The 461,373-nt window shown below is 43.7% G+C and carries 407 protein-coding genes, 2 pseudogenes, 3 riboswitches and 3 other annotated features (2 of these 415 only partly in view); of the genes and pseudogenes, 326 read left to right on the top strand and 83 right to left on the bottom strand.

Going from position 1 to position 461,373, the window contains the following annotated elements:
* A protein-coding gene (thrS, locus tag ACSQ8P_RS20115; RefSeq protein WP_436236807.1) for a threonine--tRNA ligase crosses the window boundary here: on the top strand, positions 1 to 311 show its 3' end. Its footprint begins 1,603 nt before the window's first position; only the last 311 of its 1,914 coding nucleotides appear in the window; the start codon falls outside the window, past its left edge; it ends in the stop codon at positions 309 to 311.
* A 5-nt stretch (positions 312 to 316) separates the two neighbouring features.
* Here thrS and ACSQ8P_RS20110 read toward each other — a convergent pair whose 3' ends face one another.
* Positions 317 to 1,207, bottom strand: a complete 891-nt coding sequence (locus ACSQ8P_RS20110) for a cation diffusion facilitator family transporter (RefSeq protein WP_436236806.1) — start codon at positions 1,205 to 1,207, stop codon at positions 317 to 319.
* 229 nt (positions 1,208 to 1,436) lie between these two features.
* Between ACSQ8P_RS20110 and ACSQ8P_RS20105 the strand changes: the two genes are divergently transcribed.
* Complete coding sequence (locus tag ACSQ8P_RS20105) at positions 1,437 to 1,682, top strand: HPr family phosphocarrier protein (protein WP_436236805.1); 246 nt, start codon at positions 1,437 to 1,439, stop codon at positions 1,680 to 1,682.
* 147 nt (positions 1,683 to 1,829) lie between these two features.
* Positions 1,830 to 2,864, top strand: coding sequence for a Gfo/Idh/MocA family protein (locus ACSQ8P_RS20100; protein ID WP_436236804.1), 1,035 nt, complete (start codon positions 1,830 to 1,832; stop codon positions 2,862 to 2,864).
* 407 nt (positions 2,865 to 3,271) lie between these two features.
* On the opposite strand, the gene ACSQ8P_RS20095 is transcribed toward ACSQ8P_RS20100, so the two are convergent.
* Positions 3,272 to 4,108, bottom strand: coding sequence for a YitT family protein (locus ACSQ8P_RS20095; RefSeq protein WP_436239567.1), 837 nt, complete (start codon positions 4,106 to 4,108; stop codon positions 3,272 to 3,274).
* 117 nt (positions 4,109 to 4,225) lie between these two features.
* Complete coding sequence (locus ACSQ8P_RS20090; RefSeq protein WP_436236803.1) at positions 4,226 to 4,552, bottom strand: hypothetical protein; 327 nt, start codon at positions 4,550 to 4,552, stop codon at positions 4,226 to 4,228.
* 216 nt (positions 4,553 to 4,768) lie between these two features.
* Between ACSQ8P_RS20090 and ACSQ8P_RS20085 the strand changes: the two genes are divergently transcribed.
* The 6 genes from ACSQ8P_RS20085 (at position 4,769) to ACSQ8P_RS20060 (ending at position 9,358) form a co-directional block, all read left to right on the top strand.
* Positions 4,769 to 5,818, top strand: a complete 1,050-nt coding sequence (locus ACSQ8P_RS20085; protein ID WP_436236802.1) for a YheC/YheD family protein — start codon at positions 4,769 to 4,771, stop codon at positions 5,816 to 5,818.
* Positions 5,819 to 5,874: 56 nt separating this feature from the next.
* Entirely contained in the window at positions 5,875 to 6,066 is a 192-nt protein-coding gene (locus tag ACSQ8P_RS20080) for a hypothetical protein (RefSeq protein WP_436236801.1), read from the top strand.
* Between the two features lie 228 nt (positions 6,067 to 6,294).
* A complete protein-coding gene (locus tag ACSQ8P_RS20075) occupies positions 6,295 to 6,603 on the top strand; it encodes a hypothetical protein (RefSeq protein WP_056621264.1) in 309 nt (102 codons plus the stop codon).
* 15 nt (positions 6,604 to 6,618) lie between these two features.
* A complete protein-coding gene (locus tag ACSQ8P_RS20070; RefSeq protein WP_436236800.1) occupies positions 6,619 to 7,098 on the top strand; it encodes a hypothetical protein in 480 nt (159 codons plus the stop codon).
* A gap of 94 nt (positions 7,099 to 7,192) precedes the next feature.
* Positions 7,193 to 7,954: a phosphoribosylformimino-5-aminoimidazole carboxamide ribotide isomerase gene (gene hisA, locus ACSQ8P_RS20065; protein ID WP_436236799.1), complete on the top strand. Its 762-nt coding sequence runs from the start codon at positions 7,193 to 7,195 to the stop codon at positions 7,952 to 7,954.
* A 30-nt stretch (positions 7,955 to 7,984) separates the two neighbouring features.
* A complete protein-coding gene (locus tag ACSQ8P_RS20060) occupies positions 7,985 to 9,358 on the top strand; it encodes a PDZ domain-containing protein (RefSeq protein ID WP_436236798.1) in 1,374 nt (457 codons plus the stop codon).
* A gap of 10 nt (positions 9,359 to 9,368) precedes the next feature.
* Here the strand turns inward: ACSQ8P_RS20060 and ACSQ8P_RS20055 are convergent, their stop codons facing one another.
* Positions 9,369 to 10,247, bottom strand: a complete 879-nt coding sequence (locus ACSQ8P_RS20055) for an alpha/beta fold hydrolase (protein WP_436236797.1) — start codon at positions 10,245 to 10,247, stop codon at positions 9,369 to 9,371.
* A gap of 93 nt (positions 10,248 to 10,340) precedes the next feature.
* Here ACSQ8P_RS20055 and ACSQ8P_RS20050 point away from each other — a divergent pair, with 93 nt between their 5' ends.
* From ACSQ8P_RS20050 to ACSQ8P_RS19975, 16 genes and pseudogenes are all read left to right on the top strand, one after another.
* A complete protein-coding gene (locus ACSQ8P_RS20050) occupies positions 10,341 to 11,894 on the top strand; it encodes a tetratricopeptide repeat protein (protein WP_436236796.1) in 1,554 nt (517 codons plus the stop codon).
* A 103-nt stretch (positions 11,895 to 11,997) separates the two neighbouring features.
* Positions 11,998 to 12,900: an S-layer homology domain-containing protein gene (locus tag ACSQ8P_RS20045; protein WP_436236795.1), complete on the top strand. Its 903-nt coding sequence runs from the start codon at positions 11,998 to 12,000 to the stop codon at positions 12,898 to 12,900.
* 132 nt (positions 12,901 to 13,032) lie between these two features.
* Positions 13,033 to 13,209, top strand: a complete 177-nt coding sequence (locus ACSQ8P_RS20040; protein ID WP_436236794.1) for a hypothetical protein — start codon at positions 13,033 to 13,035, stop codon at positions 13,207 to 13,209.
* 91 nt (positions 13,210 to 13,300) lie between these two features.
* Complete coding sequence (locus ACSQ8P_RS20035) at positions 13,301 to 14,083, top strand: alpha/beta fold hydrolase (RefSeq protein WP_436236793.1); 783 nt, start codon at positions 13,301 to 13,303, stop codon at positions 14,081 to 14,083.
* Positions 14,084 to 14,309: 226 nt separating this feature from the next.
* Entirely contained in the window at positions 14,310 to 15,218 is a 909-nt protein-coding gene (locus tag ACSQ8P_RS20030; RefSeq protein WP_436236792.1) for a Gfo/Idh/MocA family protein, read from the top strand.
* Positions 15,219 to 15,256: 38 nt separating this feature from the next.
* The gene (locus ACSQ8P_RS20025; protein ID WP_436236791.1) at positions 15,257 to 16,240 is read left to right on the top strand and encodes a Gfo/Idh/MocA family protein; all 984 of its coding nucleotides are present in this window, start codon (positions 15,257 to 15,259) and stop codon (positions 16,238 to 16,240) included.
* 533 nt (positions 16,241 to 16,773) lie between these two features.
* Entirely contained in the window at positions 16,774 to 17,169 is a 396-nt protein-coding gene (locus tag ACSQ8P_RS20020; protein WP_436236790.1) for a zinc ribbon domain-containing protein, read from the top strand.
* Between the two features lie 6 nt (positions 17,170 to 17,175).
* Entirely contained in the window at positions 17,176 to 17,763 is a 588-nt protein-coding gene (locus ACSQ8P_RS20015; RefSeq protein ID WP_436236789.1) for a histidine phosphatase family protein, read from the top strand.
* Between the two features lie 36 nt (positions 17,764 to 17,799).
* Positions 17,800 to 18,258, top strand: a pseudogene (locus ACSQ8P_RS20010) (GNAT family N-acetyltransferase); the annotation flags it as partial.
* A gap of 27 nt (positions 18,259 to 18,285) precedes the next feature.
* Positions 18,286 to 19,029 carry a class I SAM-dependent methyltransferase gene (locus tag ACSQ8P_RS20005; RefSeq protein WP_436239566.1) on the top strand — a complete coding sequence of 248 codons (744 nt, stop codon included), beginning with the start codon at positions 18,286 to 18,288 and terminating at the stop codon, positions 19,027 to 19,029.
* A gap of 14 nt (positions 19,030 to 19,043) precedes the next feature.
* Positions 19,044 to 19,394: a VOC family protein gene (locus tag ACSQ8P_RS20000; RefSeq protein WP_436236788.1), complete on the top strand. Its 351-nt coding sequence runs from the start codon at positions 19,044 to 19,046 to the stop codon at positions 19,392 to 19,394.
* Between the two features lie 42 nt (positions 19,395 to 19,436).
* The gene (locus ACSQ8P_RS19995) at positions 19,437 to 20,315 is read left to right on the top strand and encodes an RNA polymerase sigma-70 factor (RefSeq protein ID WP_436236787.1); all 879 of its coding nucleotides are present in this window, start codon (positions 19,437 to 19,439) and stop codon (positions 20,313 to 20,315) included.
* Positions 20,316 to 20,387: 72 nt separating this feature from the next.
* On the top strand, positions 20,388 to 20,831 hold the full coding sequence (locus tag ACSQ8P_RS19990) for a carboxymuconolactone decarboxylase family protein (RefSeq protein ID WP_436236786.1): 444 nt from the start codon (positions 20,388 to 20,390) through the stop codon (positions 20,829 to 20,831).
* 231 nt (positions 20,832 to 21,062) lie between these two features.
* Positions 21,063 to 22,166 carry a fatty acid desaturase family protein gene (locus ACSQ8P_RS19985; protein ID WP_436236785.1) on the top strand — a complete coding sequence of 368 codons (1,104 nt, stop codon included), beginning with the start codon at positions 21,063 to 21,065 and terminating at the stop codon, positions 22,164 to 22,166.
* Positions 22,163 to 22,480, top strand: a complete 318-nt coding sequence (locus ACSQ8P_RS19980; RefSeq protein ID WP_436236784.1) for a MocE family 2Fe-2S type ferredoxin — start codon at positions 22,163 to 22,165, stop codon at positions 22,478 to 22,480. The genes ACSQ8P_RS19985 and ACSQ8P_RS19980 overlap by 4 nt, the downstream gene beginning before the upstream one ends.
* Before the next feature lie 108 nt (positions 22,481 to 22,588).
* Positions 22,589 to 23,608, top strand: a complete 1,020-nt coding sequence (locus ACSQ8P_RS19975; RefSeq protein WP_436236783.1) for a substrate-binding domain-containing protein — start codon at positions 22,589 to 22,591, stop codon at positions 23,606 to 23,608.
* Between the two features lie 147 nt (positions 23,609 to 23,755).
* Here the strand turns inward: ACSQ8P_RS19975 and tatA are convergent, their stop codons facing one another.
* From tatA to ACSQ8P_RS19955, 4 genes are read right to left on the bottom strand one after another with little or no spacing between them, the layout of a single operon-like run.
* The gene (gene tatA, locus ACSQ8P_RS19970; RefSeq protein WP_028555878.1) at positions 23,756 to 23,956 is read right to left on the bottom strand and encodes a twin-arginine translocase TatA/TatE family subunit; all 201 of its coding nucleotides are present in this window, start codon (positions 23,954 to 23,956) and stop codon (positions 23,756 to 23,758) included.
* A gap of 21 nt (positions 23,957 to 23,977) precedes the next feature.
* On the bottom strand, positions 23,978 to 24,718 hold the full coding sequence (tatC, locus tag ACSQ8P_RS19965) for a twin-arginine translocase subunit TatC (RefSeq protein WP_173109323.1): 741 nt from the start codon (positions 24,716 to 24,718) through the stop codon (positions 23,978 to 23,980).
* 40 nt (positions 24,719 to 24,758) lie between these two features.
* Positions 24,759 to 26,480 carry a GMC family oxidoreductase gene (locus tag ACSQ8P_RS19960; protein WP_436236782.1) on the bottom strand — a complete coding sequence of 574 codons (1,722 nt, stop codon included), beginning with the start codon at positions 26,478 to 26,480 and terminating at the stop codon, positions 24,759 to 24,761.
* A gap of 33 nt (positions 26,481 to 26,513) precedes the next feature.
* Positions 26,514 to 27,290: a gluconate 2-dehydrogenase subunit 3 family protein gene (locus tag ACSQ8P_RS19955; RefSeq protein ID WP_436236781.1), complete on the bottom strand. Its 777-nt coding sequence runs from the start codon at positions 27,288 to 27,290 to the stop codon at positions 26,514 to 26,516.
* A gap of 176 nt (positions 27,291 to 27,466) precedes the next feature.
* Here ACSQ8P_RS19955 and ACSQ8P_RS19950 point away from each other — a divergent pair, with 176 nt between their 5' ends.
* The 6 genes from ACSQ8P_RS19950 to ACSQ8P_RS19925 all read left to right on the top strand — a co-directional run bounded on the left by ACSQ8P_RS19950 (position 27,467) and on the right by ACSQ8P_RS19925 (position 31,394).
* Complete coding sequence (locus ACSQ8P_RS19950; protein ID WP_436236780.1) at positions 27,467 to 27,829, top strand: c-type cytochrome; 363 nt, start codon at positions 27,467 to 27,469, stop codon at positions 27,827 to 27,829.
* 160 nt (positions 27,830 to 27,989) lie between these two features.
* Positions 27,990 to 28,598 carry a threonine/serine exporter family protein gene (locus tag ACSQ8P_RS19945; protein ID WP_436236779.1) on the top strand — a complete coding sequence of 203 codons (609 nt, stop codon included), beginning with the start codon at positions 27,990 to 27,992 and terminating at the stop codon, positions 28,596 to 28,598.
* A gap of 75 nt (positions 28,599 to 28,673) precedes the next feature.
* A complete protein-coding gene (locus ACSQ8P_RS19940; RefSeq protein ID WP_436236778.1) occupies positions 28,674 to 29,018 on the top strand; it encodes a zinc ribbon domain-containing protein YjdM in 345 nt (114 codons plus the stop codon).
* 54 nt (positions 29,019 to 29,072) lie between these two features.
* On the top strand, positions 29,073 to 29,522 hold the full coding sequence (locus tag ACSQ8P_RS19935; RefSeq protein ID WP_436236777.1) for an SRPBCC family protein: 450 nt from the start codon (positions 29,073 to 29,075) through the stop codon (positions 29,520 to 29,522).
* A 463-nt stretch (positions 29,523 to 29,985) separates the two neighbouring features.
* Complete coding sequence (locus ACSQ8P_RS19930; RefSeq protein ID WP_436236776.1) at positions 29,986 to 30,417, top strand: hypothetical protein; 432 nt, start codon at positions 29,986 to 29,988, stop codon at positions 30,415 to 30,417.
* Positions 30,414 to 31,394, top strand: a complete 981-nt coding sequence (locus ACSQ8P_RS19925) for a glycerophosphodiester phosphodiesterase family protein (protein ID WP_436236775.1) — start codon at positions 30,414 to 30,416, stop codon at positions 31,392 to 31,394. The genes ACSQ8P_RS19930 and ACSQ8P_RS19925 overlap by 4 nt, the downstream gene beginning before the upstream one ends.
* A 71-nt stretch (positions 31,395 to 31,465) precedes the next feature.
* Here ACSQ8P_RS19925 and ACSQ8P_RS19920 read toward each other — a convergent pair whose 3' ends face one another.
* Entirely contained in the window at positions 31,466 to 31,996 is a 531-nt protein-coding gene (locus tag ACSQ8P_RS19920; RefSeq protein WP_436236774.1) for a DUF84 family protein, read from the bottom strand.
* 158 nt (positions 31,997 to 32,154) lie between these two features.
* On the opposite strand from ACSQ8P_RS19920, the gene ACSQ8P_RS19915 reads away from it, so the two are divergent.
* The 3 genes from ACSQ8P_RS19915 (at position 32,155) to ACSQ8P_RS19905 (ending at position 33,995) form a co-directional block, all read left to right on the top strand.
* Positions 32,155 to 33,006 (top strand): hypothetical protein, encoded by an 852-nt coding sequence (locus ACSQ8P_RS19915; RefSeq protein ID WP_436239565.1) that lies wholly within the window; start codon positions 32,155 to 32,157, stop codon positions 33,004 to 33,006.
* On the top strand, positions 32,993 to 33,448 hold the full coding sequence (locus tag ACSQ8P_RS19910) for a hypothetical protein (RefSeq protein ID WP_436236773.1): 456 nt from the start codon (positions 32,993 to 32,995) through the stop codon (positions 33,446 to 33,448). The genes ACSQ8P_RS19915 and ACSQ8P_RS19910 overlap by 14 nt, the downstream gene beginning before the upstream one ends.
* 118 nt (positions 33,449 to 33,566) lie before the next feature.
* Positions 33,567 to 33,995, top strand: a complete 429-nt coding sequence (locus ACSQ8P_RS19905) for a DUF4362 domain-containing protein (protein ID WP_436236772.1) — start codon at positions 33,567 to 33,569, stop codon at positions 33,993 to 33,995.
* 67 nt (positions 33,996 to 34,062) lie between these two features.
* On the opposite strand, the gene ACSQ8P_RS19900 is transcribed toward ACSQ8P_RS19905, so the two are convergent.
* Positions 34,063 to 35,469 (bottom strand): hypothetical protein, encoded by a 1,407-nt coding sequence (locus tag ACSQ8P_RS19900; RefSeq protein WP_436236771.1) that lies wholly within the window; start codon positions 35,467 to 35,469, stop codon positions 34,063 to 34,065.
* A gap of 213 nt (positions 35,470 to 35,682) precedes the next feature.
* Positions 35,683 to 35,818: riboswitch (cyclic di-AMP (ydaO/yuaA leader) on the top strand.
* 5 nt (positions 35,819 to 35,823) lie between these two features.
* On the opposite strand from ACSQ8P_RS19900, the gene ACSQ8P_RS19895 reads away from it, so the two are divergent.
* The 4 genes from ACSQ8P_RS19895 (at position 35,824) to ACSQ8P_RS19880 (ending at position 37,981) form a co-directional block, all read left to right on the top strand.
* Positions 35,824 to 36,474: a CAP domain-containing protein gene (locus ACSQ8P_RS19895; protein ID WP_436236770.1), complete on the top strand. Its 651-nt coding sequence runs from the start codon at positions 35,824 to 35,826 to the stop codon at positions 36,472 to 36,474.
* A 109-nt stretch (positions 36,475 to 36,583) separates the two neighbouring features.
* Positions 36,584 to 37,045: a hypothetical protein gene (locus tag ACSQ8P_RS19890; protein WP_436236769.1), complete on the top strand. Its 462-nt coding sequence runs from the start codon at positions 36,584 to 36,586 to the stop codon at positions 37,043 to 37,045.
* Between the two features lie 37 nt (positions 37,046 to 37,082).
* Positions 37,083 to 37,550 (top strand): SRPBCC family protein, encoded by a 468-nt coding sequence (locus tag ACSQ8P_RS19885; protein ID WP_436236768.1) that lies wholly within the window; start codon positions 37,083 to 37,085, stop codon positions 37,548 to 37,550.
* 26 nt (positions 37,551 to 37,576) lie between these two features.
* Entirely contained in the window at positions 37,577 to 37,981 is a 405-nt protein-coding gene (locus ACSQ8P_RS19880) for a group-specific protein (protein WP_436236767.1), read from the top strand.
* Positions 37,982 to 38,198: 217 nt separating this feature from the next.
* Here ACSQ8P_RS19880 and ACSQ8P_RS19875 read toward each other — a convergent pair whose 3' ends face one another.
* Entirely contained in the window at positions 38,199 to 38,828 is a 630-nt protein-coding gene (locus tag ACSQ8P_RS19875) for a sugar phosphate isomerase/epimerase family protein (RefSeq protein ID WP_436236766.1), read from the bottom strand.
* Between the two features lie 103 nt (positions 38,829 to 38,931).
* Positions 38,932 to 39,831, bottom strand: a complete 900-nt coding sequence (locus ACSQ8P_RS19870) for an AraC family transcriptional regulator (protein ID WP_436236765.1) — start codon at positions 39,829 to 39,831, stop codon at positions 38,932 to 38,934.
* Positions 39,832 to 40,006: 175 nt separating this feature from the next.
* Between ACSQ8P_RS19870 and ACSQ8P_RS19865 the strand changes: the two genes are divergently transcribed.
* The 11 genes from ACSQ8P_RS19865 to ACSQ8P_RS19815 all read left to right on the top strand — a co-directional run bounded on the left by ACSQ8P_RS19865 (position 40,007) and on the right by ACSQ8P_RS19815 (position 48,532).
* Entirely contained in the window at positions 40,007 to 42,118 is a 2,112-nt protein-coding gene (locus ACSQ8P_RS19865) for a glycoside hydrolase family 52 protein (protein WP_436236764.1), read from the top strand.
* Positions 42,119 to 42,221: 103 nt separating this feature from the next.
* A complete protein-coding gene (locus ACSQ8P_RS19860; RefSeq protein WP_436236763.1) occupies positions 42,222 to 42,671 on the top strand; it encodes an NUDIX hydrolase in 450 nt (149 codons plus the stop codon).
* Between the two features lie 59 nt (positions 42,672 to 42,730).
* Positions 42,731 to 43,312 carry a YdeI/OmpD-associated family protein gene (locus tag ACSQ8P_RS19855; protein WP_436236762.1) on the top strand — a complete coding sequence of 194 codons (582 nt, stop codon included), beginning with the start codon at positions 42,731 to 42,733 and terminating at the stop codon, positions 43,310 to 43,312.
* Positions 43,313 to 43,336: 24 nt separating this feature from the next.
* Positions 43,337 to 43,669 carry a low molecular weight protein tyrosine phosphatase family protein gene (locus ACSQ8P_RS19850; protein ID WP_436236761.1) on the top strand — a complete coding sequence of 111 codons (333 nt, stop codon included), beginning with the start codon at positions 43,337 to 43,339 and terminating at the stop codon, positions 43,667 to 43,669.
* Between the two features lie 25 nt (positions 43,670 to 43,694).
* The gene (locus ACSQ8P_RS19845; RefSeq protein ID WP_436236760.1) at positions 43,695 to 44,867 is read left to right on the top strand and encodes an alanyl-tRNA editing protein; all 1,173 of its coding nucleotides are present in this window, start codon (positions 43,695 to 43,697) and stop codon (positions 44,865 to 44,867) included.
* Between the two features lie 24 nt (positions 44,868 to 44,891).
* Positions 44,892 to 45,344 (top strand): hypothetical protein, encoded by a 453-nt coding sequence (locus tag ACSQ8P_RS19840; protein WP_436236759.1) that lies wholly within the window; start codon positions 44,892 to 44,894, stop codon positions 45,342 to 45,344.
* 83 nt (positions 45,345 to 45,427) lie between these two features.
* Entirely contained in the window at positions 45,428 to 45,826 is a 399-nt protein-coding gene (locus ACSQ8P_RS19835; protein ID WP_436236758.1) for an RrF2 family transcriptional regulator, read from the top strand.
* 76 nt (positions 45,827 to 45,902) lie between these two features.
* A complete protein-coding gene (locus ACSQ8P_RS19830; protein WP_436236757.1) occupies positions 45,903 to 46,823 on the top strand; it encodes an NAD(P)/FAD-dependent oxidoreductase in 921 nt (306 codons plus the stop codon).
* 31 nt (positions 46,824 to 46,854) lie between these two features.
* Positions 46,855 to 47,586 (top strand): class I SAM-dependent methyltransferase, encoded by a 732-nt coding sequence (locus ACSQ8P_RS19825; protein WP_436236756.1) that lies wholly within the window; start codon positions 46,855 to 46,857, stop codon positions 47,584 to 47,586.
* 45 nt (positions 47,587 to 47,631) lie between these two features.
* On the top strand, positions 47,632 to 47,985 hold the full coding sequence (locus ACSQ8P_RS19820; protein ID WP_436236755.1) for a VOC family protein: 354 nt from the start codon (positions 47,632 to 47,634) through the stop codon (positions 47,983 to 47,985).
* A gap of 31 nt (positions 47,986 to 48,016) precedes the next feature.
* Positions 48,017 to 48,532: an N-acetyltransferase family protein gene (locus tag ACSQ8P_RS19815; RefSeq protein ID WP_436236754.1), complete on the top strand. Its 516-nt coding sequence runs from the start codon at positions 48,017 to 48,019 to the stop codon at positions 48,530 to 48,532.
* Between the two features lie 98 nt (positions 48,533 to 48,630).
* Here the strand turns inward: ACSQ8P_RS19815 and ACSQ8P_RS19810 are convergent, their stop codons facing one another.
* A complete protein-coding gene (locus ACSQ8P_RS19810) occupies positions 48,631 to 50,481 on the bottom strand; it encodes an ABC transporter ATP-binding protein (RefSeq protein WP_436236753.1) in 1,851 nt (616 codons plus the stop codon).
* Positions 50,465 to 52,213 (bottom strand): ABC transporter ATP-binding protein, encoded by a 1,749-nt coding sequence (locus ACSQ8P_RS19805; protein WP_436236752.1) that lies wholly within the window; start codon positions 52,211 to 52,213, stop codon positions 50,465 to 50,467. Before ACSQ8P_RS19805 ends, ACSQ8P_RS19810 begins: the two co-directional genes overlap by 17 nt.
* Positions 52,214 to 52,415: 202 nt before the next feature.
* Here ACSQ8P_RS19805 and ACSQ8P_RS19800 point away from each other — a divergent pair, with 202 nt between their 5' ends.
* The 14 genes from ACSQ8P_RS19800 to ACSQ8P_RS19735 all read left to right on the top strand — a co-directional run bounded on the left by ACSQ8P_RS19800 (position 52,416) and on the right by ACSQ8P_RS19735 (position 66,109).
* The gene (locus ACSQ8P_RS19800) at positions 52,416 to 53,060 is read left to right on the top strand and encodes a formylglycine-generating enzyme family protein (RefSeq protein WP_436239564.1); all 645 of its coding nucleotides are present in this window, start codon (positions 52,416 to 52,418) and stop codon (positions 53,058 to 53,060) included.
* A 65-nt stretch (positions 53,061 to 53,125) separates the two neighbouring features.
* Positions 53,126 to 53,719 (top strand): ankyrin repeat domain-containing protein, encoded by a 594-nt coding sequence (locus tag ACSQ8P_RS19795; RefSeq protein ID WP_436236751.1) that lies wholly within the window; start codon positions 53,126 to 53,128, stop codon positions 53,717 to 53,719.
* A gap of 432 nt (positions 53,720 to 54,151) precedes the next feature.
* Entirely contained in the window at positions 54,152 to 55,480 is a 1,329-nt protein-coding gene (locus ACSQ8P_RS19790; RefSeq protein WP_436236750.1) for an ABC transporter substrate-binding protein, read from the top strand.
* Positions 55,481 to 55,552: 72 nt separating this feature from the next.
* Positions 55,553 to 56,449, top strand: a complete 897-nt coding sequence (locus ACSQ8P_RS19785; RefSeq protein ID WP_436236749.1) for a carbohydrate ABC transporter permease — start codon at positions 55,553 to 55,555, stop codon at positions 56,447 to 56,449.
* Positions 56,450 to 56,455: 6 nt separating this feature from the next.
* Positions 56,456 to 57,286 carry a carbohydrate ABC transporter permease gene (locus ACSQ8P_RS19780; RefSeq protein WP_436236748.1) on the top strand — a complete coding sequence of 277 codons (831 nt, stop codon included), beginning with the start codon at positions 56,456 to 56,458 and terminating at the stop codon, positions 57,284 to 57,286.
* A 25-nt stretch (positions 57,287 to 57,311) separates the two neighbouring features.
* On the top strand, positions 57,312 to 58,358 hold the full coding sequence (locus tag ACSQ8P_RS19775; protein WP_436236747.1) for a glycoside hydrolase family 43 protein: 1,047 nt from the start codon (positions 57,312 to 57,314) through the stop codon (positions 58,356 to 58,358).
* Between the two features lie 243 nt (positions 58,359 to 58,601).
* Positions 58,602 to 59,948, top strand: coding sequence for an ABC transporter substrate-binding protein (locus ACSQ8P_RS19770; protein ID WP_436236746.1), 1,347 nt, complete (start codon positions 58,602 to 58,604; stop codon positions 59,946 to 59,948).
* Positions 59,890 to 61,734 carry a cache domain-containing sensor histidine kinase gene (locus tag ACSQ8P_RS19765; RefSeq protein ID WP_436236745.1) on the top strand — a complete coding sequence of 615 codons (1,845 nt, stop codon included), beginning with the start codon at positions 59,890 to 59,892 and terminating at the stop codon, positions 61,732 to 61,734. The genes ACSQ8P_RS19770 and ACSQ8P_RS19765 overlap by 59 nt, the downstream gene beginning before the upstream one ends.
* Positions 61,727 to 63,352, top strand: a complete 1,626-nt coding sequence (locus ACSQ8P_RS19760; protein ID WP_436236744.1) for a response regulator — start codon at positions 61,727 to 61,729, stop codon at positions 63,350 to 63,352. The genes ACSQ8P_RS19765 and ACSQ8P_RS19760 overlap by 8 nt, the downstream gene beginning before the upstream one ends.
* Positions 63,353 to 63,455: 103 nt before the next feature.
* On the top strand, positions 63,456 to 63,722 hold the full coding sequence (locus ACSQ8P_RS19755) for a hypothetical protein (protein WP_436236743.1): 267 nt from the start codon (positions 63,456 to 63,458) through the stop codon (positions 63,720 to 63,722).
* A gap of 195 nt (positions 63,723 to 63,917) precedes the next feature.
* Positions 63,918 to 64,511 (top strand): YdeI/OmpD-associated family protein, encoded by a 594-nt coding sequence (locus ACSQ8P_RS19750; RefSeq protein ID WP_436236742.1) that lies wholly within the window; start codon positions 63,918 to 63,920, stop codon positions 64,509 to 64,511.
* A gap of 85 nt (positions 64,512 to 64,596) precedes the next feature.
* Positions 64,597 to 64,947 (top strand): zinc ribbon domain-containing protein, encoded by a 351-nt coding sequence (locus ACSQ8P_RS19745; RefSeq protein ID WP_436236741.1) that lies wholly within the window; start codon positions 64,597 to 64,599, stop codon positions 64,945 to 64,947.
* Between the two features lie 129 nt (positions 64,948 to 65,076).
* Positions 65,077 to 65,535 carry an SRPBCC family protein gene (locus ACSQ8P_RS19740; protein WP_436236740.1) on the top strand — a complete coding sequence of 153 codons (459 nt, stop codon included), beginning with the start codon at positions 65,077 to 65,079 and terminating at the stop codon, positions 65,533 to 65,535.
* Positions 65,536 to 65,560: 25 nt separating this feature from the next.
* A complete protein-coding gene (locus ACSQ8P_RS19735) occupies positions 65,561 to 66,109 on the top strand; it encodes a GNAT family N-acetyltransferase (protein WP_436236739.1) in 549 nt (182 codons plus the stop codon).
* A gap of 447 nt (positions 66,110 to 66,556) precedes the next feature.
* On the opposite strand, the gene ACSQ8P_RS19730 is transcribed toward ACSQ8P_RS19735, so the two are convergent.
* Positions 66,557 to 67,546: a helix-turn-helix domain-containing protein gene (locus tag ACSQ8P_RS19730; protein ID WP_436236738.1), complete on the bottom strand. Its 990-nt coding sequence runs from the start codon at positions 67,544 to 67,546 to the stop codon at positions 66,557 to 66,559.
* Between the two features lie 148 nt (positions 67,547 to 67,694).
* Between ACSQ8P_RS19730 and kdgD the strand changes: the two genes are divergently transcribed.
* The 8 genes from kdgD (at position 67,695) to ACSQ8P_RS19690 (ending at position 74,405) form a co-directional block, all read left to right on the top strand.
* Positions 67,695 to 68,621: a 5-dehydro-4-deoxyglucarate dehydratase gene (kdgD, locus tag ACSQ8P_RS19725; protein WP_436236737.1), complete on the top strand. Its 927-nt coding sequence runs from the start codon at positions 67,695 to 67,697 to the stop codon at positions 68,619 to 68,621.
* A 15-nt stretch (positions 68,622 to 68,636) separates the two neighbouring features.
* Positions 68,637 to 69,635 carry a mannonate dehydratase gene (locus ACSQ8P_RS19720; protein ID WP_436236736.1) on the top strand — a complete coding sequence of 333 codons (999 nt, stop codon included), beginning with the start codon at positions 68,637 to 68,639 and terminating at the stop codon, positions 69,633 to 69,635.
* A 1-nt stretch (position 69,636) separates the two neighbouring features.
* Positions 69,637 to 71,094: an alpha-ketoglutaric semialdehyde dehydrogenase GucD gene (gene gucD / locus ACSQ8P_RS19715; protein WP_436236735.1), complete on the top strand. Its 1,458-nt coding sequence runs from the start codon at positions 69,637 to 69,639 to the stop codon at positions 71,092 to 71,094.
* A gap of 131 nt (positions 71,095 to 71,225) precedes the next feature.
* Entirely contained in the window at positions 71,226 to 71,570 is a 345-nt protein-coding gene (locus ACSQ8P_RS19710) for an ArsR/SmtB family transcription factor (protein ID WP_436236734.1), read from the top strand.
* A gap of 53 nt (positions 71,571 to 71,623) precedes the next feature.
* The gene (locus ACSQ8P_RS19705; protein WP_436239563.1) at positions 71,624 to 72,427 is read left to right on the top strand and encodes a metallophosphoesterase; all 804 of its coding nucleotides are present in this window, start codon (positions 71,624 to 71,626) and stop codon (positions 72,425 to 72,427) included.
* Between the two features lie 2 nt (positions 72,428 to 72,429).
* Complete coding sequence (locus ACSQ8P_RS19700; protein WP_436236733.1) at positions 72,430 to 73,053, top strand: GNAT family N-acetyltransferase; 624 nt, start codon at positions 72,430 to 72,432, stop codon at positions 73,051 to 73,053.
* Positions 73,054 to 73,089: 36 nt separating this feature from the next.
* Positions 73,090 to 73,818 carry an SDR family NAD(P)-dependent oxidoreductase gene (locus tag ACSQ8P_RS19695; RefSeq protein WP_436236732.1) on the top strand — a complete coding sequence of 243 codons (729 nt, stop codon included), beginning with the start codon at positions 73,090 to 73,092 and terminating at the stop codon, positions 73,816 to 73,818.
* Between the two features lie 26 nt (positions 73,819 to 73,844).
* The gene (locus ACSQ8P_RS19690; RefSeq protein WP_436236731.1) at positions 73,845 to 74,405 is read left to right on the top strand and encodes a 5' nucleotidase, NT5C type; all 561 of its coding nucleotides are present in this window, start codon (positions 73,845 to 73,847) and stop codon (positions 74,403 to 74,405) included.
* Between the two features lie 60 nt (positions 74,406 to 74,465).
* Here ACSQ8P_RS19690 and ACSQ8P_RS19685 read toward each other — a convergent pair whose 3' ends face one another.
* Positions 74,466 to 75,206 (bottom strand): SDR family NAD(P)-dependent oxidoreductase, encoded by a 741-nt coding sequence (locus tag ACSQ8P_RS19685; RefSeq protein WP_436236730.1) that lies wholly within the window; start codon positions 75,204 to 75,206, stop codon positions 74,466 to 74,468.
* A gap of 116 nt (positions 75,207 to 75,322) precedes the next feature.
* On the opposite strand from ACSQ8P_RS19685, the gene ACSQ8P_RS19680 reads away from it, so the two are divergent.
* A complete protein-coding gene (locus tag ACSQ8P_RS19680; RefSeq protein ID WP_436236729.1) occupies positions 75,323 to 76,207 on the top strand; it encodes a LysR family transcriptional regulator in 885 nt (294 codons plus the stop codon).
* 82 nt (positions 76,208 to 76,289) lie between these two features.
* On the opposite strand, the gene ACSQ8P_RS19675 is transcribed toward ACSQ8P_RS19680, so the two are convergent.
* Positions 76,290 to 77,612, bottom strand: coding sequence for a UDP-glucose dehydrogenase family protein (locus tag ACSQ8P_RS19675; RefSeq protein ID WP_436236728.1), 1,323 nt, complete (start codon positions 77,610 to 77,612; stop codon positions 76,290 to 76,292).
* A gap of 13 nt (positions 77,613 to 77,625) precedes the next feature.
* Entirely contained in the window at positions 77,626 to 78,783 is a 1,158-nt protein-coding gene (locus tag ACSQ8P_RS19670; RefSeq protein WP_436236727.1) for a glycosyltransferase family 4 protein, read from the bottom strand.
* A 205-nt stretch (positions 78,784 to 78,988) separates the two neighbouring features.
* On the opposite strand from ACSQ8P_RS19670, the gene ACSQ8P_RS19665 reads away from it, so the two are divergent.
* Both ACSQ8P_RS19665 and fosB read left to right on the top strand, forming a co-directional pair.
* Positions 78,989 to 79,909 carry a DMT family transporter gene (locus tag ACSQ8P_RS19665; protein ID WP_436236726.1) on the top strand — a complete coding sequence of 307 codons (921 nt, stop codon included), beginning with the start codon at positions 78,989 to 78,991 and terminating at the stop codon, positions 79,907 to 79,909.
* A complete protein-coding gene (gene fosB / locus ACSQ8P_RS19660; protein ID WP_436236725.1) occupies positions 79,906 to 80,352 on the top strand; it encodes a metallothiol transferase FosB in 447 nt (148 codons plus the stop codon). Before ACSQ8P_RS19665 ends, fosB begins: the two co-directional genes overlap by 4 nt.
* Before the next feature lie 316 nt (positions 80,353 to 80,668).
* Here the strand turns inward: fosB and ACSQ8P_RS19655 are convergent, their stop codons facing one another.
* On the bottom strand, positions 80,669 to 81,547 hold the full coding sequence (locus tag ACSQ8P_RS19655; RefSeq protein WP_436239562.1) for a LysR family transcriptional regulator: 879 nt from the start codon (positions 81,545 to 81,547) through the stop codon (positions 80,669 to 80,671).
* A gap of 109 nt (positions 81,548 to 81,656) precedes the next feature.
* Between ACSQ8P_RS19655 and ACSQ8P_RS19650 the strand changes: the two genes are divergently transcribed.
* From ACSQ8P_RS19650 to ACSQ8P_RS19565, 18 genes are all read left to right on the top strand, one after another.
* Positions 81,657 to 82,937, top strand: a complete 1,281-nt coding sequence (locus ACSQ8P_RS19650) for an adenylosuccinate synthase (RefSeq protein WP_436236724.1) — start codon at positions 81,657 to 81,659, stop codon at positions 82,935 to 82,937.
* Between the two features lie 105 nt (positions 82,938 to 83,042).
* Positions 83,043 to 83,495 carry a hypothetical protein gene (locus ACSQ8P_RS19645; RefSeq protein WP_436236723.1) on the top strand — a complete coding sequence of 151 codons (453 nt, stop codon included), beginning with the start codon at positions 83,043 to 83,045 and terminating at the stop codon, positions 83,493 to 83,495.
* A 127-nt stretch (positions 83,496 to 83,622) separates the two neighbouring features.
* Positions 83,623 to 84,039, top strand: a complete 417-nt coding sequence (locus ACSQ8P_RS19640; RefSeq protein ID WP_436236722.1) for a hypothetical protein — start codon at positions 83,623 to 83,625, stop codon at positions 84,037 to 84,039.
* A gap of 39 nt (positions 84,040 to 84,078) precedes the next feature.
* A complete protein-coding gene (locus ACSQ8P_RS19635) occupies positions 84,079 to 84,537 on the top strand; it encodes a RidA family protein (protein WP_436236721.1) in 459 nt (152 codons plus the stop codon).
* A gap of 179 nt (positions 84,538 to 84,716) precedes the next feature.
* Positions 84,717 to 86,348 carry a hypothetical protein gene (locus ACSQ8P_RS19630; protein ID WP_436236720.1) on the top strand — a complete coding sequence of 544 codons (1,632 nt, stop codon included), beginning with the start codon at positions 84,717 to 84,719 and terminating at the stop codon, positions 86,346 to 86,348.
* A 59-nt stretch (positions 86,349 to 86,407) separates the two neighbouring features.
* A riboswitch (ZMP/ZTP riboswitch) is annotated at positions 86,408 to 86,485 on the top strand.
* Positions 86,486 to 86,541: 56 nt separating this feature from the next.
* Complete coding sequence (locus tag ACSQ8P_RS19625; RefSeq protein ID WP_436236719.1) at positions 86,542 to 87,384, top strand: bifunctional 5,10-methylenetetrahydrofolate dehydrogenase/5,10-methenyltetrahydrofolate cyclohydrolase; 843 nt, start codon at positions 86,542 to 86,544, stop codon at positions 87,382 to 87,384.
* Positions 87,385 to 87,408: 24 nt separating this feature from the next.
* The gene (locus ACSQ8P_RS19620) at positions 87,409 to 87,933 is read left to right on the top strand and encodes a DUF6886 family protein (RefSeq protein WP_436236718.1); all 525 of its coding nucleotides are present in this window, start codon (positions 87,409 to 87,411) and stop codon (positions 87,931 to 87,933) included.
* Positions 87,934 to 87,980: 47 nt separating this feature from the next.
* On the top strand, positions 87,981 to 88,766 hold the full coding sequence (locus ACSQ8P_RS19615; protein WP_436236717.1) for a PhzF family phenazine biosynthesis protein: 786 nt from the start codon (positions 87,981 to 87,983) through the stop codon (positions 88,764 to 88,766).
* Between the two features lie 17 nt (positions 88,767 to 88,783).
* The gene (locus tag ACSQ8P_RS19610; RefSeq protein ID WP_436236716.1) at positions 88,784 to 89,989 is read left to right on the top strand and encodes a macrolide family glycosyltransferase; all 1,206 of its coding nucleotides are present in this window, start codon (positions 88,784 to 88,786) and stop codon (positions 89,987 to 89,989) included.
* A gap of 309 nt (positions 89,990 to 90,298) precedes the next feature.
* Positions 90,299 to 90,475 carry a hypothetical protein gene (locus tag ACSQ8P_RS19605; RefSeq protein ID WP_436236715.1) on the top strand — a complete coding sequence of 59 codons (177 nt, stop codon included), beginning with the start codon at positions 90,299 to 90,301 and terminating at the stop codon, positions 90,473 to 90,475.
* A 65-nt stretch (positions 90,476 to 90,540) separates the two neighbouring features.
* Positions 90,541 to 91,587, top strand: coding sequence for a leucine-rich repeat domain-containing protein (locus tag ACSQ8P_RS19600; protein WP_436236714.1), 1,047 nt, complete (start codon positions 90,541 to 90,543; stop codon positions 91,585 to 91,587).
* A gap of 167 nt (positions 91,588 to 91,754) precedes the next feature.
* Positions 91,755 to 93,617 (top strand): hypothetical protein, encoded by a 1,863-nt coding sequence (locus ACSQ8P_RS19595; RefSeq protein WP_436236713.1) that lies wholly within the window; start codon positions 91,755 to 91,757, stop codon positions 93,615 to 93,617.
* A gap of 115 nt (positions 93,618 to 93,732) precedes the next feature.
* The gene (locus tag ACSQ8P_RS19590) at positions 93,733 to 94,599 is read left to right on the top strand and encodes an MBL fold metallo-hydrolase (protein WP_436236712.1); all 867 of its coding nucleotides are present in this window, start codon (positions 93,733 to 93,735) and stop codon (positions 94,597 to 94,599) included.
* Positions 94,600 to 94,772: 173 nt separating this feature from the next.
* Positions 94,773 to 95,537 (top strand): sugar phosphate isomerase/epimerase family protein, encoded by a 765-nt coding sequence (locus ACSQ8P_RS19585; protein ID WP_436236711.1) that lies wholly within the window; start codon positions 94,773 to 94,775, stop codon positions 95,535 to 95,537.
* A gap of 103 nt (positions 95,538 to 95,640) precedes the next feature.
* Complete coding sequence (locus tag ACSQ8P_RS19580; protein WP_436236710.1) at positions 95,641 to 96,591, top strand: methylenetetrahydrofolate reductase; 951 nt, start codon at positions 95,641 to 95,643, stop codon at positions 96,589 to 96,591.
* Between the two features lie 79 nt (positions 96,592 to 96,670).
* Entirely contained in the window at positions 96,671 to 100,054 is a 3,384-nt protein-coding gene (locus ACSQ8P_RS19575; RefSeq protein WP_436236709.1) for a DUF4132 domain-containing protein, read from the top strand.
* 37 nt (positions 100,055 to 100,091) lie between these two features.
* Positions 100,092 to 100,802, top strand: coding sequence for an aspartate/glutamate racemase family protein (locus tag ACSQ8P_RS19570; protein WP_436236708.1), 711 nt, complete (start codon positions 100,092 to 100,094; stop codon positions 100,800 to 100,802).
* Positions 100,792 to 101,343: a GNAT family N-acetyltransferase gene (locus ACSQ8P_RS19565; RefSeq protein WP_436236707.1), complete on the top strand. Its 552-nt coding sequence runs from the start codon at positions 100,792 to 100,794 to the stop codon at positions 101,341 to 101,343. Before ACSQ8P_RS19570 ends, ACSQ8P_RS19565 begins: the two co-directional genes overlap by 11 nt.
* 18 nt (positions 101,344 to 101,361) lie before the next feature.
* Here ACSQ8P_RS19565 and ACSQ8P_RS19560 read toward each other — a convergent pair whose 3' ends face one another.
* On the bottom strand, positions 101,362 to 102,477 hold the full coding sequence (locus ACSQ8P_RS19560) for an AbrB family transcriptional regulator (RefSeq protein WP_436236706.1): 1,116 nt from the start codon (positions 102,475 to 102,477) through the stop codon (positions 101,362 to 101,364).
* 123 nt (positions 102,478 to 102,600) lie between these two features.
* On the opposite strand from ACSQ8P_RS19560, the gene ACSQ8P_RS19555 reads away from it, so the two are divergent.
* The 4 genes from ACSQ8P_RS19555 (at position 102,601) to ACSQ8P_RS19540 (ending at position 107,334) form a co-directional block, all read left to right on the top strand.
* Entirely contained in the window at positions 102,601 to 103,269 is a 669-nt protein-coding gene (locus tag ACSQ8P_RS19555; protein WP_436236705.1) for a hypothetical protein, read from the top strand.
* A gap of 154 nt (positions 103,270 to 103,423) precedes the next feature.
* Positions 103,424 to 103,759 (top strand): cupin domain-containing protein, encoded by a 336-nt coding sequence (locus ACSQ8P_RS19550; RefSeq protein WP_436236704.1) that lies wholly within the window; start codon positions 103,424 to 103,426, stop codon positions 103,757 to 103,759.
* Between the two features lie 254 nt (positions 103,760 to 104,013).
* Positions 104,014 to 104,234 (top strand) — a binding site (T-box leader).
* 55 nt (positions 104,235 to 104,289) lie between these two features.
* Positions 104,290 to 105,999 (top strand): arginine--tRNA ligase, encoded by a 1,710-nt coding sequence (gene argS / locus ACSQ8P_RS19545; protein ID WP_436239561.1) that lies wholly within the window; start codon positions 104,290 to 104,292, stop codon positions 105,997 to 105,999.
* A gap of 135 nt (positions 106,000 to 106,134) precedes the next feature.
* Positions 106,135 to 107,334, top strand: a complete 1,200-nt coding sequence (locus ACSQ8P_RS19540; RefSeq protein ID WP_436236703.1) for a CapA family protein — start codon at positions 106,135 to 106,137, stop codon at positions 107,332 to 107,334.
* 53 nt (positions 107,335 to 107,387) lie between these two features.
* Here ACSQ8P_RS19540 and ACSQ8P_RS19535 read toward each other — a convergent pair whose 3' ends face one another.
* Entirely contained in the window at positions 107,388 to 107,726 is a 339-nt protein-coding gene (locus tag ACSQ8P_RS19535; protein ID WP_436236702.1) for a hypothetical protein, read from the bottom strand.
* 74 nt (positions 107,727 to 107,800) lie between these two features.
* On the bottom strand, positions 107,801 to 107,974 hold the full coding sequence (locus ACSQ8P_RS19530) for a hypothetical protein (RefSeq protein ID WP_157257061.1): 174 nt from the start codon (positions 107,972 to 107,974) through the stop codon (positions 107,801 to 107,803).
* A gap of 397 nt (positions 107,975 to 108,371) precedes the next feature.
* On the opposite strand from ACSQ8P_RS19530, the gene ACSQ8P_RS19525 reads away from it, so the two are divergent.
* The 5 genes from ACSQ8P_RS19525 (at position 108,372) to ACSQ8P_RS19505 (ending at position 112,914) form a co-directional block, all read left to right on the top strand.
* On the top strand, positions 108,372 to 109,421 hold the full coding sequence (locus ACSQ8P_RS19525; protein WP_436236701.1) for a multicopper oxidase domain-containing protein: 1,050 nt from the start codon (positions 108,372 to 108,374) through the stop codon (positions 109,419 to 109,421).
* A 20-nt stretch (positions 109,422 to 109,441) separates the two neighbouring features.
* Positions 109,442 to 110,653, top strand: a complete 1,212-nt coding sequence (locus tag ACSQ8P_RS19520; protein WP_436236700.1) for a ZIP family metal transporter — start codon at positions 109,442 to 109,444, stop codon at positions 110,651 to 110,653.
* 33 nt (positions 110,654 to 110,686) lie between these two features.
* Positions 110,687 to 110,872, top strand: coding sequence for a twin-arginine translocase TatA/TatE family subunit (locus ACSQ8P_RS19515; protein ID WP_436236699.1), 186 nt, complete (start codon positions 110,687 to 110,689; stop codon positions 110,870 to 110,872).
* A gap of 242 nt (positions 110,873 to 111,114) precedes the next feature.
* Positions 111,115 to 111,750 carry a class I SAM-dependent methyltransferase gene (locus tag ACSQ8P_RS19510; protein WP_436236698.1) on the top strand — a complete coding sequence of 212 codons (636 nt, stop codon included), beginning with the start codon at positions 111,115 to 111,117 and terminating at the stop codon, positions 111,748 to 111,750.
* A gap of 147 nt (positions 111,751 to 111,897) precedes the next feature.
* Positions 111,898 to 112,914, top strand: a complete 1,017-nt coding sequence (locus ACSQ8P_RS19505) for a Gfo/Idh/MocA family protein (protein WP_436236697.1) — start codon at positions 111,898 to 111,900, stop codon at positions 112,912 to 112,914.
* A 30-nt stretch (positions 112,915 to 112,944) separates the two neighbouring features.
* Here the strand turns inward: ACSQ8P_RS19505 and ACSQ8P_RS19500 are convergent, their stop codons facing one another.
* Positions 112,945 to 113,163 carry a hypothetical protein gene (locus tag ACSQ8P_RS19500; RefSeq protein ID WP_436236696.1) on the bottom strand — a complete coding sequence of 73 codons (219 nt, stop codon included), beginning with the start codon at positions 113,161 to 113,163 and terminating at the stop codon, positions 112,945 to 112,947.
* Between the two features lie 277 nt (positions 113,164 to 113,440).
* Between ACSQ8P_RS19500 and ACSQ8P_RS19495 the strand changes: the two genes are divergently transcribed.
* From ACSQ8P_RS19495 to ACSQ8P_RS19475, 5 genes are all read left to right on the top strand, one after another.
* Positions 113,441 to 114,946: a spore germination protein gene (locus ACSQ8P_RS19495; RefSeq protein WP_436236695.1), complete on the top strand. Its 1,506-nt coding sequence runs from the start codon at positions 113,441 to 113,443 to the stop codon at positions 114,944 to 114,946.
* A 14-nt stretch (positions 114,947 to 114,960) separates the two neighbouring features.
* The gene (locus tag ACSQ8P_RS19490; RefSeq protein WP_436236694.1) at positions 114,961 to 116,142 is read left to right on the top strand and encodes a Ger(x)C family spore germination protein; all 1,182 of its coding nucleotides are present in this window, start codon (positions 114,961 to 114,963) and stop codon (positions 116,140 to 116,142) included.
* Positions 116,143 to 116,167: 25 nt separating this feature from the next.
* The gene (locus ACSQ8P_RS19485) at positions 116,168 to 116,377 is read left to right on the top strand and encodes a hypothetical protein (protein ID WP_436236693.1); all 210 of its coding nucleotides are present in this window, start codon (positions 116,168 to 116,170) and stop codon (positions 116,375 to 116,377) included.
* A gap of 32 nt (positions 116,378 to 116,409) precedes the next feature.
* Positions 116,410 to 117,555 (top strand): GerAB/ArcD/ProY family transporter, encoded by a 1,146-nt coding sequence (locus tag ACSQ8P_RS19480; protein ID WP_436236692.1) that lies wholly within the window; start codon positions 116,410 to 116,412, stop codon positions 117,553 to 117,555.
* A gap of 163 nt (positions 117,556 to 117,718) precedes the next feature.
* Positions 117,719 to 118,705, top strand: a complete 987-nt coding sequence (locus ACSQ8P_RS19475; RefSeq protein WP_436236691.1) for a phosphotransferase — start codon at positions 117,719 to 117,721, stop codon at positions 118,703 to 118,705.
* A gap of 67 nt (positions 118,706 to 118,772) precedes the next feature.
* On the opposite strand, the gene ACSQ8P_RS19470 is transcribed toward ACSQ8P_RS19475, so the two are convergent.
* Both ACSQ8P_RS19470 and ACSQ8P_RS19465 read right to left on the bottom strand, forming a co-directional pair.
* Positions 118,773 to 119,954, bottom strand: a complete 1,182-nt coding sequence (locus tag ACSQ8P_RS19470) for an NAD(P)/FAD-dependent oxidoreductase (protein ID WP_436236690.1) — start codon at positions 119,952 to 119,954, stop codon at positions 118,773 to 118,775.
* A 21-nt stretch (positions 119,955 to 119,975) separates the two neighbouring features.
* Entirely contained in the window at positions 119,976 to 120,407 is a 432-nt protein-coding gene (locus ACSQ8P_RS19465) for a DUF1641 domain-containing protein (protein ID WP_436236689.1), read from the bottom strand.
* 222 nt (positions 120,408 to 120,629) lie between these two features.
* On the opposite strand from ACSQ8P_RS19465, the gene ACSQ8P_RS19460 reads away from it, so the two are divergent.
* Both ACSQ8P_RS19460 and ACSQ8P_RS19455 read left to right on the top strand, forming a co-directional pair.
* Positions 120,630 to 121,238: a transglutaminase-like domain-containing protein gene (locus ACSQ8P_RS19460; protein WP_436236688.1), complete on the top strand. Its 609-nt coding sequence runs from the start codon at positions 120,630 to 120,632 to the stop codon at positions 121,236 to 121,238.
* Between the two features lie 88 nt (positions 121,239 to 121,326).
* Positions 121,327 to 121,692, top strand: coding sequence for a hypothetical protein (locus ACSQ8P_RS19455; protein WP_436236687.1), 366 nt, complete (start codon positions 121,327 to 121,329; stop codon positions 121,690 to 121,692).
* Between the two features lie 65 nt (positions 121,693 to 121,757).
* Here the strand turns inward: ACSQ8P_RS19455 and ACSQ8P_RS19450 are convergent, their stop codons facing one another.
* The gene (locus ACSQ8P_RS19450) at positions 121,758 to 122,633 is read right to left on the bottom strand and encodes an AraC family transcriptional regulator (RefSeq protein ID WP_436236686.1); all 876 of its coding nucleotides are present in this window, start codon (positions 122,631 to 122,633) and stop codon (positions 121,758 to 121,760) included.
* A gap of 107 nt (positions 122,634 to 122,740) precedes the next feature.
* Here ACSQ8P_RS19450 and ACSQ8P_RS19445 point away from each other — a divergent pair, with 107 nt between their 5' ends.
* Positions 122,741 to 124,894: an alpha-galactosidase gene (locus ACSQ8P_RS19445; protein WP_436236685.1), complete on the top strand. Its 2,154-nt coding sequence runs from the start codon at positions 122,741 to 122,743 to the stop codon at positions 124,892 to 124,894.
* Between the two features lie 75 nt (positions 124,895 to 124,969).
* Here ACSQ8P_RS19445 and ACSQ8P_RS19440 read toward each other — a convergent pair whose 3' ends face one another.
* Positions 124,970 to 125,431, bottom strand: a complete 462-nt coding sequence (locus ACSQ8P_RS19440) for a GNAT family N-acetyltransferase (RefSeq protein WP_436236684.1) — start codon at positions 125,429 to 125,431, stop codon at positions 124,970 to 124,972.
* 607 nt (positions 125,432 to 126,038) lie between these two features.
* Between ACSQ8P_RS19440 and nirB (ACSQ8P_RS19435) the strand changes: the two genes are divergently transcribed.
* The 5 genes from nirB (ACSQ8P_RS19435) to nasC all read left to right on the top strand — a co-directional run bounded on the left by nirB (ACSQ8P_RS19435) (position 126,039) and on the right by nasC (position 134,604).
* Entirely contained in the window at positions 126,039 to 128,471 is a 2,433-nt protein-coding gene (gene nirB, locus ACSQ8P_RS19435; RefSeq protein WP_436236683.1) for a nitrite reductase large subunit NirB, read from the top strand.
* A gap of 14 nt (positions 128,472 to 128,485) precedes the next feature.
* The gene (nirD, locus tag ACSQ8P_RS19430) at positions 128,486 to 128,821 is read left to right on the top strand and encodes a nitrite reductase small subunit NirD (protein WP_436236682.1); all 336 of its coding nucleotides are present in this window, start codon (positions 128,486 to 128,488) and stop codon (positions 128,819 to 128,821) included.
* 19 nt (positions 128,822 to 128,840) lie between these two features.
* Entirely contained in the window at positions 128,841 to 130,019 is a 1,179-nt protein-coding gene (locus tag ACSQ8P_RS19425; protein WP_436236681.1) for an MFS transporter, read from the top strand.
* 63 nt (positions 130,020 to 130,082) lie between these two features.
* Complete coding sequence (gene nirB / locus ACSQ8P_RS19420; protein ID WP_436236680.1) at positions 130,083 to 132,464, top strand: nitrite reductase large subunit NirB; 2,382 nt, start codon at positions 130,083 to 130,085, stop codon at positions 132,462 to 132,464.
* A 4-nt stretch (positions 132,465 to 132,468) separates the two neighbouring features.
* Entirely contained in the window at positions 132,469 to 134,604 is a 2,136-nt protein-coding gene (nasC, locus tag ACSQ8P_RS19415) for an assimilatory nitrate reductase catalytic subunit NasC (RefSeq protein WP_436236679.1), read from the top strand.
* A gap of 48 nt (positions 134,605 to 134,652) precedes the next feature.
* Here nasC and ACSQ8P_RS19410 read toward each other — a convergent pair whose 3' ends face one another.
* A complete protein-coding gene (locus ACSQ8P_RS19410; RefSeq protein WP_436236678.1) occupies positions 134,653 to 135,687 on the bottom strand; it encodes a YheC/YheD family protein in 1,035 nt (344 codons plus the stop codon).
* Between the two features lie 206 nt (positions 135,688 to 135,893).
* On the opposite strand from ACSQ8P_RS19410, the gene ACSQ8P_RS19405 reads away from it, so the two are divergent.
* The 10 genes from ACSQ8P_RS19405 (at position 135,894) to asd (ending at position 145,870) form a co-directional block, all read left to right on the top strand.
* Positions 135,894 to 137,399 (top strand): hypothetical protein, encoded by a 1,506-nt coding sequence (locus ACSQ8P_RS19405; protein ID WP_436236677.1) that lies wholly within the window; start codon positions 135,894 to 135,896, stop codon positions 137,397 to 137,399.
* Between the two features lie 177 nt (positions 137,400 to 137,576).
* Complete coding sequence (locus ACSQ8P_RS19400; RefSeq protein WP_436236676.1) at positions 137,577 to 138,272, top strand: response regulator transcription factor; 696 nt, start codon at positions 137,577 to 137,579, stop codon at positions 138,270 to 138,272.
* Positions 138,265 to 139,353 (top strand): ATP-binding protein, encoded by a 1,089-nt coding sequence (locus ACSQ8P_RS19395; RefSeq protein ID WP_436236675.1) that lies wholly within the window; start codon positions 138,265 to 138,267, stop codon positions 139,351 to 139,353. Before ACSQ8P_RS19400 ends, ACSQ8P_RS19395 begins: the two co-directional genes overlap by 8 nt.
* 96 nt (positions 139,354 to 139,449) lie before the next feature.
* Positions 139,450 to 140,319: a M15 family metallopeptidase gene (locus tag ACSQ8P_RS19390; RefSeq protein ID WP_436236674.1), complete on the top strand. Its 870-nt coding sequence runs from the start codon at positions 139,450 to 139,452 to the stop codon at positions 140,317 to 140,319.
* Between the two features lie 46 nt (positions 140,320 to 140,365).
* On the top strand, positions 140,366 to 140,902 hold the full coding sequence (locus tag ACSQ8P_RS19385; protein ID WP_436239560.1) for a VanZ family protein: 537 nt from the start codon (positions 140,366 to 140,368) through the stop codon (positions 140,900 to 140,902).
* A gap of 162 nt (positions 140,903 to 141,064) precedes the next feature.
* On the top strand, positions 141,065 to 141,358 hold the full coding sequence (locus ACSQ8P_RS19380; protein ID WP_436236673.1) for a hypothetical protein: 294 nt from the start codon (positions 141,065 to 141,067) through the stop codon (positions 141,356 to 141,358).
* A 29-nt stretch (positions 141,359 to 141,387) separates the two neighbouring features.
* Positions 141,388 to 141,696 carry a hypothetical protein gene (locus tag ACSQ8P_RS19375; protein ID WP_436236672.1) on the top strand — a complete coding sequence of 103 codons (309 nt, stop codon included), beginning with the start codon at positions 141,388 to 141,390 and terminating at the stop codon, positions 141,694 to 141,696.
* A 100-nt stretch (positions 141,697 to 141,796) separates the two neighbouring features.
* Positions 141,797 to 143,077, top strand: a complete 1,281-nt coding sequence (locus ACSQ8P_RS19370) for a serine dehydratase subunit alpha family protein (RefSeq protein ID WP_436236671.1) — start codon at positions 141,797 to 141,799, stop codon at positions 143,075 to 143,077.
* A gap of 136 nt (positions 143,078 to 143,213) precedes the next feature.
* On the top strand, positions 143,214 to 144,308 hold the full coding sequence (locus ACSQ8P_RS19365) for a hypothetical protein (protein ID WP_436236670.1): 1,095 nt from the start codon (positions 143,214 to 143,216) through the stop codon (positions 144,306 to 144,308).
* Positions 144,309 to 144,368: 60 nt separating this feature from the next.
* Positions 144,369 to 144,629, top strand: a binding site (T-box leader).
* Between the two features lie 155 nt (positions 144,630 to 144,784).
* The gene (gene asd, locus ACSQ8P_RS19360; RefSeq protein ID WP_436236669.1) at positions 144,785 to 145,870 is read left to right on the top strand and encodes an aspartate-semialdehyde dehydrogenase; all 1,086 of its coding nucleotides are present in this window, start codon (positions 144,785 to 144,787) and stop codon (positions 145,868 to 145,870) included.
* Between the two features lie 95 nt (positions 145,871 to 145,965).
* Here the strand turns inward: asd and ACSQ8P_RS19355 are convergent, their stop codons facing one another.
* Positions 145,966 to 146,394, bottom strand: a complete 429-nt coding sequence (locus tag ACSQ8P_RS19355; RefSeq protein ID WP_436236668.1) for a DUF1801 domain-containing protein — start codon at positions 146,392 to 146,394, stop codon at positions 145,966 to 145,968.
* 152 nt (positions 146,395 to 146,546) lie between these two features.
* Between ACSQ8P_RS19355 and ACSQ8P_RS19350 the strand changes: the two genes are divergently transcribed.
* The 15 genes from ACSQ8P_RS19350 to ACSQ8P_RS19280 all read left to right on the top strand — a co-directional run bounded on the left by ACSQ8P_RS19350 (position 146,547) and on the right by ACSQ8P_RS19280 (position 162,692).
* Positions 146,547 to 147,206 (top strand): hypothetical protein, encoded by a 660-nt coding sequence (locus tag ACSQ8P_RS19350; protein ID WP_436236667.1) that lies wholly within the window; start codon positions 146,547 to 146,549, stop codon positions 147,204 to 147,206.
* On the top strand, positions 147,134 to 147,454 hold the full coding sequence (locus tag ACSQ8P_RS19345; RefSeq protein ID WP_436236666.1) for a hypothetical protein: 321 nt from the start codon (positions 147,134 to 147,136) through the stop codon (positions 147,452 to 147,454). The genes ACSQ8P_RS19350 and ACSQ8P_RS19345 overlap by 73 nt, the downstream gene beginning before the upstream one ends.
* A 50-nt stretch (positions 147,455 to 147,504) precedes the next feature.
* Positions 147,505 to 148,410: an aminoglycoside phosphotransferase family protein gene (locus tag ACSQ8P_RS19340; RefSeq protein WP_436236665.1), complete on the top strand. Its 906-nt coding sequence runs from the start codon at positions 147,505 to 147,507 to the stop codon at positions 148,408 to 148,410.
* Between the two features lie 70 nt (positions 148,411 to 148,480).
* On the top strand, positions 148,481 to 149,089 hold the full coding sequence (locus ACSQ8P_RS19335) for a LysE/ArgO family amino acid transporter (RefSeq protein WP_436236664.1): 609 nt from the start codon (positions 148,481 to 148,483) through the stop codon (positions 149,087 to 149,089).
* Between the two features lie 71 nt (positions 149,090 to 149,160).
* Positions 149,161 to 149,241: riboswitch (ZMP/ZTP riboswitch) on the top strand.
* 47 nt (positions 149,242 to 149,288) lie between these two features.
* The gene (locus ACSQ8P_RS19330; RefSeq protein ID WP_436236663.1) at positions 149,289 to 150,413 is read left to right on the top strand and encodes a GNAT family N-acetyltransferase; all 1,125 of its coding nucleotides are present in this window, start codon (positions 149,289 to 149,291) and stop codon (positions 150,411 to 150,413) included.
* 365 nt (positions 150,414 to 150,778) lie between these two features.
* Entirely contained in the window at positions 150,779 to 152,569 is a 1,791-nt protein-coding gene (locus ACSQ8P_RS19325) for a cache domain-containing sensor histidine kinase (protein WP_436236662.1), read from the top strand.
* On the top strand, positions 152,547 to 154,007 hold the full coding sequence (locus ACSQ8P_RS19320) for a helix-turn-helix domain-containing protein (protein WP_436236661.1): 1,461 nt from the start codon (positions 152,547 to 152,549) through the stop codon (positions 154,005 to 154,007). The genes ACSQ8P_RS19325 and ACSQ8P_RS19320 overlap by 23 nt, the downstream gene beginning before the upstream one ends.
* A gap of 129 nt (positions 154,008 to 154,136) precedes the next feature.
* Complete coding sequence (locus ACSQ8P_RS19315) at positions 154,137 to 155,468, top strand: ABC transporter substrate-binding protein (protein ID WP_436236660.1); 1,332 nt, start codon at positions 154,137 to 154,139, stop codon at positions 155,466 to 155,468.
* A gap of 66 nt (positions 155,469 to 155,534) precedes the next feature.
* Positions 155,535 to 156,416: a carbohydrate ABC transporter permease gene (locus ACSQ8P_RS19310; protein ID WP_436236659.1), complete on the top strand. Its 882-nt coding sequence runs from the start codon at positions 155,535 to 155,537 to the stop codon at positions 156,414 to 156,416.
* Between the two features lie 124 nt (positions 156,417 to 156,540).
* Positions 156,541 to 157,326 carry a carbohydrate ABC transporter permease gene (locus ACSQ8P_RS19305; protein WP_436239559.1) on the top strand — a complete coding sequence of 262 codons (786 nt, stop codon included), beginning with the start codon at positions 156,541 to 156,543 and terminating at the stop codon, positions 157,324 to 157,326.
* A gap of 142 nt (positions 157,327 to 157,468) precedes the next feature.
* Positions 157,469 to 158,128, top strand: a complete 660-nt coding sequence (locus tag ACSQ8P_RS19300; RefSeq protein WP_436236658.1) for a hypothetical protein — start codon at positions 157,469 to 157,471, stop codon at positions 158,126 to 158,128.
* Positions 158,129 to 158,143: 15 nt separating this feature from the next.
* Complete coding sequence (locus ACSQ8P_RS19295) at positions 158,144 to 159,235, top strand: toxic anion resistance protein (RefSeq protein WP_436236657.1); 1,092 nt, start codon at positions 158,144 to 158,146, stop codon at positions 159,233 to 159,235.
* A 137-nt stretch (positions 159,236 to 159,372) separates the two neighbouring features.
* The gene (locus ACSQ8P_RS19290; RefSeq protein WP_436236656.1) at positions 159,373 to 160,197 is read left to right on the top strand and encodes a DUF6492 family protein; all 825 of its coding nucleotides are present in this window, start codon (positions 159,373 to 159,375) and stop codon (positions 160,195 to 160,197) included.
* Positions 160,194 to 161,309 (top strand): glycosyltransferase family 4 protein, encoded by a 1,116-nt coding sequence (locus ACSQ8P_RS19285; RefSeq protein ID WP_436236655.1) that lies wholly within the window; start codon positions 160,194 to 160,196, stop codon positions 161,307 to 161,309. The genes ACSQ8P_RS19290 and ACSQ8P_RS19285 overlap by 4 nt, the downstream gene beginning before the upstream one ends.
* Before the next feature lie 39 nt (positions 161,310 to 161,348).
* On the top strand, positions 161,349 to 162,692 hold the full coding sequence (locus ACSQ8P_RS19280) for a sugar phosphate nucleotidyltransferase (RefSeq protein ID WP_436236654.1): 1,344 nt from the start codon (positions 161,349 to 161,351) through the stop codon (positions 162,690 to 162,692).
* 130 nt (positions 162,693 to 162,822) lie between these two features.
* Here ACSQ8P_RS19280 and ACSQ8P_RS19275 read toward each other — a convergent pair whose 3' ends face one another.
* The 3 genes from ACSQ8P_RS19275 to ACSQ8P_RS19265 all read right to left on the bottom strand — a co-directional run bounded on the left by ACSQ8P_RS19275 (position 162,823) and on the right by ACSQ8P_RS19265 (position 165,588).
* Complete coding sequence (locus ACSQ8P_RS19275; protein WP_436236653.1) at positions 162,823 to 163,824, bottom strand: metallophosphoesterase family protein; 1,002 nt, start codon at positions 163,822 to 163,824, stop codon at positions 162,823 to 162,825.
* A 37-nt stretch (positions 163,825 to 163,861) separates the two neighbouring features.
* Positions 163,862 to 164,005 (bottom strand): hypothetical protein, encoded by a 144-nt coding sequence (locus tag ACSQ8P_RS19270; protein ID WP_436236652.1) that lies wholly within the window; start codon positions 164,003 to 164,005, stop codon positions 163,862 to 163,864.
* Positions 164,006 to 164,202: 197 nt separating this feature from the next.
* A complete protein-coding gene (locus ACSQ8P_RS19265; RefSeq protein ID WP_436236651.1) occupies positions 164,203 to 165,588 on the bottom strand; it encodes an extracellular solute-binding protein in 1,386 nt (461 codons plus the stop codon).
* A 187-nt stretch (positions 165,589 to 165,775) separates the two neighbouring features.
* Between ACSQ8P_RS19265 and ACSQ8P_RS19260 the strand changes: the two genes are divergently transcribed.
* The 9 genes from ACSQ8P_RS19260 to ACSQ8P_RS19220 all read left to right on the top strand — a co-directional run bounded on the left by ACSQ8P_RS19260 (position 165,776) and on the right by ACSQ8P_RS19220 (position 177,793).
* Complete coding sequence (locus ACSQ8P_RS19260; protein WP_436236650.1) at positions 165,776 to 166,705, top strand: ABC transporter permease; 930 nt, start codon at positions 165,776 to 165,778, stop codon at positions 166,703 to 166,705.
* Positions 166,706 to 166,720: 15 nt separating this feature from the next.
* On the top strand, positions 166,721 to 167,608 hold the full coding sequence (locus ACSQ8P_RS19255) for a carbohydrate ABC transporter permease (protein ID WP_436236649.1): 888 nt from the start codon (positions 166,721 to 166,723) through the stop codon (positions 167,606 to 167,608).
* Between the two features lie 117 nt (positions 167,609 to 167,725).
* Positions 167,726 to 169,348: a hypothetical protein gene (locus ACSQ8P_RS19250; protein WP_436236648.1), complete on the top strand. Its 1,623-nt coding sequence runs from the start codon at positions 167,726 to 167,728 to the stop codon at positions 169,346 to 169,348.
* Positions 169,349 to 169,495: 147 nt separating this feature from the next.
* Entirely contained in the window at positions 169,496 to 170,749 is a 1,254-nt protein-coding gene (locus tag ACSQ8P_RS19245; protein ID WP_436236647.1) for a DegT/DnrJ/EryC1/StrS family aminotransferase, read from the top strand.
* 24 nt (positions 170,750 to 170,773) lie between these two features.
* Positions 170,774 to 172,516, top strand: coding sequence for a hypothetical protein (locus ACSQ8P_RS19240; protein WP_436236646.1), 1,743 nt, complete (start codon positions 170,774 to 170,776; stop codon positions 172,514 to 172,516).
* A 9-nt stretch (positions 172,517 to 172,525) separates the two neighbouring features.
* Entirely contained in the window at positions 172,526 to 173,743 is a 1,218-nt protein-coding gene (locus tag ACSQ8P_RS19235) for a DegT/DnrJ/EryC1/StrS family aminotransferase (RefSeq protein ID WP_436236645.1), read from the top strand.
* A 46-nt stretch (positions 173,744 to 173,789) separates the two neighbouring features.
* Complete coding sequence (locus ACSQ8P_RS19230; RefSeq protein ID WP_436236644.1) at positions 173,790 to 175,073, top strand: neutral/alkaline non-lysosomal ceramidase N-terminal domain-containing protein; 1,284 nt, start codon at positions 173,790 to 173,792, stop codon at positions 175,071 to 175,073.
* Positions 175,074 to 175,423: 350 nt separating this feature from the next.
* Positions 175,424 to 177,088, top strand: a complete 1,665-nt coding sequence (locus ACSQ8P_RS19225) for a CehA/McbA family metallohydrolase (protein ID WP_436236643.1) — start codon at positions 175,424 to 175,426, stop codon at positions 177,086 to 177,088.
* A gap of 324 nt (positions 177,089 to 177,412) precedes the next feature.
* Positions 177,413 to 177,793, top strand: a complete 381-nt coding sequence (locus ACSQ8P_RS19220) for a winged helix-turn-helix transcriptional regulator (RefSeq protein ID WP_436236642.1) — start codon at positions 177,413 to 177,415, stop codon at positions 177,791 to 177,793.
* A gap of 49 nt (positions 177,794 to 177,842) precedes the next feature.
* Here ACSQ8P_RS19220 and ACSQ8P_RS19215 read toward each other — a convergent pair whose 3' ends face one another.
* Positions 177,843 to 178,913: an SDR family oxidoreductase gene (locus ACSQ8P_RS19215; RefSeq protein WP_436236641.1), complete on the bottom strand. Its 1,071-nt coding sequence runs from the start codon at positions 178,911 to 178,913 to the stop codon at positions 177,843 to 177,845.
* Positions 178,914 to 179,271: 358 nt separating this feature from the next.
* On the opposite strand from ACSQ8P_RS19215, the gene ACSQ8P_RS19210 reads away from it, so the two are divergent.
* Positions 179,272 to 179,487, top strand: coding sequence for a CDGSH iron-sulfur domain-containing protein (locus tag ACSQ8P_RS19210; protein ID WP_436239558.1), 216 nt, complete (start codon positions 179,272 to 179,274; stop codon positions 179,485 to 179,487).
* Between the two features lie 310 nt (positions 179,488 to 179,797).
* Positions 179,798 to 180,802: a DUF3231 family protein gene (locus tag ACSQ8P_RS19205; protein ID WP_436236640.1), complete on the top strand. Its 1,005-nt coding sequence runs from the start codon at positions 179,798 to 179,800 to the stop codon at positions 180,800 to 180,802.
* A 328-nt stretch (positions 180,803 to 181,130) separates the two neighbouring features.
* Here ACSQ8P_RS19205 and ACSQ8P_RS19200 read toward each other — a convergent pair whose 3' ends face one another.
* Entirely contained in the window at positions 181,131 to 182,237 is a 1,107-nt protein-coding gene (locus tag ACSQ8P_RS19200; protein WP_436236639.1) for a Gfo/Idh/MocA family protein, read from the bottom strand.
* 169 nt (positions 182,238 to 182,406) lie between these two features.
* Between ACSQ8P_RS19200 and ACSQ8P_RS19195 the strand changes: the two genes are divergently transcribed.
* Together ACSQ8P_RS19195 and ACSQ8P_RS19190 are read left to right on the top strand one after the other, a co-directional pair.
* Complete coding sequence (locus tag ACSQ8P_RS19195) at positions 182,407 to 182,736, top strand: winged helix-turn-helix transcriptional regulator (protein ID WP_436236638.1); 330 nt, start codon at positions 182,407 to 182,409, stop codon at positions 182,734 to 182,736.
* A 509-nt stretch (positions 182,737 to 183,245) separates the two neighbouring features.
* Positions 183,246 to 183,767, top strand: a complete 522-nt coding sequence (locus tag ACSQ8P_RS19190) for an AAA family ATPase (protein WP_436236637.1) — start codon at positions 183,246 to 183,248, stop codon at positions 183,765 to 183,767.
* A gap of 274 nt (positions 183,768 to 184,041) precedes the next feature.
* Here ACSQ8P_RS19190 and ACSQ8P_RS19185 read toward each other — a convergent pair whose 3' ends face one another.
* Positions 184,042 to 188,733 carry a X2-like carbohydrate binding domain-containing protein gene (locus tag ACSQ8P_RS19185; RefSeq protein ID WP_436236636.1) on the bottom strand — a complete coding sequence of 1,564 codons (4,692 nt, stop codon included), beginning with the start codon at positions 188,731 to 188,733 and terminating at the stop codon, positions 184,042 to 184,044.
* A 324-nt stretch (positions 188,734 to 189,057) separates the two neighbouring features.
* Positions 189,058 to 189,936 carry a LysR family transcriptional regulator gene (locus ACSQ8P_RS19180; RefSeq protein WP_436236635.1) on the bottom strand — a complete coding sequence of 293 codons (879 nt, stop codon included), beginning with the start codon at positions 189,934 to 189,936 and terminating at the stop codon, positions 189,058 to 189,060.
* A 90-nt stretch (positions 189,937 to 190,026) separates the two neighbouring features.
* Here ACSQ8P_RS19180 and ACSQ8P_RS19175 point away from each other — a divergent pair, with 90 nt between their 5' ends.
* From ACSQ8P_RS19175 to ACSQ8P_RS19090, 18 genes and pseudogenes are all read left to right on the top strand, one after another.
* Positions 190,027 to 190,329 (top strand): carboxylesterase family protein, encoded by a 303-nt coding sequence (locus tag ACSQ8P_RS19175; protein ID WP_436236634.1) that lies wholly within the window; start codon positions 190,027 to 190,029, stop codon positions 190,327 to 190,329.
* Complete coding sequence (locus ACSQ8P_RS19170) at positions 190,211 to 191,479, top strand: carboxylesterase/lipase family protein (protein ID WP_436236633.1); 1,269 nt, start codon at positions 190,211 to 190,213, stop codon at positions 191,477 to 191,479. The genes ACSQ8P_RS19175 and ACSQ8P_RS19170 overlap by 119 nt, the downstream gene beginning before the upstream one ends.
* A gap of 21 nt (positions 191,480 to 191,500) precedes the next feature.
* Positions 191,501 to 193,153 (top strand): malonate decarboxylase subunit alpha, encoded by a 1,653-nt coding sequence (gene mdcA / locus ACSQ8P_RS19165; RefSeq protein WP_436236632.1) that lies wholly within the window; start codon positions 191,501 to 191,503, stop codon positions 193,151 to 193,153.
* 8 nt (positions 193,154 to 193,161) lie between these two features.
* Positions 193,162 to 193,989: pseudogene (locus tag ACSQ8P_RS19160) on the top strand (triphosphoribosyl-dephospho-CoA synthase); the annotation flags it as partial.
* Between the two features lie 42 nt (positions 193,990 to 194,031).
* Positions 194,032 to 194,325 carry a malonate decarboxylase subunit delta gene (locus ACSQ8P_RS19155; protein ID WP_436239557.1) on the top strand — a complete coding sequence of 98 codons (294 nt, stop codon included), beginning with the start codon at positions 194,032 to 194,034 and terminating at the stop codon, positions 194,323 to 194,325.
* Complete coding sequence (locus ACSQ8P_RS19150; protein ID WP_436236631.1) at positions 194,322 to 196,037, top strand: biotin-independent malonate decarboxylase subunit beta; 1,716 nt, start codon at positions 194,322 to 194,324, stop codon at positions 196,035 to 196,037. The genes ACSQ8P_RS19155 and ACSQ8P_RS19150 overlap by 4 nt, the downstream gene beginning before the upstream one ends.
* On the top strand, positions 196,028 to 196,654 hold the full coding sequence (locus ACSQ8P_RS19145) for a malonate decarboxylase holo-ACP synthase (protein ID WP_436236630.1): 627 nt from the start codon (positions 196,028 to 196,030) through the stop codon (positions 196,652 to 196,654). Before ACSQ8P_RS19150 ends, ACSQ8P_RS19145 begins: the two co-directional genes overlap by 10 nt.
* Before the next feature lie 14 nt (positions 196,655 to 196,668).
* Complete coding sequence (locus ACSQ8P_RS19140) at positions 196,669 to 197,607, top strand: ACP S-malonyltransferase (protein ID WP_436236629.1); 939 nt, start codon at positions 196,669 to 196,671, stop codon at positions 197,605 to 197,607.
* Between the two features lie 249 nt (positions 197,608 to 197,856).
* Complete coding sequence (locus ACSQ8P_RS19135) at positions 197,857 to 198,780, top strand: ArsR/SmtB family transcription factor (RefSeq protein ID WP_436236628.1); 924 nt, start codon at positions 197,857 to 197,859, stop codon at positions 198,778 to 198,780.
* 289 nt (positions 198,781 to 199,069) lie between these two features.
* Complete coding sequence (locus ACSQ8P_RS19130) at positions 199,070 to 200,458, top strand: ABC transporter substrate-binding protein (protein WP_436236627.1); 1,389 nt, start codon at positions 199,070 to 199,072, stop codon at positions 200,456 to 200,458.
* Positions 200,459 to 200,538: 80 nt separating this feature from the next.
* Positions 200,539 to 201,438 carry a carbohydrate ABC transporter permease gene (locus ACSQ8P_RS19125; protein WP_436236626.1) on the top strand — a complete coding sequence of 300 codons (900 nt, stop codon included), beginning with the start codon at positions 200,539 to 200,541 and terminating at the stop codon, positions 201,436 to 201,438.
* A gap of 18 nt (positions 201,439 to 201,456) precedes the next feature.
* The gene (locus ACSQ8P_RS19120) at positions 201,457 to 202,293 is read left to right on the top strand and encodes a carbohydrate ABC transporter permease (RefSeq protein ID WP_436236625.1); all 837 of its coding nucleotides are present in this window, start codon (positions 201,457 to 201,459) and stop codon (positions 202,291 to 202,293) included.
* Positions 202,294 to 202,397: 104 nt separating this feature from the next.
* A complete protein-coding gene (locus tag ACSQ8P_RS19115) occupies positions 202,398 to 204,764 on the top strand; it encodes a family 43 glycosylhydrolase (RefSeq protein ID WP_436236624.1) in 2,367 nt (788 codons plus the stop codon).
* A gap of 98 nt (positions 204,765 to 204,862) precedes the next feature.
* Positions 204,863 to 206,935: a sialidase family protein gene (locus ACSQ8P_RS19110; RefSeq protein WP_436239679.1), complete on the top strand. Its 2,073-nt coding sequence runs from the start codon at positions 204,863 to 204,865 to the stop codon at positions 206,933 to 206,935.
* A gap of 85 nt (positions 206,936 to 207,020) precedes the next feature.
* Positions 207,021 to 208,781: a glycoside hydrolase family 2 protein gene (locus ACSQ8P_RS19105; RefSeq protein WP_436236623.1), complete on the top strand. Its 1,761-nt coding sequence runs from the start codon at positions 207,021 to 207,023 to the stop codon at positions 208,779 to 208,781.
* A gap of 22 nt (positions 208,782 to 208,803) precedes the next feature.
* The gene (locus tag ACSQ8P_RS19100; RefSeq protein ID WP_436236622.1) at positions 208,804 to 209,655 is read left to right on the top strand and encodes an aldo/keto reductase; all 852 of its coding nucleotides are present in this window, start codon (positions 208,804 to 208,806) and stop codon (positions 209,653 to 209,655) included.
* A gap of 62 nt (positions 209,656 to 209,717) precedes the next feature.
* Positions 209,718 to 210,680 carry a glycoside hydrolase family 43 protein gene (locus tag ACSQ8P_RS19095; RefSeq protein WP_436236621.1) on the top strand — a complete coding sequence of 321 codons (963 nt, stop codon included), beginning with the start codon at positions 209,718 to 209,720 and terminating at the stop codon, positions 210,678 to 210,680.
* Positions 210,677 to 210,799: a hypothetical protein gene (locus ACSQ8P_RS19090; RefSeq protein ID WP_436236620.1), complete on the top strand. Its 123-nt coding sequence runs from the start codon at positions 210,677 to 210,679 to the stop codon at positions 210,797 to 210,799. The genes ACSQ8P_RS19095 and ACSQ8P_RS19090 overlap by 4 nt, the downstream gene beginning before the upstream one ends.
* A 51-nt stretch (positions 210,800 to 210,850) precedes the next feature.
* Here the strand turns inward: ACSQ8P_RS19090 and ACSQ8P_RS19085 are convergent, their stop codons facing one another.
* Complete coding sequence (locus ACSQ8P_RS19085; protein ID WP_436236619.1) at positions 210,851 to 214,102, bottom strand: hypothetical protein; 3,252 nt, start codon at positions 214,100 to 214,102, stop codon at positions 210,851 to 210,853.
* A gap of 428 nt (positions 214,103 to 214,530) precedes the next feature.
* On the opposite strand from ACSQ8P_RS19085, the gene ACSQ8P_RS19080 reads away from it, so the two are divergent.
* From ACSQ8P_RS19080 to ACSQ8P_RS19045, 8 genes are all read left to right on the top strand, one after another.
* A complete protein-coding gene (locus tag ACSQ8P_RS19080) occupies positions 214,531 to 216,474 on the top strand; it encodes a PAS domain S-box protein (RefSeq protein ID WP_436236618.1) in 1,944 nt (647 codons plus the stop codon).
* 230 nt (positions 216,475 to 216,704) lie between these two features.
* Positions 216,705 to 217,007 carry a hypothetical protein gene (locus tag ACSQ8P_RS19075; RefSeq protein ID WP_436236617.1) on the top strand — a complete coding sequence of 101 codons (303 nt, stop codon included), beginning with the start codon at positions 216,705 to 216,707 and terminating at the stop codon, positions 217,005 to 217,007.
* Positions 217,008 to 217,173: 166 nt separating this feature from the next.
* Positions 217,174 to 217,911, top strand: coding sequence for a class I SAM-dependent methyltransferase (locus ACSQ8P_RS19070; RefSeq protein WP_436236616.1), 738 nt, complete (start codon positions 217,174 to 217,176; stop codon positions 217,909 to 217,911).
* A gap of 121 nt (positions 217,912 to 218,032) precedes the next feature.
* Positions 218,033 to 218,833, top strand: coding sequence for a hypothetical protein (locus ACSQ8P_RS19065; RefSeq protein WP_436236615.1), 801 nt, complete (start codon positions 218,033 to 218,035; stop codon positions 218,831 to 218,833).
* A 377-nt stretch (positions 218,834 to 219,210) separates the two neighbouring features.
* Positions 219,211 to 219,534 (top strand): hypothetical protein, encoded by a 324-nt coding sequence (locus tag ACSQ8P_RS19060; RefSeq protein ID WP_436236614.1) that lies wholly within the window; start codon positions 219,211 to 219,213, stop codon positions 219,532 to 219,534.
* Positions 219,535 to 220,156: 622 nt separating this feature from the next.
* Complete coding sequence (locus ACSQ8P_RS19055) at positions 220,157 to 220,450, top strand: hypothetical protein (protein WP_436236613.1); 294 nt, start codon at positions 220,157 to 220,159, stop codon at positions 220,448 to 220,450.
* Positions 220,451 to 220,815: 365 nt separating this feature from the next.
* The gene (locus tag ACSQ8P_RS19050) at positions 220,816 to 221,784 is read left to right on the top strand and encodes an ROK family protein (protein ID WP_436236612.1); all 969 of its coding nucleotides are present in this window, start codon (positions 220,816 to 220,818) and stop codon (positions 221,782 to 221,784) included.
* Positions 221,785 to 222,173: 389 nt separating this feature from the next.
* Positions 222,174 to 223,259 (top strand): YheC/YheD family protein, encoded by a 1,086-nt coding sequence (locus ACSQ8P_RS19045; protein ID WP_436236611.1) that lies wholly within the window; start codon positions 222,174 to 222,176, stop codon positions 223,257 to 223,259.
* A 778-nt stretch (positions 223,260 to 224,037) separates the two neighbouring features.
* On the opposite strand, the gene ACSQ8P_RS19040 is transcribed toward ACSQ8P_RS19045, so the two are convergent.
* Positions 224,038 to 224,649, bottom strand: coding sequence for a hypothetical protein (locus ACSQ8P_RS19040; RefSeq protein WP_436236610.1), 612 nt, complete (start codon positions 224,647 to 224,649; stop codon positions 224,038 to 224,040).
* Positions 224,650 to 224,679: 30 nt separating this feature from the next.
* A complete protein-coding gene (locus tag ACSQ8P_RS19035) occupies positions 224,680 to 225,114 on the bottom strand; it encodes a hypothetical protein (RefSeq protein WP_436236609.1) in 435 nt (144 codons plus the stop codon).
* Between the two features lie 435 nt (positions 225,115 to 225,549).
* Here ACSQ8P_RS19035 and ACSQ8P_RS19030 point away from each other — a divergent pair, with 435 nt between their 5' ends.
* From ACSQ8P_RS19030 to ACSQ8P_RS19010, 5 genes are all read left to right on the top strand, one after another.
* Entirely contained in the window at positions 225,550 to 225,831 is a 282-nt protein-coding gene (locus ACSQ8P_RS19030; protein ID WP_436236608.1) for a chorismate mutase, read from the top strand.
* Between the two features lie 49 nt (positions 225,832 to 225,880).
* Positions 225,881 to 226,147, top strand: coding sequence for a contact-dependent growth inhibition system immunity protein (locus ACSQ8P_RS19025; RefSeq protein WP_436239556.1), 267 nt, complete (start codon positions 225,881 to 225,883; stop codon positions 226,145 to 226,147).
* Between the two features lie 176 nt (positions 226,148 to 226,323).
* Complete coding sequence (locus ACSQ8P_RS19020) at positions 226,324 to 226,572, top strand: hypothetical protein (protein WP_436236607.1); 249 nt, start codon at positions 226,324 to 226,326, stop codon at positions 226,570 to 226,572.
* A gap of 290 nt (positions 226,573 to 226,862) precedes the next feature.
* Complete coding sequence (locus tag ACSQ8P_RS19015; RefSeq protein ID WP_436236606.1) at positions 226,863 to 227,102, top strand: hypothetical protein; 240 nt, start codon at positions 226,863 to 226,865, stop codon at positions 227,100 to 227,102.
* A 254-nt stretch (positions 227,103 to 227,356) separates the two neighbouring features.
* Positions 227,357 to 228,328, top strand: coding sequence for a 2-hydroxyacid dehydrogenase (locus tag ACSQ8P_RS19010; RefSeq protein ID WP_436236605.1), 972 nt, complete (start codon positions 227,357 to 227,359; stop codon positions 228,326 to 228,328).
* A 420-nt stretch (positions 228,329 to 228,748) separates the two neighbouring features.
* On the opposite strand, the gene ACSQ8P_RS19005 is transcribed toward ACSQ8P_RS19010, so the two are convergent.
* Both ACSQ8P_RS19005 and ACSQ8P_RS19000 read right to left on the bottom strand, forming a co-directional pair.
* The gene (locus ACSQ8P_RS19005) at positions 228,749 to 228,895 is read right to left on the bottom strand and encodes a hypothetical protein (protein WP_436236604.1); all 147 of its coding nucleotides are present in this window, start codon (positions 228,893 to 228,895) and stop codon (positions 228,749 to 228,751) included.
* Between the two features lie 181 nt (positions 228,896 to 229,076).
* On the bottom strand, positions 229,077 to 230,264 hold the full coding sequence (locus tag ACSQ8P_RS19000) for a chromate transporter (RefSeq protein ID WP_436236603.1): 1,188 nt from the start codon (positions 230,262 to 230,264) through the stop codon (positions 229,077 to 229,079).
* A 477-nt stretch (positions 230,265 to 230,741) separates the two neighbouring features.
* Here ACSQ8P_RS19000 and ACSQ8P_RS18995 point away from each other — a divergent pair, with 477 nt between their 5' ends.
* From ACSQ8P_RS18995 to ACSQ8P_RS18965, 7 genes are all read left to right on the top strand, one after another.
* Positions 230,742 to 231,320 carry a hypothetical protein gene (locus tag ACSQ8P_RS18995; protein ID WP_436236602.1) on the top strand — a complete coding sequence of 193 codons (579 nt, stop codon included), beginning with the start codon at positions 230,742 to 230,744 and terminating at the stop codon, positions 231,318 to 231,320.
* Positions 231,321 to 231,560: 240 nt separating this feature from the next.
* Positions 231,561 to 232,094 carry an RsfA family transcriptional regulator gene (locus ACSQ8P_RS18990; protein WP_436236601.1) on the top strand — a complete coding sequence of 178 codons (534 nt, stop codon included), beginning with the start codon at positions 231,561 to 231,563 and terminating at the stop codon, positions 232,092 to 232,094.
* Between the two features lie 55 nt (positions 232,095 to 232,149).
* On the top strand, positions 232,150 to 232,365 hold the full coding sequence (locus tag ACSQ8P_RS18985; protein ID WP_436236600.1) for a small, acid-soluble spore protein, alpha/beta type: 216 nt from the start codon (positions 232,150 to 232,152) through the stop codon (positions 232,363 to 232,365).
* A 352-nt stretch (positions 232,366 to 232,717) separates the two neighbouring features.
* Positions 232,718 to 233,875: an FAD-dependent monooxygenase gene (locus ACSQ8P_RS18980; protein WP_436236599.1), complete on the top strand. Its 1,158-nt coding sequence runs from the start codon at positions 232,718 to 232,720 to the stop codon at positions 233,873 to 233,875.
* A 364-nt stretch (positions 233,876 to 234,239) separates the two neighbouring features.
* The gene (locus ACSQ8P_RS18975) at positions 234,240 to 235,496 is read left to right on the top strand and encodes an ankyrin repeat domain-containing protein (protein ID WP_436236598.1); all 1,257 of its coding nucleotides are present in this window, start codon (positions 234,240 to 234,242) and stop codon (positions 235,494 to 235,496) included.
* Between the two features lie 143 nt (positions 235,497 to 235,639).
* Entirely contained in the window at positions 235,640 to 236,143 is a 504-nt protein-coding gene (locus tag ACSQ8P_RS18970; RefSeq protein WP_436236597.1) for a hypothetical protein, read from the top strand.
* A 139-nt stretch (positions 236,144 to 236,282) separates the two neighbouring features.
* Positions 236,283 to 237,407, top strand: a complete 1,125-nt coding sequence (locus ACSQ8P_RS18965; protein ID WP_436236596.1) for an HD-GYP domain-containing protein — start codon at positions 236,283 to 236,285, stop codon at positions 237,405 to 237,407.
* A gap of 77 nt (positions 237,408 to 237,484) precedes the next feature.
* On the opposite strand, the gene ACSQ8P_RS18960 is transcribed toward ACSQ8P_RS18965, so the two are convergent.
* Positions 237,485 to 237,889, bottom strand: coding sequence for a CBS domain-containing protein (locus ACSQ8P_RS18960; RefSeq protein ID WP_057310047.1), 405 nt, complete (start codon positions 237,887 to 237,889; stop codon positions 237,485 to 237,487).
* Positions 237,890 to 238,275: 386 nt separating this feature from the next.
* Between ACSQ8P_RS18960 and ACSQ8P_RS18955 the strand changes: the two genes are divergently transcribed.
* Genes ACSQ8P_RS18955 through ACSQ8P_RS18945 form a run of 3 tightly spaced genes read left to right on the top strand, consistent with a single transcriptional unit; the run spans position 238,276 to position 240,581 of the window.
* Positions 238,276 to 239,565, top strand: coding sequence for a DUF4309 domain-containing protein (locus tag ACSQ8P_RS18955; protein ID WP_436236595.1), 1,290 nt, complete (start codon positions 238,276 to 238,278; stop codon positions 239,563 to 239,565).
* Positions 239,566 to 239,608: 43 nt separating this feature from the next.
* The gene (locus ACSQ8P_RS18950) at positions 239,609 to 240,247 is read left to right on the top strand and encodes an NAD(P)-dependent alcohol dehydrogenase (RefSeq protein WP_436236594.1); all 639 of its coding nucleotides are present in this window, start codon (positions 239,609 to 239,611) and stop codon (positions 240,245 to 240,247) included.
* Complete coding sequence (locus ACSQ8P_RS18945) at positions 240,228 to 240,581, top strand: zinc-binding dehydrogenase (protein WP_436236593.1); 354 nt, start codon at positions 240,228 to 240,230, stop codon at positions 240,579 to 240,581. The genes ACSQ8P_RS18950 and ACSQ8P_RS18945 overlap by 20 nt, the downstream gene beginning before the upstream one ends.
* Before the next feature lie 77 nt (positions 240,582 to 240,658).
* Here the strand turns inward: ACSQ8P_RS18945 and ACSQ8P_RS18940 are convergent, their stop codons facing one another.
* A complete protein-coding gene (locus tag ACSQ8P_RS18940; RefSeq protein ID WP_436236592.1) occupies positions 240,659 to 241,471 on the bottom strand; it encodes an ABC transporter permease in 813 nt (270 codons plus the stop codon).
* Complete coding sequence (locus ACSQ8P_RS18935; RefSeq protein ID WP_436236591.1) at positions 241,468 to 242,490, bottom strand: ATP-binding cassette domain-containing protein; 1,023 nt, start codon at positions 242,488 to 242,490, stop codon at positions 241,468 to 241,470. The genes ACSQ8P_RS18940 and ACSQ8P_RS18935 overlap by 4 nt, the downstream gene beginning before the upstream one ends.
* A 238-nt stretch (positions 242,491 to 242,728) precedes the next feature.
* Here ACSQ8P_RS18935 and ACSQ8P_RS18930 point away from each other — a divergent pair, with 238 nt between their 5' ends.
* The 3 genes from ACSQ8P_RS18930 (at position 242,729) to ACSQ8P_RS18920 (ending at position 245,831) form a co-directional block, all read left to right on the top strand.
* Positions 242,729 to 243,373: a peroxiredoxin-like family protein gene (locus tag ACSQ8P_RS18930; RefSeq protein ID WP_436236590.1), complete on the top strand. Its 645-nt coding sequence runs from the start codon at positions 242,729 to 242,731 to the stop codon at positions 243,371 to 243,373.
* 103 nt (positions 243,374 to 243,476) lie between these two features.
* Entirely contained in the window at positions 243,477 to 244,955 is a 1,479-nt protein-coding gene (locus ACSQ8P_RS18925; RefSeq protein WP_436236589.1) for an Lsa family ABC-F type ribosomal protection protein, read from the top strand.
* Between the two features lie 165 nt (positions 244,956 to 245,120).
* Positions 245,121 to 245,831: an AAA family ATPase gene (locus ACSQ8P_RS18920; RefSeq protein ID WP_436236588.1), complete on the top strand. Its 711-nt coding sequence runs from the start codon at positions 245,121 to 245,123 to the stop codon at positions 245,829 to 245,831.
* A gap of 25 nt (positions 245,832 to 245,856) precedes the next feature.
* Here ACSQ8P_RS18920 and ACSQ8P_RS18915 read toward each other — a convergent pair whose 3' ends face one another.
* A complete protein-coding gene (locus tag ACSQ8P_RS18915) occupies positions 245,857 to 246,822 on the bottom strand; it encodes a TIGR03943 family putative permease subunit (protein WP_436236587.1) in 966 nt (321 codons plus the stop codon).
* Between the two features lie 21 nt (positions 246,823 to 246,843).
* Positions 246,844 to 247,827: a permease gene (locus tag ACSQ8P_RS18910; RefSeq protein ID WP_436236586.1), complete on the bottom strand. Its 984-nt coding sequence runs from the start codon at positions 247,825 to 247,827 to the stop codon at positions 246,844 to 246,846.
* Positions 247,828 to 248,100: 273 nt separating this feature from the next.
* Between ACSQ8P_RS18910 and ACSQ8P_RS18905 the strand changes: the two genes are divergently transcribed.
* The 4 genes from ACSQ8P_RS18905 (at position 248,101) to ACSQ8P_RS18890 (ending at position 251,861) form a co-directional block, all read left to right on the top strand.
* Positions 248,101 to 248,808, top strand: coding sequence for a metal ABC transporter ATP-binding protein (locus tag ACSQ8P_RS18905; protein ID WP_436236585.1), 708 nt, complete (start codon positions 248,101 to 248,103; stop codon positions 248,806 to 248,808).
* Positions 248,754 to 249,623, top strand: a complete 870-nt coding sequence (locus tag ACSQ8P_RS18900; protein ID WP_436236584.1) for a metal ABC transporter permease — start codon at positions 248,754 to 248,756, stop codon at positions 249,621 to 249,623. The genes ACSQ8P_RS18905 and ACSQ8P_RS18900 overlap by 55 nt, the downstream gene beginning before the upstream one ends.
* A gap of 14 nt (positions 249,624 to 249,637) precedes the next feature.
* Positions 249,638 to 250,570, top strand: a complete 933-nt coding sequence (locus ACSQ8P_RS18895) for a metal ABC transporter substrate-binding protein (protein ID WP_436236583.1) — start codon at positions 249,638 to 249,640, stop codon at positions 250,568 to 250,570.
* 82 nt (positions 250,571 to 250,652) lie between these two features.
* Positions 250,653 to 251,861 carry a GTP-binding protein gene (locus ACSQ8P_RS18890; protein WP_436236582.1) on the top strand — a complete coding sequence of 403 codons (1,209 nt, stop codon included), beginning with the start codon at positions 250,653 to 250,655 and terminating at the stop codon, positions 251,859 to 251,861.
* Between the two features lie 462 nt (positions 251,862 to 252,323).
* Here ACSQ8P_RS18890 and ACSQ8P_RS18885 read toward each other — a convergent pair whose 3' ends face one another.
* On the bottom strand, positions 252,324 to 253,361 hold the full coding sequence (locus ACSQ8P_RS18885; RefSeq protein WP_436236581.1) for a stalk domain-containing protein: 1,038 nt from the start codon (positions 253,359 to 253,361) through the stop codon (positions 252,324 to 252,326).
* A gap of 454 nt (positions 253,362 to 253,815) precedes the next feature.
* Between ACSQ8P_RS18885 and rpoN the strand changes: the two genes are divergently transcribed.
* Positions 253,816 to 255,123, top strand: a complete 1,308-nt coding sequence (rpoN, locus tag ACSQ8P_RS18880) for an RNA polymerase factor sigma-54 (protein WP_436236580.1) — start codon at positions 253,816 to 253,818, stop codon at positions 255,121 to 255,123.
* A 39-nt stretch (positions 255,124 to 255,162) separates the two neighbouring features.
* Here rpoN and ablB read toward each other — a convergent pair whose 3' ends face one another.
* Complete coding sequence (gene ablB, locus ACSQ8P_RS18875) at positions 255,163 to 256,017, bottom strand: putative beta-lysine N-acetyltransferase (RefSeq protein ID WP_436236579.1); 855 nt, start codon at positions 256,015 to 256,017, stop codon at positions 255,163 to 255,165.
* A gap of 185 nt (positions 256,018 to 256,202) precedes the next feature.
* Between ablB and ACSQ8P_RS18870 the strand changes: the two genes are divergently transcribed.
* The 7 genes from ACSQ8P_RS18870 (at position 256,203) to ACSQ8P_RS18840 (ending at position 261,889) form a co-directional block, all read left to right on the top strand.
* Positions 256,203 to 256,466, top strand: a complete 264-nt coding sequence (locus ACSQ8P_RS18870; RefSeq protein ID WP_436236578.1) for a YokU family protein — start codon at positions 256,203 to 256,205, stop codon at positions 256,464 to 256,466.
* Between the two features lie 34 nt (positions 256,467 to 256,500).
* The gene (locus tag ACSQ8P_RS18865) at positions 256,501 to 257,853 is read left to right on the top strand and encodes an aspartate aminotransferase family protein (protein ID WP_436236577.1); all 1,353 of its coding nucleotides are present in this window, start codon (positions 256,501 to 256,503) and stop codon (positions 257,851 to 257,853) included.
* Positions 257,853 to 258,584, top strand: a complete 732-nt coding sequence (locus tag ACSQ8P_RS18860) for a CoA transferase subunit A (protein ID WP_436236576.1) — start codon at positions 257,853 to 257,855, stop codon at positions 258,582 to 258,584. The genes ACSQ8P_RS18865 and ACSQ8P_RS18860 overlap by 1 nt, the downstream gene beginning before the upstream one ends.
* Positions 258,551 to 259,213, top strand: coding sequence for a 3-oxoacid CoA-transferase subunit B (locus tag ACSQ8P_RS18855; protein ID WP_436236575.1), 663 nt, complete (start codon positions 258,551 to 258,553; stop codon positions 259,211 to 259,213). The genes ACSQ8P_RS18860 and ACSQ8P_RS18855 overlap by 34 nt, the downstream gene beginning before the upstream one ends.
* Positions 259,214 to 259,247: 34 nt before the next feature.
* Positions 259,248 to 260,558, top strand: coding sequence for a peptidase (locus ACSQ8P_RS18850; RefSeq protein WP_436236574.1), 1,311 nt, complete (start codon positions 259,248 to 259,250; stop codon positions 260,556 to 260,558).
* A 162-nt stretch (positions 260,559 to 260,720) separates the two neighbouring features.
* Positions 260,721 to 261,017, top strand: a complete 297-nt coding sequence (locus ACSQ8P_RS18845; protein WP_436233768.1) for a transposase — start codon at positions 260,721 to 260,723, stop codon at positions 261,015 to 261,017.
* Complete coding sequence (locus ACSQ8P_RS18840) at positions 261,014 to 261,889, top strand: IS3 family transposase (RefSeq protein ID WP_436239439.1); 876 nt, start codon at positions 261,014 to 261,016, stop codon at positions 261,887 to 261,889. The genes ACSQ8P_RS18845 and ACSQ8P_RS18840 overlap by 4 nt, the downstream gene beginning before the upstream one ends.
* 246 nt (positions 261,890 to 262,135) lie before the next feature.
* Here ACSQ8P_RS18840 and ablA read toward each other — a convergent pair whose 3' ends face one another.
* Both ablA and ACSQ8P_RS18830 read right to left on the bottom strand, forming a co-directional pair.
* The gene (ablA, locus tag ACSQ8P_RS18835; RefSeq protein WP_436236573.1) at positions 262,136 to 263,530 is read right to left on the bottom strand and encodes a lysine 2,3-aminomutase; all 1,395 of its coding nucleotides are present in this window, start codon (positions 263,528 to 263,530) and stop codon (positions 262,136 to 262,138) included.
* Between the two features lie 123 nt (positions 263,531 to 263,653).
* Positions 263,654 to 265,093, bottom strand: coding sequence for a sigma-54 interaction domain-containing protein (locus ACSQ8P_RS18830; RefSeq protein WP_436236572.1), 1,440 nt, complete (start codon positions 265,091 to 265,093; stop codon positions 263,654 to 263,656).
* A 175-nt stretch (positions 265,094 to 265,268) separates the two neighbouring features.
* On the opposite strand from ACSQ8P_RS18830, the gene icmF reads away from it, so the two are divergent.
* The 4 genes from icmF (at position 265,269) to ACSQ8P_RS18810 (ending at position 272,150) form a co-directional block, all read left to right on the top strand.
* Positions 265,269 to 268,553 (top strand): fused isobutyryl-CoA mutase/GTPase IcmF, encoded by a 3,285-nt coding sequence (icmF, locus tag ACSQ8P_RS18825; protein ID WP_436236571.1) that lies wholly within the window; start codon positions 265,269 to 265,271, stop codon positions 268,551 to 268,553.
* A gap of 91 nt (positions 268,554 to 268,644) precedes the next feature.
* Positions 268,645 to 269,412 carry a sugar phosphate isomerase/epimerase family protein gene (locus ACSQ8P_RS18820; RefSeq protein ID WP_436236570.1) on the top strand — a complete coding sequence of 256 codons (768 nt, stop codon included), beginning with the start codon at positions 268,645 to 268,647 and terminating at the stop codon, positions 269,410 to 269,412.
* Between the two features lie 198 nt (positions 269,413 to 269,610).
* Positions 269,611 to 270,513, top strand: a complete 903-nt coding sequence (locus tag ACSQ8P_RS18815) for a polysaccharide deacetylase family protein (RefSeq protein ID WP_436236569.1) — start codon at positions 269,611 to 269,613, stop codon at positions 270,511 to 270,513.
* Between the two features lie 323 nt (positions 270,514 to 270,836).
* On the top strand, positions 270,837 to 272,150 hold the full coding sequence (locus tag ACSQ8P_RS18810) for a sensor histidine kinase (RefSeq protein ID WP_436236568.1): 1,314 nt from the start codon (positions 270,837 to 270,839) through the stop codon (positions 272,148 to 272,150).
* 67 nt (positions 272,151 to 272,217) lie between these two features.
* Here the strand turns inward: ACSQ8P_RS18810 and ACSQ8P_RS18805 are convergent, their stop codons facing one another.
* A complete protein-coding gene (locus tag ACSQ8P_RS18805; protein WP_436236567.1) occupies positions 272,218 to 273,267 on the bottom strand; it encodes a rod shape-determining protein in 1,050 nt (349 codons plus the stop codon).
* A gap of 395 nt (positions 273,268 to 273,662) precedes the next feature.
* On the opposite strand from ACSQ8P_RS18805, the gene ACSQ8P_RS18800 reads away from it, so the two are divergent.
* The 9 genes from ACSQ8P_RS18800 to ACSQ8P_RS18760 all read left to right on the top strand — a co-directional run bounded on the left by ACSQ8P_RS18800 (position 273,663) and on the right by ACSQ8P_RS18760 (position 285,290).
* The gene (locus ACSQ8P_RS18800; RefSeq protein ID WP_436236566.1) at positions 273,663 to 274,457 is read left to right on the top strand and encodes a Nif3-like dinuclear metal center hexameric protein; all 795 of its coding nucleotides are present in this window, start codon (positions 273,663 to 273,665) and stop codon (positions 274,455 to 274,457) included.
* A gap of 163 nt (positions 274,458 to 274,620) precedes the next feature.
* Positions 274,621 to 275,136 (top strand): GrpB family protein, encoded by a 516-nt coding sequence (locus tag ACSQ8P_RS18795; protein WP_436236565.1) that lies wholly within the window; start codon positions 274,621 to 274,623, stop codon positions 275,134 to 275,136.
* A gap of 44 nt (positions 275,137 to 275,180) precedes the next feature.
* Positions 275,181 to 276,164 carry a glycoside hydrolase family 43 protein gene (locus ACSQ8P_RS18790; RefSeq protein WP_436236564.1) on the top strand — a complete coding sequence of 328 codons (984 nt, stop codon included), beginning with the start codon at positions 275,181 to 275,183 and terminating at the stop codon, positions 276,162 to 276,164.
* 92 nt (positions 276,165 to 276,256) lie between these two features.
* On the top strand, positions 276,257 to 277,216 hold the full coding sequence (locus tag ACSQ8P_RS18785) for a D-2-hydroxyacid dehydrogenase family protein (protein WP_436236563.1): 960 nt from the start codon (positions 276,257 to 276,259) through the stop codon (positions 277,214 to 277,216).
* Positions 277,217 to 277,390: 174 nt separating this feature from the next.
* Positions 277,391 to 278,827 (top strand): SWIM zinc finger family protein, encoded by a 1,437-nt coding sequence (locus tag ACSQ8P_RS18780; protein WP_436236562.1) that lies wholly within the window; start codon positions 277,391 to 277,393, stop codon positions 278,825 to 278,827.
* Between the two features lie 24 nt (positions 278,828 to 278,851).
* A complete protein-coding gene (locus tag ACSQ8P_RS18775; RefSeq protein ID WP_436236561.1) occupies positions 278,852 to 280,684 on the top strand; it encodes a HEAT repeat domain-containing protein in 1,833 nt (610 codons plus the stop codon).
* Positions 280,660 to 281,751, top strand: a complete 1,092-nt coding sequence (locus ACSQ8P_RS18770) for an ATP-binding protein (RefSeq protein ID WP_436239555.1) — start codon at positions 280,660 to 280,662, stop codon at positions 281,749 to 281,751. The genes ACSQ8P_RS18775 and ACSQ8P_RS18770 overlap by 25 nt, the downstream gene beginning before the upstream one ends.
* The gene (locus ACSQ8P_RS18765) at positions 281,709 to 284,075 is read left to right on the top strand and encodes a DUF5682 family protein (RefSeq protein WP_436236560.1); all 2,367 of its coding nucleotides are present in this window, start codon (positions 281,709 to 281,711) and stop codon (positions 284,073 to 284,075) included. The genes ACSQ8P_RS18770 and ACSQ8P_RS18765 overlap by 43 nt, the downstream gene beginning before the upstream one ends.
* A gap of 3 nt (positions 284,076 to 284,078) precedes the next feature.
* Entirely contained in the window at positions 284,079 to 285,290 is a 1,212-nt protein-coding gene (locus ACSQ8P_RS18760) for a VWA domain-containing protein (RefSeq protein ID WP_436236559.1), read from the top strand.
* Between the two features lie 342 nt (positions 285,291 to 285,632).
* Here the strand turns inward: ACSQ8P_RS18760 and ACSQ8P_RS18755 are convergent, their stop codons facing one another.
* Entirely contained in the window at positions 285,633 to 286,499 is an 867-nt protein-coding gene (locus ACSQ8P_RS18755) for an AraC family transcriptional regulator (protein ID WP_436236558.1), read from the bottom strand.
* Between the two features lie 108 nt (positions 286,500 to 286,607).
* On the opposite strand from ACSQ8P_RS18755, the gene ACSQ8P_RS18750 reads away from it, so the two are divergent.
* The 3 genes from ACSQ8P_RS18750 to ACSQ8P_RS18740 all read left to right on the top strand — a co-directional run bounded on the left by ACSQ8P_RS18750 (position 286,608) and on the right by ACSQ8P_RS18740 (position 291,726).
* Complete coding sequence (locus tag ACSQ8P_RS18750) at positions 286,608 to 287,609, top strand: glycoside hydrolase family 130 protein (RefSeq protein WP_436236557.1); 1,002 nt, start codon at positions 286,608 to 286,610, stop codon at positions 287,607 to 287,609.
* A gap of 54 nt (positions 287,610 to 287,663) precedes the next feature.
* Positions 287,664 to 287,920: a binding site (T-box leader), on the top strand.
* Positions 287,921 to 288,002: 82 nt separating this feature from the next.
* Complete coding sequence (gene ileS / locus ACSQ8P_RS18745) at positions 288,003 to 291,083, top strand: isoleucine--tRNA ligase (RefSeq protein WP_436236556.1); 3,081 nt, start codon at positions 288,003 to 288,005, stop codon at positions 291,081 to 291,083.
* 199 nt (positions 291,084 to 291,282) lie between these two features.
* Positions 291,283 to 291,726 (top strand): cell wall hydrolase, encoded by a 444-nt coding sequence (locus ACSQ8P_RS18740; RefSeq protein WP_436236555.1) that lies wholly within the window; start codon positions 291,283 to 291,285, stop codon positions 291,724 to 291,726.
* A 61-nt stretch (positions 291,727 to 291,787) separates the two neighbouring features.
* Here ACSQ8P_RS18740 and ACSQ8P_RS18735 read toward each other — a convergent pair whose 3' ends face one another.
* Positions 291,788 to 293,173 (bottom strand): catalase, encoded by a 1,386-nt coding sequence (locus ACSQ8P_RS18735; protein ID WP_436236554.1) that lies wholly within the window; start codon positions 293,171 to 293,173, stop codon positions 291,788 to 291,790.
* A gap of 212 nt (positions 293,174 to 293,385) precedes the next feature.
* Between ACSQ8P_RS18735 and ACSQ8P_RS18730 the strand changes: the two genes are divergently transcribed.
* From ACSQ8P_RS18730 to ACSQ8P_RS18720, 3 genes are all read left to right on the top strand, one after another.
* Positions 293,386 to 294,498 (top strand): NAD(P)H-dependent flavin oxidoreductase, encoded by a 1,113-nt coding sequence (locus ACSQ8P_RS18730; RefSeq protein ID WP_436239554.1) that lies wholly within the window; start codon positions 293,386 to 293,388, stop codon positions 294,496 to 294,498.
* Positions 294,499 to 294,536: 38 nt separating this feature from the next.
* Positions 294,537 to 295,244 (top strand): DNA alkylation repair protein, encoded by a 708-nt coding sequence (locus tag ACSQ8P_RS18725; RefSeq protein ID WP_436239553.1) that lies wholly within the window; start codon positions 294,537 to 294,539, stop codon positions 295,242 to 295,244.
* 153 nt (positions 295,245 to 295,397) lie between these two features.
* The gene (locus ACSQ8P_RS18720) at positions 295,398 to 296,006 is read left to right on the top strand and encodes a class I SAM-dependent methyltransferase (RefSeq protein WP_436236553.1); all 609 of its coding nucleotides are present in this window, start codon (positions 295,398 to 295,400) and stop codon (positions 296,004 to 296,006) included.
* Positions 296,007 to 296,028: 22 nt separating this feature from the next.
* On the opposite strand, the gene ACSQ8P_RS18715 is transcribed toward ACSQ8P_RS18720, so the two are convergent.
* The 4 genes from ACSQ8P_RS18715 to ACSQ8P_RS18700 form a co-directional block, all read right to left on the bottom strand.
* The gene (locus ACSQ8P_RS18715) at positions 296,029 to 297,114 is read right to left on the bottom strand and encodes a GerAB/ArcD/ProY family transporter (RefSeq protein ID WP_436236552.1); all 1,086 of its coding nucleotides are present in this window, start codon (positions 297,112 to 297,114) and stop codon (positions 296,029 to 296,031) included.
* Complete coding sequence (locus tag ACSQ8P_RS18710) at positions 297,111 to 298,289, bottom strand: Ger(x)C family spore germination protein (protein WP_436236551.1); 1,179 nt, start codon at positions 298,287 to 298,289, stop codon at positions 297,111 to 297,113. The genes ACSQ8P_RS18715 and ACSQ8P_RS18710 overlap by 4 nt, the downstream gene beginning before the upstream one ends.
* Complete coding sequence (locus ACSQ8P_RS18705; protein WP_436239552.1) at positions 298,286 to 299,878, bottom strand: spore germination protein; 1,593 nt, start codon at positions 299,876 to 299,878, stop codon at positions 298,286 to 298,288. The genes ACSQ8P_RS18710 and ACSQ8P_RS18705 overlap by 4 nt, the downstream gene beginning before the upstream one ends.
* 84 nt (positions 299,879 to 299,962) lie before the next feature.
* Complete coding sequence (locus tag ACSQ8P_RS18700; protein ID WP_436236550.1) at positions 299,963 to 301,192, bottom strand: epoxide hydrolase family protein; 1,230 nt, start codon at positions 301,190 to 301,192, stop codon at positions 299,963 to 299,965.
* A 227-nt stretch (positions 301,193 to 301,419) separates the two neighbouring features.
* On the opposite strand from ACSQ8P_RS18700, the gene ACSQ8P_RS18695 reads away from it, so the two are divergent.
* The 7 genes from ACSQ8P_RS18695 (at position 301,420) to ACSQ8P_RS18665 (ending at position 308,338) form a co-directional block, all read left to right on the top strand.
* Positions 301,420 to 302,154, top strand: coding sequence for an MBL fold metallo-hydrolase (locus tag ACSQ8P_RS18695; protein ID WP_436236549.1), 735 nt, complete (start codon positions 301,420 to 301,422; stop codon positions 302,152 to 302,154).
* Between the two features lie 16 nt (positions 302,155 to 302,170).
* Positions 302,171 to 302,701 carry a DinB family protein gene (locus tag ACSQ8P_RS18690; protein ID WP_436236548.1) on the top strand — a complete coding sequence of 177 codons (531 nt, stop codon included), beginning with the start codon at positions 302,171 to 302,173 and terminating at the stop codon, positions 302,699 to 302,701.
* Positions 302,702 to 303,020: 319 nt separating this feature from the next.
* Entirely contained in the window at positions 303,021 to 306,188 is a 3,168-nt protein-coding gene (locus ACSQ8P_RS18685) for an ATP-binding cassette domain-containing protein (protein ID WP_436236547.1), read from the top strand.
* Positions 306,189 to 306,346: 158 nt separating this feature from the next.
* Positions 306,347 to 306,685 (top strand): ArsR/SmtB family transcription factor, encoded by a 339-nt coding sequence (locus tag ACSQ8P_RS18680; RefSeq protein WP_436236546.1) that lies wholly within the window; start codon positions 306,347 to 306,349, stop codon positions 306,683 to 306,685.
* Positions 306,686 to 306,738: 53 nt separating this feature from the next.
* Positions 306,739 to 307,257, top strand: coding sequence for an SRPBCC domain-containing protein (locus tag ACSQ8P_RS18675; protein WP_436236545.1), 519 nt, complete (start codon positions 306,739 to 306,741; stop codon positions 307,255 to 307,257).
* Positions 307,258 to 307,394: 137 nt separating this feature from the next.
* Entirely contained in the window at positions 307,395 to 307,883 is a 489-nt protein-coding gene (locus ACSQ8P_RS18670) for a MerR family transcriptional regulator (RefSeq protein WP_436236544.1), read from the top strand.
* A 14-nt stretch (positions 307,884 to 307,897) separates the two neighbouring features.
* A complete protein-coding gene (locus tag ACSQ8P_RS18665) occupies positions 307,898 to 308,338 on the top strand; it encodes an SRPBCC family protein (protein WP_436236543.1) in 441 nt (146 codons plus the stop codon).
* A gap of 90 nt (positions 308,339 to 308,428) precedes the next feature.
* On the opposite strand, the gene ACSQ8P_RS18660 is transcribed toward ACSQ8P_RS18665, so the two are convergent.
* Positions 308,429 to 308,866, bottom strand: coding sequence for a DUF6376 family protein (locus tag ACSQ8P_RS18660; RefSeq protein WP_436236542.1), 438 nt, complete (start codon positions 308,864 to 308,866; stop codon positions 308,429 to 308,431).
* A gap of 302 nt (positions 308,867 to 309,168) precedes the next feature.
* Between ACSQ8P_RS18660 and ACSQ8P_RS18655 the strand changes: the two genes are divergently transcribed.
* From ACSQ8P_RS18655 to ACSQ8P_RS18635, 5 genes are all read left to right on the top strand, one after another.
* Positions 309,169 to 310,236 carry a metallophosphoesterase family protein gene (locus ACSQ8P_RS18655; protein ID WP_436236541.1) on the top strand — a complete coding sequence of 356 codons (1,068 nt, stop codon included), beginning with the start codon at positions 309,169 to 309,171 and terminating at the stop codon, positions 310,234 to 310,236.
* Positions 310,237 to 310,866: 630 nt separating this feature from the next.
* Positions 310,867 to 311,799, top strand: a complete 933-nt coding sequence (locus ACSQ8P_RS18650; RefSeq protein ID WP_436236540.1) for a D-2-hydroxyacid dehydrogenase — start codon at positions 310,867 to 310,869, stop codon at positions 311,797 to 311,799.
* 320 nt (positions 311,800 to 312,119) lie between these two features.
* Entirely contained in the window at positions 312,120 to 320,813 is an 8,694-nt protein-coding gene (locus ACSQ8P_RS18645) for a fibronectin type III domain-containing protein (RefSeq protein ID WP_436236539.1), read from the top strand.
* A gap of 137 nt (positions 320,814 to 320,950) precedes the next feature.
* A complete protein-coding gene (locus ACSQ8P_RS18640) occupies positions 320,951 to 321,622 on the top strand; it encodes a response regulator (protein WP_436236538.1) in 672 nt (223 codons plus the stop codon).
* Complete coding sequence (locus tag ACSQ8P_RS18635) at positions 321,619 to 324,831, top strand: ATP-binding protein (RefSeq protein ID WP_436236537.1); 3,213 nt, start codon at positions 321,619 to 321,621, stop codon at positions 324,829 to 324,831. Before ACSQ8P_RS18640 ends, ACSQ8P_RS18635 begins: the two co-directional genes overlap by 4 nt.
* A gap of 183 nt (positions 324,832 to 325,014) precedes the next feature.
* On the opposite strand, the gene ACSQ8P_RS18630 is transcribed toward ACSQ8P_RS18635, so the two are convergent.
* On the bottom strand, positions 325,015 to 326,079 hold the full coding sequence (locus ACSQ8P_RS18630; protein WP_436236536.1) for an LLM class flavin-dependent oxidoreductase: 1,065 nt from the start codon (positions 326,077 to 326,079) through the stop codon (positions 325,015 to 325,017).
* Between the two features lie 191 nt (positions 326,080 to 326,270).
* Between ACSQ8P_RS18630 and ybaK the strand changes: the two genes are divergently transcribed.
* The 16 genes from ybaK (at position 326,271) to ACSQ8P_RS18550 (ending at position 343,360) form a co-directional block, all read left to right on the top strand.
* Entirely contained in the window at positions 326,271 to 326,744 is a 474-nt protein-coding gene (gene ybaK, locus ACSQ8P_RS18625) for a Cys-tRNA(Pro) deacylase (protein ID WP_436236535.1), read from the top strand.
* Positions 326,745 to 326,906: 162 nt separating this feature from the next.
* Entirely contained in the window at positions 326,907 to 329,123 is a 2,217-nt protein-coding gene (locus tag ACSQ8P_RS18620) for a glycosyl hydrolase family 95 catalytic domain-containing protein (protein ID WP_436236534.1), read from the top strand.
* Between the two features lie 251 nt (positions 329,124 to 329,374).
* Positions 329,375 to 330,397 (top strand): response regulator transcription factor, encoded by a 1,023-nt coding sequence (locus tag ACSQ8P_RS18615; protein ID WP_436236533.1) that lies wholly within the window; start codon positions 329,375 to 329,377, stop codon positions 330,395 to 330,397.
* Entirely contained in the window at positions 330,397 to 332,202 is a 1,806-nt protein-coding gene (locus ACSQ8P_RS18610) for a cache domain-containing sensor histidine kinase (protein ID WP_436236532.1), read from the top strand. Before ACSQ8P_RS18615 ends, ACSQ8P_RS18610 begins: the two co-directional genes overlap by 1 nt.
* Before the next feature lie 96 nt (positions 332,203 to 332,298).
* Positions 332,299 to 333,273, top strand: coding sequence for an ABC transporter permease (locus ACSQ8P_RS18605; RefSeq protein WP_436236531.1), 975 nt, complete (start codon positions 332,299 to 332,301; stop codon positions 333,271 to 333,273).
* A gap of 15 nt (positions 333,274 to 333,288) precedes the next feature.
* On the top strand, positions 333,289 to 334,182 hold the full coding sequence (locus ACSQ8P_RS18600; protein ID WP_436236530.1) for a carbohydrate ABC transporter permease: 894 nt from the start codon (positions 333,289 to 333,291) through the stop codon (positions 334,180 to 334,182).
* A gap of 14 nt (positions 334,183 to 334,196) precedes the next feature.
* Positions 334,197 to 335,840, top strand: a complete 1,644-nt coding sequence (locus tag ACSQ8P_RS18595) for an ABC transporter substrate-binding protein (protein WP_436236529.1) — start codon at positions 334,197 to 334,199, stop codon at positions 335,838 to 335,840.
* Positions 335,841 to 335,890: 50 nt separating this feature from the next.
* Positions 335,891 to 337,291, top strand: a complete 1,401-nt coding sequence (locus ACSQ8P_RS18590) for a sulfatase-like hydrolase/transferase (protein WP_436236528.1) — start codon at positions 335,891 to 335,893, stop codon at positions 337,289 to 337,291.
* Between the two features lie 20 nt (positions 337,292 to 337,311).
* The gene (locus ACSQ8P_RS18585; RefSeq protein WP_436236527.1) at positions 337,312 to 338,301 is read left to right on the top strand and encodes an SGNH/GDSL hydrolase family protein; all 990 of its coding nucleotides are present in this window, start codon (positions 337,312 to 337,314) and stop codon (positions 338,299 to 338,301) included.
* Positions 338,294 to 338,491, top strand: a complete 198-nt coding sequence (locus ACSQ8P_RS18580; RefSeq protein ID WP_436236526.1) for a hypothetical protein — start codon at positions 338,294 to 338,296, stop codon at positions 338,489 to 338,491. Before ACSQ8P_RS18585 ends, ACSQ8P_RS18580 begins: the two co-directional genes overlap by 8 nt.
* Positions 338,492 to 338,855: 364 nt before the next feature.
* A complete protein-coding gene (locus tag ACSQ8P_RS18575) occupies positions 338,856 to 339,536 on the top strand; it encodes a serine/threonine protein kinase (protein ID WP_436239551.1) in 681 nt (226 codons plus the stop codon).
* A gap of 93 nt (positions 339,537 to 339,629) precedes the next feature.
* Complete coding sequence (locus ACSQ8P_RS18570) at positions 339,630 to 339,791, top strand: hypothetical protein (protein WP_436236525.1); 162 nt, start codon at positions 339,630 to 339,632, stop codon at positions 339,789 to 339,791.
* A gap of 123 nt (positions 339,792 to 339,914) precedes the next feature.
* Positions 339,915 to 340,469 (top strand): dihydrofolate reductase family protein, encoded by a 555-nt coding sequence (locus ACSQ8P_RS18565; RefSeq protein ID WP_436236524.1) that lies wholly within the window; start codon positions 339,915 to 339,917, stop codon positions 340,467 to 340,469.
* A 121-nt stretch (positions 340,470 to 340,590) separates the two neighbouring features.
* Positions 340,591 to 340,947, top strand: coding sequence for a VOC family protein (locus tag ACSQ8P_RS18560; RefSeq protein ID WP_436236523.1), 357 nt, complete (start codon positions 340,591 to 340,593; stop codon positions 340,945 to 340,947).
* 195 nt (positions 340,948 to 341,142) lie between these two features.
* Positions 341,143 to 341,856: a DUF1361 domain-containing protein gene (locus ACSQ8P_RS18555; RefSeq protein WP_436236522.1), complete on the top strand. Its 714-nt coding sequence runs from the start codon at positions 341,143 to 341,145 to the stop codon at positions 341,854 to 341,856.
* 109 nt (positions 341,857 to 341,965) lie between these two features.
* Complete coding sequence (locus ACSQ8P_RS18550; protein ID WP_436236521.1) at positions 341,966 to 343,360, top strand: extracellular solute-binding protein; 1,395 nt, start codon at positions 341,966 to 341,968, stop codon at positions 343,358 to 343,360.
* A gap of 49 nt (positions 343,361 to 343,409) precedes the next feature.
* On the opposite strand, the gene ACSQ8P_RS18545 is transcribed toward ACSQ8P_RS18550, so the two are convergent.
* Positions 343,410 to 347,984, bottom strand: coding sequence for a cadherin-like beta sandwich domain-containing protein (locus tag ACSQ8P_RS18545; RefSeq protein WP_436236520.1), 4,575 nt, complete (start codon positions 347,982 to 347,984; stop codon positions 343,410 to 343,412).
* 510 nt (positions 347,985 to 348,494) lie between these two features.
* On the opposite strand from ACSQ8P_RS18545, the gene ACSQ8P_RS18540 reads away from it, so the two are divergent.
* Positions 348,495 to 351,518 (top strand): hypothetical protein, encoded by a 3,024-nt coding sequence (locus ACSQ8P_RS18540; RefSeq protein WP_436236519.1) that lies wholly within the window; start codon positions 348,495 to 348,497, stop codon positions 351,516 to 351,518.
* A gap of 85 nt (positions 351,519 to 351,603) precedes the next feature.
* Here the strand turns inward: ACSQ8P_RS18540 and ACSQ8P_RS18535 are convergent, their stop codons facing one another.
* On the bottom strand, positions 351,604 to 352,305 hold the full coding sequence (locus ACSQ8P_RS18535; RefSeq protein WP_436236518.1) for a hypothetical protein: 702 nt from the start codon (positions 352,303 to 352,305) through the stop codon (positions 351,604 to 351,606).
* A gap of 181 nt (positions 352,306 to 352,486) precedes the next feature.
* Between ACSQ8P_RS18535 and ACSQ8P_RS18530 the strand changes: the two genes are divergently transcribed.
* Positions 352,487 to 353,740 (top strand): serpin family protein, encoded by a 1,254-nt coding sequence (locus ACSQ8P_RS18530; RefSeq protein WP_436236517.1) that lies wholly within the window; start codon positions 352,487 to 352,489, stop codon positions 353,738 to 353,740.
* Between the two features lie 44 nt (positions 353,741 to 353,784).
* A complete protein-coding gene (locus ACSQ8P_RS18525; protein ID WP_436236516.1) occupies positions 353,785 to 354,888 on the top strand; it encodes a sulfite oxidase in 1,104 nt (367 codons plus the stop codon).
* Between the two features lie 60 nt (positions 354,889 to 354,948).
* Here the strand turns inward: ACSQ8P_RS18525 and ACSQ8P_RS18520 are convergent, their stop codons facing one another.
* Positions 354,949 to 355,287: a L,D-transpeptidase gene (locus ACSQ8P_RS18520; protein WP_436236515.1), complete on the bottom strand. Its 339-nt coding sequence runs from the start codon at positions 355,285 to 355,287 to the stop codon at positions 354,949 to 354,951.
* Between the two features lie 336 nt (positions 355,288 to 355,623).
* Here ACSQ8P_RS18520 and ppsA point away from each other — a divergent pair, with 336 nt between their 5' ends.
* Together ppsA and ACSQ8P_RS18510 are read left to right on the top strand one after the other, a co-directional pair.
* On the top strand, positions 355,624 to 358,218 hold the full coding sequence (gene ppsA, locus ACSQ8P_RS18515) for a phosphoenolpyruvate synthase (protein WP_436236514.1): 2,595 nt from the start codon (positions 355,624 to 355,626) through the stop codon (positions 358,216 to 358,218).
* Between the two features lie 174 nt (positions 358,219 to 358,392).
* Complete coding sequence (locus ACSQ8P_RS18510; protein ID WP_436236513.1) at positions 358,393 to 358,563, top strand: hypothetical protein; 171 nt, start codon at positions 358,393 to 358,395, stop codon at positions 358,561 to 358,563.
* 76 nt (positions 358,564 to 358,639) lie between these two features.
* Here the strand turns inward: ACSQ8P_RS18510 and ACSQ8P_RS18505 are convergent, their stop codons facing one another.
* The 3 genes from ACSQ8P_RS18505 to ACSQ8P_RS18495 all read right to left on the bottom strand — a co-directional run bounded on the left by ACSQ8P_RS18505 (position 358,640) and on the right by ACSQ8P_RS18495 (position 360,544).
* A complete protein-coding gene (locus ACSQ8P_RS18505) occupies positions 358,640 to 359,131 on the bottom strand; it encodes a CBO0543 family protein (protein WP_436236512.1) in 492 nt (163 codons plus the stop codon).
* A complete protein-coding gene (locus ACSQ8P_RS18500; protein ID WP_436236511.1) occupies positions 359,128 to 359,610 on the bottom strand; it encodes a CBO0543 family protein in 483 nt (160 codons plus the stop codon). The genes ACSQ8P_RS18505 and ACSQ8P_RS18500 overlap by 4 nt, the downstream gene beginning before the upstream one ends.
* Before the next feature lie 130 nt (positions 359,611 to 359,740).
* Entirely contained in the window at positions 359,741 to 360,544 is an 804-nt protein-coding gene (locus ACSQ8P_RS18495; protein ID WP_436236510.1) for a CPBP family intramembrane glutamic endopeptidase, read from the bottom strand.
* A 217-nt stretch (positions 360,545 to 360,761) separates the two neighbouring features.
* Between ACSQ8P_RS18495 and ACSQ8P_RS18490 the strand changes: the two genes are divergently transcribed.
* The 8 genes from ACSQ8P_RS18490 to ACSQ8P_RS18455 all read left to right on the top strand — a co-directional run bounded on the left by ACSQ8P_RS18490 (position 360,762) and on the right by ACSQ8P_RS18455 (position 373,054).
* A complete protein-coding gene (locus ACSQ8P_RS18490) occupies positions 360,762 to 362,057 on the top strand; it encodes an ABC transporter substrate-binding protein (RefSeq protein WP_436236509.1) in 1,296 nt (431 codons plus the stop codon).
* 23 nt (positions 362,058 to 362,080) lie between these two features.
* Positions 362,081 to 363,880, top strand: coding sequence for a sensor histidine kinase (locus ACSQ8P_RS18485; protein WP_436236508.1), 1,800 nt, complete (start codon positions 362,081 to 362,083; stop codon positions 363,878 to 363,880).
* A 13-nt stretch (positions 363,881 to 363,893) separates the two neighbouring features.
* On the top strand, positions 363,894 to 365,426 hold the full coding sequence (locus ACSQ8P_RS18480; protein WP_436236507.1) for a response regulator: 1,533 nt from the start codon (positions 363,894 to 363,896) through the stop codon (positions 365,424 to 365,426).
* Positions 365,427 to 365,679: 253 nt separating this feature from the next.
* Entirely contained in the window at positions 365,680 to 368,388 is a 2,709-nt protein-coding gene (locus ACSQ8P_RS18475; protein WP_436236506.1) for a beta-galactosidase, read from the top strand.
* Positions 368,389 to 368,475: 87 nt separating this feature from the next.
* Positions 368,476 to 369,381, top strand: coding sequence for an ABC transporter permease (locus ACSQ8P_RS18470; protein WP_436239550.1), 906 nt, complete (start codon positions 368,476 to 368,478; stop codon positions 369,379 to 369,381).
* Positions 369,382 to 369,428: 47 nt separating this feature from the next.
* Positions 369,429 to 370,337 carry a carbohydrate ABC transporter permease gene (locus ACSQ8P_RS18465; RefSeq protein ID WP_056625617.1) on the top strand — a complete coding sequence of 303 codons (909 nt, stop codon included), beginning with the start codon at positions 369,429 to 369,431 and terminating at the stop codon, positions 370,335 to 370,337.
* A 40-nt stretch (positions 370,338 to 370,377) separates the two neighbouring features.
* Positions 370,378 to 371,955 carry a DUF3502 domain-containing protein gene (locus tag ACSQ8P_RS18460; protein ID WP_436236505.1) on the top strand — a complete coding sequence of 526 codons (1,578 nt, stop codon included), beginning with the start codon at positions 370,378 to 370,380 and terminating at the stop codon, positions 371,953 to 371,955.
* 82 nt (positions 371,956 to 372,037) lie between these two features.
* Positions 372,038 to 373,054 (top strand): LacI family DNA-binding transcriptional regulator, encoded by a 1,017-nt coding sequence (locus ACSQ8P_RS18455; RefSeq protein WP_436239549.1) that lies wholly within the window; start codon positions 372,038 to 372,040, stop codon positions 373,052 to 373,054.
* A gap of 231 nt (positions 373,055 to 373,285) precedes the next feature.
* Here ACSQ8P_RS18455 and ACSQ8P_RS18450 read toward each other — a convergent pair whose 3' ends face one another.
* The 3 genes from ACSQ8P_RS18450 to ACSQ8P_RS18440 all read right to left on the bottom strand — a co-directional run bounded on the left by ACSQ8P_RS18450 (position 373,286) and on the right by ACSQ8P_RS18440 (position 375,951).
* Positions 373,286 to 374,410, bottom strand: a complete 1,125-nt coding sequence (locus tag ACSQ8P_RS18450; protein WP_436236504.1) for a YncE family protein — start codon at positions 374,408 to 374,410, stop codon at positions 373,286 to 373,288.
* 327 nt (positions 374,411 to 374,737) lie between these two features.
* Entirely contained in the window at positions 374,738 to 374,902 is a 165-nt protein-coding gene (locus ACSQ8P_RS18445) for a hypothetical protein (RefSeq protein WP_436236503.1), read from the bottom strand.
* Between the two features lie 548 nt (positions 374,903 to 375,450).
* On the bottom strand, positions 375,451 to 375,951 hold the full coding sequence (locus ACSQ8P_RS18440; RefSeq protein ID WP_436236502.1) for a hypothetical protein: 501 nt from the start codon (positions 375,949 to 375,951) through the stop codon (positions 375,451 to 375,453).
* On the opposite strand from ACSQ8P_RS18440, the gene ACSQ8P_RS18435 reads away from it, so the two are divergent.
* The 5 genes from ACSQ8P_RS18435 (at position 375,950) to ACSQ8P_RS18415 (ending at position 379,633) form a co-directional block, all read left to right on the top strand.
* On the top strand, positions 375,950 to 376,408 hold the full coding sequence (locus tag ACSQ8P_RS18435) for a hypothetical protein (protein ID WP_436236501.1): 459 nt from the start codon (positions 375,950 to 375,952) through the stop codon (positions 376,406 to 376,408). The genes ACSQ8P_RS18440 and ACSQ8P_RS18435 overlap by 2 nt on opposite strands.
* 239 nt (positions 376,409 to 376,647) lie before the next feature.
* Positions 376,648 to 377,151 carry a spore coat protein gene (locus tag ACSQ8P_RS18430; protein WP_436236500.1) on the top strand — a complete coding sequence of 168 codons (504 nt, stop codon included), beginning with the start codon at positions 376,648 to 376,650 and terminating at the stop codon, positions 377,149 to 377,151.
* Positions 377,152 to 377,304: 153 nt separating this feature from the next.
* Complete coding sequence (locus ACSQ8P_RS18425; RefSeq protein WP_436236499.1) at positions 377,305 to 378,669, top strand: arsenic transporter; 1,365 nt, start codon at positions 377,305 to 377,307, stop codon at positions 378,667 to 378,669.
* A 15-nt stretch (positions 378,670 to 378,684) separates the two neighbouring features.
* Positions 378,685 to 379,353 carry a DUF2642 domain-containing protein gene (locus ACSQ8P_RS18420; protein ID WP_436236498.1) on the top strand — a complete coding sequence of 223 codons (669 nt, stop codon included), beginning with the start codon at positions 378,685 to 378,687 and terminating at the stop codon, positions 379,351 to 379,353.
* A gap of 25 nt (positions 379,354 to 379,378) precedes the next feature.
* A complete protein-coding gene (locus ACSQ8P_RS18415; protein ID WP_436236497.1) occupies positions 379,379 to 379,633 on the top strand; it encodes a hypothetical protein in 255 nt (84 codons plus the stop codon).
* A 109-nt stretch (positions 379,634 to 379,742) separates the two neighbouring features.
* Here the strand turns inward: ACSQ8P_RS18415 and ACSQ8P_RS18410 are convergent, their stop codons facing one another.
* On the bottom strand, positions 379,743 to 380,423 hold the full coding sequence (locus ACSQ8P_RS18410; RefSeq protein ID WP_436236496.1) for a serine/threonine protein kinase: 681 nt from the start codon (positions 380,421 to 380,423) through the stop codon (positions 379,743 to 379,745).
* A gap of 97 nt (positions 380,424 to 380,520) precedes the next feature.
* Positions 380,521 to 381,069 carry a TetR/AcrR family transcriptional regulator gene (locus tag ACSQ8P_RS18405; protein ID WP_436236495.1) on the bottom strand — a complete coding sequence of 183 codons (549 nt, stop codon included), beginning with the start codon at positions 381,067 to 381,069 and terminating at the stop codon, positions 380,521 to 380,523.
* Positions 381,070 to 381,256: 187 nt separating this feature from the next.
* Here ACSQ8P_RS18405 and ACSQ8P_RS18400 point away from each other — a divergent pair, with 187 nt between their 5' ends.
* The 7 genes from ACSQ8P_RS18400 (at position 381,257) to ACSQ8P_RS18370 (ending at position 386,796) form a co-directional block, all read left to right on the top strand.
* Positions 381,257 to 382,297, top strand: a complete 1,041-nt coding sequence (locus tag ACSQ8P_RS18400; RefSeq protein WP_436236494.1) for an NAD(P)-dependent alcohol dehydrogenase — start codon at positions 381,257 to 381,259, stop codon at positions 382,295 to 382,297.
* Positions 382,298 to 382,301: 4 nt separating this feature from the next.
* Complete coding sequence (locus ACSQ8P_RS18395) at positions 382,302 to 383,531, top strand: multidrug effflux MFS transporter (RefSeq protein WP_436236493.1); 1,230 nt, start codon at positions 382,302 to 382,304, stop codon at positions 383,529 to 383,531.
* A 20-nt stretch (positions 383,532 to 383,551) separates the two neighbouring features.
* The gene (locus tag ACSQ8P_RS18390) at positions 383,552 to 383,947 is read left to right on the top strand and encodes a (R)-mandelonitrile lyase (protein WP_436236492.1); all 396 of its coding nucleotides are present in this window, start codon (positions 383,552 to 383,554) and stop codon (positions 383,945 to 383,947) included.
* Between the two features lie 238 nt (positions 383,948 to 384,185).
* Entirely contained in the window at positions 384,186 to 385,223 is a 1,038-nt protein-coding gene (locus ACSQ8P_RS18385) for a DUF3231 family protein (RefSeq protein ID WP_436236491.1), read from the top strand.
* A 16-nt stretch (positions 385,224 to 385,239) separates the two neighbouring features.
* Positions 385,240 to 385,683, top strand: coding sequence for a hypothetical protein (locus ACSQ8P_RS18380; RefSeq protein ID WP_436236490.1), 444 nt, complete (start codon positions 385,240 to 385,242; stop codon positions 385,681 to 385,683).
* Between the two features lie 247 nt (positions 385,684 to 385,930).
* The gene (locus tag ACSQ8P_RS18375; protein ID WP_436236489.1) at positions 385,931 to 386,293 is read left to right on the top strand and encodes a hypothetical protein; all 363 of its coding nucleotides are present in this window, start codon (positions 385,931 to 385,933) and stop codon (positions 386,291 to 386,293) included.
* Positions 386,290 to 386,796 carry a hypothetical protein gene (locus ACSQ8P_RS18370; RefSeq protein WP_436236488.1) on the top strand — a complete coding sequence of 169 codons (507 nt, stop codon included), beginning with the start codon at positions 386,290 to 386,292 and terminating at the stop codon, positions 386,794 to 386,796. Before ACSQ8P_RS18375 ends, ACSQ8P_RS18370 begins: the two co-directional genes overlap by 4 nt.
* A 99-nt stretch (positions 386,797 to 386,895) precedes the next feature.
* On the opposite strand, the gene ACSQ8P_RS18365 is transcribed toward ACSQ8P_RS18370, so the two are convergent.
* The gene (locus ACSQ8P_RS18365; protein ID WP_436236487.1) at positions 386,896 to 387,774 is read right to left on the bottom strand and encodes an SDR family oxidoreductase; all 879 of its coding nucleotides are present in this window, start codon (positions 387,772 to 387,774) and stop codon (positions 386,896 to 386,898) included.
* A gap of 229 nt (positions 387,775 to 388,003) precedes the next feature.
* Between ACSQ8P_RS18365 and ACSQ8P_RS18360 the strand changes: the two genes are divergently transcribed.
* The 6 genes from ACSQ8P_RS18360 (at position 388,004) to ACSQ8P_RS18335 (ending at position 395,139) form a co-directional block, all read left to right on the top strand.
* The gene (locus ACSQ8P_RS18360) at positions 388,004 to 388,705 is read left to right on the top strand and encodes a response regulator transcription factor (protein WP_436236486.1); all 702 of its coding nucleotides are present in this window, start codon (positions 388,004 to 388,006) and stop codon (positions 388,703 to 388,705) included.
* The gene (locus ACSQ8P_RS18355) at positions 388,702 to 390,519 is read left to right on the top strand and encodes a sensor histidine kinase (protein WP_436236485.1); all 1,818 of its coding nucleotides are present in this window, start codon (positions 388,702 to 388,704) and stop codon (positions 390,517 to 390,519) included. Before ACSQ8P_RS18360 ends, ACSQ8P_RS18355 begins: the two co-directional genes overlap by 4 nt.
* A 172-nt stretch (positions 390,520 to 390,691) precedes the next feature.
* The gene (locus ACSQ8P_RS18350) at positions 390,692 to 391,402 is read left to right on the top strand and encodes an N-acetylmuramoyl-L-alanine amidase family protein (RefSeq protein ID WP_436236484.1); all 711 of its coding nucleotides are present in this window, start codon (positions 390,692 to 390,694) and stop codon (positions 391,400 to 391,402) included.
* A 151-nt stretch (positions 391,403 to 391,553) separates the two neighbouring features.
* Positions 391,554 to 392,636, top strand: coding sequence for an endospore germination permease (locus ACSQ8P_RS18345; RefSeq protein ID WP_436236483.1), 1,083 nt, complete (start codon positions 391,554 to 391,556; stop codon positions 392,634 to 392,636).
* On the top strand, positions 392,633 to 394,036 hold the full coding sequence (locus ACSQ8P_RS18340; protein ID WP_436236482.1) for a spore germination protein: 1,404 nt from the start codon (positions 392,633 to 392,635) through the stop codon (positions 394,034 to 394,036). Before ACSQ8P_RS18345 ends, ACSQ8P_RS18340 begins: the two co-directional genes overlap by 4 nt.
* Positions 394,033 to 395,139 carry a Ger(x)C family spore germination protein gene (locus ACSQ8P_RS18335; protein WP_436236481.1) on the top strand — a complete coding sequence of 369 codons (1,107 nt, stop codon included), beginning with the start codon at positions 394,033 to 394,035 and terminating at the stop codon, positions 395,137 to 395,139. The genes ACSQ8P_RS18340 and ACSQ8P_RS18335 overlap by 4 nt, the downstream gene beginning before the upstream one ends.
* 197 nt (positions 395,140 to 395,336) lie before the next feature.
* Here the strand turns inward: ACSQ8P_RS18335 and ACSQ8P_RS18330 are convergent, their stop codons facing one another.
* Positions 395,337 to 396,308: a hypothetical protein gene (locus tag ACSQ8P_RS18330; RefSeq protein WP_436236480.1), complete on the bottom strand. Its 972-nt coding sequence runs from the start codon at positions 396,306 to 396,308 to the stop codon at positions 395,337 to 395,339.
* A gap of 550 nt (positions 396,309 to 396,858) precedes the next feature.
* Between ACSQ8P_RS18330 and ACSQ8P_RS18325 the strand changes: the two genes are divergently transcribed.
* On the top strand, positions 396,859 to 397,230 hold the full coding sequence (locus tag ACSQ8P_RS18325) for a VOC family protein (RefSeq protein ID WP_436236479.1): 372 nt from the start codon (positions 396,859 to 396,861) through the stop codon (positions 397,228 to 397,230).
* A gap of 94 nt (positions 397,231 to 397,324) precedes the next feature.
* Here the strand turns inward: ACSQ8P_RS18325 and ACSQ8P_RS18320 are convergent, their stop codons facing one another.
* On the bottom strand, positions 397,325 to 398,170 hold the full coding sequence (locus tag ACSQ8P_RS18320) for an RMD1 family protein (RefSeq protein WP_436236478.1): 846 nt from the start codon (positions 398,168 to 398,170) through the stop codon (positions 397,325 to 397,327).
* 199 nt (positions 398,171 to 398,369) lie between these two features.
* Between ACSQ8P_RS18320 and ACSQ8P_RS18315 the strand changes: the two genes are divergently transcribed.
* Positions 398,370 to 399,110 (top strand): RCC1 domain-containing protein, encoded by a 741-nt coding sequence (locus ACSQ8P_RS18315; protein WP_436236477.1) that lies wholly within the window; start codon positions 398,370 to 398,372, stop codon positions 399,108 to 399,110.
* Positions 399,111 to 399,416: 306 nt separating this feature from the next.
* Here ACSQ8P_RS18315 and ACSQ8P_RS18310 read toward each other — a convergent pair whose 3' ends face one another.
* The gene (locus ACSQ8P_RS18310) at positions 399,417 to 399,896 is read right to left on the bottom strand and encodes a hypothetical protein (protein WP_436236476.1); all 480 of its coding nucleotides are present in this window, start codon (positions 399,894 to 399,896) and stop codon (positions 399,417 to 399,419) included.
* 149 nt (positions 399,897 to 400,045) lie between these two features.
* Between ACSQ8P_RS18310 and ACSQ8P_RS18305 the strand changes: the two genes are divergently transcribed.
* The 5 genes from ACSQ8P_RS18305 to ACSQ8P_RS18285 all read left to right on the top strand — a co-directional run bounded on the left by ACSQ8P_RS18305 (position 400,046) and on the right by ACSQ8P_RS18285 (position 404,987).
* On the top strand, positions 400,046 to 401,131 hold the full coding sequence (locus ACSQ8P_RS18305; protein WP_436236475.1) for a CotH kinase family protein: 1,086 nt from the start codon (positions 400,046 to 400,048) through the stop codon (positions 401,129 to 401,131).
* Positions 401,132 to 401,159: 28 nt separating this feature from the next.
* The gene (locus tag ACSQ8P_RS18300) at positions 401,160 to 401,519 is read left to right on the top strand and encodes an SET domain-containing protein (RefSeq protein ID WP_436236474.1); all 360 of its coding nucleotides are present in this window, start codon (positions 401,160 to 401,162) and stop codon (positions 401,517 to 401,519) included.
* Between the two features lie 77 nt (positions 401,520 to 401,596).
* Positions 401,597 to 402,145, top strand: a complete 549-nt coding sequence (locus ACSQ8P_RS18295; RefSeq protein WP_436236473.1) for a hypothetical protein — start codon at positions 401,597 to 401,599, stop codon at positions 402,143 to 402,145.
* 257 nt (positions 402,146 to 402,402) lie between these two features.
* Entirely contained in the window at positions 402,403 to 403,839 is a 1,437-nt protein-coding gene (locus tag ACSQ8P_RS18290) for a YVTN family beta-propeller repeat-containing protein (protein ID WP_436236472.1), read from the top strand.
* 239 nt (positions 403,840 to 404,078) lie between these two features.
* Positions 404,079 to 404,987, top strand: a complete 909-nt coding sequence (locus ACSQ8P_RS18285; RefSeq protein WP_436236471.1) for a CapA family protein — start codon at positions 404,079 to 404,081, stop codon at positions 404,985 to 404,987.
* A gap of 53 nt (positions 404,988 to 405,040) precedes the next feature.
* Here the strand turns inward: ACSQ8P_RS18285 and ACSQ8P_RS18280 are convergent, their stop codons facing one another.
* The 3 genes from ACSQ8P_RS18280 to ACSQ8P_RS18270 all read right to left on the bottom strand — a co-directional run bounded on the left by ACSQ8P_RS18280 (position 405,041) and on the right by ACSQ8P_RS18270 (position 406,453).
* Positions 405,041 to 405,619 (bottom strand): hypothetical protein, encoded by a 579-nt coding sequence (locus ACSQ8P_RS18280; RefSeq protein ID WP_436236470.1) that lies wholly within the window; start codon positions 405,617 to 405,619, stop codon positions 405,041 to 405,043.
* Between the two features lie 125 nt (positions 405,620 to 405,744).
* Entirely contained in the window at positions 405,745 to 405,915 is a 171-nt protein-coding gene (locus ACSQ8P_RS18275) for a hypothetical protein (RefSeq protein ID WP_436236469.1), read from the bottom strand.
* Positions 405,916 to 405,952: 37 nt separating this feature from the next.
* Positions 405,953 to 406,453 carry a CBO0543 family protein gene (locus ACSQ8P_RS18270; RefSeq protein ID WP_436236468.1) on the bottom strand — a complete coding sequence of 167 codons (501 nt, stop codon included), beginning with the start codon at positions 406,451 to 406,453 and terminating at the stop codon, positions 405,953 to 405,955.
* A gap of 239 nt (positions 406,454 to 406,692) precedes the next feature.
* On the opposite strand from ACSQ8P_RS18270, the gene ACSQ8P_RS18265 reads away from it, so the two are divergent.
* The 7 genes from ACSQ8P_RS18265 to ACSQ8P_RS18235 all read left to right on the top strand — a co-directional run bounded on the left by ACSQ8P_RS18265 (position 406,693) and on the right by ACSQ8P_RS18235 (position 413,179).
* On the top strand, positions 406,693 to 407,802 hold the full coding sequence (locus tag ACSQ8P_RS18265) for a GerAB/ArcD/ProY family transporter (protein WP_436236467.1): 1,110 nt from the start codon (positions 406,693 to 406,695) through the stop codon (positions 407,800 to 407,802).
* A gap of 18 nt (positions 407,803 to 407,820) precedes the next feature.
* Positions 407,821 to 409,389, top strand: coding sequence for a spore germination protein (locus tag ACSQ8P_RS18260; protein WP_436236466.1), 1,569 nt, complete (start codon positions 407,821 to 407,823; stop codon positions 409,387 to 409,389).
* 48 nt (positions 409,390 to 409,437) lie between these two features.
* Positions 409,438 to 410,607: a Ger(x)C family spore germination protein gene (locus ACSQ8P_RS18255; protein ID WP_436236465.1), complete on the top strand. Its 1,170-nt coding sequence runs from the start codon at positions 409,438 to 409,440 to the stop codon at positions 410,605 to 410,607.
* A 5-nt stretch (positions 410,608 to 410,612) separates the two neighbouring features.
* Entirely contained in the window at positions 410,613 to 410,846 is a 234-nt protein-coding gene (locus ACSQ8P_RS18250) for a hypothetical protein (RefSeq protein WP_436236464.1), read from the top strand.
* A 35-nt stretch (positions 410,847 to 410,881) separates the two neighbouring features.
* A complete protein-coding gene (locus ACSQ8P_RS18245) occupies positions 410,882 to 411,967 on the top strand; it encodes a GerAB/ArcD/ProY family transporter (RefSeq protein WP_436236463.1) in 1,086 nt (361 codons plus the stop codon).
* A 237-nt stretch (positions 411,968 to 412,204) separates the two neighbouring features.
* Positions 412,205 to 412,456, top strand: coding sequence for a YolD-like family protein (locus tag ACSQ8P_RS18240; protein WP_436236462.1), 252 nt, complete (start codon positions 412,205 to 412,207; stop codon positions 412,454 to 412,456).
* Between the two features lie 114 nt (positions 412,457 to 412,570).
* Positions 412,571 to 413,179, top strand: coding sequence for a class I SAM-dependent methyltransferase (locus ACSQ8P_RS18235; protein ID WP_436236461.1), 609 nt, complete (start codon positions 412,571 to 412,573; stop codon positions 413,177 to 413,179).
* Between the two features lie 446 nt (positions 413,180 to 413,625).
* Here the strand turns inward: ACSQ8P_RS18235 and ACSQ8P_RS18230 are convergent, their stop codons facing one another.
* The gene (locus ACSQ8P_RS18230) at positions 413,626 to 413,769 is read right to left on the bottom strand and encodes a hypothetical protein (RefSeq protein WP_436236460.1); all 144 of its coding nucleotides are present in this window, start codon (positions 413,767 to 413,769) and stop codon (positions 413,626 to 413,628) included.
* 289 nt (positions 413,770 to 414,058) lie between these two features.
* Between ACSQ8P_RS18230 and ACSQ8P_RS18225 the strand changes: the two genes are divergently transcribed.
* Positions 414,059 to 414,943 carry a hypothetical protein gene (locus ACSQ8P_RS18225; RefSeq protein WP_436236459.1) on the top strand — a complete coding sequence of 295 codons (885 nt, stop codon included), beginning with the start codon at positions 414,059 to 414,061 and terminating at the stop codon, positions 414,941 to 414,943.
* Between the two features lie 183 nt (positions 414,944 to 415,126).
* Here the strand turns inward: ACSQ8P_RS18225 and ACSQ8P_RS18220 are convergent, their stop codons facing one another.
* Positions 415,127 to 416,044 (bottom strand): AraC family transcriptional regulator, encoded by a 918-nt coding sequence (locus ACSQ8P_RS18220; RefSeq protein WP_436236458.1) that lies wholly within the window; start codon positions 416,042 to 416,044, stop codon positions 415,127 to 415,129.
* A gap of 126 nt (positions 416,045 to 416,170) precedes the next feature.
* Between ACSQ8P_RS18220 and ACSQ8P_RS18215 the strand changes: the two genes are divergently transcribed.
* The 9 genes from ACSQ8P_RS18215 to ACSQ8P_RS18175 all read left to right on the top strand — a co-directional run bounded on the left by ACSQ8P_RS18215 (position 416,171) and on the right by ACSQ8P_RS18175 (position 434,262).
* Complete coding sequence (locus tag ACSQ8P_RS18215) at positions 416,171 to 417,016, top strand: sugar phosphate isomerase/epimerase family protein (protein ID WP_436236457.1); 846 nt, start codon at positions 416,171 to 416,173, stop codon at positions 417,014 to 417,016.
* 11 nt (positions 417,017 to 417,027) lie between these two features.
* Positions 417,028 to 418,029, top strand: coding sequence for a hydroxyacid dehydrogenase (locus ACSQ8P_RS18210; protein ID WP_436236456.1), 1,002 nt, complete (start codon positions 417,028 to 417,030; stop codon positions 418,027 to 418,029).
* 77 nt (positions 418,030 to 418,106) lie between these two features.
* Positions 418,107 to 421,154, top strand: coding sequence for a glycosyl hydrolase (locus ACSQ8P_RS18205; RefSeq protein WP_436236455.1), 3,048 nt, complete (start codon positions 418,107 to 418,109; stop codon positions 421,152 to 421,154).
* 94 nt (positions 421,155 to 421,248) lie between these two features.
* A complete protein-coding gene (locus ACSQ8P_RS18200; RefSeq protein ID WP_436236454.1) occupies positions 421,249 to 423,450 on the top strand; it encodes a helix-turn-helix domain-containing protein in 2,202 nt (733 codons plus the stop codon).
* Positions 423,451 to 423,737: 287 nt separating this feature from the next.
* Complete coding sequence (locus tag ACSQ8P_RS18195) at positions 423,738 to 429,590, top strand: DUF4962 domain-containing protein (RefSeq protein WP_436236453.1); 5,853 nt, start codon at positions 423,738 to 423,740, stop codon at positions 429,588 to 429,590.
* Between the two features lie 213 nt (positions 429,591 to 429,803).
* Entirely contained in the window at positions 429,804 to 431,345 is a 1,542-nt protein-coding gene (locus ACSQ8P_RS18190; RefSeq protein ID WP_436236452.1) for an extracellular solute-binding protein, read from the top strand.
* Positions 431,346 to 431,445: 100 nt separating this feature from the next.
* The gene (locus ACSQ8P_RS18185; protein ID WP_436236451.1) at positions 431,446 to 432,354 is read left to right on the top strand and encodes an ABC transporter permease; all 909 of its coding nucleotides are present in this window, start codon (positions 431,446 to 431,448) and stop codon (positions 432,352 to 432,354) included.
* Positions 432,355 to 432,368: 14 nt separating this feature from the next.
* Entirely contained in the window at positions 432,369 to 433,235 is an 867-nt protein-coding gene (locus tag ACSQ8P_RS18180; protein ID WP_436236450.1) for a carbohydrate ABC transporter permease, read from the top strand.
* Between the two features lie 16 nt (positions 433,236 to 433,251).
* Positions 433,252 to 434,262 carry a M14 family zinc carboxypeptidase gene (locus ACSQ8P_RS18175; protein ID WP_436236449.1) on the top strand — a complete coding sequence of 337 codons (1,011 nt, stop codon included), beginning with the start codon at positions 433,252 to 433,254 and terminating at the stop codon, positions 434,260 to 434,262.
* Positions 434,263 to 434,365: 103 nt separating this feature from the next.
* Here the strand turns inward: ACSQ8P_RS18175 and ACSQ8P_RS18170 are convergent, their stop codons facing one another.
* A complete protein-coding gene (locus ACSQ8P_RS18170; protein ID WP_436236448.1) occupies positions 434,366 to 434,932 on the bottom strand; it encodes a helix-turn-helix domain-containing protein in 567 nt (188 codons plus the stop codon).
* A 221-nt stretch (positions 434,933 to 435,153) separates the two neighbouring features.
* Here ACSQ8P_RS18170 and tdh point away from each other — a divergent pair, with 221 nt between their 5' ends.
* The 6 genes from tdh to ACSQ8P_RS18140 all read left to right on the top strand — a co-directional run bounded on the left by tdh (position 435,154) and on the right by ACSQ8P_RS18140 (position 440,874).
* Entirely contained in the window at positions 435,154 to 436,248 is a 1,095-nt protein-coding gene (gene tdh / locus ACSQ8P_RS18165; RefSeq protein WP_436236447.1) for an L-threonine 3-dehydrogenase, read from the top strand.
* Positions 436,226 to 437,401 (top strand): glycine C-acetyltransferase, encoded by a 1,176-nt coding sequence (locus tag ACSQ8P_RS18160; protein ID WP_436236446.1) that lies wholly within the window; start codon positions 436,226 to 436,228, stop codon positions 437,399 to 437,401. The genes tdh and ACSQ8P_RS18160 overlap by 23 nt, the downstream gene beginning before the upstream one ends.
* Before the next feature lie 384 nt (positions 437,402 to 437,785).
* On the top strand, positions 437,786 to 438,502 hold the full coding sequence (locus tag ACSQ8P_RS18155) for a DUF2294 domain-containing protein (protein WP_436236445.1): 717 nt from the start codon (positions 437,786 to 437,788) through the stop codon (positions 438,500 to 438,502).
* A 146-nt stretch (positions 438,503 to 438,648) separates the two neighbouring features.
* Positions 438,649 to 439,356 (top strand): Na-translocating system protein MpsC family protein, encoded by a 708-nt coding sequence (locus ACSQ8P_RS18150; RefSeq protein WP_436236444.1) that lies wholly within the window; start codon positions 438,649 to 438,651, stop codon positions 439,354 to 439,356.
* 124 nt (positions 439,357 to 439,480) lie between these two features.
* The gene (locus ACSQ8P_RS18145; protein WP_436236443.1) at positions 439,481 to 440,695 is read left to right on the top strand and encodes a PAS domain S-box protein; all 1,215 of its coding nucleotides are present in this window, start codon (positions 439,481 to 439,483) and stop codon (positions 440,693 to 440,695) included.
* On the top strand, positions 440,695 to 440,874 hold the full coding sequence (locus ACSQ8P_RS18140; RefSeq protein WP_436239548.1) for an ATP-binding protein: 180 nt from the start codon (positions 440,695 to 440,697) through the stop codon (positions 440,872 to 440,874). The genes ACSQ8P_RS18145 and ACSQ8P_RS18140 overlap by 1 nt, the downstream gene beginning before the upstream one ends.
* A gap of 116 nt (positions 440,875 to 440,990) precedes the next feature.
* Here ACSQ8P_RS18140 and ACSQ8P_RS18135 read toward each other — a convergent pair whose 3' ends face one another.
* On the bottom strand, positions 440,991 to 442,034 hold the full coding sequence (locus ACSQ8P_RS18135; RefSeq protein ID WP_436236442.1) for a DUF3231 family protein: 1,044 nt from the start codon (positions 442,032 to 442,034) through the stop codon (positions 440,991 to 440,993).
* Positions 442,035 to 442,262: 228 nt separating this feature from the next.
* On the opposite strand from ACSQ8P_RS18135, the gene ACSQ8P_RS18130 reads away from it, so the two are divergent.
* Positions 442,263 to 442,469, top strand: a complete 207-nt coding sequence (locus ACSQ8P_RS18130; RefSeq protein WP_436236441.1) for a hypothetical protein — start codon at positions 442,263 to 442,265, stop codon at positions 442,467 to 442,469.
* A 106-nt stretch (positions 442,470 to 442,575) separates the two neighbouring features.
* On the opposite strand, the gene ACSQ8P_RS18125 is transcribed toward ACSQ8P_RS18130, so the two are convergent.
* Positions 442,576 to 444,396 carry a copper amine oxidase N-terminal domain-containing protein gene (locus ACSQ8P_RS18125; protein WP_436236440.1) on the bottom strand — a complete coding sequence of 607 codons (1,821 nt, stop codon included), beginning with the start codon at positions 444,394 to 444,396 and terminating at the stop codon, positions 442,576 to 442,578.
* 333 nt (positions 444,397 to 444,729) lie between these two features.
* Here ACSQ8P_RS18125 and ACSQ8P_RS18120 point away from each other — a divergent pair, with 333 nt between their 5' ends.
* The 3 genes from ACSQ8P_RS18120 (at position 444,730) to ACSQ8P_RS18110 (ending at position 446,575) form a co-directional block, all read left to right on the top strand.
* The gene (locus tag ACSQ8P_RS18120; RefSeq protein ID WP_436236439.1) at positions 444,730 to 445,224 is read left to right on the top strand and encodes a hypothetical protein; all 495 of its coding nucleotides are present in this window, start codon (positions 444,730 to 444,732) and stop codon (positions 445,222 to 445,224) included.
* A 373-nt stretch (positions 445,225 to 445,597) separates the two neighbouring features.
* Positions 445,598 to 445,993 carry a VOC family protein gene (locus ACSQ8P_RS18115; RefSeq protein WP_436236438.1) on the top strand — a complete coding sequence of 132 codons (396 nt, stop codon included), beginning with the start codon at positions 445,598 to 445,600 and terminating at the stop codon, positions 445,991 to 445,993.
* 51 nt (positions 445,994 to 446,044) lie between these two features.
* The gene (locus tag ACSQ8P_RS18110) at positions 446,045 to 446,575 is read left to right on the top strand and encodes a DinB family protein (protein ID WP_436236437.1); all 531 of its coding nucleotides are present in this window, start codon (positions 446,045 to 446,047) and stop codon (positions 446,573 to 446,575) included.
* A 339-nt stretch (positions 446,576 to 446,914) separates the two neighbouring features.
* Here the strand turns inward: ACSQ8P_RS18110 and ACSQ8P_RS18105 are convergent, their stop codons facing one another.
* Positions 446,915 to 447,583 carry an SIMPL domain-containing protein gene (locus ACSQ8P_RS18105; protein ID WP_436236436.1) on the bottom strand — a complete coding sequence of 223 codons (669 nt, stop codon included), beginning with the start codon at positions 447,581 to 447,583 and terminating at the stop codon, positions 446,915 to 446,917.
* Positions 447,584 to 447,805: 222 nt separating this feature from the next.
* On the opposite strand from ACSQ8P_RS18105, the gene ACSQ8P_RS18100 reads away from it, so the two are divergent.
* The 6 genes from ACSQ8P_RS18100 to ACSQ8P_RS18075 all read left to right on the top strand — a co-directional run.
* On the top strand, positions 447,806 to 448,783 hold the full coding sequence (locus tag ACSQ8P_RS18100) for an ABC transporter permease (protein ID WP_436236435.1): 978 nt from the start codon (positions 447,806 to 447,808) through the stop codon (positions 448,781 to 448,783).
* Positions 448,783 to 449,682: a carbohydrate ABC transporter permease gene (locus ACSQ8P_RS18095; protein WP_436236434.1), complete on the top strand. Its 900-nt coding sequence runs from the start codon at positions 448,783 to 448,785 to the stop codon at positions 449,680 to 449,682. Before ACSQ8P_RS18100 ends, ACSQ8P_RS18095 begins: the two co-directional genes overlap by 1 nt.
* Before the next feature lie 64 nt (positions 449,683 to 449,746).
* Positions 449,747 to 451,345, top strand: a complete 1,599-nt coding sequence (locus tag ACSQ8P_RS18090; RefSeq protein WP_436239547.1) for an extracellular solute-binding protein — start codon at positions 449,747 to 449,749, stop codon at positions 451,343 to 451,345.
* 422 nt (positions 451,346 to 451,767) lie between these two features.
* Positions 451,768 to 456,339 (top strand): Ig-like domain-containing protein, encoded by a 4,572-nt coding sequence (locus ACSQ8P_RS18085; RefSeq protein ID WP_436236433.1) that lies wholly within the window; start codon positions 451,768 to 451,770, stop codon positions 456,337 to 456,339.
* Positions 456,336 to 459,068: a discoidin domain-containing protein gene (locus tag ACSQ8P_RS18080; protein ID WP_436236432.1), complete on the top strand. Its 2,733-nt coding sequence runs from the start codon at positions 456,336 to 456,338 to the stop codon at positions 459,066 to 459,068. The genes ACSQ8P_RS18085 and ACSQ8P_RS18080 overlap by 4 nt, the downstream gene beginning before the upstream one ends.
* Before the next feature lie 87 nt (positions 459,069 to 459,155).
* Positions 459,156 to 461,373, top strand: the 5' portion of a protein-coding gene (locus ACSQ8P_RS18075) for a helix-turn-helix domain-containing protein (RefSeq protein ID WP_436236431.1). The gene runs 86 nt beyond the window's last position; only the first 2,218 of its 2,304 coding nucleotides appear in the window; the start codon lies at positions 459,156 to 459,158; the stop codon falls past the right edge of the window.

The following is a 461,373-nucleotide window of genomic DNA, read 5'->3' as shown; positions in this document are numbered from 1 at the left end:
CATTGTGGCTGGCACCTGTTCAAGTGAAACTTCTGCCAGTTTCTGATCACTATGTGGATTATGCCTTCCAAGTGAAGAAATCGCTTGAAGAGGCAGGAATACGTGTGGAATTGGATGCGCGGGCAGAAAAATTAGGATATAAAATTCGCGAAGCCCAGCTAGACAAAGTCATGTACATGCTCATCCTTGGTGAAAAAGAACAAATCTCCGGCGGTGTCTCCATCCGAAAACGAGGAGAGGGTGATCTTGGAATAAGATCACTGCCGGAGATTATGGAGCAAATCAAGTCAGAAATTGCGGCGAAACAGTAACGAGATTAGTTTTCGTACCAAGGATTCAAATGGATCAGAACTTCATCTACGTCACTATGCTGATCCATAATGGATTTCTTGATGGCACGTGAAATGTCATGGCCTTGTTGGATGGTCAGTTCACCATGTACTGAAATTCGAGCATCTACGAGAATATAATGTCCGTGCTCTCTCGCACGTACACGATCAATACGTTTCACGCCAGGAACCGCTTCGATCAACGCTGTATATTGCGAAAGCATGTGTTGATCGACGGTTTTTTCCATGAGAATATCAAAGGATTCTTTGGCCATTTCGATGCCTAGTTTCAAAACTAGGACAGATACAATAACTCCGGCCGCTGCATCGCCATAGGCTAACCAGTAAATGTCATAAGCTTTACCAATGAAAGCTAAGCCAATACCTACAACAGCTGCTAGCGAGGCATACACATCGGCTATATGATCATGAGCTGTCGCAATTAAGCCTTTGCTGTTCGTACTACGTCCGATTCGCATGGTGTATACATAAAGAAGATATTTCCATACCACGGAAACTGCTGAAGCGATTAAGGCGATTAGACTTGGTGCGCTTGGTTCATGGAATAAAGCCGCAACTGCGTGGTATCCGATATAAAGTGCAGCTGTTACAAGGATGAAAGCAACAAAGCCTGATCCCAGTACTTCGGCTTTACCGTGGCCATATGGGTGATCTTCATCTGCTGGGAGCTTGGAAATCCGCATGGCACTTAGTGCGGCAATGGTTGCAATAATGTCTCCTGCGTTATGAACGCCGTCTGCCATGAGGACTTCACTGTTAAATATGAGACCGATAATAATTTTGATAATCGTTAATAAAATGTTACTGATGAGGGAGAGCCAAATGGCCCAAACCGATGACTTGTTGTTGACGTGCATGAATGATGACCTCCTGCAGAAGTGTTTCCCGAAGGAAAAAAAATCCCTCGACCTAAGGTCGGGGGATTGGGCTGTTATTTTTATGAGAATCTAGTAAACTATCAAAATTAGTCATATTCAACACTTCACTTTTCACAAATATCTTTGTATAATACCACACATAATGAGAAATCACAAACCTCCAAATGACCTGGAAAGGAAGTCGAGCAGCGTGCGCGTACATGAATTTATGATTACAAAGGATTTAGAGCGAAGCGATTTATCTGGTATTTCTGTGAAATCATCTCATTTTATTTCTGATATCACTCTCGACTTTCAGTTTGATGATAAGCACCATAAGGTTGATGTGAAAAGTGTATTAGGTATGCTGTTAGTCCCTATCAAGGCAGGCACAACACTGCGTTTACTCACGAGAGGTAAGGATGAGGAAGAGGCTATGCATTTTATTTTTGATTTATTTCGGATCTTTTGTTAACTGCTTGTTCGTATGCGCTTTCAGAGCACATAATGGGACAGTTTTGCGACAAGATTGGATAGAGCGATAACAAGATAAAAGGGGTAGAATAGCAGATATAATCGGTGTGGAGACACGCTAGTAAAGGCTGTTGGAGGTCATTTATCGATGAGTAGCTATCGCGTGGTTGTTGTTGGGTGTGGCGGTATGGCCAATGTGTGGGTTGAAAATATGAAGCAAAGACATGGGTGCGAAATCGTTGCGCTTGTTGATATAAAAGCGGAGTTCGCGCAAGCGATGGCTGAGCGTCATGGGCTGACCTGTGGTGTGTATACGGATGTTGAAGCAGCGATTCGTGACAATGAGGCCAATCTAGTATTGGATATTACGATCCCGGCGAGTCACTTCCAAGTCGGAAGATCAGCGCTTCAAAATGGGTGTGATGTTCTCGGGGAGAAACCGATGGCAGCTACGATGGACGAGGCTAGGAAGCTAATTCAGATTGCAGATGAAGCAGGTAAATCATTAGCTGTGATGCAAAATCGTCGTTATGACGCGAATATTCGCGCCTTTCGCGAGTTGATCCAATCCGGCACGATTGGTCGAGTTGGCTATGTTGGTGCGGACTTCTTTCTGGGGCCGCATTTTGGGGGCTTTCGCGATGCGATGGAAAGTCCGCTTATTCTAGATATGGCGATCCATACGTTCGATCAGGCTCGTTTTATTACGGGGGCAGACCCCGTTTCGGTGTATTGCCAAGAATTTAACCCGCCCGGCTCCTGGTATGCCGGGAATGCCTCCGCGATCTGCATCTACGAGATGTCAGACGGCTCTGTGTTCTGTTACCGCGGCTCCTGGTGCGCGGAAGGTGCGCCGACCTCCTGGGAGGCGGCCTGGCGCGTGACGGGCGAGCGGGGCACCGCTCTGTGGGACGGTGCGGGTGCGCCGTACGCGGAGGTTGTGGCTGCCGGCGACCAAGATGGCAAGTTCCTTCGCGAGTTCACGCGCGTGGACGCGAACGTGAACTGGTCTGGTCGCAGCGGCCATGCCGGCTGCTTGGACGAGATGTTCGCGGCGCTGGCCGAAGGCCGCCGCGCGGAGACCGATTGCCGCGACAATATCAAGAGCATGGCGATGGTATTGGGCGCGCTGGACAGCGCGAAGCTGGGCCAGAAGGTCGACCTGCGCTCGTACTGGACCTAAGCAGAGTAACTGCGAGGCATAATAAAAAGCCAACAATTCACACCGCGGTGTGGGATTGTTGGCTTTTCTGTGTGTAACAGGTCAGTTAATGTAGGTATTTCAAGTTCCAACCTACCAACTAAATGGAAAACATACAGCTAATTTCACAATATCCAGCCGAAAACACAGTTTAGATGGATTTCCTGCAGCTAAATTTGCCAGAATCGACGATTTAGAAGAAATCGAGACCATTTAGCTACATGAAATCCAGTTATTTGTCATTTTCGCATAGTTTGAGTGAAATTAGCTGTATGAAATCCAGTTATTCGCAATGACGGGCAAATGGAGGTGGCGCTCAAAGATTTACGCTGTGATTGAATGTTAATCGCCAACGCTAAGCGCCGGCTGGGAGGCGAAGCCCCGAATAATTAATGAATATCTTTCTTTTTAAACCGTCCACCCTTAACATCGTGGATATTCCCGATGGCCAGGAAAGCTTTGGGATCCAGGTCGTCGACGATAGATTTGAGCTTCGCTTCTTCGAGTCGTGTGATGACGCTGAAGATGACCTTTTTATTATCACCCGTAAAAGCGCCTTCGCCTTTGAGGTATGTGACTCCCCGACCTAACCGATTCGTAATCGAATCCCCAATTTTTTCATACTCATCGCTGATAATCCAAACCGATTTCGATTGATCGAGACCCTCTATCGTGATATCAATCATTTTGAAAGCAATGAAATAGGCAATCAGAGAATACATCGCGCGATCCCATCCGAAGACGAAGCCTGCGCTGCCAAGAATGAAAAAGTTGAAGAACATGACAATTTCGCCTACGGAGAAGGGCATTTTTTTACTAAATAAAATGGCTACGATTTCCGTTCCGTCCAGTGAGCCTCCCGAGCGGATTACGAGTCCTACGCCAACCCCGAGGATAATCCCTCCGAATACGGCAGCTAATAGTGGATCAATGGTAATCGCTTGAACGGGATGCAGTAATGTAGTGCCAATGGACATAAGCACGACTGAAAACGTGGTTGAAATGGCAAAGGTTTTGCCGATTTGCTTATACCCGAGCAAGACAAACGGAAGATTTAGCAAAACAAGAAATATACCAATTGGGAAACCGGATAAATGAGATAGGATAATGGAAATACCTACGATTCCGCCATCAATAATATGATTAGGAACTAAGAAGATTTCTAATCCAATCGAGACTAGGATCGTCCCAATAATCATAAAAAAGATTCTACGTGCGAACTTCATTCTCGTTAGTTTCCGATGTTGCGCTTGCGCTTGTGCCTGTGTTTGTGTTTGTTCAGCACCTGTTGATGAATTAGCCATGAAAGTTTCCTCTTTTCCTCAATCATTCAATTTCGTTACTTATGTGTAAGAAGGAATGAGGCCCGCATAACGTGAGGTGAATTTGAGGAAAGCAAGTAGTATAACTTTCAGCTTTTTCCAGATTAAATTTGTCAAAAAAACGATAAATACAACAAAAACGGTCATTTCATAGTGTTTGTGAAACTGGTCATGCAGGTGAATTTTATTTTCGTAGATATGAATGAATTCCTTAGAAGGCGGTTGCTGTTGACTAGTCAAGACCTGAGTGGTATTGGCTGAAATGAGAACATCGGTATCGGCTGAGGCATGATTGGATATAGGGGGTGTTAATGGGAAGACGAAAAGTCCGAGAATCAGCCAGACCATGATTGTCCAACAGCATCTGCGTGTTAAAGGGTTCACAACCATCCCCTCCAGACAATATGAATCCAAATTTGCTTGAATTGTAGCACTTCATTTCCAATGAGTCAAACTCGACACAGTTTGAGAACCCGTTGTCACGATTTCCTTTCGTGAATTTGGACCCTTTAGGCCAATTGTGCATACATTAGTAGGATGAACCCTAGTAGGAGAGGTGAAACTGTGAGCAGTGTGATTGGCATTCTCCTAGATCGTAAAACCTATCTCGGCATCCTTCGGAAGCAAACCGGATATGAGCATATCGACTACTATAATCAGGCTGCAGTTGAGCTTGGAATGATTCCTTTTTATATGTGCTTAAAACATGTTAACACAAAGTCAGCGCTGGGCTTGTGTTTTGAGAATCAGAAGTACACGTTGAAACGCATGCCGATCCCTAAGGTGATTCACAATCGTGCGATGACGCTCTCCCCAACTTCGCAACAGAAATTACAAGCTATAGCTAAGATAAGCCAAGTTTTTAATGGTCAAAATAGACATGATAAGCTTTATATTCATCGCTTGTTACGTGCGAGTACCGAAAGCTCAGCATTTCTTCCTCATGCAATGAAGTACTCACGTGAAAATCTAGTGAAGGCGATGAGTCGATACGTTTCCTTTTTTGTGAAACCTACTAATAGCTCTGTGGGTAAAGGTGTACTAAAGGTATCTGCAATGCCAGATCAGATATGGCAGGTATGGTGGAGTAATCAATTACCGCGGCAGCTTGCTGAGCAGCAAACGATTGATTTTATAGATAAGAAAGTCAATGGCCAATCCTATTTAATTCAAAAAGCGATTCCACTTTCGATGTATGATGGACGCCCTTATGACTTAAGGGTATCGGTACAACGTGGTGATAAAGGACAATGGGGAGTTACCGGGATAGCTGGGAAGGTCGCTGCAGATGGCCGCCATGTCACGAATTTGGCAAAGGGCGGTGAAGCAGTGCTTTGTGAGAAGTTGTTCCAAAGTAACGGCTTTGACCCTGCAGTAAAAAGAAAACAGGTTGAAAAAGCAGCGCTTCAGATCGCAGAGAGCTTGAGTCAGCAAATTCCATCGATCTCTGATGTGGGAATGGATATCGGGATTGATGATCAAGGTGCGATATGGTTAATTGAAGTCAATGGCCGGGATCAGCGATATCAATATAAGCATTTGAATTTGAACAAGACTTTTTATCGTACGTATGAAACACCGATGCTTTATGCCAAATATTTATTGAGCAAGTGAATCCAATTAGACGCAAATCATATAGTAAACCTGCGTGGAAAAGGTGGAGTGGGGATGTGAGTGAGCGTGTTCTCGTTATTAAAATGAATTTATTGCCATGGTATAACGAGCTTGATGATCGTTTGGAAGTTTATCATCCAAACTTTCCCGAAGTTGTTCGTCAGCGTATCATAACGTTTGGCGAATTTCGAATCATCTCAATTAATCGTATCCAGACTCGTATAAGACGAATTCCGCAAAAAGCTTAATGCCATTTATGCGTAGAAATTAGGTAAATGTGGCATAATTAGTATAGAAGCAATACCCGTAGAGGCAGGGAAATACCTGCTTCTTTTTGTGTACAGAAAATGAATTTGGCATTTGTGTTGCTTCATACCCCTATAAACAAGTAAAATAGAAGTGAAGCATTATTCGTTCGATGTAGGCTTTTACCCACAAGCAAATACAGGGTGTACAGGAAAAGGGGACATTTAAAGGTGAACGTTCATTTAAATTTTACAAACAAGGGCAAAGTGGTAATCGAAAATTTCAATAATGAGGAGCTAATTGAAATTTTTAGTCGTTATATTAACACGTTAACGAAGAAGTACGCAGTTGATATTACGGTGCCTGCTGAAGCAAATCAGAATATCGTCCAAGATGGTTCATTTAAAGTTGTTCTTTCAAATGTACAATGTGATGTTGAGACTTTTTTCAAAGAGCTCGGAAGAGATATTAAAGTGCCTCTGAAGAAGAGAGCGGACGGTAAGCTTGAGAACGTGTTTAAAATTCAAGTGATTGATTAAGTTACGGGGGCTTGTATGCTTAGTTTAGACGAAAAGTTAGCAATTGCAACATCCTTCCCTGAACTGCAGCGAAAGGATGTTTCACTGGGACGAATTAATTTTCATTATCTAGAAAGTGATTATGAGAAGACAACCGTTCTTTATCATCTTCACCCAAATGGAAATGGATTCGTGTATGCCGAATACATCCCAGGTTGTACGGTGGACGCGAAAGGTTTAATTAACATTCGGGATTATAGTGAAGACGAGCTTCGTGAGATCATTGCGAAGTCGATTCAGTCTTTAACTCGTAGCGGTAGTCCTAAGATTTCGAAGGTCGAGGAAGTTCAAGACCCTCAAGAAGAGATTTGGGTGGATGAAGATGGCAATACGTTGAGTGTAACTTTTGTGGAAGATTTATGGTATATCTACGCAGGAGAAAACCTCGATTGTGCTTTTGAGACGTATGAAGAAGTACAAGAGTATTTGGAAGAAGAAGGCTTCGATAAGAAGTAACCGTGCATGAGAGCCCTCCTTGGAGGGCTTTTTGTGATATAATGAATGGAAAATCGTTCAAGTACTACGAATGTCAAAGGGGAAACATAACGTCATGAAATTTAGACCATGTATCGATCTACATAACGGAAAAGTGAAACAAATTGTCGGTGAAACCTTGGGTGGCGAGGGGCAAGCAGTCGTTGAGAATTTCGTGTCTTCGTATGATTCAACGTATTATGCGGATATGTTCAAAAGAGATCATTTAACCGGCGGGCATGTCATCATGCTCGGCGATGGTAATAAGGAGGAAGCGATAAAAGCACTTGCTGCGTATCCAGGGGGACTGCAAATCGGCGGAGGCATACAAGCGGAGAACGCAAGCTTTTATCTGGAGCAAGGGGCATCACATGTGATTGTAACGTCTTATATTTTCCGCGATGGACAGCTGAATATGGAAAATCTTACGCGGATCGTTGAAGCGATTGGTAAAGAAAAATTAGTTATTGATCTTAGCTGCAAAGAAAAAGATGGCAAGTGGTATGTGGCAACCAATCAATGGAAACAGTTAAGTGATGTGGAAGTGAATCAAAAGACGATACGGTTCTTTGAGCAGTATTGTGATGAATTTCTGATACATGCGGTTGATGTGGAAGGAAAGCAGAGTGGCATCCAACAAAGTCTCGTAAGTTCTTTGGCTGAGTGGGTGACAATTCCAACTACCTATGCAGGCGGTGCCAGATCATTTGAGGATTTGAAGTTATTTAGACAACTTTCCCAAGGGAAATTAGATATTACGATAGGCAGTGCCCTTGATATTTTCGGTGGGAAACTTTCGTATGATGAAGTTGTCCAACAGTTAAGCGACACATTGTAGAGTTATTTTTTCGCAAAAAGGATGTGTGCGATGGCACTTTGGCACAAGCTGTATGTTTGGGGAATTGGTATGATCCTCCTGTTAATTATGATTGGCGAGCTAGTTTGGCTGCCAGATCCGTTAAGATGGGGGACCCGTTTTTATTGGATAGATCTTATAGATTTACTGATTTACGCGATAGCAATTGTTCCCTTGATCTGGATGATAGCTGCTCTCCTGCACCTTGCACAGTCGCAAACACGGAGGATGAAAGTATTTCGTGGCCTAATTGGTTTCGTATGTTTACTTAGTGTTGTTATTGTGGTTTCCATACCCAAAAAGCTGGAGTTCTCTGCTTCCGCTATGATCATTAGTCTGCTTCTTATCGCAACGGATATCGTCCTGCACGAAAGGAAGAAACGCAAGATACCACGCCAAAGTATGATCGTTTTTGGTGTGACACTCGGTCTCTTGCTTGTGATGCTATATCCAACCCAATATTTAGTGACCTATCCGGGCATTACGCTAAATATGAACCGATACGCGCAAGCCGAAGGCGGCTCCAAGCATGGCGATATTTCGGGTGTTCTTATTTTCGAACGGCCGGCGTTTCCAATGGACTGGGTGTATGCGAAGCTTTTTAAAGATTACACCTTTGAGAAGATAGAAACGTTAGGGATGTCCCTCGGCGAATATAATCAGGAAGTTCGTACGATGAAGGAAGATGCGAACGCCTCGGGTAGTGCGATCGCCTTCCATAAAGTGGGGATAGGCAAAGGCATCCTATCAGATGGCGTTCGGATTACGGCCGTTTTGCAAAATACGAAAGCCGCAGAGGTGCTGCAGCCAAGCGATGTCATTACAGCATTGAACGGACAGCCGATTACCACGACTCAGGAACTTAGCGAGCGGATGCATGGAATCAAACCAGGCGAATCGATTAGACTGTCTGTGGTACGTAATAAAGCGAAGGTCGAATTGACGGTAGCCACGCGTGCAAATACAGACGATCCAGCTCGTGCATCCATCGGAATCATGATTGCGAATGAACTCCAATACGATATCCCTGATGTTGTGACGTATCATAACTATTTGTTGCACGAAGGTGGACCTTCCCATGGAGCGATGCTGGCATTAACGCTTATTGACCAGCTAACACCATGCGGTGTGACATATGGTCATCACGTTGCAGGGACAGGAACCATTGAATGGGATGGTTCCGTCGGCCCTGTCGGTGGGCTCGTTCAGAAAGCCTATACCGTGAGCCGAACGAATGCGGATGTGTTTTTCGTTCCTGTGTCTAATGAAGCAGATGCGAGAAAAGGTGCCGGCGATCTACTTATCGTACCCGTGCGAACGTTAGATGATATATTGAATTGGTTGAAAGCTAATCCCAAAGATGGAGTATCCAGTTGCTCATCATAATTCGTACGAGTTAGTCTCGAGCAGCTTCATATAGCTTGCCGGCAACGAGTTTGGGCTCGTAAAAAGCGGTCGTCATATGATCGCCATGCAGTTGAATGAAGCGAAATAAGCCCAATCGACTAGACATGTGCGGATGCCAACCATAGTTTGGATCGCCAAGTGGAATCACATTATCTTCCATGAGGTGTACGTAGCTTTTGGGAATAGGAAGGCTATAAAATTTCTTTAGATCTAATTTCTCGAATAAAGGACCTGCTGGTTCGGGGAAAGCTTTTTTGTAGATCTGTTGGGCTTGGCTAAGACTGGCCAGATTGGTAAAGGCATCCCTAAAAAAGTCAAAAGGCAGCGTAATCGTATTGTTTTTGGAGCTTGCAATAAGCTTCTTAAATTGTTCAACGACTTGTGGGGGTAACTCATCAGCAAGCATTCCGCCATCTTTGAGGACAAAAGCATTGAGAAAAACGATTCGCTTCAAGCGATCAGGTACTAGCTCTGCTACTTTTTGGATCACTGAACCTCCAAAACTATGGCCAACAAGGACGACGTTATGAAGTTTATGCGAAATGATGAAATCCGCGACAGATTTGCTTATCATCGCATGAGTCACATTTTTATTCGGGTCAGCGCCATGTCCAGGAAATTCAGGGACGAAGACGGTATGGCCTTTTTTGCTTAGCTCTGAAGCAATGCCGGCCCAGAAGCTGGCATCCGCCCAGGAACCATGGACAAGTACGAATGTAAGTGGCTGCTCTTTTGCACGGTAATTGGCGTTTTCCTCTTGGATCCAAGGGGGTGGCATATAAGGCCAGTTCGTAGGCATGGGATTGGCTGGATAAGGTATTGGCCATGATGGGCCTGGATTCTGGTAATTCTCATTCAGATAAGTCATTGTGGTCTTCCTCTCGCGAAGTGATATATTACTATATGCCCAGATGACGTTTGTGCGATTGGAAATTGAATTGGAAGGGAATTGGATCTCAGAATGACGCATATAGAGCAGAAGTTGTACCGATTTAGTGAAGCGCCTATTTGGGAGCTGCAGCGGGCCTATTATGAGGAACAGGGTATTACGGCTTGGCAGAGCGGAGATGTGCCGCAGTACATAACAAGTAATCGGGTAATGGCTATTTCTTATGCGGAAATGTTATTTGGTTTCTTGCAGGATCGAGCAAGAATGGGGCAGTTGGCAGCATGTGTGATGATCCTTGAGCTAGGAGCGGGGTCGGGTCAATTCGCTTTTTATGTGTTGCAGGAGTTAACGAAGCTTACGCAAACAGCTAGAATACAACTGCCACCGTTTCGGTATGTGATGAGCGATTTGGCAGAGAAGAACATTGCGTTCTGGCGGCAGCATACCTGCTTAACGCCATTTGTGGAGCAAGGAGTGCTGGATTTTGCGAAATTCGACGCGGTGCAGGATAATGAAATTTATTTACAGCATGCCGGCGAACGCATTGAATCGGGTGATCTGGCGCAGCCGCTAGTTATTTTGGCGAATTATTTTTTTGACAGTCTGCCACAGGAATTAATTTATGTCGAGGATCAACACGTATATGATTGCCGGATTTCATTGCAATTTCCAGAAGGTGCTCATGAACTGAGCGCTTCCCAGCAGTTGAAAGAGGTCGTAGGGAGCTATCAGTATCAACGGGAACACATGTATGATGACGATTCCTACCCATATCGTGAGCTATTAAATGTGTATCGACAGCATATTTCAGATTCACACATTCTTTTGCCTGAAGTAGGCTTGGCATGTTTACATCGATTGAAAGCATTATCCCAGGAGGGGTTCCTGCTGCTCACCGCTGATAAAGGAGATCATCGCTTAGAAAGCTGGGAATATAACGAGCCCCCGAAGCTCATTCATCACGGCAGCATTTCATTAACGGCGAATTATCATGCGATTAGCTATGTGTGCGAAGCGCAGGGGGCACAGGTACTGTTCACGAAGCATCCCTATACATATTTAAACATCGGATGTTTGCTCAATCTTTCCGAACCTGACCAGTATGTACTAACAAGATTAGCGTATGATAGGTTTGTGGAGCGATTTGGTCCTGATGATTTTTTCAATCTAAAGGAAGCTTTCGATACACAGGTGGAGCAGAAGACGATGCCTCAACTTTTGGCCTTATGGCGTTTGAGTGGTTATGATACACAGTTTCTGCTGCCCTGTACCAAACGTCTTATTGATCTGATTCCAGATGGCGGGGAACATGAGTGGACTGCGCTTCAGCAAGGAATTGATCTCATGTGGGCACATTATTATCCAATGGATGGTAACACAGATGTTGCGCTAGCTTGCGGGATATTATTGTATCAGATGGATATGTATCAGAATGCAATCCCGTATTTTGAACGAACACAGCCTAAGTTGGAAAATGATCCGACTGTCCTCTATGAAATGGCGGTGTGCTACTACGAGTTGGGACAGGATGATGCGGCTAAGCGGTATGTAGATCGCACGCTTTCGCAATCCCCAGAGCATGAGGAAGCAATTGCCTTGCGCGAGCTATTAATCTCATTGAATTAATAAAATGACTTAAGCTGCAACAATCTCAGTGCTCCTGACGTTAGGAAAGTATCCATAACCTATATGGTGCAAAATACCAACCGCACATGAGAGGAGCACTAGCATGAAAAAAATAGCAGCATTAAGTTTAAGCATTCTTTTGGGCAGTAGTTTGACCTTTGGTTCCGCATACGCGTTCTCAGACTTAGAAGAGGGACAAGCAACTGCGGTCCTAGCACTAAAAGATCGAGGTATTGTCAGTGGTTTTGATAACGAGCATTTTGTGCCGAAGGGTAAAATCAGCTATGCACAAAGTGTCCAAATGATCGTCAAAGGCCTGGACCTTAACTTGGATAATATGCGTTTCATTAAGCAACCCTTAGCATCTGATAGCTATTCGAGTATCCCGAATGATGCTTGGTATGCGGATGCGTTCATCATTGCGCATTACCACAACCTGGACATCCCGAAGGATGTTAACCCGAATGCAACGATCACACGCGAACAATTCGGGAATTTATTGGTTAAAGCGCTTGAGACCAAGGGTCAGTTTCCACTGATAAAAATGTATATCCAAATCAAAGATGAAGATCAGCTTACCGTGGATTATCAAGGTACAATTCAAAGATTACTGCTGTACAAAATTACGGCTCTTGATGGGAACGGCAACTTTAATCCCAAAAGTGAGCTTACAAGAGGAGAAGCCGCGAACTGGCTGTACAACGCTATTCGTGTGCTAGAGACGCATGTGCAGAAACCGCCGCAAGTAGAAGAAGTAACGGTATCGGTTGAAAAAGTGAACGATGATGTGAACAAAGTGATACTTTCCAGAGGAATCAAGCCGAATGCTGGTTATGGCATTAGCATTGATAGCATCCAGTTTGCGTCGAGTGGTCAAGCAATCGTGAAGTATTCATTGACAGAGCCACAGCCTGACATGATGTATGCACAAGTCATGACGGAGGCAAAGGCTGAGACTTATGTGTCTTCGAAGTATGAGGTTAAGGCTGAAGTTAGCGCGAAATAAGAAGTTGACATGCTGCCATCTGTTGAGGATGGCGGCTTTTTTTGTGCGAATACCACTGTCAATTCGGACGGTGCAAGCTTGTACTCTCTCACATAGCATATAGCATCCTCTATCAGATGGGTGGTGAGAGATATGAAAACAATCAACTATTACACGTTAGCGTTAGGCTTGTTAGGTGCGGCCAAATTAATTTTGGATGCATTCGGCATGGATATCATTACAGATGACACAGCGAATGCCATTGCTAATGGTGTTGCGGCGCTTCTTTCTGTAATTGGGGTCTATACGAACCATCAAAAAGAGGAATAATTCTGAACATCCTCCACACCCTTGACACCGATATTTGCCTAGTTGAATATCGTATTGGACAGATGTGATTTCCATAACGGAGGCGTCAAAAGTGGGATACTATGTTCAAGTTGAAAATGGTGTGAAATTATTTATCGAAGATGTAAATCCAAAAGGGACGAAGACCATCCTGTTTATACATGGGTGGCCTTTGTCACATACACAATTTGAGTATCAATTTAATGTGCTCCCAGGACTAGGATATCGCTGTATTGGAATGGATTGGCGTGGATTCGGACAATCGGATAAGCCGATGGATGGCTATACGTTCGATCGGCTTGCTGATGACCTGCGTGCGGTGATCCAGTCGTTGAAGCTGGAGGGCATTACACTTGCAGGACACTCAACAGGTGGCGCAATCGCTATCCGTTATATGGCTAGATATCACGGGCAAGATGTAGCGAAGCTAGTGCTGATTGATGCGGCTGCACCAACGGGTTTTACGAACGAAACGGCAGCAAAGTTTTTGCATGAGAATGCCAACGATCGCGCAAATATGTTGCAAAGTGTAACGGATACGTTCTTCTTTCAATATATCACGGAGCGATTCTCGGATTGGTTCTTTCAAATGGGCTTAGAAGCAGCGAGTTGGTCAACCGCGGCAGTCATTCGTTTGCTAAGAGATGAGAATGTGGCGTCTGATTTAGGTCGAATTGATGCACCTACCTTAATTGTTCACGGAATTCATGACAAAGTGATTCCCTACCAACAAGCGGTCGAAATGAACAAACGGATTCCAAATTCGCAGCTTATTCCGCTTCATTACAGTGGACATGGTGGATTTTGGGAGGAAAGAGATCGCTTTAATTATGTCCTTACGCAATTTATGGGTTGATGCTGTGTGAGCTTCAATGGAAATGGAATAGGTGGTATAGCTTCCCTATTGGGGGGGGCTTATTTTCTTTCGTGCGAAGGCTTTACGTGATTCCTATTTATAGACTACAAAAAGACTTGTCTCTTAGGTGCTGGTTCATTATGATGAGAATGAAGAGATTCAGGGTCAAGCGGATCACACATTAGCGTACAAATGCATTTAAACTGTCTTGGAGGTTGTTCCATTTATGAATCATTCGACAATGCGAATAGGTATTATTGGTATTGATTCCTCGCATGCACCTACATTTACACAAATGTTAAACGACAAGGATCATCCTTTTCATGTTGCTGGAGGAAAGGTCACCATTGCTTATCCTGGAGGTTCACCGGATTTTGAGATGAGTTATTCCCGCATCGAAGGGTTTACGGCTCAGCTTCGTGATCGAGGTGTGCAAATCGTTGGCTCACCGGAAGAAGTAGCAGCGGATTGCGATGGCATTCTGATGACATCGGTTGATGGTCGCATTCATTTGGAGCAGTTCCGCCGTGTAGCGTCGTATCGCCGACCTATTTTTATTGATAAACCTATGACTGTTTCGTCAGCCGAAGCGCGTGAAATCTTAGCTTTAGCTCAAGAAAATAACATTCCCATTATGAGTTGCTCTTCGTTAAGATATGCAGAGGAATTGACGATAGCCTTACAAGAATCAGATACTAATAGTAACATTATCGGGATGGACTGCTACGGACCAATGGCCTTGCAATCGACACAGCCAGGGCTGTTTTGGTATGGTGTGCATACGGTCGAAATGCTTTTTAGAACACTTGGTAAGGGTTGTCTGCACGTGACAGCAGCTACAACAGAAGATCATGATCTGATCACAGGTGTATGGCACAATGGTGTTATTGGTACCATTCGTGGCAATCGAAAGGGCAACGGGCAATTTGGTGCACTTCTTCATCGAGAATCACATACGCAATTTGTCGATGTAAACAAACATCCGAAACCGTATTATGCGAGTCTCTTGGAGAAAATTATGACGATGTTTGTGAGAGGAACTCCTGATATCGATGAGGAAGAGACGTTGCAAATTATTCGATTTATGGAAGCGGCTAACGAGAGTCGGGAAACAGGACTTACGGTGAATTTATAGAAGTGTAAGCGTTGAAGTTGAAGGAGAGGATTACATCGATGGAAAGAGCAGAATTAAAGGTAGCGGTCCTGGGTGCGGGAGCTATTGCTGGTCAGCACTTTGATGCGATTCGCAGTACGGACGGGGTTGTAGCTTGCGCTGTTGCGGATATTCAACTGGAGAGAGCCCAAGCTATTGCAGAGACCTATGGTATTGCGGCCTATAGTGATTATCAAGAGCTTATTCGGCAAGAACGACCGGACGTCGTGGTCATTGCGTTGCCACATTTTCTACATAGAGAAACAGCTATTTTCGCTGCTGAGCATGGGTGTCATTTGATGCTGGAGAAGCCGATGGCTTTGAACGTTGCAGAATGTGATGACATTATGGAAGCCGCCAATAAAGCGGATATTCGTATCTTAATTGGGCATACACAGCATTATATGGCGGAGAATATTCATGCGAAGCGAATCATTGCAAGTGGCGAACTCGGAGAGATTGTCATGATCAATGATGTCAGGCATTTGAATTATTTCCAAGATACAAGACCGCAGTGGTTTCTGGAAAAAGATAAATCAGGTGGCGGAATACTTGCCAATCTAGGCACACACTCCATCGATAAGATTCAGTGGTTGATGGACAGTCCAGTTCGCAAAGTGAGCGCCGCAGTGAGTCATCATGGCAAGCGAGGAAATGTAGAAGGAAGCGGCATCATCTATATGGAGTTAGCCTCGGGGCTTCCCGCGTCTATTGCGCAGTCTGGCTATCCAGGTGCTACGCGGAATGAAACAGAAATCGTTGGTACAGAAGGGATGCTGAAGCTGGTAACTGGGGTAAGTTTATGGATCAGTCGTGGCGGTGCTTATGAACAGGTCGATGTGCCCCCGATGGCTACGCCATTCGAGCTGCAATATAAGGATCTGTTGATCGCGATTGCGACGAAAAGTGAAACGAGTTGTCCGCCCGAATATGCGCGAGGTGTCATAGCTGCGCTTGAGGCTGTTTACCGATCTGCCGAGATGGGCGTGGAACAATTTCTTTAGGTGGAAATGAGAAATAGCTGGAACACTTCCAGCTATTTTTGTCATTTCAGCATAGAATGGGAAACAACGCCGCCTTACTGGAATCTAGCTTTTGGAGCGCGATCTACTTGATAAGTTTATTGCAATCTCTAGTTCTGACTCTCAGGATTGAATAATCACCAACTAGGTGCACTCACTTTAGAATTAGATGGATTTTCTGTAGTTAATTTCGCCGAAATAGGCAGTATGTGAGCAATAGCTGTATTTCCTCCAGTTAATTTCTCCCCATCACAAGCAGCATGGCTCAAATCAGCTAAATTAGCTTCAAATTTTACAGTTAATCGGTAAAAAGGTGGGGAAACGCCAGAATTAACTGTACTTTTTCACGTTAATGCTAGATGCGCAATGACGATGATATTCCTTGAAGGAAGAAGCGGGTAATATCGAGTTCTTTCCAAATAGAGGGATTTTTAAGCTTTGCCATTTCAGAAAATAGGCAGGGATTTGTTGCTGTACATGGAATAGTAAAAGATGTTATTGAAAGGAGACTTACCATGGTAGAATGTCCTTGGTGTCATGAACAAGTACAGTTGGTTGAGGACGTTTGTCCTGCATGCAAGCAGGAGGTGCTCACGTACCATTTGAATCCAAATGCAGATGAAAGTGATGTTGAAGAGCTAACTGAATATGAAGAGTTAGATGCGTTAAGTCTGGAAGAGCGGATCTCTCACCAATACAAGTGCTGTAAATGTAAGCATACGGCGTGTCATTTGAAAGAAATAGCGATGACGGGGGCTGGCTTAAGTAAAATGTTCGATATTCAGCATCATCATTTCTTAGCTGTCTCTTGTTTGCATTGCGGATACGTAGAAATGTATGATCCGAATGTGTTACAAAGTAAGAAAGCGGGCTCATTAGGCACGATACTAGATGTATTATTTGGAGGTTGAGATTGAATGACGGTGATTGGACTCATACGACACGGGTTAACAGATTGGAACACGGAACGGCGTATACAGGGGCAAACGGATGTTCCACTCAATGAACTTGGTCGCAAACAAGCCGAATTATTATCCCAGCGAATGAAGGATGAACATTGGGATTACATCTATGCGAGTGATTTGGGTCGAGCTAGAGAAACAGCGGCGTATATTGGAAATGTAAAGCAAATTGAAGTGAAAACGGATCAGCGATTAAGAGAAATGTATTGCGGTCAGATTGAAGGGACAACGATTGAGGAACGTGTGGCAAAATGGGGGGAAGACTGGTCCCAATTGGATTTAGGGGTCGAAACTCATGAACAAATTGCTGCTCGTGGTGTGAGTTTCATTCAAGAAGTGATCGAGAGACATCCGAATCAGAAGGTGTTAATCGTCAGTCATGGAGCGTTACTTAGTATGACTCTAATGGATTTGATCCCACATGAAGACATCGAGGAACATTTACATAACACCTCTGTGACGAAAATTCGCCATAACGAGAGCCGTTGGGAATGCTTACAATACAATTGTATTGCTCATTTAGAAGGGCTCGGACCACTTTAGGGTAGCATATAGCAAGAATTGGAAAGAAGGTACCCTATGCTAATTTACCAAACAGAGACACTAATCGTTCGCGAGCTTGAACCCAGCGACAAGAAGTTGTTAGTTTCCTGGCTGAATGACCCCTTGGTATTAACCTATTATGCAGGCCGAGATAGCCCCCACAATATGGATAGAGTGGAAGAAGATTTCTATCAGGAAGATCCCGCGGTCAGATGTATCATTGAATTCCATCATCAGCCGATCGGGTATATTCAATTCTATGAACTGGGTGAGGAGGAACGTTTCGAATACGGCTATTCGGACCCAAACGAAAAGATCTACGGAACGGACCAGTTCATAGGAGATACTGCATATTGGGATAAGGGAATTGGGAAACAGCTCGTAAAGTCGATGCTGGATTATCTACTCGATGTCAGGAAGGCGGATCGTGTTGTGATGGATCCGCAGCAATGGAATGTTCGAGCGATCTCTTGCTATGAACGTTGTGGCTTTACGAAAGTGAAGGAACTGATTGCCCATGAGATGCACGAAGGCCAGCTAAGGGATTGTTGGTTAATAGAGTATTCGCGAATTACGAAGATCAGAGATGAAGAAAGAAAATATCATGAAGCTTGCTATGAAAACTATCGGTTATTTGAAGAAGGCTCATGGCTGGCTAAACCTGTTAAGACAGTCATGGAGCAATTGGCTCATTTCGACGGATATGACGAAGTAACAGCTCTAGATCTGGGCTGTGGGGTAGGACGGAACAGTATTCCGATGGCGCAATATTTGATCCCGCGAGAAGGGAAAGTTGTCTGTGTAGACATCATGCCATCCGCGATTACTAAGCTGCTAGCTTATAGTGCGCAATTCGGTGTTCAGGATCGGATTGAAACGCATGTATCCGACATTGGAGACTATGAAATTCCACCTGAATCCTTCGATTACATCGTCGCGGTATCAACGCTTGAGCATGTTGACTCCGAACAAACCTTCAAGCATGTGCTGACTAGGATTGGCCAAGGTACGAAAGTTAATGGCGTTAATTGTTTGATTATTAATTCGAATCTGCAGGAGATTGACGTGCGGACAGGTGAGGAAATAACACCCTGCATCGAACTGAATCTCACGACGGAACATTTACAATACCTATTGAACAAACATTTTGAAGGCTGGGAGATTGTTTTAACGACATTGAAGAAGTTATCATTTAATATTGAGCGGAACGGCAGACAGATACTGTTGAAAACAGATTGTCTCACCTACGTCGTTCGAAAAACTTAGTGGAGGTTTCATGTATGCACCCTATCCTCAATGAAATTGGCACTGTTTTTATCCCCGTGAGGGACATTGCACGAGCACGTGACTGGTATTGTGATCTGTTGGGTGTCACCAATGAGGGAGAGATCCTTCACGGACATTTGTATGTGTTGCCTATGAAAGGGACAAGCATCGTGCTGGATAGTAAAATTTTCGCCGAAGATCATATCTTTAAGGTACCCGCGTTTCATTTGAATACGAAAGATATCGAGGCTGCTTATACATTTTTGCAGGATAAAAAGGTAGAGCTAGTGACAGGCATTGAGCATGGACACTGGTTTAATTTCAAGGATCCCGATGGGAATTTACTTATGATATGTATGTGTTAGCCCCCTGCGGTTACAATACAAAGGGGAAAGGAGCTTCATTTCATGGAGTTGGAAAGTGTCTATATTACATATAAACAGCTATTATTTTCTGTTGCATACCGCATGTTGGGCTCGGTATCCGATGCAGAAGATATGTTGCAAGACATGTTTATCACACTGCAGAAGACAGACACCGAGCATGTGACAAATTTAAAATCGTATTTAGTCAAAATGGTGACCAACCGCTGCTTGAATTACTTGAATTCAGCTAGCAAGCAAAGAGAAACCTACATAGGCACATGGCTTCCTGAGCCCAAAGTGACGTCATCCCGCGAGGATCCGATGGGAAGTCTTGTCCAAGATGAAACGATTTCATATGCATTTTTAGTCTTGCTGCAAGAATTGTCCGCGGTAGAGCGTGCGGTCTTCGTGCTTCGAGAAGTGCTCGGTTATGAGTATGAAGAAGTTGCGGATATGCTTCAGAAAACAGAAGCGAACTGCCGCAAAATTTATAGCCGCGCTAAGAGTAAAATCAATGAGAATTCTGACGAAGAAGATGAGCGGTCATTAGGTGAAACAGACCCACTGGTCAAAAAGTTTCTTCACGCGGTGGATACGGGTGATTTCCAAGATTTTGTGCAACTTTTAATGGAAGATGCTGTGATGGTATCAGATGGAGGCGGAAAGGCACGTGCTGCCATTCATCCGATCTACGGGAAAGAGCGTATTGCAGCATTTTTCGAAGGTGTTCAAGCCAAAGGCGCACTGGAGGGAGACTGGTTGACTGTGCAGTTCAATGGCCAATCTGGACTGATTCTTGTTAAGGATCATTCTCCTTTGATGGTGATCCTGTTTGAGCTTGCTGGGAGCCGGCATCAATCAAGCCATCTATATATGATTCGAAATCCCGATAAATTAATTCAAATTTATTCTGTTCTTTAATGTCACAAAACCACAGCCTCATTTGTCTTATAGACGAGAAACAAAAATAGAGGTATGTGGAGGAGATTTCAAATGGAAGTTCGAATTCAACACGGCAAGGTAAACCCTGCGGCTTACCAAACGATGATGAAGCTAGAAGGATTTGTGAAAGAAAGCGGCTTGGATGAAACTCTGTATGAGTTTATTAAGATTAGAACATCTCAAATAAATGGGTGTGCATTCTGTCTAGATATGCATACACGTGATCTTCGCAAAATGGGGGAGACAGAGCAACGCATCTACTTGTTGAGTGCTTGGCGTGAAGCACCATTCTATTCCGAGAAGGAAAGAGCGGTGCTGGAGTTAACCGAAGCAGTTACGTCAATTTCCGCTGCTGGTGTTCCGCAAGATGTGTTCGATCGTGTTCGCAAGCATTTCGATGAGCGTGAGTTTGTCACGTTAATTATGGCGATCAATACGATTAATTCATGGAACCGTATTGCCATTTCGACAGGCATGTTTCCAGGGTGTATGTAATACAGTTCGAATCAGAGTCATGGAGGAGGGAGATTCCCTATTCATGGCTTTTTTTCTACTTGAAAAGTAGGGAAGGATGTTTTAGAATAAAGTTGTGCCCGAGCACGAAAGCGTAATGATGTACAAAGGCAATTCGTATAAAGCCAAGGAGGCTTTATTTTTTGAAACTTTTCGTGCCCGAGCACGGAATTCGAATTCCAATCAGTTTCATTGCAAAAAGGAGGCGTTAATGTGGCCATTGTTGTTCAGAAAAGAGACTACAGTATTACAGGCCAGGAAAGCATTAGGGCGCAAGAACGCGGGTTAGCTAGTGCTGAATGGTATTCCAGTCCCATTCCCCGCGCTAAAATGAAAGAGTTAATGAAACGCAAGGATGGTCCAGCGATTCGGGACACCATAATCTGGTTTGGAGCCTTGCTGATATTCGGCTATCTAGCGTATTTGTCATGGGGGACTTGGTGGGCTGTTCTTGCATTCTTCATCTATGGCGTGATCTATGCCTCACCAGGCGACTCAAGGTGGCATGAGTGCGGGCATGGTACAGCTTTTAAAACACCATGGATGAACGATGTGGTATATCAGATTGCGTCATTCTTCGTATTGCGTTCGGCTACACCATGGCGTTGGAGCCACGCTCGTCATCATACCGATACCATTATTGTCGGCAGGGACCCTGAAATTTTGACGGAGAGACCTCCGATCTGGAAAATCATCCTTATGCAAATATTTCATTTATATGGCGGCCCGATCGAGATCAAGCGATTTGTTCTACACACGATTGGTCGATTGGAAACACAGGAGAAGGACTATATTCCAGCTTCCGAGTTTCCGAAAGTATTTCGCGAAGCACGCATCTACATGCTGATTATCCTTGCCGTTGCAGCGGCATGTTTATACACGGGGAGCTTGCTGCCCGCGATGTTTATCGTTTTGCCATCCTTCTACGGCAATCTGTTCGTACTTCTTTTTGGAATGACACAGCACCTTGGCCTTTATGAAGATGTATTGGATCACCGGTTGAATACACGAACAATTCGAATGAATCCGATCTTTCGATTTTTGTACTGGAACATGAACTATCATACCGAACATCATATGTATCCGATGGTGCCGTACCATGCGTTGCCTAGGCTGCACCAAGAGATGTTGGCTGACTGTCCAGCCCCGCGCACGAGCTTATGGGCGGCATTGAAAGAGGTCATTATAGCGCTTCGCTTACAAAAAAATGACCCTTCTTATGTGGTAGTGAAGCCGTTACCCGTAACTGCTCAACCTTATTATTTTGGCGGTAGCCGCGAAGAGGAACAATCGACATTAAGGAGACAACAAAGATGATGGATGAATGGATTGAGGTATGTACAACCAATGAGTTAGAAGATGAGGATGTTATTCGATTTGACCATGGAGAAGCAACGTTTGCTATTTATCGGAACGCACAGGGGAAATTTTTCGCCTCAGACGGTTATTGTACACATGAGAAAATTCATCTGTCCAAGGGACTTGTTATGGGAAACCTCATTGAATGTCCTAAGCATAACGGTCGATTCGATATCACAACGGGAGAAGCGAAGCGAGTTCCCGTGTGTATCAAGCTGAAAACCTATCCGACTAAGGTTGAAGCAGGTAAGGTGTTTATTCAATTGGGATAGAGGGGACGAGAAAACATAAGGTACGAATGCCGCGGACTTGATATCGAGCTTCATTTCTATCATACTTGTTATGTGCCCGCGCACAATACCTTGTGAATGGAGAACCATATGAGCGTTACAATCAGGGAGATTGCCCAGCAAGCTGGTGTGTCCAGAGGCACTGTTGATCGTGTGCTGAATGGAAGATCAGGTGTAAAGCCTGAAATTAGGGAACGTATTCTTGCGATCGCAGATGAGCTTCAGTATGTGCCCAATGTGGCTGCGAAGGCTCTTGCTTACAATAGGAAACCGATTCAAATAGGAATAGTGATGCCTCCGAAAGAAATTTCGTTCTTTGATGATATTCTCAAAGGGATTCATGCTGCAGAAGATGAGTTGAAGGGACTAGGTATTTGCTTAGAATATGTGTATATCAATAATCAGCTGCCAGATGAGGGTGCGAGAGCCATACAGACGCTGATTGCGAATGGTGCAAGCGGGATTCTATTCTCAGCTATTGATGATGAAGTTAACCGTGCAAGTATAGATAAAGCAACTGAACAAGGTATTCCAGTGGTTACGTTTAATTCTGACGTTGAGAACTCGAAGCGGAGCTGTTTTGTGGGTCAGGATCTGGGGAAAAGCGGTGAAATCGCTGCAGGACTCATGACTCGAATTTTCAAAGGCAAAGCCAAGGTGCTAGTTGTCGTATCCAATATGAAATTTCATGCCCAACGGATGCGATTTCAGCATTTTAAAGCGAGTTTAGTTCATAGCAAGATCGAAGTTGTTGATGTTATTGAAGGTTATGATCGTTATGAGGATACATTTCGAGAGATGGAGAGCGCACTGAAGGCTTATCCTGATTTGGATGGCATTTATTTGTCAATAGGGCAGGTAGGAGCATGCATCGATGCGGTAAAATTGGCAGGTAAAGGAGGTCAGCTCCGTATCGTGTGCAATGATTTGATACCTGAAGTTGAGCAAGGACTGCGAGAGGGTTTGATTGATTTTACCATTATGCAAAATCCGATTCAGCAAGGCTACCGCTCCCTGAGAATATTGTACGATCTTATATTCACTGGGAAGAAACCTGACCATGAACTTCAGTATACCGATACGAGTATTTTGATCGCGGAGAGTCTCTAACTAGATTTGAAAGGGTGCTGCACAATAAATCGATATGCTGTAAGAAAAAAGGAACCGTCACAAAAGGTTTTTTGACCCTGAGTGACGGCTTTCGCTGGTAGTGATGAAAAACATCACTACCATTGCAATTAATTGTAAGCCGTCTCTCTATAGAGGCGGCTTCTTGCCTTCATTTTCGATCAAATGGTCATGTTCGCCATCCTCCATAATATTCCGAGTTGAGTTACGGAACTCACGAAGGGTGTCCCCGAAAGCACGGCCAAGCTGTGGCAGCTTGGAAGGCCCGAAGACAATTAATGCGATGGCCAGAATTAAGATTAATCCTGATACTCCAATATTGTTGAACATTGCGTTCATCCTCTTTTCTTTTCATTCTTCTATTAGATTCAATTTCGCAACACGCTGCATAGCGCGCCACTGCCAGCCAGCAACCAATACGCTGATTTCAAACAAGAGAATTAACGGCACAGTGACCGATAAGTGTGAAATCATATCAGGCGGCGAGATGCACGAGCCGGTGATGGTGAGCGCGATATAGGCGTATTTCCTCGACATTTTTAAAATCTGAGGCGTTAAGAGCCCTATTTTCGTTAAAAACAGGAGAACCACAGGCAGCTCAAACGCGATCGCCATCGGGATGACAATTTGAAACAAGAATGCAAAATATCGATCAATTCCATACGTCTCAACGGCGCCAATCGATTGATTCATCCGGATCATAAAGCGCATCATCATCGGGAAAACAACCCAATAACTGAACGAAACCCCGATGATGAACAACGCAAAAGCGACAGGTATGTAAGGAAGTGCGTTCCTGGATTCGGTTTCGGTTAGGCCTGGCTTCACGAACACCCATGCTTGGTAGAGAACGACGGGTACCGTAAATAAAGCGGCGAACAGAAACGCACATTTCATATAAATCATCAGCCCATCTGTGAATGAAAACACATTCCACTTGATTTCTCCAATCAATGGCTGTGATTTCAAGTACAGAAGGATATCAGACGAGAGGTACAAGCCAACACACAGCGTGACGATGAACCAGGCAAACACGATGAGCAATCGCTTGCGAACCTCTGTCAAATGTAAGATCCAATCTTCTTGCTCCATGTCATTCCTCCTTTATCATGAAACGTGTGGTCTGCCCGCATTAAACGACACTTCCACCTTGTTTCAAATATTTCGCAATGCCATCCACGGCACGGTAGGCCAATGCCCCAACGGTTCCTGTAGGATTGTAGCCACTGTTATGAGCAAACGCGGACGCGCCTACGACGAACACATTTTCGACATCCCACATTTGCAAATACGAGTTAACCGCAGAGGTGGAAGGATCTGCCCCCATAATTACACCGCCTGTATTGTGGGTCGATTGATAAGGAACGATATTGTATGCTGCTAACGTATCCGAAGACCCAATCGTCGATGGATTCATTTCTTTCATAATTTCTGCCGCTTTACCAGCAACGAATTTGATCATTTGCCGATCCTGCTCTTCAAAATCGAAAGTGATTCGAGGTAACGGCAAACCATAGGCATCCTTATAAGTCGGATCCAAATCCACATAATGATGTTTCCATGGCAAACTGCTGCCCTGCGGTGAAACAGACAAAACACTGTTCGCATATTTCAGTGACTTCTGTTTAAAATCTTTCCCCCATGCAGGTGTGCCTTTGGGAACAGAGTTATTTGCAATCGGACGTTGGCCGGTTTGCGAAATCCGAATACCGGCGCCATGGATGAAATTCAGATTCGTATGGTCGAAATTATCCCCATTGAAATCTGGAATTTCCATGCCGAGTGAACCAGCTCCCGCATAAAGGTTGAACTGCTTTTCATCGAAAAACCCTGTCGCACTCCCGCCGTTCGTTTGGTAGCAGTAATTTTTACCGATAACACCTTTACCTGTGGCTGGGTCATAAGGTTTACCCATTTTAGAAGTAAGCAGAAGCTTAATGTTGTTAAATACATAGCTGGCCATGATGACGACATCCGCAGGCTGCTCGAATTGCTCACCCGTAACGGTGTTCACGTAAACAACGCCGCTTGCTTTTTTGCCATCATTCAGCACCTGAATCACATTGGAGTAAGAGCGCAGCTCGAAATTGCCAGATTTCTGCGCAACAGGTAGGGCGGTCACAATCACATCCGCTTTTGCCCCGTACTCACAACCAAAACGTTCGCAATAGCCGCAATATTGACAGGCTGCACGGGTAATGCCATCCGGGTTCGTATATTGCTCCGATAAGTTAGCCGAAGGCATCATATAGGGATGGTATCCGAGTTTTTTGGTCGCATCTTCGAACAATTTCAAGATCGGCGTTTTCACCATCGGTTTGGTTGGGAAAGGAGCTGAACGCTTGCCTACGAGTGGATTCTGTTCAGCTTCACCTGAAATACCGGCCAATTTCTCGAATTTATCAAAATAAGGCTCTAACGTGTCATACGTGATGCCCCAATCCTGGATCGTCATGCCTTCAGGAATTTTCTGCTTCCCATAGCGTTCCACAGTCTTGCTATAAATCTCGAAATCATAGGGGAGAAATCGTAAGGTTTGTCCATTCCAATGAACACTTGCTCCGCCGAGACCTTCCCCGAGCAGGAAGGAGCCGTACTCCCGCATCGGTACTGCAGCCATTTTCTCGGTATTGCGGAATGTAACGGTTTCTTTGGATAAATCCTGCATGAGATCATAACGAGAGGCGTATCGCAGCTCATCATGCACCATATAGTAATCTGCCGTACTACGCGGCTTTCCGCGCTCCAAGCCAACAACCTTGACACCTTGTTTCGTTAATTCAGCGGCGATAATTCCCCCGACCCATCCCATACCCACAATGACAACGGGGACTTTCGGCATTTTAGTAGCCATCAACGTATTCCTTCCTTCGTGAGATATGTAACTTTAATGAACAAAATGATCGTGCAAGCTGCGAGGCTCCATGGCAACGAATTGATCTTTGTCGATCATGTTCGTATAGGTCATTTGGTTGCCTGGGTACTTACGCATTTTCCAGCCAGCCATATTCTTATTCCCGCCATATAAGGGATCGGAGTAGACACCTTCCATCACGAGTACGCGAAATAGGTTGAAAAAGGTTTTACCTGTAATCCCGTTTACGACACTGATTTCACCTTTTTCCATGGAGGTTAGAATCGCATCTTGTTCTTCAGGTTTAATATCTACGAAGCCTTTCGTATACTTGGTTTTGGCGGTTTCTTCAAGGCTATTTAGCCCCATTGTAATGAGCTCATGGCGTTGAATGCTGAGGTAATCCCCTTGTGTGACTTCACCTTTCACAAACGGCCCCATCCGATAGGTACGGGCATTCACCCCCCATGGACTGGCTAGCTGATGGTCTATGTAGAAAGCAGCGCCAAGCTCTGCAGCTCCTGGTCCACTATCGTCTTTGGGAAAGATACGCTCTGCTGCGGCTTCGGCGATTTGCAGTTGGGACTGATTGAAGAACATCGGCGCTTGATTATAATCAGCCGTGACTTCTGGTTTCGGACTTATTGTAGGCGAAGGAGAGGTCTGGGATGTATCTTTCTTAAACCCTCCAGATACTGCGCTTCCAATGACGCCACCAACCACAACGCCACCAATGGCAGTTCCGGTGTACTTGAGAAAACGACGACGTGAGTGATCAGGTGTATGATTATGCGTGTTTTTGTCAGCCAACTTGTCATACCTCCATGGAATTTTATGTACTTCTGGGTAGTTATGGATATGTTGATCAGTAAGCGTATTTCCTATGCATGATTTGCATGAAAATATGGAAACGGGGGCAATGTATTGGTAGGTTTCCGATTTCTATACATGGTTTTGAACCTATGAATGTGAGGAGAAGCATACTCATGAACAGAAAGATCGTAGTCCTCACTCTTTTACTAGCTGGAGCTTTATCGGCTTGCGGAAAAAGTGAAACGACACCTAGTCCAAGTGCAGGCACAACAACAGCGCCAACAGCATCGGCAAGTACTGGAACAACAACCAAAGCTGATGCACAGACGGTATTTAAGGCCAATTGTGTCAGCTGTCATGGCGCAAATTTGGAGGGCTTAGTCGGGCCGAATCTTCAGAAGGTTGGCGGAAAGCACTCCAAGGAACAGCTCACCGCGTTGATTGCGAACGGGAAAGGTGCAATGCCTGCTTTTAAAGGAAAGCTATCCGATGATGAAATCAGTTCATTATCCACATGGCTTGCAGACAAAAAATAGTCAGGAATGAACCCGCCCTTCGCTGTAAAGCGGCTAGGCGGGATTTTTCTTTTGGAGCGAGCCAGACAACTCATTTTGTGCCATTATAGGCATAGGATAAATAAGTCATTATTAATAAACCGGGTAAGGTGCTTCCTTTTTATCATGATGCAATAGGGAGATGAACCAGATGAAAGGCAAAGATCGGTGGAATGATCTATTTGAACTAGCGATGTATGTATTGGCAGGAGGTTGTTTTGTTTACTTTCTCGTGAAAGGCAACTGGGCGAAAATGTTTCAAGCGGTACTCATTGTGGCTGTACTTCAACTCATTCGACTCGTTGTCAAATGGACGAAGACGACCATGTTTACTTCATTGCGGTTCTGTGTGCTGCTATTTATTTTTGTCACGATGTTCCTTGCGAATGAATTCGGTTATTATGGCGTCATTCCTTACCTGGATAAAATGGAGCATCTATTCTCGGGCGTGATCCTCTGCTTCGTCGGTTTATTGATTTATAGCAAAGCCTCTGATCATCAAAAGGGGAATGGTCCACCTTCATCGCATGTCGCGGTGTGGCTGTGCTTGTTCTTTTCCATTGCGATGGCGGGAGTTTGGGAGATATATGAGTTTGCGACGGACCACCTATTCGGGCTAAATTCACAGAATGGAAGCCTGCTCGATACGATGACAGACATCATTTGCGGAACATTAGGGGCGATTTTGACGGCATGCTATTTGGCGTTGAAGGCGAAGGAACGGGCACTTCCTTTGGTGGATATCAGATAATTTTGGCAGACCATGCCTTGTCATTTTACCTAGTTTGTGGCACTATTAGCACTATTGAATGGAGGAATTGACAGCATGGAAGAGTTGCCTAATTGCCCGAAATGCCAATCGGCGTACACGTATGAAGATGGAAATTTACTGGTGTGCCCGGAGTGTGCGCATGAGTGGTCGTCATCAGTTAGCGAAGATGAGAACGGCGATGATCAGAAAGTGGTCAAAGACGCGAACGGTAATGTGCTGAAAGATGGTGATTCCGTTACGGTCATCAAAGATTTGAAAGTTAAAGGGACTTCATCCGTTATCAAAATTGGAACAAAAGTGAAAAACATTCGCTTAGTCGAAGGCGATCATGATATTGATTGTAAAATCGATGATTTCGGCGCGATGAAATTAAAGTCGGAGTTTGTTAAGAAGATTTAACATTTGATCAAATCAAGGATTTGAAGAAAAATTTGGAGCAAGAGGAGTAACCACATGTCTGACGTTACTTTCATCTATGTGACCTATATCGCTACTACCCCAGAGAAGCTTTGGGCAGCACTGACCAACACCGATTATACAGAAAAATACTTTTTCGGAACAGCTGTCCATTCTGATTGGTTAGAAGGATCGACAGTCACTTATTCGAGGGAAGGGAAAGTGACCGATCATGGCATCATTTTGAAATGTGAGCCGTATCGATTACTGTCGTTTACCTGGCATTATGTTGCAGATACAACAGATCGTCCGCAGCCGACTTGCGTAACCTTTGAAATGAAACCAATGAATGGCACGGTGAAGCTAACCTTGAAACATGAAAATCTTGTTCAAGGTGATGTCGTGGAACGGGAAGATACCTTCGAGGGCTTTAACAACGGATGGCCAGCCATTCTGAGCAACTTGAAAAGCTTGCTTGAAACAGGGAACACGCTTGCGATGATGTGAGACATAAAAAAGCAGAGGATCCATATGGGATGCTCTGTTTTTTTATAACTGGAATGAGTCAGCCCGCTTATTGACCATTGAGCAGTTCCTCCTACAACTATCCTATACTCATATACATAGTTTAGCTTCGTGTGACTCATCTTAAATAGAGCAGGAAAGATAAGGGTGATCGACAGAGGAGGAGTCACGTTGCAACTATTTCATCTTAGTTACATTCTACTGTTTAGCGCTGTGCTCGCGGCTGGAACGATCGGAGTCGCTTGGTTTGTATTTCATAAACGAAAAAGGAAAGCTCGCTAAAGCTTACATTTGAAACTGGCCTTCTGGTGCTGAATGAAGCACTGGCGGGCTTTTTTATTGGATGTTCAATTTCATCCATAAAAAGGAAAAATGGAGCCTTTCACGAATACCATGTAGAGTGCTGCAATTTTTTTGAAGACTATTTAAAAGGAGGGGGCTATCTGTGAAGCTATACGAACGATCATTAAAATCTCAGATTGCTGCTGTTGGTGTTTTTTTCTTCTTATCTTTGATTCAACTCATAATAAATATAGGTACCCATCGCCCTGTTGGATTTGTTGTTACTTTCAGTGTTTGTCTTGGTGTTTTTCTCATCCTAGCCGTCATTATTAGCATAGATCTCTTCCAAAATGATGCGGAGAAAATAAGGGCCAACGTAGAATTTATCGAAGAATTCCGGATTCATATTCGAAAACCAAATGGGAAGTTAATGAAAGTGCGTGTAAAAGCAACAGAATATGAACAATTTCATGTTGCACAAACCGTTGAATTGTTGGTGGCTAAAAGGACAAGAGCCTTGCTCTCAATCCACAGTTTGGATGATGGACTAACGAATAGCTGCCAAGGTGACATTATCAAAACGGAGGATTTATGAAGCGATTGCGAAAACTATTCAAAAGTAAACTAGTTTGGGCTTTGCTCATTCTCGTTGTATTTATCTATGTAAATAACACATCGTTGCTTGCTAAAGAACGGAGTGGAGCACCTTTTCTAATGGCCCATCGTGGGCTCGCTCAAACGTTCCACACGGAGGATTTGAAGAACGATACCTGTACTGCGGAACGTATCTTTGATCCTGAACATCCATATCTGGAGAATACGATTCCTTCCATGCAAGCTGCATTTGATGCAGGTGCCGATGAGGTTGAATTCGATATCCATATAACCAAAGATGATCAATTTGCCGTATTTCATGATTGGACGCTGGACTGTCGGACGAATGTCAAAGGTCAGTCGAAAGATTACACAATGGCTGAACTGAAAAAGGTGGATATTGGCTACGGCTACACGGCTGATAACGGGAAATCATACCCTTTTCGCGGCAAAGGTGTTGGATTAATGCCCTCATTAAATGAAGTGCTCACGCAGTTTTCGGACAAGATGCTTCTTATTCATATTAAAACCAATGATCCCCATGAAGGTAACTTATTAGTAGATATATTATCTAAGCTCTCACCAGAGCGGAGGAGCCAGTTGACCATCTATGGTGGGGATTTACCTGTATCTATTGTGAATGAAAAGCTGCCAGATATGCGTGTTATTTCTGTCGATACGATGAAAAGCTGCTTGCTTCCGTACCTTGCTTATGGATGGACTGGAATTATACCTGATTCATGTGCACATATACAGATTCATATGCCAGATAAGTTGGCTCCGTTGCTGTGGGGATGGCCGAACAAGTTTTTAAACCGAATGGATGAAATGGATACAAGGGTGATCGTAGTTGGTGGAAATGGCACTGAGTTTTCGACCGGGTTTGACACGCCGGCGGATCTGGAACGGCTTCCAGCATCCTATACAGGAGGAATTTGGACGAATCGGATTGACCGCATTGCACCTATATATAAGTGAAACAAAGAGGGCGCCTGCTAGTAGATGTATCTACTTGCCGGCAGCCCTCTTCGCTTTGCTTTTGTCTACTTTTACTTATAGAATGTGGATTGAAAAGGTGTCAATGCTGCAATGACCGCATCCCGAAAAACATCACTCCGGGTAATCCGCCCTTCCGTAAATAAACCGTAAGCACCTTCTTTGTGATTACTCCCGACCGTGCTGCTCAATTCATCAATTATGTGACGCAGCTCGGTTCCGCCTAGCATTAATTTCTCTCCAATTCCTTTGGGGATCGGGAAATATAACCCTTTGCCGACGTAAAGCTGATTCCCGTCCCAAGCGGCACAAACAGAGAAGAGATACCATTGCTGCGTATGGATGCTGTCATACGTAAGCCCACCTTCAAGTCCAAGTCCGAAGTCTGCTTCTGGCTCTGCTGTAAGCACATTTTTGGCCCGCGTGATGGCACCAAGGATGGTTTCGTCTTCCGTCATTGGCTGGTCAGATACACCAGATGGGACAGCGTGACAAATCGGTTCTATCCCCGTAGCCACAACCACAGCAGCTCGCTTCGCTTGATTGTTCGTGCCTAACGCTATTCTTACCTCATTTTCAAACACAAAACATCACTCCTAACTTCCCTATTGCGGAACAACTGAATCAATATGAGCTAGTATATCATGTTTTCATTACAATCAAGTTTAGTAGTGAGGCGTGCTTTTTCTGATTAGTATTAAATGATTGCAAAATTGGGCATATTTGTTAAAAACACGTGTTGATGAAGGTGACAATGGCGTTCATTAAACCAATCGATAAGGAGAATCAATCGAACTTGAGCTCTTTACAACCCCGGTCGCCACGGAGGCAGCAAGCTTTATTAAGTAAAGACGGTTTAAGCAGCCTGCGCTGGCAGGATCCGAGGATTATAGCGTGGTGGTCAGCATCTTTTCCAGGATTCGGTCATTTCCTGCTCCATCAATTTATTCGCGGATTTCTGCTGTCAGCTTGGGAAGTGACCATCAATTCACTTGCCAGAGTCAATGAGGCGATCTATTATTCCTTCAGTGGGCAATTCGAATTGGCTAAACAAGTTCTCGAACCAAGATGGGCATTCGCCTATGCAATCGTCTATTTATTCTCGATATGGGATAGTTATATAAAAGCGCTCGATGCGAATAAGCAATACCATCTGGCCAAGCTTGAGGGAGCCAGAATTACTTCCAATCTAATTAAACCTTGGACGATTGCGAATATAAGCTTCAAGAGACCTGGAGCTGCTATGTTTTGTTCCTTTATTTTTCCTGGACTAGGCCAACTATATAACAACCGACTCGCCTTAGGCTTCTATGGGGTGTTCTGGTGGTTTATTTATATGACCATGTCACGATCACACGAGGCGGCTCTATATCTAATACTTGGCAAATTGAGCAAATCAACAGCACTTTTAAATCCACATTGGCTATTATTTATGCCTTCAGTTGTCTGTGGCGCTATCTATGATGCATATATGACGGCATTAGATCATAACAGACTTTTTCGAATCGAGCAGAAGCAGTATTTAACAGAGAAGTACCCTCATTTTCCAATCCAGTTGTTTGAGAAGGAGAATGCCACGCATGTTGATTATTAGTACATTTGAGCATTCGATCGAGGTGGAAGAAGCCCTAGCTGTGCTGGAAAGAATGGGTTTACCGCGAAATGAAATTATGACCATCATGATGGATAACTATATGGAAATACCTGATCATAATTACAATTCGAATCCGAATAAGAAAATGCTGGCGTTTGAGGTTGGCATGGCAACATCCACGGGATTCGCTGTCATAGGGATTAGTTTGGGCTTTATGCTGTATTTGGGTCCCATTATTTGGGGAGTTATAGGTGCAATTTGTGGATTTATGACAGGGTATTACCTCACGCGTTTCATACAAACCAAGCTGCTTAAACATGTGATTCGGAAAAAAGAGCGATTACCCGAGCTGGCTGTCATTATCCAGTGCCAAGAGGAACGATTTCAAGAGGTAAAGCATGTTTTGTGGGAATACCAAGCGCTATCCGTTGGCAAGTTTTAAAAGGAGATCATGTGACAAGCTTGAAACTTCAAGCTTATTTTTTTTTGCATAAATTGCACAACATTTCCAGTTAAGTATACGTCAAACAAGTAGACAGAACGAATAGGGGATGAAGGTGATGAATCGTGGCCTTATTTTACTTGTTAGTATACTCTTGCTAAGTTCATGTTCAAATGAGAAATACGACATCGATAAAGCGACCACAAAAGGAGACGTTATTAATATTCATGGAAGAATTATCAATGTAGATCGATTCAATCAATTTTTAAAGAATGTTGAAAGCCATATTGAGAGTCAAATTCGGATTACGCAAATGACAATTGAAGGGGATCCCATTTATTATAATTTGGCTTACAACCAAGATAAGATTTCCTACATCTATAATAATAAGGCAGATAAACATGGGGATGGCAAACGACTGAAAACGGAATGCACAGGAATGAGTTCAGCGAAAGTGGAACGGGGAGTTTCTTATACGCTGGATGGTTGTAAGGATGCCTCCATCGGGCAAACATTTAGCTTTGTAGTAGCGGGGACGGGGAACTAGACGACATAGAAAGAGGCTAATGGATCTCCATCCAATAGCCTCTTTCTTCTCATTTACACACGTATTCTTATTTCATTTTAGCTAATTCATAATCAAACCACGTTCGAATCTCACCCGTAGACATGTTCTCAATCGTATTGTTGCGATGCTTGATGAAAATGTTTCTGTTCTTATCCAAATAATAGTCGCCAAAAATATAGTTGGATAAGCGTTTTGTTTCTAATTTCGTATTCAGCGTATAAATTCCAGCCGTATCTTGCGCAGCATAATCCTTATTCGAGATACCATTAAGTACGACATAAAGACTTCCATCCTTGGCTTCAGGACTTAGCAATGAAGGGTTGGTTAAACCTAATGCCCTTACATCCGATTCATGAAGCAGTTCGTTCACCATATGAACAGTACCATTTGGGTCTAGCAAGCCAACGCGGGCACTACCCGCAATATAGTCTTTTCGACTAGGTAATCTGTCAGAGGCAATCCACACGGTACCATCCGGATTCGGTATGACGCGGTCTAGTTTTTGATTGAAATCATGGAGTCGCGTCACGTTTCCGTCTTGAATAAGAAACGTATATGTGGTGCCATAATTTGGACCAATTGCGGCAATTGGCAAGGTCAAATTAATAGATAAGATCACCCGTTGATCGCCAGCAGAAAATACAGTGTACGTATGGACGGGTGCTCCCCAGGCTGCCGATTCCCATACATCGGAGTCTGTTAGTGTATACACTTTTATATTGCCATAGTATAAATCTCGATCTTTACGCACCAACTCTACTGGTTTACCAGCTAATGGGTGTGGAGGAGTAGAAAGGCCTTTGATAAATTGATCTTTTTCTTCATTGTTTTTCCATTCGATTTGATAGTTGCTTTTATCCATTTTTAGCATTGACTTTGCAGGGTCCGCGGAAAGCAGGGAGTAGAAATATAATGAACTATCATCGTCACCGATGATGGAATAGATGGCATTTTGCCCGCCTACTAGCGATAGTCCTTCAGCATCACTCCATCCGATATCAATCTGAAGAAGATCATGAACAAATCGCCAAGTCAAGGGCATATAAGTCACATCTTGATAGGTTAAAAAAGGGTAGGGCTCCGTTTTATTATTGATTTCTGTTTGATTCATCGTGATGGGTACATCGGAAACTTGGACCAAGTAACTGCTTGCATTACTCTTGGATGTTAGATCCTGTTCAAGTGGAGCTTGATGAATAGGTGGAGGAAAGTTCCGATTTGACCAAATCTGCAATCCATCCGTTTCACTCCAACTATACTCAATGCCGAGTGTTTGGAAATTTTTCCACGTCATGGGTAAGTAAGTGATGTCTTTATACAACAGAAATGGGTATTGGCTATGAGTGATGTCCATGTCTTGACCATTGATTTGAATTGGAAAATAGGGTAGAGATGCCTTCACAGATACGCTTGCTGATGCCTGTTGGGGAGGTAACGGTAGCAGCCCGCACATCAATCCGAGTAGGACAAACGAGCATTTTATAGCAAATTTCTTCAAAACAATCACCCTTTTCTAAGTTAGTATTGCTACTGATTAGACGCAGGATGATGGGAAAAGTTGTATGTTTAAAGAGTATATATCCAGATCGTGATTCGGATGGTAAATTTTGAGTCATGATCTCACTGGTATCCCATGTTACAATCGTTGAGATCCAAACTGGATCCAAAACTTAGAAGGCCGAAGCTTTATTTGAAGCACGGGGGAACCAACCTTTGGGGTGAAGTCGCGTTTTGCGCGGCCGGGTGATTACTCTTTGATCCGAATCCGACAGCTAACCTCGCAGGCCGCAAAAAGGAGAGATTTATAGTGAAACGTTACAAAAAGCTTATAGTTACGGGAGCATTAGGTTTGAGCGTCTTGATGGGGGCGAACGCAGCATGGGCTGCTACGGGAACGCATACGGTAGCAGGCAACGATACCATGTGGTTAATCTCTAAGAAATATGGCGTCAGCCTTACTTCGCTGATCAAAGCGAATCCACAGGTAGCCAATCCGAATATAATTTGGTCGGGGATGAAGCTCAACATTCCTGGAAGCACGGGTACAACTGTTGTGACTAAACCACAGGTTACGCCAACACCAACACAATCCACTTTTGCTAGCCAAGTGATTACCTTAGTAAACCAGGAACGAACGAAGGCTGGATTGAAGCCTTTGACCAGCAATAGCGCACTTACCGCGATGGCGCTGGATAAAGCGAAAGATATGTACAATAAAGGTTATTTCGATCATACATCGCCAACTTACGGTTCACCTTTTGATATGATGAACTCTTATGGCATTCATTATTCCTACGCGGGTGAAAACATCGCTAAGGGTCAACAAACGCCTGAAGCGGTTATGACAGCATGGATGAACAGTTCAGGTCACCGTCAAAACATTTTAAGCCCGAACTTCACACAAATAGGCGTCGCCTATTATAACGGTGAGTGGGTTCAGGAGTTTATAAGTAACTAAGAATTAACAGCGCAGTCTCCCTTAGGGAGGCTGTTTTTTTATATCATGTCGAAGGAGATCGGATGTGCACGTCGAATTTGAAACCAACCACAGGATTGGAGTGTTAACAATGAATAGATCCATTCTCCACTCAATCTCAATCATTGTCATAATGGGATTAACCGCATGTGAATCGTCAGATATTCCAACCGAATCGGTACAAATTGCTAATTCCGTTAGCATATCACCAGCTCAGCCTAGCGCTGCACCACAAATTGTAACCAATGAGAAACCTAAGTCAGTTGGAGAAATTATGGATTTTCTCGTGCAGAGTGTGCCTGAAATTAGGCAGTATAAACAAATGATAGAAACCAATAAATCCAAAGTACTTTTTTTAAGCGATGGTTTAATAAGTGTCTTAGATCGGCCAGGAAAGTATTACGATATGTACATAGGAGAGAGTTTTAGTGATCATGTTGTAAGGTGGAATACGTTTTATGTAAGTGAGGATATGAAAGAGATACTTGTGGAAGATGTGATTACGGGAAACATTTTAACGTTAGAAGAGTGGAGAAAACGGGGAGCAAAGTGACTTGTAAAAATGACATAGTTCCTAAGAGGTGCACATCGTGATTAAAATATTCACAGAGATCGAAATTGAAGCAGCTATTGATGTTTGCTTTGACATGGCATCGAGTATTGATATACATACGCAGACTGTCTGGCCACATACCAAGGAACGAGCGATAGCTGGAACAACAACAGGCATGATTAGTGGCGGGGAAACGGTTACTTTTGAGGCGAGACATTTCTTAATTAGGCAAAAACACACTTCACTCATATCGAAATATGTTCGACCTTACCACTTTGTTGATGAAATGCTGCAGGGTACTTTCAAAAGTATGAGGCATGAACACGAATTTATTGATTTAGGTGATAGAACCTTGATGAAAGATACGTTAAGTTTTGAGGCTCCTCTGGGCTGGATCGGCTGGATCGTTGAGAGGGTTGTATTGAAAAGATATATGATGCGATTTTTGAACTATCGGAATGAGCAATTGAAGATTTTAGCTGAAAAACAAGTAAAAGAGCAATAAAGAAGCAATAACGGAGGGAGAGCCAATTGAATTTCTATATTGCATCTAGTTTCAAGAACATCGACAATGTTCGAAATGTCACGCAGCAGTTGAAGTCGAGAGGATATATTCAAACCTTCGATAGGACGGTTCATTCTGGCATTGGTACGCTACAAGAGCTTGCGGCAATCGGTGCGAAAGAGAAAGAAGCCGTGTTGCGTGCAGAGATATTCATCATCATGCTGCCCGCGGGGAAGGGAAGCCATGTCGAGTTAGGACTTGCATTAGGAGCAGGGAAGGCTATTTTTATGTATTCTGCTAACGATGAGATGAATGATATAGAAAAAACGAGTGCGTTTTATCAACTCCCAGAGGTGCAAAAAATCATCGGAACGATAGACGATTTGATTTCAACAATCAACAGAAGTTGCGATCTAAGTAGCAAAGGGTAGACTAATTGAAATTGTAAGGGAACCTAGGTACGCTATTTCTAAGTAAAATGCTAGCTTTGGCAGCTAACGAAATGTTAGTGCGCTATTTGTCCGTTTTCGTGTTTTTTTTGGCGGTTTTCGAGTGATTAGCGTACTGACGTTCCCTTTCGATACTATTTTAGCTCGTTTTGCTGCAAATAGCGTCTTCTGGCTCCGTTACGATCAAAAAACTAGATATTTAAATAAAACTGAAAAACGGAAGCCCATGACACATCTCTCCATCATTGGCTCTCGTTTTTTCCTGCGGACCTTCCGGAAACCCGACGCGCCCATGAATGTGGATCGCGCGCGCTAAGCTCAGCTGGACGTCCTCATCCTTCGGACTCGGCATGCTTTCACAGGCTGCGCACCAATGGCTGAAATCGGCGCCAATCTTAAGCGCCGGCAGCTGCTTCAACACGGCCGCCGTTTGCCACGGCGTGAAAAAAGCTCTCCCGCGATGCGTTTCATGCGCGATCGGAATCCCGATCTCTTGCTCTACACGCAGCGCCTCTTCGAAAAAACGCAACTGCTCCTCAGCAGTCATCCGATCGGCAACGCTGTGCGAATTGATCAGATCAGGTCGCAGCTCAGCTGCACGAAGCACCTGCTCACGGAAAGATTGACTGTGATTCGGGCCCCGCGTCACCACTTGTGCGATGAACGACAAGTTCATGTCGTCTAAGTCTTTTCGAAACTGACGATCATCCTTAGGGTCGGAAGGAGGTATGTACTCGATACCGCAATAACCTGCCTCTGCGATTTGCTCCAATTTCCCCTCCCAGATTCCGTTCCATTCCCATAAGGATTTATATCCTTTTAATTTCATAGCCATTTCTCCTTATCTGATAGCATCCATAGACATATCTATGAGTATAGAACTGGAGATGATTTCAAAGCTTATCGTTTCTTCAGAAATACCCAACGTATTTTCACCATGAGAGATGTCTGTAAGCAGTGGGGGACAAATTCGTCCATCGTTTGAATTGTTTGCTGAATTGCGACAAATCTTTGTAACCTAATTGTTCGGCGATATGCTCGATAGAAAGCGTTGGATCCATGAGCATGAGCTTGGCTTGACGGAGCTTGACTGTACTTAAATAATGACGAGGCGAAACCCCATAAGCTTTATGAAAAACACGATTACAGTGAGCGGGACTATAGCCGAGCTGCTTGGCAATTGTCGTTATACGGAAAGGTTCATGTCCCTTCAATGTCGTAGAAGCTTGATGTTCTATTAGTGTTGCCAGTTTAGCAGCTAAACCAGAATCGGCGTTAGGCGGGTTAGAAGCCATAGATTCATCTAGTAGTAGCTCGCTTAGCGCGGTGAAAATACGAAATGAAGCATGCATCGTCTGCAGCTTCAGACTCAGTCCGCTGGAGGTGTTTTCTCTGGCTATTTGCGCGAGATCCATAAGAATGGGGCGGAGTAAGCTCTCCATTTTGCTTCCAGACGGGTGAACAATTTGTCCAATTTGACTTAATTGCTGACGAAACCAAGGATCGGTCACCTCTAAATGCACACATACGTATTCCATCATACTGCCATCGACAGCGCCTAAACTTGCATGTACTTCATTCGGAAGTATCCAAACCAAATCGCCTTGCTTTTGTACAACATGTTTCTCGCCAACACGCATACGTTGGGAGCCGTCTACGACAAGATTCAGCTCAAACATTGGATGTTGATGCTCAGGAAATGACCATTGCGCGTTAACCTTGCGAAGATGCGCGGCAAAAATCCTGAAGGATGCCTGCACATCGGGCAGCATGCCGCCATGAACGACATTTTCGAGACCAGAGGGTAAGGATTCTTGTTGAAAGACTTTCATGTATAACGACTCCTTATAAAAAGGTTATTAGGTATTTGATACAATAACTATCTCACTTATATAGCGTGGAATCAAATGTTTCTTTTGTCCAAATGAAAGATCGTATTGCCCATGGGTTCAGGGTTTTGATCATTGTATAATAAGGGCAAATGAAAGAGAGGAGCATCATCCTGATATGAAAAATCAATTTTTCAACGCACACCATTCGCCAGTTGGCGCATTTGCAAGTTTTACACTTGGATTTCCAGGCAAAAGCGGAGGCTTCGATCTAGAACAAGCGCGTCCGCCAAAGCAAAATATATATATTGGGTTAGAATCTGCACAAGGCGGTAAGTACGATGCACTGCCTTTCTTCGAGTATTCCGTTGAAGATGAGAGTCAACGCTATGATATTGAAAATCCGGATCCGAAGCCGAATAAAAAGAAGACGGTATTCCCTTTTGCACAGGAGGAGATTCAACGAGAATTCAAAGTCAGCACAGATACGTGGAAAGCTGGCGATTTGGAATTCAGTCTAATTTCCCCAGCACAGTCTGTACCTGATCCAACAACAGCAAGTGAAGAGGCGTTACGTTTAGCTCTCGTCCCAGCTGTTCTTGCTAAGATTACCGTGGACAATACCAAAGGTACAGCATCTAGAAGAGTATTCTTCGGTTATCAGGGAACAGATCCATACAGTGCGATGCGCAGGTTAGATGATACGATGGAAGGTGCCGCGGGAGTAGGTCAAGGCCGAATTACAGCGATTGTTTCCAAAGATCCTGAAGTACGTTCAGGGCTTTACTTTAGTATCGAAGATATTTTGAAAATGAAAATTGTAGAAAACTTGACCTTCGGCCTCGGTACCGTTGGTGCATTGTTCGCAGATACACCTGCTGGTGAGAAACGCTCGTATGAATTCGCAATTTGTTTCCATCGCGGAGGCATTGTGACTGCGGGTCGTGATGCATCCTATACGTACGCACGTTTATTCAAAAATATTGAAGCTGTTGCTGATTACGCTTTGGGGAATTTCGATAAGCTAACTGCACTTGCTCTAAGCTCAGACGCTAACATCGAAAATTCACGCTTGTCGGCTGATCAGAAGTTTATGCTTGCGCATGCTATCCGCAGCTATAACGGAAATACACAGCTTCTCGATATGGATGATGAGCCATTCTGGATCGTCAATGAAGGCGAATATCGGATGATGAACACGTTCGATTTGACAGTTGATCAGTTATTTTATGAGCTGGCAGTGAATCCATGGACGGTACGTAATGAGCTGGATATGTTCGTGAAACGGTACAGTTATGAAGATAAGGTTAGTTTCCCTGGCGACCCTACCGAATACCCCGGTGGTATTTCCTTTACGCATGATATGGGGGTAGCGAATACACTTTCACGTCCTAGTTATTCTGCTTATGAGCTTTACGGCTTGGATGACTGTTTCTCCCATATGACGCATGAACAGTTGGTTAACTGGACATTATGCGGAGCAACCTATGTGGCGCATACCGATGATCAAGCGTGGCTGCAAGCGAATCTCGCGATTTTTGACAAATGTTTAACGAGTATGCTCCATCGCGATCACCCGAATCCAGAACTGCGCAATGGGATTATGTCATTAGACAGCACGCGCACTATGGGTGGAGCAGAAATCACAACTTATGACAGCCTAGACGTCTCGTTAGGACAATCCCGTAACAATATTTATATGGCGGGCAAATGTTGGGCAGCTTACGTAGCTATGGAAACTATTTTCGCTCAAAATGGCAGAGAAGATCTGGCTCTGATCGCGAGTGAGCAGGCCTTGAAGTGCGCACAAACGGTTACGTCATTTGTCACGGAAGAAGGTTACATTCCAGCTGTAGTCGGTGAAGGCAATGATTCCAAAATCATTCCAGCGATCGAAGGCTTGGTATTCCCATACTTTACAGGCAATAAGTCTGCGTTAGACGTGAAGGGTCGTTACGGCTTTTATATCGAAGCTTTGAAAAAGCATCTGGATGTTGTGCTTGTTGAAGGTACTTGCCTATTCGCTGATGGCGGCTGGAAGCTTTCCTCTACGAGTAATAACTCCTGGTTAAGCAAAATATATTTGTGCCAATTCGTAGCACGTGAAATTTTGGGTCTGGCTTGGGATGAAACGGGAGCTGCAGCGGATGCAGCACATGTTGATTGGCTGACGCACCCAACCTTGTCTATTTGGAGTTGGAGTGACCAAATTATTTCCGGTGAGATTACAGGCAGCAAGTACTACCCGCGCGGTGTTACGAGCATTTTATGGCTGCAAGAAACGAAATAATCACATTCGAGCAACTAAAGCTATTCGCTTTGGTTGCTTTTTTGTTGGTACTATTTGTAAAATGGAAGGGATGAGCTTTGTTCGATTGGAGGTAATTGAACATATGAAAAAAGAAATCTCTGCAGGCGGTGTCGTTTATCGACAAATTGGCGATGTTATTCAAATTATGCTAATTGTTGATCGTTATCGTAAGCTGGCTTTTGCGAAAGGTCGCATGGAGACTGGGGAGACGATTGAGCAAGCGGCGCTTCGAGAAATTAAAGAAGAAACCAATATTGATGGCAAGATCATTCAACCGCTTACCATCAATTATTATCAGTTCGAGCACACGGAATATGGACAAGTGGAGAAGGAAACACATTATTATTTAGTTGAAGCGCTCAGCGGTGAGCTCAAAGCTCAAACAGAGGAAATTCGGGGAGTAGAGTGGCACAATGCGGCTGATGCTTGGACTGAACACAATCTGAACGGTTATGAGAATAATCGGGGGATTTTGAAAATGGCGCTTGAAATCTTGGGATTCCTAGGTGAAGAGGATGAGATGAATGTATAATGAAAGCGTATAGATTTGGTTATGTATTGGTTTGTTTGAACAACTAGGGGGCGAAACTTTTGAATAGTAAAAACGAATTACCACAGCTGCATTTCGAAGATCAACTTGCTTTTGAACAGTGGCTTGCGATAAATCATAACACTTCTCTAGGCATTCGACTGCAAATCGCAAAAAAGGGTGCTCGAATAAAAACGGTTTCCTACGATCAGGCGCTCGAGAGCGCGTTATGCTATGGGTGGATTGATAGCCAGAAAGAGAAAGCGGACGAGCAGATTTGGCTTCAACGTTTTACACCTCGCGGTGTCAGAAGCATCTGGTCCAAAGTGAATAAAGATAAGGCAGAGATTCTGATTGCAAATGGAAGAATGAAACCTTCCGGTATGAAGGCGATTGAAGCTGCCAAGAAGAATGGGCAGTGGGAGAAAGCTTATGAACCGCAAAGCCATGCAACGATTCCGGAGGATTTTGCTTTGCAATTGGAGAGGAATAGCATGGCGAAGGCCTTCTATGAAACGCTGGATCGGCAAAATAAATATGCGATCACGTTCCGAATTCATACGGCCAAGAAGCAAGAAACGCGTGTGAAGCGGATTCAGGAGTTTATTTTAATGCTTGAAAATGGGGAGAAGATTTATCCTTAGATTTACACGTATTTCCAATCGGGAGTGATTGAAACGAAGATCTTATTTATTTGTAGTAAAAACAAATGGAGAAGCTTAACGGCCGAGAAAATATTTGATAAGCGAAATGATTACGTAGTTAAATCCGCAGGTACAGAAGAAGGCGCAAGAATTCGAGTGACGGAAGGCCATATTGGTTGGTCAGATTTAATATTTGTGATGGAAAAGAAGCATATGAGAAGATTAAAAGATAAATTTCATACGGAAATCGCGAATAAGCAAATTATTATTTTGGATATACCTGATGATTATCAATACATGGATGAAGAATTAATAGAAATTTTGGAAGCGAGAGTATCGGAGCATATTGAGATATAGATATACAGAGAGGAAAACGAACATCATGACGAAAAAGCTTTATTACGAAACGGCTTATTTGAAGGAATGGCAAACAACGATCATTGAAAAGATCGAACGGGAGGATGGTATCTATGTCCTCTTGGAGGAGACTGCGTTTTATCCGCATGGAGGTGGACAGCCTTGTGATGCCGGTGAGATTAACGGAATACCTGTCTTGGACGTATTTCTGGAAGAAGACGAAGTCCTGCATAAACTAGATCGGATGCCAGAAGGAACGAGCGCAAATTGCAAAATAGACTGGCAACTCCGATTCGATCATATGCAGCAGCATAGCGGCCAGCATTTGCTTTCGGCCGTATGCCGAGAGCTGTTTGAGGCTAATACTGTGAGTTTTCATCTGGGGACGGATTACTGCACGATCGACGTGGATACGCTGGATCTTGAACCAAGTAAACTGGCTGTGATTGAGACTGAGGTGAACCGTAAGATCTACGAGAATCGCTCGATCAGCAGCTATCTCGTAACACCTGAGGAGTTAGCGCAGCTGCCGCTTGTCAAACAGCCAAAGGTGACGAAGGACATTCGGATTGTAGAAATCAATGGCGTGGAATATAACGCTTGTGGAGGTACACATGTTTCATCAACTGGCGAAATCGGGATGATTAAGCTTTTGAAAGCAGAGAAGCAAAAAGGGAACACACGGATATATTTCCTATGTGGCTTTCGTGCGTTGGCCGAATTTAACGTGAATGTGAGAATTCTAGGGGCATTGTCTAGCAAATTTAATACAGGCAAAGATGAAATCATGGATCGCATCGAGAAGTGGGAGCTTGAGCACAAACAGGTTCAAACAGAGTTAACTGAGCTAAAAGAGAAACTAGATGAGTACTTGGCACAGGAGTTGTTGGTAGATCATCTGGATGCTATTGCACACCAGTTCAACGATAAATCCTTGAAGGACATGCAGAGTTTAGCAACGAAGGTTGCTTCGAAGACCGATTTGCCAATCTTGTTCATGAGTACTTCTGAGAACAAAGTTGTTTTTGCTCACAATGGCCAATATGCACAATCTTGCGGAGCCTTCTTCAAAGCTCATCTAGGAAGCTTCAACGGCAAAGGTGGCGGCAGTGATAAAATGGCGCAAGCGGGGTTCTCCAGTGGAGAGGATGCTATGGACTTTTATAAGTTTGCGGTAGCGCAGTTGAGAGGGAATTAAGGAAGATCGTTTGGAGGGTTTTTTTTGAAGAAACGATTAACCATTTTATTCGCAGCAGCTGTATTATTAATTGGGGTTTATTTTATTTCTGAACTCTTTAGATCCGAACCACCTAAACCGACTATTACGGCTGGCGATAAAAAAATTGCTTTCGCGCAAGGTTCTTATTGTTGGTCAGGTTTATTTGGCGGAAAGTGCGCGGATATGGTTGCACCCCATGAGCTTATTAAATATGCGGGTCTTTCTCCCGTTGTGGTCTCACCAGAATCCCAAATTACGATCAAATTTAGAAACAAACCTAAGAAAAATTCATTGGGTGTACAGTTATGGGAAAATAAGGATAGGACATCTGAAACTGTCCAACTAAAGAATCAAATTTTGACGGTACCCAAAGAGAAAGGCGTGTACATATACGGGATTTCCGCTAATTGGAGGAAAGGAAGTTCCATTTATTTTTTTGTTATAGAGGTTCAATAGATCAGTTCTTAAAAAGAAAAACTTGATACTCTTTTTAATTAACGCTATTATAGACTCATAAAGTCTTTGATTGAGGTGTGGAAATGAAATATTCACAGGCGACCGACTATGCCCTTCATGCGATGCTCTATCTTGTAAACGCCGCGCCTGATAAACCTGTTGGTGTTCACTTGCTTGCAGAGAAGCTAAACGTCTCACAGACATATTTATCAAAGTTGATGACGAAGCTTGTCAAAGCTGGATTAATCCAATCTTCTTCTGGTGCTAATGGTGGATATCGCATCAAGCATAACCAGCAGGACATCTCTTTTCTCGATATCATTCGTGCGATCGAAGGTACTGCTTCCTTGTTCGAATGCAGCTTTAATCATGGAAGCGGATGTCAGATTCAGCAGGTTGTGATGGACGCGGAGCGACAGTTGGAAGAGTATCTGGCAAGTAAGAAAATCGCAGATTTGGTGAGTATGCATATGGCGGAATAGGTTCCGTCATTTTTTCAAAGCCTATTATAGATATTAAGAGTCTCTTAAGTCCCTAATCAAAGAAATCGAAAGGAAGATGAATATGAAGTATGATTGTCTAATTATCGGCGGAGGTCCTGCAGGTCTTAACGCAGCTTTAGTTTTAGGAAGGGCAAGAAAGAATGTACTTCTTATTGATGAGGGGCGACCTCGTAATCGGGTTACGCAAGAAACGCATGGTTTTCTGTCACGAGACGGTATAAAGCCGAGTGAGTTTCGGCGGATTGCTTTGGAACAGATTCGTGTTTATCCAACTGTGGATCATGTGTCCGATACGGCAGTGTCGATAACAGGAAGTGATGGCGATTTTCAAATCACAACAGCCCAGGGAGAGCGTTATGAAGGTAAGAAGGTGCTTTTTGCAATAGGTAAAAAAGACATACCATTGGATATTAACGGTTTAGCCGAGGTATATGGCAAGAGCGCTTTTGTATGTCCATATTGTGATGGGTGGGAACTAAGAGATCAGTCACTTGTGCTCATCGTGAATGGAGCCAAGGCGCTTCATCTTGCGAAGATGATTTCTGGTTGGACGAGCCGATTCACGATATGCACGAACGGACCTGATGAGTTGTCAGGTGCTGAAAAAGAAGAACTTAAGCAACATAACATACCGATATATGATTCGCCTATACGCTCCATTGTATCCAATGAGGGCTACGTTCAACATGTGGAACTAGAGGACGGAAACCGACTCCCGTGTACGGGGATTTTCTTTGGCCCGAAATTAGTGATTGGATCAGATCTGCCGCAAACAATAGGCTGTGAGATGACGGAAGCGGGAACGGTTGTGGTAGATCAATTCGGTAAAACGAATGTTCCAGGCATATATAGTGCTGGAGATGCGGCATCTGAGATGTATCAAGCCATTATGGCTGCCTCCTTAGGCGCGATAGCTGGTATGTCCATAAATGGTGAACTGCTTATGGCGAATTGGCAAAAGGCGAGTTTGCAGTAAGATTTGAAATGAAAGAATGGAGATTGCCCAAATGAAGGATAAATTTACCTATAATACGGAAATGGCTCAGACATATGAAACAAATGCTCGTATCTCAATACCTACGTATGACGCGTTATTCGGGATGGTTCAATCCTATTTCCGTGCTGAAATAAGCGGTGAAGACGCTTCGGTGCTTGTCATCGGAGCAGGAGGGGGGAATGAACTATCCACATGGGGACCAGCTAACCCTGAATGGACCTTCACAGGCGTGGACATTTCAGAAGAAATGCTTAAAATTGCCCAACACAAAACGAACCAACTGGGCATGTCCCATCGCGTAAATCTCATCCATGGAACGATAAACGATTTGCCAATCGCAGACGAGGCCTTTGATGCGGCAAGCTGCATATTGGTTCTGCATTTCATTGACAATGTGCAGGAGAAGCTGGAGCTGCTCAGAAGCATTCATGCACATATGAAACCAGGAGCTCCATTTGTGCTTGTAAGTGCGTATGGAGATCGCGATGCTACTGAACTAAAAGACAGGTTGAATGTTTGGAGGAGCTTTTGGTTGGATGCGGGGAAACCGCCTGCCATAGTCAACGAAATGGTGAATACAGGTATTATGAAAATTTCTTTCTTGCCTGAAAAGCAAATCGAAGGGTTATTGCAAGAAACCGGCTTTACGAATATAACGAAGTTCTTTGTAACAGGACTTTTTGGCGGTTGGATTTGCCATGCAGGAGGAAGTGATGGCTTGGACATCGAATGTGATGTGTAATTGAGATCTGATTAACGACGAATTCAGTTAAAAGGAGTAAACTACATGCGCGCACAAAAAATACGTCCATTTGTTCCGTCAGGTGAGGATTTCCCCCTTGCTGTGCAGTTTTATACCGACCTCGGATTTGAAAAAATATTTGCAAATCATCAGGGTGCCATTTTCAAAGTTGATGAAACGGAATTTCATTTACAGAACTATCATAACGTAGAATTACAAGAAAATTACATGCTGGAATTGTGTGTACAGGACATAGACGCGTGGTGGACTCATATCCAAAGTACGGAGATCGTTAGTAAATATCAAGTGCGAGCGAATCCGCCTCAGTTGCAGCCTTATGGGAAACGTGCCATTCATCTGATCGACCCCGCGGGGGTTCTCTGGCATTTTACTGAATAACATCACCAAATAGGATATGGAGGAGAAGTCATTGTATATTCGAGTTCTGGATGAACATGATGCCAAGATTTATCAAGAATTAAGATTAAGTGCACTGCAAAACAGTCCAGAAGCATTTGGATCGACGTATGAGCGAGAAGTTCATTTTACATTGGATATGGTAGCTGATCGTATTAAGCCCAAAAAGGATACGTTTGTAATAGGGGCAGTGGATGAAGGTGGTGCGCTTGTAGGATCTGTTTCTTTTGTAAGGGAGAGCAGTCTGAAGACATCACATAAAGGCAATGTATATGCGATGTTTGTTGCTTTAAATCAGCGAGGTCAAGGTTTGGGGAAAAAGCTCCTGATCGAGCTTATTCGGAGAGCTAGTGAATGCGATGGCGTTGAGCAAATCAACTTAGCTGTCATTTCACAGAATGAAGCAGCGAAGAAGCTGTATACCTCCCTTGGATTTAAGGTTTATGGGGTGGAGCGTAATGCTTTGAAATATAACGGTACGTATTATGATGAGGATTTGATGGTTCGGAGATTGAATGAAAAGGAATAAAGCGAATATTTCAATCATTGTGATATTGAGTTTTGGAAATAGTGATAAAACGGAAACAGAAAAGAGGCTGTCTCATTGAGACAGCCTCTTCGTGCTGATTATTCTGAGGTTTGGCCAGATTGAACGAATTGATTAGCAAACATGTGAGAATACGTTCCTTTTTGGCTCATTAATGCGTTGTGATTGCCTTGTTCGGCGATCTCACCTTGATCAATAACCATGATTGTATCCGCATTCCGGATCGTATTCAGTCGGTGAGCAATGATGAAGCTTGTGCGCCCTTTCATGATGGAGAGGAGTGCTTCCTGAATATGAAGCTCTGTCCGCGTATCAATACTGCTTGTTGCCTCATCAAGGATGAGAATCGAAGGATCAGCTAAAATAACGCGAGCTATCGCAAGCAATTGTCGCTGGCCTTGACTTAAATTCCCGCCGTTCTCGGAGAGCTGCGTATCGTAACGCTTGGGAAGTCGACTAATGAAGGTGTCGGCATTTGCCAGTTTAGCCGCTGCAATGACTTCTGCATCTGTTGCTTCAGGGTTGCCGTATTTGATATTCTCCTTAATCGTGCCGGAGAATAAATAGGTATCCTGCAGCACGATGCCAAAACTTCGGCGAAGACTGCTGCGGGTATAGGATCTGATATCTCGACCATCTATGAAGATGGTGCCGCTTGTCGCATCATAGAATCGAGTCACGAGATTCACGATTGTGGTCTTGCCCGCACCTGTGGGTCCGACGAGCGCAAGGCTGCTGCCCGCCGCTGTATCGAAGCTGACCCCTTTAATAATCGGCCTATCCGGCCGATAACCGAAGGTTACGTCTTGGAAGGTAACGTGACCGATAGGTTTTTGCAGATCAACGGCTCCTGGTTCATCCTCTGTTTCTTCCGCTTCATCCAACACTTCAAAAGCACGTTCTGCCCCTGCTACACCGGATTGCAGCACATTATAGGTGTTCGCAATCTCATTAAGTGGTCTCACGAACTGGCGCGAATAGCTCAGAAAGCTTGCAATAACGCCAACCGTAATATGGCCTTTAACAGCCAACACACCGCCGACGATAGCAACGGAAGAGAAGCCGATATTGTTGATAACACCAAGGATCGGCATCAGAAAACCGGACCAGATTTGCGCTTTTAACCCAACCTCATACAATCGACCGTTTACGTTGTTGAACTCATGGATCGCTGTCTGCTCACGATTGAATGCTTTAACAACGAGAAGGCCGGAAATCGTTTCTTCGATATGACCGTTCAGCTTGCCAAGCTGTGCCTGTTGCTCTTTGAATAATACGCTGGTACGTTTGGTGATTGTTTTGGCCAGCAAGAACACAAGTGGAACCGTAATGAGTGTAGCTAGTGTCAGGGTGGGACTTAAAATAAGCATCATGATGAAGGATCCGACAATAGCAATAGAGCCTGTCATCAACTGTGTTGTAGCTTGTGTGATCGAGTTGCTTACATTGTCAATATCGTTCGACAGTCGGCTCATGACATCACCATGGGTGCGTCCATCGAAATAAGCAAGGGGAAGCTTTTGCAGCTTCGCAAACATCGTCTGACGAAGTCTACGCACGACACGCTGTGCGAGCCCAGCCATGACCCAGCTTTGCATAAAGGTAAGTCCACCATCAGCGATGTAAGTGGCAATCAGAACAATCATAACCACATCGAGAACGCTATAATCTACTTGTCCTCCAGCCATGGCATCAACAGCGACACCAATGAGATAGGGGCCAGCTAAGGTTAAGGCAGCGTCTGCAAGAATAAACAGAAAGACGATGGTCAACCACTTTCGTTCTGTACCCATATAGGACCAGAGGCGACGTAAGGTATTTTTAAAATTTTTGGGCTTCACGGCAGGAGTCCGTCCACCTCGGCCAATAGGACCGGTGATCATCGGGACATCAGGGGCTTGTTGACGAGATCCTTCATTCGGCTTTGACATGATGAGGCAGCTCCTTTCCGAATTGGGATTGACATATTTCCACATAGACAGTGCAAGTACTCATTAACATCTCATGTGTGCCGATGCCCACGATTTCACCATCGTCCATAACGACGATTTTATCCGCATCCATGACGGAAGTAATGCGCTGTGCAATGATCAAACAAGTAACGCCTGAGGCAAATTCCTTGAGCGATTTTTTGATTTTCGTCTCAGTCGCGGTATCTAATGCGCTTGTACAATCATCGAGAATTAGAATGTCGGGTTTTCGAATAAGTGCGCGAGCTATGGACAGCCGCTGTTTCTGTCCACCGGACAAGTTCACGCCCTTTTGACCCAGCCTAGTTTCATAGCCTTCTGGGAATGCAGTAACGAAGCCATGTGCTTCTGCCATGATCGCGGCTTGCTCAATTTCTTCGCGCGTAGCTTGCTCATGGCCCCAACGCAAATTCTCTTCAATGGTGCCGCTGAACAGAATGGTGTTCTGAGGCACGATGGCAATGCGATCTCGCAACTTGGTAGGGTCCAACTCGCGTATATCCACACCGTCCACACAGATCGAGCCGGAGTTCGCATCATAGAAGCGGGGGACGAGACTCACAAGGCTGCTTTTACCAGAACCCGTGGAGCCGATTATGCCGATTGTTTCTCCAGGGAGGCATGTCAAGGTGATATGTTTCAAAATAGGTTCACCTACAGCACCATCATAGGCAAATGAAATATCCGTGAAATCGATTCGGCCACCAGGACGATGAACAGGTAGAGTAACCGTATCGTTCCAAGTCATTTCATTGATCTGACTAAAAACTTCACCGATCCGTGTAGCTGAGGCTTTGGCACGAACGAACATATTGAATACCATCGAAATCGTCAGCAAAGCAAACAAAATTTGCGTCATATAATTGACAAACGCTACGATATGACCAACTTGCATCTGATGCTGATTAACCCGCCAAGCACCTAGCCAAAGCACGGCAACGATACCAAAATTAACAGTCAACAGGATGGAGGGATTAAAAATCGCCAATAGCCTCGTCACTTGAATGGATTTGTCCTGGTAATCGGTATTGGCTTTCTGAAACTTCCCAGCTTCATGATCAAATCGATTAAAAGCTTTCACAACACGAATACCGGACAAATATTCTCTTATAACTCGGTTGACGTTGTCCAGCGCTTTCTGTACGTTAACATACCTGGCAAAACCCACTTTCAAATTCAATGCCACGAGTACGCCAACGAGCGGAACCACGATAAGTAGCACAACGGCGAGATGCATGTTGAGCCTCACGGCCATAATCAGACTCCCAATACAAAGGAGAGGTGCTTTAACAAAGATACGCATGAGACCGTTCACAAAATTTTGCACCTGTGTCACATCATTCGTTAGTCGTGTAATTAAGGAGGCGCGTTCGAATCGTTCTATATTGGTGAAAGAGAGTGATTGTATCTTTTCAAATAAATCCGCTCTAAGCTCAGTGCCGAATTTCTGCGAAACATGGCTGGCGACGATATTCCGTATTGAGGCCGCGACGGCTCCAAATGCCGTGATAATGAGCATCAAACCGCCCATGCGAAGTACATAATCAAGTCGTTTCTCCGCAACGCCAACGTCCAAAATGTGGGACATGATCGTTGGTTGCAGTAAATCCGCAAGCGCTTCCAACATGACGAAAAACACGGCAACTAGAAATAGTTTCCAGTGCTTTCTGATATATTTCTTCATAAAACTCATTGGTGCACACGCTCCTCTTTCCGCAATCCATAGTCATCCATAGTTAATAGCAATTTTATAACGGATGCCATTTCACGTGCAATATTTGGTTTTCAATAACCACATGATCAATCAGAGGTAGGATTGGTATAATGCGGTAATTTTAGATAGAATATAGTTAATTCTAGTATGCTATTATGACAGTGAGGTGTTGAAATTGAATATGGTTGAAATACCAGAAGGAGAAGTCGAGTTAAGAGACGATCGTAGAAAAATCAAATGGAAAGCTGAAATACGACCGTTTCTTCTTGCTCGCTATCCTGTAACTGTAGGTCAATACAATGCGATTACTGAGCAATTCCCCCCTACAAGTGACGAGGATCTTAGGCCGATTGTTAATATTTCTTGGCATGAGGCCATATCCTTCTGTAACTTACTTTCGCAGAAAGAGGGACTGAAGGCGTGTTACTCCGTCAGTTCCGATGGTGAACAAGTTATTTGTGATTGGGAATCAAACGGATATAGACTTCCTACTGAAGCTGAATGGCAATATGCCTGTAAAGCAGGGACGACAGGTTATACGTACGGAGAGCTTAATAAGATTGCCTGGTTTGAAGCAAATTCAGGGGGCAAAGTCCATGAAGTAGGAACAAGGGAACCGAATCCATGGGGTTTGTATGATATGTTGGGAAATGTTTGGGAATGGTGTTGGGATGTGTATGATGAAAAAGTGTACGGCTCCTATCGCATTTTTCGGGGAGGCAGCTGGGCAGAAGAGGCACGGGGTTGCGGGGCAACCTGCCGTCGTCGTAGTCATCCAACATTTTGCATAGATGATCTTGGATTCCGCCTTGCAAAATCATTATAACGACGTCAATAGGTTGATAAGGATAAATAATCATACAAGTTCGAGATTGAAAGGTTGTGAGTATCATGAGTCAAGCGTTGATTGCTGCCGTTGAGCGGGGTGATATAGAAGAATTACAACAACTTCTGGAGAAAAAGGTCAACTTAAATGAGCGAGACACTAGAGGCAGGACGGCTATCATGGCGGCAACGCATGCCAACAATCCTAAGATAGTAAAGATATTGATTGAAGCTGGGGCAGATATCAATTTGAAAGATGATAGGCATGATAATCCATTTCTTTACGCAGGTGCCGAAGGACTTCTTCAAATATTGAAGCTACTTATCGAAGCTGGAGCCGACACGAAGCTGACTAACCGTTACGGTGGGAATGCCCTCATACCTGCAGCAGAAAAAGGTTATGTTGAAAATGTAAGCGTATTGCTTTCAACGACAGATGTGGATGTCAACCACATTAACAACCTAGGTTGGACTGCATTACTTGAAGTGACAATTCTGAGCAACGGCGGACCCAAGCATCAGCAAATTACCCGACTGCTCATCGACCATGGTGCGAACGTAAATATTGCTGATCGGGATGCCGTTACTCCACTTCAACATGCTAAGCGAAATGGTTTTACAGAAATTGAACAAATATTGAAGAATGCAGGAGCGCAATAATATGGAACAACAGTAACAACGGGAATGATAAAAAGCAGCAGTCTAGGACTTTATTTTCTCGTCCAAGGTTGCTGCTGTTTTGTATGTTTGGTCAGTCTATTACTTCCCTGAAAATATGTCCAATGGTTCATGAATATCGTCATGGTAACGTTTTCTGGAAATCAGTATAGTTAAATTGTGGTTAACTTAGACGAGCGAAGGAGGAGCGCAGCATTCGAATTGGCAAGTGGAGAAACCTAAAGATGAAAGTACGGGGACGGCGAGCAAAGGAAAGAGCGATCTAAGGTCCATTGGCGTGGGAACTCCTTAGAATCGCTCTCGGTAGTGAGAATGAATTTCGACTGAAATTCACAGCTCACTACAATTTTGACACAAATTCAGCGGGATAAGCAAGTACAATTGTGTGTTTAAAATTGAAGGGAGTTAACGACGATGAGAAAAATGAAAAGCTTACACATGATGGGTGCAGCAAGTTTGTCGATGGCTTTGGTTTTAGCGGGATGTTCGTCTACGAAAACAGCAGAAACGTCACCGGCTGCGGTTTCCCCAGCAGCAACTCAAGCGGCAGCGGCAACGAAAGCGCCTGAGCCAGCGAAAAGCGGAGAGAAAATTACCGTTAACTTCTGGAATCCTTTCTCTGGTAATGATGGTCCTTTTATGAAGAAAATCGTGGATAACTATAATAAATCGCAAGATAAATATATGGTAAAAATGACGATTCAACCGAATGGTGATTACTATAAACTGCTGGATACAGCCATCGCAACGAAAAAAGGTGTACCGGATGTTGCGATCATGCATCTTGACCAAACACCGACGTACATTGCTAAGGATCAGTTGCAACCTCTGGATGCCATTGCCAAAGCTGTTGGCGTTGAGAAAAGCAACTTCCCCCCAGCAACAGTGGAATACTCGACGAAGGATAATAACTGGTACAGCATTCCGCTTGATATTCATCCGTTAGTTATGTATTACAATAAAGATTTGTTTAAAGCTGCCGGTATTACGAAGGTACCAACGAATCGTCAAGAGTTCGTTGATGCAGCAGTCAAGTTAACGGATGCTTCCAAAGGTATTTGGGGGGCTGCTATGCCAACCTTCTGGATTCAGAACTTCTTGTTCCCGACGGTATTGTTCCAAAACGGTGGCGATTTCTTAGACGATAAAGGAAACATTGCTTACAACTCGCCAGCTGGGGTAGAAGCAGTTACCTTTATGAGAAGCTTGACAACGATGAAGGTTTCACCTCCAACTGTGGCAGCTGATGGTGATTTCAACTTGTTCCAACAAGGGAAAAGTGCGATGCACTTCAATGGTCCTTGGTCGAAAGATGCTTTTGATAAAGCGAAAATTAATTATGGCGTAGCCCCAGTTCCGCAACTGGGTACCGTGAAGCAAGCCGTATTCGGTGGTTCCCATAACTTCGTCATTCCGAAAGCAACAACGGATGCTGCAATTCTTGCCGGTGTAGGCGATTTCTTGAAATATGTGAATGCCAACTCCATTGATTGGGCGGAGTCAGGTCAAGCTGTAGCATCCAAAGTCGTACGCGACAGCGCAGCTTTCCAAGCGATGACACAACAACAAACCGAAGTAGCGAAGGAATTTGAGTATGTGAAATTTGCACCAAAAGTATTAAATTGGGGTCCGATTTCCGACAGCATCTGGAGCGAGCTTGCTAACGCCCTTCAAGGTAAAAAAGATCCAAAAGCTGCGCTTGATGATGCAGCAGCCAAATCGACTGCTGCCATGAAGAAGTAACCATAGCGAAACTTTATGGAAAGGCGGGTACCCAGTACCCGTCTTCCCTTTTAAAGAAGAGGAGGGAATCAGGTGCCTACCCCATCACATTGGAAATCAAAGCTGACATCAAGCTTATTCATATTACCTTATCTTATTGCCTTCCTAGCCTTTACGCTGATCCCGATTATTTATGGGTTCATCATAAGCTTGAAGCAATACAACCTATTAGATCCAGTACATCCGTTCGTGGGCTTGGAGAATTACCGTAAAATATTTACGAACGGAACACAAGAAAATGACTTATTTTTCATCGGAATGAAAGCTACATTGAAATTCGTCGTGTTTTCTGTACCATTTTTAGTCACCGTGGGACTTGGATTTGCCTTATTATTGAATGCACTACCAGCAAAATTGCGATCTTTCTTCCGTTCGATTTATTTCATCCCTTATGCCGTTTCTGCTACGGTCATGGCGGTTATTTGGAAGCGGATGTTCGACGTCACAGGGGGATTTATCAATCTACTCCTTGCTCAAGTAGGTATTCGTGAGTTCGATCCTGTCCCCTGGCTGTTGGATAAGCCTTTCGTGTGGTTTGCTCTTGTCATCGCAACACTGTGGTGGACAATCGGCTTTAACATGATCATTTTCGTGAATGCACTAAATGGTGTACCTGAGGATCTCTATGAAGCTGCCAAAATTGATGGAGCAAACGGTTGGAACAGATTGAAGAGTATTACACTTCCTTTTATTAGACCTGTCCTTATTTTTGTTTTGATCACCTCTACAATTGCCTCCTACAACATCTTTGCCCAACCGAATCTGATGAGTAATGCAGGGGATGAGACGAAGGTGCTATTGATGGGAATTTTGCAAACAGCCTACACAGCTAGAGAAATCGGATCTGCATCAGCGATGGCGATTCTCATGGGTTTAACGATCATGATTGTGTCTGTTATTCAATTCAAAGTCACGAGCAGGAAGGAGTAGAGGAAGTTGAAATCACTTAAAATCTTTTATGTGCTGCTTGCTACCATACTGGGTATCATTTTCATTTTGCCGATGTTATGGATGTTTTCCAATTCGTTTAAGACGGACGTAGAGGTCATGTCACCCGTATTTCATTTATTTCCACAAGAGTTTACGTGGGACAATTTCCATACCATTTTTGTTGGCGGTGATGTAGAAGTTCCGATTTTCCGGTGGATGTTTAACTCCTTTTTCGTAGGCTTTGCTGCGACACTCCTAGTAATTCTGCTGGATGCGATGGCGGCTTACGCGTTAGCGAAGTTAGATATTCCTTTCAAAAGAACGCTGTTTGCCTTATTCGTTGGATCCATGATGGTGCCAGGCATTATTTCCTTTCTTCCGCAATATTTGAATTTCAGTAATTTCAATCTGATTAATACGTATTATGTGCTCATATTGCCATACTCAGGCGGGGCGCTCGGCGTGTTTATGTTAATTCAATTTTTCCAATCATTTCCAAATGAAATCATAGAAGCAGCGCGGATTGACGGGGCCAATAAATGGCAGGTATTTACGTCTGTGTTGATGCCATCATCCATTTCTATTGTAACAACGTTAGCGATTTTCACCTTTATGGGTGTATTTAATGATTATGTATGGCCTTTCTTTACAGTAACTGATCTTGAAATGCGAACGTTAACGGCCGGTGTGGCGGTTATGGCGACAGGAAGTTTCGTGCAATCATACGGAAAATTAATGGCACTTGCGACGTTATCTACGATACCGACATTGTTTATTTTCCTCATTGGGCAAAGACAGTTCATTCAATCGATTACCGCGACAGGGGTCAAGCAATAAGGGATAGGTAGAGGTGAATCTATACATGCGGAAATTAAGTATTATCATTTTAAGTATCATGCTATTAGCAGGGTGTACGAAGGGAGCTGCGGAGACTAAAGTGAAAGAAACGGATATCGTAGGTTCACCAACGAAGGAAGCGAAAACATTCACCAATCCGATTATCGATAATGGGGCCGATCCTTGGGTCACGACCAAAGATGGTACCTATTATTACACCCATACAACCGGAAATTCCATTCGCGTGTGGAAATCAAAGACGCTGACTGGGTTAGCGGAGGCTGAATACAAAGACGTCTGGTTCCCGCCAGTAACCGGTGCGAATACGTCCAATATTTGGGCGCCAGAATTACATTTTATAGCTGGAAAATGGTACATCTACTATGCCGCCGATGACGGCGTGAATGAGAATCATCGTATGTTTGTGCTCGAATCTGTGACGGACGATCCGCAAGGTGCTTACGTTGATAGAGGAATGATGGACACAGCTGGCCGCTGGGCGATTGACGGAACAACGCTGCAGAAGAAGGATGGATCGCTCTATTTCATTTGGTCGGGATGGGAAGGTGCCGTCAATGTAAGTCAGCATCTCTACATTGCGCCAATGAGCAATCCGTACACGATTAGTGGGAAGCCAATTGAAATCTCACGTCCAACGTACGATTGGGAGCTGGTGGGTAATCCAACGATTAATGAAGGACCGCAGGTCTTGCTGCATGGTGATCGCATTCATGTGATTTATTCGGCTAGCGGCAGCTGGACCGATGATTATTGTCTTGGCATTCTAAGTACGGAGATGAGCAGTGATGTGCTGAATCCGTCTGCTTGGAAGAAGGGTGAGAAGGCGGTGTTTTCTAAGACAGATCAAGTTTTTGGACCTGGTCATAACTCATTTGCGAAGTCGGTAGATGGCAAAGAGGATTGGATCGTGTACCATGCCGCGAAAACACAAGGTTCCGGCTGGAATCGCAACGTGCGTATGCAGCCTTTCCAGTGGAATAAGGATGGTACGCCGAATTTCGGTACTCCGATTGCGGAAGGTGTGCCGATTGTGGTGCCTAGCGGGGAATAGAATGAGGTGCGGGGTGGAGAGTCCTGAGTAAGTCGATTTTATCGACTTACACAACACGAACGACCACTATAACCACATGTAGCACGCGGTCGAGAACTCCCGCAGAAAAGAAGCTTTAACGCCACAAATTGGCGTTAAAGCTTCTTTTTGTCCAGAAATCCAAAAATATGTCCATGACTAACGGAAATAGGTCATTGGCTTGCCTCATCTTAAGTTTGTATAATGAAGGCATAGTTTGAAGGCATGGAGGGGATTCATCTGAGCGGAAGACAACGACTAGGTAAGCAAGCAGCGAAAGCGATATGTTTACTTCTCCTGTTGAGCACGTGCACGGTAGGTTGCGATTCGCGTTCGGGCACGACGCTCGATGAGCCTACGGCGAGTAAGCTGCGAATTACGTTTTGGACGCCGTTTAGCGGTGGGGATGGGCAGTTTATGGCGGAACTCATTCAGCAATACAATAATGAGAATAAAGATCATGTGAAAATAGAACAAATTAACAATAATTCAGGTGATTATTATACGAAGCTGTCAACAGCCATTGTGACGGAAGAGGCGCCGGATATCGCAATCGTTCACTCGGCCAAGTATTCACAGTACGCGCCTGCTGGATTCCTGACAGATTTGAATGCGTTAGCGATCGAAGCTGGCGTCCATTGGGATGATTTTAACCCGACGATTCTACAAAGCACGGTAGCTGACAATAAGCACCTCGGTATCCCACTGGATACGCACCTGGAAGTCATGTTCTACAACAAAGATTGGCTGAGACTCGCAGGCCTTTTAGACGAGAAAGAAAAACCGATTATGGCGAGCGGTGAAGCGGGATACTTAGCCTTTCTGGAGAAAATCCGCGCTAGTGTACCGTCGAATGTGACGCCGTTAGCTGAACCCAATGTACGGATCGATTCATTCTGGATCTGGTACTCCCTCTATAATCAAATGAACGAGGATGGCGGACGATTCTACACCGACGATGGCAAAGCGGCTGCAATTGACAATCCATCTGCTCTGAAATCCTTGGAATTCGTTAATTCGTTATACACCAAGAAGCTCATTTTACCGAATATCAATGATCAGATTCAAAGTTTCGCGAAGGGGACGGCAGCGACCTTAATTTCTGGCGTATGGGGAACGGGAACGTTCGAGCAAGCGGCAGATTTACATTTCGGAGTGACCAAAATCCCACAAATTTACGATCATCCTGCGGCGTGGGGTGATTCTCATACCTTTTCGCTTCCCTACCATGAAAAGCCTGATAAAGAAAAGCAGCTCGCTGCGCTTAAATTTGCGAATTGGGTAGCTGCTCATGGAGCTAGCTGGGCGAAGGCAGGACATATCCCGGCAGTGAAGAAAGCTGTCGCATCCGAAGAGTTTCAAAAGCTGAAATACCGTCCAGACTATGCCAGTGCAGCCGATGATGTGAAATATTTCCCTAATCAACCGCGACAGGGAACAATTAACGATGAGATTGTGCGTGAGTTTGAGAAGATGATGGCGAGCCAAATCACGCCACAAGAGGTGCTGCAAAATGCGCAAAAGATCATTAATACGAATCTTCAAATCCAGCAAAATACAATTGCAAAATAAGCTGCAGCTGATCAAAGATTTACCAATCGCGATGAAGCTGATTGTGCTGAGTGCTGTTTTTATAGCGGTGCCACTGGGGATTGCCAGTTATCTAACGTATACGAGCTACTCGGAATCCATTCAGAAAAATACAGGAAAATATCAGATGGACGTGGTGAAGGAACTGACCGCTAATATCGATACGTACTTAAATGAGCTCAATTTGTTGACATTATTACCATATCAATCTCCACAAATCATGAAGTATTTGGAAGTTGGTGAGCAGACGAGTGCTAATCTCTCGTTTAATGATCGTGTAACGATTGAGGATTTTGCGAAACGTGTATTTGCCAATGGACGTGTGGACATTTCTGGGCTGACGCTTTTTCGTACTAGAGGCGGAAATACGTATTCAGCGATGTCAGAAGAACAAGCCAACTATATGCCGCGCAATGTAAAGAATGAAGTCTGGTACAGCAAAGTTTCACAGACGGGCAAGATGGTATATCTCGGAACATTTAGTAAGCATGGAATGGGTACAACGAATCAAGTATATTCTTTTGCTAGAAAAATACGAAGTGTGGATACAGGTGCTGATCTAGCTTATCTCGTGCTCGATGTAGACAAGAATATCATTCGCAATAAGATTGAAGCGATCTCCAATGATAAGAAGAATATCATGATCGTAGATAATGAAGGCTCGATGATTTATAAAAGTATGGTAAGCGGCCCAGATGCGGATCAAATCAAGCAATTCAAAGGCATGGGGACTGTCGTCTATAAACAAAATAACGATTCAGAGCTAGTTTCGTACTATACGTCACCTTTAACGGGCTGGACGATGATCGAGATGGTTCCTTTGGCTATTTTGCTGCAGGACACAGTTTACGTTCGAAATTATATCATTGGCATTGGTGCCGTATGTTTGCTGCTAGCGATTATTATTTTCACTTTATTTGCTCTTCGGATCACGAATCCGATCAGTGAATTACGGAATCTCATGAAAAAAGTTGTATTAGGAGATTTAGCGGTGTCTATCCCGATTCATAGTCGTGATGAGATTGGTCAGCTAAGTCAATCCTTCAATATCATGGTTTCGAAGCTCAGTGATCTGGGTTATCGACTGTATGAGTCGGAGATCAGGGAGAAAAATGCCCAAATATCGGCACTTCAGAGCCAAATTAACCCGCATTTTTTATATAACACATTAGGTTCTATTAGTATGTATGCTGAAATTCAAGGCAATAAAGAAGTTGTAAAAATGACGAATCATCTTAGTAAACTTTTACGATACAGTATTAATAGTCATCAGAGCCAAGTTCCCCTACATATGGAATTAGAGCATGTGACGGGTTATATGGCGATTCAACAAATTCGTTTTGAGGATAAAATCAAGTTCCATGTCCGCATAGAACCAGAGTTGCTGAGCTATTCGGTTATTCGCTTTATGTTGCAGCCAATCGTGGAGAACGCTATTGTACATGGCATAGATAAAGGAAATGGCTATGGTACCATCAGTCTGATTGGGAAAAAACTAGATAACCAGATGGTGATCCAAATCCAAGATGACGGCGCTGGCATGAGTGCTGTGCATTTACAAAGTTTAATTGAACGAAAGTTCCAAATGACGACAACCGAAGAGGGCACTGGGGGTACAGGTTTAATGAATGTACATCGTAGAATTGCCTTGCGTTATGGGAATCAGTATGGGGTGACAATCGAGAGCAATTTGCAGCAAGGAACGACGATTTCATTAACCTTACCGCTCATCGAAAGTCATCACGAAGGGAGGAAAATGGATGCCTAGTATTTTGATCGTAGACGACGAAACTATTTTCCGCAAAGGGATTCGTTTGATGATTACAGATATGCAAAGTGATTGGATTGTCCTCGATGAAGCAACGGATGGGGCAGAAGCTTTAGAAAAAATTGAAGAACTACAGCCTGATTTGATCATTACGGATATCAAAATGCCTAGGCTCGACGGCATTCAACTCCAATATATTGTGAAAGAGCGTTATCCGCATATTTCTTGTGTGGTGATGAGCGGTTATAACGATTTTCAATATGCGCGTGAATCCTTGCGTTTGGGTGCTAAGGACTATCTGATGAAACCTTTTCAGCGCGAAGAGCTATATGCGTTGCTTGCGAAACTGCAGGAAGAATGGCTAACGGAAAAAAGACCCAATAAATCGAATGGCATGGATCAACAAGTTCAGAATCAGATGCGTCAGCATGTGCTAGCGGGACTTCTTACGGGGAATGTTCACCATGGAGAAGCAGAGTTGCTTGATAATGTGGGTATTCAATTTCCGCATGCTTATATCTCCTGTCTAATTGCCAAATTGGATCGTGATTCGGTTACAGATGAGCGTTATTATCAATTGAATCCTTCTTTGTTTTCGATTTATATTCAGCAATTTATACAAGAGATTCTCAATAAGAGCTTCAAAGGATATGTGTTCATTCATCATGAGTCAGAAGTTGTCGCGTTGATTAATCATGAGGATGTTGCGACTATCAACGCGGAAATCGAGCAGCTGACGAATCGGATTCGGAAGGAAATTCGGGTGCAATCCAATTTTACCCTTACTTTCGGGTTGGGCAGCCCAGCTAAAGACTTGGAATCTATTTCCAAATCTTATAAAGAGGCAGGATTAGCGCTGCTCTATCGACTTGTTATTGGCGGAGATCGGTTGCTGTCAAACGAGATTGTTGCGGAGATGAAAAAGGAAAAGCATGATTGGCACGCTGCCGATTGGCATTCCTTGAATCAGTTCATCCAAGAAGGGGACTTGGCAAATGTGAAGCAACAAGCCAGTCTCTACGTGACAAAACTATGTCAACAGTGGAAGGATCCTGAAATCATACACCAACAAATCTGCAAAATGCTGCTGCATTTCTACGAGTTGGCAGTGAATTTGGCCGTTGTGAAGCAATGGCTGCAGAACACGGATGTGAAGCAGGTTTTGGTGGACATTTATTCGTACTCGTCAAGCAAAGAATTGATTGAGCGATGTCAGAAGCTTCTAGGGGATTTAACCGTCTGTATCGGGAACCGCCAGAAAAAGATGGTGACTAGCCCTGTCGAAATTGTGGTTCGATACGTTGAGGAGCATTATGCGGAATCCATCACGTTAAATACGATGGCTGAGATCGTTTATCTCAGTCCGTCCTATCTCAGCTCCTTGTTCAAAAGCAAGCAAGGCCAGTCTTTCATAGACTTCCTGACGGAGAAGCGGATTGAGAAGGCCAAGTCACTTCTGCTTTATTCCGATGAGAAGATTCAAGTCATCTCGGATTCTACCGGGTTTACAAATATTAGACATTTCAATCGTGTTTTCAAAACGATCACGAATCGGACCCCTTCCGAGTTCCGTGAGGGGAAGGGGACAGCGGTAACAGAACCGTTCAAGGTTAAATAAACTTGAGCGGTTTTTTCTGTTTGTATCACTAGTATCCATACCAAATTTACAATATTGAATAAAATAGTAGAGAAACTAGAATGAGTGAAGGGGAGAAAGTAGGATGAAAAAAGTACAAACGGCCAGGTTGGAAAATCAGGTTTATTCGAATCGCGTTGCTCGATCGGAATTTGATAACAATTGGAAGACAAGTGTGTCGAGCAATGGTTACGTTGTGTATACAGCTACTAAGAACAACGCAAAGATTATCGTGTTACTAACCACGGGGTTAAGAAAACTGATTATTTTCAATAGAGGCGGGAAGGTGCTCGTTGGCTCAGGTGGAGTAAGTCATTATAGCAAACCGCATAAGGCGAAGGATTTGAAATGAGCAGGTAGCGTGCAGGACAAGGGCGGAGAGCGAGGAGATAGCCGAAATTATCGACTATCTCGGGCGCTGGAGGGGCAATATCCGTGGGGATAATCGGACAGACTTTGAAATTTTTAAAAAAGTAGTACAATTGAACTTAAGATATACTGCTAATGAGCTGCTTTTTATGAAAATGATGAAGAAAGGAGTTCTTTCATGGTCAGTAGTAGAATGAATATTACGGTTGATGAATTTTATGGAAAAGCGAAAAGGTGGAAGGATGAATTCGGGGAATTAAGAAGAATTATTCAGGAATGTCAATTGAACGAAGAAGTGAAGTGGGGGTGTCCTTGCTACACGTTTCAGAATAAAAACATCGCTTTAGTACATGGATTTAAAGAATACTGTGCGGTTCTGTTTTTCAAAGGCTCTTTGTTACAGGATGCCAATGGTGTTCTAATCCAACAAACGGAGAATGTACAGGCAGGGCGCCAGATGCGGTTCACGAATGTGCGAGAAATTACTGCAATGGAAACGATTTTGAGAGCCTATATCTATGAAGCGATTGAAGTTGAAAAAGCCGGCTTAGAAGTTAATTTCAAAAAGAATACAGAATACAAAATACCTGAAGAATTACAAACTAAATTCGAAGAAATGCCTACTTTGAAAACGGCTTTTGAAGCGTTGACGCCTGGACGGCAAAGAGCATACATACTTCATTTTTCTGATCCGAAACAATCCAAAACGCGGGTTTCAAGAATTGAGAAATATAAACAGCAAATTCTCGATGGCAAGGGATTACAAGATTAGCACATCACACGGTATTACTTTCCGACATTTTCGCATATGATTCGTTATGAAGTGAATAACTTAAGGGCTGGGGAGTGGAAGGCGTATGTCTTTTTTTGATAAAGTCAAGCAAGGGGCATCTGAAGCAGCGAAAAAAGCACAACAAACCGTCGAGATTACGAAATTCAAAACGCAAGTTTCATTGAAAGAAAGAGAAATTGATAAAATTTACAAAATTATCGGCGAATCTGTTTACGCTTCCTATCTTTCCGGTGATTACACACAGGTAGAAGCCAATGTATCTGAGTATTGTCAAGGTATCGCTCAAATCAATCAAGAGATCAGTGAGCTAGAGCAGAAAATTGCAGAGGTTCGGAATGAAAAAGAATGCACTTGTGGCAAGGTGGTTGCGGTAGATACCAAGTTCTGTTCCTCATGTGGCCATCATTTTGTTTAAATTGGTGGATGAGCATGGAAATAAAGCAGTTTTCGCAGAGAATGCTTCTGTGGAACTGCTTTTATTTTTGGTTGGTCATCATCCCGTGCTATGATAGTGGAAAACAGGAAAGTAATGGAGGCATGGAAAATGGCTGAGCTTCTTCAAGATCCTAAGGTAAAAGTTGAAATGCTGATTCGAAAACCAATTCAGGAGGTGTTTGAAGCATTTATTGATCCTGAAATCACGTCGAAATTCTGGTTTACCCAGGGCAGTGGAAGATTAGAGGCTGGATCATGCGTGCAATGGCATTGGGCAATGTACGGGGCAACCGCAGAGGTAGAGGTCAAAGAAATTGAGGTTAACAAGCGGATTTTGCTGGACTGGGGCACTTTGGTCGAGTGGGTTTTCACTGAGCAAGCAGAAAACGGTACTTTCGTGACCATCTCAAATTCGGGTTTTTCGGGCAGTCCTGATGAGATCGTTAAACAAGCGCTAGATTCAACCGAAGGATTTACGATTGTTTTATGTGGATTGAAGGCGTATCTGGAACATGGCATCCGCTTGAATCTTGTTTCGGACAAGGCTCCCTACGCACATATTTCCTAGTCTTCGCTTGGTAAGGAGCACTTCAATGAAAGTTATACGTAACACGAATCGCATGTCATTAGTTCAATTAGACGCATCATCCTGTGAAATGGTCGTTGATTACTTTCGTCGCAATCGTGAATTTCTCGAACCATGGGAAATGGTGCGGGACGAGTCGTTTTTCACTGCAGACTTCCACGCAGCATTGTTGGAGAAAGAAATGAAGTTGTTCGAGGACGGGCAGCTATTCAAAGTATGGATGTTATACGATGAACGTATCATTGGATCTATTGCGCTCAGTAATATCGTGCGTGGTGCGTTCCAATCATGTCATTTGGGCTATCGGATGGATGGCGAGCTTCTCAATCGGGGGCTGATGACAGAGGGCATCGAAGCCGTTATTGCTTATGCATTTGAAGAGATGAAGCTACATCGGATCGAAGCGAATATTATGCCGCGCAATCAGGCTTCCATGAAGGTCGTTCAGAAGCTAGGCTTTTACGAGGAAGGCTTGGCGATCAAATATTTGAAAATTCATGGCGTCTGGGAGGACCATATCCATATGGTGCTTCGAAATACGGCGATGGAATTGTAGGATTCGACGAGAAACCGCCAGGTATAGGGGTATTCATTCGCGGAAATCAACGATTAGATGTATAAAGTACAGCTAATTTTGCTGGAAACAGCGAATTTTACCAATTAGATGGAAAAACTCCAGTTAAAATTCACCTTTTTCGCGGAATGCGAGTAAATGGTTGAAATTAGCTGGAGTTTTTCCAGTTATTCGCCTAAAGTTGGCGATGAGCTAAATATTAGCTGGATAAATTCCAGCTATTATAATTTTCGGCGTGGAATGGGGTGGTGTGGCGTGCCGGGCCTTACCGTACCGTGGTGGGGTGAGGTGGGGTGAGGTGTGGTGTGGGTGTGGGGGGGCGTGTGGCGGTGTGAGAGTGAGGTGACGTGAGCTATAGCACTGCTGACGTGTGGTTTTCAACTATAGCCCTACCGTTACCTGAATTTTCATTTACCCCTACACTTGGCACTACTCTGAGCTACTTCCCTCACTCGTCGGCACCAGCCTATTCTTCTGATAACGCGTCGCAACCTGCGCCAGATATTTATGAATCCAAGCGTCGACGGTTTCGGAGTTCAAGCAGTTTTTGCGGAAATGACTGGGTGGGGTCCCCATTTCTCTGGTAAATACCTGTGTGAAATAGTGGATGCTTTCAAAGCCGGTATCCTCGGCAATTTGTTTCAATGGGATGTCTGTGTAGCCTAGTAAATAGGCAGCTCTTTTGATTCTTTCCGTCTTGACGATGGACGGGAAGGTTTGTCCCAATTCATCCGAGATCAGACGGGAGAGCTGTCGTTCGGACAAGTGGAGGCTTTGGGCCACGTCACTAAGTGCCATTTTATGAGAAAGATGGTCCTGAATATAGGCTTTGACCTTCTTAAGCGTGCCTTGCAGCTCCATATCAAAAGTTGACGAAGCGGTATCACCAGATCGGCAATGCTGCAGAAACAAGGAGATACAACTAATGACCAGCGTATACGCTAGTTGCTCAATTGTTTCTTTATAGCGATCACCCGTCTCCGAAGCTTGGATGAGCAGAGCCTGCCAAATGAGCATGGGAGCTGTCCCCTCAGCATTCGGAATGAAAAGATGCGGATACGCGCACAGCTGGCTAAAATCCTGCATAAAAGCATCACTTGACTCGGCTGCGACTGGCTCGAGTGCGAAAAATAAGAGCAGCATGCCTTCATCGCTTTGGATGGAGTGACGACTTTCGGGCTTCGAGCAATATAGTGTCCCAGGACGAAGCGGATAGGTAATGCCATCGTGATAGTAATGTCCTTCTCCTTCGACGACGTAGCATATTTCAAAAAAGGAATGTGTATGCGGACGATTGCCCTTATGCTGCGGTTTCGCACCCCAGTAATGAACGAATATGGAGGCGGAGGCACCATGCAGCTGAACCAGATTTTGGTTGAGATACAGGTTACTACGTGAGTAAATGGATGGATTCAACACGCATGAGGGCTCCTCTCAAGTAGACTGAAGATCATTATAGCATGTATTTTTTGAAAAAAAGCGGCATGTTTTTATAAAGACGAAAACGCCTCCATTTTCTATACTTACATTCATAGGCACATAAGAAGTTGAAAAGGGGCTGTTAGTAGTGGGGAATCATGTGAATATTTCACTCGCAGGCATCATGGGCTTTCCGGTAACACCATTTGATCTTCAGGAGCAAGTAGATGAGAAAGCATTACAAGCTAATGTCCGTTTTTTAGTGGAAAATGGTTTGGATTCTGTCTTCGTTTGTGCGGGTTCAGGAGAATATCAGTCCTTGGATATCAAAGAGTATGAACAAGTCGTTTCAGTTGGCGTAGCGACTGCCGCAGGCAAAGTGCCTGTATTCGCAGGGGCTGGAGGCAATATTAGAGAAGCAGTGGATCGCGTACAACTTGCTGAAAAACTCGGCGCTGACGGTTTATTGTTGCTTCCGCCATATTTGATTATTCCCGAGCAGGAGGGCTTGTTTAACTACTATCGAACGCTCGCACAGAGCACGAGTTTACCTGTTATTGTTTATCAGCGTGATAACGCGATTTTTACCTTAAGTACGTTAGAAAAACTGGCTAACTTACCTAACGTTATTGGTTTCAAGGATGGATTAGGAAATTTTGAGCTAAATATTGAATTCGTACAATCAATAGGTTCAAGGTTACAATGGATGAATGGGATGCCGCTTGCTGAATTAACGATGCCAGCTTACTCCGCACTAGGCTATCTATCTTACTCATCCGCAATATCCAATTACATTCCGCAGGTATCGAGAACCTTTTATACAAGCTTGCTTGCTGGAGATCAGGCGATGGTCAGTTCCATTTATCAAGAAGTCATCTTACCGATCCACCGTATTCGTCAATTGCGCAAAGGGTATGCCGTTTCATTGATTAAAGCGGGCATGAATATTGTAGGATTGCCGGTTGGTCTTGAAGTTCGAACACCGCTAGTTCAAGTAGAACGTGAGCATTATGTACAGTTGGAATCCATCATTAAACGAAGTTTAGACCTGGTCGCGATAGCTAATAACGGTTAGGAGGAAAATATCATAATGAAGGTATCCATACAAGTTCCCACATGTGAATTATCCGATAGCGATTTGAGACAAATGTGTCAGCTCGGGGTTGATTGTATTGATTTTACGCAGGGGGGTTCTTTCCCAGGTGTTCGTGAGCAGGGCTTTCCGGATCTTGATCAACTTTTACAATTAAAACGCAGAGTTCGCTCTCACGGAATGGAAATTAATCGGGTGACGCTGCCTGACATGTCGACTAGCTTCATGTTGGAGGAGCCAGGCTCGGAGATCCAATTGGATAACGTCAGTAACGCGATCAAAACCTTCGGAGAAGCTGGGATTACGCTCGTTCGTCAGCGTTTTGCAGGTGATGTATTTCCTTATATGGCAGAGGAATATACAGCCATACACCGAGGTGGCGCACTTGTTCGTGGGGAGTCTTTGAAGCGCAATCTGGACAAACAACCTCCTACGGTGGAGCAATTGAATGCTTGGTGGAAGCGCTTTGATTTAGTTTTCGGTAAACTGGTTCCACTTGCAGAAGAGTATGAGATGAAATTAGCTGTGCATCCTTCCGATACGCCTTATCATAACACGCCATTCGGTGGACTTGGTTTGAATCGTGTAATCGATAGCTTTCCTAGCAGAAACGTTGGTCTCGTCTATTGTGTAGGCTCTCGGGGAGAAGCTGGTGGAACGCCGCTTGTTCTTGATGAAATTTATCAGTATGGTCGTAAGGATAAAATTTTTCTTGTACATTTCCGCAATGTACGGGGTAGTCTGGCAACGGCTGGTGCATTTGAAGAGGCCATGCTTGATGATGGACATATGAATATGGCGAAAATTCTGCTGGAGCTTCATAAGGTTGGCTATAACGGCTGTATAAATCCAGATCATATCACCTCGCTCGAAATGGATCGAGCACCGCATCGAAGTGCAGAAACCAAGATGAATTGGGTTGGCTGGGCCTATGCGATTGGCTATGTAAAAGCTCTTTTGGCGGCATTAACGGAGTTTAGAGGCGGGAGAGATTAACATGGGTGAAATTAAAACTTATCTGAACTATATCAATGGGGGGTGGCTTGCATCTTCTATCGGCGAGGTGGAGGGAAGTATTAATCCAGCGAACCGACATGAGATCGTGGGCTATGTGCAGAAATCGTCCATTGCAGATGTGAATGAAGCCGTCGTTGCAGCGAAAGCAGCGAAGTTAGCTTGGCGTAAATTATCCGGATCAGCTCGTGGTGATTACTTGTATAAGGTTGCGGATAAGCTTGAGAGGCGATTGGATGAAATTGCCGAAATGATGACACTAGAAATGGGAAAAACATTCCCAGAAGCCAAAGGTGAAACCGCAAGGGGCATCGCGATTCTACGCTATTATGCAGGCGAGGGTATGCGGAAGACAGGTGACGTGATTCCATCAACGGACAGTGCGGCTTTAATGTTTACAACACGTGTTCCCTTAGGCGTTGTTGGCGTGATTACACCGTGGAATTTCCCAGTAGCTATTCCGATTTGGAAAATCGCTCCCGCTTTAATCTTCGGAAATACGATTGTGTTCAAGCCTGCACAGGAAACCGCAATAACGGCGGCCCTAGTCATGGAATGCTTTGAAGAAGCGGGAATCCCTGCAGGTGTTGTAAATATGGTGACGGGTCAAGGAGATGTGATTGGTCAAGCTATCGCAGATCATCCGGACATCCATGGTATTACCTTTACAGGATCGGATCGTATTGGGAAAATGGTTGGTCAGAGCGCACTCGCGAAGGGCGCGAAGTATCAGCTGGAAATGGGCGGTAAAAACCCAATCATCGTAGTCAACGATGCCGATCTAGATCTCGCTGTTGAAGCAACTGTGAGTGGTGGCTTACGTTCAACGGGGCAGAAATGTACAGCTACAAGCCGTGTGATCGTACAAAGCGAAGTCTATGAGTCGTTCAAAATAAAGCTGCTTCAGCGTATTAAGGAGATCCGTGTAGGCCCTGGAATGGATGCTTCTACGTGGATGGGGCCTTGCGCAAGCGAGAAGCAATATCATACGGTATTATCCTATATTGCCAAAGGGATCGAAGAGGGTGGAACCTTGCTCTGTGGCGGCGGTAAAGTGCAAGACGAGGGTTTAGATGCAGGCTACTACATTGCGCCTACGGTATTTGAACATATTACAAGTTCAATGACTATCGCGCAGGAAGAGATTTTCGGACCTGTTCTTGCTTTAATTAAAGTGGATTCCTTTGAGGAAGCCATTCAAATTGCGAATGACGTGAAATTCGGACTTAGCGCGTCGGTTTTCACGAGAGACTTCTCGAAAATGCTAACCTTCATGCACGATATCGACGCAGGACTTGTGCGCATTAATGCCGAAAGTGCCGGCGTAGAGCTGCAAGCCCCGTTCGGCGGGATGAAATTATCGAGCTCTGGCTCACGGGAGCAAGGGCAGGCGGCTATTGAGTTCTACACGGATATCAAAACAGTGTTTATAAAGTCTTGAGTGAGAGCCAGTTGCTGCCGCAACTGGCTTTTCCATTGTGGGGCAACTTGACATCGTACCTCGTTGCAACTCATAATGATAAGACACCACGAGGTGTCACATTAAAGTGTGAAGAGTCGGGAGAGGTGATTATGAACGAGAAGAATCCAATACGAGATGTATATGACGCGGTAGCCGATCCTACTCGGCGTAAGCTAATTCAGCTTTTAGCGGAGGTAGAGGAATTACCTCTCTACGAGATCACGCAGCATTTTGAAATGGGGCGCACGGCGGTATCCAAGCATTTGACGATTCTAAGAGAGGCTGGGCTCGTAACGGATCGTAAGGTTGGTCGAGAAACACGGTTTCGACTGCAGCCTGCTCCGTTAAGAGAAATCCAAGATTGGGTGGCCTTCTACGGGAAATTCTGGAACGATAATGTGGCGCGGCTGCAGCAGCTATTATTATCTAACTTTGATGAAAATGAAAATGATTGAAAAAGATGTATATTGGCAGGAATGTCCTTCATGAAGGGAGTTAATGCTGCGTGATGGTAATTGCCGGTATCGTTGTCATACTAGTCCTCGGAGCACTATTTATTGTATATAGCACCTTCTGGGTGAAGGTTTCACATACTCAGCTAGGCGATCCAGCTAAAAAGAATGTCACCGTTGTACAAATTTCTGATTTGCACGGTCAAACCCTTTTCATCAATGGATCATTGAGTAAAATGGTGAATAACCTTAACCCTGATCTTGTGATGATTACAGGTGATTTAGCGTCAAACAAAGAGCAATTGGATAAGGTTTTGAAGGAGATTCGTCAAATAAAGTGTGATCAATTATTTTTTGTTCCCGGTAATCATGAACGCTATGGGTTAGTCCAATCCCGATTCCAACTGAATTCAGATCAAGACTATGAGGCGATTCTTAGAACCATTCAGGACGCCCATATTACTGTGTTATCCAATCGTGGTTTCCCTGTCCACATCGGAGATAAGAAGTGGCTGATCTACGGTTTTGACAATTCCCTATATGGCAAAGAACGGCTGAATGTGCGTGTTGAGGATCTACAAAACTTTGACGTGATCATCATGCTAGCTCACTCTCCGAGTATTATTGAAACGTCACTTCAGCCGCACATTCCATTTGATTTATTGCTTGTCGGTCACACGCATGGTGGGCAAATTAAACCATTAGGTAGTAAGATTGGTGCTTATAAAAACTATCATGTTGGACTCAAACGTATTGATGAGCGAAAGCATTTCTATATCAATCGAGGGCTGGGAACATCACGAATTCCGATTCGGGTTGCTTGCTCGCCAGAGATTGCTGTTTTCAAAATTGGTTTGTAGAAGTGGAAAATAAGAAGGAGGCTGCCGCGGAATTTCGCCGTGGTCTTTTTTTTCATCTAGGATTGCACCGCGGTGGAACTAAAGCTTTCTGCGGTTTTTGGAGAAAAAAGGAAATTGTTACTGATCAGCGAATTATCTGGGATAAACGAGATTGCGAGGTTACAATAATGGAAATGATTCGTTTGGCTTCATTAGATGATATGGATAAACTCGTGCAAATGCGATGGGATTTCTCAGAGGAAGACAATAAGAGCGGTACTAATTTTGAGGAGTTTCAATTGATTTGCAGAGCGTTTTTAGTTAACGCGTTGAACGGAAGTGACTGGAAAATTTGGGTTGCAGAAGTGGATGGCGAGATCATCTCGCATATGTATCTGCAATTGATCCATAAAGTTCCCAGACCTGGCAAATCGCCAAATCCTTACTTTGGTTATGTGACGAATGTTTATACAAGGCCTAGTTATAGAAGTAAGGGATTAGGAACCAAGATTCATCAAGCTATGGAGCATTGGTCAAGAGAACATGATGTCGAGTTTCTTATTTTATGGCCGAGTACGAATAGTGTTAATTTTTATGCGAGAAATGAGTTCACTCGAAGTGAAGAAGCATTGGAAAAACATTGGTAGCTATAGCTGTGATCAATTTTTAGGAGGATGCATGGCATGAGTAAACACGTCTACATCATTACAGGAGCCTCAAGTGGGTTAGGCGCAGCGCTATCACGGCTGTTGTTGTCGGAGGAAATTCTGGTATTCAGCTTATCACGGACGGAGAACAAGGAAATTCAGCAACTTGCGCATGAGTTAAAAGCTAACTATCATTTCATAGCTGCGGACCTCACTCAGGTTGAGCGGTTAGATGCGACCTTGCGGGAGATCGTTGAATCCTTTGATCCATCAACAGTTGAAACGGTTACCCTTATTAACAATGCGGCAACTGTAAATCCAATTAAACCTATACAAGCCTGTTCACCAGATGAAATTATGACGTCAATTCAACTGAATCTAACAGCTCCGATACTACTTACTTCGTGTTTTATAAAGGAAACCGCGAACTGGGCTGCTAAACGCTCGATAGTTAACATATCATCTGGCTCAGGGCAGTACCCAGCAAGAAGTATGAGCATGTACTGCTCATCGAAAGCAGCGCTGAATATGTTCACGAAATGTGTAGCCATGGAACAAAACAAAAAAGCGAATCCGGTTCATGTGTTTACAATTGACCCTGGAATGATGAATACGGGGATGCAACAATTAGCTCGAGAAAGCGATTTCGAGCTATCGACCTATTTTATGAAACAGAAAGAAGAGGGTAATTTAGCAGAGCCAGAAGCTGTTGCACAGAACATTTTACTTGAACTCAGTCGTCTTACGAATAGACCGATTGATTAGATTTGTAAGAGGGGAAATGAAACTCGATGCACATTGGCATAGATTTGGATAACACTGTACTGGATGCTACTTCTGCTTATTTACATTGTTATAATAACGTTTCAGGGTTGGAACTAACCCATAAGGATGTCAATGATTTTTATTTATACCGATTATACGGATGGGATAAAGCCAAACGGGATGAAGTCTATTATAGCTTCGGACATGACATACATTGGAGCTCGATACCTTTTCCAATGGCGGTGGAGGTATTACAAGAACTATTTAAACAACATCAGATTACGATGGTGACGGCTAGGCCGCAACAATTTCAGCATGTCACGATGGCATGGCTTGAAAAGTATCAGATTGACTATCATCACATTTTGTTGGTTGAAGATAAGCTTCAAGCCTGCATTCGTTATGGAGTTGATGTTCTGATTGATGATGCTCCTCACTATGCAGAAGAGCTAGCTGCGGCTCAGAAACCCGTCATTTTATTTGATCAGCCGTATAATCTGAGTATTGTAAATGAATATGTGTACCGTGCTGAGAATTGGTTGGAGGTCAAGAAACAGATCGACCATTTAGCTTCAACGTATATTTGAATAGATACATCAAACAACGTTCTCGTCAATTTGACGAAAAACGTTGTTTTTATATTGTGCTTACAACGTCTGACCACTATCAACGGTGATGATTTGTCCGGTCATGGCTTCCTGTTCCAGAGCTGCACATATAAATTGGGCGATGTCTTCAGGGGTTGAAATTTGCTGGAGCAGCAGGTTTGGTGCTAGTTTCTGCATCTGTTCTTCTCTTCCAGCCCACCAACGGGTGGCAACTGCTCCTGGTGCGACGCAGTTCACCCTAATATGTGGTGCTAGCGCTCGTGCTAAGGATTTGGTTAAGCCATGGACGGCTGACTTGGATATGGCATAGGGAAGAGAAGAGCCAACACCCGTTAATCCTGCAATACTTCCTACATTGACGATCGCGCCTTGTCCGTTCTGTTTCATCATTGGCGCAACGGTTCTTGCACAGTAAAACATGCCTTTCACATTCACGTCGAACAATGCATCCCAGATGTCCTCGGTTACAGCGTCAAGATCAGGAAGGGGAATATGATGTGTAATACTTGCATTATTGACTAATACATCTATGTTTCCCAAACGGTGTTCAATAGACCGTACCATCTCTATGACTTCGTTGTTATTGGAAACGTCAGCTTGTATAGCAATCGCACGTCCACCTTCATCTATGATGCTTTGAGCTGTTTCCTCAGCATCCTCCTTTGAGCGTGAATAGTTCACTGCGACCGCAACCCCTCGCTTAGCTAGTGCGAAGCTCACCGCTCTGCCGATGCCAGTGCCACCCCCTGTAACAAGTGCTACTTTATTGGATAGCTGCATACGAATCTCCTCCTTGTTTGCTATATTTTCATTGTAAAGCTTCAATAGAGTTCTGTATAATTGAAGATATTGAAGGAATGATTCAAAATTTTTGAATTGTTGGAACGGAGCACGGGATGGATATTAAAACGCTAAAAACTTTACATATGATCGTGAAACATGGCAGTTTTCATCAAGCCGCAGTGGAAATGAACTATGCCCAATCTACGGTGACGATGCAAATTCAGAAGTTAGAAGTCGATTTAGGTATTCAACTCTTAGAACGCGGAAAGAAAATTCGATTAACGGAAGCAGGCCGATTATTTTACGAGGAAAGTTTAGAGATTGTTAAGAGGATGGAGAGGTTGCAAACGAATTTGTCGGATCTGCAATCGGGTGAAGTAGGGAACGTACGAATCGGGTTGACAGAGCCAACGGCCAGCTATAGAGTACCCCAATTGTTAAAAGAGTTCATGACGACTTATCCGCGAATCCGTGTTTCGCTTGAAATTGCCAGCACACCAGCTTTGGTCGAGTCCTTGCTGCAAGGCAATATCGACTTCGCGTGCTGCTCGGCACCAGAAATAGGAACTGATCTTTTTTTTCAACCGCTGTTCTCAGAGAAATTTGTGGCGTTAGTACCTAAAGATCATCCGCTTAGCCAGTATGAGGATCTTGTACCGAGTCTCTTCCTTGGCCATCGCCTTTTGATAACGTCAGCAACGTGTCCATATCGTAAAAAACTGGAAATGATACTTCAAGAGTTAGGACATGTGGGGATAGAAACGATGGAGATTGGCAGCATGACTGCTTTGAAAACCTATGTGGAAAATGGATTTGGCTTTGCGCTAGTGCCTGAGATAGTACTAGACCCGATGCCACGTGGGACAAAAGCACTTCCAGTGAGTGGTACATCCATCGATATGTTGACGGGATTCATCTACAAATCCGCTCCATTAAGTTATGCGAGTGGGCAGTTGTATCGGTTTTTGAAAGAGAATCTTAATACACTTGGTTCCTAAGATTTACAGAAGAACTTGGTATGCCAAAAAAAACCGGCAAACAAGGACTTCTTTTCGTCCGAGGCTGCCGGTTTTGTATCTTTTATAAATTTACAGATAGGGTGAGCTTAGCTCGTTCCATCGGTCTTCCCACAGGGATATAGATCACATTCTCCACCAACATTAACCTCGAAATCACCTCATCGGATAAGACGTTGCGTCCATCAAGCAGGATTGGCTGATGCATGAGTCGAGCCATGAGAACCCAATCCAATTCAGCGAATTGCGGCCATTCTGTCATGATGATGATTGCATCAGCATCAGTAGCTACCTCATACGCCGTGTCCATCTGGATAACGCCATCAATTGAGGTATGTTGGACGACAGGATCAAAAGTCTGCACCTCAATCCCATACAGGTGACATAGTCGTAGCAAAGTGAGAAATGGCGCATCACGCACATCATTTGTATTCGGTTTGAAGGAAATACCCAGCACACCAAGCCGCTTTCCACGTGGATTTCCCCAAAGAGAGATCAGCTTCTCCAACAGCTGCGGAATTCGTTCCTCGTTAATTTGAGCTGTTGCTTCGAGTAAAGGAAGCGAGCGTCCAATGGCTTTGCCGGAAGTCAGCAAAGATTGCAAATCTTTAGAAAAGCAGGAACCACCATAGCCAATGCCATCTCGCAAAAAGTGAGGACCGATGCGTCGATCCGCGCCAACGCCTTGCATAACTTGACGATTATCTGCGTCATATCCTTCACAGACATCGGCTATCATATTGGCAAATGAAATCTTCATCGCTAAGAAGGCATTGGAGGCATATTTAATCAGCTCAGCACTGCGTCGATCACAGACTTGAATAGGGGCATTGATCCCTTTGTATAGTTGGTGAAGAGCTGCCTTGGCTAGGTGTGAACGGCAACCGAAAACGATGCGATCCGGGTTCATAAAGTCGTTAATCGCACTGCCTTGGCGAAGAAATTCTGGATTGAAAACAACTTCCGTTTGAAGTCCTGCTGCAAGTAGATTAGCCTCCAACTCATCACAAGTGCCTACAGGAACTGTGCTTTTCATTATGATAAGCGGAGGGCAGACGCCATCCACTTGCTTTAATTGAGCAATCACATCGTCAATTTGACTAAGATCGGTTTGACCGTTGACACCAATTGGGGTTCCTACTGCGATCATAAGCGCATCAGCATCCCTGGATGCATGTGCAATATCGATGTCAAAGGACAAACGGCCATCTCTGCGGCAAGTTTCAAGCATTTCCTGCAGATCAGGCTCCCAAATGGTCAATTTATGGACACGAAGGTCTTGAATCACATGTTCCCGATCGACCGCTGTCACGATATGACCTAACTTTGCCAAGCAAACTGCGGCTACTAAGCCGACATAACCCGTTCCAATAATTGTTAATCGCATGCGTAGTCCTCCTTCAAGCTGAATAGAAGCCAGATTTCTTGCCGATACGACGGAAATCTATGATCATTTCATAATCATGAAGCAATTGATCAAAGATGGCGTCCCACGATCGACCCAGAGCGAATTCTCTTGCTTCAAAACCAAACTTCGTCAAACACACGCTGTCATCGATCAATGAGATGATTTCTTGTACAAAGGATTGCGGCTGACGAGGAGTACATAACACGCCGTTTTCCCCAGAGATCACCATTTCTCGTACACCGCCGCTATTGGCTGCAACGACAGGAAGTCCAGATGCCATAGCCTCTTGAACGACATTTCCAAACGTTTCCGTACTCGAAGGGAAGACGAAGAGATCAGCGGAAGCATAAATCTGAGCGAGCTCTTCACCACTTTTATAACCAGCGAATGTGACATTCGAAGGTGCTGATTCACGCAGTTCCTGGAGCTGTGGACCATCGCCCACAATGAGCCAGTGAACACGTGCTTTCACGGAATCTGGCAATAATTTCATGATTGCGGAAAGCGTGTCTATATCTTTCTCAGGTGCAATGCGACCCACATAAAGAAGGAGGTAAGGAGCTGTAATTCCATATCGTTCGCGAACGTCTATGCTCTTCTTTTCAGGTGTATATAAGGAGCAATCTACGCCTCTTGACCAAAGCAACAAGCGATCAATGCCTTGTTCCTGCAGAGTGACTAAGGTATCTCGAGAGGGAGCGAAGGTCGCATCACAGGAATGGTGAAACCATTTCATATAGCTCCAATAAAGGGGGACTGCAGGCTTCATATGGTAATAAGTCAGATAGCGATCAAAGTGAGTATGATAAGAGGCAACATGTGAGATGCGGTGTTTGCGAGCGTAGTGCAGGCCACATAAACCAAGGTTAAAAGGGGTTGCTAGGTGGAGCAAATCGGGCTGAAAGCGATCAAGTTCTGTTCGGATAGCAGCTAGGTTCGGTAAGGCTAGACGACATTCAGGATACAGAAAGAAAGGGATGCTCGTTACTGGACGAATAGGATCCGAATAGACCATATCAGCCGTGCTTTTAGGCGAAAAAACAAGATGCTCGATGTCACGTCGATTCAAATAATCTGTTAACCTCCCAAGTGTGAGTGCAACGCCGTTCATTTGAGGAACAAAAGTGTCGGTAAACAACGCGAGACGCATATGAATCCCTCCTGTAGTTCCAAGTTTAGCTTCAGCGTAGCAGGAGAGTGTTCGGGGAATATCAATGGAATATGAACGTCATATTATAATTTCACGTTAGGCATATGGTGCTCTGAAAATCATATATTTGCTTGAATTCTCCTTTTCTAATCAGATAAGATTAGAGTTTCTAGGAAAAATTTAGATTCTTGAGGAGCAAGCAATTTTGTTAAAAGATGAGAAGAAATTAAACGCGACCCAGAATCCTTTTGTCCTCATGCCCATCTTGTTGTTGATCTGGGGGGCGGTTGCAGCAGTTAGCAAGTTGGTTTTAAATCGATTGGATAGCTATCAGGTGTTGTTTTATATGTACGGCATGGGTGTGATCATATTTGCAGTCATTTTAGTCATTAGAGCATGGGGGAAGCCGGTTAAGGTATGGAGGTTTTCGGAGTGGTTGCTGGTACTTGCCTGCGGAGTATTTACGTTTCTATATGACTTTCTCTATTTAAAATCACTAGAGCTCATTCCAGCCGTAGAAGCGTCTATGTTAAATTATTTATTTCCTATTTTCATCGTTATATTCGCAATTCCAATTCACAAGGAGAGGTTGAATAGGTATAAAATCCTCTCAATTCTCATGGGGTTTGCAGGAACACTCCTACTGGTTACGAAGGGCGATTTCGCGAATTTCAGTTTTACAAACGTAAGAGGAGACCTGTTAGCGATTCTGGCTGCCATAAGCTGGGGGTTATTTACGAACTTCGTGAAGAAGAACAAAAAAGACATGCTAGTTAGTACCTTTGTGATGACCTTATTAGCTTGGCTATTGTCTATTGCGGGGATGCTGGTTTATTCACAAGGAAAGCTGCTACAGCTGATAGATTTCTATGGTGTTCTATGGTTATGCTTGAGTAATATCGTATTCGGGTTCTTCTTGTATTTCAGAGCATTGAAGTACTCGTCAGCCTCTTTAATCGCGAGTTTCACCTTCTTCGCCCCCTTTGTAACACTTGTGTTTATCATGATTTTGTTGGGGGAGCGGCTATCTTGGCTGGATGGCTTAGCGGCCGTTCTCATTTTGTTAAGTGTTCCGGTACAGAAGTTAGGAGATGTCATTCATAAGCGAAGGGGAGGACTATTATGAAAATAGGCGCGATTAATCATTTACTTTTCTCGGTGTCAGACTTAGAGAAGTCGATTGCATTTTATCAACAAGTTTTCGATGCCAAAATAGTAGTGAAAGGGCGTAATTTAGCCTACTTCGATTTAAATGGGTACTGGTTAGCATTGAATCAAGAGAAGGATATTCCGCGTCATGACATTCACTATTCGTATACGCATTTGGCTTTCACGATTGATGAGAATGATTTTGATGAAATCTATGAAAAACTTAAGCGGCTAGATGTACATATACTTCCAGGTCGGACTAGGGACGAAAGAGATAAACAGTCGATATATTTCACAGACCCAGACGGGCATAAATTCGAATTCCATACAGGGACGTTAGTGGACAGAGTAACCTATTACAAAGAGGATAAATCTCATATGGTGTTTTATGAATATTCGAAGAACTCACAAGGTCAGTAGTAAAATAAATGGAAAACCTCCCGTTAATTTCAGCAGATTTAGGGTATTGAGCGCTTTAGATGGATTTTCTACAGTTAATATTGCCTAAATCGTCGCTTCAGAGGAAATCGAGGCGAATTAGATGCAGGGAATCCAGTTATTTGTGAATTTCGAAAGAAAAGACGGAAATTAACTACAGGAAATCCATTTATTTACCTGGAGAAGGGCAATTTGTGGGCAATCCGCAAGATGTTAACTTAAATAGTGTGAAAAAGAGACCGTACTCCTCAAGTAGAATGATCTGCTTGAAGGGAACAGTCTCTTTTTGCTTACCTGATCAGGGCAGCATCGCCAGAAACGACTTTGATGCTGCTGACAGGGGAACTCCCCGAAGTGTGGCTATCCCTATTTGACGCGCAGGGGGTGGGGAAGCTAACGGAATTTCGATTAATTCGCCGGCAGCGAGTTCCTCAGCTACATAATTACCGATGACGAAAGCAAGGCCAAAGCCACGTTTGGCAAATTGCACAAGGAGATCGATGCTGCCAAGCTCGAACTCAGGTGTGAGGATTACGCCCTCAGAGGTGGCGAAGTCATCGATATAGCGCCTCGTGCTTGCTCCATTTTCCAATAATAATAGGGGGTATTTGTGTAAATCATCCAGGGATATCGGACTTCCTGCCAGATGTGCATAGGGCTTTCCGCCGACAAGGCAGTCTTGAATCGTCGTACTTTCGCGAAATTCGATTTGTTTGTCCGAAGCGGGAAGGCTGACGATACCAAAGTCAATTTTACCTTCCTTGAGAAGTGCGATGGTTTCAGGTGTTGTTCGGTTCGTAACTCGGATTCGCACACCTGGAAATTGTTCATGGAAAGCCTCCAGATATGGCAAAAGATAATACTTGCACAACGTGTCACTTGCCCCAATATTGATCTCCCCGCTATGTAAGCTATGCATGTCAGCGATGGCTTTTTCGCCTATTTTCATAAAGCTAAATGCCTGCTCGACATAACGAAATAACACTTCACCTTCAACCGTTAATGTGACTCCTTTGGCCGTACGAAAGAAGAGTTGTCCACCGAGCGCTGCTTCCAATTGCTTAATCGTATGACTCACTGCGGGTTGTGTGATATGCAGCACTTCGGCCGCTTTCGATAAACTTCCCGTATGGGTTGTCCAATAAAAGACGCGGTACCACTCCAGATTAACATCCACAAACATTACCTCACTTTATATATGGTATAACTTATATCAATTATTCTAATGACGTTAAGGCAATTATAATAAGCTTTGTCAGGCAAAACAAGTTTAGGAGGCGTTAGATTTGACTGTAACTGCGATAGTTGGCGCGAATTGGGGAGACGAAGGTAAGGGGAAGATGACGGATGTCTTAGCGGCACAATCATCTTATGTTGTTCGATACCAAGGAGGAAGTAATGCGGGTCATACGATCATTAATGATTACGGCAAATTTGCGTTGCGCATGCTGCCTTCAGGTGTGTTTTATTCACATGTTACGAATGTGATAGGGCCGGGAACGGCACTCGACATCGATATCGTGCTAAGCGAATTGGAGGAACTTGCAGCAAGAGGCGTACCTACGCCGAAGTTGTTCATCTCTGAGCGGGCACAAGTTGTATTGTCCGTACATCGACTCTTCGACGAACTCGAAGAAGAGCGGCTTAGCGCTCGCAGTTATGGATCAACGAAGCGCGGGATTGCGCCATTTTACGCGGACAAATATGCTAAGCTCGGCATTCAAGTTGCCGATTTATTTAATGATACTCGGTTAAAGGAACGACTCGAGCATATGCTTACAGCGAAAAATGTGTTACTTAAACATCTCTATGGTCGTGCAGCCATCCAGTCAGATGAACTATTGGAACAGCTGTTGCGCCAAGCTGAACGAATAGCTCCTTATGTGTGTGACACAACAACTCTGCTTCAAAATGCCAATGAAAATGGAGATCTCATATTGGTGGAAGGACAGCTAGGTGCTTTACGTGACCCGGACCATGGGATTTATCCGTATTCAACGTCGTCATCGACCCTGGCTGGCTTTGCATCAGTGGGGGCAGGACTACCAGCCAGATCAATCTCACAGGTCATCGCCATTGTCAAAGCCTATTCGAGCTGTGTAGGAGCAGGCCCCTTCGTTACTGAATTGGGGGGGAGCGAAGCGGAGGAATTACGTCGTCGCGGAGGCGATGCCGGTGAATATGGCGTAAACACGAAGCGTCCTAGACGCATGGGGTGGTTCGATGTAGTTGCAACCAAGTATGGCTGTATGATCCAGGGAGCGACAAGTGTCGTTTTAACAAATCTCGACGTGTTAGGCTACTTGGATGAAATTCCTGTTTGTGTCGGCTATGAATTAGCGGATGGTACAATTGTTGATCGCTTTCCAGTTACTGCGTTGATGGATTCGGCTAAACCTGTATGGTCACGAATGCCAGGTTGGAAATGTGATATCTCTCAGATTAAACGCATGGAAGACCTTCCAGAAGAGGCAAAGACCTACATTCAATTCGTCGAATCCACAATCGGCGTGAAGATTTCAACGGTTTCTGTTGGACCTAAGCGCGAGCAAATTATTCAACGATAGCTTCAGTATACGTATTTTAGCCGCCGCGAGGTGGCTTTTTATTACATGTCATAGGAATTGAGGAAATGGGAAAAATAACCACAAAACATGTTTCGGAGGGATTCTATGAAGAAAATGATGTTGGTTGTGTTGATTGTGGGGAGTGCCATGATTAGCCCCGTGCAAGTCAAAGCTGATGTATCTATGCCATGTAGTGCTGTTCTTGAACCTGTAACTACTGACAATGCGAATGCCAAAGGCGCAGCGCTCGTTTATAAAGTGAAGCTCACACCAAGCTTTCCCCGTACAAGTGTAAGCATCCATGCGAATCATTTACCTGTGCCCTCTACAGCGGGAGATTATGATGGTTATGAAGGATTTACTTTTATTCCAAATGAAATAAGCTGGCGTTTCAAGCTGTTCCCAACACCTGAAGAAGGCAGTCCGACTTGGGCAGGAAGAATCGATGATATAACAGCTGATATAACGAATAGTACGATGGAAGTTCGATTATCGAATACAAAAACTGGTAAGTTGGGGCCTGTCATTTTAAGGAATACGATGAATGCTTGTAAATAATAGGAGGATGATTGCAACTTATTTGTATTGCCATCGTCTATTGAAGTAAGATGTTAAAAACTGGGTTATATGTAAACCTAGTTTGTTGTATAAAAACTACGAAAAATTCATTAGACGAGGCGATGCTATGAGATGGTTGATAATGCTAATCTTACTTAGTTGTGTTAGTTGTATGACTGGATGCTCTGCCTATGCTGTACATCATGATCTGAGTAACGAAGTGAGCATTCAGCAACAGGATGACTTGAAGCCAATCGTTAAGAAGCTGTTTGGTACTGAATTAGAAAAGGACGAGGCTGCTTCCGTCTCTGTAAGCAAACGAATTTTAAATTATAAGATTCATGATGAAATTCAGATTTTAAAAAATGAGCAGGATACCTACTATATTGTCACCTATGACATATTGCCGGCTTCCCTGGAATTCATTCTTGCTGGAGGCGGTGAAAGAGCCGAGGATGGATGGATCACAAACTGTGTGCGCTATGTTACACTTCAAGCAGTAAACGGTGAATATCAAATAAAAAGCATGAGCTCTGGGCCGTGAAGTGGTCAGAAGAATAGATGCATTTGGGAGGATATATCTATGACTGAACAAACCATTGCACAAAGATTAGAGGCATTAGGGATCCTACTACCTACGGCAAGTGAACCAGCGGCGAAATATACGAATTATGTGAAAGTGAACGGACTTTTGTATGTGTCAGGCAAGGGCCCGTCCGACAGTCCAAAAGGGAAATTGGGAAAGGAATACACAACGCAAGAGGGTTATCACTTTGCTAGATTAACTGGTATCGAGATTCTTGCTGTTCTGCAATCTGCATTAGGTTCTCTGGAGCATGTTAAACAAGTTGTCAAACTCCAAGGGTTCGTGAATGCTGTTCCTGAATTTGAGGAGCATCATTTGGTGCTAAATGGATGTTCGGATCTGATGTTGGATGTATTCGGCGAAAAGGGGAAGCACGCTAGATCGGTCTTCGGAGCTGTTTCAGTTAGAGATAACCTGCCGATTATCGTGGATTCTATTTTTGAAGTAGCGGATTGAGATCCGAGTTGGCCAATAATGAGCGGTCCATGATGAATAAAAATGATGGCATCGCTCTATTTTTTTTAGTGAAGCATAATGGAATCAATGATATCATTGTCATGAGTATTTATTGAACAATGGAAAATTAATATGTGCATCATTATCTATTTTTAAGTGAGTTTTGGAGGGATTAAGAAGTGAAGAAAGCAAGATGGAAGCTGCTTACGTATGTGCCTTTCCTAGCAATAATAGTCATTATCGCTTTAATTCAAACGTTCATGCTGGCGAATGAAAATGTGAAGCCATTTCCAGAACCATTTGGCCGAGCAACGGAATTACCACAGTTGGCTGCCTATGGTGAACCTGTGCAAATGATTGCCAATGGTAGTTTTACATATCGAGCAGGGAAAACACTTGAATTCGTCACGATTGATGAAGAGGGACGTCATCGTACTGAGAGCCGTCCTATACCAGATGCGGGCAGTTTCCATGCCTTTAAGATGTTGGATATGGATCATATTATATGGATCGGGGACAGCAATAAACTGTATGCGAGTGAGTGGAAGAGTGATTCATGGAGTTTGAAGAACGCACTCATTGCGAACGAGATAGGTCATGTGCAAACGGTCGTGGGGCCAAATGGGGAAAACGTTCTGCTAGCGTACAATGATTCATCGCTTTATGTCAGCGAATTTCATCCGAATGCTAACCTTACCTGGACTAAACTTGATATTGTGAATGTGAAGCAAATACAAGGTGTATGGGATACGTCTGCTGGCAGCATCTCGCTTGTTTATGCGGTCAGTAAAGATGGCAACGAATCCTTTCACTACGCGAAGCTTGGGAATACAACCTGGATTCCGCTTTCGCAGATGAAGCTTAAGGACTTAGATAATGCAACGAGCAGTTTGGATGAAATGACGCTAGCCGTAGATGGTTCTTCATTTATCACCGCGTACACAACGAGTTCACGCAAATCAGGTAAAAGCTCCTTACATAAGCTCACTTTCCCCGCGAATCAACCGGATAAGATACAAGATGAGGTCTTAAACCTTCCTGTCGCGAAGGGGATCGATTCCGATACGATTTTGCATCCTATGTTTATGAAGGCGTCTTCTGGCGAAGTAACTCTGGTGGTTTCATCGGTGTATGAGAAAAATAGGCGCCAATCGAGTCAAGAGGTGTACAAGATTGGCTTTAAGGATGGAAAAGTGGTGGATTCTTCGAGGATCAGCCAATTCGGTGGTTTTGCCGTATATCCGACTTTCGCCTCGTATAACGGGAGTTCAATTGCCATATGGCTGGATGCTGTGAATGCCGAGACGTTTCGCGTTTACTACGCCACAGATCAGCTTCCTTATCAGGAGCGAATGAACAGCCTTCGTGCAGAGGACTTGCAACAAGCAGCTGGGAATTTGCCGTTGTTCTGGGGGATTGGCGTTCTCACTGCCCTGATTAGCTTAAAATGGATTCTTTTGCCTGGCCTTTATTTAATCGTTATCAGTGTATTTTGGCAATATCACTATGACGAGCATGCCATGCGGCACTTTGGGATATCTATGGCGATGTATCTGATTGTCAAAGCATTGTTTATTGGCGATTACCGTAAACAGATTGCTCTGCAAGTGATGCCGGATTTCTTACAATCGGTTTGGGCTAGCTTGTTCTTACTACTTCTGTTTGCCCTTATATCTTATTTCATAACCCGCTTATGGAGAAAGGGTTTATCCGAACGAAATGTTGGACTTGAAATGTTCTACTTCGTAGTTCTTGATGTTTTCATGACGAATATGTGGTATTCATTCTTTATGTCTCCTGCTACCTTATAATGATTTTCGTGCAAAGGAATTGAAATAAATGGTATTCATTGCTAAAATAGAAGGATGAATAAACGTTGTGTGACTGGCGGAGCATGGGGAACCATGAGGGAGCACATCGATAAAGGCCGTACGCCTGGGCAAGAGGTAAGGGGAAATCCCCTTACCTCTTTATGTTTGATCCTAACTTGAGAGGAATGATAAGATGACCGCGGAAACCGTAATCTTGGATGGTAATCGAGTGGCAACAGACATGAAAGAGGCCTTGAAACGTAGGGTTAATGAATTAGCATTAAAGGAGATCATTCCTTGTTTGGCAACGATATTAGTCGGTGGAGATCCTTCTTCAGCCACATATGTGAAAATGAAAGGGAATGCGTGCAAGCGATTGGGGATCCGTTCTATTCGTATAGAACTTCCTGAACAAACAACGACGGAAGAATTGGTTGCTGAGATTAATAAGCTGAATGCAGACCCTAGTGTACATGGGATATTGTTACAACACCCTGTGCCTCATCATATTGATGAAAGGACTGCATTTGAAGCGATTCGTATCGAGAAAGATGTGGATGGCGTAACTACGCTTGGATTTGCTCAAAATGCCTTCGGCTTAGCTGATTTCCCTTCCTGTACTCCTGCTGCGATTCTTGCTATTATGGACTATTATCAGATTTCAATAGAAGGCAAGCACGCTGTTGTCATTGGACGAAGTCCTATTCTCGGGAAGCCCGTTTCCATGATGTTACTCAATCGGAATGCGACCGTAACGATGTGCCATTCGAAGACTGCGAATTTAGAAGAGATGGTAAGGTTAGCGGATATTGTTGTAGCGGCAGTTGGTAAACCGAAATTTGTGCAGGGGGATTGGATTAAATCAGGAGCCGTCGTGTTGGATGCGGGGTATAACGAAGGCAACATAGGGGATGTTGATTATGAGGCCTGTAAGGATAAAGCATCAGCGATTACCCCTGTTCCTGCAGGTGTAGGGCCCGTCACGATAGCTACTTTGTTAAAGCACACTGTAGATGCAGCAGAAAAGTTAGCTTAGTTGAGGTCGAAAAGGGGGAGCGGGATGAAATTATTTCATGTTAGCGAAGAAAAAGATATTTCTATTTTCAATCCTAGACGACCTTCAAGGAAAGATCTGGACCCAAACAAAGGATTGGTGTGGGCGATTAATGAGAAATGTTTCCCCAATTTCCTAACGCCTCGGAATTGTCCGAGAGTTACTTTTCATGCCAATGCGGCAACCACGGAGGAAGATAAAAAGTACTATTTGTCTTCAAATTCAATGGATCACGTTGTGGCGATTGAGCATAAATGGTTTGAAATCATGAAGAATACAACGTTATATATCTATGAATTTAATATGTCAGATTTCTACCTGCATGATATTGGAGCGGGTTACTATGTGAGTGAGAAAGCACAAGTTCCCATCCATCAATTTGAAATAAACGATCTATTCGGTGAGCTTTTTAAAAGGAATATCGAAGTCAGGCTTCTTACAAATTTGTGGGATTTATCTGATAAAATTCAGCAATCGAGTTTTCAGTATTCCATGTGTCGGATGGGCTTTGCAGAACAGCGTTTAACATGAATGTAGATCAGATTTTAAAATTATAGAAGAAAATAGGAGGGATTATTTTGACTTTGATAATCTATGTAGTGGATGCATTCACGGATAAAGTATTCAATGGAAATCCTGCTGCTGTGTGTTTAACTGCAGAACCACTTGATGAAGAGTTGATGCAGCGAATTGCTTCAGAAATGAATCTTTCTGAAACAGCTTTTATGTTTCCTCAGCAAGGCGGGTATTCACTTAGATGGTTTACACCAAGTTCTGAGGTGGATTTGTGTGGACATGCGACATTGGCAAGCGCGCACATGTTGTGGGAAACAGGGATGTTATTACAGAACCAACAAGCAAGTTTCTTTACCAAAAGTGGACTATTAACAGCAATAAAGCTTGATGCTTGGATTCAACTTAATTTTCCGGCAGAACCTGTGAACGAATGTGAATATCCTTCCGAATTAATTGGTGCACTAAATATTGATCCTTTATTTGTTGGACGAAATAGATTCGATTATTTCATTGAAGTTGAATCTGAAGACATCATTAAGAGACTAAGTCCTAATTTCTCTTTATTGCAGACTATTCCAACAAGGGGAATCAATGTGACAAGCCGCTCAAAAGACTTTGACTTTGTTTCGAGATGCTTTTTCCCAGCCGTAGGCGTGAATGAAGATCCCGTAACTGGCTCATCTCATTGTGGTCTTGCACCATATTGGGGTAAGAAATTAAATAAAACGGATATGTATGCGTATCAGGCATCCGCAAGAGGCGGTATTTTAAAAATAAGTTTGCATGAAAACAGAGTTTTAATGTCAGGACAAGCAGTAACGGTTATGAAGAGTGAGTTGTTCGTTTAGCATAAGGAGAGGTAGAAATGGCGCGCGTTTTATTTATGAATGGTGGATCTGAGGGACATATTAATCCCACTATTGGAGTCGTGCAAGAGCTGATTTCCCGTGGCGAAGAGGTTGTGTACTTTTGCATAGAAGCTTTCAGGGAACGTATCGAAAAGACGGGAGCTACAGTACGAACTTTTGACGACCAACAATTTATAAAAGCCTTTATCTCAGGTGGAAGAGACCATATGCTGGAGAGAATCAATGGTCTTCTACTAACCGCAGATATCGTTATCCCAAGCGTGCTTGAACAGATTAAAGAGGAACAATTTGATTATATCATCCATGATTCCATGTTTGGTTGTGGACGTTTACTTGCTCAGCTGCTTCAACTTCCTGCAATTAATTCTTGTACGTCTTTTGCGCAGTCAAAAGAATCCATTGATCGAGAGTTGGAACAATTTTCAATTGACGTTCCTACAGAAATTGTTAAACCTATCTATGATCAATTTCAAAACCTGACGATGATGGTGAAGGAAAAATATGATGTAGAGATTCATTCTCCATACGAAGTATGGTGTAATCCAGCACCGCTTACAATCGTCTATACCACAAGGGAGTTTCAACCGAATGGAGAATCATTCGACCAGACTTATAAATTCGTAGGGCCATCGATCTCAACACGATTAAGCCTAGAAAGCAACGAGTTTACAGCAATCCAGGAAAGAAAACATATTTACATTTCATTGGGGACCGTGTTTAACCGATCCATTAATTTCTATAAACTTTGTATGGAGGCATTGGGGAGCACAGAACAAGCCATTGTAATGTCAATTGGGAATAACGTCCACCTATCTGATTTAGGCGAAATTCCACCTAACTTTACCGTGAAACCCTATGTTCCACAAACAGAATTGCTGCCCTACACGAAATTATTTATAACACATGGTGGGATGAATAGTGTTCATGAAGCACTCTATTACGGGGTTCCGCTTATTGTAATCCCACAAAGCGCAGATCAGCCGATCATTGCTGAGCAAGTCGACAGTATCGGAGCAGGCATTACATTGCAAATGCAAAGTTTAACTCCTGCTCAACTACGGGAAGCCGTAGATCAGGTGTTAAGCGACACAGCTTTCTTTACTGCTGTTGCAAAAATAAGGGAATCTTTCCAAGAATCAGGCGGGTATTGTCAAGCTGTTGATGAGATTGTGGCATTTAAAAGGCAGTATGGGATTAAGTGAACGAAGACCCTCAACGCAAAGCTGGGGGTCTCTTTTTTAACACGTGAGAATTTATATGTTTGTGGTCTTGGGGTGAGCGATGCTTACCCTATTTAAATTGGCCTGATGAAGTTTGGTGAATAGATGGATTATCTACAGTTAAATCGAGTTTTTGAGGGAATTTTGCATAAATAGCTGTATGTTTTCCAGTTGATAGAATTTAATTAGAGTGCAAGCCCTCCAAAAGCCACCAACACCGTCCTTCCTAATTATGGTAAAATATGCGGAGTGGGTTTTAATTTTTTTGATGGAAGGTGTGTACAATTGAGCATGTCTGATGAATTAAGTAAAGAAATACTGGATGAGTTGAAGAGAATAAACGAAAAACTGGATCAATTACATACGTCAAAAGGGTTGTCGACGCCGATGAAGTTTGTTGCCATATTGTTGGGGTTCGTGGTAATTGGTCCTACGATTACAATCTTAATATCTCGGTTGTTTAATTAGTGACTAGTCACAATCATTGCTTGTAAAGACGTTATAACAAACGATTTAGAATGGAGATTCACATAATGAGAATGTATACAGATCCCAAAGGAGAAGCTTACGAGCAAGTCATTGATTTAGCGATACGAAACTCGGAATGTTTTGTACTTAGCGAAAGATTATGGCATCTTGCAGATGGGGAGGAGAAGCTATACACAAGCGCATTAGAAGCGTTGGAGCCTTACTTGGAGAAGACAATTATCATCCAAGGCGAGAATATCGAAGATGTTATCCAAATTAAAAAATCTTATCGCAGTCATGCTTTTTATACCGCAGGAACTTATTATTTATATAAATGTTGTGATGAAAGTGGGAAAATTCTGAAGCAGATGGCAAATCAGTTGTCGGATTGGATATTCCCTAAACTTCCGGAAGACTTGTGTTTCTTGAAAGAAGGTGGAGGAGATTTCCTTTACTCGATCGTACATGAACATGAGTATGGGATGGATGTAACGGAAGAAGAAGCCGTGGCACTGATGGATCAAATTACTGGACTTTTTCTAAAAGTAGAGGCTCATTCAGACTTTGATCGACTATTAGATGATGCCATTAAGCATAAAACAGATTGGCTTTATATTAGTCGTCATCAATTAAAAGAGTTGCCGGAGAGAATCCGGGAGCTTACAGAGCTGCGGGAACTGGTAATTTTTGAACAAGATCTTTTCCACTTACCTGAGGGGCTGTTCGAGTTAAGTAAGCTTGATAGCTTGACAATCCAAACAGCTGATTTGGCGTATATTCCAGCATCCATAGCTAAGTTGAAGAACCTAAGAGTACTTTGCATCCAATGCGGAAGCTATGATCGACCAACTCCGGGATTTCAGATAAAGCCAAAGGAGGAGATCCATCTAAACGTGATACCAGCTGAAATTGGAGAGCTAGAGAAGCTGGAACAGTTAACGATACAATATACATCAATTCATGAGTTGCCAATCGAGCTCATGAAGCTGAAGAAGTTGCGATTACTAAATGTTAGCATGTGTATGATTGAGCGGAAGCCTGATTTTCTTAAAGATATGGAGCAATTGGGATTTATAAATATAGCGCGAGATTCGGAATGGGAACACGAGTGAATCCGAACTGTAATGAAGATTATAGATAATCGGAGAGGAGCTCGCCTTGTGGCAGCTTCTTTTTTTATTTGATCGTTCCTGATGTCGAAACAATTACTCACCAAATGAGTCAAATAATGGAAGGTTTGATCTCGCAGGATGGAATCTGTTTATCTAAGGAGGTAAAGATGGCCTTTGTTCATTTGATTGTTTTGGTGCTGTTCGTTGAAGTTTTGATAACAATTGTAGTCAGTTTTGGCATTTACTTTGGATTTGCGATCTATCCGTATACGCTGACAACGTTAACTACAACAGGTGCTGTTGTACAGTCACCAGGTTTTAACGCAACCATTCCATTGTATATGCCTTCACTTGCTGATTTGAAAGTTCCATACACGTTTCTACGGTTAGGCACACCAGTATGGGGAGGCGTAGCTTTCTTAGTAACTGCCATTTTAATGGCAGTACAAAGTTTTATACGAGGCATGTATCTAGGCGGTCTGAAAGGCTGGGTGTTGAACAAGGAAAAAGTCCCACTGTTCGCAAATGGACGCAGATATTTCGGCGATATGATCGCTTGGACGATTTTTCAAAGCGTGACTGGCGCGGTGCTTCTCTTCATCGCAGCAGCATTTTTTCCAATTGGACTCATCCTCATAATTGCTTTAATGTGTTATTCACTCACGCCATATGTGGTCGTTCTCGAAAATATCAGCTTTAGTGCTGCATTGGCAAAGGCTCCACGCATATTTCGCAGCAATTTCGGTTCCTTGCTGCCGCTTGCATTGCTCGCTATGATTTGCACGCTCGGTGTGAGTTTGTTCCGATCACTGACACCTCCGTGGGGATATGCAGTACCGTTGCTCACTTACGCATGGATTGGAACCTTGCTGATAGGTTGGCTTATGAAAATACTAGCAGTGAAGCTGACGATAAACCCTGAGCAGGCTACTGTTCAACCAATAGGCGAAGTTCGAACTCGAGGAATAGTTAACGCCTTGATTGTGCTGCTAATTCCGGTGTTACTCCTCATAGGAATATTTACCGCTTCTGGAAAGCACTTAAATATGTTCGATTTCGGTAGCAAAAAGCAGCTCGAAGGTATCTCTTACCTGACAAGTTTCTCCGACGTATACTATGCGTCCAAGACGAAGTATACAGCGTACTTGTGGCGAGAAGATGAATACAGTATTGCTATGCATCTTCCTGACCTGTCGGGTGAACGGAAGCCTGATGAACTGAGGGGCATAGCCGATATCACGTGGCAGATGGATGAGAATATTCGCACCGTACAAGGGAATTCAACCCGAATCGATGTGAAGCCAATTATGCACAAGAGCCAGTTGATGTATCGCCTGGTTAAGGAGACAGCTAAGGATGGCAATGTCTATTACTCTAGTTTGAGAGGCTCATCTTCGATTCTGGCAGGTAACGTGGAGCCGCGTGAGCCATTCTCTGTACAAATCATGGTCAGTGGAGATGGCAGTCAAATTTTTGTTATACAATACCCAACACGCTTCGATATTGCGCCTGTATTCCGTGTTTCGGATGACGGGAGATTTGTGATTACGGGAACAAGCCCACGGAATCCAATGGATTTCCACACCTATTGGTTTACTACTGAACAACATACCGATCATATATTCAGTTTACTGGCTGCGAAGAACCAACTGAATGACACCGCGATGTTTAACCGAGCCTACCTCGCGCTTGCTTCTGCCATGCAGGAAGGAGACGGGCGAACGGTTGTTAATGTGCTTTCGACAATGCGGCAGTCCGGCGTAGACGTGAAAGCACCGGATTGGGATATCCCGACGTGGACGGACAACTTGCAACGTCGATATCAAGGTGCAAGCTTGCAGAAATCTTTGGAGCTGCTGACGAAGGCAGGCATTCAAGGTGGTTATGAAGTCACAGATCTATCAGATAAAAATGAGGATAAGGTCGGTGTTTACCGTCTAGTGGTACCATTCCCAGAAGGCGTTATACCGATTACCTATAAGGAATCTAAGGTAGATGGCAAGCTGCTGTCCATACAAGTAATGGAGTAGATTATTTAAACTTTGCTTTAATTGTTCTTGCACTTATTATTGGTCGTGTGGCATTATCAACTTAAGTTTCCTTTCGTTTTCAAATAAATAGACATACCAACGGAGTGTAATCGACATGGGAAGAGAATATGTAAGACCTATTTACAATGCTGGTGAATCGCTGTTGAAGGAAATTCAACGTACGAATGTACCAGAGGATGGGGTAGCGATATGGAGTCTGGGTCAAGCAGGAGCGTTGATTAAAGGTGGCAGCACAGACGAAGTCATCTGTATTGATCCTTATTTAAGTTATTCGATTGAATTGGAGAATCCTGATACTGAATTCAAAAGGGAAATTCCGCCGCCGCTCACGCCGCAGAAGTTGAATGTAAACATCGTACTACTCACGCATTTTCATAATGATCATATGGATTTAACCACGATCAAAGGTGTTTCTGAAGCTCATCCGGAGACGAAATTCGTCGCCCCAGCTTCACATGTGAATTTGCTACAAGACATTGAACTGGATGCAAGTCTCATCATTGCTGCTAAGCAAGAACAGGTGATTTCCGGACGTGGTGTAACAATTACCCCTGTTGCGGGAGCGCACACTGCGTATGAGATGGATCAGGATGGGAATCAGTATTATTTGGGCTATTTTATCGAAATCAACGGGGTGAGAATCTTCCATACAGGAGATACTGTTGTCACACCAGAGTTGATCGAGCATGCCAAGAAATTTCAGCCTCATGTAACACTTCTGCCGATTAACGGAGGCGATTATGCACGAACTTCCAGAGGAATTGTAGGTAACATGAACTTCCGTGAAGCTGCAGATTTCGGTGTTGAGGTCGGATCGGATCTCCTAATACCGATTCATTTCGATATGTTTTCCAATAATCGTGATAACCCGGCTTACTTCGTTGATTATTTGTTCCACACGTATCCCGCGCAGAAGTTTCATATGATGTCTGCAGGCGAGCGATTTATCTATTTTAAATAAGAGAAATGGATAGCAAGACGAAGGGCTGCCTTAAGGCAGCTCTTATTTGTGATTCAAAACGATGATTAATAAGACAACCATAGGATTGGACAAATAAAAGATCCACTTAGTAACGATTTTTGATATATTTAATAAGTAGATATGAACATATAAGCCGTTAGGGAGGAATGTACATGTACACGTTTGGATGGTGCAGTGGGATTCAAGAAGCGGAGAGACTTAGGCAATTGGGCTTTGATTATATCGAATGTGCACTCGTATCATTAAATTTAGAGGATGAGGCGGATTTCACCACCAAGCTGCCTATGTATCTGAACAGTCCACTCCCGGTACATGCATTCAGTATATTTTTCCCAGGAGACTTGAAAGTGGTCGGTCCAGAAGCCGATGAGGAAAGAATTCGACGATATGTTCATAAAGCTGCAAACGCTTTAAATAAAATCGGGGCTAAAACGGCCGTTCTCGGCAGTGGAAAAGCACGTCAAATTCCGGATGGTTGGGATCGTAATCGCGGAGAGCAACAGCTTCTTCAGTTACTCGCACGAATCGGAGATGAGTTCGAAGGAACAGGTGTTACTCTAGCCATTGAGCCTTTGAATCAAAAGGAATCCAACATCGTGAACACGGTTTCAGAGGCAGTGATGTTGGCCAAGCAGATTAATCTTCCATCGGTTCGAGTATTGGCAGATTTCTATCATATGGATGAGGAGCAGGATCCGATTTCCACCCTGATTGAAAATAAGGATTGGCTTCAGCATATTCATCTTGCGGATACTGGGAGGTTGTCACCTGGCACAGGGCAATATCCTTATGATCAATTCGCTGCGGCATTGAAGGCATCCGGCTATGTGGGGATGATTTCAGCGGAGTGTACCGTTCATGACCAGGAGAAAGAACTCGCGGCAAGTTTGGCTTTTATGAGAGAGAAGTTCATGTAGAGTTCCTGTCGAATTGAAAAGGATTTAGCGAAAAGGGGTCGAAATATATAATACCGAGTAATTAACTATGAATTGAATTTTCGGGAATTAGACAGATAAGGTTGTGACGCAATTGTTAAAGGACAAAATACTTCGAAGAGAATCGGGTATCATTACTTACGGTATGACACCTCCTAAGGAAACACATTCGCTAGAGAAAATGGCTGAAATTTCACAAAAACAATGTGAGCGACTTCAGAAATTTCAAATAGATGGCTTAATTCTCTATGATGTCCAGGAGGAAAGTGATCGTATAGATCAAGATCGGCCTTTTCCATACTTGCAAACGGTTGACCCGACTACGTATAGTAAAACGTATTTAAGCAAGTTAGATATCCCGAAAATTATTTATCGGTGTGTGGGTAAATACACAGAGGAACAGTTGGCGGAATGGATACAAGCTGATCTTAAGGAAGAACGTTTTTCCGTATTTGTTGGGGCATCCTCCAGTAAACAAGAAGTTCAAATGGGTCTGCCAGAAGCTTATGCGTTAAGCGGAAAGCTGAATGAAAATCTAACATTAGGGGCCGTTGTAATCCCCGAAAGACACATGAAAAAAGATGATGAGCATCTTAGAATGATTAGCAAAATAGCGAGTGGCAGTCGGTTTTTCATTTCTCAAGCGACCTATAATGTTGAAGCGTCAAAAAATTTCTTATCGGATTATTATTACCATTGTAAAGAAAATAAGCTGGACATGGTGCCGGTACTCATGAATATTGCGCCGTGCGGATCGACGAAGACCCTGGAATTCATGAAATGGTTAGGGATCTCCATTCCGAAATGGTTGGAAAATGATTTGAAGTATTCGCATGATGTCTTGGATAAATCAGTATCCGTTTCCCAACAAATATTTGAAGAAATTTTTGAATTTGGCCTGGAAAAAGGGATTCCGATCGGATGCAGTGTCGAAAGTGTATCCACGCGAAAAGTTGAAATCGAAGCTTCGATTCAATTAGTACATGAGATTAAAGCCATGATGGAGAAGAAAATGAGATCATCGTTTGTTTTTTAAGTGTAGGCCATAAGAAGGAGCAGAACTGCGATAGCAGTTGCTCCTTGTTTTCATTTTAGCTAACTGAAGGGGAATCTCATTGACAATACAAAGCTATGTAGACGAAATGTCAGATGTTTTACAAGCGATAGGTTTTACGGAAAGCGAAATTCGAACAGGTTTAGCCTATATAGACGGCAACCTCTTGGAAGTTGAGTTGTTAGGAAGCGTATCCCCTGTAGACTTCAAATCACTGCAACGGGAACAGCGCAGAAAAACATGGGCATTGCTGGCAACACATAGGAAAAAGAAGGTAGATCCGATTAGGATCGGAAGGTATTTATCACTGTTCATACACATCGGTAAGGACAGTTTTCTAGAGACTAGCGTCGATTTCAATATGGATGATGCTGTGTGGCGAAGAGGATGTTTACGCCTTGTAACCCAATATGATGTCCCTTACATCGTAGTTTGGGAATGGATGCTATCGAAGAGTAAATTTTTCGATTATCGTGGAAACCCTGAGTCCTATGCCTTGGAATTTGTTGAATTAATGGCGCAAACGGATCCAAACCTGTTGCACAAGTTGTACTCGGATCAAAATGTTGAAGTACAACCATATATTGCAGCGTTGTTAACCAAGCATAACGGTGAAGATTATGAAGCATTAGGGTGGTTTGAAAAGCAATTTCAACAGCTTGCTTCAGCTGATCATTTAGATACAGATAATAAAAGAAAGCAGCTGAGAAATTGCGTTTATTTGGCTGTTTCAGTAATGCAGTACAGTCGTATAGCATCCGACTACTTGAAAAAGCTGATTAATGAGGATCCGAATGCTTTTGTAACGAATTGTAGAATGGCTTTTTATCATGATCGTGACAAGGAATTGCGTAAAATCCCTTACATGCTGGAAGAGTTTGGAGCTCTGCGGGAGCACTATCTCATCAACCTTGCTGGACCTGGTCTTGGAAGCCGCGACGGGTCCTATGATGATGTCTTGAGAGAAGAATACGCTGATCGACCGGAGAGCTTCACAAAGGCAATAGCCATGTCTGAAGGTTTAAAAACCCTGCATTTGTGTCGTATAGTCTGGGAGAAAGAAGAGGGGAAGCCTTACTTAGGTGATGCGCTTAGGGAATTTGCTAAATATTTGGAAAGCTTAATCCCGAATGATCCTCAATTATACGCTTACTTTCGAGGAGAAATCCCATTTACAGAGGTTGACCGGTACTTCCGGCATCTACATGAGACTTCGACAGGGTCTAACTATCGTAGACTGCTTGATTTGAAGGATTTACGCAACCTTTCCGAGATGTTCGACAGGGGTTTGTGTTTCTTGGCTTATGCCGATATGGAAACGCTTTGGATCATGGGCAGCTGGCTGTCGGATAAAGGATTTACCGTGACAGAGCTTGTTGAACGAATAACCAACGCTGGTGGTGATAGTCGTATTTTGCTCCCGATGATTGTTACGAAATCTTATGCGAAGTATCAGTCGGATGATGAGGCCTTCAACCAGACTGGATATCAGTTTTTGAAATCTTATATACAGGATCAAGGAGAAGTTATTGTAGCTCTTCTTCAAGACACAGAAGATAATAAATATACGAAGAAGTTTCTTCTCGAAGAGCTTCACCAATCTAATCACGAAACGTACATGCCTCTCATTTCTACCTATCTGAAGGATGATAATAAGGTGGTAAGGGATACAAGTATCGCATTACTAAGGGAATATCCTGCCGCATTGCCTTATGTGAAGCCCTATCTTCTCCATAAAAAGCCTGCAATAAGAGAGTCAGTGGTGCAACTCTTATGTAGCTGGAATGATGCGCCTTCCCACATGGAGCTGGAGCGCTTGCTAGACGTAGAGAAAAATGAAAAAATAAAAATGCTTATTCTAAACACTTTAAAGGAAAAACCAGAGATCACACATCAAGAACCGATTAGCAAAGACGAAATCACATCTTATTGCAGGGCCCAACTACAACATGCGAAGCTTCAACAATTAGATTGGATTCCCTTCAATGAATTACCACGTATACTACTAAAAGCGAATCAACAAATTATTGAACCTGTCATTAGCCAATATTTGTTGTATACCTATGCGATTCAGAATGAGATCGTAATGAATTGGGAAGCTCGCTCGGTGGCAGAACATCTAGAACTGGAAGACCTTTCTCAAGTTGCGTGGTTTCTCATGCAGCTCTGGCTTGAATCAGGAGCCGATGTTCAAAAGAAATGGATTATGGCTTTTGCTACGATGTTTGGCGATGAGCGAGTCATTAACCAACTTCACTCTTGCATCCTGAAGTGGCCACTAGAGTCAAGATTAGCTCTAGCAACAGATGCCGTGAAAGCATTGGTGCTTTCAAAGAAAAATTCTGGCTTGCTTATTGTTGATCAACTGGCTAGAAAGAGCAAGTTTAAGCAATTAAAGAAAACAGCTCAGGATGCTTTAGCTAAAGCTTCTAAAGAACTTGATATCGACCCAGAGGAGCTTGCCGATCGCATCATATCTAATCTCGGTTTCAATTCGACTGGTCACAGAGTTTTCCAATTCGGTGAGCGAGCGCTGAATCTGATACTTACGAAAAAGTTGGAAATCCGAATTGAGGATGCGGAAGGCAAAAGTTACAAATCCTTGCCGACTCCTGGGAAACATGAGAATGAAACGCAAATTAAATCAGCCGTTGATGAATTCAAACAGTTGAAAAAAGAGCTAAAGCTTGTTACGAATTCCATCGCAATCCGATTAGAACAAGCGATGTCTATACGGCGCTATTGGACAAAGGCAGCATGGGAAGAGCTTTTTATTCAGAATGCCATCTTACATTTCTTCGCATGCTCTTTAATCTGGGGGACGTATACGGAGGAGAAAGAGTTGCAGCAAACCTTCCTCTATTTGGATAAAGGGAGTTATACTTCAGCTGATAATAGCGTAATTGAGCTAGATGAGAATTTGTATATTCGTCTTATTCACCCTTTAGAACTGAATCTAACTTCCATTGAATTATGGAGAGAACAGTTGAAAAAGCTTGAGATTGCTCAGCCTGTCGCACAACTAGATCGAAATGTGTTTATGCCTGAGCATGGAGAATCCCTGCATGTTGAACGCTTCGGTGGCGTGCAAGTAAATGGATTCTCGTTGCTAGGGAAGTTAACGAAGGCTGGCTGGCAGCGCGGTTCCATCTTGGATGGGGGAGGTTACTTTGAGTTTTTCAAAGAGAATGAATATCTTGGGGTTGGCGTGAATTTAACCTTTAGCGGAACTTCGGTAGGGTATGAGGATGAAACAGTGACGGTATACGATCTAGTCTTTTATATAGCTGGTAAAGTGAAGAGAGGTCCTTACATCTACAGTAACATCCAAGAGGAAGATCTGATACTCCCCTCGGATATTCCTGATTACTACTACAGTGAAATTCTCTATGAAGTAGATCAGGCGTTATCAACGCGAGTTGGCTTTGTGGAAGATTGGAAGTAAAATAGGTTTGGAGTATAGAGAATGAAAGGAAATAGGTATGAAAACAATTGGATTAATAGGTGGTATGAGTTGGGAATCTTCCTTACTGTATTACCAAATCATCAATCAGCGAGTAAAGGAAAAGTTAGGTGGGCATCATTCGGCCAAAAGCCTCATGTATTCGGTGGATTTTCATGAGATCAAGACGCTTCAGCATGAAGGTAGATGGGAAGAAGCGACTAGCGTGATGATCGAGTCCGCTCAAAAACTGGAATCTGCAGGTTCGGATTGCATAGTCATTTGTACGAATACGATGCACAAGATGGCAAAAGAAGTTGAAGACGCCGTGTCAATCCCGTTACTTCATATTGCTGATGCAACAGCTACTGAGATCGTAAAAGCTGGTATTAAGAAAGTTGCTCTACTGGGCACAGCCTTTACGATGGAACAAGAATTTTACAAAGGCAGACTTGCAGAAAAATATAATCTTGAAGTCCTTGTCCCGAATACGGAGTCAAGGAAAATTGTTCATGATATTATATACGAGGAGTTATGTCTCGGAACGATAAACGAGGATTCCAAGCAATCCTATATTGAGATCATCCGAAATTTAGTTAAAGATGGAGCGGAAGCGGTTATTTTGGGTTGCACCGAAATTACGCTGTTAATATCTCAACAGGATGCGTCGGTACCTTTATTCGATACAACGAAAATTCATGCTGAATATGCGGTTGATTTTGCTCTGAGGGACGTCGCGTATGATTTATGAAATAACGACTCGGTGGGATGAAGCTCTTTGGATGAAAGCGGAGCAAGTATACAAAGAAGCTTTTCCTGAACACGGTAGAAAGAATCGTGCGCTCATTCGAAGCATGTTTGAAAGAGGCATTTGCATGCTGCACACATGGAGCATTGGTGAAGAAGTGGTTGCAATGGCACTTACAGCGTTGAATACAAAAGCACGTATGCTAATTATTGATTATATCGCGGTTCGCCAAGAGCAGCGTGGTCATGGTGTAGGTTTGACATGTATGGGTGACATTCGAAATTGGGCAGAGAACGAGGCAGACTGTCGGGGAATCGTCATTGAGGTTGAGGCTGAACCTTCCAAGGAAAATGCGGATCGGATTCGATTCTGGGAAAAAGCCGGATTTCATTTGACCGAATACGTACATACCTACATATGGGTCCCGGAGACCTATCGGGCTATGTATGTGAGCTTTGGTACGTTCGAGCAGTATGACGGGAGACAATTGTTCGAATATATTACCGAGTATCATGAGAAAGCCTATCGTGTAAAAGGGGAGTAAGAATAGCCCACTCCTTGATTAGGAGGGGCTATTTCTGATAATCTTTTTGGTTGCGCTGTATTTGAACAGCATACGTAATAGTGGTGGTACCGCAAAGAATATGAAAAAGGTACGAAATAACTGATAGCCAACAACGACGGATAAATTAGCATTAATTTCGTGAGCGATGATCCCCATCTGGTCCATTCCACCTGGTGCGAGACTGAGTAAAGCGGTTGATTTGGAGATGGCATGCAGCTGCATAAAGATAAAACTGAGTCCAAATGAACCAAGAAGAAGGAGTACACTACTGCCAATTGCAAGTGAAATGATTTGGAGCTTGTGGTTAAGTTGAGCTGGCTTTAGCATTAAACCAACATGGATACCAATCATAATTTGGGCTGCATTGATTATACTTGTTGGCAGCGCTAGTCCATGAAGTCCAATGAGTTGAATGATTGCTGTACTGAAGGCAGGACCGAGCAAGAAAGCAGTTGGAAACTTGATTTTATGACCTAGAAGTGCACAACTGATACTGACTACGGCGAAAATGAAGATATTTGGTGTTAGGGCACCCCAGCTTGCATTCGAAGTCGTTACCGTTTGAATCAGATTTTCGACTGTATGCTGATTGCCCATGATCGGACTAAACACCAGCAACGGTACACAGATAACGATCATCATGAGGCGAATGACTTGCAAGACGGTCACGATAGTAAGATTAATGCCTTCTGTCTCTTCAGCCAAAATAACCATTTGTGTAAGCCCGCCTGGTATGCTTCCTAGCAATGCTGTTTTGAAGTTAATTCGCGATAGCTTGGATATGAAGTAGGCAAGCGATACGCAGAGCAACATTAGGAGCAGTGTCATGAGTAGCATTGAAGGTAACTGAATCGCCATTTCGTGTAAAGCTGTCGCGGTCATGGAGAGACCAATCGTGTATCCGACAATGATGAGTCCTGCATTTCTAATCGGAGTAGGCCATACATATCGTTCTTTGAACACATTTGAACCAAGTAATACCGCAATCATCGGACCAAGAAGCCATGGGATGGGAATATGTAGGAGTTGGAACAAGTAACCGCCTAACAGGGCAGTAATTAGAGCTACGAACAGCTTAAGAGGAATATTTATGGAGATCTTATGTATTACCATGGATCCAATTCACCACCTTGACAGAACTGTACTAATGTTAGCACAGTTCTATTAAGGGTTCAAATACGTCAAGATTCAGTTAATTAAGCATAATACCAATTATGAAAGTCGAGGAAAGTTATCATGATCTTAAGAAGGATGTATCGTGCCGAATGGCAAACGGGGATGAAGGATCTCGGTTTAAACGCATTAGATATAGGCAACCAAGCACAGTTACTGGTAGCCCAGGGGGAGTTAATGACTGCTGCAGCCTTCGTTTGGCGAAACAATCTATTCCTCTATTATGAGTGCATGAGCCGAGAGGTTTTGCCTGATGAAGTGGCTGGAGCTGCGGTTCCTTTTTTGAAGGATTGGCCAGGACAGGAACAGCCTCGAAAGTGGATCTTAATGATTGATGTATTTCATTTTAATGAGCCTGTAAACGCAGAGCACTGGTTGAGAAAAGAGCCCGTGATCTCGCGGGTAGGGAGAGTTGCTCATTTGAAGCCTGAGATGATGAGTAGTTACATCTATTATCATTATCAGCTGCAAGAGGAGCGTGCTTTCCACGGGGAAAAGTATGAAATAATTGCGATGCATGAGAACCTTCTATTCGGTTATCAAGAATTTCCCAAAGTGATAGAAGAACCTGTTGTGACAGGGCGTTTAAGCACGAATGGGACCCCCGAGAATTGGAACGATTCGCGGATGGATCTGCATTTTCAACCATGGGAAGAGGATGGACATTTGTATTTTAAACCGATTGATCAAGTGTTTGCTTATTATATTGGTGATTTGAAAGATCGAAGTTAAAGTTAATTTATACGATAGAATTGGAGATCTTGATAAGTCAAATAGAGTTGTTTGATTAAAGTGGGCACTATGTAAGAGTTGAGGAACCAGATAAATATGCGGATGTTGTTATTCGATTTATTATGAGTGTGTCCCCAAAAAAGGAGATAGTACGTTGAATTTTAAATTAATGGATTTGCAAAATTATCTTAATGAGTTAAAAGAAGTAGAGAACAATGCTTATTATGAATTTCTAAAGGTATCGTCAATGAGTGTAGGCCTCTATAAATTGAATAAAGGTGAACTGGATAAACAAAAGCCACATACTGAAGATGAGGTTTATTTCATCATTGAAGGTGAAGCATCGTTTCAGAATGGAGATACACTTGCACAAATAAGTAAAGGGGACGTTCTATTCGTAGAGGCCCATAAAGAACATAGATTCTTTGATATTACAGAAGACTTAACTATCTTAGTATTCTTTTCACCGGCAGAACATGCCAATAAATAGTGTGCGAATGTTAAAAAAAGACACCACACGGGGTGTCTTTTTTGGGTTTGGGGTAAGCGAAGCTTACCCTTTTTTATGGGTGAGTTAGTCGAAAAATCGACTATCTCGAAAGAAGTAGTCTGATTATTTTGGCAACAAGTTAAGGATCTTCGGATATTAACGCACATGTGCAACCTTTAAGCTCAGTGAACGTCGATAAAATACAGGCTTGACATTCCCCAGAATCCCCTGTAAGATATTGAAAAATTCATATCGAAATATTAATGATTGGGACAGTAATTCCTAACAGACAGTCACAGCGAGCCGGGTCAGTGTAAGCCGGTACGGATGTTAAGAATGAAACGGACCCAGGAAATGGTTTGCCGAAATTGGAGTAGGTAAATCCGGTCTTTCGACCGTTACGAAACAGAGGGGTTAAACCAGAGGTTTAACACTTAGAGTGGTACCGCGGGAATTTTCAGCTCTCGTCTCTTTCATAGAGACGGGGGCTTTTTATATTTTCTAATAAAAGATAGGAGAGAAACGCTATGATAAATTATAAGCATGATTTGGCAGGTAAAATCGCAGCGTTACTAACTAGTTTTGACGCCAAGGATATTATGGGATGGATGGAATACCCAGCGAATCCGGATAAAGGAGATCTATCTTTACCTTGTTTCCGTCTAAGTAAAACCCTAAGTAAATCTCCACAAGTCATTGCTGAAGAGTTAAAAGCAGCGCTAGAAGATGAGCACATCGAGGATATGGAAGCCGTATCTGGGTATCTAAACATTTTTCTCAAAAAGTCTATGTTTGCAGAATCTCTAATTCGTCATATAAGTCAAGTTGGAGATCGCTATGGATCTCAGAATTTGGGGCAAGGGAAGACAGTGGTGATCGACTATTCCTCTCCGAATATCGCGAAGCCCTTTCATGTTGGCCATCTAAGATCCACTGTGATCGGGAATGCGTTATATCACATCCATGCATTTCTCGGATACAACTGTGTGGGCATTAACCATTTAGGGGACTGGGGGACACAGTTCGGGAAGCTGATTGTTGCCTACCACTTATGGGGTAGCAAGGAGGCTGTAAACCACAGAGCTATCGATGAGCTTCTCGATCTGTATGTGAAATTCCATGAGGAAGCTGAGAAAGACCCTGCTTTAGAGGATCAAGCTCGATCTTGGTTTACGAAAATGGAGCAAGGTGATCAGGAAGCACTCACGTTGTGGCAGTGGTTTATTGAGATCAGCCTCACCGAATTTCAAAAGATTTATAATCTGCTAGGTGTTAAATTCGACGCTTATCAAGGGGAAAGCTTCTACAATGACAAGATGGAGCCCGTTATTAAGGAACTGAAGGATAAGCAGCTTTTGGAAGAAGACGATGGTGCCTTATTAGTTAGGTTGGATGCCTTTGGCATGGCACCGGCATTAATGCTGAAAAAGGACGGCAGCTCGCTGTATCATACACGCGATCTTACGGCAGCTATATATAGAGCAGGTAAGTATGACTTTGAGAAATTGATCTATGTGACTGATTATGCTCAAAATCTACATTTCCAGCAATGCTTCAAGGTTGTTGAATTAATGGGCTATGCGTGGTCCTCCAAGCTTGAGCATGTCGCATTTGGCCGTGTGAGCATTGAAGGGGGGAGCTTGTCGACACGCAAAGGCAACGTGATTAGACTGGAAAACGTGCTGGAGCAAGCCATTCAGAAAATAAGGGATGTCATCGAAGCAAGAAACCCAGGCTTAGTGAATAAAGCTAAAGTTGCTGAGCAGGTTGGGATTGGGGCCGTTATATTTAACGATTTGAGTGCAAATCGAATCAAAGATATTGATTTTTCGTGGGAGGAAGCTCTAAATTTCGATGGTGAAACGGGGCCTTATGTGCAGTACACCTATGCAAGAACTTGCAGTGTGTTGAAGAAAGCGATGCTGCCTGACGGACAGGAAATGCAAATCGCTGAAATAGACGGCACTTGTTTGCAAAATAAAGAGGCCATGGCGGTTGTTAAAATGCTCTATTTATTTACAGAACGCATAGAGCAGGCTATGGTAAAGCTGGAACCTTCGATCGTATCGCGTTATCTCATTGATCTCGCTCAAGCGTTTAATCGCTTCTACCACGCATGTTATATCCTAGTGGAGGATACACAGTTACGTGAAGCGCGACTAGCTCTAGTCAAATGCGTTCAAATCACGTTGCGTAACGGCTTGAAACTTATCGGGTTACAAGCTACTCAAGAAATTTAATGGCATTAATTATTGATGTCATTAAATATGCGGAATTCAGCGAAACAATTGGTAAAAATCCTCATTCATGAGAGATTTTCTTAGGGGAATACTACTGGGCAATACAAGGTTTGACCCTTAAGGAGCTGGTTTGTCGTGTTAAAGCGAACTGCTGCGATTGTTTCGACATTATTATTGGCAAGCGGATGCCTAGGAAGCGCGGTTACGCCTAAAGATACAAGCATGGAAGGAAAACGAATCGCCCCCCTTGTCCAGGCTACTTCTCCACCGATTCAGCAATATCCTTCGAATACAATGAAACAAGCAGAATCAGGATCGAAAGTCTCTCAGGTTACACTTGCTGCAATCGGGGATATTCTCATCCATGATAAAGTTTATGTAGATGCTAAGCAGAAAGATGGGACGTATAATTTTAATCGTATTTTCGACGGGGTGACGAGTTTATTACGAGCACCAGATATCCTTGTTGCCAATCAAGAAACGATGATTGGCGGCAAGGAACTGGGACTATCCAGTTATCCTGCATTTAACAGCCCTCATGAAATTGGAGACGCCTTGAAATTAGCAGGGGTTGATGTCATTACAATAGCCAATAATCATGCACTAGACCGAGGTGAAAAGGTGATTCAAAGTGCGCTCACCTACTGGGATACCCTCGGGATTCCCTACACGGGTGCATTTAAATCCCAGAATGACCGCGACCATATAAGGACGGTCACGAGAAATGAGATTACGTTTTCTTTCTTAAGCTACACTTATGGAACGAATGGAATAACAACGCCTAAGGGAAAATCTTTTCTGGTCAACCGGATTGATGATATTCAAATTCGTCATGATGTGGAACAAGCCAAACAAATTTCAGATGTCATTGTGGTGGCACTCCATTGGGGGAACGAATATCAACGATTTCCGGATGCAAATCAAACAAGTCTTGCTCAAAAGCTAGCCAATATGGGAGTTCATATCATCATTGGGAACCATCCGCATGTTTTACAACCGCCTGCTTGGGTAGATGGGAAGGAAGGGCATCGAGCTTTTGTTATGTATTCACTGGGCAACTTTCTCTCCGCTCAAATCAATTTATATAAGCAAGTAGGTGGGATGGCAACCATTGACGTGTTGAAAACCACAAACAAGAATGCCAAGAAGATTGAGCTATTGAAGCCCAGCTTTCTTCCAACCTATACGTATAGTCAGCAAGGAAGTGACTTTCAAATTATTTCAATGGATAGGTTAACCAATGATCAAGTCATTCATGCTGGGTCACACTATGAAATGATAAAAAAACATATGCGAACGAATATGCCCGAACTGCACATCGTGTCGTCAATGTGAGAAATCAAAAACACCGCTCCTGCATAGCAGGGCGGTGTTTTGCTTACGATCGATCACGATGAGGGTTCATCCTGATTAGTCGCTTTAGCGAGATTCAGCTTCAAAGCAGCTTTCTTTGCTGCTAATTCTTTCGTGATATCTTTTTGTAGACGATCACTAGTTTTAATCTCTTCATTCAGTTTATTCACACGTGACATTTTACTGCTTAAGTCACTATGTGACTGGCTTAATTTCATATCTCGCCCAATCTGATTAATTTTGGCTTGGGCTTTTTCTTTCTTTTTCTTCTCGTTTACCTGTTTGCTTTCAAGGTCAGCAATTTCTTTTGTTAACTGAGTAACAATTGTTTTAGTGAAGCTAATGGCCATTCCTACACCCCGTATCCATTTCATGTAGCTGAGACATCATTCTACTATAAAAGGCAGCGTTAAGCGAGAAATAACCCTATCAATCATCATTCTGTACGTTACTTCCATCCTTTTGCGGTTATGGTTTGTTTTTTACGATTAAAAAGCCTCTTGAACAAGCTGACTTGCTTTTTACGTCTGAGAGTGAGTCGAACACCTTCGATAAGCAGCAAAGACCTTAATGAATCGCGGCGATTAAGTGTGTGTAATCTTTTAATAAACTGCTCGTCCATGTCGATCATCCTCCCAAATGTAAGCACAATAGTTAAGAAACTCAACAACAAACCTAACTCTATTATAAATTCAATAGTCGAAAATATTTGTCAAAACGTAGATGAGAATTAGGCTACTTTTGTCGAAAACACATGCGATTTTATGAAATTAGCAGATGTCATCTCGCTAATGGCTCAAGGGATTGTTCAATCGAATATCCATGGGGATTAAGGTTCAATTGAAATATTAGAATTTTTTCACAAATAGGTTTACTTTCGCCACCATTCAGCATATAGTTAAATCACGGTGTTTCCTCTGGTAAACTTTTTGTCCCACTGGAAACTTTATTTTCGTCCAAAATGTTTCCCTAGGTAAAAAATATTGTAAACAAGCAATTTAAAATAGGAGGTCATAGCGATGTTTCAGAAATCAGATAAAAAGCTATCGAGACGTAATCTTTTGAAGCTAGGAACGACAGGAGCGTTTGCTGTGATAGGGAGTGCATTATTGAATCCTTCCTCGTTATTCGGTAGACCACCGATCGCACAGGCACAAGATAAACATGATATTCACCATGCGATGAAAGAACAATTACATGAAGGTATGAAGCATGGCTATGTCCCGAGCAACGAAGTAACGGAAGGGTTCAAAGCAGCACAAAATGCGCTTACTGCTTTTGATTATGGCAAAGTGAGTAAGCTTCCTGACGGTAGAACGCTTAGGGAATATGAGATCGCAGCCTATGAGGCCAATGTGGAGATTGCCAAAGGAATCAAGTTTCCTGGATGGACGTTCAATGGGACGATTCCTGGTCCTACGATCCGTTGTACAGAAGGGGATGTCCTTCGCGTGAAGTTTACCAATGGAACACTGCATCCACATTCCATTCATTTTCATGGGATGCACCCAACGAATATGGATGGACTTGAATCTGTGCTTCCTGGTGATTCATTTACCTATGAATTTGAAGCCAAACCAGCTGGTATGCACGTCTATCACTGCCATGTGGCCCCTTTAGCAAGGCATATCCATAAAGGTCTTTATGGAAATTTCATCATTGACCCGAAGAAGCCAAGAGCTGCTGCCAAGGAATTCAACATGTTGATGAATGGATACGATCTGGATCTCGACGGGGAAAATGAAATTTACACAGTGAATGGTTATGCTTTTGCCTATCAGCAGGAACCGATTAAAGTGAAAGTTGGGGAGCTTGTACGTATTTACTTAAGCAATTTGACAGAATTTGATTTAATTAATTCGTTTCATCTTCATGCGAACTTTTTCAACTATTACGCAACGGGGGCGGATCCTGAAGCTCGGCCAGCGTATACCGATACCATTATGCAATGCCAGGGTGAACGTGGGATTCTAGAAATTGTGTTTCCGCTACCTGGGCGATACATGTTTCATGCGCATCAAAGTGAATTTGCTGAACTGGGTTGGATGGGATTCTTTATTGCTGAATAAGAAAGGAGGGAAAGTACAATATGAGTATCAACGAACAATCAACCAAGCCATCATCTTCCTCTAAAATGAAAGCTATTCTCTGGGGATTACTTCCCTTAATCTTGTTATTTGCGATTATTACGACGATTGCCAAAGTAGGTACTGGCATTGAGAACGAACCGGCTGCTCCTATCGAAGTCCTGAATGTTGAGAAAATCACATTAAATGATGAAGGCATTCAAGTAAGAGTATTGAACTCAGGCCCAGAAGAATTAACCATCGCTCAAGTCGTCGTTGATGGTGCATTTTGGAATGCTTCCTTCTCACCAAGTGATACGTTAAAAAGATTCGAACAAGGGATGATCCATATCCCATACCCGTGGGTACAAGGTGATCCGCATGAAGTGAAACTTATCACCTCGAATGGTTTGATTTTCATAGGAGAAGTGGCAGCTGCTGCCGCTACACCAGAAGCGAATGGAAAGCTTTTCTGGCAATACGCGTTAATTGGCTTTTATGTAGGGGTTATTCCAGTAGGGCTAGGCCTATTATGGTATCCATTTCTTCGTAGATTCTCGGTTAGAGGCATGCACGCGATTCTTGCCTTGACTGTTGGTCTATTGTTCTTCCTTGTTATTGATACCTTTGGCGAAGGTTTTGAGATGGCTGCTGAAGCGCCAGGCGTCTTCCAAGGCTCAGGGTTAGTGTGGTTCGGTGCCTTGCTGAGTTGTTTATTCCTAATCGCTGTCGACCAGTCGAATGAGCGTAAATTAAGCAGTGAGTCGTCAGTAGTGGGCAAACGCGTAGCTAACAAAATTGCAACAGGCATCGGGCTTCATAATTTTGGAGAAGGTCTTGCGATTGGTTCTGCTTTTGCGGTTGGAGAGGCAGCGTTAGGGACTTTCCTAATCATCGGTTTCACCCTTCACAACATAACAGAAGGTGTTGGGATTGCTGCGCCATTACTCAAAGATCGTCCAACATGGAAGACATTTGTCAAATTAGCTTTGATTGCCGGTGGACCTGCTATAATAGGTACATGGGCTGGAGGCTTCATATTTAACGATACATTAGCCGCGCTCTTCTTCGGTATCGGTGCGGGTGCGATTCTACAGGTCATTTACGTTATTTCGAAAATGATTCTTAAAGAATCTGAGAAAAAAGGTCTATCTCCAGTATCTTGGTTAAACTTCAGTGGACTAACAGCAGGGATATTAATCATGTATGTTACTGCGTTAATGGTGAAATTTTAAGGTTTCTCAATGATGAAAAGGGTGGTGACTCATATGCTATCAGGTATTGGCATACCAGGTCTTATTGTAATCGTAGGTGTTGCGTTACTGTTATTCGGACCAACGAAGCTCCCGCAATTAGGTCGTGCTTTCGGAACAACGATCAAGGAGTTTAGACAAGGAACGAAGGGATTATTAGAGGAAGAAGAGACGAAAGATAAGCAGAAGGATTCTCATTGATTTCGCTGAGATACCGGTGTGTTTGAGAGGGCTGTCCAGAGGTAGCAGAAGCTGCTGTACTGGACAGCTTTTTTTTTTTTTGTTTATAGGTCTTATTCTGCAATTCATACCTTGGATTTTACTTTTAGTTGCAGTAGTATATATGGCAGTATATACCGTGAAAAATAATCGAAAACTGAATCTGATCCTTGAAGAAATTCGCGAGTTAAGGAAGAAAAACGAATAACGGATGGAGCATAATAATGAAATCATTAGAACAATATTGGAATGAATCGTATCAAAGACTCGACCTCAAGCCTACATTTGATAACTGGTTGGATAAATATTGGCAGCGGTACTTATCGACAATGAGCAAAGCAGATCTTATCGTTGATCTTGGTTGTGGTGTCGGTAATAATTCACAGTATCTTGTAGAACAGGGGCTATCGCCAATCGCTTGTGATATCTCTGAAGTGGCCATCCAAACATTGAAGTCATTCTTACCGGATATTCAAACGCATTGTTTGGATATGACGGAGGGGCTTCCTTTTCAAAAAGAATCTGTACAAGTCCTAATCGCTGATCTTAGTATTCATTATTTCGATGAGTCTACTACCCATGAAATCATCCGAGATCTCCACAAGGTGCTGAAACCAGATGGGCTTCTGCTTTGCAGATTGAATTCAACCAATGAAATTGGCAATAAAGGAAATGTCATGCAAACGACAGAGAGAAATTTATTGGTATCGGAAGGGATTTACCGAAGGTTTTTTGATCGAGAAGAGATAGAGCGATTTTTTGATAAAGAAAAGTGGACTTACCTACATATCGAGGAGTATGAAATGGATCGATATACCAATAAGAAGATACTGTGGGAAATTGCGTTAAAACCACGCTGATAAGCAGAGAAGTCATGATAAAGCATTAAGTAGTCAATTTCCGCATGCAGGGTCGTAAAGGATTTGGTGTGGGATGAGCGAACCTCTAATATATACATTTGTAACATCCAGTTGAACCATTATTTCGAAGCAGAAAAGGGGATTCCAATGAAACAGATTGGCATTGCACTTATTGGTTGCGGGGCGATTTCCGGCGTACATTTGAAAGCCATATCACAAATACCGACAGCGAAACTAGTGGCCGTAGTCGACACGAACGCTGAATTAGCAGCTCAAACAGCTGAAACGTATTCCTGCGCGTATTACACCGATTATCTCGAAATGTTGAAAAATCCTGATATTGACGTCGTTCATATATGTACTGCTCATTACCAGCACGCGCCAATGGCGGTTGATGCACTTCATGCTGGTAAACATGTTCTTACAGAGAAACCGATGGCTGAAACAAAAGAAGCGGCGCTTACGATGTTACGTGCAGCAGAAGCGAATCCGAATGTGCAACTTGGTGTTATTTTTCAAAACCGATATAATCCAGCTTCTCAAATCATGAAAAAAGCCGTTGAATCAGGTGAATTAGGGAAGTTGCTATGTCTAAAAGGAATTGTCACTTGGTGCAGAGATGCATCCTATTATCAAACAGAGTGGAAAGGGAAATGGGCCACAGAAGGTGGTGGAGTCCTGATTAACCAGTCCATTCATACGTTAGATTTACTGCAATGGATAGGCGGCGAAGTATCTAGTATTAAAGGAACAATGTCGACAGATTCACTTGAGGGAATTATTGAAGTAGAAGATACGGTTCATGCACACCTCATGTATCGAAGTGGAGCGACGGCTGTCTTTTATGCAACAAACTCGTATGGGGTAAATTCCCCTCCCGAAATTGAGCTTGTCTTTGAAAAAGGGAAACTCGTACTTACTGGTGATACTTTGTATCGTGTGATTGATGGTGAGCAAACGATGCTGACTTCACCAGAAGCTACGAATCTAGGTGCCAAATCGTACTGGGGAATCAGTCACGGTACCCAAATAGCTGATTTCTATGACCATATTTTATCTGATCGTAACTATGGATTAAATGGTCCTGAAGGCTTTAAGGCGTTCAATCTCGTCATGGATGTGTATGCATCTGCTAGATCTGGGCAACGAATTCATTATCTATAACCTGAATGAAATCGTTCTAGGTTCTAAGTTCTAGGTTTCAGCTCGAAATACAGTCCCATCGTCTCGGAAATAAAAGGCAATCTCATCGGAAATCGTACTCATTCTAATGGATATCCTTGTGAACTCTTCGATGATTCCGCGATCGACTTCACGGTAAACACCATTCTCATCTGTCTGCCACACGGATACCGTTGTTTGAGATAGCGCGGCTGTAAAGAGATCTCCATCGGAAGTTAAGGTCATCATCATGAATATCGCCCTCTCTTTCGGTCGCTGCCCCATGGCGGCTGGTTGAATTGTGATTGTTCCTAATCATTCAGTTGTTATTTGAGTATATTCGCAGATAAGTACGAAATGCGAATTTAACGAGATATGTTCTTCTCTATTATGTAATTCTAGTCGTTACCCTTTGGTAACGGCTTTTTCATGTTCTGAATAAGAATTGGCCTAATCATTCATCTCGGTTTATCTCCCAATTCAAATGGTCATAATGGGGAAGGGATGAGAATAAGGAGGGACTCACATCATGCCTGATGATGCAACGATTCCTATTGACCCGAATGTTGAAATAAACCTTGAACGAATCATGATGGATTTAGGTAGAAGTGACGATGTCGTCATTCGAGAGATACAGGATGATGGCACTTTAGTAATAGCTGCCGCAGTTGTGTATATCGATGGTCTTTCCGATACGTTGGCCATTAATACTTATATTTTCGATGTGTTAAAAACGATGTTAAGGGCTGTCCCCCAGGAGGCGCATGGAGACAGCTTGCATACAGAAATACTTGCCAAAGAGCTGCTAACGGGATTGGGCTCGATTGAAACAGTAGCGGATATGGCAGCTCTATATGAGCATTTGCTCTCAGGCGAGGCTATTATATTAGTTAATCAGCAGCATCACGCCTATCGCGCAGACATTCGTAAATGGAAGGGACGTGATGTTACTGAATCCACCAACCAGACGTCCGTACGTGGACCTAGGGAAAGTTTTACCGAGACACTTCGTACCAATACTGCGTTAATTAGACGTAAAATAAAAGACCCAAGGCTGCGGCTTGAGACGATATCTATTGGTCGGATGACAAAAACCGACGTAACGATCATGTACATTAACGGGATCGCTAAGCCATCCGTAATCGAACTCGTTCGTTCTAGATTAAGTGCAATAGATATCGATAGCATTTTGGACAGCGGTTATATCGAGGAATTGATCGAGGATAATAAATTTTCACTTTTTCCAACTGTATATAATTCTGAGCTCCCAGACAACACGGCTGCCCAATTATTAGAGGGAAAGGTTGCGATTCTCGTAGATGGTACACCTAATATTTTGCTAGTACCTACGCAACTCGTTACTTTTTTTCAATCAGCGGAGGACTATTATCAACGAGCCTACTATGCAACTCTTCTTCGTATACTCCGCTTTAGCACAATATTTATTTCCTTGCTACTGCCTTCCATTTATATCGCAATAACGACTTTTCATCGCGATATGCTGCCAGCTTCTCTGTTAATCGGCCTGGCAGCCCAACGGGAAGGGGTGCCGTTACCCGCATTTGTGGAGGCACTAGTCATGGAATTGACCTTTGAGATTTTACGAGAAGCGGGTCTTCGAATGCCGCGAGCAATTGGACAAGCGGTATCTGTCGTTGGCACACTTGTCATCGGACAAGCTGCGGTAGAAGCGGGAATTGTCTCGGCAGCTATGGTTATTGTCGTTTCAGTAACGGCCATTTCAACGTTTACGTTGCCAGCCTATAGCATGTCTATTCCAGTGCGTGTACTTCGGTTTATATTTATGGGGATAGCGGCAAGCTTTGGGTTATTCGGGATTGCCATGGGGATGTTTGTATTATTGCTCCATTTATGCGCTCTTCGTTCTTTCGGAGAGCCTTTTATGTCTCCATTTTCGCCATACCGCAAAGCAGATTTAGAGGATACGCTGGTTCGTTTACCGAGATGGCTTGTGTTTAAACGTCCTGAAACATCACTAGATGAAGGCAGCGATAGAATACGAAAGCGTAAGTAGGGAGGCGCTTTAGGATGAAATATAAATTAACAGTCTTGATTCTTTGCTTACTTATGCTAACTGGCTGTTGGAGTAGACGTGAATTAAATGAGCTGCTTATTGTACTTGGAATCGGTGTTGATTGGAAGGATGGCGAGTATTTGGTGTCCTTCCAAGTTGTTAATCCAAGTGAAATATCCGCCCAGAGAAGAGGGGGGGATCGCCCGCCAAGCACCCTTTATCAGGGGAGAGGGAAAACTATATTCGAGGCAGCAAGATCATTAACAGCAGAAGCACCACGGAAAGTCTACATGGGACATTTGCAATTGTATGTCATAGGAGAGGAATTGGCGAAGAGAGGGATTAAAGATTTCGTCGATAATTCATTCCGTGATAATGAATTGAGAATGGATTTCAATATTGTTATTGCAAGAGGTACTATGGCGGAGAATATTTTGAAATTATTTACACCAGTTGAGAAATTACCTAGTTATAGTATGCAGCAATCCTTACAAACCTCACAAAAGTCATGGGCACCGACTGTCGCCATGACATTGGATGAAACGTTGAATAAGCTGTCTGGCAAAGGTTTCGAACTAGCGTTAACAGGAATCAAATTAATCGGTGACACTAGCATTGGTGACACGAAAAAGAACGTGGAATATTTTCAGCCGCCAAGTCGATTCCGCTACACGGGGATCGCAGCTTTCAAAGATGACAAATTGATTGGCTGGCTAGATGAGCAGGAAAGTAAAGGTTATACAGACATAACAAATAAATTGGATAGTACATCTATCGAAATTGCCTGCGGTGAGCAGAAATATATGGGAATTGAAGTTACTTCCTCGGAATCTAAATTGAAAGCAAGCATACAGAATGGGAAACCTGAGATGAATGTGTCCATACGAACGGAAGCGAATATCGTGGGCAGACAATGCAGAGATATCGATTTGACGGATCCTCAAGTGATCAAACGTCTGGAAGAAGAAACCAAACAAATCATACAATCACATGTGGAAGCGGTAGTTTCACGTGCTAAGAAAATGAAATCGGATATACTCGGTTTTGGTAGTCAGCTCGGAAAGGATCAGCCTGCGTATTGGAAAGAAGTTAAAGATACTTGGAATGATGACATGTTTCTTCAAACAAATGTCAATTACAAGATTGAATTGTTTATTAGAAAAACGGGTACAATTGGGAATTCAACCATGCAATAGGCATTGAGAGAGGACTTGGTCGTGGATGGCTTCTGTACTTACTGTTCTTGCATTAGCCGCAGGTACGTTCTGGCTTGAAGCACCTAAATTATTACGTAAAAATCATAGACGCGAGTTTGTCATTTTCACTATGCTTCTGCTGATAGCAAGTGGCTTGTATGTATTGCTAACATTAGAATTTGTACTGCCAAATCCATTCAAAATTATTGAATGGATGTTCGGTTGGAATGTTTAAATTAGGCTGGATGCAGAGACAAGGAGGTCCAAATGAGAACATTTGACAATGCTACCATTTCCGTACGCCAGTTTACGATCTTGATCATTCTAGGTGTTATTGGAGATTCAATTCTCATTATGCCGACCATCCTTGCGTCATCTGCAAAACAAGATGCATGGTTGTCTATGTTGTTAGCTATCTTCCTTGGATTCGTAGCAGGAGGTATATTTGCTGGTATTGCGAACAAGCTTCGTAGGCGGAGGCTCTTTAATCTCCTCAGACTAAATCTGGGTGTTTGGATTGGAAGTTTATGCATCGTACTATTTTTGTTTGAATGCTATATGTGTGCGCTAACTTTGTTAAGCGAGATGAGTCAGTTTATGACAACGCAATTGATGCCAGAAACACCCGTTAATGCGATCATTGCTGTATTCACTTTGGTCATAATTATCGCTTACAGGTATGGTGTTGAAGCATTTGCTCGAATGGGAGAGCTACTATTTCCTGTTTTTATGGTTTTATTCCTCATTCTCTTCGTTTTACTACTGCCACAAGTGGAGTTTGCAAACCTGCGACCCATAGCAGCAGAAGGAATGGGAGCGATTTGGAAGGGGGCTTTAATGTCTTTTGCAACTGCATTTACAGAAATGATTGTACTTCTCATGTTAGTACCCAATGTTGTTGGTTCTGTATCACTGACCAAACCCATATTAACCGGTTACGCGATCGGTGGTGCCATTTTATTTGTCATCGTGATTCTGTGTGTCCTTGTGTTAGGGCCAAATTTAATGGAAACGAAATATTATCCGACCTTCGTACTCGCTCAGAAAATTACGATAGGGCATTTCCTGGAGAGGCTAGAGGCAGTTATGGCTTTTCTATGGTTCATATCGGTGTTTTACAAAACGTTACTCATCTTTTTCTCACTGACCTCAGGTCTTGCGGAATTGTTTCAGTTGAAGGAGAGTCATATGCTGACAATACCTTTAAGCATGCTGCTACTCGTGGGAACCATTGCAGGTACGCCTAATATTACGGTATATAATGCGATTCTAGATTCTTCCTATTTTTGGTTCGACTTGGTTTTTTGTTTCTTGTTTCCCTTGATGTTACTGATCATTTTTTATTTCCAAGATCTTCGAGACAAACGAAAGAAGGGAACACAGAGTGATCCTGCGTTACAGCCGGAATCATGACACTAATTATATGAATATATGGTAAAGCAGGCGCCGCGTCGTTCTGCTTTTTAGTGATGCTATCCTCTCTTAATCGGGCAAAGAATGATCCGCTTTCATACCATGCCTTTGTGGACAAGGGACATAAACTATCTATAACTACTATGTTGAGAGAGTGGTGTAGATGGATAATGGGCTTCTCACGGAGGTTGAGGTTCAATACAATTTGTCGACCCAACAGGTTGAGGTCATTCGTAACACTTCACGGTCATACGTAATGAAAATCACTACAAACCAAGGCAACTTTATTTTGAAAAGGATGCAAATGGATGAGCACCGCTTGCAATTTATGGTAGAAACCGAAGACTTTCTCAGATGCCGGGGAATAAACATTCCAACCGTGTATCAGACAAATGAGAACAAGAAATATATGATGTATAAAGGGTATTTCTATGTCCTCCAGGAGTGGATTAGTGCCGCACCGTATTCATTGACAAGTTTAGACCATGTAGTTCGGTTAGCTGATTTACTGGGCAGGATGCATGCAATATCCACAGAGTTTCAAACATCCCATAGTCTACTCCGAACGTGGCGAGCAAAGTGGAGGCAAGAGTATGAAGAAGCTCTTCATTTTTTGGAAAACTGGAAAACTAATCATGCAATCGTTGAAGAACCATGGCGTAAAGCTGTATTAGCTTATATTGATTTTTATATGAGAACTGGTGAATTTGTAATAGAAAACGTTAAGCAACATGAGTGTTGCAGTTCCTGGGTTGGAGAGAACATACATGTAGTGCTAAGCCATCATGATTTTCATACTCAAAATATTTTAGTGGATGTCGCAGGGAATATATATATCATTGATTGGGAATTTGTCAGATTTGATTTGCCATCCAGGGACATGAATCGATTATTATATGCCATGCTAAAGAAGTCGAGAGCTTGGAATCATCGTGCTTTTCTCAAGGTGATGCGTGCTTATCTGAATAAGAACAAGTTATCTAAGCAAGACATGAAGCTGCTCTATCTTGATTTGGCTTTTCCTCACAATCTGTGCCGCAATCTGATTTGGGGCAAATTCAGTTGTATGACTGTGAATCAAATCAACGATCTCTTGCAAAAAGACATGGAAAAGACCCACTATATGCTCGAGTCGTATCTCAAACAATAGCATTGGTCAAAAGGAGAAATAAAAAAAATGCCTCACAACCATATGGGCTGCGAGACATCTGTGTGAATTAATAGGCTAAAGCAAATAGACCATGAATGTGCGAAAGATAACGAACGTTGCTTGCTTCTTTCATTAGTGTAGCTGGTAAGCCCTTCAATTGTGTGTTCTTACCGCCGATTGTACCAATGCCATCTTTACGTCCAAGGCTGCCTAGTGTTCCCGAGAACACAGGTACGAATTTATCCATGACGCCGCCTTTAAGTTGAACGGACAAATTGTAACCAACCGTTTCACCCATTTGCCAAGCAAGTTGTGCAGTAGGAGGGTATGGTCGTTCACTTCCTTCAGGGAAGACAACCGCGCAATCACCAGCCAAGAAGATATCGGCGTGAGATGTGGATTGCAGTGTCGAAGTTACCGTAGCGCGGCCGCGATCTTCTGCGATCCCACAGCTGCCGACGACCTGGTTGCCTTTGACGCCGCCTGTCCAAATAATCGTGCTTGCCTCGATCGTTTGTCCGCTTTTCAATGATACCGAATTATTTGTAGCTTCTGTGATCGCAACACCCGTCAAGAAGGTAACTCCACGCTTCTCAAGGCTTGTGACTGCACGCTCGATAAGTACTGGTGGGAACACAGGAAGAATGGAGAGACCTGCTTCCACGCAGTAGATGGAGATATCGCCCCAATCAATCCCTTTAGCACGGCATACTTCAGGAAGCTTATCTGCGAATTCACCGACGAGCTCAACACCTGTTAAACCACCGCCACCGACAACTATTGTTGCATCTGCTTTATTGCCAGATACTTTATAAGCGTCCAAGCGAGCTTCAACATGTGCACGGATCCGGTTAGCGTCAGCAGCTGATTTCAGAATTAAACTGTTCGCTTCCAAGCCAGGAATGCCAAAATAGTTCGTTTCACTACCAAGCGCGACAACAAGTGCATCATATTTATGTACGGCACCACTGCTTGTAAGGACTTGTTTCTCATTAGGCTTAATCTCTTGAATCGTGTCAACCACGATATTGACATTTTTGTCGCCTAGTAGTTTCTGAAGGGGGAGAGCAACGGCCTGTTCTTTAATCGTGCCTCCTGCTAATCTATGTAACTCAGTAATGATTTGGTGTGTTGAGAATTTATTGATGATCGTAATGTTAGCTTCTGAAGAAGATAAATGTTTACGTGCAGTTAATGCGGTCAAGAGACCACCGTATCCGCCGCCAAGAATTAATATTTGTTTAGCCATCTGTATCATCCCTTGTCCGGATTAATTTTTTCGTTCAGCGAGTACGTTTAAGAATGCTTGTGCAAATCGAAGTGTTTTCTGCACTTCAGGGTCTTTCAGCATTTTCAACATACCGAATAGACCGATGGTTGTACTAACGTCAGCTTGTGAACGTTCACCAGCTTCAATAGCTGCTGATGCGATATTTTTCGCTTTTTCTTGTACGGGCTTTACGAATTCCCCAATACCTTGGGCAAAATCATTAATGAGAACTTTGTCTGTCGCCACGTTTTGTGCGAAATCGTAGGCTTTGGTGAGCATGTTAACCATTTCAGCTAGTTTAGGGAGATTATCCACCAGAAGTGTTAACGATTCTTGCACCTCGGGCTTAAGTAATTGATCAAGTACGTCTAATGATTTGGATTCAGCAACAATCGGTGCTGGTACTTCTTGAACAGTTGATGTCTGTGACATATGACATATCCTCCTTTGCGTAGAAAAAAACGTATTACATTATTCTACACCTTTTGACAATAAATTTATAAAGGCAGATATTTCAAATTCGTGAACATCTCCTATTTAAAATTAATTGCCTACTAACAGTATGAATAAGTTTCTCTAATTACTGATTGTATTTTTATGCATAATATTGCATAATTTTTATAAAGTTTATGTCTTTGTTGAGGAGAATGCAAGATGTACTTGTTATGCGAAACGCCCGTAATCGAAGATTATTTAGTTGAATCGGAAGAAGTAAATTATTGCCACATTACAATTAAAGAGAAGGCTGAGGAATTATACGCCGGATCTCTCAACGAGATTGACTTTGTGAAACGAGCATTTTCTTTTGTCCGTGACAGCATTGCACATTCTTGGGATATTCAAAGTTCTCGAATCACTTGTAATGCTTCAGAAGTCCTCCATTTTGGTGAAGGCATCTGTTATGCGAAATCGAATTTGTTATGTGCTATTTTAAGAAGTAAAGGTGTGCCAACGGGTTTCTGTTATCAGAGACTTACATTAGGAGATACCCCTGATACAGGTTATTGTATCCATGCGTTAAATGCTGTTTATTTACAAGCAATTGGTAAATGGATTCGTCTTGATGCACGAGGGAATAAAGCAGGAGTACATGCGGAATTCTCACTAACTGAAGAGAAGTTGGCATTTCCAATCCGTCATGAATATGGTGAAATTGATTATTTACACATTTATGCATCTCCGAATCCAAAAACCATTCAATCATTAAAACAAAGTACGGATGGTATCTCGACGTATCTGCATGGTTTGCCTAGTACTCTGTAGTTAAAAGTTAGCTTGAAAAGGACTTATCTCATTTACAGCGAATACAATAATTGGAAATATGTCGCAAAAATGAGGAAGGGCGTTCACGATGATATTGATTCTTGGGATATTTTTCTTGGTGGTTATAATTGGCATCATTGTATCACTTGTTACACAAAGTGCAGGATCAAATGGAAGCCACCGCAGCTCACAGTCGAATTTCAATCACCATACGAGTAACATCAATTCCATGTCAATGGATAATCAAAATCAGCTTCATTTGGACACTATTCAACCTGGAATTAGTTATGATCCTAATGGTAGCTCCTCAGACTATCGAAGTGATAATTCCGACACTAGCAGTTCAGGAAGTAGTGACAGCGGCAACAGCTGGAGTTCGGATAGCGGCAGTAGTGGAGGATTTGACAGCGGCGGCAGTGGCAGCAGTGATAGTGGTACAAACAACAGTAATTAGAGAATCCTTCAGGGTTCTTTTTTTGATATTGTTGTTAATGTACAATCGCGCTTAAATAAGCCTAATCACTCTAAGAATCGTAAATAATCTTCGCTTTCACTGACTTCCGATAGCCGGAACGCAAGGGGAGATAGTCCCACCATTTTATGAAATACCTTGCCGAAGTAGCTCAAGCTGGTATAGCCGCATAGAGTTGCAACGTTTGTAATAGAAAGTCCATGATCACGAAGCAGCTCGGCTGCTTTCTCAATTCGTCGGTTCCGGACATATTCCATCGGGGTTATGCGGAAGTAGTGGGGGAACATTTTGCATAAATAATATTTATCCAGCTGTGCGACCTCTGCTAACCGTTCCAAGGTGAGGTCATCAGTAATATGGTCATGGATGTAAGCAGCAACGCGCTTGTAGGCAGAGGGGATTTCCAAACTTGGAGGCGCGTTTCCATCCAATAAACAACGTTGTAACGAAAGCATCCATTCATAGATGCGAAGCGAAAGATCAAATCGGTCATTTAATTGGTTCTCCGCTGTATCCGAATACAGACGCCAAAGAAGCTGAATAGGAGTGGCATAAGGATGGATTTCAAAAACAGGACCATACGTTTGAAGCAGATCTTGTCGCAGCCAATCCTCTTTAAACCCCTCGAAACGTATCCAAATAAACTCCCACTGATCGCACAACGATGCATCGAATTCGTATTCATGATCGCTAGGAATGGCTACCACAAAGGCATGGCCTTTCGGGACGGTGAAATGCTCTTTCCCAATGCGAAGTTTGCCTACGCCTTTTATTGACCATTGAAAGATGACCCCTTGCCCGCCGCGCTTAAGTCCGTTCCATTGGTAGTTCTCGTCAGTAACCGAGCTATGTCCGATCGATATGAGTTTAAATAAATGACGATTCGCACTTTCAGTGTATCTAAAGCTATAAGATTTGTGCACAATATTTTACCACCATTCTTCAAAATGTTACTATATTTTCTATTCTTACTAGGAGATATAATGTGCGTAATAGATAATATATTACCATATTGGAGGTTGTGGAAGATATGTTGCTTAAGGAATGGATGGATTGTTATGTTCGTGTTGAAGGGACTAATCTACGAGTCGGGAATGCCAAGATTGAAAGGTGTTGGTCATTTGCAAGTGGCCGTCCAGTTAACGTCTCAATGTTAGATAAACATATAAATCAGGAATGGCTCGCATCTGATTCCGATATCCCGATGTTTCAACTCCCTGGATTGTCTGATAACCAGCAGCCGCGTGCTATTTTCATTTCGAATTTCGTTGAGAATGATTACGGTGTTTCACGCCCCTATCTACAAACGAATGTAGATATGCATGTTGAAGCAGTGTCTTCCATCCAACGATTGACATTGAAGATCTATCCTGACGCACCATTTGTTCGACATGAGATAACCGTAATACCAGATCGTAATGTCAAAAGCAATCATTTCTCGCAAGATAGTGAGCGATACCTTGCCTGGACAAAAGCAGATTTCCATGCAAATAGAACGCTTTCCACTACAGCACTTCAATTAGATACGAATAATAAGCAACATAACGTTGTGCTGGCAGATTATTGTGAACATATGGTGCTTCGAGATCTGCATTGCCGATGGACTTCTATTCAATTCCTTGATCAGACGGATACGAACAATAATCTCGTGAGTCGTGACACGGGCTTGATATATGTAAATGAAAAGCGAAGCTTACGAGGAAATCTGCTGTTTCTTACGAAAACACTTCATGAGAGTGGTTTATTGATTATTAAAGAAGGTCCAACACAACTCGGGATCTTTGATAACTCTCGCATGGAATTTCAATTTCGAGGGAAGAGTTTGAGCCTGGAAGGGACGGGGGTCAGTGAAGAAGATCTCCAACAAACGGAAGAAATCACCTCTTATGGAGTAACCGTTGGTGTTTATGATGGAACTATGCTCGGCGGATATCATTTACTTCAAACGTATCATCGGAATCTTCGTGATCACAATACGGTTAGGGATAGCTTCATGATGAGCAATACATGGGGGGATCGCTCGAAAGATGGTGCCATCGGTGAGACATTTTTGATTAAAGAATTGAAGGCAGCAGCCGCTCTTGGATTAAGCATCATGCAAATTGACGACGGTTGGCAAAAGGGAGTAACGAGCAATTCCGTACTAGCAGCAACGAAGTCGAATGGAGGGCTGTGGAGCGATTATTATAGCGGTGATGGAGATTTCTGGGAGGTACATCCGGACAGATTTCCGAACGGTCTCACACCTATAGTTTCGCTTGCCCGGGAACTTGGGGTTGCTTTAGGTTTATGGTACTCACCAGACTCGGTCCATGACTATTTGAATTGGGAAAAGGACATTGCTACCTTATTGAATCTACATAGAAATTACAATATTCGTGCATTTAAATTAGATGGGATTGAAATACGCTCTAAGCTGGGAGAGATTAGGTTACTGAAAATGATGCGATTCGTCCAGAAAGCGACCAATGGACAAGTTGATTTCAATATCGATACGACTGCTCAGAAGAGACTAGGTTACTTTGGGCAAACTCAATATGGCAGTATCTTTCTTGAAAATCGCTACACCGATTGGAAAAATTATTATCCGCATTGGACGCTTCGCAATCTTTGGATGTTAGCTCCTTATCTGCCATCTTCAAGGCTGCAAATGGAATTCTTGAATGTGAATCGCAACACGGATAACTATGCGGAAGATCCGTTAGCTCCGGACGCATGCGGGCAAGTCTATGCGTTCGCAGCAACAGCTTTCTCGAATCCATTAGCTTGGATGGAACTAACGAGTTTAACGGATCAGCAAATAGATTGTTTGTCTACGATCATTCAGGCGTTGAAGCCAAATCATGCTGATATCTTATCTGGACAAGTTTTACCTATAGGTGAAGAACCATCTGGTGCCAGCTGGACAGGATTGCAAAGTATTTGCGGCCTAACGCATGGTTATGTCCTCATCTTCCGTGAACTGCACGAATCTGACACTGCAGCTATGAAACTTTGGGGCGTGAGTGGTGTGGTGAACGTAACCGAGTTGCTGCGAATGGATGTAAAAGATGAGGTGCTCATTCCGCGCACGCAGCTTCAAATGGTCTGGGAATCGACACCACAAGGAGAATATGTGGTCACCCGACCAGCACCTTTTACTTTCGTCTTGTATCGGTACGACACATCATCGAGTTCCAAATAAATGTTGAACAACACAGAAGAGGTTGGCCTATTGTCTTAAATGACATGGGGCCAACCTCTTTTTTTGTTACCTTACTTATACTAGTGCCTTTTCATATAGAAAGACGTCGAAACCATCTATGGTTGCTGGACCTTTTTGCTGGTAGCCGTTTTTCATAAATAACTTTTGAGCACCGAGTTGATTGGATAGCGTGTCAAGAATAAGGTGGTTGATGCCAAGTTCTCTGGCCTTTTGTTCCAATTGGGAAAGTATTTGTTGACCATAGCCCTTCTTCTGGTGACTAGGGTGAACACGAAGACGCTTAATTTCGGCTTTACCTTCCTTTAACAGCTTTAAGCCGCCCATGGCTAACACATTACCGTCTGGTCCTGTACCCACCAGAAATTCACCGCCATCTTTCAAATACTGTTCAGGTATATGCAAAATATCATGGTAATGCTGATGAGTAGGTTCTACTTTTGCCTCAGAGATGACTAATAAATGAATCCTCCATAAATCATCCGTATCCAACGTGGAGTAGCGCCGCGTTTTGATCATAAAGTTTTCCTCCTCTTTCCCAAAAAAACAAATTAGGTATATATGTAATATAAACTAACGTAATTCTGATAACAAATAACCTTTTCTTATAGAAAATCATAATTTTTTAAATATTTCCGTGACAATTTCAATTAAATCTAACATGGATTTGCAGTTGAGTGTGGTTTTCAAACAATACAATTCCAATTTGCTTTTAGAAAATGAATGAAGTTGAATTTGTTTTTGTAAAAAGTTGGATGGATAATCTGTGTGAATGCAAAATGTCTCTTCAATAATTGTTATGTAACATGACATGAGTTAAAGTCATTTTCAAATTTACGTATGTCAATATTGTAGGCAATTTTGAGTGGAAGCGGAAACATTGGATAAAACACGTACAAAATACCAATAAAAATGAATTAATATTCGTGTTTTTCAAATTATGTGTACTTAATCACAACAATTTGGCAAATTTTTGTTGAAAAATACGATGATACAGCGTATATTGATAACAAGAAGCAAATGTTAGATAATTTTACACAACTAAACGATTATCCTTATTACAACACAATAGAGATATAACATTACTCATCATGTTAGTTAAATTCGAATGGGAGCGTGAAATAGGATGAAGAAAAAAATAGTTTTAGTTGGAAATGGCATGGCTGGAGTTAACTGTATAGAGCAATTGCTAAAACTTGCACCTAACTCATACGAAATCACGATCTTTGGGAAAGAACCTCATCCAAACTATAACCGTATCCTGCTCTCATCTGTATTGGCTGGAGATGCGGATATGAAGGATATCGTCATTAATGATTGGTCTTGGTACACAGACAACAACATTACATTGCATACGGGTCATACCGTTAACAAGATAGATACGGAACGCAAGCTCGTCAGTACAGATCTTGGAATTACAGTAGGCTACGATGAACTGATTCTGGCAACTGGATCACTGCCATTCATGCTCCCACTGCCTGGTGCAGACAAAGAAGGTGTGATTGCGTTCCGCGATATTGGGGATTGCGAGACGATGATGGAAACCGCCAAGAAATACAAAAAAGCAGTAGTGATCGGCGGCGGTCTACTCGGGCTTGAAGCAGCACGCGGATTGCTGAACCTGAATATGGAAGTCTCCGTCGTGCATATCAACGAATACTTAATGAATCTTCAACTCGACAGAACCGCATCCTTGATGCTGCAACAAGAATTAGAGCAACAAGGGATGAAGTTCCTGCTCAAGAAAAATAGTGAAACCATTCTAGGCAAAAAACGGGTAACTGGACTTCGTTTTACGGATGGTTCAGAGGTAGATGCTGATCTTATCGTGATGGCTGTTGGGATTAGACCTAATATGGCACTTGCGAAGAACAGTGGCATTGAAATCAATCGAGGCATAGTTGTCAATGATTTCCTTGAAACGAGTGTCCCGCATATATACTCCATTGGCGAATGTACAGAGCATCGTGGTGTTGCATACGGTCTAGTGGCGCCCCTATATGAGCAAGGAGCAGTTCTTGCGAAGCGTTTAGCAGGTGTTAGTACGGATGGTTATCAAGGTTCCGTCGTTTCTACGAAGCTCAAAGTTTCTGGTGTTGACGTCTTCTCCGCAGGTGAGTATGCAGATAAACCAGGTACGCGTGCAGTTCGTGTACAAGATGATTTTGATGGCATCTATAAGAAGGTTGTCATTCGTGATGGGAAAGTGATCGGGGCTGTCTTGTTCGGTGACATCAGCGATGGTTCAAGATTGTTCGCTATGATCCGCAACGGCGAGGATGTAACAGGCAAAGAAAAGACAGTACTCCTAGGCGATGGTGGAGGCAAGACGAAGTCTGGAGTTGATTTAGTTGCTGGCATGAGCGCAGACGAGATTGTATGTGGTTGTAATGGAGTTTCCAAAGGGGCCATTGTCCAAGCGATTCAAGAGAAAGGCTGCTCCAGCGTTAATGATATCAAAGCATGCACGAAAGCTTCCGCTTCTTGCGGAGGGTGTAAGCCACTTGTAGCCGATGTGCTGACTTATGTCCTTGGTGCAGACGGTGTGAAAACCGTCAAGGAAGGGATTTGCGGTTGTACAACGCTCGGGCGAGACGAAGTTGTAGAAGCGATTCGCACGATGCAACTTACGACTACGAAAGAAGTTATGAACGTTCTTGAATGGTCCAATACAGAAGGGTGCTCCAAGTGTCGTCCAGCATTGAATTACTATTTGGGTATGGTGTGGCCGGAAGAGCATGAGGACGAAAGAGAGTCTCGTTTCGTGAACGAGCGTAATCATGCGAACATTCAGAAGGATGGCACGTACTCTGTCGTTCCGCGTATGTATGGCGGCGTAACGACACCGAAGGACTTAAAGAAGATTGCCGAGATTGCTGAGAAATATGAAGTGCCCCTAGTGAAAGTGACAGGCGGACAACGTATCGATTTGCTCGGTGTGAAGAAGGAAGACCTGCCTGGCATGTGGGCTGATCTAGATATGCCTTCAGGTTATGCTTACGGTAAATCACTGCGTACAGTGAAAACATGTGTGGGTTCCACGTTCTGCCGATTTGGTACACAAGATGCTATTGGTATGGGCATACAGCTTGAGAAGAAGTTCGAACGACTGTATACACCAGCTAAGGTTAAAATGGCAGTCTCGGGCTGCCCGCGAAACTGTGCGGAGGCGACGATCAAAGATTTTGGCGTAGTCGCCATTGACGGCGGTTGGGAACTTCATGTTGGTGGCAACGGAGGAACGAAGCTGCGTGGAACTGATCTTTTATGCAAAGTGAAGACGGAAGAGGAAGTGCTCGAATGGTCTGGGGCTTACCTGCAATACTATCGGGAAACTGGGAAGTACAATGAACGCACATCGGAGTGGTTGGAGCGTGTAGGTCTAGAGACAATTAAAGCGACATTGGCGTCAAGCGAAGATCGCGCTGCCTTCAACGACCGCATCAATAAAGCATTATCCCTGTTGAAAGATCCATGGAAAGAAATCATTGAAGAAAAGGCACTTCGTCAAACATTTTCACCCATTGAAGAGCAATCGGCAGCGTCGATTTTTAAATAGAAGGGATGATGCATATGAAAAGGGTACACATTGGCCATATTTCAGAAATTGCAGTAAAAAGATCACGTGTAGTACGTATCGGCGACTTAGAAATTGCTGTGTTTAAGCTTTCAGACGGAGTCATCAAAGCTATTGAAAATCGCTGCCCGCATAAAGCGGGTAAGCTTTCCGAGGGTATTGTTTGTGATCATCATGTATTTTGTCCCCTGCATGATTGGAAGATTGATCTGCATAACGGACTTGTTCAGGCACCGGATGATGGCTGTGTGACCAAATTCGAGGTTGAGATCGAAGATGCCAGCGGAGAGATGTATTTGCATATTTCAGAAGAAAGTATCTTGGCATCTTAGCAAAGGGGAGTATTGAATCATGCGACATAATGGATCAGCAGTTGCTTTAGGATTATCCACATTAGCCATGATGGCATCCTTTGTGATCTGGGGCGTTTTTTCACCTATTGCTGGACAAATTCAAGATTTATTTCAATTAAGCACGATACAAAAAAGTCTGTTAATCGCAACGCCAGTACTGCTCGGTTCCATTCTGCGAATTCCGATGGGTATTTATACAGATCGTTTCGGTGGTAAACGTGTATTTGCTATTACGATGCTTTTTCTTACGATTCCACTCTTGCTTGCGGGATTTGTTCACTCCTACTGGATGTTGCTGCTTTGCGCACTTTTTATAGGGATGGCGGGGACGACCTTTGCCATTTCACTTACGTATGTATCCAGATGGTTTCCACCTGAACGACAAGGATTCGTACTTGGATTAGCTGGACTTGGTAATTTAGGCGGTGCGGCTGCGAGCTTTTCATTGCCTTTCGTTTTTAACCAATACGGTTTCCAATGGGTGTTCTGGAGTCTAGCAATCATGATTGTGCTGGTGACGGCGATCTTCTGGATCGGAACGAAGGATCTACCTTCTCCCCCTCAAAAGAAGACATTCAAACAATCGATGGTAGTCCTAAAAGATCAATCAACCTGGTATTTATCATTTTTTTATTTTCTAACATTCGGTGGATTCGTCGCATTTGGTGCCTACTTGCCAACATTTCTCAAGGATCTATTTCATTTAACAGCCACAGATGCAGGATTGAAAACGGCAGGATTTGTAGTCATTGCAACACTCATTCGTCCTTTAGGCGGCTATATGGCAGATCGAATTGGATCACGAAGTGTACTTGCGGTGGTGTTCACAGGTATGATAATAACTTCGATTGCATTATCAGCGTCTTTGCATCAGTTCACTTCTTTTAGTGTCTGTTGTCTGGTTGCAGCTACCTTGCTTGGTATTGGAAATGGCGCAGTGTTCAAAATGGTTCCCGAAGTTTCTTCGGGAAATACAGGAGCTGTTACAGGAATAGTTGGTGCAGCAGGCGGTTTAGGCGGATTTTTCCCACCAATTGTATTAGGGATTGTGAAAGATTTGTCAGGTGCTTATACGTTAGGATTTGTTTTGCTTATGGTATTCGCGTGTGCTTGTCTTTGGATGAATCTTGCAACGAGACGCATGGTGTTGAACAAACAACGTACATTGGCATCATAGAGCGGGTTATCTACGGATAGGAACAGTAGTACTTCAGCATGGGAATGTGGAGGTCATTAAGCTATGGGGAAACAAAAACTTGTCTTGATAGGAAACGGAATGGCTGGCGTTCGCTGTGTGGAAGAAATTCTAGCAATTGCGCCAGATCGATTCGAAATCACGATTTTCGGCAGTGAGCCGCATCCCAATTATAATCGCATTATGCTATCGAAAGTGCTTCAGGGAAGTACAACGGTGAATGATATAACCATTAATGATTGGCAGTGGTATCAAGATAAAGGGATTACGCTTTACGCTGGGGATCCCGTGATAAGTATTGATACCTCCAAACGAAGAGTCGTGAGCGAAAAAGGGCGGACAGTTGATTATGATCAATTGATTCTTGCCACGGGTTCGCTGCCATTCATGCTTCCATTGCCTGGTGCGGATAAACCAGGTGTGACGGCATTTCGTGATATTAATGATTGCAACAAAATGATAGAAACATCCAAAAAATATAAGAAAGCTGTTGTTATCGGCGGCGGTCTACTCGGCCTTGAAGCAGCCCGCGGCCTACTTAATCTGGGGATGGATGTCCATGTCGTTCATATATTCAACCATTTGATGGAGCGCCAGCTGAGTCCGACTTCAGCAGGGATGCTGCGCAAAGAGTTGGAGAAGCAAGGGATGAAGTTTCTACTCGAGAAGCAGACTGAGAAAATTCTTGGCAAGAAGCGAGTAGAGGGTCTTCTATTTAAAGACGGAAGCAAAGTGGACGCAGATTTGATCGTCATTGCAGTCGGTGTACGCCCCAATATTAAGCTTGCAGCAGATAGTGGCATAGAGACGAATCGCGCCATTATGGTCAATGATTATATGGAAACGAATGTGCCAGGGGTGTATGCGGTCGGAGAGTGTGCGGAACATCGCAATATGGTTTATGGTCTGGTTGCTCCTTTATATGAGCAAGGCAAAGTGTTAGCTAAGAAGATATGCGACGTAGAGACCGAAGGCTATCAAGGGTCAATTCTGTATTCCCAATTAAAGGTATCTGGCGTAGAAGTATTCTCGGCAGGAGAAATTCGTGATTCCGAAATTTCAACGTCACTGAAAGTGATTGATGGCATCAAAAACACGTATAAAAAGATTGCTGTACGTGATAACAAAATCGTTGGAGCTGTCCTTTTCGGGGACAGCAGTGAGGGCAATAAACTGCTCGGCTATATCAAGCAACAAGCGGATGTGTCCGTGTTGGAGGAAGCATCGGCAGTCGGAGGAGGAGCAGATGAAGCCTATGCGTCTTCACTGGCGCTAACGGCGACCGTGTGCTCTTGCAACGGCGTAACAAAGGGCGGCATCTTCGATGCGGTACGTGACAACGGATGCGCGACTGTCGAGGATATTCGCGCATGCACGCGCGCATCGAGCACCTGCGGTGGCTGCAAGCCGCTCGTATCAGCGATGCTGCAGTTGGCGCTGCAGAGCCAGGACGCACCAGCTGCGCCGAAGGAAACGGTGTGCGGGTGCACATCGCACAGCCATGACGAGCTGCGCGTTGCTGTGCGCAGCGCAAGCTTCGAGACCGCGCATGATGCTATGCAGGCGCTGGGTTGGAGCAAGGCGGACGGATGCTTAATATGCCGTCCGGCTGTACAGTACTATCTCGGCCAATCACGCGGTGCTGCTGCCGATAAGGTTAGTCCTGAATCGTTGCCGTTGGATTCATCAGCGAGCCTTCTCGCTGATGGCACGTTCGCCATCACGCCGCGTATGTATGGCGGCGTCACGAACGCCGAACAATTAAGGCTTCTTGCCGATGTGATCGATAAATATCGCGTACCGTTAGTGAAGTTAACGGGTGGTGCTCATCTGGATCTTCTCGGTATTGCTGAGGAGCAAGTAGGCACCATCGGTGCTGAGATTGGCCACCAGGCATCGACGACCCCATCTTACGGTAGAACCATCACTTCTGTTGCAACATGCTCAGGAAAAGATTACGATCGAAGTGCACTTCAAGACTCTATACAAATGGGCATCCAACTTGAACATCGCTTGGAAGGATTGCAAATGCCGACACAAGTTAGTGTTGCGGTTTCCGCGAGTCCCTTGCACCGAGCGGGTACGCTTTCTAAGGACTTAGGACTTGTAGGTGTCCCAGGTGGCTGGGAAATCTATGTTGGAGGCAGCGCTGGTACGAAGCTTCGTCAAGCTGAGTTGTTCTGTATGGAACCTACCGAGGAGACAGTGCTAGATCTAGCTACCGCATTTTTCCAATTGTACCGTGAAGAAGCGAATTTCGGTGAAACGACGGGACAATGGGTTGAACGTAAAGGCATTACGCAACTACGTGAATATTTATTCAATCTCACAATACGTATGGAGCTAATCAGTAGATGGCAGATAGAGAGCAAGATGATGGAGCAACAGCAAGTAAATTCGCAGCCGACAGCTGCATTGGCCAGGTGAGCATATGAGTCTATTTGCCCAGCAAGAACAAGTCGTATCTGATACTTTACATGTGATCGATACGCAATGCCCATTTTGCAGTGTACAGTGCAAAATGCAAGTCATCGAAGATCGCAGCGCCTCTGATGGAAAGTCTGTTTATTCTGTTGTGCCTAAGCCAAATCAGGCATCAGAAGGTCGTCTTTGTATCAAAGGAATGAACGCCTACCAGCATGTGCTTACAGGAGAACGACTGCTGCATCCTATGGTGAAGCGGAATGGTCGGTTCGAGCGAGTTACATGGGGAGATGCCTATGAGCTCATCGCAAGCAAATTTACCAACCTCCGCGAAGCGTATGGCAACCACACGGTAGGGTTATATGGCGGTGGTTCGCTAACGAATGAATCTGCTTATTTATTAGGAAAATTCGCACGTGTTGCGCTGCAAACGAAGTACATTGATTATAACGGCAGATTCTGTATGTCGGCCGCGGCATCAGCTGGTGTTAAAGTATTTGGGATTGACCGAGGGTTAACGAACCAATTATCGGACATTGAATTAGCCGAGTGTATCATACTGGCGGGAACGAACATAGCGGAGTGTCAACCGACGTTGATGCCTTATTTTACAAGAGCGAAAGAGAAAGGTGCTATCATCATAGCCATTGATCCGCGTGAAACCGGTACAACACGGATCGCCGATATTCATTTACGTGTGAAGCCTGGCATGGATGCGACTTTGGCCAATGGAATGCTCAAGATTCTGCTTGAGGACGGTTGCGTGGATGAAGAGTTCGTAGCAAATCGGACAACAGGCTTTACGGAATTGAAGGCGCATCTCGATTCGCTTGATATGGAAGAGATCGCCAACTTAACCGGAGTGCCAACTCAGTTGATTCGTAAGGCCGCATTGAGTTACGGCAAATCGCAGACTGGCATGGTATTTACAGCAAGAGGCGTGGAGCAGCAAACGGATGGACATATGGCGGTTCGAAACTTCCTGAATCTCGTACTTCTTACTGGTAAAATCGGCAAACCTGGCTGTGGCTATGGCGCTGTCACAGGTCAAGGGAATGGGCAGGGCGGAAGGGAGCATGGTCAAAAAGCAGATCAGCTTCCAGGCTATCGCCTTATTGAAAATCCCGAAGATCGCGCTTATGTAGCGGATGTTTGGGGCATTGATCCGAGCGAACTGCCAGGTAAAGGTGTCTCTGCCTACGAAATGATGGAGAAGGTCCATGAGCAGGAGATTCGGGCGTTATTCGTGATGGGCTCTAATCCGCTCGTCTCGAACCCGAACGCTAACTTCGTTGAAGAAGGGTTGAAGAAGCTCGGCTTCCTTGTCGTTGCAGACTTCCTGATCTCCGAAACAGCACAGTTAGCTGATTTAATTTTACCGGTAACGGCCTATTTAGAGAATGCAGGGACGTTAACTAACCTTGAAGGACGCGTGCTGCTAAGAGAATCTGGTCGTTCTGCACCTGGTGAAGCTAAGCATGATTGGCAGGTTCTTTGTGAGCTAGCAGAGGTGCTTGGGAGAGGTCAATTCTTTCAATTTGGTCATGTGGAAGATGTCTTTAACGAGCTCCGACTAGCAAGTCGCGGTGGAACAGCAGACTACTATGGCATTACCTATGATCGATTGCGGAAAGAAGAAGGCGTCTATTGGCCTTGTCCAGAAGAAGCGCATCCTGGTGCAAAACGCTTATTCGAATCCTCATTTCCACTTCCAGCAGGGAGAGCGCTTCTCACTACTGTGGAGAATCATCTGCCCAAGGAACAGACTAGCGAGGATTTCCCGCTGTATTTGACTACTGGCCGAGTACTCGTGCATTATCTTACAGGTGTGCAAACCCGCAAAAGTCCATCGTTAGCCGCGAGAGATGTGGAATCCTTCATGGAGATCCATCCTAGAACTGCGAAAAAGCACCATATCGAAGATGCTACACTTGTGAAGTTGACGTCCAAACGCGGTGAAATTTATGTGCGTAGTCGCTTTAGTGACGCTATTCGCGAGGACACCGTGTTTGTGCCTATGCATTGGGGAGATACGCAGAACGTCAATAAATTGACGAATGATGCACTCGATCCAACCTGCAAAATGCCTGGTTTTAAAGTATGTGCGGTACAGGTAAGTCCGTTAGTATCGGAATATGCGTAAAATGAAAAGACCGAACTCATCGATCTCGCAGCGATGAGTTCGGTCTTTTCATTTTTGAGAAAGATAATAAACATATTGCATAGGTCTACGATACAGATCCTTATGTTTAAAACCCTTAAGATCTTCGTATATATTTTTTTGGGGCTTTCCATTAAGTTCAATGATCCATAATTTACTTTGTTTGTCCAAAACAAAATCCACACTCAGTTCTCCCAATGATCCCATAAGAGTTTCTGCTTCTTGAGCGGCCATTACACTTACTTCGTTCAGAGACTGTAGGATTTCAGTTGCTTTTTCAGGCGATAGTATTCGCTTGAGAATTTCTGGTGCATCATAAACGTGTTCACACATACTTGTGTTAAAGAAACGCTCGTATGCCACTCTACAAGTGATGTTGTATACCATCCACTGACCAACATTCCCCTTTTGAACAAGGACACGGATGTCAAAATATTGACGATCGAGTTGACTCATTTGAATCCCTTGTTGGACCAAGTAGTTCTTTTGTCCGAGGAGAACATCTAACTTTTCCTGAATGCTTTCATTTTTCCTGCAAATAACTCTTGGAGCTAGACTGTGTAAGGAAATATGAATATCATCATTACTTGTACGATCGATTCGATAGACTGATGCCCCTTTAGATCCATAAATTGGTTTTATAAAGAGTAGATTATTTTTGTCTAATAGTTCTGTTATGTTCACTTCATTATATTGAAATGTGTCGGGTACATATTGCGATAGACTCGATTGATGTAGCTGATTATAGAGGTCCCATTTATTGAATTGATTGATTGTATTGAAACACTTATTCTGACCTATTACTTTCTCTAGGAGTTGAATGGTCATTGAGTCTTTGTTATAACAACGGTTATAGACGACAAGAGGGAAAGGGAACATACGTTGTGTCCATTTGCCATTTTTACGGCTAAGTCCAATAATACGTCGCTTATTCCACCGTATATCTGCTGGAGTGAAAGCATAAAGTCTCAGGTTTTGATTTTGATATCCTTGGCAGAGATCCAAAATTCTTTTTCTTCTATTTCGGTTAGTAACCATAATACCTATTAACGGGCGCTTGTCCAATCTTATCACTCCCTAGTTCGAACCATCATAATTAAATAATGCTAGCGAAGTCACTTTGGTATGGGACAAACACATAAATGTACTGATATTTATAGAAAGATTAGCTTTATTTTCCATTTCACAAATTTGGTAGGCATTTACTGTGTCTATCTATTTAGGCTTTTAATATGATGATATACGTTTGAAAATAAGGAGATGAGATTAGTATGGGGAAAAGTAATTGCCCCCCAGGACCTCCAGGGCCAGAAGGGCCACGTGGGCCTCAAGGACCCCAAGGAGCTACTGGGACATCAGGGGCAGCAGGGCCTACGGGATCAATAGGACCAGCAGGAACAACCGGGGCAACAGGACCAGAAGGACCGAGAGGTCACAAAGGGAAAGAAGGGCCAGAAGGGCCTCGAGGACACAAAGGGCCAGAGGGACCAGCAGGACCACGAGGTCAACAAGGACCAGAAGGACCCAAAGGATCAACGGGACCAACAGGACCAACGGGAACAGTGGGTGCAACAGGAGCTACAGGAGCTACAGGTGCAGGAGCTACAGGAGCTGCGGGAGCTACGGGGGCATCAGGCCCAACGGGAGCTACAGGAGCTACAGGAGCTGCGGGAGCTACGGGGGCATCAGGCCCAGCGGGAGTTACAGGAGCTACAGGAGCTACGGGAGCTACGGGGGCATCAGGCCCAGCAGGCCCAGCAGGAGTTACAGGAGCTACAGGAGCTGCGGGAGCTACGGGGGCATCAGGCCCAGCGGGAGCTACAGGAGCTACAGGTACAGGAGCTACGGGAGCTACCGGCCCAGCGGGTGCAACAGGAGTTACAGGGCCAGCGGGTGGTCCGCCGGGACCAACAGGCCCAACAGGGCCAGCAGGTGCAGCAGGGGCAACCGGAGAAACCGGAACAGCGGGTGCAACAGGGCCAACAGGGCCAACCGGAGCTACGGGAGTAGCAGGTGCAACCGGAGCAACCGGAACAGAGGGAACAGCGGGTGCAACAGGAGCAACAGGAGCAACAGGAGCAACAGGAGCTACAGGTGTAGGAGCAACCGGAGCAACAGGCCCAGCGGGTGGTCCACCGGGACCAACAGGGGCAACAGGCCCAGCGGGTGGTCCGCCGGGACCAACAGGCGCAACAGGCCCAGCGGGAGCCACAGGCCCCGCAGGTGCGGCTGGTGCTGGAGGATTAATTCCATTTTCAACAGGTATCATCCTCAGTGGCGCTACAGTTGTATCAGCTGCTCCAATTTTAATGGGTTTTGGTAATCGCACGGTTGAAGTTATTAATGGTGCTGGAGAATCAACGATGCCGCCAGAAGCAGGTGGTTTTGCATTCCCAATTCCATTTAATGGAATTATTCGAAATTTACAAATAAGCGCAGATTTATTGGTTGCTTCAGTGGCTTCTATAAATGTGACACCACTTGTATATGATTTCACAGTTTTCAGAGCACCTTCATTTCCTAATAATGGGGTTAGTCATCTTGCTTCACAATACTTGACAACTCCGCTGACTAGCTCACTTACTTTTGGAGGTCCTGGTAATACGGTAATTGCCGGTACTTTCTATGCAGCAACGAATATTAATCTAGGAACATTAAATGTCGTTGCTGGAGATCGTATTGGTATTCGTATAAGAACGAATGTAGCGTCTAATCCCTCAGCAGCTGATATTACCCAGCTCTCGTTTAGCGCCAGTCTATCTTATACACCTAACTAAAAACAACATAGCCGCAAATCATGTAAGTCTCTGTTAGGTTTAAGAACTTCCCCAAAAAGCTGCCGCGTGCAGCTTTTTTTACTTCGTACAGGCAGAGCCGTTTTAGTCTGAATCGGTTATAATAGGAATGAATTGTAAACAAAGCGCAGGACAAGTTTTTTGAGGAGCGGGATAAGGATGAAGCGAACTACGATATTAATCGCAGATGATGAGGCGGAGATCGCTGATTTAGTTGCGTTACATTTAGAAAAAGAGGGCTACCATCTCATTAAAGTTTCCGACGGGAAAGAAGCCGTACAAGCGATTGAAACTCACGCCATTGATCTGGCGATTCTAGATATCATGATGCCCAAGATGGATGGCTATGAAGTGACACGTCAAATTCGTGAGAAGTATCCATTACCGATTATTTTTTTGAGTGCCAAATCCTCTGATTTGGATAAGATTACAGGCTTAATTATGGGTGCAGTCGATTATATGACCAAACCTTTCAATCCTATGGAATTGGTGGCTCGGGTGAATGCACAGCTGCGGCGATCTATCCAGTTGAGCCAACCGGCGGCAACGAGCAGTCGTGTATTGGAAGTGGGAGGCGTGACCATTGATGCGGATCAAAGATCAGTTCTTCTATATGGAGAGAAAATCGAGCTTACACCGAAGGAATTTGATATTCTGTATCTTTTAGCGAGTCACCCGAAGAAGGTGTATAGTGCGGAGCATATTTTTGGACACGTATGGGGGGAAGCCTATTATGAAAGTGGTAACACAGTCATGGTACATATTCGTACACTGCGCAAAAAACTTGGTGAAGATGTGAACAAAAATAAATTAATCAAAACCGTATGGGGTGTGGGTTATACATTCAATGGCTAATCTATTGCGCAGCTTTCGATCCAAAATGATCGGTTTATTAGGACTCAGCATGCTGTTGTCCGGTACTTTTACCTTTATACTTTATCGGGTACTGAAGCTTTATTATTCAGGCGTTCGAAGAGAAGATCCTGTAGCTAAATTACGTCATTTTGTTAACACAATTGGGGACTTAAACTTTTTCTTGATGGTATTTGTACCGCTTTCAATATTGTGTTTCTTCTTCCTAACGAAGCGCTATGCCACCTATTTTAATGAGATTTCGACGGGAATTCATCGCCTTGCTGGCGGCGACTTTCACAGTCGCATTCATATTGATGCTAATGACGAATTCAAAGATATCGCTGAAGATATTAATATGGCCAGTGAGAAACTACGACAAGCGGTTGAACGTGGTGATTTTGCTGAAAACAGTAAGGATCAGCTCGTTTTGAACTTAGCTCACGATCTACGTACGCCGCTCACCTCGGTCATTGGATATTTGGATTTCATCCTCCAGGACGAGCAGTTATCGAGGGAACAAATGATACATTATACGACCATTGCTTTTAATAAATCGCAACGCTTAGAGAAGCTCATTGATGAGCTATTTGAAATTACGCGGATGAAATATGGCATGTTGACCATTGAGAAGAAGCAGATTGATTTGAGTGAACTGCTGATTCAACTCAATGAGGAATTGTTCCCCGTTTTTGAAAAAAGTAAGTTGATAAGCAGGTTGGATGTTTCTCCACATTTGGAAATCTCGGCGGATGGAGAACTGCTTGCACGTGTATTTGAGAATCTATTGACGAATGCCAATCGGTATGGGAAAGATGGTCAATTTGTGGATATTAAAGGTCATCGAGATGGGGAAGAGGTGGTTGTTCAAGTCATCAACTATGGCAATTGCATATCCCCAGATGAACTTCCTCATCTCTTTGAAATGTTTTATACAGGCGATCAAGCGCGAACCCATCAAGGCGGGAGTACAGGACTGGGTTTATTCATCGCCAAAAATATTGTGGAGCAGCATGGAGGAGAGATCACCGTCCAAAGTAATGTGATTCGTACACTTTTTGAGGTCAGATTGCCACTTTCCTGATTGAATTTTAAGAAAAATTTTATATTTGTCCCACTTCTAATTTAAACAGTTTTCTTTATTCTAAATGCAAGATAAGGTTTAGGAGGGAAACTAGTCATGAAGAAGTGGGTTTTTTGGTCTGTCATAGTCGTCCTGTTAGGTTATGAGGCCATACAGCAACATTCAGCAGATGGTAAAAGGGCTGACCATTTACGTGTTGAGTATAGTGCTTATGCAGTGACTTCTCCTGGGAAGGATCTGACAACGATCAAAGTGACGAAAGAACAGATATATCAAGGAGATCTCGTATTAATTAATCAAGATTACCCGGTACATCAAATAGGCATGCAGACCGATATTCTTAATCTTTTTCAGCATAAAGAGCTTGTTAAAGGATTTGGACTTTTAGATAACACAATCCGATTATCACAAAGCGTTGTTCAAGCTTTTACGACAATGATCAGCGCTGCTGAAAAAGACGGGGTTCGTCACTTCCTGATTAACAGTGGCTACCGAGATAATAAAGAACAAAGTCAGTTGTACAAAGATATGGGAGCTAATTTTGCTTTGCCAGCGGGACATAGTGAACATAATTTAGGTTTAGCCCTTGATATTGGTTCTACACAAGCGGATATGAATCAGGCGACTGAGGGAGAATGGTTGATCCGAAATGCCGCGGAATATGGGTTTATTTTACGGTATCCCAAAGACAAAACGGCTATCACTGGCATCCAATATGAACCCTGGCATTTTCGCTATGTTGGTTTACCACACAGTGTAATTATGCAGCAGATGAACTTGTCGTTGGAAGAATATTTGGCGTATTTGAAACAACAAAAGAACATTACAACGAAGGTAAAAGGGAAGATCTACGAGATTTCATATTATCCAATCACCCAGAATAGTACCATCCAAGTGCCTAACAATCGTTCCTATCACCTATCGGGTAACAATATGGATGGCATCATCGTAACTGTGTTTCCATGAAGCGCAAATAAGAATTTGAGGAGAGTGAGTTTACGGTTTGAAACAAATGAAAGTATGGAATGAGATGCTGTTGTCGGCGTTATTCGCCTTTTATATGTATGTTCTGTTCAAGATCATTCTATTTAAATTCAGTTCCATTGACTTACCTTTTCTGTGGCATCAGCTTCAGCGGAATATAGAGAATCCTGTGCATATCCAAAATCGGTTAGAATTTGCGAACTTCAAGCCTCTCGTTTCGATAACGAATAATATTCAAAGCTTATCCTCACATGATCTCGTAAATTTGTTAGGGAATATCGCGATATTCATGCCATATGGTGTGTTTCTAGTCATGATGTCGCGGCAAAAGAAGAAGTCACTGTACGGTGTGTTCTTACGTTCTGTGGGGTTAAGTCTATGTTTGGAAGGTTTGCAAGTTGTTCTTTCAATGGGGAGCTTTGATGTGGATGATCTCATTCTTAATGGGTTTGGTGGTATACTCGGGTATTTTGTTTTCAAGCTGTCCATGAAATTCAAAGCTAGTTTATTACGTATGATTGAATCTCACCACATGGCCTTTTCTAAGGAAGGTAACATAACCTAAGGTGATGAAATACGAGAATAGGCTGTCCTACAAGAAAAGCAAGCTTCTAGAGGACAGCCTATTTACATTCACTAGGAAGCGAATGGCTGATCTTATCTGGAATATGGTACTATGATGTGAGAAATCACATAATTTGCAATAGAATGTCGAGGCGGTTCACGTATGGAAGCAGAGCAAGTCAGTGCTAAAGAATTATTTACCTTTTATCGAGGCAGCACTTTGCAGATGCATCGAGCAGGAGCTCATGATGAATATAAATCATTTGCTGTGCCGAAAGAGACAGAAATGAAGTGGGTCCAAGAAATGATCGACCAGTACTCGAGAGAGCTTTCCATAAGAGATGCGGCCGTGTTAGATAGTTTAGAATCCATAGCCCGAGATTTTAAAGAAGTATGCATTCTTAATAATGTCGTAAGCTTCGCTTCAAGGCATATTAAGACTGTTATATTTTTATGATGAAATTACACAATCACGGAGGTCATACAATGAGTCAACGCTATCGCATTACGAGAGCTTTTCAACAACATGATCAAGACGCACCATCCATTTCATTGGAAGAGTGTAAGCAATACTTTTCTACACAACCGGATTTCACTTACACATCCGTATTTAAAGTGACTGGAGCCACAAGCATGTCCATCGATGGGGATTTCTTCATGTGGAGCTATGGCGAAATCCAGATTCCTTTTCGGCATTATCAGGGGGATATTTATGTTTCAGGCACGAATGAAGCCGTCATTCCTAAGATGTTAGAGGTTGCAAGTGAATTGGGAGCCGATGTGGCGGAAGGTTAATTACCCTTAGTAGTAGTTGAACTTAGCTGACAAGCTATAGTATATTCTAAATTATCATTCGAGGGTCATGGATAACTTGGGTAGTAAGGGGGGGACATCTTTGCATACGAATACATTCATTCACATATTGAAAACCGAACTTGTCGTCGCGCTTGGCTGCACAGAGCCGGTTGCAATTGCCCTGGCTGCCGCGAAGGCACGAAGCTATGTGAAAGGTCCAATCGAGAAGGTAACTGTTCATGCTAGCGCAGGCATCATCAAGAATGCATTAGCCGTCGGGATTCCAGGTACGAATCTGACCGGGATCGATTTCGTAGCTGCTTTAGGTGCAATTGCAGGCAATGCCGAGAAGCAATTAGAAGTGCTTGCTGATATTCAACCAGATGATGTTGCAGCAGCTCAGGACATGGTTGAACGCGGTAGTTCGATGGTTCATCTAGCAGATACGACCAGAAAGTTATATATTGAGGTCGTCGTTACCACAGAGCAAAGTTATGCAAAGGTTGTCATCACGGACAACCACACGAATATCACATTAGTTGAGGTTGATGGGAAGGTCATCGAATCTGGAGGCTGTGCCAACGCGAGCTTCAAGAGCTCCAAAGAGGAGCGTGGCGAGCTTACGATTGATGGTATTGTAGATTTCGTGAATACGGTTGATCTTGCCGAGCTCCAAATGGTCAAACAAAGTATTGAGTTGAACCGTAAAGCTGGTTTAGATGGATTAACGCATGCCTATGGTCTCGAAGTTGGCAAAACGATTAAAGAAAATGTGCAAAAGGGCATTTTGTCCGATGACTTAATCTCTCATGCCATGGCGCTTGCCGCAGCTGGATCGGATGCTCGTATGGCGGGTTCCAGCATGCCTGTTATGGCAAATTCGGGAAGTGGAAACCAAGGTATTGCAGCAACGAACCCTGTTATCGCGGCAGCTGAGAAGCTTGGTGTTACGGAAGAAAAGCTCATTCGTGCCGTCACACTCAGTCACTTGATCACTATTCACATCAAGTCCAAATTTGGTCGATTGTCCGCGTTATGTGGCGTCACTGTATCTGGGACTGGTGCTAGCTGCGGGATAACCTATCTACTCGGCGGTGGGAAGAACGAGATTAAAGCCGCGATTCAAAACATGCTCGGTAATGTAACGGGGATGATGTGTGATGGTGCCAAAGGCGGCTGTGCGATGAAAGTAGCAACTTGTACGAGCGCAGCAGTGCAATCTGCGTTGCTTGCCTCCAAAGGAATGACGATTTCCTCGACGAATGGCTTTATCGAAAATGATACCGAGAAAACGATCGACAATTTCTGTCGGATTGGGAATGAAGCAACTTCTGACATGGACAAGCTCGTCCTCGAAATGATGTTGAATAAAGATATATAGTTCGATAATTATCCGCTGAAAGGCGGGTTTTATTTTTGCGTGGCGACTGATATTCCTTAAGTGATGGTGAAATGGAAACTTTTTGCAGTGTTCTTCGTCTAATTCATTAGAATTTAATGATTTGGAGTGATGACATTTGAGTAAATCTGGTGTAGGTCCACTCATCAAAAAAGTAATAATTCTGTCCGTAATCATGATAGTGATGGTTCCATTATTGACTTACGCGGCAAGTGCTCATTGGATTGAGCCTGAGCTAAAGCCTTACAAGCAAGGGATTGTGCCGTTTAAAGATGGCAGTTCTATGGAAGGACCGGTCACGAGAGAAGAGTGGAACTCCTTCTACTTCTATGTATTGAACCCGGAGCGATACGATGAGCCGATCGATATTGGAAACTGGGTAACGATGATTAAGATGGGTGTACAGCTGCCTAAGGGCAAGGAAAACGAGCTGCTCAAAGGCTATGTGTATGATCTGGCTCCGATGTATGCACAACATGTGAACCGCGAGACGGCTGTTGGTGGATTAATTAAATTGCTGTCGTTTAGCATCGTACCAGGCAGTGCGGATAACAAGCAATTGGATGCGAGTAAAGATTTCTTAGATTTCAAAGACATTAGGGAAATGCATCAAGGACTTGTTCGAACTGCCTATCGGGACGGCTTGTTAGACAGCGCAACGAAAACCCATTTTCGGCCGAAAGACAACCTGACGAACGCGGAAGCCATTTCGATTATGGCCAAAGTTATGAATAAATACGAGCAGGAAGCGTCCAAGATGAAACCGCCATCTCAACCTGGATTTCCAAGCGTCGTTACTTTATTTGAGAATACGCCTATGTACAGCTCCAAGGATGCAACTATGGGGTTGAATGGGATGATCTCACCGCAGGATGTTCGAATCGTTGCCGTTCAAGAGGATTGGCTCACCTATGGCAATGTGACAGATACGAAGTGGTTTCAGGTTGAAACTTGGCTTGGACCACAATGGATTCAGTTGGAACTGCAACAGGTGGGGAACTTAGAACGAGTAGAAACGAATCTGCTTCTACAACAGTCAACTTCGCTTCAAGATTCGCCTCACCCTGACAGTACGCTTTCGTTCGTACTTTCTCCGCAAAAGGTTCATGTCATTGGGCTTTTCCGCAGCAAATTTGCTGAGAGTTTTTTGGTTGATACATGGGTAGGGCCTAAATGGATCACGAATCCTAATGGTGCAATTCAAGAAAAATAATGCATTTTCCAAAATTTATTGTTTACGTACCTCTCGTTATTTGATACTATTATCGCAATAACAAATGCGTTGAAGAGAAGAGTAAATAAATGAAATCTTTCACAGAGAGCTCCGTCCGCTGAAAAGGAGTAAAGAGAACTTTATTGAACAAAGCCTCAGAGCAGCACATCGGAACCCATAGCGGGGGATGGTGTGACAGGAGCTCCTGTTATAGAGCTAAAGTATACGCAAGGCTTTGGCCTGTCGTACTTGAAGAGGCTGATATGGCGACATATTGGTGAAACTGGGTGGTACCACGAGGATATTAATCTCGTCCCTAAGACTGGCAATAGTCTTGGGGGTGGGATTTTTTTGCTATTGCGCAAGAAACTTTGCGCACATGTTATAATATTAAGCACACAGATACAAGTAGTTTGAATTTACTATTGAGATGCTTTTTACTACATCATACGAATGTGAAAGGATTTGAATATAGAATGTCGAGAAAATTAAAAGTAGGTATTGTCGGAGGAACTGGCATGGTTGGCCAGAGATTCGTTGAATTGCTGGATCAACATCCCTGGTTTGAAGTGACTGCGATTGCTGCAAGCAGCAGTTCTGCAGGTAAAACATATGAAGAATCTGTTCAAAGCAGATGGAAACTGGCTACACCAATCCCAGAAAATGTGAAACAGATTATCGTGCAAGATGCATCGAAAGTGGAGGAAGTTGCCACTGGGGTTGATTTTATTTTTTGTGCCGTTGATATGAAAAAGGATGAAATTAAAGCGTTAGAGGAAGCCTACGCCAAAACAGGCACGCCTGTTATTTCTAATAATTCAGCTCACCGCTGGACTCCAGATATTCCGATGGTTATCCCAGAAGTTAATCCAGGTCATATTGAAATTATTGCTGCGCAAAGAAAACGTCTTGGAACCTCGACTGGGTTTATCGCAGTAAAACCTAATTGCTCCATCCAAAGCTACGTGCCAGCCCTAAACGCTTTGTTAGATTTTAAACCAACGAACATCGTTGCTTCAACGTATCAAGCGATCTCAGGCGCGGGTAAAAACTTCACAGATTGGCCTGAGATGTTGGATAACGTTATTCCTTACATCGGTGGGGAAGAAGAGAAAAGCGAGCAGGAGCCGCTGCGTATCTGGGGCAATATCGTAAATAATGAAATCATTAAAGCGAGTTCTCCGCTAATTACGACGCAATGTATCCGCGTTCCAGTAACAGACGGACATTTGGCAACGGTGTTTGCATCTTTCGAAAATAAACCTTCGAAAGAAGAAATTCTTGCTCGCTGGTTGAACTACAAAGGACGTCCGCAAGAGTTAAATCTGCCGAGTGCTCCGAAACAGTTCATTACTTACTTTGAAGAAGAGAATAGACCACAAACGAAGCTGGATCGCGAGATTGAGCGCGGTATGGGTGTTTCCGTTGGACGTTTGCGCGAAGATTCCATGTTTGATTATAAATTCGTTGGATTGTCGCATAACACATTGCGCGGCGCAGCGGGTGGTGCGGTTCTAATCGCTGAGTTGCTGAAAGCAGAAGGTTATATTCAAGCGAAATAAAGCCTCCGAAAAGGCAGCGGGCCACAGACTTTAATATGCAAGTAGGGGCCGCCTCCGCGTAGATGGATCTACACGGAGGCGGCCCCTTTCTTGATTTAGGTATGACTCGGGTAGCGTTCCTGCAGGAATGAGACCGATTGGCTTATTAATGCTTTTAAAATATCAACGTTAATATCTGCAACTTTATTGATATATACACAGGCTTTTGCAGCCTCATGTTTGCCGAGTTCCTTTAATAATTCCTCTCGATCGGTATCTCCTGTTGCAAAATACAAGCTGATTTTGGCTTTTCGCGGTGAGAAACCAACTAAAGGGGCATCGCCTTCATGACCGGACGCATATTTGTAATGATAAGTGCCAAAACCAATAATGCTAGGACCCCACATTTTAGCTTCATAACCAGTCACTTCTGTAAAAATATCTAATAATTGATAAGCGTCTTCACGCTTTTTAATACTTTCCACATTTTCAATAAACTCAAGGACACTGCTATCCGTTTCTTTCGTTTTTGCTTCGTATGCCATAGAAACACTCCTTATCGATTTTACCGATGTGATGGCTAGTCATGATCATTTTACCAAAGAAGTGTTTGAAATAGAAACATTTCTACGGGAAAGATCGTCTAATACATACGACTGGAATTGACTATTATCACGTGAAAGAAGGGGTTTTTTTCATGTGGACAAAGCGATATTGGTTTCCGATGGTTCCATGTACGTTATTTATTTGTGTCCTGATTGTGGGTTGCGGTGATCGAAAGGTAGTAGATCATTACGAAGGAGCTGCTCAGCTCCAGGAGACACCTAAAAAGACGAAGTCTGTATCAAAAGAAGATTTACAAAAATATGCAAATCAGTTAGTTACATTAGAGACGCTTTTTGAAAGACACCAAGTTAAGCCTCAATCCTCCTATAGCAATGATCAAGAAGCCTTTCTGGAGGTGCGCCGTGTAGGCGAACATGCCCAAACACTCTCGGAGACTGAGAAGACAAAGCTTAGACAATCCATCTATGAGGCGATCGGTGCCGAGTTTCCACTGAATATATCCGTCTATACGATTGATGAGCAATCTGGAATGACTGGTAAAATTACTGCAATTAATGAAAAGAGAAGTTTTCTAGTCGTATCATCCGATAAATTCATTGGTCAAGATAAGAAAATGCCTGATGCTGCGTGGTATAGCATGTCTGACGATGCAAGAATTGAGTATGAAGGGAAGAAGCTGCAACCGATTGAGGTTCAGATTGGATCTACCGTTAGAGTGTGGGCAGAAGGCTTGATGCTGACGAGTTACCCTGGCAAACAACGGGACTTCGCCTCGAAATCATCGCACTAGGCAATGGCGCCGGTGATGCAAGCGGTAAGGTCACAGGATTAGTTACAACTGGCGAAGGGGTTAATGTGGAGCGTATCATTGAAATCGATGGTGTGAAACATAGACTTCTTCCGTTTGCGCAACTAAGAAAAGAAAGCGTCCCAGCACAATTCTCCGAAATAACAGTTGGCAAGCAGGTGAAAATTTGGTTTGCAGGATATGATTTTGGTAATGAGAAATTTGTGACAAAAGTCGTCTTGGATAGTTAGTTGTAGAGACAATTAATTCAATCTTGAATGATGCCTAAGGAAGTGTGCAAATGAGCCAATCGAAAGAGATAATTATTGACTTACAACTCGTGCAGCATCTGATCACTTCCCAATTTCCACAATGGGCAGAGCTGAGTCTACGGCCTGTGGATTCGGCTGGAACAGACAATGCCATATATCGGCTTGGGGAAGAGATGGCGGTTCGGTTACCTCGAGCGGAATGGGCCATTGGTCAAGTGGAAAAAGAGCAGCGTTGGCTGCCGATGCTAGCCCAGAAGATACCGGTATCCATCCCAGTGCCCCTAGCACAGGGCGTTCCTACGGAAGACTATCCATGGTTCTGGTCTGTGTATCGTTGGCTGGATGGCGAGAATGCGACAGTTGGGCAACTAGCCAGCTATTACCAAGCGGCAACAGCTCTTGCACAATTCATCTACGCCATGCAGTCAATCGATCCTACAGGTGGCCCTGCTCCAGGTTCTCACAATTCTGGCAGGGGTGAACCTCTGGCTATGCGAGATTCGGCAGTTCGAGATGCAATCGCAACCTTGAATCCTATCATCGATACGGAAATAGCAGAGGCTGCATGGGATTTGGCACTTCATGCTCCCGCATGGCAAGGACAAGGCGTTTGGATTCATGGAGATTTACATCCGGGGAATCTTCTTATTGATAAGGGAAGGCTAAGCGCTGTGATTGACTTTGGTACGTTAGGCATAGGTGATCCTGCCTGTGACCTCATGGTTGCATGGACATTCCTTACAGCCGAGAGTCGAGAGGATTTCCGCACCTTACTATCGGTCGATGAAGCAACGTGGGTGAGAGGCCGCGGCTGGGCGCTTTCTTTCGGATTGATTGCTTATGCTTATTACATAGACAAGAACCCTGGGCTTGCCGCCATCTCGCGACGCGCGATTGATGAGGTGCTTAGCGAGCATGTGAATCGTTGCGAATAGCATGGAACATAAACTCATCAACGTTTTTTATTTATTTAGGTTTACGATTTGTAGATAGGAGAAATACATCATGCTAACTGCCATTCTTCAAGGAATTCTTTTATCAGCAGGTCTCATCTTGCCGCTAGGTGTTCAAAATGTATTTGTTTTTAATCAAGGGGTCACACAGCCACGTCTAGTAAGGGCATTACCTGTCGTTCTGATAGCATCATTATGTGACACGGCACTTATTACTTTGGCTATTTTAGGCATATCCGTCGTTATCGTTACTATACCTGCTATTAAGTTCGTGCTTTTTTTACTAGGCATACTGTTTCTTATGTATATGGGGATTGTTACGTGGAAAAGTAAACCTGCCACTACGTCAACGGAAGAGAAAGCACTATCTCCTAAGAAGCAAATAGCGTTTGCTGCATCGGTTTCACTCTTAAATCCTCATGCCATTTTGGATACGATCGGAGTCATTGGAACAAGTTCTATCCACTATGTTGGGAAAGAAAAATGGGTATTTGCAATTGCTTGTATACTTGTGTCATGGATTTGGTTCTTTGCTCTTGCCGTCATGGGGAGACAGGTTGGGAAATTAGATAAATCTAACAGATTTATGACGTATCTCAATAAAGTTTCGGCGCTAATCATGTGGGGGACTGCCGTTTATTTATTTAAGCAATTAATCTAAACGTAAAGAAGTGTAAATAAAGAATTTCCACTTGATTTCCAGTGATTCTCCCGAATATAATGAAGGTAATATTTGGTATGTGTAACTGGCGAAACGTAGATCACTACGGGGGAGCACGTATTCCATAACAGCCGTTCGCCTGGGCAAAGTATTTGATCAATGGATCAAATGCTTTTTTTATTTTGAGGAGGAGATTGTAATGGAACGAGTTAGGAATGTGGCAGTCCTCATGTATGAAAAGGTAGATCTGTTAGATATTGCAGGTCCGTTCGATGTATTCGCCGTGTCGAGTAATTGGGGGAAAGATTTCAATGTCTACACGGTGGGGGAAAAGCAAAGACCTGTGAATACAGTCAGCGGCCTTACGATTCAGCCCAAATACAGCTTAGATGATTGTCCGGTGCCGGACATTTTGATTGTACCTGGTGGTGTAGGTTCGCGCACTGAAATGAACAACGCAACGACTACATCATGGATTAGCCAAACTGCTGCTAGTGCGGAAATCGTTTTATCTGTTTGCACAGGTGCTCTCTTTTTAGCAAAAGCCAATTTACTGGATGGATTGCAGATTACGACTAATCGGAATGCGTTTGATTTATTACGCGAGATTGCGCCACAAAGCGCTTTGATCGTTGAGGACGTTCGATATGTTGACAATGGCAAGATCGTGATGTCCGCAGGGGTTACCGCAGGATTCGATGCTGCGCTATATGTCGTTGCTAGGCTGTTTGGCGAAGAAAGAGCTCTCGCAACAACTGCAAAGATGGAGTATCATTGGCAGAAAGATGAGATAGTGGAACCGCGAATGGACAATTTAGATAAAAATTGTGAGTTATTGCTGATAAGAAAAGCTCGGATAACAGATTTGGAAGCCATGCAGAAATTATATATAGAAGCGGCCGAATGGATTCAATCTTCAAAGGGTTTTACACAGTGGCGTGAAGATTCATTTACGAGGGCTTATTTGGAGTCATTTATTTATGAAAATGACGTATTTATAGCAAAACTGAATGGAGAGCTTGTTGGCTGTTTTTCCATACACTGGGAATATGAAGAAATTTGGGGAGATTTATTTCATGATGATGCAGGTTATGTACACCGATTAGTCGTCACGCGAAAATATAAGGGAGAAAGATTCGGTAGTAGGTTACTAGCTTGGGCAGCAGATTACATAAAGAACAAGGGTAAAGCTTGGCTGCGTCTAGATTGCATGGCAGATAACCCAACACTGAATGATTATTATCGCAGCCTGGGTTTCATTCATCGAGGTAGATACGATGGCCGCGGCTGGAGTGCAAATTTATATGAGCGTGAAATTGAATAATTTGTGTAACCGAGTATCTAATAAAGCTGTCCGACAAGTAGAGTTATCTATTTGAGGGCAGCTTTTGTTTGTTATATGGACGAAATGACTCGAATCGATCCATTCGCAAAAAAAACAATAAATTGTTCTATGAAATAACGGATTTTGTTCCTTGTACGGCTGATAGGAAGTTCTTAGAATGAGAGGGCAAGAAGTGATGTCTGAACGGCTTGAATATTAACTGATAGAAATTAATGATGCAGGGAACCGTAGGAACCAAGAGGGCGTGTATCTCACGGCTTCCTCCGGTTTGTTCTCTTTCCTTATCCCATTATGATAGACTAAGAAAATATTTACACTGAACCGCTGAAACGAGGGATATTCACTTGCCAATATTAAACTGGTTTTCATCTCTAACCTTAAAATATCGTCTTTTTCTGGCTTTCATCGTACTTATTCTTCTGCCATTCTCCGTCTTGGATATTTATAATTTTCAAAAAGTGAAGCTCAATTTACAACGGAAAACGAGTGAACAAAGCCTTGTACAAATGAACAAAATGAATGAATCGCTTGAAAGTCTGCTTGCTACAACTTTCAAGACTATTACGATGTTCGAGCAGGATTCATCCGTTATTGCGGTTCTAAAGCAGCCGGAAGTTGTCGATCAAATTATGAATCAACGCAAAATTGAAGAACGTTTTCGCTCGGTAACGAATAGTCTGTTCATCTCCAGCCCACCTGTTTTCTACACAATTGTTGATTTACTCGGTAATGTGTATACCTCTTTCCCGCCAGCGCAGCGCTTAAATTATGAAGCGATACAGGCAAAACCTTGGTTTAAAAGCGCGCTATCTGCCTCAGCACCGTACCAATGGCAGTTGGAAAGCAATGAAGTGCTGTTTGATGTTAATAAAAGCCCGCAGCTTGTTGCTATTTCTACGCCTATAAGGGACGCAGATAGCACCATTCGAGCGATTATCCACATAGCGGTGGACTACGAAAGCTGGTTTAAATCAGCTACTAACGGAAGTCCAACATCCGATCAGTATTATTTGATTGATCAAAAAGGAAACGAGATCGTACATTCTGGCGTAGATAAGTCGCCTATGCCTTTGGAGGCACCGATCATCGATCGTTTGCTTTCAGACGGTTCCAGTAATGGCTTTTTCATACAAGGGAGTACGTTTATTAACTATACGGTTGTTCCATCTTTCCATGCGTATTTAATCAAAACTGTGCCATCCAATGTTCTCTTTGCAGAGCTTCGATCTATACAGAACGCTTATATGGGCACACTTATTTTTTTCACAATCGCCTTCATGATTATCACGTTTCTCATCGCATCCGCGGTCACGCGTCCACTTCGGCTTATTCAAGCTAAAATGCTCGATGTCGTTCGTAAAGAGCTGAAAGTACGGCTTCCTGATCAAAAATACGGCGGTGACATCCAGCCAATTGTACAAGCATTTAATCAAATGATTGTGGATATGAACGGCCTTGTACAGCGCTTAAAAGTTGAGGAACGGCAGAAGGAAGCCAGTCGATTCCAAATGCTGCTTTCGCAGATGAACCCCCATTTCTTGTTGAATACCTTGAACACGATTCGCTGGTTGGCATTAGAACGAGGGGACAACGCTATTCCGAAGATTTGTGTATCGCTTGGCAGATTGACAGAAGCGGGATTGAAGCTCGATGTAGATCTCATCCACTTGGAACAAGAGCTAGAGCTTGTACGAGGATATGTCTATATCCAACAATTCCGATATGATCAGCAATTTCAAGTTGACTATGTGTATACCGATGACTTGAAATACGCACTAGTTCCGAAACTTAGCCTTCAACCGATCGTTGAAAATGCGATTTATCACGGAATTTCACAAATACAAGAGAAAGGGCACATCTCGATCCATGTTTATACGAAAGATGCTCAACTTATCCTTGAGGTGGTCGATAATGGCGTCGGTCTTGAATATAGCGAAGGTTTGTCCAAAGAGGATCATAACGGCATCGCCTTACAAAATTTGAGAGAGCGATTAGCTCTCTTGTTCAAAAAAGAAGCGAGTCTTGAATTCATTCCGGTATCACACGGTTGTATGGTTCGTATCCAGCTTCCGCTCCTGATGTCCACACCCTATCAGAAAGGAAATGATCACCATGTGGACCGTACTACTCGTTGAGGATGAGGTTTTCGTTCGAAGAAAAGTGAAAGAAACGATGCCTTGGAAGGAAATGGGCTTCATTATCATTGGAGAAGCAGGTAATGGCTTGGAGGCGATGGATAAAATCCGGGAATGCCAACCTGACGTTGTCATTACAGATATTGTGATGCCGCTGATGAATGGTGTGGACTTGTTGAAACAAGCGCGGAGGGAAGGCTTCTCAAGTCGATTCGTCATGTTGACGGTTATGAGTGATTTCGAGAACGTTCAGCAAGCGCTGGAGTTCGGAGCTACGAGTTATATGCTCAAGCTCTACATGGATCAAGCGACATTAGCAGAGACGATGAGCAAGGTAGAAAGAGAGCTTATCGAGCGTAGAAATACCGAAATCCGAGAAGCTGAAGCGGTGTATCGCAGGCTTTGGAAAGTATTGATAGGGGGATCAGAATCTTCGGAAGTTAAGGGAAGCGAGGTGGCGGTTCCTGGTGTTCATGGACGTGATTTGAGCATCGTCGCGGTACAACACGGACGTTCAGCATACACATTGGATGACTTCTTGGCACTTAACTTGATGGAAAATGATGTGGCGTCCGAAGCTGTTTGGCATTCGCTGACCATCGAAGGTGTTAGCTACCTATTCATGTGGCTACCAGCCTCTTCACAGTTCAGCATGTCTATGGAGCATCCCTTACCCTATAGCCTGATCTATACAGAATTAAACCCATCTGCACAGCTTATGGAAGCATGGCAGAGCGTCCTTGTAGCATTGAATGCGGAGTGGTACAATCCCACATTCAGTGCGAGACTATGCAATTCTGTTGGCTCTCCTCTGAGTGAAACTGCTGATACGTGGGGGTTGGAGCATGAAATCTGGCACAACTTGGAACAGCTAAGATGGGATGCCGTTGTTGGAGCTGTGAGTGATCTATGGGGGGAATTCGAAGTTCACAATGCTCCGCAGCAGCAAGTGAAGCAAGCAGCCGCGAGAATTGTCCAATTGTGCGCGAGAATATCTCAGCTCGTCATGGAGGAAGAAGCAGCATTACTCGCTCCCGACCATCTTCGTCTTAAATCGGCGTTCTTGGCTCGTCTAGAAGCGCATTTCAAACACTTGAGCGCTTCGCGCATTCCTATATCGGATCATCCGGAGATCAACAAAATCATCTCCTATTTGCATGAACACTATGCGGAAGAGATTACCTTAGACATATTAGCCAAGTTGGTTTGCATGGATGATAAATATGTTAGCGGTCTATTTAAGAAGAAGCTGGGATTAAGCATCATTCAATATTTGCATCAGATTCGAATTGAACATGCCCAAAGATTGCTGCGCGAAACGGATCGAACGATTAGTGAAATAGGTGAACGTGTAGGATTTGCGAATGATAATTATTTCATTAAGATTTTTAAACGTTTCACTGGCGGGACACCTGCAAGCTTCAGAAACCGAACATAAACATTTTTCGTGATTTTTCGACATATGTGACTTTTGTTCTATGGAATCATGGATTCTGTTTCTTATTAGCATTCGTAATGGGTGATAAAGTAGGTACTGTAAGTAATCAATTGCAGGAGGTCAATCCAAATGACAAAGAGAAAGAACACAATGATGCTTGGTGCACTAGCTCTTACTTTAGGTCTTACAGCATGCGGTAATACATCTGGTGACTCAACCTCCAGCAGCGCTAGTACTACTTCTAGTCCTAGTGCAACAGCAGCACCTGGTAAGGTCGTTAAGCTGAAAATGTGGGGAGGCGTTCCGCCAGAATCCGGTCCTCAAGCGGTGGTCGACAATTGGAATGCGAAAAACCCAGACATTCAAGTGGAGTACGAACGCTATGTAAATGACGATGCAGGTAATCTGAAGTTAGATACAGCCTTGCTCACAGGTCAAAGTGTTGATTTATTCGTGAACTATACAGGTACAGCATTGAAGAAGCGTGTGGATGCTGGCGTAGCGTTGGACTTAAGCAGCAATACCGATTATAACATTGAGCAGAAGATGGGCTCGACGACAAAGGATTGGCAAGTTAATGGTAAGTATTACGGAATCCCAACTGTAAAGAGCACGTTCTTCGTATGGTTTAACAAAGAGATGCTCGATCAGGCTGGACTCAAAGTGCCTACGTCCTGGACATGGAAGGATATGCAGGATTATGCCACGAAATTGAAGGCTGATAAGCGCTTTGGACTTGTCCAGCATTTAGAATCATTCCCAGATTCCTTAGATGCCGCATTGACCCATGACGGTTATACGAAGAAAGATGGCAGCTCAAATCTTGACAATCCATTGGTTGGCACTTGGTTAGATACGTTGAATACCATGATGAAGGACAAAAGTACACCAATGCTTGGCGAACAGCTGACAACCAAGATGCCTGTAGAAACGATGTTTCTTAAAGGTGAGAGCGCAATGCTGAACGCGGGTTCATGGATTTTCCGGAATTCAAATAACATGAAAGATAATCCAAGGACGTTCAAAATCGCTTTCGCGCCTGTTCCTAGACTAGATAGTAATGAGCAAAATAGTATTGGCCGTGGTGGGTTAGGAGATTTCGTTTCGATCAATGCGAAGACGGCTAATAAAGATGCAGCATGGAAATTCCTGAAATGGTATGCAGACGGTGGATTACTGCCTCTTGCGTCCGGCGGACGGATTCCATCTTCCAAGGATGCGAATGTTGAGGATGCTCTAAAGCTTCTATTAGGTGAAAACGAAAGTACTTATGACATTCCTTCTTTGAAATTTGTACTCTTTGAGAACAAGACTCCTACGTTTACGCGTAACCTGCCTCAACAAGTTATGGACCTACGCAGGGAGGAATATGAGAAGTTTTTCTTAGGCAAGCAAGATACTGGGGCGACATTAGCTGCAATGGTTAAACGCCATACTGAATATATGAAAACAACGAAATAATTAGGAAAGCAGGGGGATTGGCTTCGGCTGGTTCCCCTGTATGTATACTAAGGGAGGTTATCGGATGTGAAGAAAAACTGGATTGCCAGACAAAGTTTCACCGGCTATTTATTTATTGCACCTAACATGCTGGGCGTTATCCTCTTTTTTATTGTACCGGCGATATTCTCTTTCGGTCTCATTTTCACGAATTATCAATTCGCCAATCCCAATTATCATTTCGTGGGCATTGATAATTTCAAGCGTCTCATCCATGATGATCTATTCTACGTTTCACTCCGAAATACGGGATGGTATCTATTATCGGTACCTATTTCCATCATGCTTGCGTTTCTTGTAGCACTTGTATTGAATAAGCATGTGTATGCCAAAGGATTGCTGCGTGCCATGTATTTCCTACCCTACATTACGAGTGGCGTGGCTGTTGCTTTCGTATGGATGCTGCTGTTTCAACCTTCGGAAGGCCCGATTAATCAACTATTAAGAGCTGTAGGTGTTTCAAATCCACCGGGTTGGTTGTCTACAACGGGAACGTCCATGATGGCCATTGATATCATCTGGATCTGGTTCATGCTCGGCTATAATATGATTATTTATTTGGCAGCCTTACAGGAAATATCTCCCGAGCTGCTTGAAGCTGCTAAAGTGGATGGCGCGAGCGGATGGGTAAAAATCAAGTCTATCATTTTCCCAATCGTCAGTCCGACGACGTTCTTACTTCTCATTACCGGCTTAATTATGACCATCAAATCGTTTGGTTTGATTCAAGCGATTACACAAGGTGGTCCTGGTAATAGTACAACAATATTGTCTCTATTCGTCTATAAAAATGCGTTTGGCTACTATGAGATGGGCTACGCATCCACGATATCTTGGGTATTGTTCTTAATTATTGCGGCGATTACATTCGTCCAATGGTTTGGTCAAAAGAAATGGGTTCATTATTAGAATAATTGAGTAGGAGGTAACCTCTATGGCTACTGTGCAATCAGACATTAGGGCAGGTGTAAAAGCTCGAACCAAGAGGCGATTTCCGCTCTCAACCCTTATAAAAGCAGGAACGACACTTATCATGTTTATCCTCGGCTTGGCCATGATTATGCCATTCATCTGGATGATCAGTACGTCTTTTAAATCGCCAGCTGAAGTATTTGAATATCCCATCCGCTGGATTCCTTCCCATTTTAATATGGAGCATCATATCCGAGTTTGGACTGGCAGCATGGGCTTTGCTACGTACTATATGAACTCAATAAAAGTAGCGGTTGTTTGTACAATTGGTGCAACTTTACTTTCGTCATTGGCAGCTTATAGCTTTGCCAGAATTACGTTCAAAGGTAGAGATACATTGTTTCTAATCTACTTGTCTATGATGATGATTCCACCTCAGGTATTGTTCGTTCCCAAATTTATCATGTTTGAATGGGTGGGCATTTATAATACACTTTGGGCACTTATTTTGCCTGGTATGATATCAATTTTCGGTGTATTTTTAATGAGACAATTTTTCATTCGGATTCCATCCGAAATTTCAGAATCAGCCTTCATGGATGGAGCCGGTCATTATCGCATATTTCTTCAACTAATGCTTCCTTTAGCTAAGCCTGCGATGGCGACGTTAGCGATCATCGATTTCTCTTGGCATTGGAACGATTACGAGAACGCGCTCGTGTTTCTGACAGATCGCAAATTATATACAATTCCGTTAGGTTTGCAAAATTTTATTATGGAATTTAATGTTGATTATAACGGAATGATGGCTGCTGCCAGTGCAGCAATTCTGCCGATGATTCTCGTTTTCATGCTGGGTCAGAAGTTCATCATTCAGGGAATTTCCAATACAGCTGTGAAAGGATAATCAGATACAAGTGATGAAAAATAGTAAAGCCAGTAGACGCGTGATGCGTTTATCTGGCTTTTTCCTGCTATAAATTGACATCAATCGCTAGTGGAGATATGATTTTAGTGGGTAACACGATGGAACAGGGGTGTGAAAGTGTATGCAAAAGCAATTCAAAGTCGCAGCAGGCGTCTCCATTGCAGGCTATGTCGTCAGTCTCATTACGACTAGTTTCTTGCCGGAATCCATTAATTTATTAGTGCCAGCAGCGTTGACATTTGGAACAATACTTGTTCTACAACGTTCTTCCAAAGCCATAAAGGGAACGACGACTCCCGGAGTTATAAGCGAACCTGCTCCCAATAGGACACCTGCACCGGCTGTTATATCTACTAGTGAAGATGAACTTAAAGCTGAAAGTGACCCTTTCTGGGGACCGATTGCCGAGTACATCCATGTCATTGAAGAAACGATGATCTCGGAGGGTCAGAAGAATACATTAGATGATGAAATTGTCGAAAAGACACTTAGCTTACTCTCCCGAGTTGGTCGTTTAATTCCACAACTGAAAGAGCTTAACGATGCAAATATGAATCATAACATACAAAGATTGATCTTTAAGGATTTAAATGGTGCGATTAATCCCTTTCTGAAGTTGGGAGGGGAAGCGAAACGGTTAAATCGTCGACTTCTTCTTACAGGAATCAAAGATATTAACTCTAAGCTCACCGACTATGTAGAAACGATCGAGCAAAAAGACTTAATTGAATTGCAGACACGCATGGAATTAATTCAACAGCGTTATCGTTCAACAGACTAAGGAGGCATGGAAATCTTGTCAACCCAATTGGTGCAATTAAAATCGACCGATTTGCAGAAAGTAGAGCAAGAAGCCAAACAATTACTTGAGAAAGTTTCGTCGACCGATACGATGGAATTAGAAACCTTAATGGATTCGATTGGACGCATGGGATCCAAAACGATGGAACAGGCTGGACAATCTCTAGCGATGCTAGAACGCCCAGTGAATGAATTGATGTCGGGCAAACGCTCAGAGGTTCAAAACAACATTTTGAAGCTGCGCGGCGAAATTGATTCGTTAAGTAAGAGCAAACAGCTTGGCTTTTTTGAGAAAATGATGAAGAAGACGCCTCTTAAGAACTATATTTACAAGTATCAGTCTGTGAAAACAAATGTAAATGCGATTGTGCAATCCCTTCGTAATGGGAAGGAAACGCTGGAAGAGAACATGGCTTATATGAAGACGCTGAAGAAAAATTCAATTGAATCTGTCTATAATTTGCAAATGCGAATTGCGATGGGGGAGAATTTAAAGCAGCTTTTCGAAGTTGAAATTGCTAAGCCTGAGAATGAGCACCGTAAAACACATTTGGAGAGAGGACTTCGTAAGGTTGTGACGCGCATTCAGTCCTTTCAAGAGATGGTCATTCTGTATCAACAAGCGATTGCAGGAACAGATATCATTAATGACAACAATGACAAACTCATTGATGCCGTAGATGCAACGATTGATAAAACGCAAAATCTACTTACCGTGTCTGCTATGATCTCCATGGCGATTGAGGATCAAGTTCAAACGATTGAAGCTGTCAATTCCGCGAACTCGACACTGAATAAAATGTTTGAGGATAATTCGCGCTTGTTGAAAGAAACGACGCAAAGAACGAATGAGTTGCTTGGAAAACCAGGATTGCAAATGGACTCGATTGAAAGAGGAATGACCGATCTTTTCGCTGCTTTGGATTTATTTGAACAGTCGAATCGGACAATCATTCAATCTGCCACAGAGCACACCCAACGGCTTGGCAATATAAGCCAGCAAATGACGCAAAGACTTGGCTTAACGCCTGGGACTAAAACGCATGCAGAAATCAAAGCGTCCGAGCTAGGCGGGCTTTTGGAATAAATCGAATAGGTTGAATGAGCTGTCAGGGATCTAATCCTTGGCAGCTTTTTTTGTGCATGTCTCATGTCTCTTAACCCATGCCATTTCATTCTCCTGACATATGATAATCCATACGTTTGAATAATGGAGATGAGTTAATGTTCATGCAAATTAAAGAGGAGATTAGCAAGACACCCCAAATTGATGTGCTAATCCCAGCGATTGAGAAGGATCTGGGGACTCTCCCCCTTGTTATTGACGCGGTAAGAAAATATGTCAAACATCCAATTGGTGAAATCATCATTGTGGCTCCGTGGAAACAAAGGATTCTCGATCTGTGTGAGAAGAAAAGATGTCGATTCGTTCATGAGGATACCGTTCTCCCCATCACGAAGAAGGACATCCATTATCAATCCAAAACGTGGGATCGGACAGGATGGCTGTACCAACAGCTACTTAAGTTGAATGGTGATACCTTATGCTCGTCAAAATATTATATGGTCATCGATGCCGATACGGTGTTGATTCGACCGCATGTCTTCAAAGTAGGAGACAAGACGGTGTTTTATTGTCGGAACTGGAGTCAGAGCGAATATTTCAACACGTATCGAAAATTAATGGGCAGAAATCGATCAGCTCGATTGTCTTTCGTTACTCATTACATGCTGTTCGAGAAATCTAAAGTCAAGCAGTTGAAACAAACCATCGAGTCCAAACATAAGAGTTCCTGGTATTCCGCAATTATGAAAAGTATGAATAGATCCAAACAGTTTGCTTTTTCTGAATTTGAAACGTATGGCAATTTTCTGTATTCCTCCGAGGCTGACAAGATGATTTTAAAGCCTGCAATGAATAAGGGCTTACATCTGAGTAATTCCCAAATTACATCTTCTAGGATGTCTTACTTGGCTAAAAGATACCGATCCATCTCTCTGCATAAACGTAAGGGGTATGTTAAAACGGCCAAGTTGGTGACCCGATGAAGCGTTATGTTGTGGTCTGGAAAGGACCCGTATACAAAGCAAGTGGACTGGGTCATGCAAGCAGAACATACGCTGCTTCCCTGAGACGGAAAGGCGTTGATGTAAGGCTAGGCCATTTGAGAATTGGTAAAAGATCATCTCTAGGCAAAAGAGTGCTTATCTATCACAATGTTCCGAGCCATATTCAGTGGAGTAGTGAGCGAAGCTTATACGATCCGATCATTCTAAATACCGTTTGGGAAACAAGCAAAACGCCTAATGAATGGCTTTCTCATATGAACAAATTTGATGCAATATGTGTTCCTACACAACATAATAAGCGGGCGCTGCTGAACAGCGGGGTTACCGTCCCGATCTACATTGTTCCTCATGGTGTAGATACGAAAGCATTTCATCCAAACAATAAAAAATTTGTTTTGCCGCGTGCGGCAGGCAAGTTTACTTTCGTGTCTGTATTTGGGTTTCAGCATCGTAAAAACCCAGAAGGCTTGCTGCGTGCGTACTGGGAAGAATTTTCCTCCAAAGATAACGTTATCCTTGTGATTAAAACGAATGGCTATGAGCCCTATGAGAATGAAAAATGGATTCAGCGACAAATCTGGCAATACAAACAGAGATTGGGTATACACAAGGATACGGCCCCTGTTGTCATTATAGGCCGACGACTTAGTGAAAGTCAGTTGAAAGGTTTATATACACTTGGGAATGCCTTCGTCCTTCCTACGCGAGGCGAGGGGGTAGGACTCCCATTTCTAGAAGCGTTGGCTAGCGGCACCCCAGTGATCACGACCGCTTGGGGAGGGCAGATGGATTTCCTAACGCACAATAACTCGTTCCTCATTTCTTACCAATTGAAGAACCCAGCCGTTAGTATGAATAGTCCACATGCCATTTCAAAATCATTCAGTTACTTATTTGCAGAGAAGGGACAACTATGGGCAGAACCGGATCATCTTAGTTTGCGAATGAACATGAGGAAGGCTTACGAGAATCCTGGTTTATGCAAGCTAAAGGGAAAACAGGGAAGATTAGATGTCCTTCATTTGACCTGGGCGCGCGCGGGGATGTTGATGAAACTTGTGGTTGAGAAGGTCATTCAATCAAAGAAATAAGGGTGAAGGTTGATGTCCCCCAGGAAAGGAGTATTTGGCTTGCGTATTGTACTATTGTGCGGGGGATCAGGTAAAAGGCTATGGCCTTTATCCAACGAGATTCGCTCCAAGGTGTTTCTTAAGCTTTTGAAATCCGAAAATGGGATTAGAGAATCAATGATTGAGCGAATATGCAGACAATTGGATGAAGTAGGCTTACTGCAATCCACATGTATTGTCACGCATCACAGTCAAGTAGAAATAACACGAACCTATGTTGGCGAACACATCCCTATCATAAGTGAACCATATAAAAGAGGAACTTATGCAGCCATCGCTTTAGCTGTCACATATTTGCATGAGAAAATGTTAGTTGATTCGGATGAAACGATCTGTATTCTCCCCGTGGACACTTATGCAGATTCCGCATTTTTCCAGTTACTTCATCGCCTTCCTGAGATCATTGCACGATCTAAAGCTGATCTTGCTCTTCTTGGGACCAACCCGACGATGCCCTCTGATCAATTCGGCTATATTGTTCCAGTACTCCCTGAAGAAAACGAAGAATTTGCTAGTATTCATCACTTCATCGAAAAGCCGAATGAGGAAGCTGCCGCACATTTAATTGATCATCAGGCTTTGTGGAACTGCGGTGTATTCGCATTTCCCTTAGGGTTCATGATGACCTATTTGAAGGACAAAGCGGAGCCAGCTCTTGTTGAGACATGGTTGGCAAATTATGAACAACTTGCCAATACAAGCTTCGATCGTGAAGTCGTTGAGCTTAATCAAAACGCAGTGGTTGTAAGGTATGAAGGTTTATGGCATGATGTGGGCACATGGAAGGCGCTAACCACTCACTGTGAGCAAAGCGTTATTGGACCAGGAAGAATCTCAGATGATTCCGTTAATACACATCTCATAAACGAACTTACGTATCCCATAGAAGTCATTGGTGTATCGGATCTCATTGTCGCGGCAAATGCAGACGGTATCTTGATTGCGAACAAGGAGAAAGCTCATCTGATTAAGGAAAGCCTCTCACAAGTCCCTAAGATTCCGATGTACGTGGAAAAAAGATGGGGCTCTTATCAAATTTTGAAATATTGGAGGGTTGACGACCATGGGAAAGAAGGCATGATTAAAATTGTGAAGCTCGCCCTCGGGGAGATGACCAGCTATCATCGACATGCGAATCGGAAAGAAAGCCTAACCATTCTGTCAGGCATTGCGGAAATTCTTATGGGGGACAAACTGTATAGACGGCAGGCTGGCGATGTTTTGCATATTCCCGCTGGCATTAAGCATGGCATCAAAGCAGTTACTAATCTTGAATTGATGGAAGTCTTGTTGGGGAAGGAACTGTCACAAGAAGATATCACTCGTTTTTCAAAAAAGTGGTAAATAGAAGACAACTGTAGACGCAACCAATGAAGCCAAACTCGAATGGGATGTTACGTCACTTATCGAAGCCATATAAATGAAATAAGGACCAGTCACGTAACCGTGTCCGGTCTTTTTTCGTTTAATCTTTTTATAGCTTTACGAGATAATCAGCCTCTGGGATCCATGCTTGATTATAAAAGTCTCGCCCTCGAACATGAATACGATCCGCGTATACAACAATAACCAAGCCTTCTGAACGATTTCCTTGAATTAATTGGTCGTTACTGTCGTAGGGGTAACTTACGGAAGAGCTATTGACCATTGTGAATACATCCCTGATCAGCGTAGAAGTCAATTGCAATTCCCAGTGGGTATGCCCGGTGAACAAAATGACTTCCGGGTATTGGGATAACAATTGTTTCAATTCATTATGCTGTACAATCCCACGTGATAGACTGCCAGATACTGTCCCTTGCAGTGGCTGATGCAGAAAGACGAACAGCGGCTTATGTTTGATATAGTTATCTTGTAACTGACTTTGTAACCATTTTAATTGCGCCAAGGACAACCAGGCATCTTCATTATTGTTTGGATTAGATTGTCGATATTGTTCGGAACCTAAAAAAATAAAATGATAGCCCTGAATCCAACGATCGTAATAGACGCTAGTCATTTTGGTAAAGGATAAAAACCGTTCCATAGAAGCGCTGTCAGATTCTCCATTGGGGAAAGTGCTTGGCGACCAATCTCCAGAGGCATTGTAATAGGCTTTGTAGTAATCGTGATTGCCAATTGTAAAACAGATTTGATTCGGAAGCGGATGCTTCTGCAGAATGGAAGTCAGCATCGAATAGTCATTGGAACGTCCGTCGCCGAGGTCGCCGTTAATTACTAAAGCATCTAGACTCGGGATCAATTGATTTAGATCGTCTAAAGCAGCACCTAATTTACTCTGAGCTTGTGTATCCCAGTATTGAATGTGAATATCACTGACAACAGAAAAACGTAGCAGAGGGGAATTGCCTGCAGCTTTTCTAAGTTCGTCAGCTAGACGGTGAATTTCATCTTTTTCTATTTGAGATTTGAGGAGTTTCAAACGCGGTAGAAGAAAGGATTCTATTATTTTGACAGCATCATTCTCATGCAGCACCCTCAACCTCCCCCTTAATAATAAAGTCTGAATTCTGTTAATTCTGAGTCTGGCCTGAAGCTAATCGTAATTCATTGGCAAGTCGATGAATTTCATCCTTATCCTCTTGTGAGGTGACGAAATACCACATTGGACTCAAAAAGGTCTCAATAATTGTATTAGCATCTTCTGGGCTTAACACGCGTATCGCCTCCGACAATCAGGTTGTCCAACTAGTACTAGCATATGTAGCATCCAGCAGCAATGGAATGAGGAAGGCACACATTTTTAAAGAGAAGAGTTGGGGGTAAAGCACGGGCAGATGATGTTATGATTAAATTGCAATAGCATGAGAAAAATGCAAGCCTAAGTTAGTGTAGGCTTACATTTTTTGATGTTTTATCTACTTGCCACTTTTTTACGTGGTGAAAGCAGCTTCTGTAACCGTTTGGCACATTGTTCGGCGGATTCCATACCTTCCCAATAAAGCATCATCTCATTGTTAACCTCTTGCATCAGTTGTGTGTCGGAGATGGTTTCATGTTGATAGAAGGCATCATGTAATTGACCATCAGAAATATGGAGCGACGCCAAATCAAGCGGGTCCCACAGCTGCTGATTAATCTCGTGAAGGACAGAGAGGAAGCGTGATTCTCCGATTTTGGCTTGCACAACCGGATGGCAAGCAGTCTGCAGAAATTGGATCGCCAGTTCACGTTCCGTACTTGCGGAATGAACCATCAATGCATTCGCGATAAGCAAAGTATTCGGTGAATCCCCGAATGGCATCGGCGCGAATTTGGGCTCGAAGGGCAGCTTGTCGCCAAATCCAGCAAGCTCGATGGTTGTTGTCAACATCATGGCGACTTGCTCGCTTTGGAATGCAACGCGATGAAGTTGCATATGAGAAACGAGCGCGCTTCTTTTTCGATAGATCATATCGTGCATAAAGGTCAGCGTGTCTAGAAGCGCTTTCTTATTCGGCTTATGAAAGTCAAAGCCATGCTGCATAGCGATTACGTTCCATCGGTTAAGCGTCGAGGGTAGTGAAAAACCATAATTATCGATAATACCGTCATCGTTCGTATCAAATGTCAATCTTCCAGCTGTCTCGATAAATGCTTCCTTATCCCATCCATGACGCGGTGCTTCGATGTTGTATTTGTCGAACATGCGAGGATTATAGGCGAGGCAGATACCCGAAAATGTGACAGGTATTGCTTTGACACTGCCATCCTTGCGAAATCCGTCGAGCAGCTTAGGGTACATCCGATTCAGCTCATCGTTCATAATCCGCTCTAAACTAACGAAATCATCCATCGATTTAAGCTCTTGGAAGATCGTGTCCGTAATGATACAAATGTCTGGTTGGATGCCCATTTCGATGCACTTATGAAGGGATTCCCAGAATTGTGCGATAGGAAAGCTCAGCAATTTAATGTCCACGTCGAGGTGCTGTTGTTCGAACGTTTCGCAAATGAAAGGTAAGCAGTGATCGACAAAGTAAGAGGGCGTAATTGTCAAAATGCGCAATACTTTTCGCTTCGATTTCCGCACAGTGACGTTAGGGGAGACGAATGTGCCCAGTCCGGCTTTTTTCACAACGAGCCCTTCCTTCAACAGGAGGTCAAGCGATTTGCGAACGGAGCTGCGGCTGAGCTCGTAATATTTGCTTAATTCATTTTCGGACATAAGGAACTCATCCTTCTTAATAAATCCCGAAAGTATTTGCTCCCGCAGGATATCGGTCAAAGAAGAATAGCAATATTGGTCCTTTTTTCTCATAATCAGAATCGCCACCTATTTGCGCAGTTGTATGTATTCTAAACAATATTAGGAAAATACACAACAGGAAAAAAGTGAGGAATAGCAAGGGTTTTGGTCAATTTAAAGACGCGATTTAAACATGTATAGCACTTGTATTTTTTTGTGGATATAAATTATAATGGGATTGTAAACGGGGGGTGACCACATGGCTTCCATCGTCAGTGCAAAGTCAAATCGTGTTATTCGAAAAGTATATCGATATCGATGGTTCTATCTGTTAATGGCCCCAGGCCTGTTGTACTTCCTCATCTTTCGCTACATACCGATGGCTGGCTTACTCGTCGCATTCAAGGATTACAGTGTCACCAAAGGCATCTGGGATAGTCCCTGGGTGGGTTGGCGCAATTTCGAAACGATCTTTAAATCACCTGATTTTCTCCGACTCATGTCAAACACACTCCTCATCAGCATTTACCGACTCGTTTTTAATCTACTTCCTGATTTAATTCTCGCCTTGCTACTCAATGAAATCCGTGTCACTTGGTTTAAAAAGATCGTTCAAACGATCACATACGGACCATACTTTTTATCATGGGTCATCGTATACGGTTTGGTATATTCATTTTTCTCTCCAGGCACAGGGCTCGTCACAACGTTCTATCAAAATATGGGATGGGGTGAATTGAATGTCCTTGCGAATTCTGATCTCTTCCGGCCGCTCATCATTTTAACTGATGTCTGGAGAAATACGGGGTTTGGAGCCATTTTCTTCTTAGCAGCCTTAGCGACAATTAATCCAGAGCTGTATGAAGCTGCCGTTGTGGATGGAGCAGGTCGATGGAAGCAAATTTGGCATATTACACTGCCTGGTGTCCGCGAGGTGTTCATCTTATTGTTAATCTTGCGGCTAGGGACAATTCTCGATGCAGGCTTTGATCAGATTTATGTTTTCCTCAATGCGCGTGTGACGAATGTCGGGGATATTCTAGATACGTGGATATTCCGCCGAATTATCGAACAAAGTGATTTCAGCGTTCCAGCCGCAATGGGCGTATTTAAATCAGTTATTGGATTTGTGCTCGTCATTGGCGCTAACCGAATCGCGAAAAAAATGGGTGGTTCTGGAATCTACTAAGAGGTGGTGGAACCTATGTCCTATGCGGTACATAAGACCAAATCAGATCGAATTATCGATGTTGTCATTTATGTCTTCCTTACGCTCTGTTGTTTATCTGCGGTGTTCCCACTGTACTTTGTGTTCATTGAGTCGATTACGCCCTATAAAGAACTAATCCGTAACGGAGGATTCGTCTTATTCCCAGAGCAAGTGACGCTGCAGGCGTACCGAGCCATCTTCGGCAGCAAGCTAGTGCCAGATGCGCTTAAGATATCCGTTGTAATTACGGTCGTTGGCACATTCTTAAGTCTGTTAGTTACGATTTGTTTAGCCTATCCACTTTCGAAGAAAGATGTACCTGGAGGAAGGTTTTTTCTACTGGCGATCGTGTTTACGATGCTCTTTAGCGGTGGCATTGTGCCTACCTATCTAGTTGTGAAAGGCTTGGGGTTGATCAATTCAATCTGGTCACTCATTATTCCTACACTCGTCTCGCCGTTCTATATGTTTATTATGCGCACCTACTTTATCAATTTCCCTACGGAGATAGAAGAGTCGGCGAAAGTAGATGGATGCGGGGATGTTAGAACATTATTCCAGCTCGTTATTCCCTTATCGATGCCGATTATCGTTACGATTGGCTTATTCTATGGGGTCATTCAGTGGAATTCCTACTTCAATGCCATCTTGTATCTGTCAGATCGAGCATTATATCCGATACAAGTTATTCTACGCAATATGATTGTTACGTCTAGCGTGAGCCAAGAGTTGAACACGAATCCTTCTGTTATACAAACGCTGCCGCCAGATACAATCCGAATGGCAACGGTTGTTGTGACAACATTGCCGCTATTGGCCATCTATCCGTTTATTCAGAAATATTTCATCAAAGGAATGCTTGTCGGTTCCATCAAGGGATAACACGGTTCGACCAAACGAACCTGAAGGGAGTGATGCCTTGTTTTGCTTCATTTCAGTCACACAGGCAACCAGAGTAAACTTGAGAATGAATTCGAGTACAAATGGGAGGTCGTTTGCATGAAATTGCGTAAACAGGTAGCATTCGGTGTAATCGCCAGCTTGGTTGTGTTAAGCGGTTGTTCGAAAGACGACGCTACGGCTACACCATCCGCATCTTCAAGTACATCAGCAGCACCTGAAACAGCGGCAGCTACGAAAGCTCCGCCAATGACTTTAAACTGGTTGACTTTCGTACCGACTAACGATGTCTCATTGCCTGCGCCTGATAAGGACTACATTCGCCAAGCCATTGAGCAGAAGTTCAACGTCAAACTAAACATGGAATACGGCGTCCCAGGTGAAGACCATAAGACCAAAATCAATTTGAAAATTTCATCTGGTGCAACCCCTGATATGTTCCAAGCCGACGGCGCGCAAACGAATCAATTTATTATTGATAAAGCTGTGGCAGATCTGACCCCCTACGTGAACCCGCAAACGATGCCCAACTACTACAAGTGGGTAACTCCTGAAATCATTTCCCGCTATCAAGTGCAAGAAGTCTTTATGCGTGCGCCTGTCCCTTATGAGAAGCAACTTTACCAATCGTATTATGTGCGCAAAGACTGGCTGGATAAGCTTGGCTTGAAGGTGCCTACGAATTATGACGAAATGATCAATGTCATGAAAGCTTTCACTTTTGGCGACCCTGATGGCAATGGTAAAAATGATACTTACGGTTTCACCACATTCGGAAATGGTATTGGCGTTTCGAAACAATTTCCAGAATGGTATAAAAATGGACTAGGCATTGATCTCTGGTATGATCAAGCGAACGGTGAATATGTAGATCCGCAATCCGATATTCGGGCGGGGAAAGTGCTTGATGATATTCGTGCCACAATCGCTTTAAAAATCGTGGATCCTGACTGGTTTTTAGCTAAACCAGGGCAAGAGCTCGAGAAAGTAGAAGCAGGGAAAGCGGGGATTTTCCAAAGCTTGCTGCGTACGGCTGCCTTTGATAACGTAGCTACGAGCGTAAAGAAGAAGACGATTGATATCAGCGGCGTCAAAACGGCGGATTTTGTACCGTTCCACATTATGCCGAATGCCGTTAACTATGCCGCATTGCCTGGTGTTCCATTCTTGTTTGGGGCCAAGACACCTCCTGAAAAAATCAAGAAAAGTATTGAAATCATGGATTGGTTAGCAAGCCCCGAAGGTTACTTGTTGTCGCACTATGGGAAAGAAGGCACCAATTATACGAAAAATGGTAATACCATTACCTTAATTCCTGATGCGATAACCAAAGATAATCAAGCTAACGGCAATTTCTTCGATGTGTATAGCTCCATCTTCGCATATGGTGTTCAAGATCCGAGCCCGATTGGTCTGACGATTATCGATCCTCGCGAAACCGACCATGACCGGGCCATCATCGAGAAGCTGAAAACGTATAAGTATCCTGTACTCGGCACGAACGTTGCACCACCTCCAGGCTATGATATCGGTGCATTCCGTACACAAATGCGTGCTTACATGGTAAAAATACTTTTTGAAGAGAAGGATGCTAGCAACTGGCCGAAATATCGGAAAGAACTGATGACCACGTATCACGGGAAAGAAATATTCGATAACTATGCGAAGACGATTTCGCAAGTGTTTAAAACGCCGGTTGTCTTTAAGTCCGAGAATCCGTAATATCAAGAAATGTTATTTCTTCTGTTGTTGCACACGACTCCCGTGTTATTCAAGCGAAGCACGGGGGGCGTGCTGTAAGATTAAATCTGATTATTCCTATTGAAATATATAAAATAATTCCTATTACAACGCGAGAGAGGGTTTGGCATGAACAAAGAAAAGTTGGCCATTCTCGGTGGAGCCAAGATCAAAACAACTCCTTACAGTACTGGCAGACGATTTGGAGAAGAAGAGGTTAAGGAGCTTGTTGAAGCACTTGAGCAAAATACACTGTTTTATCACTCCGGCCGCAAGGTGAAACAGTTTTTAGAACGATTTAATGCGTTATATGGTGTAACCTACAGTGTCGCAACATCATCGGGCACTGGGGCACTTCATGTTGCGATTGGTTCAGCTGGAATAAGTGTTGGGGACGAAGTCATTACAAGTCCCATCACGGATGCGGGCTCTATTATTGGCATTTTGTATCAAAATGCGATTCCTGTATTTGCGGATTTGGATCCACAAACGTATAACATGACGGCTGAAACGATTCGAGCGCGTATAACACCGAAGACCAAAGCGATCATCGTCGTCCATTTGGCCGGCAATCCAGCAGATATGGATCCTATCTTGGAGCTTGCCCGTGAGCACGGATTGATTGTTATTGAAGACTGTGCACAAAGCTATCTGACTTATTATAAAGGTCGCTTAGTTGGTACGTTAGGGGATTATGGGTGCTTTAGCACCAACGATTACAAGCATATTTCGACAGGAGATGGCGGCATTGTCACCATCAACTCACAATCAGAGGAAGATTATCAACGGACGCATGCGTTTGCAGATAAAAATTACGGTCGCTTCGGCAATCTGGTGCAACGCGAGATGCGTTTACTCGCTCCGAATTACCGGATGACGGAGCTTCAGGGTGCTGTTGGCGTAGCCCAGCTGTCGAAATTAACATGGATATGTAACCAACGCAGCCAGTACGGTGACAGTTTAACAACCGGTATCAAAGACATTCCGGGAATTAATCCACATCAAGTGACGACTGACGGTCGGTGCACATATTGGTTTTATATGTTTACGATGGACCCCAACGTTCTCTCGTGCAGTAGGGATGAGTTCGCCGAAGCCCTTCAAGCCGAAGGGATCGACTGCTCAGCCGGATATATTCCTCAACCAGTGTATATGCAGCCCATGTTTCAGAAACGGGAAGCGTATACAGGCAGTCATTTTCCATTTGACCTCTCAGATATCATGTATGGCAAAGGACTATGCCCCACGGCTGAACATATTCTGAAGCAAGCCATTAGGGTGCCTATCAACGAGTTCTATAGCGAACAGGATATTGAAGATATGATTGCCGGCATACGCAAGGTGGCTGCTCATTACAGTGAATCAGGCTTGGAAATCGTGTAGGCGACAGCGGATGGAGGAATTGAAATGAAGATGGCCAAAGTCGGTGTGCTCGTTGAACATGAAGCTGCTGCACGCAAATGGAAATATGGACTTAATGTATTCGAGAAATATATAGAGGAAATTTTACAGCATACTGGCATTTCATATACATCTATTTCTAAGTTAGATGCGATGAGCCTGCAGGAGTTTGATATTCTCATTGTTGCTTGTTCCCAAGAGAGCGGAGCGAAGTCTTCTATCTTGTGGTCGTATGTGGAGCACGGTGGTACTCTTATTTCGTACGCAGGTATCAACGCAATGGCTCTCCAACTGGGATACATCCAGACGGGAGATACAGGTACCGGCTATGCGGAGATAGAGCCAACTCGCTCGGGGCAACCTGGCTTACTTAGATTCCTGTCCGCCAATCCCTGGATAGAAGCTGGCGATACGAGTTCGGGAGACGCCATCCCAGTTTCCTGCCGACCTGTTGGTACGATCAAACAAGGACGTCCAGATGGTCCAGAAAAGGGCCCTGCACTTCAATCCTTTGATGTCGGACAGGGAAGCATTCATCGCTGGGCAGTCAACATCCCGCTAACTGTTGTTCACATGCAGCAAGGCACGGGACCTGTTCTGGACGATGGCGTTCCGGCTGCTGATGGCAGCGCGAACGTCAATGAGGATATTTTAAAAGCAGATGACCGTATAGCCTTGGATTGGCAATTCGACCGAGTAGAAACGGATACTGGCATCCCTTATTTCCCATGGCCCTATGCCGATTATTGGAGAGAAGTTTTAGTCAGACATGTGCTGCAATGTGTGATTGATAAGGGTATGACGCTGCCATTCACTGGATATTGGCCAGATGGCATCCGTCAAATTGTGACCATTTCCCATGACAGTGATTCCAATCAGGATGAGCATGCAGTAGCGACATTAGAGCTGTTAGAGGAATGCCAAATTCAAACGACTTGGTGCATGATTGAACCTGGCTATGGTGCTCATATCTATGAACAAGTGAAGCAGGCAGGACATGAACTCGCCTTCCACTATAACTCGCTGGAGAAGGACAATGGTTTCTGGGACGAAGAGGAGTTTGACCGTCAGGTTCGCTGGCTGAAGCATGCAACAGGCTTGGAACACGTAACGACCAACAAAAACCATTACACTCGTGTGGAAGGTTGGGGCGAGCTATTCCAATGGCTGGAGAAGAATAATATTTCGAGTGACCAAACACGAGGTCCGAGTAAAAAGGGGAATGTCGGATTCTTATTCGGTACCTGTCATCCGTATTTCCCAATTGCATTGTTTGACGAAAAGAATCGCCTATATCGGGTGTTAGAGATCGGATTTTTGACGCAGGATCTGGATTTGGGTCATCTTGCAGACAATAAGGTGATTGAGCCGTTTCTACAGCAAGCGCGGGAAGTAAATGGTATTGCTCATTTTCTATTCCATCAGATACACATTTATACGAGGGAAGAAGTTCGGAATGCCATTCGGATTCTCGTAGCAAAAGCAAGAGAGATGGGCTTCACATTCTGGAAGTCAAAGGAAATTCAGGATTGGACGCGTTTAAGAAGAGCTGTTCGTATCCTGGGATTTGATGACAACGGAAGTATTCATTTGGAGGCAAACGAAGCCATGGAAGGGCTTGTTATATGGGTGCCAATGACGTCAACAGAGGATTTTAAACCGGAAAAGGGGCATGAGAAGCAATTTGGAATACCGTGCCGCAAAGTCATTGTGGATACGAAAGTAGAATCAAAAGTTAGAAATGGGTGAGGTGAGAACATGGCGAAGCAGACACTTGCTGTAGAAGGTGGGGTCCCCGTTCGAACGGATGGATTTCCGGCTTGGCCGATTTTCGGGCAATTGGAAGAACAGTTCATTCTTGACGTTATTCGTTCGGGCAAATGGGGCGGTACGGGCACCGTACATTCACATGAGTATACCCCAAAGCTTCCTGAGATGGAGCGTCGGTTTGCGGAGCTTCACGATGCGGCGCATGCGATCAGCGTCGTAAACGGGACTGTTGCCATAACAGTCGCGCTGCAAGCAGCCGGAGTTAAACCAGGCGATGAGGTTATCGTACCGCCATATACGTTTATTGCAACGGCAGCAGCTGCGCTTGCTTTCGGAGCTATTCCAGTGTTCGTTGATATTGAAGAAGATACACTTCTACTCGATCCAGATCAGGTTGCGGGCGCCATTACCTCGCGAACGAAGGCAATTATTCCTGTTCATTTAGCCGGTGCTCCAGCGAACATGAGCCGTATCAACGAGGTGGCTGCGGTGCATAAGCTTCGAGTGATCGAAGATGCTGCTCAAGCTGTTGGAGCAAGCTGGGAAGGTCGAAGTGTAGGGGCGATCGGCGATCTTGGGACGTTCAGCTTGCAATCTAGCAAAAACTTGAATAGCGGTGAAGGAGGCATTATTCTCACCAACAATCCGGAGTTAGCTGAAATCGCTTGGTCGCTATGCAATGTCGGTCGCTCGCGAACAGGTGCTTGGTACCAGCATGATCGCATCGGGCAAAATTATCGAATGACAGAGCTGCAAGCGGCAATCGCACTTGCACAAATGAGCCGTTTGGAAGAGCAAATGCTGCTTAGAGAATCCAATGCAAAGCTGCTCACTGGGCTGCTTGGCCAAATTGATGGGATCACCGTTGTGAAGTCCGATCCACGTATCACACGGCATGCGAATCACCTTTACATGTTCAAGCTAGATACATCTGTCACTGATCTAATTGACAAGAATGACTTCATCCGCAAAGTTAATGCCGAAGGCATTCCAATTAGTTTTGGGTATGTCCCACTTCATCGAAACGAGGCGATTGTGAACGCTACACGAGCATTGACGGGGGAAGACAGGTCTTATAATTGTCCAGTAAGTGAACGGCTAAGTGACAAAGAAGTACTATGGCTTGCGCAAAATGTACTGCTCGCTGATGAGCAAGCGATGTATGACATTGCTTCGGCTATCCGAAAAGTACTTGTATCGTATTAGATCCTAATGCTTACGATGATCGTGAACAGGGAAAGGATAGGTTGGTATGGCGAGTAAAGTACCGAAGACGATCATGCGATTAGGGGTTAGTAAAATTGATATTACACCTGTTACTCCAGTGCCGCTCGCCGGCTTTGCTGTTCGCAGCGAACTTGGCGCGTTCGAGGGTGTCTCGCATCCCTTGTTTGCTCGTATTTTTGTCTTTGTGACCAATGACGGTTCAAACGAATCTAAAGCAGTACTCATCTCTGCAGATTTGCTTTGGTGGGGCAGTGATCGAGTTCCGGGACTTAAGCAACAGATTCATGCTCGTTGCGGCATAGCGGAAGATGCTATTCTTCTTCACGGAACCCATACGCATTCTGGTCCCCAAACGAGTGGATTGTTCACTTCGTACTTAGGTGTCATGGATGAAAGCTATGTAAATGCACTTGAGTCACGTCTTATAGAAGGCATTGAAGCAGCCATGTTTCAAGTAGAACCTGTTCGAATGGAGAAAGTCACTGGAGTATCTCCTCTTGGCATCAATCGACGCGGAGTTGCGAAATCGCCACCAGAAACAGGACCTGTGGATCATGATCTGCGAGTTGTTCGTTTTGTCACAGAGGATGGGTGCACAAAGGGTCTACTTGTTCATTATGCTTGTCATCCTGTTATAACGCGAGATAATTTCGTGTCATCTGAATACCCAGGCGTTGCCATGGAGATAGTTGAGCAATCAGTTGGTGGAGGAGTAATAGCTGCCTTCTTACAGGGAACTTGCGGTGATATTAACCCCGGTGATGACAATCAGGTCATACGTGGAAATAATGAGGTAGTCCTGAAGATCGGGAAAGAGTTTGCTAATTATGTGATGGAAACGCAAGAGAAACCTCACTGGCATGTAGCACCTTGTCTGCTGCAATGGAGCAAGTCTGTGATTGAACTGCCGTTAGCTAAACTTCCTGAGCGCGAGCGGCTTATGAAATCAGCCTTGTTGCCGGGTGTTATTGGTGAATGGAGCAGCCTCATGCTATCGCGATTGGACAGCTTATCGCCTCGTATTCCACTTGAGTTAACGGTGTTGAAGCTTGCAGATAATCTCTCCTTCATCGGCATGAATGCCGAAGTCGTTGTCGAGTATGGGCTATTTATCAAGCAGATATCAGAAGGGAACATGCTGGCAATGGGGTACACGAATGGCATGTTCGGCTACATTCCAACCGCTCAGCAGCTGGATGAAGGTGGATATGAGAGTCACGAATCAACGTTCTATTTTGCGATGGCTGCAAGCTTCGATCGCGCTGTAGAGTCCACGTTGAAAGAAGCATTGCGGAAGTTATTGGGCTAATCTAGATTACAGATGAATGTCTAACGGGTGTTTCTGCCATTTAAGCGGGAGCACCCGTTTTAAATATGCTAAAGTTGTTCAGAGAAAATAAAGTATATGAACAAAATCAGGAACCAGTAAATAGGGATCGCAGGCTGCAATGCAGTTTGACGGTCCCTATTTTGCTGAAGTAACGGACAGTTTAGCGTGGACTTATACCTGATAAAATAGCGAGAGTGTGGTGTTATTTTGAAAAGGTCAAATAAAATCATAAAAAAAACTAATATTTTTATAGAGGTATCTTTTAAAAAATGTCTATAATTTTAGACAAAGGAGAGATCTGATTATATATTGCAGGAGGACAACATCATATGGCCATGAAAAAGTATTTACAAGCAGCTAGTAGCATTATGTCAAACGAAAATGGCTTGCCACGTTATTCGCCGCCAGTTCTGGCAGAAGCTCTGCAGTTTTTGGAAGGGGAACTAACCAATAGAGGATTCATTTTTCAACCTGAGACTACTTCCCAAATCCAAGGGACGCTCAAGTTGACCGTAACGGATATCAAGGGTAACGGAATGATCGCACAAGTAAAACTGTTTCCGATGTTCGCTGACGAAACGATGGAAACCATCTATCAGGCAAACAATAGAATTGATTTTATCCTTGAATATACGTTGCCGGGTGGGACCGTTACTTTGCCCCTTCCATTAAATAATGAAAATAACGGTCGTTTTTTGCTAGAAGTTTCTAAAGGCCCTGCTTACAAGATTGTGAAGCAAGAAATAATCGTTAACGCTAATGAGGAGTTTGCTTGCCAAATTTGCCTGCCACAAATGGCGGATTGGAAAGAAGCAGGCTGGTATGCTGGAGATTTGCATCATCATAGCGTCTACTCAAGTCCTCTTCACGGCGGTACGGATGACGTCATTGAGTCGCCGCAACAAGTAGCATTTTCAATGTCAGCCGCAGGGCTTGATTATGGAGCGTTAAGCGATCATCACAATATTAAAAATCATCAAGATTGGCTCGCTACGGCTACCGACACGTTTTTACCAATTGTGTCTAAAGAGATATCTACGACCAATGGACATGTACTGTCGTTAGGTGTACATACAGACGTTATTTATAAAATACCGAAACAGGAAGACCGCACTGAACAATATTTGCGCCAAGAACATATTCGGACTTCGGAAGAGATCAGAGCTAGCGGGGGTCTTCCGCAAATCAACCATCCATGTGACAGGAATCCAGCGATTTCATTAGATCCGAAGTTTGCAGATATGATAGAAATATTTGATACGATTGAAGTATGGAATGGATCCAACCCGATGATTCCAGGAACGCCTAACTATGACGCCTTTATGTTCTGGTTGTCGTTACTTGAAGAAGGGCGATTTGTTGCAGCTACTAGTGGAAGTGATACCCACAATATATGGGCAGATGACTTACACGGAAGGCTTGAAAAATTTCCGTGGATGATCGCACAAGGTAGTGAAATAGTTGACACTCTACCAATTGAGCGACAGGATGTCCTTCGCTATCTCATAGAAGTGCTCCAAGAAACAACGCCTATTATGGAGGAGTGGGCAGAAAATCGCTTAGGAAGCGGTTGCGTTCAAACGTATATCCATACAGAGCAGGCGTTGACAGTAGAATCGGTTTTGGACGCACTGCGCAAAGGACATTGCTTTTTAACAAGCGGTCCGTTGCTTCGGGTATCTTTGGAGGGCAAAGGCCCTGGGGAAACGCTCGTGACGGACAAGACGTCTGTTAGCGCCGATTTTACGATTTTGTCCAACGTTCCACTGGACAGACTTTGCTTGTACACGAATGGCGATAAAAGAACGTACATTCCGCTTACGAATCGACTTGTGGACACAGAGAGCGAGGCTCAAGGCGCGGAGATTGTCTATGATTATAGTATGCAGTTTCCGGACATTGCAGTGGATAAAGTGAAATGGATAGTGGTAACTGTAGAAAAAGGCAGGGAATTCAGAGCGATTAGCAACCCTGTATTTATTGAGGCTAAATGAAGAGAAATTCGAAGATATCATTTGAACTTTAATAAAATCAACTATTGTCCGTGGTGCCCCGTAAGGGGCATAGACGGCTAACTAGAAACAATAGTTCAATATCAATAAGGGCTGCCGTATGGCAGCCCTTATTTCAGCTCCCTCAGAGAATAAGGATTTTCTCACTTGAAAGAGACTTTGGATTAATACATTATAGAAGCTAGAGGGCGGATAGCGTTATATTTTGGTTGTAGTTATAATGTTTAATACGGCTGTTAAATGGCTCTAATTCATCAGGATTTACCAATGACCTGTGTCGAAATATTCGAAAAGGGGGCAAGTTGAGTGAAAAAGACTGAAAAGATTTACAACACTGCAGTAGAGGCAACTTTGGAGGTAATTGGAGGGAAATGGAAACCCGTTATTCTCTTTCATCTAACATTCGGTAAGAAACGTAATAATGAATTTAGAAGCTTGATTCCCGCAATTACTCAAAAGATGTTAACGCAGCACCTCCGGGAGCTTGAAGAAGAAGGCGTCATCTTACGTATTTCTTACAATCAGGTACCACCGAAAGTAGAGTATGAGTTGACAGACTACGGCTGGAGTCTAAAGGAAATCCTACATCTGATGTGCCGGTGGGGGGATTCGCATATAGAGAGAAAGTACGAGGGAAAGGCTACCGTTCTGGCTAATCCACTGCTTAAAACCGTAAAAAACAGTTAAGAAGCCTCCCTAATATACAAGGTCGGCTTTTCTTATTTCTTACGGTAGTTTACGGGATGACTTTACGCTTGCGGAAGTCGTCGAAGATGTTCATAAACATTGCTTCGGTATCGACGAATTCGTGAAAACCAAAGCGACGAGCCTTAGTTCCGTCGGCAAAAAAGTCGTAATCCCATGCAAACACGAAATCACCGAATGGCCATGAAGATACGTCTTTATAGGAATGCCGAGCAAGCCCATGCTTCTCGACCATTTTGTTCCAAAGCTGCTCCTTGTCCGCCATGACAACGTCCAGTGACATCTGCAGCGGAGGCGCCGTCTCTAAACCGAAGTAGTGAGCGATCTTTGGCCATAACTCATTCCAACGGAACAGATCGCCGTTCGTAATGTTGAATGCCTGATTCGCACAGCTCTCGTCGGTCGCCGCCCATACTGTTGCCTTTGCGAGAAGCCCAGCGTCTGTCATCTCCAAGAGGCTATTGTAAGCTCCCGGCTTACCTGGAAAACGCAAAGGAATTCCAAGTTCCTTGGAAATTGAGGCGTAGATCGCTATGACCATAGCGAGGTTCATCGGATTTCCAAGCGAGAAGCCGCAGACGACAGAAGGACGGAGTGCCGACCAAGTCCAAGCCTTACCTTTTTGCCGTTGTTCTAAGAAGTCTTGCTGATCAATATTGAACTCTGGAGGCATGTGGTTAGCATCTGTCTCACGGGCCGGAGTTTTGAACGGGCCGAGATGAGCGCCGTATACCTTGTATCCCTGCATCAAACTGACATGTTTCAAGCCCGACGCGATTGGTTCAATCACTTCTACGATGTTCACTAACATGGCGAGATTGGGTGGAACAAGTTCGGCCCAAGTTGGACGATCTTGGTAAGCAGCATAAAAAATATGTGTTACCTCAGTTAAATGGCTTAGCTTCTCGTGAAGCTCGTCTATATTGAGTAGATCCGCAGCCACATATCGAACACGGTTGCTAGATTCTCCGCCGCGACGCGATACGCCGATCACGTCCCAATCAGGGAGAGTAATGAGGTGATCGATGAGGTTGCGACCGATAACACCGTTTGCGCCTACGACCAAGGCGACTTTGCGTGTTGATGTAGATTCAATATTCATAGTGTTTCAGCTCCTTCTGTACTATTCTTTGTACAATAGTATTGTGCATTAACTAACGATACTTGGGAAGTACGCACTTTAAAGTGATGTAAGCACTTTAAAGTAATCAAGGTATAATCAGACGAAAAGAAGTCAGTCAACTTTCTCTTTGCATTTTTAAAGGTAGATTAAGTTAACGAGAAACGATAGCTTCATTAAGTGAGACAAAGAAAGCAGGCGCAGCGGCGCCTGCTTTCTTTATTAAGGAATCGGCATGATAGTTATTTCGATTTGCCAAAAGTGAAGATTGGATCGTCTTTTTCTGGTGATCGCTGGATATACATATATATTAACTTATCGAACATTGGAGGTAAAAATAATGGCAGACGAAATCAAAGTAACAATTAAAGTGAACGACAACGGATCGCTTCGGGTGAATGGGACAGTCGAGTTGGTGGACGCAGAAGGCAACCCGTTTGAGCACAAAGAATCGTTCTCGTTGTGCCGGTGCGGAGGATCGGGCAACAAGCCGTTCTGCGATGGCGCGCACAAGTCGATCAGCTTTGAAAGCACGCCAAGAGCGAAGAAGGAGTAAATCTTTGCAGACGGCAACCGGTTTTTGCTAAATCCAGTCCAATTACTGGATTTATTCTTCGATCCCTCCTAATACTGAATTTGCCGGCAGCCCCTAATCCTTCTTGCAGTGTCAAAGCTTCGTTTGCTATTCGAGATCATAGTATCAACCAGCCTCAAACATGTTTTTAGAAGAAGGGGGTAAACAGTTTAGCTGACGGGATCACGGTCCCACGGGCAGTGATAAACAATAAAATGATAACCTACATAAATAATTATATAAGGTGGAATGATAAGACAAATCTTGACAAAATGCTTAAGGAGAGAAAATCTTGGAAACCAACAATATTAGATTAACAGCACCAGAGATTGCTAGTCTTTGGACTCAATATATGTTTGATACCATGTCAATTCTATTTTCCCAATATGCACTTGAACACATTGATGATAAAGACATCCGTGAGCTCTATGAAACAGCCTTGGAATTATCAATAAATCATGTGCAGCATATTAAAGATTTTTTGACACAAGAAAATTACCCAATTCCACAGGGTTTTACAGAACAAGACGTTAATAAAAAAGCTCCGCGTCTGTTTCAAGATCCTTTTTACATTTATTATCTTTATGTTATGACTTTACAAGGAATGACTGGTTATTCACTGTCTGTAAGTACATCTATTCGATCAGATATTCGGAAATATTACATAGCATGCAATAAGGAAACTATGATGCTTTTCGATAAAACTATTGATGCCATGCTTAAGAAAGGACTCTACACACGTCCGCCAGTAATTGATCCGCCTGTTAGTGTAGATTTTATTAAACATCAAAGCTTTTTAACAGGATGGCTAGGGGAACGCCGACCTTTAACAGTTTTGGAAATTGGGGATATAACCTTCAATATGATTAAAATGAATTTACACGCAGCGTTAAAGGTTGGATTTATTCAAGTTGCCAAATCGGAAGAAGTTCGCCAATTCATTATGAAAGGACATAAAATTGCCAATAAACAGATTGAAACATTCGACTCAATATTTCGTGAAGAAAACCTTAATTCACCTATATCTTGGCAATCATTAGTCACTAATTCAACGTTAACACCTTTTTCCGATAAATATCTTATGTACCAGGTTCAACTATCTACACAATTAACAATTGCTTTTTATGGTACCGCTTTTAGTGTTAATGCAAGAAGAGATCTTAGCGCACAATATATTCTATTTACCGGTGAACTTGCAAAATTTGCTGAAGACGGTGCGAATCTCATGATAAAAAATGGTTGGCTAGAAGAACCGCCAAAAGCTAGTGATCGCAAAGCACTTAATACTAAAACATAACAATATATGACTATGTGGATAATAAGAAGACCCCCAGCTTTTTGCTGTGGGTCTATTTTTGGTGCGCCACGCATGGCGGTTAACTAGGTGGGAGAACAATAGTCCCTCAGAAGAATGTGTGATTTGGTTGAGAAATGAACTTGTAGATAAGAAGAAAAATAAGGCAAGAATCGTTAATCTAACGAGGAACCGAGGGAGTTAAACAGTGAAGGAAGGGTTGCCGAGTGGCAGCCCTACTCCCCGCAAACGGGCAGGTTAGTGAGAACCTACGTTTGCAAAGTTCTGCCAATCAGTACATTCAGTAGGCTTACGCTGGACCTGAATCTCTCTACTCCAATGGTTGGCGAATGCCAGTTACTGAGGCTGTACGTATGGCATCCATCAAACGGTGCATTCGCACCGCATCGGCGAAGTCGGGGAGTTCAACCTCAACTCCATTGATCCGCTCCGAGAACAAAGCATATAAATGGGCTACATTGTATCCCGGTCCTGGGGCAGTATCTCTCGTAAGGAAGGGAGAGTAATCGTCTGGCGTTTCCAGCGTCTCAACTTCTCCAGACGTTGGGGCAAAACAGAGGTTCAACCGGTCCATTTGGAACATTAGGCCATCGCGCGGTGTAACGATAAATTCGCCTTCAGTTCCTAAAATTCTTAGTGTAAAACCGGGTGTTCCAGCGTTTATGAACTGGGCAGAAACGATAGAGCCCTGGGCCAGTTTGCCGGTGATCGTCACATGATCCGGAGCAGTCGCCCGTACTACCTCCCCGGTTTCAAGGATGTTCACCTCAGGGTATTGCGTGGCCAATGTTGCGGACACTTCAGCAAACGGCGCCACCATATACTCGATTGCATCAAGAATGTGCGCGGCCCCGATAGTCAATTGATCGGCTCCATTGGATTCATCTAGAAGATAGACATGTGCCAAGTCTACATTCCCATTCGTAGTTGGGAACCTCGGCATCGTTATTACCGCATTCACTGCTAGGATCCGGCCGACAGTTCCCCTAGTGACTAAATCGCGGATGTAACGGACGGTCGGGTTACCCCGAGCTTGAAGTCCGACGACATGATTTACTCCTTGTTTCTCCGCAAGTACAAGCAGTGCCTTCGACTCGGAGGTGGTCCGAGAGAGCGGCCATTCACTGTACACATTCTTGCCGGCTTCCAGTGCCATACGGATCAGACGATCGTGCTCCGGCACTTTTACAGTGATGGTCACCATATCAACGTCAGGCTGTTTTGCCATCTCTAGCACATCGGTATAGAACCTCTCGATGCCGTGTCGCTCGGCCGCCGCCTGCGCGGTGTCCAGGCGCGTGCCAGTAAGCGCCTTTACTTCGTAGTTCTCCAACGCCTCTAGTGCGGGGACATGAGCTGTACCGCCCCATCCTCCCACTCCAACGATGCCTACGCCCCACTTGTTTTTCTTGTTCATGATTCTCTTCCTCCTAGATCTGGTTCGTATGTGATGCTGACAACACTGAGTGACACGATATAATCAAATTAGAAAATTACGCACTTTTCAGTAATATAGTTACCGAATGGGTACTTTGAAGGGGGAGGTTAGCATAACATTCAAGGCCAACAAGGCACATTCTAGCGTCATGAAAGAGAACTATTCTAACCCTTCGGAAGCGACACTGGATCGAATCGGCGGCAAATGGAAGACAGCCATCCTTTGTATACTCGCGGAACAGGGAGCAATGCGTAACGGGGAGATGAAGCGGGAGCTTACACCCATTACACAGAAAATGCTCACCCAGCAACTGAAGGAACTCGAAGCGGATGGACTCATTCTCCGCACCGTCTTCCCGGAAGTGCCAGTCAAAGTTGTTTATGAACTTACTGAAAGTGGATGGTCATTGAAAACAGTGCTCGACCCGCTCTGCGAATGGGGAAAGAGGTTCGTTAAGGTTGATAGACGGGAAACATAATCGGTTGTAAGACGAGAGTAGAGCGATGGAACCAATCCATCGCTTATTTTACATTGCAGGACGTTGTATTAAACTATCGTGCGGATTTTCTCGCGATCTGTTGCTTTTCCTTATTTCATTAAGCGAACGGGCAGGGGGGCTAAATAAAACGCCGGCATGGAACGACAGCCGCGTTACGCTAACGGGCAGGTTAGTTCCAAAATGTGGTATATTTGATTAAATGACATATTCTAAGCGGAGGTACTTATGAATCCTGCTTTTGACACCTATATCCAATCACTGGCCGGTCGGGCCGTGACCATCATCGGCGCTGGCGTCAGCAACTCACCACTGATCCGAATGCTGTGCTCGGCCGGGGCGCACGTAACTGTGTGCGACCGCAACCCGGCCTTACCCCGGTCACAGGTTCTATGAGAAAGAAATTCGAAGACTAAACTAACGGTAACGGAGAACGATAGCTGAATAAACTAAACAACGAGCAGCTATGCGTTTTGAGGAGGCGATTTTTTATGCTCTATATCTTTAGTGGGTTGCCAGGCACCGGGAAGTCCACGTTATCAGCAGCTTTGGCCGGAGAGCTACGGGCCACGTATCTCAGGGTAGACGTCGTGGAGCAGGCTATGCGGGTTGCCGGGACCTGGATAAACGGACCTGCAGGTTACATCGTGTGTTACGAAATTGCTTCGCATAATCTCCGGTTAGGCCTTGACGTGATAGCTGACACAGTCAATCCCATTCATGAAACTCGCCGGTCCTGGCGCAATGTTGCAGAGTCTCTCGGAATTCCATGTGTGGAAATCGAAGTGATCTGCTCGGATGAACGTGAACACAGGCATCGAATCGCTACGCGTTTAACCGATATTCCCGGTTTTGCTTTACCAACGTGGGATGAGGTCAAGACCCGACAATACGATGTTTGGGACCGAGATCACATTATTATCGACACAGCTCATCAAACCGTGGCCGAAAGCCTAATGACATTACATGAAAAGTTGGATCAGGAGCGCAGAAAAGTACCCCCAAATAACTGAGAACTTTGCTAGGTGGAGTACAGCTCCTTTTTTTATTTTTGTTGAAGGGCATGATAGCTCTAACTCGCAAGATTTCATCCTTAAGGTTTCGATGATGAATGAAAGATAGCGAGATATATTGGGACGTGTCGTTAAAAAGGCATGCGGGAGGAATTTCTAAAGCGCCATACCGATTTGCTACAACAGCAAAGCGTAACTTTATTGGATATAAGAAAAAGGCAACCGAATTAAGTTGATCGGCTGCCTCTTTCTGATGTTTGCCTAGCTGTTGGGATTATTCTACAGTTTTTTCTCCACCGGTTGTTAACGGCTCAAACGAATGGCTGACGGAAGCTTCCTCAATGTCATAAACTGCCCAATGATCGTCCGGAACGTCGGTCCAAGGCGAGAGCTTCACTCCGTAAAGCGGTCCTCTACCGAGTACACGATTAATTATGGTGACCGCTTCTGCACGTGTGAGCGCTTTGCCAGGGCCGAACGTGCCATCTGTGTAACCTTTCAAGTAGCCTGCACCTTGGGCAGCTTTAATAGCGTCTTCGGCCCAAAGCCCGGCCGTATCGGTAAAGCCAACTCCAGTTCCAGTAGGGCTCACTGCGAACCGGGCAGCAAGAGCTGCCATTTCGGCCCTGGTGATCGGTTGCTCTGGCTTGAAGGTATCGTCTGCGTAACCTTGCATTAATCCCATTCGTGAAACTTGGGCGATGGCGTTGTAAGCCCAATAATCTGGGACTACATCAACGTATTCACTGTTGTTGCCTGATGCCTGTTTGGTCGCTATACGCGAGAGAATCATAGCCATTTCTGCGCGAGTCATGTGGGTGTCCGGATGGAACAAGTCGTTTTCGTAGCCTTGGATGTACGGTTCGTGCGAGAAGGACAATGTCTTGCCAACGACCTTCAAAAGCGCGAACGTACTGAATTTACTTGTCGTAAATTGAATGCCACAGCCGCCTTCGAACGTTGTAACGGTACCTTTTTTAAACTCCTTAGTCCCGTCGCTGTGTTCGATGTACACACCGATTTGCTGAATATCGGTATCGCTCAAATCTCCTGGAAGCGGGAGGATGAGGGTAACCTCATGATTATGTAGGTTAGTAACTATGTCTACCGGACGACCAACCAGAGCGGCTTTTTCGCCCATGGTAACGCTCAGCACGATTGTCGCCGCATTGGCGCGCTGTTCCAAATTTTTGAATGCATCCGAATCTTTTACAGGAACAAGGTTGAAATAAATGTCTTCTTTCAAGTTCTTCAGCGAGTCATTCGGAATTTGGATTTTGACATTAGCCGTATCAAGGTCTAGGCCCAGTCCGCTGTCACTTAACAAACTGAGCGAATCTTTACTCACTACAATATTGGTTAGTGCCACGTCATCTTTGTTATCGGGCAGGGAAATGACAGCAGATTTGGCGCCAGAAGTCTGCGACTTCTGTATTAACATTTTGGTATTGTCACCTGAAAGCTTGACTTCTTCTTTGCTTGAACCATCAGCTTGCGTCGTACGCACAATGTTAACTGCGCTGGTGTCAGTACTGCCACCTCCAAAACCGCCGCCAGTTTGCGGTGCGGAAGGTGTGCTACTAACCGTGGCAATATCGAATTTAAAGGCATCTACAAGCATATAGCTGCCTGATTTTTTGACCGCTTTCAGGGTGTGAGAGCCTTTGGAAAGAGACGAGATGTGGTAAAGATTGTTGCCAGCACTCCGAGTGGTTGAATGGGCATTAATGGTATCCTTCAACTGATCGTCGATATAGATGTCAATGTCACCCAATTCCGGCCCTGTTGGTGAAAGAATCTCAATTCCGCTTCCTGTGAATGTATAGAGGAAGGAGTCTCCGTTCACAGACGTTGCATGAACATCATCCGCATAATCACCTTGAAAAGCAAAAGAAAGCTTCAAGTTACCAGCAGGTTGAAGAGAGAGATACTCTTTTTTAATCGTAACTTGATTGCCGCTAATTTCGTAATCGGTTGGATTGACGAGTGCGGTGGTGCCGTTAGAAATGCTGCGCAAATTCTGAGCGTTTCCGATGATGTTAACGCTCACATCTGCAGCTGCTTGTTTGTTGAAGTCGGCGGCAGAGATGTCAATTAGGTCGGATTGCTGTACTTTAAGTGCATCAAGCAGCATGAACTGTCCAGACTTTTTGACAGCTTTCAGCGTATGAATGCCAGACGTCAAGTTCATAACGGTATAGACTTCCTGCCCGGCCACGTTATGCGAATTTGCACCGTAAGTATGAGCAGTTCCGTGTAATTGACCATCAATATAGATATCCACATCGCCTTGACCCTGATCGACTTCAGTTATATAGGTAATGCCAGTGCCATTAAACGAATAGGTGAAAAAGTCGTTATTTTGCTCTACATAATGAACATCCTTGCCGTAATCGTTAAAAGGACGATTTGTACTGCGATTCCAAGCCCCAGTGAAATGAATATCCGGGTTATCGTCGTTGATGTAGGTAAACCTTCCAGGGGATGCCGAGTTGCTAACGGTTATAGCCAGCGTTTGCGGAATACCCGAGCTGAACATGAAAGTCAAATTTGTTAGCCCAACAGGCTGTTGGATCAAATAAGACTTCAAAATTTTCACTACGCCATTTGTAATTGTGTAGTCCTGTCCGGGCGTCAAGGTAGCTGTGCCGTTCATGATGCCTGCTAGACTGTTGTTGCCGCCAAGTGTTAGCGTGGCAGAGACGTCCGCTTGTGCGGATGTTTTTTTGTCAAAGACAGCGGTTGAAGGGTGGAGCGATGTTCCAGTAACTGCGATTGTGAGTGATTGCGAGTCACCGCCGGCAAAAGTAAAATCGAGTTGGACCGGGCTCCCCGATGGTTGCTGGAGCAGGTATTCTTTCTTAATCGTTACAAGGTTGCCGCCACTGATCGAGTAGTCTGTATTTGGCTGCAGCGAAGCTGAACCATTCTTGATACTAGTCAACGAGCTATCGCCAAAGATAAGACTCGTGTTGATGTCTGCAGGCTGATCTTTGTTAAAACTGTTCGCGGAAGGTTGGCCTAACAGCGTTTCGGTCGTCACCTTTAAAGCGTCCAGGATGAGGTAATATTGACCGCTGTCGTTTCTTACCACTCTCAACGTGTGCGCACCCTGCGGAAGGTCGGCGATACGATAGACTGAAAATTGCCCCGACTGCTGCGTACCTTCTGCGTCCACAGTGCCTTTCAGTTGACCATCGATGTAAACGTCCATCCGTCCATTGGATGTGCCTTGTTCAGAGAATACTTCAATGCCGGTACCCGTAAAGGAATAGTTGAACTCCGGTTGTGTGCCATTTTCGGATTCTCCATAATGAACGTCTCCCTGATAGTCACCAAAAGGCCTTCCGCCATTATGTCCCCATTTGTTCAAATATTGGATCAACGGATCCGTGTCGTTAATATAGACGGCATGAGAGACCGTAGCGTCACCAGTATTTGCTTGCGCCGTAACATTATTTTCGCTCTGAACAGCAGGAGCAGGAGAGGAGTCTGTTACGGCAATGGACAAGTCTTGTGCATCGCGAGCCAGTTCTTTACCGCCGTTGCGTGTCCATGTGCCTGTGTATCTCAAGCCAGTGTCGTCGTCATTGACAATGGATTTACCTCCCAGCGCCGTAACTTTGAATAACCGCGAGGCGTGCGGCTCCAAGGAAACCGGACCGTAACCAGAAGCATAAACGCCAAGTTCGGTATGGCTCCATAAGTCGCGTACGGAGGCAGAGCCACTCAGACCGATTTCGCTCCAGTTAACAGTAATAGGCGCTGCTTTGTTTCCAAGATTGAAAAGAGCTACCGTATAAGTGCCATCACCGTTATTGGCATACCACACTTGTTGGTTGGTCGACGTTGATACCGGGTGTACGGGTCGTCCGGCTTGATTGATAGCGATGACTTCGTCGTTCGTAAGTAATTCAAGACCATAGGCGTCGAGGTTGGACAGGTCATCACCTGTATAGAACTGAGCGGATGAAGCCGCCCACAACGTGGTCGCCGTTTGTCTTTCGTCTTTGGTCAAACCGGAGGTAGAACCGTTGCCGACATTCAGGGAATCGAAGTCATTCCAGCCTCCCGGTCCGGCATCACGCCACCAAAGCGCAGCGTCGGGGAACAAACGCGCAATATTAGCCCATTGCGTCATGCCAACCTCACGGTCGTAGGATTCCACATCCCAATCGACCCGCCAGCCGTTAGCGTATTTTTTCCAATAATCCACGTAGTTGTGGTCAAGCGCCCAGGACAGCTCAAACCAAATGTTGTGTCGACTAAGCGCCGTTGACCAGGCTTTGACGTCATCGCGTGCATCGATACTGACATCGTTGTGTCCGGAACCAGGCGTTACACTATCGAATTTAACAAAATCCACACCCCATGAGGCGATATCATCCGCAATGGAATCAATATATTTTTGGGCGCACGGATTGCTGAAATCAATTTTGTAGCCGATGTTCCAGTAATCAGCGAACTTGTAAGGCTTTACAACAATGTTTCCGATCGTACAACCAGGTGCGTTATAAATAGGCAAGTTCTGGGTTACCGCTTCAGGCGAGACACCGGGGATGAGATACAGGCCGACTTTCTGCCCGTTTCCATGGATGTAATCGACGAGATTCTGGAACCCTCCCGGATAAAGCGTCGTGCTTGGCACCGGTCTGCCGTACTCATCCATGCTGCCGTTCCAGCCCGCATCGATATTAATATAGTTGTATCCATGGGCCTGTAGTTTTTCGTGCATGGCGTCAGACATCTTCTTGATCTTTGCTTCGGAAATCCAATTACCGGATGGACCGTCGTAGACCTGCATACTGTAACTGCTCCAGCCCATATACGGCTTCTGTGCTAAGCCATTGTCGGCTGCTTTGACCGAGCCTTCGCCAGACGGGACGTAGCCAATCTGAGCGATGACAACGATGGCGAGCAACAATCCCAGCCAGAGCTTTCTTCGGCGTTGCAATCTGCTTTTCATCTTCACTTGTCTCCTTTGTAGTTGAACTGATTTCTTTATGTAAGCGTTACCGCACTTGCACACGACCGATTATATAAGATAAATTCTGAGCGTGGATAGGTACACTTCTGCCTTAAAGCGTACAATTACTCAATTTTGACAAGAACTAGATCTCATTCCCTTCAGAACAGTTCAAGGGATCCGAAGAATCACTCCTAGTGTAAGAGGCCAAGCATATAATAAGTAAAGGACAGACGAAAAAACTCGTCTGTCCTATTTGCTGTTGAATGGCTCAATAAAATATTCGGTAAAGCGGCATCCATTTTTATTCTTGATCCACAACTTTTAGGGAGAATGAGGTAATCTTGAGAAATAATCTATCGTGAATTGATGAAATGCTTGGGCTGCAATGGAAAGATAGCTATCCTTCATCCAGTGCAGCTCGATTATACGCGTACATTCAGGATGTTTAACATGAAGCAAAACAACGGAGGTGTCAGTAGCGCCTTTCCAAGTGATGGCAGGAACGAACGCTATTCCTTGACCTGCCCGAATCAATCCGCGCACCGTTGCAGGATCGTCGCTTTCAAATATAATTCGTGGCTTGAATCCGGCTAGTGCACACAAGGCATCCGTTGTCTCACGCAAACTGCTTCCTTGTTTCAAAGTGATAAATCCATCTTCCGCAAAACTGGAGAGGTGGACACTTTTTTGGGAAGCAAGAGGATGTGTCTTAGGTACAGCGAGAAAAATTTCTTCCTTGAGCAGCGCTTTTTTTTCAGTTCCGCTTGGTCCAACTAGGGATGAAGTGATACAAAAATCGAATTTCATCTGAGTAGGATTTCTGGCATGCTGCAAGAGATGAAAAGTAACCTCTGGATGGCGGTCACGAAACTCTTTCAACAAATCAGGCATCAATTGGGAGGCTACGTCAAAACTTATGTTCAGTGTCCCATCCATTCGTCCACTGACATCCGCCAGTTCTTTCCGTCCATCCTCCAAAGCTCCCAGAGCAATTTCCACGTATTTCAAAAAAACAGTCCCATGGTCGTTTAACTTGATGTGTTTTCCTTCCCGGTTAAACAGCTTTACACCTAGGTCTTTTTCCAAGGTAACGATCATTTTACTTAGAGCCGGTTGTGAAATATGCAGTTCAGCAGCTGATCTGGTGATATTCTCTGTTCGCGCTGTATGTCTAAAATATTTTAGCTGAGATAACTCCATAGTCCTCCTGTATATATTCATTTAGTTATATAAGATATATAAATTTATACATTTTACACTATATATGATTCGGTAATAGAATGAAATAGAATGAATTATAAGTCTACGTTGAAGAAGGGACGGATCCAATTGGTAGTTTCAATTAGCGATGGACAACTTGAAGGTATTCAAGAGAATGGATTACATATATTCAAAGGCATTCCATATGCTTGCCCGCCTGTCAAGGAACTAAGATTTAAGGCTCCGGAACCAGTAAAAACCATGGGAAGGTATTTTGGATGCGTCGAAGTTTGGCAAAATAGCTCCACAAGTTATACTGCCTGTATTCCCAATCATGGAAGAACAGTCAGAAGATTGCTTGTATTTGAACATATGGACGCCTGCCTGCGATGATCGAAAGCGTCCTGTTGTCGTTTGGATCCATGGCGGAGCCTTTGTTATGGGGGCAGGATCACAACATGACAGCTCGGTATTCGCTGAGAATGGAATCGTTAGTGTAACCATCAATTATAGAATGGGTGCCTTAGGTTTTTTGGAATTAGGTGATGTGTTGGGCGAGGCATACAGAGGTTCTGGTAATTGCGGATTGTTGGACATCGTCGCAGCTTTACGCTGGGTTCAAAAACATATTTCGAGCTTTGGGGGAGATCCTACTCGAGTTACTGTTATGGGGCACTCAGCTGGAGCGAAATTGGCTTCCTCACTACTCTGCGTTCCAGATGCAAAGGGATTATTCCAAAGGGCCATTATTCAGAGCGGAGGCGTTCAATCGATACGAGATTTTAATACGGCATCTGAAATTACCGGTCAATTTCTTAAAGCTTTGAATATCTCCAAAGAACAAGGGGACATTCTCTTGGAGCTGCCGGTTTCCGAGCTGTTAGAGGCACAATCGATTTTCTATGGAGGAATGACTGGACTTCATAAGTTTGGACCTGTGATTGACGGCAAAACGATTGTACGACCTCCGTTAGAATCGATTCAAATGGGTGAAGCGAATTTAGTACCTATTTTAATCGGTTCCAATAGGGAAGAGGCTCTAGTTCAGGTTCAATTGGAAGGTTTAAGCATTTTTGAGAAACCTAAAATTCAAGCTTTATTCGGGAAAAATAGTGAGGAGGTTCTACAAGCATATGAAGTTTCCTGTACTCGAGCGACGAGGGAACAAGCTGCAATTGAAACATTAACCAACTACCTATATGGATACGCAGTTGTTCAACTTGCAGAGGCTCTTGCAGTGAACGATGTTCCTGTTTGGCTGTACCGATTTGATTGGAACAAGGGACCGATGGGTGCGGTCCATGGGGCGGAAATGCCATTGATCTGGAAACTTCCAACGAGACCGCAAGATAGCGAAGGGTTAGTTGATCGCATGCATCAAGCATGGGTTTCATTCATGAACTTCGCTAGTCCGGAAGTGGACGATGTGCATTGGCGTAAGTTTGATCTTATGGAGCGTAAGTCAATGGTTTTTGATGAGGAGTGCCAGATTATTTCTAGTCAGCCTATAAAAGACGTTCCTTCGCAGGTTTTCGTCCTGTAATACGCTATGGAGGTTATGAATGTGGTGGAACAATTACAAGAAGCGCGCAAATGGACGAAGAGGCGAGATGAAAAAAATCGCCGTATGAGCTTGGTGAAATCTTGGTTACGAGGTCCCATTCTTCCGACGGATCATATCGTGGATGCCATGGAAGCATTGATATCTTCGGGTGATAAGGTAACCCTAGAAGGTAACAACCAAAAGCAAGCCACATTCCTTTCTGGAGCACTCTCTAAACTGGATACCCATAAAGTCAACAACCTGCATATGCTTATCAGCAGCATCTCTCGACCTGAACATCTTGACATTTTCGAAAAAGGGATTGCGCGTAAATTGGATTTTGCCTATGCAGGACCCCAAAGCTTACGAATTGCACAAATGATCGAAGACGGCTTGATTGAAGTGGGTGCCATACATACCTATCTCGAATTGTACGCCCGGATGTTTATTGATTTAATTCCTAACATCGCCTTGGTTGCTGCAGATAAAGCGGATCTTGCTGGTAATCTATATACCGGACCGAATACGGAAGAGACACCGACACTTGTTGAAGCGACAGCTTTTTCCAATGGGATCGTCATCGTACAGGTGAATGAAATCGTAGATGAGTTACCCCGAGTGGACATTCCGGCGTCTTGGGTAGATGTCATCGTTGTAGCGGATAAGCCTTATCAGCTAGAAGCTTTGTTTACGCGAGATCCGCGACAAATTACGGAGATGCAGATCCTTATGGCTATGATGGCCATACGAGGCGTTTATGAGCGGCATCAAGTGATGTCGTTAAATCATGGGATCGGATTTAATACCGCAGCTATCGAGTTATTGCTGCCTACTTATGGTGCAAGCCTTGGCCTTCGCGGAAAAATTTGCAAGCATTGGGCTCTGAATCCGCATCCTACACTTATCCCAGCTATTGAGAGCGGTTGGGTGGAGAGTATTCACTGTTTTGGTGGAGAGGTGGGGATGGAAGCGTACATTGCGGCAAGACCGGATATCTTCTTCACAGGGAAAGACGGAAGTCTCCGTTCGAATCGCGCTTATTGTCAAATGGCTGGGATGTACGGTGTCGATCTGTTTATCGGGTCAACGCTCCAGATGGATGAGGAAGGCAACTCGTCGACAGTTACATCAGGCAGACTAGCGGGATTCGGCGGAGCACCAAATATGGGCAGCGATCCTCATGGGCGCAGGCATTCGTCCCCAGCCTGGCTGGATATGGTTTCTAATGAGGGGACGATCGTCCGTGGGAAAAAACTGGTTGTCCAAATGGTTGAAACATTTCAAAAAGGAGACCAGCCGACATTTGTCGAGTCCTTGGATGCCGTCGCAGTTGGGCAGGATGCCAATTTGCCGATAGCTCCGGTTATGATTTATGGCGATGACGTGACTCACGTGATTACGGAGGAAGGGATCGCCTATTTATACAAAGCTCAAAATCTGGAAGAACGCAAGCTAGCTTTGGCTGCTATCGCTGGGGTTACACCTCTAGGCCGTAATCATAACCTTTCCCTTAACGAACAATTAAGGAAAGATGGTTTGATCGCCTTTCCGGAAGATTTGGGAATTCGCCGGACAGACGCCAAGCGCTCCTTGCTTGCGGCCAAAAGTGTTGAAGAACTTGTGGAATGGTCAGATGGACTTTATAAACCTCCCGGTAAATTTCGCAGTTGGTAGGTGAAGCTATGATATGGAGGAATGCCGAACAATGCGGGCAATGCTTGGGAGACCTGGCAGTGGCAGCACTAATTGACGAAGTGGAGTTGACTCCTAAGCCCGGATTGGTGGATTTACAGTCCTCCGGCAGCCATAAGGATATGAACGTCGCACTTATGATTGCTTCGGCTAGGTCCTTGTACGATAGCTTTGAGGCAATGGGTTATGCAGCTTATGGCGGAGAGCCGAATCAAGAACTGCGGGAGACCCTTGCATGCATTGGACGTGACGGGGAACAGAACATGCTGCATACTACTGGAGGCATTAATACGCACCGCGGCGCCATTTGGGCATTAGGTTTACTTATCGCGGGGGCTGCCATTTGCGGAAATGGAGATGCTCCGGAGCAAATCGCAGAAGCTGCGGGGACGTTAGCTCGATTTCCTGATCGCCACGCATTAGTACCAACCTCCAACGGCACAAAGGCTATGCAAACCTATGGAGTTAAAGGTGCTCGTGGAGAAGCAATGGATGGCTTTCCGCACGTAGTGAAGGTCGGACTCCCCGTGCTGCGAGACTCTCGCAGGCGCAAGATATCTGAAAAACATGCACGGTTAAACGCATTGCTTGCCATCATGGCCAACCTAGATGATACCTGTTTGATTCATCGTGGCGGCATGGAAACGTTATTTGTTGTACAGCAGGCCGCTCAAAAAGTTCTTGATTTCGGGGGGGCATCTTCCGTCGCCGGATGGGAGGCGTTGCAGCGATTGGACCAAGACCTCGTAATGAGACATGTATCACCTGGGGGAAGTGCGGATTTACTGGCAGCAACGCTGTTTGTGGATCGTTTGTCGAACATATCGTTACCTCACAAGGAAACGGGGGAGGCGTTTACTATGGAAAAGCTTACACTTCACTATGATGCGAATAAGTCTATTTCCCGACGTGCTCATGTAGGTGTAGCCGGCTCGGGTGATTTGGAAATATTAATCGAACCTCTAACAGAACAGACCGCACAGGTTCATATCCGCACGCAGTCTGATGGATTTGAGGATACGTGGAAAGCCATTATGGACCGATTCTTTCTGAAACATCATTTGGCTGCTCGTATTGAAATTAACGATTTTGGAGCCACACCCGGAGTTGTTTCCTTGCGATTAGCCCAAGCCATTGAGGTGTTGGAGTTATGACGATTCCTATTAGGGAAAGAAACAGTTTTATCGAGCTGAATGCGAGAGAACGTGCCCAATCCGTTATCGATCAAGGAACATTCAGGGAACTTCTAGGTCCATTCGAAAAGATGGCATCCCCCCATCTGGAGGCTCAAGGCATCGTTCCGCAGAGCGATGATGGCGTTATCATAGGAAGAGGGACGATAGAGGGGCATTCCGCCGTTGTTGTCTCCATCGAGGGTGCTTTTCTGGGTGGAGGCATCGGCGAAGTCTCGGGTGCCAAAATCGCAGGAGCTTTGGAACTGGCGATTCAAGATAATTTGAACGGAATACCCACTCGTGCCGTATTACTGCTCGAAACAGGAGGAGTCAGGCTGCAAGAAGGGAACTACGGTCTCCTTGCAATCGCGGAAATGCACACGGCTATCGTAGCTTTGCGTCGTTACCAGCCAGTTGTCTGTGTGATCGCTGGAATGATCGGTTGCTTCGGCGGTATGTCCATTACGGCAGGCCTATGCAGTACGGTTATGATGACACGGCAAGGTCGACTTCAATTGAATGGCCCAGAAGTGATCGAACAAGAAGCCGGGATCTTAGAGTGGGATTCGAGAGATAGACCTTTGATTTGGCAAACCGTCGGCGGTGAGCAGCGCTATGAAACAGGAATGGCGGATTTCCTTATTGAGGATGATGTTGAGGACATCTTTCTGTCCATACGCAGCGTCTATCGGAGCGGTATCCATGACAATCTCCGAAGTGCACAAGTAGAATCGTTTCTTGCAAGACTAGCCTTGATCGATACCGAGCAAACCATTCAACCAAAATCGCTTCGGACGTTGTGGGCTAAATCCTTTCTCCATACCGACGATAGTGACATTCAAACATTTAAGGCGCTTTGGCAGCAACCGAATCTAGAAACCACAATTAGCAGGGGAAGAACTTGGTTTCAAGCATTAACGGGAAATCAGGAACCGCTGCAAAACGGAGTTCCAACTGTGCTTTGTGCAGACGCGATCATTGGGGACGAGCGGGTGCGATACATTGCGGTTGTTCCGAATAGGAACAACCGTTTCCATCGCGCCCGCAGCGGGGAAGTCGGACTGGATGAAGGATGGACGATTGCACACTATGTTCGGCAGGCCATGGAAGAAGATAAGGATGGACAGCGCAGGGCGATTGTAGCGATCGTCGACGTTCCGAGTCAAGCATACGGGTATCGCGAGGAAATGCTTGGGATTTATTTAGCTTGTGCAGCAGCGGCGGATGCTTATGCGAGTGCACGACTCGCAGGGCACACAGTGATTGCTTTTATAGTTGGGAATGCGATATCCGGTGCATTTCTGGCCCATGGACTGCAAGCCAACCGATTGATTGCGCTGAATGATCCGGGAGTCTCGGTACAGGTCATGTCCAAGAAGTCGGCTGCAAGAATTACTCGACGGAGCATAGAAGAGCTAGAAGCAACCTCGCAAAAGTTCCCAGCTGCAGCATACGATATCGAATCTTTTGCGACTTTGGGGGCATTGCATAGTTTGACAAGCGGCATTAACGCTGATCAGCCAACTTCAACGGATATTGTGAAAGTCAAACAGCATCTTCTGATGGATGCCATCTCGGCTTCGCGTACATCTTCACCGGACCTGAGCAGCCGCCTTCTTTCCGGAGAGGCGAAAATAAATCGAGCCGCTTCTATTGCAGTTCGTTTCAAGCTGGCGGAACAATGGATATAAGGGTACATGATTTGCTGAGGATCCCATCGGTAGGCTCCCTAATCGTCGATACCCCGATTCCGGATTGGGTTTGTGACTCTTTAGCCCACGCCAGCTGGGTGGTAGTCCGCCGCGATACTGCCAAATATGGCAGGGTACCTGTTGGTATTCGCGGGAATTCACGCAGTCAGCGTTTTCCCGCTTTTTTGCCGAAGCATGCCATCATAGAGAAGGTTGAGCCAGAGGACTTGATCGAGCAGCGGTTATGGAAAACAAGTACGCGGCGATCTCAGATTGAAGCCTTCAATTTCCTGGATAAATTGATTGAGATTTATTCCGCATATAGCTTATCGTGGGGACCAACTGGCAGTGTCGGATTTGAACTGGCCAGCGGGGTACCTACAGCACACGTAGGAAGTGATCTGGATGTGGTTATTCGTACTCCGCGACGTTTGGGGCAAAGCGTTGCCCATGAATTAATCAAACTTCATAATTCATTTCCTGTCCGAATCGATGTTCAGCTTGAAACGCCATTAGGAGCTGTTTCATTAGTGGAATATGCGAGAGGAACTGGTTCCATGCTTTTGAGAACGGACATAGGACCTCGTTTGGTCAAGGATCCTTGGGTCATCGTATAGGGAGGTCAAAGAAGATGAGCGTGGCTTTTTTGTTTCCAGGTCAAGGCTCGCAGTTTCCAGGTATGCTGCATCAATTGCCTTCTCATCCTGTGATCGAGACAACCCTTGATGAAGCGAGTTCGTTCATGAACAAAGAAGCGCTTTCGATAGATACTTCTGAAGCGTTATCCTCTACGGTTTCTGTACAGTTGGCACTTCTCTACTCGGGAGTTGCCATTGGTCGTGCGCTCATACATGAAGGTGCAAAGCCAGACTTTGTAGCAGGGCATTCGGTTGGAACCTTCACAGCGGCAGTGATTTCGGAAGTCCTGTCATTTAGAGATGCATGTGAGCTAGTGAAATTGCGTGCTGAATGGATGGAGAATTCGTTTCGTTTCGGTTACGGAATGGGGATCATTGCAGGTATCCGAGAGCAGAAATTGCGTTCCATGGTTGAAAAAGCCTTCAAGTGCGGTCAAGAGGTATTCATTGCTAACCTCAACGGCCCTCAACAAATTACGATAGCTGGTAAGCTGGAGCATATCCAAAGCCTGTTTGTGGAAGCTCGAAGGAACGGAGCGCGGAAAGCTGAATTTCTCCATGTCTCGGTTCCGTCACACTGTAAACTCCTCAATCAGGTTTCACATGATTTGGAGCTGGCAATGAGGAAAATGATTTTCAAAGAGCCCTGTTTTCCCTATGTAGCTAATACGAACGCGCGTTTATTGCGAACAGCGGATGCGATTCGAAAAGATCTTGCTTGCGGTGTGGCGAATCCGGTCCAATGGCACCAAGCTACAACTCTTTTGAGTGAGCTTGGTGTTCGTTTGTTTGTCGAAATGCTGCCTGGTCAAGTACTTACCAATCTTGCTCGTCAAGTGCTGCCTTCCGTTCAATCCATAGCAATAGGGGAAACGAGGTTTGATTCGGTTGTCTACTTAATAAAACGGGAGCATAAATGGAACGAAACATGAATAAGGGTGCGTTTTCGCAATAGTGTATCTGCGTTCCTTAAAACTAGCCTTACGAGAAATCGTAGGGCTTTTTAATTTAGCTTCAATAGCATTGTTGAATGCAGGGTGAGTTTAATACATAAAGAGTGTTTTATTACTCAAAAAATAATTTGTTATATAATAAGTGGACAAGAGATGAGATTATTCGTTAATATATTGTAATAAACGTTACAAGTTCGAGAATTTAGTTTGTTAATGGGGGGATTATGTATGTTGGAATTATCAATTAATGAACCAAATCAATTAGTCGCTGTTGCTCATGCACTTTCTTCTCACACCAGAATTAATATTATCAAACTCCTCTTACAACATCATAATCTGAATATCATTGAAATTGCCGAGATGCTTAAAATTCCAGTTTCGACTACTGCGATTAATGTCAAGGTATTGGAGGAATCAGGGCTTATCTTAACGGAATTACAGCCCGCATCTCGAGGGGCAATGAAGGTTTGCAGCCGTAACTTTGATGACGTGCACATGTGTTTGAACCCAATTGCCATGTATAAAAATCCTAACAATTTGTATGAAATCGAGATGCCTATCGGTCATTTTATAAACTTCGAAGTATCTCCGACTTGCGGTATGGCCAATCTAAACGGCATGGTCATTCCGGAGGATGATCCGATTAGCTTTTATCACCCTGAGAGTAAAACAGCTGAAATCATATGGTTGCGGCAGGGATGGATCGAATACCGGTTTCCTAAAGTGATTCCACAACATGCAACGATTACATCCATCGAGTTTTCGTTGGAAATTTGTTCGGAAGCGCCTAACTATAACAATGAGTGGCCTTCAGACATTACAGTATGGGTCAATGGCATAGAGATAGGAACCTGGACTTCACCAGGCGATTTCGGCGACCATAGAGGCAAACATAACCCTTCGTGGTGGAACGACAGCAGTACACAATACGGTATTCTGAAAACATGGAGAGTGGATGAAAAGCGGAGTTCTGTCGATAATGAAAAAACGTCCTCTATCTCGCTTGCGGATCTTCATCTTGAGAAATATCCTTTCATTGGATTCAAAATTGGTGTTAAACCTGATGCTTTGCACCATGGAGGAATCAACTTATTTGGTCGCGGCTTCGGCGATTATGCTCAAGCAATTGTGATGAAAATTCAATATGTATAAAAATATAGAATAGGAAATACCATAAAGCCCGACTGTTACGCATTATATGTAACGGTTGGGCTTTATCAGTAAATTACGTTAAAACAAACATAATAATTGAATGAAAGCGTTGACAATTACGTAAAAATTAAGTATTGTATGAATATAAACATTTTATTTGTAATAAAACGAATTAAATGTTTTTTTGAAAATAAGAAAGGAAGGAAATATTGTTTGTGTAACCGCTTCACAATTCTTGCTTATTAATTTTATGCCTTATTAAACCAAATTCATAATTGGGGGAGTTTAAATGAACGTATTGAAAAGTAAAATGGCTAAGCTTTCTGTGCCTATAATGCTAAGTTTCGCCATGGTTGTAACGGGATGCTCAAAAAGCACAACGGAATCGACAGACAAATCTACCACTCAACCTTCTGCCCAGGCAACACCTGCACCAGCAACAGCCAAACCAGCAGAAAATTCCGAGATTTCCTTTATGGGATGGGGTGGCGATTCAGAAAAGGCTGTATTTCAAAAACTAACTGACTCCTATATGCAGAAGTATCCAACAAAGAAAGTGAAATATACCGTCGTACCACCTGCTGAGTATTATCAAAAATTGGATACCTTGATTGCTTCGGGCAAAGCGCCGGATGTTTTCTATGCAGGTGAAGCTCAGTTCCAAAAACTTGCAGGCAGTGGAAGTTTGCTGAAAATGGATGATTTAATCAAAACATCATCAACTTTTGATGAAAAGAATGTTTGGAAGCAGGGATTAGACCGCTATCGTTATGATGGTAAAGTTATTGGAAAAGGAAATCTCTACGGATTGCCTAAAGATGTAGGTCCATGGGCATTCGCTTATAACAAAGAGCTGTTTGATAAAGCGGGCGTCAAATATCCAAGCGCAAAAGCTGGCGAATGGACTTGGAATGATATGATTGATGCTGCCAAAAAAATCACAACACAAGGCGCTAATGGGAAGACAGATGTATTCGGGGTTGCTGGTTATTCATTGGAATCAGCCGTATGGGCGAATGGCGGGGACTATATTGATTACACTACAGGAACCATCAAAATTGACGAACCTGCTTTCACAGAAGCCTTACAATTCGTAGCAGATTTAAAATTGAAATATAAAGTTAGTCCTTCGCCAACAGATGAGAAAGCGCAAGGTGGTTATGCCCGCTTTGTTGCAGGCAAAATTGGTATGTTCCCAATGGGGCCGTGGGATCAGCCTGGTTTCTGGAAGCTGCCTTTTGGATGGGATATTGCCGCATGGCCTGCAAGCCCGAAAACAGGAAAAACAGCAACATGGTTAGGTTCTTTAGGATTCGTCATTTCCAACAAAACCAAATATCCTGAAGATGCCTTTAACTTTGCTTCGTATTTGAGTTTGGATCCTAACTCACAGAAAGAAAACTACCAATTGGGTCAAGCGGTTCCGAATCTGATTGATATGGCAAAAGGCGAATTCTTAAAATATGATAAAGCACCTGCAAATCGCCAAGTATTCCTGGACATCATACAAGATTATGGCCATCCGACGATTGCTGTAGGATCCGTTGATACGAAATGGCTCGACACTTTTAACCAAGAGATAAGCCGTGTATGGGAAGGGAAACAAACGGCTGAAGTCTGGGCTAAAGAAATGAAACCTAAGCTTCAAGAGCTCTACGATAAAGGAAACAAGAAATAATAAATAAGGATATGGAAGGGCGAAAATAGAGGCCGAAGGCTTCCGGTTTCGTCCTTCGTCCTAAAACAGGTGGGATCAGTATGATAAGGGCACACAAAATAACAGGTTTTAGACGCCGTGAAATAATATGGTCGTACTTATTTATATCCATTCCCGTTCTTGGGTTTCTCATTTTCGGGCTTGCGCCAATCGTGTCATCGCTTGTATTAAGCTTTATGGATTGGGACATGATCTCTCCCGCGAAATGGAATGGTGTTGATAACTATAAAGAAATGGTATTGGACGAAAAGTTCTATAAATCATTATATAACACTTTATATTTACTTATTGGTATACCAATTGGTATGTTCTTTTCCCTCCTTGTTGCTATTCTAATGAATCGAAAGCTAAAAGGAATTTCTTTCCTGAGAACCATTTACTATATTCCGGTCATCTCACCTATCATTGCTGTTTCCTTGTTATGGCAATGGATCTTGAATAATGATTATGGGCTAATCAATGATTGGATTTATCAAATCTTCGGAATCCAGGGACCCAACTGGTTAGGTGATCCGCATTGGGTTAAGCCTTCTTTCATTCTTATGGGGTTATGGGGAGGCATTGGCGGAACCATGGTGCTATATTTGGCGGGGCTGCAGGGGATCGCTTCCGATTATTACGAAGCGGCAACCGTTGATGGTGCGAACCGTTGGCATCTTTTTCGCCATATTACGTTTCCGTTACTTTCCCCCATTCACTTTTTTGTTATTGTCATGGGAATTATCGGTACTTTTCAATCGTTTAGCCAAATGTACATTATGGCGACAGATGGCGGACCGGAATACAGCGGGGCAACGATCGTCTTCTATATTTTTAATGAGGCTTTCAAGTATTTCAACATGGGGTATGCCAGTGCTGTCGCATGGGTATTAGGTATCATCATCTTTATCATCACACTAATTCAATTTAAATTATCCAAACGTTGGGTCTATAACGACTAGAGAAAGGAAGGTTGCGCGATGAATAGAAATGAGCGGTCTACGAATGTAATGGCCTACGTTATTTTGCTTCTAGGTTCTTTTGTTATGCTGGCTCCATTTGTATGGACGGTCTCGACAGCATTTAAAACGCAAGAGCATGTTTTCGATCTCCCGCCGAAATGGATACCGGACCCATTTACATGGAATAACTTTGTGGATGTTTGGAATAAAGCCCCGCTGTTAACCGGATTTATGAATAGCGCCATTATTGTGGTATGTGTTTTGGGTGTGGGATTGTTTGTTTCCGCAATGGCTGCTTATGCATTTTCCAAATTTGATTTTCCCTTTAAAGAGACTATTTTTCTTTGTTTGCTAGCCACGATGATGATTCCATACTCTGTGGTGATGATTCCTCAATTTATCGGTTTTTCTTACCTGAATTGGGTGGATACGCTGCTTCCACTCATAGTGCCCGGCTTATTCGGTCATATTGTCACGATCTTTTTCTTCAAACAATTTATGCAAGGAGGCATTCCATCGGATTTAATTGATGCAGCGAAAATCGACGGTGCGAGCTATTTCCGAACGTTTGCTTCTGTGGCGTTACCCATTGTTAAACCAGCGATTGCAGCACAAGCGGCACTTGGATTCATGGGGATATGGAACGATTTTCTTGGGCCTGTGATCTATTTGCATTCGACGGAAAAACAAACGATTCAAGTTATTATTGCAAGTTTGCAAGCTAACTATATCTCGCAAGCCAACTATCCTAATATGATGGCAGCTTCATTGATCGCTTTAGTACCGGTTGTTCTCGTGTTCTTTTTCTGCCAACGGTACTTTATTGAATCCTTAAGCATCAGTGGATTAAAATGACCAAACGTAGGATACGAACGAAAAGAATGTTTATGGGGCTAGTTGTATTATTCCTATTAGCCATAGTGATTACAATTTCATTTAGCGGGAAAGGAAGAGGTCCTATGTTGAATTCCACGCTTGGGGAATCGTATCAGAATTCATTGGCGCTTGAGCAGGAATGGCCTGATTATGGGATAGGCGATCCCTATGTTATGCGATATAACGGACTCTATTATTTGTATTGCAGTACGAAGGATTTTCGTGTGGGTATTAAAGCTTGGAGCTCGAGCGATTTAATTCATTGGAAATATGAAGGGCTAGCTACGGAAGAGCCACTAACCGAAGGGGCTTACGCACCGGAAGTCGTTTACTGGAACGGGTATTTCTATATGTATACCTCTCCTGCCGGCAAAGGCCATTATGTGCTTCGCAGCGAGAGCCCTACTGGACCGTTCACGATTCAAACTGAAAATCTGGGCTTATCCATTGATGGCTCTGTATTTATTGATGATGACGGCAAATGGTATTTTACGCATGCGAGCGGTAAAGGTATTATTGGACACGAAATGCCGGATCCTTACACGATGACTGAAGAGAAGACGCTTAACGCTTATTTGGGCCATTGGACAGAAGGCTCAATGATCATTAAACGCGACGGCAAATACTTCATGACTTATACAGGAAATCACGTGTTCAGTAAAGGATATCGGATTAATTACGCTGTGGCGACAGACTCGCCAATCGGAACCTATAAAGTGCCGGAAAATAACCCGATCGTCATCAGTACGAAACAAGATTTTAATGGGCTTGGCCATAGTTCCAGTGTGTTAGGTCCAAACCTCGATTCTTATTATATTTTTTATCATAATTTAATTGGCCATTCGAAGGAAGGGCCTCCGGTTCGTATGCTAAATATGGACCGAATCGTTTTTAACGGTGAGAAAATGGTAGTTCTTGGCGATGGTACTCATTTTCCTCAACCGGTTCCACGAATGCCGGATTTTTATGATGGCGTAAATAAACCGTTGGATCAGAAGCTTTGGGATGTTCGTGACAATGTAAACGAAACGAAATGGTTGAGCAGTAAAGCTGCCGATAAGAATCGGTTTACAGCAGAATTTAATTTTCGCATGAACTTGGAGAATACACGGGTGGAGGAGGCTTCGTTCGAGACCATCTTTTCCTATACGGATGACAATAATTATTACTCTGTTGTTATTGATCCCGCATTGCGAAGTATAGCCCTGTTCGAAATGAAGGACGGGAATAGGAAGCAGCTTGCAACTTCTCAGCTTCTCCAAGCGATGGACTTTACTAAGCTGCATACCATTCGAGTTGAGAGTAATGCGCGAGGTACTAACATCTATTTCGATCAAATGAACAAGCTGATTCTTACAGATGTCCTTGCGAAACCTGGGAAAATCGGGTATGCATATCGCAACATCAAGCCGACGTTGGAATACACAGCTTTTTCTAACGAAGCTGATGGCAGCAGTGACTATGAGACAGCCAAACCGGTTCCCGGAAGTATTGAGGCGGTCCATTATTTAGGAGAAAAAGATCAAGGATTTCATGTCGGGCATCCCGTTAAAGGGTCTGTTATACGTGAAGAAGACGGTGTTCCGATCCAAACGAGTGAAGATGGCAGTAATGACGTTACGATGGCGGGAAAAGGAGACTGGCTCGCATATAGAATTAATGTGGAGTCAGACGGAACCTACGGTTTTGATGCCATGATGAAGGAAGACGGGAACGAAAATGTGGTGGAACTGCAGGTTGATGGGAAACCTCAACGTTTCGAATTAGGCCATATGAGTCAGGCCGAAGGAAACCCGTGGGTTAAAAAGCACATAGGAAACATGCAGCTAACACAGGGTGAGCATATTTTGAAATTAAAGTTAGTCAAAGGCAAATTGAATTACCGTTATTTGGATATATACAGAATCTCAGAACAGCCGGATGAAAAGCTCTCAAATATGTTTAATCAAATATTGCCTGAAGATATGTATGGCAAATGGATGAAGCAAGAAGACGGGTATGCCGTACAGACAGAAGGCTCGGATGCCAAAATGTATGCGGGCAGTGATGAATGGACGGACTATAGGGTGGAAGTTGATTTGAAATCCACTGCGGATTCTATTGAAGAAGCAGGTCTCTTGTTTCGTGTCACGAACGAATCTGAATTTCCTGACCAAGTAAGGGATTCGTTCATGGGCTATCAACTGACCTTCCGCAACGGACGTATGATTCTGAAGAAAATGAATTATGACCAGAATGAAGTTGCTTCAGCTCAGGTCAGTTTTGCCACTGGATCAACTGTACACATCGCTGTTGACGTAAGTGGAGCAACAATGAAGGTATATGTAAATGATTCGAAGCAACCTGTCTTGGAATGGACGGATGCGAATGCATGGATGCACGGGAAAATCGGTATTCGTTCAGCGTCGCCATCGTGGCTCTTTACCAATTTATCATTAGTAAGGAGGTGATTTCATAGTTCAATTACTTTAAATTACCTCTAGATTCGACACAAGCACGCAATGAATAATGCTTCGATTAACATTTTTTCAAAGGAGGAAATGTAAAGATGAATGCTAAAAGTCGTTTGCGCTTGGGTAAATTAATGATGGTTTTGATGATGGTGGCTTCGCTTATTATTCCTTTCAATATGGCTCAAGCAGCAACGAGCGGGATGGCTTGGCCAACGTCAAACACGACAGTTTACACTACCGGTACAGGTGGAGTCTGGTATCCGAGGATGCTTCAAGTTAGCAGCAGCAACATGTTGGCTTCCTTTGATTCAAATGCGGACGGAGGTTTTACGAAAGTTAAGGTAGCGAAAAGCACGGATGGTGGGCTTACATGGGGGACACCTATTACAGCCGCCTCTGATGCGAATGGGGATGTCGGCAACGGTCAGATGCTCCTATTAACCAATGGAGACATTTGGTTGGCTTATCGCCTGGTCATTCATTCTGGCAGCACGTATACCACTTATTTGAAAGTTCGAAAGAGCAGCGATGGAGGCAGCACCTGGTCGGATCTGGCAAACGGTCAAATAGCGACCGAATCGGAAAACTCTTTCACTGGGGTATGGGAGCCATTCCTCGGTTATGTGGGAAGCACGATTTGCGTCATGTATGCGGACGATAGCTCAGCCATTGTCGGTACCTCGGGGAAGCAGAAATTATTGATGAAAACCTGGAACGGAAGCGGTTGGAACAGCGCGACAGTTGTCAGCGACGGGGTAGCTAATAGCTCCAGAGATGGCATGCCGGTTTTTACAAAAATGGCAGACGGCAGGTACATTGTGGTATTCGAAGCGACGGACGTTAGCGGGCATCCATTTGGAATCAAATATAAAATTTCCACGGATGGCTTAGATTGGTCAGGCACACGGCAAACCATGTTTATTCCAACGAATGCAGGGAAAAAAGCCGGAGCGCCGTTTGTCGTTAAACTAGGCGATGGCAGATTAATGGCCAGCTTTCAAACGGATGATTCCAGCGCCAATACGGGAGACAGTTATTCTTCGATGCGAACGATGATCAGCTCCGATAACGGCGCGACTTGGGGTTATTTATATAATGTATTCCCTGTATCGGACACGAAGTTTTCCAACTGGAATTCATTAATGGCTGTTGATACAACTCGCGTTATGGCAGTCACATCCGCCAACTTTCCTAGCACAGGCATTTACTTGCGGACAGGAAATGCAGGTACTCCCTCGAACGTGAATCTTGCCGATAATTGGGGGTTTGAAACAGCGAATGTTAACGGATGGGCACCTTCGGGGGCAGATTATCCAAACCGGATTCACATTCATGGAGTAAATGACGGTATTGCACGTGCACCGGGGGGCGGAAACTACTTCATCGGTCTTGCTGGAACCAGTTCACCAGGTACTGCTTATATCGGCCAAACAATCACAGGTCTGGATAGAGGTACCTATACCATGAGAGCGTATGTAAGGAGCAGTGGTGGTCAAACCAGTAACTACATGGAAGTGAAAGACTATGGCGGATCTACGCTGCAAACTAATTTTCCCGTGACAGGAACTTGGACTCAGATAACCATCTCCGGTATTAATGTAACAAATGCACAGGCGACTATCGGTTTTTATGCTGCGAATACAAGCGACAGCCAGTGGGCGGATATTGATAACGTTGAATTTGTCAAAACAGCTTCGACCACGCCGCTAAATGTCAATCTCACGAATAACTGGGGCTATGAAACGGCAAATGTGAACGGATGGACGACGTATGGGTCCGATTACCCGGATCGGATTCACATTCATGGTATTAACGATGGCATTGCGCGTGCACCAGGTGGAGGGAATTACTTCATCGGTCTTGCAGGCATTAGTTCACCGGGTACAGCTTATGTCGGTCAAACCATAACGGGTCTTCAGAACGGAACCTATACCATGCGAGCTTATCTAAGGAGCAGCGGAGGCCAAAACAGCACTTATATGGAAGTGAAAGACTATGGCGGGACTACGATGCAAAGCAATTTCCCGGTTACTTCGACTTGGACGCAAGTGACGATTTCCGGTATTAGCGTCACCAGCGGTAAGGCGGCCATCGGATTCTTCGCTTCAAACAGCAGCGGCAGCCAATGGGCAGATATCGATAATGTTGAATTTTTCCGAACCAATTAACTAATGCATTTCCCGCGCACAAGATGGTTTGTGCGCGGGTCAACTTAAATAAACAATCATCAGAAGTAGGAGTGATCATCACAAGATGTCAACAAAAATGTATATAAAGGACTATCCAAGACCTCAGTTTGTACGAGAATCATGGCATAGTTTAAACGGTGAGTGGGATTTTCGTTTTGATGACGAAAACATAGGAGAGAATGAAAAGTGGTACGAGGAGTTTGAGGGGGACCTCAAGATCATGGTTCCGTTCACTTATGAAACGAAGGCCAGCGGTATTGGTGAAGAGGCATTTCACCCTCAAATATGGTATCACCGATTGCTCGAAGTTCCGAAGGAACAAGTAAGCAAAAGGGTCATCCTGCATTTTCAAGCGGTGGACTATATAGCCAAATTGTGGGTGAACGGAACGTGTGTAGGTCAACATCAAGGTGGATACGCAGCGTTTTCTTTTGAAATTACGCCCTATATTCAATTTGGTCAGTCAAACAGCATCGTCATGAAGGTGGAGGACAGCCAGAGCTGCACGCAACCACGCGGTAAGCAGCGTTGGGTGAATGACAATTTCGAATGCTTTTATGTTCAAACAACAGGAATTTGGCAAAGTGTATGGTTGGAATATGTGGCGGAATCTTATATCAAATCCGTGAAAATGACACCTGATCTAGACCGTCAATCGGTACGCTTCGAATACCAAACGCATGGTGATTTAAAACAGGGGCAGCTTCGCTTAGAGACTCGAATTAGTTTTAAGGGGAAGATCCTCAAACAAACCGCTTTGATCGTGGATCGGCCTTGGCTGCAATTGGAGGTAGATTTGCTGCATGAAGCAAATGGTCCATGGAAGGTAAGCAGATGGTCTCCGCAAAGTCCGAACTTATACGATGTGGAATTTGTTTTATTTCAAGATGACGTGGTGATCGACCACGTGTATTCTTACTTCGGCATGAGGAAGATTTCCATAGAAAAAGGAAAAGTTCTCCTCAATAATACGCCTATTTATCAGCGGTTAATATTGGACCAAGGGTACTGGTCCGACAGTCATTTGACGCCGCCTTCGGAGCAAGCATTAATAGAGGATATCGATGCTATTCTCGCCATGGGATACAACGGGGTGAGGAAGCACATGAAAATTGAAGATGCGCGGTTTCTATATTGGTGCGATGTCAAAGGGCTTTTGGTATGGTCTGAGATGGCAGCCACCTTTGAATTTAATGATGAGGCCGTTGAGACTTTCACCAAGGAATGGATCGAGATTGTAAGGCAGCAGTATAATCATCCGAGCATCATCACGTGGGTGCCTTTTAATGAGTCTTGGGGCATTATGCAAATTTTGACTGACCGTAAGCAGCAGAAGTTCACTGAGGGTATCTATCATTTGACCAAATCGATGGACCCGAATCGTCCTGTCATTACAAATGACGGATGGGAACATACCGTCTCAGACATTTTGACTTTACATGATTATGTGGAAAACGGTTCGGAATTTCTCCAGCGTTATGCGGATAAATCCCCTATCGTAAACAATGAATGGGCGTTCAACAATGGGAAATATGCCCTAGCTCAAGGATACACGTATCGTGGACAGCCCATCATCATTAGTGAATTTGGAGGGATCGCTTTCCAAACCGATAAAGGCTGGGGGTACGGCAATCAGGTCGTAACGGAAGAGGCCTTTGTTGAGCGGTTCCGGGGCATTACCCAAGCGATTAAGGATATCGACTACATTTGTGGGTATTGCTATACGCAGGTGACTGATGTCCAGCAGGAAATGAACGGACTTCTCACTGAAGACCGGAGGCCGAAGATTCCACTAGAGCTTATCAAAGAAATTAACCTCGCATAAAAGTTAGGAAGCGGTGTTGAGAATGGAATATAGAAGACTTGGACGTACGAATTTAAACGTTTCTTGTGTTGGTTTCGGTGGCGCACCGATGGGTCTGGATAACTATTTGGAACCTTATGAAGCTCAGAAAAGCCGTGACGTGGTTATCGATTCGCTTCATACAGCTTTGGACAAGGGACTTAATTATATGGATACGGCACAGGGATATGGAAATGGGTTAGGCGAAAGTATAATCGGAGCTGTGTTGAAAGAACGTCGCCATGAGGCATATATTGCTACAAAGGTTCCCTCAAATCTTGGGTATGACGATGTGATTCGATCCGTCGATGCCAGTTTGAAGAATCTCCAGACCGATTACATCGATGTCATGCAATTCCATGGAGGGTATTTAACGGAAGAGGATTATAACCGAATTGTGAATGACGGACCTCTGGATGCACTAAAAGTATGTCAGAAACAAGGTAAAATACGTTTCATCGGAATCACGAACGAAGTTCCTGATCACGTATTGCTTTGGTCCATTCGATCTGGATTTTTTGATGTCATTCAAGTTCGGTATAATCTCTTTTATCAGGGTGCTGCAGATCCAATCATTCTGGAAGCCGCTAAGCATGACGTTGGAGTCGTCGTCATGAGGCCACTGACGAGTCAATCTCTTTATCGCTTTATGAAGCGCGTTGCGCCAGAGTCACTTGAGACGATCAATTCCCATCAGATCGCCTTAGATTTTGTTCTCTCTAATCCCGATGTTTCCGTTGCCATTTGCGGTATGCGGACCATTAGTGAAGTATTGGATAATGTCAGTACTGTGGATAAAAAAGAATGGCGTTGGGATTTTAAGCTGGATCGTGGCCAAGGCGGAGTCCAATTTTGAACCAAGGGATATTCGGCTTTTTGGTCGGTTACATAAATGCATGAAGTGGAAGGAGTCGTTATATGAGCACGATGAAGATGAAAACATTTCAAAACCCAATATTAGATATTGGTCCCGATCCTTGGATATATCGGCATACGGACGGTCATTATTATTTTATGGTGACGCGAGGCGACCGGTTGGATTTATGGAAATCCGAATCGATGAGCGGAATTGCGAACGGCGCAATGAAGACCGTCTGGACTCCTCCGGCGGAAGGGCTGGACAGCAGGAAACTGTGGGCGCCGGAAATCCATCATCTTGGAGGCAAATGGTACATTTATTTCACAGACAACGACGGAGGCGGAGACGATGCCCGCAAAATCTATGTGCTGGAAAATGAGCATGCCGATCCTCTCGAAGGAACATGGCGGATGAAGGGGGCCGTGAATACGGCCTTGCCCGGATTGGACGGAACGGTGCTGGAGCACAACGGGAAGCTCTTTTTCATGTACGCGGGCTACGGCCATTTTCCGAAATACGGCTCGGCGGTCTACGCCGCCGAAATGGAAAACCCTTGGACGATCAAGGGGGAGGAATCGCTGCTCACTAAGCCGGAATACGATTGGGAGCATCAAGGCGGAATGGCGATCAATGAGGGGCCTTGCTTCCTTAAGCGATTCGGCAAAGTGTTCCTGATTTATTCCGCAAGCACATGCTGGTCTGATGACTACGCACTAGGGATGCTGACAGCGAAGGAAGACAGCGATCTGCTGAATCCGGCTTCATGGACCAAGAGCGAAAAACCCGTTTTCTGTAAATCGGTTGAAAACTCCGTCTTCGGCCCCGGCCATAACAGCTTTACCGTATCCCCTGACGGAACGGAAGACTGGATCGTCTATCATGCCATACCTGTATCTGAGGGCGGCAGTAAACGAAGAAGCGCCAGAATGCAGAAATTCGGTTGGACGGCAGACGGGAACCCGGACTTCGGCGCTCCGATACCGGCTGAGGTCGAATTTGACGTGCCTTCCGGCGAAAAGTGAAAATCGATCCAGCAGATAATGATAGATTAATACAGAACGAATGGAGGCTGCCGGAACAAACGGCAGCCTCCATTACGTTAATGGGCAGTATTCCTAATATGAAGAAATATGAGGTTTGAGAAAGGAAAAACCGCCTCTCATCAAACGACGGATGTGCTAGTAATATCCTCTTAATTAACTACGGGATCAATATTGACCGAACTGGGGAATAAGAATGAGACAGTAGCATCCTCTGGAAACGTGGATGTAAGAATGCCATAGTTCTTAACTAATACTATAACTGTCGAGAATATGGAAGGTGACACGTTGCTAATAAGAGTCGTATTGATGAACCGAAGTACGTTCGGCGGTGCTGGACTATCAATTATAACCGTTGATGAGGAACCAAAGGTTCGAAATAAACCTTTAAACGTATAGTCCGCAGAGTTACCATTAGGCAGGTTGTGAATATGAATAGTTTCCACTTCAAACGACTCTACCTCATCTGCATATAATTGAACTCTGCCTGTGCTGGAGGTACGCAACCCATTGTTCGAAGAGCGAATGTAATCGATATCTCCTATAAAACTGGCTTCATTAGCAAGAAGAATACCAAATCCGGTGATAAGTCCCGTCCCATTTTCAATCCTGCTACCCTTTACCTGCAAAGTACCGGTGGACATAGTAATGGCTGCTGTATCCGTTAGCGTTACACCGCTCGCAACAGTAAGGACATCGAAAAAAAAGTTTGAAGATGCTGTAGAATTATATTGAAGACAAGTACCAGCCACTCTCATTTCGTTGATATGCGCCTCTAGAAAAGCCGTGTCGGAAACAATAATTCCTGTATAATCCGTACCTCCCTGGATTAAATCGCCGACGATTCGAGCTGCAACATTTCCGCCCAGCGCAATGATAATTTGTTCTGAGCTGGGCTGAACCACTGCGATCTCGACAAATGTGAGCGTTACACTGCCTGAGCTCGCATCCAATGCCCGTGTGCCCATCTGAATTCTGTTAATGTTACCGTTAAAGGTTCCTCCGGAAACCACAATACCTGTAGAGGAGGGTGCAAAGGTGTTGAATATAAGCTCTCCTTCTATTTCAAGATTTCCATTAATGACTCGTATCATTTGCGATGAAAAGGAGGCTTCCATCCGATTGAATCGAACGGTGGCGTTGCCTGTTTCTTGAAGAATTAAGCTAGTTCCCGCAAACATAGGATCTGGGTTCACTGTGCTGGATATTGAATCTACGTAACAACGCAGATTGGGGTTGCCGCCGCCGGACGATAGATGGATGCAGCTTCCAAATGCAGAGATCACATTAACATTCGCATCGATTTGACCATCGACTAAAAGTAAGGCCGTCTTTAAGCCGCTGCCGCTATCGTGGGTGGCGATGCGATCTCCAATCATATTCAAATTTCCGACGCTCTCCATAGTAATAAGTCCGTTAACAGAGCCGGTAATTTCTTGGAAATTGAGAAATAAGTTGCCATTATTGGCCACGCGTACAGCCGGAAATGTCTGTCCATTGGTCGACATCTGCATAACAGTCAACTTGTGAAAGCCTCCAGTTACTTGAATACACCCAGATTCGCTGGAAATTAGATCCACATTCAATCTCATTTGACCGCCTTGAAGATCGATGGCTGGGCTCATTGTCTGGAAGGAATTCATAGTTTTGGTATGGATAACTGCTTCTCCATTTTGCATTAATATACAAGCATCTTGACTAAATATTCTATCGAAATCACCGGTGAATTGAGAATTTCCGCCAAGAACGAGTGCTGGAGCCCCTTGATTAATCACGACCAAAATAAAACTATTCAAAGTAACCGAACCGCCTTGGATAGATACCCCTTGAGAACCGCCTACCAATGCGATGGAATAGCTGATCAAGCTTCCGGCAAATACAGGAGTGACATCTATAATGAGTCCGGAAATGTTCTGAATGATTCGGGTTCGCATTGTGATAACCGACAATTGGTTCGGAGCACTGTTGTTCACCAAGACAGCCCTGCCACCACTAGTGATCATCATGGCTTCAAGATTCACGCTAATCGGATCTGTTCCCGTAAGCATGATGAGGTCATCTGTACCGCTGGTATCATTCGTAATTTCAAAAGCTTTCATAAACAGCGTACCGCTCGAAATCACAAGCGCGGAGCCTCCGATGAAGCCGTTCGTGATACTCTCCTGGACGTTGATGGTGTAATTGCCTCCTCCGGTGAGATTGATCGTGTTGCCGACCGTATCAATCATGGATTCACAATCAAAGTGGATCGTGCTGACACCTGTGCTTTGGAGAATGGAACTACCCACAACTGTTGCTGCATTGGTTAAAAACAGACCCTCACCAAGTACATCAAAGTCAATCGCGGTTCCTAGATCGTCAAAAAGATTTGCAACTGCTGTGACGATGGCTCCCTTTTCAAATACCCAACTGATCCCGTCTTTAGCCAAATTCGTCTCCGTATAGGATCCGGGACGTACTATGATTGTTGTACCCGAAGGAGCGGCAGCCACAGCCGCAGCTGCCGTTTGCCAAGGTTTTGTCATGTCATCAAGCATGGCCGTTGCGTTGTTACCATATCGAGAATCGACAAATGCCGTCTGATTCACAAGTAACTGAGAAGGACCTGTTGCACCTGTTGCACCTGTTGCACCTGTTGCACCTGTTGCACCTGTTGCACCTGTTGCACCTGTTGCACCTGTTGCACCTGTTGCACCTGTTGCACCTGTTGCACCTGTTGCTCCTGTTGCTCCTGTTGCTCCTATTTCTCCTGTTGCACCTGTTGCTCCTGTTGCTCCTATTTCTCCTGTCGCACCTGTCGCACCTGTCGCACCTGTCGCACCTGTCGCACCTGTCGCACCTGTCGCACCTGTCGCACCTGTCGCACCTGTCGCACCTGTCGCACCTGTCGCACCTGTCGCACCTGTCGCACCTGTTGAACCTGTAGCACCTGTAGCACCTGTAGCACCTGTCGCACCTGTCGCACCTGCCGCACCTGTCGCACCTGTATCACCAGTAGCACCTGTAGCACCTGTAGCACCTGTAGCGCCTGTAGCGCCTGTAGCGCCTGTAGCGCCTGTAGCGCCTGTCGCACCTGTAGCGCCTGTAGCACCTGTAGCACCTGTAGCGCCTGTCGCACCTGTCGGACCTGTTCGCCCCCGTGTACAATGATGTTGATCGTCATCAACATCAAATTCAATTTTTATCTTATCTCCGTTGTAAAACTTTATTTTCACTTCCACAACACATTTCCAATCAATACTTTCTAGAAAGAGCTCGAGTTCATCCTTTCTTTCATCCTCATCTTCGTCTTTATCGAAAGAAAGCTCAAATTTATCCCCATATAAATAGTTAATTTCAATCTCTTTGATTATTTTGATACCAATGGACTTAATGGCTTTAGTAACTATTTTAAAACTCCCCATAAAAAGTGGTACCTCCTTTTGAACCTCTATTATATTAATATATGACTATAAAAAGATGTCTGATTGGACGAAGCCAATAGACTTTCCGACACTATCATGTAAGCTACCTGGTAGTTTCTTGTAGTTGTAGCTGAACTAACGATAAACAAAGAGGAGCTTGCTTCGCGCCAGCTCCTCTTTGTTTATTATAGTAACGTGCAGCATTCCTATTATCTAGAAATATGAGGTTTGTAGAACAAAAAGACTCCTTGGTATGATGTTAAAAGGATCCCAGTTGCTGGCCAACGACAGATCCAATAACAATATCAAGGAGACTACAAAATGCATTCTACTACGGACAGCTACTCATTTTATGGTAATATATGAGTAGCTACCAAGGGAAAAGTAAGAGGCTGGTATCACGTTAATTCAAAAGGAGGAATGCGTTGATGCAGGAGCTAAAGTTATTTGACCCCAAAGCTTTATTTAAACATTTATATATAAATGCTCCGATTGGGATCGCTTTAATTTCTCTGGATCGAAAATGGATGAAAGTTAATCCGGCTGTTTGCAGTATTTTCGGCTATTCGGAAGAAGAATTCATGAATTTTACACTAGAAGATATCCGACATCCTGATGATAGGAACAACTCCATGGGTTTACTAACAGAATTATTGGATGGCGTCATCCCTTCATTTGAATTAGAAAATCGGTACTTTAATAAAAATGGCAATATCGTTTGGACCTTCGTACATGTTTCTTTAGTTCGTGATGACAATGATGGGAAGCCTGAATATTTTATTACCCAATTTATCGATGTAACCAAGAACAAGCTAGCAGAACTAAAGCTGCAGGAAAGTATCGAACGGTATACGTCGTTAAAGAAATACAACCACGATGCTATTATTTCTTTTGGTTTGGACGGCATTATAATAAATGGCAATAATATGGTGCAACAGATGACTGGATATCTCATTGAAGAGTTAATCGGCAGTGAAATGTCCAAATTAATTGGCGAAAAAAGTTCAACTAATTTGCTTTTGGCTTTAAACGATTATGTAGAAATCGAAAAAGTTGAAAAAGAAATTACTTTGATTCAACACAAGGATGGGTATTCCGTTGAAGTGTTGGTAACGCTAGCTCCAATCATCATCCAGACTCAGACTATGGGCTTTTACATCATTGCGAAAGACATGACGGAACAAAAAAAATTGATCATTGAAAAAGAAGCCGCTGAAAAAACGAATAAAGCTAAAAGTGAGTTTTTAGCCATGATGAGTCATGAAATACGTACGCCTATGAACGGGGTTATCGGTATGACCGATGTACTCTTAGACACGAAATTGGATGAAGAGCAGATTGAATATGTACAAATAATTAAAAAGAGTGGAGATACGCTGCTCGCGATTATCAATGATATTCTGGACTTCTCCAAAATTGAATCCGGCAAGACGGAGTTAATGGAAGAACCTTTGAATGTGAGAGATATATTATCAGAAACGCTTAATATGGTAATATCTAAAGCTCTTGAGAAAAATCTGGAGATCACTACATCAGTCAGTCCTAAGGTTCCTAGCTTGGTTCATGGAGATATTACTAAGTTAAGACAAGTTCTGATGAATTTGCTCAGCAATGCTATAAAATTCACTCCTAACGGAGCGATTTCGATCAGCGTTGATACATTGTCGCTTGAACTGAATAAGGTGCGCCTTCAATTTGCAATCCGGGATACAGGTATCGGTGTACCGAAGGAACAGGTAGGTCATTTATTTGAACCCTTTTATCAAGTAGATCATTTTATGACTCGGAAAACAGAGGGTACAGGTCTAGGACTAGCTATCTGTAAAAAGCTTGTTGAGCTCATGGATGGTAAAATCTGGCATGAAGCTTCCAAAGATCAAACAGGATCAACTTTCTTGTTCACAGCCAACTTTCGGGTCCAATCGAATCATTTAGACTCATCGCAATATGAAATGTGGCCCCAACAAGATGACATTGTCGAAAATTCAACTGAACAAACCTTGAAAATTCTAATTGCAGAAGACAATGAAGTGAATCAATTTGTTTTAAAGAAAATGATAGAGAAACTCGGGCACAAACCGACCCTAGTACCAAACGGAAAAGAAGCTGTAGAAGCTGTTAAGCGTAATCCTTATGATATCATCTTTATGGATATTCAAATGCCCGGGATGGATGGATTAGCAGCCACAAAGTTAATCAATGAAATGTTTATCGGTAAGAAACGCCCGTGCATTGTGGCCGTGACAGCTCACGCAATTAAAGGCGACAGTGAGAAATATCTGTCTGTTGGTATGGATGCTTACATCAGCAAGCCGATCAGCATTAACGCGATTTCAGAAATCATTGATAGATTTGAAAAGATGAAATCATAGTTCTAACGTTGAGTGTTAGTTCAATGATCAGAGAGCAGTTTGCCACTCGGCAACTGCTCTCTTGTCCAACGACACAAATGTGCCAACATTGTAGTCTTACGACACAAATCCACCTACTTTATAAGAGTTCAATTTTCATGTTCGTATCACAGAAGAAACTCTCCAATTGCTATCAAGTTAAACTTTACCAACTATTTATTTGTAAAAGCACCGAATAGGAGATTGATGACATGGCTTTCGGAATATCCAGACATGAACTGAATGAATGGAAATCCAAATGCAAACAGGGGGAAATTGCCTTTTTGACGCATTATTGGGTAGAACCTCGCTTTCCAGGAGTTAAGACGATCACTAAGGTGGGTTGCTGTGATCTGGAACGATTGAAGGAATGGTGCTTGGCGAATGGTTTAAATCCAGTTTACATACATCTTCGTGATGAATATCCACATTTCGACCTAATAGGGAACAAGCAGATTGAAATCTTAAAGAGAGAACATTTGACCGATCATCTGCTTAGATTCAAGCTTTGGTGAGATAAATAAGCCTGTCGCTGGGCCAGCAACTGGGATCCTTTTAACATCATACCAAGGAGTTTTTTTGTTCTACAAACCTCATATTTCTACTCTCGTGATGCAATTATGCTGGTATCATTAAATTTTCATTGTAGGCGGTAGTGAGGTTGTCGCCATCTCCGTTGATATGGATAAAAGTTCTATTCATGAAACAAACAGCTTATTTTGGGATACAAAAGGAAATGTTGTTCTAGGAGCAACTGCACTTCCTTTTTATGGGGCATTTGTCTCAGAAGAAAAATGCCAGTTTTTTAGCGATGTATCAGGAAAAAAAGTACTGGAGATAGGCTGTGGAAGCGGTGAATCTTTAAGTTATCTGGGGGAACGCAAAGCATCTGAACTTTGGGGTATGGATATTTCAGAAAATCAAATCGAAAAGACAAGGCAGCATTTGATGGCGCGCGGTCTTTCAGCTAAATTAATCTGTTCTCCCATGGAAGAAAAATGTGGCATACCCGAGGAATATTTTGACTTTGTTTATTCGGTTTATGCCATAGGCTGGACCACCGACCTTGAGGGTACTTTTTGCAGGATTGCTTCTTACCTAAAAAAAGACGGTGCATTTATTTTTAGTTGGTCCCACCCCATACATAAATGTGTTGTTGATGAAAAAAATACGTTTGTCTTTAAAAAATGTTATTTCGATGAATCTTGGTATTCGTCATCTCTTGACGAAAGTACGCTAACATTATCGGACCGTACACTATCAACCTATGTGAATGCATTGGCTAAAGCGGGCTTTTTCATTGAGCAAATGATTGAGCAGTCTGATGACGAAATTATTCGATCGCGGGGTAACAGCAAATTTGCAAAAAAAGCAAAGATGCTTCCTGTAACTTTTGTAATCAAAGCAAGAAAACGATAAGAGAACAGTATAAGAGTTCGATATCCAAACCATTAAATTCAAGCATGAATTAGGGACAATTGTTGAAGAATGCAGAACGATAGTGAAATTACGGATGTAAAAAAGAATTGGGAGCAATCACATGCCAAACAATTGCAAACTGATTTTGGTGGAAGGTTTGTGCGGAACGGGTAAATCGACGTTAGCAGAACGATTGCATTACTACCTAGTACAGCAAGGCATTTCCTCTCGTTTTTATGACGAGGGTGCAAAAGGGCATCCTACGAGTTTAAATTGGCACGCTTTCTTTCATGGAGACGAATATAAGGAACTTCTGATGCGATACCCAGACAACGCTAATGAAATCAGATCATGGGCCATAAACGATGGTAACAATTATCTGATTCCTTATCGTGAAGTCAAGGAATTCAAAATGCTGGATATGCTCTATTCAGAGCTAAAGTCCCGTGAGCTATGCTGGACGGACTCGCCCGTAGCCGCGCTGTCAGAGTTTACATATTCGATTCAGCGGCATTGGGCACGTTTCTCTGAGCTTGCCAGCACTTTAGATGAGGTATATGTACTCGAAGCAGTGTTTTTTCAGCATCAAATTCATGACTTGTTAGGTCATTATCAAGCTGGTGATCACCATATCGAGCAACATATTCAGGGAATCGCCGCTCAGATTGCTGATTTGCATCCTGTGGTGATTTATTTAACTCACCCGAGTGTGAGGGAGCAGCAGGTTTGGATTTCTTCCATTCGTTCGAAACCTCACTTTGCGAAGGAACAAAATATTGGGTTTATGGAAAACCGCAAGCGGATCGAATTGAAGCTGCTTGATATGCTGCCATTTCCTACCTATACAATTGAAAATGTAAACCTTGACTGGGATGGGGTCTTTAGAAATATGGTGGATGCCATAGGTAGAAAAATCGTATAGTTGAATATAAGAGAAGTTTCATCGGCTTATATCTACTCAAGTCACAGGACACCTGATTAAGGGTGTTCTTTTTGTTATCTGCGGGCCACTCCGAGAATAGTAGTTATGCTGCCTCAGCTAACATTTCAAATCAAATAGAATAAACGAGAGTACATATCAGGAGGGACAAATAGTCATCCGAGGATAGATGTACGTGGATTCATTGTATTTGAATGAATTAGGAGAGAACAGACGCTGCGTATGAGGGTGTAGTCGTAGTAGGTGGTAGTATTGCCTATAACAATAAATTCCATTAAAGACCTATTGTTGTAACACAATGTTCCTCGTTTACATAAATTGAAAGGGCTTTAAGTTGAAATCTAAGGGAGGAATGTATATTGGCAAGTGCAAAAACTACAGCTTTACTTGTATCAATTGGTACAGAAACTCGTGAGGTTTCTGTTAATTTTGACCTAGCGGCCACGTTCACCTCGCGAGGTATCAACTTGCCTATTGGTAAATCCATAACAGTGAAAAGAGGTGGCATTTTCAAGAAATTAATCCTCACATTGGATTCGTTTGAAGATGATCCGCCAGGTAGAATATTGAGACTTAATCCTAGAGATATTGCCTTATTTGGTTTTAGCGAGAATGAAAGAATTGTTGTGGAATTTGACAGCAAAACGAAAATTATGACCCTTATGGCAAGAGGTGCAAAGTAATTGTGGATAATATTTCTGATTGAATAATGCAGAGAGTCTAGAGGAAATATGGAATCTAGATACAAAGCAATTTATTGATACAGCTATTGAAAGGATTAGAGAACTTCCTTTTAACACAGATGAGGTCTACATAATGGTTAGAAATAGTGATCCTGTTGAGTTAATAGCTGATAATATTTATAGAGTTATATAGTCATCCGAAAATCAATGGGTAACTCAATTAGGACGAGACTGCCGGCATGAATAGGTGGCCTCGTTAAAGTAACGGGCAGGTTACTACATTACATGGCGAATTTAGATATAAAAACAACCACAATATCAAGAGTTGCAAAACAAACATGCTCTCGAATTAGAATTCCATCCTTCACCTAAAAGTGAGATTCAGGAACTAAGTATAGAGAAACCCCAAAATGATGAAGTGTTTATAAATAAAATCGAAGTTCATACAGGCAATGAGAAATCAATATTTGTTCACTTTTACACGCATATAGACAATAAAAATCTTGTGTATGGATACTTACAGGATAAAGATACATGGTATGGATAAGGACGGGTTTCCGACGAAGGATGGAGTAATGTATCACCATCCCAATGGAGAGGAGGAACAGTTCCAGAATTTGAAGTGAACGGTTCTTTTGGAGTAAGCATTTTTTACTACGAAGAGGATGTTAGCAGATGGGGTAAAGACAATGATTTTCAGGAGCATCACATCAATAAGATGAATCTCGATGGTGACAAAAAAGACGAATTAATTGACACTCTGGGGACACAAGATCCCTATGTAGTCTTATATCGGTGGAATTATAACGTGAATCAGTTTGAAGCAGCACACATTGCTTTACAAACATCACTGAACAATCACCACAATTTTGTTTTCTCTTTCAAGAGAATGGAAAGTGGTATATTCAATGGGTAAAGTCAGAACGAAGTGATTTACTTACGTTGTTGTTACGAAGAACGTTTGCTCAATACATACCTTAAAAGGCTGCCGGCATGATCGGCAGATTTTACTCACCTAACGGGCAATATGTCCAAAAAATTGTATGATATGTTACGGTTTGGAAATCATTATCATTTCGCACGTACAAACAGGCCAAGAATATCGACCGATTGCCTACAAAGAGACATAATAAATATACCGTGTGTCATTCCGAGGGTCGGGCAGATTACTGTAGTAAAACTTAATGTGATAAATTTCCATGATAATAGTCTCATAAGTCCATTCATTTTAATAATCAAGTAATTTACAATATTTGAAAATATATGAGGGCGGAGATAGCTATGAGTAAATATGTTATTGGTATTGACCTTGGTGGAACAAATATTAAGTCCGCAATTTTCAACACGGAGTTTCAAAGAATTCACGAAAGAAGTGACCCCACAGAAGCAGCAAAAGGACCTACTCATGTGTTAAACAGAATTAAAGAAATTGTTCAAGAGATGATGTTGTTCGAAGGAATCAATCAAACTTCTATTAAGTGCATGGGTATGGGAATCCCTGGTTTACTTAATCCAGATGAAGGTCTATCCATATTTTCGCCAAACTTTCCAGGTTGGGACAACATTCATGTTGTGAATCAAATGAAAAGTAATTTTGACTTTCCTGTTTTTATCGATAATGATGTGCGGGTAAATATGTATGGTGAATGGCTGTTTGGTGCAGGCGCCGGTTACAAAAACTTGGTATTGATCACGTTAGGTACCGGTTTAGGGTCGGGTATTGTAAATGATGGAAAGGTTTTCTACGGTACAACATCTAGCGCGGGCGAAATTGGGCATATGAATATGTACCGAGAAGGTCGTCCTTGTCGTTGTGGAAGCTCAGGCTGTCTAGGGAGATACGTGTCTGCAATAGGAATGGTCAAAACCTTTACAGACAAGCTTGAGGAAGGTCGGTCAAGTACCGTATTGCAATGGGTGGGAGACGATCGGACGGCAATTACTGCCCATATGATCTCAGAGGCATACGATCTAGGAGATTTACTTGCAATTGAGGTTATGCATGAAACAGGAAAGATTCTTGGATTTGGTCTTTCGACTGTAGTCAATCTATTAAATCCAGAAGTAATTATAGTTGGTGGTGGAATGTCGGCAGCTGGTGATCGCTTGCTAAATTCAGTACGTGAAACCGTTGGAAATCATGCTTTAAAGCTTTCTTCTCATGCTTGTAAGATAGTACAAGCGAAATTAGGCGGACAAGCTGGTATGATCGGCGCGGCTGCATATGCGAACAGTAAGATGCCTACATAAGCTAATCTATTTTGTGAAGTTGTTACGCTAACGAAGAACGATAGTTGAACAATAGACAGAAGGCAGTCGATCACTCGACTGCCTTTATTGCGATGACGGCAAGTTTCGCGTTCTAAATGATTTTAGTGCGTCTTTTGAGAAGTTCCATCAGTTCGTGTGGATTTACAAATCAAAAGCAAGAAACAGTTATCTCATTCCCGATCGTTGCACCTATCTCTTCATTTAATCATATTTATATCTCATATCCTACAAAGGAAGTAGTTCTACATAAGTTAATCTCTTGTTCCTGGATGTCAGGTACAAAAAAAATACATTTCAGAAGCATCTACAGAGTTTTTTTTGAGCTTTTCCATCCGTTTAACATTGCAATCTTCGTAGGAGGCTTTCAAATGAGCGAACCGGAAATTGGAATATTAACTAATCGAAATGGAAACAAGTTTTCTGAGTCTGAATTTTTTCTAGATATGGTCAGAGAAGGTCGGAGTTTGGGTGCGAAAGTGTTCTTGTTTTCTCATTTGGATATCATGCCCGAAAAAAAACAAATTCGAGGTTTTGTGCCATCTGCGACAGGAGGATGGAAGGAAGGAATCTTCCGTTGGCCTGATGTAGTCATCGATCGCTGTCGCAAGTTAGATAAACCGTATAAGGAAATGAGACGGAAAGATTGGTTTCCATACACAAGTCATAAATTTACTTACAAGTCAAAGGCGACACGGTTGTTTAGCAATACGCCTTCGCTTGCGAAATACATTCCTAAAACTGTAATGTTTTCCACAGAGAAACTCCGGCTAATGATAAGAGAATTTCCTGAATTATACATTAAGCCAAGTAATGGAACCGGAGGATGCAGCATATTGAAGGTTGCACGTAATAAAGAATATTTCACATTAACTGGACGGAACAGAGTAGGCAATTTAGTGAGAACCAAACTAAATTCTGAAGCTACAGCCATTCGTTGGATAAAGAATTGGGTGTTTTCCGAGCGGATAAGATCGGGAACATTCATGATTCAACAGGGTCTTTGCTTGGAATTGATGCCGCATCGGGTGATAGATGCAAGGATGATGATACAAAAAAATGCTCAAGGCGAATGGAGCGTCACTGGTATAGGTCTAAGATTAGGAGGAAAGCACAGTCCGACATCCAATATCACTTGGAAAGGAGGCAAAGCAATTCGTTTCGATGAGTTCATGGTTCGTCGCTTTGGACGGGAGAAGGCGGAGACCATTCGGCAGAATTGTAAAAAGATGGCCCAACTTGTCGTGGAGACGATCGAATTGAAGTTCGGTTCCATGATGGAGTTTGGGCTTGATATTGGGATTGATATATATGGAAAAGTTTGGTTGATAGAAGTAAATCCTAAGCCGAGCAGAAAAATCTTTTTAAAGACGGGTCAATTGGAGCTTTATAAAGAATCGGTACGGCGACCGTTGCAATACGCTATATTTTTGGTCAACCAACAAAAAACACCATAAAGATCAGACAAATGCACTAAGAAAGATTATTTATAACATTTAATTCAGAGGTAGTGGATCGGTAGTCTGCTCAGAATTAGTAAAGCCAATCGGAGAGAGGACCGATTGGCTTTTTGTTAGAACAGGAGTATGTCTAGTTGACATTATTATTAACTCCACAATTATGGAAATTTATTCTAAAATTTTGGAGTGCAACCGTCACTCAACTAACGAGATACATTAGTTTAATCCCACAAGATGCTGCCGAGAGAATGACTGGCAGCTTTCTTGCACTAACCGAGAGCTTCCTTGAATATATATGTTTGTTTACAAATGCGAAAAGCGCTAACAAACTTTATTTTCCAGATTTATCATCACTAACGCTCAAGTTTGTCCTTCAGTAACAAACTTGCCCTGGGTATTTTCACTTATAACAAAAACTTATTAGCCGCGGTATTACTGGGTCCTCACTTACGATCTTTATTTTCGGATATGCTGCGTAATGCGGCTATAGGTTATATACTGGTCCAGCTAAGCCCTCTTCTTCTGAAGATCCTAGTCGGTGTCAGCACTGGAGTAGAAATGTAGAGATAATCAAAGGAATAACGAGAAAAACGGAGAAGTGGCTAATATTAGTATGGGGTAAGGGCTGCCATGTGCAGTCCTTTTTCATTGCAGGCAGGGCTTGTCCATCTGCATAAGAAACCAACGAAAACGTTGGCTTCCTATGACTACATCAGTGCAGCAGTTGCTCATCATCCCCTGTATCGAAATTCAAAAAATCACCATCCAATATGGCTTATGTCACTTGCCTTTCTATTACAAGACGATTCGTGATCTGATTATAAGCCAATTTGTATCTTCTCCCGTTGATCAATTGAAATTTCGCCGCATTTTTAGCTGTTAAGCGAAAGGAAAGATTCGGTACCTCTATGTCGCTTGTCAAGATCGAAAGGGTTTTACACACTCCTCCTCGTACAAGGGTAATCGTGTTTCTGGTACTGGGAATCCCAAAATCATCACGAAAAGGACCTGCAATAAAAATATTATCATCTTCGGTGAGGCCGTTATCAACAAAAAACCTAGCCGTGTCGCGGGTCACGGGCTTTCGAATCAAGGTCATGATATTCGTGTTCGAATTAAAGACGAGCAAAAAACGCTGTTCTGCTTTCACCTTGAACAACCGAGCCGTACTCGGATTTAACACGGCCATATGGAAATCGCATTCCGATGCGTCTCCCTTAACGACTCGAACTCTTTTCTTGATGCATCCTCTCTTAAGAATGACAATCGCATTATTCGGAATCCGAAATATACTGGCTGCGGGTCCTCCACCACATTCATTGATAAAAAGAATGTTTTGATCTTGATTTTGAGCTATTCCAAAATCGACTACTCCTCGTAGAATCATATTTATCCCTTCTCCCTTATATCTATAAATCTATCTTTTGTTGTCGCGCTTATTGCGTTGACTGCTGCTTTGTGGGCCAAAGATGACCGATACATTTGACAAAGGGATTAATTGAATGGAGTTGCCATTCACTGTTGTTTCCAAAAAATCTGTGCCTATCTGAACAACCCGTCTATTTTTTAGGATTATTGGACTATTGGGTTGTCCATCTCTCGCTATGGAATTTAGAGCAATGCTAAACCTCCTGGTTGTATGATTTTGTGCTTTACGGTTTATCGACATAAGTTGAAGACCGGAAGGGGAAAGAACTAATCCACCTGAGACTGTGATCGTTGATCGTAAAACTCTGAGAATTGTTTGTTCTTCAACAAGTCCAAATGGATTGATTAACGTAGTTAATTTAGCACCTATTAATTGAGATAATCTCTGTTGCAACGTTAGAGACGTTTGTCGCATTTGATACATTCTATAGGGGGCAGATATGACCATCATTGTTCGCTCCTTTCTATAATCAATATATGGTACAGATTCATAGAGTGTCTGGATGTTATGATTATTAATTAATAAATTTCTGTTGAAAAGAGAACAAAGAGCCTACCCCTCGCTAAACGATAGGATAGGCTCTCTCTCCAAGACTGTGATTATCTCGTTATTGCCAATATGCGGCGAACCATTACGCTAATATGTATATGTCTTGCTCGTTGAACTAACGGATAAAGATAGTGGAGGGGCTTGCTTTGAAGAAGCTCCTTTTTGGGTTTCGTTAAAGTAACGGGAGATTACTGGAACAAAGAAATCCGTATCTGTTTACAGTCCATTAAAATGTATGATAATGTTTTATCCATGACTTTATTGCATAAAAGCGTCTAAGTGCGAAAACAACTGGGAGAGGTGGATTTTATGACACAACTAGATGAACTGAGGAAAAACATTGACGAAATTGACCAAAAAATAATTACTTTACTAGCTCAAAGGTTTAAATATACAGAAGAAGTTGGAATATATAAAGCGAAGAGTCATCTAAATGCCCAAGATACTAACCGTGAATCTCAACAGTTTCAGAGAATTATGCAGCTTTCGGAACAGAATGCTTTAAATCCTGAATACTCATATGAAATATATAGACGTATTATTGATATTGTAATTTCACGGCATCAAGAGTTAGTTACAATGGAAGGATGATTACGCTAACGAGGGAGTTCAATAGACATTAGGAGAAGGCTGCTGAAATCTGTTAAGGCAGAATTATCATCCTTTTTATATTATTCATGAAGCAATTACAAGAATAAGAATAAATCCTATTGTCGGAGGGCTGTATGAGGGGGAAATGTTATATTCTCTTAGCCAAGTAGATGCTTCGTTTTGGTTGGAATACACAGAAATTAGAGATGAGGTTTTGCTACTATTAATAGTGCTTGATTATTACAAGCTAGTTTTTTTGGAAGAGGAAGAAGAGGAAATAGATGTTGTGCAAAAGAATAATGATTTCAATAAATGAGAATGTTCTGGAGTTGGACGAAGACCTCTTGCAATTGTTAGCCAAGATCATAAAAGAATAGTAAATCTTGGTTGGTATCCGTCATTCAATCCTAACGGACAGTATAAGGTTGAGGTAGTTGATAAAGAAAAACAGCCTGAAAAGGATTCGTGTTGGACAAAGAGGTGGAAAATAACTTGGAGAACAGACTAACTCCTAAGCAACAAAAGCGACATCAAGAACGTGAAATTATAGATGAGTATCATAAATTGGTAACTGAACAAGCCCTGGAACCTTTATATCAATCTTTTTTGGAATGGAAATCAGGGATATTGCCACATTTTGAACTAACTGAACAAATTCATCTATTCCATAAGAAAAACCAGGAGATCTACAAGGACTTTACGTACACAGATTATAAAGACCTCCATCTAGTTGCAAGATGAAATTGGGTCGTTTATCCGAGAATGATATTAAAGAAAATAAACGACTTTTAGAGTTTTGGGGTTATGAGGACAATACCTCTAGTTAGATTTAATAAACGGTTCTATATGGCACTGGCGGAATACGAAGCATTCACAGTGAGCCAGATGGTGAGGATAAGTTCTTTTGTGTTCATTAAACTATTGGGCGGCACAGTTGAATATCTTACTTTCTCTTGACCCTAACACTGATGACAAGGTTTATAATGAAATTATGTCGAGCAGAAATTTACTAGAAAGGAATATGATACGTTATGGATATTACTTCACAAGAAGAAAACATGATTAAAGCTCTTCGTGAGGCTGCATTACCTCCTTTATTTGTGCTTATACGAATAAGAAATGATATTTCAAATGACACTGTAAATGTTGAAGAGAGCCGAAGAGATGACGTAGTAAAAACATTAGAAAAATTCATCGCCCCACTATGGGAAGACTACCATAAGGGAACGAATTCACCCAAGCCAAAGAATGATCTTAACAAATTAATCTGATAACTGTACAGTGGCTGCAATCCGTACCATTTAGATTGAAGGCGGATATTAAGCTTAGTTTCAATTTCCAACTAAACTAACGAGAAACGATTATTAAACATCTGATTGGTTACGGCGTAGTAGCCCTTCATTCAGCTTAACGTCATTCACGCATCGGGAGGAATGCGATTAGCGTTTATGATCGGCAAAAAGAACTTCTATGAATATTGATTTTTTGGTATGATGCATGCATAGACTGGAAGGGAGTTTTGGAGATGCGGCCAAAAGTATTTCTTGCAAAGCAAGTTCCAAGTGAAGTGGAAGCGTACATTGCTCAGCACTGTGATTATCGGATGTGGGACAGGGAAGAGGAAATTTCTCGTCAACAGCTTTTGGAAGAGCTGTCCGATGCGGATGGACTTTTAATATCTGGAGGAAGCATTGATCAGGAACTGTTGGAACATGCACCGAAGCTCAAAATTGTTAGCAATGTCTCAGTTGGTTACAATAATTTCGATACAGAGGCAATGAAGGCTAGGAACGTGATGGGGACTCATACTCCGGGTGTATTGGATGAAACGGTGGCGGATACGGTCTTCGGACTTATCTTGGCCACAGCGAGAAGAATTCCGGAGCTTGATGCTTACGTGAAGGCTGGCAAATGGAAAAAAGGAAGCGAAGAGCAAAGTTTCGGAATAGACGTTCATCATGCTAAACTTGGGATAATTGGTATGGGGCGTATCGGGGAAGCGATTGCCAGACGGGCAAAGTTCGGATTCAACATGGATGTCGTGTATTACAATCGCAGTAGAAAAATGGAAGCCGAGCAGAAGCTTGGCGTTGTCTACCGGTCCTTACAGGAACTGCTGCAAGAGTCTGATTTTGTAGTGGTCATGACGCCATTAACACCTGAAACAACTCATTTCATCGGCCGTGAAGAACTGGCACTTATGAAGAAGACAGCCATCTTTATCAATGCGTCCCGTGGGCAAACTGTGGATGAAGTAGCACTTATTGAAGCTTTGGAAAAGGGAAGCATCCGCGGAGCAGGTCTTGATGTTTTCCAGCAAGAGCCAGTAGATCCGGACAACAAACTATTGCAAATGCCTAATGTTGTAACCCTGCCGCATATCGGATCGGCTACTCATCAGACGCGTTTCGATATGGCTATGCTTGCTGCGAAAAATTTGGTGAAGGGCTTGCAGGGGGAAATTCCTCCAAGCCTTGTCGCGGAGTTGAAGAGATAGTGGAGAAGGCGGTATGCGGATGACGTATACCGTTTTAAGTTTTAGGTTCAGGGGGGGAAGCTGCGCTTCTCCCTTATTTTGTACTCGAGATTGAAAATCCGTCTCACTAAATTCTGTGAGTAAGGAACCTGTGATGTGGGTTGATATTGAGAAATAAGTGTTCCTTATGCGATTTACTAGCTATTAAACTCTAATGGGGACCGGATCTGAACAACTCTATTGGTGAACGCCTATTTAGTAAGCGTCAGCAAGGAACATTGGTTTTATGTTCCTTGCTGACGCTTAATATTTTATAATTGAAATGTTAGTATAAATCTGACTCGCCAAGACGTTATTTTGACTGATCGGATATAACAGGAAAGTGATCAAGTCCTTATCTATCGACACATAGAATAACCGTCATCTTTAAAGGTTAGCGAATTACGGTTCATCAATATATTCTTCTTCGTTCGGAATGCTGTTCAAAAGGTCTTTATCTTTTATTTTCTGATCTTGCTCGGTGTCGCAGTTAACAATACAATTCATTATTTCTTCGGAGTTGTCTTGAATGTTAGTGTAATCAACCAATGGATGTACCTCCTTTCATCGAAATTAGACTTTCCAATACCAAGAAAATTATTCGAGTAGTGATTTGAATGCTATCATTGAAGTAACGAGCGGGTTTGCATGGAATGTAGAGATTATATTTAAAAGTTTGTTATTGTAAAAAATCGCTTAGGATCAGCAACGCCAATCTACAACTTAATTTTCAACTAACAAGAGTTCCTCCTATTGCACCAGCGATCACAATCATCCATGGAGGTAATTTCCAAAATACGAGCAAAATAAATAAAATAGCAGCTAAAGCAAAGTCTGTAGGGTTTAAGATTGCCGATGTCCAGATCGGGTTATAGAAAGCAGCGAGTAAAATTCCGACGACAGCTGCGTTAATACCTGTTAAAGCACCTTGGATTTTAGGATTGCTTCGGAGAATATTCCAAAAAGGCAGTGTACCGATAACTAATAAATATGCTGGAAGAAAAATAGCGAAAGTTGCAATCACAGCCCCCAGAATCCCCCCATTAATAGCTCCCAAATACGAAGCAAATGTGAACAGCGGCCCTGGTACCGCTTGGGTGGCTCCATATCCAGTTAAGAAGTTTTCTTTACTTACCCAACCTGTCGGTATCATCTCTCGCTCTAATAAAGGTAAAACCACGTGACCTCCTCCAAATACTAGGGATCCAGATCTATAGAAACTATCAAATAACGCCAGCCAGTGCTGAGCAGTAATTCCCCTTAGGATAGGTAGTCCAATTAGGATGGCAAAGAACAAAAATAAACAGATCGAACCTAAGGTGCGGCTAACTGGAATTTGAAGAGCTGTGCGGCTCACTTCAGTCTTTTCTTGGTAAAGGAGTATTCCAATTAATGCCGCTATAACAATAAGTACTATTTGAGCTATTGTAGTTTGCCAAATCAGTGTGATAGTTGTACTGACTATGGCTATTGTCACACGATTTCGATCTGGAGTAAGTTTTTGACCCATACCCAAAATTGCTTGTGCTACGATAGCTACAGCAACTATCTTTAAACCGTGAATCCACGCAATATTTCCAATATCGAAGCCTTTCAAAACTAAAGCAAAAAGAACTAATGCAATCACTGATGGCATTGTGAACCCAAGACAGGCTATAAATCCGCCTAAAAGACCTGCACGAATGGTACCAATTCCTATCCCGACTTGACTGCTAGCTGGGCCTGGTAAGAACTGACAGAGTGCAACTAAGTCTGCAAAACTACGCTCATCCAACCACTTTTTTCTGCGAACATATTCTTCATGAAAGTAACCCAAGTGCGCCACAGGGCCACCAAAAGATGTTAATCCCAACTTAAGAGATACCCCAAATACATCGAGAGTAGATTTCAATCTATTACGTTTTTTTGATTGATCCATTAATTTTACACCTCTCTTGTCCTACATAATTTAAATGGAATAATAAGCGACTGAATACGTAAAAACCACCTGTCTCACTAAGTAATACAAATTAACTTATTATATCATCTATTCATTTTTAAAATATCAAGAGAGTATAGTTTATTTGTAAAATACACCTAAAACCTGAAGTTAGCGCTGCATGTATATGTTTATTAATTTTTTTTAGGCGACAAAGAGCAATGGGGGATAGAAGTTGAAAAGCTAAAAGAAGTTTCTATCAGATAATTATAGTTCAACAACACAAGAAGCTGTTTTGCTGCGGCAGCTACTCCTTGTGTTTTTTAAGTTAAAGGGCAGGATTGTTGAATGAATTGTTGAAGTTATAAATATATTTAATCAGATGGAGAAGTGGTATAGATGAGACAATGAAAGAAGATAAGAACAAACTGATGTGGGCATTTCTATCAAATATTCTAGTATGCAGGGGGTGAAGACTTGAATCCGAAATTTAATCATCAAAAATTCGTGGTTAGAAAACAGATCTTTTCTCTAGTTGGCGCTAAAATCGATATTTTCGACATGGAAGAAAGGGCAATTCTATTCTCGAAGATGAAAGCCTTCAAGTTGAAGGAAGACATTCGAATATACGGGGATGAAACAATGCAAAAAGAGTTGATCAGCATTCAAGCGCGAAGTGTCATTGATTTCTCCTCAATCTTTGACGTAGTTGATGTAGAAACCGGGCGCAAGGTAGGTTCTTTGCGACGCAAAGGGATGAAGTCAATTTTCAAGGATGAATGGGCCATTTTGAGCCCCAATGATTCGGAAATCGGACGAATTAAGGAAGATAACGCACTGCTTGCTCTTTTGCGAAGGTTCCTTACGAATTTGATTCCTCAGCATTACAACGTAGAGATAAACGGGACCAAGGTCGCAGAGTTCAAACAAAATTTCAACCCGTTCGTCCAAAAGCTAAACGTTGATTTCTCCACTGACAACAACAACAATCTTGATCGCCGTTTGGGCTTAGCCGCCGCGGTGCTACTGATCGCCGTCGAGGGCAGTCAGGGATAGAAGAAATGTTGATTGGCAGCTATTTAACAAAAATGGGTATGAGGTACTAAACTAAAAGGACTGTATTCTATCGTCCTTGGCTACCGCAGTTTCTATTTTTCGGGTCACTGGCCCATATATATGTGATTTGAAAAAAGACCTACATATACGATATGTGGGTCTTTTATGCATTAACTTTGAATAAATTTATTATTACAGGTAAGAATTCTAATAAATACTAATAGAAAGAGGTGACTAGAGTTGGGTGAGAAAAAACGTGAGGACTCATGGAATGACGAACATGATCAATTATTAGCTAAAACAGTGTTATCTCATATTAGGACTGGCAGCACACAATTGGCTGCGTTTGAGGAAGCCGCTGCTATGATTAATCGTACTGCAGCAGCTTGTGGATTCAGGTGGAATAAAGATATTAGGAAAAAGTATGAAAATGAAATACAAATTGCTAAACAAAAGCGTTTGTCTAATCAGAAGCCAACACAAAAAGAAATAAAACAAGTAGTTACTGTATCAAGTGCTAGTGTATCCGCGGATATTCCAAATCAGTCAATTTCTTCTATTTCTTATAATGAGGCCTTGCAAAAGATCATAAAATTAGCCAATGAACAATTGCAAAAGTATGATGAGTTGCTTCAAGAAAACATTAAGCTTAGGGAAGAAAACAATGAATTAAAATCACAAAGACAACAAGCGACCCCTGAAGTTTTAGCCCAGGAGGATCTTGATGCATTCCTTCAAATAATGAAAAGGGCAAAAAGTTTAACGCATGTATAATATTCCTGAAACTCCACATTATAATAACACACCAAGAAAAGGAGTGAATTACATCATGGCTAACAACAACACATTGGCAGTTCCACAAGCGAAAGCAGCAATGGATCAACTTAAGTATGAGGTCGCTCAAGAGTTAGGAATTCAGCTTCAAGCTTACAATGGTAACCTCGCTACACGCGATGCTGGCTCCATTGGTGGCAACATTACTAAACGGTTAGTACAAATTGCGGAACAACAACTTTCAGGCTCTGTAGGAAACTTTAGACGTTAATTAATTTGATGATATTTGCTGGCATCCAAAAAGACTACAAACACCTATTCCTCCATGGGTGAATGTAGTCTTTTTTTATTTAATTGGATGATCCCGTGATAAAAAGTTATTTTGTTAGACGGATTAATTTTATGTGATCGGTCACCGACAAAAGTCTTGACAAAAAATAACCTTCGTGCATAAATGTGACTATAGTCATTTAATGACTTTGGTCAATATATTGGATTTAGAAACGATTTTCAGCGCCAAATTGAGATCGTCTAGAAAAGGGATTCGTTTGAAGAAGGATTCGCAGTGATTGGTTGGATTGCTAGCATTGTCTCATCTTTTATACAGCCATTCGAACAGGGGGATGAACAGTATGTTGGACGGAACTTTTTTAATTGTCGGCGGTGGTATTGCCGGTTTGACAGCCGCTGTTGCTTTGCAGCAATCCGCCTTAGATGTACGTGTTTACGAACGCTTTTCAGAATTTCGTACAGCGGGCGCCGGACTTTTGTTAGCTCCTAACGCACTGAATGCACTTGAGCAACTCGGTCTAGGCCAAATCGTTCAAGAGCAAGGAAATACAAGCCCTAGTGGTGTTACCATCCTGAATGAGCAGGGAAACGTCTTGTCAGGGCTCTCCGCAAATGGGAATAGATATTCAATCGTGTCGATTCACCGGGCAGACCTTCACCGTATTCTACTGTCTGCACTCCGACCTGGGACCATCATTTTTGGGAAATCGTTCGTAGATATACGACAAGACGAAGGAAGGGTAACGGCAATTTTTGCAGATAAGAGTACAGCCACAGGAGACTACTTGTTGGCGGCAGACGGCATCCATTCCGCCATTCGCGGCAAGCTTTTCCCGTCTATCAAGCTCCGATACGCAGGGTATACCTGCTGGCGTGGCGTCGCCGAATGCTGGCCGGAATCCGGAAGGAACGATTGGTTCACGGAGACATGGGGCCATAAAGGACGCTTTGGCGTTGTTCCATTGCCGAACAAACAGACCTATTGGTATGCATTGTTGAACGGGTCACCTCAGGACAGTCGGTTTACCGACTACCGAATTCGAGATCTGCTAGCAACATTCGGGGATTATCACTCACCTGTTTCGCAAATACTTTCCAGTACCCCAGACGACAAGATGATTCACAACGACATATTTGATTTCGCTCCAATCCAGCGGTTTTCTGCCGGACGCACTCTGCTTATCGGCGATGCTGCACATGCCGCTACACCGAATCTCGGGCAAGGAGCATGCCAAGCCATAGAAGATGCCGTAGAGTTAGTACGCTGTTTAAAACGAAATCCTTCAGTCGAATCGGCTTTCAGTACATTTGAATTGCTACGGAGTAGAAGGACAGCAACTATCTCAAAACGATCTTTGATGATTGGGAAAATTGCTCAAATTGATCATCAAATGCTCTGTCGTCTACGAAACGTGATGATGCGACTCACCCCGCTTTCGTTTCAACGTAGTCAATTGAAGTTTTTGTATGACGTGGATTTTGCCGACTAGCGTACTTCTTGGTTCAACTTTTACTTTCTTTCAAGAGTGCCTGTTGGTATCATCATTACGCTAAGCAGAACAATAGTAAAGAAATTGTTATATGATTGAAATCTTTTTTTCATCTGGCATTAATCATTCAAGAATATAATAGAAGTCGACCCCCCTTTATAATATCAAAAAGAGACCCTCAGCACTTTGCTGAGGGTCTCTTTTTGATATTAAACTGACGGAAGGATACTGGGAATAAATTGAATAATTTAATAGTAGTGGAATATATTAAGGTGGTGCTTGTGTTGAGTCGAAATGAAATATGGCATCGGCATGCTTATTGCTTACGACGGACTTTACTTTATTTAATAAGGAGAAATATTCATTGAAAAAAATAGTACTTGGAATGGTCTTAGGTGCCGGTATTACCTTCTCAACAGCTGTATATGCATCTGATGCTATTCAAGTTATTAAGTACCAGGTGGAGTTTCTTTTTAATGGGGTTACTAAGCAGTTGGATAGCGAGTACACCGTATTGAACTATAACGGACATGCCTATGTGCCTATCCGTTTCGTAGCTGAGAGCATGAGAGCTCAAGTAGAGTTTAATGAAACTGAAAAGCAAATATCTATTAAGTACGGTACACCAACTGAGCAACTCCAATCGCGAATTGAGATGACTGCGCTCCAATTATTTGAAACGGCAGGGGGAGGGGATCAAAATGAAACTAACAAGCAAATCGATGCGATAGTTCCAGCCGAACTCAATTCGGTTTTTATTCAGATTTTTAAAATGGCTCATATGTTTCAAGGAAAGCCCCACGTTGACAATTTAGTTGAACTATTGATTCAAAAACAAGTTGATCTTAATATGGTCGATGAGTCAAATGGTTACACGCCACTGCATTATGCTGTGGAAAGAGCCATAAATTTAACGGGAAGTCTTTTGGATGCTCAAGCCAAAGTGAATGTTAGTGCAAATGGATTGACCCCGTTAATGCAGGTATCGAGTAAAAAACAGCTCGGTTTGGTTAACAAGATGCTTGCGATGGGAGCCGATCCAAATTTAGGCGGAGGGGCTCTGCTTTCGGCGCTTCATCCTTTTGCCAACTCAGGACTAAACGATGAGAGCGTCCAGATAGTAAAAAATCTATTAGCTTATAAAGCTGATGTGAACGCTTCTAACGCAGATGGCGAAACGCCGCTGATCGCTGCTGTAAATGTGAGTATGCCACAATCTCGGCAAATTGTTCAGTTGCTGCTCGATGATGGGGCAGATCCCAATCAGATACCAAAAAGTAATTGGTCGGGAATGACTCCACTAATGAGGGCAGTTAATCCCTATGGCCATGATTCCATTCAGGGTGTGTATGCGATGGTCGAGATGTTGATCAATGCCCATGCGGATGTCAATGCAGCCGACGAGAAAGGCAATACAGTGCTCTCCTATGCAGTTGAGTTCAATCAGCACGTAATTGATGGCAACGCCGAGGTAATCCGATTGTTATTAAGTAAAGGAGCAAAAACGCAGACGAAAGACAAAAATGGAGTTACACCGCTTGCTAAAGCTATGAACATTGTGGACGAGAAGAAGAGGGATGAAATCGTTAAACTTTTAGAAGAGCAATCGACGGAGGAATGATTAGAGCCTAAACCTTGCAGAGGCGCCGATAAGTTAAAGATTACGTGAAGTCAGTTTATGAATATTTAAGAAATGCTTTAGATGGAGTTAACTTCGATTGATTATCTTTGAATTAAGAAGAAATCAAGGGAGATTCTAACACGATGAAAAACTTTTCTATGACACAGAAAAAATGGATGTTGAGCTTACATATCTTATTTTCAGCCATTATGTTAGGAACAAGTGTGACGTTTCTCATTATGAGCATTACAGCCGCGAGCAGCAGTGATTCGGGGTTAATACTCTCGTGTTACAAAGCCATGCACGTATTAGCTGGAACCTCTGTACGAGCTTCAGTGATAGGGACAATCGTGACGGGGGTGCTATTATCGCTTGGGACTCACTGGGGTTTGGTGAAATACTATTGGATTATCGCCAAAGAAGTGCTTACGATCGTCGCGGTAATCGTAGGTCCCATAGGTATGTACATTTGGACATTGAAAGGGATTTCATTGTTGACTGAAGTAGGGGGAGAGAGTGCGAATCAAGGTGCGTACGTTTCCAACATGCTATCGTTATTTATAGGCATAGGACTTCAGTTGCTATCGTTAATCGCTATGTATGTACTTTCGGTATTTAAGCCTTGGGGAAAGAAAAGAAGTAGTTAGAAATAAAGTTTTAAAATAATTGCGTTTTTGAGAATATTTTTTTCATAACTTGCAGTGTTCGACAGTTTATTTGAAATCTACTCCGTATACTAAAAAAAGAATACAGATAAATATGTATCTTTTGGCGGAGGTAGTGTTCATGATTATAGTTCCTACGGCCCTATGCCAACCGGGTATGCGGATTGGTAAAGCCGTTTTGTCCGAAAATGGACGAGTCATGCTTGGACATCGCGTTGAGCTCACTCAATTTATAATTAAAAAGTTAGTCCAAATGGGACTTGACTTCTTATATATCGAAGATAGGGAAACCGAAGACATCCCAATTGAAGATTCGATCCATGAGGAGACCCGCGCTTTGCTGCGGATGGCGTTGTCTAAAATTTATACAAAATTTAGCGCAACCTCATCATTGGGAGGAACGACGAACGCCACAGAAATATCGCGATTGCTTTTCGAGGGTATATCTAAAGTAATTGATGATATGAATAAAGAGAGAAAAGATCTAGTATCCATAACCACCTTAAATATGGCTCCAGCAACTACGTTGGAACAGCACTTCTGCCAGAATGCGATCAATGTATGTGTCTATGCGACCAAGCTTGGCATGCTTCAGGGGTACTCAGATAAAGAGTTAACTGAATTAGGACTAGGAGCACTGCTCCATGATGTGGGGAACATCCAGATTCCAGCCAAGTTATTATTAAGTAGTGCAAAATTATCTGCGAGCGAGTATATGGATATTCAGCGACATACAGAATTAGGATTTAACATGCTCAAGCAGGACATCGGTATCCCTTTGCTGACTGCCATATGTGCGTTACAGCATCACGAGCGTATCGATGGGAGCGGTTATCCTTACAATCTCAAGGGTACGGAGATACATGAGTATGCTCGGTGGATCGGAATGCTCGATTCGTATGATGCCATGACCCATCCAAGGGCTTATAGGAATTCCATTGCACCTCATTATGCTTTAGAAATTCTTTATGCGAATGCCGGCCTTTTATATGATATTAAAAAGGTAACCCAATTTCGAAATAAGGTGGCCATTTTCCCTGTTGGACAAGGTGTGAAGTTAAGCACAGGAGAAATTGGCGTCGTTTGCCGACAAAATTCCTTCATCCCGTCTAGGCCTGTTGTCAGGGTGCTTAAAAATGAGCGGGGAGAGAAGTTGAAAACACATTATGAAATTGATTTATCGAATTCACTTCATGTCATGATCGATAATATAAGTGAGCGTGCAATTTACTCTCGAGAAAAATGACGTCGGAAAATAGAAAAAGCAGAGGATAGAAAAGGGGGGGAACCCCGCTCTTATCCTCTGCTTTTTTGAGTATCCGATTAATCCGTAATATTTCTTGTATAATATTCAATAATGTCCTTGCGTCGAATGATACCGAGGAAAACGCGATCTTTATCTACAACGGGAACAAAGTTCTGGTCAGCGGCTAGAGCTAACATATCTTCCATATGCGCATCGATGGCGACGCACTCGTTATAAATTCGCTTTCGAATGTTGGTTACAGAGACTTCATCCATGTTAACGAAGGACAGGCCGGGCGTGCACTTCAGTTTCCATAATAAATCTCCTTCGGATAAAGTGCCAACATATTTCCCTTCCTCATCGATAATTGGAATCGCTGTATAATGGCAGGCTTCCAGCCGCTCTATCGCTTCTTTCATGGAAGCAGACGTCGTCAGGTAAGATACTTTATCTTTAGGTAGTAAAAACGATTTAATTTCCACTTTGTTTCGCTCCTTTTCATCCCAAATTACTTTCACTATTTAATTAAACCATAAATCCGACCAAAAGAGTGCACAATTGCCTAGTGTAATAAATGGAAATATGGAAACGTTTGATTTTTTGTAACATTGGAGATGCTCCATTCCATTATAAAAAAATGTAAATAAATTTCCAAATAACCCATTTCATACAGAACATTCCTACGCCGCGCACGTCTAATTGAAAAGGAATGAGCTGGGGTGATGACATGTGAAAATGGCTAATAGGTTGCACACTTTGCATATGCATAGTGTTCGTTGTAGGTATTCATTTTAAGTCAACTTACAGCCTTACTATTATTAATAAATGGTGAAGTTATTTATCTTCAAAGGAGTGAGAGGGGAATCTGATGAACAAAAAAGTTGTAATTATCCTTATAAGTGTGTTGATCGTAGGTATAGGGTGTGGTTATTCGATCGCAAGTCTCACAACAAAGCCCGAAACGAATATAACCATGGAACCGATTCCTTCTCCTAAAGAGGAGAGTAAAGGATCGCCTAGCGTAGCGAAGATAAGTGTGAATTTAAAGGATAGGGATACCTTATTGCGCATTTTATCAAGAGTTCATGATAGTACAGAAGGTTACGAATATACGGAAGATCAGCTAAAAGAACTGCAGACAACTCCCGAAAATAAGGTATACAGCAAGGTTTTGCAAAAGTTCGTCCAGTCACGACTAAACCAAGATGTCACGTCATTTCAAACGATTGGAAAATCAGTAAATCCCCGTTCTTTGCTCATTACTACTAGCGATCAACATGCCTATATGGTTTATATGAAAAAGGATTATTCCCATGATGGGATCTGGATCATTAGTGGTTTTATGGATTATATACCTCAAGAAGATCAAATTAATGAGGTTTATACTTCGATTCCTTTGACAGAAGCACCTAGGGAGGTAAGGGAGTGGGCACAAGTATTATTGAAACAGCCAGAGTGGAAAAAAGAGTACCATACATTCGGTGATCGCACATATGCATTAATAAAGTCATCCTCGTCTTTTTCTGATTCCGTGGAGTTGGAGGAAGTCATGCTTTCGGCTGGAGAAGTGTATATTTCGTACCAGTCGTATCAATATGCCGCAAATTTTAATAAGGATCTGATCAATGATTATCTGTTGCTGGAATTAAAAGGACCAGGTATTAGGGACGTTATCTTTCAGAATTCCTACTCCAATTTCCCGCTTGTAGAGGGTAAGGAGCCTGTGCCTGGAGATGAGGGAACGATTTCACATTTGAAGGACAGTATTGTGTTGGATCAGAAATTCATGGAGCTAGCTGCGATGGGGAAAATTCGAGGAGTCGAATATGGCATCGGTGCCACAGAGGCTGAAGTGATCGCAAAATGGGGGAAGCCTCATGAAATCGGTTTTAGGCAAGTCGAATTTCAGCGATGGTATAATTATCAATTATACTTTTGGCCGCCAGATCATGAGATCGGTGCCATTCGGATTCTGGGAGCTTCCGTGCCATACACGTTGACCCAAATCAAGAAGACGCTAGGAAACCCGAAAAGTGAAGTGAATGGTGTAGACGGCGTTTGGAGCTTATTATACCAAGCTGGTGACTATGAATTGTATGTCAATGCTACGACCAAAGATGGGCAAGTTGAATCCGTGATGTTAAAAAAGAAAGAGTAGCTGGACTGAAATGAATAAGTTGGATCCGTGAGGTGGTGCACCCTTGAAAGCAATTATTTATACGAAATACGGTAGTCCGAATGAACTAACATCTACAGAAGTGGAAAAACCACAGCCAAAAGATCATGAAGTATTGATTAACGTACATGCGGCATCCATTAATTCATGGGACTGGGATCTGCTGCGAGGCACGCCATTCTTAGTGCGAATCGGCGGCGTTCTAAAGCCCAAATACACCATTCTCGGAGCAGATATTGCAGGGCGTGTTGAAGCGGTTGGCAAAGAAGTAAAGCAGTTTGTTCCAGGAGATGAAGTATTCGGAGACATTTCAGGCTGTAGTTGGGGTGGATTTGCTGAGTATGTGTGTGCATCAGAAATGTCTTTATCGTTGAAACCGGCAAGTATATCCTTTGAGGATGCCGCGGCAATACCCCAAGCAGCTGTCCTCGCGTTGCAAGGTTTAAGGTGCAAAGGACTTATTAGCAAAGGTAATAAAGTATTAATTAATGGTGCGGGTGGAGGCGTTGGAACATTTGCGGTTCAGTTGGCCAAATTATTTGGAGCAGAGGTGACTGTAGTGGACAGCGTGACGAAGTTGTCAAAACTCCAAGCGCTTGGTGCGGACCATGTTATGGATTATACGAAAGATGATTTCACCAGAAGTGGAAAAAAAAAAGTATGACTTCATACTAGATGTCGTTGGGAGTCGTTCCATTTTCGACTGCAAACGTGCCTTAAGCCCAAATGGTCATTATGTGATGGTGGGAGGTACCGTGCCTCGAATTTTTCAAGTCATGTTCCTAGGTCCATTGATTTCCTTGTTAAGTAAGAAGAAGATGGGACTCTTGATGCACAAACCCAATCCTGCAGATCAGGATGAATTGATGGAACTTTGGGAGACTGGCCAAATCATACCTGTGATTGACCGTCAATATCCGTTAGGAGATGCTGCAGAAGCGCTAAGCTACTTTGGGAAAGGGCAGCACATTGGGAAAGTTATGATTCGTGTTAAATGAATGGACAATGCTATAATCCAAAAAAGGCTGATTTCAGTAGTTACCCTACTTGAGAACAGCCTTTTTATGCTGGAATGTTACGTACGGCGCATATAAGCAATAACCGTAATTGGAGCAAAAATAGCTACAATGACAACAGCGCCGAAGAGAGAAATCGTGAGATCCCAGCCTACTGTACCTTGATTCGCAAGTTCACGAACGGCAGAGACGAGGTGTGAGATCGGATTGATTTTAACAAACCACTGAAGCCAGTTAGGCATTGTATCAACAGGAACGAACGCGTTAGATAGGAACGTTAGTGGAAACAGGACAAGCATCGAAATCCCTTGTACACTGGATGCTGTGCGAGCAATGACGCCGAAGAAAGCGAAAATCCAGCTGATCGCCCATGAGCAGAAAATGACAAGCAGCGCAGCGATCGCAACGTTAGCCAAGCCGCCTTCAGGTCGATATCCCATAATGAATCCCATGGAGAATGTGAGTACCGTAGCAATGGTATATCGGATGGTATCGGCCAACAAGGCTCCTGCAAGCGGCGCAATACGCGCGATTGGCAGTGATTTGAAACGGTCGAAAACGCCTTTATCCATGTCCTCTCGCAACTGGACGCCGGTCACGATGGAGGTTGTAATTACAGTTTGTACAAGAATACCTGGGATAATGACAGGCAAATAACTCACGACATCACCTGAGATGGCTCCGCCGAAAATATAAGTAAACATGAGCGTGAAGATGATCGGTTGAAGGGTAACATCAAATAATTGCTCTGGTGTGCGTCGAATTTTCAGCAGACCACGATAAGCCATCGTCAGGGAATTACGTATGGATTGACGGAAACTTGTGTGGTTTTTCAGATGGCGTTCGGAAACGGGTTTAATCGATGTACTCATACTCTTGCCTCCTGTTTGTTACTTGTTGCGGTAGATGTCTCAGCATCGTTCTCTTGTACGCCATGACCTGTAATGGTTAAAAATACTTCATCTAATGTTGGCTTCTGTACACTCATCTCAGCCAAGTGAATACCTGATTCACGGAGGGAGATCAGCAGGTCAGTTACACGATCAGCATTCGCCATCGGAGCAGATATCTTACCAGCAACAACAGTTGAAGCCACTTTGAGTACTTGTTCAACGGTTCTTCGAGCTTGTTCAATATCGAGCGGATTTTGGACACTAAGCTGCAAGGATGAGGTACCGACGGAAGCTTTAAGCTCATCCACAGTTCCCTCGGCGACGACACGCCCACGATCGATGACTGCGATTCGGTCAGCAAGCTGGTCAGCCTCTTCGAGATATTGTGTTGTAAGCAGTATCGTTGATCCTGTATCGACCAGTCGACGGATTGTATCCCACATCTGAGAACGTGTACGAGGGTCTAACCCCGTCGTGGGTTCGTCTAAGAAGATGAGTGGAGGCTGCGCGATAAGACTCGCGGCGAGATCCAGTCGGCGTCTCATACCACCAGAAAAATTCTTCAACGGACGCTTAGCAGCTTCGGTTAACCCGAATTCTTCTAGTAATTCGTCTGATTTCTGACGGGCCTCTTTGCGGCTTAGCCCAAGAAGACGGGAGAAAATCATTAAGTTCTCTGTCGCGCTTAACGATTCATCGACAGATGCGTATTGACCGGTTACCCCAATCAATTGACGGACGATTTGCGATTCTTTCACGACATCGTAGCCGAAGATTTTGGCCGAACCTGCATCAGGTCTAAGGAGGGTTGCCAGCATATTGATCGTGGTCGTCTTCCCAGCGCCATTCGGGCCTAGAACGCCGTAAATTGACCCTGCTTTCACATTCAAATTCACACCATCTACCGCGCGATTTTCTCCAAAAGTTTTGACAAGCCCATGCGCTTCAACGGCCCAACCACCTTGATGCGCTAATCCTTTTCTTTGTAAAGAATCCAAAGTAATTCCTCCTAGATAACAATTGATGATGTGATTGTAACGTAGTTATTTAAACTGAATGTAAACAAATGTATGTATGGGAAACCGCATCTAATTTTAATAAATATACTATTGTAAATAATTGGTTATATGCTACAATAAAAGATACCATACGGTATCTTTTATTTGCATTAATAAGGCGATTGTACAGAGAAATAATTTCAGAAGAGATCACATGCCAAAAAAGGAGAGATGCACGATGTCTTTGAAAGAGCAATTGGAACAAGCCAAATCGGGATTTATCGCTAGGGTGCCTGTTGAAGCGCAGACACAGATTTTTCGTCACATAGCAGAGCAGCAGCAAACAGGGAATGTATACGGATTAAAAGTAGGAGACACTGCTCCGAATTTTGTCTTGACCAATCCCCTCGGTGAGCAAATAACGTTATACGATGAGCTGGTCAGAGGTCCGGTTATCCTCACCTTTTACCGCGGCAGCTGGTGTCCTTATTGCAATATACAGCTAAGAGCTTACCAGCAAATTCTGCCAGAAATTCTTGAGCATGGTGCCCAGCTGTTGGCCATTACACCGCAAAGTCCTGAGCATTCGCTAACGCAGAAGGAGAAAGAGCAGTTGACTTTCCAGGTGCTGAGCGATCCAGATGGTCTTGTCGCTGATCGTTTTAACCTTTTGTTTGAAATGCCAGATTATCTTCAACATACATTCAAACATATCCTCGGTAGAGATCTCGCGGCATTTAATGCGACCGATCGTTGGATACTGCCAATCCCGGGCATTTACTTGTTAGATACGGAGAGGATCATCCGCTTTGCGCAAGTAAACCCCGATTTCATGACACGTATGGAGCCGCAAGATCTTATTACGCAATTGAAGAAGCTCTAACTGGCAGGAGAATTTATCTATAGTTATCCTTTCCTTCGAATTGGTAAATCCTAATGTGCTATGATGAACTCATGCATTACGCATGGTACAGGAGGATCTCAACATGTCATTAATCAATGTTACAAACCTAACGTTTGCTTACGATGGCAGCTACGATAACATATTTGAAGATGTCAATTTTCAAATTGATACGGATTGGAAATTAGGTTTTACAGGAAGAAACGGGAGAGGGAAGACAACATTTCTCAGCTTATTGCTTGGTAAATACGAATACAGCGGACATATTTCTGCGAATGTCAGCTTTGAATATTTCCCTTTTCAAGTCAACAACAAACAAGATCAGACGATTGATATCATCAATGATATTTTGCCAGATTATCATCATTGGGAATTAATGCGTGAGCTCACCTTACTGAAGGTTTCGGAGGACGTTCTTTATCGACCATTCGAGTCATTGTCAAACGGAGAGCAAACGAAAGTGTTGTTGGCTGCTTTATTTCTAAAGGAGAACAGCTTCTTGTTAATTGATGAACCGACCAATCATCTCGACAAGGAAGCTAGAAAGTTGGTCAGTGATTATCTCAATACAAAGAGCGGATATATCTTAGTGTCTCACGACAGATCATTTCTGGATAATTGTGTAGACCACATCCTTTCCATCAATAAGACAAATATTGAAATTCAAAAGGGTAATTTCTCCGATTGGTGGGAAAATAAGCAAAGGCAAGATCACTATGAGCTCGCAGAAAATGAGAAGCTGAGGAAGGATATCAAACGATTATCCGATGCGGCTAAGCGAACGAGCAACTGGTCTCACGAAGTCGAGAAAACGAAGAATGGTACTAGAAATTCGGGTTCCAAGGTAGATAAGGGGTATATTGGTCACAAGGCAGCGAAAATGATGAAACGCTCAAAATCCATTGAGCAAAGACAAGAATCCGCCATCGAAGAAAGGTCTAAGCTGCTCAAAAATATTGAAAGTGCTGAAGACCTCAAGATAACTCAACTTGCCTATCACAAAAACCAACTTGCTGCACTTGAACATGTTTCGATATATTACGGCGAAAAGAGGGTATGTCAAGATGTCAGCTTTACAATCGAACAAGGTGAGCGGATTGCGCTTTCAGGTAAAAATGGCTCTGGCAAATCAAGTATAATCAAACTGCTCTGTGGTGAGAACATCAACTATACAGGGACTTTCCGAACGGGAAGCCAACTTCAAATATCTTATGTTTCCCAGGATACCTCGCATTTACATGGCAATTTAACGGACTACGCGAAGAATAATAGGATTGATGAGAGTCTGTTCAAGGCGATTTTAAGGAAGCTGGATTTTGCTAGAGTCCAATTTGAAAAAGATATTTCGTCCTTTAGTGGCGGCCAGAAGAAGAAAGTGCTGATCGCCAAAAGTCTGAGCGAGAAAGTACATCTGCATATTTGGGATGAACCGCTTAACTTTATTGATGTGATTTCGCGCATGCAGATTGAAGAGCTATTGCTTGAGCACGCGCCAACTCTACTTTTTGTAGAGCATGATAGGGAATTTTGCGATAATGTTGCAACGAAGATTATCGAACTTTAATTCGGCAATTTCGGACTAAGAGCCTGAGAAATCAGGCTTTTTCTATTTAATGTAGTAAATAATTATTGTGATTAATTACTGGGGGGGATCCATGATTCTTTACTTCGAGTAAGAAAGCATTAGAATAGAAGTATACTTTGAAATTTCTAATGGAGTTGACGTATCGTGTATTTGAGAAGACTCGAAGTTCAAAAGAACGAGCATTTCGATCCTGGAAAGTATCCATTTTCCATACCGTCAATCCAATCGTTAACTTCGATTTCGTTTCAGAAGAATGTGACTTTTTTCGTTGGAGAGAATGGTTCAGGTAAATCAACGATCCTTGAAGCCATCGCATACCAATGCGGATTTAACACGGCAAGCGGCGGAAGAAACAATGTGTATGACGTCAACGCAGCTCATTCCACTCTGGGGGAGCATTTACGTCTGTCTTGGATGCCGAAAATTACGAATGGCTTTTTTCTCCGAGCAGAAACCTTTTATAATTTTGCCAGCTATTTAGACACGATGCCTGAAAGCTTACCCTATTACGGGGGTCGCTCCTTACACGAGCAATCGCATGGCGAAGCGTTTCTCTCACTTTTCAAACATCGATTTGGGAAAAAGGCGATTTATCTGCTCGACGAGCCCGAGGCGGCATTATCCCCTGCAAGGCAGTTGGCCTTAATGCGTGTAATCAAAGATTTAGAGAAGGAAGCTCAGTTCATTATCGCAACGCATTCTCCTATCCTGCTTGGATATCCAGATGCGCAGATTCTTAATTTTGATGATCAACCAATAAGTGACATCCAATATGAGGAAACGCTTCACTATATGATTACCAAACGGTTTCTTGACAATAGAAAAATGATTCTAGATGAGCTGTTCGAAGATTGATTTCGAGCAGCTCATTCACGTTCAACTACTTAAGAATTGTCAGTGGTTCGAAATTGGGATAGACATACGGCGAACTTGGAGCCTCGATTTTTTCAATTTGAGTGGCTTTGATTTTGAAGATGTCGTTGCCATTGTAATGACCATTTTGAATGGTTCCAGTAACTTTAACCCACCTATCTTGCGGGAAATTTTGCGCTGTGGGGAACTCCACCAAGACCCCGTAAGGAGATGCATCCGCAGAGCAGCAACTAACCGCGAATCGGCCAACAACGATTTGATCCGTCCTCATTTTATCCTCCTCACGATATACAAATCCTGTTAGCTCTATTTCCTTGCCTATAAAATTATCTTTGAAAAGATCTATCGTCGACAGGATCTCCATGTAGATGTCTGGCTGTACAAGGATACGATCCTTTTTATAAAGGATAACACCCATCTTAGCAAAATCTTCGTTCCACTCGTCAGGGGACTTAAATAGTTGTTCGACATCAGACTCTGGCTGAGCAGTTTGTGCAGCTTCCGGTTGACTAGCTCGTAAAGTTTGACTGCTCGAGGCAGGTTTAGGGAAACTAGGCAAATCATAAGATTCAGCATGTGGAGTAGTCACACTAGTTGTGGCAGCAGAAAGATTCATCCCTTTGGCAGCGACCATTGCACTATTTAACGCTGTATCTGGAAGTAGGAAGCCGATCATCAGTGGTAGAACGAGCAGCCCATATGCCCCTACATTTCGTAGGGTTAAAAGCGGAGCTGGCTGATTACAATCACAGTCTACTGGTTTACCCGAATAGGCACGCAGTGCCATGAAACCTTGAAAGCAGGCGATGATATACAAGAAGACGGAAGCCATTTTGACGTAAATCATCATACGCGGGGCGATATATAACTGTAGTGAATCTGATTTCGTTAGGGCAACAATATAGCTGGAAAACCCAAGCAAAATCAGTGTACGAAAGAAATGATGATAGCTGGTTACACGCGTGTGATTCAAACGAATCCCTCCTAGAATTAGTTAGATAATTTGATCCCAAAGCAATGAACAAGCAAGCACCGTGCATGAGATTAAAAGGGCCAGAAGCAAGACGAATCTGATCTTAAACACCGAAAGCAGCATCAGTGTACTTTTGAAATCCAGCATGGGTCCGAATACAAGAAAAGTTAGTAATGAACCGGATGTAAATGAGGTTTGGAAAGAGGAAGCTACAAAAGCGTCTGAGGTCGAACAAATGGAAAGAATATACGCCAAGCCCATCATAAAGAAATGTGAAGAGATTGATCCTTGCCCGATAGCAAGCAGGCTTTCACGCTGCATAAACACCTGAATAAGAGCGGTCATCAGTGCGCCAAAGACGAGAAATTTGCCCATTTCAAAAAACTCACTTGAAGTATGAACGAAAAATGTCATTACTTTATTGGGCTTACCACTTTGAGGGTGATGATGGTGATGGTGGTGGTGATGGTCGAGATGATGGTGGACCTCAAGAACTTGCTCTTTCGCCCCATGATCTTGACCTAATCTTAAAGGACTACTTTTTATCAGGCGGTAGAGAATCAATCCGATAATGATGACCACAAGGAAGGCAAGTCCCATTCGAGAGTAGGCGATGGAAGGATGATTGCGAAAGGCCGTTAGCGTAGCCGCGAAAACAATTGGATTAAGGATGGGGCCAGCGATAATAAAAACGACGGCAATGTACACAGGCATTCCTTTTAGAATGAGTCTACGAACGATCGGAATCATACCACATTCACACATGGGGAAAAGAATGCCTATTAGGCAAGCGAATAATATGCCAAGAATGGGGTTTCGAGGTGTGAATCTTCGAATGGTTGACTCGGGCACGAATGTTTGAAGCAAGGACGAAAGCAGGACGCCAAGTAAAATAAATGGTATTGCTTCAAGTATCAAGCTAATGAAAATCGTTTTAAAGGATTGCAAGTGGTCAACTGTAAAAAAGCTGTTTAGGAAAGTATTTTTTTCGGAATTACTTAGCATGTCAGAGACTCCTTCACCTACACATATTCTATATTAAAAGTAATATTTACGATTAAAATCATATGCTAATTTGGTATTTCTTGCAAGCACGTTATTGACAGCGTCGATAAAGCAAGATATATTACTCGTTGTAATACGTAAATTTTACTATTAATCGAACGTGATTTGAGTAGATCTAGTAAAGTACTGCTTGTATGTGAACTAGTTTCTGATGATTCATTCTATGTTGTATTCGTAAAATTTACGCATAAATGAGTGAAGGAGTTGAAATGAATGTTAATAGCCTCTTTACAGCAGGTGGAATTCGGGTATGCGGATACTCCCTGTATCCAAGATACACAATTGGACATTCAATCCGGCGAATTCGTTGCTGTGATTGGACCTAATGGCGCAGCAAAATCAACCTTACTTAAACTTATGCTGGGTTTGATTGTGCCATGGAAAGGTCACATGTTCTTATCACAGACGAATTCGAGAGGAGAGAAACTGCGAGTAGGCTACGTTTCCCAGCAGATCGCGGGTTTCAATAGCGGTTTTCCAAGTAACATCAGGGAGTTTGTACGCTCAGGTAGATTTTCCTGGGTACCCATGTTTAGCAAACTACGCAAAGAAGATGAAGACGTAATCGAAACAGCGCTTCGGCAAGTGGGAATGTGGGATATGCGCAAGCGTAAAATCGGCGAACTATCAGGTGGTCAGAAGCAGCGGATTTGCATAGCCCGAGCACTGGCGCAAGAGCCGGATCTGTTAGTACTCGATGAGCCAACGACAGGTATGGATCATGAAAGCCGCATTGGATTTTATCAACTGATGCATGATCAAGTGAATACGCTTGGAAGAACGGTTGTCATGGTCACACATAATCTGGAAGAAGTATCACCGTACATAAACAGAGTCATAGCATTAGAAAGAAAGGAGGAAGGAGGATGGAAATGCTGCACTACGACTTCATGCAACGGGCATTTTGCGCCGGTGGGCTGATTGCGATCATCGCTTCGTTACTAGGTGTGTATCTGATGCTTCGCCGACAAGCATTAATGGCCGATATGCTCTCACACGTTTCGTTAGCTGGCGTGGCGGGTGGTGCACTTATCCATATTCATCCAACATTAGGCGGCTTCGTCGTAGCAACGTTAGGTGCTGTCGTTGTGGAATACGTCAGGCGGTTGTATATAACCTTTAGTGAAATTTCAGTCGCCATTATTACGATTGGGGGTCTATCTTCAGCTGTAATTATCATGAGTTTAAGTCCAAGTATGAACAAAGGTTTTTCCGCTTATTTATTCGGGTCCGTCGTGGCTGTGAATGAAACAGAACTTGCACTCATGTTCATTGTGGCCGTTATCGGAGGTCTGTTTTTCTTCCTCTTCCGCCGTCAGCTGTATCAAATCACATTCGATGAAGATACCGCGAGAACGAATGGTATTCCTGTTAAATGGATTTCTCTTGGATTTAGTGTCTTAACAGGGATGATTGTGTCGGCAGCTATGCCAATCGTTGGGGTACTTCTCGTTTCATCACTCATAGTACTTCCGGCAGCCTTAGCCATACGCATTGCGCACAGTTTTACAGCTTCTCTTTTGATCGCAATGGGAGTGGGGTTACTAGGTGTGTTTTCAGGTCTTTCAGCTTCCTATACCTTCAGTACACCGCCAGGGGGAACGATTGCGATCCTACTTTTGATCATACTTATCTTAGGCTTAAGTATCCAGAAAGCTGTGGTGAGATTTCGTAAGACAACGAATAAAAATATCGTTGAAGATAAAGTTCCCGTACCTTTAATTCAAACCAATTAGGAGGAATATTTAAAATGAAAACGTTATGGGTTACAAAATCACTGATTCTTACTGGACTATCAACGATACTGATGACGACGGGATGCGAATCTAACACGGTCTCGAGCGATGGTAAACTCGATGTCGTCACAAGCTTTTATCCGATGTATGAATTCACCAAACAAGTTGCTGGCGAGCATGCGAATGTCATCGCGTTAATTCCTGCGGGTTCAGAGCCGCATGATTGGGAGCCGAGTGCCAAGGATATGAAAAAAGTGAAAGAAGCTGATGTATTTATATACAATGGCATCGTTGAGGGTTGGGCGGAGCAGGCCTTGCAAAGCGCTGCGAATTCGAAACGTGTCGTAGTTGAGGCGAGTAAAGGAATTGATCTCATACAAGGTCTACATGAAGAAGAGGAAGAAGAAGAAGATCATAGTCATGATTTGGATCCTCACGTATGGTTATCCCCACTTTTAGCTCAGCGTGAAGTAGAAGCAATTGCACAAGGTCTGATAGCGGTGGATCCCACACATAAAGATGATTATCGGAATAACACTGATCGTTATATCGCTAAGCTCAAAGCCTTGGATGATACGTTCCGAGAAACCCTTGCTACTGTTAAACATAAAGAGTTCGTAACACAACATGCGGCATTTGGTTATTTGGCCAAGGAATATGGTTTAACACAAGTCCCCATCGCTGGTCTTTCACCTGAAGAAGAGCCCGCACCGGACAAAATGGCGGAGATCATTCAATTTGCGAAGGAGAAGCAAGTCAAAACGATCTTTTTTGAAACGTTAGTTGATCCGAAGGTTGCAACAACGATTGCCAAGGAAATCAATGCACGTACGGATGTCCTTAACCCACTTGAAGGTTTAACAGCTGAGGATAAGAAGAATAACTTGGATTACATAAGTGTGATGACGAACAATCTCCAAGCATTGAAGAAAGCATTTGATGAATAGGTTGATGAGATGCAAACTAAAGTTTTCTTTTTCACATTTGAAATACGTAAAAATTACGATTAAAAGAAAGGGGACATTGTCCATGCAGACAATACCTGTTACAGTAGTAAGCGGTTATTTGGGAGCCGGGAAAACAACCTTATTAAACCATATTCTACATAATCGAGATGGCTTGAAAGTAGCGGTCATTGTGAACGATTTAAGTGAGGTTAACATCGATGCGGATCTCATCAGACAAGGCAATGGTCTCTCACGAACCGAAGAAAGCTTAATTGAAATGTCCAACGGTTGCATTTGCTGCACCTTGCGAGATGATCTGTTGAAGGAAGTTGAACGACTTGCCAAGGAAAACAAATTTGATTATATTCTGATCGAATCAACGGGTGTTGGTGAACCGCTGCCTGTAGCTCAAACCTTCACGTATTCGGACGAAGAGCAAGGAATCGATCTTAGCCAACTATGTCGATTGGACAGTATGGTTACTGTCGTTGATGCTTTCCGATTTTGGACAGATTATTTCTCTGGAGAAACGCTGCTTGAACGTAGTCAAGCCGTAGGAGATGACGATACGCGAGAAGTTGTTGATCTGCTGATCGATCAAATTGAGTTTTGTGATATTCTAATTTTGAATAAGTGTGATAGGTTGGAAGCTGAGGAATTGAATGAGCTGGAAGGGGTGCTCCGCAAACTGCAGCCGAGGGCTAAGTTTATTCGCGCTATTCACGGACAGGTAGCTCCTTCTGAAATTCTGAATACACAGCTGTTTAACTTCAATGAAGCCAGCACGTCATCTGGTTGGCTGCGAGAATTGGAGAAACAAACGCATACTCCTGAAACGGAAGAATACGGCATTTCCTCGTTCGTGTATGAAAGAGCTCGACCATTCGAGCCCTCACGACTGATGTCTTGGATGGCAGATTGGCCAGCAGAAATCGTCAGATCCAAAGGGATCATGTGGCTGGCAACGCGCTATAATTACGCTCAAAGCCTCAGCCAAGCTGGACCATCTATCCGGTTTGGAACTTCGGGCTATTGGATTTCAGCGCTTCCTGAAGAGGAAAGAACAGCTATTCTGGAAGAAGATGCCGATGCTATCACACATTGGGATGACACCTATGGGGATCGGATCAATCAAGTTGTTTTCATCGGCATTGATATGGATCGTGATGGAATTCGTACATCCCTTGATGCATGTTTATTGACAGATGCTGAGATGCTAGCAGATTGGACACAGTTCCGCGATGAGCTTCCTAATATCATTATGGAAATAGAGGAAGAGTGCGTTCTGTAGTTTTATTATGCAACAAGGTAGCCGGCGAAGGCAGCGAAGGATGCTGTAAGGCCCGAAAAGGGCCTTACAGCACCCGCGACCGCTCGCGAATGGACAATAGCGCCCCAAAAGGGCCTTACCGTCACCCGCGACCGCTCGCGAACGGACAATAGCGCCCTGAAAGGGCGCTATTTGTCCCGGTATGCGGCTAAGCGGCGTTTCGCCGGCTTTAAGGCCCGAAAAGGTCCTTACCGTCACCCGCGACCGCTCGCGAATGGACAATAGAGCCCCAAAAGGGCGCTATTAGTCTCGGATCGCGGCCTAAGCGGCTTTTTCGCCTGCTTTAAGGCCCGAAAAGGGCCTTACCTACACCCACGACCACTCGCGAATGGACAATAGCGCCCAAAAAGGGCGCTATTTGTCTCGGTTCGCTGCCTTTGCGGCGATTTCGCCTACTTTAAGGCCCGAAAAGGGCATTTTTAGTTAGAACAATCTCCTAGCCGTAACAAAACGCTTCTTCCATTTCTCATCGAATGCCGTGAAGTGAACGCCATCCTCTTTGGAATACGTTTGAAGGATCCGACCATTTCCTGCATAGATACCTACATGACCAATATCGAGCCCACGTGCTGTGAAAAAGAGGAGATCCCCTTTGCGAATGTCATCAAGCTTGACTTCTTTCCCTTGCAGCGCTTGGTCATAGGAGACGCGAGGCAAATTCTTTGACAATACTTGACTAAAAACGTACTGAACGAAAGACGAGCAATCGAATGTATTCGTCTGCCCTGAAGCGGCACCGAACTCGTAAGGTGTTCCAATAAATTTGGAACCGAAAGTAATTAACGCATCCGCTTGCTTCGCCGCCTTCGATGAGATCGAGTAATCTGAATACATCGGGGCAGAGGAGATAAAACCTATTGTACCGTCTTGTGTTTGTACCTCTAACCAATCAGGGTTGATTTCACGAATAACGTGGATTTTTTCAGTTTTCGAAAGCATACGAAGAACGTGGATATCGTTATCTTTTGCTGGCATGTCTCGTAAGTTGACACCATAAAGGATCGAGGTTTCATAGTCGTGAACGGATGAGATGGTAATCGAGCGAGAGTAGTCATGCCATTTCACGAGATTACCAAGCGTTTCACTAATAAATCGCAATGGCATCATGGTGAACCCATCAATAATTTTGCCAGGCACGGGCAGCTCTAGCCGTTCTTTATTTTTAAAAGCATATGTGTTTCCGATTTGATAGGTAACGGTGACGCCTTCTTTCACGGCTGAAACTGTACGTGTTTTCTCATCCCATGAAATTGTTGCTCCCTCAGCTTCAAAAAGGGCTCGCATAGGAACGAAGCTAAAGCCCTCATCAATAACAGGAGGTGTCTGAAAGGACAGCGGAAGCCCGTCCAAAAACACAGCAGGCGACTCACTCTCCCCAGCCTTAACAGTTGTTGCATGGAGCAGCAGCATGCTCAGTAACGCAATATGGGTACCTCGCAAGATCCGATTTCTAATCCTCATGGTTGTAGTCCTCATACTTTCTGTTGATGCTATATATTTCGTAAAGCATGATTTCCTTGAGTCGGTATTAGTGAATCTGCGTTCTTAAAATTAAGAAGACTGCCCTAAAGTAGACGAATCTACTTATCGGACAGCCTCTTGACGGTGCGTTGATTGATGGAGCTCTTGCCTTGAACCTTACTTCGCTCGGTAACTACCTCATCACATCATTGCAGTACAAATACTACAGTAAGTGGTATGCGGCACATCTCCTCGCCTCCATATGGATTCAATAACAAATTCCCTTGTGTAAATTGTCTGCGACACAACACCTCACCACTGCGTCACCGTCATAAAATATTATGTCCGCCTTCATCAGACAATATACACGGATTTGGTTAAAAGTAATCAACAATGAATACATATAGAAGCATCAACGAAAAAAGGGGTGATACGCATGCGCCCAGGATACGGAATGTTTCAACAGCAAACTGCGAAAATGCGTTTGACGCCCCAACTTCGAAAAGCGATAACGATCCTCAAGCTCTCGACACCGGAATTACTTGAAGTTATTCAACATGAGGTAACTGAAAACCCGGTATTGGAAATATCCGGCAATAAAGGGGACGCTAACAACCTCACGTCTCCATTTTTCCATGGCACTAGAAGAACTGATTACAACTATGACCCTTTACTTCACGTCGCATCGAACGAGGTATCCCTGGAGAGGCATTTAAAGGAGCAATTAGGCTTTATAAAAAAAATACCGCCATCCATTCGACATACGGTCTCATTTATGATTGGGAATTTAGACCATAATGGGTATTTAGGCTCCACCTTACCTGAAATTTCTGATGTATGTAAGATAGAGCTTTCTCAGGTGGAACGTGCGTTAGGGATCCTGCAGAGTTTGGAACCCCGCGGCGTTGGGGCTAGAGATTTGAGAGAATGTCTGCTGCTTCAGGTCCAGTCGATGGCTGATTGCTTTCCATTAGTCTCTCTATTAATTCAGAAACATTTGAACGATATTGCGAATTACCACATTCATAAATTAACGACGATACTGCAGGTGTCCACACAAGAAATTCAGGCTGCGATTGATGTCATCAAAAGACTGAATCCTAGACCTGGCGCAGCCTTTCATATTGAAACGGTTCCTTATATCATTCCGGAAGTCATTATTGAAAAAGCAGGGGAGCATCTCGTTGTGCTGCTCCATCAAGCAGCTTCTTCCCGACTTTCGGTTAATGGTTATTATGAACGAATGGCCATAGTGAATAGCGACAATAACGAGGTAACCAAGTTTCTCAACGGTAAATTACATGCCGCGAATTTCTTTCTGAAATGTTTGGAACAAAGACGAAAAACGATATTCCGAGTAACGCAAGCCATCGTAGAGGAGCAAAACGATTTTTTCTGGAAAGGAACTGCACATCTCAAACCTATGACCTTAAAGCAGATTGCTGATAAATTAGGCGTTCATGAATCAACGGTAAGTCGCGCTACAGCAGGGAAATACGCCCAAACACCTTGGGGCATCTTCGAACTGAAATATTTCTTTCCCTCCGGGCTGCAAATGGACATGGGTGATTCCGCTTCTTCGGAACATGTTAAAACGAGAATCAAGACATGGATTAGTGACGAAAATTCCAGAAAGCCATATTCCGATCAAAAGCTGGCTGATTTAATGAAGGAGGAGGGCATCTCCATTTCCCGTCGCACGATTACCAAATATCGGGAAGAACTCGGCATTTCGTCTTCTGTGAGAAGAAAACGCATATAGTTTGAAGGGAGGGTAGTGCTCGCAATTGCTAGCATTTCACTATAATGATTTGGCCCATAAATTCATGTCTTCAAATTTATCATAAATATCACAATTTTTCGTAAGTCTGCCGTAATAACGGTACCCCATTTGGAAGAAAACGGCATTCATACCGAAAGAAAGAGCTCTAGATAGAGAATAAGAGCAAGTGATATTCCGTGAGATCAATTCAGCTTCTAATGCATGTATAAGTAGTCGCATGAGTCCTTGATTACGATAAGCCGGAAGCGTTGCACAATCCGTCATTTCGGCGTTCGCATAGACCGAATTGATCTCTGCGGAAGCGGCGCTTATGAGTTGATTTTCCGACTCGACGAGATAATAGATCGTTCCTTCCCGCATGGTTTTCTCCACATACATGGAATCATTCATAGGTGTGGGGTAGGTCTGAAAGATAAGGCTATATAAACGGGAGAGTTGATCCGCATCCTCCAGTCGAGCCAGGCGCATACTCATGTTGCTCGGAACCGATGGATGATCGTGCTTAACCGGTAAAGAAAGTACCTGCTGAAGAATCTGATCTTCTTCTAGCCAATAGTCGCTAGTCCGGCGCTCTAGGTCATTATACATGGCCATACAATAAGCATCACTTCCATTAAAATACCCTTTATAAATGCCTTCCATCATACAGCCCATTGATAATAAAGCCTGCCAATCCACTTCTCGTGATTTGATAAAAGCCTTAGTCAAAGCATGTTTTTTGGCTATATCAACTATTCGCCTGTAAATGACATCAATCTTTCCCGAATAGTCATCTACCCGTAACCTTTTATTCATAACATCAAGGCAAAACATAATCGTATAATCGGTACCGCTCTCAACTTGATTCGTATAGGTTGGCAGATCACTTGGCATCCAGCATCCCCCTTACCTCTCAATTTGCAGCAAAATTTTAACAACTGCCAAAATTTTTGCGGCTTTACCTGCATATTCAGCCTACGAAGTGCTCAAATACCACTGCGGAAAAGTTGGCATCTTTATTGCATGATTACCGTTAGGCGTAAGAATGTTCTATACCATATGAGGGAGGATGCACGCATATGAATTGCATGTGGTGTGAAACGGAAGATATCCGTGAAAGCGTGAAAGATTGCTACTGGATTATGCCCGATGGGAGACTAGCGGTTCAAATACTTGAAATTCCCGCAATCGAATGCGCCAACTGCCGTACTTATGTGTTAGAAAGCACCGCACAGCAAATTGAAGAGACGTTGTATTGGCATGATGTTTCTGGGCTTGGAACCACATTTCGCTATGAAGATCTGTTAAAGGCTCCGCGTGTAAAAAATATGTTTCTAAAATAGAAACGTAGCGATAAGTGATCTGTGGGGGTGCCTTATGAAGCGGGAGCATGTCATCAAACCGGTTTTGGATCACCAGTATCCCACGATTCAATATGGGAAAGGGATTTATCTCTACGATGATCAAGGCAAAGTCTATATCGACGGTTGCTCGGGAGCAGTGACAGCCGGAATAGGACACGGGGTACAAGAAATCATCGATGCGATGATGGAGCAAGCGAACAAAGTGTCCTTCGTCTATCGTTCACAGTTTACCAGTGAGCCCGCGGAGAAGCTGGCAGAAAAACTAAGCGATCTAGCCCCTGGCAACGATTACTGGACCTTCTTCGTGAATAGCGGCTCAGAGGCTACGGAGACAGCGATGAAGATTGCCATTCAGCACTGGCAGGAGAAAGGTAGGCTAGGCAAAAATAAAGTGATCTCAAGGCGAATGAGCTATCACGGTATCACGCTAGGTGCACTTTCGATGTCAGGACATGTCCTGAGAAGAAGGAGGTTTGTCCCCTTATTAGAAGATTTTCCTGTCGTCATGCCGCCTTATTGCTACCGCTGTCCGTTAGGTAAAACCGTAGGGGACTGTCAATTGGCATGTGCAGACGATTTGGCAACGGCGATAAAGCGGATCGGAGCTGAACATATCGCCGCGTTCATCGCAGAGCCAATTATTGGAGCTGCAGGGGGAGCTATTGTTCCGCCAGAGGGCTACTACAAGAAGATAAAAGCTATTTGTGAACAGCATGACATCTTATTCATCGCTGATGAGGTCATGACAGGTATTGCCCGAACGGGAGCTATGTTCGGCATGCAGCATTTCGAGGTTGAACCGGATCTCATGGCATTGGGCAAGGGGATGAGCGCTGGCTATACGCCGATGGCAGCCACACTTGTCAAAGATCATGTGATGGAGCCCATTCTAAAGGGCACCAAAAGTATCATGTCTGGCCATACGTACAGCGCCAATCCGCAATCTGCGGCTGTATCGTTAGCGGTACTTTCGTATATCGAAAAGCATCAGTTAGTCAGTGCCGCAGAGATCAAAGGTGATTATTTGTTAAACTCGCTGCGCCAATTGGCAAATGGGATTGAGATGATCGGTGATGTGAGAGGCAAAGGGCTGCTTCTAGCCATCGAATTTGTTGCGAATCGGTCTGACAAGCGACCATTCCCATTTGGATTAGGTGTTACGTCGCGGATCATCGAGAATTCCTTTCAGAAAGGGTTGCTTGTTTACCCTGCTGCTGGCGCGGTGGACGGGGAGGGGGATGCGATTATCGTCGCACCGCCTTTGGTCATCTCCGAGGAGGAAATCGACCAACTTGTCCGGATATTGGCTGAATCCATTCGGGAAGTCATGGCGGAGATTACCCCATCCGCATCGGAGGAGATATGATGGTGCCAAGAGAGAACGCACGAGTGAACGAAGGCGACGGCAAAGTGAGAAGCTTGGAAGAAGCGCTTCAAACGATATCAGATGGGTGTACGTTGATGTTCGGCGGATTTGGAGGGATCGGAACGCCACCAACATTAGTCGAGGGCATCCTTCAAAATGGCGTCAAGGATCTAACCATTATTGGAAATGATACGGGATTTCCCCACATCGGTATTGGGCGTTTAGTAACGGCAGGACGTGTGAAGAAAGTGATCGCTTCGCACATCGGTTCTAATCCTAACGTTGGTCAAATGATGGAGCAGGGCACCATGGAGGTCGTCTTTTACCCGCAAGGAACGCTATGTGAAAAAATTCGGGCCGGCGGTGTCGGGCTGGGCGGGATCTTGGTGGATGTCGGAGTCGGAACCATCATGGAGCAAGGAAAGGACACCGTTTCCATCGACGAGAAAACGTTCCTGGTAGAGCCGGCTTTGACAGCAGACGTTGCTATCGTGCATGCCAAAAAAGCTGATCCATACGGGAATCTCATCTACGATAAAAGCGGAAGAAATCTAAATCCACTCGTCGCCATGGCTGGCAAAATAACGATCGCCGAAGTCGATGAGATTGTACCGCTCGGTGAGCTGGACCCTGAAAGTATTGTCACGCCAGGCATTTTCGTGGATATGGTGATCTTGAGCAGAGGGGTGACTTGGGAATGGGTATGGGAAAAGAAACCCGCGACCGAATAGCAAAGCGGGCTGCTCAAGAATTGAAGAATGGCATGGCCGTAAATCTAGGTATCGGTATCCCGACGAAGGTTGCCGATTATGTGCCTGAAGACATTCATGTTGTTTTTCATGCAGAGAATGGGATATTGAGTGCTGGAGGCGCGCCAATTCCTGGCGAAGAAGATGCTTTTCTGTGCAACGCAGGCGGATATCCCATCACGATTCATCATGGTGCTTCCTACTGCGATAGTGCGATTGCTTTTGCCATGATACGAAGAGGCTGTATAGATATTACGATCCTCGGGGCATTAGAGGTGAGTGAGCGAGGGGATCTCGCGAATTGGATCGTACCAGGGAAACGTGTGGCGGGAATCGGTGGGGCGATGGAGCTTGCGCAAAAAGCTAAAAAAGTCATCGTTCTGATGAACCATGTAAATCGAAATGGAGAGTCGAAGGTTAAAAAACAGTGCGACTTACCCCTAACGGCAGTGGCCTGTGTGAAATTGATCATTACGGAAATGGCTGTCATGGAGGTTTCGGAGCAAGGTTTGATTTTAAAAGAAGTCATGCTGCCCCATACGGTTGATGAAGTTGTTCGACATACGGAAGCTGCCTTACTTATTCCCGATACCATTCTGTACATCCCATAATGAGTCAGACAAAGGCTTGAAGGAGGGAATTCCTTTGCCTAATAAGCGTGTAGAGTTGCAAAAGCAAATTCATGAATGGATAAGTCTTCATCGTGAGGAAGGCACAGATTTTCTTCAGAAACTAGTAAGAATACCCAGTACGCAAGGGAATGAGCAGAAAGCTCAATTCCTCATCGCCGACAAATTGCTGGAGCTAGCGCTTGACGTTGATCTATGGGAACCGGATGGCGAGGCGCTGGCGTCACATAAGTATTTTTGTTCCCCTAGAAACCAGTTTATAGGGAGTCCGAACGTTGTTGGTGTTTTGAAAGGTATTGGAGGAGGGCGTTCTCTTTTACTAAATGGTCACATGGATGTCGTGCCAGAAGGAAATCGAGCGCAATGGCATGACGATCCATTTAGTGGTCATGTGGTGGACGGAAAGTTGTATGGTCGCGGGGCAACGGATATGAAAGGCGGGAATGTCTCTCTGCTTATGGCGATCGAGGCTGTTCAGAGTCTCGGAATAAAGTTGAAAGGCGATATTATTTTCGAAAGTGTCATTGAAGAAGAAAGCGGAGGAGCGGGGACCTTAGCTGCCATTGTAAAAGGTTATAAGGCCGATGCGGCGCTCATTCCGGAGCCTACCAATATGCGTATTTTCCCCAAGCAGCAGGGCTCTATGTGGTTCCGTATAGAGGTAAAAGGGCGTTCGGCTCATGGTGGAACGAGGTATGAGGGCGTTAGTGCAATTGAGAAAAGTATGATTGTGATTCAACACATTCGGGAACTCGAGGAAGAAAGAAATGCACGGATCACAGATCCGTTGTATGCGAATAACCCGATCCCGATCCCGATTAATATCGGCGTGATACAGGGAGGCAATTGGCCATCGTCCGTTGCCGATACCGTTAAGCTGGAGGGGCGAATGGGCGTCGCACCGGAGGAAACGCTTGATGTCGCAAAAGAGGAAATGCGTCAATGGATGGTGAGGCTGAGTGAGAAAGACCCTTGGTTCGAAGCCCATCCACCAAGTGTGGAATGGTTCGGCGCGCAATGGGTACCAGGCAGCGTCGATCCCGAACATGCTTTGATGCAGGTGCTCATGCAGCAATTCCGTGCGGTTAAACAGGAAGAACCCGTGATTGAAGCCTCACCATGGGGGACGGACGGCGGATTGCTCACCCAGATTGGTGAGACGCCTTGTGTCGTATTCGGCCCAGGCATCACACAGGTTGCGCATTATCCGAATGAGCACATCGTGCTGGAACATGTGTTCGAAGCTGCGGAGATTATCGCATTGACCATCCTTCAGTGGTGTGGATGGGAGGGAATGGAAGCAAATATACACAAAAAGCACCTATGAAGGGTGCTTTTTTGTATATATTGGCGTTTTCACTTGCTCCCAGCAGGTGTACCTCGCGCACTTTGACACAATAACTGGAAAACTGCACTTAGAATAAAAAGTGGACGTCTCTTAGTGTAGAAGTAATAATAAGCTTAACAATTAACTAAGAGGTGTCTCTCCATGAGCGAATCAAGACAACGATATAATGAAACTTTTAAACGTGAAGCTGTAAAGTATGTGCAAGAGCAGACTAAATCCTTAGAGCATATCGCGGACGAGTTGAATGTTAATCCTGGTACTCTTCGAAATTGGCTGGGGAAATACCGTGAGTTTGATCATGAGCCTGTGAACAAAGTGGAAAACCTCCGCGAGCAGTCTCAACTCATTGATGATCAGAAACGGGAAATCGAAGATCTCAAGGAAGAGATCGCAATTCTAAAAAAGGCCATGCACATCTTCAGCAAAGAAAGGAACTGAGATTTCAGTTTATTGAAGATCACCGCTCTGAGTTTCGATTGGAGAAGATGTGCAACGTTTTAAAAGTGTCCAAGAGCGGATATTACAAATGGAAAACAGCTGACGTCTCTGAGCAGTGCAAGCGTAAAGAGGAACTAACAGATCGTATTAAATACTATTTTCAACTGAAGCATGAAATCTATGGCAGCCCACGTATACACAAAGAACTTCTAAAGGAAGGCTTGTGCGTATCGGAACGGACGGTCGGCCTTATTATGCGTGAACAAGGGTTACGCTCCTGCATGGCACGTAAATTCAGAGTGCAAACAACGGATTCTAACCACGACCAGCCGATTGCGCCCAATCTCCTTCAGCAAGATTTTGCTGCAACGAAGCCAAATGAAAAATGGGTAGCAGATATTACTTACATTCCATGCCGTCAAGGAAAGCTCTACCTTGCAAGCATATTAGATCTTTACACAAAGCAAATTGTTGGATGGAAACTGTGTGACCGAATGACAACGGATCTCGTCTTAGATGCACTTAAGAAGGCTTATAGCGTGAAGAAGCCTAGAGAAGACCTGATTCACCATTCCGACCGAGGTTCTCAATATGCGTCCAAAGAGTACCGCAAACAGCTCGAAAACTACGGGATAACACCAAGTATGAGTCGAAAAGGAAACTGTTATGACAATGCCTGTATTGAGGCATTTCATAGCATTTTGAAGCGTGAATTCATCTATAGCAACCCAAAATTCAAGACCAAACAAGAAGCTCAGCAGAAGCTGTATCGGTATCTTGAGTTCTTTTACAACAGGACAAGGTCGAATAGCACAATTGGTTACATGTCACCTGAGCAATTTGAGCAGCTATACTACCAGCAGGTCGCATAACTTAGTGACGTCCACTTTCTTGACAGAAGAGCAAACCTACAGCTAATCTCAACTCGATCCCGTTTAATTTGAATTTAGCTGAAAAATCTCCAGTTATTTCAGTCAATTTGAGGCATTCTGGGGAAATATCGCTGAATTACCTGCAGGAAATCCAGTTATCTGCCTCACGAGGGCCATTTCAGCCAAATTAACTACAGGAAATCCAGCTATTCAATCGGGAGTTCTGTTGAGCAGCAGGAAATCCAACTACTCAACTGGCAACTCTGTTGCACTCACTTTCTTCTCTTTCTGCTGAGCCTTCATCAATTTATCCTTCATTTCATCGCGCATAGGTCGACGATCCTTCAGTGACAAGTGATCGGGTGTTTCCTGATACGTCTTCCTTCTACCAATTCGGCGCAAATTTTCTGGCACTAAGTTAAATTTTTCATCTTTCATGAGCGCAATAATGCCGGTGCTTTCCGGCTGTTTTTGGACGCCGTATATTTCGTTGAAATATTCGTCTGCACGGCCTGGTATATAGTTTTTCGGCTCGGGGTAACCCACGATAACACCTTCGTAATTGCGCAGAATTACTTTATCCTGGCTTTGTGAGATGAGATAGTTCGGTTGAAGTGCAATTTTCCCGCCACCGCCGGGTGCATCAACAACGAAGGTGGGCACCGCATACCCTGAAGTGTGGCCACGAAGGGATTCAATAATTTCAAGCCCCTTGGAAACGGGTGCACGGAAATGACCGATGCCCTCGGATAAATCACATTGATAAATGTAGTAGGGACGCACACGTATTTTCACCAGATCATGCATAAGCTTCTTCATAATATAGGTGCTGTCGTTGATGCCAGCGAGAATCACGGATTGATTGCCAAGCGGAACACCAGCGTTCGCAAGCATTTCACAGGACTTTTTCGCTTCTTCCGTAATTTCCAAAGGATGATTAAAGTGCGTATTCAACCAAACTGGATGATATTTTTTGATCATATTGCACAAATGCTCTGTAATTCGCTGTGGGAAAACAACAGGCGCTCTAGTGCCGATCCTTATGATTTCAACATGGGGGATTGCCCGCAAATTTTTCAAAATATACTCCAAAATATTGTCATTAATTAATAAGCCATCCCCACCAGACAGCAGAACGTCCCGTACTTCCGGCGTGTTTCGAATATAAGCAATCGCATCATCCAGCTGCTTTTTCGGAACGCCCATACCTACCTGACCAGAGAAACGGCGGCGCGTGCAGTATCTGCAATACATGGAACACTGATTCGTTACCAAGAACAACACCCTATCAGGGTATCGATGTGTTAGTCCGGGTGTAGGGGAATCTTCATCTTCGAAAAGGGGATCCTCAAGATCGTATTTGGTTTTCAATAATTCGGCAGATATCGGAACGGATTGCATACGAATCGGGCATCGCGGGTCATCGGGATTCATCAAGGAGGCATAGTAAGGCGTAATATTTAAAGGAATCGTTTGCGTTGATATACGAACGCCTTCCTCTTCCTCAGGAGTTAAATTCACGACCTTCTTTAGATCATCTAACGTACGAATGGTATGTGTCAGCTGCCATAGCCAATCATTCCATTGCTCATCTGTCACATGTTTCCATAGCTCAACTTGCTTCCAGTCACGTCGTTCCATCATTGCACCTCCAGCATGAATGTCTTCTCACGATTAGTAAGATGCAAGAAGGATGCCAACATTTCACTTTTCAACATGAGAAAGAAAAAGACCCCTCTCGGAGTCATGCTGATCCTATGATTTTCAAGGTTTTCTAACGATGCCGTAGCGGTTCAGCTTATACTGTAAGGCTTGGCGCTTGATCCCAAGCGCTTGTGCGGTGAGCGTGATGTTATATTGATGCAAAGCCAACGCATCTGTGATCGTTTCTTTTTCCATTTGTTTCACTTTATCGGTTAATCTACTGGTTGAATAATCTTCAATATCGTCCCTCCAAGGACTGGATCGAAGCGCTGTTGTTATTGTATTTCCCAGGAGATAAGCGGGCAGATGATGATCTTCGATCCGTTCGCACTCCAGCTCCATCATATTGTAGGTGGATTCGATGGCATGGCTTAATTCGCGAATATTGCCAGGCCAATGGTAATTCACTAAGGTTGCCAAAGCGGATGGAGAAATTCCGTTGATTTTCATGCCGAATAAGTGGTTAAATTTTTCAATAAAATGGGAAGTGAGAAGGGGAATATCGTCTTTTCTTTGCGCTAGAGGTGGCAGGTGCAAATTCACCACATTAAGCCGGTAATACAGATCGTTTCTAAGCAAGCCTTTGCCTAATGCTTCCTTCGGATCGATATTCATGGCGGTAATGATACGAACGTCGACTTGCTGTTCATGGGTTCCTCCGACTCGGCGTACGATGCCGTCTTGAAGAACGCGCAATAATTTGGCCTGCAGAAATAAATCCAAGCTATTTAATTCATCTAGAAAAAGTGATCCCCCGTTGGCTTGCTCGAATAAGCCAGCGCGATCAATTGCGCCAGTAAACGCGCCTCTAGCGGTTCCGAACATAATCCCTTCCATCAGCTCGTTGGGGACTGCCGCACAATTCTGAGCAATGAACAGTCGGTTCCGACGGGCTCCCGCATTATGAATGCTTTGGGCGAACAATTCCTTCCCAGTGCCTGTTGGACCTGATATCAGAACAGGCGAGCTCGTGCGCGATGCCTTCTTGGCGAAGGCGATAGTTTGCAAGAAGGATTCACTTTTGCCAATTAAATCACTGAAATGGTAACGGGCAGCGCCCGCATTCTTTTTATCCTTGGACGGGGATTCATAGATTTGATGCCTGAGATCCAGAATTTGATCATGTAGATGAACGATACTCGTGATGTCCTTGGCTACTTCTAAGGCACCGATAATTTCGCCATTTTCCAAGAGTGGGTACGTACTATTAATTGTTGTTATTCTTTTCCCCGTAACATTCACGTACGTTTGAATTTTTTCGCGGATTTCAATCCCTGTTTGCAGCACTTTCATGAAGGTGCTCGTTTCATTCGTTAGCGAAGGGAAGAGGTCGAAGAAATTTTTCCCTACAACTTGTTCCCTTTTAAAACCATCCGTCTCCGCCATCTTCTCATTATAAAAAATAGTAATTCCCTTGTTATCAATCAGGTGAACACCGACATCAATGATCGTCAACATCTGCTCAAAATATTTAGATCCATGATCGTTCTGCTCGGACATTAGGTTCACCCGCCTCACGAAGAATGGTTCAGTGGTTCAATTAAAAGCTTATGATTGTAGGCCTGCAAAAATGACACGGACATGATTTGCAGCTCATCTGCATAGAAATCGAGTGAAACGCGATAACAACGCTTGGATGCTTCTACGACGACAATGATAAAAAGGTGGGTTTCCTGTGAACACACAAGTCTATCGGCCCAAGAATCCAGTACGATTTGTTACGGCGGCAGCATTGTTTGATGGACATGATGCGACTATTCATATTATACGAAGAATTTTACAGGCATCGGGGGTTGAAGTGATTCATTTAGGTCATAACCGATCCGCTCATGAAGTTGTCCATGCCGCTATCCAAGAAGATGTGCAAGGCATTGCAATAAGCACTTATCAAGGGGGACATATTGAGTATTTGACCTACATGTACGATCTTCTCCAGCAAAAAGGTGCCGGGCACATTAAAATATTCGCAGGTGGTGGTGGTGTCATCGTTCCTTCCGAGATCCATCATTTGCACCAATATGGCATTGCCAAAATCTTTTCGCCTGATGATGGGCGAGAACTTGGTCTACAAGGCATGATCAATCACATGATTCGAGAAGTTGACTACCTTACGCCAAGGAAGCTTCCGAATGACATAGATGACCTACACATTTCGAAAGAAAACCATTGGAATGTGATTGCAAGCAGCATAACTGCAGCCGAAGAAGTCGCTGGAAGCGGCCGATTTGTGCAATTGGTACCTATTTTAGCAAATGAACAAGCTCCTTTAACTCAAGCACCTGTACTTGGCATCACGGGGACAGGAGGAGCTGGAAAGAGTACGTTAACGGATGAGCTGGTCAGACGCTATCTCGCCCAATACCCCGACAAAAGCATCGCAATCATTTCAATCGATCCTTCCAAAATGAAAACAGGCGGTGCACTCCTCGGTGACCGTATCCGTATGAATGCTGTCAACAGCCCAAGAGTTTATATGCGCAGCTTAGCAACTCGAGAGGCGAAGTCTGAACTAAGCGTTGCGACCAAGGAAGCCATACAAGTGCTCCAAGCTGCTGGCTATCATATGGTGATTGTTGAAACAAGTGGAATTGGACAAGGTGATTCTGCCATTGTGGATCTCTGTGATGTGGCGATGTATGTGATGACTAGTGAATTTGGCGCAGCGACTCAGCTGGAGAAAATAGACATGATCGATTACGCAGATATCGTTGTCATCAATAAGTTCGATCGACGTGGCTCAGAAGATGCATTGCGTGATGTGCGTAAACAATATCAAAGAAGTCATGGCTTATTTGATACACCTGCCCAGGAAATGCCGGTATTTGGTACGATCGCCAGTCAATTTAACGACATTGGAACGGATGTTCTGTTTAAAGAGGTAATGAAGCTCGTTGCGGGCAAAACAGGCGGAGATTGGTCTATTGATGAGAAAGAGAATTTGCAGCCTGTTACCACTAAGAATGTGATCATTCCACCAAACCGTACCGGTTATCTCGGGGGAATTGTGCGAACGATCCGACAGTATAAGCAATTTACAGCTGAGCAAGTCAAGTTAGCGCGTAAGCTATTTCAACTAAGAGGAACCAAGGAGATAATGCTTTCCGATCATCAGGGTCTGCTGAACTCGGCCGAAGAAAGGGATGCGTTGATAGGCAAAATAGATGGTATGATCGCACATTATCATGCGAATCTTCATCCAACATGTCTCAAGCTGCTTGAGGAATGGCCACAGATTCGTGAAGCTTACACACAAGATGAATTAGTTACTCGCATTCGTGATCGTGAGATGAGATCTACCCTGTTTACTGAATCGCTGTCTGGGAGTAAAATTCCCAAGATCAGTTTGCCAAGGTATGAGGATGAAGGGGAAATCCTTCAATGGCTGCTGAAAGAAAATTTGCCAGGCTACTTTCCTTACACAGCTGGTGTGTTTCCTTTTAAACGAACGAATGAAGAACCTAAGCGCCAATTTGCCGGAGAAGGAACACCTGAGCGCACCAACCGACGATTCAACTATTTATGTCAAAATGAGGAAGCGAAGCGATTGTCGACTGCTTTTGACAGCGTTACTTTGTACGGCCATGATCCCGACTATCGACCTGATATTTATGGAAAAATAGGGAACAGCGGTGTGAATGTCTGTACAATAGCAGATATGAATAAGCTGTATGCAGGATTCGATTTGTGCCATCCTTCAACAAGCGTTTCCATGACCATTAATGGACCTGCGCCTATGATTTTGGCCATGTTCATGAACACGGCAATTCAGCAGCAAGTAGAGAAATTTGTTCAGAACCAAGGCCGTCAACCTACAGATGAAGAATATGCACAAATCAAAGCTTGGACGCTTCAAAGCGTTCGTGGTACGGTGCAAGCGGATATTTTGAAAGAGGATCAGGGACAGAACACTTGCATTTTCTCAACTGAATTTGCGTTGAAAATGATGGGTGACATGCAGCAATATTTCATTGATCATAAGGTGCGAAACTACTATTCCGTCAGTATTAGCGGTTATCATATTGCAGAAGCGGGAGCTAACCCAATCACGCAGTTGGCTTTTACATTAGCAAATGGATTCACGTTTCTTGAATATTATTTGAGCCGCGGCATGCATATCGACGATTTTGCGCCGAATCTATCTTATTTTTTCAGTAATGGACTCGATCCTGAATATACCGTCATGGGTAGAGTTGCGCGCCGCATCTGGTCAACGGTCATTCGAAATCAATATGGCGGGAATGAGCGAAGTCAGAAGTTAAAGTACCATATTCAAACGTCAGGCCGATCATTACATGCCCAGGAGATGGACTTCAATGATATTCGTACCAGCCTGCAGGCACTCATGGCGATCTACGATAATTGCAATTCCTTGCACACGAACGCCTATGATGAAGCAGTTACGACACCGACGGAGAATTCCGTGCGCAGGGCGATGGCAATTCAATTGATCATCAATAAAGAATTTGGCTTGACGAAGAACGAGAATCCATTGCAAGGTGCTTTTATTGTGGATGATTTAACGGATCTTGTGGAAGAAGCCGTGTTAGCTGAATTCGAGCGAATTCATGAGCGTGGCGGTGTATTAGGGGCAATGGAAACGCAATATCAACGCGGCAAGATCCAAGAAGAATCCCTTTTCTATGAGCGTAAAAAGCATGCCGGAGAGCTGCCGATTATCGGTGTGAATACGTTTATTAAGCCGAGTGATCATCATCCTGTAGCTGAAATCGAGCTGGCACGATCGACAGTGGAGGAGAAAGAAACTCAAATTGCTCAGCTTCAAGCCTTTCATGAACAGCACAAGCTGGTATGTCCTGCGGCACTTGAACGATTAAAGCAGACAGCCCGCGATAACGGGAACCTTTTTGAAGAACTCATGGAGACGGTTAAAGTCGCATCGCTGGGGCAAATCACAACGGCCTTATATGAAGTAGGCGGACAGTATCGCAGAAATATGTAAAATTGAAAAAAGTTAATAGAATCATATAGCTCATCCGACCATTCCATGATATATATATGTAGAGCCAAATATGTTGAATGGAGTGAGATGGATGAGAATCGCAACGCAATTGTATACAGTTCGTAACTTTCTGCAAACCCCTCAGGACATTAGCGACAGCTTGAAAAAAGTGAAGCAAATGGGGTACCAATCTGTGCAAGCATCAGGTGTTGGTCCTATCGGTATTCATGAATTTAAAGCGCTTACGGATCAAGAAGGTTTGAGCATTTGTGCTACGCATATCGGGTATAATGATTTGTTAAACGATATGGATTCCGTCATTGAGAAACATTTGGCGTGGGATTGCAAGTATGTCGGATTAGGTGGACTTCCGCCGGAATTCCGAGAAACTAGTCAAGGCTATGCAGCTTTTGCCAAGCAAGCCTCCGATTTTGGCAGACAATTGAAAAGCGCTGGTTTACAGTTCATCTATCATAACCATGACTTCGAATTTGCTAAATATGATGGAAAAACAGGCATGGAGATATTATTTGACGAGTCAGATCCCGAAACCGTAGATTTTGAGTTGGACGTTTATTGGGTGCAGGCTGGCGGAGCCGATCCCATCGAGTGGATTCGCAAGGTGGACGGACGTATGAAAGTCGTCCATTTCAAGGATATGATCGTTACCCCTGATCGGAAACAACGTTTCTCCGAAATCGGTGAAGGGAATATGAATTTCAAAGGCATAATTCAAGCCTGCGAGGAAATCGGCGTGGAGTGGGCCGCTGTCGAGCAAGACGACTGTTATGGACGTAATCCGTTCGAAAGCTTGGAAATAAGCTTCACTAATCTGGCTAAATTAGGGATGAAGGGATAGATTTGCTTGAATGACAAAAGGGCTAGGCGGCATGTGTAATGTGCGCTTGGCTCTTTTTTTTACCTCCAAAAGCCCGTGCCGCGCACCGCTAAGTCGAAAAAATCGACAAACTCAGGAAAGCCTCTAAACGTTCTATCTATTATCCTCGTGAGTATATTGTAGGGATAGTTCAGAAGCCGTTTGGGAGGTTGATTTCAATTGCCTGTATACTTCTTACTTATGTTTCTTCTCACAGGGGGTTGGACACAGACAGGACAACAACAAGGAAATCCTGTAGACTCGCTTTGTTCGACTTCAAGAGCAAGCGCAGCCACAACATTTAACACAGATGCCAAATCCATTCATTACAAGAATAAAGCATTGTTCCTAACCTATCATCATCTAGATGATCAGGAGTCTTTCATCACAATTACTCCCACCAAATTTAAGCAGCACCTGCAAGCTTTAAAAGATAAGCACTATAATGTCGTCTCCGTCGAGGACTACGCCTGTTTCCATGCACATCGGACAACATTACCACCGAACGCGGTGGTGATCACTTTTGATGATGGCTACCGATCTTTTTATGAAAAAGCGTATCCTTTACTGAAGCAGATGGGCTATCCAGCGACGAATTTCCTTATCTTGAGCGATGTAGACTCCGATAATCCATCCTTGCCATTTTTGACCTGGAGTCAAATCCTTGAAATGAGACGCGATGGCTATAGCTTTTACTCACATACATATGATCTGCATCAGAAAAAACGGGATGAATCTGGGAACCTAGTTCCTCCTCTGACGAATCGAATCTTTTTGCCTAATGAGAAAAGAATGGAAACGGATGAAGAGAGGAATCAGCGAGTGAGAGAAGATTTGTTGTTAGGAGAGGTGTTTCTGAAGACTAAGCTTCATAATCAGTTCTCATTCCTTTGTTTCCCATTAGGGGAATACAATCAGTCGGTTGTTGAGGAAGCGAAACAGCTTGGATTTTCTTTGTTTTTTACTACGAGGGAAGACATTAACACAGGTAACAGTGAGGAAATTTCACGCATAAGTGCAGGAATGCCCTATGTATCTTCCGATATTTTACTTAAAAAGATGCAGATGTACGATCAGAAATAGTCAAATTGGAATTGTGCTTTATCCGGCTATCCATTTACCATAAATATGTGTAATTACTCCTATTCCACGAAGAGTGAGAGATATGCTATAATTCACGGTGTCATAATATCTGGCTTACAACCTCGCATGGTTGTAGGTCTTTTTTGCAGGAATGTACAAAATATCGCAATAACAACTTATGCGTATGCGGAAATAATCAACCAATTGTGATATTGAAAGTAGGTTCATTTATGAATTTTATTCTAATGGCTGCTATGTCATTGGTACCTCTATTTTTAGGTATGTCCTGTAAGATGCTGTTTAAAACCAAACTAACCAATGCCATGTTATTATTCATGTTATTCATGAGTTTATGGCAATTAGATGTCAGTGTGTTATATAGCAACGACGTATTGAAAACGGATTCGATCTTATTTCTGTTTCAACTCTTGCGAATTGGTTCGATCATGCTTCCTCCAGCTTTTTTATATGTTGGCTATATCACACTTAAATATCTAACAAAAGAAGAAGCGAAATGGATGAATCTGATCATTAATAAGTATACGCTTACTCTTTATGGTCTATGGTCTATCTTTATCTATCTCATTAATTGGACAGAGTATGGTGTATTAGGTTTAAAGTCGATTGAAGGGATCGGGAATCAAATTACCGTCTTGTATCCCATCTACGGTGAATGGGGCAGTTTATTTGTAAACCATATCAAACTATTAATTGTAAGCATTCTATTAACGTTAATCGCAAGTCGAAAAGTAACGGATAAATATGTGAGGAATTTCCTAACTTTATTTAGCCTTACTTTCCTTTTAACCTATATGATCGGTGTATTAAATTTACAGGCAGGAACCTTCATTTATTCTAGTCAAATTGCGGTCATGATGTTTTCTATCATTATTTTCTTTATTTTTGTTCATATGAGTACAAGAATGATAAGAGACACCTCTCAAATATTAAAAAGAAAAGAAAAAGAAGAACAAATTGAAATATCGACTTCTGGACTCATTCACGAAATTAATAATCCGCTTACAGTTGTGAAAGGATATTCCGACCTCTTATCACGAAATGAGCAGTTGGATGGCAGCGCCAAAGGGATGATTAATCATATTGGGATTGCTGGTGACCATATGAACAGCATTCTTACAAACTATAATCATTTTATCAAAAGTGGCAAAATTCAAACGGAGGAAGCTAACATTGTGGATGTTCTTAAAGAATCCATTGCTTTAACTTCCATCCAAACGAAAGAAAAGAATGTATACATCGAATTCAACCAGTCTAAAAATATCATCGTTTCGATAGATAGAGATAAAGTAAGACAAGTCTTCATCAATTTAATCAATAATAGTATCGATGCCATGGACAAGTCAGTTCGCAAAATCCTCAAGATTGACTACTATACGAAGAACAATGAGATCCATATCCTGCTAACTGATACAGGCTCTGGTATTCATGAAGATGAATGGGACCACATTTTCACGCCATTCCATACAACCAAAAAAACAGGTATGGGGTTAGGCTTGTCCATTTCGCAACGCATAATCAACTCACATGGCGGTTATATTGAAATCGTAAATAGTAGTAAAGAAGGTACGGAACTGAAAGTGATTATGCCACTCTGGTCCGGAATAAACATAGATTGAAATTCATCGTATGTTATGACCAAAAAGCTTAGTCTGCGGGACATCGCCTCGTAGACTAAGCTTTTTATCATTGACTAACAGCCATTTGTTCATCAGTCGAGTCTTCCGGCATGAGAGGTCTGCTCTTCGTTCTATAAGCACCTAGCATTAATCCTGTTCCTAGGGCTGTGCATTCAAGTGGATGTTCCGCGATATGTACCGCAACCCCAGTCTCAGCACGGATACGTTCATCGATTCCTTCCAGCAACGCGCCGCCCCCACAAAGCAATATGCCTTGTTCCATGACATCGCCTGCAAGCTCTGGTGGACAAAGCTCTAACGTAGCCCTGATCGCCTCAATCAATGCATCCAAGAATTCATTAACCACGGTGTATATTTCACTTGAGACCAATCGGATAGATCGAGGTAAACCATGAACCAAATCACGTCCACGGATCTCGATCGAGCGTTCATCCGCTGAAAGGATGGCCGTTCCGATTTGCATTTTAATATGTTCAGCGGTTCGTTCACCGATTTCCATATTATATTGACGTTTCACATAATCCATAATATCACGATCGATTGAGAGGCCACCTCGGTTAATCGTATGACTTGCGACAATACCACCAAGGGACAATACGGCTACTTGACAAGTACCTCCACCAATATCGAGAACTAAGTGACCAATGGGTTCGTCGAGCATAAGTCCAGCTCCAAGCGCCGCTGCTATAGGCTCCTCGATGGCAATCGCTTTTTTGGCTCCACGATGAACAATGGTTTCTTCAATCGCTCGTTTTTGCACGTTCGTAATGCCACACGGCACCGTAATGTAAATTTGTGAACTACGAAGAAAAGAGGGTCTTCCTTGGATTTTTTTTATAAAATAGTTCAGCATCGTGCTGGTCTTGTCAAAATTTGCAATGACACCATGTATTAAAGGATACGTGATATCCACATGCGCGGGGGCTCGTCCAATCATCGCTTGCGCTTCTGATCCTGCGGCTAATAATTCACCTGTATGTTGATCAAATGCGACGACGGAGGGTTCATTTAGCACAATTCCTTTACCCTTTTCGAAAATTACTGTGTTAGAAGTACCTAAATCAATCCCAAATAACTTATCGAACTGTTTGAACATTACTCGTTTCCTCCTTTGAATTGTAAATCAGGCATGGTGGGGAGGTGGCATTCACGTCTGTATAGTATTCTTGTTCATTTGCAGTTTTAAGGGGGCGGTAGACAAAGGAAATATTTATGAGACCACGAATACTTAAAATAATCCCATTATAAGGAAATTATTTACTGGAACCAGCTGGAAATCTAGAGGATAAAAGGAGCGTCGAATACATTTGATTCGTGAAGCGGAAAGAACAGATCGTGACCAACTATTCGGACTCTATAGAATGCTAGTTCCGACCAAAGGTTGGATACTTGATGCAGCCAATTGTTGGATTATGTTATGATGGATTAGTTGCTTGGATAGGCTGATTGGTTAATAAACAGTAAGTACATGAATGATAAGAGGGACTAACTATGCGTGTAAACATACAAACCGTTATCGAAGCGTTGATATCCCCGGTCGGAAGGCTTGAGAATACCGTCGATACCCTGAAGTTCGGCAATCCTGACACTGAGGTGACCGGTATTGTGATCGCTTTCATGCCGACACAATTTATCATTGAACAAGCTATTGGGCGGGGAGCCAATCTAATTATTGCTCACGAAGGACCCTTTTTTTCGCACCATGATAATACGGCCACACTAAAAGACGACCCTGTCTATGAGGAAAAGCGACGACTATTGGAAACATCGGGTATCGCGTTATTCCGATTCCATGATTACATGCATCGCTATACACCAGATGGTGTCATGGAAGGTTTGATACAGACACTCAATTGGATGCCTTATGTACAGGAGCATCATGCTGCGTACACTATTCTGCAAATTCCATTTGAAACGGTAATCAATATCGCGGAGCATGTGAAGAACCGGCTTGGCATTACCTTCGTAAGAGCACACGGCGATCTTGGGATGGCGTGTTCGAGAATTGCCTTGCTCGCAGGTTATCGTGGTGGAGGTCAGAATGCGCTTCCACTATTTGAAAGAGAGCAATTGGATCTAATTATTTATGGGGAAGGTCCCGAATGGGAAACGCCTGAGTACGTAAGGGATGCTGTCTATCAACGAAGACATAAGGCGTTGATCGTGCTTGGTCATGCGGAGAGCGAAGAGCCTGGTATGGAACTTCTGGCAAATAAACTTACAAGTATGTACCCTGAGATTCCTATTCACTACGTGAAAGAAAGACCGATATTCCAAGTTATATAAGCGGAGTGAAGTCTCCGAAGTCGAATCGCATGTAAGAGCAGGCTGCCGCGGCAGCTTGCTCTTTTTGTAGTTTCAAATGATAGGAAAAATCCCCCAATTCAGGTGCGGAAAATGGTAGTATGAAAGAAAGCTCATCCTGCAAGACAATTGCTCCGGAAGGGGGATGTATTTGGTACAAGAAGTTGTCATCGAATCTTATAATCCTAATTGGCTCCAAAAATTCGAGAATGAAAAAAAGAAGATATCTCAAAATTTACCGATCAATGCCGTAAATATCGAGCATATCGGAAGTACCTCGATCGTAGGGATGCCTTCCAAACCCATCGTAGATATCGCTGTTAGTGTGAATAATCTGGACGAAGCAGACTTATTTATTGAACCATTAAGAACGCTTGGCTATGAATATGTTCCCAAATTGGAATTTCCCAATCGTAGGTTTTTTCGTAAGGGAGAGTCGAAGAAAGGCACACATCATCTTCATGTTTATGAACGAACTAGTGTCGAATGGAGCAATAACCTTCTCTTCAGGAATTATCTTAGAAGCCATCCAGAGAAAGCAGCAGCTTATGCCGAGCTCAAAAAGCATCTTGCTACATTATTTGCTGAAGATAGAACAACCTATACGCAAATGAAAGCACCTTTCATTCAATCCGTAATCGATTTGGCAAAAAAAGAGTAGAGCTACTGTCCGTGTTTGAACATACTTAAAAGGAGTTGATTCATATGCCGGTATACAGTTCAGCTTGTGATGTAAATAATCCGCAAAAAGGACTCCAACTGTCCGACATCCCTGCACATGATCCTTTCGTTTTTGCCGATAGCCTTAATGGTGTTTATTATTTGTACACCGGTGGGTCACCAAGGTTACACGGGATGGAAAGCTACGGAGTCCTCACGTATAAAAGCACGAATTTATCCGAATGGGAAGGCCCCTATATCGTATTCACCGTTCCTCAAGGCGGATGGGCTCATCCACTTCATGGCGCTTGGGCGCCTGAAGTACATACGTATAATGGGCGTTTCTATCTGTTCGTCACCTTACATAATAATGACAGACTGTTAGAAGGGGAACCGATTCAGGGGTTTTCCAAGCATTGGAGAGGGTCTGTTATAGCCGTTAGTGATTCACTGGAAGGACCGTTTCAATTGTTGAATGAAGAATCTCATGTTCTTCCAGAAACGATGATGACACTCGATGGAACTTTATATGTGGACGAAGTGGGTCTACCGTGGATGGTTTACTGTCATGAGTGGATTCAGACAATTGATGGAACAATCGAAGCTGTGCGTTTAAAGGAAGATTTATCCGAAGCGGTTGGTGAACCGATTCATTTATTCAACGGGTCGGAAGCACTTTGGGAAAACGAAGAAGCACTCCCCGAAGGAGACATTCGTGTTTATGTAACAGACGGATGCCAATTGTACCGAACTTCAGGTGGTCATCTGATGATGCTTTGGTCCAGTTATCAGACAGGCAGTTATGTGCAGACAATCGCGCGATCAACTACCGGTCATTTGGAAGGTCCATGGGAACAACTTCCCCCTCTTGTGAAAGAAGACAGTGGTCACGGGATGATGTTCCAGACATTCGAAGGAACCTGGTTGTTAATCCTTCATCAGCCTTTTCAAATGCCGAAATCGAGATGTAAGGTGTTCGAAATGGAAGACACAGGAGATAGCTTCAAAGTGGTTCGCCAAAGAGATTAAATCATTGCTTTTATAGCCCTTTATGTCTATTCTAGAACATATTAAATTACCACAGGTTAAGTAACTATGACAACTACGAAGGAGATATCGTTATGATGAAACTACGCTGTGCAATACTTGATGACTACCAGCAAGTAGCGCTGACTTCTGCGGATTGGTCGCAGATTTTGGATAAGGTGGAGGTCACTCGAATCGATCGGCATATCGACTCCGTTGATGAGCTGGTCGAACAGATCGCAGACTGCGAAATTGTCGTCATTATGCGTGAAAGGACTCCTTTCCGTGCTGAACTACTTTCGAAGCTCCCTAAGCTGAAGTTGCTCATTACGACTGGCATGCGCAACGCTTCGATAGATATGGCGGCCGCTGCTTCACAAGGAATTATCGTTTGCGGCACGGGAGGGGCTGGCAATGCAACTGCCGAACTCACGTGGGCGCTGTTATTAGGACTTGCTCGTAACATTGTCACGGAACACAATGCGATTCGCAGTGGTCAGTGGCAAAGCACGATTGGCGCGGATTTGTACGGTAAGACACTTGGCGTAATTGGACTCGGCAATCTGGGCACAAAGATAGCGAAATTTGGCCATGCGTTCGGAATGGATGTTATGGCGTGGAGTCAGAATTTAACGAAAGAACGGGCTGACGAGGTAGGTGTGAGACTTGCCTCTTCGAAAGAGGAACTAATGGCGAACAGTGATTTTGTGTCTATTCATCTTGTATTAAGTGATCGAACAAGAGGATTGATTCGTGCTGAAGATCTTAAGCGAATGCGGCCTTCAGCTTATCTGATCAATACGTCACGAGCTCCGATCGTGGATCAAGCTGCACTTGCCGAAGCCTTACAGGGCGGGTGGATCGCAGGCGCGGCGGTAGATGTATTCGAAGTGGAACCTTTGCCTAAGGATGATATTTATCGGTCACTTCCGAATCTACTTACGACACCACATATCGGCTATGTAGGTAAAGCGAATTATGAAGCATTTTATAAACAAGTGGTTGAGGATATTGAAGCTTATTTCTCGGGAACGCCCATTCGAAGATTGAATTAATTAACCACATTAACTATAGGTTTAGTGGTGAGGACAAAAGCAAGAGACAATGAAACCTGAGACTATGTCTCAGGTTTTTCACATACATTCATTAAGGAAAGATTTACCCATCTAAAAGGAAATTCAGGGATTGTGTGGAAATTGGTTGTATAACCCAGTTATGAGGAGTACAAGATGAATCATTTAACGGAAGCCTACGTGGACAGTTTGGCACTCAATAGCAGTGCGATCAAGAATGGCAAGGATTTGGTGAAGAAAAACAGCTTTCCGCTGCTTTGTCAGTCAGAGGATGGGACGATCATTTTTGGAGAGTGCAAGGGAAGCGGCAAGGACCCCTATCAATGTTCAGTCGATGTCATTAAAGAAGGCAATCCTGTATTCCGGTGCACATGTCCAAGCCGTCAATTCCCTTGCAAGCACAATCTCGGATTAATGTATGCATTCACCTCAGGCAAGACATTTATCATTGCCCCCATTCCTCAAGACATTGCTGACAAGAGAGAAAAAGCTGAAAAACGGGAAGAGAAACAGAAGGAAGCTGCCACCACGGATGCTCCTGTTCCTAAACGTAAAACGAACAAGTCAACGCTATTAAAAAAAATAACGGCTCAACTGGAGGGCATCAGCATTGCTGAGAAATTGATCCTTCAACTGGTTACTTCTGGACTTGGCAGCTTGGATAAAAAAGCGCTTCAAACTGCTGATGAGCAGGCGAAACAGTTAGGTAACTACTTCATTCCAGGCATCCAATCCGCACTCAGAGAATTCACACAGCAGTTCAGAAGCGATCTAGAACGTGAAAAAGTATATGCTGTTGGCATGGAACAACTTACCACAATGCATGCTCTGATTAAGAAAAGTAAAGAGTACCTCAACGGTAGATTGGACAATCCGGATCTGACTATCGATGGGGAAACAACCTTAGAAGAATGGATCGGGCATGCCTGGCAAATCGCTGAACTTCGAGAACTTTCCCGCGTACGCAACGATATTGAGCTGCTGCAGCTATCGTTCCGATCGTACACGAACCCTGCAAGAGGTGAGCTCATCGATGAGGGATATTGGGCAGATCTCCAAAGTGGCCAAATCCACATAACACGAACGTACAGACCTTTCCGCGCAGCCAAATATATTCGGGAAGAAGATTCTGTCTTTCAGGTTGCACGAGCGAAGGAACTTGCGATATACCCTGGTGAGCTGAACACAAGGGTGCGTTTCGAAGAAGCAGCGTACCGCGAGGCGCGAACGCATGATTATATGAATGTCCAACAAGCCGCTTCGAAATCATATACAGACGTCATTAAACAGGTGAAAAATCTCATCAAAAACCCGCTTTCTGACAAGCATCCGGTTGTACTTCTCCAATACGCAGAAATAAAGAAGACGGAATCTTACTTTGTATTAATAGATGAACAAGGCAAGCAATTACCACTGGCAGACATTCCGTATCTTAATGCGCCAACAACCTCGTTGTTGACAATGTTAACGAAACCTCATCTCGAGAATCAGTCAATGCTTGTCATGTTTGAACACAACTGGACGCATAACCGGCTTGAGGCACAGCCACTAAGTATTATTTCAGCAAATGAAGTTATTCGCCTGCTGTATTGATGAATAGAATTAGGAGACGATTTCATGAGTATAGACATTTTGTTTGAGCTGCAGCATGAGGTGCGGCGTTTGTTTATCGCAGGGAGCGGGATGGCGGCAGGCGATTTGCGTTTGCAGAAAATACTTCCGCAATTGATCAAGTTGGGCGAATCAGCGCCGGTGTTCAAGCGCATGGCACAGTCAGTTGATCAAGTATTAGCAGCGGAAACAAGCAACTCAGCCGAGAAGTTGTTGGAATTGGGTATACTGCTGAACTCGGTCCTGTACACACAAGGGAAGACGGAGTCCAAAGATGAGCTCACCCCTGTATTAGGAGTTGATGCTGCAAGTACGCCTCCCACTTCGCTTCCCTATCGCAAGCTCTATCCACTGATTGAAGCGTTGACGCAAAAGGGCCAAGGACGATTGGAGCAGCTGCGTCTTGGACATGAAGAATCGTTGTATCATGATTTACGCGTCATACCAGCAGCTGTTTCTGCGTTGGATGACAGCTATGCTGAAATCCCTGATTTTCTTCAAAATAAGGTCATACCAGCACTAGGAGTAGCGGTACTTCCTGGTCTGAAACAGCAATTCAAGTTGGATGGTGGAAAAGGGGACGCCAGACGTTTGGAGCTCCTTCATCGTTTGCAACCAGACGTAGAACTGCTTCTGCAAGCTGCGAAGGATGGATCGACAGAAGTCCGCTCTACGGCCATAGAGCTTCTGAGTGACTATCCAGAGAAAGAAGATTTCATTTTAGAGCAAGCAGATGACAAGAAAAAGGAGATCCGTAAATCCGCATTGTTCGCCTTGTCACGTCTTGGAACGGAAGAAGCCATTGCCCGCTTATATAAAGCGCTCAATTCCAAGGATCAGGATATCGCTATTGAGCCGATACAATTGTGCAATGCGAACGAGTTGACTCGCAGCATTATTGAACATGCCACAACGATGATTAACCACATTAACCTTCGTACGAAAGTCGCCGAATCTACGCAACAATTGATGGCAGATATTCGCAGTTTGCATGGGAAAAGAGTGCCTGAGGTCGCTAGCTTATTAGAGCTTATGCTGTCTTCGCCCGGCTTTATCATTCCAGAAACGGAAGCTCTACAGGAGGTTGCTGCGAATTTATTGCTTGAATTGGATCTGCCGGAGGCGAATCATTTCGCAGTATCGTTGCACGAAGCCTACAACCGCAAATTCATTGCGTACAGCTTCCAAGCTGCACTGCGAATACTTCCTCCGGCGGATGTTTATGAGCGTTATTGCCATGAGCTCAAGGACAAAAAATCAACAGCAGCTAAGGATTTACTTCGTGTTCTGTATGAGGTGACACCATCGCTGCATGCACAATTGTATGCAAGTGACTCTGATGTTTCTTTCGATCTTTCGCAATGGGATCCTAGATGGATTCATATCTTCATACAATTAGATGAGGAAGAGCTTGTATGCAGATTTGCTAAAGAGTCCGATCCGAAAGTGACAGTTTATCTCATCAAGAAATGTGAAGAACGACCTAACTTTACGCAAACGAACACAGCACATTCTTTGTTGATCTTATTCCGTCAGAACGATCCAGCAGCACCTAAACTTCTCATGGACATTCTGGAGAAAGGCGGAAATAAGCAGTTCTATTACTTGGATCGTATCCAACTGACGCTGCTTACTCTGCTGCCTAAACCTTATGCGGAAAGACTGCGACAGTTCGCAGAAGGATTATCCTATCATGGCATGAAAAGTCAATTACAGGACATTGCTGATGCTATTGCGGCTAAGCCAGAGTTAGAGCCAGAAACGGAACCTGGAGCGAGTTCAAATTATGGAGAGAAGGGACAGGGATTATGGGGATGGATCACAAGCAAGATGTCGTAAGATTACCCTCCGAAAGATTGTATGTTGAAGAACTTGAGGCATTGAAGACTTGGGATCAGGATGCCAAGCCTGCTGGCTGGCAGCTATCACCGAAAGCAGTACTTACTTTTTTGACAGGCGGACAAATTAAAGGGATTAACATTACGCCCAAATATATCGGTAATAAAAGATTAGTTGAAATGGCCATCGCCACACTACTAACAGATCGGGCCCTTATGTTAATCGGGGAGCCAGGTACGGCGAAGTCGTGGCTTTCGGAAAATTTGACTGCTGCTATTACAGGGGATTCCGGCAAAGTCATCCAAGGAACGGCAGGTACGAGCGAAGAACATATCCGCTATTCTTGGAACTATGCGATGCTGCTTGCACAAGGACCTTCTGATCAGGCGATTATTAAAAGTCCCATATTCCGCGCAATGGAATCTGGCCAGATCGCTCGATTCGAAGAGATTTCTCGTTGCGCGTCGGAGGTACAGGACGCCCTGATCTCGATTCTATCGGAGAAAACCATTTCGATCCCAGAGTTAGGCAGAGAACTATTTGCCTCCAGAGGTTTCTCGATCATCGCAACGGCAAACACGCGAGACCGTGGCGTGAATGAGATGTCAGCGGCATTGAAGCGCCGATTTAACATCATTGTGCTTCCGTCACCATCAGAGATTGAGACGGAAGTAGAGATTGTTCGCAAGCGGGTCAGCGAAATCTCAGCCAGCTATGAACTGAAAGCGACACTTCCCGACGAAGAGGCGGTGCGGAAGGTTGTAACGATTTTCCGCGAGCTGAGAAGTGGAATGACGCTTGACGGCAAAGAGAAGGTGAAAGGGCCGAGTGGGGTCATCTCGACAGCAGAAGCGATTTCACTGCTGACTGGCAGTATGGCTCTTGCGGGAAGCTTTGGCAGCGGACGCATCAGTGAGGAAGACATCGCAGCAGGGTTACAGGGTGCAATTGTCAAGGACGAAGAGAAGGATCGACTCGTCTGGAAAGAATATCTTGAAAATGTGATGAAAAAGCGGGGATCGACATGGAGAAATCTGTACTTCGCGTGCTCGGAGATGAACAATTAGACACAAGATCAGGGTTTCATGTATTCGGTATACGACATCTATCGCCTGCAGGCGCGCATCACCTCCTAACTTTTTTAGAAGAAATAAAACCTACGATTGTGCTCGTTGAAGGACCCAGCGATGCAAACCATTTGATCCGGGAGCTGACATCGAGTGGTGTTGTTCCACCGATTGCCATCTTAGCCTACACGGATGGGCTGCCAGTAAGGACACTGCTGTATCCTTATGCCAATTATTCGCCAGAATATCAGGCATTTATGTGGGCTAGCCATAACCATGCGCAAGCTGCATTTATTGATTTGCCGTCTGTGCATGCGTTAGCACTCTATGAACAGCGGCAGCACAAGCGATTTACAACTGAATCACATTCGCAAGAAGCAGAAGACTTTCAATTGTATGCTTCGGAACAGAGCACTTTGTACCAACGGATCGCTGAGCTGTCCGATGAGCCGGACTACGAGGCGTATTGGGAGCGGCATTTTGAACATAATTTGAATAAAGATGCTTATCGGCAAAGTATTGGTCAGTTTTCGGTGCAAATGCGCGAACTTACTTCAAAGCAGGAGATGCAGCTTGCCCCACAGGAAGCTGCTTATAATGAAATCCGGGAAGCGTATATGAGACGCAAAATTCAAGATGCGATAGCTGACGGTCATTCCCCAGATAAAATTGTGGTCGTCACTGGCGCACATCACGCTTCAGCAATGAATTTGCAAGCCCCTGCTATGACAGATGAAGAGCTGAAGGGCCTGCCCAAAACAACAACAAAGCTGACACTGATGCCTTACTCGTACTATAAGCTATCTTCGCATTCCGGTTATGGTGCTGGGAATCAGGCTCCTGCGTATTACGAGCTGTTTTGGCAGTGTCTGCAAAGCGGCGATCTTCGCAGGCTTCCTGCGCACTATTTCTCACAAGTAGCAGCTCATTTAAGAGAGCATGGCACTTATCGGTCTACAGCTTCGCTGATCGAGGCAGTAAGGCTTGCGGAGGCGCTTGCCTCCATGCACGACGGAAACTTGCCGACATGGAAGGACTTGCGCGATGCGGCGATTGTATGCCTCGGCTTTGGCGAGCTTTCTACGATTTCGGAGGCATTGGCTAGAACTGATGTTGGTACAGCCATTGGTCGTTTACCCGAAGGCGTCAGCCAAACGCCAATTCAAGACGATTTGAATAGAGAGCTTAAGAGACTTAAGCTTGAAAAGTATAAAACAGCGGTAGCGACGACGCTTGAGCTGGACTTGCGGGAAAACCGTAGAGTGAAGTCCGAGGAAGCCGCGTTTCTGGACTTAAAGCGTTCTGTACTCTTGCAGCGACTTGAGCTGCTTGGTATTCAGTTTGCCAGGAAGGAGCGAGTCCACCAAGCTTCCGCCTCATGGGCGGAGAATTGGGTGCTTCGTTGGACGCCAGAGTCCGAGATTCAGGCGGTGGAGTCCACCTTGAAAGGGGAGACGATCGAGCTGGCTGCGGCCTTCGTGTTGAAGGAGAAGCTTGAGGCGTGCGCAGATATCGCGGAAGCTTCACACTTGATCCGTATCACTTGCGACTGCGACTTGACGGAGCTCATGGAACAAGCCAAAACCGCGCTACAAGGGCTAGCCGTTGACGCTGGCAACTTTGAACAGATAGCTGCCGCAGCTTATGAACTATCGGTTCTGATCCGATATGGATCTATTCGCCGCATTGAAACGGAAACACTAGTTCCGCTGCTCCAGCAGCTGTTCCTTCGGGGGACGCTGTTGCTTGTAGATGCTTCTGGTTGCAACGACGATGCCGCTCAAGGCATGGTGCGAGGTATTCAGTCGCTCCATACTGTTGCCCAAGAACATTATAACCAAGTTGATGACGGATTATGGTTTAACAAACTCCAGGATTTGGCTTCACGCGATGATCGGAATGCTAAGCTTTCAGGTTTTGCTTTCGCGATTGTGCTAGAACGAAATGAGATACCGGATGAACAGGTTGCACGAGAGGTTTCGCGCCGACTGTCTCCTGGGATTCCCGTCGACCTAGGTGCAGGCTGGTTCGAAGGAATGTCCATGCGAAACCGATATGCCCTATTGTCGAGGGTGACGCTGTGGCAACAACTCGATGCGTATATCGGTTCGCTGGAGAAAGACGCATTCCATCGTTCGCTCGTCTTTCTACGCCGAGCCTTTAGCTCGTTCGAGCCCAGGGAGAAGGCGGCAGTGGCTGAGATGCTAGGTGATATTTGGGGTGTTGACGCAGATATGGCCGGAGCTGCCTTACAGCAGCCTTTAAGCGAGGAAGAGAAGGGGAAGCTAGATGAGCTCAATGAATTTGATTTTGGGGATTTGTAGCCTATGACAACGATCGATCAAGAGCAAATGAAGCGTTGGCGGTTGATTTTGGGCGCTGCTTCCGAAGAGAAGCTGCAGTCATACGGCGCAGGAGATGCTATGCTCGACGAAGAGTCACGACTCATGGACGAGGCGCTTGCTGCCATTTATGATGACACAGGCGGCGCCCATGTTGATGATGGAGCCCAGACCGGAAGTTCACGCAAAACAGCCGGACTGGGACCTTCGTCACCTAAGCTCGCCAAGTGGCTTGGTGATATCCGAACCTTTTTTCCACCCGATGTAGTTTCTGTTATACAGTCCGACGCCATCGAGCGCAAGGGCTTGAAACAGCTGCTATTTGAGCCGGAACTGCTTTCTCAAGTAAAGCCAGACATTCAGATGGTAGCAACATTAATGGCGCTCAAAGGGAAAATACCAGAGAAAACGAAAGATACCGCGAGGCAGCTCGTGAAAGCGGTTGTCGATGAAATCGTGAAACGACTTTCACAGGATTTGCGAAGAGCAGTTACTGGCGCGCTCAATCGCAGGCAGCATTCACCTCTGCCATCCGCAACGGGACTGGATTGGAACACAACCATCCGCAAGAATTTGAAAAACTACAACCAAGAACGGGGTCTTCTGCTGCCAGAGAAGGTGTATTTCTTCGACCGAGCAAGGCGGAGCAAAGAATGGACCGTCATCCTTGATATCGACCAGAGCGGTTCCATGGCGGGCTCAGTCATTTACGCCTCTATTATCGGTTCGATTTTCGCCAGTATGCCTGCATTGGATACCCGCGTGGTGGCATTTGACACAGAGGTTGTGGATTTAAGCGAGCAATGTGCAGCGGATCCTGTTGATATGTTGTTTGGCATTCAGCTTGGCGGGGGGACGGATATTAACAAATCCATCGCCTACTGCTCCTCTTTTATCGCAGAACCTAAGAAGACGTTGTTTATCTTGGTCTCGGATCTCTATGAAGGCGGCAACCGAACAGAGATGATGCAAAGATTGATCGACATGTACCAATCTGGTGTGAAAACAATCTGCTTACTCGCCTTAACGGACCAAGGCACTCCTTCTTACGACGATGTTGTCGCAAAAAAGCTGGCGCAGCAGGGCATTCCATGTTTTGGCTGCTCACCTGATAAACTGCCTGAGTTGATTGAAGGCGCTTTGAAAGGGCAAGACCTTTCCGTACTTGCCGAGCGTGTGAAGCAGGGGCAGAAGTAGTAGAATCTTTAGAGGTAGCGACAGTAACGACGATAATAGAGGTAGCAGAGGTATTAACAGGAAAATATACAGCTATTTCAGTGAAATTTCTTTGAAAACTCGATTTAACTGTAAAATATGTAGGTAAATTCAATATTTTAGTCCATTTTAGATAAAATAGGTAAAAATAACTACAGGTTATCCATCTATTCTATGTTTGTTCAGATAATTCGAATATTTAACTGTATAAAATCCATCTATCCATCAGGCGCATAAGAGATTTGAGTAATTCGCACATAATTCTGACATGTGCAAAAAATAACCGACCGAGCACCAGCTCAGTCGGTTATTTCTATTTCTGATTTATTTCAACTGCACCCTCATAGAGGATCTATACATGGTCGGAGAAATCTCCACAAGCTTTAGGAAATTACGACTAAAGCTGGCAAACGATTCGTAACCGACTTCAAAAGCGATATCCGTTACCTTCATTTCGGTCGTAGCTAACAAACTACAGGCGTGTCGAATCCGAGTTTCCTGAAGCAGAGATACGAAGGTCACGCCAAGATGTTGGGTTAAGATTTGCGTCACCCTGGAAGGATGACAATGGAAATGAGCGCCGATGAGCTCCAACGTGAGCGGGTCACGATAGCGAGTATGAATGTAGCGAAGTATTGCCCATGGTAATGCGGTTTTGGAAGGCAATACGGATATATTCGGCTGTACATCTGAGCTGCTCGGGTGAAGCCTGTGAAGAAACGCAAGTATGCGTTGGAGCTCTCCTTTCAAGAGAAGGGGCTGCCATATATCAGCGGATTGTTCATATTCACGGAGCATGCCTTGCAGGTTATGTCTTACGATCTCACATTGTTCAGCACTCAGGTCATAGTGAGTTAGAAACGGATTGTTATCCGAAAGGAGCAAGCGCTCCGCTGGATCCCCAAGCAGCTCTAAGCCAAACATACAGTTGAACAGAATGAGTGGACTACCGGGATTAGCCGTGATTTCGTGCACTTGATAAGGAAGCAGAAGGGTGAAGGTTCCAGGCTGCATAGTATGTATTTGTCCATTAACGGTTTCATATCCGTTGCCCTCAACAACCAAAGAGAATTCCAAGAAATCATGGCGATGACTAGGAAAATGCTGATCAACCCGATTAATCGATAAATGAAAGGGGAATGCCCCGATATTGGGATAATCCGATAATTGCTTATTGATGGGAAATGTCATGAGAATCACAGCCTATTCAAGAAATGAGAGGTTTGTTCAAGGATTGATAGGAAACCTGCGCACACCTATTGTAACCTATTGTTATACAAGATTGAAGGAGGAACTCTCATGACCTTAACCATTGGTTCATTAACATCAAGTTCTGTTATAACAAGACATCCTGCTAACCCTATCCTTACGGCAGATTCCGTTCCCTATCCTACAGCGCTTACATTCAACGCTGGTGTTACCAAATTCCAAGGCCAATATATCATGGTGTTCCGTAATGACCACGGCTCCGTCAATGATCAAACGTTAGAGCCTTCGCATACGACAGATTTAGGCCTTGCCTACAGCAAAGATGGCATTCATTGGGATGTACAGTCGAAACCATGTTGGAAGTTGTATGACGAGGAAATCACACGTGTTTACGACCCTCGACTAACGGTGATGGATGGTCGTGTTTACATGTGCTTCGCAGTCGATACGCGCCACGGTGTTAGAGGTGGGATCGCGGTAACAGATGATTTTGATAAGTTTGAAATTTTGTCCATGTCAGCACCAGACAATCGGAATATGGTACTGTTTCCTGAGAAAATTAACGGCAATTATGTACGTCTGGAACGTCCTTTCCCGGTGTACAGTCGTGGGAAAGATCAATTTGATATTTGGCTTTCGCAGTCGCCTGATCTCAAATACTGGGGAGAAACGGATCTCGTCTTAGGTGTTGAACATGTGCCGTATGCGAATGATAAAATTGGACCTGCCGCACCACCAATTCGGACGTCTAAGGGATGGTTAACGACGATCCATGCCGTTGATATCGATCCAAACCGTGGTAAAAATGGCTGGGAGCCGACGTGGAAAAAGCGTTATACAGCGGGAATTATGCTGCTTGATTTGGATAACCCGAAGAAGGTTATAGGACTTTATAAGGAGCCATTATTAGCACCCGAAGTTAACTATGAAACAGATGGGGGCTTCCGGAATGATGTCATTTTCCCGGGCGGCATGATTCTTGAAGATGATGGTGAAGTGAAAATCTACTACGGAGCAGCGGATACTGTTGAGTGTTTGGCAACAGCGCATGTGGATGACTTAGTGAAGTTATGTTTAGAAGGAAATGAATAACGCCTGTTGACATTTGCTGATGAAGATGTGAGAATGAGTTAACTGAATGTTCGAATAAATTCATTGACGAGAAAGAGTATAGGGAGCCCTTGTTCCACAGAGAGTTGGCGCACGCTGAGAGCCAATGTTCAAGACTTCGTAGAAAATCCTCTCCGAGAAGGAAAGCTGAAGCATGTGAGTAAGCTGACCCGGGTTCCAGCCGTTACTAAGGATGCGTATGATGGTACGTAGTTAGAGGTGTCGTAAGATTATGTTATTGATAATCTTTACGGAACTAGGGTGGTATCGCGAGATGAAATCTCGTCCCTTATGGGACGGGATTTTTGTGTTTTTCACACAACCTTTTCGTCAAGGAACGAACGTTACGTTGGATGAAATGAGAGGATGGGACCTATGAGAAAAGTGGATGTGAAAGAAAAGGCTAGGACGCGAGAACTCCGAGTTCTTGAACAGTGGAAACAGAATGACACATTTCGAAAATCGATTGAAAATAGAGAGGGACAACCCAACTTTGTTTTTTATGAAGGTCCCCCAACAGCGAACGGTGAGCCGCATATCGGGCATGTGCTGGGACGAGTAATCAAAGATTTCATCGGTCGCTACAAAACGATGTCAGGCTTCCGTGTCATACGCAAAGCAGGTTGGGATACACATGGGCTTCCTGTTGAGCTAGGCGTAGAGAAAAAGCTTGGTATTTCTGGCAAACAGGAAATCGAATCCTATGGGGTCGCCAAATTCGTGGAGGCGTGTAAGAGCAGCGTTTTCGAATATGAGAAGCAGTGGCGTGAAATGACCGAAGCGATCGCATACTGGACGGATATGGAGAATCCTTATGTCACACTAACCAATGATTATATCGAAAGTGTTTGGCACATTTTATCTACGATTCATGCGAAAGGGCATCTGTATAAAGGTCATCGTGTAAGCCCGTATTGCCCGGATTGTCAAACAACACTCAGCTCTCACGAAGTTGCCCAAGGTTATGAAGATGTGAAAGATTTAAGTGCCACTGTGAAATTTACAAGTAAGAACGCTGATGAACACTTTCTTGCATGGACGACTACCCCATGGACGTTGCCTGCCAATGTCGCTTTAGCTGTAAATAAAGATGTGGATTATGTCAAAGTCAAACAAAATGGTGAAGTCTACATTGTAGCAAGTAACCTTGTCAATACCGTCATCAAAGGAGAGTATGAGCTCCTATCTACACATAGAGGTTCTGAATTTGTGGGAACTCCTTATGTGGCACCATTTGATTATTTACAAGTAACGAAAGGACATATCGTCGTAGACGCGGACTATGTTAGCGACACTAGTGGGACGGGGATTGTCCATATTGCGCCAGCTCATGGGGAAGACGATTATCGCACAGTACGCCAGCATGAATTGGATTTCGTGAATGTTGTTGATGCGAGAGGTCGTTACGTCGATCAAATCTCCGATTTTGCCGGTCGATTTGTGAAGGATTGTGACATCGATATCGTTAAAAGCTTAGCTGAACGTGGTCTTTTGTTCACCAAGGAACGTTATGAGCATAGCTATCCATTTTGCTGGCGCTGTAAATCGCCGCTACTCTATTACGCGACGGAGAGTTGGTTCATCCAAACAACAGCTATTAAAGATCAGTTGATCGCGAACAACAGCCAAATCACTTGGTATCCTTCCCATTTGCGTGAAGGCCGGTTTGGGAAATTCTTAGAAGAGCTCGTTGATTGGAATATCAGCCGGAATCGCTATTGGGGTACGCCACTCAACGTTTGGATATGTGAAATCTGCAACGCAGAATATGCACCACACAGCCATAAGGACCTCCGTGATAAATCAATAGATCCGATCGAGGAAAGCCTTGAGCTGCATAAACCTTACGTGGATCAAGTGAAGTTGCGATGCGCTTGCGGCGGTTCGATGCATAGAACCTCGGAAGTCATTGACGTTTGGTTCGATAGCGGCTCCATGCCATTTGCCCAGTATCATCAGCCATTTGAACACAAGGAGCTGTTTCAAGAGCAGTATCCTGCCGATATGATCTGCGAGGGAATTGATCAGACGCGAGGCTGGTTTTTCAGCTTGTTGGCAGTCTCTACTCTATATAATGGGCAAATCCCATATAAAGCCGTCTTATCAACGGGGCATGTTCTGGATGAGAATGGACAAAAAATGTCTAAGAGCAAGGGCAACGGGATTGATCCTTGGGAAATCATTAACGAATTTGGCACAGACGCATTCCGTTGGGCATTGCTATCCGATAGTGCTCCTTGGAGCAGTAAGAGGTTCTCCAAGCAAATTGTCGCCGAGGCTAAATCTAAGGTTATTGACACGATCAACAACACGCATGCCTTCTATGCCTTGTATGCGCAAATTGATCAGTATCATCCAGATGATTATCCGCAAATAACCTCCGTGAATGTGTTGGATCGATGGATTTTATCTAGATTAAACAGCACTTTGCACAATGTAGTAAAAGGACTAGAATTCAACGATTTCTTGAATCCCGCGAAGCAAATGGAAGCTTTCGTAGATGAACTTAGCAATTGGTATATCAGACGTTCGCGAGATCGGTTCTGGGGAAGCGAATGGACCGAGGATAAACTAGCAGCTTATCAAACCTTACGTCATGTTCTGTTAACACTCGCACAACTGATTGCTCCCTATACGCCGCTCATTGCAGATGATCTATATGCTAATTTGGGAGGCAAGGGAAGTGTACATCTGACCGATTATCCGACAATGGATGAAACGTTGCACGATGTATCGTTAGAGAAAGACATGGAAACCGTGAGGCAAATCGTGGAATTGGCTCGCAATATCCGAAATGAAACAGGGATCAAAACCCGGATGCCGCTGTCGGAGTTATACGTTTCGTTTGACAGTGCGTGTAACATTGGAGGATTTGAAGACATCATCCAAGATGAGATCAATGTTAAATCGATCCAAATCGTAGCTAGTGATGTCGGATTTGTTCGCTTCACTTTCAAATTAAACTTGAAAGCAGCAGGTAAAAAGTTCGGGAAATTCGTGGGACCCGTGCAAGCCCAGTTGAAGCAGTTATCTACTCTAGAAGCTAAAGCAGTGGTAGACAATGGCTTCCTGGATGTAAACATCGAAGGTGAAGTCCTGCACATTCTGCTAGAGGATTTACTTATTGAAAAACAAGCGAATGAAGGTTACGCCTCGGCATCGGGTTACCAAATGACCGTTGCCTTAAACACAACCTTGACGGAAGAATTAGAACAGGAAGGCTTGGTTAGAGAGGTTATTCGTGCAATTCAAGATTATCGCAAAAAGATAGGACTCCCGATCGAGAAACGCGTCGATCTTGTTCTAGATGTAGATGTACAATTACAAACAGCTTTAGTACGATTTGACCATGTCTTACAAGAACATGTATTACTGAACAGTGTTCGATATGCTTCAGAGCCCAATATGGAAACCGTTTCGTATGGTGAAAGCAAGATCAGATTATTAATCCGGTAAAAGTACGAATAGGGCAGCTTAGAAGTGAATGGCGCAACAAATCGCAGGCACGATTCATTCTCTGGGAACAATGGATCCTACCTATTCGCTACGAGCGAAGAACAACCAGATTAAATTATCGTTTCGCGGTAAGTAAGTAACATTTCCACTTCACCTACAATATGATGGGTCTAGACATATACTCAATTGAGGTGAGCGAATGGCAGTCGTAAAAGCGAGAAAGCAGGATATTGACATGTTGGCAAGGTTGCTTCGAGCTGAAGCTGAGACCGAAGGCGAAACGGGTATGCTTCTTGTTGGAAATGTTGGCATTAATCGAATAAGAGCGAATTGCTCCGACTTTAAAAATCTCCGGACAATTCCCCAAATGATTAACCAGCCGCATGCGTTCGAAGCGTTGCAGCATGGCATGTATTATCAAAACGCAAGAGAAAGAGAGCGACGCTTAGCACAGAGAGCTGTGAATGGGGAGCGGCATTGGCCAGGTAAATTTTCGCTCTGGTATTTTCGACCGGGGACGTTCGACAAACCCGGACCGTGCCCGGAAACCTGGTATAATCAGCCGAAAGCAGGCCGCTACAAGAAGCACTGTTTTTATGAGCCGACCCCCAAAGAATGTCAAAATGTCTACAATACGTTTTAAAGATAACAACAGAATCGTTCTACGTGAAGAAAAGAGCTGCCAATTGACAGCTCTTTTCTCATTATCCTTTGTAATGGAACTGTATCCGTTGAGAAACCCTGTTGCCCATTTCTTGTGACGCTTGGAATAGATAATTAAGAACTATCCGTTGTGTCTCAGTGGATATACTAGATAGATCTGCAGCAAGATTCTGGACCAAATGTTCCTGTTGGATGGGTGAGAGGGAGTTATAATACTGTCCCGCTTGTGTGAAATTATCCGGATTAGGTATATCGGACCGAATGAGTCGGCCTTCAACAAATCTACCTTCGCCGCTGGTTTCAAGTGAACGGGGAGTCCAATTGTGCTGATGATTGATAGGGATCTTCCTGAAATCAGACCCCAAGCGATGCCGCTGTGAATCCCAGTATATATTCGTACGTCCCTGCAGCATTTTATCGTCCGATAATTCGGCGCCTTCCAATAGATTCGCTGGAGAAAAGGCGATTTTCTCGACTTGCTCCATATAGTTGTCTGGATTACGATTTAATACGAGACGGCCTACCGGCATCAACGGAAATTGTCTCTCATCCCAAACTTTGGTATCGTCTAGCGGATCATAGGGCAACTTAGCTCCATCGCCCGGGTCCATCAACTGAACATACAGCGCGTATTCGACCGTTTGGCCTGATGCCAGCGTATCAAAGAGGTCCTTACCGGCATAATCGGGATTTTCCCTAGCTAACTGAGCTGCTTCGCGGCTATCAATAACCTGTATACCTGCTAATGGGTACCAGTGGTATTTCACAAACGTATGGACGCCTTGCTCATTCCGCCAGACATAGGTGTTAACGCTATGACCTGGAATATGACGGAGACTCTTAACAGTTCCAGCATCCGAGTATAATTGGACAAGGAAATGAGTGGCTTCCGGCGCTCTGGCGATGAAACTCCAGAAGCGTTCAGGGTCGATCAAATTATTAACTGGCGATGGCAAAAAGGCCTTGATTGACTCTGGAAATCGAATAGCATCTCGAACAGAGAAGACAGGGATATGATTACATAACAAATCGAAAACGCCTTGCTCCGTATAAAACTTGGTGGAGAATCCGCGCACATTTCGGGACGTATCCGGTGTACCTTTATTACTTACAGCAAGGGAAAATCGGACCGTGACAGGGACTTGCTGGCCAGGTTTTTGCAGAAAGTGAAGCTTCGTATATGGAGTCATTGAATTCACGGTCTGAAAGTATCCAAAAGCGCCATACCCTTTCACGTGGACAGGTCTTTCAAGAATCTTGGTATGTATGAAGGTCTCTAAGGTTTCATGCAAAATACTATCTTGTTCTAATACAGGTCCTCGATCACCAACGGTTTGGGAATGAAATTCCGCTGGTGCGTCTCCTGACCATGAAGAAGAGCCGTTCGGACGGATAGGCTTTTGGGGTAATCCTCTGTTTTCTTCCATTATTCAACCTCCTGTACGCATCTCACTGATTTAGATCGTTATGCTGGTATTCGAACAATTATGCCAAAATTCATTAGGTAGATAATGAAGGTCATATTACAAGCTATTAGAATCAGCTCATGTTAAATGTTATTATTGAGGAAGTTGAGTTAGACAATTGGGGATGTTGCGGATTACTAGCACTTGAATACCGCAATCAGTCTTCCGTTAAAATGGATAGGAGGCAGAAGATCATTCATCTGAACACAGCACTTTGTCGCTTATTTGAAATTCGTTATCCCATCTTCCTAGCGGGTATGGCAGGTGGACCTGGAACGGTCAGCTTAACTGCTGCCGTATCGAACGCAGGCGGGTTGGGGACGCTAGGAGCCGCTTATATGGAGCCTGAAGCAATCCGTACTGGAATTCGGGACATTCGTAAGTTAACGAACGCACCCTTCGGCGTGAATTTATTTGTTACTGGAGCTAGTGATGACAATTCGAGAACGCCGGAAGTTCAGCAGGAACTTAATGTGATGAGAGCTAAACTCGGAATACCGCAAGTAGTGGCAGAAGATGTGAAGACACCCGAGCATTTTGAGCAACAATTCGCTGTTTTACTAGAAGAAAAAGTGCCGGTAATCAGTACGGCTTTTGGTGTGCTTCCACCTCATATGATGGAGCAAGCAAAAGCGGAGGGCATTCGAATTGTGACGATGGTGACTACCGTCGATGAAGCAATTCTTGCTGAACAAGCCGGATGTGACGCGATTGTGGCTCAGGGAAGTGAAGCTGGTGGTCACCGCGGGACATTCGATATTGCCAATCGTCCCATGGGCGCAAATATAGGCACAATGGCGTTGGTGCCGCAAATTGTTGCGCATGTTCAGGTCCCCGTTATTGCGGCAGGAGGGATTATGGATGGTCGTGGACTAGTAGCCGCACTGGTACTTGGAGCACAAGGGGTTCAAATGGGAACGCGATTCCTGACTTCGATTGAATCGGGAGCTCATATCGCGTATCAACACAAACTGCTCTCCAGTACCGAGGAGAGCACAGTGATCACGAATGTATTCTCTGGTCGACCTGCCAGAGGTATCCTGAACGAATTTATCAAAGTCTGGGATCAGCACGGGATTGATCCACTCCCGTTCCCGACTCAAAATACGGCGACAAGAGATATTCGAAATGCCGCGGCCAAACAAAGTAATTCTGATTATATGTCCTTGTGGTCAGGGCAGGGTTTGCGGATGTTGACTGCTGGCCAAAGTGCGGGGACTATCGTGCAGGATACCATCCAGCAGGCGCAAACGATTCTCACTCAAATCAAAAATTCTTGCGTATAAACCGTGTATAGGGAGGAGTCATTATGACGGCAACCATGATGAATGCAGAAATAGTTATGCAAGAGCTTGAAGCTCTCGGCAAGGAACGTATGAAGAAAATGTATATATCTAATGGCGCTCACGAACCCTTATTTGGCGTGGCAACTGGAGCGATGAAACCGCTCGCCAAGCAAATCAAAATCAACCAACCATTAGCTGAACAACTCTACGCGACAGGGAACTACGACGCCATGTATTTTGCCGGAATCATTGCAGATCCAAAAGGAATGACGGTAGCGGATTTTGATCGTTGGATCGATGCAGCGTATTTCTATATGTTGTCTGATTATGTCGTCGCTGTAACTTTGTCAGAAGCGGATATTGCGCAGGAAGTTGCGGATAAATGGATCGCTAGCGGCGAGGAGTTGAGAATGTCTGCTGGATGGAGTTGCTACTGTTGGCTTTTAGGAAATCGAAAAGACTCTGAATTTGACCAAAATAAATTATCCAATATGCTCGAATTGGTAATAAGTACGATTCACGCTGCACCCGAACGAGCCAAATATGCGATGAATAGTTTTATATACACGGTGGGGGTATCCTATACGCCGCTGCATGATAAGGCAATTGAAACCGCAAAAGCTGTAGGACCTGTTGAAGTTATACAGGACAAGACGAAAAGCAAATTTCTTCTCGCTTCGGAAACCATTCAAAAAGCCGTAGATAAAGGCCAAATTGGATTCAAACGCAAACATGTAAGGTGTTAGAAATAATAGGAACAAGTCCGTGTATATCGCGGGCTTTTTTTATTTTTGAACAGAATGACCGAATAGTCGTCTATTTAAGTGGGGATATTTACCAATCCAATGAGGGGATTTAGTCAAGTCTACGGACTATCAAGTATGGGAGTGAGAATAGCAATGGAAAACTATTGGAATCACAATACAGTATTTCATGATGAGTTAATTGCAGACGCTAAACTACGCGGAGGACGCGTGCTCGACATTGGGTGTGGTGACGGACTACTGCTTCAACGCCTCGCGCTATTCGTACAACACGTTATCGGTATCGACCCCGACGATACAGCTATTGAGCTTGCGCAAACGCGACTCACTGCGATCTCGAATGTGGCGCTCATTAACGGCGACTTCCTTGCTTTGCCAGTCCCTATCCAAGAAGAACGATATGCAAGTGTTATCTGTGTTGCGACTTTGCATCATATGGATTTGAGAAGCGCGCTGGAACAAATGCGGCAAGTACTCGCACCTGGCGGTCGACTCCTCATCATTGGTTTAGCAGATGACAAATCACTGATGGATATTGTTATCTCCGGGCTATTGCTTTTCCCCATCCGTATCATGGATCGACTTCACGGTGGGATGGGCAACCCCAATGTTCGAATTACGGCTCCAAAAGAATCCATAAAGGAGATTCGCCAAGTAGCACATGAGATACTTCCAGGGGCGAAGGTTCGACGACGCTTCTACTTCCGTTACTCACTTTCGTGGGATAAACCATTGGAGGAGTAAGTCGGCAGATTCGGACGATTGCTTATTGCTGCATGCTTTTCTTTCGAATGCTACCAATAATCCATAAAAGCATTGGAATCCCAATCAGATTAATTGGAAATATCACCCCTAGCCAGAACTTCGCATAATTCATGGAGTCGTTCGTGTTTCGCGGCAGCAGGGAAATTACAAATACAATAGGCGCAATCCACCATATAGCATGTTTCCATTTTTTCATATGAAATAATTGCGCGGTACCATAACTGGTTATGAAAAGATAAAGGGAAAGTTTAATGAAAATACCAATGATCCATAATAAAACAGCCAAAACATCAACGTTTTGGATAAAATCCATGACTGAAATATAGGACATAGCGGAATAGAGGGGATAAATAAATTTAGCCGGTAAATTTGGACCAAAGACCAGAATCACAACCAATACCATGACAAGAACGGCGAATGAAGCGGCTGCAACTCCGAATAAAGACGAAATCATGGCTCGATGGGGTTTAGACATAAAGGCAATTAACATGACCACCATAAAGGATTCTCCTAGGAAGGATGCAGGAATTAAGCTTCCTTTGACAATAGGCAGAATACCCGAGTTCGCATACACCGGCAGTATGTTCAACCAGTCCCAATCCTTCATACTAAATATAATGATGATTATACAACCTAATGCACTTATAGGACCGATGATTTCACCGCAACGACCGATACTTCTAAGACCTCCGCTATAGGTGACATATACGATAGCACCTAACATGATGAGAATTACAATCCAAAGCGGTGTTGAACTAAATAAGGCAAGGTAAACAAAATCCGCATACTCTCTAAGTATGATTCCGGAAACGGATAGCCACATCAATAAGTATGAAAGTAGTATGATTTTTCCTAGCCACTTTCCAAGTATCGTTTGTGTATATTGAATAAAGGTTTGCTCGGGGTAAAGGAGGCTTAATTTGACGGCAACAAATGTCGTAAATAAACAAATCAGAGTTGCGAGAATCATTGAAATCCAAACATCTTGTTTGGCAAGAAATACAGGGGTGGAGATCGTAAAAAGAGCAGTCATCCCAAATTCCATTGAGAAAATCAGCCAAAATAGTTGATATCCGGAGATTTTCATTTCGTAATCTCACTTTCTTTCAATTGGAGTGATGGACCAACTAAACCAATGTATTTTAGCTTTATTTTTACATTTACTTTCACTTCTATGCCTGGAAAAATAGTATCCCATTGCCCCTTTAATTGATTCCATTCACTGGGATGCTGGCGATTCAAGGTTTGATTGAAACCAAATACATCCGTACCAAATTGTTTTTGAACTTTCGTGATCATATCTAGTACATGCTCACTAGTTTTCATATTGATTGTATGCTGAACAAGTTTCAGATTTTTCTGCTGACTAAGGTCCAAATTCGTATTGTTCTCACCGACATGTCCCATTCCAGTTAGTTCTAACTCTATCTTCACCTTGTTATTCGGTAATACACTGCTCTTAATTCTACTTCCAAACTTGGTAATAATGACCCCCACATTCCCATTTGCTTCGGGAATAGCTTCGACGATGTCAAAGTAAGAAATTCGTCTGCGAATCCACTGCCGATAAGCACCTTCTACAAAATTTAAATAACCAACTAATTTATAATCGTGGCTAAAAATAGCGCGACCATAGAATCGGATCGTTTTTTGTGGGGAGGTCCCCTGTACGATGTCTACAACAGGCAAAGTGGGGCAGCTTCCTTCGGTACTTGCGGCCATCATAAAATCGAGATATGACGTACCGGTTGTACCGCCTACCGCTTTATGTATTTTGACAGATGCGACGGACGGAATTTTCTCAAGCGGATAGGGCACTTGTAAAGCTTCCAAGCCTGAATTTCCCTTGACCACCCATATGTCTAATCGAATTCGATTGCCAGGATCGCGAGAAAACGCATCCAACATATCTTTGATGCCATTTTTCGCGAGATCCTCTCCGATGTAATAATTGTGTCGATGCCCTCGGGTAATGATACGAGAAAGCTTTTGCCGCGTTTTTTGAATAGCTTCAATCATACTTTTACCGCTGCCAGACTCAATAAAGAAAGGTTTATCACCACCGCTTCCGCCTGCTGAGCCTAAGCCTATTCTGGAAGGTACAATGAATTGGCCAGCTGTTAAATATGTGCCATCTTTATTAAGATCAGCCGATGCAGCAAGATTGAACGCTCTGTCTGAAAGCTCCTCACGGTCCCAACACCCTGTAGTGAGAGGGATAAAAAGCAGCAAAATAAAGCGCGTTGTCAAGCGAACTTTCATTTCACTTCATCTCCTTGGTTCCCGTTTCGTCTTTGACTTTTGCGAATTCGCATTTTAGTTGTAGTTGAACCGGACATGGGTAAGCCTTTCATACTCCACATCGGCGCGCGGATTAAAACATCTTTTAATTCAGTCTTCGTTAGTGGAGCTATCGGACTTAAATAAGGGATGCCAAATGACTCCAGATTCGTAAGATGAATGAGCAGGAAGACAGAGGCCATGGTAACGCCGTATAATCCTAGGACCCCTGAACAAATGAGCATAGGAAAGCGTAGCATTCGAAATGGCATTCCCATGCTGTATCTTGGGGTGATAAGAGAGGCAATTCCTGTCAGAGAAACTACAATGACCATCGGAGCAGAAACAATCCCTGCCTGTACCGCTGCTTGTCCAATTACTAGAGCTCCAACGATGCTGACTGCTGAACCGACTGGCCTCGGCATTCGAATGCCAGCTTCGCGTAAACCTTCAAATAAAAATTCCATCAGCAAAGCCTCTACGACAGCTGGAAAGGGCACCCCTTCACGAGCAGATGTGATACTGAGCAAAAAATTAGTGGGTAACAATTGTGGATGAAACGTTGTGATGGCTACATAAATAGAAGGTAAGAACGTGGAAGTAATAATCAACAGCATGCGTAACCAACGGATCAGAGTAGCGTATATAAATCGCTCGTAATAATCATCGGCGGACTGAAATGCGTTCCATAAGGTACAGGGAACAATAAGTACAAAAGGTGTACCATCAATGAAAATCGCAACTTTTCTTTCTGCGAGACAGGCGGCTACAATATCAGGGCGTTCGGTGTTCTGCACTTGTGGGAATAAGGTGAAAGGGTGGTCTTCAATAAACTCCTCAATAAAATTCCCGCTAAGCACGGTATCAATTTCAATTTGACCGATTCGTTTACGAACCTCATCGATAATAGATTCCAGTGCAATGCCTTCAATGTAAGCAATAACAATCGTGGTTTTGGAGAGATTACCAACAGTCATGGACTCCATTTTTAGCTTAGGGCTATGAATTTTTCTGCGAAGAAGGGTTGTATTCACAGAAATGGTTTCTGTAAAGCCCTCCCTAGGCCCATGAAGAGTAGTCTCACCTGTTGGTTCTTCAATTGCTCGTTTCTCAAAACCTGCCAGATCAGCAATTACAGCTTGGTCTATTCCTTCTGACAGGATGACTACACTTGCGGATAAAATACCTTGAACAATATCGTCCATTGTCTTTGTTGTCTTTGTTTTGGCGATGGAAACTAGCTGTTGTTCGAGTATCCAATCTACTGGATTCAATTCCTCTAAACCTGGTGGCGGACTTTCTAGCATCCAGGGTTTTAGCAAATTGCTATCTAATGATTTGGTATCCACCAATCCATCCAAATATACGAATAATACTTGGATTTTCCCGAAAATTTGTATTTGTCGAAACACAATATCATAACAATTTTTGAATATATGTCTGATGTTGCTTTCATTCGTCTCTAAAGATTTGCTAATTGCTTCACCTAGTACATTTTCAGGAGATGTCCGGTTTGAATTTGAGTTTTGTGCAGTAGATATGGCCTTCCATCTCCTTAAGAACGTTTGCATCACAATGAGCAGGGGATTATTCGCACGATTATCAGTATCTTCCCTTAAACCATATCGGATTATGCATATTATGGAAAAGGTGCATTAGCGCAGCGACTTGAATCCCGCACGGAGTTCTGCAGCGAAGAGTTCTGGCTGTTCCCAGGCAGCAAAGTGTCCACGTCCACCTTTGTCGACCTTGTTGTAGTAGATTAAATTAGGGTACGCCATTTTACTCCAACTCAGTGGAGATTGATAGAGCTCATAAGGAAACACACTCACGGCTACGGGAATGGAGACACCTTTGACAGCAAAGAAGGAGAGCTTGTTCTCCCAATACAGACGCGCAGAAGAAATTGCAGTTTGGGTCAGCCAGTAAAGCGTAATGTTGTCAAGGACATCGTCTCGTGTAAGACCTACGGGATATCCGTCAAATGCTTGTGTAATCAGCTCCAAACTACACGCATCATGATCAATCAAAAAAGCAGCCAAACCGATTGGCGAGTCTACCAATCCAGTCAGCGTCTGCGGGCGTGTACCCATGATTTGTGCATAGGCGCTGTGCTTATACACGTAACTCAATTGCTTGCATGCACGCATCTCGTCGTCTGAGAGACCAGAGGGAAGTGGATTCCCGGCTTGAATCGCATTATCAATAGATGGGGGGACCACGCCAGGCATATTCGTGTGCATGCCAATCAGCCCCGGAGGCGACTGCACAGCCATCATATCGGTGACTACCGCACCCCAGTCGCCGCCCTGTGCTACGTACCTTGTGTAGCCAAGTCGCTTCATCAGCACTACCCAGGCACGTGCGATTCGGATGGTGTCCCAACCTGTCGTAGTTGGCTTGCCTGAAAACCCGTAGCCAGGCAGCGAGGGAATGACCAAATGGAACGCGTCCGATGCCTTTGCACCATATGCTGTTGGATTCGTAAGTGGTTCGACAATCTTCATCAGCTCGATGATCGAGCCAGACCATCCGTGTGTGATGATGAGTGGCAAAGCATCTTCGTGCTTCGAACGAACGTGCATGAAATGAATGTCCAGACCATCGATATGGGTAAAGAATTGAGGTAATGCGTTCAGCTTAGCCTCACACTTGCGCCAATCGTAACCCGTTGCCCAGTATCGTGCGAGCTTTTGAATTGTTGATAGTTGTACACCTTGAGATGCATCTGCGACTGTTTCTTTCTCAGGCCATTTTGTCGCGTTTATGCGACAACGCAATTGAGTAAGTTCCATTTCCGGAAATTTCACATGGAACGGCCCTCGAATGGTGTTTTTGTCTGCAGGATGCTCAAAACGTTGTTGTCTTGTGTCATTTTGTGTCATTTTGTACTCCCTTTGAATCAGTTTGGATAATTGGGATGAATAGTTAGCGCTGTGTATGACACCATATTCATGCATTATTCTAATCGTGCCTAGGTTCATAGGTGGTGTTTCGGAAATTTAGCTGAAATAAATCTAAGCAGGAAAACACTTTGTGCTTATCGAACAAATGGACTGATGAGGAGTTGCTACTTTGATGCAGCTCCATTTTCTTGGGAGGGAGCATCCGAATGAAAATAAGAGTCATTGGTAGATGGGGCGCTTATCCAAAGCGTGGAGAAGCAACTGCAGGGTTTCTTTTAGAAATAGGCAATCACAAAATCTTGCTCGATTGTGGAAGTGGTGTATTGTCCGCCTTACAGAATTTCATTGAACTAAATGAATTAACAACCGTATTTCTTTCACACAATCATTTTGATCATATGGCAGACTTAGGTTGTCTTCAGTATGCTTGTTTAATTGATATGGATTTAAAACAAAGGAATAACCCCTTGAGGCTACTAATTTCTAAGGAAAATAAAGAAGAATGGACTATACCTGCAATGAAAGGCACCTTTGAAAAAGGGGTAAATCAAAGTACCATCATGACTTTTGAGGATGGCTTTACATTGACTTTTTTTCAAACCAACCATGATGTTTATTGCTTAGGCGTGAGAGTTGCCTATGAAGGAAAAGCATTGGTTTATACGGCGGATACACGATACGATGAAACACTCGTCCCTTATTTGAAAGATGCGGATTTGCTTATCACAGAAGCTTCATTCTATGCTAACTTCGATGCGGCTCAGTATGGTCATATGAATTCATCTGAAGCTGGGAAGCTAGCATCAAAAGCAGGAGTAAAGAAACTACTTCTAACACACTTGCCTCACTTCGGAGATATTCAGTTATTAAGGGAAGAAGCGGCATTGATGTTTAAGGGTGAAGTCGTTTTAGCTGAATGCGGCTTACAAGTCGTTATTTAGAAGAAGGAGGATACGCATGTTAAATTTGAATCAAATTTATCTGATTACGGACATACCTGGTTATACGCCGCAAATTAGCCGTTTATTGTCGATGATGAACTATGTCAGGCATACGACGTTAGAATCCGTGAAAAATCTTACCGTACATGAATTGGATTTTCTATTTGATGAGGAAAGCAACTCAATTGGCGCCTTGTTAATGCATTTCGCGGCAGTAGAATACGCTTATCAAGTGGAAACCTTTGAGAAAAGAGAATTGAATGACGAAGACATGGCGATATGGGGTCCCGCTGTGAATCTAGGTGCAGAAGGGCGAGAAAAGATTAAAGGAAAAGATCTGGACTACTATGTACATATCCTAAATGAAATCAGAAATCGTACTTTCGAATTGTTCAAAACAGTTGATGATGATTGGTTATACCAAGAGGAAGAATTCTGGTATAAGAAACAGGCGAATCACTATTTTATGTGGTTTCACGTGTTTGAAGATGAAATCAATCATAGAGGTCAGATCAGTATGATCAAGAAGAGACTAATCCGCGTATAAGGCGGATTTTTATTAACAGGACACCAAATGGTGACATATAATTAAATGGACACTAAAAGGTGTTGTGTTGGAACTAAGTATGGCTGGACAAACTGGAGCGACGAGCTAAAAAAATTGTTGGCACAATAAAATCATAGATATAAATATAAACCGGCTGCCTATTGTGTGCAGCCGGTTTATATTTACTACTGATGAACAGTTAGGAACCACTTGCTTACGAAAGTAGCCGCGGGCACATAACCATACAGTAGTTGCATGACAATACGGCTTGTGTGCTAATATGGAATCAATAAGTGTAACCAATAGAGAGGATGTACACATGCAAATCCATCAATTAATTTCGAACAATATTAATAAATTAGATGCAACCATACCAGTAGATAAATCGTTAGGTATTGCTGGTTTATCTGGATCTGGTAAAACAACTTTTTGTCAGACGATTGGGGAAGAAGCCAAGAAACGTCTAGTTTCATTATTACCAAAAGCTGAATATCAATATTTATTTCCTGAGATTATGGAAACGAATTTCAGTGCCATCAAGATGGAGGAAATGCCCCTAGTCCTTTTTCTGGGAAAATCATCGATTTCATCCAATCCTCGTTCAACCATTGGCACACATACGGGCGTTTTCAAAGAGATCCGTGATCGAATGGCTGAACAATTCAATCTTTCTCCAGAAGTCTTTTCGTTTAATAATGCTTTAGGGTGGTGCCCTGATTGCAAAGGGCGCAGCACGACACAAAATGTCGAATGTTCGAAGTGTAAAGGGAAGCGCTATAGTACAGAAGTTGAGCAGTATAAGTTGGAACTAATGAATCAACCACATAGCATCTCCGATATCAATAACTTAAGCATCGAAACGATCCTTTCGCTTGCAGAAGAATTACATATTAGTGAAGCCAAGCAACATATTCTTCAAAATTTGATCAATATGAATATTGGTTACTTAACATTAAATCGTATTATGGGGACGCTATCAGGTGGCGAATTAACACGGCATTACTTGGCTGAATTCATGGCTACCAGTGAAAATACCGTCATTATTATTGATGAAATCTCTGTTGGTCTTGACCATGAAACGCTTTTGAAAATTCTAGAACAAATTAAACAATTAGGCTACAAGAATCAAATTTGGCTCATCGATCATTCAGATACGGTGCTGGATACAACAGATGAGCAATTATTCTTTGGGCCGGGCAGTGGGAAATATGGCGGGAAAATTGTCGAAGAATCACCTCGTCCTAAACCAGTTCTTTGGGAACAAAACCAGGCAGATCCAACTGACTATTATCAGTTTCTTGACCTGTACTGTCGGAATATTCAAATGGCTGAAATTCAAATTCCCAAGAATAGACTTGTAACCTTCACTGGCGAGTCAGGATGCGGTAAATCAACACTTGTGAATGAGTGTATGTCCAAAGATTTTCAGAAACGATATCCCAAAGATAAATTGGTCATGGTTGGGCAAGATCGTAACCAATCGATTACGAGCCGGTCAACGGTTGCAACTTTCCTTGATATCAAGAAGAAGCTCACCAAATATAACGAAGATTCTGAGGATGATATTTTCCAACGTTCGATCGAAGATATTATTGAAGAACTGCCGAACGAAGACATCGCTCGTAAACGATTGAGCTTATTAAATAAACTTGGACTTGGCTATCTGACATTAGAAAGAAAAACACAATCGTTGTCAACGGGTGAATTTCAATGTGTTCATTTAGTATCGGAGTTGTTCGCGAATTCAAGAAACCCACATACGTTGTTTATTTTTGACGAACCTTCCAAAGGTTTATCGCAAAATATTTTAAACCAATTCATCGATAGCGTTAGGGTCATTCTAGAAGATGAATCGGTATCAATCCTGATGATTGAACATAATGCTTATATGCTGGAAAGCTCTGATTTTATCGTTGATTTTGGCAAAAGACGGCCTGAACCGATTGGGCATCTTAATGTTGTCCCTCATGATGAGTACTATCGTCTAAAAAATAGGGAAGATCATTCAGCCCCTTTGCATATTTCTTCCGCTCTTAAGCAACAAAGAGGTATTCAATACGTACAAGAAAATCAGATCGACTATTTTAAAAATGCTGAAAACATCTATAAAGGCGGTATTTTAAAAAGCTTATCTTCCATGGCTCGCTTGATCTATGGGGAATACGAATCCGACAAAATTGCACCTGTGATCGCGATTGATCTTGAACGACACCTGTATAGTCAATATAGTTTTCTCTATGAAATCGGTGGTCTGATCAACCATATTGTGGCTGCTCACCCGACTAATAAAGATACAAGAAGCTTCGATTTCTATTATCAAGATAATCATTGTCCTTGTTGCTCTGGTCGTCGTGTCATTGAAAGATTCAATATGGATGTTCTCATTCAAGATAAAACAGTACCATTTTGGGATGGCTTATTACTTCCCGAAGTGATGGATGTCTTGAAATATTATCAGCATGCTAAGTTGCACTTCCTTTTCGAAGAGATAAAGAATGAACTCGGTCACGATATAAGTAAAAGCTATAACGAAATGACAGAAGCAGAAAAGAATACATTCTTATATGGATATTGGGAAAAGTCATTTTATGATAAAGCTGGGAAGGCTTCGAGAACCTGGGAGGGCTTTAATCTCATCCTTGGGCGTTATATGGTTATTTCGAAAAACCTTACAATTAAAGAGGCAATGAAAGCTTCTAGAGAAATGATTACCTGCCCAGTATGTCATGGAACCGTGTTAAACCATCATAAAAAATTGAAATTTAATGGCTCTGATATCCGTGAGATTATTCAGCAACCACTTGATCAAGTCATTCAAACCGTAGGCATGGTGCCAGAACTCGAGAAATTAAAATCAATTGTTGGCGGTGACCTCGCACTTTCGGAAGATGTCTCCTTACTGCCTAGGGAAACGCAAGTTGCCCTTAAAATGTACGAGCTAGAGCTTGCTAGTTTTGTGGGCTATGAAGTGGTTTTACAAAATGCAGTACCTTTCTGGGACAAGATTAAAGGTAATCTGGATGCGATCAGCAGCAAAAACTTGATAACCATCTGTGATTTTGCCGATATTACGGAAACCAGAGAAACCATTATTGATAAGTATTTCACCATTGGTAAGTATAAAAAATTAACTTATGTCTATGAAGCATTTGGTTACAATAAGATTGTTACCCAAATTAATAAGATCAAAGCAAGTCATCCGTGCCCATTCTGTGGCGGTAAGAGGGTCATTTCAGAAGATGGACTCCATGATGGCGTACAGAAATTGTCGGTTCCTTGTGTGAGCTGTTATGTGAGTGGCATCAATGATGAGGGACGCAAGGAAATCGTTGACGGCGTAACTGTGCAAACATGGCTTACTGGCAAAGTAAGTGATGTTGTTGATAAAAGCAAAGTGAACGAGTCCGTTGCAGATATACCGATCTACAATCGTATTCGTGAATTGAACAAACAAGATATGATGGCTGTTTATCATAGCTTGAAGTGACTATGAAGCGCTGACCTTCGGGTTAGCGCATTTCTTTTATTATCAATATTCACTTGCAGGAATATTCCCCATGTGGTATATTAAAATCAGCAAGATACAGTGCCTCCAAACATGAACGAGAAACACATGCAATTACAGCAAGAGGACGGATGATGACCATGAATTCTAACATCATGAGTGCATTGGCAGAGCCTAACCGCATGAGAATTGTTGATCTTTTGCGCGAACGGCCACTCACAGTAGGGGAAATCGCAGAACGGCTTCAACTGCGTCAGCCTCAAGTTTCCAAGCATTTGCGCATACTTAGTGAAGCTGCCATTGTTGAGGTGAAGGTGGACGCAAATCGCCGTATCTACAAGCTGCTGCCAGATCCTTTCCGAGAGCTAAACGATTGGCTGGAGAGCTACCGCGTCATCTGGGAGGAGCGATACAACCGTCTAGATGACTATTTACAGACACTTCAGGGCAAGAATGTGCGGAAAGAACACCAAGACTAACCTTTCAGGACTATTTTAAACAAAATAATGAAAATTCGAGGAGGAAGTTTAACATGACAAATCAAATGGTTTCTAAGGTAGAGGACAAAGTTCTTATTCTAGAGCGTGAATTCAATGCCCCTCGCGAGCTGGTTTTCCAGGCATTCACACAAGCAGAACATCTGAAGCATTGGTGGGGGCCGAGAGGTTGGACACTTCCAGTATGCCATGTTGATTTCCGCGTCGGTGGAGTTTGGCATTATTGCATGAAGTGCGAAGACAAGAATCAGGGCGATTACTATGGGATGGAATCATGGGGCAAGGGAGTTTACAGCGAGATCGTTGTACCAGAGAAAATTGTGTATGTAGACTTTTTCTCTGATGCGGAAGGCAATGAAGCGGAAAACATGCCATCTACGCGTGTAACACTGACCTTCATCGAAACAGAAACAGGGACTAAGGTCATTAACCGCGGTGAATACGCATCCGCTGAAAGCCTGCAGCAAGTGCTGGATATGGGCATGATGGAGGGTATCACAGATACATGGGATCGACTTAGTGAACATTTGGCATCCATACAAAAAAGTTCATAAACGCATTATGAGGTCGCAAATTTGCGGCCTTTTTCCATGTAATAAAAAAAATCATTTCAACACTTGAACCTAACGTAACGTCATGTTTTATAGTATAGTTACCGGTAAACAGCTAGCACAGCCTAAAGGAGATGATTATGAAGCAGCTTTGGAAAGTGGGAGAGCTTGCTAAACTAACAGGACTCACCATACGCACATTGCGATTTTACGATCAAATCAGCTTGTTCTCGCCTTCGGCACATTCCGAATCGGGTCACAGACTGTACAATGAGGCTGATCTGTCGCGTTTGCAGCAAATTTTATCGTTAAAAGAGCTCGGTTTATCACTAGATGAAGTCAAGTCCGTATTAACTGGAGAGCAATTCAGCCCGCTGGAGATCGTTTCTCTGCAAATTGCCCGACTGAAAGAAAATATTCGGATGGAGCAGAATCTTCTGCTCGAACTGGAGTACGTATCCAATCTGATGTCGATGAAAGAACCTGTAACGGTTGATGATTTTACCAAATTACTGGAAACAATGAAAATGAGCCATGAGAAAGTGATCATCGAACGTCGGATGTCGTGGGAACGCCGGCTAGATTTGCTAGGCGAACTCCTAGATGGCAAATCCGATAATTCAATTTAAGGGAGCTGACAAGCATGAATGAACGTATTACCGTACATAACACCTTCGTCGTCGAAAGAGTTTATAAAGCCTCGCCGACACGTGTTTTTGCCACTTGGGAGGATCCCAAACTGAAAGAAATGTGGTTTTCCAAAGCGGATGAATTCGACTTCCGGGTGGGTGGTAAGGAAATGAGTCAAGGTGGACCTCCTGGGGGACCGAATTTCACTTTTGATGCCACGTATCAAGACATTGTTCCGAATGAACGTATAGTATACAGTTACACGTTGGATATGGATCAGACGCGGATTTCGATTTCAGTGACAACTGTTGAGTTCAAGCCTGAGGGTACGGGTACCAAGCTGATTTTCACTGAACAAGGCGTTTTCCTAGATGGCCATGATACACCTGCTCTACGAGAACACGGCACGAAGGAAATGTTGGACAATCTGGGCAAATCGTTGGAAAACATCTAAACCTACAGAAGAGATATCACCAACCGGCCGATTGGCCGGTTTTATTGCGTTCATTAAGAAGAAAAGAACCTCACACAAGTGTGAAGTTCTTCAAGATCCTAAATTTTTGATTCGATTGAGTAAGATGGTTATATCACTAATCGTCGTGATTAATTGTGAATTTTGAAGTTTATCAAGTGCCAGATGACCATTGACGACCACTTTATTGATCTCATCTAACAACACTTTATTTTTATCTACCACTTGTTGATGAATATCCTTTGCAATCGTTGGGACACTTTTCAGATTAAATTGTTCGATGTCTTTTTTTATCCCGATTAATTGATTTTCAAGTTCTTGTTTAGACTCTGGATTCAAAGCGGCGTCTTTGATCATTTGAGGTGCTCGTTCTGCGAAATCACTCAATTTATTGATGTGTTCAGTAGCTTGATTTGCGTAATCGAACGAACTGTTTACTTTCTCAAATAACGTACAGGCACTCAATTGTAGGGTTGATAAAACTAAAATGAGTAACATCAATTTTCTCATGATTTTGCACTCCCTTACGGTTCTTTTTCTGGGAAAAAATAACGATATATTGATTATTACGTTTTTCTAGAAAGCGGGTTTCAAACTTAGGCAATGTGGTTCAATATCAGAAATGAAGAAGAGATCTAGCAGTGGAACCACTTTTTGGGAAAAATGTTAATTCAAATGACCCGTTCGGTAACCGACTTGAATGTATTGAAAAAATCTCGAAGGATTTACTAAATTAGTGACGACAATATGATAAAATTAAATTATAAGTATGTAATTTTACAAGGACGAGACATCTTCTGGGGGGAAGGTTCATGATTTCGAGAAGACAATTTATTAAAAGATTGCTTGCAACCGCGTTCGCACTAACTGGTGTAGGTGTACTGCTCAAGCAATCGTTAAAGGGGCCTGAGACGAACATAGCGGTAGCTGATGCCTCGGAGGAACAATTAATCCCGCAAGTATCGGCTCAACCAGATACGGTTGCCTCCATTAATAATCGATTATTGCTATCCTTTTTCCTACTCAGCGATGTGCACATTTCCAACAATGGAACCACTACGATTATTGATAAGCTTCATTCGGCGTTGAAAGATATCAGCCGCTTCCAATCGCCCGTAGATACGATCGTATTCGGAGGGGATATCACGGATGTAGGTCGGGATCAGGATTACAAGCTTTTTCGAAAAGTATTAGACAACTACAAATTACCACCACTATACGCGAATATGGGTAATCACGACTATTACGACATTTGGATAAACAGTAAGGAAGATTGGTCCGCTGAAACCGTACCCAACGGGAAAACCGATGCGATGTCGCGTGAACGCTTCATGAAGTTTTTTGGCTACAAGGATAAGCCCTACAAGGATGTCTGGATGAATGACGTGCATCTGATTTTGATGTCACAAGAGACCTATGTGCAGGAGAACCCGGAGGTTGGGGAGGGCGCATGGTATTCGGATGAGCAGCTTGCCTGGCTAGAGAATTGTATGAAATCCCATGAGGATGGAAAGCCAGCTTTTGTCTTCATCCACCAGCCGCTGCCAGCGCCGGATACGGACGGGAAACCACCACAGTTGCTCAGAGCGAAGGAGTTTCGGGCAATCTTGGCACCCTATAAGAATGTTTTTGTGCTGTCAGGACATACACATCGTAACTTTGCAACGGAAAATCACTATAATACACAGAACTCATTCCACTGGTTCAATAATGCTTCTGTCGGCAAAACACGCAGTACTGACAATCCAAATTGTGCGCAAGGCATGTACGTCCAGGTCTACAATAACGAAGTGGTGGTGCGTGGCCGAGAATTTTCCAATCGGAGCTGGATCGAATCGGCAAAGTATACCGTACCTATGGTTAATACAAAACAAGCTTAGTTGTATATACCACGCAATTTGCATAGAAGAGAAAGGACGTGCACAAGGCGCATGTCTTTTCTTTTTTTGTATAACTACGCACTCTCTACTCGCAACCAGCATGTTACACATCATCACCCCCTATTAAATAATGGGTTTTATTCGCTTACATCAAGAGCTTAAACATTAAAATTATATATAGGAGTATATGTAGCAGTAAGGGTAGGAGTAGGAGATGGAAATGGGGATGAGTAGGGAAAGGTAGGATAGGAGATGAAGTATGTTTACTACGTCCGAATGGTGAGTTGGTCGGATGGAAGTTTTGTAAATCTCCTGTTGTCCGTGCGAATAGATGGATTTTATACAGTTAAATTTTGGTTTTTTTCAATCAAAATCAAAGTAGATGGATAATCTACAGTTAATTTTAGATATATTACTCGATATGGACAAATGAGGCAGTTTTAACTGCATGTTATACAGTTAAATCGGTTTTTGGAAGAAATCGCCATCAAATAGATGTATATTTTCCAGTTAATACAAATATGTTGAGCACGTTCTACAAACCCAAATCGACATTTTCGTCTTATTTGCCTACCGTGTTACAATAGGTTACTATCGCGTAGTTTTACCGATTCCTAGGGGGCGTTGTAGTTGGATATCAAAAGAATAGTAGTGACCGGGCGAATGTATAAAGAGCTAGAAAAGCTCGCTTTACTGGACACAAAGAGGGAGTATCTGTTTCTCCCAGAGGCAGAAGTACTTCCGAATCACTTCGACTGGGGGGATGGTTATGTGGCATTTAAACCAACGGCGTCGTTTCAGTTCGGTACGCTGCAGTGGGTTCATGCGCTTGGAGCTGGCGTTGACTCCTTTTTATTCAATCGCGAATGGAAAAAGGATGTCGTGTTAACGCGTACGGTTGGCAGTTTTGGACAGAAAATAGGGGAATATTGTTTAAGTTATATTCTTGCCGATGTACACCGTCATGAAAATTTCCAGCATGCTCAGGCCAAAAAACAATGGCTGCCTTCACAGCAGAAGCTACTGCATCAACTGAATATCGTCATATTCGGAACAGGTACGATTGGCGAGGAAGTGGCGAGGTTGCTTCGAACTTTCGGGGTAACAGTAAACGGAATATCTCGCAGCGGCGCAGCGAACTGTCATTTTAACAGGGTCCTACCGATTACCGAGGTGCACGCATTGTTACCACAGGCCGATTGGGTAATAAACACACTCCCCTTAACACTAATCACTGAAAGTTTATTTGAAAAACGCTTGTTTTCCTACATGCAGGGCGCTGGTTTTATAAATGTCGGGCGGGGAGCTTCAGTGGATGAAAATGCATTATTGGCAGCGATTGAACAGGGGCAAGTGCGTAGAACTGTTCTTGATGTATTTAGAGAGGAACCACTGCCAGAACAGTCGCCGTTATGGGCTCATCCGAAGGTTGTCATTACTCCGCATATTTCTGCCGTTACTGGGGTGGATGAAGCTATTAACGGATTGCTCGCAGTGCTCAGCGAAATGGACAGCGGGCAAGAACGAATAAGCCAATCAGTGGATGTAAACCGAGGATATTAGTTCCGTGTTGAGTAGAATTATTGCACCTATATAAGCCACTTTATCATTCGTAAAACTTATCTATGGAGCCCTTTAAGGGCTCTTTTTGGCGTTGGTGAGAAAAGAATTCCTGAATAAGTTAGGCCGCAAAAGCCTTCGAGTCACTCAACAAGGTGTTACATGAATCAGGATTGAATATGACGAGTAAACACTGCACTTATGACTTGTCATTGGAAGAATGGTGACGAGTCACTGGAATTTTTATGTAATTAGTCTCTACTCCGTGCCTGTATGCAACCTCATAATGAAGGGAGAAGTGATACAAGGTCAGGAGGTTCCAAATGAAATTGCGTAAGTGGTTCAGAAATTGGGCGCTCGTACTCAGCTTGTTTGTGTTGTTTCAAACGACTTTACCTGCCGTGATGAATGCTGAAAAGGGAGATGAGGTACGGCAGTCAGCATCTGCATCTGGACCTGGATCTGGATCTGCTTCCCCATCTACTCCAGAGAATGATGTTCTTCCAGTATGGGCCAAGGCAGAGATTGAGGAGCTGCTTAGTAAAGGCATCGTGGATAAACAATCAGGAAACGCCGCGTTCCAACCGAGTACTCCTTTAAAGCGAGCGGATGCTGCTGTCTGGCTTCTTCATGTCGCCGAATTCAGTGGTATGGATACTACACAGAAGAAGGATAACCCGATTTTCAAGGACATTGATAATCAATTGAATCGCAATGAGATTGTTAAGGCAGCCGGATTCGGACTGATCGAGGGGTACGAGGATGACACCTTCCGGCCTGAGGCATCGATCTCTCGTATTGAAATCGCCGTTATGATGCAGCGCGTTCTGAAGTTGGATACGTCCATTGCATCGGCTTTTGCTGACCAGCTTATTATCCCTGCGTGGGCTGCGCTGGCCGTTGGGGCAATGAGCAAGGCGGCCATCGTTAGGGGGTATGAAGACCATACCTATCGTCCTTACAATCAGGTAACAAGAGCAGAAGCGGCCGTCATGCTGCATCGCGCTTGGAAGTTGTCAGTGGATAAACAAGAAGGCGTGTTGATACTGTCGGTAAAAGCACCAGACGGTCGGCCCCTGCAAGGCGCAGATGTGCAGATTCATGCCAAGGGCAAGCGAGCCCTTCTAGCCGCCGGAACAACGAACACTTCGGGCACATATGAAGTCAAGCTGCCTTACGGTGCATACGATGTCAACGCAGCTAGCGATGGCGTCGCAGCGTATCAAGTGGTGGAGCTAATCAGGCAAAGCCAAACTGTTGATGTGCAAACGGCTCAAGCTGCAAGTCTTTCGGGCAAGGTTGTGGGGGAGAACGCTGAACCAATACAGGGGGCTATCGTGACTTTCACAACGAACCCTACTTTCTTCGCAGTAACAGGGACAGATGGGACTTTCAAAGCTTACGTATTGCCGGATCGTACATACCAGTTATCATTGCTCACGTTGGAAGACTGGAAGTCATACACGGATCAAGCGGGAACAGCGGATTCCCTTCTTACAAATGGTGCTCTCCAAGACATACTGGAGGTTCTTGATCGAGAGACGAAAGAGAGCGAAAAACACGAATGCGCTTGTCAGCTCGTCGATGTCCAGCAAGAAGTACATGCGCCAGGGCCGGGCCAACTAACTGAAATTGGCCGGTTGTCTGCGCTGGACGGAACCGTTAGTCCAGCAGGTGGGCATTCAGGCGGGAGCCCCGGAGGTGGTGGTGTCTCTCAGGGTGGTGGTTCAACGGATGTGACGGCACCAGCCATTCCAGTAGGCTTACAAGCAGTGCCTGGAGATCAACAGGCTGCGTTAAGTTGGTCGGCGAATACGGAAGCCGATCTGGCAGGCTATAAGGTTTACGTCTCTTTAGATGCCGGAGAAACGTGGTCATTTGCAGCCAATGGAATAAGTACAGCTTCCTATACGGCGACAGGTTTAGTGAACGGTACTGTATATACCTTCGCTGTAACCGCATATGACAAGACTGGCCATGAGTCGGCCAAATCAACGCCACTCACCGTGAAGCCCAGCCTGCAGACTCCGTCAACGCCAGAAGGATTTGAGGGGACGGCTGGCGACAGTGAAGTCATCTTAACCTGGCTGCCGAATTCCGATACGGTCACCGAAGGCTATAAGATCGTGGCCACATCGGCCGACGATGGCGGCGCATCCATTTTCGAAGAGCGGGATGCCGAGAATAATACGACAATGATGTGGGGCAGCTTGACCAATGGTCAGCCATATCAATTTAAGCTGACAGCTTATAACCATGATGGCCAGGAATCTGATGCCGCATTTCTCGAAGTGACACCAGAAGGAGAGGTAATGCCGGATACAACGCCTCCTGCTGTACCGGCAGGTTTTGCAGGTACGACTAGTCAAGATCGGGTGTACTTGGTTTGGCAGACGAATGACGAAAGTGATCTTGCCGGATATAATCTCTACTTCTCATTAGATGAAGGAAATAACTGGATACATGAGGGTCAAATTTATCCCTATCTATCTTCATATACGTTTACGAACCTAAGTTATGAAATAGCATACAGCTTCGCTATTACCGCTTATGATGCTCTCGGCAATGAGTCGGAGAAATCCAATATCGTCTCACTCACTCCGCATGAAGAGCCCGACACAGAAATTCCTGCTCCACCAATGGGGCTCACTGCATCTCCTGGTGATACGAAAATTCAGCTAACGTGGTCACCGAATAGTGAAGATGATCTGGCGGGTTATAAGCTTTATGTTTCAGAGGATGGCGCTGTAACATGGCGCAGCGGTGTCTCAACTGGCTATGAAACAACGTATCAAGCGACAGGCTTAACAAATCGTAAGGCCTACACGTTTGCCGTGACAGCTCTAGACTATGCCGGCAACGAATCGGCCAAATCCGCATTTGTGACGGCGGCGCCGATCAGCGCTGATCAGACAGCGCCTGCTGCACCAGTCGGTTTGAACGGCAGCGCAGTCGACGGTAGTTCATCACTTATCTGGAATGCGAACAGTGAGAGCGATTTAGCGGGCTACAAGATTTATTCGTCAACGGACAACGGCGCCACTTGGCACATGAAAGGCGATGCTAAGAAGTTGACCGTCTATACGGTTGCAGGCTTAACGGACGGAACGGCTTACAACTTCGCTGTTTCCGCCTATGATAGCAATGGCAATGAATCTGCTAAATCAGCGGCCATCAATCTAAAACCGGTGAAGCAACCTATCCCGGTGGATCCCGCTTCCGTAGCGCCTGACATTCCGCTGACGAGCATACCTTCTTTCGCAGACCAAACGCAATTCCTGTATACGGGCAGCAATGCCGTGCAGGCAGGGGTCATCCCAGGGGCGATACGCCCCGATGTTTCGGCTGTGCTGCGCGGAAAAGTGCTTGATGCGGACGGCATGCCTCTGAGCGGAGTGAAAGTGAGCATTCTGAATCAGCCGGAATATGGTCAAACGTTAAGCCGAATCGATGGCGCCTATGATTTGGTGGTCAACGGAACAGGTTTGCTAACTGTCCAGTTCAGCAAGCTGGGTTATCTGCTGGCACAGCGACCGGAGAAGCTGACATGGGGCACCTATACTACCGTGGACGATGTGGTGCTGTTGGCGTACGATGCTAAGGTGACAGAGCTAAACCTTACGAATGCGACTGACACACAAGTAGCCCGTGGGACTACGGTCCAGGATGAAGATGGCGAGCGAACATCGACGATTGTTGTGCCCAAGGGAACAACTGCCACGATGACACTGCCAGATGGAACGGTTCAACCGCTTTCGCAGATCCATTTCCGCGCGACGGAATATACAGTCGGCAACAGAGGACCGGAAGCGATGCCAGGCGAACTGCCGCAGAATGTCGGCTATACCTATGCGGTGGAGCTGTCGGCGGACGAAGCCGTGGAGGCGGGGGCGACCGAGGTTACTTTTAACCAACCTTTGTATCACTACGTTGATAATTTCCTTGATTTTCCTGTAGGTTCTGCCGTTCCCAATGCTTATTATGACCGCAAGGCAGGGATCTGGGTGCCAGCACAGAACGGGGTTATTATCCAGATTGTTTGGATTGAAGCTGGCATTGCGCAGATCGACACGGACGGCGACGGTGCGGCTGATAGCGGGATGAAGCTAAGCACCTACCAGATCACTGAAGAAGAACTGCAGAAGCTAGCCACTTTATACACGGTTGGTCAAAGCTTATGGCGCGTACCGATTCCTCATTTCACGCCTTGGGATCATAACTGGCCTTATGGACCGCCTGGTGACGCAATCGCGCCACCGAACCCAACGCCGAAGAAATCGCCTCAGCCGGATCCCAGAGAAGAGCCATGTAAGCAACCTGGATCTATCATCGGCTGTCAGGATCAATCACTTGGAGAGGCTATAGCGATTCCAGGCACACCTTATACGCTCCGTTACCAAAGTGAACGGACGGAAGGTTATGAGGAGCGTTCAACGATTCAATTCCCGGTGACAGGCTCATCATCGTTGCCATCATCTTTACAAGGCATATCTGTCATCATCCAAGTGGCTGGCAAATCTGTTTATGAGTCGCTGCCATTAACGCTCAACCAATTGTATACGTTCAAATGGGACGGAGTCGATGGATACGGCCGAAAACTTATCGGTGATTATCCTTATCAAGTAACGGTAAGGTACCACTATAAATCTGTCTATTACGCCACGCCAGCAGGCTTCGCAATGAGCTGGGCAAGACTTCCCTCTGTTGGGGCAGCTATCGGTTCTCGAAGCAGCTCGGAAATTATGGTTACGAGATCGTATGAAGGGATTATCAGCTCGCCTGTGAATCCTTATGAACAGCAAGGTATCGCAGGCTGGAGCTTGGATACGCATCATATTTTTGATAATACGACTAAGAAACTGCTAAACGGTGATGGGCAAACGCAGAAGAAGGACAGCGGTCAATTCAACCCGCTCAGTCCACAAATGGGGCAGCAACAATATTATGTGGATCAATCCTTGTATGCCGTTGTTGGCTCTGATTTTTACTTTCTAGTCCGAAACAATAGTATTATGAATGAATTGTCGATCGTTCGGGTTACACCAGACAATGTTTCGCTCAAAGTAGCTACGTTTCCCTCACAAGGCTTTCCTAAAGCTTTTGCGGTGAGCCCGGATGGTACCTTATATCTGTCCTATCTTTATGAGGGAATTTATAAAAAAGGACCTAACGATTCCGATTGGAAGCGTGTTGTCGGCAAGGGATCTTACGGTGTAGCTGTCATCCCAGACGGCTCCAAGGGAACCGAGGCTCAAAGCGGGGACTTCAGCGGATTTGTAACAGATTACCAAGGCAACTTGTACTTTGAAGGCTACCATCCTTATAGCGGCTCTAACGCTACGATTCAATACTATAAGCTCGATGCAAGTGGTTATGTATATCACGCGGGCAGTACAGCATACGGCCCTGACACGGGACCGGCTACACCGGCGAATATTGGGTATGGTAGATTGACATCAAGTCCTAGCGGTACGATCTACGTGCTTGATAACATGTATGACTACTGGGGTGTGAAGAGCCGTATCCGCAAAATGGGAAAAGACGGCTCGCTGGAGCTTATAGCCGGAAACGTAAACATGGGCAAATTAGATCCCGTCATAGCGGATGGCATGTCCGCGCTCGAATCGCGGTTCTTAGCACGAGAGTTGTATGTGGATGGACAGGAAAACATTTATATGCAGGTAGACGGCGTCGGCACGACGTTAGGTCCCATTTTCAAAATAACGCCAGACCATATTGTTCATCTTGTTGATCAGACGGATGCTATGGCCTATGTGAAGAGAAATAACCTTACACTTAATTACGTGAAACTAATAGGTGTTGATCAGAAGGGTAATCCGATGTATAGAACGTATGACCAACGTGGATTCACGCCTAATTTCTTCCGTATTGGTGCTGATGTGAATAAGACCAGCATTCCGAACGATGACGGTGTAACGTTGACCCAGATCGATACGGTAAGCGGTCGTCATACGGAGACTGTGCATGCCCTAACGGGCAAAGTGATGCAAAGCTTCGGCTATGATGCAGAGGGGCGATTGATTCAGCTAGATGATGGCAGCGGAAATCGTACGACGATCGTGCGGGATGCGTCAGGCAAGCCTACTGCGATTGTTGCGCCCGGCGGGCAGCGTACAGAGTTGACGGTCAATGAGCTAGGTCAACTAACAACCGTACGTGGTAAGCTCGGCTATCAATATGACATGACGTATGATGCAAAAGGATTGCTGACTTCGTTTATTGACCCGAATCGGCATAAATCTGACTATCTCTATGATGTAAAAGGCTACCTAATTCAGGCGAAGACACCTGCTGGTGGGATAAAAACCTTAACACGCACAGAACTAAGCGATGGTCTGTCCGTTACATTCACTGATGCTGCGAACCGCCAAACCGTTTATGAGACTCGAAAAGTTGGCAGCAATACAATTCGTACTATAACCGAGCCCGGTGGTGCCAAGTCTGTTGTGATTTATAAGTCTGATGGTTCCAAGGAAATGACGTATACGGATGGCACGAAGGTCACGCAAAAGCTGGAAAGTGATCCTCGTTACGGCATGGATGCCCCAGTACTCAATCAGATGAATATCACAACACCAGACGGACGCGTTGTAACGTATTCGGAGACACGAGCGGTGGAGAGAGACAATCAAGGCCATTTTACATCCTTAACACAAACGTATGTGGTCAATGGTGCTGCGTCTTCCGTGAAATATGATGCAACAGCAAGAACTTATGTGGAGACATCTGCAGAAGGGTTGGTCAAAGTGTCTCATTTGGACGGAAACGGTACCATTGAACGGGTTGAGTATCCGAATCAACCGCTGCTGCCGGTGGTGTACACGTATGATGAGCGAGGACGCTTTCGGATGATCTCGCAGGGCAGTCATTCCATTACTTATGCCTATAACTCAGGCGGAGAGCTGATTTCGGAGACAGATGAAGCGGGCAACCGGAAAGAATATGGGTATAACGAGGCTGGTTTACTAACGATGATCAAACAGCCTAGCGGTAAAACCTATTATAAGGATTATGATGAGAATGGTAATCCTGCGCAAACGACGCTGCCTGATGGAACCATTTACACCCAACAGTATAACAAATTGAATCAATTAAGCACTTTTACGCCGCAGGGCCAACAGTCATGGCTAACGCTGACACATGATGCAGCTGGTTTCGTGGACCAGGCGATACTTGCCAGCGGGCGCGCTTTGCAGTATGGCTTCGAATCTGAGGGCGGTAAGCGGATCCAGAGTATGAATGATCCTGATTTGAACCGATCTTTTATGTACGGGGACGCAACCGACCGTGTCACACAGATGGTAAGCGAGCAAGTGGGGGATCCGAATCTGCGGCAATCTGTCGGTTACACGTATGGCGGAAGTGAGGTCCTACAGATGGTGCTGCAAGGTGCAGCAAACGCCACTTTCGATTATAGCTTTGATACTGGGGCTAATGTAACGAACATCACGAACATCCGCACCACAGTTACTGGAGAAGTCTACGGGCAACCGAAGACGATCGTACAGAATACACAGCTTGGCTGGGATCGCGATGAACAGATGACCAAGTTCGGACCCTTCCAATTCACGCATGAGACCAGCGGTCTTATAAGTTCGATCACAGACGGCTCGTTCCAGATTCTGAATAGCTACGATGACCTGGGCAAACTCGAGCAGCGCAGCTATTTATGGAGGGGGCAGCTCCGATCCAGCAGCGAGTTTAGTTATGATTCGCGAGGACTCCTTTCTGATGAAACAGAAACTTTCACCGAAGGAACGGCGAGACAGACCCATTATGACTACGACGCCGATGGTCAACTGTTGACTTCACTTAGAACCGGCACAGACGGTATTAATAACGAAGTTTACACGTATGACGTCAGTAAGAACCGCGTCAGCAAGCAAGTGAATGACTCTTCTTTAGAAATGAGCAGTTATGATACACACGGTCAGCTCGTGGCCGTAGGCTCAGTTGGGTATGCCTTTGATGCCGACGGTTTCCTGACGAATCGAGGCGGGGATACCTATCGTTATGGTATACGCGGGGAACTCTTGGAAACGACTGTCACTGGCAATACGTATCGGTATGCTTATGATGCCATCGGACGTCGTACAGCGCGGGAGGGAGGCGGCTATACGGAGAAATACTTGTATGGCCACCCAGAATTCATTCATATGCTGACGGGTTCCATTGATAAGAATGGCGTACTAACGAACTATTTCTATAATGATGAGGGCTTACTTATCGGCTTAGAACGTGAAGATCACCGCTATTATGTGATTACTGACAACGTAGGTACACCGAGGGAAGTTCTGAATGCGGAAGGCGATTCTGTCAAAAAACTTCGCTACAGCAGCTTCGGTGTATTGCTTAGCGATTCCAATCCTGGCTTTGAGCTGATGATTGGCTTCGCAGGAGGTCTCGAGGATAGGGCTGCCGGGCTCGTGCGTTTCGGTGCACGCGACTATGACCCTGTCTCCGCTAGATGGACAGCGCGTGACCCTATTCTGCTTGACAGCGGGGAGGCAAACGTCTACGCCTATGTCGGTAACAACCCGATCGTGCTGCGTGATCCGTGTGGTTTGTTCTGCATCGGAGTGTCCGCGTATGCCGGCGTTGGCATCGGCGGCAAGGTGTGCGCGACGGAAGATGGCGTATCCGCCTGTGCGGAAGCAGGTGTTGGCGCAGGCGGCGGCTTGGAAGTCGATCCGTTCGAGGACCTGTCCAAAGGCGGATCATCCTTCGAGGCTGCAGCTAAAGTACAGTATGGACCTTTAAAGGGTGAATTAGGGGCCAAATACTTCAAAGCATGGGATCCGTGCAAAGAAGGTGAAGGCTCACTAATTGCCAAGTTGGGCGCTGGGCCAGTTCAGCTAGATTTCAGAGATCTCTCAAAATCCGCGATTAAAGGCAAATTAGATGATTTGCGCAAAAACTTGAAGGATCTGTTCAAACCTTCGGTGAAGCTTGAAGCTGCAGCCAAAGTGAAGCAATGCTTGCAATATAAATGGTGATCGAGGAAACCGTTAGGGCTGATGGCCTTGACGGTTTTTTCTACAAAACAAATAAACAACCTTTTTATTGAAAAATCTGGATTTGTGTGGTTCACTCGATAAGAAGACAGATTCCATAAGGGCAGGGAGTAGATCCAGTGATATCAGTAGTGATAGCGGATGATCAAACATTAATGCGGGATGGGCTGCAAACTATACTCAGCCTGCAAGAAGATATCCATGTTGTAGGTATGGCTAAAGATGGCGCAGAGGCGCTTCAGCTTGTCAAGACTTTATCCCCGAACGTCGTGCTGATGGATATTCAGATGCCAGTGATGAATGGTATTGCGTGCACCCGGCACATCCGAGCTGAGCATCCAGACACGCTGGTACTGATTCTCACGACTTTTGCCGATGACGATTATATTATTGAGGCGCTCGCAGGGGGAGCTACAGGCTTTTTGCTCAAGGACATTCCTGGTGAAAAGCTTGCACAATCCATACGCGATGCAGTGCTTGGCCACTTTCTGCTGCCCTCCGTCATTGCAGGCAAATTAGCGGCACGTTTGTCCTCAGCCTCGGCTTCGATTCAAGGCATGAAGCATACGGTACGTGCGATCGCAGATGGTATAACTTTATCCGACAAGGAACTGGAAGTCGCGCGTTGGATGCTGGAGAGTAAAACGAACCGGGAAATTGCGGCAGGGATGTTTATGAGTGAAGGAACCATTAAGAACTATGTGAGCGCCATCTATGCCAAAATCGGAACAAATGACCGGACAGTGGCCATATTGACTTTACGCCAGCTGCTGGGGGGTGTGGATACTTGAACAGGCGTGCCCCGAACCGTTTCACAGGTGTAATCCTATTCTTGCTGTTGATTCTTCTCTGCTCGGTTGGTGCCACCTACTTTGTTAATGATGGATTCTCCCGGCTGCAGGTACTCCCTCCGAAGGTACTGCCTGGTATGAGCAAGTGGGAGGCTCACATAGGGAAGCTGCCGATTGTTGGTAACCAACTGCAAGATACGGAATCCGACTGGAAACCTTACTTACAGCTTACTTCGACCGCGCAAGGTCAAACCAATATAAGTGAATTCTGGGTTCGTGTTCGCCTTCCGAGTGGCGTTGCTTCGCTGCGTGATGCCCAGCTAAATATTTCAGATACGAAAGCTTTTGAAGTCTTCGTGGATCATCACAAAATTGCATCAAACAATGCAGATCTCCAGGAGACCAAGACGAAATCCATCTTCATATGGAAACAGGTTCCACTGCCGGATGATGCAGCCGGCAAATGGCTGCAAGTAAGGGTTATCCCCGATGCAACTTCCGCAATGGGCATGTATCTACCTATGCGAATTGTAGAAGCTAAGGACAATCTAATTGAGTTGATACGCATAGATACGATAAAATGGGCACTTATTGCGTGTTTTTTATTTTTAAGTGTGGTCTCCTTGGGTGTTTTCCTTATGCACCGTGATGCTTTGTACGCCTATTTCTCACTGCTTAATTTCACATGTGGATTTGCTTGCCTAGCGCTTACCTATACATTGCAGATCTATGGGGATTGGTCGCATATCACTTATTATTACAGTGTTTGTATTCCAGTCGGGATGGTTGCGGTTGTCGGTATTTTTGAAAAATTGACAGACGCCAGCCTCCATAATCGATTCCGGATAAGCCGTTATTTGTTAACGCTTTTTGCTTTGGCTTGTATTCTAATAGCTTATGTACATGAGCCTTGGGTAGCCCGATTCATCCATATCTACCTTGTCGTTTTGGCAGTCATTATCCCATTTCTTGCCATTCCAGTGATGCGTATCTACTATAAACAGCGAGATGGAGAAGCCGCTTGGCTAGTAATGGGGATAGGTGCGATAACACTCGGATTATTTTTGAATTACGCTAGTTATTTCTTTCCGCGCTTCGGCAAATTCGCATATGAGTATGCACCATATTACTATATTTATTGGATTGAAAATATCGGGATTTTCGGAGTTTTCATTTTTGTTTTATCCTTAGGCATGGTTTTTATCACAAGATTACGCAGCGTTTTTGTGCAAAATCAAGTCATTTCCGAACGCCTGCAAGCCCAAAATAGCAGGCTTCAGGAGCTCGATCGGTTGAAGGATGACTTTCTGGCCAATACGTCGCATGAACTGCGTACACCGCTGCAGGGCATTATCGGACTTACCGAATCCCTGCTCGATGGTGTTGCGGGTGGTCTGCACCCCAAGGTTCAAACAAACCTGGAGCTCGTCGTATCCAGCGGCAAACGGTTGTCTAGACTTATTCATGATTTGCTCGACTTATCCAAACTGAACCATCAGGATATCGCTTTAGACTTGGTTTCACTGCCTCTACCGGACACAGTTGCACTTGTCCTGGCTGCTTTCGAGCCACAAGCTGCATCGAAAGGTATTCAGCTCGTTAAGAGGTTTCCTGTTGATCTTCCGCAAGTGTGTGCGGACGTTAATCGTCTGCAGCAAATTTTGTACAATTTGATCGGAAACGCAGTGAAATTTACTGATATCGGCGAGGTGTGCGTAACTGCGAAACAAGTAGGGGAGTTTGTAGAGGTATCTATCACAGATACAGGTATTGGTATTCCCCAAGCAAAACTACATACCGTACTTGCTCCTTTTGAACAGGCGGAATCCGGCGCAAGAAGGGGAGGGACGGGTCTAGGATTGACCATCTCGCATAAATTGATTGCCATGCACGGCGGGCAGTTTCACTTGGATGCGACGGAGGGGAGCGGAACGACGGCAAGCTTCACGATCCCAATCTGGCGTGTTGAGCAGGAAGCTGTTGTATCCGAGAGCAGCTTCCTGCTGCCTGTACTCGATTCGCAGCCCCCATGGGAATCCGACGCAGCCGCTTCTGCGGAATGGTCTTCGAATGAGTCAGGGAAAGTTCCTTCGACACTGCTGCGAACCCCGTTGCCTTCAGCTACGGTGCTGCTCGTGGATGACGAGCCTGTTAATCTTCAGGTGTTGGACAATTATTTGAGCGGATCCTCTCTACGATTGTTGAAGGCGGCGAATGGGCAAGAGGCACTGGCGCTTATCGAGCAGCATGTGCCTGATCTCCTGCTGCTGGATGTGCTGCTGCCAGATATGAATGGCTATGAGATCTGTCGTCTCCTTCGCGAGCGATATGACGAAAGTACTTTGCCGATTATCCTGCTAACGGCCAAAGGAAGGCTGGTCGATCTACTGGAAGGCTTCGATGCCGGGGCAAATGATTATATCGTGAAACCTTTCACCCGGCATGAACTGCTGGCCCGTGTTGGTATTCAGCTGAAGCTGTCGCGCTTCACGCTAGAGCTGGAACGGATGGTTCAGGAGCGCACCTCCGAATTGGAGCTTACCACGAATCGTCTTCGAGAGTCCGTCCGGGAAACAGCTGAGACGCTTAACGAGTTGACGCTTATGGAAGAGCGAAACCTGCTTGCTCAGGAAATACATGATCACGTCGGACACACGCTAACCACCTCTATTGTTCAAATGGAGGCTGCCAAAATGCTGCTCGAACGAGGCGATCCGCGCGGCAACGATAAGCTGGCGCTTTCGCAGCAGTTGGTCCGTAAGGGACTGGACGATATTCGTGAATCGGTTCGAACCTTGAAGCAGCAAGGGGCGGATTTCCAGCTGGAGCCTGCGCTTAAGCTGTTGTTGGCGCAAACAGAGGAAATAGCAGGCATGAAAGTCGAACATACCATTTCACCGCTTCCGCCACTAAGCTCCATGCACAAAAAAGCGATCTACCACGCGCTCAAGGAAGGACTCACCAACGGAATCCGCCACGGCCGCTGCACTAGTTTCCAGTTTAAGTTGACGACTCATGACGGCAAGCTAATCTTTTCCTTGTGGAACGACGGAGAGCGTTATGAGGCGACTTCCTTGGGCTTCGGCCTGCAGTCGATGATGGAGCGAATCACGCAATTGGGGGGCAGTCTTCAGATATCCGGGGACGAGGAGCAAGGCTCAAGAGGATGTAGGTTGATCATTGAATTGCCTGTTGTAAGCTTCAAATAGAAATAATCGACTATCTCGAGTGAAATCAGTGCACTTCCACGTCACCAAATTGCAAAAAGAGGGTCCCTCGCCACATATGGCTTTTGGGACCCTCTTTGCGTTACGAAAAACGGCAGTGCCAGCAACATCGGGCTGCGTTAGCGTAGAGAATGCCGATATACGAATCGGCATTCCTGCTTAACTTTACCCTTGAGTTGCCTCACGATCAAGCTCCTTGCGAACGATCGGTGCGACCTTCGTACCGAGCAGCTCAATCGTACGCAGCAATTCATGATGCGGCAGGGTGCTGACGTCCACATGGAGAAGGAAGCGCGTTATGCCGAGGTTCTTGCGGAGTAGTACAATCTTCTCCGCGACATATTCGGGATCGCCGACGTACAACGCGCCGCGAAGGCTGCGTGCGGCATCGAACGTGTCACGCGTGTAGGGCGCCCAGCCGCGCTCACGGCCAATGGTGTTCATCATTGCTGCGGTTGCTGGGTAGAACAAGTCGGCGGCTTTCTCACTCGTATCCGATATGAAGCCATGCGAATGCGTCGCGATCTGCAGTTTGTTTACGTCGTGTCCTGCCTTAGCCGCGGATTCCTTATAGAGGTTGACTAGCGGAGCGAACCTCTCCGGCATGCCACCAATAATCGCAAAGACAACTGGTAACCCTAGTATCCCAGCGCGAACCGCGGACTCTGGATTTCCGCCGGTTCCGATCCATACAGGTAATGGCTCTTGTACAGCTCGGGGATAAACGCCTAAGTTGTTTATTGCAGCGCGATGGCCGCCTTTCCAGGTTACTTTCTCCGATTCGCGGATCTCGAGCAGAAGCTCTAAGTTTTCCTCAAATAGGCTGTCATAATGGTTCAAGTCGTACCCGAATAGGGGGAATGATTCGATAAACGATCCACGGCCCGCCATAATTTCTGCACGTCCGTTGGATAATCCGTCCAAAGTGGAGAACGCTTGGTAAACGCGAACAGGATCATCCGAAGATAATACGGTCACAGCGCTCGAGAGGCGGATTCGTTGAGTGGTGGTAGCTGCTGCTGCCAGAATAACGGCTGGTGCTGAGCTCGCATAATCTGCTCGATGATGTTCACCAATCGCATAGACATCCAGGCCAACTTGATCGGCCAAATTAATCTCCTCTACCGCTTGTCGGAGCCTTTCGGCGTGCGTGATGCCATTAGCTCTTGGAGCAGCCTCGAGAAATGTGCTTATTCCTATTTCAATAGATGAAGTTGTATGATTGGACATAATGAATCGCTCCTTTCAAGATATGTTTATTATACTATATATTTTAATGTAACTCAACAAAAGTAAGCTAATTCCTATTAACTGCAAAACCTGCAAATTTAGAATTGTGGTATAATTATCTACCTAGTAGACTTCCCGAAAAGGGGTTGTCTCATAAGTCCCAGTTTAGTAACAGATAGAAAGGTGCGAACATGAGTAAAACAAATGCTTGTCGAATGTTAGATTTACTTAAAATCACTTATACCTTATATGAATACGAATGGGATGAAAGTGAATTAGATGCTCAAACCGTGTCTGAGAAGGTTGGGGTACTATCTAATCAAATTTTTAAAACATTAATTGTCCAAGGCGATAAAACTGGTGTGATGGTAGCCTCTATTCCTGGCAATTGTGAGCTCAATTTAAAACGATTAGCAACGGTTAGTGGAAATAAAAAGGTCGAGATGGTGCCACTAAAGCAGATTCTACAACTTACTGGATATATCAGAGGTGGGGTATCGCCTCTTGGTATTAAGAAAAAATATCCAATCTATATAGACGTATCTGCGAAATCCATGGATCTTGTTAGTATTAGTGCCGGTCGGCGTGGGCTACAAATCTTTATTAGTGGTGCGGATTTAATTGTTGCAACTGAAGCATTTCTTGTGGATATAACAAGTAGCTAAAAACCTTCATTCTGCATAACGCGGAATGAAGGTTTTTTTTTGATCTATCAAAAAGCAAAAAAAGTCATATCGCAACAAATAAACACAATGATAGCCCGATTGTATAAACGTATATTTACATTGAGCGCGGTGCGAGCAAGCAAGAAAGGTTGTGATTATTGGATGATTAAGACATTAGTGGACTGGCCTTCCTTTATGGCGAGACATGATCTAACTTGGTCCGTTAAACCAAATTCGTGGAACGAGGGAGCTTTTATTGGCAACGGGTTTATCGGGGCCATGATATATAGTGAGGAACATCGGGAAAAACGCAATGTGCTGCGATTTGTGCTCGGATGTACGGACGTCACGGCACAAAAACCTGGAGGCGGATTTCCACCACGCGTCCCGGTTGGGGAATTGCACCTTGAGCTGGCTGGATGGTATTATCAACCGTCAAACATACGGATTGATTTGTGGAATGCGGAGATGCGGGCAGAGATCACAACGACAGTTGGCACAGTAAAGCTCCGCGCTTTCATCCACAGCCTAGATAAGGTGTTGGCTATAGAACTGGAAACAAGTGAAGGCGAGAAAGATGCTCAGATGGCGTGGTATGCATTCAGTGAAGTTGACCATGTATTGAAAAATGCTGACGGCTTCAACCTCAATCAATACCTCCCAAAAGCAGAAGTCGAACGACAATCGAATGAGGATGGGTTGACGGTTGGTGTACAACGATTTGACTATGACGGAGGTTGTACGACGGCATGGATGGAAGTGCAGGCAGAAGAAGGGGGAAACCTTCGCCGGCTTTGGCTTTCGATTGGGAATGGTTTCGATACGCAGGTGAAGCAAAGGATTGAATCAAATGTTCGCCTTGCATCAACACAGCTATGGGAGTCTTGGGTGGAAGTTCATCGGAGTTGGTGGCATGATTACTATCGCCAAAGCTTTGTTTCCATCCCAGATACGATACTTGAAAGCTTTTATTGGATACAAATGTACAAGTTGGCCTCGGCAACCCGCTCCGATGGGATGATCATGGACAACCAAGGACCTTGGCTCACGACTACACCATGGGCAGGCGTTTGGTTCAACATGAATGTACAGATGAGCTATTCACCGGTTTATACATCAGGCCGTCTGGAACTTGGCGAATCGCTCATTCACGCTTTTCAAGACAATATGGCGCAGTTAATTCGTAACGTTCCGGAGCAGTACCGCGAAGACTCAGCAGGGCTGGGCCGTAGTATGAGTTATGATTTGGCCGGTAGTGTGGGCACCGAAGTAGGCAACTTGACGTGGGTATGCCATAACTTATGGAGACATTACCGTCATACGATGGACGAATCCATGCTTAAGGAATTGCTGTTTCCGCTGCTGAAGCGAAGTGTACAATATTATTTGCATCTGTTGGAGGTAGGCGATGACGGCAAATTGCATCTGCCCCCGATGATCTCGCCAGAATATGGGTCGTTCCTGCAGTTAACCGTACCAGATACACATTATGATCTGGCCTTGCTGCGCTGGGGCTGCCAAACTTTACTGCGTATTAGCAGCATTCTTGATATAGAGGACGCTGGATGCGCACGTTGGGAGGAGACGTTGGCGCAATTAACACCGCTGCCTGTCGATGAGACTGGCTTCATGATTGGGGCTGACCAGCCTTTGGAATTCGGTCATCGGCATTTCAGCCATTTGATGGCTGTCTTCCCGCTTCATCTGATGAGCGGTGATACGCCTGAGGAACGAGAGCTCATTATACGCTCACTACGCCATTGGTTTGCCCGTGAAGGTGATTTGCGCGGGTTCACGTTTACTGGTGCTGCTTCCATTGCTGCTGCAGTGGGGGAAGGGGACGAATCGCTCAAGTACTTGAAGACGCTGATCCATCTACTGAAGCCGAACACGATGTACAGGGAAGCAGGCCCGGTCATCGAGTCACCGCTCGCTGGAGCCGAAGCTATCCACGATATGCTGCTGCAAAGCTGGGGAGAAGAGATCCGAGTATTCCCTGCCGTTCCATCTGCATGGAAAGAAGTTGTGTTTCATAATTTGCGAACCGAGGGCGCATTTGAAATAAGTGCAACGCGATCCGAAGGAGCAACCGTGTGGATTCGAGTAAAAAGCTTGGCCGGACAGCCATGCCGCATTAAAACAGATATGATAGGTGACATTCGTATGTCTGCAAGTTCGGTGGTTCAGCTTCTTTCTCTAGGGGGAGGCGTGTATGAGCTTGAATTGCCGCAAGGCGAGGAAGCTGTACTCTACAACGCTAATCATATAGCTACCGATGCATGTTCATGGGAAATTGCCCCAGTACCTGCAGAGAGTCATTTATGCGGATATTTTGGAGGAAACAAGCCGTGGCGTCTGTATGGGCTGCCGATTCAATAATGCGCTTTGCAGTCTTTGATATATTCGATTATTCAAACATGAATAGGCCGCTCGGTAATCTTGCCGAGTGGTCTGTCTTTATTTTGCATACCCATTCGAAATATTAAAGGTTGGCAGTTTCGATTTTGATGACGCTGTTTAGGTTTTGATGGGTATTCAGATGAAAGGGAATCGTAACATAATTAAGGTATGCCCACTTGTCGAGGCGATCGAAGGTTTTCATTTTTTTGAAACACGAGGGGGGCGATTGAATGGCTAGAATTTGTATTGTTGACGATGAACCTATCATCGGAATTGGCCTCAAGACACTGATCGAGGAATATAGCAGGTTTAGTGAGATCGTGACATTTACTGATGGTGAATCAGCATTGTCGAACATTATGGCTAAACCTCCTGACGTAGTGATGACCGATATTCGAATGCCTCGGATGGATGGTCTAGAGCTTTGCCGACATATTCAACAGCTTAAGCTATTCACCAAAGTCGTTGTGCTTTCCGGATACGGGGATTTTGCATATGCACAAAAATGTATGTCGTACGGTGTACAGGAATATTTATTGAAGCCGATTACAGAAATTGAGCTTTTTCCAGTCTTGGATAAAATGCTTTCCATGCGGGAAGCTGCGCTTATTTCTTTCACCCATTTTGAACAGTGGATCGATCAATTAGAGGAAGCTATTTGGACCATGGACAAGGTTCGGGTGGACGAATTACTTGAAGAGGGCAAACGGGAGTTGTTCGACGTTGATACGGAGCTCCAACAACACTTGCGAGTATCCGACGCTGTCAGGCTGCTTCACAAGAAACTGAATGCCAGAGGGGCTTACAGGATTGAGGCGAAGCCGTTTGAAGATGAGAACATGGCCATCACGATTACGTACGAAATGTTTCAGACTGAAATCAGAAGCTGGATTCAGAGACTGAGCGAGTATCGGAACCATGAAAGAATCGATGTGTTGGAGGCAGCGATTCAGTTCATTAATGAGCATTTGTTCGATGAGGAGCTTTCACTGGACAAGGTTGCAGGGAAACTAGGCTTAACACCGACCTATTTCAGCCATTATTTTAAGAAACATACGAACGAGACCTTCGTACAACACCGGATGCGCAAACGAATTGATCGTGCTAAACAGCTGCTTGCTGTACCACATTACAGAATTATCGACATTGTAGCCGAGGTCGGTTACGAAAGCTACCCGCACTTTACGCGTGTATTTAAAAAGGCAACTGGCTATTCCCCCACCGAATATCGCGGGTTGCTCGGGATCAAGTAATGAAAAGCAGACTCGTACGTAAGGTGTACATTTACTTCGTTGTCATTATCACGATGGCCTTAGTGACGGTGGGGGTCACGGGCTATTGGCGGTCGTCCAACGAATTGGAGAAACAGTATGAAGGACTGTTGACTCAAATCGTTGATAATGTCCTGCATGAAACCGATTTATTTCTGAAAAGCTATGAGCGGGCTACGTTGTCAATACTGATCTCTCCAGTCGTGAAAGAAGCGCTGGATCTTCCTGCCCATTCAACTTCTGGTTTCTATACATCCGAAATGGCTATGAAAGGGGTATTTCAACCCGTTCTCATTAACAATCCAGAAATATCAATGACGTACATCGTCGGTTATAACGGATTCAAAGCAACGGATTTCAATGTCCATATTGTCCCTTTTAACTACAAAGGGTTTGAAGAATATGTGGAACAGATGAAAGAAGACGACACGATAAACGGGAAGCTGACAATCCAAGATTCCGGATTTCTGGACGGTCATCTTACACTCATTCGCAAATTGGCGGATCGAACTTCATCGACCCTATTTAAAGGCATAATGGGCTTTGAGCTAAAGATAGGGGAGTTAAACACGCTCTGGAAGGGTATCAAACTTGGGAACTCGGGGTATTTTTTTATCGTTAACGATCGCGGGAAAATACTGTATCATCCGGATCCGAGCCGAATCGGGAAACAGCTGAATGGCATGCACTTCAATACGGTTGAAGCCAAAAAAGACCAAATATTTGAATTACCAGGAGAACCGGGAAGAGTATTCTTTAGTCGAAAGTCCGACTACTCCGGTTGGACGTTAGTGGCAAGTATGTCCATTTCTGAACAACGACAACCCATATCAGACTTGCGGCAAACCACGCTAATCGTTGGTATCATCACCTTGATTCTAGCCACATTCCTAGCCTACGGATTCGGTCAATCCATCATTCGTCCAGTTCGATTACTGGAGAAAGGGATGCGTCAGACGGCAAAAGGACTATGGACACGAGTACCTCTCACTGGAAGCCTGGATGAAATGGATCAGCTTATCATCAGCTACAATACGATGGTCTCTCGGTTGGAAGAACTTGTAGAACGGGTTTATGAGACCGAACTGCGCAATCAGGACAATTTAATGAAACGGCAGCAGGCTGAATTTCAATCACTTCAGTTACAGATTAATCCGCACTTCTTGTACAACACTTTGGAAATTATTATTTGTTACGCCGTTATTCAGAAATCAAGCGAGATCAAAGACATCGTACGCTCTCTTTCCTATATGCTGCGCTACTCCATACGCACGGATTTGGAGGAAATTACGGTGGCGAATGAGCTTAAACACATTCTGTATTTCATGTCGATTATGAAATATCGCAACCAACGCGAATTCGAGATTGATGTTCGGATATCTACGGACTATTTACTGGATAGCATGGTTCGCTTGACGCTGCAGCCCTTGGTCGAGAATGTATTTAAGCATGCATTTCCCTATGGGATCGAAGATAAGCACACAATCATTATTGACGCATGGAAAGAGAATACTGATTTTTACGTTGTTGTACAAGATAACGGCTGCGGCATCGATACGGAATCCCTACAGCAATTAAATACACGACTCCTGAACAGCCGATCGGAGAAGCTGGTGGATACGCAACCCACTTTCGAAGGCAGCATCGGGCTGCTGAATGTGCATAACCGGATTCAGATGGTGTTCGGACAGCAGTATGGTCTTTCTGTACAAAGCGAGCAAGGGATCGGCACGAAAGTTACGATTCACATGCCATCTTCCAGTGCAAAAAAAGTCATAGCGGTGTAAATGAACACAATGCTCGCCATCCCTTACTTTTTGTATGCTATAGACAGAAGTACATGACACATACCGAATCATGGTCATCGAAATAGGGAGGGATTTATGGACATATCGGCTAGCAAGAGTAACACATTGTCTACAGTTGTCGTAAAAAAAGAAAATTACTTATTTAGACTAAAGAAAAACGCATCTAACCATTGGCAGCTTTACCTGCTTATGCTGCTGCCGATTATTTATTTGATCATTTTCAAGTACGTGCCGATGTATGGCGCTTTGATTGCGTTCAAAAATTATCTTCCGACAAAAGGCGTATGGGGCAGTGAATGGGTGGGGCTGAAGCATTTTGATCGCTTTTTCCATTCGTATGAATTTGTTCGGATTATGAAAAACACGGTCTTGCTCAGCATCTATAGTTTATTTGCCGGGTTTCCTTTTCCGATCATACTGGCGCTTTCTCTGAATTACGTCAATTCTCGTTTCTTTAAGAAATCCGTGCAAATGATCACCTATGCGCCGCATTTTATTTCCGTAGTCGTTATGGTTGGTATCATTTTGCAAATGATGGACCCCCGGGTTGGCCTCATTCAGAAGCTTATGAAATATTTCGGACTACCCACCATCAATTTCATGGGCATCCCCGAATGGTTTTCACATGTTTTTGTCTGGTCCGGTATATGGCAAAACGTTGGATTTTCCTGCATCATTTACTTGGCAGCGCTTGCAGCCGTCGATCCTTCGCTCCATGAAGCTGCTGTTGTAGATGGCGCCAATAAAGTGCGGCGAATGTGGCACGTTGACTTGCCGGGTATTATGCCGGTTGCTGTCATTCTGCTCATCATGAATACCGGCCATGTGTTGGACATCGGCTTCGAAAAGGTGTTGCTGTTACAGAATCCGCTGAATATGAGCTCATCTGAGGTCATTGATACGTTTGTCTATAAAGTCGGTTTGGCATCAACCGCAATCAATTATTCCTATTCGTCTGCCATTGGGTTGTTTAAATCAGTCATAAATTTGATACTGTTGGTACTCGTCAATCGGATAGCTAGACAATTAGGACAAACCAGTCTGTGGTAAGAAGGAGGCGCGTCAATGACGGGAAGCATTAAAGAAAGTGCAGATGACAGGCTTTTTACAATAGTGAATTACATCATCTTATTCATTTTTACAATTACGATTCTATATCCGCTGATTTACATTGTCAGTGCTTCTTTTAGCTCATCCACAGCGGTTATTTCCGGCAAAGTCTGGTTGTATCCAGTTGAGCCGACGCTAGCGGGTTATGAAGCGGTATTTAAGCATCGTTTGATTATGTCGAGCTTCTTGAATTCGGTATTTTATACCGTCGTAGGAACGACGATCAATGTGCTGTTTACACTCATTGCGGCTTATCCGCTTTCTAGAAAAGATTTTATGCCACGCAATGCCGTCATGGCGTTATTCGTATTCACCATGATGTTTTCAGGGGGATTGATCCCGTCTTATCTGGTTGTGAAAGAGCTCGGTATGATCGACACAAGGTGGTCTTTAATTATTCCGGGAGCACTTGGTGTTATGAATATGATCATTGCCCGCACGTATTTTCAAACGACCATTCCAGAAGAATTGCTTGAAGCCTCTCAGATGGATGGCTGTAGTGATTTTACGTTTGTACGAAAGATCGTACTTCCTTTGTCAGGACCAATCATAGCTGTGATTTCCTTGTTCTACGCAGTAGGACATTGGAACCAATATTTCAGCGCATTGCTTTATTTGAAACATCAGGAGTTGTACCCGATTCAGTTGGTGTTAAGGGATATTTTGGTGCAAAACGAGGTCGACGCGTCGATGATAACCGACATTGCTGATCAAGCGGCAAGGGATGGACTGCGGGAGCTGTTGAAGTTTTCCCTTATCGTCGTGTCTACGTTACCCGTGCTCATCATCTATCCATTCATACAAAGGCATTTTGTCAAAGGCATGATGATTGGCTCATTAAAAGGGTAAAGGGAGGTTTTTACATGAAAAGAGGGTTAAAAGCTTTAGCAGCTATTACAGCGTCAGTAGCACTCCTAAGCGCATGTTCAGACAGCGGATCAAAGGAGGCTGCTCAAAAGACAGAGGCAGTCGTCGATGATCAAGTAACACCAGCAGGCCAATTCCCAATCACGAAAGAAAAGACGACGCTCAAAGTTATGGTTAAAGGTTCCAGCATTGTCGAAAACTTCGCTACAAACGAGTTCACCAAGTGGCTGGAAGAGAAAACGAACATTCATATTGATTGGGAAGTCGCTCCGGAAAAAACATTTGCAGAGAAGCTCAACGTTTCACTCGCAAGTGGTGATTACCCAGACGTGCTGTTGAATATGAATGTAACCCCAGTTCAGCAATCGATCTATGGGAAAGATGGCGTCTTTATTCCGCTGAATCCTTATATCGATAAATATGGTGTCGAAATGAAAAAGATGTTCGAACAGGTTACCTATGTGAAAGATCTGATTACGATGCCTGACGGTAAAATTTATTCCGTTCCACAGGTGAACGATTGTTACCATTGCTCGCTTGGTCAGAAAATGTGGATTTATAAACCATGGCTTGACAAGCTCGGATTCAAAATGCCAGAAACGACGGAAGAGTTTTATCAAGTGCTCAAAGCTTTTAAAGAAAAAGATCCCAACGGAAACGGCAAAGCAGATGAGATCCCGCTTGTTGGTGCGACGAATGGACCATCTTCGACGTTAGATTTATTCCTGCCCAGCGCTTTTATCGAGAAGGATTTCAACCTGCGCTTTGTGAAGGATGGGAAGGTTCAACTTGCCTTTAATCAACCAGAGTGGAAAGAAGCTTTGAAGTATTTGAATAAAATGTTTGCTGAGGGCTTAATCTCTCCACAAACGTTTACACAAGATAGAAACCAGCTCAAACAGATGGGGATGAACCCTGAAATTCCAATCCTGGGCGCGATTGCTTCACAAAATCAAACGGTATTTGTTGAAGTTGATAACGCGAGATTCAAAGATTACGTCTCCGTACCTCCGCTCAAAGGGCCGACGGGGATACGTTCTACGGCCTACAATCCTTATGCGGTTTCTGCAGGACAATACGTCGTTACGAATAAAGCGAAAAATCCTGCTGCCGCATTCCGTATGGCTGACTTGCTACTTTCGGAAGAAGCGACACTTCGCAGTACACAGGGTCGTCCAGATCAGGAGTGGGTGCGTCCAGCACAAGGCGAGCTTGGCGTTAACGGGAAGCAAGCGGTATGGAAACCGATTGCCACGTTTGGCAAGCTGCAAAACATCCACTGGGCGCAGGCAGGGCCATCGCTGAGAACGAACGAATTACGATTAAGTGTGGCGGCGGATCCGAAAAATTCACTTGAACTTGTTTTGTATAATGAAACTAAAAAATACGAGCCTTTTGGAACGAATCCGAGCAAAATTGTACCACCATTATTCTTCACCAACGAACAGGCTGAGGAGCTTTCTACGCTAGAGAAGACGTTGACCGATTACAGAACTGAATTTTTCGCCAAAACGGTCACAGGTTCGCTGGATGTTGAGAAAGAGTGGAACAACTACTTAAGCACGCTGGACAAAATGAACATTAAACGCTACTTGGAAATTTATCAACAAGCCTATGACCAATTTAAAGCCAAGAAATAGACGACATCCAGCTCATACAGAATGATGTCGCAAGGGAGTGAGTTTTTAACATGAAAGATAAAACTATCAAGACGGATTTAGCTGAACGACCTCATGTCGTATTTCTTATAGCAGACGATCATCGTGGTGAAGCTATCGGAGCTTTCGGCAATGAAGCTGTGCAGACGCCTGTGCTGGATTCGCTGGTCACCAGTGGAACAGCATGTCGAAATACGCATATCTTCGGTGCTCTTACCGGAGCGGTTTGTGCGCCAAGCAGAGCATGCGTCCATACCGGTATACCGCTCTTCCGGGCGACGATCGGCAAGGATTTGACGAACCGGGAACATTCGAGCGTAATTCGCTCGGATGTTCGGCTCATGCCGCAGACGATGCGCGATGCCGGCTATTACACGCATGCGGTTGGCAAATGGCATAACGACAAGTCAAGCCTCGCCCGGAGTTTCGAGGGTGGCGATAAGCTGCACTTTCACGGCATGAGTGATCATACCCTGGTTCCTGTATATGATTATGACCCGTCAGGGCTATATCCGAAGGAGCATGAGTACGTGGAACATACGTTCTCTACCGAGCTATTTACCAACGCGGCAGTCAACTTTATCGAGGATTATCAGGAAAAGCAGCCGTTTTTCCTGTATGTCGCTTATACGGCGCCGCATGATCCACGAACCGCACCTGAGCCGTATGCAAGTATGTACGACAAGTCAGATATAACGCTGCCTCCGAACTTTATGCGAGAACATCCATTCGATACTGGGGATATGGTTGTGCGGGACGAAAAGCTTGCGGGGTGGCCGAGGGACGAGGACGAAATTCGGCAGCATATGGCCGATTATTACGCGATGATAAGCCACTTGGACGCGCAAATTGGCAGGGTCATCGAAGCGCTGAAGGCGAAAGGCATCTATGACAATACGCTCATCGTGTATACGGCGGACCACGGTTTGGCGGTTGGACAACACGGATTGATGGGCAAACAAAACCTTTACGAGCATAGCGTGCGCATCCCGCTTATTTTCCAAGGGCCTGGTGTGCCAGCAGGCAAGCAGCTGCGTGCACTTGCCAGTAATATTGACATTTTCCCGACTGTTGCCGGGTTATGCAAGGTCAACCTCCCAGAGGAAACAGAAGGTATATCGCTGCATCCCATCTTGATAGGAGAAAGCGAAGGAGTTCGTGGTACTGTGGGCTCCGTGTATCGAGATTTGCAGCGGATGGTGACGGACGGCAGGTGGAAGCTGATTCGATATTATCGTTCGCCAATTACGAACAGTGGGACAGAACGCATCCAGTTATTTGATCTGCTCAATGATCCATGGGAAACCAATGATTTGTCAGCAGATCCTTCACAGGTTGAGAACATCGAACGACTTGCTTCTGAATTAGCCTCATGGATGCAGGCCAGCAGTGATATTTTGCAAGATAAGTCCGTAATTCCAGTTCTAGTGTAGATTGAAAGGTGACATACAGCATGCAAACAATTGAAATCAATGAAGCGTGGATTCGGGGTGCCGTTTCTATAGAAACGAATGAAGCTGGCATCCGGCCATGGCGTTTACCTCACGATCAGCTCAACTTATTTGCATCTAAAGTAGTGGAGAGAGCAGGGGAAACAGCTGGGATAAGACTAGCTTTTCTAACTGACTCCACGTCGGTGGAGCTGCAAGTCACAAGATCAGATCAAGATAGACAATTTGATATCGTTATTGAAGATGAATTGATCGGTACCGATACTCTCCTAGCAGGAGATGAGAATTGTTTATTTACAAATTTACAAGGAAGTATGAAGCGGGTTGAACTTTATTTTACGCAAAATGCTGCCGTCATCTTGAAATCGCTAAAGGTCGATGTCGGTGCATCGGCAGTGCCTGTGCCATACAATCAGCCTCGGTGGGTTACCTACGGCAGCTCCATAACACAATGCAACACAGCGGAAAGTCCAGCTCATACGTGGCCGGCAATCGTTGCACGCCACAAAGGTTGGGACCTCACCTGTATGGGGTTTGCTGGACAATGTCATTTGGAACCTATGGTTGCACGCGTCATTCGTGACCTTCCAGCAGACGTCATTTCCTTGTGTCTCGGCATTAATGTGATGGGGGGCCATACGTTAAATATCCGGACGTTTCGTTCTGCCATCATTGGTATGGTATCGATCATTCGGGAAAAGCATCGCTACACGCCTATCTTTTTATTTTCTCCTATTTATTGTCCTCACAGGGAAAAGGACGAAAACCTAGTAGGAATGAGTTTGGTAACCATGAGGAAAGAGATCCAAGAAGCGGTGAATATCCTATCTGCTTACGGGGATTTAAACCTTACGTATGTAGACGGTTTAGATATCATGGGAGAAGCTTATGTAGACTTCCTTCCAGACCAACTTCATCCGAATGCAGAAGGCTACAAAATAATGGCACAGCATGTACTTGGAAAGTTAAACGATAGGAGTGTGAATGGTTAGAAAAATGTCGGTTCCACCCATGCACCTGGTCGATTATGATGGCGAGGGTACGCAGTTATGCGCGGTTGTGGAAGAGATTGGGAATATCTCGTTAAAAAGAGCACTAATTCCCGAGCCTGCTGAAGGGGAAGTACGGGTAAAGGTAAAGGCTCGACATCTTCTCAACGGAACCGAAGCGAGATATCGATAATCGCCACTTTTTTGATAGAGGACTCCAGCTTGTCCTGGATGGTTTGGTTAATACGGAGGAACTGATTACACATGTGGTTCACTTGAATAAGATTGCCGAAGGGTTTAAGCTGCGCAATGAACATAAAGGGAACACCATTTACGTTATGATCGATTGTGAAACAAAGGTGTAGGTGTGAGTGATTTATTAAGCCCATAATACCCTAATACAACAGGCTGCCGTATATACTCGGCAGCCTGTTGTGATTTTATTGATACAGGGAATTGAAACTTTCACATTTGAAAAACGTATTGAAATGTAAAAAAATTCAAAAGACTTTGAGCAGTGGAACTTCATTCGAATCAACAACTAGGAGAAGATGGAAATGATTCCAGAATGGAAACAAGCTGAGGAAGCATTGAAGGATGTTGAGATTGTTGGTTATGAGGACAATAAGCCTGTTTCTGTCATTCGGTTTTCCGAAGATTTACGTTGTATTGGTGTTGGGACAGATGCAGCGGTCTTTTATTACCCGAACACGCCCGATTATGCATATAAAGTTTATTCCGATAAATCTTTAGAAAAAAAGGACGTGGAGGCAGGTATATACAAACGTTTAACGGGTTCACCGTATTTCCCCCGATGTTACGGAACCGGACCTAATTATTTAATATTAAGTTATGAAAAAGGAGTTACCTTTTTCGATTGTCTTCTGCAAGGTGTTTCTATTCCGATGCAAGCGATCAAAGACATAGAGGAAGCTCGCGAGTTTGTCCGAAGTCAAGGGCTGAACCCAAGGGACATTCATTTAAAAAACGTTCTTTTGCATGAGGGAAGAGGAAAAGTGCTTGATGTATCGGAGTATATCAAGGAAGGTAGCGATAATCGATGGGAACATTTAATGTGGGCTTACAATCATTTTTATCATCTTATCAGCGACGTACAAGTACCTTTGTGGATCTTGGAAACCATAACGAACTGGTATAACCGCATCGATACGGCAAATTTTCGAATAGAAGACTTCTCTAAACGTGTGAGTCGGCTTTTAAAGGAGATAATAAAATAAGTAAGAATGTGCTAAAATATGGATAGGCAAATAAATGCACTGCGTATCCAAGCACTCAGAGATTTCCAAAAATTTTATTCGGGAGGTAATAATATGGATGATTATTTTTTGGTTAAGGACGGTCGAATTGTTCGCTGGGACGGGCTAACGCTAGGGGGAACTAAAATCCGAGCCGACGAGCTTGTAGAGTCCTTTGGACGTAAAGCTCTTGAGGAAATCGAACGCTTTGGATTTTACACCATAAAGAAATCTTAACGAATTTCTGACATAAATATATCTCAATTATAGCCGCGTGCAACGCGGCTTTTTTATTATGACACAAGGTGACATATTCGAGGTCTATACTAGGTGATAGATCAACGAAAGGAGCAACAACTCTTGAAACGAAAAATAATATTAGACTTAGCAGTTACTTTAGATGGTTTTATTGAAGGGAAAAACGGGGAAGTTGATTGGTGCATTATGGATCCTGAGATGGGATTTGTTGATTTCTTAAACGATATTGATACCATATTGTATGGCAGAAAAAGCTATGATTTATGGGGACAATTTACGCCAGAGATTGAACAAGCTGATTCTGACAAAGAAATGTGGAGCTTAATTCACAGTAAAGAAAAATATGTGGTTTCCAGGAAGCAAAAAGGTGCTGATACTAAAGCAATCTACATTAATGATAATATTTTTGAAGAAGTAACGACATTAAAGAATAAGCCTGGTAAAGACATCTGGTTATATGGTGGAGCAAGCCTAATTACAACATTGATTAATTTAGGACTTGTTGATGAATTTAGATTATCTGTTCACCCCGTTATTTTGGGAGAAGGAAAACCGTTGTTTACTGATATTAAACAGAGGTTGAATTTGAAAATAGTGAATACAAGAACGTTCTCTTCTGGTGTTGTGCAACTCATCTATCATTTGAGCGGGAAATAATCGGTAAGGCAAATCGCTGAGGGTCTTTTTTGATTTCCCAGAAATTTCTTGCTACTTTATAAACATAAATGTATAGTAAGTATATTAATTATGCGCATTCTTATTTAAAGGAGGAAAACCAATGGAAATTAAAGAATCGGGAATTATTTTGTTTACAGAGAACTATGAGAAGGCAGTGGACTATTATGTAAATAAAATTGGATTACCATTACGATTACAAAAAGAAGATTTGTCATTTTTAGATTTTGGGAATAGTTACTTATTAATTGAAGGAAGGGGAGTAGCATCGCAGCGTGAGAAAACTAGAGCGCAAAGTTCAGTATGTTTAAGAATTGATGTTGATGATTTTGACCAAACCGTGCTTGAACTTCAGCATAGAGGAGTAGCTGTTAATGTAAGAAAATTGGATTGGGGAACCATTGGCGTTATTATTGATCCAGAAGGTAACAGGATAGAGATAAAGGATGGGAACTTTTGAGCATATTCACATTCGTTAAGGGCTGCCGCGAGGTAGCCTTTTTTAATTAATAAAAGGAAAATGTTCCCTTTAAGTAGAATGTATTCAACATAGATACAAACTAAAGCAATTAGGAGCAGTAGGTTCTTAAACCGGCTGCTCTTTCTCTTAATAGAGCCCTCGCCAATTTTTGAATATTAATCAAGGAGGTTAATTTTGGAAAAACTAAAAACTTTAAATTACCCAGGAAAGATTTATCTTATTATTGTCCTGAGTGTTGCTACTTTGATTAGTTTAATAAGTGTCTATAACATCCAATCTCCATCAGGAAATAGACCCTATTTATTTATCTTTTGGGATACATTTCTTGCATGGGTACCGGTAGGAATTGCCGTAATTCTAGATCTAATATTTAGTTATACCCGTAAGAAAATGCGTGCAGTATTATTGATATTGGTCGGTGCCTCATGGTTGTTCTTCTTTCCAAATGCGCCATACCTTGTGACAGATTTACTTCATGTATTCGTAAGGTACAGTTTTGACCCAACAAAGCGTTTTTGGACAGATGTCGTGTTTTGGCAGCATTTATTTACAATATTTACTATTGCTATGCTAGGCCTACTACTGGGAGCGTATTCGCTTTTTTCAGTTCAGAATTTGGTGAGAGTATCTTTTGGAGTTATGGCTAGCTGGACTTTTGCTATTATCGTTCTCATGCTAAGTAGTTTCGGCATCTACATTGGCAGATTCGTTCGATGGAATAGTTGGGATGTGATCATGCGACCAGGTTATATTTTGAAAGAATTAGTTATCATGTTAACGGATAAGAGTAAGCTCTATCACATTTTTTCTTTCTGTAAGTTCATGTTTATGGTTTTAATCATTAGTTACGTACTGATCTATGTAATAACTAGAATTAGGAAATTATAGATTTCCGTGGTGTAGGAGAGGGGAATTGAAATGACAATCCAAGCCTTATTACGCTATAATATAACCCAGATACATACCAATAAAGAAGGACCCGGAGGTTCATAGTTTCATGATGGGTAAACCTAGTCGATCTACTTTTCGAACACGATTGGAGGAGATGATTGCATCTCTGCGCCATAACATCGTAACCGGAAAACTGCAGCCGGGTGACTACTTGCCATCCGAATTAACGCTTGCGGAGGAGTATAACCTGAGTAAAAACTCGATCCGCAAAGGGTTGGATCAATTACTCGCACAAGAAATGATTGAAAAAGTGCCACGAATCGGCACACGCGTAGTCGGTGCAGGGTTATGCGAGAAGTTGACATTAAAGTTCGGGTATTACCCGACCCTTACGCTGGAAGCCAATCTTTTACAGCTAGTCGATACGTTTAAACAACAAAATCCGCATATCGAACTTCACATGATTCCACTTTCGAGTTCGTATTTTACACAGAATATGCAAGAAGTGATGGAGAGAGATGGACTGGATGTGCTCACGCTAAACTTGCAGAACTACGAGGCTTTTACGGATACGGGAGCCGTAGAGGAAATTTTGGAACCGCTTCAACCAAGAGAAGGTGTGTATAGTTTTCTGATGAGGCCGTTTAAAAGTGCTGGTAATCTATATGTGCAGCCATTCACATTTTCACCGATTATCTTGTGTTACAACAAAGATCATTTCAGGGAAGCCAATCTGCCTGAGCCGGACAGCAGTTGGAATTGGGACGATGTACAGCGCGCTGCGCGTGTCTTGTCACATAAACATGAAAGGTTCGGACTTTTTTTTCATTTGCAATCTATTAATCGTTGGCCGCTCTTCCTGCTGCAAAATAAGGTCGTTTTTGATCGCGATGAACGCGGCAAGCTCATACTGGACAATGAAGCATTTCGGGAGTCGATGCGCTTAAGCCTGCAATTGTTTGAGGGATTGAATCCGGAAAGCTCCTACTTGTCTGAACAGGATTCCGATTGCGAAATGTACTTTGTGCAGCAAAAAGCTTCCATGATTGTCACGAGCTATTATAGCCTTAATCATTTGCGCAATGCCGGGTTTGATTACGATATCGCACCGCTTCCTTATTCAGAAGAAGCAAGAACGCAATTGGTCATGATCGGACTTGCTCTCAACAAAAAGAGCAATCATAAACAAGCGGCACAGGCGCTAATTGATTTTCTTTTATCAGACGAGACGCAGCTTCAAATACGCAGACATACGCTTAGCCTTCCGAGCGTTAAGGCATTCGCGGAATGGCGTGGGCAGGAGGAGATGTCCCGCCCCAGCAGGTTTATGATGTATCGGGATATCATTCCTACATTCCGCCTCTATTCAGACATGAATGTGACCTTCCGTGAGTTGGAAACGATGAGGCGCATATTCAAGCTGTATTGGGCGAGACTTGATGATTTTGAAACCGTATTTCGAAGGTTGAAAGAAGCTCTGCAGCAAGACGAATTAGGGTAAAAAAAAGGAAAGGGGTAGGGGATCATGGGATCCTCTACCCCTTTTAACATTAATATTGAAAAACAACCGTTGGGTTTGTGACCGTGTTAGCGATGATTTCCTTCCTAATTCCTCCGGTAATGGCGCTTAGGGTATACGTGCCAGCCAATAATTCCTTACTTGCTTCGCCGCTGGTCGTCGCTCCGAAAGAACGCCAGCTACCCCCGTAATACGAGAGAGTACCGTCCAGTGGATTACCTTGTGCATCCTTTAATTGTGCGTTAACACGTATGGTTTGGAAGGCGACGATGGGATCTGTTCCCACATGCTGCACCTTCTGGTTCAAGGTGCCTTCATAATTCATTGAGAAGGTATAGGTATTCGCCAGCAGTTCTTTGCCGGCTTCGCCTGCGCTATTCGTCAAGCCTAAGGACTTCCAGCTTCCCGCGTAATAACTGATACTTCCGCCGCTTAGCGGGTTGCCAAGGCTATTCTTGAGGTTTACCTTAACCGGAACAGTTTGGAATACGAGCAGGGGGTCTGTTCCAATATTTTGAACTTTTTGATTGATCGCTCCATCAAAATTAATGGCAAACGTGTAAGAGCCGGCCAACAATTCTTTGTTGGCTACGCCAGCACTTATTGAACCAAATGTTCGCCAACCTCCGCCATAATAGGACACGGTTCCTTCTCCCTGTGGAAGGCCTTGGCTATTCGTAAACTGAACTTGGACATTAACGGTCTGAAACGTAATGATGGGGCTTGTGCTTGTGTTTTGAGTTAACTGATTGCGCGTGCCTTCGTAAATGATGGCGAAGGTATAGCTTTTGTTCGATAAGGGTTTGCTGACCGAACCAGATGTGTCGGTGACGCCAAACTCTTTCCAGCCTCCGTCATAATAACTAACGACGCCACCGCTGAGCGGTTGGCCTGTGCTGTCCTTCAACTCAACCTTAACGGCGGTCGCCGGAGGGGTTTCATTCCCCGACAAGGCGCGCGTTACTAGGACTGTATACACTTTCGTCGATCCGTCTCTGGCTGTGACGGTGAGTTTGATCGTATTGGATCCAGTGCTCAAAGGAAGCGAAGAACTTGCCAACCCGCTCGTTAAGTCGATCGGCCCAAGCACTAGTGAGTTGCTGCTGTTATACACGCTCGCGGTTACCGTAGCGTACGCTGTATCATAAACGGATGCCGTCACTGATATTGCCGATACGCCTGCAGCCACGCTTTGTGTATAGCTAGTCGCTTCCCGTGAAAAAGGTTCATTCAGCGAACCGCTGCTTAAGCTAATGGCACTCAAATCTGCCGATGCAGGGCTGGGCTGGACTGTAAGGCCGATCGTATTCGATCGCTTGGTTCTCCCGTTCAATGTAATGTCCGCAAATACACTAGCCGCTCCTTCTTTAATCGCCTTCACCTGACCGTTTACGATGGATAGTACGGTTGGGTCGCTGCTCGTGTAAGTGATGGTGCTTCCTGCTAAAATCGCGGGCAATCCATTCTCCAGAAGCCCGGAAGCGAGGATAGGTTCGCTGGTTCCTTCCTGCAGCGAAACATCGGCCATCGCGATAGATGTTTGAGCAAGACGGACCGGCAACCTGTATAAGTTTGTCAAATATGTGTAGTAGATGCTGCCATCCATACCCACATCCATGAGGTTCGTTTGATTATCAACAAGTGTGCGATAGTTCAGCGTGACAGGGTCGAAAGCAGTGACATAACGCGCAATGGTCGTGTACAGCAAGCCGTCTTGGCCCCAACGTAAATAGAAGGACCGCCACGTACTGCCGCCACTTGCACCGGCATACATCAACTTGCTTTTCACAATCGCATCGGTGCTTGGATTTATAGCATATAACGCATAAATGGAACTTCCTTGATCATCTGTTCCCCAAGCAATGCCCCATAACAGACCGTCAGGTCCGAAGGACAAGCCACCTAGCAAGCGAGGAGAGGATAAGCCCGGAATGATGGGTTCAAACTCGCCAAGTTTGGTGCTCGTGGCGACATCCCATTTAAACAATTTGGCATGTACAGTATGTTCCGGTTCCGTTGCTGTTGCAGGTACTTTGGCAGGAGCTGAGCCAAGACCGCCTTCGATGGACGTCCCACCGTAGAGGATGCCGTTCTTATAAGCAAGAGAGATAATGCTTTGATCCGTTACTACGTGACGGTTCGATTGCCATGTACCCGTCGTATCATTGTAGATAGTCAAGCTGCCTCCCAAGTTGCCGTAAACCGGTACTGTCCCAACGAATAACTTGTTATCGCCGGAAGTAAAAGCATAGGGCCGGTCTTGGCCATTCGGAATCGTGTAAACCAGCTTTGGATTCGACGTAGGCGTATTCCCGTAATTATAGGGTTGAGTTGCATCGTAGGCATAGATGCGAGCTCCGCTGTAAGCACCGAAATAGGTTTTGCCGTTGAGGAAGCCGATTTCTTCTACTTGGTGCGGTGAGAATGGGGAAGAAGCTTGCACGTCATAGGTTTGTGTTGCTTGATTAAACACACTCAAGCCGTCGATGAAGCCTCCCAGATACAGCTTCTGGTCTGAGCCTGCCGCCATGCTTTGGATATTCACGCCGTCTTTGGTCACGGGTACGGTGATGGTTTGAATTGAATTATCATTGGGATTAAAGAGCGTGTATTTCCCGTCATCATACAAGGTTGCCAAAACTTGACCTGAGCCAGACAGCGTAACCCAGCCAAAAGCTCGGGTCCCGTTCTCAGGCAGCGAATTCGGAGAAGTCACCTGTTGAACGTTATTAGTCGCAACGTTATAGGACCATAAATTATTTGAAACCTTATTTCGGTAGTAAAGTAGATTCGAATTGTAAGGGGATGGGGGTGAAATTTTGCCATCAAACGCTTCAAGAGAGTAATTAGGTACTTGTTTAATAACTTCTAGTGTCTGCTCATTAACAACAGCAAGTGAAGTGCCATGCGTCACATAAAGCAAGCCGTTATAGGGAGCAATGTTATGAACAAAGTCGTCCAGACCTGTGAATGGCATCGCAATTTCCGTTTTCACACCAGTACTTCGATCGATGCGCATCAAATGTTTCTTTGAGCCGATCCCAACATATAAGTATTGGTCAGTTACCCCAGCACCCCGGGCATACTGCTCAGTGTCATGCATACGTCCCTGATCAGTAAATAATTGCGTTTGGGTATTGTAAGTAAAAACTTTGGCATTTGAGCTGGTGGAGCCATAAATGAGTCCGTCAGAGCTTGCGTCTAAATCCCAAACGAAATTGTCCGCAGGGTTGCTTCCAACCAGGGTGATGTTACGATGATCCGGTCGTGTATCAAATTTCCAGAAGTTGCGGTTCGCTGTTGCAGCGAAATAGACGTTGTTGTCGGCACCAACCGTAACAGCCCAAGTTTCTGTGGTCCCTGGAACTTGCTCCTGGAAGTTGATCGTACCTGTGGCAGCATCAACAGCATAAAACGTTCCGGGATTGCCGTTAGCTACGAAATAGATCTCGCCGTTGCCGATAGCTCCTCCCATTGTCGTGGACGTCAGCGTCGCTTTGCCCAAATTGATGGCATTCTCGTAAGCGAAAGGCAGCACTAATGCCTCATTTTTATAAGTAAACGAAATATCGTCAAAATACACGTTGCTTAATGTGCCTACCCCTGAATACAGTAACACCTTTGCTTTGACTGCCAAGTCGGGTGAAATGCCTTCTACTTTGAGCACATCGCTCCAAGTATTTAGCGGTGTACTAAAGGACCGGGATGTCGTGCCGACTTCTTTGTCCGCTCCATCGTAAAATTTAATGTATAGGTTGACGGCTCCTCCAGACACTAAGTGTACACTCGCTTTGGCTTCATATCTGCCATTCGGGTGAACACCAATTGCTTGGGTACTAAGTCCGACGGCTTTATCCGTGTACGTATCTAGCAGCTGAAGACTGGATTCGCCGCTTTTTTTCTGTGTGCTGGTGACGGACACAGCGCTGGGAGGCGTTCCTGGATATAACTCCCAACCAGGTATATTAGCCCCTGATGCCGCTTCTTCAAAGCCTGGGTTATTGACACTGACTTCATTTGGATCGATTCGATAAAATAGTGCTTCATCCACATAGGCTGTCATAAGTACGCTGGAAGATGCGTATGGAAAAATTGTTGCAAATGTGGCTCCATCAGGTGCAGTGCCAGATACACGAACGTCGAGCCAAGTGTTTAAAGCAGGATTGGTAAGGTTAAACGTGGCCTGTTTGTTCATAAACTGACCTGCGGCATTATACCAGCGTATCCATAAAGCAGGAGTACCACCGCTATAGTTTTCCAGATACAGCTTAATTTTTGCTTCATAGGATTGGCCAGACGTCACTGCCATCCTCGCGCTTTCTGCGCCGAGTCCACCTGTACTGGGTTTGCTCATCTTGAGACTTCTCGTACCCGCAAACACAGTCGTCTCCGATAAGGAAAGACTTGAGGCTAAACCGAAAGCGCTCCAACTAGGAATTTTACCTGCGATCAAATTTTGCTCGAATCCGCTGTTTGGCACCGGAATCATCTCTATCGGACTAGCTGCCCGTGTTTGAGAAGGAAGAAGAAAAGCTAAGAAGAGTATAGCGATGAGTCCAAACACACCATGCTGCCTTCTGAATGTTTTGCCTTTGTACGTATCCATCAACATCACCTTCTTTCAATTTTCTGTCCATAGACAGGTTGATGTCAGTCTCGCTGATGCACTATGTTTGCTTTGTGACCGCTTACATCGTAGGCATTTGAAAGATCAGTACGCGCGGATCAACTCCTTTCAATTCCTAAATACAATGAATTATTGGTATATATCTGGTTCATAAAGTAAATGTTATGCGAATCAAATTCGGCTGTCAACACGAAAAAAATAGCTCCATAAATAGGAAATAAGTACCAATATTTAAGTGAAATTTCTTGAAAAGAGACACTATTTCTTGAATGCGTATGCTAGTAATGGCATTGTGCAGCACCTATAATGAATCCAAGTCTATGTTGAAATCCCACACCTATATGCATTCATAAATCGTCCTTACTGGTCATGACTTTCAAATCAGTAGGACGATTTCTTGTATTCTCGGGGAAAGGAGGTGAGTTTAATGAAATCCCGATTGAGTCTCACGAAGAACCGCAACTAAACTTGATGTGAGGAGTGGTAAGAATGAGTCTAGGGAAGCATCACCGATTGTGGGTTCGATTCATCTGTACGGTTGTTAGTGTTTTGGTAATTGTTAGTATGTTTGGCAACCGAGAAGCGCATGCAGCTGGCATTACAATGTCACTCCCTAATGCTTCTTTCGAAGATGTAGGTACTGGTATTCCAAATTGGAACACGCATCCAACTTTCGGCACAGCTACGGCAACTGTTTCTGATGTAAGGGCTTACACGGGGGCGAAAAGTATGAAAATGGTCGATGCCAGCTCTTCAAGCTCACTTGCTCGCGTGAGCGATAAAATCAGTATTTCAACGACGGAGCAAGTGGCGTATACGGCATCTGCCTACGCGTATATTGAGCAAGGCTCGATCGATGTGTATTTGATCTTTTACAACGGCTCCACAGAATCTCGTGCTATTCCCGCAAGTGTTACGCCTACGGTAGATCAGTGGAACAAACGCTCGATTACCGCAGAAGCACCAGCCGGCGCAACAGAAGTGGCTGTGATGATCTATAGCGGATTGGGCAGCATCACAACGGCCTATATAGACGATGTATCGATCGGAAAGACGGTGAAAAATTCGGGTTTTGAAATTACCCCATTGAGTGATGCTTGGACGGTATCTGGAGCAGCGACTTCGATGACGTTAAAAACGGGAGGAACATCTAGCCTCAAGCTGGATGATGCCAGTTCATCAACAGCAAGTTACGCAGAAAGCAGCGGTGTTCCCGTAGTTTCAGGCGCAAGAGTATCCGCATCAGCGAAAGTATACGTATCGAGCGGCGATACTGGTGTAAGTATGCACCTTCGTTTCAAGAATGCAGCTGGCACGGTGATAAAAGAGGTCGAGAACGTATTCAGTGGTATAGCGTCGCAATGGTCCCCGCTCACGATATCAGCGACCACACCAAACGTTACGGGAGACAAAACCGTGTCTGTCTATTTCACGACGAAGACTACGGCAACGACGGTTGCCTATGTTGACGATGTTACGCTTGATACACCGATTGAATACAACCTGGGCACGCAGATAGTGAACAATCCGCTTGACGGGGCAGTATTCGGCAAGGATGCAAGCGGCAGCTATGATCTGATGTACGTCGGCTCTAGCGGCTATCCATCCAAGTTTTTGGTTTACGATGCGCGAACAGGAGAACGTGTGGATGACCAGAATCTAGACCAGATAGAAGCCGTCTGGGGCATGACGGTCGCGTCAGATCAATCTGTTTATTTCGGAACGGCCAACAAGAGGGCCCTTTATCGCTATGTGCCAGGAACGGTCAGCATTTCCGGAGGAACCAAAATCATTACCGGTAGTTCTTTGGTGAAAACGACATTGGATGCTGGCATGAACGTCATTTGGGATGTGACGGCGGGAAGCAGCGGGAATATTTACGGAGGCACAGCCACTGACGGCAAAGCATTCCGTTACAATCCGACGAGTGGAGTTACTGTTTTAAACAGCAATCTCGCGATTGTCGACGGTTTGGCTCATGTTAGATCAATCGCTTATGCGAGTGATACGGAAGTATTTATGGGGATGGGACCAACCTCTAATGCCACGATTATTCGCTTTGATCCAACAACTGGAACACAATCCACGATAACCTTTTACCTCAATGGCGAACCATATGTTTACGCGAGCTCGTATGTCTTGGGGCTGGATTACATTCCGAATGGTACAGATTCGAAGTTGTTCGCCAAATTGTCAAGTGAGCCACTGATCGTCATTAATCCGGTTACTGGCGTCGTCGATGCATCACTAGGTAATGTAGATTCAATCGGCGTATCGAAGAAACATCCTACGGATGATAAGGTGTACTACACCAAAGGAACTCATTTGTATGTCTACGATATTTCTGCGAAGACACAAACGGACCTTGGTGACGTAGGAGGCAAAGCAGCTGGTTACACCTTTTTAACTGACGCAGGCAATACGTATCTGTATGCTCCACTTTCCTCCGGAAAAATTCTGAAATACAAACTTGCAGCCACCCCAACAATAGACGTTTCGACTTCATTCACAATTCCAGATTCTCCAACGAAGATCCGCTCACTCGTGAAAGGTCCTGGTGATCACATTTATACAAGCGGCTATCTACGTGGAGGATTAAGCGTCTATCATCCAGACACCGGTCTGTTAACACGGAATAGAGGAGCGGGCCAGGCAGAGAACATGACCACGATAGGCAATAATTTATATCTGGGCATCTATCCAGGCGCATGGATAAAAAAATACGACACGAACTCCTCGTGGAACGATACCACGAATCCGTCACTTCTTTTTCAGGATATTGCTGGCTCGCCTAATTTCCAGGACCGCCCCTTTGGCATGTTGGCCGATACTGCATTGAATCGGTTGTATGTCGGTTCAGTCGCGAGCTCCGGTAAACTAAGCGGCTCCTTCACTGTGTATGACTTGACGACGTCCACAAGAATTACGACAGTGCCCGACATCGTTGAAGATCAAAGCATCATAGCCTTGGCTTACAAGAATAATAAAGTATATGGAGGCTCATCCGTTTATGGGGGGATTGGCAGTACAGCAAATCCTAGTGTAACGGAGGGGAAAGTGTTCACATGGCAAACGACCAGCTCGAATACACTTCCGGTTCCTCAGTATGTTCCAGTCTCAGGGAGAAAGGTTATTTCTGATCTTATCGTCGGTCCGGACGGCAACATTTGGGGGATCGCGGAAGGGAACTCATCCACGGATCCGTCGCGCAATCTGACGGCCGATTTATTTATTTTTGATCCGAACAATCCTGATGGGGCTCATACGACGATTTATGCGAACAAATTCGCTTCAACCGGCAATGTGTCCTGGCAAGGTGGGAAGATGGTTGTCGGCAAAGATGGCAATGTGTACGTGAGTATCGGTGGCAAATTGTATGCAGTCGACGCCAGTTCGGCCACTAAGGATTCTGTTATGTTGGTCTCTACCGGTGTGTCACTGCTGACAGCGGATGCAAATGGTGATCTTTATTATGTCAAGTACGAAACCAACTTGTACAAATATGATAAGTAATCAGTCGCACGCCTAAATGAAAAGGAGGCCAGGGAAGCAAATCTTCCCTGGCCTTGAACTCGTCTAAAAAGTTATCTGAAGTTGACTATTTGTGGATGTCAAAGTACTTTCTCATTACATTCAATTCATGGTTAACACGCTGTGGAATCTCCTTCAGGAGCTCAGGCCACGACACAAAAAAAGAATCATCCCAAGCAAATTCAATAAATTCCATCGTTGGTCGAAATCGAAATGTCTGCAAATAACGTTCCACTAATTGGTTCGTTTCCTTATCCGTAGTCATCTTATCCCGTAGCATGTCTGGGACTAACAAACCTGCACTGCCCGCTGTCTCATAAGTACACGTATCTAAATTCGGGACGAGTTCAAGCATAGTGAGAAGTGGGGAGAAAGCGTGTTTTCCAGGCTGTGAGTACAGATTTACCTGGTTTGGACTTTTTTTAGATATATTGCTACGATCCTTAAGTAAGCCTTTAAAATATTTGCCATGGAAGCTGCACTCACAATTGATAACGCTGCCATCACGCCCAACATAAATCCAAACATGTTCCAGCTCGTACAAATGCTCAATATCATAATCCCAGTAGATGGCATATTCAATGACCTTTTTAATCCTGGTATCCGACTCGAAACTAATCTTGCGACGAAAGGAAGGGGAAGGACCGTCTTGATCGAATATCGTTACTCCAACGCGAACTGGAAAAAACGGCTCCAAACGATCAAAAAACAGCTGTGGCGCATACATTTTGACAAGCTCCAAATCGAGATTTATTTGCTGACCCTGCATACTTGCTTCCTCCTCTTTGCTTGACGAAAGGCTATAACATTAATTATAAGAAAAGTAGAATGGCGTACCATAAATTATTCTAGAAGATTCTATAAAATTATTGGAATAAAATGACATGAAACACGAACATTATGTAAAGATTCCTCGTCTAATAAGCATACGAATGACAGGGGGGTCCGAAATGAACGATAATTTTAGGAAAAGTAAACTTCTTGCTTCTGGAATACTGCTGGTACTGATTGCAACTGCATGTGCCAAATCTTCTGGAAATTCGATGTCATTGGATAAACGACAAGTTGCGGCGGCTGGAGTTGATAAACGTATCGTTAACGCAAGTAATGAGTTCGGCATGCAACTCCATCGGGAATTGGTTCAAACAGAACAGGACAAGAAGAAAAACATTTTCATTTCGCCCACCAGCATTTCATTAGCGGTTGCCATGGCTTACAACGGAAGTAAGGGAGAAACGCAAGCTTCAATAGCCAAGACGTTGGGTTGGCAAGACATGTCTCTGGATGAAATGAATCGAGGTAATGAGACGCTTATCTCCCTACTGCAGAAATCTGGCAGCGACGTAAATGTACGTATTGCCAACTCGCTTTGGTCAAGAAAAGGAACATCATTTAACAGTAAATTCATGAAAACTAATGAAGTATTTTACAATGCCAAAGTAACTGAGCTCAATTTCTACAGTCCAGAAGCCACTAACACGATCAATGATTGGGTAAACAAGAATACCAACGGAAAAATTCCCAGAATGATCGAATCCATCGATCCCAAAGAAGTTTTGATCCTGATGAATGCGGTCTATTTCAATGGCGGGTGGAAAAAGGAATTCCAACTTTCTGAAACGAAAGAAGAAAGCTTCAAACTGCAAGATGGTTCCACCAAGCAAGTGCAGATGATGACGCAGTCAGGCTCGTACGAATATTTGCATGAAGAGGGATATCAAGCCATTCGTTTGCCGTACGGAGAGGGGCAGATGGATATGCTGGTCATTCTGCCAGATGAATCTTCTTCACTTGGTGCTCTCCACGACAAGCTGTGGTCGGGGCCCGACCGCTGGCATAAGTCGTTCCAGTCGAGCCGAGGTGAAATCAAGCTTCCCCGTTTTAAGATTGAATATAGCGAAAAGTTGAAAGAACCTCTTAAGGCTATGGGCATGTCGCTACCCTTTGACGAAGTCCATGCAGATTTTTCCGGTATGGCCCCTGTTCCTCCGAACCTGTTCATCAGTGCTGTAACACACAAATCGTTCATCGAGGTCAATGAAAAAGGAACGGAGGCAGCAGCGGTCACTTCGGTACAAGTGGCAGGGGCTTCCGCACCAATCGATGAACCGTTCAAGATGACGATAAACCGGCCGTACTTCTTCGCGATTGAAGACCTCCAGACTGGCGCATGGCTTTTTGTAGGGTCCGTGGTCGAACCATAAATGCTAGATACTCCGCGATAAAAGAAGAAACAATCCAAGAATGAATGGAGTCAGAATTTCATAAAATAGGGAAGCCTTGCTTAGGAAAGGAGCCTTACATGAATTTGTATGACCCCACTAGGATTCCTCGCTCTACGATACCTGAGAATCAAGAATTTCCAATGTTGTCTCTTTCAAGCTGGGTTACCCCAGAAAACAAGTATTATATCCGCAATCATTTCCCATATCCCGCATTGCCATTAAATGATTGGACGCTTAATATAGAGGGTCTTGTCCAATACCCAATTCACCTGAATTATCAAGCATTATCTCAATATCCTCAAATCTTATTGCCAGTTACTATGGAGTGTTCAGGAAACAAGAGAGCGTATTTCCACCCTAAAACCAAAGGGGTTCAATGGGAACAGGGGGCTGTCAGCCACGCGTTCTGGACCGGAGTACCACTTCGAACTTTATTACAGGTAGCAGGAATAAAGCCTAATGTTCGGGAAGTCATATTTGAAGGAATGGACACAGGAGAACGATCAGACCTTCCAGGCACTTTCCGGTTTGCGCGAAGCCTTCCTATAGAAAAAGCTATGCATCCCGATACGATAATTGCTCTCTGTATGAACGGAAAACCTATACCCTACAAGCATGGATATCCAGCAAGACTAATCGTTCCGAATTGGTACGGTATGGCTTCTGTCAAATGGCTTTGCCGCTTAGTGGCTATAGATCAAGAATTTAAAGGTCCCTTTCAAAGTAATGATTATGTCATATACCGTTCTGAAGCAGATACTCAGCGCAGACCAGTTACTTTAATGAAAGTGAATGCCGTTATCTCCCAACCCACAGATCAAGCAATTTTGAGAAGGGGAATGCACATCATTACAGGTACAGCATGGTCAGGTCACGGATCCGTTAAAAAGGTGGAAATCAGTCTTGATCATGGAGAATCATGGAACTTGGTGACATGGCTTGATCCAGAGGAGAAGTACAGCTGGAGAAGGTGGGGGTGGGAATGGCATGTGCCTGTATCTGGAACCTATCATATTATGGTAAAAGCGACTGATGACAAGAATAATTCCCAACCCCTTCAAGCGGAATGGAATGTGAACGGTTATGAAAACAACTCAATTCCTCAAATTCAGGTCTATGTGGAGTGAACAGTAAAGAGCAGGATAATTTAGTCAAAGCTCTGACGGCAACTCCTCTTTTCCGATAGATTATGGCCGAATTGTAACCCTAGTATGAATGGGAACGAGCTGAGAGAGCTGCAGAACATCTTCGTTGTACATTCGGATACAACCGTGACTTACTTCCCTTCCGATCGAAGAAGGATCATTTGTACCGTGGATGCCATAATGGGGTTTAGATAAGCCCAACCAGAAGGCTCCGAATGGACCTCCGGGGTTAGGTTGTTTATTTATGATCGTATATTCGCCTTTAGGTGTCTTCGTAACCATTTTGCCGATTCCAACCGGAAATTGCCGAGTAACCGTATTCCCATCAAGCAAATATAAATTACGGTCGGATAAATCGACGATAATTCGATAGTTTGGCATTCGTTTCGCCTCCTAAGCCTTATTCTATGCATGCCTAGTTTCGGAAGTGATATGATGGGATTACCAGTGGAACATGAGATATAAATCGTAGACCCCTCAGCCCGTTGCTGAGGGGTTATTTTTACTAAGCGTATGATAGCAGGGAATCAAAAAAAGAACCTGATCAGCTTGATCAGGTTCTTTCATATTGCATCTATACAGACACGATGATATAATCGGGTTATGACTTCTTGGGTCATTTAGACATAAATATTCTATCTTACAATCTAATTGTAACACGCCGGTAAAACTCTTGTCAAATGTTTTTATCAAATTAATGGTTAGGAGTGATCTTGAATGAGTTCTTTGGTTCTTGGTTTTCAGGAAATGGAAAAGACACAGCTTTTGCTGGTTGGCGGAAAAGGGCTGAATTTAGGGAAATTATCCAAAATTGAAGGCATTCAAGTACCAGAAGGATTTTGTGTTACAACTGAGGGATATCAAAAAGTCATCGAACAAAACGAAATGTTTGATGCGTTGTTGGATCGACTAACCATGTTAAAAGTAGAAGATCGTGATCAAATTAGTGAAATCAGCAGGCAGATTCGACAAATCATTATGGACGTAGAAATTCCTTCCGATGTTGTGCAAGCTGTTACTCACCATCTCTCCCAGTTTGGTGATGAACATGCATATGCAGTGCGTTCTAGTGCGACAGCAGAAGATTTACCGAATGCCTCTTTTGCAGGTCAACAAGACACCTATTTAAATATCATCGGCAAAGATAGCATCTTACAGCATATCAGCAAATGTTGGGCTTCCTTATTTACGGATCGCGCGGTCATCTACCGTATGCAAAATGGATTCGACCACAGCCAAGTATATTTATCCGTTATCGTTCAGAGGATGGTTTTCCCAGAGGCTTCTGGGATTTTATTTACGGCTGATCCAATGACCTCCAACCGAAAGTTGCTATCCATCGATGCCAGTTACGGACTTGGAGAAGCATTGGTCTCTGGCTTGGTTTCTGCCGATAATTACACCGTACACGAAGACAAAATCGCCAATAAGCGGATAGCAACCAAAGAATTAGCTATCTATGGACGCAAAGAAGGTGGAACGGAAACCAAGCAGCTTGATCCTGATCACCAAAAGTCTCAAACGTTGACTGAACAACAAATTTTACAACTGGCACGTATCGGGAGACAGATTGAAGCTTATTTTAACAGCCCACAAGATATCGAATGGTGTTTGGCCCAGGATACTTTTTATATCGTCCAAAGCCGCCCAATCACGACGTTATTCCCGATCCCTGAAGCAAATGATCAAGAAAATCACGTCTATTTATCTGTTGGCCATCAACAAATGATGACCGATCCTATGAAACCAATGGGATTGTCCTTTTACCTGTTAATTACTCCTGCACCTATGCGTAAAGCCGGTGGGAGGTTGTTCATTGATGTTGCACCTAGGCTGGCTAAACCTGTCGACCGGGAAGCTTTATTAAATGCCATTGGATCCGATCCGCTCATAAAAGGCGCACTCATGACCATCATAGAGCGAGATTTTATTAAATTGTTACCAAATGATCAAACAACACCGATTCCGGGCAAAAGTAATACTGATATGCTGGCACAAATTGAAAGCAACCCGAACATCGTTTCTGATTTGATTGAGAGTAATCGCGCATCGGTAGAAGAGTTAAAACAAAACATCCAGACGAAATCAGGATCGGATTTATTTGATTTTATTCTGGAAGATGTCCAGCAATTAAAGAAGATCTTATTTGACCCACGAAGTACGGCTGTGTTTATGACTGCCATTAATGCTTCATTATGGATCAATGAAAAAATGAACGAGTGGTTAGGAGAGAAAAACGCAGCAGATACACTTTCTCAATCGGTACCGAACAATATTACTTCAGAAATGGGTCTGGCATTAATGAGTGTCGCAGATAGGATTCGCCCTTATCCGGAAGTCATTGATTATTTGCAGCATGTAAAAGATGATAACTTTTTGGATGAACTGGTTAAGTTCGAGGGTGGGCAGGAAGCTCATGACGCAATCTATGCTTATCTCAATAAATACGGAATGCGATGCGCCGGAGAAATCGATATTTCAAAAACGCGTTGGAGTGAAAAACCAATTACATTGGTTCCCTTGATTCTGGGTAACATTAAAGCCTTTGAGCCTAATGCTGGCCATCGCAAATTTGAGCAAGGGCGCCAGGAAGCTTTAGAAAAAGAACAAGAGTTATTAGCTCGATTAATCCAACTGCCGGATGGTGAACAAAAAGCTGAAGAGACAAAACGAATGATCCGCCGAATTCGGAATTTTATCGGTTATCGCGAATATCCAAAATACGGTTGGATTAGCCGCTATTTCGTTTATAAGCAGGCTTTACTGAAAGAAGCCGAACAACTCGTACAGGCGGGCATTATTCATGAAAAAGAAGATATATTCCTTCTGTCTTTTGAAGAGCTTCACGAAGTCGTACGTACAAACAAACTTGATAATCAGTTGATCAACAAGCGGAAAGAGGAGTACAAATTTTTTGAGAAACTAACTCCGCCGCGTGTACTCACGTCTGATGGTGAAATCATCACAGGTTCATACAACCGAGAAAATCTGCCCGCTAAAGCGATTGTAGGTCTAGCTGTTTCTTCCGGAGTGATAGAAGGGCGAGCACGCGTTATCCTAAATATGGAAGAGGCCAATCTGGAAGAGGGAGATATTTTAGTCACCTCCTTTACGGACCCTGGCTGGACACCATTGTTTGTATCTATTAAAGGACTAGTCACCGAAGTTGGCGGGCTAATGACCCATGGAGCCGTTATTGCTCGTGAGTATGGCTTGCCAGCAGTCGTCGGGGTGGAGAATGCGACCAAACTGATAAAAGACGGGCAACGAATTCGCGTGCATGGAACAGAAGGGTATATCGAACTATTGTGATGGTGACGTGCATGTAGAAGCCGATCATAGTGATCCGTCAGTAGACCTAGTATACTTATTATTCCAAGAGCATTATGGAACCTGCAATTGCATCTCTAGTACTATATTTATAAATCCCTGTATTTGGTAAAATTTTCATATATCCACTAAAATAACCAAGAGGATGGGATAATTATGAAAGAAGTTAAAATGAACCAGGAACACATTACAAAGGGTGCCTTTGGAACAAATCTTAGAAAAAAGGCAGTAGCTGTTAGTTTAAGAGTATTTTACAGTGGCTTTATCATGCTAGCTCTATTTCCAACGATATATGGGTCCGATTGGCCAGAAAGAGGTTGGTGCTAAAATCATCGGAGACACATAATTAGTGCTTTTAGATCCCCGTCAATCGGGGATTTTTTATTTTCAATGCGCATTATAACTAGTAGTCGTCCTGCTTTAGCTGTTGTTGTGAACGAAGAAACCATCTATAAAATATTAGCGATATATAAAAAGAAATCCAAACACTGATGAACGTCCAATGCCAAGTCCAAGTTATATACTTAATTAAATTGGTGTATTTTTCAATTAATACTTCAGGTATAGTAATGCCAAGTGTATAGGCAATATAGTACATTAATTTAATCTTGACATTGCTGTATTCAGGATAAAATACAACAAAATAACAAGCAATAACTGGAAAAGCCAAAAATTCAAATACAAAACTCGTATGGGTAGCTATCTGAAATTCTCTTACAGGATATTCAATCCATCCTGCTTCAACTACCAACAATCCTAATATCCATGTTGGTAACTGATGGAACATAAATATAACTTGTGTTTCAATAAACTTTTTTTGAATAATAAGTATTAAAGCCGAAACTGAAATACAATATACACTTGCAAGAATCAAATGTTCTATCGAAATATTCAATATACGGCTCCTTGTCGTAATTTATTAAAAAACCAATGATAATACTTTTGGATACCATATGAGCTCGTGAGAATTAATAAGTATCCTGTATACCATTTTGCCTTTGTTAGTTGCATTAAATCCGTATATTTGTCGATAAAGTAAAAGAAAGGAGCAAATATGGCGGGAAACAAGAAAATATAAACTAACTTAGTCCATAAGTTTTTCTTTCTTGGAAAGTATAGGCAGTAGATTACATGAAAAGTTGGATAAAGAGCGTAATTAAAAGTGAAATTTGAACCTGATGCTTTATTAAATTCACGAATTGGATTTTCCAACCACTGTAACTCCACAAAAATATGGCTGACACTCCAAGAAATAACTTGACCAGTTAGAAAAATAAAAAATGCGTCCCGTCGTTTATCTTTTGGAACGAGGAGTAAAAGAAGGAGAACAATCGAAACCCAAGTAATAATTAATATCATTCGCTCTAAAGACATAGATAGTTCTCCTAATAATATCATGATAATAACATTTTATGGATTCAATAACATATTTTCGGTTTATTACAAACGAATTATTCACGAGATAACACAGTTTTCTCATGCTTCAATTAAAAAAAGAAAACGGTTAATTGACCGTTTTCTTTTTATATTGTTTGTAACAGATCCAGCAGCATAATAACACGACAACTGTTGTCAGCAGGCTGCCTTCGGCACCAAAATCGCCACCATTAAAGATAGAGGGACCGGTTGATTCCGTTCGTAGAACGGAGTCGGTATGTTCGCCCGAAACATGAAAACCAAAAATACCGCCTTGCGAAAAATTCCATGCTAAATGAACTCCAATAGGCAGCCACAAACTCTTACTAATTTCTTTCAAATAGATAAATATCATACCAATTACAAAAATATTGATAAGCGTAAACGGTGTTGTAAAAATGCCCGGGTTACCCATATGGAAAATGGTAAAGAACACAGATGAAATCAACGCTGCACGCAGCGGCGTTCGATTTGTTTTCAAATGTTCATAAACAAATCCTCGGAAAAAGAGTTCTTCGCCGCAGGCGACTAAAAAGAAAATGCCAAATTGCAACAATAAGGATCGTACTAAATCGGAAGTAAAGGAGGTTGCGAGAATGTCAACACCTCCTGTGACCCAGATGATAAGAAAAGAAATACCCATAAGGACAATGCCAAGCAAAATGCCTGGAATAAGATGGCTCATTCGTACCCATGACAAGGTTGACAATTTATTTTTTCGGTTTGCGATCGCACCGGCTAAAATAAAGGCGACTGCAGTTGCGAACATCATTTGTTCATTGCTTGGTGATTTCCCTTGGTTTAATGCTATAAAGAGGCTCATTATTACACCGGTGCTTATAGCAAACAGGATTATGGCAATAAACAATGGACTTCGTATTCTTTTTACCATGTTTATATATCACTCCTTTTATATATGTATTTTTATATATAAAGGAATATTTTGTCAATATTTTTGTGAGTACCTGGTGTTGGAACGATAGAGGAAATTCATGCGTTAATGCGAAATATTAATAGATCACATATCCTAATCATTTCGCCGATGAACCAGAAATTGGACATGTCTTTCGAATACTTTTGTAAACGTTATCAAAAGAAAGAGTGATTGGATGAAATCTCGACTCATATCCCTTGGTATTTCGATTTTAATGGTGTTAACGGCGTGCCAGTCACAGAACGTAACCAAGGTTCCCAGAAACCAACCAGAGGTACAAACGCTCACTTGGGTCCACCATTTTGATGAGGAGGGTGCTCGAAAATGGCTAGAAATAGGGACACAGCTATTCAGTAAACAGAATCCTTCGTACACATTCGCACTTACAGGAGTCGATGGAGGCAACTATCTGCGTTTGCTGCGTACTTGGGCGATTTCGGGCAATATGCCGGATATGTATATGATCGATAATTTGGATACCGCTATGGATTTTATTCGTTCAGGCTATGCAATGGATTTAAGCAATCAGCCGATTCTAGCTCACATCGATGAACGTTACCTAAGTGGCGTGAAGTCAGCCGATGGACGTATATGGGCACTGCCGATTGACGTGAATGGTGCCGGTGTTATTTACAATAAAGAAGCATTTGCCAAGGCTAATATTAAAGAGCCGCCAAAAACATGGAAGCAATTTATGGAAGCCTGTGAAGCTCTGCAAAATGCGGGGATTATCCCAATCGCAGCAGGTTATAAGGATACTTGGACAATTAGCTGGGATATCGCGGCGGATTTGTTAGTGAATCAATATGCTGACAATCGCACATGGTTTGCGGATATCGAAGCAGGAAAAACCTCATTTAAGGACAATCAAATCCATTTCAAAGAGATTTTGCAGCGATATGGCGAGCGTTTGAAATATGTTAATAAAAAACCATTTGAAACGGACTGGAATCAGGCGCAAATGCTCCTTGCAGAAGGGAAAGCAGGGATGATCATAAACGGCACTTGGACTGTTGATGGGGTGAAATCCAAAAATCCAGCGAGCAATTTGGGTTTGTTCGCGTTTCCTTATTCGACAGATCCGCAAAAGGCTATTTTTGGCTTGAAATCAACAGGCGGTATTGTTGTGAATCCCAAATCACCACATAAAGAAGAGGCATTTCAAACATTGGAACTTTTTGCTACAGAAAAAATGGGCAATATTTTCCAGACGAATAAGAAAGCGCTATCTGTTATCAAAGGCTTACCCAAAGATTTTGATCCGACCTATATCGAATTAGATACAACCTATATACAAACCGGCAAAACGTACGATTGGTCCAGCATATATATTGATTTTGTGAACCAAGATCTGCAGAAGGCGTTTATTAATGCAATTACGAAATTCATCATTGACCCCTCTCACAATGTGGACACATGCATTCAAGAGCTGGATCAAGCGTTTAATCAAAATCGTCGAGCATCCAAATGAGAGTTGGTAAGGAGCATGGATGAATGAGAGCTTTTCAGCCGTTATTTAATCGAATCAAGGATTTTCGAATCCGCACGAAGCTTTTTCTTTCCAATATGATTCTCATTCTGTTCATTTCGACAACCATTGGTGGTGTTGCGATTTATGCTTCAACCAAGTTTATTGAGGCCAATACTAAGGATCTCTCTACACAGGTCATACATCAAGTATCGGACAATATCGAGAGTAAAGCGAAGGAGGCCTTCACCTCCTCTGTCTATGTTCTCAGTGATACGAATATTCGGCAAATTGTTGCTGAACAAGGGGAACAAGTAACTAGTGAGAGCTATCCTGCCTTTCGAAGTCGAATGGAATTTCTGCTTGCACAATATGGAAATGGTAATCCTTATCTGAATGCCATCATGATCCAAACAAGCACAGGGCAATTGTACTGGTGGGAAAATAAAAAGGGGCTGGACCATACACTGAATCATGATGCAGTTTCTACTATGATGTTGCGTGCAGAAGCGTATCTGCATTCACATCAGCTTAGTGTGGGATGGTCACCTTCTTTACGTGAGCGAAATGAAGTGTTTCTAATCAGAGATTTCGTGGATGTGAACCAAATTGATCGCAGCTTAGGAACAATTATTTATAGTCTTGATTCCAATTTTTTTCTTTCCCTGGGCAGCGGGAGTTCCATTATTAAGCAGAGCAATGTCGCTATTCTCAACCCTTTAAACGAATTGCTGGTAGGTGGGGGAAGTCCAGAAACGGACAAACTTATACGGAACAGTGTAAAGGATGTACTTAGTGAACTGGATGCGGCCATGGCTACAGTGGAATTCGCAGGAACGGATAGCCATTTATTCGTACAAGAACGAACACCTACCTTGGGATGGCGTGTACTATGCTTTATTCCAATGTCTGTTTTGCTGTCGGGTACGCAAATATTAGTTTTTGTTATTATACTTGTTTCGTTGTTTGCCGTACTCATCTCGACGGGAATTGCCGCTATTCTTTCCAACTCATCTACGCGAAATATCAAAATTTTGGAGCAGACGATGCGACGCGTAGAAGACGGGAATTTCGATGTACGCATTGTTCCACTGGGTAAAGATGAAATCGGTAGTTTATCACTCCGTTTTAATTTCATGTTAGCTCGGATCAATGAGCTCATTAATATCGTCTATAAGGAGCAAATCGCGAAGCAGCAAGCGGAATTCACTGTGTTAAGAAGTCAAATTAATCCTCATTTTCTATATAACACCCTCGGAACGGTGAAATGGTATGCTCGCATGAACGAACAACCAGAGATTGAGCGAATGATCAGCTCAGTCATTGACTTATTGAAGTCTTCGGTACGGCGTGTTGGCGAATTTCATAGCTTGGACCAAGAAATGACGCAGTTAAAGAACTATATTTTTATCCAAAAAATTGGGTATGGGGAAGCTTTTCAAATGGATTATGAGGTGGACAAACAGTTGCTGGCATGCGAAGTCCCTCATTTTATCCTACAACCTTTGGTCGAAAATGCCATTCTTCATGGGCTTGAGATGTCGAAGGGAAGAGGGGAAATCCGAATAACCGCGATGGTTGTTGAGCGAGATTTACTACTTACCGTAGAAGATAATGGCAAAGGAATGGATACCACACAAGTCGTGAATATCCTGGAAGTTCGCTCTCAGAAAGAATCAGTCCCCGGTGTTACAGGTATCGGAATTCACAACGTTCATGAGCGAATTCAGCTATATTATGGGCAGCAATATGGACTTAGCTATGAGAGTGCTTTAGGATTGGGTACCAAAGCCATTGTGCGTATTCCTTATAAAATAAAACGTTAAGGGTGGGCTTAGTATGCTGAACGCCATGATCGTTGAGGACAATGCGATCTATCGCTATGCGATTAAATCGATTATTCGTTGGGAAGATTACGGCTTTCATATCGTGAGTGAAGCTCTAAATGGTGTACATGCTTTAGACTTATTGCATCATCAACATGTCGATTTAATTCTGACAGACATATCGATGCCCGAAATGAATGGGATCGATTTGATTCAGAAGGTGAAACAACAGGATGATTCAATAAAAATTGTCGCGCTAAGCTCCTTCGATGATTTTCGTTTCGTGAAAGAGGCTCTAAAGCTAGGTGCTGAGGATTATTTGCTAAAGCATGATCTGGAACCTGAATCTCTTCAGCAATTACTCCGACAAATGAAAACGAAAATTGAAGATGGGCTTCATCTGAAGAGACAAGCAGCTATCCAAAATGAGAATCTGCAGGAAATGTGGCATTTACTTGGACGTAAGCTCATATTTGGGGAATTAAAGACGATTGATGAGATGGAGGAGCAAGCAAGAGCGATACGTTTTCCGATCTCTTCTGGTCCCATAGCTATTATACTCATCGAGGGCGAGTTTAACGCTATTTCCACGCGTGCCCTGCATGATGAACTAGGGGAAGCACCTATAATCGTTACGATTTCCGATCATCGAACCGTGGTTATGACGCATTTCCCAATTGAACATAGCGAACGAAGATGTAGAGAAGAATTATTGCAGCAAGCTGCTGTGCTCATGGAGAATAAGACTGAACATAGCCCCCTGTCTGTAGGCATCAGTTCGATCGGGTATGATTTAAAGGATTGGAAGATGTTGTATCGTCAAGCAGAAACGGCTCTCGAACACGCGATATATGATGGTGTCGGTCAAGTTTATCCCTATTCTGGTAGGAAGCCTCAAGAAGCAGAAGGGGTAGAGGTCTCGATGAAATCCTTTGCTTCTGCCATACAAAGCGGTCAATTCGAAGAAATAGATAAGCAAACTGAGCTTTTCTTTGACTTGCTTTTGGCAAGAAGGCTATCGTTGGAGGAATTAAAAGTCGTCATCCATGAAGCGACCATATTAACGAAAGCTGCTGCGATTGGAAGAGGTACGTTTTCTTCGAGTGCGGAGGCAACCTATCGACAATTGAATCGTGTACTTGAAACGTTTCCCACCTTACAGCAACTGAAGCAATTATTCCAGAAGTGGCAGAAAGAATTGAGTTATGAATCGATGGGGAATACGCCATTTCGGAAAGAAATTCAAGCCGCAATTGCTTATATAGAAGAGCACTATGCGGAAGATATCACCGTAGCAAAGTTGGCAGAAAGTCTTCACCTAAGTTCTAATTATGTATCCAATTTGTTTAAAAGTGAGACAGGGTTAAGATTCGTAGAATATTTGAATCGCTATAGAATTCGTAAGGCCAAATTATTGCTTCAGAATCCTAGTTTGAAGGTATATGAAGTAGCTGAAAAAACTGGCTTTCAAGAAACCTCCTATTTCTGTAAAGTGTTTAAAGAGCTTGAAGGGAAAACGGTCAAAGAATTTAGATGTGAGTCATAAAAGTACAGTAAATAATATAAGAAATCAGTGAAATATTGAACGAAAGAAGTTGTGAATTAAGTTATAATTCACAACTTTTTGCTTTGTAAGGGAGTGGTGAACACTGGTGTTTTCTTATGTATTTAGAAGTTTATTTGAATGAAAGCGCTTTATATATTAACTATACTGGCAATAGGGACAACATTAAACCTGCTTGGCGAATGAAACGGGTTTCATACGGGAAGTAGAGCGCCTAACTGAGGGGGGATAACGCGTGCAACAATCCATCAGCCAAAATCAAATCATTCAGTTATCGCCTGAAACGATGCGTATAGATGGCAAATCAGAAATCATTCTTTGTGCTTCTTTATTTTACTTCCGACTCCCACGGGGAGTATGGAAAGAACGATTACATAAAGTGAAAGCCTTTGGTTATAACGCTATTGATGTGTATTTCCCTTGGAATTATCATGAGACCGAAGTAGGCGTATGGGATTTCAGCGGAGAGAAAGATGTAGCCCAGTTCCTTCAGGAGGCTTCGGAAACTGGCTTATGGGTCATCGCAAGGCCAGGTCCTTACATTTGCTCAGAATGGGATGGAGGCGCATTGCCTGCCTACTTATTTGTTGAAGAAAATATGTGTATTCGGGATCATGATCCGCTATTCTTGACGCATGTGGCTAGATGGTACGCAGAGATTATGCCTATTCTTCAGCGATATGAACATGGGCAGGGAGGTTCCATTATCGCCGTTCAGTTGGAGAACGAGCTTGATTTCTATCCTTGTACCGATCCCAAAGGATACATCTCAGCATTGAGAGATCTAGCCTTACAACATGGCATCAAGGTACCCTTGATAGCCTGTGCAGGTCAAGGCGGTTTGTTTCAAGCATCCGGGTTCGCTGAAAGTATTGTGCCAACATGCAATTTTTACCCGAATGATCGTGATCCTTCCTTTGAAGAAAAAGTTCGTTACTACAGAGAAGAATTAAGCCGAAGAGGCTATCCCTTACTCGTCACCGAAACGAACCGCTCCCACTTTCTGCTCCGCAGACTGTTATCGGCAGGAGCCAAATTGTTAGGTCCTTATTTGCAGGCGTCAGGGACAAACTTTGGCTTTACGAATGCCGCCAACAATTGGGGAAATCCACTTTCCTTCCTTACGTCGGATTATGATTTCCATGGGATGTTTACGCCTGAAGGGCATATCCGAGAAGAAGCGTACGAGGGCAGGTTGCTGCATCATATCATTCAAACCTATGGCACCTCGTTAGCTGAGGCAACGCCAAGTGATCTTCATCGTCTAGCTTTGAAGCACGGCGGCGAGCTCGTATTCGAATTGAATGTCGCAGCATTAGATTGTCCGATTTTGCCACTTCATGTGCCTTTACAAACATGGGGGATTGCTGGTGGCGGAGGGCTCGAATATGCAACAGCTGAACTCATGCAAGTGAAGCATTTAGCGCATGAGCAGCGGACGATTTTCATTTTCCATACGGAGGGGGAAGGGGAAGTTCAATTCACTTTTGAGTCGGAGATTGAAATAAAGAATGCCGGGATGACTGTTCATATGTCTCAATCAGAACGAAGCGTAACCTTATCCTTTCAGGCTACGGACAATGAAGCTAGGGCCTGGATTCACTTATCGGATGGACATATTCTTGAAATCATCGGGATGAACCGTGCTCGTGCGCTTCGTTTGGAAAGCATCGATGAGGATGGTGAGCTGCGAATTGAAACACTTGTGGTGCAAGCGAAGGAAAGCAGGGAAGTGGAAACATCATGGAGGCTTAGTAAGGTTGACCACATACGTTCCTTTTCGGAGGAGACCCTATACCTTGGAGACGATGCTGATCATTTAGAAAAGCACGGGATTTACCGAGGATTCGCGTGGTATAAAGCGCAATTACCGCATACGGATGACGACTATCAGGGCTTCATCATACAGCGAGCTAGTGATGTGATTTCTCTCTATACAGGGGAAGGGTATATGGGCACCGTAACACCAGGCGGAACAAGCCGCTATCTGCCGATCCCTGAAAGCATACACGTCGTGCCTGATCTTACAGCACGAGTGGAGATTTGGGGACATACCAATTTCCACGATACGACGCTTCCTGGCCTCCATTTAAACAGTCTAAAGGGACTTGCCGGCATTGTTGGCGTCACGTCGAGTAGGGATTTAAACCAAAACTGGCGATTCAAGCTCATGCAAGCCAGTGAGATCAAAGACGATTATGCAGCTACGGATGTGGATGACGGGCAATGGCCGATCGTGAGCATTGGAGGCTGGTTATCCGCAGATCTGCCTGCTCAACACTGCTATCGCAAGCAAGTTAAGCTGACTGACAAAGCCGATCGTTGGATTCTTCATACACCAGGAAACTTCAGCCAGGCGTATGCCTATGTAAATGGACATTCACTGGGTCAAGTGAATCCACATGATCCTTTTCTTGATCTTACTCCTTTCGTAAAAGCGGGAGATACAGCGTTAATTACACTATTTTTGGATAAAACGTACATCGCTTTGAGTGGGCATATCACACTGTACGAAGGTACTTCGGCGAATAATTGGACCGTTGCGGGTTGTCAGGAACTTGGCCTATTGCAACATGCTCAGGTCTCGCGCATAGATGCGCAGCCCGTCACAGAAGCGATTGCGATGAAGCCTGGAGCAGTCGCATGGCTCTACAGCGAGCTTGAAGATAGCAACCAGGGCTTGGGCTGGCGAGTATATGCCCATGGCCAAGATATGAAACTGACAGTGTTCTTCAACGGACATCTGGTGGGGCGTTTATGGACCAAAGGCGGAGAGAACCGACCAGTATTCCGTGGCGGGAGTGATGAATCCTTTTATTTGCCTGGAACATGGTTCCATGAGCAAGAAGAGGGGAATGAACTTGCTATTATGTTGGAGGCAGTAGCGTTAGATAACGATGCTATATTGGAGCCATTTCGATTCGTACCCGTCTCCGCCAGTTAATTTGAAAGGAGTTAGCGTATGAAAACTGCCACCTCTTCAAAAACAATAGATGTCGTTTCACCAGTTGTCAGAAAGCGAGTGACACCGATGCGAAGATTTTGGTCACATCGCACCTTATTGCTCATGTGTGTACCCGCTATTCTTTTTTTCTTAGTGATGTCGTATCTTCCTATGCCTGGGCTGTATCTTGCCTTTATCAATTATAACTACTCGGCCGGTATCTTCGGCAGTGACTTCGTTGGATTTGATAATTTCAAATTTCTAGTGACTTCAGGAGCGTTGTGGAAGCTAACGTCCAATACCATTCTGTATAATCTTGCTTTTATCTTATTCGGAAATATCCTACAGATTGGCATTGCTATTCTACTCAATGAGCTTCGTAAAAAGTGGTTCAAGAAAGTAACCCAATCTCTTATGTTTCTGCCTTACTTCATCTCATTTGTGCTTGTTGGACTCATTGCTTATAACATTCTCAGCTATGATTACGGTTTGTTGAATGGCATTCTTAAATCGATCGGATGGGATCCTGTCAAAACATACTCGAACCCAAGCATTTGGCCCTTTATCATTGTCATCACGTATTTATGGCAGTCCACAGGATATGGCTCCATTGTGTATTTCGCTGCCATTATGGGATTAGACTCGGAGATCGTGGAAGCGTCAGAAATTGACGGCGCCAATGCCTTACAGCGAATTCGCTATATTGTGCTCCCATGGCTAAAGCCAACCTTCATTATTTTATTTCTTTTCTCATTAGGGGGCATCCTCCGAGGCAATTTCGGCCTATTCTACAACTTAGTCGGTGCTAATAATACAGCGCTCTTCGATGCCACAGATATTATTGAGACGTTCGTGTTCCGTTCCTTAATGAACAATTTTAACTTCTCTTTAGGAAGCGCTGTCAGCTTATATCAGTCTGTTTTTGGATTTTTCATCGTCATTACAGCAAACTGGCTTGTGAAAAAGGCTTCACCTGATAACACCTTATTTTAAAAAAATCGTGCTTATTCAAATGATGAATAGCTGAGGAGGGACATCCCGTGGAGCAAGTCATCGCTCGCCAGAGGGGGACGGATTTTTCGTCTGTGGCCATACGACTATTCGGCTACATATTTATAGCTTTATTTGCACTATGCTGCCTAATCCCATTTCTTGTTGTATTCGGCACTTCGTTCACCTCGGAGAAATCCATTACGTTGCATGGTTATAATTTATGGCCCAAAGAATTCAGTAGCTTCGCTTATAAAATCGTGTTTGAGAACCCAGGCGTTATTCTAGGCTCATACGGTGTGACGCTGGGGATTACGATCGTAGGAACAACTATTGGACTGTTCGTCGTCGCGATGACAGGTTATTCGTTACAGCGGCCAGATTTTCCTTATCGAAACAGGATATCCTTTTTCATCTACTTCACAACGTTGTTTCATGGGGGAGTTGTCCCGTTCTACTTAATTATGACACAATGGCTGCACCTCAAAGATAACTACTTAGCGGTTCTGCTGCCAGGACTTATGAGCCCTTTTCTCATTATTATGATGAAAAGCTTTGTCACATCAATTCCTCATGCCATAACGGAGTCAGCCAAAATGGATGGAGCAGGCGATTTTAGAATCTTTACGAAGCTAATCTTGCCGATGACGACACCCGCTTTGGCTACGATTGGATTATTTATAGCGCTGGGGTATTGGAATGAATGGTACAATGCCATGCTGTTCCTATCGCCGGATTTGAAATATCGACCGCTTCAATTGTTTCTCTATAATGTGGTCACTAGCGCCGACTTTATTAAAAATTCATCCGTATCCTCCAATGTTCAGCCCAGAGATATGCCGCTCGAGTCAATGAAAATGGCCACAGCGGTTGTTGCAACGGGCCCCGTCATCCTGTTTTACCCATTGGTACAGAAATATTTCATCAAAGGTATCACCGTTGGTGCTGTTAAAGGCTAACGTTATGCATAAACAATAATGATAATGGGGAGGCAATTCCATGTTCAAGAAAAAGAAAGCGCTTAGCATTGCACTCGCTGCGACGCTCGCAGTAAGTTTGACGGCTTGTACGTCATCTAACAGCACTTCTTCAGATTCGACAGCACCTGCAACAGCTGCTGGTGGTAAAATCGATACGTCTGAGTTTCAAACGATTTCTTATGTCATGTTGGGCGACAAGCCGAAGAATGGTCAGTTTGAGAAAGTCATGGAAAAACTGAATGCCATTTTGAAACAAAAGGTCAATGCCAAACTGGAAATTAAATGGGTGGAGTGGGCTGATTGGCAAACCAAATATAATTTATTACTTGCATCTGGGGAGCCTGTTGATTTAATTACAGTGGCAACTGACTGGTTGGATACGTGGCAAAATGCGCAAAAAGGCGCCTTCCAGCCACTTGATAAGCTCCTGCCAACTTATGCACCGATCACATGGAAAGAAGTTCCGCCAGAGAACTGGGCCGAGACGAAATACAAGAATCAGATCATGCTAATCCCCGAAGATCATTATACACAATGGGTGAATCACGGCTTCCAATATCGTGGTGATTGGGCAAAGGAATTCGGCATAACGTCGCCAATTACGGATTGGAAGACTTTGGAGAAATACTTGCAAGCTGTCAAGGATAAGAAGCCAGGTGTTATTCCATGGGATACAAATGGAACATCAGGAGGAAATATTGGCGGATATATCAATTCTTATACGGATGCGATTGAACTCCCCATAAATACAGGTTTATTCGCATTAGTCTACGGCAAATCATTTAATGATAAGTATAAAGCGTATAGCCCTTTCCTTGATGATACGTTTATGGACTTTGCCAAAATGATGAAAGAATGGGGTGACAAGGGCTTCTGGCGCGAAGATGTCTTGAACTACAAAGGCGACAATCGCGCGTTGCTCGAAGCAGGGAAAACGTCCGTAGATCAGCATCATACACAAACTTACCTCGGCGAGCGCATCAAAATGGATAAGCTGCAGCCAGGCTCAGATCTGCAATTCTTCCCATTCTCGGCGACTAAAAACAACCTCGTCTCGATGTCGATAACACATGGCGGTACATCCATTGGCGCGAAAAGTAAGCATCCAGAACGCGCGCTGATGGTCTATGAGCTTATTCGTCAAGACCCTGAAATTTACCGTCTGATGAACTATGGTCTTGAAGGTGTGCAATATGTCGTGAAAGATGGCAAACGCTTTCGTCCAGATGGTTACGATGTCCAAAGAGATGATTTCTACTCGAACTTCTGGGGTGGCCGTATCGATAAGAACGAAATCCCTAATGGCGAAGACTGGGCTGGGAAAGGAGCTTTGTATGCTTCTTATGATAAGATCAAGAAAGCCTATCCTTACGGCCGATTTGTTTTCGACAAAGCCAGCGTCACGAATGAGTTAACCGCTATTACACAAGTCGTCGGATCAAAGGGACCTGCGATCCTCTACGGAAAAGCTGGTGACCCTGTGAAAGCAGTAGAAGATTTCCGAGCAAGCTTGAAAGCAGCTGGTTTTGACAAAGTCATGACGGAAGTCCAGAAGCAATTGGATGAATTCAAAAAGATGGTAGAAAGCACGAAATAAGAGAAATTACACATCGAAGGTCTGTTTCAGAACAGGCCTTCGATCTTTCGCTTTTCATTTCGACGTAACGGAGAGTGAGCTCCTGGAAACCATTACAGTCTACGATATTGCTAGGGAAGCGAACGTTTCCGTCGCGACAGTTTCCCGAGTTCTCAATGATACGGCACCTGTACGAGCATCCACTAGGCAGAAGATTATGGCCATTATTGAAAAACATAAGTTTCAGCCCAATGCCTTAGCACGCAGTCTGGTCAATAAGAAAACTGGTATGATCGGCGTATTGTTTCCGGACAGCAGTAATATGTTTTTCCCAGAGGTGTTCGGAGGGGCAGAGAAAGCTGCGCAAAAGCTGGGGTACACCCTTTTCTTGTGTAACACTTTTAGCGATTACAGCAGAGAATCCGAATATTTAAATTTGCTATGTGAAAGGCAAGTGGATGGACTCATTCTCATGGGAGGGCGTATTAATTCACGACATTGTCCGGCTTCGCTCGTGCAGGAAGTGGTGGATATTCAGAGGAAAATCCCGATTGTTATGATTAATGGCACACTGCCAGGACATCCATGTCATCGTGTGAAAACAGACGAATACTTAGGCACTAAGCTGATTGTTCAGCATTTGATTGATCGTGGCCATCGTCAGATAGGTTTCTTAGGCGGTAGCGCAGCAACGACAACTACCATGGAGAAGCTGCAAGCTTACCGGCGTACGCTAGAGGCGAATCATCTCTTTTTCCGCAAGGAATGGGTACAATTGGGAAGTTTCTCCATGTCCTGCGGACGACAATTAATGGAATCATTTCTTGCCATGCCTAATCGCCCTACAGCAATATTATGTATTAATGATTATGTGGCCATAGGTGCAATGAAAACAGCCATATCACGGGGGATACGGATCCCGGAAGATATGGCGATTGCTGGGTTTGATGATACGCAATTGTCCTCAGCGATGAATCCTGAACTAACGACGGTTTCTCAGCAAAGTGAACAGCTGGGCATGCAGGCGATGTTGATTTTGTCCAAATTGATTCAGAAAGAAAAGGTGACGAAGATTACGGTCTTAGCGCCTAATCTCATCATTAGGCAGAGTACACAATGAGAACAATTATTTTGAGAAACTAATTATGAGAAGAGGTCTTCGAGGTTGATCTTTTCGCGCTCTATCCTGACTTTACTTGCTGAACGATTAGTCTTAGTGCTGGGGGGACAGGTCGTTTTTGAATAGCTCCTGATAGAGATGAACGGCAATTAAATAGAAGAAATTCAAAGCCGCGTTCATTTATGAATGCGGCTTTTTTAATACAGTAATAATTTTAACTGTGACCATAGATCAACGAATCCGTCCGTCTTGGATAACAGAGACGGTGTTGTCACGATCATTACACACATACACACGATTTGTTAATTCGTTTATTGCAACTGGAATAGGCAATTTTCCTACTTTAATCGTTGCAAAACGAGTATCTCTTCGCCCGTTTATAGCCGATACTGTGTCAGAAAATTCATTCGTCACAAAAATATGATTGGTACTCCGATTTACTGCCACATCAAGTGTACCTACTCCGTTTGCATTAATAGTTTTAATTACTTTATAAGAATGTCCACTGATCACGTTAATCTTTCCATTACGAACTATATCTTCCACTAGATTCATATCAGTGGCGTAAATTTTGTTTGTTTTTGTGTTTAGTGCATACGCAGTTATGATAAGATTGATTATTTTAATTAGGCGGTTATTCAAAGCATTAACGACGGCAAGTCCTTCTCCAACTTTAATATAAACTCTATTCCTGGATGGATCCAGCCTAATTGTACTGGTACTTGGTGAAGAGGTTACCTTTACAGTTGCAATGATTTTGTTCGTATTTCCGTTGATAACGAACATGACGTTAGTACCGCTGTTTGCATATATTCGATTAGTGAGGGTGTTGATTGCTAAATCCCTTGTGCCCTGATTAGCCTTAATAATTGAAATGACTTTATTATTTGTACTGTTGATAACTGAAATTGTCCCTTCAATTCGGTTAGCTACGTAAACGCGATTTGTGATTGGATTTATCGCAATACCTTCAGGAAATTCGCCGACCTTAATTTCTGCTTCAATTTTATTTGTTGAACCATTGATAACGACTACCGAGTTGCTATTGTTTTGACTTATATATATCCGATTTGTCTTCTGATTAATAGCCATAAACAGTGCAATATCTTTCAACTTTATCATTTTGATTACTTTATTGTTGTTCCCGTTAATTATGGAGAGCGAAGGGTCTAATAAGTCGTTATTGCCAATATAAACACGATTTGTATTGTGATTTATGGCTATACTGCTTGGACGGCTCCCTACCTTTATTGTAGCGATAACCTTCGCTCTTATATGAAAATCCTTTGTGGAGAATTCAAGACGCGTTCCCTTTTTTACTGTTTTATTTAGCCATAAATTTCTAAGATGGTTCAAACGATTAACCCCCTCCTTTTACGAACTATCCTATAGTATAGGATTTGTTCGTAAATGGATTGGATCGATGCCTAATACGAATAAATGTACGAACGATAGGTATAAACCGTGAGACCAAATAGATTTTAATGCAAAAAGTATTAGGGCAATCTCAACAAAAAGCATTCAGTTAAGTGTAATTGCAAATAAATGCTATAAATAAATCATGGGATGGCCGCGTAAAACGCGGTTTTTTTACTTTTATGTGATTGTCGAGTGACAAAAATATAGACTGATACAAGTAGGGGAGCTAAAAGTAGGAGATTTTATATTTTTATTGTATCGTTGTTATTCTTCTTTCCTGAAAGGCGCGCCTTCAAAAGCATGGGCACTATCCATGTTAAGTTCTGGGAATATATCAATTGTTAACGACTTGTCATAAAGCTCTGTCGGAGGCTTTAATGTTACATACAATCCTATTCCAGAAAGAATAAGTAGGCAGACTATAAACATAAGGATTCCTCCTGTTCGTTGGCGTGTAACCAATTACATTTTACTTGTATTACCCGATAAATGTCATGAATCGTTATTTATACTGCATGTATATGTCACGTGTTCGCGAACGCTCTAGGGTATAGCCCGTATTTCTACTTCTTCGCAATTTTAATTCTCTAAACGTATCAAAATGTGCTCTTTCACTAGAACAGGCTATTTTATAGGTTCATACACTGATATTGCATATACCCACATAGATAAATGTTCCCTAGTAGCAAATGTCTAGATTACTGAGAGGAGGGTTCAGTCATTATGAAACGTTCGAAAATTTTTTTTAATCCTAGTGCTTTTAAGATGAAAACTTTTCGTATAGTAAAAGTTGCTGCTAAGCTTAGTTTGTACAAAGTAAAGGACAAACCTGACATTTCCCCATCACTAGCAAGTGGTTTAGAGGATCTTTGCCTAGTATGTAAAAGAAAACAGCCATGCAAATGTCCCAAACGTAAGAAAAGAAAGAGAAAATTGATAGGTCATAAACCTAAAAAAAGGAATAGGTGTAAAAAACATCACTGTAAGTTATGCCATAGGGGGCCGGCAGGTCCAGCGGGACCAGCGGGACCGGCAGGACCTGCGGGACCAGCAGGACCGGCAGGACCGGCAGGACCGGCAGGACCGGCAGGACCGGCAGGACCGGCAGGACCGGCAGGACCAGCAGGATCAGCAGGACCGGCAGGACCAGCGGGACCGGCAGGACCAGCGGGACCGGCAGGACCAAAAGGGCCAGAAGGACCGGCAGGACCAAGAGGGCCAGAGGGACCGAAAGGACCCAAAGGACCAGAAGGACCGAAAGGACCAAAAGGACCAGAAGGCCCAGAAGGACCAAAAGGGCCAGAGGGACCAGCAGGACCAGAAGGACCAGCAGGAGCAAAAGGGCCAGAAGGTCCACCTGGACCGCCTAAGCCGCCGGGACCCCCTGGTCCGCCAAAACCTAAACCTCCAGGGCCACCTAGACAGGAAGTTAGGTCTAACAACGAGGGCTGCAAATGCTGCCATAGTGGAGATGCCATGCAGAGTCTCCTTAGTCAGCTAAAAGACAAAAAGTTGAAAGAAATACACACATTAGACTATTCAAACGGAAAATACTCGAATGCGAAAATTATTTCCGCCGAAAACTCATTGGTAAATTTCACAAGTAACGGAGTTGAGCACTTCGTACCTATGCATCTTATTGCCGGCTTAGAGATATGGGGGGAAGATTTCGACAGTAAGTTGATTGCTGATAAAGAAAACTCCGAAAAAAATGATGGGGATAACAACGAAAGCTCATCTATGATGAACTTGTTTAATCCATTAGTCGGCAAAGCGAAGGTTGATTTCAACACGTTAGCTGAACAGTTAAATGATGTATCTAATGCGGAAGTTATCGGACTTAACGAAGGTATTGTCGTAATGTCCACGCGAGATACTGTGTATGTTGTTACCTTAAGTTGTATTTCCGATGTATCCAATATAAAAAGGATGTAAATAGATGGAGCACTTACACTCCCCTTCAGTCATTCGTGAGAAACGTTTATCTAAGAAGATAATCGTTTTTCTGATGATCGGAGGGGATCTGTGTTTATATCCACGTACAAATACCCTCTAGTGATAAATGTGGAGTTTTTAAGAGACGGGTCATTCGTTTAGTACAAACCTTTGCCGAGTGAGTATATATATAGCATGTAACAACAACCAACCACAACCTGAAGGGGGAAATGATTATTATGGCATTCGATTATTCTTTGCTAATGGGTAAACAAGTAAGACTGGATCGCGGGGGTCCTGAATCTCGACAAGGCGAGATTGTTGCGGTGGGATTCGATTATGTGGGTATCTACAATGAGAAGGATGGACTTATTTACTACAACACAACTCATTTGAAAAGTATCACGGTAAATACGAAAGACTCGGTGGAGTACTTGCTGACTGCACAGCCGAATACAACTCCTTTAAAGATTATGGAAGCTGACAATTTTGTTGGTTTATTGAAAGGTATGAAAAATCTTTGGTGTCAAGTTAACCGTGGTGGCCATGAGAGTGTTCAGGGCGTTCTAGCTGATGCCAATGATGATTATATTTCGATGGTTGTTAACCATGAATTAGTGACTATTTTTAACTATCATATTAAAAGCATGTCTTACGGAGTTAAAAAGGAAAATCAAGAGGAGAAAAAGGGAAATCAAGAGGAGAAAAAGGAACAAAAGCAAGATAGCAACGAAAAAAAATAATACATTTCTGAATCTTAATCGTAGGTGGGAGGAGGAGAAATATGCTGATCATTGTAATCGTAATCGGATCGACATTATCTAAAATTCTCACCCTCCCTGTCATTGTTAGGAGACTTGGACCATCATCAGCCAACCCTTGTGAGGTGCAAGATCATGTTTGATATAACAACTGCGGTAATCTCCATTGTTTTTGTTACCGTTACGTTGTTGATAATTTGGAGGCCATTCGGTATTAATGAATCTATTCCGACAACACTAGGTGCTTTGATTTTCCTGGCTTTAGGAATTGTGCCTCTTACAGGAGTGTACCATATAGCCTCCATTGTTAGTGGGGCAAGCATAACCATTATATCAACAATAGTAATGTCTATTGTGTTAGAGAGTATTGGGATTTTTAGGTGGGCAGCTATTAATTTGGCTGTTCGGGCAAAGGGGTCAGGTCGAGCACTCTTCTGGTATATTAATATATTATGTTTTTTAATGACGATGTTTTTTAATAATGACGGAAGCATTCTAATCACAACCCCCATTATCATCCAAACCTTATCTATACTGAACTTAAAAACTAGGCAAAAAATTCCTTACCTCCTATCAGGCGCACTAGTTGCTACTGGAGCAAGCGCACCTATCGGAGTTAGTAATCTAGCCAATCTGATTGCGTTAAAAACAGTCGGTTTAGATCTTAACACATATACATCTATGATGTTTGTACCCGCCATGACAGGGATAATCACGATTACGTTTCTGCTTTTTGTTTATTTTAAGCGCGAGATTCCCGTGAAAATTACATTTTTGCAGCCCTATTCAATAAGCTCTCTTGTACACAATAATTCCACAACTTTTCATCCACTCCAGGTAGATCCAAAGGACAAGGGATATATTGATTGGGGACTGTTTCGAATTTGCATCCTTGTTGTTATTTTGATTCGATGCAGCTTTTTCTTGCTGACTCCCCTTGGTGTAGCAACGGAATGGCCAGCAATCATTGGTGCAATTCTTCTAATTGTCGTTAGGTGGATACGTAAAGGAATTGGGCCAAAGGATATTCTAGTAAAAACACCTTGGCACATTCTTATTTTCGCTTTCAGTATATATGTCATTATTTACGGGCTTCATAATTCAGGGCTGACTGACTTTCTCGTACAATGGCTTGGTGGGGCGGTTGCCCAAAATCACTTTAATGCCATCTTTGTAATGGGCATTCTGCTTACTGCAATGTCTAATTTATTTAATAACCTACCTTCAATTATGATTGGCACCTTATCCTTGCAAAATATGGGTTTAGATACTTTTACTATGCATACCGCATATTTGGCAACAGTCATTGGTGCAGATATCGGTTCATTATTGTTGCCGATGGGTACTCTAGCTTCATTGATATGGATGCATATTCTGAGAAAACATCATATAAGACTTACATGGAGCCAATATATTAAAGTGACGATTATGATCATACCTATCGGTCTTCTTATAAGTCTTCTTAGTTTATACGTATGGACGGGCTGGTTATTTAAGTGAGAGGAGGCAACATAGATGGACCTTTTTCAGAAGAAGCTAGGAGCGGTTATTGATGTTGAATTGCTTGGTGATAAGTGGCATACCGGTATTTTGGTTGATGCGGGGCAAGATATCCTAGTTTTATATAATGGGGAGCGCTATATATATATTCCTACTTTTCATATTCTAAACATCAATTTGAACACCAAAAAAAGCTCAACGGACTTCTCCGCTCTTACTGAAAAGCCAATCAATAGTGACAAAATTTCGTATAGGAAAATCCTAATGAATTCAAAAGGGGTATTTACAGAAATTTTTGTTTCAGGTTATCAGCCTATACATGGTTACATTACCCATATCATGACGAATTATTTTGAATTTTATTCCCCTGTTTATAAAACGATGTTTATACCGTTAAACCATTTGAAGTGGCTGATCCCATATAATGATTACCAAACACCTTACCTTCTGGATAAAAAATTTTTCCCTGTAAATCCTTCGGATTTGCCATTATCTCGCTCCTTTGAGGAGCAACTGAAAAAGTTGGAAGGTAAAATAGTTGTTTTTGACTTAGGGAGAAACCCCAGTAAGATCGGATTACTAAAAGAAATAGAAAACAATATTGTCCACATGATTACAGCGGAAGGTAAGACCTTTTATACAAATATTCAGCATATTAAAAGCGTTCATTCGCCGACCATGTAACAATAAACATTAGGAGGTAATGCTTATGCCTGGAGGAAAAGGTCCTGGTAAACACGGTCATGAACATGGTGAACACAAGAAGGAGAACGGCAATAAAGAACAAGAAGTAAAAGAAACCAAAGGAACAGAACAGAAAGAAGAAAAAGGTAAGAATGCAGCAAAAGGACAAGAGCCTAAAGAAGAAAAGGGCAAGGGCAAAGAAGGCAAAGAAGGCAAAGAAGGTAAAGAAGCTAAAAAAGGCAAAGAGGAAAAAGGCAAAGAAGGCAAAGGTAAGAAGTAGGAGACTAGTATTAGTTAATTGAGTAAAAACATGTAAAAAAATACCCAGTGCTGCGTAAGAGGCACTGGGTATTTTTTACGCTGGAAGTAGGGAAAGTATAAAAACGAATTTACATATTCTTCTTGTGTAACTCACTCGAAGTTCGCGCCAAACTGCGGTATTTTCGGTAGCCTCGGCGTACAAGGTGCAGCAGGAGCTCCGGAAACGGCAGCCTACGCAGCCAGGGGAAATAAAAGCGATCATAGGCGCGCTTCAAATCGTCCCACATTGAGCAATCGTCTTCCTTCAAGAAATCCGATATGTCGACGACCAAGCCTCGGCCGTCCCGCTGCATCACATTTTTGCCATGTACATCGTGTGGTCGCAGTCCCCGGCTAACCGCATACTTCAGCGCTTCATCAATATCGTTCAGCACTTGACGCTTAATCGGGATGCCTCGCAACACACATTGATATAGCGTAACGCCCGTTAGTCGGCGCAGCACGAGATAAGAATCACCTGCATACAGGCATTCAGAATAAGCAGGGTGCTTGCCCATCCGTCGATATATTTCTTTCTCATCCTCTAAGCCCGGCCGCCCCGGCGCATACACTTTCACCACCATATCCGGATAGTTTGGATGCGTCAGCACAGCCGCATAATTACCCGCTCCGAGAAGCTGCCACGGCTCAGGGACACGATATACGACAACCGGGTCATAGGTCCGCTCACTGGCAAGTTGCAAATTCGGAAGTAATTGTGCTTCAATCAATTCGATCCAGCGCTTCTGCACCGCACATGTCTCCCTCATCTATTACTTTGTGGTATTATACAAAAATATTTAGCAATATGCTAGAACAATTGCTATGATCAGCCTCTTTGTGCACGGCAAGCTATCGCAAATCCCATCAGAGACTTCTACCTAACATGGTCCCTACCTGTTTAGCCATCACTTGTGGCGGGTATGGCATTCCGTTTTTGATCCACCACTCAATTACTCCTACATAGGCAGTACCCGCATATTGCAGCATGACATCGTCAGTTAAATCCTTATTTCTTCCGCTTTCTCTGTCAATCTCATCTTTGAAACCTTCAATAAAAGAGGCAAGAAGTCGCGTTCTAAAAGCTGAAGGGACCCCTGTACTGGCTAACATCGTCGAATAAAATAAATAGTTTTTCTCAAAATATTCAAAATAAGGTACAAGTGCCTCGTTCCAATCCATCTTGCATGCCCATTCATCCATTTCTCCTAATTCATTCAGGTGAGATTCTATGAGTTTATCTAATAAATCAAATTTGTCCTGATAATGGAGATAAATGGTTCCGCGATTTAGGTTTGCCCGGTCTGCAATATCCTGAATGGTTATATCATCGAAATTTTTTTCAGTCATCAGTTCAATAACGGCATTTTTTAAAGATTCCTGTGTTTTAAGAATTCTACGATCAACTTTAGCCATCGTATATCCCACCAAACTTTCTAAGATAATTAACACTTTCAGTTGTTGTGTTGATATATCAACATTTCACGGTTCTTTAACCATTGAATTTACGTACTTTCTTTATATAATAATAGACACATGTTGATTAATCAAATTACTTTGAATAATCATCATATTTTGATTTATGGAAAAGGAGACAACGCCTATGTGCACAACACACGTTTTAACAGTTCCCTCAGCCAAAGCACCATTTGAAAAAGGTACTATTGAAAGAAGACAATTACGACCAGATGACGTGTCGATCGATATTATGTTTAGCGGCATTTGCCATTCCGATATTCATAGCGCATCCGGGGATTGGGCCGGCGGAATTTTCCCTATGGTACCTGGACATGAAATTACAGGGATTGTATCAGCAGTAGGGGAGAAGGTAACGAAATTCGCTATAGGTGACCGAGTTGGCGTAGGCTGCTATGTGGACTCTTGTGGAGAGTGCGAGTACTGCCTCCAAGGAGAAGAGCAGCATTGTTCAAAAGGATTTGTAGCCACCTACAACTCCTTGGATTATGAGGGGAATCCAACATACGGTGGTTATAGTCAACACATTGTTGTTACCGAAAGATTCGTTGTTCAAATTCCAGATCGTCTGGAGTTAGATGTTGCAAGTCCACTTTTGTGTGCCGGTATTACCACTTATGCCCCTTTGAAACGCTGGAAAGCCGGTCCGGGTAAAAAGGTAGCTATCCTGGGGATGGGTGGTCTTGGCCACGTTGCGATACAGTTTGCGCATGCGTTGGGGGCTGAAGTTACCGTCTTAAGCCGGGCAAAAGAAAAGGAGAAGGAAGCGTTGAGCTTTGGCGCCGATCATTATTTTTCAACGCTTGATCCAGAAACTTTTACCACGTTAGCCAGCCGTTTCGACCTGATTCTAAATACCGTTTCCGCGCCAATTGACGTCGATGCGTACTTATCGCTGCTTCGCGTAGATGGTACACTGATTAATGTCGGCGCACCAGCGGAACCAAGCCAGTACAACGTTTTCTCCCTTATAATGAGTCGCCGTAGTATCGCGGGTTCCTTAGTTGGCGGACTTCCGGAAACGCAGGAGATGCTTGATTTTGCTGCCGCGCATGGCATTACGCCGCAAATCGAGGTCATCCGGGCAGATCAAGTAGACGAAGCGTATGAGCGTATTCTGCAGAGTGATGTACGTTACCGATTCGTTATCGACATCTCAACTTTATAGACGAATGAACGATAAACTTAAAAATCATTCTCTCCGATTGGCCCTAATTCTAGCTGCATTTTCCGCATTGGGGCCATTTACGGTCGATATGTATCTTGCCTCGCTTCCGCAGATTATGGTTTTCTTCGAAACCAACGTATCCATGATTCAAGCGAGTTTAACTGCCAGCCTATTAGGATTAGGCTTAGGCCAGATGGTCATGGGGCCTTTAAGCGATAAGTATGGAAGACGGATGCCATTGCTGATCTCCATGATCTTATATATCGTTTCATCGATCGGTTGTGCTTTTGTACCCAATATTGAATCCTTCATCGTTTTACGTTTCATACAAGGGGTTGCCGCATCTGCTGGGCTCGTGATTTCCCGTGCGATTGCTCGCGACAGATATAGCGGAGTCGAAATGACGAAATTTATCTCTCTGCTTACTATGATCAGTAATATCGCTCCGTTAGTTTCCCCAAACGCCGGAAGCGCCGTTACATCGTTTAGTTCGTGGATTGGTGTGTTTGTTTTTTTGGGGCTTTTAGGCATACTTTTGACGGGCATCACAACATGGGGATTAGAGGAAAGCTTGCCTGTACGGCATCGTGTCTCTGGTAACTTCATGGCCGTAATGAAAAATTATAATCGTCTGTTTCGTGATCGAACATTTATGGGATATGCCCTTGTAAATGGTATATTGTTCGCCGGTGTATTTGCCTTTGTTGCCGGCACGCCGTTTATTTATCAGAACATTTTCGGTGTGTCGCCGCAAATGTTCTCGATTCTGTTTGCCATGAATGGTCTTGCAATCATGATAGGATCGCAAGTTGTCAAACGAGTGGCAGGACGGCTGACCGAACGCAGTATATTACGGATTGGATTATCGCTATCCTTTATTTCGAGTTGCACTATTCTGATCGCAGTTCTCTCTAAGGGATCATTGTCGGCTATATTTCTTTCAACCTTCTTATTTGCTGTATCCATTGGCATCATTGGGCCGGTTTCTGTTACACTAGCGATGGAATCGCATGGACAAATTGCGGGAAGTGCGTCTGCGGTGCTTGGCACCTTCCAATTTGCATTAGGTGCAGTTACTTCCCCACTTGTGGGAATCGCGGGGGAGAGTTCAGCCATTCCTTTCGGAATCATTATATTTACAACCAGTTTATTGGCCTTCGTTTCCTATATCGTCCTCATTAGGAAGGTAGAGACTCAAAGCGATGGCATCAAAAAAGCTAAAACAAATGCCTAATCAACGGAGGGATTTAGAAAATGGAAATCAGAAGAGTCGGGTCTCAACCTTCGGGTAAAGGACCATCGGATTATTTTACCGGCACGGTTCGCATCGATCCCATGTTTGAAGCAGCCGAGCCTGCACGCGTAGTTGGAGCCAGCGTTACATTCGAGCCAGGTGCACGGACAGCCTGGCATACTCATCCGCTGGGTCAAACGCTTATCGTAACGGCAGGAAAAGGACGTGTTCAACGCTGGGGAGGACAGATCGAGGAAGTTAGTCCTGGTGACGTGGTTTGGTTTCCGCCGGGCGAGAAACACTGGCACGGCGCTTCGCCCACCACAGCTATGACTCATATCGCCATTCAAGAACGTCTTGATGGCAAGACGGTCGAATGGCTGGAAAAAGTCAGTGAGGATCAGTACCACTCCTAAGAGAAACGAGACAAGTTACTGGTGAAAATTTAATTAATGCGATTAACTAAAAATAAGGCTGCCATTAAAAATATGGCAGCCTTATTTTAACTACGATGCTTTGAAAAAACTGAATTATTTTTAATTTTTTTTAACTTCGAAGGAATAATAGTTATATCCATAGCTATTTTGATATTTGCATTTCTGAGTGGTTGTATATGGCATCCAAATTAGTAATTAAAGGAGGAATTTTTATTACATGGAATTAATAACTGAACCAAATATTATGTCTAAGCATAACGTCAGGTTGACCTCATCTGAAATGGGTATTCTTTGGACACAATACGAAAACGATACAATGGCGACTTGTGTATTAAAGTATTTTACAAATAAATGTGAAGATAAAGAAATACTAACAGTTATTGACTATGCGCTAAGTCTATATCTAAAACACGTTCAGACTATTACAGAAATTTTTACACATGAAAAACATCCAATACCTGTTGGCTTCACTGATGATGATCTAAACATCCATGCACCTAGATTGTTTTCAGATACCTTTATGCTGCTGTACATACAAAATATGGCGGTAATTGGTATGTCGGGTGCAGTTGTAGGAATTGGAGTGTCTGCTCGATCAGATGTAAGTGATTTATTCCATGAAGTGCTTGCTTCTGTATCTAAATTACATAATATAGCGAGAAAAGTTGCTTTATCGAAGGGAATTTATGTTAGACCACCGTTCATATCAACGCCTGAGAAGGTTGATTTTATTAAGAAACAAAGTTTCCTGTTTGATATGTTTGGAAAAAATAAGCGTCCTTTAACTGCAATTGAGATTACGCATTTGTTCATAAATATACAAACGAATGTTCTTGGTAAAGCAATGATGATGGCATTTGCACAAGTATGTAAATCTGATGACGTAAAGCAATACTTTTTGGAAGGTAAACGAATCGCCAACAAGCATCTAAAAAAGTTTAGTGCCATACTTACAGACGAAGATATTCCTGCCCCGCAAGGTTCGGATTCTCATGTCATGGACAGTACCCTTGCACCATTTTCGGATAAATTGATGATGATCCACACAACTGGGATGATCGCTATCGGAATAGGAAATTACGGCACTGCCGCTGGAACATGTCAGAGAGTAGATTTGAGTACAACATACACTCGACTTTCGACGGAAATTGCATTATTTGCAGAAGATGGAGCGAACATATTGATTCGTCATGGATGGTTAGAAGAACCACCGCAAGCCGATGACAGAAATGCCCTTGCAAATCAGCCTAAGTAAATGAAGTGATGAGGGAATGAACTCGAATGAGCTTGAAAAAGTACTATGGAGCATAGCATTACCAGGATTTGGGCAGTTATTAAATGGTAAGTTTTTAAAAGGGCTTTTGTTTATTGGTTTGGAATTTCTGATTAATGTTCAATCCCATTTAAATGAAGTGATAATAGCCAGTTTCAAAGGCAATATTCAGGAAGCAATAGCCCATACAAATTATCAGTGGTTAATGTTTTACCCTTGTGTCTATATGTTTGCAATGTGGGATGCATATAGAGACGCGGGTGGCGGTACTTTACCTTATGCCTTTTTCCCTGTCACCTTCGGTGCATATATCGGAACAGTTGGTGTGATTTTTTCAAATGATTTACTAGGTGCTGTATGGTTGGGTCTTGTAGGAATGTTCGTTGGTATTGGCGTAGGTATGTATTTCAAGGCATATTTGAGAAAAAAAATAATCCGCTAATGTCTGAATAGAATGGGTGTAACAGAATTAATTTTGATAAAAATATGTTTGGGAATATTGGTGGAAAAAGGTTATAGGGAACTGAAAATTAGTGAACAATACAACCATAAGATTCCCAGGAAGGGAGGCTCCTATGGTTTTTTTATTGTATAGCTTCGTTACTTTGTTCGTATTTGTTTACTTTATGAAATATCAAAAAAAACATCTGCATTCGTTAGAGATCTTTTTCTTCTGGTGCCTAGCTTCTATGATGATTCAAAACCGGTCCGCTATTTTTACGATGAATATGAAAAATGTTGTGATTCCGCAATCGATTATGTTTGAGTTTTCTCATGTGCTCATACGCATAGTGCTATATCCATTAGTTTCGCTGTTTTGTTTAAATGAAATTGCCGCCGCTGCATCCAAAATAAAAAAGACATGGGTGATCATCAAATATTCGGCATTGTTGTTTGGTTTAGAATGGCTTTCTGATTGGTTAGGCGTTTTTAAACACATGAAACCCTATTTATTTTGGTCGGGCGTATTTTGGATAGGTTATTTGATGTTGATGATGATGATCATGAAGGTTTTTCGCAGAATATTTTATAAAGGATACCTTAAACCATGAATTTTCACATTGATTGGAACGAATGGTTCGTATTTGTTTGCTCGGTTATATCGATGGCGATGTTTTTTAAGATACGAAAGCACTTTGACGCTATCACAGTCGTCATCATTTGGACGTTTAATATTTTATTTGTTGCAACTTATGATTATGCATTAGCGTCAACACCATTTGAGCTTTATTATTGCGGCGATAATATAACTTACGAGCCTATTGCAACATTTGCTCACGTTTTTTTGTATCCTCCGTTTTCTTTTCTTCTTTTGTTTTTTTATGATAAATGGCATCTACGCGAAAAAAAGAATCGCAAACGACTTGTACTTTATCTTGCTGGATGGACAGCATTTGCGGTTTTCTTTGAATGGCTGCATGTGCTGAATGGTTTCTTTGTATACACCGGTTGGAAGTTGTATTATTCAATTCCGCTGTATCCGATATCTGCTTTAATTTTACTGAGGATTTACCATTTTATTGAAAATAATTACACGTTGCGAAAGAAAACATAAAATGCCCCGGAATCTTCCGTGGGCATTTCTGTTCACCAACATTTAACTGCCTAGTGCACCTATGTATTGAGCGCTCATGGATGAGCGCTTCAGCCCTCATCACAAGCCCATATACTCTCCACCGTTCACATGAATCGTCTGACCGATTACGAAACGGGATTCTTCTGATGCCAAGTATAAATAGATTGGTGCGATTTCGTAAGGCTGTGCCGTTCTTTTGATCGGGCCCGAATTATTTAAAGACCCATAAAACATGTAAAATTCAGGTGGAAATGATGAAGGGATAAGGGGAGTCCATGTTCGACCAGGGGCTACGGCATTGACCCGGATGCCCCGATCGGCAAGAGAAACCGCCAATGAACGGGTTAGTGCGCTAACGGCACCCTTAGAGGCGGAGTAACTAGCCATTGCGGGATAGCCTTTGTCCGCTGCGAGTGAGCTCGTATTGATGATTGCACTGCCGGGCTGTAAGTAAGGAAGTACAGCTTTCGTAAAATAAAAACAGGAGAATACGTTCGTCTGGAATATCCGCAACAGCTGCTCGGATGACAGGTTAGTCATGTCCTCTTCATAAAACATTTCAGCCGCATTATTGATTAAGATATCAACCCGTCCGAATCTGGACCTGGTAATCTCTACTGCCTCTCTGCAAAATTTTTCATCACCGATATCCCCGGCAATCGTCAAGCAACAGCGGCCTAATTGCCGGATTCTCTCCTGAGTCTCCAAGGCATCAGCGTGTTCATTGAGGTATACGACAGCGATATCCGCCCCTTCTCGAGCAAATAAATAGGAGATCGCCCGACCGATTCCGCTGTCCCCCCCGGTTATAATCGCAACCTTATTCTGCAGTTTACCCGATCCAACCTCTCCCGGCAGCTCCGAAACGGGCCTGGGCAGCATCAAATATTCCAATCCTGGCTGTCCAGGCTGGTATTGGGGCGGAAACTCGACCGGGATTTCTTCGCATTTCGTCACTCGAGGGTCATGGGAATACAATGGGTTTCCCTCCATTCTTGCGTTAACTACTAACAAATTATTCTTGAAGCCGAAATGGGTGCGTAACTAATTGGCTTCTTTACACAATCTTTATCTGACTCTGTTACAAATAGTAAAGACACAGTCTTTTTAAAAATTCCCAATAAGTAAATACTATAATAATCTATTCGATGAGCAATGTTACCCATCGATGACTCAGGAGAAGCTAATGCAAAAAACGATATTAGTTGTAGAAGATGAAGATATTCTTCGTGAAATTATTAAAGATTATCTGCTGAATGAAGGATATCACGTATTAGAAGCATCTGATGGCAAAGAAGCATTAACCTTATTTCAGGATCATGATGTGCATTTAATTATTTTGGACATTATGCTGCCGGAGTTAGATGGGTGGTCAGTCTGTAGAAGAATTCGGAAGACATCCAATGTGCCAATCATCATGCTGACAGCTAGAGTAGACGAAGATGATACCTTACTTGGATTTGAGCTGGGCGCTGATGATTATGTGACCAAGCCGTATAGTCCACCTGTGTTATTAGCTAGAGCCAAGCGATTGATTGAAAGCAGACAACAAGAAGATCGTCAAACTAATATTTCGAAGTACTCCAACAACGAGACTTTATCTATCAATGGAATTCGAATTCATATCCCATCCAGGACACTAACTGTAGATGAAGAACCTATTTATCTGACATATACGGAGTTCCAAATCTTATCTTACTTAATGCAGAATAACGGCATTGTCATAACTAGGGAGCAGCTTATTTTGAAAATTTGGGGTTATGAATACGAGGGTGATGATCGGACTGTGAATACGCATATTCGTAATTTACGAAGTAAATTAGGGGAGAAGTCGAAGCTAATCACAACGATCGTTAGAACAGGCTATAAGTTTGAGGGTAACGCATGAGAACTAGTATTGTTTTAAAATTATTTACCCTGACAACGATGTTGTGCCTATTCATTCTTGCGACGATTTATTTAGGTCAAACGATCTTTTTCAAACAATACTACGCGAATAGAAAAGTGAATACCATTCAAACGAATATCGAAACATTTAAGAAAGATTATTTGAACAATGGTGGAAATTTACTGGCTATTCAAAAGCTTGAACAAGATTTCTATCGGCAAAATAATACCTTGATCACGACACTAGATAGCCAGGGGAATTTGAAAAATGCGAATGATTTTTATATAGAAGTAAAAATCGATTCACCCAGAACGAACAATGAGTTTTATGGTAAAACAATTGCAGTACCTCTTAATCATATGATCAACATCAATGAGGTTCTAAATAAAACTTCAAGTCAAACGATATCTATGTTGGTTACTAAAGCTCGTGTGATAGTTTCGGAGTATAAAAAGGATGCCCTATTAATTCCATATCGATTGCAAATTGAAAAAAGTAACATACTTTGGATCAATGATAAAATAAGCAAGCTGCTCGACGACCTCACGTTAGATATTAAATATTCGAAGAAAGAAAAAGTCGATTTCCCGGGTATAACACTTAGTGGAACGGTAACTAAAGTTCAGTTCCCGAGCGGAAATGAATCAACCAGCTTCATTTATACAAACAGTTTATTTATGGACAGAATGAAAGAATTTCAAGCAAACTTGCTGCTTGACAAGTCGAAGATCAGCTTGGATGCGCTACAAATTCTTGATTTCACACAGAATGACGTCAAATATAAGATCTTTATTGAACCGATTAAAGATCAGTCTGACATAACTAGTTACATTTTTTCAATGGCGTCCTTACAACCAGTCGATGAAGCAGCTCAAATGCTTAAAGATTATTACTTGTATTTAGTAGCTTTAGTCATGCTTCTCATTGTTCTTGCTGCAATCTATTATTCTAAAAAAATCGCCAAACCTCTGATCCAGATGAATCAGACAACGAAAAAAATAGCAAAATTAGATTTCTCGGAAACAATACCCATTAGAACGAATGATGAAATAGGAGAATTATCTCGCAATATCAATTCACTTTCCTCAACCCTTCACTCCTATATTGGAAAGCTGCAAGAGGACATCGAGAAAGAAAGACAATTGGAACGTACAAGGAAAGAGTTTATCTCAGGGGTATCTCATGAGTTAAAGACGCCGCTTAGTGTGATGAAGAGCTGTATTTCTGTTCTTCAAGATGGCGTTGCCGTGCAGAAGACAGATCATTATTTCGAAGCCATGAATAAAGAAGTTGATAAGATGAACCTCTTGATCGTGGATATGCTGGAGCTTGCTAAGTTCGAATCTGGTACCTATAAAATGGAAATGGATGCTTTTTGTATCGATAAGCTAATAGAGGAAATCTGTGAAAATCTCGCATTGGAATTCACCACGAAACGACTTCATGTACATACGGAGCTTGTTTCCGTGGAAGTTAGGGCCAATCAGAACCGCATTGAGCAAGTGATTACTAATTTTCTGACCAATGCCATTCGTTATTCGCCAGAAGATGAACATATTTATGTGAATGTACGTGAAGAACTGGAGAGAGTTAAGGTCTGTATAGTAAACAAAGGAGCTCATATCCCCGAGGATCAGTTGGCCAAAGTGTGGGATCGTTTCTACCGCGGAGATTCAGCCCGCCATCGTTCACAAGGTGGAACTGGCTTAGGCCTTGCCATCTCCAAGAATATATTGGAGTTACATGGTGCTGAGTTTGGCGCGGCGAATACGGAAGACGGCGTTTTGTTTTTCTTCTATTTAATTAAAGCCTGAATAGCCACTTTTCTTGACGATTTTTCATACGTCTAGGAAGGTGGTTTTTTTGCAGTAACTTTATCTCTTCTTTATCTCAATTCCGCTTTATTTTCATCTGCCTCTATTAAAATAACTCTATGAAATGAAAATTTCAGCCAGATAGAGTTTGCATAATGAGAGGAGCTCACCTATGAAAAACAATCGTATTCTTGCCTTCACAGCAATTAGCACATTAATTTCCGGTTTCATTGTATATAACGTACAGGCTAGCAGCCTTTTTAAAAATGAAATTGCCCAATCTGCTACAAAGATTGCTGCACATTCTGTTACTAACAACTCTATGAAGAAAGAAAATCGTATTTTAGAAGGGAAAACGATCGTCATAGATGCAGGGCATGGAGGTAAGGATGTAGGTGCAACAGGACAAACAGGCATCCATGAGAAAGAGCTAACGCTTCAAACGGCATTAAATATCAAGCAAGAACTAGCTGAAAAAACGGGTGCGAATATTGTTTTGACACGTGAACAGGATGAGTTTTTGACGCTTGCGGAGCGAGTGGAGATCGCCGAGAAGAACGCGGCCGACCTATTTATTAGTATCCATTTTGATGCGTTTACCAGTAATGATGTAGCTGGTATAACGACTTATTACAACAAACCAGCAGATCGACAACTGGCTTCACTGATACATGAAGAAATATTTGAACAAAACATAGATACCAGAGATCGTGGTGTGGCACAAGGAGATTATCGTGTACTCAGAGACAATCAAAGCCCATCCCTTTTACTAGAGCTAGGATATATATCCAATCGAGAGGATGAGCAGCGGATTCAAACACAAGATTTTCAAAACAAGGCAGCAGCTGCAATTACGGAAGGCATTATTTCTTATTTATCTTAAATTGGTAATTCCTGATTTATACACACCCCGCAACTTGTTATTTAAGTTACGGGGTGTTCTGTTTTACTGACAAGATGGCCTTGTACCTATTACCTATTCTTGGGATAAAAAAATAACTTACAGGAAAATATAGTAGCAGGAGGTGAGCCTGATGTCGACGTTTTCTAATCCCAAAATCAGTCCTTTACACGGTTGTATTCTGTGTATGAGTGGTACATTAGGCTTAGCCCAAATTTCAGGCGCAATCATAATCATAGAACAAGCAAAACGGGATACGTTTGTCAGTTGTATTATTGGCTGCATGGCGTATTTCTTATTTGCCTTTTGGATTTATCGAATCGTTAAGAACCAAGCGCCAAATCAATCCTTCCTCGATGTACTTGAACTTAAAATGGGGTTCTTGATCGCGTGGGCAGTCAGATATTGGATTGCTTTATATTTATTTTGTGAATTGTTTGTCGTTGATAAAAATGTTGTCTTATGGGTTAAATCATTCTTTCTGCCCTTCACGCCTATCTGGGCGATCTCGTTACCCTTATTGATCGTTTGTGCCTACCTAGCTGTTAAAGGAATTAAACCGATCGCAATTTCCTTTTCTGTATTAATGCCAGCTATTTTATTGCTGATCTTTTTTATGGCGGTGTTTACTTTCAAATATAGACATTTTGACCTGCTCCTCCCGCTATTCAGTGAAGGGACGCAACCCATCTTAAAAGGCGCGACTACCTCCTTTAGGGCTGGCATGGAATTGTTTTTGTTATTATTACTAACACCACATACAGAAGGCATATTTAAGTGGAAACACTTTGTAGCTTTGGTATCTGTTATTTCATTTTTTATCATTAATGCGGCTATGAGTGTGTTGACAATATTCGGTACATATGAAGCTTCAAAACAACGGTTCCCGCTCTTTACGCAATGGCGATTAGTTAGAATCAGCAGTTTCATGGAGCATCTTGACTTTTTATCGATCTACCAGTGGCTTAATAGTACCGCTATTCAAATCAGTTTAGGATTGTTTTTAATAGGCGATTTGCTGACTTCCAAGCATCGTCATAATAAGATTGCTATCTTTGTATGCACGACAGCCTTATTTATCGGTGTTGAGCTTCAATTAAACGATAGCGATTTTTTAGCTTTTACTAAAAACTACTTCTATCCACTATCCACATTGTCAATTCTTTGTTGGACTGCCTTAGCCTACTTTATAACAAGAAAAAGAGGTTTGGTATGAACATCAAACATGCAAAAGAAGTAGATTTCAGGGCTTTATTCTCTTCCTGCTTCGATGTGAAATTTCAGAAGCGCAGCGGCACTCAAGTTGTTTATTGTGAAGGCATGGTGGATAGCAAGCAATTAAATGAAAATATACTTCCGCGAATGACGGAAATGATACGAAACGATGAGTTGAAGCTTATTGACGAGAACGAAGAGCTCAGCCAAATTGCACAACGCGTTTTCTCAGGTAACGTGATCGTTTTATTTTTCCATGAGAATGAAACACACGTGTATGAAGCTGATATTTCCAATCCACCAAAACGCCAGCCCGAAGAGTCCATCAGCGAAATATCCATTCGCGGACCGCGCGATGGTTTTACAGAGGAAGTCATCACTAACGTTGCTCTCATTCGCAAACGATTAAAAACCACTTCACTTCAATATGAACATTTCATCGTAGGTAGCAGGGGAAATGTACGGTTAGCCATTCTTTATATCAAAGATATTATTAATCCAGATATTGTTGTTGAAGCGAAGCGGCGGATATCCCAAATAGATGTGGACTCCATTATTGGAGTCGGGCAGCTGGAAGAGTATTTAAGTGATTCCAGCGATTCCATCTTTCCGTTAGTGGATTCCATTGGAAGGCCTGACTTTGCTGCTGAGGCACTTCTGCGGGGGAGATTTGTGATCATCTTGGACGGATCTCCCATGGTAATTATTGGCCCGTCTAATCTTACAGAGTTATTAAAATCTCCCGAGGACGCCCATTCCTCTTACTATTACACGATATTACAACGCCTGTTACGTCTTGTTGGTTTAGTAACGGCCATGTTTCTGCCTGGTTTTTATATTTCATTGACCTGTTTTAATATTGACCAAATTCCATTTCCTTTGCTTGCCACTATTGCTGAAGCACGTAAGGGAATACCCTATTCAACAACGATTGAAGACATCTTGATTTTTGGATTATTCGAATTGTTCCGTGAAGCCGGCGTACGGCTGCCGAAACCAGTCGCACAAACCGTAACGGTAGTTGGAGGGCTTATTATTGGAGATGCAGCGATTCGTTCAGGACTTGCCTCTTCGGCTCTGCTCATGGTTACCGCAGCTTCTGCTGTCGCATCCTTTACATTGGTTAATCAATCCTTGACAGGTACTGTCACTCTAGTTCGAATTTATATGATGTTAATATCCTCTTTTTTAGGTATATATGGATTTTTTATTGGATTATTTTCGGTGGTAGCTTATACTTCTTCACTAACTTCTTTCGGTATTCCCTATTGGTCTCCGATTGCCGAACTCAATGTGAAGTCGTCCATATTAGCGCTATTTAATCGACCTTTCAAATCCAAAATTAAGAGACCGAGCATGTTGCAACCGACAGATTCTACGTCACAAGGAGATAGACAATGAAACCCATAGTACTCTTAATCACACTCTGTAGTATGGTATGCCTATCCGGGTGCTGGGACAATAAAAATATTCAAGATCTAATTTATGCTACTGCTATAGGGGTTGATTATAAAGATAATCTGTATGAGGTCTACATTCAAACAGTATCCTTTGGCAATGTAGCTAAGTCGGATGCGGGAGGCGGAGGGAGCGGCCCCCAAGTGTATGTCGGCAGAGGGAGAGGGAAGACTCTCGCTTTGGCATTAGGTGATATTTATAATACGGCACAAAGAAGGATCTTTTGGAGTCATGTTCGCACGTATCTGTTTACCGAAAATGCGATTCAATCAGGTGGTGAGGATTACTTCGATAATTTAAAGAGATACAGAGAGTTTAGATATACGCCATGGATTTTCGGCACGAAAGGATCCATAGAAGATATTTTTAAAACACCGTCTTTTTTTCAAATGTCGCCGATCACCAACTTACTTGGGCAACCGGAAGATACTTATCTTCAGAGATCGTTCATAAAGCCTTTGCTTGCGCAAGAATATCAAATCAATCTCAATGAGCCTGGTGAAACGGCCATAGTTCCTACACTAACTATTGATAAAACAGCATGGCAATCCGATAAGAAATCTGAAGATAAATTGAAAATAAACGGTGTGTTTGTTGTTCGTAAAAACGGGTTTCAAGGCTGGATGGCAAACAACCAGCTTAACGGATTGCGATGGATGGAGAAAGAGACAGTAAGATCAGCCATTGAAATTAAGTCCGCGATCATTTCACTTGAAAAACCTAAATCTAAAATAACGGTTACAGAACAAGAAGGGAGACCGATTTTTAATATTGAGGTGAAAGTCACGGGGAATATTATAGAGTTACTTGACAGCCATTCATCCGAGCAGGAAATGGAAAAAGAAGCTGAGGAGCAAATCAAAAAAGAAATCCGGTCTACCTTTGAAGAAGGGTTACGCATAGACGCTGATTTGTACAAATTTCGAAATGTAATGTTTAAGAAAAGAATGAAAAACTGGCAAGATATCCAGCTTACTTCTTCATCGCTAAACCAAATCAATGTCCATGTTTATATTCTTCATACCGGAGAGCTCAAGAAAATATAACTTGATACAGGTCACATGTTTTTTTTATACAGAAAATAAATTTTTGTCTTTTTCTTGATTTCAGTTGTTTACACTTGACGACTTATTTGAATGAATAAATAAAGCCCGACAAACGCCGGGCTTTATACAGTGGTGGAGCAATTAGATTTTGCCAACTTAATTATAGTAATTTCTAGGGGTTGAGAAGGGCGGTCGTGTTAAAATATACTATCAGGCACGTAATAAACTTTCTGCGTATTTATTTTATTAACCGGGTCAGTAACTATAATAAAGTAAACGTTACTGTCCTTTGTCTGTACGCCCTCGATTTCATGTGTTCCCACATTTGTAATATGAACAAGGGTTTTGTATGCACCTGTGTTTGATATCATAGCAATCTGCGGAGTATCACCTTCCGCGCCACCAGATGTATATATTTCTGTATTACCGAGCATATCAGCACCCTGGAAAGAATCGTTCGGTCTGACTATCGCACTGCCCGACTGTGTAAAGCTGGTAAAGCAGGCGCTTTCCGCTGCAGCACTGTCCATTCGTACTTGTTCATTGCTGTCAAGCAGTTGGTTCAATGCTACCGTGTCATAAATTGTCCAAGTTACAGTTCCTTCTAGAGTTTGTACGCGGAAAATAGTATAGGTACTGTTGCCGCCGGCGTCAACACGGTATGTCTGACCTAAACTTGTACCAGTTTCATTGGCGTAATTCATATAGGTGAAGCGATGAAGATCCGTATAATCATATGTCGCGCCGGCCGAATATTGTAGTCTTGCTACCTGAAGAGACCAATTATTCGATGTATAAGGATCTGCTTTCGAACTGAAATAAAAGTAATTTATACCATTGTAAGTGTACATATCAAGTGTTTGGCAATGACCAGCATTGGTGACTGTCATTTCGTCAACGTATGTTGCATCGCTTCCGTTTATGAGCAATCTTGAAAGATAGCATGTTCCTCCTGACCGCTGAGTTACGTAAAGATACGTTGAAGCGATGTAAGCTTTCTGAACAGCAACGTTGTGATTAAGCCCTTTAAGATTGTAAGCGAGTGTTGCTGAAGCGTTCAAAGTTGTTTGAGGTGTTGCAGCAAATACGGGCAAAACATACATTGTCGAAATAAGAATTGAGAGAACAACAGATGTGAGTAGTTTTAATTTCTTAAATACTTGAAACATACGGATACCTCCTTTGTTATGCAAATAAGTTCAACTTGATCCAGTAGTTACTCCATGCTACACAGCCATAAGCCGCAAGCGGCACCTCCTTCTTGTCAGAGCCCGGTCAACAATATAAAAACCCGAACAATAAGATATGCTCGCAGGCGAGCGAATCAAATTGTTCGGGTTTTCTCAAGGACTCCAACCGTCACATTTAGTATTCATAAAAGGAATGAAAAGCAAGCGCTTTCAATTCGATTACAGAGTTATATTACCTGTTTTTTTCCAGAAAGTCAAAAGATATTTAGCAAAATTGATGCATGAGTTGCAAGTTGGATTGAAAATGACGCTTATCGAAAAAAAATATAATGTTCACAAACTTTTCACTTATGAAAAGTTTTTTCTATCGCTATAAATACAAGGTAGAAAGGATGATGGAAATTGCCAACGACGAAGACAGAGGATTTTTATTATGGGTTGGTGATGTGCTTTGGGATGGTTGTATTCATGACATTGTATAATTTATTTACACACAGTTTGATCAGCACTATATATTATTGGAGGAAATATGAAACTTGGTGCATTCTCTGTAAGTTTAAGTGTAAAGGACATTTACAAATCAAAATTATTTTACGAAAATCTAGGATTTCAAATCTTTGGAGGCGATATTACACAAAATTGGCTTATTATGAAGCATGAAAGTTGTATAATTGGGCTATTCCAAGGAATGTTTGAACAGAATATTCTGACCTTTAATCCAGGGTGGAATGAAAATGCCGAAAATCTTAATTCCTTTACGGACATTCGAGATATTCAAAAACAGCTGAAATCAAAAGGAATTAAATTACTGACTGAAGCAGATGAGACAAGCGAAGGCCCTGCAAGTTTTACAATTGAAGATCCTGATGGTAATCCCATTCTTATAGATCAACACAGATGAACATTGTCCCATTAATTGCCGCGTAAAACGCGGTCTTTTTATTTTATGGGATCTGGTCGGAGACCTGTAAAGTTCGGTATTTTAACAGGCCTAATTAATGTGAGGAGGGGAGCCAACCGATAATTTGCAAAAGCGTTAACACGACCTCGATGACGATAAGAATCACGACAATCCATTCAACGAAAAGTCCCCGAATCGAATGACTAATCGTCGAAAACCCTTCTAAGATATGATAGAGAATATCTGTTTTACTTTTCAATATGGTATAGCGATCGTTTAATTCAAAAAAACCAATCATCTCATCGTAAAATTGACCTGCTGAGCTATGCGTCCAAGTCAACTCAGGCTTATCCAAAATCATGATATAAGCTAACGTGTTATACTCGTGGCGAACAATCTTAGCGGTCGTTCTGGCCAATTCTTTGTTGCCAACGCGAAGCTTTCCTTTTTCCAACCTTTCTATTATGACTTCGAGGTTATCTTGAATCTTCCCGAGCTGCTCCTCACTCCTCTCGAGTGCTACTGATTTGGCGAGAACTGTTGCAATTATTTCAGGTAAAAAGAACTCATACTCCGAAACGACCACATATTCATCCGTCAATGTCATACTCTCGATTTCTTCGATATGTAGACTATAATCATCTGTGAATTTATCGGCTCTTTCGAGTGCGATATCGGGCTCGAACGATTGAATAAACTTCAATAGAGCCGTGATTTCATCCTGATGTGTCAGATTCACGAAGACAACACTGCCAAAGGAAAAGACCAGCACTTGCTGCAATTCATCTAATTCCTTATGATAGATTTTTTGAAGGACTTTATGCCTGAGGATTAATGGCTGTTCCCATGTGAATTTTTTGGGAATACCACAATGAATAGCAATTTTGTTCAGATCAATTTCATTGGTAATAGCCAACGCCTTAAAAGTAATATCTTTCATTGTTGTTCACCACTCATCTATCTAATATTTATACTCGCTAGTATTAGCAGTAAATGGAACAAATACTCCTGCAACCGTTGGCTCTAGTTGCGAAAAACCAAGTTTTTAAAGCACTTCATGAATACTACACAATAGGACCAGACAACCGCTACACCCTCTACGAAACATGCGATGAAGAAAGAACTATGGTTTAATTGAGATGAACTCTACAATCGGAATCATCTACCATCAACTAAGGAGCGAGAACGTTGTGAAACTAGCTGCGGGTTATCGTCATACCGTCAGCCTTAAATCGGATGGCACGGTGATGGCTTTTGGTGATAATAAATATGGCCAATGTGATGTAAGTGGCTGGCGCGATATTGTGGCAATTGCAGCAGGTAATGCTCATACGGGTAATTCTCATACAATCGGGCTTAAATCGGACGGTACTGTGGCGGCTGTGGGTTGGAATAAGCATGACCAATGCGAAGTAAGTGGCTGGCGTGATATTGTGGCGGTAGCGGCGGGTTGGCGTCGTACCGTCGGGCTTAAATCGGATGGCACGGTGGTGGCTGTGGGCCGAAATAATGAAGGCCAATGCAATGTAAGTGGCTGGCGTAATATAGTGGCTACAGCGGCGGGTGACTGGCATACCGTCGGGCTTAAATCGGACGGCACGGTGACGATTGTCGGTAATAATCGGTATGGCCAATGCCATGTAAGCGATTGGCACGACATAGTGGCTGCAGCGGCGGGAAGTAATCATACCATTGGCCTCACATCGGACGGTACTGTGGCGGCTATGGGTTGGAATGAGTATGGCCAATGCAATGTAAGTGCTTGGCGCGATATTGTGGCGATAGCGGCGGGTTGCGCTTATACTCTCGGCCTTAAATCGGACGGTACGGTGGTTGCTGTGGGTGATAATAAATATGGCCAATGCGATATAAGCGGTTAACGTACAATTTTGTATGTATATGCCTGAGGAATCAGGCTTTTTTATTTTGTATATGGGAGGATTTGTGTGGGTTCTTCGATATATGGGGCGCCTGGAGGCGGACTGTATAAAGTCACAAAATGCGCAGGCAGCCATTTTTGGGGTGCCTTTTTAACTTGCCGCTACAGATAACACGGAGAACAGTACCATAAGTAACGGCAAGCTAATCGAGAAGTTACCAAATTGCTACGGTTGACCACAATCAGCTGTGATGAAGCTTGAGATGGTTCTGAACAGGCAATTTAATTGCATGCTTTTACCTTATTTTTAATCTGCTTTTTTACCGGAACCTTTACCAGTACCACCAGTACCACCAGTACCACCAGTGCCTTTACCAGTCCCGCCAGTTCCACCCGTACCTTTGCCAGTGCCTTTACCCGTACCTTTGCCAGTGCCTTTACCCGTACCTTTGCCAGTGCCTTTGCCAGTGCCTTTGCCAGTGCCTTTACCCGTGCCTTTACCCGTGCCTTTACCTGTGCCTTTACCCGTACCTCCAGTACCTTTGCCAGTACCACCAGTACCTTTGCCAGTACCGCCAGTACCTTTGCCAGTACCACCAGTACCTTTGCCAGTACCACCAGTACCTTTGCCAGTACCACCAGTACCTTTGCCAGTACCACCAGTAGCTTTACCTGTACCGCCAGAACCGCCAGTACCTTTATTTGACACAGGGTTTCGAACTAAAAATTCATCTAGCCCGATATCTTGAGCTTGCTTTATTAAATCTAATATTTGAGTATCTCCCATAGTGACCACCCTTCGGAAAAAATTCCTTAAAAATCAAGGTGATGTATCTTATGTGAATCGATAATTATTTGTTCTAGTGTAACGTCCAGATTTATTATCAACACCACTTAATTCCTCATAAGATATAAAAAAGGCAAGGGACTGATTTAATGGAACATACTGCTATTCCTACTTATGGTATAACGATTGCGCCGAATGATCTTAAGGTACTTAATAACGATGTATGGAAAGATGACCCTGTTCCTTCCAAATTAATTGTAGACAACATTCCTTATGAGATTGGGATATCATATCGGGGAGATCATACCCGTGAATTTCGAAAGAAATCCTATAGCATCGACTTTAGGTCATATAGAGAAGAATTTGCTGGGCGTGAGATACACTTAAATGCTGAATACCGAGATCCATCTTTAATACGCAACAAGCTTTCTTTTGATTTTTTTCAGAGTATTGGGAGTATTGCTCCAAATAGTAAGCATGTATTTCTAGAACTGAATGGGGAGACAAAGGGAATATATCTAGAACTTGAATCGGTGGATGAATATTTTTTACAAAAAAGAGAACTATCGTCAGGTCCTATTTTTTATGCGACGATCTACCATGCGAATTTTTCTTTATTAACACCGAAGGAAAAGCCAAAACCTTCGCTCCTGTCTGGATATTTTCAAAAAATGGGTGGTGATAAGGATAAACAAGACCTAGAAAGTTTTATTGTAAAAATAAATACAACTAACCGAGACCAATTTGGTGAAGCGATACAAAAGGATCTGGATATCGAAAATTATTTATTTTGGTTATGCGGGGCGGTTTGTACACAAAACTACGATGGGTTTATTCACAACTATTCTATATTTCGAAATGAAGAGACGAGATTATATCAGATGATCCCATGGGATTATGACGCAACTTGGGGACGAAATTGGGATGGAAAAATAATGGAATATTATGCTGTTCCGATTGAAGGCTATAATACACTCACTGCACGGCTTTTGGATGTAAGGGAAATACGGCAGCAATACCGTCGTATTATGGAAGAAATTTTAGAAACGAAATTTACGGTTAAAGCAATAGAACCTATGGTTACAAATCTCCATAAGCAATTAAAACCTTATATTTTTTTAGATCCATTTAAAAAGGAATCCATTGCGCTATTTAATAGTGAGCCAGAATTAATCCTTCGTTTCATTGAAAATCGCAACAGCTATCTTCGAAAGCATTTAAAAGATCTTTCATAAAGGAGGAAGCACGCTGAATAAAATTGAAGTGAAACATACAGAAAAATATGGAAGAGGAATTTTTGCAACCGAAAATATTAAAAAAGGTGACTTCATTGAGTCAGCACCGATTATCGTTGTCACCCAAAAAGAATGGGAACAAATGAGGGAAAGTATCCTCAAGAACTATGTTTACCGTTGGGGAGAGGATAAAGCTATCGCTCTAGGATACGGTGGTATATACAATCACTCTTTCACTCCCAATGCGAGATATATATCGAATATAAATAATTTAACCATTGACTTTTCTGCCTATAAAGATATTAAAGCGGGTGAAGAGATTTTGATTAATTACAATGGAGACCCTAAGGACCAATCGTCATTGTGGTTTAAGGTTATCAATAAATAACAAGTGAAACAGTTAGTTCATAATGGCTTCACACATCTTTAAGAGAGCATAGTCGTAACATGACGAATCAACATAAGATGACAAGAAGTATTATTTCATTTAAAAGGATGAGTGAGCGGGGAATGAAAACTTTTCAGCATCGTAAAAAAAAGAATGGACGCGTGAATGGCGGACAAAAAGCCTTTCCTACATCATCGCCCTCAATCTCCGCACAAGTTAAAGGAATATTAGTAACACCTGTTTGTGTAGTGCTTAAGAATGGTTCTTTGTATTACGGAGTTCTAAACGAAATACATGGTGACCAAGTCATTCTACAAGGATTCAAGGGAAATCGAAAGCTCCCCCGAAATAAAGCCAAAGGCAAAGCGCATATATCCAATTTAGGAGGTTTGGGAGGTCTAATTGGTGGAGGCGGATTTGGAAACATGCTTGGCCTTCTTAGTGGTGGGAGTGCTGGGGGATTTTTGGGAGGAGGCTCTAGCGGATTACTGGGTGGTCTTGGAAAAGGTTCATCTCCAGGCACTTCTGAAACTGGTGGTTTCTTTGGTAATATGGGCAGCTTTTTTAAGCTGGGGATGGGAGTAATTTCTTTTATCATGCCATTGATGAAGAACTTTTCGATTTGAGGGAGTAGCAGCTAACCTGATCTTGGGTTTGCTGCTTTTGTATTTTTGAGCAATTAATCAATTGGATGGGTTCCAATTATTGAATTTGACCTTGGTGTCGAGAATATAGACCGATAAACATCCGCTGAAAATGCGGATGTTTATTTATGAGAAAGTAGAGTCAAAAGCATATTATTGGGTGTTACTATTCTATTACCATTAAGTCCAAACAAATATGATAGGAATACGTATGATGAATGAAGGGAGGTGCTGGGGGTTTGAGTAAACTTGCACAGTTAATGGATGTAATAATAGCCACGGGAATTACTAATATCAAAAAAATTGAAATCGAGTATTTTCATGGTGTCGAATACGAATTGAAATTCGATGAAGATGCTGACTCAACTGAAAGAGAATCCGAACTTGAGGATTTTTTAGAAGTCATTGATTGGATTCAGGTCGAGGAAATTGAAATTGAACTTTACAATGGAAGAGAAATAGAAGTCGAATTTCCTCAATATCCGATAGGTCCGACGGGTGCGACAGGAGCTATAGGTGTTACAGGTGCAACCGGGACTACAGGAGCAACTGGAGCAACGGGCGCAACTGGAGCGACAGGCATAACAGGAGTAACTGGAGCTACGGGAGCTACAGGTGACACAGGTGCAACTGGCGTGACGGGCGTAACTGGCGCAACAGGGGTAACTGGAGCTACAGGTGACACAGGTGCAACTGGAGAGACAGGCGTAACAGGAGCAACAGGCGCAACAGGGGTACCTGGTGAAACAGGTGCGACAGGAGCAACAGGACCGGCGAGTCCTACTATTCCTACTTCTGTTAATCGAATTTATGTGACAAACCAATTAGCCGACACTGTCTCCGTTATTAACGGGTTTACAAATAGCGTCATTACGAACATCCCAGTTGGATTACAGCCTGTCAGCGTCGATGTGAATCCTAACACGAACCGTATTTACGTTACAAACACAACCAGCACCAATGTCTCCGTTATTAACGGAGTAACAAATACGGTAATAGCTACAATTCCAGTAGGACAACTCCCATTCGGTATCGCTGTGAATCCCAATACGAACCGTATTTACGTAGCAAACATAAACAGTAACAACGTCTCTGTTATTGATGGAGCTACGAATGCAGTTGTAACTACGATTCTAGTAGGAGGAAATCCATTTGGAGTCGCTGTCAATCCTATCACGAACCGAATTTACGTAGCGAACCAAGGCAGTAACACTGTCTCCGTTATAGACGGGGCTACGAATGCGGTTATTGCTTCTCCTATTGTGGGAGTAAATCCAAGAGATATTGGTATCAATCTTTTATCAAACGCAATTTATGTAGCGAACTTTACAAGCAATAATGTCTCCGTTATTAACGGAATAACCAATACAGTTGTAGACACGATTCCAGTAGGCTTAAATCCAGAAGGTGTCTCTGCCAATCCGAATACGAACCGTATTTACGTAACAAACAACAACAGCAACAATGTCTCCGTTATAGACGGTGCTACGCATGTGGTTGTAACTACACCAGTTGGAACTCGTCCATTCGGTGTTGCTGTCAATCCTTTAACAAACGCGATTTACACAGCGAACTTTAGCAGTAACAATGTTTCCGTAATTAACGGAATTACAAATACGGTTGTATTTACGATTCCAGTAGGATCAAATCCAAGAGGTGTCGCTGTGAACCCTTAATATTTAAGAATCGTAGCCCTCGTATGAACCATGGCATTTTAAAAGGATCTTTCCTATATATAGTTGATCAAGATAAAGAAGGGAAGTAAAAGCGTCAACCTATAAAGGGTTAGAATGCGAAAGCTCAAGCTGATCCAGGCTTGGGCTTTTTTCTTCTGGCCGTACCGAGGGTGCCCAACTTACAAGCATTTCGCTTTTCTATCGCATAAGGTGTAATCATGAAAGGAGTGACTGGATTGATGAAAATCACTATCGCAGCAGTTGGGGACTTGTTGATGAAAAAGCAGATGATCGCCTCGGCCGCACGGGAAGGCGGATTCGACCCTATTTTTTCAAAAGTGAAACCCTATCTGCGGAAATCTGATTTAACGATAGGCAATCTGGAGACCACCTTCTCTGGAAACAATTTCCGCGAAGAGCCCGGAAAACTGTTGTTCAACTCCCCGGACAAATTCGCTGCTACGCTCCGGAACTTGGGCTTCGATGTATTGGGCACAGCCAATAACCATTGTATGGACGGGAAACTATCCGGTTTGAGGCGGACATTAAACGTCCTCGATCGACACGGCCTGCGACATACGGGCACGAATCGCTCCGCCCAGGAAGCCCGCCGGAAATTGATTATTAACGTAAAGGGAATAAAAATCGGAATATTGGCGTATACGAAGGGAACGAACGGGATCCCTGTCCCTGAGCCGTGGTTAGTCAACCGGCTAAACCGGAAAAAAATAATAGCGGACGTGCGCAGTTTGAAGAGTAGAACAGATTTCATCATCGTTTGCTTACATTTCGGGAAAGAATTTCGAACTTATCCCGACCACAACCAAATCCAGCTCATTCAGGTGTTGTTTAATAATGGTGTGAATGTAGTGCTGGGAGCGCATCCCCATGTGCTGCATCCGATAAAAATGTATAAACGGAAGGACATCGACGGACACATTAGAAATCGGGTAGCGGCGTCTTCTTTAGGAAATTTCGTATCCACCGAACTCCCCCGGCATACCGCTAGATTGCAAGGAACAATCTTGATGTTAACCTTAACGAAAAATGAAAAAGGGATAACGGATGTTTTGAAAATGTCATGTGTGCCAACCCGTATTTTGCAAAATAGAGGGAAGAAAAAAGTTTACCGGGTTGTGCCGGATTGAAAACAAATAGATATTTACATTTCATCCAAATAAGATTCAATCAATCTTTCTCATTAAGACTGCTCAAAGGAAAGGTTATAGCGCTTTCCGTTAGACAAGCAGACAACAAATAAAGGGCCGTACTCGCTGATAGTGGCGGAAACAATAAGCTTCGAATTGACGTTATTGACCAACCGCAGTAACTCAGCCTGTTTTCTCGTTCTCACGAGCCTGATGAACCGTGCTGCAAATATACCATCGTTGGCAAGTTTTCGCAGCAGCTGCAGCATGATTAGACTTACTCTACGGATATCCTCGGATTGTATACTTAGTAGCTGCCCCGGACTAAATATACCAGTGTCCAAATAAACCTTCGTCTTTTTTGTAACTCTGAGACTGTAGCTCGCACTGAAGCCGGCTCCTATAGAGGCACCTGCGCCTGGAAGTTCCTGCTGGATCACTCTTGTGGTTCGATCTAAATCAAATGTTCTCATGGCGTTAATCAGTCGCTTCGCATACAGACGATCGTTTGCTATGCGTTCATAAAGAGGTAGTATACGACGGGATATGATTCGCAGTCCCTTCACGGTAATGGGTTGAGTTTGAATGTTGTCCGTCTGCTTCATTACGACGGCTTTTTTATTAAGCTTCATAGGATTTACCCTCCTTGTTTCTCATCATTTGATAGAGATGATTAGGATGAATACAACAAAATATGAGATCATGAAGCATAAGGTTTGGACAAATGTTATGTTGTTACCAATATGGTTAATTTGAATCAGACATTATCCCACTCTGCAAATGGGAAACGAGCACAATAAACAGGGAGCAGATTGCCGCGGCAGAAAGGCAACCAACAGCTGATTTCAAGGATATGCAGCTTTTTCTTTTGGATAATAAAAAAAATGAAACAAACTACATTCAACACGCCATATAAGACTAAGATCATTTAAGTAAACTCCTCACCGGGGGGCTTTTTGGCATATTCAATTTATTGGAACTTTGAAATACCACATTAGTACTACGATAATTATTAGCGAGAATAAGTAGGCACGTAGTGGTTTCGTGTGATGTAGTCTAAGCATAGGAAACATCATGACATCAAACACCACTGAGTACCAAAAAGTCCAGCCATTATCGTATGAGATTCTACCACAGATCTGTAAAGCTAATTCGACAAGTGAATATATAAATACCCATTTGAATAAGTACCAGCTCTGCTTTAACTTCGTTGTTGTCGGGTAGTTTGAGAGGAATATAAGAACGCTTAAGGGCATTGTTATTACGGCATATACAATCACCGTTATCCGATGATTATAAAGAAAGTCGGGATGAAAAACCCACATATGAAAGTCCTTGGTAAGATATTCATACAAAAGACCACCACCCATGATAAAGAGCATAGTTGTGTGATATTTGTGCCAGTTCTTCCAATCTGCCCATCGCCAAACTGAATAAATAGTAAATAAAGCTATTACAACATGCATAGGAAATGACCACCTTCGTATCTTATACAACATATAACATGTTGTAAGTTTTATTTTACCCACAATTTTTATGTTAATCCAAATTATGGATATTTTTATTAGTACACCCCTTTGACAATTCGAGGAGGTGTATTTTTTATAGCAATACTATTGCGTATAATTGGACATTTCATACTTTATTGATGATTTTTGGAAATATGGGAATAGTATCATTAAACTGAATCACTAGTGAGGGAAGTATGGAAGACGTTAAAATAACCGTGAACCAATTTGCAGTACTCGTAATGATATTTACGATTGGGACTACAATCTTGGTTATTCCATCGGGGCTTGCTGCGGACGCTAAACAGGACGCCTGGCTCGCAGCTATAATCGGAGTTGGCTTAAATTTGCTAGTCGTATGTTTATACAACAAGGTTGGAGATTATTTTCCAAACATGAGCCTTACTAAATATAATGAAATATTGTTTGGGAAATGGCTGGGTAAGCTGCTCTCCCTAGTATTTATTTTTTTTGCATTTGTCGGTGCAACTACGGTTTTGTTTTATATGGGGAATTTTGTGAACACACAAGTTATGCCTGATACACCCATTCAAGCTGTCAATCTTATTTTTGGCATCGTCGTTGTCATGGGTGTGCGTCTTGGACTTGAAGCCATAGTCCGCGCGGCAGAAATTTTTTTTCCATGGATCATTCTGCTATTTATTATTTTGGTCGTATGTCTCTTGCCGGAAATTCAATTTGAATTGTTGCAACCCATGTTCACAGTTGGATATAAACCTCTGATAAAAGCGGCCATGTCCGTTGCTGGTACTTCTTCACTTCCTTTTATCGTGCTGTTCATGGTATTCCCGGTTCATGTCAATCAAAATCAAAAAGCAAAAAAAGCTTTCCTGATTGCTACCTTATTAGGCGGATTATTTTTCGTAATGATTACCTTTTTATGCATATCCGTATTGGGAACTAAAATAACTGAAAGACATATGTTTCCTAGCTATGTTTTAGCCAAACAGATAAACATTGGCAATTTATTGGAACGTGTTGAAATCCTAATTGCAGGGATTTGGTTTCTGACGGTTTATTTTAAGACAACTTTTTATTTTTATGGCTTTGTTATAGGGCTAGCTCAAATATTGAATATAAAAGATTATCGCCCGCTTGTTTTACCTTTAGGAATGATTCTGGTTGTTTATTCACTTGTCGTTTATCCCAATGTTGCATATATGGCAGAATTTGATAGCAAACCTTATATCCCCTATGTGATCACTATTGGGCTAGCGTATCCATTACTTATACTAGGGGTTGGAGCAATTCGAAAGTCAATGTCAAAGAATAAGAATACTGAGTAGGAGGGGATTTCATTTATCATGGATTTCATCGAGAAAATTTTTCGGAATAATAAGAAGCGCTCAGTTGAAACAAGACCCGATCAGAATAATTCGTCGTTCTCAACAGAATCACTTGAGCTGTCGCTTGAACTTAACATGGACAGAGTCAAGAAAACCTTTGGAAATAGTAACGATGTCATAACGCAAACCGTTAATCTGAATGGAGCGGATTCGATACAAATTGGATTTATTTACATAAATGGTCTGGTTAATCCAAATTCTATTCAAGCTCTGCTTACCGAAAATTTAAAAGTTGATTTAAGTGAGTTCCCCCTTAATGCTTTAAGAAATTCAATGAGTACACTCGGTCAAGTTCGCGAAATCCCTGACTTTGAAACCTTAAATCAAGCTATTTTGGCGGGGTTAACGGTTATTTTACTGAATGGGTGGGGGCAGGGATTAGCGGCGAATACACAAGGCGGGGAGCATCGGTCCGTTGAAGAACCGACCACGCAATCTGTCGTAAGAGGACCAAGGGAAGGGTTTACAGAACAAATAAGCACTAACGCCGCACTCGTCAGACGTAAAATAAAAGATCCCGACCTATGGATGGAATCCATGACAATCGGGCGTAAGAGCAAAACAGAAGTAGCCATCATGTATATGAATGGCATTGTGAATGACAAATTGGTGCAGGAAGCAAGAATTCGACTTGGACGAATCGATATCGATGCGATATTTGAAAGTGGTAATGTCGAAGAGCTGATCCAAGACGAAACTTATTCACCGTTCCCCACCCTGTACAATACGGAACGCCCCGATGTTGTCGCCGCTGGGTTAATGGAAGGGCGTATTGCGATTCTTGTCGATGGCACTCCCTTTGTGCTTATGGCACCTGCCTTATTTACTCAATTTTATCAATCTGCGGAAGATTATTACCAACGAGCGGATTTTGCAACACTTCTTCGATTGCTTCGTTATGCATGTTTTTTCATATCTTTATTGGCTCCATCCCTATATATTGCCATAACCACCTTTCACCAAGAATTGCTGCCCTCCTCCTTACTAATCAGTTTAGCTGCTCAAAGAGAGGGGATTCCTTTCCCCGCTTTTATCGAAGCTGCTGTCATGGAAATAACTTTCGAAATCCTTCGAGAAGCCGGTGTGAGGTTGCCGAAGACTGTCGGACAAGCCGTTTCAATTGTAGGGGCATTAGTAATCGGTCAAGCCGCAGTAGAAGCAGGTTTGGTGTCTCCTGCGATGGTTATCATAGTGGCCATCACTGCCATTTCCAATTTTGTTATTCCTTCCTTCAATATGGGGATTACGATTCGGATTTTGAGATTTCTATTAATGCTAGTAGCGGCTTCTTTTGGGTTATTTGGTGTAACTGTGGGGCTTATTGCTATCGTTATCCATTTGAGTAGTCTAAGGTCCTTCGGAATTCCGTACATGGCTCCAATGGCACCTTTTATCTTAGCGGATCAGAAAGATACCATTTTTCGTTTGCCTCAATGGGCATTATCTACACGGCCTAGGCTCATTAGTCAAAAAAACAACATTCGAGAAAACAATGCCTCTTCGAATAAGCCTGAAAACACGCCATAGATAAAGGAGTCATCGGTAATGCGAAGATATGTAATGGTGTTCGTTGCCTTGTTTGTCACGATTGGATTACTCACGGGATGTTGGAGCCGACGCGAGCTTAATGACCTCGCCATTTCGGTTGGTATGGGTTTTGATAAAAAAGATGATCAAGTGCAGGTGATGATTCAAATTGTTAACCCCGGTGAAGTGGCTTCAAAAAGGGGCGGATCTGGAACAACTACACCCGTAAGCACCTTTAAAGCTACATCCAAAACCATTTTTGAATCTTTAAGAAAAATTGCCACACAAAGTCCAAGAAAGGTTTACTCTTCCCATCTTCGGATGCTTGTGATTAGTGAAGAATTGGCTAGAGAAGGGATTACGCCGATTCTGGATGGGATTTCAAGAAATCATGAAATGCGATCTGATTTCTATATCGTCGTAGCCAGAGGAACAACGGCTGAGAATGTATTAAATGTACTTACGCCTATAGAGAAAATCCCCTCAAATAAATTGTTTTCCACGTTAGAGATGTCCGAAAAGGTTTGGGCACCTACGGTAAAAGTAAAATTAGACAAATTAATTTCCGATCTGCAAACAGAGGGAAAAGATCCTGTATTAACTGGTATTATAATCAAAGGGGATCCGAGTAAAGGTGATGAGAAGAGTAATGTGAATCGAACAGATCCTCCTACATTTTTGGTATATGCGGGTTTAGCGATTTTTAAAAAAGACAAACTTGTCGGTTGGCTTAATGAGAATGAAAGCAAAGGCTACAATTATTTAATAAACAACGTTAATAGTACGATCGGACATATAGATTGCCCAACAGGAGGTGTTTTAGCAGTAGATGTTGTGCGAACTAAAACGAAAATGAAAGGCAAAGTGGATAACGGCAAACCGCAAATCAATGTTGATGTTTTTCTCGAGCAGAATGTGGGTGAAGTCCAGTGTAAGATCAATCTACTTGATCCGGAAATTATTCAGAAACTGGAAGAAACGGCGCAAGAAGAAGTGAAACATATTCTGGAGGCCACCATTCAAAAAGCGAAAAAATATAACGTCGATATATTTGGCTTTGGTGAAGCGATATATCGAGCGGACCCTAAATATTGGAATAAAAACAAAGAAAGTTGGAAGGAACAATTTCCGGACTTACCTGTACTTGTGAAAACAGAAGTGAAAATTCGTCGTCTTGGCACCGTAAGTGATTCTCTGTTACAAAATACAAAGGAATGATCTAAATGTGGACTATTACAGGGATACTTTTGGCCTCTGCAGCTATCGCGATGCTTGAGCTTCCATCGCTTATGAAAAAAAGGCTGTATAAAGAATTCGTTATCGTTTGTTTCTTAGTATTGCTAGGTACAATACTAAGCATTGCTCAGAGCATGCGTATGAAGCTGCCCAATCCTTTAGATCTCATCACCTTTGTTTATCAACCTTGCAGCGATTTCATTTTAGGGTTTTTACAGTGAAATTGAGTAAATAAGAGAGGAGGCATAACAGAGATATGGGAAAAAGTATAATTGGCATCCGACAATTCACCATTCTCGTCATACTATTCACAGTTGGAAGCTCCATATTAATAACTCCCTCTGGTCTCGCAGCGGAAGCGAAGCAAGACGCATGGATAGCCGCTATTCTATCAGTGTGTATTGGTTTGCTGACCCTCTTTCTCTATCAAGCATTGGTAAGACAATTTCCTAACCAAACATTGGTAGAAATGTGCGAAGCTATATTTGGTATTTGGATAGGTAAAATAGTTTCTTTGCTTTATTTCTGTTTCTTCTTCCTCCTTGCAGCGCTTGTATTGCGGAACATCGGCGACTTTGTAGTAACCCAGGTTCTCCCAGATACGCCGCTTCAATTTATACTCATGATCTTTCTCTTAGTTGTTATTATGGCAAGTAGGCATGGTATTGAAACTATTGCACGTACCGGGGAGATTTTTTTTCCATGGGTTATGATATTCTTTTTTGCTATGGTTTTATTTCTGGCACCGCAATTCCGGCTTATTCAACTTAAACCTTATCTCGGCGAAGGCATTATTCCTGTCATCAAAGCGAGCTTACCTTTTACAGGGACCCCCTTTATGGAACTTATCGTATTATTGATGGTTATTCCTTTCGTGAATTGTGCAAAAAAAGCTAATAAAGCGTTTTTTGTGGGGACGGTGATCGCAGGAATATTATTGATTATGATAACCTTGATCTCGATTCTTGTTCTTGGTGCAGGTATTACCGCAAGGAATTTGTATCCAAGCTATAGTTTAGCGAAAATGATTAGTGTTGGACGATTTCTGGAAAGATTAGAAGTTATAATGGCGGGGATCTGGTTTATTACGATCTTTTTTAAACTTACGATTTGTTTCTACGCTTCAGTCCTTAGTTTCGCTCAAGTTATCAAAATGGAAGAAATTCGCCCCCTATTTTTCCCTTTTGGGATGATTTTGATTGTGTTATCCATCGTTTCATACCCCAACGAAAGCTATTTCCTTAATTTCGTATCAAAAATATGGTTTCCCTATGCATTCACATTTGGATTACTACTACCTGTTTGTATGATTGGTTTATCTCTCATTCGAAAGGGAGAGTAATATAACAGGTAATGAGAGCTAAATAAACGAAATAAGAAGGCTGCCGAAGTAAAGTTCGGCAGCCTTCATTATGCGAAAGGGTAGGATTTGAAGAAATAATTGTTGTCTTTTCATTTAGATTAAGGTTACAATGATATGCGAACATATGTTTTTGTGAAGAGGGAGAGCGAAGTAGGGGATTGAGATAATATACCTGATGGACGTGACGCAATAAAGGAATCGTGAAGGTGGAAGAAAATGGAGTTTAGTGCAAATCGAGAGAATGAAAAATTAGCAAAAGTTCTTAGTGAAGCTCTTCAAGATCAGAAATTTATTAATTTGAGAATATATGATGAAAATGGTGACCGACAGATTACAGGTCTAATTACTAATATTGATCAGGAATTTAGAAGATTAAAGGTATCTCACGAAGATGGGATCGATTGGATTCCACTTGATGATTTACTCAGTGCAGAAATTGCAATAAACTATACAGAAAGCTTCAACTAACTATCTCTGTTAGATGAAGCTTTTTGTTTTTACTATGATTAGATTATGGTAAGGTAAATAGGTTATGGAGGTACTCCATTTTTTGTGGATTCATACGTATAACGGAGGTGTATTGTGAGCAAAGAGAAATTAATCCGTAAATTCGATAAACAATCTAACCTATATGAGAAGAGAAGAAAGAAGCAATCTGAGCGAAAATGGCGATCCACATTGTTAGGAAGCGCAAAAGGGGACGTATTGGAGATCGCTGTTGGGGCCGGAGCAAATTTCAATTTTTACCCTAAAGATGTGAAAGTGACAGCTGTAGACTTTAGTAGTGAGATGCTGTCTAAAGCCAAAGTTTCTGCCGCAGAGAGCGGAATTATGGCAACGTTCGTGCAATCGGATATTGAATTACTCTCCTTTCCCGAGAATTCATTTGATACAATCGTATCCACATTATCCTTTTGCGGCTATGACAATCCTATTCAATTATTGGATTCACTTAACACCTTTTGCAAACCAGATGGTCAAATACTGTTATTGGAGCATGGCCTTAGTTCGAACCGATGGATGAATAGAACTCAAAAGTTAATGGAGCCTTTGTTCAATCGATTAGTGGGATGTCATTTGGACCGGGATATCATGGATATTCTTGAGAAATCAAAAGTACGTGTTCACCGTGTAGAAAGATACATTTATAACACTATTCATCTGGTGTGGGCAACACCAAATAAGCATTAAATGTAGCGTTAAACATTATCAAAATTGCTGTGTTAGGAAGTGACAGATTGACTGTAGTGTTGGAGAAAAGTTATTAAGGAATATACAAACGATCAGTATCATGAGATCAGGAGAAAAGATAACAAAGGTCCAGCACAAGAGTTTACATTGTAATTTAGATTAGAAATATACATGGAGCAGATTGCCGCGGCATCTGCTCCATGTTTTCATTCAAGATTGTTATTGACATTATATGAATTCTGGGAAAGAGGCGGGGAGCTTGAGCCAGCAACCAGTTTTGGAAGCCTGGAACAACGAACATTTTTCTTTTCATAAGAGCTTGGAATCCAATCTTGGCCACTTTTTTTGCGTCCATGAGAGCATTCTCTTTTGCTACTGGTAAATTATTGTTGTAAACAAACAAAAATGCCGCAGTAACCTATGGCACCCATCATCAAGTCGAGCGGTTAATCTTCTCCAGATTCGACCTCACCATTCAATTGTTCGGCATAGGCACGTATCAGATCGTAATCGTGATTAAACTCATATTCTGCCATGCGTGCAGACTCTTGCTCTTGAGGAATTGTTGTTTCATCCTCCACTTTGTCCACCCCTTCCTGAGATTAGGGGATAGGATCTCCTATATCCGGTTTGTTATCCATTCCCTTAAGAGAATGTTATTCGGTGAATACTGATAATAATCCATCTATAGGAAACTAACATGGGACGATAGTTAATAAAAGAGGTGCCTCAATAAGGCACAATCCAAGCCACAATTTAGTACTGATGCAAACAAACGATATCATATGATGATGGAGAAAGGTAAATTCGAATCTTTTCTGGCTCATTTTTAAATACATAAAATGGAAATGCGGTGGTTGTGAATTGTACAACTATTTTATGAGTTTAAATCCTACTTTGCAGGCTGCAATTGTGTCAGCTATCGTAGCACTTATTACAACCATTTTAGGATCGCTTTTCAGCACCTCTTTGAAATCTTTCTATGACAACAGATCTCTTTCCTATAAATTAAAGAAAGAGTACAGCTATGAGCAAAAGAAGAAATTACGTGAGTTAATCGGTAGTTATCAGGGAAGGGTTTTAGAAGCAGCAACTGAACTGCATTATCGTTTATTAAATTTATATGAAAATGAAGAAAAGGGATGGTTGGCTAATGAATCCTATTATCATAAATCAACAATGTACCGCTTCCTTCGTGTATTAACGATCGTTCGAATGTTTGAAAATGAAGCAATTTACATCGACTCACAGATTGGAAACAGAAAAGACATTGAGTTCTTAATGTTTCTAAAAGCCCTACATTGGATTTGCACGGACGTCAGATTATTTGATGGTGTTCCCTACAATAGTAAGTATGATCATTTTTATAGTGATCATTTACGTAGTATGTGTGATAGATTCGTAGATGATGGGAAAGTTATTACGTTGGAAGAATTTGATACAAGGTTGAAAGATTTCACTTCCCTTTCTGAATTTTTCAATGGTATGAATCGACTTGAAGACAGATTGCGTTGGGATCGTATTGTGGTACTTCATTTAATGTTAATCGCATTTATTAACACTATAGGGTATGACTTTCAGAAATGTGGATCGGGAAAGATAGTAGAAGTGATTCAAAAAGTGCGTCATTTTGAAATTTTAGAAAACATACCCGAAGTGATCAAAGCATTAGTGAAACAGAAAGAAACCCAAAATGTTATCCGTTTAACTGTAAAGTTTTTAAAGAAAAATGCTATTCCTCGAAACTCCAATACGTCTCTTTAAAAGAGATTCCCTCGCGGCAGCTTCTCTTTTTGTAGGAACGAGAGCTGAACAAACAAGGAAGGCAGCCGTTTTCATTTGAACGGCAACCTTTTCCATAGGGTAATCGTCAGCAATTCAAATTATTAACATGTAAAAGACCGCCAAAAATGGCGGTCTTTTACGTTGCAATATGGTTACTTTCGTTTACGTTTGATGTTTCCGGTAATCTCCGGGCGTGATGCCTGTATGCTTTTTAAAGGTTCGATTGAAATGGCTGATGTGATTATAACCGACCTGTGCAGCAATTTCAGTCACATTCAAATCGGTATCTTTGAGCAGCGCCATCGCTGACTGTATGCGAATGTCCGTTAAGAGCTCGATATAAGTTTTGCCTCTAACTAGCTTCAACATATGACTGAAATACGAAGGGGCCATCAACGCTTTGGCTGCTACATCTTCCAAATGAAGCTCCTCATGGAAATGCGACTCCATATAATGAATTGCCTCATAGAAAGCTTTTCTATGCAAGGCTACTCTGTGGCTATCCTGATGACTTTGCAAATGGATAAACCGCTTATATTGTCTGACAGTAATGACGAGAAGTCTGAGCAGTTCGGCTTTAATCGCCAGCCGGTAACCTTCTTCTTGAGACTCCCATTCGGCGAGAATGACATGGAGAAGGCTTTCAACCACCGTTTGCGTAGGAGGAGGAAGTGTCATTTTGGGCAGCAAGTCCGCGTCGGTAATAAGAGGCCTAATATATGCAAAATCAACAAAGGTCTCCATATGCGCCAAATCGCGAAGGCTGCCATTGAGGGCATGGGGCATAAAGTCTACCTGGATCATAACGAAATCCATCGATTCACGGAGCTCCAAGCGATGCTCCTGATAGGGGGGGATCGAGAATAGATCACCTTTTGTGAGCACATATTGCTGACCGGCCACCCAATGTAGACAACTGCCAGACAGCATATAGCAAAGTTGGAGATGCTCGTGCGCATGCAGGATGCGATTCATGGAATGCGGCCTGCGAATTTCAATTTTGAAGGGAAACGTTTCGTCGAGCATTTCTTTGGTAGAATAGATCGGATAATCGGACATATAGACCTCCGCGAGTTTCAATTGTCCTGCATTTCTATTTTATGATACATGGAATCGTTGATTTATTCAAAGAAATCACGGAAAAGGGAAAGCGTTTACTATTCGGTCCTGCCATAATGATCCTTATAGCGAGAGGAGGTATGACGCATGACGAGGTTGGCTTTTAGCACGCTGCCCTGTGATGGCTGGTCCTTGGAGGAAATGATCCAGATAGCCAAGAAGTGCGGCTTTAGCGCAATGGAGCTGCGGGAAGGAACGAATTGGGGAATATCCGCCGAGATGAACATCCAACAGAGACACACGACGGTTCAGAAGCTCGAAGAAGTGGGGTTAACCATTAGCAATATTGGTTCAAGCATATGTTTCACTGGCCATGAAGGGGATCAAGAACAGTTGTATCAGTTTCAAAAGGTCGCCTCACTTGCCAGTGATTTAAAGGCTAGCGGCGTACGGGTCTTCCTAGGCTACTTTCGTAATCGTAGAGATCATTCCGTTCCGGCCATTAATTACCCTCAAATTGTGAAAAGTGTTCAAGAAGCTTGTGATTATGCAGGCGCTTGCAATGTCCAAGTTTGGGTCGAAACTCATAATGAATTTGCTACTGGGAAATCGTTGAAGAAGCTGCTGGAAGATGTGGATCGGTCCAATTGTGCGGTTATTTATGACATCATTCATCCGCTGGAGGAAGATGAGTCGCCGCAGGATACGATCGCTTTATTGGGCTCCCGAATCGCTCATGTTCATATGAAGGATGGCATGCCCTTTGAAGATCCAATGGAGCTTAATTGGAAATACACGAAAGTGGGAGAGGGACGCATTCCTATCTCAGAGATCCTGCGGCTGTTGGATCAATCAGGCTATATGGGCTTCTATTCCTTAGAATGGGAAACCAAATGGCGAAAGGAACTGCAAGTACCCGGCATGGAGCCTCAGACTGTGTTTCCTGCATATATCGAATTTATGCAAGCTGGTTGTCATACGTTGGAGAAATGAGGGATTTATAAGTGAAAACATTAGTGACCATTGCTGACGAAGGTCTGCGCAAATTATTTTGGTTAGATGCTACTTTGAAAAAACTAGCGGGCTTTTCGGAAGTAGATTTCGTCCCCCTTCACGAAAGATTTACCAGCGAACGGCTGGCTGAGCGAATTCATGAATATGACGCATGTATTACATCTTGGGGATCGCCGATTTTCACTTCTGAGGTGCTGGCGCACGCACAGAGATTGAAATTTATCGGCCACGGTGCGGGGAGTGTTGCAGCTATCGTAAATGAGGATATTTTCGAAACGCCGATTGCTGTCACATCAGCGAACAAAGTACTCGCGTTGTCTACCGCTGAGTGCGCGGTATCCTTGCTCTTGGCCGGCGCATGGGATCATGCCGGTTACAACAGCCGACTCAAACAGGGCCAGTGGAGTCAGAATAACCTTGATACGATTCTCGGCGTGACGCGAAGAGTAATTGGGCTGGTCGGATTTGGTGAAATCTCCAAGCAGGTGATTCGTATGCTGCAGCCTTTTCACCCGACATTGCTGCTGCATTCCAGTTATTGCTCTGAAGAGGAGGCTGCCGAATGGGGCGTTGAACTCTGTGAACTTAACGAACTGTTTGAACGCAGCGACATCGTCTCGCTTCATAATACATGGACCCCTCGCACGCAAGGGATGATTGGAGAAGAGCAGCTGAAACGGCTGCGTGACGGCTCGCTCTTGGTGAATACGGCGCGCGGTCCGATCCTACAAGAACAAGCGCTCCTGGAAGAGCTTCGTACAGGACGTATATCTGCTGCACTCGATGTGTACGATCAAGAGCCGCTGCCTGCAAGTCATGAACTGCTATCGCTGCCCAACGTCCTGTGCCTGCCTCACATTGGCGGATTTCACGGATTGCTCAAACGCGAGCTTTGCGATTTTATCGTTGATGAGTTGTACCGCTATGTGAACGGACAAGAGCTTCTAGGTAAAGTGACACTGGATCACTATCGTCGATTAACGCCTAGGTAACGTATGAATTGTTTAACTGAGAAGGGAGAATGGCATTGAATAAGTCTGGATTGTTGCAAAAATTTGAGAGTCCTCCCGTGGAACACCGATCGGTACCCTTCTGGTCTTGGAATGGCACCATGGAGCAGGAGGAGCTGGACCGACAAATCGAGGGCTTAAAGGAACAGGGCATGGGCGGATTTATGATGCATGTGCGGGAAGGTCTCGAGACGCCTTATATGGGCGAGGCATTCATGGAGCGGGTTAAGGATTCTGTAGCGAAAGCGAAAGCGGAAGGTGTTCACGCATGGCTGTACGATGAGGATCGTTATTCTTCCGGGATGGGAGGAGGCCTTGTGCCGCGAATTGGCGGCGATGCAGTACGGGCGAAAGCTTTAACACTCACGGTTTCTCACAGCTTGCATTTGGATGACGCCGTGCTAACCATGTATCGCGCGAAGCTGTCTGGCAACAAACTGTTAGCCTGCGAGAGATTAACACCATCAAGTTTGGATTCGAAGACTCTCTCTGAGGATGAAGTCTATTTGGTCTTTCGCCGAATCGTCGCATCCCCTAATGAATGGTGTCACGGGGATACGTATCCGGATCATTTGAATGCTGAAGCCACCCGAATTTTCATCGAAACGACGTATGAGACCTATAAGGCTGCTGTTGGAAGTGAGTTCGGACGTGCAATTCCTGGGATTTTTACGGACGAACCCAGTCTGCTCGGTTTTAAAGAGGAGCTTAAAGCACCAGAGATGACCTGGATTACGTGGTCGGACGAATTGCCGCAAGCTTTTGCGGAAAAGAATGGCTACCCCATTTGGGATGCGTTGCCGTATTTCTTCTATCTCGGGGCGCCTGCAGCTAAAGTCCGTTTCGATTATTGGAAAACGGTAACTGAGTTGTTCTGCCAGTCCTTTACGAAGCAAATCGGCAATTGGTGCAGAGAAAACGATCTTGCTTTTACAGGTCATTTCTGTGATGAGGCAGATCTGGTTGGCGCAGTCAGGCATCAAGGTGCGCTCATGCCGAATTATCGCTATATGGACATCCCCGGCATCGACATTCTGTGCGAACAAACGGAAGAAAGTTTGGGCGTCAAGCACGTTTCGAGCATCGCAAATCAATATGGCAAGAAAAGGGTGATCACCGAAACCTACGGTGTAACGGGTTGGGGATTAACGTTCGAGGCCCGCAAATGGATCGGCGATTGGCAATTTGTCCTTGGGGTCAACCTAATGACCTACCATTTGTCCCTGTACACACTTCGAGGATGCAGAAAACGGGATTATCCGCCTTCCTTTAATTACAATACGAATTGGTGGCCGCATAATCATGTGATGGAACAGTATTTTGCTCGGCTGGGTGCAGTCCTATGTGAGGGGCGTGTCCGAAGAGATGTTCTTGTCATTCATCCATCGACAACCGTATGGTCACAGCTCGGTTGCGATGTGAAAGCGAAAGAATGGCGTAACGATGGCGGTAATACAAATAATCTTAATGCCTATAACCGTGAGTTTAATGCTTTTGTTCAGTATTTGCTCGGCCAGCATGTTGATTTTGATTTAGGCGATGAGCTTTGTATGCAAGAAGACGGCTTTGTGGTTGAGGGGCGCTTCGGTATCGGTCAGGCAAGCTATCCCATTGTTATTTTGCCTTCGCTGAGCAATTTACTTCAGTCAACCTTTAAGCTATTGATGACGTTTATGGATGCCGGGGGAATCGTTCTGGCTTATGGCCAAGTTCCGACCTTGCTGGATGCGGAGCTATCTAATGAGTTGCACCTTGTAACCGCCCATTACGGATTTAAGCATAGGAACAGTTGGAACGAACTGCTCCTTGAAATCGAGCGGATTGCCCCGCGGACTGTGCGTCTTACGGAATCAAGTGGAGAGGAATCCGAACGACTCTTGTACATGCGGCGCGAGCTGCCGGATTGCACGATCGTCTTCGTCGTGAACAATGATCGCGAAGCTTCATACGAAGTGGAGGTTGGGATCGAAGGAAGCGGAGGGGTCGAAGAATGGGATCTGCTATCAGGAGAGGTCGTCGCAAAGCAGGCGCAAGCTAACAACGGTTACCTGCATTTTGAGGCAAGCTTCGGTCCTACGGAATCCAAGCTGTATGTGATCTCCAAAGTAAGCAAGGGAATTCTGCCAAATGCGAAGAAGCATAGTCCACTGAAGCAGGGGATGAAACTTCTGACGAAAATGGAAGGAAGTACGAGCTTTTCCCGAACCCATCCGAACGCCCTCGTCATGGACGCTTGCCAGTACCGGCTGGGAGAAGCGGCTTGGTCGGACACAATGGAAGTGTGGCAAGCACAGCAAGCGGTTCGGCAGCAGTTGGGCATGCGGCCCATTTATGCGAACGGAAAGCTTCAACGACATTTCTGGATACACGAGCCACATGCATCGGACGGCACTTCGGTTGCATTTCGTTTTACTTTTCATGTGAAGAACACGCCAAAGACAGATACGCAACTCGTATTCGAGCAGCTAGAGCGATTTCATGTTGAATTGAACGGACATCCGGTTCCGGGAAAGCCAGATGGCTGGTTTCTGGACCGATCAATGTCATATTTAAAGCTGCTCTCCTTGCGTGAAGGTGAGAATGAACTACTGATTCGCTGCGCTTATACGCATGACATGGAAGTGGAGAATGCCTTCTTGATTGGTGATTTTGCCCTCGATCACGATCGTAGTCTCATTCTTGAACCAACGCGTCTTGCGCTTGGGGATTGGACGAAACAGGGGTACCCTCACTACTGCGGAAGCATGATCTATCATTACGATTTGGAGGCAGACATTAATAATGGCAAACGAATTATGCTAAAGCTAGGGGAATATGAAGCGATTACGCTGCAGATAACCATCAATGAAATGCATCGACAAGCAATTCCATGGCGGGCTGCAGGCACTGTTGAGTTGACCAATTGGCTTGTGCAAGGACAGAACTGTATTGACGTTGAGGTAGTTGGCAGTCCCCGCAACTTATTAGGACCGTTTCATGAAAAACCAAATGATCGGGGCTGGACGGATTGGTGGTCTTTTCATCCGGATGAAGCAAATTATACGCCGGCATACCGATTGCAGCCCTATGGATTAATGGGGGCTGTCGAGATCTATCAGGAGGAATGAATCGAGTGATTTACACCCATGGGCCTGTTTGCTAAGATAGACACAAGTCGACGATGTAAACACGATTATATCCTGCATAAAAAGTGGGGATTGCATGAAAACCTTACAACCGATTATTTTCATCCGTAACAAGTCCAATTCGCTTTTTATGCGGCTAATTGCAGGATTTCTATGCATCATTCTGCTGCTCGCCTCCCTGATCGTTTACGCTGTCTCGGTGTCCAAACAGAATGTGAGGCAGGAGATCGTCAAGTACAACACGCTGATGCTCGAAAATACGAAGAACAATTATGAAAAGCATTTGGACTTGATCAAAAAGCAGATGTATCTGTTTTTTTACAGTGATGAGGTACAAAGGTTGCGCAGTGCCCCCAATTATAGCCGTTTTCCTGACGTCATTCGGGAAATATCCAGCTTCACAACAAATCCTTACCTATTTATCGAAGACATCGTTTTTTATGCCAAACAAGGCGATCTTGTGGTGGAAAAAGGAACGAGTACGAACGCCGAAGCGATGTTCCAAGTGTTTTATAAAAGCGAATCGTATCCGCTCGATTTCTGGCGCCGGCAGTTTACGGAATCGTTTGCCAACCGTATGCTGCCTGCTGCGCCAATGACGAATCATATTTTTCGTGACCGCCCTCAACCGCTTGGGGACATGATCCCGCTGCTGATTAAAAACAGCGATGATTTCTATATGATCGTGTTTCTCGATGCTGCCAAAATGTATAAAGCGTTTCACCAAAGCCTTTATAACGATTTAATTATTTATAACCAAGATGGAGAGCCACTATTTAAAAGCACGGCGCAAGAAGCCGCCCTTGCGTTTGATGATCTTAGGCAGGCCGAAGGCAGTGATTTTATTCGAGATCGTAAGTACCATTTTACGATGAAAGGTGAAGGCACCGGTTACACCTATCTGTACCGGGTTCCCGTCGAGCGTATCGCGAATCAATCTCAGTTCAGCATTACGGTTGTTGCCATTCTTGCAGCTGCGATTGTGCTCAGTGTAATCTTCTCATTCCTGTTTGCAGCTAGGATTAATAACCCGTTAAAGAAAGTCATCGAATCCTTGCGGCAGATGAACGAACCAACACCATTTAGGTCCAACATTAAGGAATTTAATATTATCTCCCATGAAATTCACGGCAGTCAAATGATTCGTAAGCAGCTTTCCTTCATGAACCACTTGAAAGCTATTCGTGGCCACGAGCATGATGCGCTCAAGCTTGATTTTGCCGACAAACCTTTCGTTTTTATTCTTTTTCAAATTCAACAATCATTTAAATCGTCATCTTCTAACGCTACCATGCAGCAATGGGCCTATTATATGAAAACGTATATTGACAGCTTAATTCAGCCGAGTTACCCGGACTCTATGACCTTTCAAATTGAAAAGGATCAAATTCTAAGTCTTGTTTTCACGGACGACAAAGGCCAAATCACCAATTTGCTCGGGGAAATGAAGCAAGTTTTTGATCATGATAGAGAGTTCGGTGTCATCACGATCGCCGTAACTTCCGTTTACACAGCATCCACACAGCTGACTTTGGCCTTTGAGGAGGCAGAGGCGCTGCTTGAAGAACGGCTGCTCATGAACGAAACTCAGCTGATTCAGGAACGAAGATCAGTTCCGATTTCAATTGGCTTATCACCTGATCAAGAAAAAGAGCTGGAAACGCAATTACGTGAAGGAAATACGCAGCAGCTTATAGCACTCTTGGAACGGCTTTTTGCAAGGTGGCGAAGCAAGGCATTGACAGCTTCTGTCATGCAGGGGTTTGCTGACTCCCTTGCAGGTAAAATTCGAAACGCGATCGCGTCCTACCCGATCGATACTGAGCGACTGGCCTCTCTTTACGGCAAAGCGGGGGAGCGTATTCAACAGTGCAGCACCATGGAGGAGCTTGAGCTGCTGATGCTCGAGTGGGTGACGCTTTCGTCGGAAGCTGTCCGAGATCAGAAGGAAGAGAAATACCCAGTAACCTCTTTCGTCATGGATTATATTCACGAGCATTTATCGGAAGAAATCTACTTAGATATTCTCGCCGAGAAGCTAAAAATGAGCAGCGGATATTTATCCTCTTACTTCAAAGCCAAGACCGGCAAGAACATTGTGGACTATATCAATGAAACACGTATTGCGAAAGCGACAGACCTTCTGGCCGATAGCCGTATCAAAATCCATGATGCCGCCAAATCTGTGGGTTATCAGAACATTACATCCTTCAATCGGATGTTCAAGAAATACACGGGCGTTACACCGAGCGAATATCGAAAAAGAACGGATTCCTAAGCAGTGAAGAATAGAAACAGATAAGCCGCATGCAGCTGGCTTATCTGTTTTTTCTTCTTTTAAGGGTAATGAAAAGCTAGGCTGTTTTACGAATAGTGGCATTTTTTTATGAAGAGTCAAAAAAAGTTGATTATCACAGGTTTACGTTAATATACGAACCATTTTATAGGAGGTACGATGATCCTAGTGAAAGGGGGGAACGAGTTGTAAGCGATTTCATTCATCGAGGTTCGGCTGAAGGTAATCTATGCATGAAGAAGGGGATGATTGGATTGTTAAGGAGTTGCTTGAAGACAAGGCTTGCTTTAGGTATGGTTGTCATTTTGCTTACCAGTCTGTTTGATTTAACGCCTTTTTTTAACACGAACGTTGCGAGAGCAGCATCGAGTTGGCCGTCAGCTGTCTTAACAGGTCTGAATACGCCATTCGCACCGGAGGATCGACTTGTGACAACGCAGAACCCGCCCGATTTTCGTTGGCCATCGGTGCCGGGAGCGGATCAATACGACCTCCAGGTGAGTCAAAGCCCTACTGTAACCAATGTCGTTTACGAGAACGATACGGTTCGTGTGAACTATTATAATTTTCCTCACACTTTTGAAGCAGGGACTTGGTACTGGCGTGTCCGATATCATACGCAATCTGGAGGATGGTCGGATTGGAGCCAGATTCGCAGATTCCGTATTGATGCGGATTATGTTCCTTTTATCGTGCCTTCAGTCGATACGCTCTTGAGCCAAGTCGGCAGCCAGCATCCGCGCATTTGGACTAAACCGGAGACGCTTGAATCGTTTAGAAGTTTAGCCCAAACGTCGGGAAAAGCTTTCTATGAAGCCAAGCTAGCCTGGGCTCTAGCCAATGTAAGTACGGCTTTGCCCAAGGAACCGACTGCCGTCGACCGTGCCTATTCCGACGGTGTCGTCAATGAAATGATGGATATGGCTTTTGTCTATCTCATCTCGAACAATGAAACAGTGGGGAAAAGAGCGATAGATCGTTTGAAAGATATTGCCAAGTGGAATACGTCAGGGGTAACCAGTTATGCCTCTCACGATCAAATTCACCGCTATATTACGTATAAATCGGCTATGGCGTACGATTGGCTCTACGGCCTCATGAATCAGGACGATCGCAATAAAGTTAAAGCCATGGTGCTCACTCGAACGAAAACGATGGTTGACGCTCTGACGACTCAGCATCCGATTCCGAAAAATCCATTCGACTCCCATGGGTGGACAGCATACGGGTACATAGGGATCATTGCAACGGCTATGCTTCACGATTTGGATGATGCCGAGTCTTGGTTCCGCTCTGTTGTTCCTTCCTATATCAATTTAATGCCGCCTTGGGGAGGGGAAAATGGGGGATGGGCGCAGGGAACCGGCTACTGGCAGTGGTCCTCTCTGTTTGGCAAAGAATTTATGGATGTACTTCTTGCTGCCACAGGCTTTAATTTATACGATAAGGCTTATTCGCGCAACGAAGGCTTATATCCACTTTATGCGTTTCCAAAAGGCAGCCCGAAAGGCATTTTTGGTGATGGCAGTGAAGATTCTCCTGGTGGTCCGAATGTGTCCAACTATAACCGCCTTGCACAAATGTATCAGGATGCTCATCTAAAATGGGCGGCTCAAGCCGTCGGAACCGGCATGTATCCTGACTTGAGCAACTATTTTTACGGCGCGCCTGACGTAGTGGCTAAACCGCCGGTAGATATGCCGGATTCCCGTTGGTTTCAGGATATCGGGCTTGTCGCCATGCATGAAAAGCTCTATGATCCGGACAGCGTTTCTCTCTATTTTAAATCAAGCCCCTACGGCAGCTTTAATCACAGTCATGCTGATCAAAACAGCTTCATTATCAACGCATTCCGGGAACCGCTTGCCATTGAGAGCGGATTCTATGATGACTATGATACCGATCACGATAAATATTATGCCAAGCAGACGTTGGCTTCTAACGCGATTACCGTTGATGGGAAGTACGGTCAGCCTGTGAATAGTATCGATGCGGATGGCAAAGTGGTGGGCTTCGTTACTCATCCTGACTTTGATGCGGTCAGCGGTGATGCGTCCGCCGCATACGCCACTGCGTTGTCCAAAGCTGATCGATCCATTATTTACGTCAGACCGAATATGTTCGTCGTGATTGATAACCTCCAATCCAAGAAAGCGGAGGGGAATGAGTTTGAATGGCGCCTTCATGCCGAAGACGATCTGACCCTTGATGCGGATCAGGCGGGAGCAACCATTTTGAAAGGCGAAGCAGCACTGAAAGTCCGGTTCCACGCACCGCAGCAATTGCGCACGGAATACGAGGAACAGTTCCTTGGCGTTGGGGGAATGGCGCTGCAGCCGACAAAGGCTTTCAGTGGAGAACAGCAAAAGCATGCGGCATTCATCACGCCGAAAACGGAGAAGGCGACATTTGTTTCGACGTTAGAAGCGTACAAGAGGGATTCAGCTCCTCAGAATGTTGTATCCGAAAACCATGGCGATTATCTGAAACTCGCCTTCGCAGACGGAACGATCGTCTATGTCCGGATGTCGGAGACAGCTGGGGAAATCGTTGCGGGTAATATTCGTTTTAATGGAAGCGCAATTGCATTCAAAGACAATTCCATCTTACTCGTCGACGGGACGAAGGTCGTCAAGGACGGCATCACTTTAATCGAAAACGATCAGAAAGCCACGATTGCCTATGGACGCGATCGACTGTCCGTTTCAAGTCTTTCCGATACACAAGTGCGCATTCATGCACCAGGGGTCAATAAATTGGTTAATGGCAGCAATGGGAAAGAGATTCCTCGCGGAGGTTCTGCCCCAGAAGCTAGAGTCCTGCGCGGCGTGTACTGGGATTCGGAAGGGAGCAACCTTCTTGTTCACGCTGAGAGCGGTCAGCGAGACTTTAAGTTGAATCAAGCTCCGGTGCCAAGTCCGCTTCCTGACGTATCGCTGCCTGTGATCGTCGACGGCGTGTCCAGCACGCTAACGCTGCAAGCGTATAGCGACACGTTAGGAGCACCTGTTGCATGGGGAGATCTATCGAATGCAGCTGGTCTATACGTGGTGGAAGAAGCGCCAAGCGGCTTGTTTTTTGAGCAGCATGGACGGCGCGAAAGCATCTACCTTGAAGCCAATGCGGCGGTCATTTTGCAAGGTGATCCCGGACTCCTGAAGCTAAGGAAGATTCAAACCAATGCACCTGCCGTTTCTGAGCTGTGGACCGATCCGGATACAAAGCGAAATACGTTGTATATGCAGTGGCTGGAAGCTGAATCGCTAGCAGCCTCTGGCGGGAAAAGCTTTAGCAAATACGCGAACAGACCTTTTCTATCTGGCGGCATCGGCTTAGGGGCTTGGGATCAGCCAGGACAATGGGCGAAGTGGACGATTCAAGTGCCGAAGTCCGGCAAATATGATCTCGTATTAAAATATGTGGCATGGGAGCCTCCTGCAGGGAAGCTGACGGGTCGGCTGGCGATGATTGGTAATAAAACGTACTACTTGGAAGCGCCGACGACGTATGATGCTACGGGAACACCCGACTGGGGAAGAACACCTGAAGTTTGGAGAGGGCTTCGCGTCAAAACGGGGCAGCAGCTGGAAGCTGGACCTGTCGATATTACAATGTGGCTCACGGGTGGTCCCATGAATCTGGACTGGATTGCCTTGATTGAGGATCAGCCGGATGAAGTGCGACCAACCCCGCCAAGTCATCTTCAAATCACCGCTCAAACGGATTCGACTGCGACCATAAGTTGGACGCCATCGACCGATAATGTAGGGGTTAAAGAATACAGCCTTTATGTAAATGGGGTACAGAAGAAGGTTGTACCTAATGGCACCACATCAGAGACCATCACAGGCTTGACACCGGCCACATCGTACACCATTACCCTAATTTCAACGGATACAAGTGATAATCGTTCCTTGACGAGTGCGCCCTTGGTATTCGCAACATCGGATACGAATGCGCCAGACTGGGGACCCTCGAGTGCGCTAAAAGATGAGCATTTATTTGCTTCTACAGCGAGGCTGACTTGGAGCTCGGCAACAGATAACTCGGGCAAAGTAGCTTCCTATTCCATCTATCGGGCAGACGGTACTGTTGCCGGAACGGTTGCTGGACATCTGAATGCCTATGATGTAGACGGTCTTGTACCGGGAGCTTCTTATACGTTCCGAGTTGAAGCAGCGGATGCGCAAGGAAACCGCACAGTTAACGGTCCTAGCATTATGATTGCAATGCCGGCAATCGCGAGCGGCGGCGAGTACTACGAGTCGTTCGACAATATGTCGGCTGGAAATTTAGCTGCTCCAAACTGGAAGGTTGATTTGAAAAAAGATTCGACCTCTACGGTAACTGTTGAATCTTCCGCTCCATCCAGCGGTAAGATTCTGCTAGTGAAAGATTCGACGTTCCCGGCGGATAATGAATACGTAGAAGATCCAATTGTGACGAGAAGCAACACGGCGATAAAAGGAAAGGCGGTATTCGAAACCCGGTTTATGTACAATCGGCTATGCACCGACTCAAATGATCGCATGTGTACGAGTATCGGCAACTTTGAACTCAAGCTGGGCAGTTCCGGTTCGGAAATTGTACGTTTCTCCGGGTTCTCGGACGGTACTTTCGGCTATTGGAACACGCCATCCACGGCGTTCAAAATACCTAAGCCGGTAGGTTTCTTTCTCCCTCAGAATCAATGGGTTACACTGCGAGTTGACTTAGATACAGCACTTAAAAAGGTTGACCTAACCGTACAAATGGATGCATTAAAAGGCTATACCGGCATCGTAGATGATTACGGTACACTAAATCGGGCGACGGGTGTTTATAAAGTGAAGGGGATTCCTTTTTATACGGAGCCAGTAAAAGAGGGAATCGATTCCTTCCGTTTCAGCGCCAATCGCTTTACGGGCAAATACGCGTTCGATTATGTGACTCTGTACCAACAAGACGAACCGGATCAAACAGCACCGGTGACGACCGCGAGCTTATCGCCAATACAGCCAGATGGACCAAACGGCACTTACACAAATCCAGTTACCGTTACACTTACTGGCAGTGATGACGCATCAGGCGTGGCCAAAACCGAATATAGCTTGGATAACGGGGCCACCTGGCGGACTTATACAGCTCCTGTTACGTTTGACAAGCAAGGCGCCTATACTTGGCTCTATAAATCAACAGACAAATCAGGGAATATGGAGTCCGTCAAGCAGCTGAGTTTTACACTTGCCACAAGTAGCGTCAAAGTTCAATTAAAAGATAGCACAGGTAATCCGCTCAGCGGAGGTGTCGTCTCTTATTATGATGGTGACTGGAAGCCATTTGGCATCACAGATGCGTCAGGCTCGGTTAGCAAAGCGCTGCCTGACAAATCCTATGCGTTCGCCATTTCTTACGAGGGCACCCGATTGCAGCTTTCCCAACACACGGGAAGTGATGCCCTTGTCCAGTTCCGAACGGAGAACGTCAAGCTGCTCTTCAAAGATAGCCAAGGTAATCCGCTAAGTGGTGGGGAAGCTAGCTATTATGCAGACGGCTGGCGGCCATTCGGAACGTCTGCCAAAGGTGAAGTCAGCAAGGAATTGCTGCCCGGCACGTATTCGTATGCGATGGCATACGAAGGAACACGTCTGCAATTGCAGCAAAATACTGCCTTGAATCCTGTCGTTCTCTTTCAGACCGTGAACGTTAAGCTGCTCCTCAAAGATAGCCAACGCAATCCGCTTGGCGGAGGGAACGCAAGCTACTATGCGGATGGCTGGCGAACAGTCGGAGACGTCGTCTACGGAGAAGTCAGCAAGGAACTGCTGCCAGGTACGTATAGCTTTGCGGTGTCCTACGAAGGAACTCGCTTGCAAAAGCAGCAGAATACGGCTGATGATTCAGCGGTACTTTTTCAGACAGTGAATACCACAGTCCAGCTAAAGGACGCGCAAGGTAACCCGCTTGATGGCGAAGTTTCTTATTATGCAGATGGCTGGCGCACATTTGGAACAACCGTTCTCGGCGCAGTGAAAAAGGAGCTTCTTCCCGGCACCTATACGTTTAGCGCAACAGCTAGTGGGATTCGCAAAGAGCAGCTGATCGACACGGCAGTAAATCCGACAATCATTATTCAATGGTAAGTTAGTCTACGTTCATGGAGGTGTATAAGCTTTTTTGCAGAAGATGGTATTATTATTAGAAAAGCGGAAAGTAGTTGCAACTTGTTCGCTTCTGCTGATTTACCTGATGTGAAAAGTTCCCTTATGATGACGATATCAGCAAGGATACAGCGGTAGTAAGCGCATTCATTGCTGCTAGCTCTTAGACCAATGAAAAGGGATGGTGCATGTAACTTGATACCAAAGAGAAAAGTAAAAAGCGGCGCACTGGCCGTCACCATGGTAACTGCTCTATTAACTGGCTGTACAGGTCAGCAAAATCCTGCTGCAACCTCAAGTGCCGCTCCAAATCTGAGCGCATCTGCCAGCGCAACGACACAAACCAAATTGCCTGAACCGGCAACACTCCGTATGCTGACCGATCTTTCGCCTGCATGGCCGGTCAAGAAAGATTGGGCAGTCTGGAAATGGATCAAGGAGCGGACGAATATTACCATTAATCAAGAAACGCAAACGGGTCCGGAGTCGCTCGCTCTCGCAATCGCTTCTGGCGATATGCCAGATCTGATGTCGGTCTTTCCGCCAGACGCTCAGAAGTACGGTCCACAAGGCGCGTTTCTAGATCTTTCCAAGCATTTGGATAAAATGCCGAATCTGAAAGCGTTCCTGGCTTCCCGTCCGGAAGTCACCCAGCGAATTACCTCGCCTGGAGGCGAAATGTATCATGTGCTCAATGATGGCATGGGTGCGGGGAATCAGCTCGTGTATTTTTATCGGGATGATATTTTTAAGAAAAATAATCTGCAAGAGCCTAAAACGTGGGATGAACTTTACGAGACGGCTAAAAAGCTGAAAGCGCAGTACCCGGACAGCTATCCGTTCGTCTTCCGACATGGTATTAATACGTTAAAATATTTCGGACCTTCGTTTGGCGTCTATCCGGGATTCTTTGAAGATAAAGCAACCGGGAAAATCAAGTACGGAGCGACCGATCCCGGATTCAAAAAAATGGTGGAATACTTAAATAGATTTTATAAGGAAGGATTGACGCCTCCGGATTGGCTCTCGATGGACTATAAGGCGTGGACCCAATTCATTGCTACAAATAAATCGTTCATGACCCTTCAGTTTATTGGTCAAATCGAGATTATGAACCAGCAGCTTCAGAACGGGGCTCATCTCAAATTTATGGCACCTCCGGTCGGGTACGGTAGCAAAGGCTACATCCCGAAAGCGGATCTTGAAGAATATGGCTTTGCCGTATCCTCTAAGACGAAGAACCTAGACGCTGCGCTGCGATACCTCGATTTTATTTACTCAAAGGAAGGGAAAGACCTCTTAAGCTGGGGGAAAGAAGGGGAATCCTTCACTGTTGAAAACGGGAAGCGTAAGTTTCTGCCGCAATTCAAAACGCCAAATGACCTACGCAAAGAGCTGGGTCTTATGACCACAGGCGCGTATGGTGTCGTTGATTTTGAGTCGTCGAAGTCGCTCAGCAATGAAAATGAACGGTTTTCTTTTGATGAGGCTGCTAAATATCATTTCCCAGTAATCAATGCTTTGCCTCCTCTTACTAGCGAAGAGAAAAGCTCGATTTCGGTGATCGAGGACCAACTGAATAAATACTACGAATCTTCCGTAGCCAAATTTATTATGGGTGAAACGCCGATGACCGAGTGGGATAAATTCATTGGCGAGCTCAATAAAATCGGTGCGCAAAAGCTCATTGACACGTATCAAATTGGTCTTGATCGATTGAAAAAGAACACGAAATAGCGTTGAGTTGACGTGTTTAACATCTATTGCTGCTAAATGCGAAGGCTGAATGTCAGTTAGCTTGACTTCAGCCTTCTCGCTTCAGGAAGGAGACTTGCCGTTGAAACCATCCATCTTCAGTCAAATGAGCCGAGACCGCACTTTTTTACTATTGCTGGCGCCTGTTCTTGTGTATTATATCCTGTTCAAATATGTCCCGATGTTCGGCATTGTCATTTCCTTCATGGACTACAATTTGTTTAAGGGAATCGCAGGGAGCGAGTGGGTCGGACTTAAGTATTACAAGTTATTTCTTGAAAATCGGGATGCCCTGGTCATCATCAAGAACACCGTTCTCTTAGGGGGGTATAAGCTTTTATTCGGATTTCCCGCACCTATTATTCTCGCCCTCATGCTAAACGAACTGCGAGGATCACATTACAAGCGATTTGTTCAGTCGGTGAGCTATCTGCCTTATTTTTTATCCACTGTCGTTGTATCCAGTATTATTGTGATGTTGTTGTCGCCAAGTTCTGGTTGGGTCAGCCACATGCTGCAAGGGTTCGGCATCCCACCGATCAACTTTTTGCAGGAATCCGAATGGTTTCGTACCATCTATGTAACCTCGGAAATATGGCAGCAAGTGGGATGGGGCTCTATTATTTTTCTGGCGGCGATTACGACGATTGATCCTCAGCAATATGAAGCGGCGAGAATGGATGGGGCGGGCAGGTTCAAGCAAATTTGGCATGTGACGCTGCCTGGCATGGCGACGACGATCGTCATCATGTTCATTTTACAAATCGGGCAAGTGCTCGAAATCGGCTTTGAAAAGGTGTTTCTGTTATCCAATGCAGCTACGTATGATACATCCGACATAATCTCCACATACGTCTATCGGATTGGTATTTTGCAAGGAGGCTTCAGCTATGGGACAGCCATTGATTTATTTATGGGTATCATTGGATTCATACTTGTCTACGCAAGCAATAAACTCAGCCGCAGATTCGGAGAAACTAGCCTATGGTAAGGGAGTGACGTTGTATGCTCAAGCGTAGAAGTTTTTTTGATATGGCCAACATCTTGCTGCTGGGAATCTTTGCTTGCACCATGCTGTTTCCCTTTCTTCACATGGCAGCAGTTTCTATAAGCTCCGGGGATAACGTGACGACGAATCAAATTAGCTTGTGGCCCAAAGGCATTAACTTTGACGCCTACACCGCCGTTCTTCGTGATGAGCGCATTCTTATCGGCTACAAAAATACGCTCATATATGTCGTGCTGGGAACCACACTTTCGCTGATCTTCACTACGATGGGAGCCTATTCCTTATCGAGAAGGAACCTCGTTTTTGGCAAATCGTTCATGCTGATGATTGTGTTTACAATGCTGTTCTCAGGTGGCTTAATTCCAACTTACCTGGTTGTACGCAGTTATGGGCTGCTGGATACCATATGGGCTATGGTGCTGCCCGGACTTGTGTCCTCCTGGTACTTAATCATCATGCGAACGTTTTTTCAAGGGATTCCAAAGGAACTTGAGGAGTCAGGAAAAATTGATGGGCTATCAGATCTTGGCATCCTGATCAATGTCGTTCTGCCACTTTCTAAGCCGGTTATCATGACGATCACGTTATTCTACGCGGTGCAAATTTGGGGCAATTTCTTCTACGCGCTGATCTTCATTCGAGATGCGGATCTGTTCCCACTACAGGTGACTATTCGGAATATCGTACTCGTCGGTCAAATGACGGATACAACCGTAATCTCGGCAATCGGCAATAAGCAAGTCGTGTTGGAGTCACTCAAATATGCCGTCATTTTGGTGGGCACATTGCCTATTCTGCTCGTCTATCCGTTTATTCAAAAGCATTTTGTCAAAGGCGCGATGATGGGGTCTGTTAAAGGGTAAGGGGAGGGGGGAGACGATGCCAAACGCGTTTTGGAAGAGTCAATTATCGGAGATTGAAGCTTGTGTACACAGTGTGAAGCGGGGAACCACAAGTGTGCTTACGGAATCGGCGGGTGGAAGAAGCATTTATACCGTTGCCTACGGCGAGAAGGAAAGTTTCGAGCGAAAAGCGAATTATAATTCAGCCTGCGGAGCGGGCAATCCGAAGCATTACGCGGATAAAACCAAGGGAAATAAGCCTGTGTTATTGCTGATCGGAGGCGTTCACGGAGGGGAGCTAGAGGGAATAGTGGCTGTTATGAACCTCATTCACCTCCTTGAAACCGGAACGGATTTCCGGGGGAAACGACATGATTACATTTTGGAAAATGCGTCTAAATTTCGGTTGCTTCTCATTCCGTGCATGAATCCAGATGGCCGAGCCCGCTTGCCGATCGATTCACTCATCGAAGTGCCATTTGAGCAGTCTGTGTATTACATGCAAGGAACTTGGAAAGACGGTTCGCTCTGTGGGTGGCCAGACTGCAAGGCTGTGCATCCGATTAAAGAGGCATCGGATTTTCTTGGTTCTTATTTTAACGATGATGGTGTGAATCTGATGCATGATAATTTCTTTGTCCCGATGGCGCAGGAAACCCGTGCGCTGCTAGAGCTCGCGGATGGGGAAGCGCCGGATCTGACCGTGCAGCTGCATGGGGGCGCGAATAACGCCAATCACTTTGTGGAAATTCACTATTTGCCCTATGTGGTCATGCAGAAGCAACAAGCGTTTAACCGGCAGCTTGGTGTTGCTTTTGCCAAACAGGGGTTGCCTTTTGCAGAACGAAATCAATTAGTGGTCGGCGAGGGGGCTGTCGCGCATCCTTCATTCAATCTGACCTCTGCCATTCATCATGTCTGCGGAGGCATGAGCATGACCTTTGAATCGAACATGGGGCTTGCGGCTCCAGGCGTGAAACTAACACCAGATGAGATTCTAGACAGCCACTTCGTTCTGTTTGAGGAAATGCTTAGGATTCAACAATAGGTCTAGGAGTTGTACACTTTGTGAGGAAAAAACCCACCGTATTTGTATTTGCGGTGGGTTTTTGATAGCTAGAGATGAAGAATTAACGCTCAAAAACGGAAATTTACGAAGGATACACAATGATCGTATGGTACATGGTTTTAATATCTTCAGTATTTCGGTACGTATGAGGTTGGTCGGCCGAGAAATGAATAGCATCGCCAACCGTCATCTGAAAAGTTTCTTGGTGAAACGTGACTTCGAGTCCGCCCTGCATCATAAGGATGTATTCCTCAACACCTTCATTGTGCGGCTCCGACGCGTGGCTGCAGCCGGGATCCATCTCGACGGTATAAATTTCAAATTGCTTCTTCTGGTCGAAAGGAATAAGCGGAAACGCTCGATAGTGGCCATCTTCCTCCATGAGTGGTTCCGTGTCGGAGAAGCGAAAATGCGTTACCTTAGGCTCCTCGTTTTCAATCAGCGATGTAAAAGAAATATGAAGGCCATTTACGATCTTCCAAAGGATCGAGATGGTCGGATTCGAGTCTCCGCGTTCGATTTGCCCCAACATTGCTTTGCTCACGCCGGTTAGCTCTGCCACTTGATCTAAGCTCAACGACCTCGCTTTACGAATCGTTTGCAGGCTTTTGCCGATTTTTTTATGAATCTGTTCGTGCTCTTGTTCCACTAATGGATCCTCCTGCCTACCTAACAAAAACGGTCGATTTTCTATTCCTCATTATAAACCAACCCTACCAATTGGCAAACGACTCCTAGAAAATTTTTAAATCGTAGGCGAATAAACTATATACAATATAACGCACGTGTGTATAATATGATGTATAAGGATTATATAGCGCACAAAAATACATTATAACGCATTATTTGGGCAGTTTGGAGGAATATGCGATGGGAACAATGATAGGGTTGGTCAAAATGCATCGAGCGCCGGGAGCCATGTTGAAGGAGTTGCCGATTCCACGCTGCGGACCAGATGAAGTGTTGGTCCGTGTGAAAGCGACTTCAATCTGCGGAACGGATGTGCACATTTACAAATGGGACTCTTGGGCAGAAAGCGCAGTCGTTACGCCGAATGTATTTGGTCATGAATTCGCTGGCATCGTCGAGAAGGTGGGCAGCGATGTGGAGAACGTGAAGCTTGGGGAGCATATCTCGGCCGAAGGGCACATGGTTTGCGGTGTCTGTAAAACTTGCCGTACTGGCAACGCCCACGTCTGTCCGAACACGCGCAGTTTCGGGATTACGACGCCTGGCTGCTTCGCGGAGTATGCGGTCGTGAAGGCAACTAACGTGATCCATAACCGCGCAGACATGCCTTACGAGATCGCTTGCTTGCAGGATCCGCTAGGCAATGCGGTGCAAACGGTGCTCTCCGGGGATATCGTCGGCAAATCGGTTGCCATCATCGGTGTAGGGCCGATCGGGCTGATGGCTGTCGCCGTTGCTAAGGCGAGCGGGGCAGGTTTGGTCATCGCGGCCGACGTGAATCCCTACCGGTTAAAGTTAGCCGAGCAGATGGGAGCAGACATCACAATCAACAGCACCAAAACTCCGCTTGCGGAAGCGCTTATGGCCGCTACCGGTGGAGAAGGTGCCGAGGTAGTGCTGGAGATGTCCGGCCATCCGGATGCAATTCGCGCCGGCTTCGAAGCTGCGGCGCCGGCTGCCCGATTATCCCTGCTCGGAATACCGAGCAAAGAGGTTTCGCTTGATTTATCCAAGCATATTATCTTCAAAGGGCTTCGGATAGAAGGAATAACTGGCCGCCGTATGTACAATACCTGGTATCAGCTGAAGGGGCTGATTGATCAGAAACGCATAGACCTGCGTCCCCTTGTTACACATACATTTACACTGGACCGTTTTGAGGAGGCCTTTGACCTGATGGCTTCTGGACTATGCGGCAAGGTGATATTCACACACGACAGGTTACCGCTGCGGCAGAGGGAGGAAATCGAATATGGCCAATTGGAGCTCACTTGAGCGTGAACTGGAACAATTGAAGAAGGAGGGGCGTTACCGTCCGATTTCTGTTTGGGAGACAGGCTCTGACACGTGGATGACCATCGGCGGTCGTCGCGTGCTGCAAATGTCTTCGAATAACTACTTGGGGCTGACGAATCATCCGGATTTGAAAAAGGCAGCCATCGAGGCGATCGAGCAATATGGTGTTGGCAGCGGGTCAGTACGAACGATAACCGGCACGCTGGACATTCATGACCAGTTGGAGCAAGAGTTGGCGGCTTTCAAAGGAACGGAAGCCGCTTTGGTATTCCAATCAGGCTTCACAACGAACCAAGGCGTGATGACGATTCTGGGGGCTGATGATGTCGTCATCAGCGATGAATTGAACCATGCCAGTATTATCGACGGCATCCGGCTGACAAAAGCGCAGCGTCGCATCTATGCGCATAAGAGTATGGACCAGCTCGAGGCGGTGCTACGCGAGTGCGGGTCGTTCGCGAAACGCGTCGTGGTAACCGACGGCGTGTTCAGCATGGACGGTGATATCGCACCGCTCCCGGCGATTGTAGAGCTGGCGGAGAAATATGACGCCATCGTGTTTGTCGACGACGCACATGCGAGCGGCGTGTTGGGACGCAACGGCAAAGGGTCCACTGACCACTTTGGGTTGAACGGACGCGTACACATTCAAGTAGGCACGTTGTCTAAAGCGGTTGGTGCGGTTGGTGGTTATGTAGCCGGAGACCAGTTGTTGAAGAATTTTTTAATCCAGAAAGCGCGCCCGTTTCTGTTCAGCACCTCTGCGCCGCCTTCGGTAGCCGCAACCTGCTTAGCCGCAATTCGCGTACTGAAGCAAAGCGAATCATTGATCAGCCAGTTATGGTCTAACGCGACATACTTCCGAACGAAGGTGCAGGTACTTGGTTTTGATACCGGCGCCAGCGAGACGCCAATCGTGCCCGTCATCATCGGCGATCCGGCGAAGACGATGTTGTTCTCGGATTTGCTGCTGCAGCAAGGCGTGTTCGCTCAAGGCATCGTTTTCCCGACGGTCGCGATGGATAAAGGTCGCGTGCGATTCATTGTCACGGCGAAACATACGTTAGAAGATCTGGATTTCGCTATTGGTGCGTTGGATAAAGCTGGAAAGAAGCTTGGGCTTTTGACATAGCTGATGGCACGCTTAAACCGCCCCTTATCGCTTAAAACGCTATGGGGAGGTTTTTAGTTTTGGAACCTAGGGATGGTTATACCCCCCACAATAAATAGTAAAAGTGAATCAGGATAATGTCATAGGCAAGAAACGAATGGTTGTTTTATTCGGTAAAAGTTATTACAATAAAAATCAGGGTAGAAGACATAATGCTTTTGCCTAAAGTTATCAAAGGTGTTCTCATATTCCGAATATTGCAATTTGGCATGAATGAACCAGAGACAGCGCTGGACATAAGCCTAAATACAAGTTGTTCCTGACAACTTCTATTTAGGCTTTTTTTGATTTCGTAAATACTACACTACATCAAGGTAAAAGATGCATGCTTTACCTAAATCGAGGATGGATTTTTTGGATAAGAACGATAAACAAGCTCAAAATGAAATTGCAAGTTACGTAGGCAGATTACTAAGAGAAGCTTTTGGAAAAGGTCCTCAGTCTGTGTTTGTTAGCATCAGCCGCCCTTATATTGTCATTTATTTACGGAATTTTTTGTCGCCAACGGAGAAAATACTTCTTAGGCAGGATCAGCTTCTTTCCATTCAGCATACTAGAGACCTGGTGATGAGATCGTTAATCCCGGAAATAAAAGCCTACTTACTCATTCATACCGATATGAAGATTTGTGAGTTTTATTATGACTGGGCGCTTCACAATCAATCAGGCGTATTTGTTGGGATTGGATCAAATGACGACTGCAATCTTGCGGCAAGTGTACAAAAGGGGTACGTAGGAAAAGAGGCACTTCATCAAGAAATTGATCAGATCAGTCATCAGATTCAAAAGAGTCCTGAGGAAATCTATTCCTGCATGATTAATGAAAGAACACTCCTCGTTGTCCGTCAGGGCATACTGATTAGCATCGGGAAAGAGTTCATTCGACTTGGATTTGAGGAAAGTTTAAAAATAGCGGAGCGCAATCTTGAAAAAAGATATCTACATAGCAATAACACACATTTTCAGAACATATTAAACTCAAAAGTTATAGATGTTTTTGCCGACTGGGATTTTCATCTGGATAAAAGCATCATTGTATTCATTTTAAATCCAAGTCAATAAACCCTGAGGAGCGATTTTTTTAAATAAGGGATAGAATGGGTTAAAAAGGAAAATAATACATCGAGATTTTAGACGTTGTTTTATTTAATAAAAGTATTTAAAATTAACATAGGGTGAAAGACAGTACGCTTTTGCCTATACCGAGGATGAATGATTTGAATACGACCGAGAAACAGACACATAACGAAATTGCAGGCCATGTTGGCAGATTGCTTCGAGAAGCTTTCGGTAAAGGTCTGGAATCTATTTTCGTGAGTATTAATCGCCCGTTCGTTGTTATCTATTTGCGCAGCTTCTTATCGCCGACAGAGAAGATACTTCTTAAGCAGGACCAGATTTTCTCCATTCAAAATACGAGAGACCTCGTAATGAAATCGTTAATCCCTGAAATAAAAGCCTATTTGCTTTTACTTGCAGGCATGCAGATTCAGGAGTTTTATTATGATTGGGGATTACATAATCATTCGGGTGTATTGGTAGGAATTGAACCGGGTGAAAATCGGTTACAAACTGGTTTGCAGGAAAGTTATACCGGTAAAGAAGAGCTTCATAAGGAAATTGATGCGATTAGTTGCCAAGTGCAAAAGAGACCGGATGAGCTGTACTCCTGCATGATCAATGAAAGAACGCTTATTGTCATTCGGAACGGTATCCTGATCAGCATAGAGAAAGAATTAATTCGGATCGGCCACGAAGAGAGTTTAAAGCTGGCCAAACGTAACCTGGAAAAAAGCCATTTGCATAGCAACGGTCATTTTGCCGACATGTTGAAATCGAAAGTGATTGATGTTTTTGTGGATTGGGATTTTCATCTTGACAAAAGCGTCATCGCATTTATTTTAAATTCAAGTTGATAGTATGGCGGTAATGAGCCAGAGAAGGAGCTGGACATAAGCCTAAATAAAAGTTGCGAAAGCACCTTTTATTTAGGCTTTTTTGAATTGCTTGCAATCACTTTTTGCGAAATGAGGAGAGCATATGGGTGATATTCCTGAACAGCTTAAAGTTTTAGATCGAGTCACAGATGCATTTTTTGCAGTTAATAACGATTGGTTACTTACATACATGAACAACGAAGCGTCTAGACTTCTGTTCCGTGCGCAAACGGACATCATCGGAAAAAGTCTATTGAATGAATTTCCAGAAGGCGTAAATTTGTCATTCTATGCACACTTTCACAAAGCATTTAATGAACAAGTGACAGTGGAATTTGAAAGCTACGTTCCTCCTTTAGAAAAGTGGTTTGATGTGAGAGCCTATCCATCCTCCAATGGTCTTTCGATATACTTTAAGGATATTACTTGCAAGAAGAGTGTCTTGCTACGAAAGGAACAACATTACGAGTCTCTTTTTAAATATAACCCCGATGCTGTGTTTTCTTTGGATCTAAATGGGAATTACCTCAGCGTTAATCCAGCCACGGAGCGTTTGTTGGGATATCGCGAAGATGAGCTTCTAAACATGACGTTTGTTCCGCTCATCCCATCTGAAGAATTGGATAAGACGATGAAATTTTTTGAGGAAGCAGCCAAGGGCATCACACAGCATTACGAGACGAGGGCTTACCATAAAAACGGGAAGATCCTCGATCTTAAAGTCACGAATATGCCAATCATTGTGAATAATGAACCTGTCGGGGTATATGGGGTTGCGCGAGACATCACACAGGAAAATAAAAATGAAGTGCTGTTATTGGAGTCTGAAAAACTAAGGGCCGTTGGACAGCTTGCCGCTTCAATTGCCCATGAAATCAGGAATCCGCTTACATCTCTCAAAGGGTTCGTGCAGCTTATCGAAAATAAGGTACCGGGGGTTCATACAGAATATTTTAAAATTATGATGGAAGAATTGGGTAGGATAGAACTCATTACGAGTGAATTGCTGTTCTTAGCCAAGCCGCAAGCCCAGGAATTTAAAAGTGAACAGGTGAATAAAATCATTCAGGATGTCGTGCTTCTCCTTGGCTCACAGGCTTTAATCCACAGAATTGAAATCAAAACCGAAAACCTGGCATGCTTGCCTGCCATGCTATGCATTGGGCAGCAGTTAAAGCAAGTTTTTATTAATATCATCAAAAATGCGATGGAAGCTATGCCGGGAGGCGGGGTCATCCAAATCATCGCATCCATGCCAAGTGCATCGCTTATGTTGATCCAGGTCATTGACCAAGGAATAGGGATTCCAAGGAGTTAATTGCCAAAATTGGCTCTCCCTTTTATACAACGAAAGAGAATGGGACCGGTCTTGGCATGATGACAACAATCAAAATTATCCAATCCCACGGCGGGAACGTAAACATTTCTAGCATTGAAGGACAGGGGACTACGATTGAGGTATACTTGCCAGTTGTTTCGCCGGTGCCGCGGTTATGAGGCTGCCGGCAGAATGAGAGGAGAGAAGGCCCAATACGATCTTTTCCTGTTATTTTGTCGGGTGATTAGAACGCCCTTCGGTAATGATGGTTTGGATCAGAATAATAGCGCCGTTATTAACGGCCCCTTACAGTCGCTATCTTATCTCTATCAACAGCAAAAGGTGGTTGCTCCATCCATCCGTTCTCAATCAAAATTTTCGCTGCATCTTCAACAAATGATGAGATTTTCATTAATGACTTTGCATATAGGACTCCCATATCATGTCTTCCGTTTACAGCCGCAGAATTTCCAAACGCTCTAATTTTCATTGAAAACATGTCAATCTTATGAAATAACATTATTTTATCTGAAAATGGAGAAAACGTTGATGTTGTAACCAGATGGTCAAGAAATGATGGTGAAGGTAGATTTTCATTATGTAGTTTTTCCATATATTGTTCAATGCTTTTATGAGTTAGATCCTTACCTTCTATAAACAATTTTCGAATCTTTTCCGATTTTACTACTTGGCTAAATGCCATGATTAATGCTTTGCTTGTTGTATTGTTTTCAATATTATCATACAAATGGGCAATTTCTAATGCGTGTAAAGGACGTACATGTCCCAAAAAACCATTTAAAAAACCTTGATGAACAAATTCCACTTTATCTGGAACTGGAATAATAGGTGGTTTAATGATTAATCCTTTATTCAATAATAAATCGTTGATTTGTCCCATCAAAGCCATGGTGGAATCCATACAATAAATAAAAAACTCCTTTACATCTTTCCTATAAACAAGTGGTACGGCTACGTTATAAATACTCATTCCTGCTTTACATACATATTTCAAGTAATGTACATAGTATACATCTTCAAACAAACGAGGAGCACCAAGGTTAACGTCTTCTTCTGAAAAACCATTAGGAATTGGGAAGTTTTCTTTCAAAAAAATATCTTTCGTAGTTTTCATGAACTCTTCGCATAAATTTAATGCATTCTCTAATAAAGTTTTGATCTCTTCGTCTTCAACGTGTTGAAGGTAATAGCTTAATATACATGTTGACATGCTGTTTCCCATATATGTTGCCCAAAGTTTACCCATTTCTGCTGATGTTAGTTTTTCACTGATATTCGATTTAGTTGAACCAAGCTGAATGGGTTTAATTGTTTTCACGATGATAACTCCCTAATTAAATTTTGATTAGTATTTTCCTCCATTTGAAATCATATTCCGAACGGCAATATTGAAATTTGACTGGAGTAATAGCCAGCGGGTAGAAATGTTCGTAGGATAGTTGATATAAAAATTCTAAAAAAACCACACATAAAACTGAAAAATACTCATTAATATGTAATTCAATTACATGATATTTTTTAGGATAACGAATAAGGTGTGGATAAGATGAAGATGCCGTTTGAAGTACCAGAAAAGAAACAAATTCGCGTTATCATTAATTCGGATGCTAAATGTGAGGCCGATGATCAATATGCAATCGTACACGCAATTTTATCTCCACGTCTGCAAATTAAAGGATTAATCGGAGCACATTTCGGTACACGAAGTGCAACAGTTGCGGAAGAGTCCTATCAAGAAATCCTACATGTTTAGCTGATTATTGTACTTGGATTAAGCTCAGACACATATCACAAAGAGCAGATCGCCAAGGCATCTGCTCTTTGATTTTGCTGGCAAGTGGTGCATAACTCTCGGGTGTTTATGGAATCTTGACTTCAAGTTCGCTTAGATATTTGGACGTATTTACGCCGTTAGGCTCACGAAATTCGATTTCAACAGAATTGGAATAAGCACCGCCATGGCTAATTGGCAGAGGCATCGGAGCGTATCCTTCGGGCATCCATCGAGCCGTTGCCTTGTACTTGCCGATCGGAATTTCATCAATACCTCCGCCGCCAATAACCGGGCCGCCACGTTTAATGATCGTTTGTCCAGTGCTGCCATCAAGAAGGGGACCAACGGGTGTAAGTGTCACTTCCAGATCGCTCAAATCGAATTCTGGCATCGAGTCATCGGAAGATGTGAAAAATGGATAAATATAGATTTGTCCGTTAAAATTCGTCCAAGTAAAATTCCGAACCCCGCCTTTGCTTCCCGTTAATGGAACTTCATTATCCGATTCCAGATGGAATTTGTATTTTTTACCGTTAAATGATTTAGTGATATCAGCTGACATCGACCAGGAAGTCGCAAGCTGTGGCAGTTCAATTTCGTAGTGACCATTCTCATCGGTTACACCAATGATATTGCTGTCGTACAACAACGTGTTATCGGCATACACAACGATGTCAGGGAGCGGGTGACCCTGTATGTCGCGCACATATCCTTTAGCTAAATAAGGTTCAGCGGTTTCTTTTGGGAAATCCGGAATCGGTGCTGGTACGGGAGTTGGTACTGGTACTGGTACAGGTGTTGGTTCGGGTGTTGAACTTGTGTCCGTGGGTTCTTCAATTCGGATTGTTGCGGTAGTTCCATCGCTCGCATAAGTGACTTGATACCCACTGTTTTCCGCAACAAATCGGAGCGGTACCATGGTGTGATTGTCAATGATTTGTGCTGGTATGGTCAAGCTGACATCTTTACCGTTCACTTTGGCTGTGGAACTGTTCATCGTGAGTTCGATGGTTAGTCCATTTTTCGTCCCAATCGCTTTTTGTGTAGTTCCGTTATCGACCCAATTCACAGAGAAACCAAGGGATTCAAATAGCTTGCGAAATGGAACAAGCGTAGATCCGTCTTTGATAATCGGTTTGGCGTCTTCAAATTGGAGCTCTTGACCCAACAGCCATACGTGAATCGTCGGACCTTGTGTTGGAGCAGGTACCGGCGGAGTGGAAGGGTTCGGGCTAGGAATTGGTGTTGGTATCGTCGGTGCCGGTGTTGGACTCGGACTTGGCGTTGTGGTAGGTGATGGCGTTGAAGTGGATGATGTTCCACCACTCGTCATTGGCTTTTTATACTTAATTGGTTTTGAAACGACTGTACCTTCGGGAGTCTCAATCTCAAGCACATAAGATTGCGTTTCTTTGATTGTGCCGTTGTTGCTGGCGTACAAATCAAACGTTAAGTTGCCTTCAAATTCGCCAACAGGCTCTTTCACATCTTTGCGGAAGCCTGGATTGATGATTTCACTTTCATGGGTGGTCCCGCTAGGTGTAACCACGGTTTTATCCTGCACAATCCCCAACAACCAACCTGTCGTGACGCGGTTTGTTCGCCATACGCCTTGATAGTTATCCTTGCCGTAATCATCGGTTGACCGCAAAACAACAGACTTAATCATGGTTTTATTAGCGAGGTTCAGCAGCAATTTAAAGTGGCCGTCCTTATTTCCCTCTGGGGTAAAATCTGCAGCACCAACGACATCCGTTGCGGTATCCAACAGGCTGAATTCTTTAATCTCAACCCCTGTCGGCACAGTTTCGCCAAAAGCGGCTGCGATCCCTCCAAACGCGATTACACCAGCCAGCACTGAGCTTAACGCAGCAGAGTGGATGATTGTTTTACTTTTTTTTGTCATGATAACGTTCCTCCCAAACTTGAATTTGCTTATGGCATTATCTTACAATGCCTGCAATTCACTTTCCTAGAGACATCGCTGGGAAAAGTTTGGGAAAGCTTTGGGAGTCGGTCGGGAAGGTTTGGGAAAAAGGCTGCTTAAAAGATTGGGAACAAAGTGAAAATAACACAACGGAGCGCCGCGGGTTTGCGGGCTCCATTGTATTATTTTCCCCCTGATCCTACGGCCAAGTTATATTCCCATTTAAGCAAGCACCTTCAATACGTTAACATACATACACTGTAATAACTTAGAATACATTACATTAAGCAGCGTTGTTGAGGAGGGGTAGCGTTGAGATATACAGTGCAATATATACCTCTATGTAAGATTAAGCAGGAAAGCACCACCACTAAGTCCTCACCTCGTAAGAAGGAGTTAAAAAAAGTTGCACAGGACCTTATGCAATTATTAATCGTGCAAAAAAGCAAGAAAGATGGCGGCTATATCATACAAGACGGACATCATCATTTCGCTTTCCTCAAAAAGCATACCAATAAAAATCGGGCTGTGTGTATCGTAGATGAAAGCAAGATTTCAGCCAACTTTGGAAATCTTGTTAATCGATTTCGAAAACGACAACTGCCTTATGAAGTTCCTTACCTCAAACCAAACCGTTTTGAAATCAACAGTTGGACAATTATTCGAAATTTTTTAAAGCAAGAACCACGTTTTCGCATGCTATCCCGAAGACAGCAATTGAAGGTAATTCGGCTTGGTATTCAATATAGGAAAACAACGGTGCAATCTATGCAAGCAAAAGTAGAAGACATTTTAAAAAGACTCTAATGCAGTTTGATTTAAAGTTCATGGATATGAAAGCGAAATAACCAGAGAGCAGATTGCCGCCGTGGTAACTGCTCTCTTTTCCATTCGATTAATCACAATCCAACGGCAGCCGGCACACGATCGGCTGCCGTGGCTTGCTAAAGAGTCTTCTCTGCAAATGCAGGAAGGTTTTTTTTGTTTATATCGACAAAAATAAAAAAATGGTCAATCAATAATAACGGGGCAGGTTAACGATTGAAACGATCGAATCTATTATGATAAAGAGTTTCAATTTTATAAGGGCTAGACCCGTTCATTCCCTCCCATCAAAATCAGGTACTTGTGAGAATGTGCTGATAAATTAATACCAATTTCTAAAGGAGAGTGTGTACAGATGAAGACTTTAGGATTGATGAATGTGGATGTTATTACGCTGTTTGTTGAGGATTTTCAGAAGGTAAAGGCATTCTATCAGGAAGTATTCGGACTTCAAGCCGTATATGAAGACGAAGTTTCTGCGGTTTTTAATTTCGGGAATATGAGCGTGAACCTCCTGAATATTTCCGAGTCATACGAATTGATGAAGCCGGGAACGATCGCAACAAGTGAATCCGGATCCCGCTTCCTGCTTACCATTCGGGTTGAAGACGTGAATGTGGTCTGTGCTGAATTGAAAAAACGCGGGGTTGCTCTGCTTAACGGTCCGATCGACCGGCCGTGGGGAGTGCGCACGATTTCATTCCTCGATCCTGCAGGACATGCATGGGAGATCGCGCAACAATTAGCATAGGTACTGAGTTTGAACGCAAAATCGGGATTCATCATAGAAAGGAGCAAATACATGAATTTTATTATGAAAGAAGCTATTGAGGTTCTGGAACGTACACCACAAGCATTGGAGTTTTTTTTATCTGGTATATCTGATACATGGTTGAAATGCAACGAAGGCGAAGGAACCTGGAATGTTTCTGAAGTAATTGAACACCTAATTGAGTTAGAGGAAGATACTTGGATACCAAGATTAGAATATATTCTTCAGGAAGGTGAAAGTAAACCATTTCCCTCATTTGATCGCTATTCTCATTTAAATGAAATTTCATCGATTGAACAAAAGTTAGTTGAATTTAAAAAGCTTAGAACACAAAATCTAACCAAACTTAAGGTTCTTATTGAAACTGAACTGAATCTTGAATTGACTGGTTTACACCCTAGATTAGGCATAGTGAAGATAAGAGAATTACTTTCTACCTGGGTTGTTCATGATTTAGCGCACATTGCTCAAATCGTACGGGTAATGGCCGAGAGATACAGGGCGGACATTGGGCCTTGGAAAGAATATATCGGTATATTGAAAAGTAATGTTGACGTGTAAAACACCATTTCTCTTCTAGCAACAGGGGCCTCCTTAGCAATGTCTACACCCACAATGGCCTTTGACCCTTAGCATATTTCCATGTACGGAGGCTTTCATTTTTTACAAAACTGAAATTTATCCATTTACAGGAGTTAAACGGCGAACGTTAGTTGAATAATCCACTTTAAAAGGCTGCCGAGTGCTGCCTTTTTGTGTTAATGGGAGTTTAATTGAAGTAATTATTTTCCAGTATATACTTAAGAAAACATAAGATTACCAATATAGCGGCAGTCTAGGACTCATTCGTCTATGGTTGCCGCTTTTATTATGCAATTTCTGATGTACGAGGCCAGTTTATTAAGCGAAAAAAAACCACGTCTGAATTTTCGCTTGAAACACAATCTGTCCAGGTTGGATTGGGGTGGCTGCGTTGGCCGCAAGTTTGGCAGCCATATAGGGGACTGGCTCCGAGGTTCGAGAAAGCTCCTTGACTTGGTAGGGGGTAGAAGCAAGCGTTGTCCCCAATGTATGCGTAATCGTCAATGCCTTCTGTCTTGCGTTATGAATGGCCAGCGATAATGCCTGAAATTCATACGATTCAGGTTGGATCATTGTAAATCGGATTCCGGTAACCTCATTGGCACCGTTGGCAACAGCAGTGTCAACGATATTTCCTGTTTGCGCTATTTTGTCATTAATGATCTGCAACAAATGAGTTACTTTATAGCCGGTAAAGATTTGTTTTCCATCCTTATAATCGTACTGGATATCAATTCGATAATCAGTCGTTTGTATTTTCTCGCGCGGAATGGCTAATTGGAGAAGTGATTGGATGACATTTGATATGACTTTAGAATTTTCGTTTTGAATTTTATTTAAATCGAGACCCTCTGTTACGGCCCCAAGCACAATTTCGGCACGATCGGGAGCAGCGGTCACAGTTCCCTCGCCTACAACTTCGACGGTGGAGGATTGGTTCAACTGTGAAGAAGAAGCAGGCCTGTAAAATGGCGGATAAGCATACATAAAGGAGCTCCTTTCTAATTAAGGACACTATTTTAATGTATGAATCAGCAAGACTTATATGTGTCACCTTAGAAAAATGAACCTAGTTTAAGTAAGGTGACATGGTAATTATTAAGAAAAGACAGCAGAGCAAAACGTGTCTATTTGCAAGTAAGCAACGGCAGGATACGATGATATTGCCGGTACAACAGCTGGCTCACAATTGGAAAGGGTGAACACAACATGGAGGAAAGAGGGACGGTAGTAATTAAGAAGCGAAGCCAGCGGAAGCCAATTTCAACCAAGCCGATTCCTTCGACATTTCGAGGCCGGTTGATACGGGATAAACATTTGTATCTAATGCTTCTTCCAGTGATTGGATTTTATCTATTATTTAAATATGCTCCGATGGCTGGCGAGATTATTGCCTTCAAGGATTACCGATTCGCCGATGGTATCTTCGGCAGCAAGTGGGTAGGGCTCAAACACTTTTCAAGCCTGTTCCAAAGCATCGATTTCTGGAGAGTATTAAGAAATACATTGCTACTCAATGTGTACAGCCTTGTTTTTGGATTTCCGGTACCCATACTACTCGCGCTTCTTCTTAATGAAGTACGTAAGGAATGGTACAAACGGACCGTTCAAAATCTGCTCTACTTGCCTCATTTCATTTCTTGGGTTGTTCTTGGAGGCATCTTCATTGCTATGCTTTCACCAAGCACGGGTGTTGTCAATATGGTGCTGACGAAGGTATTTGGCATCGAACCTATATATTTCATGGCTAGCTCTAGCTGGTGGCCTGTTGCTTACACGTTATCAGGCATATGGCGGGAAGCGGGCTGGGGCACGATTCTATATCTGGCTGCCATGGCGTCGATTGATCCACAGCTATACGAGGCAGCCAAGATGGACGGCGCATCGAAACTGCGTCAGATTTGGCATATTACTTTACCGGGCATACGCAGCACAATTGCTATATTGCTTGTTCTACGAATGGGGCACATGATGGATGTGGGTCTTGAGCAGACACTGGTCCTCCAGAATATGTCTGTCTTGGATGTTGCGGATGTCATTAGTACATACGTGTACCGTGTCGGTTTACAGAATATGAACTACAGCTATACGACGGCCTTAGGGTTGTTCCAATCCGCCGTTGGCTTGATACTGGTCGTAGGCGTAAACAGATTGACTCGAGCGTTCGGAGAACGGGGGTTATGGTAGTGAAGCAAAGTTTATATAGAAAGCAAACCCCTTTATCCCGTATAGGGACGTCAGCTAATTATGCGATACTTGGCGTTCTTTCGTTAATTGCTTTATACCCGTTCTGGTATGAGGTTGTATCCTCCTTCAGCAGCAGTAGAGCTATTACAGCGGGCGAGGTAACATGGTTGCCGGTCGAATTCAATACAGAGGCTTATAAACGCCTTTTCCAGGATGGGCAGCTCTTTGTTGCGATGTGGAATACGGTGCTGGTAACCATAGTCGGCACAGTGCTCAATATGACACTTACTTTACTGGCTGCATACCCGCTTTCCAGACGAAGACTAATGGGACGTAATGGACTGCTCATTTTCATCACCTTCACTATGCTGTTCGTGTCGGGTGTAATTCCGAATTTTATCCTAGTTAAATCATTAGGACTTATGGATACCTATTGGGCGTTGTGGCTTCCCTCACTAATCAGTACGTACAATATGTTTGTGATGAAAACGTTCATGGAGGGTTTGCCGGAAGAAGTGGAGGAATCCGCTTCTATCGACGGCGCTGGGGATTGGCGGATATTAGTTCAAATTATTTTACCATTATGTAAACCGATCATAGCGGCTATCTCACTCTTTTATGCGGTAGGCTGGTGGAATTCATACTTTAATGTATTGCTCTACGTTACCAAAACAACCAAGCAAACCTTAACGCTAAAGCTCTATCAAATGATCCTGCAGGTTGATCAGAATCTACTAGATCATGCATCCGGCAGCGAGGGTGTTGCGGAGATGACGCTTACTCCCGAAGGGATTAAAGCGGCGGCAATTGTCATTGCAGTCACGCCTATTCTGATTGTGTACCCGTTTTTGCAAAAGCATTTTGTCAAAGGTGTCTTGATTGGATCAGTCAAAGGCTGATATCTTGGGGCTAATAGTCCTTGATATATACCACACAATATTTAGGGGGATGGAACCATTGAAAATGACTAAACATACATGGAAACCAGTTCTTGCAGCAAGTATGTCATTAGCCGTACTAGCAGCTTGCAGTACGAATACAACAACAGAGGGGGCCAGTTCAGCACAGCCTCAAGGAAGTGCAGCTCCTACGGCAAAAGCGGCCGGTCCGAAGAAAGAAATCAGTATTTCTGCTTTTGATCGTGGAACAGTTGCATCAGAGGAGGGCAGCTACGAGAGCAATCGTTGGACAAAGTGGATGAATGAGAATTCGCCGGCTAAGATAAGTTGGGTTCCCGTACCACGTGCACAGGCTCAACAAAAGCTGAGTACCCTGGTGGCTTCCGGAAGCGCCCCTGATCTCATTTGGGAATATGACCGCAACTATATTGCGCAATTGGCTAACCAAGGGGCTATACAACCGATAGATAGTTTTATCGAGAAGTATAGCACAACTATGAAGAAGTATCTGCAGGAGCATCCTGAGCTCAAATCAGCATCGACGATTAACGGCAAAATGTATGCGGTCACCAGCAGCCGAAGCATAGAGGGAATTGCCAACCATGGGATGTGGATTCGTCAGGATTGGCTGGATAAGTTGGGCTTGAAGACACCAACGACAACGGAAGAATTGATCGAGGTGGCCAAGAAGTTTAAGGAAGCAGATCCAGACGGAAATGGTAAAGCTGATACAGTGCCTATTGTGTTTAATGGGAACGGTGTGCAAATCATTCGATCACTCTTTTCCGTGAATGAGAATCAATGGTATTTGGAAGAGGGCAAGCTCAAGTTTGGCAGAACGTTGGATCGTTACAAGGATTCTATTTCTTATCAGAAAACATTATTCGATCAAGGTTTGCTAGATAAGGAATATATCACGGATAGCAACTTCCAACGCGCTCGTCAAATGTGGACGACTGGCAAAGCAGGTATTTATTTTAGTTCATGGAATATGCAAAACGAATATATGGATCTTAAGAAAAATGTACCCGATGCCAAGATGGTTCCTTTAGAGCCAGTAGCTAGTAAGTATGGGAAAACGGGATTATATCAAGAGCTTCCGGCAAATATTTTGGTAGCCTTTAACAGCAAGATGAAAGAGGATAAAATCGAATCCGCGGTTAAATTCCTCGATTGGATGATGGATAAAGGGGATATGGCGATGAAATATGGCGAGGAAAATGTCCATTACAAGCTAATAGACGGCAAGATCCCGCAAGTCATTGATGCGGACAAATCTCGTAAGGAAGTTGGCTACGCTGCTGAGTATGCGATTGTAACCGATTATAGCCTGAAATCCGAATGGTTCCCAATCATGGCTGCTCAGGATCCACTCTCCCAGGAATATGCCAAATTGAAAACGCAGTCGCTAGATGTAGCACTCAAAAACAAATACCGCAGGGACATCGCCTTTAGCCCAGATATTCCGGAAGTAAGCCAACTGATCGCCACGTTCCATCCGATTGCTACGCAAATTGAGGTGAAAGCCGTAACCGGAGGAAGTGCATCAACCCCAGAAGCAGCATTGGATGAGGCTCGTAAAGAGTGGAAGCGTCTTGGCGGAGATAATGTGGAGAAGCTTGCACAAGAGTGGTATGAGAAGAACAAAGAGTTCTTGAAATAATCATTGCACCCATCGTGCAGACGGCTCACAGCAACAATTGTCGATTTTCTTGAAGCCAAATAACAAACATCCGAACTAGCGGACGCAAAAAAGGAAGGAGCTCGCCAAATAAATGGCGGTCTCCTTCTCTTGTCTCGGTATACTTTTTTCCTTTCTTGGAAGTGACCTATTCATGGATCAAGTTACATCTTTTAAGACATTGGTATTTGTGTCGTTGAATTGCAAGCATGCAGCGTTGGATCGAAAGAAATGCCACGTCCGACAAAAACTGTCTGTTGTGATTTCAACTGAATTTGATAAGGTTATACTCATCATTCGATAGAACCTAAGAAAGGGTGGAGGTGAGAGAACGTGTGACTTCATTGCATGCCATAAATCGATTAGCTAGCCAGACTTTTCAATAGGGAGAAGGGAGTTCTGTGATGCTTAATAAAGTATGTCCCATGATCTTAGTCATGTTATTGTTTATTCAAACCATAGGTATGGCATCCACTGTCGCACCTATCGCGCATGCGGCTGAGTCGGATGTGCCAAAGGTACTGAGTGGTAATACATTAGGTCAGTTGTTTCCGGAAAATACACCGGTTATGGATACTGGAGCTATATATAATTGGCAGCGGGAAGGGATTTATGCGTCGGATCCCGGACTTTTCGCTGCAGATCCTAGCGATGCGGCTCACATGACGGACGGTTCTGTAAGCGTTATCACGTCAACCTACAGCCAATCAGGAGCAGCTCACGGAACGCTGGTCTATGACCTGCGAGCCGTATACCGCGTATCCGCCCTGCAAGTTTGGTCCGAATTCTCGGGAGCAAGCGGTTTAAAGCAGATTGAAATTTTTGCAAGTATCGACGGTGTGAATTATAACCGCGTTGCAGTTACCGAAAGCACATACGGAGATGACGCAGGTATTGTTCCGGTGACCAGCAGCATCAAGCCTGTCCCATATGCCAGATATGTGAAGGTTATCCTACACAAAAATCCTTCTAAGCTCAAGATGAGCATAGGAGAAGTGGCGATATGGGGTGACGCTGCGGAAGCGCCGGCGATTTTAAGCAATAACCAATTAAAAGTTGGAGGTCACTATGCCATAGGGCTTCCAAAGCTGGATACAAAGGCAACATATAAATGGAGCACGGAACAGCCTTTTGTGACACAAGCTGGTTTAATGACGAGTGACAATGAAGTCGGAGCGAAGAATGATGGCAGCGTCAGCGGTTTGCCTGATCTAATCGACGGTTCGAGCACAGAGGAAACGGCAGATACGGTAGCCAGTATGGCAGCAGGCTCCCTAGGGCAATACGGAACGGTAACTTTTACATTAAATGATATGTATCAGATCGGGAATATTGATGTGTGGTCCAAAGCGGACAGCGGTAACTTCATGGACGGCTATGAGGTACTGTTAAGCGTCGATAATGTTAACTATTTCTCCAGCGGATACACCGCCAATCCTAACAGCCGATATGAAAGTGGCATGGTCAATACCCCTTCCTACGGCATCCCCGGCAAGCATGCGAAATATGTAAGAATCGTGATGCACAATGCTAACGACTCTGACCGACTAATTGCGGGGGAGATCGCAATCTGGGGCTGGAAGCTGTATGATGCGACGCTTGCCAAGAAAGACACCCCGGATCAGGTCGAATTCACGACCTATGTGAAAAATTACAACACGTTGTATCTGGATTGGTCTGCGTATAATGCCGTAGTTAACAAGGTCAACAAATACAGCATCTACATTCGGAAGAGCGACTTTACAACAACAAACCAGCTTTCTGCTCATGTGACAGCCGATAACGGATCTGTCGAACAGAAGGGGAAATTTCTGCTTATATCTTCTTTGGAGCCAGAGACGACTTATTACATTGCGATAACTCCGACGAGCACTGCTACGGGCGAACGCAAGGATGTCAAAACGGTCACAATTACCACACCGAGCGTACTTGGCGGGGAGAAGGTCGGGGACATCTTCGCTATTAACGATACGCCTTATGGCGGGGGTAACTATGTTCAGCACGGGAGTAAAGAAGATGAGAACATCATCCGCAAGCTTATTCTGACGAGAAGCATCGAAGGGATTAACTTCAACCGTTGGTGGGTCCATGATTCTTGGGTCAAAGCGTTCTCCAATAAATACGGGGTTGGGTTCCATACGTTCTACCATGGTCCTCAAGATGTACCGATGGAAAACAAACAAGGAACTTGGTCCTTCTCCACGGTGAATGAACCTGACTTAAAGGGCACTAATCCTTCTGCACTGGCCTTGCAGTTTAAACAAAACCACGAGAACCTGAAGGCAGTGGATCGTCGAAATTTACTGGTCGAGCCTGCTCTTGGCGGAACTGAGCCGTCAAGTATGACTTGGCTTGAGAACTTATACAAATCAGACGGGCTTAATGGGGCTTTAGTGAAAACCTATTTTGACGTACTTGATGTTCACCCCTATGTAAAAAACCATGAAGGCAGCTTACCTGGACTCATTCCAGGTGCGCCGGAAATGCTGATTAAGAAAATTGAAGACATCCAAGCACTGAAAGCCAAATATGGCGATCAAGAGAAGCCGATTATCTTCACGGAGCTAGGATGGAGTACTTATACCGGAAGCAGTTATCTTCGTCCAGTGAACCTAATCACACAGCGCAACTATTTGGCTAGAGCTTATATGCATGCGATTGCTGGTGGGATAAAGAGAATGCATTGGTACGATTTTCAGGATGACGGACTCGATGCAACTAATCTAGAACATAATCTGGGACTCATCGACTGGAACGGCATTCCGAAACCAAGTTATTATGCTTACTATACGATGTCTAAGGTACTGAAAGACGCCAAATATGTAGGAGTTAAGCGCAACGTTGAACATCCCTACTATGGTTATGAATATTGGCATGAAGGTAAGAATCAGTACATCACATCGCTCTGGACGGCGGATGAGTCTACCAAAACAGCGACCTTCAAAACGAAGGACGCCTGGGTTACCGTTGTGGGTATTGACGGAAGCTATACCTATCTGCCGGTCAGCGATGGCAGCGCAAGCTTAACGATTAATGGTGCTCCTGTCTTTATTTACTCTAGCAGTGGCCTAGAAATTTCGTCCATTGATGATTCCTTTGTATTAAAGACTCCTTCCGTCGATATTAGACGCGGAGAGGTTATTCATACCGCGATCAACAGATTTGGTATGGGTGTGGCGTTGGATGGAAGGTTGGAGCTAATCGGTCCATCTGCTGATTGGAAGCTGGAAGGCGACATGAACTTTACAGCGGGAACAACTGCCATTCCAATTGCTATTCCCGTTCCGCTTAACGCGGAAGAGAAGGTCCAGGAGCTTACACTCCAAGTGATCTCGGGCAATTCGCTGATCTCGTCTGTGAAATTAAAAGCCAATGTGCTGGAAACAATCAAAGTCCGTATGGTGCCTGAGATTGCTATACCTGGGCAATGGGACCGATGGAATGCGGCAATTTATGTGGAGAATGCGACTCAGGACAAAGAGCTTAACGGTACGATAAGTGTTACCGAGGCTGTCTATTTGGTCTTAGGACAAAACGGACCGATTGCTTTCAATGGGCTCTTGCCCGGGGAAATCAAGAAAATAACGATTCCGATCACTGTGCTTCCAGAGCTAGCGAGAGCCAAGTTAAAGCTCACGGTAGAGCTGGATAGCGGATTTACGAAGCTCGTGGAGAGACCATTTAACTTTGTTGCAGCTGTGAACGACCAGACTGCGCCGATCATGGATGGCAAGTTGATAGAGGCAAGCTGGCATAATGGCATGCCTATCGTCATCAACCGAGCGGATCAGAATAAGAACATCGCCAATTGGGGCGGTGAGCTGGATTTGAGTGGTAAGGGCTATCTGAAGTGGGACCGTAATCATCTTTACTTCGGTATGGAAGTTCAAGATAATATCCATGTTCAAAAAGGAACTGGCGGCGACATGTGGCAGGGGGATAGCATACAGTTTTCCATTGATACAGGAAGAATAAACGGCATTGGCAGCGCGGAAAACAACGAGTTCGGTATCGCGCTAGGAGAACAAGGTCCGATGGTATGGAGATGGTTGTCAGCTAACGGCAATCCGACAGGGGAGATGACGACTGTGCAAGGCGTGGTTACTCGCAGCGGCAACACGACCACTTATGAGCTTGCAATCCCGTGGTCAGAACTGCTGTCTGAAGGCCAATCGCCACAGGACAAAGACATTTTCGGGTTTTCCATGTTGATTAATGAGAATGACGGAACTACTAGACGTGGTTGGCTTGAATACATGAGCGGGATTGGTTCCAGCAAAAATACGCAATTGTTTGAAGATTTGATTTTCACCGAAATCGCTGCGCCAGAAGTTCGGGTGACAGGGGTTACAATGGATCCAATGACGGCATCATTGAATCTGGGAGAAACGACCGTCCTGAATGCGACGCTTCTTCCTGGTAACTCAACCAACAAACAGGTGCGCTTTACATCGAGTGATCCAGCTGTGGCAAGCGTAGTCCAAGAGGTCTATGGTCTGCAAGCAATCGTAACTGGTATGTCAGCGGGAACGGCAACGATTACCGTGACGACAGACGATGGGAGCTATATGGCGAACAGTACCGTGACAATCAAGGCGCCTGTAACAGACGGGAAAGTGCGAGTAACGGGAGTTACAATGAACCGGTCGACCGTAAATTTAAAAGAGGGTCAAGCGATTTCCTTGAATGCAAAAGTCCAACCAAGCAATTCAAGCAACAGGAAGGTCCGCTTCACATCGAGCAACCCGGAGGTTGTAAGTGTTGCTCAAGAGGTCAACAAGCAGCATGCAACCATTACTGGCGTGTCAGCAGGTACGGCGACGATTACCGTTACAACAGATGATGGCAGTTATACGGCGAGCAGTATAGTAACCGTCAAGGCACGTTCAAAAGGTGATGACATGCCTTCTGAAGCTGCTTCTGACGAAGCTACTCCGATTCTGTACAACACATTCCAGAGAGGAGCTTTGCCATGAGATTTATGAAAAATAGCGGTTCTCTTGTTGCATTTGTCATTCTACTCGGCTTGCTTTTCGTTCTTATCCCATTGGAAAATCATACTGTTAAAGCAGCAACAGGTGAGAAGCTACTCAGCGGAAATGTGATCGGAGGAGCACTCTTTCCTGAGGGTACAGCAGCTATTGCTACGGGAGCAACCTATACCTGGTTGACAGAAGGGATACATGCGACGGATCCAGCACTGATCGCTTCAGATGACACCAGTGCACCGGATATGACCGATGGGAATAACGGTCCTGACGACAATTCAAGCAGTACAACGGGGAGCGCGGAAGGCTCAGCCGTGTACGGAACGCTTATTTACGACTTGAAATCCGTCTATAAAGTATCAACGGTGAAGGTATGGGCCGATACGGATAATAACAGCCAAATGAGGAATATCGAGGTGTATGCCAGCTTCGACGGAGTGACCTACAACCGGGTGGGAGCTGCAGACAATGCGAATGCGCTAGGCTCAGGTTATGCCCCCGTTACGCTTGCCGTCAAGCCTGCCGTTTATGCCCAATATATCAAAGTCATTATGCATAAGGATCTAGCCAAGGAAGTCGTGAGGTTGGGGGAAACCGCTGTTTACGGCGATGCTACGGAGCCGATGGCCATCTTGAGCAATAACTATTTAAGGTCTTCCAACTATTTGTATAATACGTCCCTTCCCAAAATTGCGACCAACGCATCCTATGAGTGGTTGACCGATCAACCGTTCGTTACAGATGGGGATTTAATCAAATACGATAACGATGGCTCCAAGAATGACACGGTTGGAGGAGCACCAGACTTAATCGACGGTTCCAGCAAAGAATCCGACGCTGCTTCTACGACCAACTCGATCTGGGGTTCGAAAGGGAAGTTTGGTGCTGTTGTTTTCAACTTGAACGATGTGTATCAAATCGGGAAAATTGATGTATGGACATTGGCATCTGGCGGCAATAAATTCATGGACGGGTATGAGGTTCTCGTTAGTACGGACGGCGTGAATTATACGTCACTCGGTTATACGCCTAATACGAGCAGCCGGACAGCGAATGTGATCGTGAATACACCGGGCTACGGCGTTCCAGGCAAACATGCGAAATACGTCAAAATTATTATGCATAATGCGAATAATTCGGAGATCCTAACGGTTGGAGAAGTGGCAATTTGGGGCTGGAAACTGTACGACTCTACGCTCCCTAAAAAGACGACGCCTGATCAAGTTGAGTTTACTGCGGAACTCAAAAATTACAGCACGCTATATCTGGACTGGTCCAACTATAACAGCGTCGTCAACAATGTGACCAAATATGGCGTATATCTTGAGACCACTCCTTTTGCGAGTACGGCAGGGTTGACGCCAAAGTTCACGGCTGAGGCCAAGTCGCTTGAACAGATCGGTAAATACTTATCCTATTTCGCTCTAAAGCCGGAAACCATCTATTATGTAGCCGTAACTCCCTTCCATTCAACCGGTGGAGAGAGGAAAGATGTTGAGACGTTGACAATTACCACGCCATCTGTTCTTGGAGGGGAGAAGGTCGGCGATATATTTGCCATCAACGATGCCCCATACGGTGGAGGGAACTATATGCACCATGGTGAGACGGAAGATGTGTTCCTGATGACGAAATTGCGTCTTCTAAGAGAACTTGGAGGAATCAATAAGAACAGATGGTGGGATCACAGCAGCGCAATGAAGACGTTGTATGGCAAAAGCGGACTAAATTTCCATTACTTTTATCATGGCCCAGGCAATGTACAGTCCGATAATAATGGGGGCGCCTATACGTTCTCTACTTACAATGAACCTGATCTCGCCAAAAGAGATCCGGCTGCAGCTGCTGCTGCGCTCAAGGTAAACCATGACAGCTTGAAAGCTGTCAGCAGCAAGAGCTTACTTGTTGAGCCAGCTCTCGGAGGCATTGATCGATTAAAAGCGGATGAGGGCTTAAATTGGCTGGATGCCTTGTATAATTCCGATGGACAGAATGGCGCATTGGTGAAAACATATTTTGACGTCATGGATGTCCATCCTTACGTTAAATATGAGTATCCTGCTGTTCCAGGGCTGGAACAAGGCGCACCTGAAAAGCTGCTCCAATCATTTCAGGAATTGAAAACCGTCATGGCCAGCCATGGTGATGGAGAAAAGCCAATCGTAGTTACCGAGCTAGGCTGGAGTACTTATACAGGCGGAAGCTACCTGAAAACGGTGGATAGATCCACCCAAAGAAATTACTTAGCTAGAGCTTACATGCACGCAATCGCAAACGGAATCCGGACGATGCACTGGTATGATTTTGCCGATGACGGTACAGAGACCAACAATTTGGAGCATAACCTAGGACTGATCGACTGGAACGGTAAACCCAAAGAGAGCTATTACGGTTACTACACGTTGATTAGGGTTCTTAAGGACTCGACATATTTGGGGGTTGTATCGAATGTGGCCAATCCTTATTATGGGTATCAATTCTGGGACGAAAATAAGAACAAGTACATCACATCGATATGGGATGCGAGCTGGAAAACGACAAGCAGCACTTCCCGAACGGCCTTAATTGCGACATCTGATCCAGGTGTAGCGATTGTTGGCATTGATGGGAGCTACAAGTATATGCCTGCCGTATCAGGAGTTGTAAGCGTGCCTCTAACTGGAGCGCCAGTGTTTATCTACTCCCTTGCCGGCGTAACTGTAAATTCCATCAACTGATAGGAAATCCATATTTCCCCTCTCGGACAGTCGTGTTAATGGTACAATAGGAACAAAACAATGCGACCGAACGGAGGTCCACCAGCCATGAGAACCAGCATATCCGGAAAAGCCATGATCATATATGGTATTGTATTCCTCTTCATCATCACCCTGACCTTCTGGTTGTCCTACACAGGTACTGTGGGCAGGCTGCAGAAGGACTTAGAGGATGCTAATCTTGCACTGCTGAAGCAGGTTGATTCCAAGGTAGAGGCTGCCTTTCGCCAGACGGAGAAGGATCTGCTTTCCATGGCCGAAGGGCTGGAGTTTGTTTATTTTATGAATAACAGCTACAGTGATGACGGACACAGATACAGCATCTACTATACTTTGACAACTAGGTTGAAGGAATTTATTTGGAATAATCCCAATTATTCTTCGGTATTTGCGTACTCACATGTCAGTGGTGATTTAATGACGGAGGAAACCTATTTAAAGCAAGCATCGTCAGAGTTCAATTGGTTGGCACAGTACCTAAATATGCCTGAATATTTTAAGTGGTTATCGACTCAGAAGGTATGGGATGGCCATGAGACCCAAGATGTGATTACCTTGGTCCGCAGCTTTCCTAGCCTCAGCAGTCCTGGCTTCAGGAAGGGTCTCATGGCTATTAGCATCAAAGAAGCTCAGTTGTTTCAGATGATAAAAACGATTTATGAGGATGGCCACGGTGGTCAATTTTTCATTCTGGATGGGGAAGGGAATGTCGTCACTCATGACGATAAGAACCAGCTTTACCGCAATATGAAGTCGCTACCGTATGTACAGACGATATTAAAGGATCCAAGCAGCGGAGCTCTCAACGTCAAGTTGGACGGGATTCGAGAGTCAGTCTTTTACCGGACTAGCGGGTATACAGGTTGGAAATTTGTCAGTATAATGCCAGAGTCTGCTGTATTTGAGCCGATCAAGGTAACACGTAATCTGCTGCTCACCTTTGCCGTCGTGATGTTCATTTTAGCATTGGCCGCATTATTTTATGTGAATCGTTGGACCTTTAAGCCGCTGGATCGTTTGGCGGGTAAGCTGTCTGGCGTGAACAAGCGTAGGGGGCAGGGCGAAGAGAGTATTGGACTCAGAAACCTTGAACATATATTCGATGAGATGGTTACGGACCGTGAGCATTTGGAGCAGCATGTCAGGGATTCGAAGCCAATGCTCAAGTGGAAGATTATGATGGATGTATTAAACGGCAACCGTTCCGATTTCCATGCGATGTATCATCATTTGGAATTTTTGGGGATTCACATGTATTCCGAGCGCTTTATCGTTTGTACAGCCGAGATTGGCAAGGAAGGTGAACAGCTTGCTCCACGGGACGAAACGTTGTATACCTATATGTTTTGCAATGTCGCAGAGGAGATGATTCGAACCGAACACGCAGGTTTGGCTATCGATCTAGGAGGTGGCCAGGCGGCTGTCCTTCTCAGCTTCGCGGAAGGCGATGCGGAGCAAAATCATTTGAGAACATTAGTCATACTTGAACTGATCCTTGATATCATGAAAAGACAGTTTGGTTTAACGGTAACGGTCGGAGTCGGTAAATGCCGCAGGGAAATGAAGGAAATTCCGAGCTCCTTTGATGAATCTCAGAAGGCGCTTCATTACAAAATGATCTTCGGCAAGCATTCGGTCATATCGGTAGACGACTTACAGCCGCCAGACCGACAGGATTATTATAAGCTCAGTCGGATGATCGATCCGGTGATGGAAGCCATGAGACAAACAGATCGCGTCAAGATGCTCGCGTACTTATCGGATACATTCCGTGAAGCGGTTGAGAGCAATCTTCCTCCGGAGCTAATTAGGCAGCTGTGCTATGACCTTGTGATGAAGTCTCTACAAACCGTCAAATCCATTGGGATTGAGCCGGAAATATCGATGGGTCCGCTAAGCAACTTCTATGACCGAATCGGGAAATGTGAGAACTGGAAGGATGCGGAACGGCTAGTCGGAGATACTCTCGAGGGCTTGGCATCACAAATTGAGGAAAAGCGCAATCAACGTGGGAAAAATGAGACGATCGAGCGAATGCTGGACTATATTCGAGAGCATTATCAGGAATATGATCTGTCCTTAGACCGGTTGGCTGACATGTTTCATCTCACTCCGCCTTACATCAGCAGACTGTTTAAGGATCACACGGAAAGCAATTTTATCGATTACATGATCGAGATTCGCATTAAAGCTGCCATGGAGCTTTTGAGGGATAAGTCCATTAAAGTAAATGACGTTTCGGGAGCGGTCGGATATGCAAATACGA

Origin of the sequence: Paenibacillus sp. LjRoot153, from assembly GCF_964253085.1 — a bacterium.
Taxonomy (GTDB): Bacteria; Bacillota; Bacilli; order Paenibacillales; family NBRC-103111; genus Paenibacillus_E.
The sequence above is the reverse complement of the archived record's forward strand: the minus strand, read 5'-3'. Positions and strand labels throughout refer to the sequence as shown.

What these genes read in the sequence shown, in the direction of transcription:
- ACSQ8P_RS20110 (WP_436236806.1), bottom strand. Translation starts at nt 1,207, where the DNA reads ATGCACGTCAACAACAAGTCATCGGTTTGGGCCATTTGGCTCTCCCTC.
- ACSQ8P_RS20105 (WP_436236805.1), top strand. Translation starts at nt 1,437, where the DNA reads ATGATTACAAAGGATTTAGAGCGAAGCGATTTATCTGGTATTTCTGTG.
- ACSQ8P_RS20100 (WP_436236804.1), top strand. Translation starts at nt 1,830, where the DNA reads ATGAGTAGCTATCGCGTGGTTGTTGTTGGGTGTGGCGGTATGGCCAAT.
- ACSQ8P_RS20095 (WP_436239567.1), bottom strand. Translation starts at nt 4,108, where the DNA reads ATGAAGTTCGCACGTAGAATCTTTTTTATGATTATTGGGACGATCCTA.
- ACSQ8P_RS20090 (WP_436236803.1), bottom strand. Translation starts at nt 4,552, where the DNA reads ATGGTCTGGCTGATTCTCGGACTTTTCGTCTTCCCATTAACACCCCCT.
- ACSQ8P_RS20070 (WP_436236800.1), top strand. Translation starts at nt 6,619, where the DNA reads ATGCTTAGTTTAGACGAAAAGTTAGCAATTGCAACATCCTTCCCTGAA.
- hisA (WP_436236799.1), top strand. Translation starts at nt 7,193, where the DNA reads ATGAAATTTAGACCATGTATCGATCTACATAACGGAAAAGTGAAACAA.
- ACSQ8P_RS20060 (WP_436236798.1), top strand. Translation starts at nt 7,985, where the DNA reads ATGGCACTTTGGCACAAGCTGTATGTTTGGGGAATTGGTATGATCCTC.
- ACSQ8P_RS20055 (WP_436236797.1), bottom strand. Translation starts at nt 10,247, where the DNA reads ATGACTTATCTGAATGAGAATTACCAGAATCCAGGCCCATCATGGCCA.
- ACSQ8P_RS20050 (WP_436236796.1), top strand. Translation starts at nt 10,341, where the DNA reads ATGACGCATATAGAGCAGAAGTTGTACCGATTTAGTGAAGCGCCTATT.
- ACSQ8P_RS20045 (WP_436236795.1), top strand. Translation starts at nt 11,998, where the DNA reads ATGAAAAAAATAGCAGCATTAAGTTTAAGCATTCTTTTGGGCAGTAGT.
- ACSQ8P_RS20040 (WP_436236794.1), top strand. Translation starts at nt 13,033, where the DNA reads ATGAAAACAATCAACTATTACACGTTAGCGTTAGGCTTGTTAGGTGCG.
- ACSQ8P_RS20030 (WP_436236792.1), top strand. Translation starts at nt 14,310, where the DNA reads ATGAATCATTCGACAATGCGAATAGGTATTATTGGTATTGATTCCTCG.
- ACSQ8P_RS20025 (WP_436236791.1), top strand. Translation starts at nt 15,257, where the DNA reads ATGGAAAGAGCAGAATTAAAGGTAGCGGTCCTGGGTGCGGGAGCTATT.
- ACSQ8P_RS20020 (WP_436236790.1), top strand. Translation starts at nt 16,774, where the DNA reads ATGGTAGAATGTCCTTGGTGTCATGAACAAGTACAGTTGGTTGAGGAC.
- ACSQ8P_RS20015 (WP_436236789.1), top strand. Translation starts at nt 17,176, where the DNA reads ATGACGGTGATTGGACTCATACGACACGGGTTAACAGATTGGAACACG.
- ACSQ8P_RS20005 (WP_436239566.1), top strand. Translation starts at nt 18,286, where the DNA reads ATGCACGAAGGCCAGCTAAGGGATTGTTGGTTAATAGAGTATTCGCGA.
- ACSQ8P_RS20000 (WP_436236788.1), top strand. Translation starts at nt 19,044, where the DNA reads ATGCACCCTATCCTCAATGAAATTGGCACTGTTTTTATCCCCGTGAGG.
- ACSQ8P_RS19995 (WP_436236787.1), top strand. Translation starts at nt 19,437, where the DNA reads ATGGAGTTGGAAAGTGTCTATATTACATATAAACAGCTATTATTTTCT.
- ACSQ8P_RS19990 (WP_436236786.1), top strand. Translation starts at nt 20,388, where the DNA reads ATGGAAGTTCGAATTCAACACGGCAAGGTAAACCCTGCGGCTTACCAA.
- ACSQ8P_RS19980 (WP_436236784.1), top strand. Translation starts at nt 22,163, where the DNA reads ATGATGGATGAATGGATTGAGGTATGTACAACCAATGAGTTAGAAGAT.
- ACSQ8P_RS19975 (WP_436236783.1), top strand. Translation starts at nt 22,589, where the DNA reads ATGAGCGTTACAATCAGGGAGATTGCCCAGCAAGCTGGTGTGTCCAGA.
- tatA (WP_028555878.1), bottom strand. Translation starts at nt 23,956, where the DNA reads ATGTTCAACAATATTGGAGTATCAGGATTAATCTTAATTCTGGCCATC.
- tatC (WP_173109323.1), bottom strand. Translation starts at nt 24,718, where the DNA reads ATGGAGCAAGAAGATTGGATCTTACATTTGACAGAGGTTCGCAAGCGA.
- ACSQ8P_RS19960 (WP_436236782.1), bottom strand. Translation starts at nt 26,480, where the DNA reads ATGGCTACTAAAATGCCGAAAGTCCCCGTTGTCATTGTGGGTATGGGA.
- ACSQ8P_RS19950 (WP_436236780.1), top strand. Translation starts at nt 27,467, where the DNA reads ATGAACAGAAAGATCGTAGTCCTCACTCTTTTACTAGCTGGAGCTTTA.
- ACSQ8P_RS19945 (WP_436236779.1), top strand. Translation starts at nt 27,990, where the DNA reads ATGAACCAGATGAAAGGCAAAGATCGGTGGAATGATCTATTTGAACTA.
- ACSQ8P_RS19940 (WP_436236778.1), top strand. Translation starts at nt 28,674, where the DNA reads ATGGAAGAGTTGCCTAATTGCCCGAAATGCCAATCGGCGTACACGTAT.
- ACSQ8P_RS19935 (WP_436236777.1), top strand. Translation starts at nt 29,073, where the DNA reads ATGTCTGACGTTACTTTCATCTATGTGACCTATATCGCTACTACCCCA.
- ACSQ8P_RS19925 (WP_436236775.1), top strand. Translation starts at nt 30,414, where the DNA reads ATGAAGCGATTGCGAAAACTATTCAAAAGTAAACTAGTTTGGGCTTTG.
- ACSQ8P_RS19915 (WP_436239565.1), top strand. Translation starts at nt 32,155, where the DNA reads ATGAAGGTGACAATGGCGTTCATTAAACCAATCGATAAGGAGAATCAA.
- ACSQ8P_RS19910 (WP_436236773.1), top strand. Translation starts at nt 32,993, where the DNA reads ATGTTGATTATTAGTACATTTGAGCATTCGATCGAGGTGGAAGAAGCC.
- ACSQ8P_RS19905 (WP_436236772.1), top strand. Translation starts at nt 33,567, where the DNA reads ATGAATCGTGGCCTTATTTTACTTGTTAGTATACTCTTGCTAAGTTCA.
- ACSQ8P_RS19900 (WP_436236771.1), bottom strand. Translation starts at nt 35,469, where the DNA reads ATGTGCGGGCTGCTACCGTTACCTCCCCAACAGGCATCAGCAAGCGTA.
- ACSQ8P_RS19890 (WP_436236769.1), top strand. Translation starts at nt 36,584, where the DNA reads ATGAATAGATCCATTCTCCACTCAATCTCAATCATTGTCATAATGGGA.
- ACSQ8P_RS19875 (WP_436236766.1), bottom strand. Translation starts at nt 38,828, where the DNA reads ATGAAATTAAAAGGATATAAATCCTTATGGGAATGGAACGGAATCTGG.
- ACSQ8P_RS19870 (WP_436236765.1), bottom strand. Translation starts at nt 39,831, where the DNA reads ATGAAAGTCTTTCAACAAGAATCCTTACCCTCTGGTCTCGAAAATGTC.
- ACSQ8P_RS19865 (WP_436236764.1), top strand. Translation starts at nt 40,007, where the DNA reads ATGAAAAATCAATTTTTCAACGCACACCATTCGCCAGTTGGCGCATTT.
- ACSQ8P_RS19860 (WP_436236763.1), top strand. Translation starts at nt 42,222, where the DNA reads ATGAAAAAAGAAATCTCTGCAGGCGGTGTCGTTTATCGACAAATTGGC.
- ACSQ8P_RS19845 (WP_436236760.1), top strand. Translation starts at nt 43,695, where the DNA reads ATGACGAAAAAGCTTTATTACGAAACGGCTTATTTGAAGGAATGGCAA.
- ACSQ8P_RS19835 (WP_436236758.1), top strand. Translation starts at nt 45,428, where the DNA reads ATGAAATATTCACAGGCGACCGACTATGCCCTTCATGCGATGCTCTAT.
- ACSQ8P_RS19830 (WP_436236757.1), top strand. Translation starts at nt 45,903, where the DNA reads ATGAATATGAAGTATGATTGTCTAATTATCGGCGGAGGTCCTGCAGGT.
- ACSQ8P_RS19825 (WP_436236756.1), top strand. Translation starts at nt 46,855, where the DNA reads ATGAAGGATAAATTTACCTATAATACGGAAATGGCTCAGACATATGAA.
- ACSQ8P_RS19820 (WP_436236755.1), top strand. Translation starts at nt 47,632, where the DNA reads ATGCGCGCACAAAAAATACGTCCATTTGTTCCGTCAGGTGAGGATTTC.
- ACSQ8P_RS19810 (WP_436236753.1), bottom strand. Translation starts at nt 50,481, where the DNA reads ATGTCAAAGCCGAATGAAGGATCTCGTCAACAAGCCCCTGATGTCCCG.
- ACSQ8P_RS19805 (WP_436236752.1), bottom strand. Translation starts at nt 52,213, where the DNA reads ATGAGTTTTATGAAGAAATATATCAGAAAGCACTGGAAACTATTTCTA.
- ACSQ8P_RS19800 (WP_436239564.1), top strand. Translation starts at nt 52,416, where the DNA reads ATGGTTGAAATACCAGAAGGAGAAGTCGAGTTAAGAGACGATCGTAGA.
- ACSQ8P_RS19795 (WP_436236751.1), top strand. Translation starts at nt 53,126, where the DNA reads ATGAGTCAAGCGTTGATTGCTGCCGTTGAGCGGGGTGATATAGAAGAA.
- ACSQ8P_RS19790 (WP_436236750.1), top strand. Translation starts at nt 54,152, where the DNA reads ATGAGAAAAATGAAAAGCTTACACATGATGGGTGCAGCAAGTTTGTCG.
- ACSQ8P_RS19775 (WP_436236747.1), top strand. Translation starts at nt 57,312, where the DNA reads ATGCGGAAATTAAGTATTATCATTTTAAGTATCATGCTATTAGCAGGG.
- ACSQ8P_RS19770 (WP_436236746.1), top strand. Translation starts at nt 58,602, where the DNA reads ATGGAGGGGATTCATCTGAGCGGAAGACAACGACTAGGTAAGCAAGCA.
- ACSQ8P_RS19765 (WP_436236745.1), top strand. Translation starts at nt 59,890, where the DNA reads ATGCGCAAAAGATCATTAATACGAATCTTCAAATCCAGCAAAATACAA.
- ACSQ8P_RS19760 (WP_436236744.1), top strand. Translation starts at nt 61,727, where the DNA reads ATGCCTAGTATTTTGATCGTAGACGACGAAACTATTTTCCGCAAAGGG.
- ACSQ8P_RS19755 (WP_436236743.1), top strand. Translation starts at nt 63,456, where the DNA reads ATGAAAAAAGTACAAACGGCCAGGTTGGAAAATCAGGTTTATTCGAAT.
- ACSQ8P_RS19750 (WP_436236742.1), top strand. Translation starts at nt 63,918, where the DNA reads ATGGTCAGTAGTAGAATGAATATTACGGTTGATGAATTTTATGGAAAA.
- ACSQ8P_RS19745 (WP_436236741.1), top strand. Translation starts at nt 64,597, where the DNA reads ATGTCTTTTTTTGATAAAGTCAAGCAAGGGGCATCTGAAGCAGCGAAA.
- ACSQ8P_RS19740 (WP_436236740.1), top strand. Translation starts at nt 65,077, where the DNA reads ATGGCTGAGCTTCTTCAAGATCCTAAGGTAAAAGTTGAAATGCTGATT.
- ACSQ8P_RS19735 (WP_436236739.1), top strand. Translation starts at nt 65,561, where the DNA reads ATGAAAGTTATACGTAACACGAATCGCATGTCATTAGTTCAATTAGAC.
- ACSQ8P_RS19720 (WP_436236736.1), top strand. Translation starts at nt 68,637, where the DNA reads ATGAAGGTATCCATACAAGTTCCCACATGTGAATTATCCGATAGCGAT.
- gucD (WP_436236735.1), top strand. Translation starts at nt 69,637, where the DNA reads ATGGGTGAAATTAAAACTTATCTGAACTATATCAATGGGGGGTGGCTT.
- ACSQ8P_RS19710 (WP_436236734.1), top strand. Translation starts at nt 71,226, where the DNA reads ATGAACGAGAAGAATCCAATACGAGATGTATATGACGCGGTAGCCGAT.
- ACSQ8P_RS19705 (WP_436239563.1), top strand. Translation starts at nt 71,624, where the DNA reads ATGGTAATTGCCGGTATCGTTGTCATACTAGTCCTCGGAGCACTATTT.
- ACSQ8P_RS19695 (WP_436236732.1), top strand. Translation starts at nt 73,090, where the DNA reads ATGAGTAAACACGTCTACATCATTACAGGAGCCTCAAGTGGGTTAGGC.
- ACSQ8P_RS19690 (WP_436236731.1), top strand. Translation starts at nt 73,845, where the DNA reads ATGCACATTGGCATAGATTTGGATAACACTGTACTGGATGCTACTTCT.
- ACSQ8P_RS19685 (WP_436236730.1), bottom strand. Translation starts at nt 75,206, where the DNA reads ATGCAGCTATCCAATAAAGTAGCACTTGTTACAGGGGGTGGCACTGGC.
- ACSQ8P_RS19680 (WP_436236729.1), top strand. Translation starts at nt 75,323, where the DNA reads ATGGATATTAAAACGCTAAAAACTTTACATATGATCGTGAAACATGGC.
- ACSQ8P_RS19675 (WP_436236728.1), bottom strand. Translation starts at nt 77,612, where the DNA reads ATGCGATTAACAATTATTGGAACGGGTTATGTCGGCTTAGTAGCCGCA.
- ACSQ8P_RS19670 (WP_436236727.1), bottom strand. Translation starts at nt 78,783, where the DNA reads ATGCGTCTCGCGTTGTTTACCGACACTTTTGTTCCTCAAATGAACGGC.
- fosB (WP_436236725.1), top strand. Translation starts at nt 79,906, where the DNA reads ATGAAAATAGGCGCGATTAATCATTTACTTTTCTCGGTGTCAGACTTA.
- ACSQ8P_RS19645 (WP_436236723.1), top strand. Translation starts at nt 83,043, where the DNA reads ATGAAGAAAATGATGTTGGTTGTGTTGATTGTGGGGAGTGCCATGATT.
- ACSQ8P_RS19640 (WP_436236722.1), top strand. Translation starts at nt 83,623, where the DNA reads ATGAGATGGTTGATAATGCTAATCTTACTTAGTTGTGTTAGTTGTATG.
- ACSQ8P_RS19635 (WP_436236721.1), top strand. Translation starts at nt 84,079, where the DNA reads ATGACTGAACAAACCATTGCACAAAGATTAGAGGCATTAGGGATCCTA.
- ACSQ8P_RS19625 (WP_436236719.1), top strand. Translation starts at nt 86,542, where the DNA reads ATGACCGCGGAAACCGTAATCTTGGATGGTAATCGAGTGGCAACAGAC.
- ACSQ8P_RS19620 (WP_436236718.1), top strand. Translation starts at nt 87,409, where the DNA reads ATGAAATTATTTCATGTTAGCGAAGAAAAAGATATTTCTATTTTCAAT.
- ACSQ8P_RS19610 (WP_436236716.1), top strand. Translation starts at nt 88,784, where the DNA reads ATGGCGCGCGTTTTATTTATGAATGGTGGATCTGAGGGACATATTAAT.
- ACSQ8P_RS19605 (WP_436236715.1), top strand. Translation starts at nt 90,299, where the DNA reads ATGTCTGATGAATTAAGTAAAGAAATACTGGATGAGTTGAAGAGAATA.
- ACSQ8P_RS19600 (WP_436236714.1), top strand. Translation starts at nt 90,541, where the DNA reads ATGAGAATGTATACAGATCCCAAAGGAGAAGCTTACGAGCAAGTCATT.
- ACSQ8P_RS19595 (WP_436236713.1), top strand. Translation starts at nt 91,755, where the DNA reads ATGGCCTTTGTTCATTTGATTGTTTTGGTGCTGTTCGTTGAAGTTTTG.
- ACSQ8P_RS19590 (WP_436236712.1), top strand. Translation starts at nt 93,733, where the DNA reads ATGGGAAGAGAATATGTAAGACCTATTTACAATGCTGGTGAATCGCTG.
- ACSQ8P_RS19585 (WP_436236711.1), top strand. Translation starts at nt 94,773, where the DNA reads ATGTACACGTTTGGATGGTGCAGTGGGATTCAAGAAGCGGAGAGACTT.
- ACSQ8P_RS19570 (WP_436236708.1), top strand. Translation starts at nt 100,092, where the DNA reads ATGAAAACAATTGGATTAATAGGTGGTATGAGTTGGGAATCTTCCTTA.
- ACSQ8P_RS19565 (WP_436236707.1), top strand. Translation starts at nt 100,792, where the DNA reads ATGATTTATGAAATAACGACTCGGTGGGATGAAGCTCTTTGGATGAAA.
- ACSQ8P_RS19560 (WP_436236706.1), bottom strand. Translation starts at nt 102,477, where the DNA reads ATGGTAATACATAAGATCTCCATAAATATTCCTCTTAAGCTGTTCGTA.
- ACSQ8P_RS19555 (WP_436236705.1), top strand. Translation starts at nt 102,601, where the DNA reads ATGATCTTAAGAAGGATGTATCGTGCCGAATGGCAAACGGGGATGAAG.
- ACSQ8P_RS19535 (WP_436236702.1), bottom strand. Translation starts at nt 107,726, where the DNA reads ATGAAATGGATACGGGGTGTAGGAATGGCCATTAGCTTCACTAAAACA.
- ACSQ8P_RS19530 (WP_157257061.1), bottom strand. Translation starts at nt 107,974, where the DNA reads ATGGACGAGCAGTTTATTAAAAGATTACACACACTTAATCGCCGCGAT.
- ACSQ8P_RS19525 (WP_436236701.1), top strand. Translation starts at nt 108,372, where the DNA reads ATGTTTCAGAAATCAGATAAAAAGCTATCGAGACGTAATCTTTTGAAG.
- ACSQ8P_RS19520 (WP_436236700.1), top strand. Translation starts at nt 109,442, where the DNA reads ATGAGTATCAACGAACAATCAACCAAGCCATCATCTTCCTCTAAAATG.
- ACSQ8P_RS19515 (WP_436236699.1), top strand. Translation starts at nt 110,687, where the DNA reads ATGCTATCAGGTATTGGCATACCAGGTCTTATTGTAATCGTAGGTGTT.
- ACSQ8P_RS19510 (WP_436236698.1), top strand. Translation starts at nt 111,115, where the DNA reads ATGAAATCATTAGAACAATATTGGAATGAATCGTATCAAAGACTCGAC.
- ACSQ8P_RS19505 (WP_436236697.1), top strand. Translation starts at nt 111,898, where the DNA reads ATGAAACAGATTGGCATTGCACTTATTGGTTGCGGGGCGATTTCCGGC.
- ACSQ8P_RS19500 (WP_436236696.1), bottom strand. Translation starts at nt 113,163, where the DNA reads ATGATGATGACCTTAACTTCCGATGGAGATCTCTTTACAGCCGCGCTA.
- ACSQ8P_RS19495 (WP_436236695.1), top strand. Translation starts at nt 113,441, where the DNA reads ATGCCTGATGATGCAACGATTCCTATTGACCCGAATGTTGAAATAAAC.
- ACSQ8P_RS19490 (WP_436236694.1), top strand. Translation starts at nt 114,961, where the DNA reads ATGAAATATAAATTAACAGTCTTGATTCTTTGCTTACTTATGCTAACT.
- ACSQ8P_RS19485 (WP_436236693.1), top strand. Translation starts at nt 116,168, where the DNA reads ATGGCTTCTGTACTTACTGTTCTTGCATTAGCCGCAGGTACGTTCTGG.
- ACSQ8P_RS19480 (WP_436236692.1), top strand. Translation starts at nt 116,410, where the DNA reads ATGAGAACATTTGACAATGCTACCATTTCCGTACGCCAGTTTACGATC.
- ACSQ8P_RS19475 (WP_436236691.1), top strand. Translation starts at nt 117,719, where the DNA reads ATGGATAATGGGCTTCTCACGGAGGTTGAGGTTCAATACAATTTGTCG.
- ACSQ8P_RS19470 (WP_436236690.1), bottom strand. Translation starts at nt 119,954, where the DNA reads ATGGCTAAACAAATATTAATTCTTGGCGGCGGATACGGTGGTCTCTTG.
- ACSQ8P_RS19465 (WP_436236689.1), bottom strand. Translation starts at nt 120,407, where the DNA reads ATGTCACAGACATCAACTGTTCAAGAAGTACCAGCACCGATTGTTGCT.
- ACSQ8P_RS19460 (WP_436236688.1), top strand. Translation starts at nt 120,630, where the DNA reads ATGTACTTGTTATGCGAAACGCCCGTAATCGAAGATTATTTAGTTGAA.
- ACSQ8P_RS19455 (WP_436236687.1), top strand. Translation starts at nt 121,327, where the DNA reads ATGATATTGATTCTTGGGATATTTTTCTTGGTGGTTATAATTGGCATC.
- ACSQ8P_RS19445 (WP_436236685.1), top strand. Translation starts at nt 122,741, where the DNA reads ATGTTGCTTAAGGAATGGATGGATTGTTATGTTCGTGTTGAAGGGACT.
- ACSQ8P_RS19440 (WP_436236684.1), bottom strand. Translation starts at nt 125,431, where the DNA reads ATGATCAAAACGCGGCGCTACTCCACGTTGGATACGGATGATTTATGG.
- nirB (WP_436236683.1), top strand. Translation starts at nt 126,039, where the DNA reads ATGAAGAAAAAAATAGTTTTAGTTGGAAATGGCATGGCTGGAGTTAAC.
- nirD (WP_436236682.1), top strand. Translation starts at nt 128,486, where the DNA reads ATGAAAAGGGTACACATTGGCCATATTTCAGAAATTGCAGTAAAAAGA.
- ACSQ8P_RS19425 (WP_436236681.1), top strand. Translation starts at nt 128,841, where the DNA reads ATGCGACATAATGGATCAGCAGTTGCTTTAGGATTATCCACATTAGCC.
- nirB (WP_436236680.1), top strand. Translation starts at nt 130,083, where the DNA reads ATGGGGAAACAAAAACTTGTCTTGATAGGAAACGGAATGGCTGGCGTT.
- nasC (WP_436236679.1), top strand. Translation starts at nt 132,469, where the DNA reads ATGAGTCTATTTGCCCAGCAAGAACAAGTCGTATCTGATACTTTACAT.
- ACSQ8P_RS19405 (WP_436236677.1), top strand. Translation starts at nt 135,894, where the DNA reads ATGGGGAAAAGTAATTGCCCCCCAGGACCTCCAGGGCCAGAAGGGCCA.
- ACSQ8P_RS19400 (WP_436236676.1), top strand. Translation starts at nt 137,577, where the DNA reads ATGAAGCGAACTACGATATTAATCGCAGATGATGAGGCGGAGATCGCT.
- ACSQ8P_RS19395 (WP_436236675.1), top strand. Translation starts at nt 138,265, where the DNA reads ATGGCTAATCTATTGCGCAGCTTTCGATCCAAAATGATCGGTTTATTA.
- ACSQ8P_RS19390 (WP_436236674.1), top strand. Translation starts at nt 139,450, where the DNA reads ATGAAGAAGTGGGTTTTTTGGTCTGTCATAGTCGTCCTGTTAGGTTAT.
- ACSQ8P_RS19385 (WP_436239560.1), top strand. Translation starts at nt 140,366, where the DNA reads ATGAAAGTATGGAATGAGATGCTGTTGTCGGCGTTATTCGCCTTTTAT.
- ACSQ8P_RS19380 (WP_436236673.1), top strand. Translation starts at nt 141,065, where the DNA reads ATGGAAGCAGAGCAAGTCAGTGCTAAAGAATTATTTACCTTTTATCGA.
- ACSQ8P_RS19375 (WP_436236672.1), top strand. Translation starts at nt 141,388, where the DNA reads ATGAGTCAACGCTATCGCATTACGAGAGCTTTTCAACAACATGATCAA.
- asd (WP_436236669.1), top strand. Translation starts at nt 144,785, where the DNA reads ATGTCGAGAAAATTAAAAGTAGGTATTGTCGGAGGAACTGGCATGGTT.
- ACSQ8P_RS19355 (WP_436236668.1), bottom strand. Translation starts at nt 146,394, where the DNA reads ATGGCATACGAAGCAAAAACGAAAGAAACGGATAGCAGTGTCCTTGAG.
- ACSQ8P_RS19350 (WP_436236667.1), top strand. Translation starts at nt 146,547, where the DNA reads ATGTGGACAAAGCGATATTGGTTTCCGATGGTTCCATGTACGTTATTT.
- ACSQ8P_RS19340 (WP_436236665.1), top strand. Translation starts at nt 147,505, where the DNA reads ATGAGCCAATCGAAAGAGATAATTATTGACTTACAACTCGTGCAGCAT.
- ACSQ8P_RS19335 (WP_436236664.1), top strand. Translation starts at nt 148,481, where the DNA reads ATGCTAACTGCCATTCTTCAAGGAATTCTTTTATCAGCAGGTCTCATC.
- ACSQ8P_RS19330 (WP_436236663.1), top strand. Translation starts at nt 149,289, where the DNA reads ATGGAACGAGTTAGGAATGTGGCAGTCCTCATGTATGAAAAGGTAGAT.
- ACSQ8P_RS19320 (WP_436236661.1), top strand. Translation starts at nt 152,547, where the DNA reads ATGTGGACCGTACTACTCGTTGAGGATGAGGTTTTCGTTCGAAGAAAA.
- ACSQ8P_RS19315 (WP_436236660.1), top strand. Translation starts at nt 154,137, where the DNA reads ATGACAAAGAGAAAGAACACAATGATGCTTGGTGCACTAGCTCTTACT.
- ACSQ8P_RS19305 (WP_436239559.1), top strand. Translation starts at nt 156,541, where the DNA reads ATGTTTATCCTCGGCTTGGCCATGATTATGCCATTCATCTGGATGATC.
- ACSQ8P_RS19300 (WP_436236658.1), top strand. Translation starts at nt 157,469, where the DNA reads ATGCAAAAGCAATTCAAAGTCGCAGCAGGCGTCTCCATTGCAGGCTAT.
- ACSQ8P_RS19290 (WP_436236656.1), top strand. Translation starts at nt 159,373, where the DNA reads ATGTTCATGCAAATTAAAGAGGAGATTAGCAAGACACCCCAAATTGAT.
- ACSQ8P_RS19285 (WP_436236655.1), top strand. Translation starts at nt 160,194, where the DNA reads ATGAAGCGTTATGTTGTGGTCTGGAAAGGACCCGTATACAAAGCAAGT.
- ACSQ8P_RS19265 (WP_436236651.1), bottom strand. Translation starts at nt 165,588, where the DNA reads ATGAGAAAAAAGGACCAATATTGCTATTCTTCTTTGACCGATATCCTG.
- ACSQ8P_RS19260 (WP_436236650.1), top strand. Translation starts at nt 165,776, where the DNA reads ATGGCTTCCATCGTCAGTGCAAAGTCAAATCGTGTTATTCGAAAAGTA.
- ACSQ8P_RS19255 (WP_436236649.1), top strand. Translation starts at nt 166,721, where the DNA reads ATGTCCTATGCGGTACATAAGACCAAATCAGATCGAATTATCGATGTT.
- ACSQ8P_RS19250 (WP_436236648.1), top strand. Translation starts at nt 167,726, where the DNA reads ATGAAATTGCGTAAACAGGTAGCATTCGGTGTAATCGCCAGCTTGGTT.
- ACSQ8P_RS19245 (WP_436236647.1), top strand. Translation starts at nt 169,496, where the DNA reads ATGAACAAAGAAAAGTTGGCCATTCTCGGTGGAGCCAAGATCAAAACA.
- ACSQ8P_RS19240 (WP_436236646.1), top strand. Translation starts at nt 170,774, where the DNA reads ATGAAGATGGCCAAAGTCGGTGTGCTCGTTGAACATGAAGCTGCTGCA.
- ACSQ8P_RS19235 (WP_436236645.1), top strand. Translation starts at nt 172,526, where the DNA reads ATGGCGAAGCAGACACTTGCTGTAGAAGGTGGGGTCCCCGTTCGAACG.
- ACSQ8P_RS19230 (WP_436236644.1), top strand. Translation starts at nt 173,790, where the DNA reads ATGGCGAGTAAAGTACCGAAGACGATCATGCGATTAGGGGTTAGTAAA.
- ACSQ8P_RS19225 (WP_436236643.1), top strand. Translation starts at nt 175,424, where the DNA reads ATGGCCATGAAAAAGTATTTACAAGCAGCTAGTAGCATTATGTCAAAC.
- ACSQ8P_RS19215 (WP_436236641.1), bottom strand. Translation starts at nt 178,913, where the DNA reads ATGAATATTGAATCTACATCAACACGCAAAGTCGCCTTGGTCGTAGGC.
- ACSQ8P_RS19210 (WP_436239558.1), top strand. Translation starts at nt 179,272, where the DNA reads ATGGCAGACGAAATCAAAGTAACAATTAAAGTGAACGACAACGGATCG.
- ACSQ8P_RS19200 (WP_436236639.1), bottom strand. Translation starts at nt 182,237, where the DNA reads ATGAACAAGAAAAACAAGTGGGGCGTAGGCATCGTTGGAGTGGGAGGA.
- ACSQ8P_RS19195 (WP_436236638.1), top strand. Translation starts at nt 182,407, where the DNA reads ATGAAAGAGAACTATTCTAACCCTTCGGAAGCGACACTGGATCGAATC.
- ACSQ8P_RS19190 (WP_436236637.1), top strand. Translation starts at nt 183,246, where the DNA reads ATGCTCTATATCTTTAGTGGGTTGCCAGGCACCGGGAAGTCCACGTTA.
- ACSQ8P_RS19185 (WP_436236636.1), bottom strand. Translation starts at nt 188,733, where the DNA reads ATGAAAAGCAGATTGCAACGCCGAAGAAAGCTCTGGCTGGGATTGTTG.
- ACSQ8P_RS19180 (WP_436236635.1), bottom strand. Translation starts at nt 189,936, where the DNA reads ATGGAGTTATCTCAGCTAAAATATTTTAGACATACAGCGCGAACAGAG.
- ACSQ8P_RS19175 (WP_436236634.1), top strand. Translation starts at nt 190,027, where the DNA reads ATGAATTATAAGTCTACGTTGAAGAAGGGACGGATCCAATTGGTAGTT.
- ACSQ8P_RS19155 (WP_436239557.1), top strand. Translation starts at nt 194,032, where the DNA reads ATGGAAAAGCTTACACTTCACTATGATGCGAATAAGTCTATTTCCCGA.
- ACSQ8P_RS19150 (WP_436236631.1), top strand. Translation starts at nt 194,322, where the DNA reads ATGACGATTCCTATTAGGGAAAGAAACAGTTTTATCGAGCTGAATGCG.
- ACSQ8P_RS19145 (WP_436236630.1), top strand. Translation starts at nt 196,028, where the DNA reads ATGGATATAAGGGTACATGATTTGCTGAGGATCCCATCGGTAGGCTCC.
- ACSQ8P_RS19140 (WP_436236629.1), top strand. Translation starts at nt 196,669, where the DNA reads ATGAGCGTGGCTTTTTTGTTTCCAGGTCAAGGCTCGCAGTTTCCAGGT.
- ACSQ8P_RS19135 (WP_436236628.1), top strand. Translation starts at nt 197,857, where the DNA reads ATGTTGGAATTATCAATTAATGAACCAAATCAATTAGTCGCTGTTGCT.
- ACSQ8P_RS19130 (WP_436236627.1), top strand. Translation starts at nt 199,070, where the DNA reads ATGAACGTATTGAAAAGTAAAATGGCTAAGCTTTCTGTGCCTATAATG.
- ACSQ8P_RS19125 (WP_436236626.1), top strand. Translation starts at nt 200,539, where the DNA reads ATGATAAGGGCACACAAAATAACAGGTTTTAGACGCCGTGAAATAATA.
- ACSQ8P_RS19120 (WP_436236625.1), top strand. Translation starts at nt 201,457, where the DNA reads ATGAATAGAAATGAGCGGTCTACGAATGTAATGGCCTACGTTATTTTG.
- ACSQ8P_RS19115 (WP_436236624.1), top strand. Translation starts at nt 202,398, where the DNA reads ATGTTGAATTCCACGCTTGGGGAATCGTATCAGAATTCATTGGCGCTT.
- ACSQ8P_RS19110 (WP_436239679.1), top strand. Translation starts at nt 204,863, where the DNA reads ATGAATGCTAAAAGTCGTTTGCGCTTGGGTAAATTAATGATGGTTTTG.
- ACSQ8P_RS19105 (WP_436236623.1), top strand. Translation starts at nt 207,021, where the DNA reads ATGTCAACAAAAATGTATATAAAGGACTATCCAAGACCTCAGTTTGTA.
- ACSQ8P_RS19100 (WP_436236622.1), top strand. Translation starts at nt 208,804, where the DNA reads ATGGAATATAGAAGACTTGGACGTACGAATTTAAACGTTTCTTGTGTT.
- ACSQ8P_RS19095 (WP_436236621.1), top strand. Translation starts at nt 209,718, where the DNA reads ATGAGCACGATGAAGATGAAAACATTTCAAAACCCAATATTAGATATT.
- ACSQ8P_RS19085 (WP_436236619.1), bottom strand. Translation starts at nt 214,102, where the DNA reads ATGGGGAGTTTTAAAATAGTTACTAAAGCCATTAAGTCCATTGGTATC.
- ACSQ8P_RS19080 (WP_436236618.1), top strand. Translation starts at nt 214,531, where the DNA reads ATGCAGGAGCTAAAGTTATTTGACCCCAAAGCTTTATTTAAACATTTA.
- ACSQ8P_RS19075 (WP_436236617.1), top strand. Translation starts at nt 216,705, where the DNA reads ATGGCTTTCGGAATATCCAGACATGAACTGAATGAATGGAAATCCAAA.
- ACSQ8P_RS19070 (WP_436236616.1), top strand. Translation starts at nt 217,174, where the DNA reads ATGGATAAAAGTTCTATTCATGAAACAAACAGCTTATTTTGGGATACA.
- ACSQ8P_RS19065 (WP_436236615.1), top strand. Translation starts at nt 218,033, where the DNA reads ATGCCAAACAATTGCAAACTGATTTTGGTGGAAGGTTTGTGCGGAACG.
- ACSQ8P_RS19050 (WP_436236612.1), top strand. Translation starts at nt 220,816, where the DNA reads ATGAGTAAATATGTTATTGGTATTGACCTTGGTGGAACAAATATTAAG.
- ACSQ8P_RS19045 (WP_436236611.1), top strand. Translation starts at nt 222,174, where the DNA reads ATGAGCGAACCGGAAATTGGAATATTAACTAATCGAAATGGAAACAAG.
- ACSQ8P_RS19040 (WP_436236610.1), bottom strand. Translation starts at nt 224,649, where the DNA reads ATGATTCTACGAGGAGTAGTCGATTTTGGAATAGCTCAAAATCAAGAT.
- ACSQ8P_RS19035 (WP_436236609.1), bottom strand. Translation starts at nt 225,114, where the DNA reads ATGTATCAAATGCGACAAACGTCTCTAACGTTGCAACAGAGATTATCT.
- ACSQ8P_RS19030 (WP_436236608.1), top strand. Translation starts at nt 225,550, where the DNA reads ATGACACAACTAGATGAACTGAGGAAAAACATTGACGAAATTGACCAA.
- ACSQ8P_RS19015 (WP_436236606.1), top strand. Translation starts at nt 226,863, where the DNA reads ATGGATATTACTTCACAAGAAGAAAACATGATTAAAGCTCTTCGTGAG.
- ACSQ8P_RS19010 (WP_436236605.1), top strand. Translation starts at nt 227,357, where the DNA reads ATGCGGCCAAAAGTATTTCTTGCAAAGCAAGTTCCAAGTGAAGTGGAA.
- ACSQ8P_RS19000 (WP_436236603.1), bottom strand. Translation starts at nt 230,264, where the DNA reads ATGGATCAATCAAAAAAACGTAATAGATTGAAATCTACTCTCGATGTA.
- ACSQ8P_RS18985 (WP_436236600.1), top strand. Translation starts at nt 232,150, where the DNA reads ATGGCTAACAACAACACATTGGCAGTTCCACAAGCGAAAGCAGCAATG.
- ACSQ8P_RS18980 (WP_436236599.1), top strand. Translation starts at nt 232,718, where the DNA reads ATGAACAGTATGTTGGACGGAACTTTTTTAATTGTCGGCGGTGGTATT.
- ACSQ8P_RS18970 (WP_436236597.1), top strand. Translation starts at nt 235,640, where the DNA reads ATGAAAAACTTTTCTATGACACAGAAAAAATGGATGTTGAGCTTACAT.
- ACSQ8P_RS18965 (WP_436236596.1), top strand. Translation starts at nt 236,283, where the DNA reads ATGATTATAGTTCCTACGGCCCTATGCCAACCGGGTATGCGGATTGGT.
- ACSQ8P_RS18955 (WP_436236595.1), top strand. Translation starts at nt 238,276, where the DNA reads ATGAACAAAAAAGTTGTAATTATCCTTATAAGTGTGTTGATCGTAGGT.
- ACSQ8P_RS18940 (WP_436236592.1), bottom strand. Translation starts at nt 241,471, where the DNA reads ATGAGTACATCGATTAAACCCGTTTCCGAACGCCATCTGAAAAACCAC.
- ACSQ8P_RS18930 (WP_436236590.1), top strand. Translation starts at nt 242,729, where the DNA reads ATGTCTTTGAAAGAGCAATTGGAACAAGCCAAATCGGGATTTATCGCT.
- ACSQ8P_RS18925 (WP_436236589.1), top strand. Translation starts at nt 243,477, where the DNA reads ATGTCATTAATCAATGTTACAAACCTAACGTTTGCTTACGATGGCAGC.
- ACSQ8P_RS18910 (WP_436236586.1), bottom strand. Translation starts at nt 247,827, where the DNA reads ATGCTAAGTAATTCCGAAAAAAATACTTTCCTAAACAGCTTTTTTACA.
- ACSQ8P_RS18905 (WP_436236585.1), top strand. Translation starts at nt 248,101, where the DNA reads ATGTTAATAGCCTCTTTACAGCAGGTGGAATTCGGGTATGCGGATACT.
- ACSQ8P_RS18900 (WP_436236584.1), top strand. Translation starts at nt 248,754, where the DNA reads ATGGAAATGCTGCACTACGACTTCATGCAACGGGCATTTTGCGCCGGT.
- ACSQ8P_RS18895 (WP_436236583.1), top strand. Translation starts at nt 249,638, where the DNA reads ATGAAAACGTTATGGGTTACAAAATCACTGATTCTTACTGGACTATCA.
- ACSQ8P_RS18890 (WP_436236582.1), top strand. Translation starts at nt 250,653, where the DNA reads ATGCAGACAATACCTGTTACAGTAGTAAGCGGTTATTTGGGAGCCGGG.
- ACSQ8P_RS18885 (WP_436236581.1), bottom strand. Translation starts at nt 253,361, where the DNA reads ATGAGGATTAGAAATCGGATCTTGCGAGGTACCCATATTGCGTTACTG.
- rpoN (WP_436236580.1), top strand. Translation starts at nt 253,816, where the DNA reads ATGTTTCAACAGCAAACTGCGAAAATGCGTTTGACGCCCCAACTTCGA.
- ablB (WP_436236579.1), bottom strand. Translation starts at nt 256,017, where the DNA reads ATGCCAAGTGATCTGCCAACCTATACGAATCAAGTTGAGAGCGGTACC.
- ACSQ8P_RS18870 (WP_436236578.1), top strand. Translation starts at nt 256,203, where the DNA reads ATGAATTGCATGTGGTGTGAAACGGAAGATATCCGTGAAAGCGTGAAA.
- ACSQ8P_RS18865 (WP_436236577.1), top strand. Translation starts at nt 256,501, where the DNA reads ATGAAGCGGGAGCATGTCATCAAACCGGTTTTGGATCACCAGTATCCC.
- ACSQ8P_RS18860 (WP_436236576.1), top strand. Translation starts at nt 257,853, where the DNA reads ATGGTGCCAAGAGAGAACGCACGAGTGAACGAAGGCGACGGCAAAGTG.
- ACSQ8P_RS18855 (WP_436236575.1), top strand. Translation starts at nt 258,551, where the DNA reads ATGGGTATGGGAAAAGAAACCCGCGACCGAATAGCAAAGCGGGCTGCT.
- ACSQ8P_RS18845 (WP_436233768.1), top strand. Translation starts at nt 260,721, where the DNA reads ATGAGCGAATCAAGACAACGATATAATGAAACTTTTAAACGTGAAGCT.
- ablA (WP_436236573.1), bottom strand. Translation starts at nt 263,530, where the DNA reads ATGGAACGACGTGACTGGAAGCAAGTTGAGCTATGGAAACATGTGACA.
- ACSQ8P_RS18830 (WP_436236572.1), bottom strand. Translation starts at nt 265,093, where the DNA reads ATGTCCGAGCAGAACGATCATGGATCTAAATATTTTGAGCAGATGTTG.
- ACSQ8P_RS18820 (WP_436236570.1), top strand. Translation starts at nt 268,645, where the DNA reads ATGAGAATCGCAACGCAATTGTATACAGTTCGTAACTTTCTGCAAACC.
- ACSQ8P_RS18810 (WP_436236568.1), top strand. Translation starts at nt 270,837, where the DNA reads ATGTTATTATTCATGTTATTCATGAGTTTATGGCAATTAGATGTCAGT.
- ACSQ8P_RS18805 (WP_436236567.1), bottom strand. Translation starts at nt 273,267, where the DNA reads ATGTTCAAACAGTTCGATAAGTTATTTGGGATTGATTTAGGTACTTCT.
- ACSQ8P_RS18800 (WP_436236566.1), top strand. Translation starts at nt 273,663, where the DNA reads ATGCGTGTAAACATACAAACCGTTATCGAAGCGTTGATATCCCCGGTC.
- ACSQ8P_RS18795 (WP_436236565.1), top strand. Translation starts at nt 274,621, where the DNA reads ATGTATTTGGTACAAGAAGTTGTCATCGAATCTTATAATCCTAATTGG.
- ACSQ8P_RS18790 (WP_436236564.1), top strand. Translation starts at nt 275,181, where the DNA reads ATGCCGGTATACAGTTCAGCTTGTGATGTAAATAATCCGCAAAAAGGA.
- ACSQ8P_RS18785 (WP_436236563.1), top strand. Translation starts at nt 276,257, where the DNA reads ATGATGAAACTACGCTGTGCAATACTTGATGACTACCAGCAAGTAGCG.
- ACSQ8P_RS18780 (WP_436236562.1), top strand. Translation starts at nt 277,391, where the DNA reads ATGAATCATTTAACGGAAGCCTACGTGGACAGTTTGGCACTCAATAGC.
- ACSQ8P_RS18775 (WP_436236561.1), top strand. Translation starts at nt 278,852, where the DNA reads ATGAGTATAGACATTTTGTTTGAGCTGCAGCATGAGGTGCGGCGTTTG.
- ACSQ8P_RS18770 (WP_436239555.1), top strand. Translation starts at nt 280,660, where the DNA reads ATGGATCACAAGCAAGATGTCGTAAGATTACCCTCCGAAAGATTGTAT.
- ACSQ8P_RS18765 (WP_436236560.1), top strand. Translation starts at nt 281,709, where the DNA reads ATGGAGAAATCTGTACTTCGCGTGCTCGGAGATGAACAATTAGACACA.
- ACSQ8P_RS18760 (WP_436236559.1), top strand. Translation starts at nt 284,079, where the DNA reads ATGACAACGATCGATCAAGAGCAAATGAAGCGTTGGCGGTTGATTTTG.
- ACSQ8P_RS18755 (WP_436236558.1), bottom strand. Translation starts at nt 286,499, where the DNA reads ATGACATTTCCCATCAATAAGCAATTATCGGATTATCCCAATATCGGG.
- ACSQ8P_RS18750 (WP_436236557.1), top strand. Translation starts at nt 286,608, where the DNA reads ATGACCTTAACCATTGGTTCATTAACATCAAGTTCTGTTATAACAAGA.
- ileS (WP_436236556.1), top strand. Translation starts at nt 288,003, where the DNA reads ATGAGAAAAGTGGATGTGAAAGAAAAGGCTAGGACGCGAGAACTCCGA.
- ACSQ8P_RS18740 (WP_436236555.1), top strand. Translation starts at nt 291,283, where the DNA reads ATGGCAGTCGTAAAAGCGAGAAAGCAGGATATTGACATGTTGGCAAGG.
- ACSQ8P_RS18735 (WP_436236554.1), bottom strand. Translation starts at nt 293,173, where the DNA reads ATGGAAGAAAACAGAGGATTACCCCAAAAGCCTATCCGTCCGAACGGC.
- ACSQ8P_RS18730 (WP_436239554.1), top strand. Translation starts at nt 293,386, where the DNA reads ATGGATAGGAGGCAGAAGATCATTCATCTGAACACAGCACTTTGTCGC.
- ACSQ8P_RS18725 (WP_436239553.1), top strand. Translation starts at nt 294,537, where the DNA reads ATGAATGCAGAAATAGTTATGCAAGAGCTTGAAGCTCTCGGCAAGGAA.
- ACSQ8P_RS18720 (WP_436236553.1), top strand. Translation starts at nt 295,398, where the DNA reads ATGGAAAACTATTGGAATCACAATACAGTATTTCATGATGAGTTAATT.
- ACSQ8P_RS18715 (WP_436236552.1), bottom strand. Translation starts at nt 297,114, where the DNA reads ATGAAAATCTCCGGATATCAACTATTTTGGCTGATTTTCTCAATGGAA.
- ACSQ8P_RS18710 (WP_436236551.1), bottom strand. Translation starts at nt 298,289, where the DNA reads ATGAAAGTTCGCTTGACAACGCGCTTTATTTTGCTGCTTTTTATCCCT.
- ACSQ8P_RS18705 (WP_436239552.1), bottom strand. Translation starts at nt 299,878, where the DNA reads ATGCAAACGTTCTTAAGGAGATGGAAGGCCATATCTACTGCACAAAAC.
- ACSQ8P_RS18700 (WP_436236550.1), bottom strand. Translation starts at nt 301,192, where the DNA reads ATGACACAAAATGACACAAGACAACAACGTTTTGAGCATCCTGCAGAC.
- ACSQ8P_RS18695 (WP_436236549.1), top strand. Translation starts at nt 301,420, where the DNA reads ATGAAAATAAGAGTCATTGGTAGATGGGGCGCTTATCCAAAGCGTGGA.
- ACSQ8P_RS18690 (WP_436236548.1), top strand. Translation starts at nt 302,171, where the DNA reads ATGTTAAATTTGAATCAAATTTATCTGATTACGGACATACCTGGTTAT.
- ACSQ8P_RS18685 (WP_436236547.1), top strand. Translation starts at nt 303,021, where the DNA reads ATGCAAATCCATCAATTAATTTCGAACAATATTAATAAATTAGATGCA.
- ACSQ8P_RS18680 (WP_436236546.1), top strand. Translation starts at nt 306,347, where the DNA reads ATGAATTCTAACATCATGAGTGCATTGGCAGAGCCTAACCGCATGAGA.
- ACSQ8P_RS18675 (WP_436236545.1), top strand. Translation starts at nt 306,739, where the DNA reads ATGACAAATCAAATGGTTTCTAAGGTAGAGGACAAAGTTCTTATTCTA.
- ACSQ8P_RS18670 (WP_436236544.1), top strand. Translation starts at nt 307,395, where the DNA reads ATGAAGCAGCTTTGGAAAGTGGGAGAGCTTGCTAAACTAACAGGACTC.
- ACSQ8P_RS18665 (WP_436236543.1), top strand. Translation starts at nt 307,898, where the DNA reads ATGAATGAACGTATTACCGTACATAACACCTTCGTCGTCGAAAGAGTT.
- ACSQ8P_RS18660 (WP_436236542.1), bottom strand. Translation starts at nt 308,866, where the DNA reads ATGAGAAAATTGATGTTACTCATTTTAGTTTTATCAACCCTACAATTG.
- ACSQ8P_RS18655 (WP_436236541.1), top strand. Translation starts at nt 309,169, where the DNA reads ATGATTTCGAGAAGACAATTTATTAAAAGATTGCTTGCAACCGCGTTC.
- ACSQ8P_RS18645 (WP_436236539.1), top strand. Translation starts at nt 312,120, where the DNA reads ATGAAATTGCGTAAGTGGTTCAGAAATTGGGCGCTCGTACTCAGCTTG.
- ACSQ8P_RS18630 (WP_436236536.1), bottom strand. Translation starts at nt 326,079, where the DNA reads ATGTCCAATCATACAACTTCATCTATTGAAATAGGAATAAGCACATTT.
- ybaK (WP_436236535.1), top strand. Translation starts at nt 326,271, where the DNA reads ATGAGTAAAACAAATGCTTGTCGAATGTTAGATTTACTTAAAATCACT.
- ACSQ8P_RS18620 (WP_436236534.1), top strand. Translation starts at nt 326,907, where the DNA reads ATGATTAAGACATTAGTGGACTGGCCTTCCTTTATGGCGAGACATGAT.
- ACSQ8P_RS18615 (WP_436236533.1), top strand. Translation starts at nt 329,375, where the DNA reads ATGGCTAGAATTTGTATTGTTGACGATGAACCTATCATCGGAATTGGC.
- ACSQ8P_RS18610 (WP_436236532.1), top strand. Translation starts at nt 330,397, where the DNA reads ATGAAAAGCAGACTCGTACGTAAGGTGTACATTTACTTCGTTGTCATT.
- ACSQ8P_RS18605 (WP_436236531.1), top strand. Translation starts at nt 332,299, where the DNA reads ATGGACATATCGGCTAGCAAGAGTAACACATTGTCTACAGTTGTCGTA.
- ACSQ8P_RS18600 (WP_436236530.1), top strand. Translation starts at nt 333,289, where the DNA reads ATGACGGGAAGCATTAAAGAAAGTGCAGATGACAGGCTTTTTACAATA.
- ACSQ8P_RS18595 (WP_436236529.1), top strand. Translation starts at nt 334,197, where the DNA reads ATGAAAAGAGGGTTAAAAGCTTTAGCAGCTATTACAGCGTCAGTAGCA.
- ACSQ8P_RS18590 (WP_436236528.1), top strand. Translation starts at nt 335,891, where the DNA reads ATGAAAGATAAAACTATCAAGACGGATTTAGCTGAACGACCTCATGTC.
- ACSQ8P_RS18585 (WP_436236527.1), top strand. Translation starts at nt 337,312, where the DNA reads ATGCAAACAATTGAAATCAATGAAGCGTGGATTCGGGGTGCCGTTTCT.
- ACSQ8P_RS18580 (WP_436236526.1), top strand. Translation starts at nt 338,294, where the DNA reads ATGGTTAGAAAAATGTCGGTTCCACCCATGCACCTGGTCGATTATGAT.
- ACSQ8P_RS18575 (WP_436239551.1), top strand. Translation starts at nt 338,856, where the DNA reads ATGATTCCAGAATGGAAACAAGCTGAGGAAGCATTGAAGGATGTTGAG.
- ACSQ8P_RS18570 (WP_436236525.1), top strand. Translation starts at nt 339,630, where the DNA reads ATGGATGATTATTTTTTGGTTAAGGACGGTCGAATTGTTCGCTGGGAC.
- ACSQ8P_RS18560 (WP_436236523.1), top strand. Translation starts at nt 340,591, where the DNA reads ATGGAAATTAAAGAATCGGGAATTATTTTGTTTACAGAGAACTATGAG.
- ACSQ8P_RS18550 (WP_436236521.1), top strand. Translation starts at nt 341,966, where the DNA reads ATGATGGGTAAACCTAGTCGATCTACTTTTCGAACACGATTGGAGGAG.
- ACSQ8P_RS18545 (WP_436236520.1), bottom strand. Translation starts at nt 347,984, where the DNA reads ATGGATACGTACAAAGGCAAAACATTCAGAAGGCAGCATGGTGTGTTT.
- ACSQ8P_RS18540 (WP_436236519.1), top strand. Translation starts at nt 348,495, where the DNA reads ATGAGTCTAGGGAAGCATCACCGATTGTGGGTTCGATTCATCTGTACG.
- ACSQ8P_RS18535 (WP_436236518.1), bottom strand. Translation starts at nt 352,305, where the DNA reads ATGCAGGGTCAGCAAATAAATCTCGATTTGGAGCTTGTCAAAATGTAT.
- ACSQ8P_RS18530 (WP_436236517.1), top strand. Translation starts at nt 352,487, where the DNA reads ATGAACGATAATTTTAGGAAAAGTAAACTTCTTGCTTCTGGAATACTG.
- ACSQ8P_RS18525 (WP_436236516.1), top strand. Translation starts at nt 353,785, where the DNA reads ATGGAGTCAGAATTTCATAAAATAGGGAAGCCTTGCTTAGGAAAGGAG.
- ACSQ8P_RS18520 (WP_436236515.1), bottom strand. Translation starts at nt 355,287, where the DNA reads ATGCCAAACTATCGAATTATCGTCGATTTATCCGACCGTAATTTATAT.
- ppsA (WP_436236514.1), top strand. Translation starts at nt 355,624, where the DNA reads ATGAGTTCTTTGGTTCTTGGTTTTCAGGAAATGGAAAAGACACAGCTT.
- ACSQ8P_RS18510 (WP_436236513.1), top strand. Translation starts at nt 358,393, where the DNA reads ATGAAAGAAGTTAAAATGAACCAGGAACACATTACAAAGGGTGCCTTT.
- ACSQ8P_RS18500 (WP_436236511.1), bottom strand. Translation starts at nt 359,610, where the DNA reads ATGTCTTTAGAGCGAATGATATTAATTATTACTTGGGTTTCGATTGTT.
- ACSQ8P_RS18495 (WP_436236510.1), bottom strand. Translation starts at nt 360,544, where the DNA reads ATGGTAAAAAGAATACGAAGTCCATTGTTTATTGCCATAATCCTGTTT.
- ACSQ8P_RS18490 (WP_436236509.1), top strand. Translation starts at nt 360,762, where the DNA reads ATGAAATCTCGACTCATATCCCTTGGTATTTCGATTTTAATGGTGTTA.
- ACSQ8P_RS18485 (WP_436236508.1), top strand. Translation starts at nt 362,081, where the DNA reads ATGAGAGCTTTTCAGCCGTTATTTAATCGAATCAAGGATTTTCGAATC.
- ACSQ8P_RS18480 (WP_436236507.1), top strand. Translation starts at nt 363,894, where the DNA reads ATGCTGAACGCCATGATCGTTGAGGACAATGCGATCTATCGCTATGCG.
- ACSQ8P_RS18470 (WP_436239550.1), top strand. Translation starts at nt 368,476, where the DNA reads ATGCGAAGATTTTGGTCACATCGCACCTTATTGCTCATGTGTGTACCC.
- ACSQ8P_RS18460 (WP_436236505.1), top strand. Translation starts at nt 370,378, where the DNA reads ATGTTCAAGAAAAAGAAAGCGCTTAGCATTGCACTCGCTGCGACGCTC.
- ACSQ8P_RS18445 (WP_436236503.1), bottom strand. Translation starts at nt 374,902, where the DNA reads ATGTTTATAGTCTGCCTACTTATTCTTTCTGGAATAGGATTGTATGTA.
- ACSQ8P_RS18435 (WP_436236501.1), top strand. Translation starts at nt 375,950, where the DNA reads ATGCAGAGTCTCCTTAGTCAGCTAAAAGACAAAAAGTTGAAAGAAATA.
- ACSQ8P_RS18440 (WP_436236502.1), bottom strand. Translation starts at nt 375,951, where the DNA reads ATGGCATCTCCACTATGGCAGCATTTGCAGCCCTCGTTGTTAGACCTA.
- ACSQ8P_RS18430 (WP_436236500.1), top strand. Translation starts at nt 376,648, where the DNA reads ATGGCATTCGATTATTCTTTGCTAATGGGTAAACAAGTAAGACTGGAT.
- ACSQ8P_RS18425 (WP_436236499.1), top strand. Translation starts at nt 377,305, where the DNA reads ATGTTTGATATAACAACTGCGGTAATCTCCATTGTTTTTGTTACCGTT.
- ACSQ8P_RS18420 (WP_436236498.1), top strand. Translation starts at nt 378,685, where the DNA reads ATGGACCTTTTTCAGAAGAAGCTAGGAGCGGTTATTGATGTTGAATTG.
- ACSQ8P_RS18415 (WP_436236497.1), top strand. Translation starts at nt 379,379, where the DNA reads ATGCCTGGAGGAAAAGGTCCTGGTAAACACGGTCATGAACATGGTGAA.
- ACSQ8P_RS18410 (WP_436236496.1), bottom strand. Translation starts at nt 380,423, where the DNA reads ATGAGGGAGACATGTGCGGTGCAGAAGCGCTGGATCGAATTGATTGAA.
- ACSQ8P_RS18405 (WP_436236495.1), bottom strand. Translation starts at nt 381,069, where the DNA reads ATGGCTAAAGTTGATCGTAGAATTCTTAAAACACAGGAATCTTTAAAA.
- ACSQ8P_RS18400 (WP_436236494.1), top strand. Translation starts at nt 381,257, where the DNA reads ATGTGCACAACACACGTTTTAACAGTTCCCTCAGCCAAAGCACCATTT.
- ACSQ8P_RS18395 (WP_436236493.1), top strand. Translation starts at nt 382,302, where the DNA reads ATGAACGATAAACTTAAAAATCATTCTCTCCGATTGGCCCTAATTCTA.
- ACSQ8P_RS18390 (WP_436236492.1), top strand. Translation starts at nt 383,552, where the DNA reads ATGGAAATCAGAAGAGTCGGGTCTCAACCTTCGGGTAAAGGACCATCG.
- ACSQ8P_RS18385 (WP_436236491.1), top strand. Translation starts at nt 384,186, where the DNA reads ATGGAATTAATAACTGAACCAAATATTATGTCTAAGCATAACGTCAGG.
- ACSQ8P_RS18380 (WP_436236490.1), top strand. Translation starts at nt 385,240, where the DNA reads ATGAACTCGAATGAGCTTGAAAAAGTACTATGGAGCATAGCATTACCA.
- ACSQ8P_RS18375 (WP_436236489.1), top strand. Translation starts at nt 385,931, where the DNA reads ATGATGATTCAAAACCGGTCCGCTATTTTTACGATGAATATGAAAAAT.
- ACSQ8P_RS18370 (WP_436236488.1), top strand. Translation starts at nt 386,290, where the DNA reads ATGAATTTTCACATTGATTGGAACGAATGGTTCGTATTTGTTTGCTCG.
- ACSQ8P_RS18360 (WP_436236486.1), top strand. Translation starts at nt 388,004, where the DNA reads ATGCAAAAAACGATATTAGTTGTAGAAGATGAAGATATTCTTCGTGAA.
- ACSQ8P_RS18355 (WP_436236485.1), top strand. Translation starts at nt 388,702, where the DNA reads ATGAGAACTAGTATTGTTTTAAAATTATTTACCCTGACAACGATGTTG.
- ACSQ8P_RS18350 (WP_436236484.1), top strand. Translation starts at nt 390,692, where the DNA reads ATGAAAAACAATCGTATTCTTGCCTTCACAGCAATTAGCACATTAATT.
- ACSQ8P_RS18345 (WP_436236483.1), top strand. Translation starts at nt 391,554, where the DNA reads ATGTCGACGTTTTCTAATCCCAAAATCAGTCCTTTACACGGTTGTATT.
- ACSQ8P_RS18340 (WP_436236482.1), top strand. Translation starts at nt 392,633, where the DNA reads ATGAACATCAAACATGCAAAAGAAGTAGATTTCAGGGCTTTATTCTCT.
- ACSQ8P_RS18335 (WP_436236481.1), top strand. Translation starts at nt 394,033, where the DNA reads ATGAAACCCATAGTACTCTTAATCACACTCTGTAGTATGGTATGCCTA.
- ACSQ8P_RS18330 (WP_436236480.1), bottom strand. Translation starts at nt 396,308, where the DNA reads ATGTTTCAAGTATTTAAGAAATTAAAACTACTCACATCTGTTGTTCTC.
- ACSQ8P_RS18325 (WP_436236479.1), top strand. Translation starts at nt 396,859, where the DNA reads ATGAAACTTGGTGCATTCTCTGTAAGTTTAAGTGTAAAGGACATTTAC.
- ACSQ8P_RS18320 (WP_436236478.1), bottom strand. Translation starts at nt 398,170, where the DNA reads ATGAAAGATATTACTTTTAAGGCGTTGGCTATTACCAATGAAATTGAT.
- ACSQ8P_RS18315 (WP_436236477.1), top strand. Translation starts at nt 398,370, where the DNA reads ATGAACTCTACAATCGGAATCATCTACCATCAACTAAGGAGCGAGAAC.
- ACSQ8P_RS18310 (WP_436236476.1), bottom strand. Translation starts at nt 399,896, where the DNA reads ATGGGAGATACTCAAATATTAGATTTAATAAAGCAAGCTCAAGATATC.
- ACSQ8P_RS18305 (WP_436236475.1), top strand. Translation starts at nt 400,046, where the DNA reads ATGGAACATACTGCTATTCCTACTTATGGTATAACGATTGCGCCGAAT.
- ACSQ8P_RS18295 (WP_436236473.1), top strand. Translation starts at nt 401,597, where the DNA reads ATGACAAGAAGTATTATTTCATTTAAAAGGATGAGTGAGCGGGGAATG.
- ACSQ8P_RS18285 (WP_436236471.1), top strand. Translation starts at nt 404,079, where the DNA reads ATGAAAATCACTATCGCAGCAGTTGGGGACTTGTTGATGAAAAAGCAG.
- ACSQ8P_RS18280 (WP_436236470.1), bottom strand. Translation starts at nt 405,619, where the DNA reads ATGAAGCTTAATAAAAAAGCCGTCGTAATGAAGCAGACGGACAACATT.
- ACSQ8P_RS18275 (WP_436236469.1), bottom strand. Translation starts at nt 405,915, where the DNA reads ATGATCTTAGTCTTATATGGCGTGTTGAATGTAGTTTGTTTCATTTTT.
- ACSQ8P_RS18270 (WP_436236468.1), bottom strand. Translation starts at nt 406,453, where the DNA reads ATGCATGTTGTAATAGCTTTATTTACTATTTATTCAGTTTGGCGATGG.
- ACSQ8P_RS18265 (WP_436236467.1), top strand. Translation starts at nt 406,693, where the DNA reads ATGGAAGACGTTAAAATAACCGTGAACCAATTTGCAGTACTCGTAATG.
- ACSQ8P_RS18260 (WP_436236466.1), top strand. Translation starts at nt 407,821, where the DNA reads ATGGATTTCATCGAGAAAATTTTTCGGAATAATAAGAAGCGCTCAGTT.
- ACSQ8P_RS18250 (WP_436236464.1), top strand. Translation starts at nt 410,613, where the DNA reads ATGTGGACTATTACAGGGATACTTTTGGCCTCTGCAGCTATCGCGATG.
- ACSQ8P_RS18245 (WP_436236463.1), top strand. Translation starts at nt 410,882, where the DNA reads ATGGGAAAAAGTATAATTGGCATCCGACAATTCACCATTCTCGTCATA.
- ACSQ8P_RS18240 (WP_436236462.1), top strand. Translation starts at nt 412,205, where the DNA reads ATGGAGTTTAGTGCAAATCGAGAGAATGAAAAATTAGCAAAAGTTCTT.
- ACSQ8P_RS18225 (WP_436236459.1), top strand. Translation starts at nt 414,059, where the DNA reads ATGAGTTTAAATCCTACTTTGCAGGCTGCAATTGTGTCAGCTATCGTA.
- ACSQ8P_RS18215 (WP_436236457.1), top strand. Translation starts at nt 416,171, where the DNA reads ATGACGAGGTTGGCTTTTAGCACGCTGCCCTGTGATGGCTGGTCCTTG.
- ACSQ8P_RS18200 (WP_436236454.1), top strand. Translation starts at nt 421,249, where the DNA reads ATGAAAACCTTACAACCGATTATTTTCATCCGTAACAAGTCCAATTCG.
- ACSQ8P_RS18180 (WP_436236450.1), top strand. Translation starts at nt 432,369, where the DNA reads ATGCTCAAGCGTAGAAGTTTTTTTGATATGGCCAACATCTTGCTGCTG.
- ACSQ8P_RS18175 (WP_436236449.1), top strand. Translation starts at nt 433,252, where the DNA reads ATGCCAAACGCGTTTTGGAAGAGTCAATTATCGGAGATTGAAGCTTGT.
- tdh (WP_436236447.1), top strand. Translation starts at nt 435,154, where the DNA reads ATGGGAACAATGATAGGGTTGGTCAAAATGCATCGAGCGCCGGGAGCC.
- ACSQ8P_RS18160 (WP_436236446.1), top strand. Translation starts at nt 436,226, where the DNA reads ATGGCCAATTGGAGCTCACTTGAGCGTGAACTGGAACAATTGAAGAAG.
- ACSQ8P_RS18155 (WP_436236445.1), top strand. Translation starts at nt 437,786, where the DNA reads ATGGATTTTTTGGATAAGAACGATAAACAAGCTCAAAATGAAATTGCA.
- ACSQ8P_RS18150 (WP_436236444.1), top strand. Translation starts at nt 438,649, where the DNA reads ATGAATGATTTGAATACGACCGAGAAACAGACACATAACGAAATTGCA.
- ACSQ8P_RS18145 (WP_436236443.1), top strand. Translation starts at nt 439,481, where the DNA reads ATGGGTGATATTCCTGAACAGCTTAAAGTTTTAGATCGAGTCACAGAT.
- ACSQ8P_RS18130 (WP_436236441.1), top strand. Translation starts at nt 442,263, where the DNA reads ATGAAGATGCCGTTTGAAGTACCAGAAAAGAAACAAATTCGCGTTATC.
- ACSQ8P_RS18125 (WP_436236440.1), bottom strand. Translation starts at nt 444,396, where the DNA reads ATGACAAAAAAAAGTAAAACAATCATCCACTCTGCTGCGTTAAGCTCA.
- ACSQ8P_RS18115 (WP_436236438.1), top strand. Translation starts at nt 445,598, where the DNA reads ATGAAGACTTTAGGATTGATGAATGTGGATGTTATTACGCTGTTTGTT.
- ACSQ8P_RS18110 (WP_436236437.1), top strand. Translation starts at nt 446,045, where the DNA reads ATGAATTTTATTATGAAAGAAGCTATTGAGGTTCTGGAACGTACACCA.
- ACSQ8P_RS18105 (WP_436236436.1), bottom strand. Translation starts at nt 447,583, where the DNA reads ATGTATGCTTATCCGCCATTTTACAGGCCTGCTTCTTCTTCACAGTTG.
- ACSQ8P_RS18100 (WP_436236435.1), top strand. Translation starts at nt 447,806, where the DNA reads ATGGAGGAAAGAGGGACGGTAGTAATTAAGAAGCGAAGCCAGCGGAAG.
- ACSQ8P_RS18090 (WP_436239547.1), top strand. Translation starts at nt 449,747, where the DNA reads ATGACTAAACATACATGGAAACCAGTTCTTGCAGCAAGTATGTCATTA.
- ACSQ8P_RS18085 (WP_436236433.1), top strand. Translation starts at nt 451,768, where the DNA reads ATGCTTAATAAAGTATGTCCCATGATCTTAGTCATGTTATTGTTTATT.
- ACSQ8P_RS18080 (WP_436236432.1), top strand. Translation starts at nt 456,336, where the DNA reads ATGAGATTTATGAAAAATAGCGGTTCTCTTGTTGCATTTGTCATTCTA.